This window comes from Salinithrix halophila (assembly GCF_042650125.1).
GTDB lineage: Bacteria > Bacillota > Bacilli > Thermoactinomycetales > DSM-45169 > Salinithrix > Salinithrix halophila.
Genome location: NZ_JBHSAP010000018.1, coordinates 705 through 462077, shown reverse-complemented (window position 1 = coordinate 462077; position 461373 = coordinate 705). Strand labels below are relative to the sequence as shown.

The window sequence follows — 461373 nt, the reverse complement described above, 5'->3', positions numbered from 1 at the left end:
GCTACCAACCTGGATCTGGAGAAAGCCATCGGAGAAAAGCGGTTTCGGGAGGATCTTTACTACCGGCTCAATGTCTTGCCTATCCACATTCCACCTCTCCGGAGGAGGAAGGGGGATCTCGGGGCACTGGCCCACCACTTGATCAAGAAGTTTAACCAGGAATACGGGCGCAACGTGGCAGAAGTACATCCGGCTGCGATTGAGGCTCTTTCCTCCTATGTCTGGCCGGGGAATGTCCGGGAGCTGGAAAATGTTCTGGGCCGGGCGATGATTCATATGCATTTGCATACCCGAGTGCTGGAAAAGGAGCATCTTCTTTCCCTGGAACCTTCATACCCTGTGAACCATTCTCCCCCTGAGGCAGCCGGGGATGGAGAGAAAGACGGCCGCCTGTCCGATGTGGTATCCCACGCGGAGGAAGCACACATCCGACGGGTTTTTGAAACCTGTGGCCGAAACAAAACGGAGACGGCCCGGCGCCTCGGGATATCTGTTCGCAATCTTTATTACAAGTTGGATAAATACCGAATTGAGCCCGACTCCTCGTCCGGGCAACATCGGTGATCCCTGCAAAATTTTGCAGGAAAGATTCGTCACAGACCCTGCAAATTTTTGCAGAGAATATGTACTGGGAATCGGCCCCCATAGAAGCAATATCGAGCTTTCCCTTTAATTTTTCCTTGGCATAGAACTTGCTCGTTTTGTATGGGGACCGACCATTTCGAAAAAAATAATCTTCGACATGATATGAGAACGAACGCAGTTCGGTCGGAATGAGGGGTAATAATGGAAACAATACGCAATTTTGAACAAGTTATTCGTAAAGCAGAGTCTTTGGAAGCCGTAACGGTTGCCGTCGCAGCAGCAGACGATCGTGAGGTGCTGGAGGCGGTCTTCGATGCCAAGAAGCGGGGAATCGCCCAGTTTCGTCTGTACGGAAGCCGGAGCCATATTGAAGGCGTCAGCCGGGAGATTGGTTTGCAATTAGACCAGGGAGAGATCTTTCACCAGCCTGATCCGATGAAAGCGTGTACCGATGCAGTGCGCGCCGTCCGGGAAGGAGATGCCGACGTTGTCATGAAAGGCATGGTCCATTCTTCGGATTTTTTACGTGCGATCCTCAATAAGGAATCGGGCTTACGGGGGAAAAAAGTACTCAGTCATGTGGCAACTTTTGAGGTACCGGGTTACAACCGCCTGATCCATGTGACCGATCCCGCTCTCAACCTTGCCCCAGAGCTGAAAGAAAAGGCCCAAATCGTCCAAAACGTGATCGATCTCTGCCACTCTCTTGGAGAAGAAGAGCCGAAAATCGCTGTTTTGGGCGCTGTCGAAGTCGTAAATCCCGGAATGCAGCCCACTCTCGATGCAGCCGCTTTGACACAGATGTGCCGGCGGAAGCAGATCAAAGGGGCTCAGATTGACGGGCCTTTCGCTCTTGACAACGCCGTTTCCGTGGAAGCGGCAGAACACAAGGGAATCGACAGTCCGGTAGCAGGTCGGGCGGATGTGCTGTTGGTTCCAGACATTGAAGCGGGCAATATTCTGTACAAGTCGATGGTCTACTTCGCTAAAGCCCGGATCGGCGCCCTCGTGCTCGGTGCTTCAGCACCGGTGGTGCTTACTTCCCGCGCCGACTCCCATGAGGCGAAGCTGCACTCCATCGCGCTAGCGGTCCTGCAAGCGGACCACCTAAAGCGTCAATAACGAGGAGGAGTTTGGCCATGAAGCTGTTTGACTACCTGAGCAAGTATGATTACGAGCAGCTGGTCTTCTGTCAGGATGAACAATCGGGTCTAAAGGCGATCATAGCGATCCATGATACCACCTTGGGCCCTGCCCTCGGGGGGACTCGGATGTGGACCTATGCGTCGGAAGAGGATGCGATCATTGACGCCCTTCGTTTAGCTCGTGGCATGACTTACAAGAATGCAGCGGCTGGCCTCAATTTGGGTGGAGGAAAGACCGTAATTATCGGAGACCCCCGGATGGATAAAAATGAAGCGATGTTCCGTGCTTTCGGCAGGTTTATTCAAGGTCTAAACGGGCGCTATATCACGGCGGAGGATGTAGGGACTACCGTGGAAGACATGGATTTGATCCATGAAGAGACCCGTTTCGTTACGGGCATCTCTCCGGCCTTCGGTTCCAGCGGAAATCCTTCCCCGGTCACAGCCTACGGCTGCTACATGGGTATGAAGGCGGCAGCCAAGGAGGCTTTCGGTGATGACTCCCTGAAAGAGCGGACGGTGGCTGTCCAGGGAGTGGGAAGTGTCGCGTATCACCTCTGTAAATATTTGCATGATGAGGGAGCGAAATTGATCGTTACTGATATCAATAGAGAAAATATGGAACGGGCTGTCCGTGATTTTGGGGCTGAGACGGTAGACCCAGACAAGATCTATGATGTGGACTGTGATATCTTTTCCCCCTGTGCCTTGGGCGCCATCATCAACGATGAGACAATCGATCGCCTCCGCTGTAGAGTGATTGCCGGTTCTGCCAATAACCAGCTCAAGGAAAACGAGCATGGCGATCTGCTTGAAGAAAAGGGGATCGTTTACGCCCCGGATTATGTGATCAACGCCGGTGGTGTGATCAACGTAGCCGATGAATTACTCGGCTACAACCCAGAACGGGCCATGAAACGGGTAGAGGGCATCTACGGCACGATTAGCCGTATCTTTGAAATCGCCAAACGGGACAACATTCCCAGCTACAAAGCGGCGGATCGGATGGCAGAGGAGCGGATCGCATCCCTCAGACATTCCCGTAGCTCCTTCCTTCAGAACGAGCGCAGCATTATCAATATGACGATTCGTTAAAGAACGGAGGGGAAAACGTGCCAGAACCGATTCGGGTGTTGGCGATTAACCCTGGTTCAACATCCACCAAGATCGGGGTTTTCGATAATGAAAAAGCCGTTCTGGAAGAAACAGTAAGACACGATGCCGAGGAACTGGACCGGTATCCGGATCTATTTGACCAATATCCCTTCCGTAAACAGATGATCCTCGACACGTTGAACCGGGCGGAAATCAATCTGACCCGACTCCGAGCCGTTGTCGGACGTGGTGGGTTACTGCGTCCGATTGCGGGTGGAACTTATACGGTCAACGATCAGATGATCAAGGATCTGAAGTCAGGACGCTTCGGTGAGCATGCCTCCAACCTCGGTGGGGTGCTCGCCTTCGAGATAGCGGACAAGCTGAATATTCCTTCTTTCATTGTCGATCCTGTGGTGGTGGATGAACTGGAGCCTGTCGCGCGAATATCCGGAGTACCGGAGATCGAACGGCGGAGCATTTTCCATGCCCTCAATCAAAAGGCGGTTGCCAGGAAGATCGCCTCCCGACTTGGAAAGTGCTATCATGAGGTGAACCTGGTGGTGGCCCATATGGGAGGCGGAATTACCGTTGGAGCCCACAAACGAGGCCGCGTCGTCGACGTGAACAACGGACTTCACGGGGAAGGGCCCTTTTCTCCGGAGCGAGCGGGAACTCTTCCTGTGGGAGATCTGGTGGCACTCAGTTATTCCGGGAAATTTTTCGCAAGCGAGATCATGAAGATGATCGTGGGCCGAGGAGGTCTTGTGGGCTACCTTGGGACCAATGATGCCCGACAAGTAGAGGAGCGGATTGAACGAGGCGATAAAGAAGCCCGGTTGGTATACAGCGCTATGGCTTATCAGGTATCCAAGGAAATTGGGGCTTACGCCACCGTTCTTCAAGGGAAAGTGGACGGGATCGTCCTAACTGGGGGGCTTGCCTACGGGGAACGATTCACCCGGGAAATCGCCGACCGGGTTTCCTGGATCGCCGAGGTGTTTACCATTCCCGGTGAGAATGAGTTGCAGGCCTTGGCGGAAGGTGCTCTCCGGGTGATCCGCGGAGAAGAAAAAGCGAAACGGTATCCCGATGGGGAGCCGGAAAAAGGGAGTGAATAAACCGGATGGCGGAGAATGTTGATCTGGTCGTGTTGGGTGCAGGTCCTGGCGGTTATGTCGCTGCAATTCGCGCGGCTCAAGCAGGGCTAAAGACAGCCGTCGTCGAGAAGGAGAAGGTGGGGGGCGTCTGCCTGCACAAGGGGTGCATCCCCTCCAAGTCACTCCTGAGAAGTGCAGAAGTCTATCATGAGATGAAAAACAGCGAGGATTTCGGAATCCGTGTCGGGGATATCCAACTGGATATCGATCTGGTTCAATCTCGTAAAAACAAGGTGAAACAACAGCTTCACCAGGGTGTTCGGCAATTGCTGAAGAAGAATGGAGTGGAAGTCTACGAAGGGATCGGTCGTATCTTGGGTCCGTCTATCTTTTCACCACAACCCGGTACCATCTCTGTCGAGAAGGCGGATGGTGGGGAGAACGTGATGTTGGTGCCCCAACAGGTGATCATCGCCACCGGTTCCCGACCCAGAAGCCTACCAGGGCTAGAGGTGGATGGAACGACGGTGATGTTTTCCGACCATGCTTTGGAAATGGAAAGCTTACCTCAGTCGATCGTGATCGTCGGCGGGGGAGTGATTGGCATTGAATGGGCTTCGATGTTGAATGATTTCGGCGTCGAGGTAACCTTGGTGGAATTCGCTGACCGGCTCCTGCCTTTTGAGGATCCAGACGTGAGCAAGGAGATGGCCCGCCTCCTGAAAAAGCGCAAGGTGAAGGTGATGACGGGGGCCAAAGTGTTGTCGGAGACGGTGAAAGCGATGGAAGGACGCGTAACCCTCCAGGTGGAAAGAGAAGGGGGGGTCACCGATCTGGAAGCAGAGCGGATGCTGGTCTCTGTCGGCCGCCAACCCAATACCGAAGATATCGGCCTGCAAAATACGTCGATTCAGCTGGAGAAAGGATTTATCCAGGTGAACGAATACATGCAGACGGAGGAGTCGCATATCTATGCGATTGGCGACGTCAACGGAGGTTATCAGCTAGCCCATGTTGCTTCGCACGAGGGGATATTGGCGGTGGAGCATATTCTGGGCAAAAACCCCAATCCCCTCGATCCGCAGATGGTGCCCCGCTGTACATATAGCCGACCAGAAATCGGAAGCATCGGGTTAACCGAGGAAGAGGCGTTAGCGAAAGGATACCAAGTAAAAACGGGGAAATTCCCCTTCCGGGCGGTAGGAAAGTCTCTCGTCTTCGGAGAAACCGACGGTTTTATTAAGTTGGTGACGGACGAAAAAACGGATGATATCCTTGGTGTCCACATGATTGGTCCCCATGCGACAGACCTCATCTCCGAAGCTGGCCTAGCGAAGGTGCTGGATGCCACCCCTTGGGAGATCAGCCAAGTGATCCACCCCCACCCTACTCTCTCGGAGGCTTTCGGGGAGGTAGCGATGGCGATGGAAGGGAAGCCGATTCATTCGGTGTAACTTCATGTCTTACGGAAGGATAAAGGAAAGGGATCGGAGGGATCCGTTTATGGGAGAATCTCGACATGAGGCCCTTGGCCTGACCGACGGACAAGTTTTAGACATGTATCGTTATATGCTTCTGGCCCGCAAAATTGACGAACGGATGTGGCTGTTAAACCGCGCAGGTAAGATTCCCTTTGTGATCTCCTGTCAAGGACAGGAGGCCATTCAGGTGGGAGCCGCCTTCGCTCTGAATCGGGAGAAAGACTGGCTTTGCCCCTATTACCGAGATCTTGGGATGGTTCTGGTTTTCGGGCAGACCCCACAGGACCAGATGTTGTCCGCTTTTGCCAAGGCGGAGGAGCCCAATAGCGGCGGTCGCCAAATGCCGGGCCACTATGGAGACCGGCGTTTCCGAATCATCTCCGGCTCCAGTCCGGTAACCACCCAGCTCCTACATGCCGTCGGCGTCGCTCTAGCGGCAAAGATGGAGAAGAAAGATATCGTCAGCCTGACTAGCTTCGGGGAGGGCTCCAGCAACCAGGGAGATTTCCACGAAGGCCTCAACTTTGCTGGTGTACACAAGTTGCCGGTCATCTTCCTGTGCGAAAACAACCAATATGCCATCTCCGTTCCCGTGGAGAAACAGCTTGCCGGAGGGAGCGTCTCTGCCCGTGCTCAAGGGTACGGGATGCCTGGGATCAAGGTTGACGGAAACGATCCGCTCAAGGTGTATGAAGCAGTAAAAGAGGCCGCCGACCGTGCTCGAAAAGGGGAGGGCCCCAGCTTAATCGAAGCCACTTCCTACCGTCTGGTCCCCCATTCGAGCGATGACGATGACCGGACATACCGTGAGGTTCAGGAAGTGGAAGAAGCCCGCAAGCTGGATTCTCTCGTCCAATTCAAAAAATACCTGGTGGAGGGCGGGATCCTTACGGAAGAAAAAGAAGAGGCTCTCAACCAGGAAATCATTGAAGCGGTGGATGAGGCGACGGAATACGCCGAACAGGCTCCTTATCCCGACCCGTCCGAGATTTACACTCACGTGTACGCGGAATAGGAGGAATGGAAGATGCCCGTGATTTCTTATATTGATGCGGTGACCAAGGCCCTCCTGGAAGAGATGGAGCGGGATGAGAAGGTATTTGTCCTCGGGGAGGATGTCGGCGTGCGCGGAGGGGTATTTCGGGCTACCAACGGCTTGATTGAAACCTTCGGACCAGAACGAGTGCTGGATACACCGCTTACCGAGTCGGCTATCGCTGGGGTAGCGATCGGTGCTTCTGTTTATGGGATGCGCCCAGTGGCGGAGATGCAGTTCGCCGACTTTATCATGCCGGCGTTTAATCAGATCGTCTCTGAAGCTTCTAAAATGCGATACCGTTCCAACAATACTTGGCATTGTCCGCTAGTGATTCGTGCCCCCTATGGTGGCGGTGTTCACGGTGCCCTTTACCACTCCCAGAGCGTGGAAAAGATGTTTGCTGGTGTGCCTGGGCTGAAAATTGTGATGCCCTCCACTCCTTACGATGTGAAGGGGTTGTTAAAGAGCGCGATTCGTGATGAGGACCCCGTTCTCTTTTTTGAGCATAAACGTTGCTATCGCCTGATTAAAGGCGAGGTACCGGAAGAAGACTACACCCTTCCGATCGGTAAGGCGGAGGTAAAACGAGAAGGAACCGATGTCACAGTGATCTCCTACGGATTGGCCCTCCACTTTACGCTCAAGGCAGCGGAGGAGCTGGAGAAGGAGGGGATCAGCGTCCATGTTCTCGATCTGCGTACGCTAATCCCACTCGATAAGGAAGCGATCCTGGAGGCGACGGCTCGGACAGGTAAGGTATTAATCGTCCACGAAGACAATCTGACCGGCGGCTTCGGCGGGGAGGTGTCGGCGGTGATCAGTGAGCAGGCTTTCTTCGAATTGGACGCCCCGGTTCGCCGCCTGGCTGGGCCCGATGTTCCGGCGATGCCCTACAGCCCGCCCTTGGAGAAGGAATTCATGCTAAACCCCGCAAAGGTGAAAGCGGCTATCCGGGAGCTAGCCGAATTCTGAGTTCCGATAGGGGTTAAACCTGAGCCGGTATGACCCGGCTTCAGCGAGGAGGTACACGATGGCGACCGATATTACCATGCCCCAATTGGGGGAGAGCGTTACTGAAGGAACGATCACCAAGTGGTTGAAGAAACCTGGGGACTCCGTTTCCAAATATGAGCCTCTCTGTGAGGTGGCTACGGACAAGGTGAACGCTGAAGTTCCGTCCGCGGTAAAGGGTACCTTGATCGAATTCGTCGCTGACGAAGGGAAGACCGTCGAAGTGGGCGAGATCATCTGCCGTATTGACGAAGGCGGGGAAAGCAGTGGGAGATCTTCCGATAACAAAAAGGAGGTGCCCCAAGCACCATCCGCTGCTGAAAACAAGGCGGCTGAAGATGCCGCCGAAGAGAACGACGATTCCATGAAACGTCGCTATTCCCCAGCGGTGCTCCGCCTAGCTCAAGAGAATGAGATCGATCTGGAGAGAGTGGAAGGGAGCGGCCGTGGCGGTCGAATTACCCGGAAGGACATCCTAAAAATCATCGAGTCCGGAGGTGAAGCGAGTAAGCCTGCACCTGAAACCCCCGTTTCGAAGGAGGCCGATCCCAAGACCCTTACCCATGCGGAACCGGAAGTTAAACCAGTTGGCGGGTTGGAAGAAGGGGATCGGGAAGTGCCCCTTACGAGCGTCCGTAAAACCATTGCCCAGCGGATGGTACAGAGTAAGCACGAGGCGCCCCACGCCTGGACGATGGTGCAAGCCGATGTTACCGGTCTCGTCAAGCTGCGTAAACAGCTGAAAGACGACTTTAAGGAGCGCGAGGGGATCACTCTTACCTATATGCCTTTCTTCATCAAGGCGGTGGTGGATTCCCTCAAGGAGTTCCCGTATCTCAATTCGGTTTGGGGTGGGGACAAAATCGTCCTGAAAAAACGGATCAACATTTCTATCGCCGTTGCCACGGAGGAGGCCCTCTATGTTCCCGTGATCAAGGATGCCGATGAGAAGAGTATCCTCGGTCTGGCCAAATCGGTTCACCAGTTGGCAGAGAAAACCCGCGCCGGGAAACTCTCCATGGATGATCTCTCTGGAGGCACCTTTACAGTGAATAACACGGGTTCCTTTGGTTCGATCGCCTCCCAGCCGATCATCAATCATCCCCAGGCGGCCATCGTTTCAATGGAGTCCATCGTGAAACAGCCGGTCATCAAAGACGATATGATTGCTGTTCGCGATCTCGTTAACCTATGTCTGTCCTTGGACCACCGTATCCTGGATGGCTTGATGGCAGGGCGCTTCTTGGCTCGGGTGAAGGAACGCCTCGAAGCATACGGCCCTGACACTCGAATTTAGTCGAATTCCACGAGCCAATCTCTGTAACGGCTCCTCCATGAGAGGAGCCGTTTTTTATATCTTTGCGAGCGAGAAAGCCCCTAGCTTTAGATATAGGGATGAAAACGAGCGTCAGACGAGGGAGGGGTTCTTTTTACAGAAACTGCCGACTGAAAGCCCACGGTTTTAATCGTGGGATGAAAGGTGGCGTTGCTCGGCATCCCCCTTGTGGGGATGCTTAGGGTAACAATTTTTTCAAGCATTCGTTTTAGTTTATAGACTATACTGATGCAATGAAGATATGGGACAAGGATATCGAAGAACAAAAACCAGTGTATCGCTCATCAACTATCATTTTGTTTTCTGCCCCCGCTATCGAAGAAAAGTGCTGGTCAACAAAGTGGAGGAGCGATTCAAAGAGCTACTGGCTCAAATTTGTAAAGAAAATCAATGGGATATGATTGCTGTAGAAGTTATGCCAGACCACTGCCATTTGTTCTTGAATGGTCTCCCGACCGATTCCCCATCTCAAGTGATGGCAAAAGTGAAAGGAGTGACCTCGCGCCGACTACGCCAAGAGTTTCCGCATTTAAACCATTTGCAAAGTCTTTGGACACGATCTTTTTTTGTCAGTACAGCAGAAAATGTTTCAAGTGACACGATCAAGAAATATGTGGAGGAGCAAAAAACAAGGGGGTGAATGAATGCCAACGATCACGCTACGGCTAGAACTCCATAAGCCCACGGAAGCAAAACAAGTGATGTATCGACACATGACTCAGGTCAACACCGAATTTGCCAATTGGTTGCTACTCCACCCCGATGTAAACAAGGCAACGAGTAAGGTATTCAAGGAGTTTTCAGCGGATCGATTTCCTTCCGCCGTTGTCAACCAAACGATTCGTGAAGTGAAGTCGCAAAAGAAAAAGCAAAGAGCCCAAGCCTTTCGAAAAATGTGGTGCAGCTTCAACAACCAAAACCTTAAGGTAGAAAAAAGCGGGGCTTTCTATACCGTCTCCTTCCCCACCTTGGAGAAAAGGATTGGCGTTCCGGTGGTCGCCCGTCCCTTTCAACAGGCGTGGTTGGAGAAAATCATGAAAGGGACTGTGAAGCTTGGAGCTGCTAAACTGTATCAAAAGAAACAAAAATGGTATATGGCTCTCCCTGTCACGTGGGAAGTAGAAACGACCGCAAATGAAAAAGTGATGGGAATTGACTTGGGACTTCGATACATAGCTGTCGGCAGCATGGGGACCAAATCGCTGTTTTTCAAAGGAAGCCCCTGTGCATTTGTTCGGCGCTACTTTTCCTCTCGAAGAAGGAAGCTAGGAAAGGGCAAAAAACAGCGTGTGATCCGTCAATCCAAGAACAAAGAGTCGCGCTGGATGCGAAATTTCAATCATCAAATCAGTCGTCAGTTGGTCAACTTTGCGATCACCCACGGTGTGGGAACGATCCGTATGGAAGACCTGACGGAGATCCGTAACCGAGTCAAGTCAAAAAGAGAAGCAGGAAGAAGCCTGCACTCTTGGGCGTTCTATCAACTGAAAAGGTTTATTCGGTATAAGGCGGAAATGGCGGGAATCCGCTTTGAAGAAGTGAATCCTGAATACACCAGTCAGACTTGCAAATGTGGACACAGGGAAAAGCGAAATCGAAACGGCCTTCGTTTTCGGTGCAGGAAATGTGGCTATGATTGCCATGCAGACCTAAACGGAGCCATTAATATTGGCAAGGCCATATCCGGCCTAGCTGCCTAGCGTACTGGTAACAGGTACGCCGCCCATGTGGGTACCCTTCTAACTGCATGGGACGGGCTGATGAGACAGCCCTGAACTTGGGAGTTGTCCGAAGCAGAAATGGATGGAGGGCGCTAACTACCCAAGAATCCCACGGCTTCAGCCGTGTGGAGTCTCAATTCCGGATCTGTTCGTCCTAGGAGAAAGGACCTAATCATTGGTGACTATCGAATTGGTAACAATATAATCCTTCCCAATTGGCTAAAAATTTGTTTTAATAACAAGTGCATCTCTTATTTTTTGTAAAAGAGGATTGGAGAAAAAGACCAGGAGGGGAAAGCATGAATAAAAGACAAATGTTGAAGGTCATAACGCTTGGACTGGCGTGTACAGTTGCCCTTGGAAGCGTTTCCTACTCCCAGCATGTCGAAGCGAGGAAGCAGAACCCCGGAAACCACGCGAAAAACGTCATTCTCATGATCGGGGATGGAATGGGGCCAACCCAGGTTTCCGCTGCCGCTTATATGAAAAGAAAAGGGTATGGGGCTGGCAAACTGACGATGAGTCGCTTACAGGAAACGGGGCTAGCCACCACTTATTCCCACGATAGTGTCGTCACCGACTCTTCCGCCGCTGCTACTGCTTTTTCCTCCGGTTACAAAACGGACAACGGTGTGGTGGGGAAAGCTCCCAAACACAAGGAGCACTATGAAGGAGAACGGCATGATGATGTAAAAACCGTGCTGGATGACGCACAGAAAAAGAGGAAAGCAACCGGTCTAGTCACCACCACGCGGCTTACCCACGCGACTCCGGCTTCGTTTGCTTCTCATGTAGAGGATCGGGATTCAGAAAATGAGATCGCTGACCAGATGATGAATCACGGTGTAGATGTGTTGCTCGGCGGAGGTAAGGCCAACTTTTTGCCGAAAAAAGACGGAGGCAAACGGGAAGACGGCAAAAACCTGATTCAGGTAGCGGAGAAAAAAGGGTATACGGTCGTGGAAGACAAAGAGAGTCTGAAAAAGGCGAAGTCGAACAAACTGCTGGGTCTGTTCAACAACAGTCACTTGAACTATGAATTGGACCGCGCAACATCGGATGAGCCCAGTGTTGCCGATATGACCCGAAAGGCCCTGAAAACACTAAGCAAGGATAAAAACGGATTTTTCCTGATGGTGGAAGGCGGAAGGATCGACCACGCCGGACACGACAACTATCCTGCGGCCAATATCCGGGATACCCTGGCCTTTGACAAAGCGGTTCGTGCAGCCTTGAATTACGCGAAAAAAGATCCCGATACCCTTGTTGTGGTCACCGCTGATCATGAAACCGGCGGCATGTCCATGGGAGCCAACGGAACCTATGTTTTCAACAAGGAAGTTATTGATAAAGTGAAACGCTCTTCTGAATTCATCGGTAAAGAAGTGGATAAAGATCGTTCCAAAGTGAAAGAAATCATGGCAAAATATGCCGGTATCAACGATTTGAAACCGGAAGAAGAACAATCGATCCAAAAAGCCAAAGATCCCGCTTCCGCTGTTGCTAAAGTGATCAGTGATCGGGCTAATGTCGGATGGACAAGCACTGCCCACACCGCTGTCAATGTTCCTATTTTCTCCCAAGGTCCGCGGGCGGATCAGCTGAGTGGGACGATCGACAACACCAAGATTGCAAAAGTCATCTCCCGGGCGATGAAATAAAGCCTGGTCTGAACCCTGCGCCCTTCACCCGGATCGGTGAAGGGCGCAGGGTTTTTTATGGGGTTTGACCCCGCCGATTGACCATGATTTCCTCGGATCGTTCCCGGGCAAAGGCATAGATGACATCTTGTAATCGGGTGATCCCCTGCTCCGCCAGCTTTTGACGGAGCCACCTTTCATCCCGTTCGATAAGCCGGAGATTATCTTTTTGGATCCGGCCGTCGACTACGACAGAAAGGGGAAGTCCTTCATAAGGCAGATTTAATCCCAGATCCTTGGCCGAGAGGGGGGCGATTTCCGGTTTGGGGATGATGCTAACATAACCTGTTGGTTCGAGGATCGCATAATCGATGTTGGAGAGGTCGGGGTGGCCTGAGGCACGCAGTGTTGCAAGGAGCTGGGCCAGTGAGACATGACTCTTTTCCAGGTGATCTTCTACAACCTGGCCGTGTTTAATCAGGATGGTGGGCCTTCCGAGGAAGAAGCGGACGCCTACGTGATGGAGAGTCAATTTGGCGAAGGTAAGATAGAGAAGGGCGAGAAGGGCCAGTGAAATAATAGTGGGAACCACTTCTTTACTGATAAGGGGTTCCGCGGCGACAGTTCCGACGATGATGATGGCGACCAAATCGTAAGGGGTCAACTGGATGATGGCCGATTTACCCAAAAGGCGCAGGACGGCCACGGTCACGGGAAAGAGGATGAGGATTTTCAGGGCAAGGGTGAGGATAGTCAAAGGGAAGTCCCTCCCGCCATATCAATACCTCCCCAGTATGGACGAACCCTGCTCTCTATAAACGGAAAAAGCGGTCCCCCGTCAGGGAGAAGCCGCTTTCAAGAGGGATCTCTCATTGGAGGCCCACGATTTCGTCGTAGATGGCAATCAGGGTGATCGCGACCGTGAGAGCGGTAAAGGCACCGCCGATCAAGAGGCCGGGTTTGTTGCCGCTCCTCTTGTTTTTCAGCGTGCCCATCACGGCCAGGATACTGATGAAGATCATGATCACCGTCATGTACAAGGCTGTTCACCCGCTTTCCTGTGACATGTCGTAAGTATCATTGCCATTACAGGCGTCCATCTTACAGTATAATCGTTTTTTCCATGAAAACACAGACGGCAGGCCACAGAAATGATACGGTTTTTTGAACTCAGAAGAAGAAGCTGGTTCCCGTGACCAAACTGGTAACTACCAGGGCAAATATCAGGATGTAAACAACCGCTTTGATCCAGCGTGGTTGCATGGCCAATCACCTCAAGTTCTTATTGTAGCCGAGCCCGCCGCCTCTGTCCAACCTTTCGCCGGGCGGGAAAATCAGGCGGCACGAGGGAATTTTTGATATATTAACATTGATAGCGCTTTTTTACCTTCGGAGACATGCAGCATGAGGGGGAGGGAAACGGTTGGCATCTAAAACGTTCGAAGAGTTATACAGAGAATGGGAAGAAAAGACACGGCAGCTCCTGGAGAAATATCCGGAGTCGAAGGAACGGTTCGAGACACTCTCCGGTATGGAGGTGGAGAGGCTTTATACACCGGAACAGGTGACGCAAAAATATAAGGAAAAAGTGGGATTGCCGGGGGAATATCCGTATACCCGCGGGATCCGCCCGACCATGTACCGATCCCGCCACTGGACGATGCGGCAGTATGCCGGCTTCGGTTCGGCGGATGAAACGAACAAGCGGTTCCGCTACCTTTTAGACCAAGGGCAGACGGGGTTGTCTGTCGCCTTTGATTTACCAACTCAAATTGGGTACGATTCAGACGATCCGATGGCAGCGGGGGAAGTAGGCAAAGTAGGGGTTGCCATCGATTCCTTGGAGGATATGGAACGATTGTTAACGGGTATCCCCCTGGATAAAGTGAGTACATCGATGACGATTAACGCACCTGCATCGGTGCTCCTGGCCATGTACATCGCTGTCGGAGAGAAACAGGGTGTAGCAGCTCACCAACTGACGGGAACGATCCAGAACGACATTCTAAAGGAATATATCGCCCGAGGCACCTACATCTTTCCGCCCAAGCCATCGATGCGGCTGATCACGGATATCTTCGCCTATTGTGGCGCCCATGTACCGAAATGGAACACGATCAGTATCAGCGGTTACCATATCCGGGAAGCGGGTTCCACGGCTGTACAGGAGGTGGCCTTTACCTTAGCAGATGGGATTGCTTATGTAGAAGCAGCCCTAGAAGCGGGGTTGGAAGTGGATCGTTTTGGTCCTAGGCTCTCCTTTTTCTTCAACGCCCACAATCATTTCTTTGAAGAAGTGGCCAAGTATCGGGCAGCCCGTCGCATGTGGGCACAGATCATGAAGGAGCGTTTCGGGGCGAAGGATCCGCGTTCCCTACAGCTTCGATTTCACACTCAGACTGGGGGGTCTACCCTGACGGCCCAACAGCCGGATAATAATATTGTACGGGTGACCATGCAAGCCCTGTCTGCGGTGTTAGGGGGGACCCAGAGCCTTCACACGAACGCCAGGGATGAAGCACTTGCCTTGCCGACGGAGGATTCCGCACGGGTGGCTTTAAGAACCCAGCAAATCCTTGCTTACGAGACGGGAGTCACGCATACGGTGGATCCTCTGGGGGGGTCCTATTATGTGGAAGCGCTTACGGATGAGATTGAACGAGAAGCCTTTGCTTACATTAAACGGATTGATCAAATGGGCGGAGCTGTTTCAGCTGTCGAACGGGGCTATATGCAACGGGAAATCCATAAGACCGCTTTGGATACTCAGAAAAAGATTGAGTCCGGGGAGGAAGTGGTCGTCGGGGTGAACCGATTCTGCCTCGAAAAGGAGCAACAGCCTCAGCTGTACAAGGCGGATTCAGCCCTCACCCGACGGCAGCTCGACCGGCTGAGGGACCTTCGGGGCAGAAGGGATCAGAAAGCAGTCGAGGCGGCTCTAGCTGCCCTTAAAAGGGGTGCTGAGGGGGATGCGAACCTGATGCCTCTCATTTTAAATGCCGTCCGGCAATACGCTACTGTCGGCGAGATTTGTAACAGTCTCCGGGATATATTTGGAGAGTATCAGCCGAACCTCTGATAGGAGTGAAGGATATGAATCGACCGATCCGTGTACTAGTAGCCAAGCCGGGCCTGGACGGGCATGATCGCGGGGCGCTCATCATTGCCCAGACCCTGCGGGACGAAGGGATGGAGGTCATCTATTCGGGGTTGAGGCAGTCTCCTGCCCAGATTGTGGCGACAGCCGTTCAGGAAGATGTGGATGTAATCGGCCTTTCCTGCCTTTCCGGTGCCCACAACGAGCTGTTTCCAGAGGTGACGCACCTTCTTAAAGAGGAGGGGGCGGAGGATATTCTTGTGGTAGCAGGCGGGGTGATTCCTCAACGGGACATTCCCTTTCTGGAAGAACACGGGGTAGCCAAAGTGTTCACCCCAGGTACATCTACGAAGGAAACCGCCGATTTTATCCGGCAGAGGGTGGCGGAAAAGGAGGCGCGGTCATGAAGGATCCTTTGTCCCCGAAGGCCATCGATCACATTGGAATCGCTGTTAAGAGCCTGGAATCGGCTATGCCTTTTTATCAGGATATCCTGGGTCTCCCTTTTCTCGGGATGGAGACCGTCGAAAGTGAACATGTCCGAGTCGCTTTTTTCCAATTGGGAGAAACCAAGTTGGAATTGTTGGAACCGATTTCTGACCGTAGTCCAGTCGCCCGCTTCATCGAAAAAAAGGGAGAAGGAATCCATCATCTCGCCCTCCGGGTGGAGGGAATCGAAGGAGCGTTATCCCAGCTGGCTGACGCCGGGGTTCAGCTCATCCATCAAACACCCAAAACCGGGGCGGGAGGGGCTCAAATCGCCTTCATTCATCCCAAGCCAGCTCTAGGGGTCCTGTATGAGCTGTGTGAACCGCGGTCAAAGAGCGAAGACGGATCCTGTAAGTGTGGAGGGGAAGCCCATGCATAAAAAGATTGACGAACTGAACGAACGGCGCCGGAGGGTGGAGCAGGGAGGGGGAGGAGAACGAATTCGGGCCCAGCACGACAAAGGAAAGCTAACTGCCAGGGAACGAATCGATCTGCTCTTGGACGAGGACAGCTTTGTGGAACTGAATCCCTTTGTAGAGAATTTGACTTCTGACTTCGGTAAAGCTCCAGGAGAAGGTGTGGTGACCGGGTACGGCAAGGTGAATGGGCGTCCCGTCTATATTTTTGCCCAGGACTTCACCGTTTTCGGTGGAGCTCTCGGGGAGATGCACGCCCTTAAGATCGCCAGTATGATGGATCATGCCGCCAAAAATGGGGCGCCCATTATCGGTTTGAACGATTCCGGGGGAGCACGCATCCAGGAGGGCGTCGTCTCCCTGGACGGGTACGGTCATATCTTCTACCGCAATTCCATCTACTCCGGCGTCGTCCCTCAGATTTCCGTGATCATGGGTCCTTGCGCCGGCGGGGCGGTTTACTCCCCGGCCATTACTGATTTTGTTTTTATGGTCGAGCAAACGAGCCAGATGTTTATCACTGGACCAAAGGTGATCGAGACGGTAACAGGAGAGAATATTTCCTCAGAAGATCTGGGTGGAGCCGGGGTTCATTCCTCCTTGAGCGGAAACGCTCATTTCACGGCTCCTTCAGAACCGGAAGTGCTGAATCAGGTGCGCCGTCTCCTTTCTTTCCTGCCTTTGAATAACATAGAAGATCCCCCGCGCCTCTTTTCTAAGGAGGAGGATGGATGGGAGGAGACCCTCATGGATGTGGTTCCAGAAGAAGGTACGAAGGTGTATGATGTACGTAAGGTGATCCAGCTTGTGGTTGATGGCGGGGATTTTATGGAAGTGCAAGAGAAGTTCGCCCGGAATATCGTGGTCGGTTTCGGCCGTATAGGCGGCCGTTCGGTGGGAATTGCCGCCAATCAACCCAAGGTGATGGCGGGCGGTCTGGATATCGATTCTTCTGACAAGCTGGCTCGTTTTATCCGCTTTTGTGATAGCTTCAACATTCCGGTGATTACCTTTGTCGACGTGACAGGCTTCTTTCCTGGTGTCAATCAAGAGCATCGGGGCATCATTCGTCATGGGGCAAAAATCTTGTATGCTTACTCGGAAGCGACGGTTCCCAAGATCACCGTCATCACCCGCAAAGCCTTTGGTGGTGCTTATGTCGCCCTCAATTCGAAGGCGATCGGTGCCGACATGGTTTTTGCCTGGCCGGGCGCCGAAGTAGCGGTCATGGGGCCGGAAGGGGCCGCAAATATTATCTACAGCCGTGAGATCCGAGAGTCGGAGGATCCGACGGCCACCCGGGCTGACAAGATCGAGGAGTACCGCCGGAAGTTTGCCAATCCCTATATCGCCGCTTCCAAGGGGATGGTAGATGATGTGATCGACCCTCGGGAAACGAAGCGGAAACTGAAGCAGGCGTTGGAAATGCTCGCCAGCAAACGGGAGACGCGACCGCCCAAGAAACACGGCAACATCCCGCTGTAACGAGGGAAGGAGGGGCTTAGTTTGTCGGAAGAAGAGCTGCCGGTGGTTTTGAGAGTAATGGATCGAGGACGGGGAAGGGGGCCGGACCCCCTGCGGGTGACGGAGGCGACAGGAGCGTCGGTGATGCTGCATCCGAGGCACAAACTTCGCCTTCTCCGGCGCCACCGTGTGACGTTCATCCGAGGCCCGCGGGATCGTTCCCCCTGGAGAGAGGCGGGCCGGGCTGAATTGCACCGAAAAGCAATGCCACCAAAGTGGAACCAAGCGGAAGCAGGATTTTCCGAGAGCCCCCGGTCGAGGGTTTATCGTAGGAATCAGATGGTACCGATGAGCGTTCTACCGGACGCCTGGTCTTTTTCGGGCCGTGGAGATTGGAACAGATAAGAGGAGGAGAAGAGAGTTGACTGAGAGTCGGAGACCGAATGGATGCCCCAAATGCGGGAGCCGGGATGCCCAGGTAGGTAGCATCGCTACAACGGGGGCAGGTCTTTCCCGTTTTTTTGATCTGCAACACAACCAGTTCCAAGTGGTTTCTTGTAAAAACTGCGGGTATTCCGAGTTTTATCGGAAGAAAGGGTCAACAGCCGCCACCGCCCTCGATCTGTTTTTCGGCGGTTGATGGAATCGGAAAAGTAAGGATACATATGGAGGAATGATGCTCCTTGATCAATGAACAGCGATTGCTCGATGAATTCTTGGAATTAGTTCAGACGGACAGTGAAACGGGAGAGGAACGCACGATCTGTGAGCTCCTCAAAGAGAAGCTGACAGCTCTCGGCTTCCATGTAACGGAAGATGACAGCGCGAAACAGACGGGTCATGGAGCAGGCAACCTGATTGCTAATCTGGAGGGGACGATGGAAGGGGCGCCCAGGATCTATTTTACCAGCCATATGGATACGGTCTCTCCCGGAAAGGGTATTAAACCAGCAGTGGAGAACGGCTGGGTTGTCTCCGATGGATCGACGATCCTTGGTAGTGATGATAAAGCGGGTCTTGCTGCCCTATTGGAAGGAATCCGTACAGTAAGGGAGCATCAACTTCCTTATGGGCCGGTTCAGTTGATCATCACGGCAGGAGAAGAATCCGGCCTGGTCGGATCAAAAGCGCTGGATCCCGAGCTAATCCGGTCGGATTTTGGATTTGCGATGGATTCTAATGGACCCGTCGGGCACATTATTACTTCCGCTCCATCCCAAGTAAAGATTTTTGCCAAGATCTACGGCAGGGCTGCTCATGCTGGCGTTAACCCTGAGGACGGAGTGAGCGCCATCCAGGTGGCCAGCCGGGCGATTGCTAAAATGCCTCTCGGGCGGATCGATGATGAGACAACGGCCAATATCGGACAGTTTCGAGGCGGTACCGCTTCCAATGTCGTCTCCGAGTATGCGGAAGTGCTTGCGGAAGCTCGAAGCCGTAACGAGGCAAAGTTGAAGAAACAGGTGGACCGAATGGTGGAAGCTTATGAAAAAGCCGCAGAAGAGTTAGGCGCCCGGGTAGAATTGGATGTGGATGTCATGTATCCGGCTTTTCAATACGAGGAGTCCGACCCTGTCGTGCAAAAAGCGGTCGCCGCAGTGAAAAAGATCGGTCGGCAGCCGAAACTGATTGCCAGCGGCGGGGGCAGCGATGCCAATGTGATCGCCGGGCATGGGATTCCAACGGTCAATCTCGGAGTTGGGTATGAAAACATTCATACCACGAGCGAACGGATGCCGATCGAGGAATTGAACAAAGCGGCGGAGTTGGTTGTCGCCTTGATTGACGTATCGAAGGAGCAGTAAGGTTGTCCATAACCTTCAAAGAACCACTCCCTCTGGGGTTGGTTCTTCCTTTTATCCTGGCTTAGGCATGGTAGAGAAGGAGAGAACCTCGATGAAGCAGTTTGACGACAGGGATCGTGCCGTCTTGCATCGGATCATTCGGGCAAGGCGGGACATCCGACATTTTCGACCGGATCCCATACCGTCTGAAGCCCTCACCCGTATCCTGGAGGCGGCCCATTACGCCCCTTCCGTGGGGTTCAAACAACCTTGGAATTTTATCCTGATTCGGTCAAAAGAAATCCGCAAGCAAATCAAGGGGCTGTTTGAAGAGGCAAACCGGGAAGAGCTAGAGAAGTTATCGGAAGACGAACGGCTGGATCTGTATCGCAGCCTGAAGTTGGAAGGGATTATGGAAGCTCCTCTCAACCTGGCTGTTACCTGTGACAGGGATCGGGACGCCCCTTTTCAGCTGGGCCAAGGGCAAATGCCGGAGATGGATCTGTATAGTACCTGCCTTGCGGTTCAGAACCTGTGGTTATCGGCACGTACAGAAGGAATCGGGGTTGGTTGGGTCAGTATTCTGGATCCGGAGAAAACGGCCCAGGTCTTAAAGATTCCCGATCATGTCCGTCTCGTGGCATACCTGTGCATCGGTTATCCCGTCGAATTCCGCGACAGGCCCATGTTAGAGGAGGCGGGGTGGAAGGAACGGCTAAACCTTAGTGATCTCGTATTCGAAGATGGTTGGGGAGACAAAAACGAAGGGTAATGGAAGAAGCAAAGGATAAGGACAGCCCAAAAGCTGTCCTTTTTTCAGCATAAACGATCCGCCGCGGGCATACTTCCTCCTATAGCAGAGGAGGGGTGCCGTGTGATTGAATGGACGGAGGGAACCGTGGTCACGATACTGGAGGACGGGGAAACGATACAACGGCTCTTGGTGGAAGAGGAGGGAACCGGTTGCAGGCGGAGGGCGATTCATTACCCTCCCCTGCTGGGTAAGGCGAAGGTGGGTGACGCCGTTTGGCTCAATGTGACAGCGGTGCGACTCGGTCTCGGGACCGGGGGAGTCCATTTTACAGCAGGATGGCTGTTCCGTCCTCCCTATTCGCCTACTCCTTCGGGACACATTATGAAACTGCGTTACACACCTTTGCAAATGGCTGTCCTCACCGGAGAAGAAGAGAGAAGTCCTTACCATGAACGAATGAGGGAAGCATGCTCACTAGAAGGAACCCCTGTTTTGTTAGGGGAGTTGCACAGTATGCTTCCTACTGCCGCGGCTACCTGGCGTTTTCTTGGGGAGAAGGGGCATGAACAACCGCGCGTCGTTTATGTGATGACGGATGGTGGTGCGCTTCCCATCGCCTTTAGCCGCCATGTTCAAAACCTCGAAAAGAACGGGTTTCTCGATGGGACGGTGACGGCGGGAAACGCTTTCGGGGGCGGATTGGAAGCGGTCAATCTCTATTCCGCTCTTTTACTGGCTCGTCATGTTCTTCGGGCGGATTTGATCTTCGTCTCGATGGGACCGGGGATCGTCGGTACAGGGACCCTCTACGGGTTCAGCGGGATTGAGCAGGGGCAGGCGGTCAATGCTGTACACAGCCTTGGAGGGATCCCCGTTTTCATCCCTCGTCTACAGGAGACGGATTCGAGGGGGCGGCACCGGGGTGTCAGTCACCATACAGAGACTAATCTGGGCTCCGTTGCCCTGGCTCCTGCTGTGGTTCCTTACCCCTCCGAACCGGAAAGTCTCAAGGTTACTGTAGAGGAAATGGCCCGTACATGTTTCGTGGAACATCGATGGCTTCCCGTTTCAATTTCCACTGGGGAAACGAAAAACCGGCTCCGCTTATTGCCGGAGCCGGTGAAGACCATGGGAAGGTGCCTGGAAGAGGATCCCCTTTTTTTCCGTACGATTTGCGGGGCGGCGGAAGCCGCCTACCGTCTGTGGCGTTTTATGGGTGAAGGCTCGAGTTCCGACGACGCAACCACTCGTCTAATGTCAGGGGATGCTTAGCCAGTTGCCGGAGTGCCGCCCTCACTTGCCATCCTTTGCCGATGATACAGAGTTGTTTTTCCCTTGTTTCCATTTTCATCTGCCATCCTCCTGTCTGCCAGTCTGTTACTTTCATCCTATCGAAAAGAGGTAGGTTCTATACCTGGCCATGGATTTCGCATCGGGGGTTCGTATCCGGTATAATGGAACTGTCTGGTTGTAGATGAACAGCATTCGACGCGGGTTTCCCCCGCGGTTTTTTTAATCTCCCGAAGTCGTGGCGGGGAATGGAGACCTGTCCCGGCATTGATTGAATTAGGAAGGAAGGATCACCATGAGTCGACTAAAAGAACAGACGATCCGAAGCGAGACCATCTTTGAGGGGCGGGTCATCCGCGTTCAATTGGACGAGGTTCGCTTGCCCAATGGGAAAACATCCACCCGGGAATTGGTAAAGCATACAGGAGCCGTCTCCGTGATGGCCGTTACGAAAGAGGGGAAAATGGTGTTTGTCCGCCAGTATCGAAAACCTCTGGATAAGGAAATCCTGGAGATTCCCGCGGGTAAATTGGAGCCCGGTGAGGATCCGAAGGAGTGTGCTGCTCGAGAGCTTGAAGAGGAGACAGGCTACCGGGCACAAAACCTGAAACCGATCGTTTCTTTTTACACCTCACCAGGTTTTGCCGACGAGCTTCTTCATCTGTATGAAGCGACAGGCCTTTCCGAGGGAGAGGCAAACCCGGACAGCGACGAGTTTGTGGAGCGAGTGGAACTCACCCTGGAAGAAGCCTTTCAAGCGATGGAATCGGGAGAAATCGCCGATGCCAAGACGGTGGCTGCTCTCTATATCTGGCACAACCGGGTGTTGACCGAAAAGTGAGCCGTTATCGCTTCTTTGCGGATCTACACATTCATATCGGTCGGACGGAAGGTGGACTGCCCGTCAAGATCACCGGGGCGCGCAATCTTACCTTCGACAACATTCTGCGGGAGGCAGCCCATCGGAAAGGGATCGATATGATCGGTATCATTGACGCCCACTCTCCCCCGGTTCAGAAGGAAATTGAAGCGAATATCGCCACTGGCCGTTATCTAGAGATACCGGGGGGCGGGCTACGGTATGGAGAGACCACCGCGATTCTCGGCGTGGAGATTGAGGTAAGGGAGCCGGGCCGGGGAGCCGCCCATGTATTGGCCTACTTTCCCGATTTGGCATCCATGAAGGGATTTTGTGTTTTCCTCTCCCGTCATATCCGCAATATGCAACTTTCTACCCAGCGTTTCCACGGGGAAATTTTCCGTTTGGAAGAAAGCGTGGCGGAGCATGGGGGACTCCTTATCCCCGCCCACGTCTTTACGCCCTTTAAAAGTGTTTACGGGAGCGCCGCTAACCGGATGGCTGATCTTTTTCACTTGGACAGGCTGGCAGGGGTGGAACTGGGTCTGTCGGCGGATTCCTCCATGGCCGACCGAATTCGGGAATTGTCCCGCTTCTCTTTTCTGTCCAATTCCGACGCCCATTCCCTACCCAAGATAGCCAGGGAGTACAATGAGCTGGTCATGGAGGAGGCGAGCTTTGAAGAATTGGAAAAGGCTCTCTTCCGAGAAGAAGGCCGTCGGGTCGTCGCTAATTACGGATTGGATCCCAAACTGGGGAAGTACCATCGGACCCGTTGTGCCAATTGCGATGAATTACTCCCTTCGGGGGAGAGACGTTGCTCTTATTGCGGGAGTCTCAAGATTATCAAAGGGGTGTCGGATCGAATCAGTGAGATTGCCGACAGCCCATCCAAGGCACCTGTCCACCGGCCTCCTTATGTCTGTCAGGTCCCTCTGGAATTTATCCCTAAGCTGGGGCCAAAAACATTAAACAAGCTCCTTGATCGCTTTGGCACGGAGATGGAAATCCTCCACCGGGCCCCTTTGGAGGAGATCGAATCCGTTATTGGCAAGGAAATCGCCTATCATATCGGCCTCGCTCGGGAGCGTCGTCTCACTTTTGAAGAGGGAGGTGGAGGAACTTATGGCCGGGTGAAAACCCGGTAAAGAATGCTCGTCACCAATCGGGGGAACCCTCGTCTATTTCCTCTCTTTCCTTCATAGAAATAGAAAGAAAGAGAAGGAGGGGACAAAGAGGATGAAGGCGATACCGATGAAGGCGAAGCGAAACCGATGGAGCCAAACGGTCCATCTCCATATGCAAAATCAAATGTCACTCTATCTTTTTGTGACAGTCCTGTTTATGATGGGAGTCATTTTCGGAGCAGTGATTGTCAACACCCTGTCACCGATCCAGAAGGAAAACCTTCTCGACTATCTGGGACATTTTTTCCAGGGGATGGAGGGGAAATCGGTTGCGGATCCCCGAGTTGCGTTCCAACATTCCCTAGGCGATCATTTTAAAACGATCGGTCTGATGTGGCTCCTAGGTGTATCGGTCGTTGGAATGCCTTTTATATTGTTACTCATGTTTCTGAAGGGGATGGTAATCGGATTTACCGTTGGATTCCTGGTGAGCCAACTTTCTTGGGAAGGGCTTTCCTTTGCTTTCGTCTCTGTGGTCCCTCATAACCTATTGGTGGTTCCTGTTTTGATCATCGTGGCGGTGAGCGGCATCGGTTTTTCCATCCTACTGACCAAAAACCGCCTCATCCAACGCCGAGGTTCCATCTATCCGCAATTTCTTTCCTATTCGGTGCTGGTGACCTCGTTGGCTTGTGTTCTGGTATTAGCTTCCATGTTTGAGGCCTATGTTTCACCGGTGTTGATGCGGATGGCTTTGCCTAATTAAAATCAATCCAAGATGAGACCATTTATCAATTAGATTGACTTCCCCTATTTTCCTCCCATATAATGAGATCAGAGCGGCAGGGGGGATGGCGATGGAAGAGAGAGTCAAGCAAATTAAGCAGCAACTGTCTGCCCATAGTTATAAACTGACCCCCCAACGGGAAGCGACTGTCCGCGTTCTGCTTGAAAATGAACAGGATCATCTCAGCGCGGAGGATGTCTACCTGTTGGTGAAGGAAAAAGCACCCGAGATCGGCCTTGCGACCGTTTATCGGACTCTTGAATTGCTGAGTGATCTCCAGATCATCCATAAACTCAATTTCGGGGACGGTGTGACCCGGTATGAGTTTCGCGCCGAGGATGCTGAACACCATCACCATCACTTAATCTGTCTCCATTGCGGTGCCGTGGATGAAATAACGGATGATTGGCTTGGACCGATTGAACATCGGGTGGAAAGAGAATTTGACTTTCAGATTATCGACCACCGGTTGACCTTTCACGGGATCTGTCACCGGTGTAAAGATCAAGTCAAAGATCCCAAGAAATTGGTTGGTTCCAAAGTGACGTAAGGCCCTCGGAGGGTCTTACGTTTTTTATTGGGCTCGTATGAAGATAGGTTGACAAGTGGTATGATATAGGATGGAAAAGGAGGGGAATACATGATTATCGGTGTGCCCAAGGAGATAAAAAACAACGAGAACCGGGTAGCGATCACACCGGCGGGGGTGGACGCCCTGGTGGGGGCAGGTCACGAAGTGCTGGTGGAAAAAGGAGCCGGGGAAGGTTCCGGCTTTTCCGATGAAGCGCTTTCAGCCAATGGAGCCAAATTGGTGGACCGGGCCGAAGATGTTTGGGGCTCCTCCGAGCTGCTCCTGAAAGTAAAAGAACCGCAGCCCGAGGAATACCCGTATTTCCGCAAAGGGCTCAACCTGTTTACTTATCTCCATCTAGCCCCGGAACCGGAACTGACCCGGGCCCTGATGGATAATCAAATGACAGCGATCGCTTATGAAACCGTGCAATTGGACAATGGGGCGCTTCCACTCCTAACGCCTATGTCAGAAGTTGCCGGTCGTATGGCCGTCCAGATTGGGGCTCAATTTTTGGAAGGTCAGTATGGTGGGAAGGGGGTTCTTCTCGGCGGTGTGCCTGGGGTTCTGCCCGGTAATGTGGTTATCATCGGCGGTGGTGTGGTGGGAACCAATGCCGCGAAGATGGCTCTTGGACTAGGTGCCAACGTGACGTTATTGGATTTGAACCCGGATCGGTTGCGCCAGCTGGATGATATTTTCCATGGGCAAGTCCGCACCCTGATGTCCAATCCCTACCACATCGCTTGGGCAGCCGAGAAGGCCGACTTACTGATCGGAGCCGTCTTGATCCCAGGCCACCGGGCTCCGCGCCTGGTTACGGAAGCGATGGTGAAAGAAATGTCTCGAGGTTCCGTGATTGTCGATGTAGCGATTGATCAGGGGGGCTCCATCGAGACGATTGACCGCATTACTACCCACAGTGACCCCACTTATGTGAAACATGGTGTCGTCCATTATGCCGTCGCCAATATCCCAGGTGCTGTGGCCCGTACCTCCACCTATGCCCTTACCAACGTGACCATTCCTTATGCGGTCAAGATCGCCAACCAGGGGGTAGAAGGTGCGCTCCGAGAGAGCCGTCCCCTTGCCCGTGGTGTGAATGTGTATGGTGGTTATGTCACTTACCAGGCGGTAGCGGAGGATCTGAATTTGCCCTATAAGCCCCTGAATGAGGTTATCGGCATGGAGATTTTGGGCTGAGCCATGGATCATAAATAGGCCTACCTTTCCATAGGATGATAAGAAAATCCGCAGGAGAGGACAGGTTTTATGGTGATCTCGTTGAAACGGCTGGCGGGCTGGGCGAAATTTCTTACCGCTTTTCTGGTGTTGACCCTCATCCTGTATCAGGGGATTGCTCTCTTCTCTCAATGGATACAACCCTCCCACCGATACGGAGAACCTAGAGGCGGGGCGGTCAAAGTATTCGCCCCTTACGGGAAACCGGAAGTGAGAGTGGAGGAAATCAGCCTGACGGACCGCCTGCGCCTGTTTTATTGGCTGGGTGAATGAGAACTGACCGCTGAGGGAAGCCCTTAAGCGGCCTTTTTTATGAAGCGTTTTTGTTGTATCCTGACGGATGAGGTGAATTGAATGAAATCCTTTGAACGGATCGCATTAATTGTACTAGACAGTGTCGGAATCGGTGCACTTCCCGACGCAGAAGCATTTGGTGATAAGGGTGTCCACACCCTAGGCCATATCGCTGAGGTGCGCGGGCTTTCCCTGCCCAATTTGTCTGCCCTCGGCCTTTCCAATATCGAGCCGATCCCGGGCAATCCAGCCGCGAAATCCCCGCGTGCCCATTATGGTAAGATGGCAGAGGTATCCGCCGGCAAGGATACAACCACAGGGCATTGGGAATTGATGGGGGTTCATACGCAAAAACCTTTTAAAACGTATCCCAACGGTTTTCCCAAGGAGTTACTCGACGCTTTTTCCCAACGCATTGGCCGGGGTGTGCTGGGTAACAAACCTGCCTCAGGAACGGCGATTATCGATGAGTTGGGCGAAAAACATATGGAAACCGGGGATGTGATCGTTTATACTTCTGCCGACAGTGTGTTCCAGATCGCTGCTCACGAAGATGTGGTCCCATTGGATGAACTGTACCGCATCTGCGAAACAGCTAGGGAGTTAACCCTTGATGACCGCTTCGCCGTTGTCCGTGTGATTGCTCGTCCTTTTATCGGCAGGCCGGGTCAATTTGAGCGTACCGCCAACCGACGGGATTACTCTGTGGTCCCGCCCCATGAAACCGTGATGGATCAACTGGCGGAAGCAAAGCTCGATTCGATCGGAATCGGCAAGATTTCGGACATTTACGCTGGACGGGGGGTTACCCGTTCTGTGAAGACGACGGACAATATGGACGGGGTGGATCGGCTGCTTCAGGTACTGAAGGAGGATTATCGGGGCCTCGCTTTTATCAACTTGGTCGATTTCGATTCCAAATATGGACATCGGCGAGACCCGGAAGGGTACGGTCGAGCCCTTGAGGATTTTGACCGGCGTTTGCCGGATATCTTGGAAACCGTCAGGGAACGAGATCTCTTGATCGTCACCGCTGATCATGGCAATGATCCAACTTACAAAGGGACGGATCACACCCGGGAATATGTGCCGCTTTTTGTTTGGAGCCCTTCCCTATCTGAAGAGGGGGTTTCCCTCGGAATCCGCGAAACGTTTTCCGATGTGGGGGCCACGATCGCTGATAATTTCGGCCTGAATGCACCAAGACATGGGACGAGCTTTTTGCCGGACTTAAAAATGAAACAATGAGGGGAGAAAAAAAGATGGAATCTGTTGTAGAGAAAACCCGCCTGGCTGTAGAGGTCATTCGAAAACAAAGCAAGACCCGCCCGCGGATTGGCCTGGTGCTGGGTTCTGGATTGGGCGTGCTGGCAGAGGAAATTGTCAATCCCGATATTATCCCGTATGGAGAGATCCCTCACTTTCCAGTTTCTACTGTGGAAGGCCACGCTGGTCAACTGGTGATCGGTGAATTGGAAGGGCAACCCGTTGTGGCTATGCAGGGGCGCTTTCATTATTACGAAGGATACAGCATGGCCGAGGTTACCTTCCCGATTCGGGTGATGAAAGAGTTGGGGGTGGAGGCCCTCGTTGTCACCAATGCGGCGGGTGGTATCAACACCCAATTGAAAGCCGGGGATCTGATGTTGATCCGTGATCACATCAACTTCCAGTTCGACAACCCTCTCATGGGGCCCAACCAGCCGGAATGGGGTGTTCGGTTTCCCGACATGTCGGAAGCTTATGATACGGGATACGCTCAATTGGCTAAACGGGTAGCAGAAGCCGACGGGGCCCCTCTGAAGGAGGGTGTCTACATCGGCTTGTCTGGCCCCACCTATGAGACTCCAGCTGAAATCCGGATGTTCCGTACACTGGGAGCGGATGCCGTCGGTATGTCCACCGTGCCTGAGGTGACCGTCGCCCGGCACGCTGGTATCCGTGTTCTAGGTATCTCCTGTATTTCCAATATGGCGGCGGGTATCCTGCCCCAACCTCTTTCCCATGATGAAGTGATGGAGACGGCGGAAGAAGTGAAACCCCGTTTCATCAAGCTGGTGAAAGGGATTGTCAAGGACATCCTCTCCATCTAAAACAAAGGAATTAATTGGTATTCATCATCGAATAAGGGAGATGTCATCGGATGGCAAAGGTAACAACTTACGAACAGATTGAAGAAGCCAAAGAATGGATTCGCCAAAAGTCCGCTCATGTACCGGAAATCGGGCTCATCCTAGGATCCGGTCTCGGGGATTTGGCTAACGATATACAGGATGCAGACGTGATCTCCTATTCCGATATTCCTCACTTTCCCGTATCGACTGTGGAAGGCCATGCCGGTCAACTGGTGATCGGACGCCTATCAGGCAAAATCGTGGTCGCTATGCAGGGTCGGTTTCACTTTTATGAGGGGTATGATCAACAGGAAGTCGTGTTTCCCGTCTATGTCATGAAAGCCCTTGGGGTAAAAACATTGATTGCTACGAACGCCTGCGGGGGCATGAATGCCGATTTCCGGGCCGGGGATCTGATGCTGATCGAGGACCATCTCAATATGACCGGGGCCAATCCCCTGATCGGTCCTAACGATTCCCGTCTTGGCGTCCGGTTCCCGGACATGTCGGAAGCTTACGACCGGGAACTGATCACGCTCGCACACCGAGTGGCGGAAGAACAAGGAATCCAGCTTCGGCAGGGGGTATACGCCGGTATCAGCGGACCGGCTTATTTGACCCCTGCGGAATTGATCATGTTGCGCAAACTCGGCGGGGACACGATCGGGATGTCAACGGTTCCCGAGGTGATTGCTGCCCGCCATGCTGGGATTCGCGTGCTGGGAATCTCCTGCATTACCGACATGGCTATCGGGGAAGAATTGGAACCGCTAACACACGAGCAAGTGGTGGAGGTGGCCAATCGGACTCGCCCCCGGTTTATCCAGTTGGTTAAAGGCATTTTGGCTGAGGTGAAGCCCTAATGCAAATGGTGGAGATCATCCAGAAAAAACGGGATGGAAAGGAGCTTTCCACTGAAGAGCTTCAGTACCTCGTTCAGGGTTATGCCAAAGGAAAGATCCCTGATTATCAGGTTTCTGCCTGGGCGATGGCAGTGTTCTTCCGCGGTATGAGTCCACAAGAGACGGCGGATCTGACCATGGAGATGGTTCGCTCTGGGGAGGAAGTGGATCTGTCTTCCATCCGGGGAATAAAAGTCGACAAGCACAGCACCGGTGGGGTGGGGGATACCACAACCCTGGTGCTGGGGCCTCTTGTGGCGGCGGCTGGGGTACCGGTTGCCAAACTTTCCGGGCGAGGCCTCGGCCATACGGGCGGGACGATCGACAAATTGGAGTCTTTTGCTGGATTTTCTACCTCTTTGACCACCGGGGAATTCGTTTCCCAAGTGAATGACCTGGGAGTGGCCGTCATGGGGCAGACGGGCGACCTCACTCCGGCGGATAAACAGCTTTACGGTTTGAGGGATGTGACGGCGACAGTGGACTCCATCCCGCTTATCGCCAGCTCTATTATGAGTAAAAAGATTGCCGCTGGTGCTGATGCGATCGTTCTCGACGTCAAAACGGGCAAGGGAGCCTTTATGAAAGAAGAAGAGAAGGCTGTAGAACTGGCCCAGGCGATGGTGGCGATCGGTTCCCGAGTCGGTCGGCAGACAGTCGCGGTAATCAGCGATATGGAGCAGCCCCTCGGTTTGGCTGTCGGCAATGCCCTGGAAGTGAAGGAAGCCATCGATACTCTGAAGGGGCAGGGCCCTAAAGACCTGACAGAGCTCTGCCTTACCCTAGGGACTCATATGGTGGTTCTCGGTGGTGGAGCGGATTCCCCCGAGGAGGCTCGCCGGCTTCTGGAGGAGAAAATTTCAGACGGTACCGCCCTTGCCAAGTTTCGCAGCTTTATCGAAGCCCAGGGAGGAGACGGTCGTGCCGTAGAGAACCCGGATGCCTATCTTCCGAAGGCAGAGCATATCGTGGAGGTGCAAGCGGATCGCTCTGGTACCCTGGCTACCCTTGAGGCTGGAGAGATCGGTCTCTGCGCTATGCAGTTGGGCGCTGGTCGGGAGACGAAAGATGCCCCGATTGACCACGCCGTCGGCCTCGTCCTGCGGAAAAAAGCGGGGGATCATGTGAAAACGGGGGATGTTCTCGCTGTCCTCCATGCCAATGATCCAACAAAGGCCCAAAGGGTGAAGGAGCGTTTCCTGCAGGCGATCACGATTACTGAAACTCCCGTCGAACCTCCTCGACTCATCCGGGCGTTTGTGACAGAAACCGGAGTGGAGAAGCTTTGAAAAGCGGTCGCTCTCCTTGCGAAGATGCATGAGTCCATCGCCAATCAGAGAAAAGACACGGCTTACAAGATCAGTCGGTATCTCGTTGATCATTATGATCTCATCGCTTTTGAAGATTTCAACATCAAACGGATAGTCAAAAACCACCACCTGGCCAAAAGCATGGTGGACGCTGGATGGGATCAACTTGTGCGGTTCACGACTTACAAAGCAGCGTACGCTGGTTGCTTTCGTGGAGAAGACGATATCGGTTAATTCAATGAAACAAGAAGCGCACCATTTCAATGGTGAGTAGTTCACAGAATGAGCATACACTCCTTCATTCAGCCGGTATTCCGGCTGTTTTTTTTGTTTCATGCGTACTTAAAAAAAGGATTCCTCCATTGGAATAATCCTCCTGGGCGTCGTTCACACTAGGGGTACGAAGATTGGAGGGAAGCGGTATGCGATCTCGAGTCTGTGTAGGAACGCTCTTGTTCTGCTTCTGTTTTACCCTGCTCCTTCCCCGGTCCGCCTGGGCTGCGGAGGTGACAGAAGGGGGGCTGGCCCCGACGGCCAAGTCGGCGATTCTGGTCGATTCGGATACGGGGACGGTTTTATATGAAAAAAACAGTCGGGCGAAGCTGGCTCCGGCAAGTATTACCAAAATCATGACGATGCTGCTTTTGATGGAGGCGTTGGATTCACAGAAAATTTCCTATGAGGACACCGTCCGTATCAGTGAACATGCGGCTTCTATGGGAGGATCACAAATTTATCTAGAACCCGGAGAAAAGATGAAGCTACGGGATCTCTTGAAAGGAGTGGCGGTGGGTAGTGCTAACGATGCCTCGGTCGCCTTGGCGGAGCATATCGCAGGAACCGAGGAAGCCTTCGTAGAAATGATGAACAAACGGGCGCAGGAGCTGGGGATGACGGAAACGCGGTTCCAAAATCCCAACGGTCTACCTGCATCGGATCACTACAGCAGCGCTCGGGACATTGCCGTTATGTCGCGGGAGTTAATGAAACACCCCGAGATCACCCAATACACACGTATCTACGAAGATTACCTGCGGAAGGATTCTAAAAAACCCTTCTGGCTTGTCAATACCAATCGGCTGGTGAAATTTTATCAGGGATTGGACGGGCTCAAGACCGGGTTTACCGCTGAGGCCAAGTACTGCTTGTCTGCGACGGCGAAGCGAGGGAATTTCAGAGTGATCGCTGTTGTGATGGGGGAGCCCGATGTCAAAGCCCGCAACCGGGAAATCTCTCGCATGTTGGATTATGCTTTCACTCAGTTTACCAATCATGTTGTCTATAAGCAGGGGGATCGGATTGATCAGCTGACGGTGGACAAAGGAATGAAAAACCGGATTCAAATCCGTGCGCCCCGCCAGTTCAGCCTGTTGATTCGAAAAGGGGACGATCCTTCGCAATACACCCGGCGAGTGGTGTGGGCGAAACTGTCGGCACCGGTGAAAAAAGGGCAGGTGCTAGGGCGAATCTTGGTGGAGAAAGAGGGCAAGGAACTGGCCCGAATGGATTTAACGGCAGCCCGAGATATTCCAAGGGCAGACTGGTGGACCCTTACCAAACGAACCATGAAAAAGATGCTTTTCCTCCCTGAGGACGCAGAACCCTCGGAAGAAAATGCATCCTGATGTTTGACAAATCGGGAAGTCCCTCGCGGGGCTTCCCGATTTTTTGGTTCTTTTGTCAACGAGAAGGAACCTCCAGTCCGTCCGTAGAAACCATTAGGACGAACCTACCGATGCCTGAGGGGTGACAAAAGAAATGAGCCTGTATGTCGATGTGTCTCGCCGAAGAAATGTTCTCATCGTCCGTCTGTCCGGCGAATTGGATCACCACACTGCCTCTGACGTTCGTAAACAGATGGAGGAGGAATTGTCGAAAGGGATCGATACGAACCTGGTCCTCAACCTATCCGAACTTTCGTTCATGGACAGTTCAGGATTGGGCGTCATCCTGGGTAGATATCGACAGGTTTCCCAGTTAGGCGGTCGGATGGGGGTTTGCTCGGTACAGCCTTCCATCCGACGCCTCTTCGAACTTTCCGGGATGTTTAAAATTCTCTCTTTTTATGAGGATGAGGATGCGGCGATCCGTGCTTGCGGGGTGGCATCATGAACGGGGTACATAAGAACTTCATGGAGCTGACCTTTGCCAGCCGCTCGGAAAACGAATCGTTTGCCAGGGTGGCGGTGGCCTCTTTTATTTCTCAGTTGGACCCAACAATGGAAGAGCTGACAGACATCAAGACCGTCGTATCGGAAGCGGTGACCAATGCCGTCATTCACGGGTATGAAGAGCGGACAGATGGAATCATCACCATCCGCACGGAGATTGAAGGGCAAAAGGTCTCCATTGAAATTAGTGACAGAGGGCTTGGCATCGACGACGTAGAGGAAGCCCGACAACCTTTGTACACGTCCAAGCCGGAATTGGAGCGTTCCGGGATGGGTTTTACCATCATGGAGAACTTCATGGATGAAGTGGAGATTGTAAGCCAAGCAGGAAAAGGCACACGGGTCCGACTAGTCAAGGTTCTCAAAACCCACCAACATACGATTCGTAACTGAGGTGGCGGCTATGGACTCCGATGTACGAAACTCCCGCCACCCTCATCTGTCCGACAAAGAGGTTAAGAAGTTAATCCGAATGAGTCAAAAGGGTGACCACACTGCAAGAGATCGGCTTGTTCAGCATAATATCCGACTGGTCTGGTCTGTGGTTCAACGTTTTCTCAATCGCGGGTATGAAGCAGAGGACCTTTTCCAGATCGGTTGTATCGGTCTCCTGAAAGCAGTGGACAAGTTTGATCTCAGTTATGAGGTGAAATTTTCCACCTATGCTGTTCCGATGATCATCGGTGAAATCCAACGCTTTTTACGTGACGACGGGATGGTAAAGGTGAGCCGATCACTCAAAGAGCTATCCAACCGGGTTCGAAAGTCGAAAGACGAGCTGACGAAAAAACTGGGCCGCTCCCCATCTGTCCACGAACTGGCCGAGGAGATGGGGGTGACCGCGGAGGAAATCGTCTTTGCCCAGGAAGCCAATCGGGCTCCTACCTCCATCCATGAGACCGTTTATGAAAACGATGGCGACCCCATCACCCTGATGGATCAGATTGCTGATGAATCGGAGGAATCCTGGTTCGATAAGATCGCCCTCAAAGAAGCGATCAACCGATTGAATGAGCGGGAAAGGCTGATCGTTTACTTGCGTTTTTTCAAGGATCAGACACAATCAGAGGTGGCGGATCGACTTGGTATTTCCCAGGTTCAAGTCTCCCGGTTGGAAAAAAAGATCATTCGGCGTATTCGCGATGAGATCGACGACGGGACTGCTTAGTGAAAAGAAGGCATCTCCTTCAGGGAGTGCGAAGCTACTGACAAACCGGACGGGGACGCGAGGCCGGATTTCCGACTCCGCGCCCGATGTTCCTCCCGCAGATGTGGGGACTGTCCGCTCCGTGCCCTCCGGCTCCAACCAGCGGCCAAAGGAAAAGCGGGTGTGGCCGCAAAACGGTTGGAGCCTCCGGACACTCCGCTAGGTGGTCGGTCCAACAGGCGCATCGCTGGAAACCGGCCTACGGAAAGACTTTGTCAATAATCTGGCACTCTCCTTCAGGGGGTGCTTTTTTGTATGGGAAGAGGCAGAGGACGCACATACTAAACCCGTCAGGGGGAGTGTGCCGTGGCTTCAAAGAGGATCTATGTTCAGATGCGAAAACGGGTCCATGCCAGCCCCGGCCAGGTTTTACGGGTGAAGGATGTTGCTCGGCTTCTGGCGGAGGGAGAGGAAGAGTCCCTAGAGAATCTTCCGGTCTTTCGTTTCGGAAGGGATCAGGGAAGTCTTGCAGTTGTGGAGTTGATGGATGTGCTTGAGGTGATTCGCCGGAGGAATGGGAGTTTGGACATCGAAAGTGTGGGGTTGTCCCATACCATCGTGGAACTGAAAAGCCGCCCGAAGGTACCAGCAGCCTTCTCTGTCGCCTTGGTCTGGCTCATCCTGTTTGTCGGATCAGGGCTGGCGATTATGAACTTTCATACCGATGTCAGCATGAAGGATGTCCATGAGCGCATTTATTACCTGATGACAGGGGTGAGAAACTCAAGCCCTCTCATCCTGCAAATTCCCTATTCTATTGGCATTGGCCTTGGCATGATCCTCTTTTTCAATCACCTGTTCAAGCGAAAATTTAACGATGAGCCCAGCCCGTTGGAACTGGAGGTTTTTCTATACCAGGAAAATCTAGACCAGTATGTCATCGACCATGAGAAGGCAAAACAGCGACGGGAGGATCCCTATGGTCCTGAATAATGCCATCCTTGCATTCGTTGGTCTCGCTGGTGGTCTGGCTGTCGGCAGCGGTTTTGTCGCCTTTCTCACGGTTCTAGATCTCATCCCCCGCCTGACGGTGATGAGTCGTACGAAGAGGTTTGTCTATCTTTACGAATACGCCCTTATTCTAGGGGCGATTTTCTCCACCTGGGTGGATTTTCGGGGATGGGTCGGTTTCCTGCCTGTGATCAGCACAGTCCCTCTCGGGTTGATAGGCGGGTGCTTTATTGGTCTCTTGGCGGCAGCTTTGACGGAAGTACTCAACGTGTTGCCGATTTTAGCCAAGCGAATTCGGTTCCAAGGTTATATCCTGTACCTGTTGATGGCAATGGTCTTTGGCAAGGTGGCTGGCTCTCTATTTCAGTGGCTCGTACTATCTTCGCATTAAACTATCCACATTTCTGTTTGAAGGAGGAAGCTTACTATGGGTTCTATCTGGACTGCTTTTCTTGTCGGAGGTCTGATCTGTGTCATCGGGCAATTGCTTATGGATTTGACTCCCCTCACGCCTGCCCACATTTTGAGCACCTTCGTGGTGGTCGGTGCCGTCTTGGCGGGGTTCGGTTTGTACGAACCGTTAATCAAATTTGCCGGGGCGGGGGCTTCGGTTCCTATTACCAGTTTCGGGAATTCCCTGGTTAACGGAGCTCTAGAGGAGTCGAGGGAACACGGCTTGATCGGTGTTTTGTCGGGGATTTTCCAGGTTACTAGTGCAGGTATCTCGGCAGCCATTATCTTTGGCTTCTTCACCGCCTTGATTTTCCGCCCGAAGGGATGATGATTCGTGACAAAGCGGCAAGTGATCTTGATCACGGATGGGGATCGGGTCGCACAGGAGACGGTGGAAGCAGTGGCGAGGCGAATTGGGGGACGTTGTATCTCCGCCTCAGCCGGCAATCCAACGCCGCTGACAGGGCCAGAATTGGTGGAATTGATCCGGTCGGCTGCTTACGATCCTGTGTTGATCATGTTTGATGACTGCGGATCCCGTTGGAAGGGCAAAGGGGAAAAAGCGCTTGAATACGTCGTCAGCCACCCGGAAGTCGATGTTCTCGGGGTGGTGGCGGTGGCCTCTAACTGCCCGGAGGTGGCCGGGGTGTCAGTTCATGTTGCCTTAGACCGGGAAGGCCGGATCGTACAACATGGCGTAGACAAGGAGGGTGTGGAACTGCCGGAGGGCCCTCTGCGCATCTACGGGGATACAGTGGATGTCTTGAATCGATTCCGTTTTCCGCTCGTAGTCGGAATTGGTGATGTAGGGAAAATGGCCCATCATGATGATCGTTTATGGGGGGCACCGGTAACGACCAAGGCCGTCCATCTGATCATGGAAAAAAGTGGCCTGGACATTCCTGTTCCCCATTGAAAAAATCAGCCTTTTGTCTCTTGGCATGCTGTCGGGATTGTGGTATCCTCCAAGGTAATTAGTTTATCGGAACAACCTATTCAAGCTAATCAAAGCTCTGATTGTGTAGAGGCGCAGGTTGCATCAGTACCTTTTTGGAGAAAGGCATCGATGAAAAAAAGGGAAAGGGTTGCCTGCCGAAGTACAGTGGATGCCGAAGCCGCTGTACTGGTCTCCTGCTAAACAAGCAGGGGACTGCCGCAGCTTTGCGGAGAGCTACCATCAGGAGGACTGCGTTCTAGGCAACAGACGTATTCGTCCGTTGCTTTTTTCTTTTCAAAGAGACGGAGAGGAGACCCATCCATGCACTTACACGGAACCAGCCGGATCAATGGGCAGGGACATCTGGAAATTGGAGGATGCGATACCGTCGAGCTCGCGGCGCGGTATGGCACCCCCCTTTATATTGTGGACGAAGCGCTGATCCGGGAACGAATGCGCCAATTCATCGCCGCTTTCCGTCATACGGGATTGCCCTTCCAGGTGGCTTACGCAAGTAAAGCCTTCAGCACGCTGGCCATGTGCCGGGTGGTAGCGGAGGAAGGGCTTCGGCTGGATGTGGTTTCGGACGGGGAACTGTATACGGCCCTGAAAGCCGGATTCCCGCCGGAGCGGATTTATTTCCACGGGAACAACAAAACCCCCGAGGAATTGGAGATGGCTTTGGAAGCGGGAGTGGGACTTTTTGTTGTCGACAATTTCATTGAACTGGAACTGTTGGCCGGCCTAGCCGCAGACAAAGAAATGAAAGCCCAAATCCTGCTCCGTACAACCCCTGGAGTGGAGGCCCATACCCATAATTACATCCAGACCGGCCAAGAGGATTCCAAGTTTGGCTTCGACTACCAAAGCGGACAGGTGATGCGGGCAGCAGCAAAGGCTATTGCAGCAGAATCGTTGGAGCTCTTGGGTTTCCATTGCCATATCGGGAGTCAAATATTCGAAACAGACGGTTTTTCTCTTGCCATTGAAAAGATGGCTCAGCTATCCAGGGAATGCCGCTCCTCTCTCGGCCTTCAAACCCGGATCCTTAACTTGGGCGGAGGCTTTGGCATTCGCTACAGCGGAGAAGATCGGCCTCTGCCCGTCTCCGCCTATGTCGAAGCGATTGCCGCCGGTGTGCGGGCTGGGTTTGGGGAAGCGGGGGTACCGGAGATCTGGTTGGAGCCGGGTCGCAGTATTGTTGGAGAAGCGGGTACGACCCTATACACGGTCGGTACGATGAAAGAAGTGGCGGGGGTACGCAAGTATATCGCCGTCGATGGAGGGATGAATGACAACCCCCGAACGGCTCTCTACCAGGCTGCTTATGAGGCCATGCTTGCCAACCGTGCTAAAGAGGAAATGCAAGAGACCGTTTCCGTTGCCGGCAAACTTTGTGAAAGCGGGGATATGCTAATCTGGGACGCCGTTCTCCCTCAGGTGAAAACAGGGGATCTCCTAGCCGTCAGCTGCACCGGTGCCTACAATTATTCCATGGCCAACAATTACAACCGGGTGCGCCGTCCCGCCGTCGTTTTCGTCCGTGACGGTGAGTCTTCCTTGGTGGTTCGCCGGGAAAGCCTGGATGACCTTATCCGAAATGACTGCCTGCCGGAACGGGTGCCAACGGCTGAACCGGCTCAGGGGTAAAGAGACGATGAGGGACTTGCCCACGCCTCTTCGATTGAAAATCGAGAAATGACTGACCTCGTCTTTGTTAAAAAAGGCGGGGTTTTTTTAAATGATTTATTGACCAATCGGTCGATAATGGCGTATTATGGAATTGACCGATTGGTCAATTCCGGGAGGGGATGTTATGAGAAGAGAAAAACCAGAAATGCCGCAAGAGAAGCGGCGTGCGGTACTGGATGCGGCTGTACGGGAATTCGCGGATAGAGGCTATGAAAAGGGATCTACCAACCGAATCATCCAAGAGTCGGGGATTTCCAAAGGGTTGCTTTTCCATTATTTTGGGACCAAAAAAAATCTCTTTCTGGCTGCGCTCGACGACTGCCTCGATTTCTCCATCCGTTACTATTATGAACATTTACCCGAACTCTCTTCCGACCTGTCTGAACGTCTTCTTCAAGCCAACCGTGTAAAATTTCGCATGTTCCATGAACACCCGGACCGGTCCCGATTCCTGATGGCTGCTTTCGTTGATCCGACTCGGGAGATCCGCCGGGAGTTGGAAGTTCGGCGGGAACGCCTTGGTCGTGAACACTGGGGCCGCTTTTTTGAAGGAATTGATTATTCCCGCTTTCGAGAAGATATTGACCCACAAAAAGGAATGGAATTGTTTGTAACCGTTTTAGAATCCATCGGGGAGAAATACCTGTCCCGTTTCAGTGGGGAAGGGGGGTTCAATCTGGAACAATTAAACCGTGTATTGGACGGTGTCATGAAGGAGATGGAAGAATATTTGAAGATTCTACGGTACGGGCTGTACCGGAAGGAGGAAAAGAACGATGCTCCAGCTGATTGAACTTACCAAAGAATACGGCAGCACACGGGCGGTGGAGAACCTTAGTTTGAAAGTCGGGGAGGGGGAAATCTTTGGCTTCCTAGGGCCCAATGGTGCAGGAAAATCAACGACGATCCATTGCCTGCTGGACTTTGTCCGGCCTACGTCGGGACGGACAGAGGTGATGGGCATGGACTGTCGGAGGCAGGGACGTCAGATCCGTCGCCGCATCGGCTATCTGTCCGGAGATGTCGCCCTGTATGAGGATATGACAGGGGATGAGGTGCTCGATTATTGCGGACGACTCAGCGGTGGGGTGGACCCCGCTTTTCAACGCCGGTTGACGGAGCGTTTCGAGATCGATCCAGCAGTTAAGCTGAAGGGATGCTCTAAGGGAATGCGACAAAAAATCGGATTGATTCAGGCCTTTATGCACGATCCGGAGTTGTTGATCCTGGATGAGCCGACCTCCGGTTTGGACCCCCGAATGCAACAAGCCTTTACCGATTTGATCTTGGAGGAGAAAAAACGGGGCAAAACCATTTTTATGTCTTCTCATATTCTATCGGAGGTAGAAAAGACCTGTGACAGAGTCGGGCTGATCCGGAGGGGGCGGCTGGTGCTTGTGAAGGAAGTTGGTGAGCTGAAGAAAAGTCGGCGCAAAGTGGTGGAGGCGATCTTTTCGGGCGAAGTCCCCATCGAGGAATTGACAGCAGTGGCCGTCGATGATTTAGAACAGCCGGAATCTTCTCGCGTTCGTTTTCATTATCAGGGAGATCTTCAGGCACTCCTGGCAGTTTTGAGCCGGTATCCTCTGGAGAACCTCCATGTGAGAGACGCGAGCTTGGAAGAAGTCTTTGCTGATTATTACGAAGGGAGGGAAGGTTTATGATGGCCATTTTTCGACGTAACTTGTGGGGATTAAGGCGGTCTTTTCTCATCTGGAGCGCTATCCTAGGGTTGATGACGGTGCTGAGGATCCCAGTATTTAACTCGATCAAAAACAATCCAGGGTTTAATGAGTTTTTAAAAACGATGCCGGACTATCTAAAAGCCATGATGGGGGACCAACTGGAAGCTGTGACTACGATTAACGGATTTCTTGCTTCCCAACACTTTCAGATCAGCTGGCTGCTTGTCGGGGGGCTGTTTGCCGCTGTGACGGGGAGCGGCCTCCTGGCACGGGAGGTGGATCGGGGGACCCTGGGATTGCTTCTTTCCCGCCCGGTGAGTCGCACTCAGGTGGTGGTGGCTAAATTCTTCGTTCTACCGGTGGTCTATCTTCTATTTGCGGGAGTCGGCCTTTTCTTTCTCTGGGGATCGCTCCTGACGGTGGAAGAAACCCCACGTTGGGAGGGGATCTGGATGAGTTTCTTGTATGGCTGGATGATGCTGATTGCTATCGGTAGTGTTTCGCTCCTGCTATCATCGGCCGCCTCCGACTCCCAGAAGGCATCCATGTCTGCCATCGGCTTGTTTTTAGGTAGTTATTTGCTGAACGGGATCGGAAGCCTTCAGGAGGGTGTGGAATTTCTACGTTGGTTTTCCTTTGCCCATTATTATAACAGCGCCGAACTTTTTGCGGGTCAAGGGGAGCCTGCCGATTCGGTATTTTTCCTGCTGATTTCAGCGATTTCCCTTCTGTCTGCGGTGATGGTTTTTAACCGGCGCAATTTCACCCTTTAATCCCTCCGAAAGATTTAGGTCGAAAGTATAGGGACCCGACCTTTCGAAGCCTTCCTTCGGAGGGTCTTTTGTGTTGGAGGCTCACCCTGTGTTGATGGGATGGACAACCTCTTGTATACTAATTGCGTTGGCATTTATCGATCATTTGTTGATGGAAGGGTGTGCGGCGGGACATCCTCGCTGGGAAAATCCGGGAGTGCTGTCCGGTATCGGCGGAGGTGACCCTTCTAGCCGACCGGCTGGGAGACTGAGGATGAAAGGGTGATCGACAACTTGGTGAAACCTTGGGAGGGGCGTTTGACACGTACGGTGACAGTGGCAGTAATCGCATTGAGTTTGATGCTCTCAATCTGGCCTGTAGAACAAGTCCAGGCCGACAAAAAAGATGAATTGAAAGACAAGCTGGACTCGATCGAGAAGAAAAAGGACGAAAAAGAGAAAAATCTCAAAGATTTGAAAGAAAAGGTAGAAGACCGTAAGAAAAAGCTGCGTGCCATCGAGGAAAAACTGGAAGATACCCGCGGAAAGACGAAAAAAGTAGAAAAAGAATTAAAGAAGGCTCAGAAAAACGTCGATAAATACGGGCAACAGTATAAAGAAAGTGTCCGAAATATGTATATGACCGGACAGATGAACAGCTTTCAATCCCTTTTGGCGGCTGATTCCTTCCACGAGTTTCTCGCTCGTTTCGAGTATCTGCGTCTGATCATTAAGAACGATTTCCGTATTGTGGAAAAATTCTATAAAGAGAAAGAAAAGGTGCAGAAAAAGCGGGATAAACTGGCTAAGTTGGAGAAAAAGCAGAAAAAGGAGGAGGCCAAGGCGAAAAAAGCCTATGATGCCTTGGTCAAGGAGATGGGGAAAAACAAGAGTGCCTTGGCCAGCCTGGATAAAGAGGAAGCACTGACGAAGAAAGATCTGGCAGAACTCAATCTCGAACATCTCAAGGCGGGTAATTTCGCTTACCAGGGCCCCCTTACCCGTCCGGTAAACGGCCCGGTTACTTCCGGTTATGGGTACCGAGGAAGTGAGTTCCACACAGGGATCGACTACGCTAATTCCATCGGGACGCCCATCCACGCTCCGGCCAACGGGAAAGTGGTCCGGGCCCAGAGCTGCGGTTGCGGGTACGGTTACTACATCATGATTGACCACGGTGGCGGCGTGTTCACCCTATTTGCCCATATGTGGGCGAACCAATCCCGGGTTTCGGTGGGCCAAGTCGTTCGTAAAGGACAGCAGATTGCGGCTGTTGGTAATAATGGTCGTTCGACGGGTCCTCACCTACATTTTGAGGTCCATAAAGGTTCACCCGGGAATTATACCAATCCGTTGAACTATATGCAGTAGACAACCCCCTTCCGCTTGTGCGGAGGGGGTTTATCCGTTGTTAAGTTTGGAGATATTGTGCCTAAACCTGCCGTCCGTACCGAGAATCCGAGGGTCTGTGGTAAGATGGTAAAGGATTGGACGGGTTGGAAAGGAGGCAGGCATCCATGAAAGGATTGTTACGTACTCTGGCAGTCCTCGCGACTGTCGGGAATTTTATCATTCTCATCCAGGGTGCCTTGGTTACCAAGACCGGTTCCGGGGACGGATGCGGAAACACTTGGCCTTTTTGTCACGGAGAGGTGTTTCCGACCTATCACACATTAACCCTGTGGATTGAGTATAGTCACCGGATCGTCTCTGGGCTGGTTGGCTTGCTGGTGGTGGCGCTGGCGGTGGGTTGCTGGCGGTTCTATCGCCATCATAAAAGGGTTCGGTTCTTTGCTTTTAGCAGCCTCTTCTTCATCGTCCTACAGGGTTTGTTGGGAGCTGCAGCGGTTGTCTGGAGCCAGTCCGAAGCGGTGATGGCCCTCCACTTCGGCCTTTCACTGATGTCTTTCGCTGCGGCAGCCCTGCTGACAGTGGTGATGTTCCAGCTGAAAAAGGCGGATGAAAAGGGTGATCGCAAGAAGATCAACTCCGGTGTGTCCCGTAAACTGAAAACCGCCATTTGGGGATTGGCTTTTTATACCTATGTTGTCGTTTATACCGGTGCCTTCGTCCGTCATACGGGTTCCAGCCTAGGTTGTTCAACCTGGCCCCTATGTGGAGATACCTGGGTTCCAGACTTGACCACTCAAGCTGGCATTCAGTGGATGCACCGTCTGTTTGCGGGTCTTTTATTCTTTTTGACTCTGTGGCTTTTTCTTTATGTAAGGAAGAGATATCCGGCACGCAAGGATCTATACCGGGGAAGTCTGATCGCTTTTCTTCTCACGCTCGCTCAGGTTTTTACCGGAGGGTTGATTGTCCTTACTAAACTGGAATTGACGATCGCTTTGATGCACACAACTTTGATCGCTGCTTTTTTTGCTGCGCTTTGTTATCTGGCCATGCAAGTGGGTGTACCGTGGCGCTCTGGGCCTCCGCTGACGAGAACCAGAGCCGGGGAGCTAACCCCGGGGAGTGAATAGACAATCAAATGGACAGGCTGGATGCGTTGACTTATAATAACCATAGATGACCATGGATGAATAAACCGTGGATCTCTGTCAATCCTTCGGGGCTGGGTGAAAATCCCGACCGGCGGTGATGGCGTCCCTCAGGGACGGCTCAGTCCGTGACCCGCTTGATGAGCGGTGGACCTGGTGAGAATCCGGGACCGACAGTGAGAGTCTGGATGGGAGAAGGATGAACAGGACAGATGTCGCCACACCATGAAATTCGTGATAACCCGGAGCGCAGGCGATTTTTCCTGTGCCGCCCGGACCGGTTGGGGTTTTTTGCCCCTTTTCTTTCCTATGGAAAGAAAAACTGGGCCCTGGGAAAAGGCGCCGTCTCCGTTATGCGGATTATAGTGGCCTCTTTCTTGTTTTTCGTAACCGTCAAGCCCCGAATCGGGGCTTTTTTGTTTGAAAGAGAGAGGGGTTGCAACCGTTGGATGGAATCAGGATGGACGAACACTGGATGAAACTGGCTCTGACGCTGGCAGAGTCAGCTCGCGGTCAAACCGCCCCCAATCCGATGGTAGGGGCCGTAGCTGTGAAAGGTGGGCGCCTGGTCGGTTCTGGTGCTCACCTCAAAGCCGGTACCCCTCACGCCGAGGTGCATGCCTTGGATATGGCGGGGGAGGAGGCAGCCGGTTGTACCCTCTATGTTACGCTGGAACCCTGTAATCATTATGGTCGAACCCCTCCCTGTACCGAAAAAGCCATCGCTGCGGGAGTGCAGCGGGTTGTCATCGGGTCTCTGGATCCCGATGAACGCGTAGCGGGAAACGGCATCCGCCGTTTACGGGCAGCTGGGATCGAAGTGGAGGAAGGGGTGCTTCGGGAAGAGTGCCTCCGTTTAAACGAAGCTTATTTTCATCATCGGAAGACAGGCCTCCCATTTGTTACGCTGAAAACGGCTATGACCCTGGACGGTAAAATTGCCTCCGTTACGGGGGATAGCCGTTGGGTGACCGGGGAAGAGGCACGGCACCAGGTACATCGGCTGCGCCACGAACATGATGCGGTGATGGTAGGGTCAGGGACTGCCCTTGCGGATCATCCCCGGTTAACGACCCGTCTGCCAGGCGGGGGGAAAAGCCCGTTGCGGGTGATCTTGGACAGCCGACTTAGGCTTCCCCTTGATTCTCCTGTCGTTGATACGGCGGAAGCTCCTACATGGGTTTTCTGTACCCAAGAAGCGGACGAGAAGAAGGAGCAACAGCTGGAAGAGAAAGGGGTACGGGTTTTTCATTCCGTACCGGGTCCCCACGTCGATCTGGCTACGCTTTTCCGCATCCTTGGGGAGCACGGCATCCTGTCTGTGTTGGCAGAGTGCGGCGGCGAACTGAATGCTGCTCTCCTGCGGGGAGGCTGGGTCGGAAAAGTGATGATTTTTCTTGCTCCTAAGTTGTTGGGAGGGAAGGAGAGCCCGACTGCTTTTGATGGGATGAACCCGGAGCGGATGGATGAAGCTATCCGTTTACAGGATGTAAGGGTAGAGTCCTTCGGGGAAGACTGGTGTATGACCGGCTACCCGGATGACCGAATGGATGGGGAGGGAAGCTGATGTTCACTGGATTGGTGGAAGAAGTAGGGCGGATCCGTTCGATCGATCGTCAAGGGATGGCGATGCGCCTTTCCGTGAAAGCCGAGAAGGTTCTGGAAGGGGTAAGGGTCGGAGACAGCATTGCGGTAAATGGAGTCTGTCTCACCGTGACCCGCTTTGACCCGCGCCATTTTGCGGCGGATGTGATGCCTGAAACGATGAAGCGATCCAACTTGGGCCGTCTCTCCCCAGGGGCTGTGGTCAATCTGGAGAGGGCGCTGGCGGCTGGGGCACGGTTGGGGGGACATTTTGTCCAGGGGCATGTAGATGGAATCGGTCGTATCCAATCGCGGCGCCCAGTAGAAAATGCGGTGTTGTTCCAGATTGGGGTGTCCCGGGAGCTAACCAACGTGATGGTAGATAAAGGTTCTGTCGCCGTGAACGGGATCAGCTTGACGCTGGTATCGGTGGATGAGAAATCCTTTACGGTTTCCGTCATCCCCCATACCCTTCACCATACCCAGTTGGCTGATGCCGGGCTGGGAGATGAGGTCAATATCGAGTGTGACATGATTGGAAAATATGTGGCCAAACTGCTTGCGGGGAACCCTACAGGCTTATCGGAAGAGATGCTGGAGAAGTATGGGTTCAAAAAATAAAGGGGGTGATTCTGTGCGTGGGTTCGATCCTATCGAAGAAGCGATCTATGAGTTAATGCAAGGACATATCGTCATCGTAGTCGATGACGAGGATCGGGAAAACGAAGGGGATTTTGTCGCTCTGGCGGAGAAGGCAGGTCCTGAGGTGATCAATTTCATGATTACCCATGGGCGGGGGCTTGTCTGTGCCCCAATCACCGAAGAACGAGCCGCTGAACTGGATCTTCCCCCCATGGTCAACCGCAACACGGACTCCCATGGAACGGCGTTCACGGTCTCTGTCGACCATATTTCCGGTACGACGGGGATCTCTGCCTTTGAGCGTTCGACTACCGTCCGGGCGTTGATCGATCAGGAAACCCGTCCCGGTGACTTTCGAAGGCCTGGCCACATCTTCCCCTTGATCGCTAAAAAAGGGGGTGTGCTGCGGAGGGCAGGGCATACCGAAGCGGGAGTCGATCTTGCCCGCATGTGCGGGGCTTACCCGGCGGCGGTCATCTGTGAAGTGATCAAGGAAGACGGCTCCATGGCCCGGGTCCCCGATTTGATGGAATTGGCTGAAAAACACGGGCTGAAGATCATCACGATCCAGGATTTGATTCAGTACCGGAATCGGAAGGATAAACTGGTGGAACGGGTGGTAGATACCCGGCTGCCCACGGAGTTCGGCGAATTCACTGCTGTTGGCTATCAAAACGAAGTGGACGGCAAAGAGCATATCGCCCTGGTTAAAGGCGACATCCATCCGGAAAAACCGGTGATGGTCCGGGTCCATTCAGAATGCTTGACCGGAGATGTCTTTGGTTCTCACCGCTGTGATTGCGGGCCCCAGCTCCACGCGGCCCTGAGCCAGATTGAGGCAGAAGGGACCGGCATCCTTCTCTATATGCGGCAGGAGGGACGGGGGATCGGCTTGATCAACAAATTGAAGGCTTACAAGCTGCAGGAAAAAGGACTGGATACGGTAGAAGCCAATCTGGAATTGGGCTTTCGCCCCGATCTGAGAGAATACGGAATCGGAGCCCAAATCCTGAAGGACCTCGGAGTTAGGAAGATGCGCCTGTTGACCAACAATCCACGCAAGATCACCGGGTTAAAAGGGTATGACCTAGAGGTGACGGAAGTCCTTCCGATTCAGATGCCTTCCGTTCCGGATAACGAAAACTATCTACGGACGAAAAAAAGCAAATTAGGACATATGCTCCATTTTTAAACGAGGAGAGGCGAAACTCATGGCGAACATCTTTGAAGGTAAATTGACGGCGGATGGCCTGCGCATCGGAATCGTAGTCGCTCGTTTCAACGAATTTATCACCGGGAAACTTCTGGAGGGAGCGAAGGATGCCCTGCGCCGCCATGGAGCTGCGGAAGAATCCGTCGACGTTGCCTGGGTACCTGGTGCTTTCGAGATTCCCCTTATCGCTGATCAGATGGCGGGTTCCCAGCAATATGATGCGGTAATCGCCCTGGGGGCGGTTATCCGCGGTTCTACTCCCCACTTCGATTATGTTTGTAATGAAGCGGCCAAAGGGATTGGCACAGCCAGCTTGAAGCATGGGCTACCGGTGATTTTTGGCGTCCTGACAACGGATACGATCGAACAGGCGGTGGAACGGGCCGGTACCAAAGCCGGGAACAAGGGTTGGGAAGCGGCGGTTTCCGCGATCGAAACTGCCAATTTGCAACGGCAGTTGAATAAAGCCTTCGAAAGTTGAAGCAGGAGAGAGGGGAGGGGAACGGGATCATGGATGTGAAAATCAAGTTGGACATGTTTGAAGGCCCGCTGGACCTCCTTCTCCATTTGATCGACAAGTCCGAGGTGGATGTAACCGAGATTCCCATCGCCCGTATCACGGATCAGTACATGAAGATGCTGTCGGCGATGCAACAATTGGAATTGGATGTAGCCAGCGAATTTTTGGTGATGGCCGCCACCCTGCTGGCAATCAAGAGTCGTATGTTGTTGCCAAAGGCGGAACCCGCAGATCTTTCCGATATGCTGTTGGATGAAGAAGAGGGGATGGACCCCCGGGAAGAGTTGGTCCAACGTTTGCTGGAGTACAAGCGTTACAAAAGGCTTTCTGATGCGCTCCGCGAACGGGAAGAAGCCCGTGGCCAGGTTTATACCCGGATGCCGATGGATTTGACCTCCTATGCCAAAGAGGAAAACCCCCTAGATGGCGTGACGCCCGATGATCTCCTCCAATACTTTGCCGATGCTTTGGCTAACCAGGAAGAAACGGAGCCGGAGTTCGCAGAGATGAGTCGGGAGGAGATTTCGGTGAGCGACCGGATGGAAGAGATCGCAGCAGAGGTATTGAATCATGGCGGTCACCTTCGGTTTTCCCAGCTGCTACGCTGGAATCGGCTGACCAAGGAGCGAGTGGTCACTACGTTTTTGGCTGTTCTTGAGCTTATGAAGACAAGGCGGGTTCGCATTCGCCAGAATCGACTCTTTGATGATATGGATATCGAGGCGGCGTTACCTGAGAAAGGAGGGGAAGCATCTGGATGGTAACCGTATGAAGCCGGTAATCGAAGGGCTATTGTTCGCTGCCGGAGATGAGGGATTAAAGGTGGGCGAAATCGCAGATGTAACGGGGTTGACCAAGCGTACGGTGAAAACGATTCTGGCGGAAATGGCGCGAGAATGGAAAGAATCGAATCGGGGAATCCGGATTGTGGAAGTCGCCCATGTCTACCAATTGACGACCCTGCCAGAGCATCGGGAATACTTCGAAAAACTAGCTGAGTCTCCTAACCGGTCGTATTTATCACGGGCTGCGTTGGAAACATTGGCGATCATCGCCTACCGGCAACCGATCATCCGGGCAGATGTCGAAGAGATTCGCGGGGTGAAGTGCGAAAAGGCGATTTATTATTTGAAACGGAAAGGGTTGATCCGGGAAACAGGTCGGGCGGAAGGAGTGGGTCGTCCGATTCTGTACGGAACGACCCGGGAATTCCTGGATTATTTCGGGCTTTCCAACCTGGAGGAGTTGCCGCCAGCGGATTCGATCTTTGATTGGGCGGAATGGGAGAAAGAGCGAGAGGAATTGTACCAGCGTCTGGGTGTTGAGCCGGCTGAAGCCTCCGGAACAGAGGAGATGGCAAATGCGGAGGAGCCACCCGCTGTTTCTCAAACGGAATCATCGTAAGGTTATGTAAAAACCCGTCGACACGCAATGTCGGCGGGTTTTTCTTATGGAGACCCCATCAATAAAGTTTGTAGTCTGATCGTCGGTTGTCTCTCCTTCAAGCATGTAATCCCGAAAAAACCAATCCCATAACTAGCACGATAAACAACAAAAGACTCCAACGCATGGAATCCATTCCAGTTCCCCTCCATCATAGAATCTCTTTTCTAAGGATATACCCCGATAGAGTCCTGGTGTATACTTATATTTTATGGAAAAATCGAACAGATTGTCTGTTGGGTTTCGGTATCATCTCACCCTTACTTGTTCATACTGACGAATACTGGGAATTGGCAGGGGTGGTTACGGTGATATGGGGCATTATCATAGGTACGCTAATTCTATTTCTTCTCCTGCTTCTATTCTTTACTTCGGTTCGAATCCGGATCGTATACCGAAGGAAGGGGGAAGAGGACGGGTTTTTTCTACAAGTTCGTTGGCTATGGGGGCTGGTTCGTTACCGGTGGGTGGCGGAGGGTTTCGCTCTGACCGGACAGGGGCTAAAAGTAAAGGAAAAAAAAGAGGGAACCACAGGCACGGACAAGAAAAAACGGACGCGTATTGGTCTGGCTGCGATGAAAAAAGCAAAGGAAAAGGTTCAGGACTTCCGGGAAAATGTTGTCAATTTATACGGCGTTATGCGTTATTTTTTAAGCAAGGTGGTCTGTGAAAAGTTGGTCTGGATTTCCGACCTCGGTACAGGAGATGCTGCGGAGACAGGGATAATCACCGGTCTCGCTTGGGGAATCAAAGCAAATCTCGTCGGGGTCGTCGGCTCGTATTTCCAGTGGCGGCGTCCACCCCAGCTTGATATCCGTCCTTATTTTATAGAGGCGCGGTTGGAAACCGATTTGGAGTGTATATTCCGATTTAAAGTGAGGCACGCTATCCTTGCTGTGATGCGATTGTTGCTTCGCATGAATAACAAAGGGGGTGAAGGGAAATGGCAGAACACCCTATTCAAGGCCTGATGACGACGGCGATGGAAAATATCAGAGATATGGTGGATGTTAACACCATTATTGGCGACCCGGTTGAAACACCTGACGGGAGCCTGATCATTCCTGTTTCCCGGGTGGGCTTCGGTTTTGCTGCCGGAGGCACTGAATTTACCGGCTTGAAAGACGGGAGTGAGGACAAGGAGTCCGGAAGAGGGTCAGGGAAAAAGTCCCAAGAAGATGAAGGGCCTTCTTTGCCCTTTGGCGGTGGGAGCGGGGGCGGTGTCTCCATCACCCCCGTTGGTTTCTTGGTGGTAAATAACCGGGGGGTTCGCATGTTGAGTATGGAAGGTGCGACCCATCTTTATGACCGGCTGATCGATCTGGCTCCTGGCGTTGTGGAAAAGCTACAGGGCTTAATCAAAGGCGACGGAAAAGACGGATAGGATTCAGTGAAAACGGACTATCCATAACGACACCGTTCCTCCATGGTGGAGCGGTGTTTTTTTGATTGTCCTCATAACCCTGTCCAACCGGCATATAAATGGAACAAATTAGCTTGAAGGTGGGGAAACGATGCGGTACCCAGCACTCCTGACGGCGGCGATACTCGCTTTTCTCCTGTGCGTTCCCCAGGTGATGGCCGGGAAGCGGGAGGACTCGGAGCTGGTTTCCAAAATCAGCGCTCGGGCAGCGGTGGTGATCGACGTTAACACTGACCGGATCCTATTTGAAAAAAAAGCCCAACAAAGGATGCGGATCGCCAGTCTCACCAAAATCATGACGGCGATTGTTGCCATCGAAAATGCCGACCTGAAGGAGACAGTGACGGTGAGCCCACGGGCGGTCGGGGTCGAGGGTTCTTCGATTTATCTGAAGGAAGGGGAAAAAATCCCTCTTGAACATCTTCTTTACGGGTTGATGTTGCGCTCAGGAAATGATGCTGCTACAGCAATCGCTGAACATGTAGGGGGTTCTCTTCCTGGGTTTGTTTATTTGATGAACGAAAAGGCTCATTATCTGGGTCTTGATGATACCCACTTTAAAAATCCTCACGGATTGGACGCCCCGAATCATTATTCCACCGCGGAGGATATGGCCCGCTTGACAGCATACGCCCTGAGGAATCCCGCTTTTAAAAAGATTGTTTCTACCCCTGTTAAAACTGTCCCCTGGCCGGGAGAAGAATGGCATAGAAAATGGTACAACAAAAATAAAATGTTGCGGCTTTACCCTGGGGCTGACGGGGTGAAAACGGGTTACACCAAATTGTCAAAACGGACGCTGGTCTCTTCCGCAACCCGGGAAGGGCGCCAGCTGGCCACGGTTACACTGAACGCCTCGAATGACTGGAATGATTCGATGCATCTCTTGGAGTATGGGTTCGTTCATTATCGACCGGTGGAGCTGATTCAGAAGGGAGAAGAGATGTCAGATGTTCCTGTTTCCAAAAAACTTTCCCTCTCAGTGACGGCTGAAAAATCCTTCACCTACCCCTTGACGGAAGAGGAGAGGAAGGAGGTAACCGTGAAGCCGATCCTTACTTATCCCCTTTCGAAAATCGACAAAGAGGGCATGCGGGTCGGAATGGCTCGCGTTTATTTAAAAGGAGAGGTGGTTGGATCGGTTCCCCTTGTTACCCGGACCAATTCTGCCAGCGTCAGTTCCGTCTTTACCGATTGGATGACAGTGATCACTTACGTCTTGGGGAAGGAGGGATGACGGGTGGTGAACTATATCTGGCTGTTCATGATCGTGAGCGGGGTAGTAGCGGGCGCCGCCCAAGGTCAGCTGGACCTGGTTACACAGGCAGCATTAAAAGGTGCTAAGGAAGGAGTAGCGGTTTGTCTCGGCCTGATCAGCATCTTGGTTTTTTGGCTGGGGATGATGCGAATTGCTCAGGAAGCGGGTTTGTTGGAAAAGTTGGCCCGACTTTTAGGCCCTATCGTTCGTTTCCTTTTCCCAGGGGTGCCTCGGGAACACCCGGCCATGGGATATATCCTTTCTAATATGAGTGCCAATCTCTTTGGGCTGGGTAATGCCGCTACTCCGATGGGTCTGAAAGCCATGGAGGAGTTACAAAAGTTGAACCCGGAACCCGAGCGGGCAACGCCTGCTATGTGTACCCTGTTGGCCCTTAATACCTCCAGTCTGACCCTGATTCCGACGACCATGATCGGAATCAGGATGGAGCATGGGTCAGCCAATCCGACGGATATCATCGGTACCTCGATTTTTGCTACGCTCTGTTCCACCCTAGCGGCGATCCTGTTGGATCGGTGGTTCCGGCATCGGTTGAAGCGTTCTTCCGGGCGGGATTCTGTTTAATCAATCCGCCATGGTGATAAGGGGGGGATGTGATGATCGAAGTCGTAACGTTGGTTTCCCAATGGATGATCCCTGCGATCTTAGCCTTTATTCCTCTCTATGCAGCCTTTCGCCGCGTGCCGGTGTACGAACAATTCATTGAAGGAGCGAAGGAAGGTTTTCCGACGGCGATCCAGATCATCCCCCACCTGGTGGGGATGATGGTGGCGGTATCCATTTTCCGCGAGACGGGAGCGCTGCATTTTTATTTAGGACTGTTTAAACCGCTTTTGCTCCTGATCCACTACCCAGAGGAAGTGCTTCCCCTGGGGATTCTGCGTCCCATTTCAGGAGCGGGAGCCCTCGCTTTCGCCGAAAGCATTTTCCGAACGTACGGCCCTGATTCGTATCTGGGACGGTTAGCGGCAACGATGCAAGGTAGTACGGATACCACTCTGTACGTATTGACGGTCTACTTTGGGGCCGTAGGCATCCGGCGCTCCCTATACGCGGTCAAAGTGGGGCTCCTCGCTGATTTGACCGGTCTTTTGGCTTCCTGGATGATAGTCAGCCTGATGTTTGGCGGATAAAAGAAAAACACTCTGTTTGGCAAGGTTGCGAACAGAGTGTTTTTTGTTGTTTTAGCCGAATTAAAGGGGGGTTCGTATGTTGTTTTTGTGACACGGACGCGGTATTGCTTGTAGAGGGAAAAAGAGATGGATAAGATGTGAATGAGGTGACAAAATGGATCGATTGCAGAAAGTCATGGCTCGGGCTGGTGTAGCCTCGCGTCGCAGGAGCGAGGAGTTGATCCGGGCAGGTAAAGTGAGACTGAACGGGAAAGTCGTCACCGAGTTGGGAATCCGGGTGGATCCCTCTTTGGACCGGATCGAGGTGGAGGGACGCCCTATTTCAACAGAAACGAGACGCTATTTCCTTTTCCATAAACCGACGGGTGTGATCACCAGCATGTCTGATCCACGAAGACGGCGTGTTGTCGCTGATTATTTCCGGCAGGTGCCGGAACGTGTGTATCCAGTAGGCCGACTGGATTACGACACCGAAGGACTGCTTCTGTTGACCAATGACGGGGAATTGGCCAACAGGCTGGCTCATCCCCGCTTTGAAGTGGAGAAAGTATACCGGGCGACGGTAAAAGGAGATCCCTCTCGAGAAGCTTTAAAACGTCTCTCCGAAGGGGTCCACCTGGAAGACGGCTGGACGGCTCCAGCTCGTGTACGTCGAATCACTTCCCGGAAGGAAGAGAAAGAGACGGTGCTGGAATTGGTGATTCATGAGGGGAAAAATCGTCAAGTGCGCCGGATGTGTGAAACGGTGGGCCATCCGGTCAAAAAATTGGTACGGACCCGGCTGGCTTTTCTCACGCTGGATGGATTGCCAAAAGGGAAGTATCGACCATTGACTGATGGGGAAATCACACAGCTGAAAAGTCTCCTCAGCCTCTGATCTTTCAAACAATCTTCATAGGGAAATCCCGTGGTCCTGTAAGACGGACGATATAATGAAAAGGTGATATTCTGTGTACCTATTTTTCACAGGTTTGTGGGAGGTGTACGGATGATCCCCATGGCAACACCTGGGGTTCCTTTCTGTTTAGAAAGATTCCGGCTATAGGCGGACTTAGTCGGCCATGCCGTTCGGGGGTAAAAAATCGGATCTGGTTTAGTCTCGGCAGTGAAAAAGGGCCCCAAAATGCCGATACGGGGGTGAAAACGTGGAAAATACCAAGTGTGAGTGTGGCCATAACAACCCCGTGGGAACCACTTTGTGCGAGTACTGCGGTAAGCCCCTGGAAGGGGAGGAAGTTGGGGACCGGCCGTTGGAGATGCGGTATGAGGGGAAGGCCCGCCGTTCCCAGACCCGACAGATGACGCTGTTTGACCGGGTTTGGAATTTCTTCTCCTCGGTAAAAGTGGCCATTTATTTGATCGTCATTACATTGGTTATCTCGATATTGGGTACGATTTTTCCTCAAGAGGGACAAATTCCGAGTGCCAAGCCCGATGTTTTTTATGCACAGAAGTACGGGGCGCTGGGGGACTTGTATTACAATCTGGGTCTGTCGGACCTCTACAACTCTCCGCTGTTTATCACTCTATTGTCGATGATCGGAATTTCCCTTGTCGTCTGCAGTCTGGACCGGGTGATCCCTCTTTACAAGGCATTGAAAAACCAGAAGGTGGTCAAAAATCCTTCGTTTATCACCCGGCAGCGAGTTGTTCGCACGTGTGAACTCCCTGAAGAAGAGAAGGACACCCTTTTAGAAGGGCTGGCAGCAAAGTTGGCGAAAAAACGCTACCATATTCGGCGGGAAGGGGATTCCCTTCTCGCGGAAAAAGGGCGGTTCAGCCGCTGGGGGCCTTATGTCAACCATATTGGGTTGATTTTGTTCCTGTTCGGAATTCTGTTACGGACGTTAGTTCCAGGCTGGTATCTGGATGAATCCGTCTTCGTTCGGGAAGGGGAAACGAAAAAGCTCCCAATCGCTAATTATTACCTTAAGAATGAAAAAGCGACCATGGAGCTCTACAATGAGAAAGAGTCCCGCCAACAAGCGGACAGTGACCAGCCCATCGTGAAGAAATACGAAACTCGGGCCGTTCTGTATAAAAAAGATCCGGAGACGGGCAAGCTCAAGGAAGTAAAAAGAGGGCCTATTGTCGTTAATCATCCGATGGAATACAACGGACTCCTTCTCTACCAGGCTGATTTCCAGCCCAACCAGACGGAAGCGATTCGGTTGGCTGTCACGGATAAGAAGACGAAAAAGGATTTGGGCAAGATTCGCATCGATTTGTACGACCCCGAGTCGGTTTATAAGGTGAAGGACGGAGTGAAGGTGCGTATCTTGGATTATTTCCCTGACTTTGCTATTGAAGGGGACCGTCCTACGACCAAATCAGAAGTGCCCAACCGACCGGCGTTTATCTTCGAGGTGACCGCTCCGGGAGAGAAACCGGAAAAATCCTGGATGATCGCAGGAACCAACCTGGATGATCTGCATCGAAATAACCGTTATACCATGGATTTGGAGGGGATGGATACGGTGAATCTGTCCGGCTTGATGGTACGGATCGACAAGAGCCTGCCCATCATTTTTATCGGTCTCGCCATTTTCATGGTGGGAGTCAGTATGGGCTTTTTCTGGTACCATCGCCGGATCTGGATCCGCTGGATAGACGGGACCCTTTATTTGGGTGCCCACACCAACAAGAACTGGTTCGGGCTACGACGGGAGCTGGAGCAATCGACTCAGGACGCGGGGCTCCCACTCGCCTTTTCACCTGAACACGGTCGGGGGGATCAAGGATGGAACAACTGATACTGTTAGGTGCGTTTTTCTTCTATCTTTTTTCCGGGATCGCTTTCGTCATGGCGGTAACCGGGAAAGCATCCCGTGTCGGCGAGGGGGTGCATGTGGCTCGTTGGGGACGACGCGGTCTCGTGCTGGCTATGGCGGGTGTAGTGTTGCACTTGGTATTTACGGTGGTAAGGATCATAATCAGTGGGCACTTCCCCACCAGCAACATGTTTGAATTTACCGCGTTTCTCTGTTTCGCTATCGTAGTGGCATACATCGTGATTTATTTTCTCTACCGGACGACGGTGCTGGGCGCCTTTGTCATGCCCCTGGCGGTGATTATACTCGCCTATGCTGCCGTATTCCCTCGTGAGGTTAAACCCCTTATCCCCGCCTTGCAGAGCTACTGGCTGGGGGTTCACGTCACGACCGTGGCGATCGGGGAGGGAGCACTTGCCGTGGGATTTGTCGCCGGGTTTATCTATTTAATCCGCTGGGTGGGCGAAGGTCGCACTCATACCCGGACGGCGAGTTTTTTGGAAGCGGTGATGGTTCTCCTTCTCATGGTCGTCGGATTTGTCATTCTCTCCTTTGCCTTTGGAGCGGTTGATTACGAGGCTTCTTTCCGTCATGTAGTGGACGGGCAACGAGTGGAACAACAGTACTCGCTACCTCCGGTGGTGGCTCCCGACGGAGGCCAACCGGTCAAAGCGGACTCGTTCCCGGGACTTGGGAAGCCCCTTTTTGAAGCTCCTTCCTGGATGAAAGGGGAGAAGGCCGCCAGCAAGCTGAATACCGTCATCTGGTCAATGGCCGCTGGCTTGTTCTTATACGGAATCCTCCGTTTAGTCCTTCGTCGCCGCCTCTACGAGTTGTTGTTCCCGATGGTAAAAAATCTGGACTTGGAAACGGTGGATGAAATCAGCTACCGGGCTATTGCGATCGGCTATCCCATCTTCACTCTGGGAGGACTCGTTTTCGCCATGATCTGGGCCCATGAGGCTTGGGGGCGTTTCTGGGGTTGGGACCCGAAAGAAACCTGGGCTCTTATTACCTGGCTTTTTTACAGCGCCTATCTTCATCTGCGTCTGTCGAGGGGTTGGCAAGGCTTAAAATCTTCCTGGATGGCCGTAGGCGGGTTCATTGTCATTATGATCAACTTGATTGCTATTAATTTGGTGTTAGCGGGGCTTCATTCCTACGCTTGAAGAAGAATTTGCAGGATATGGTATGATAGGATAGATGAACGGGTAAAAAAGTCCAACAGGGATGATTATCGGTTTCGCCAGAGAGGTGACAGAGGTGGGTAAACAGGAACACATCTTGGTGGTGGATGACGAGGATCGCATCCGCCGACTCCTCCGTATGTACTTGGAGCGGGAAGGTTACCGCATTGACGAGGCGGAGGACGGGGAATCTGCATTGGAAAGAGCATTGTCCACAGATTATGACCTCATTTTGCTGGATCTGATGCTTCCGGGTTCAGACGGCCTGGATGTCTGCCGAGAGATCCGCAGTAAAAAAGCGACCCCCATTATCATGCTGACAGCCCGAGGTGAGGAGAGCAACCGGGTAGAAGGGTTTGAAGCGGGAACGGACGATTATGTGGTGAAACCCTTCAGCCCCCGGGAATTGGTTCACCGGGTGAAGGCGGTCCTTCGCCGCGCCTCAGCAACGGCTTTTCTATCGACGGAGACGGAGACCCATCATGTGATCGTCTTCCCTGAGTTGACGATCGATCATGACGCCCATGAGGTGCGTGCAGGTGGAGTGGAAGTTTCCCTTACCCCGAAGGAGTACGAGTTGCTTCACTATTTAGCGGTTTCCCCGGATAAGGTGTTTACCCGGGAGGAATTGTTACGGGACGTTTGGAATTATGAGTTCTTCGGTGATCTACGCACGGTGGACACGCATATCAAGCGTTTGCGGGAAAAGCTGAACCGGGCATCTCCTGCTGCCGCCTCCATGATCAACACGGTTTGGGGTGTCGGTTATAAGCTAGAGGTACCCAAAGAGTGATCTGGCGAAGTGTCGTCGGCAAGCTTTGGTTGACGATCATCGGCCTCGTCACCCTGGTATTGTTAGTGCTCTCCCTCTTCTTGACAGAGCAGATCATGGATACCTATTACAAAGCCGAACTGAACAACCTGGAACAGCTCGCTAATCATATAAAGACCACTCTGGAGCAACCGGGGGACGAGGGCCGGGCGGAAGAATTGCGCTCGGTCTTAAAAATGGCCGACCTATATGATACCTATATGATCATACTCGGCCCGGACGGTTCCGTGCGACCGACTGGCATTTCTCCCAACGTCCCAGATATCCCTTGGCAGGACATCCTGGAACAGACAGAGATTGACCGTGTCTTCAAGGGGGAGGAGCAGGTGCTTCGGGGGCGGGTGATGGTGGAAGGAGACGGGAAATCCAGCTTTCCCCTTTTCAAGGACGAAGTTATGCTTGTGGCTTATCCGCTCCAAGCTCCTGACGGACATATCGATGGGGCGGTGGTCCTTTACCGAACCCAGGAACAACTTTCGGAAAGCCAGATCAAGAAATTGATTTTCTTCTCCGCCCTGATTGGCATCTTCCTAACCACCATCTTCGCTTTCTTCCTGTCAACGCGAATTACCCAGCCGTTGATCCAGATCAAAAAGGCGGCGGAGCGGATGGCCAAGGGCAAATTTTCGACGAGGGTTCCTGTTCGTTCCCATGAGCGGGACGAGATCGGCGATCTCTCTGTGGCCTTCAACCGGATGGCCGCCCAACTGGAGGAATCGATTCACGCCCTTTCCCAGGAGAAGGAACAACTGGCGAGTATTTTGCGCAGCATGGCAGACGGGGTTATCACAATGAACGCCCAGGGCCAGGTGATCGTAACCAATCCGCCAGCAGACCGGTTGTTGGAGGATTGGCACTTCGACAGCGAGACAGACCCCTCTCACGGGGCGCTCCCCTCACCGTTGGATGATATTTTCCTGCGGGTGGTTGAGGAGGAGAGAGAGCTTTTCGGTGATGTCACTATTCACGGGCGAACTTGGGCTGTTGTGATGGGTCCGCTCTACGCCAGGAACCAGGTTCGCGGGGCGGTGGCCGTCTTGCGGGATGTGACGGAAGAACGTCGCCTGGACAAACTGCGCAAGGATTTTGTCGCCAACGTTTCCCACGAATTGCGTACTCCCTTATCCATGCTTCAGGGATACAGTGAAGCTCTATTGGACGGGGTTGCCCAAAGCCCGGATGAACAGCGGGAAATCGTGTCGGTGATCAATGATGAATCACTGCGCATGGGCCGGTTGGTTCGTGAACTCTTGGACCTGGCCCGTATGGAAGCCGGTCATATGCGGCTGGAGAAGGCTAAGGTGGATGTTCCTGGGCTGGGGCGCCGAGTGCTTCGCAAATTCCAGTCGATTGCCCGGGAACAGCGGATCACGCTCACCGGAAAAATCCCCGATTCCATGGCGGAGGCCTGGTGGGATGAAGATAAAATCGAACAGGTACTAATTAACTTAGCAGACAACGCGATCCGCCATACACCGGAGAACGGTGAGGTGACGATCACTTTGGGGCAGGCCGGGGACAAAGCTCATCTGATGGTGGAGGATACCGGCAGTGGAATCCCTGAGGAGGATTTACCTTTTATCTTTGAGCGCTTTTACAAAGCGGACAAGGCACGTACTCGTGCCCAGTCCGGCGGTACGGGATTGGGTCTGGCCATCGTTAAACACATCGTTGAAGCCCATGACGGTACGGTAACAGCCAAGAGCACACTGGGGCAGGGAACTCGTTTTGTCGTTCAGTTGCCCTTGGCGGGTCCGAAGCAGACGGAATAACGCAAAACCCCGGCAGACATTGGTCGTCTGCCGGGGTTTTGCTGTTTCGGTGAGTGTTGTCCTACATGAGTAAGCTGGTGTTTTGGCTGGTGGCACCTGCCGGTTGGTAGGTATTCAATACCGTATTCATGGTTCGTTCTTCCATGGTCGGCACTTGATAATATCCTTTTTGATTCATGTACTGAAAGGTTTCATAGGCTTGTTGGCTACAGGAAACCGCTCCTTGAACCATCACTTGGCGCAGGGTGGGATCGACGCATTCCAGCGAGGCATGCATTCGCATGACGGCAGAGGCTTTTGCACACCCCAACATACCGGAAGCCACATCCCGGTCATCCATTTGCTCCATGGACGTATTGGGACTTTGGGTCTGGGGGTTGTCCAATCCATAAGTTGGCTGTGTTTGTGCAGCTGTTTCGGTTGGCTGCCATGAACCGGGTTGGAGTTGGCGGGGCTGCCTGACAGTGATTGGTCCCCCTTGCTGGTTGATCATGGTAACCATTTGATCATATTCCTGGATCATGTACTGCAATTGACGATCTAAGATTTGACCTAACTGCGGATCTTTCACATGGGGTCGATACAGCTGGAACTGGTTGATTCCGTCAATGGTATCGGTTAATACCTCATGAGCTTCCATGATTTCATGAGCACCCATTTTTTGCTTCACGAAAATCCCTCCATTTTATTTTTGAAATCATGTTTACTATGTTTCATTGCTAACGAAAACATGTTGCACGAAGGCAAAAAAGTCATGAATGATTGGGTGGAAAATGGGCATTTTACTGGTGACAGCCAACATTTTTCAGGGGAGTTGAAGAGAATGCCTTACCGTATTGATCAAGCCGCCCAACAGGCTCAACAGTCTCTGCAGCAGATTCGGCAAATTGCTCAACAGCTTCAACAGACGGAGCTTCAAAATGCTCGTCAGTTTCAACAGGGAGCCCCCGTTGGCAATTTCAGTCAGCGTGAGCAAACGGCCGCCCAGCAACTGAACCAAATTCAACAAATGGTTCAGCAGCTGCAATCGTCTATGGGCGGAGCTCAAGGGATCGCCCCACAGGTTCAAGGGTTGAACCAGGGCTATGCCGCGCAAGGGGTGGCCCCACAAGCCTTCGGGACGGAATTCGCCAGTGAAACCAATGTGCAAGAAGTCCGCAGCCAAAATCAACAAGCCGAGCGTAACAAGCGATAAGCGGATTTTCGAAATACGGAGTATAACCAAGAGCACCTGCCATTTATGGCAGGTGCTCTTGGTTGTTATTTCTGCAGTTCCGGAGGAACTTGGGGGCGCATGATGATTTGGTTGTAGATGACACCCGAAGGCGCGGTTACCATCAGCCAGACGGTTTCAGCCACTTGTTCTGCAGAGAGGGCGTAGTCTTTGGGGTCGTCAAAAAAATCGGTCTGAATAGAGCCAGGGCAGAGGGTGTTCACTTTCACTTCCTCTTTCTTCAGCTCTTGGGTTAGTACCTCGGATAGGGCCATCAGACCGAACTTCGAGGCACAGTATCCCCCGCCGCCTGAAAAAGTGACCGTTCCCGCGACACTGGAGACGTTGACGATATGCCCCTTGCTTCTGATCAGGTGGGGGATCGCGTATTTACAAGCGAGAAAGACACCTTTCAGGTTGACATCCATCATCTGGTCCCAGTCTTCGATGGAGAGATCCTGCACTTTGCCAAATCGGCCGATGCCGGCATTGTTGACAAGAATATCGATTCGTTCTAATTCCTTGGCCGTGGTGTTGATTAAATCCTGTACTTGGTCAGGTTGTGTTATGTCGCACTGGATGGGGAGAATCTGGTCCGGATATTCACGGGTCAAGGCTTCAAGTTTGTCCCTGTTACGGGCGGCGGCTACCACCTGCGCTCCGCTCTTGGCGAAACGGCGAGCGACAGCGGCTCCTAATCCTTTACTGGCCCCGGTAACGATCGCGACTTTTCCGTTCAGGTCTGCCATAGCATTTTTTCCTCCTGTATCGATCTTGAATGGATAGGGGTTTCCCTATACCATGGGTTACCCCATCCTGAGAAAAGGGTAACGGAGAAAAAAGAAACACCGGAGTTTCCTCCGGTGAGACTACTGACAGGCGGCCGGTCTCCGGCGAAGCGCCGTTGGCACCGCCACTCAGCGGAGCGGACATCCCCCACATGCGGGAGGAACATCGGGCGCGGAGTCGGAAATCCGGCTCTTCACCCCTGTTCCGGACTTTGTCCATAACCTCATCGAGGTTTCCTCCGGTATTCCGTCATTGGTTCGTTACAAATCGATGGCGGTCACGGATTGGATCTCGTCCAGTTTTTCCAGATCTTTTAGCAATTCTTCCGGTACCGCTTTATCCACGGTGAGCATCATGATGGCTTGACCGCCGATGTCTTTTCGGCCTACCTGCATGGTGGCGATGTTGACGTCATGGTTTCCGAGGATGGTCCCCACCCGACCGATCGCACCAGGCCGGTCATGGTGGTGAATCAGGAGCTGGTGGCCGGTAGGTAAAATGTCGACGGAGTACTGGTCGATCTTGAGGATGCGAGGGCCAAGCCCGTTCAGGAGGGTACCGGCCACCTGGTGTTCACCGGTATTGGTCTTAACGGTGACGGTAAACAGGTTAGTGAAACCCTGTGCTTTAGAGATTTTCTGCTCCGTGACCCGAACACCCCGTTCTTTAGCCAGATGGGGTGCATTGATATAGTTGACATCGGACAGGTAGTGGGAAAGGGCCCCTTTAAGGGTGATCCGTGTCAACGGTGCTGTATCCCAATCTGCCAGTTCCCCAGAGTAGGTAATGGTCACTTCGTCCAAAGCCCCGTCGGCGGTCTGAATGGCGAACAGGCCCAGCTTCTCAGCCAGAATTTGATAAGGCCGCAATTTTTCTTGAAGTTCAGCCGGAATAGATGGGAGGTTGACGGCATTTTTGAAAGGTTGGTCCCGCAGGATGTGAAGAATTTCTTCCGATACATCGATGGCTACATTCTCCTGGGCTTCCCGGGTGGAAGCGCCCAGATGAGGGGTGGCAATCACCTGGGGCAGGGAAAAGAGAGGATGTTCTCCTGGCGGTTCTGTTTCAAAAACATCGAGGGCAGCGCCAGCCACTTTGCCGTCCTGGATCGCTTGAAGGAGGGCTGCTTCGTCGATGATGCCGCCTCGGGCACAGTTGATTAACCGCACACCAGGTTTCATTTGGTTAAAGGCCTCTGTACTGATCAGGTGGTGCGTTTCCTTGGTCAACGGTGTATGGACCGTAATGAAATCAGACTGGGCGATCGCTTCGTCCAAGGTGGCTTTTGTCACTCCGATCTTATGAGCCCGTTCTTCGGTAAGGTAGGGGTCGTAAGCGAGAACATTCATATTGAATACCCGGGCACGTTTGGAAAGTTCGGTGCCGATCCGGCCGAGGCCGATGATGCCGAGGGTTTTTTTGTTGAGCTCGACGCCGACGTAAGATTTTCGATCCCATTTGCCTTGGACGGTGGAGCGATAACCTTGCGGGATATTCCTAGCCAAGGAGATCATCATAGCAAAGGTATGCTCAGCGGTAGAAATTGTGTTGCCATCGGGAGCGTTGACGACAATGATTCCACGGCTGGTGGCAGCGGGGATGTCGATGTTGTCGACGCCCACTCCGGCCCGGCCGATCGCTTTTAAGTTCTTGCCAGCTTGAATCACCTCAGCCGTTACTTTGGTTTGACTACGGACCAAAAGGGCGTCAGCTTGGCTAATCTCTTCTAATAATTCTTCCTTGGACAAGCTGGTGTTCAAGATCACCTCCACGTCGGGGGCTTGGGTCAGCTTTTCAATACCCTGGTCGCTCAGGGGATCAGTGATTAAGACTCGGTACATGGATGAGTTCCTCCTCTGCTGCTTGGATACCGGCGCCGAGGCGGACCGGGGCTTTAACACGAGCGGCGGCTACTTCGATGGTGGCCAGGGTTGCCAGGATATCGACGGGGTCAGAGTATCCCATGTGGCCGATGCGGAAAATCTTTCCCTTTAGGTGTTGTTGGCCACCGGCGACGCGGACGGAGAGTCGTTTCAGTTCCTTGCGCAGGTCCTCAGAAGACCAGGTGTCTCCACCTAAGACCGAGGTGACGGTGGGAGAGGACGCCTCGTCGGAAGTCATCAGAGTCAGCCCCATCCCTCGGATACCAGCGCGGGTCATTCGCATCATCAGCTGGTGGCGCTCGTAGACGTTTTTCAATCCTTCCTCTTCGAGCATGGTGAGTACTTCCTCCAGACCGAAGAGAAGGGAGACGGCTGGAGTATAGGGAGTTGTATCTTTTTCCAAATTATTCTTGTAAGCTCGAAAATCCAGATAGAAACGGGGCTGTGGATTCGTCTCTATCACTTTCCATGCCCGGTCGCTCACCGCGGCGAAGGCGAGGCCAGCGGGGAGCATGAACGCTTTCTGAGACCCGGTGACCAGGATGTCCAGCCCCCATTCGTCAAACTGGGTTTTCACACCGCCGACAGAACTGACGCCGTCGACAATAATGAGGGCTTCGGTCTCTCGGCGGATGACTGCTGCCAGTTCCGGGATCGGATGAAGTACCCCGGTGGATGTTTCGCAAAAGGTCAGGAAAACAGCCTTTACCTGGGGCCGCTCCCTCAGAAATGTGGCTAGCTGCTCCGGGGTGCAAGCTTCTCCCCAAGGAATGTCCAACCGGTGAAGGGTGGTGCCGTACCGTTCCAGGATCTTGGCGAAGCGGTCTCCAAAGGCCCCAGCGACGACGACGGCGGCTTCATCACCGGGGGAGACGGTGTTCACAGCAGCCGCTTCCAGCGCGGATGTGCCGCTGGAGGTTAGAATAAGGATCGGCTCTTTCGTTCCGAAAACGGGGCCGAGCCGTTGGGAGAGATCCTTCACCAGGCGGGAGCAGTCAGGGTCGCGGTGGCCGATCATGGGTCGGGCCATCGCTTGGGTTACCCGTGGCGGAATCGGGGTCGGTCCCGGGATTTGAAGACGGAACTTGTCTTGGTTCATGGTTTTTCTCCTCACTTAAAAGTGGTTATTCCGGGGGACCCCCGGTGTTTCCCTATACTGAAAAGAGCCTATCGTCCGCACACCACCAGCAAGGCGGTGAGGGACGATAGGCTCGTGTTGCCACCCTCATTCACCCGAGCTTCACAGCTCCGGGTCTTAACGGGTCCGTGAGGACCCTGAGATAACGGTTCACCGATCCGGCCTACTGAAAGGGTTCAGCCGGATGACTCGGGAGTGGACCACCGCCCTTGGAACACCGGTTCCCAGCATTCCCGGCTCTCTGGGGTTCCGTGTAGCGGCTTGGCTCCGTCATGGTCGTTGTTTTTTGGTCGGAAATTTTGATAATTACTCTACCATGGGGGCAGGTAGGTGTCAACCGGAAAAGTTTGAGCCGGTGAACCTTACCTGTCCACCCAATGTGATACGATAAAACAGCCGTTTCATTTCGGAATCGAAAGGGAGAGGGGAGGTCCTATGGCACAAGTTGTTTTCGGAAAGCCGGGTTTGACCGATGGTCTCAACGCGACCCAAAGCGAGGCAGTGACATCGGGGGAGGGTACACTTGCCGTCTTTGCTGGGCCGGGGAGCGGAAAAACGACGGTGTTGACCCGGCGGGTGAGGGCCTTGTTGGAAAAGGGGGTTTCCCCCGAGCAGATCCTGGTGGTCACCTTCACCCGTGCTGCCGCCGAAGAGATGGAGAGACGGATCCGGCTGGGGATTACCTGGGGAGCAGGTTTTACCTTGGGCACGTTCCACTCGATCTTTTTACGGCTGTTTCGCCGGGGAGGTGTTCCGATTCCCCCGCTTCTCTCTGACCGAGACCAGCATCAGTTGATACGTACCCTGCTCACGGCCCGGGAACAACCTGCCGACGAAGAGGCTGTCGCAAACACCGTCAGTCAAATCGGATACTGCAAAAGCAACTTGGTATTACCAGAACGAATGAAGGTGAAAAAAGAGAAAAATAAGGCTTTCCAGGAAATTTTTCAAGCTTATGAGTCGGCGAAGCAAGAGCGGAACGTCTGGGACTATGATGATATCCTGCTCGCTTTTTGCGGCTGGTTGAAAGAATCAGCCAATCCATTGCGGGGCAGGTATCCCTATATTTTGGTCGATGAATTCCAAGATATCAACCGGGTCCAGTTTGAGTGTTTGCGACTGCTTCTTTCCCCAGGGGGAAGTTTATTTGCCGTCGGGGATGATGATCAGGCGATCTATGGTTTCCGCGGGAGTGACCCTCGCTTTATGTTGGAGGTAGCCCGCCGTTTCCCTGGAGCTCAGAGGGTGATCCTTTCCACTAATTACCGATCCACTGACGCGATCATCGCAGCCGGACAAAAGTTGATCCGCCATAATCAAAATCGGCAGGAAAAAGAGCTGTCTGGCACAGGAAGAGAGGGTAGCGAGCCGGATTTCATCCAACCTGCGGATGAAGAGGTGGAAGCGAGGGTGATTCTCGAATCCTTGGAGGATGGTGTAGAAACGGCTGTTCTTTACCGTACTTCCACCCAAGCCCGAGCCATGATCGACGCCCTCGTCCGAGAAGGGATTCCTTTTTCGGTGTCGGCAGGGGATACCGTTTTCTACCGGCGGTGGCAAGTAAGGGACATTCTTGCTTATCTGCGGCTGGCGAAGGATCCCAATGATCTAGATGCTCTCGTCCGGATCGTGAACAAACCGAAACGTTATTTGTTCGGAGAAGAATGGATCGATGCGGTCTGGAGCTTAGCCCGCAAACGAAACCGATCGGTTCTTGCGTCCTTGCCGGAGCTTCCCGGTTTGGCGCCTTACCGAAAAAAAGCCCTCACAACGTTGTTTCGGCAGGTGGAATCCTTACAGGGAATGAAGGCTTGTGAGGCTGTCGAGTTCATCCGTCATGAGATCGGTTACGACCGTTTTTTGGTGTCCTATGCCAAGGACCTAGGTCAGGACCCCCTCTCGTTCACGGAACCGGTGGAGGAGATGTCGGTAGCAGCCCGTTCCTTTGCATCGAGGGAAGAATTACTGGCTCATGTAGAGAAGATGGAGCGGGTAGTAAAAGAGAAACCGGTGAAACCGCGGATTCATCTGATGACTTTCCACAAGGCAAAGGGGCTGGAGTTCGATCGTGTGTACCTGATCGGACTGCATGCGATGACGATTCCTCACCGGCGCAGTCTCCAAGGGACAAACAAAAGGAAAAACACTGCCTGGGAGGAAGAAAGGCGTTTACTCTATGTCGGTATCACCCGAGCGAAGCAAGAGCTGATTCTATCTGCTAGCCGTACCCGCCAGGGAAAACGGGTAGGGCCTTCCCCGTTTTTAAGAGAGATTGGCTGTATCGGTGGAGAGAAAGATTCCAGACCTGCCCCAGAAAAGGGAGAGAAGGGCCAGCCTCAACTCCGTTTTATTCGAGAGCCCTTGGTTGCCGGGGCTACAGTGATTCACAGACGGTGGGGAGAGGGAGAGGTGTTGGAGGTCGAAACCTTGGAGGGATCGGCTCCCGGCCGCAAAGTGGCGCTCCGTTTCGATCACGGTATGATCACTCTCCATTATGAACTCTCTCGCCAGCTGGGATTGATTGAAGCGGCTACCACAAAGAAAACGTGACGGATGTTTCACAAAAATAGCGCCCCCGAAGGGACGCCGGTTTTTCCGCTTTAGCCTTTGTAACGCTCCAGGCTTTCATTGAAGAGCCGATGGGCCGTGTCAACGCCCTCCCAGCCTTCGATGCGGGTTTCTTTGTTTTCCAGGTCTTTATACACCTGAAAGAAGTGTTCGATCTCCTTCAGGGTGTGGGCGGGTACGTCTTTCAGGCTGTTGACACCCTCCCAGCGGGGATCGTCCACCGGTACCCCGAGTAGTTTTTCGTCCTTCCCTTTGTCGTCGGACATCAAGAGTACGCCGATCACCCGGGTTTTGATGACACACCCGGGGAAGGTGGGAAAAGTGGTCAAGACCAGGATATCCAGGGGATCGCCGTCTTCGGCCAGGGTATCTTGCAAATAGCCGTATTCCGTCGGGTAGTGCATCGGAGAATAAAGGACGCGGTCGAGGCGAAAGACGCCCTCTTCCTTGTCATATTCGTATTTGTTCTGGCTCCCTGTAGGGATTTCGATGAATGCGTCCACGGTCAGTTCCTTCTGGGCCATGGAAGTACCTCCTTCAGGTGTGGTATGTATGAAGCTCCTTGGGCTATTTCATTCCTCATTGTATTCCCTTTTGCGGCAGGAATCAATTCTAGCCGCTCGAGCGTGATACAATCAATGGGCATGATTATACAAAAAACGGTGGGATGCTGTATGGATGAAGAGAAACACTGCATCAGTGCAAAGGCTTTTGCAGAGAAATACCGAAAGGGACAGCTGGAGGACGTGGTATTGCTTGATGTACGGGAAGAAGAGGAGTGGCGGGTCTACCGGCTGAATGAGGCGGTACTGATTCCGTTGCAGACGATTCCTTACCGGTTGGACCGTCTGGAGCGAGATAAAAAGACCTATGTTTTGTGCGCCCATGGTGTACGCAGTGCACACGCAGTCCATTTTCTTTATAGACTAGGTTTCACCCAGGTGGTCAATGTGGATGGAGGGTTGGCTGAGGTCAGTCTGTATCTTGATGAACAAGATGTCCGACCGAAATAGAGGCTCGAAGCAAGGGCACAAAAAACGCCGTCCGGTTGTGGACGGCGTTGCGGAGGATTACTCTTCCACTTTGATGGAATCGGTGGGGCAACCTTCCATGGCGTCACGAACATCTTCGTGGAATTCTTCCGGCACTTCGGCGGTACCGGTATTGTCGTCGAGGATTACAAAGGCAATCCCGTCTTCGTCATAGTCGTAGACATCCGGTGCGCAGGCCCCGCAGGCCCCGCACGCGATGCAGGTGTCTTTATCAACCCAGGTACGCATGGTGAAAATCTCCTTCCGTATTTGAAGAAAACCCATTGACCCTCCCCACGCGTAAACGCGGGGGATTCCTACGAACACCAGCCTAATGACCAGTTACCTTAGCAGGCTCTACCCGTGGGCCCCACGGTGAAAACACAGAGTTGCTTTATGGCTCCCTACTTTAGCTTGGTTTTCGCAACTTCGGTGAGCCAAGGTTGTTGAAGATTTTACGTTTCAGGCCGATTTCCTGTAGCAACCCCATGTCTTTAGTTTTCAAAGAGCTAGGAGCTAGTGTAGCACAGAATTGTCGAACTTGCGTGAGGGGTAAAAACACCCTCCCTCGTCTGACGCTCGCTTTCATCCGAATATCTGAAGCTGGGGGTTTTCTCTTGAAAGATATAATAAGCCTGTTTTCAAACCTCATTGTAGAACGGTTTTCAAGGAATTGCAAGAAAAACTACCGGGTGAGAAAATCCCTGAGTGGTTGGTTGGAGAGTGGAGCGAAATGAAAAGTAAAAGATTGGATCACGAGCCCGGGGAATTAACGAGCCGGGTGTTACTGGTGAATCTATATCTGACCCAATTGATTGTCATCTTAGCCGCGGTGGCGCTGCTCTGGTGCCAGGGCAGGCTCCGTTGGGAGCTTTTCGGGTTTAGAGAGGGGCTGTGGTGGGGGTTGGGAGCGTGTATCGGGCTTGGGATCGCCGGTATCAACTGGCTCCTGGGCCGGTATGTTCCGAAAGAATGGATGGACGATGGGGGAATCAACCGGTTATTGTTCCAAGACTTGTCAATCCCTCACATTGCTTTTGTAGCTCTCTTGGTGGCAGTGGGGGAAGAGCTTCTGTTCCGAGGAGCTCTCCAGCACTGGTTGGGCGTCATCGGGACAAGTTTCTTGTTTTCCCTCATCCACTTCCGTTACGTAAAGCGGTGGTTCTTAATGAGTCTGATCCTCTTTGTCAGCGTTCTTCTCGGTTGGTTGACGGAAATCTCCGGCTCTCTGGCTCCAGTGATCTCGGCCCATTTTATGTTGGATTTTGTGCTGGGAACGCTTATTCGTTTGGATCGGTCTCTTTAAGCGGTTCCCGTAATGATCCGAGGAGGAACGGGATATAGTTAAAAAGAGAGGAACCGAAAGGAGAGGACACATGGTTGTACAGCTGTGGATGCAGGCGATTCTAACCTGGGTTTTCTTCCTGATGGCGGTTCTCTGGTTTCCCGATCTTTCAGGACGGACAGGGGGACTGGATCCATGGCGGTTTTTTTCCCTGGATTATCTAACCGCGCTTCTTTTTCTATTTGCCGGTAGTTATAACGGTGTGAGGGTCCTCGCTCGGGCGGTGGGCCGCTTGGCTTCCCTACCGATCCCTTTCCAAGCTTTTCGCCGTTGGCACCACCTTTTGCCTCTAGCACTAGCTGTAGGGGGCTTGTACTGGATGTGGCTGTCTGTTCCCTGGCATGGAGGAGTCGCAATTCTGTGGTTTGGGGGAAGGGAGCTTCAGGTGTGGAGGAGGAAACGGAGAGCGATCAGGCAGAGTGGATGGATCCGGAAAGATAGGGGCGAATCCTTGTTTGATAACTCCTCTTGACAGGAGTCCAACCATCCTTTACTATTAGAAAGTGTCTCTTTCGAGGAGAGGTGTCCGAGAGGCCGAAGGAGCACGATTGGAAATCGTGTAGGCGGTTACCACCGTCTCGAGGGTTCGAATCCCTCCCTCTCCGCCATACCAGTTAAGATGAAAAGAGGGGCCCGCTAAGGTGCCCCTTTTCCATAAACGTTTGGGGGCATAGCCAAGTGGCAAGGCACGGGACTGCAAATCCCTTATCCCCGGTTCGAATCCGGGTGCCCCCTCCAAAACCGTCGATTTAACACAGAACAACCCGGCTGAGCCCCGGTCCCGGGGCTCTTTTTTATACCTGTCCCTGAAAGAGGTCTATAGGTGCAAATAGCGGGTACATTGTGTATGATGGTGAATACAGGAGAAAGAAAAAGGAGACCCGGTCGCGTAACGAATCAGCTTGTACCCTCATACGCTGTATTGTGCGGGTCTCCAGCGAGGGAGGGTAAACCATGCGTGTCGAGCGACTCAGCCGAGATAAAATTCGCTTCTTTCTATCCCTGGACGATTTGATGGACCGCGGGATCGAAAAAGAAGATATGTGGCGGGATATCCCGAAAGTCCATGAGCTTTTCAACGATATGATGGACCAGGCTTATCAAGAATTGGGATTTGAGATTTCTGGTCCTGTCGCGGTCGAGGTCTTTGCCCTTCCTGCCCAGGGAATGGTGGTCGTCGTCACCCGGGGGCGTACGCCTAGCCCTTCGGATCTGGATGAGCTGGATGGCGATGAAATGTATGAGTTGGAAGTTACCCTGGAAGAGAGCGATCAGGTGATCTTTCAGTTCAATGACTTCGAAGACCTCGTTCAAGCTGCTAAGAGCCTCTCAGCCCTGATTCGGGAGGGTGGAAGGGTCTATGCCTACCGTGGCCAATACTTCCTAGTCCTCGACACTGAAATGGAACTGAAAACCCTACAGCAGGGGATTGCGGTATTGAGTGAGTACGGTGAAGCTTCAACCATCACAGAGCACGTTCTTGAAGAATACGGAAAAACCATCTGGGAGAAGGACGGAATCAGCGGAATCCTACATTACTTCTCCTGATTACAGGGATAAGAAACGGTCGCGCCGGGTTGGCGCGGTCGTTTTTATCATTTTTATAACAGGGAGCCTCTGGGTATGCTTTTCCATGAATGGACGGACTGAAAAAATTCCGTCCGATGCAGGTGTTCCCATTGGCTTTTCAGAACGCCTGGGAAGACCTGAGCAATGGAAGCGTGCTGTGTTTGATGAGCCTTGAGGGCCTCCATCATGACTCGCCGATAGGGAGAGACGTCCACACGATGGGTGATTTCATCCACTGGGGTATAATGGACTCCCTCGACCGGATTCGCAGATTCCGGCAGTACCACCCGGTAGAGACGGATGGAAGCAGCCCGGGCGGACGCTTCCACGGCTTTTGTGACAGCCGCCTGAATGACCCGGTGGTCCGGATGGCCAGAGATTCCGTGAGGCGGGAACGTGATCACCGCGTCGGGGTTTACCTGATCGAGGAGCCGGGCCAGATCAGCCGTTAACTGTTCCAAGGGTATTTTCGATAACTGCCCATCGCCGAAATCCCTCAGGAAGACCTCATCGATTCCGAGAAGGGTGGCAGCCCGACGCAATTCCCTCTCCCGGTAATCACCCAGTTCGTCTTTCGTACAGAGGGGAGGGCTGCCGGGGCTTCCCGCCTCTCCGCGGGTAGCACAATAGAGTATAGCCCGTCCTTTTTCTTCTGCATGGATTCGGGCAAGGGTTCCTCCGCAGGCAAAGCTTTCATCGTCGGGGTGGGCAAATGCAAAAAGCAGGGTTTGCAAGGCTTAACCTCCTGTCAGCGGTTGATTCCTCCTTATTATACCCAGGGAAAAGGGAGAGGGCGAAAGAGGGTGTTCTCTTCCTGAAGCCTGGTGTATACTTGGTTATGGATTCATAGGGAACTAATATCTTTTGAGGTGGTCAGGGATGGAACAACAGTCCGATACTTCCAACAGGGGAACAATCGAGGAGAACTTGGACGTCCTCGTCTCAACCCAAACGGTTATCAAACGGGCACTCGATAAATTGGGGTATCCGGAACAGGTTTTTGAACTTCTGAGAGAACCCCTCCGGGTGATGCATGTACGGATTCCGATCCGAATGGATGATGGATCCGTGAAGGTGTTCACGGGTTACCGCGCCCAACATAACGATGCTGTCGGCCCTACCAAAGGCGGGGTTCGTTTTCATCCAGAAGTTACTGAAGGCGAAGTGAAGGCGCTTTCAATCTGGATGAGCTTGAAAGCAGGGATCGTTGATCTCCCATACGGGGGCGGGAAAGGCGGCATCATCTGTGACCCGCGTCAGATGTCTTTCCGGGAACTGGAACGATTGTCCCGTGGGTATGTGCGGGCGATCAGCCAGATTGTGGGTCCGACCAAGGATATCCCTGCTCCGGATGTTTTTACAAACTCACAGATCATGGCTTGGATGATGGACGAATATAGCCGGATTCGCGAATTTGATTCCCCGGGCTTCATCACTGGTAAGCCCCTTGTACTGGGTGGCTCCCGAGGGCGTGAAACCGCCACCGCCAAAGGAGTGACGATCATGATCCGGGAGGCGGCCAAAAAGCGCAACCTGTCTCTCAAGGATGCTCGGGTGGTTATTCAGGGGTTCGGCAATGCAGGCAGCTTCCTAGCCAAATTCATGAATGATTCAGGAGCCAAAGTGATCGCGATTTCCGACGCTTACGGTGCGCTTCATGACGAAGACGGTTTGGATATTGAGTATCTCCTGGATCGCAGGGATTCCTTCGGTACGGTTACGAACTTGTTCAAGGAGACGATCTCTAACCAGGAACTTTTGGAACTGGATTGCGACATTTTAGTTCCGGCAGCGGTTGAGAATCAAATTACGGCAGCCAACGCCCATCGAATCAAAGCGGGTATCGTGGTAGAAGCGGCTAACGGACCGACGACCTTGGACGCAACCCGGATCCTTTCGGAACGGGGAATCCTACTCGTGCCTGATGTTCTGGCCAGTGCCGGTGGCGTAACCGTTTCCTATTTCGAATGGGTGCAAAACAACCAGGGATACTACTGGTCCGACAAAGAAGTGGAAGATAAATTGGAAGAAATCATGGTGAAAGCTTTTGAAAATGTATACCAGTCCTCTCAGACTCGGAAGGTGGATATGCGCCTAGCCGCTTACATGGTGGGAGTGCGTAAAATGGCGGAAGCGTCCCGCTTCCGCGGCTGGGTTTAATGAGGGATTTCTACAGAATTCTGTTCGAAAAAACACCCTGGTGGCCGGGGTGTTTTTCTGTTATCTTCAGGGAATGAAGGGAGCGATATTCGAAGGAGGAATTCGCCTTGACCTCACAGGAATTGATTATTATCGGGGCAGGCCCCTGTGGTCTGTCAGCGGCTGTCGAAGCCAAAAAACGGGGGATTGAACCGCTTATCATCGATAAAGGGTGTATCGTCCAATCCATTTTTCGGTTTCCGACTTTCATGCAGTTCTTTAGTACGCCGGGACTTTTGGAAATCGGAGGGATCCCTTTTGTGACCGCAGGGGAGAAACCGGTGCGGGGAGAAGCCCTAAAGTATTATCGGGCGGTGGTGAAGGCTTATAACCTGGATGTACACACCTATGAGAAAGTAACTCAACTGGAAAGAAAAGCAGATCACTTCGTCCTCCATACAGAGCATCGTGACGGCCCTAAGAGGTATACTGCCCGTCACGTGGTCGTGGCCACCGGCTACTACGACAATCCTAAACCGTTGAATATCCCCGGCGAAAATCTCGCCAAGGTGAAGCATTATTATACGGAGAGCCATCCTTATACCGGGTTGGATGTATTGATCGTTGGCGGCAAAAATTCTGCCGTCGACGCCGCGATGGATCTTCAACAGGCGGGAGCTCGGGTTACGATGGCCTACCGACGGGAGGCGTTTACCAGTAGTGTCAAGCCCTGGGTAAAACCGGTTATAGAAAGCGCCATCCGAAAAGGGTGGGTAACCATGCACTGGAATACCGTGGTAAAAGAGATCCGGGAGCGGGAAGTATTGCTGGAGAAAGAAGGGGAAACCTTCCGGCTAAAAAACGACGTCGTTTTTGCGATGACCGGCTACCAACCTCAGACCGAGATGCTCCGTCGTCTAGGTGTGAGAGTGGATCGGGAAGCCGGTGCCCCGGTTTATAACCCAGATACCATGGAAACGGAAGTGCCGGGGCTTTACATCGCGGGAGTGATCGCAGCCGGCAAGGATGCTAATTCTATCTTTATCGAAAACGGACGATTTCACGGTGAAAGAATCGCTGATCATCTACAGGAGAAGTCGATGAGCAGGTAAGCTGATGGGCGCGTGACTTTTGGCTTTCCACCCAAGACTAAACTTCTGTTTCCGGGGCGATACTGGGAGGGAAACCGCTGAAAGGGAGGAGGAGCGGCGTGGAAAGCCATCGCTACCTGGTCAGAATCCGTTGCAAGCAGTGCGGAGAACGGTTTATTCTGAAAGGTCGAATTCGAAAAGGGAGGGTCGAGACCGGCTTCAAGCAATGTATTTGCAACAATGATCTCGATTTCGACATCTCCTCGGAGAAATTATAAGGGAAAGCGGGCACAGGGGGCCGCTTTCTTTTTTTGTATAAATGTTGGGAACCGGGTCAGACTATCGATGACGAAATGAGAGGGAGGATGGAGTATCTTCATGAAAAAAAGGTTGAATCGGGTTCAGCTTTTGATCGTTGGCATCTTCCTTATCATGGTGACCCTCGTTTCCGGTTCTTCCGATTCTTCCTGGGCGGCGCCGCTCCCGAAAAGCAGCGGGGGCTTCTCTAAAAACGATATTAAATTGATGGCAAATGCTGTCCATGGGGAGTCCAGGGGGGAGCCATATGTAGGGCAAGTGGCTGTTGCTGCGGTCATTCTCAACCGGGTGGAACATGAAAAGTTTCCGGATTCGGTTTCGGGGGTCATTTTCCAGCCTGGTGCCTTTACCGCTGTGGCTGACGGGCAGATCTGGCTCAACCCCAATGACCAGTCGAAAAAAGCGGTCATGGACGCTATCAACGGTTGGGATCCGGGCGACGGGACGATCTATTATTTTAATCCGGCCACCGCTACATCGAAGTGGATTTGGGGCCGGCCGCAAGTGAAAAAAATCGGAAAACACATTTTCTGCAATTAAAGGAGTGGTTCTGTCGTGTACAGACGAATCGCCGCCGTTCTGTTCCCTATCGCGCTGATTGCCGCTATCGGGTTCGGCGTCTGGGGATACCAGGAAAACCAGGATAAGAACAGCCTGTTAATCAAAGCGGAAAACCAATATCAAAGGGCGTTTCATGATCTTAATTTTCATGTGGACAAACTGCAAGATGAATTGGGCAAGTCGCTCGCTCTGAATACCCGGAAGCAGTTATCCACCTGTATGACCAACGTATGGCGTCTCAGTTTTGCGGCTCAGAACGACCTAAGCCAGCTCCCCCTCAGTCTGATGCCTTTTGATAAGACAGAGTCTTTCCTGTCCCGTATCGGTGATTTCACATACAAAGTGGGAGTCAGGGACTTGGATAAAAAGCCCCTGACGGATAAAGAGTATCAAACCCTACGCACTCTGTACAAAAGGTCCAACACGATCCAAGGCGATCTGCAAGGTGTACAGACCAAAGTATTAAATAACAATCTGCGTTGGATGGATGTAGAGTTAGCTTTGGCCTCTGAAGATAAGGTGATGGACAACACGATTATCGACGGCTTTAAAAAGGTGGACAAAGCAGTCGAAGGGTATTCGGAAGTGGACTTCGGTCCAACAGTCAACAACCGGGAAGCAGCTCAACGGGATCGTTACGCCAAGCTGAAAGGGGAAAAGGTCACCCCGAAGGAAGTGAAGGAGAAGATTGCTGACATTCTAGAACGGCCCGATACCCGAGGCATCCGGGTGGTGGAAAATAAGAAGGGAAACTATCCCAAGACCTATAGCGTCCGTCTCGACAGGGGTGGAGGCAGGCAATTGAATGCCGATGTAACCCAAAAAGGCGGCTACATCCTCTGGATGGTGTACGACAGAGACGTGAAGAAGAAAAAGCTGAATCTGGAACGAGCCCAGGGAGAAGCGATCCAGTTCCTTGACCGGCTCGGTTATCCCGAGATGGAGGCTCTCTCTTATGATGAAACAGGAAATATGGCAGCCTTCAATTTTGTCCGGCGCCAGGGAGACACTTTGATCTATCCGGAGTCCGTCACTGTGAAAGTGGCCTTGGACAACGGAGAAATTGTTGGTTATCGCGCCGACAAATACGTTTTCAACCACAAGAAAAAACGGAATACCCAAGCGACTATCTCTCAAGCGAAGGCCCGTAAATACGTGAACCCGCGCCTGACGGTTCAAGAGGTACAAAAAGCTGTGATTTTTGGAGAAAAGGGCGAAGAAGTTCTCTGCTACGAATTCATGGGTCAGCTTGGCAAAACACGCTATCGGATTTTCATTAATGCCAAGACCGGGGACGAGGAATTTGTGGAGAAGATTAAGGAAGAAAACACGGAGAAATTGTGATTGGACAAAGGGCCGGGCTGGGATTTTACCCCTCGGTCCTTTCTTTTTGTCCTAGGGGGGCAAATATAGGTAAGAATCATTGCAAGGCGGGGGGTGTTGTGGTATTCTAAAAGCGAATTCATACAAAGGAATACATAGCGGATGCGACCTGTTCGCGGTTGTTGCTGGCCAAAGGTTTCCAACAGGAAATCAATCTTGATAACTGAGATGAATCAAATACCGTTCATCCACCCATCGAGCAGGCCGCGCCTGCTCGATGTATTTTATCCCGGTGCGTGGGAGGACCTGCTTGATGAAGCGATTATCTGTGGCAATCGATGGCCCGGCCGGTGCCGGGAAAAGTACGGTGGCCCGTCAGGTGGCGAAGAGGCTCGGGCTTACCTATGTAGATACGGGGGCGATGTACCGGGCGATCACCTGGAAAGCTCTTCGACACCGTTTGGATCTGACCGATGAATCCGGCGTCATTCACCTGGCGCGCCATACCGATCTCCGGCTCTCAACCGATCAGAAAGGAGTCGGGGTTTGGGTGGACGGGGAGGATGTGACGGAAGCCATTCGTACTCCCGAAGTGACGTCCAACGTCTCCGTGATCGCCGGACAGGGAATGGTTCGAGAAGTGCTGGTGGAGAAACAGCGGGAGATGGCGGAGCAAGGCGGGGTTGTCATGGATGGGCGCGACATTGGCACCCATGTCCTACCTGATGCCGACGTGAAGGTTTTCTTAACCGCCTCCATCGACGAGAGGGCCCAGCGGCGGTATCAGGAGTTGATGCGCCGGGGGTATCCGGTGGATCTTGATCGGCTGAAAGAGGAGATCAGCCAGCGGGACGAGAAAGATAAAAGCCGGGAGCATTCCCCTCTACGCCCAGCCAAAGATGCCATCCATGTAGATACCACCGGGCTTACGATAGAAGAGGTGATTCAGGCGATCCTGGATCTTTGCCGAACCAAAGTGGGCGGTGGGGAGTAAACTATGTCATATCGTTTTTTTTGCAACCTTTTCCGCCTCTTATTCCGTCTTTTTTATAAGTGGGAGAAACAAGGGGTGGAGAATGTTCCCGCTAAAGGCCCGGTTGTCATTTGTTGCAACCATATCAATAACTTGGACCCGCCCCTTCTGGGGGCGTCTCTCGAGCGTCAGGTGCACTTTATGGCGAAAGAAGAGTTGTTCAAGATACCCGTGATCGGTTCTTTGGTCCACAGTTTTGGTTCCTTTCCCGTCAGTCGCGGTTCAGCAGATAAGCGGGCCTTGAAAAAAGCTCTTGAACTTTTGGGAGAGGGACGGGTGCTGGGAGTCTTTCCGGAGGGAACGCGTTCCAAGACCGGTCAGTTGGGCCAGGCCCATACAGGAGCGGCATTCATCGCACTTAAGGGCGAAGCTGTGCTTGTTCCTGCTGCTGTACTCGGTTCTTACCGGCTTTTCCGCCGGGTCCGGATTATTTTCGGCAAACCTATTGATTTAAGTGAATACCAAAAAGGGCGCCTGACCTCCGACACGATCCGGGGGCTGACAGATCGAACCATGGAGGAGATCGCTGCTCTGATCGCCGGGGCTGAGATGCGGTGAAAAGCCTCCTGCTCCTGGTAACGGCTCTGTTTCTCACGGGACTGTACCGGCGCTTTCTTTACCGGGATTGCCCGAAGGATAAGCCTACCGTAAGGGAATTGGCCAGGCGGTGCCGGTGGTTCCTTCGCTGGACAGCAGTCATCCTGACTGCATCGACTGTTCTCTTCCTCGGATTCCGAATGGGGATGCTGGGGATGACAGCCGCTTTATGGGGAATGGGCCTCCTGGCCGGAGGGTTTTTCGTAGGATTAATGAAATTAAGGGCCTGGCTTTCTTAATTTCATTTGTTCTAGTTATAAATTTTGGATGATCAGTCTGTAGGTAAACGAGGAGGTTGTCGTCATGGTGGAAGAAATGAAATCGGAAATGGCGGAAGTGACTCCGCTCAGCCGAGGTGACATCGTCAAGGGAAAAGTGGCTAAAGTAGAGGACAATCAGGTCATGGTCGACGTCAATTATAAGTTCGACGGTGTGATCCCGATCTCGGAACTGTCCAGCTTACATGTAGACAAAGCAACGGATGTCCTCTCCGAGGGAGACGAAGTGGAAGTAAAAGTTCTGCGCCTCAACGATGAAGAAGATAAACTGGTTCTCTCCAAAAAAGCAGTAGATGCAGACCGTGCCTGGGATGATCTGCAAGAGAAATTTGAAAGCGGCGAAATCCTGGAAGCGGAAGTGGCCGACGTGGTCAAGGGGGGACTGGTGGTTGACCTGGGTGTGCGCGGCTTTATCCCGGCATCCCTGGTGGAGCGTCACTTCGTGGAAGATTTTTCCGATTACAAAGGGCGCACCCTTTCCCTGAAGGTCATCGAAATCGATCCGGGCAAGAACAAGCTGATCCTCTCCCGCAAAGCGGTCCTGGATGAAGAACTGGATCGGAAGAAAGAGGAGACCCTCGATAGCTTGGAACCCGGTATGGTACTGGAAGGCACGGTCCAGCGTATCACCGATTTCGGTGCTTTCGTCGACATTGGTGGGGTGGATGGCTTGGTTCACGTTTCCGAACTGGCCTGGACCCGGGTGGAACATCCCTCGGAAGCCCTTTCCGAAGGGGATCAAGTGAAAGTGAAAGTGCTCAAGGTGGACAAAGAGAACGAGCGTATCAGCCTCTCGATTAAAGAAACCCAACCTGGCCCTTGGGATAAGGTGGCTGAAGCGGTGAAAACCGGGGACGTAATCAAAGGGACTGTCAAACGTCTCGTTTCCTTTGGTGCTTTTGTCGAAGTATACGACGGGGTGGAAGGCTTGGTCCACATTTCTCAGATTTCTCGTCGTCACATAGCCGCTCCCTCCGAAGTGTTGGAGGAAGGCCAGGAAGTCCAGGTGAAAGTACTGGATATGCAACCGGAACAAAAGCGAATCAGCCTCTCCATTAAAGAAGCGGAACAGGAAGCTGATCGTGAAGAGCTGGAAAACCTAGACCGGAACAATAACGGGATGAACGTCACTTTGGGTGATGTTTTCGGTGACCAGCTGCGTCGCCTGAAATGATTTTGCAATAACTAAGGAAAGGCCAACCGGCTCTGCCGGTTGGTCTTTTTTTGTCTGAAAATCCTCTGCCCTAACCATACTAAAGGAAACGAGGGGGGAGGGGCATGATGATTCCGGGAACATTGGCTTTACTTTGTATGGCTTCATTGGCGGTTCTAATCCGGACGGGGTGGTTTTACGGTCTGGAGGAGGAACTCGGTATGGGTCGACGGGTTTTATTCCTGTGGTTGTTAGTACAGATTGCGTTATCGGAATCTGTCCTACCGCTGACACCTTTTCTCCAGGTGCAACCGGGTATGTTTCTCCTCTTTCCTTTTTTAATCCGGGTGGTAATGAAAACGGAGGAAACGGACCTATTTGCGGTAAGTTCTACGTTGTTTTTTGCCGGGTCCTTGTTTTTTCTGGGAAAGGAATGGTTTTGGATGGAGCCGCCCGGTTGGCTTCCCTGGCCATTTCTCACGGGGATCGTGCTGGTGGGGGTAACCGTCCTTGGGACCAGGCGACTGCATGACCGAACAGCCGTCTGGATTGGCGGGGTTCTTTTAGGGGAAGGGCTGAGTTTGATCTTGCACCGCCGGGAGATGAGCCCGCTTCTATTGGGAGATTCGATAATGCGCGATTTTCTGTGGTCCGGCTTATCAGGGTTGGTGTTTTTCCACTGTGCAAGGAATTGGGCGGCTGACTTCTTACGAAGGTTTCAGCTATTTGGAGCAAATAAAGGGAAGGAGTAGGGGGATGGACGGTTTTTTATCCTGGTTGAACTCTTATACGGGAGCCTTGACCATCGGTTCGATCGCCGGTTTTCTCATGCGGGTACGCATGTTGCGTACCGATTACCGTCAGTATCCTACCTACCTACATGGTAAGATTATCCATTTGTCTATCGGATTTATCGCTGCGGGTATAGGGGCGGTTGCTGTTCCGGCCTTGCTTGAAAAAGAATACACGGCGATTACGTTTCTCGCCCTGGCAGCCCAGCAATTTCGTGAAGTGCGCAAAATGGAGCGGGAGACGTTGTCCAAACTGGACGAGTCAGAGCTTGTTCCACGGGGGGCCAGCTATATCGAGGGAATTGCGATGGTGTTTGAAGGGCGCAATTATCTGGTGATCATATCCGCTTTCCTTACTTCTCTCGCCACTGTCGCGGGTAACAGTTGGGTTGGATTGGGGGTGGGGGTTGCTCTATTTATCGTTGCCGGTTTTCTGCGCTTGGGGAAGTATTTGGAAGAGATTGCAGACATCAGCAGAGGCGAACTTCGTATGGAAGGGCCTAGTCTCTATGTCGATGATATCTATTTGATGAATATCGGCTTGGAAGAAAATCGACAAAAGATCCTGAAGAAAGGGGTCGGGGTAATCGTCTCGCCTAAGAACCAGGATAGCCGGATCACCTTGTCCAATATCGGCCAGCGACAAGCGATTCTTTATGATGTCAGTGTTATCTTGGGTGTTTTCCGCGATACGGGGGAGCCTTCCCTTGTTCCCCTCTCCAAAAGGAGTTTAGGGGATGGCCGTCTCGGATTGCTGTTCCTCCCTGAAGTGCGTGATCCAGAGAAGGTCCTACAAATCGTTCGTCGTGTGCCGGTGCTGGAAAGTGCGATCCGTATGCCGACAGAAGAGCCAAAGTGGAAGGGAAAACAGGGGTAACTGAAGAAAGTGGAGGCGGGTATAGACATGACGGCCGAAACGCAAATCATGGCGATCGTAACTGAAGGAAAAGAGCGAGTTGGGGGCTCCGTACCCATTTTTTTCGCAGAAGGAGGAAAGGAGAAGGAAGATTTGGCTTTCCTTTTAGAAAAGATTCTCGATGGGATGGCTCATCAATTGGATGACCGAACGACCATCATTGTCCGCCACGGATAGGGTTTGTCCCTGGGCTGTGGGCTGGAGGCAAGGAATGTGGTAGAATCATGATGGCGAATGTACATAGGCGCCGGCTTTGATTCGAGAGGGTGAGCGAACGCCCTCCTGACGAGACCGATGAAGAGAGAGGACTTTGTAACATGACTTTGCCAGTGGTAGCGATCGTCGGACGACCCAATGTAGGGAAATCGACACTTTTTAACCGGATTGCGGGGGAACGCATCGCAATTGTGGAAGACAAACCGGGGATTACCCGGGACAGGATCTACAGTAAAGGGGATTGGTCCGGTCGGGCCTTTCACCTGATTGACACTGGAGGTCTGGAGTTCGGTGAGAAGGATGAAGTCATCGATCATATCCGTCACCAAGCGGAACTGGCCATCGAGGAAGCGGATGTGATCGTATTTGTATTAGATGGACGCAGTGGAGTAACCGCTACCGACGAAGAAGTGGCACGTCTTTTACACCGTGCTGACAAACCTGTCGTATTGGCGGTCAATAAGCTGGATCATATCAAACACCATGAGGAGATCTACGAATTCTACCAGCTGGGTTTTGAAACGCCTATCGCCGTCTCTTCCCTTCACGGAACAGGTACGGGCGATCTCCTTGATGAAGTGGTGAAACGGCTTCCTGAACGGCAAGAGGAAGCTTACGACGAAGATACCATTCGTGTATCCATCATTGGGCGCCCTAATGTGGGCAAATCCTCCTTGGTCAATCGGATCCTCGGTGAGGAACGCGTAATTGTCAGCCCGGTGGCCGGAACGACCCGAGATGCTGTCGACACTCCGATCCGTGCTCATGGGCAAGATTATGTGATTGTCGATACCGCAGGTATGCGGAAACGGGGCAAGGTTTACGAATCGACGGAGAAATATAGTGTTATGCGGGCTTTGAGGGCTATCGAAGGGTCCGATGTTGTGGTCATGGTACTCAATGGGGAGGAAGGAATTGCCGAGCAGGACAAACGGGTGGCCGGCATTGCCCATGAAGCAGGCCGTGCTGTCCTATTTGTGGTTAACAAATGGGATGCTGTTGAAAAAGACGACAAAACCATGAGCAGGTTTCGGCGGGAAATCGATGACCATTTTTCCTTCATGAACTACGCTCCGATTCTTTTCGTATCGGCCAAATCGGGGCAACGGGTGCACCAGATTCTCCCCTTAGTAAAGGAGGTCGCGGAAGCCCATTCTCAGCGCATCTCTACTTCGGTTCTCAACCAGGTATTGCAGGACGCGACGATGTCGACTCCACCGCCGTCGGTGAAAGGGAAGCGGGTCAAGATTCTTTATGCAACCCAGGTGGCGGTTAAGCCGCCGTCAATCGTCCTTTTCTGCAACGATCCGGATTTGGTCCATTTCAGCTATGTCCGTTATCTAGAAAACCAATTCCGGGAGGCTTTCGGCTTTCGGGGAACGCCGATTCGTTTGATGCTTCGCAGACGAAAAGACTGATTAGAAAGAGGGAGGAGGGGAGACGGTCATGACCGGGGTTTCCATTTTTGCTGCGGTTCTATCTTATTTGATCGGGTCGGTCAGCTTCAGTTATGTGATCACCCGCTGGGTACGGGGTTATGACATCCGGGAACATGGCAGCGGCAATGCCGGTGCCACCAATATGTTGCGGGTGGTTGGTAAGGGACCTGCTGCCGCTGTCTTCATCTTGGACGCGCTGAAGGGGATAGCTGCTATCGGGTTAGGGTCTCTTCTCAGCGAGGGACAGACACTGATGATGGTGTGTGGAATCGCAGCTGTCATCGGCCATAATTGGCCCATCTTTCTGGGATTCCGGGGAGGAAAAGGGATTGCTACTACGATCGGTGTCACTGCTACTCTCACTCTTGCTGCGGCGTTGATCGCGGGGGCTGCTGCCATTCTCGCTATTATCCTTACCCGCTATGTTTCTTTGGGTTCTTTGATTTTTGCCGCGGGATTACCGGTGATGATTGCCGTCCTTGACTACCCCACTTCTTATATCTACTTGAGCCTAGTGATTACACTGCTGGCTTTTGTACGGCATGCAACCAATATCCGGCGTCTGTTCGCCGGCACGGAGAGCAAGCTAGGCTCATCGAAACCGCGTAGTTAGACCAGGACGGAGGGACGAATTCATGACAATGAACAAAACAGCAGTCCTGGGGGCGGGGAGTTGGGGAACCGTTCTGGCTGCGGTTCTGGCTGATAATGGGAATGAGGTGACTTTGTGGGCCCGTCGCAAGGATGCAGCGGATGAGATTAACACGGAACACATTAATTCCCGCTATCTGCCTGGAAGGGTGTTGCCGGATCATCTTTATGCCACTACTGATTTGAAGGAAGCCGTCGCTGACAAGGACCTGATATTGGTGGTGGTTCCTTCTCAATCTGTACGGGATGTTGCTCGAGAGGCGGCACCCTACATCGGACGGAACACAGTAGTGGTTCATGCTTCAAAGGGGTTTGAACTTTCCTCCCTGAAAAGGATTTCTGAGGTGCTCCGGGAGGAGTTGCCTGATTATCTGAAGGATCGGGTGGCGGTTCTGTCCGGCCCCAGTCACGCAGAGGAAGTGATCCGTCACTCCCCGACAACGGTGGTGGTTGCATCAGAAGCCCCGGCAGTAGCTCAAGCTGCCCAGGCGTTGCTGATCAATTCCTATTTCCGTGTTTACACCCATCCGGATGTGATCGGAGTGGAAATCGGCGGTTCACTAAAAAATATCATTGCCCTCGGTGCTGGGCTGTCCGACGGCCTCGGGTTTGGAGATAATGCCAAAGCGGCGCTAATTACCCGAGGACTAGCTGAAATCGCCCGTCTAGGAATGGCGATGGGAGCCAAGCCCATCACCTTTGCGGGGCTTTCCGGCGTAGGGGATCTGGTCGTCACCTGTACCAGCCGCCATAGCCGTAACTGGCGTGCGGGTCATCTTTTGAGCCAGGGAAACAGCCTGGACGAAGTGCTTGATCAGATGGGCATGGTGGTAGAGGGGGTCAAGACAACCCAAGCCGCCTATCGTCTTGCTCGTCAACATGGGGTGGAGATGCCGATCACTCGGGAACTGAATGATGTTCTCTTCTTGGGTAAAGAACCACAGCGGGCTGTAGAGGACTTGATGGGCAGGGGCAAGACCGATGAAATGGAAGAGATGATCCAGCTCGACCGCTAAAGCCACGGTTGGGCCAATCGCCTCGTTGCAAGCGGGATGTTTTTGTCATACGCTGTAGTACATCTGATTCCAAAACCCGAAACACAGGCTCTTTAGCCGAGGGAAACAGGGACCAGTTACCAATCGTGGCGGTGGAATCAGAGGAAAGGGGTGACGCGAACTCGCGTCACCCCTGTTTTTGTTTTCGTTCGCTGTCGGATGTTTTGCTGGCCATCATACTGTTCAGCATTTGTTGGACCATCGGGGATTGTAGCAGTTTGAACAGTTGGTTCATGTCGATGTTCTCCATGATTTTGGAGAGGGGTCCGCTGGCTCCGGGCGGGCCCGGGGGACCGTCGGGTAAATCGAGCCGGGGGAAGTCTTCTTCCTCGCGGTTCGGTTTAATCAGGCGTAACGGGGGGCGTCGGCGAGGCATCCGACGGCCCTGCCCCCTCCCCACGAAGGTGCTGGCCATTTCGAATATCTGGTACGCGTTGCTCATGATTTTTTCCATTCGTTGTAAGGACTCGCTTAACTGCTGCACGGTGGAACGAAGAGTAAAAAAACTGCTAATAAGTTGGGCCATATTGAATGGATTTGTCTCTTCCGCTTTATTCGGGGCAGGCTTTACCGAGGGCTTGGTGCGGGGGGCGGCTCGGGACTTAGATCCCGGTGCCGGTGACCGTTTGACGGACGCCCGGCGGTTCTTGGCACGGCTATTCATGGGATATCCTCCCCTTCGGGCTTTTGTCTCCCTATCCTATGCGGGTATCCCGAATCCGATATAGGACAGGAGCCCGGAAGATTGGTGGGCAGGTGTGGATTTGCTATACTGAGGGTAGCAAATATGGAAAGAGTGAATCATCATGATGGATTCGTTTATTGCGATTGTTTTGTTACTGTTGGCTAATTTCACGATTGTTTGGACCCGTCAGTTGAGCAGCGGGTGGATTCGGGTCGTTCTTTCCGCCGTTGCCTTTCTGATGCTCATCCCGGCTTTTCTGTTCGGACTCCGGGCGTTGATGTAGACACGAGAGAAAATGGGGGAATTTCATGAAGCATCTTATACTGATTGCATCCCTGGTGCTGACTGTCTTGTTGACGGCTGCTTGCGTGCGGACGGAGGAATTCAGCCAGCGGGTAGCGGAAGAACTACCTGAAGAAGTCAACCGGGTACAGACCGCCCTGGATGAATATATGAAGACGACCCAGGTACTTCCGATTAAGCCTCCGCAAGGAAGGTCCCTCTACCAGAAGTACATCATCGACTTCTCCAAGCTGGAATCCCAATTGTCTGAGCCGCCAGCCAACTCCTTTGAAAATGGAGGCCATTTTGTCTTTGTCATCGCGGACCCCGGTAAAAAGCCTGAGGTTCGGGTGATGGATCTTCGCGTGACGGAAGAGGTCGGCAAGCTGCAGACCCGGGTGGACGCTCACAAAAGGGAGGAAGGAAAGCTTCCGAAGGGAGCCAGAGAAGGCGCGGATTTATACGCGTTGGATTTTAAAGTTTTGGGAGTGGATCCCGTGACCATTCCTAGCCCCTATAACAGCCAGGTCTCCTTGCCGATTCTGATTGACAACCAGGGGCAACTTTTCGTTGATTACCGGGTGGATGTCGTGCAGGTACTGGAAGAAAAGAAGGGAGAGCCCGATAAAGATCAGGACCTAAGGGAGCTGTTGTGGAAAGATTCCCTGTTTGTACCGGCGTATTCTCCCCCGATGACCTATAAAAAGGGAGACCCTGTTTTTAAGAAAAAATGAGGGTTAGAGGTTATTTGCTAGGGTTGAGTTATAACGGGGTCGGTGGCTTTATGAATGGATTTTGTCGACGCTTGCGGAGCCTTCCGAATGGGGGCTCCGCTTCTTTTTGTCCAATAGGGTGCATATACTCTGGGGAAACGTTTCCGTTTCTGTACGAGCAGTCGCTAGAATAAACCATTCAGGAACAGGAGGGAACGCTATGGGCGGAACGCTGGAAAATTTCATCTTCCACCTAATTGCCATTCCGGCTGTTTTCCTGCTCGGTCGCCTATCGACAGTCAGAGTGACGGGGTTTCACGCCGCAAAAAAACCCCGTCCGAAGCGTTTACGATAAACGCGGGTCGGTGCAGAGTATACCCTTTTCTTTTTTGACGGGCATGAATCATAAAGTGCGGGCACCCTCATATATTTATAGTGTCCAATTTCCACGGAAGCGTATGAAGAAGGCGGTTCGCCTTCGCACCGGCACGAATCAGCGGAGTCGGATCATTCGAAGGAGGGGTTTTCGTGAAGAAAGTCGATATCTTCAAAGATATTGCAGAACGAACGGGAGGAGACATCTACCTGGGCGTTGTCGGTGCCGTACGCACCGGGAAATCGACGTTTATCAAGCGGTTCATGGAGCAGGTGGTGATCCCTAATATCAGTGAGGAAGCGGACCGTATGCGGGCGACTGATGAACTGCCCCAGAGCGGTGCCGGCAAGACGATCACCACGATTGAGCCGAAGTTTGTACCCAACCAGGCTGTAAAGCTCCAAGTCAGCGAGGGGATCGACATCAATGTCCGCCTCGTCGACTGTGTGGGCTATGCCATCCAGGGAGCCCGGGGGTATGAGGATGAAGCCGGCCCCCGTATGATCAATACCCCATGGTATGAAGAGCCGATTCCCTTTCAAGAGGCAGCGGAGATCGGTACACGTAAAGTTATTCAAGAGCATTCCACTTTGGGCGTTGTTGTTACAACGGATGGATCGATCACGGACATCCCCCGTCACGATTATGAGGCGGTGGAGGAACGGATTGTCGAAGAGCTGAAGGAAGTGGGTAAACCCTTCATTCTCGTCCTCAACTCTACCCGCCCCTACAGCGAGGAAACGCAGTCTCTCCGCGATTCCCTTGTTGAGAAGTACGATATCCCCGTGTTGGCGATGAGTGTGGCGACCATGGGGGAAGAGGACGTCTACGCGGTCTTGAAGGAAGTACTTTATGAGTTCCCTGTTCACGAGGTGAACGTGAATCTTCCCAGCTGGGTGATGGTACTGGATGAAGAACATTGGCTTCGCCGGAATTTCGAAGGTTCGGTCCGCGAAACCGTAAAGGATATCCGACGCCTTCGCGATGTGGATGCGGTTGTCAACTGCTTTACTGAATACGAGTTTATCGAGAAGGCTGCTCTCTCTGGGATGGATATGGGCCAAGGGGTGGCGGAGATCGACCTGTTTGCCCCAGATGAGCTGTACGACCAGATTCTGACGGAGGTTGTCGGGGTATCGATCCGAGGCAAAGATCATCTCCTGGAATTGATGCAGGAGTTCTCGAATGCGAAACGGGAGTATGATAAAGTCTCTGATGCAATCCAGATGGTTCGTACGACGGGATATGGAGTGGCGGCACCCACACTGGAGGAAATGGCTCTCGACGAACCGGAGCTGATCAAACAAGGTCCCCGCTTTGGTGTCCGTTTGAAAGCGACGGCTCCGTCGATCCATATGATTCGGGTCAATGTTCATTCTGAGTTTGCTCCGATCATCGGCTCAGAAAGACAGAGTGAAGAGCTGGTCAACTATCTGATGCGCGACTTTGAGCAAGATCCCCTTTCAATCTGGGAGTCGGATATATTCGGTCGGTCGCTACATTCCATCGTGCGGGAGGGAATTCAGGCAAAACTGTCGATGATGCCGGAAAACGCCCGTTACAAGTTGCAGGAAACGCTGGAACGAATTATCAATGAAGGATCTGGCGGTTTGATTGCGATCATCCTGTAATGCCTGTGCCCTTATTGAAAAAGCGCTCATCAGGAGTGCTTTTTTGCTTTTTTATCACTGGAAACCCCGTAAATACTTGAATTCCCCCGCTTCTCTGTATTACTATAGGTTTGTCCGCTAACAGCGGGCGTTCAACGTATAAGATGCGGATGAACAGTGAACCATTGAGTTAGAATCGCACAGGAGAGGAGGTGAGGGTTGTGAACAAAACGGAACTGATTGCACAGGTCGCTGAAAAGACCAACATGACTAAGAAGGATGCCACAGGTGCAGTGGATGCCGTTTTTGATGCGATCACTGAAGCGCTTCGTTCCGGTGACAAAGTTCAACTGATTGGCTTCGGGAACTTTGAAGTCCGGGAACGTGCCGCGCGTAAAGGACGCAACCCGCAAACCGGGGAAGAGATTCAAATCGCCGCCAGCAAAATTCCCGCTTTCAAACCGGGTAAAGCACTGAAGGACGATGTAAACGGATAATGGTGTAAGAGGGTTGGGTACATACTTCTCACCCGGGAGCGCCTTTGCGTTCCGCTCTCCCGGTGCAGCTGGGTGTGGAAGGAGATCGCCCCAACGCCGGTGATTTCTGAATAGCTGTACCATCAAAGGCCCTGCGGGGCCTTTTGTTTTTTGATAAAATGAGGGGAAGCCGTTTGCTACGCCGTAAAGAAAATTGTAGAGACGATGGAGGCGATTCCGTTGGAAATCAACCATAGCAAGATCCAGGAAGCGGTTCGCATGATACTTGAGGCGGTAGGGGAAGATCCGGACCGCGAAGGTCTCCTCGATACACCCGCCCGGGTGGCTCGGATGTATGAAGAAGTATTCTCGGGGCTTCGAGAAGATCCGAAGGAGCATTTTGCCACCATTTTCAGTGAGGACCACGAAGAGCTTGTTCTTGTTAAAGATATCCCCTTCTTTTCGATGTGTGAGCATCATCTGGTTCCTTTTTACGGCTGGGCCCATGTGGGGTATATCCCGAAAAGCGGCCGTGTAACCGGGCTTTCCAAATTGGCTCGGGCGGTGGATGCCATTGCTCGCCGTCCCCAGCTGCAAGAGCGAATCACGTATACGTTGGCTGATTCCATCGTGGAAAAGCTGGATCCTCATGGGGTGATCATCGTTGTGGAAGCATCCCATATGTGCATGACGATGCGTGGCGTGAAAAAACCGGGAGCAAAAACCGTCACTTCCGCTGTACGGGGGACGTTTGAGAAAGACCCGGCAGCCCGCGCCGAGGCCCTCAGCCTGATCGGGATCGGTTCCCGGTCGGAATGAAGAAAACCCGGCAAAACCCTTGACACTTTTCCCGATTCGGGATAAAGTATTGTTTGTCGCTTCAATGGATGAAGCGCTTGGGAGACTGCCGGGCTATGGCGCAGCTTGGTAGCGCGCTTGCATGGGGCGCAAGAGGTCGTCGGTTCAAATCCGGCTAGCCCGACCAACCACAAAAAGTTCCTCCACTAGGGAGGAGCTTTTTTATTTATGCGCCAAGTACGAAAGTTGAAGGCAACAGTAACCAAACCGAAAACTCAATAGGAGACGGCTCCAGGGTAATCTGGGGACTGTGATTGTGCGTGAACGTTAACCCCTCGTAAAAGATTTCGAAAAAAGGATCTATACAGAAAAATTGTTATGCGCTACCATTGTTGGTGGGAAATATTCCTAACCATCAGATAATTATCGGTTAAAGTGAGGAAAGGTGTGAATGTACAAGTGAGAAGGACTTTTGTCATATTTACAGGTGCCCTCATTTTTACAATGATGCTCTCTGCTGTGGGGATAACAAATGTCGAAGCTTCTAAAGGGAAGGAAAAAGATAGAGTCCGTCCTTTTCCCATGGAACAACTAGAGCCATCGGAAGTACCGGATGAAAGCAAGAAAAGGCCGGTTAAATCAAAACATGTTATATCAATTAAAAAAATAAAGAGAATGAGAAAGACAGGTAAAATAAAATCTCCAAGCGAAAATGTTCCACTAACGAAACTAACCTCTATAAGCACCATGAAATCTACCCTAATTCGAATCTCCGATCCTACGAAGAATCCATATAACGGGGTTGTTTTTTTGGCATCAAAGATAGGGGGGGAATGGTATAGATGTAGTGGAACTCTAATCGATGCAAATTCTGTTTTGACAGCTGCACATTGTGTTTATGATAATTATAATGACGTTGCAGCTACCTATGTTACAGTGTATCCAGGGGAAAAAAACGGCTCCATAGGTGATGGTTACAATGGTCTTGGAATAGGGTATACCGAAGAATGGGTAGATTCTGATCCTCCGAATGAGGAAGTTGTTTCTTATTATGATGTTCAGTATGATTTTGCAGTTGTAAATATAGATACTTATCTAACCAAAAGATTTACATGGCCCCTTCGAACTTCTGTCTCTGAATCTGAGCAAGTGGCCACAACAGGATATCCAGCGGCTTATGGATACTACATGTATAAGAGTGTAGATGAGATTGCAGATGTTGATTCCATCTTTCATGTGATTAGCCATAATGCTCGCCAACTTTCTGGTATGAGCGGAGGACCTGCATGGAACTCCAAACAAGGGAGAATCAATCAAATTGGAATTATCAGTGCTGGAGATGCTACACCTTCTTGGGCATGTAAATTCAACTCTGATAGGATAGACCTCATCAATTACTGGAAAGGCCTATAATAGATCGTACCGATTTGTTATGAAGCCACAGTTTTAAGGAGGGATAAGATGTATAAATGGCTCTGCTTTCTCTTCACCTGCATACTGCTTTCTGGGTGCTCAAGCAACTATCAGACGACTGATATAGCAAAGATGAACATGGTTATATTTCCAGAAAAGAAATTCCCAGAAAGAGCTGAATTCATCCGTACCGCCCATAAAAAAACGAAGAAAGCGGAGCTGTGCACGGTTGATCGCGCCCATGCAAAGGAAAGGGCCAAAGAAGTATTTCAATCCCTTCCACCCAAAAAAGGATATGATCAGGTCGCCTATCCGATGACGATTTGTAAGGAAAGTGCGAGAGAAGCCTATGTTGGATATGTGAAGTCCGAGGATAATCGAAAGGCTGAAGAGTGGTTACGAAAGGAATTAAAAAAGTACCCAGATGGAACGGATGTCATGATTCATCTTGGGGAACCGCCTAAGATCAAGGAGAGACATATCCATCCATTGAATGAAAATCAAAATAAGACGGGCAAAGGGGAGACAGAGAAGTTAAAATGATTTTCTCCTTTCCTTCTGGATCTTTCACAGGGGCAGCGTATTCGACAAAATCCATCCTTTTTCTCTTGACACCTCATCGTTTCCGAGATACAATTGTAAACGTCGCTTCAGCGGAAGCTAATCGATCAACGGGCTATGGCGCAGCTTGGTAGCGCGCTTGCATGGGGCGCAAGAGGTCGTCGGTTCAAATCCGGCTAGCCCGACCAACCCGAGAAAGGTTCTCCCGAAGGGAGGGCCTTTTTTCTTTTGCGGGAATTAAAAAGAGGAGGCCCCCTGTTTGACAGGGGAGGCCGTTTGGGTGATCATTTACATGAAATGAATTCCGATGTGGGCAAAGGAGGGTTTTTGAATGGGAAACCATGCACCAGAGGATTATTTTATCGTCAAAGCACAGGAAAACGGGGTGACTGTGATCGGCTTGACCCGAGGCAAGGATACTCGCTTCCATCACACCGAGAAATTGGACAAGGGTGAAGTGATGTTAATGCAATTTACCGAACATACCTCCGCCGTGAAGATCCGGGGCAAAGCCGAAGTTTCTACGCCTTTCGGGAAGGTTGATACGGGAGAGGAGTAATCCGGTAGAGCAGAACCTGTCCACAGGTGGAATGAACAGGCCTTTTGACCGAATACAATGAAGATGAGAAGAGAACAAGGAAGGGTGAAAGAAGTTGCAGAAACTGGCCCGTCGCCTGTTCGCTTCCATCTTCCTGTCCGTGATGGCCGCCGCTCTCCTCTCCCTCGTGCCAGCCTTAGAGGAGCAGGGAAGGAAAGAACCTGAGCTACCGGTTTTTCGACCCGATGCCCCTGTCGATCTGACGGAGCACAATTTGGTCGACTTCCTTGCACGCCGTCCCCCGGGTTTAGAGGTCCGCCGGGCTGACTGGAAGGCCGGTACGTTAAATCTGTCTCTTTCCGCCAGTGGTTCGGAGGAGCGACGAAGCCGGGAACTTCTTACCCTGATCCGAAGCCTGTTGGTTCACACGGAAAATGTAAACACGCTTCGGCTGGAAGTGGAGGCGGACGTTTATCGGTTCCTCATTGATGCGAAACGAGCTGACCTCGACAAAGATCCAGGGATGAAAGGGATGAACAGCACGTCGCCTGAGAGCTACCTTTTGCGGACATTTCGAGTGATCCCTAGCGACGAGGGAAACTGAATCCTGCTGTCGAGGCCTGGAAAGTGTGTTATAATCGAAGCGAGTGCGGAAATACCCTAAAACTGACGAATGAGCGAAAACTCGTTAAAACTGAAATTTTTCAGGCTTAGACGGAGCCTTCGGAGGATGATCCGAAAAGCCCATGGGTATCACCCGCAGAAAGATTAGCATGGGTGTTTCGGTCGTGGGGTGTCATACGGTAGGGGTTTTTTCCACCAATTCGACTGTTTCATTGGGAGGCGCAACATGACGTCGACACAGGCCGAATTAAACTGCATCATTGACGATATACGGTTGAAGTCTCGTTGCTCGTATCTGGAGAAAAATCTCCGGCAACCGGAAGTCCCCGTCTTTCTCGTGCAGTTGCTCCAACTCATGATGCGTACCCGCTCGCTCCCGGCTGGGCGCATCCGCCTCTACTGCGTCACCGCGGCATTGGTGCAGATGGGTTTGAACATTCATGAGACTGTGACGACTGACCGGGAAGGTACCGGTCGCGGAATGCGCACCCGCCAATTATCGGTGTTGGCGGGCGATTATTTTAGCAGCCTTTTCTACCGAGAGTTGGCGGATCATGGGGAAATCGAGGGGATTACCCGGCTTTCCCAGGCGATCTCCGATGTAAACGAAGCCAAGATGGCCCTCTATGGGATGAAGGAAGCCCGAGGGTTTTCCTGGCCTCGGTATCTGGAGTTGTCCAAACGGATTCACGGCAGTCTCATTACTTCTCTGTCGTATTTTTTTTGCGGGGAAAAGGAAGGGGTGGGCCCCTGGGATCCGTTGGCGGCTAATCTGATGGTTCTCCACGCCCTGGAAAAGGGAGAGGCTCCTTTGTTTTCCCAGGCAGATTCTCTGCTGGAGAGTCGTCTCCACACCTTTGCGATGGAGACGCTTTCCCTGGTAAAACAGGTGCGTCCCCTAGATGTGCGTCATGATTTGATCCAGCTGAGCCAGGGCTGTCTGACGCCCCACCTGAATGAGACACTGGTACAGGAGGGGTGAGGGGGGATCCATGATGAACCAAAATCGCATGAAGGAATCCAAGGAGCAGTTTGTTCATCGTGTGTTTGAAAGCATTGCCAAGGATTATGACCGGATGAACACCCTCCTGAGCTTTCGCCGCCACAAAGCTTGGCGCAAGTTGGCTATGAGGAAGATGCAGGTACAGCCGGGAGATACGGCACTCGATGTCTGTTGCGGCACCTGCGATTGGACCATCTCCCTTGCCGAAGCTTCAGGGGATGGCCAGGTCGTCGGCCTCGATTTCAGCCGTAACATGTTGGATGTGGGGGAGAAAAAGATACGGTCTGGCGGGCTGTCGGAACAGGTAGAGCTACTTCACGGTAATGCGATGGAACTACCTTTTTCTGATGACCAATTCGATCATGCGACGATCGGCTTCGCCCTTCGCAACGTGCCGGATTTCCGCCACGTACTCAGGGAGATGGCCCGAGTGGTAAAGCCGGGGGGAAAGGTGGTTTCTCTGGAATTATCCAAGCCAACCTGGCCCCTTTTCCGGGGAATTTATTACCTTTATTTTCAAAAGATCCTGCCGTGGATGGGAAAACTCTTTGCCAACCGATATGAGCAATATCGCTGGTTGCCGGAGTCCCTTGTCCAGTTCCCCGATTACAAGGAACTGGCCCGAATCATGGAAGAGGAAGACTGCTTTGAACGTGTGGTTGTAAAACCTTTGACCGGCGGGATCGCCGCTCTCCACATCGGAATTGTAAAAGAGTGAAATGGCAAGGGTCCGGCGCTCGGTCGGACCCCATTCTTGCCCGTAGCTCTACAAGGCTGCGGTACCCAATTGCGCGAACCAGGGTGAAGTGTATGAGGTTGCAAGATATCTATAAAAATTTGAGGAACGATCTGCGCTTGATCGAACGGGAACTGGAAGCATCGGTTCATACCGATCATCATCAGCTGAATCGGTCGGCGGTTCACCTGTTGGAAGCCGGGGGCAAACGGATGCGACCGGTTTTCGTCTTGTTGTCGGGGAAGTTCGGTCGATACGATATTCGGCGTCTTAAGTCAGTCGCTGTCCCGCTGGAACTGATTCATATGGCTACGCTTGTCCACGACGATGTCATCGATGATGCAGCCACCCGCCGTGGTCGTCAAACGGTAAAGGCTAAGTGGGATAACCGCGTGGCGATGTACACCGGGGATTATATCTTGGGTCGGTCCCTCACTATCGCCTCAACGATTGGTGACCCGGAAGTTCACCGGGTTCTTTCCCGAGCGATTACCGAGATGTGCCGGGGTGAGATCGAGCAGATCCGGCATTTCTATAATTACGAGCAGTCGCTCTTGACTTATCTACAGCGAATCAAACGGAAGACAGCCTTATTAATGGCAGTCAGTTGTCATCTGGGGGCCTTGGTTGCCGGGGCAGACCCCGATCATGTCCGGCGCTTGCGCCTATACGGATATTATGTGGGGATGGCCTTCCAAATTACCGACGATGTATTGGATATCGTCGGTAAAGAAAAGGAATTGGGAAAACCGGCGGGGAGCGATCTACGCCAAGGAAATGTGACGGTTCCGATCATTTATGTGTTGATGCACGGTTCTCAACAAGATCGGGAGCGCATCATTCGTTACCTGAAATCTGCTGGAGCGGATCCTTCTCTCGATGACATTCTTGATCGATTGCGTGGCTCCGAAGGGATTGCTTGGTCCTATCGGCTGGCTGATCGGTACCTGGACAAGGCCCTATGGATGCTGGAGGGGCTTCCGGATGGAGAGACACGGGAGTCCCTTCGTTTGATTGCGGAGTTTATCGGTCGGCGTTCCTATTGATTCACAGGGCTTTTCGAATCGTCGGAGGCGGCGGTCGGAAAGCCTTTTCTGGTTTGCAGAGAGCGTTGGTTTCTGTTAAAATTTCGATGGGTTCCCGCAAACGGTTTCATCCGCGCGGGAGAGGTACAAACGCTTTCCAAATACATAGGAATGTGGAGGAAAGGTCGATGGAAAAAACGTTTCTGATGGTGAAACCCGACGGGGTGCAGCGTGGACTGATTGGCGAGATCATCTCCCGGTTCGAGAATAAGGGATATAAGTTGGTCTCCGGCAAGTTGATGACCGTCCCCCGCGAGCTCGCAGAACAGCATTACGCCGAGCATAAGGAGCGCCCTTTTTTCGGTGAGCTAGTAGATTTCATCACATCGGGCCCGGTATTCGCCATGATCTGGGAAGGGGAAGACGTCATTACCACCGCTCGGCAGATGATGGGGAAAACGAAACCCTCGGAAGCCGCTCCCGGCACGATTCGTGGTGATTTCGGAATGACTGTCGGAAAGAACATCATCCACGGCTCCGACTCCCCAGCTAGTGCCGAGCGAGAAATATCCCTTTGGTTCAACAAAGAAGAGCAATCGGTATACGAAAAAACCATCGATGCATGGGTATATTGACCCGTAAAAAAACCGTTGTCCTCGAGGGCAGCGGTTTTTTTGTCGCTATTCCCATGGATATAAATATAGACTGGTTTGTAAAGCAAACAAAATCAATGGAGGATAAAGCTCGCGGCAAAGTCGGAAATCTTTCTCCTGTCCGCCTCCTGTGTTATAATCCGATTAACTTTTATCCGGGATGAGACCGGTATGATTGATCGAACCACACTTCCACATACTAAACACAGACGGAGAGGACGGAAGGCATATGCGTTATTTGACGGCAGGGGAGTCACATGGACCGCAGTTGACATTGATTATCGAAGGGTTGCCCAGTCGGCTCCCTTTCTCCAAGGAGAAGATTGATACGGAACTAGCCCGCCGCCAGAAGGGATATGGCCGTGGACGAAGGATGCAGATCGAATCGGATCAGGTCCAGATCTTATCCGGAATCCGGTTCGAAAAGACGACAGGCGCCCCGGTGGCGTTGGCTATCGAAAACAAGGACTGGGTCAAGTGGGTGGAGATCATGCGTCCCGACACCGATCCAGGGCAGGCGGAGAAACGGCGCGTGGCCCGACCGCGCCCGGGGCACGCTGATTTGAATGGTGCGATCAAGTACGGCCATCGGGACATGCGTGATGTGCTGGAACGTTCCAGTGCCCGGGAGACGGCTGCTCGTGTTGCGGCTGGGGCTGTTGCCAAGCAAGTGTTGGAGCACTGTGGAATTCGTGTTGCTAGCCATGTGGTCCGTATCGGTTCCGTCGCAACGGAACGGATCGACCTCAATGGCTGGACGGCAGAAACGATTGCCGAAAAATCAGAAGCTTCCCCGGTTCGTTGTTTGGATCCGGAGGCGGAACAGGCGATGATCCGTGTCATCGACGAGGCGAAAGAAGAGGGGGATAGCCTAGGCGGCGTGGTGGAAGTTGTCGTGGAAAATGTCCCTGTCGGTCTGGGAAGCCATGTACACTATGACCGGAAGCTGGACGCCCGTATCGCCCAGGCGATCGTCAGTATCAATGCTTTCAAAGGGGCGGAAATCGGGATTGGCTTTGAAGCCGGAGAGCGGAAGGGTTCTCAGGTGCATGACGAAATTCTCTGGTCGGAAGAACGGGGTTTCCATCGTGCGACTAACCGCCTTGGCGGGTTTGAAGGCGGTATGACAACGGGGGAGCCTCTGGTGGTGCGCGGGGTGATGAAGCCAATCCCCACCCTCTATAAACCCTTGCAAAGTGTCGATATTGACACCAAGGAGCCCTTTGCTGCCAGTATCGAGCGATCGGACAACTGTGCGGTACCCGCCGCCAGTGTCGTCGCTGAAAATGTAGTCGCTTGGGAAGTGGCAAAAGCCCTATTGGAAACATTTTCTTCCGATAAGGCGGAGGATCTCCTTCGGGAGGTTGAGCGCCACCGGAATGAAGTGAAGGGTTTCTGACATGAAGACGATTCAGGTGGAATTGGCTGAGAAGCGGTATCCGATTCATATCGGGAGCGGGCTCTTTGAAAAGCTGCCCCAGTTCCTTGAAGGGATCGGGTGGGGCCGGGAGCGCCGCCTGATGCTGGTGGCGGATTCTCACGTCTCTCCCCTCTACGCCGAACGGGTGTTGAAACCGCTGGAGCAGGCAGGGTTTACGGTGGGGCAAATCACCCATCCTGCCGGGGAAGAGTCTAAATCCCTTCATACGCTGGAACGATTGGTGGAAGATTGTATCCGGTTCGGCCTAGACCGTTCTGGAGCCGTTTTGGCACTAGGCGGGGGAGTCACAGGGGATTTGGCAGGGTTTCTTGCCGCTTCCTATATGAGAGGCATCCCCTTCATCCAACTCCCAACCACCCTTTTGGCTCATGATAGCAGTGTGGGTGGGAAGGTCGGGGTTAACCATCCTCTCGGAAAAAACATGATCGGTGCTTTTCACCAGCCTGCGATGGTGGTGTTTGACACCGATGTCCTAAAAACCCTTCCGGAACGGGAGATCCTCTCTGGTTGTGCGGAGGTAGTGAAGCATGCTCTCATTTGGGATGCTTCCTTTGCCGATTGGTTGATGGAGCACCATCGACAACTAATGGCCCTGGAACCGGAAGTGACGGCGGAGGCCATCGAGCGGGGCTGCCGGGTCAAAGCAGCCGTGGTCTCGCAGGATGAGAAGGAGTCCGGCATCCGGGCTATCCTCAATTATGGTCATACGATCGGCCATGCCCTGGAATCGGTGTCCGGTTATGGTGCTTTCACCCATGGGGAAGCCGTCGCCGTGGGAATGGCGGGAGCGGCATTACTTGGGGAAGCTCTGGGGACCGCAACGGAGGTCTTTCCCTTCACCCGTGAGTTGCTCGCCGCCTTCCGGCTTCCCACCCACCTTTCTCCGGTTTGGGCAGAGGAGGAACTGTTGGCCGCAATGAAACGGGACAAAAAGGCGAAGAAGGGGGCTTACACGTTTGTTCTCCCCACGGGGATCGGTTCTGTCGTTCTCCAGCACGGTGTGGAAGAGGCGGCGATCCGGGAAGTCCTCGCTCGACTGAGAGGGGGAGAGAGTCGATGATACGAGGGATTCGAGGGGCCACGACGGTGGAGAAAAACGAGGCGGAAGAGATTCTTACCGCTACCCGGGAACTCCTTGAGGAGATCATCCACTTGAACGATTTAAAGCCGGAGGATATCGCCAGTGTGTTTATCACGGCCACCCCCGATTTAACCGCCACTTTTCCGGCAAGGGCTATTCGGATGATGCCGGGTTGGGAGATGGTTCCACTGATGTGCGCGGCCGAGATTGACGTTCCTGGCGCGATTTCTCGATGTATCCGCCTGCTTCTTCATGCAAATACTGAAAGGCGGGGAAATGAAGTCCACCACGCCTATCTAAGAGATGCCCGCAGCTTGCGGCCAGATTTGGTCCCGCCGGAAAAAAACCGTTGACATCTGACCGACTCTTTTGTAATGTTGAAACAAGTTTAGCTGAGAGCAGAGAATGAGTTGAGACGAGATTGCAGAGCAGAGGAGAGCCGAGGAAGCAGCTATTTGGACGGACTTCCAACCAAGGCCTCTGTGCCTTGGTTTTTTGCATTCCCCGACTTCCATTAATTTCCTTTTTCCTCGCTAACCTCTCTTTTCGTCTCCAAAGGGTTCAAACCCAGAGGAGGGAGATTGTGATGTTTGTCCCCCGTTTGAAGGATGTGCGGGAAATGGCCCGCCAATATTCCACGATTCCCATTTGCAAAAAGATCTTCGCTGATACCGAAACACCGATCCGCCTATTTCAGCGGCTTGGAGACCAACCCTATTCGTTTCTGTTGGAAAGTGCGGAGGGAGGGGAGCGCTGGGGGCGCTACTCTTTCATCGGTACGGATCCTTTTCTCACCTTCCGGGCACAAAAGGGCCAAGGAATCGTGAAGGAGGGGGGCACCACGCGCACTTTTGCGACAGATCGACCCCTGGAGGTCCTTCAGGATCTCTTGGCTCGGTACCATTCCCCACGGTTACCGGGGTTCCCTCCTTTCCTGGGGGGAGCGGTCGGCTATATCGGTTTCGAAGCGGTCACGACGTTTGAAGCTGTTCCCCGCCCTACAGGAAGGGATACCACCGGGGCTGATGATGTTCACGTCATGTTTTGTGATCGACTGCTGATCGTGGATCATCTCAAGCAGGAGATGACCCTGGTGATCAATTTACATGTGCCTCCCGGCGCTGATGAAGAAGCGTTGGGCCGAGCTTACGGAGAGACGGTTGCAGCCATTGATGGCTGGGCAGAAGCGATTCGCACCAAAGAGCCAGCATCCTCCCCGCTCCCCACCGTTTCAACGCCGGAGGAGGGAATCGACTTCTCCCGTGTCCGATCCAATATGACTAAGGAAGCGTATTGTGCCGTGGTGGAGAAGGCCAAAGAGCATATCCGACGCGGGGACATCTTCCAGCTGGTTCCTTCCCAGCGGTGGACTTGGGAGGCGGCACCCCCCTCTTTTGACGTATACCGGGTACTGCGTACACTCAACCCGTCTCCCTATATGTATTATTTGTCCCTGGGAGGAGAAGAAATCGTCGGTACTTCCCCGGAGCTCCTGGTTCGGGTGAGTGACGGACGGGTCGAGACTCGCCCCATCGCCGGTACCCGTCCGAGAGGAAGGGATGAAGAGGAAGATCGGGTCCTGGCTGATGATCTGCTCACCGATGAGAAGGAACGGGCAGAGCACGTAATGCTGGTTGATCTCGGTCGCAATGATCTCGGCCGTGTTTCTCGTTATGGGACGGTGAAGGTGACCGAAGAGATGAACGTGGAACGTTATTCCCATGTGATGCACATGGTTTCCCATGTGACAGGACAACTCTCAGAGAGATATTCCCCTATAGACGCCTTCCGGGCCTGTTTTCCGGCCGGAACGGTTTCCGGAGCTCCAAAAGTGAAGGCGATGGAGTTAATTGGCGAGATGGAACCCGGTCCCCGGGGAGTTTATGCAGGAGCGATCGGATATTTCGGTTTTTCCGGCAATCTGGACAGCTGCATCACGATCCGGACGATCCATTTCAAAGATGGAGACGCCTATATTCAGGCAGGCGGCGGGGTTGTGGCCGACTCGGTTCCGGAAAAAGAGTATGAAGAGTCGCGGAATAAGGCGCGGGGTATGATTCGAGCTCTCCATATCACAGAAAATCTGTTTCAAGGGATTGGAAAATGAAAGGGGAGAGGACCATGATACAGCAAAGCCTGGCCAAAGTAGTCGATGGAAAAGACCTGACTCGCAGGGAATCCAGAGAGTTAATGGCGGCGATGATGGAGGGGGCCCTCTCTCCCGCTCAGGCCGGAGCGGCACTGACGGCTCTTCGGATGAAAGGAGAGACCGTAGGGGAGCTGACGGGTTTGGCAACAGCGATGCGGGAAAAAGCAACTCGTCTTCCGGCTATTCCTTCCGAAGCGGTGGATACCTGTGGCACAGGAGGGGATGGAGGCCGGACGTTTAATATCTCTACCGCTGCTGCCATTGTGGCCGCTGGCGCCGGAGTCAAAGTAGCCAAACACGGGAACCGGGCTGTCTCCAGTAAAAGCGGCAGTGCCGATGTCTTGGAGGCTCTGGGGGTTGATATCCAGCAGACGGCGGATGATGCTGCTCGTGCATTGGAGAAAACGGGTATCTGTTTTCTCTTCGCCCCTTTGTTCCATCAGGCGATGAAGCATGTGATGCCGACTCGCAAGGAACTGGGATTCCGGACTTGTTTCAACCTCCTCGGCCCCTTGGCCAACCCAGCCGGTGTGAAACGGCAACTGGTGGGAGTTTATGATCCGGAATTGACGGAGCCGGTCGCTGAGGTTCTCCTCTCCCTCGGGTCGGAACGGGTAATGGTCGTGTCGAGCCTGGATGGGATTGATGAGATCTCTGTTACGGCGGAAACGCAAATCAGCGAAGTGAAGGACGGAACGGTCCATACTAGACGCGTGACTCCGGAAGAATTGGGTTTGACTCGTGGAACCCTGGAAGACCTAGCTGGCGGGGACGCCAACGTAAATGCTCGCTTGATCCGCCGCGTATTGGAAGGGGAGCCCGGTCCTTGTAGAGACGTGGTTCTTGCCAACGCTGGAGCCGTGATTGCCATTGCAGGCAAGGCTCTATCCCTGAAGGAGGGAATCCAACTTGCTGCTGAAGCGGTTGACCGAGGAGCTGCTTCCGCCAAACTGAAGGAAATGACGGAGAGCGGGAAGGAGGTCTCCTATGTTTCTTAATCGGATTACCGAGGTGAAACGACGGGAACTGGAGGTCTTGCGTACACGCCTTTCTCACCAAGAGGAAGAAACGGTGAAGGAGTTGCCGCCTTGTCGTTCCCTGGTTGCCGCCATGACAAAAAAATCTCCGAGTCCGGCCCTGATTGCCGAGGTAAAACCAGCTTCTCCCTCTAAAGGTGTGATCCGGGAACGGGTGAACCCGGTAGAAACAGCTCGGGGTTATGAGGCAGGAGGAGCCTCTGCCGTTTCTGTTCTAACGGATGCTTCCTTTTTCAAAGCGGATGCTGCCAACCTGAGCCAGGTGAAACCCGCGGTCTCTATCCCAGTTCTAAGAAAAGATTTCATTCTCGATCCCCTGCAGGTTCTGGAGAGCCGGCTTATCGGAGCGGATGCCATCCTGCTGATCGCTGCCATCCTATCCGAGGATCAACTTCAATCCCTGACGATGGAAGCACATCGTCTGGGAATGGAGGTGCTTCTTGAAATCCATGGGGAAGAGGAGATCCCTCGGGCCCTGGCGGCAAAGCCCAACGTCCTGGGAATCAATAACCGCAATTTGGCCACCTTTGAGACGGATCTCGCCGTGACGGAGCGGCTGTATCCGAAGATTCCGCGGGGAATCCCCGTGATCGGAGAAAGCGGAATTCATTCAAGGAATGATTACAAACGGCTGGAGCGGGCCGGTGTGGACGGGGTGCTGGTCGGTGAATACCTGATGCGTCAACCTTCACCGGAAGTGGCGGTCAGGGAGCTGTTAAACGGGGTGACGGTGTGAGAACCACGGTCAAAATATGCGGGTTGCGCCGGCCTGAAGATGTGGAAGGGCTGGCGGGGTTGGATTTGGACGCTGCCGGCTTCATCCTTGTCCCTGGTCGCAAGCGAACCGTGTCGATGAAAACCGCCTCTGATCTGGTAAAGAGGCTTCCGCGGGGAATCGCTTCTATCGGGGTGATGATGGATCCGTCGGAGGAGGAAGTGGATCGTTGGTTGTCGGCTGTCTCCTTTGACCGGATCCAGTTGCACGGGGAGGAATCCGCTGTTTTTTGCCGCCGCTTGAAAGAGAGGTTTCACCTTCCTATCATCAAGGTATTCCATATCGGGCAGAAGGGGCCGGTGGATACTCCTGAGGAGTATGCTCCCTGGGTGGACGGGGTTTTGCTCGACTCCTCTGTCGGAGATAGGCGGGGAGGGACGGGGCGTCCCTTTGATTGGGAGGCGATTCCGACTGTCCGACAGCAGTGGAAGAAAGTCGGGGTCCCGGTCTGGGTCGCCGGGGGCCTACACCCGGGAAATGTCGGGGAGCTGCTGATGCGCTATGCCCCCGACGGAGTGGATACATCCAGCGGCGTAGAAACTGCGGGCAAAAAACAACGAGATCGAATGGCCCAGTTTGTGGAGAGGGTGAGACAATATGACCGACAGACAAGTCTTGGATAAAGCAAAGGAGGAGATCCCCTTTTCCGGGAGGTTTGGGGGATTTGGCGGGCGGTTCGTACCGGAAACCCTGATGAACGCTCTAGACGAACTGGAGGCGGGATATCGGGAAGCGATGGCGAATCGGGATTTCCAAGAGGAACTGAGGGAGCTGCTTTCGGAGTATTCGGGACGACCGACACCGCTGACCCAGGCTGGAAATCTGACCCACCATGCCGGGGGGGCAAAGATCTATCTCAAGCGGGAAGATTTGAACCATACCGGGGCGCACAAAATCAATAACACGCTCGGCCAGGGGCTCCTGGCTAAACGGATGGGCAAAAAGAAACTCATCGCCGAGACGGGTGCGGGACAGCATGGAGTCGCCTCTGCAACGGTGGCTTCCCTTCTGGGGATGGAGTGCAAGGTATTTATGGGGGAAGAAGATGTCCGTCGCCAGAAGCTGAATGTTTTTCGTATGGAACTGCTCGGGGCAGAGGTGGTGCCGGTCGCTTCCGGTACCCGTACCTTGAAGGACGCGACCAATGAAGCGATCCGTCACTGGGTAACCCATGTGGAAGATACGTTTTACCTGATCGGATCCGTGGTGGGCCCTCACCCCTACCCGGCGATGGTGCGGGATTTCCAGCGGGTGATCGGGGATGAAACCCGGGTTCAGCTGTTGGAAAAAGAGGGGCGTCTACCTGATGATGTCATCGCCTGTGTAGGAGGCGGCAGCAATGCGATTGGGATGTTTACCGCTTTTCTCGGGGATGAATCAGTCCGTCTCCACGGTGTGGAAGCGGCGGGGGAAGGCCTCTTGACGGATCGTCATGCCGCAACCCTCACCAAGGGGTCTCCTGGCGTTCTTCACGGTTCTTTCACCTATCTCCTCCAAGATGAGCATGGCCAGATCCTGCCGGCCCATTCGATATCCGCAGGCCTGGATTACCCTGGAGTAGGCCCGGAGCACGCCTATCTGAAGGATGCACAACGGGTCCGCTATACTACGGCGACAGATGCGGAGGCCCTGGAGGCGGTGAAGCTCCTCTCCCGGACAGAGGGAATCTTGCCTGCGCTGGAATCCGCCCACGCGGTGGCGGAAGGGGTCAAGCTGGCTAAACGAGCAAAGCCCGGCTCACTGGTGGTTATTTGTTTGTCAGGCCGGGGAGATAAGGATGTAGAGTCGATCCGCGCTGGATTGGAGGGACCCGAATATGAATCTCATTGAACAAGCATTCCGCCGTCCGGGACGTAAGCTGATTCCTTTCATCACAGCAGGGGATCCCGACTGGGAGACAAGCCTTTCTTTAATCCGCCTTTTGGATCAAGAAGACGTAACGGCGATTGAACTGGGGGTTCCTTACACGGATCCCCTGGCCGACGGTCCGGTGATCCAGGCTGCCTCCGACCGTGCCCTCGCTAAAGGGATGACACTGACGGGCGTACTGGAATTAGCCCGTACTGCACGGGAGGAAGGGGTAGATACCCCGCTCATCCTGTTTTCCTATTACAACCCCCTCCTTCGTTTTGGTTTGTCCCGTTTGACTCGATTGGCCAAAGAAAGCGGAATCGACGGCATGATTGTGCCCGATTTGCCCTTTGAGGAAAGTGCTGATCTGGCTGAACTGGCGGAGGAGGCCAATCTATGCCTGATTCCGCTCACGGCGCCCACTTCCAAGGACCGAATCGAACGGATTACAGCGAAGGCTCGGGGCTTCGTCTACTGTGTCTCCTCTTTGGGCACGACGGGGACGCGCAGTACGTTTTCCAGCGGGGTGGAGGCTTTTCTCGATACGGTGAAAAAGTCGAGCCCCGTGCCGACGGCGATTGGCTTTGGTATATCCCGCCGTGAGCATGTAGACCGTTTTCTCAAACATGCCGATGCTGTGGTGGTGGGAAGTGCTCTCGTTCGCATGATCGAGGAACGCCTCTCTCGCTTCAAAGATCCCGAGACGAGAGAAGAGGCATTAGAGGAAATCCGTTGCTTTGTGCGTGACCTGGCGGCGGAGGAAGTACCAGCGATTGACCGCTAGACTTTATCATCAGTCTTGGCCCGCGGCACGTGCTGCGGGTTTTTCCGGTCGGTATGGTTGGGCAAAGCGCCTGTTCTGTTGTAAACTATAGAGAAAACCAGTGGGGAGGAACCGCACGAATGAAATCAAAGTCGGTGCTCCAGGATGTCCCGGTCTATCAGCCGGGTAAACCTCTGGAGGAAGTGAAACAAGAATACGGTTTAGACCAAGTAATCAAGCTGGCCTCTAACGAAAACCCTTTCGGCTGTTCGCCCAAGGTGTGGGAATCCCTGAACGTGGAGAGGGATTTTTTTGCCATCTACCCTGAGGGAGAAGCTCCGCTCCTTCGTCGGGAGCTGGCTGCCCGGCTTGATATCGGGCCGGAATGGTTGCTGTTCGGCAATGGGTCCGACGAGGTCGTGCAAATGCTGGCCCGGACGTTTCTGGAGCCGGGACAAGAATCGGTCATGGCGGATATCACGTTCCCCCGCTACAAGACACAGGTCTTGATTGAAGGGTGCAAGGCGGTGGAGGTTCCCCTCAAAAACGGCGTTCACGATCTGGAAGGAATGGCAACTGCCATCAACGAAAAAACGCGCATCGTCTGGATTTGCAATCCGAACAACCCGACGGGGACCATCATTGATGCGGAAGAGCTGGCCGCTTTCATGGAGAAGGTACCGGAACACGTGCTGGTGGTACTCGACGAGGCTTATGAGGAGTATGTAACTGATCCCGCCTATCCGGACAGTCTCTCCCTCGTTAAAAAGGATCCGCGTGTGGTTGTGCTTCGCACGTTTTCCAAAATCTATGGACTGGCCGCTTTCCGTATCGGCTACGGGGTGATGGATCCGTCTCTGGTTGCAGAGATGAATCGAGTTCGGGAGCCTTTTAATGCCAACCGGCTCGCTCAGCGGGCCGCGCGAGCCGCCTTGGATGACCCATCTTTTGTCGACCGCTGTCGACAGGAAAACCGGCGGGGAATTGAAGAATTTGAAAGACAACTGAAAGAGTGGGGCCTCTCCTATTTCCCTTCTCAGGGTAATTTTCTTTTGCTAGATACCGGCCGTCCGGCACAGGATGTCTTCCAATGCCTGTTATCGAAAGGGATTATCGTCCGTTCCGGGGCCGCTCTCGGTTATCCGACTCATATCCGGGTCACAGTTGGCACTCCAGAACAGAACCGGGTATTTCTTGCCCAATTAGCTGTTTGTCTGGGCAAGCCGGCCCCGATCCGATGAAAAAGGCAACCGTACTGGGAATCGGGTTGATCGGAGGTTCCCTTGCTCTCTGCCTGAAGAAACGGACGGATTTGTGTGTCGAGGGGTTTGACGCGTCGGAGACCACCCTGGGCCTCGCGGAGTCTGCGGGTGTCATCGATCGTGGGTACACGGATTTGGCACAGGCAGTAGAAGGGGCAGACTATCTCTTTCTGGCCGTGCCGGTGGGAGCAGCGACGGATCTGCTCGACCGGTTGGCTGAGTTGCCGCTGAAAGAAGGGTGCATCATTTCTGACGTGGGCAGCACCAAGGGTCAAGTGGTGGAGCATGCCGCAGGCTTGAGAAATCTCGGCGCCATATTCATCGGTGGCCACCCCATGGCCGGTTCCCATCAGTCCGGGGTACAGGCGGCCCACCCGTTGCTCTTTGAGAACGCTTATTATGTGTTGACGCCTCTGCCGGAAACGCCCTTAGCCGAAGTGCAGTGCCTCTCCCGCTTGTTAACCGAGGCAACGGGGGCGCAACTGGTTATCATGGCCCCGGACCATCATGATCGCGTAGTAGGTGCGATCAGCCACCTTCCCCACATAGTAGCCTCTGGCCTTGTCAACCAGGTGAGCCGGTACAATAAATCCAACGAATGGTTTCATCGTCTCGCTGCAGGCGGTTTTCGGGATCTCACTCGGGTGGCTGCAGCCCATCCCGTCATGTGGCGGGATATTCTCCTTTCCAATCGTGGGGCGATTCTGGAGCTCATGGACGACTGGATACGGGAAATGGAGGAGATCAAAGGGGCGGTGGCAGAGGCGCAACCGGAGGAGATCGAGTCCTTCTTCGCCAGTGCCAAGCGTTCTCGGGAACAACTTCCCGACCGGAAACGAGGAGTGTTGGCTCCCCACTTTGAGTGCTATGTGGACGTGCCGGACCATCCGGGTGTCATTGCGACGGTGGCCAAACTCCTTGGAAACAACGAGATCAATATCAAAAATATCGGTGTGATGGAAAACAGGGAAGACCGGGAAGGAATCCTCCGGCTTGTGTTCAGAAGCGAAGAAGAGCTTGTCCGGGCACGGTCATGTCTGCGCCGGGAAGGATACCGGGTGTTCGACCTGGAGGAGAAACAGCAGAAATGAAAGAGGCGATACCGTGCAGCGATTGCAAATCGAACCCAGAACCAATCTGAAGGGAACCATCCGGGTACCTGGTGACAAATCCATTTCCCACCGTGCGGTAATGTTTGGCGCGATTGCGGAGGGGACAACCCGGGTCGAAGGTTTTCTGCCTGGAGCGGACTGTCTCAGCACCATCGATTGCTTCCGAAAAATGGGTGTCCCGATCACTCGGAAGTCAGATACCTCTCTCGTGATTGAGGGGGGAGGGTGGGACGGTCTTCAGGAGCCGACTGAATTCCTTGACGTGGGAAATTCCGGCACCACCATTCGTCTGATGCTGGGCATCCTGGCAGGCCGCTCCTTCTACTCCGCAATCGCGGGAGACGCCTCCATCGCCCGTCGGCCGATGGATCGGGTTATCCAACCGCTCCGCCGCATGGGCGCCAAGGTAGAGGGGCGCAGCGGCGGGTCTTTCACTCCATTGGGTGTCCGAGGCGGTGGATTACACGGCATTGAGCATCAAAGCCCTGTTGCCAGCGCTCAGGTGAAATCCTGCCTTCTTCTTGCAGGTTTACAAGCGAAGGGGATCACTCAGGTAAAAGAGCCCTCTCTGTCCAGAGATCACACAGAGCGAATGCTGAGGGCCTTTGGTGTGGAAGTGGACTCTTTTGCAGGCGGGGTGTCAGTCCGCGGCGGCCAGACTCTCACAGGGGGCGAGGTGAAGGTTCCAGGGGATATCTCCTCGGCTGCTTTCCCGATGGCTGCTGCCCTGATTGTTCCAGGGAGTCGGATCACCATTCGGGATGTAGGACTCAACCCGACCCGGACCGGTATCATCGATGCCTTCCAGGCGATGGGGGGCCAAGTGGAAGTGACGGAAACGGGTGAATGGTGCGGTGAGCCCGTAGGGGATCTAACCGTTCACGCTTCCTCGTTGCATGGGGTAGAGATTGGGGGAGAGCTCATTCCCCGCCTAATCGATGAAATCCCGATCCTGGCCGTTGCAGCCACTCAGGCTCAGGGGCGAACGGTTATCCGGGACGCAGCGGAATTGAAAGTGAAGGAGACCAATCGAATTGCGGTGACCGCAGCAGAGTTGACCAAACTGGGGGCTCATGTGGAGGAAACACCGGACGGTTTGATCATTGAAGGCCCCGTTTCTCTCACAGGATCTCTCTGTGACAGCCATGGTGACCACCGAATTGGGATGGCAGCGGCCGTAGCCGGACTGATTGCAAAAGGCGGTACCACCGTGGAAAATGCTTCTGCCATCGATGTTTCTTTCCCGGGATTCGCAGAGACGATGGGTCGGCTGTGAACAACTGAACAAATAAACGACCGGTCAGATGCTTAGCTCATTATCCGTCGGACTTGAAAGGGAGTTCTCTCTCAAGTCCGATCATTTAGGTTGATACGTCAAAAAATTTAGAATTACTTGTTGACGAGAGGAGAAGGCTGGCTTATACTATACGCATAGTATGGTTTCTCTCCACTCCTATCCATTATTGCACGTAGAGTGCAGACCGCCTGTCCACAGGCGGTTCTTTTTTTATCCAATAGGACATACCCCTACTTATGGGGGGGAGTTCGATGAATGAAAACGAGCGGGCGATGGCGGTGGAGGCCGGTTTTGTGATAGGAGCGGTTATTGCGCTGAAAGAATGGATTTTTCCCTTTTTTATTTGGCGCTTTTTCCCTACAGGGGATTTGGCCGCCCTGATGCTCGAATGGATGATGATCATGGTTAGTGTAATCACCTGTGTCATCTACTTGGGATTAGGCTCTTCTGCAAGGCACCTGCACGGTCTGTCTTTAAACCGGTCTGTCTTCCTCTTTCTTTCTTCTCACCTCCCCCTTATTCTGCTGTGTTCTCCGATTTCCCGGCAAATTCCCTTTCTTTCTCCTGTTCACGAAGCAGCAAAGGATTGGGGTGGGCTAATCGGGGACGGTCTCCAATTGTTCCATCCTTTGCTGGAGTGGGACCTCCCATTGCTGCCCGGAGGGATGGCGCTGGTTCTCTTCCTGACGGGACGATTCGTGCAAGTGGTGGATGAATCGCAACGGACAGTTTCTTCCCGTCAACAACCTGGTACCCGCCGGGGAAAAGGGTAGAACTGCTCTATCGAATTCGTATCATCTCAACAACACCCGAGAAGGGTGTTGTTTTTGGTTGGTGAGGGAGGGGCCCTACTCTGGAAAGAGGTATGATTTTGCCGTGGAAGATGCAAGATAGAAAAAGGAAAGAAATGGAGGGGGATGGGTATGAATTTCGCTGATCTGTTGACTTACGCGGATATTGATACTCTGCAGCGGATGGCAAGCCATTATGGTTGCGGTCACGATTTGCATTCCAAAAACGATCTGATCTCCTCTCTCCTCCATCACCTGGGTGGGAAATCCCGGCTGGAGGGTGAAGTGGATACGTTATCCGAAGCTGAATTTCGGTTTCTCCAACAGCTTTGTTTCGATTCCCGGGATCTTTTCAGCCAAGAAGAGCTGCTCGCTAAAGGGCGGGCTGCGCTGGATGGGAAAAAGGAAGAACCCCGTCGACTAGTCCGGCTTGCCTGTCGGAAGGGGTGGCTGTTTCCGGGGTTTTCCCACCGTCATAAATATCTGTTCCGGATGCCTGCTGATCTTCGGCGGCGCTATTTGAATCTGTTTGCGGATAAGTACGGGGAGGGCGGGGGGCCTTCTCCGTCTGCTTACCGGAGTGAAGAAGGGTTGTTGGAGGAAGATTTGTATCGCTTTCTCACCTTTCTTTACCGTCATGAGGTACGCCTTACATCCGAAGGGGGGATATACCGCCAGCAGCAGCGGCAGCTCTTTCAGACCTTCCAAGTCCGGGAAGACCCTATCGACCGAAAGGGTTGGCGTTTTGGGTTTGGCAGGCGCTATCACCTCTATCCGGACCGTTTTTCTCTTCTGTACGACTATGCTTTTTTCAAAGGTTATATCGCGGAAGATGAAATGGAAGGTTGTCTCCGTTTAACGGAAGCGGGGGCGGGGAAAGTCATGGATAACGAGGTAGGTGAAGGGAAAGAGCTCTATCGCTTCTGGTTGCGTCTCTACAAAAAACCGATTCCCCAGCTGGCGATGATCGTCAAATGGGTGGAGCTTCTTGCCAGGGAGTCCTGGCAGGAAACAGACCGCCTTTTCGAAGTAGCGAGCCCATGGATGGCATCGTACTATTACGAATCGGAAGAAGATCTTTTCCATCGCATCATGAAGATGATGCTCCATCTGGGTCTGCTCCGAATCGGAGAGACGGGACAGTCTCGCGTGGTCAGGATGAACCCTACTGGCCGGGGGTGGATTTCCGGTGTAGCTGGCTTTGCAGAGAGCACCCTGGATAAGCGCTGGTCGGAACCGGCCCCGGATCAAAATTTCTCTCGTCGGGCAGGAGACCGCCCCCTCGGTATGGAATAAAAAATATAAGCCTCTATTACGATTATCCGAAAATTTGAGAGGCTCCCCGCGTATATTACAAATAGAGTTCAAAATATTCTCATCGATGCGGATTGGGGGGGTAGGGTATGGGTGATTGTGTGACGGTCTCGGAGAAAAAGGAGTTTATCCAGTGGTTTTTGAACCGCTTCGAACTCCAGAAACGAGAGGCCGCCTGGCTTCTCAATTACCTCTGTTCCGACGACGAGCTCCTGGAACGTACCCATTTTGTCGATAGCCTGCGGCATTTACCCAAAGCCTTGTTGATCTCTACCCGATGCATTCAGATGACCCCCTTCAAGTTCACTAAAAACAGGCGGGTCAGTTCTGATGTCGAGACAGCTTTTTACGATATCCGTTCCTCTCCTCAAGAAGATTTGTACGTCAGTCTCTATTTTAAGGAAAGGTCCAGCTGCCCAGAATACGCTGCCGTATTGGAGGGTAATCCCATGGAGAGACAAGATCTCGTACAAGATACTTTATTCGGTCTATTTGCGGAGATGATCCTCGATCAAGCGGTTCGTGACTTCCAAGAAAAAGAGCTGTACCGGCGCATCGACGAGGCCCTAGCTATTGGAGACGAAAAGCAATTCTTACAATTAACCGAACAATGGCTTCAACTTGTGGAAAATGAAAAATAAGTCCGATATAATGCCCGGTAGAGGTCCGGGCCTTTTATATTTCAAGGTCCGAAATATGGCGTCTCCGGACATTTTGGGAGGGTTTTTCGGATGCGTCTCACCAATTTGGATATGGAAGAATGGAAGCAGTCGGCTCCTTATGTAGACAGCCTTCTTGTACCGGTCTATGGCATCCGCCTCCCGGGAAAACAGCCCGAACTTTTCGGACCGAGGTTGACGGAAAGGGTGGCGAAAGCGGTTGAGCAGGAACTGACCGGCCGCCTGCTGTTAATGCCTGCGATCCCTTATCAGGGTTTGGATGATAAGGTTTTTTTCTCCTACATAGACAGTGTGGTAAGGGAGCTAGCGCCATACGGTTTCCATCACTTATTTTTTCTGGGAGAAGGGAAACTATTTCCTAGGGGACTAGAAGAAGCAGGCTATCGATGGATCAACCTGGAACCGGAAAAAAGGGGGTTGGAAGAGGAGACGGAATCCGTCATCCAGCTTATCGTTCGGGTGTGGGAAACGGAATCAGGAGAATGATGGAAAGGTTTCCGGGGAGAATAATCGATGAATCCACAAGCTTGAAAACGGCATCAGGCCCGTCCTTGACATAGGTTGAGGCGGTTGGCTATCATGGATATGTCCTAGTAATACTTATGGTTTCGGTCCGGTTGGACGTTTAAGTCGTATAGAGGGAGGTCGGACGAGTCGTGAGCGACAACAATCAGCAGAAACCGGGAATGTCGCGCCGTAAGTTTTTGACTTACACCATCGCGAGCACAGCAGGTTTTCTCGCGTCGGGTGTGCTTTATCCGATGGTGCGCTTTGCTGTCGATCCGCTTCTTCAGAAGGGAACGGATACGAAATTTGTGGATGTGGGCTCGGTGAATGAGTTCGGTAAAGATCCGAAATCCGTGGAATTTCGGATTGAGCGTAAAGACGGCTGGTACAAAAAAGAGGGCGGAGAAAAGGCGACCGCTTGGGTCTTGAAACACGGTGGCGAGATTCTCGCACTATCCCCCATCTGCAAACACTTGGGCTGTACGGTGAAATGGGAAGGTGGAGGGAAGACGAATATCTTTTACTGTCCCTGCCACGGCGGTGAATATACCAAGGATGGGGTCAATATCCCGGGTACTCCACCCAATGCCCCGCTGGACGTGTATGCATCGAAAATCGAGGGTGACAGACTTCTCCTGGGCCCGATCAAGCAGCGAGGGGGAGGGGCGTAAGCTATGTTGAAGAGTGCATATGAATGGTTGGACAAACGGCTGGATATCACACCGATGTGGCGTGATATAGCCGATCACGAAGTTCCTGAGCACGTTAACCCAGCGCATCATTTCTCTGCGTTCATCTACTGTTTCGGCGGGTTGACCTTTTTTATTGTCGTCATCCAGATCCTTTCGGGTATGTTTTTGGCGATGTATTATGTTCCTGACATTCAGAACGCGTGGAAAAGTGTCGATTACCTGCAGAATGAAATCGCATTCGGACACATTGTCCGCGGCATGCACCACTGGGGTGCCAGCGTGTCGATCGTGATGTTGTTTCTCCATACCCTACGGGTCTTTTTCACGGGATCTTACAAGCATCCTCGTGAATTCAACTGGGTGGTCGGGATGCTGATTTTCTTTACGATGATGGGACTCGGCTTCACCGGATACTTGTTGCCGTGGGATAACAAAGCTTACTTTGCAACCAAAGTGGGGATCGAGATCGCAGCGAGTGTGCCGGTGATCGGTAGCGCTATCGCTACATTCCTGCAGGGGGGAGAAATCGTCGGGGCGCAGACGTTGGCACGCTTTTTCGCTTTGCACGTTTTCTTCCTCCCCGGCGTCTTGCTGGCTCTTCTGGGAGCCCACTTCTTCCTGATCCGGAGACAGGGTATCTCAGGGCCGCTCTAAGCCTGATACGTTAGGGGGGAAAACATATGGCACATAATGACCAAGACAAAGAACAAGACGTACATTTTGTCGGGGATTCACGGGTTAAATCCAATAAACAGCGGATATACCCAAAGGACTACTCCGAATTCCCAGGCAAGACGGAAGCCTTTTTTCCGAACTTCCTCTTGAAGGAGTGGATGGTGGCTGTCGTCGTCCTAGTCGGCTTTCTCGCTCTTGTGATGGCTGAAGAGCCGCCCCTCGGGGAACAAGCAGATCCGACCAACACGGGATTCCTACCGGTGCCGGACTGGTACTTCCTGTTCCTCTATGAGCTGTTGAAGTTTAAGTGGGCATCCGGGCCCTTCGTCGTTATCGGGACCGTCCTTGTTCCCTCTCTCCTCTTTGGAGGACTGTTCCTGGTCCCCTGGCTGGATCGGGGCAAGGAGCGGCGCCCGATGAAGCGGCCGATCACCACTGGGATCGCGTTGCTCAGCTTAGTAGGGATCGTTGTACTCACCTGGGTGGCGGAGGATGAACACCAGAAACAGCTGGCTTCACAACCCAAAGGGGCAGGTGAAGAAGCTAAGATCGTCGATCAGAACGATCCGGCTTATGAGATCTACAAGAATAACGCTTGCGTTAACTGTCATGGCCAACAGCTGGAAGGTCTTCAAGGCCCGTCTCTCAGAGGGATTGGGGATGCCTACTCTTCCGAAGAGATCATCAAGATCATGGATGAAGGGAAAGGCACCATGCCCGCCGGTATGTTCCAGGGAACGGCGAAAGAGAAGAAACAGCTGGCTGACTGGCTTGCCAGACAGAAAACCGGCAAAAAACCGCCGACCGAAGAACACTAAAGCCAAAACCCCGGCCATGATGGCCGGGGTTTTTTACTCTGCGGAGATGGAAGGGAGGGCGCATATGATCCGGATCCGGTGGCAGATCTTCATCCGTCTACTCAATCAACGCTCTTTTTTGTGGGGGCTGTTTTTGATCAATCTTTTGGGGACCTTCTACGGTTACTACTGGTACAAGAACCAACTGGCGGTGACAGAACTCCGCTTTCTTCCCTTTGTTCCCGATAGTCCGACAGCGAGCGCTGCATTTACGCTAGTTCTCCTCCTGTATCTGTTGAATCGGCGAAGTCCTCTCATGGAAGCCTTTGCTGGAGTCACGCTCTTTAAATACGGCATCTGGGCGGTCGCTATGATTGTAGCGGGGGCGGAACGCGCCGACATGCCTTTTCTGGAGGCCCTTCATTGGACGGACTGGATGTTGATGGCTTCTCATCTGGGAATGGCGATTCAGGGTGTGCTCTACAGTCGTTTCTTCACTTATGACTGGCGCCACCTGTTTATTGTGGCTGCCTGGGTACTGTTAAACGACACCCTGGACTACGGGTGGAATGTTCATCCATGGCTTCCCCCGTCCCTGGCAGGCTTGGAACCGATGGTGGCTCTGTTCACCTTCGGCATGAGTATCATCAGCCTCATCCTGTTCGCCGGTTTGGGTTTCCCACCCCGGAAGGAACGGAAATGGAAAAGCCCGTTGTGGTGGCAGAGCCCAACAAAGGCGATTCTGTAGACAAAAAAAGAGACCTCTTTGGTCTCTTTTTTTGTCCTTGGAAAATTACAATATAAACAAGTCTGTATTCCAAACCATAAGTGCCATTCAAAGGAGAAGTCTGTCAGATGACAGGCTTCTTTCATGGGGAGGACAGGCGGTGCATAGGATGTACCAATGAATCAATGGAAAGGAAAAGCGGGGGGAGAGAAGTGAGATGGGGCGTCAACAAGGGTGGGTCCTAGGATTGGCCGGTTTGGTGTTTTTCCTGGTTCTGTTTATGAATGGAACTCCGGGGATGGCGACAGCTGAGGATGGGTTAGTCGATCAATGGACGAAACAGGCATTGCAGATCGAAGAGAGAGTCCGGCAGGGTGGGGAAGAAAATTATCTGAAAGCACGGGAGGAGACGGCAGTTTTAGCAAAAAGTTTTGCCCGTTCGGACTTATCCGAAGTGAATCTGTCGATTCAGGGGGTCGAGGCATTATCTGAAACGCTGGTGGAACTCGACCGGCAGCTCAACCGTGTGATGCCTGCTTCCGATGATTTGAATCGGGCTGCCGAACGGTCTGCTTTGGCCTTCGATGCGATTGCTCACCCCCACCAACCGCTATGGTACCGGTATGAACCGGTTTTCAGGAAAGATATTGCCCGGGTGAAGGGAGCCGCCAAAAAAGGCAATCCTGAGAACCTCAGGATTGCCGTCCGGGAACTGATTCTTCATTATGAACAGATCGAGCCTGCCTTGGAGGTCGCACGAAAGCCTATGACGGTGGAGAAGGTCCGCTCATTGATGAATTTTCTCCGAAGCCGAGTCCATATCAATCCATTGCCTCGGGAAGAACTTCGGGGAGGGATTCGCCAATGGGAACGAATGGTGCCTCCGCTTTTCAACGGACCTGAAGAAGATGTTACCGCCTTTGGTGGAGGAACGTTGCCTCCGATCTTGCCTGCGGCGCTCTCTCTCGGAGGGTTGATCGCTATGGTACTCAGTTATGTGGGGTGGAAAAAGCACCGATACAAACAGCGGCGAATGCCAGGCCGTTTTTAGAAGAAGGTTCGATTATTCTTTTTCAAAGCTGAATCCTTCTCCGAAAACATCCCGCACGTCATGGACAACGACGAAGGCATAAGGATCCACGGCGTTGACTAGTTGTTTCATCCGGGGAAGTTCCGGACGGCTTATTACCACATAAAGGACCTCTTTATCCGTTCCGGTGTATCCTCCACGTCCTTTCAGAAGGGTAACGCCCCGATCCATGTCACTGGTGATTTTGTCCGAAATAGCGACAGCTGAATTGGAAATAATGGTTACCGCCTTCCGTGTATCCAGACCTTCGACCACGAAGTCGATCACCCGGGCCCCTACGAAAACAGCAACGACTGTATACATGGCCTTTTCACGACCGATGAAGAAAGCGGAGCCCCCAATTACCAAGATATCGAAGAGGAACATGGTCCGGCCGATGCTCCAGTCGAAATATTTGTTTCCGAGTCGGGCGATGATATCTACCCCTCCAGTGGTTCCTCCGGTCCGAAAGATCATTCCCAGCCCGAGGCCGACTAACACTCCCGTATAGAGGGCTGCGAGAAGGGGATCGCCGGGGATGGGTTCACCCCAGCCTTCGGTTAGGGAGAGGGAGAGGGAGACGGAGACCGTTCCGATGACCGTCAGGGTCAAGGTCCGTTTGCCGAAGATTTTATAGCCGACAAAAAAGAGCGGGATATTCAAGAGCAGGATCACGACCCCGGGAGAAAAGCCGAATAAATAGTGTAGGATGAGAGAAATTCCGGTGAAACCACCCTCCGACAGTTTATTAGCGATCGCGAAATAGTTGATGCCTAGGGAGAAAATGAAAGAACCAAAAAGAATGATCGCAATGTCCCGGATCCATTTTTGAATGTTCCGTTTGGTGGCCGTATGCATGTTCCATCGCCTCCTTTTTATTAGGATGACCCGATTTCACTCATTCTTCCGGCAAATCACGATCTATTATACCGGCCCCGTATCGTTTGGGCAATGAGAAGGGAGCCTTGAGGTTATTGACAAACCAGCGGCCAAAGGAAAAGCGTGGTGGCCGCAAAACGGTCGGAGCCTCCGGATACTCCGCTCAGTCGGTCGGTGCCAACAGGACGCTTCGCCGGAAATCGACCTACCTTTGGACTTTGTCAACAGGCTCAGAGCCCTGAACGGTTTTCTACCAAGGGCGATACGGTTTGTCTTCTACTAATGGATCGGTTACCATGATAGGGGAAAAGGAGGCTCTTTCACGATGGATGCCAAGACGATGAAAGTGATGCAGCAGGAGGTCGATGCGTATATCTCCCAGTTTAAAGAGGGCTATTTCCATCCTCTATCCATGCTGGCCCGCATGACAGAGGAAGTGGGGGAATTGGCCCGGGAGGTCAACCATCGCTACGGTGAAAAACCAAAGAAGGCGGGGGAAGAGGAGAACAGCATGGAGATGGAACTGGGTGATCTTCTCTTTATCATCATCTGTTTTGCTAATTCCCTCAACATCGATCTGGAAGAAGCTTTCGATCGGGTGATGGAGAAATACGATATTCGAGACAAGGATCGTTGGACGCGCAAGAATACCTGAACGAGACACTGTAGGAGAAGGAGGGGAGGCGCGGGTCGAAGAGGCCTGGCGCCGAATTTGTGATGAAACCGATTAAGGTGGCTGTAGCGGGGGCCACAGGACGTATGGGACAGGAAGTCGTCAAGTTGATACAAAGAGAGGAGAGCTTAGTCCTTTCTGGTGCGACAGCCCGTCGCAAGAAAGGGGAAGACGCCGGGGAGGCGATCGGTATTGGCAAACTGGGAATCACTTTGACGGATTCCCTTGACGAGGTGCTTGCCCAGGGACCGGATGTATTGGTGGACTTTACGACGCCGGATCAAGTCAAAGCTAATACAGAGCGGGCGATTGAGGCCGGTGTGAGACCGGTGGTAGGAACGACCGGCCTCACCGAAGAGGAGATCCGCGAATTGGACGAGCTCTGCCGGGATAAGGGGATTGGCGGCATCATCGCTCCCAATTTTGCGATCGGAGCAGTATTGATGATGGTATTTGCCGCTAAAGCATCTCGATATATGCCCCACCTGGAGATTATCGAGATGCACCATGACAGGAAGTTGGATGCCCCATCGGGTACAGCCTGGAAGACCGCCGAGCTCATCTCCAAGGAACGGGAAGAGATGAAGCAGGGACATCCGGAAGAAAAAGAGACGCTGGAGGGAGCCCGGGGCGGATACCGAGACGGCTTCAGGGTGCACAGTGTCCGCCTGCCGGGTCTGGTTGCTCATCAAGAGGTGCTGCTTTCCGACGCCGGGCAGCTGCTGACGATTCGCCATGATTCTCTCAACAGGGAATCCTTCATGCCTGGGGTGAAGCTCGCTGTAGAGGACGTCATGAATCGAACGGGTCTTGTCTATGGGTTGGAGAAGATCCTCGACTTATAAAGGGAGGGTTATATGAGCATCCCATTCCCCCGTGTACAGCTTCTGTGGGGTGAAACACCGTTGCATCCGCTTCCCCGTTTGGCTGCTGCTGCCGGACTTCCTGAGATCTGGGTGAAACGGGACGACCTAACCGGGACCGCTCTCGGCGGCAACAAGCTCAGAAAGCTGGAATTTTTGCTCGGCGAGGCGAAAGAGACGGGCTGTGACTTGGTGATTACCGGAGGCAGTCCCCAATCCAACCATGCCCGGCTCACTGCCGGTGCCGCCCGCAGGGTCGGGTTAGATGCCTGGCTTTGTTTTGCTGGCGACCGGATGGGCACAGGGCAGGGGAATCTGCTCCTGGATCGATTGTTCGGCGCTCAATGCTTTCTGACGGGCGTCTATGGTTCCGAAGCTTTGGAAGAGGCGATGGAGGCGAAGGCAGAGGAAGTCCGGTCTCAAGGGCGAAGACCCTTTGTCATTCCGGTGGGCGGTTCGACTCCTGCTGGTGACTATGGGTATGTTCTCGCTTGGAAAGAATGGGCTGCACAGCAAAGACAGTCGGGAAGCTCCATCGATACGATCTGGCTATCGGCAGGGACTGGAGGGACGATGGCCGGCCTCCTGGCCGGGCGTGCCCTGTCGCCCCTTCCTGTGAACATCCGCGGAATTAGCGCTTGGCTGGGAGCGGCAGAGCTTCGCCGGCAAGTAGCCCGTCTGGCCAATCAGTTGCTGGAGCGTCTGGGTAGTGAAAAGCGGGTGCAGGAGAGGGAAGTGGAAGTTTCCGACGGGTACATCGGCCGTAAGTATGGAGCCCCTTCAGAAGAAGGCAATCGCGCCATCCGCCTGTTGGCGGAGACGGAAGGTCTAGTAGTCGACCCCGTCTATACGGGAAAAGCCCTCGCCGGTATGATGGACTTGGCTTCTTCCTCCGAACGCGCCCTCTTTTGGCACACGGGGGGCTCCCCAGCGGTTTTCACTCACGGGAGTACGCTATGGCGTGAGTTCTCCGATAGATGATGGGAGGACATGGCGTGGGGAGACGAAAAAGCCGTTTACGGCGAGACTGCTGACAAACCGTACGTGGGGCGCGAGGCCGGATTTCCGACTCCGGGCCTGTCCGCTCCGCGCCCTCCGGCTCCAACCAGCAGCCAAAGGAAAAGCGGGTGTGGCCGCAAAACGGTTGGAGCCTCCGGACACTCCGCTGGGTTGTCGGTCCAACAGGTGCACCGCCGGAAACCGGTCCACCTTTGTGGGTACAGAGAGACTTTGTCAATAACCTGGCCGTATCCATCTTGGATACGGCTTTTTCTTGCGTCATATAGTCAAATTTGATTATAATAAGTTTAATATATCCGTTCGACAGGAGTGGAGAAAGAACATGATGCACGAAAAAAGTCGGGTGAATGGCGTTGTAGCCGGCCTCTTGCTTGGGATCCTGATGGCCTCCATGGATAACACCATCGTGGCGACAGCCATGGGAACCATCGTCTCTGATCTGGGCGGGCTGGATCAATTCATCTGGGTCACCTCTGCTTACATGATTGCCAGTGTGGCCGGTATGCCGATCTTCGGGAAGTTGTCGGATATGTATGGTCGAAAGTTTTTTTATATCCTTGGACTGGGCTTGTTTCTTATTGGGTCCGTCCTCTGCGGGACAGCACAAAGTATGATGCAGTTAAGTTTTTACCGAGCAATCCAGGGGCTTGGTGGAGGGGCACTGATGCCTATTGCTTTCACCATCATGTTTGACATCTTCCCTCCCCATAAGAGAGGGAAGATGTCCGGTCTCTTCAGCGCAGTGTTTGGGATTTCCAGTATTTTCGGCCCCCTTCTTGGAGCCTATATCACGGACGCGATCGACTGGCGCTGGATTTTTTATATCAATGTTCCCCTGGGACTTCTTTCTCTGATCTTCATCGTGAAAAATTATCATGAAAAGATGGAACATACGCGGCAGAAGATTGACTGGTGGGGGGCTGGTCTCTTGGTAACTGCCATTGTCAGCTTGATGTTCGCCTTGGAGCTGGGGGGGAAAAAACAACCTTGGGATTCTCCGCTCATCCTTGGCTTGTTTGCTTCCTTTGCGCTTCTGTTCGCTCTGTTTTTGTGGGTGGAAACCAAGGCTTCCGACCCTATTGTCTCGCTGAACTTGTTTAAAAACCGGCTTTTTGCGGCAAGTCAAGGAATCAGCTTCTTCTACGGGACGGTCTTCATTGTGGCGACGATGTTGATTCCTCTCTATATCCAGGCGGTGTTCGGTGGTTCTGCGACGAACAGCGGTTTGATCCTGATGCCGATGATGCTGGGAGTCGTTGCTGGAAGCCAAGTGGGAGGACGGATGGTTCTCCATGCCTCTTACCGAACCATGATGATTGCATCCGGTGTCTTGTTCCTAACGGGTGTTCTCTTGCTGGGCACGTTGTCGGTGGACACGCCTCGGTGGTTGGTAACGGTGTTCATGGTCATCGCAGGGGTTGGAATGGGTATCTCATTCCCCTTGCTCAGTATGAGTTCGATCCATGGCCTGGATGTCAGGCAGCGGGGTTCTGCCAACTCATCGGTGGCATTTTTCCGCATGATTGGGATGACTTTGGGGATCACGATATTCGGAACGGTCCAAAGCCACCTGATGCTGGATCAACTTCGGCAGTCTTTACCCCGTTTCAATCCCGGCGGAGACTTCAACCCGCAGGCGCTGTTACAGCCAGAGGTGAGAGCGCAACTTCCTTCTCATGTCCTCGACGGGATGACCGGTGCCTTTGCAGATTCGATCGCAGCCGTTTTCCAGTGGTCTCTCCTATCCGTCGGGCTGGCGATTCTCTTGATTTTCTTCATGGGAAGCGGCCGGATGTCGACGACTTCTTCTGCCTCCATCTCCCATAAAGCGGATCCCATTCAAGGGGAGGGTTGATTCCTCGATGTCGATCAAGCTGGTGATTCTCGGGTTGTTGATGGAAGGGGAAAAACATCCGTATGAAATCGCTCAGGTAATGAAAGAGCGTTTGATGGAAAACTACATTAAATTGCCCAAGGGATCGATTTATTACGCTTTTGACCAATTGCAAAAGAAGGATATGATCGAGGTGGTGGATGTCATTCGGGACAGCAACCGCCCGGATAGAACCATCTATCGAATTACCCCGCGGGGTGAGGAAGAGTTTCAGCAATTGCTCATCCGTCAGTTTTCCTGTCTGGACAACTTCTACCACCCACTGTATGCAGCCCTTGTTTTTGCCAGACATGGCAATCCGACGGCCATCGCTGAGGTTCTTGAAGAACGGATACAAATAGTGGAGGAAAGTGTGCAACGGATGCAGCAGGTGTACGAAGAGCACATTTCCCAGGTTTCCCGAGCTACCCTTCATATGATGATGGGAACCGTGGAGCAGGGCAAAACAGAACTAAAATGGTTAAAACGGATCCGAAAGGATGCCCTGGAAGGAAGGCTGCAAGAACGCGGCCGCCCCATCCTACTGAAGGAGGAAGAAAGGGGTACGTAATTTTGTAAACGAGTTTGTATAACAAACAAAGAAACAGGCCAGGGAACGGACTTTCAATAAAAGCCCGGTCTTGGCGACTTTCTGGATTCGTCCCTATGGGGTAAAATAGTTGAAGACGGATCTAGAAAGGGCCGAGGCCTGGAACGGCCGTTGTTCCCGCCTGGCAAGGGTGCCGGGTGGGGTTTTTTATCCTTCGGGATTTCCGGAGAATCCATTCGCAAAGAAGGTGACAGGATGCATATCGCGCTGATAGCCCATGACAAGAAGAAGGAACTGATGGTCCGATTCACGATTGCCTACCAACATATCCTCAAGGATCATCACTTATACGCCACCGGTACAACGGGAAAGAAAATCATGGACGCGACCGGCCTTTCCGTGCATCGCTTCCTATCCGGACCGATGGGTGGGGATCAGCAGATCGGGGCCCTTCTGGCAGAAAATCGCATGGATTGCATCCTGTTTTTCCGCGATCCGCTCACTTCTCAGCCTCATGAACCAGACATCCTGGCTCTGATGCGTTTAGCGGACGTTCATAATGTCCCAATCGCCACCAACGTGGCAGCAGCAGAAGTCATCATCCGTTCTATTAAGCAGGGTGATCTGGCATGGCGTGAGATCGTCCAACAAAAGAGGGAAGAGGGCGAAGAATCATGAACGAGGAAATCGACATCTTAGCTTTCGGTGCCCACCCGGATGATGTGGAAATCGGGGCTTCAGGGATTCTGGCTCAGCATGCCGAAGCGGGATTCCGGACGGCGATCTGTGATTTGACCGCGGGAGAACTATCCACCAATGGTGACGTTGAAACCAGGGAACAGGAGGCAGACCGTGCTGGAGAGATTCTCGGTTTAACCGCGCGCTACAGGATGCGGTTCCCTGATCGGGGGTTGACGAGCTCCGCAGAGCAGGTTGAGGCGATGGTAAGACTGATCCGACAGGTCAAGCCAAAAGTGGTGCTAGCCCCCTATTGGGAAGACCGTCATCCTGATCACATCGCGTGCAGCCGAATGGTGAAAGAGGCTGTCTTTGATGCGGCGATCCGCAAAAAAAAGGGGGTGGAGGGAATTCCGCCCCATCGCGTGGAACAGGTTTTCTATTATTTCATCAATGATGTTTCCAAGGCGGATCTCATTGTGGATATCAGCGAGGTGTATGAAAAGAAAAAAGCGGCGATCCTGGCTTTTGAAAGCCAGTTCGTTCCGGGGCCCGGGCGAATGGAGACTCCCCTCAACCGTCCGACCTATCTACCGATGGTGGAAGGCCGGGACCAACTCTGGGGGCACCAGATCGGCACTGTATGGGGAGAAGGGTTGGTTTCCCCTTCCCCTCTTGCTCTGAAACAACTTTTGTGAATGATGAAGGGAGTATGCCCGGATGCGGATCGGGATTACCTGTTACCCCAGTCATGGGGGCTCCGGCGTTGTGGCAACGGAGTTGGGCAAATTGATGGCTGAACGAGGCCATCAGGTTCACTTCATTACTTATGATATGCCCTTTCGACTGGGACATTTTTTTCATAATATCCATTACCATGAGGTGGAGGCCAATCGGTATGCGGTTTTTCGCTACCCACCCTATGATTTGGCTTTGGCGAGCCGGATGGCTCAGGTAGCCAAGCTTCATCAGCTAGACTTGATTCATGTCCATTATGCCGTTCCTCATGCCATCTGTGCCTATTTAGCCAAGGAGATGGTGGATGATTCTTTCAAAGTAGTAACGACCCTTCACGGGACGGATATCACGGTTTTGGGAGAAGACCCTTCCTTGCGGGACATCATCTGTTTCGGAATCAACCAGAGCGACGCCGTGACCGCAGTTTCCGATGATCTGATCCGCCAGACCAAGGAGATGCTGTGTATCGACCGCCCCTTGGAGCGGATTTATAACTTCGTCGATCAGAGGGTCTACTCTCCGCGGGATATCTCCGATATTCGGGAACAATGTGCACGCCCGGAGGAAAAAATCCTCCTTCATATTTCCAACTTTCGCCCGGTGAAACGGGTGCCAGACGTGATCCGGATTTTCGATCAGGTTCAAAAAAAGGTGCCTGCCAAACTATTGTTGGTTGGGGAAGGTCCCGAGTGGTCCCTCGCTGTCGAGATGGCTCAGGAGCGGGGACTGACAGACAAGATTACCTTTATGGGTAAACAAGACGAGGTGGCTCGCCTGATTTCTCTGGCCGATCTCCTCCTTCTCCCCTCCGCGAAAGAAAGCTTTGGACTGGTCGCTCTGGAGGCGATGGCTTGTGGTGTTCCCACGGTGGGGTCCAATGCCGGAGGCTTGCCGGAAGTGGTGGCCGATGGGGAGACCGGATTCCTATCCGGAATCGGGGAGGTGGAGGCGATGGCGGATCACGCTATCCGGCTGCTGAGTGATCCGGATTTATACCGCCGCTTTTCCGAGATGGGGCTGGAACGGGCCCGAGATCGGTTTTGCGCTGAAAAGATCGCTGATCAGTACGAGGACCTTTATCAGCGGGTGATTGACGGAAAGAGGAGCCACACATGAATCCTGCCCTAAAAGATGCTCTGACTGTACTGGAACATCTGGAGAAAGCCGGTTACCAGGCATATCTGGTTGGGGGCTGTGTCCGGGATCGCTTGATGGGACGGGAGCCTGCCGACTGGGATGTAGCGACAGATGCTTGCCCTGACACGGTACAAGCTCTCTTTCCCTGGACGGTGCCCACGGGTCTTCGTCACGGAACGGTCTCCGTCCTCCACAAGAAAGGGATGACGGAGGTGACAACGTTCCGTCGGGAAGGAGCGTATACGGATCACCGGCGTCCTGATGCGGTGGTGTTTATGACGGATCTATCAAAGGATCTGGCCCGCCGGGATTTCACTATCAATGCGATGGCGGAAGACCGAAGAGGTCGCCTGTACGATCCTTTCAAGGGTCAGCAGGATCTGAAACAAAAACAGATCCGGGCCGTAGGAGAACCCGACCACCGATTTACCGAGGACGCACTCCGAATGGTACGGGCGCTTCGGTTTGCCGCTCAACTGGAATTCTCGATCGAGGAGAAAACGGAAGCGGCTATTCAACGGTCAAAATGTCACCTCACTTCCCTGGCGGTGGAGCGGGTGACTGGGGAGTTAAAGAAGCTTTTTCGTGCTCCACGCCCTTCTCTCGGTGTTCGCTATCTGTGGAAGCACAACCTATTCCCTGTGTTGCCGCCATTTAGCCGTTGGGAGATGGCTGTCCCCAACTCTCCGAATTTCCCCGCTGAAACACTGGATTCCCTTGATGGGGAGGCAACCCGATGGGCCTTTTTTCTCCTCATGTGCGGGGTGGAAGTATCCGTTGTTCGAAGTCGGTTGAAAAGCTTTCGGGTATCTCAAAAAGAATGGACGGAGATTGCTGTCATTTTTCAACTGGCACTCTCCCGAAAGGAAGAATGGCAGGAGATGGAAGCGAAACGGGCCATCTTAGAACACGGCTGGGAGGCAATCTATCGGGGAACGCTTCTGGCTGGGGAAATCCACGGCTGGCCCCCACAAGTACGCGATCATTGCCTAAAAGCTTTGGCTGGATGGCATCAGGAGATGCCGGTCCGAAATCAGCGTGACCTGGCCGTAAACGGTCAGGACCTCATCCGGATTTCCGGACGTCCACCGGGTTCCTGGGTGGGGAAGGTTTTGGAGGAATTGCTGGTTCGGACGGCTCTCGGGCAACTCCCTAACGATAAAACAGCTTTGATGAAGGAGGGACGCCGTATTGGGAAGTTCTATCCGTGAACAAATCCTGAATCTATTGTTGAAACAGGGAGAGGCGACCATCTCCGGCGAAGAGATCAGTCGTCAGTTGCAATGCAGTCGAACGGCGATCTGGAAACATATCAATGAACTTCGGAAAGAAGGCTACCAAATCGAAGCCCGTCCCAAAAGCGGCTACCGATTGGTCTATCGGCCGGACCGTGTGGCACCGGAAGAACTAAAGCCCTTTCTGCAAACAAAGTGGGTGGGGCAGAAGGTCCGCTACAAGCGGAGTGTGGATTCCACTCAACCTTTGGCCCATGATTGGGCGAAAGAGGGAATCGAAGAGGGTTCTCTCGTGATTACAGAAGAGCAGATAGCCGGCAGGGGAAGGATGGGTAGAGCCTGGCACTCACCACCTCATTCTGGTATCTGGATGAGCTTGATCCTGCGCCCACCGATCCCGCTGGCACAAGCTTCACAGCTGACGCTGCTCACTTCCGTGGCGATTACACGAGCGATCCGAAAGGAAACAGGGCTAAATGTCACGATCAAATGGCCCAACGACCTTTTGATCGACGGGAAGAAAACTTGCGGCATCCTGACTGAGCTGAGAGGCGAGCAGGACCAAGTACATTATGTCGTGCAGGGGATCGGGATCAATGTCAATGTGACGGACTCAGTCTGGCCAGAAGAGCTAAAGGAAATAGCAACCTCTCTCGCTATCGAGGCGGGGCGGACCTTTGAACGGCCCCCACTGATCGCTTCCATCCTGGGGGAAATCGAGGCGCTCTACGAAGGCTATCTCAACCATGGCTTCCAACCGATCCGGATTCTCTGGGAAGAATATGCCGGAATGCTGGGAAAGACGATCACGGCCCGTACAGCCGGGGGGATGGTAAAGGGAATTGCGACCGGCTTGGCCGAGTCAGGTGCCTTGCTGGTTGAGACCGGGAAGGGTACGGAGGCAGTCTTCTCTTCCGACATACAAATCTGAAAACCATTGTCAACGCTTCAAAAATGGTTTACCCTAAAGATGGGAATCGGCGTCATCCCTCGGGAGCCGCACGAGAACCCAAAGCTTTTTTTCTCAAAGGTTTTTTATCCATTCATTCAGTCTGCTCTGAGCCCTCGGGACGGAGACAGAGGTACGGTATGAAATGTACCGACGCCTTTTCGGTCCGTGATCGCGGCTGAATTGGCGTCTTTTATTTCTCCCTGCCCTCTGGCTCCGGAGCATCACAAGGAGGATGTGCTATGGCACAGGAAAAAACCGTGACGCTTCGGACCTTGCGCCGCATGAAGAAAGAAGGAGAGCGCATCGCGATGGTGACGGCTTATGACTACCCTTCTGCTCGGCTGGCAGAAGAAGCCGGAACCGATATCATTCTGGTAGGCGATTCGCTGGGTATGGTGGTATTGGGGTATGACTCGACGGTACCGGTTACCTTGGAGGAAATGTTACATCACACGAAGGCGGTCACCCGTGGTGCCCGTCGTCCGCTTGTAGTGACGGATCTGCCTTTTTTAACGGCCCATCTTTCCAAGGATGACGTGCTGCGTGCGGCAGGGCGTCTGATGCAGGAAGGCGGTGCCCGGGCGGTTAAAATTGAGGGCGGGGAAGAGGTGCTTTCCGCCGTCCGTTCCTGCGTGGCGGCGGGGATCCCCGTCATGGCCCACATTGGGCTGACTCCCCAGTCCGTTCATCAGTTGGGAGGTTATCTCATTCAGGGACGGGAGTTGGAATCAGCCCGTCGCCTGATTCATGAGGCCAAGCAATTGGAAGAAGCGGGGGCATTCGCTGTGGTTTTGGAATGCGTACCGGAGGAGCTGGCAGAATCGATTGCCCAAACGGTATCCATCCCCGTCATCGGGATCGGAGCGGGACGGGGATGTGATGGACAGGTATTGGTATACCACGATTTGTTGCAATATGGAGCGGGATCCAGCCCTTCCTTTGTCAAGGTGTTCAGCCAGACGGGACAATCGGCCCTCTCGGGATTGCAAAGTTATGTGGAAGAAGTAAGGAGCGGCGCTTTCCCTTCCGAAGAGCATGTATTTCCCCTGAAATCCGGGGTGCTGGAACGGCTTTACGGGGAAGGAGGGGACAAAGATGCGGGTGGTTAAAACGATCGAAGGCATTCGAGAGGCGCTTTCTTCAGCACAAAGACCGGTCGGTTTCATCCCCACGATGGGTTCGTTGCATGCCGGTCATATCAGCCTCATCGAGCGAGCCCGCCGCGAATGCGCCACGGTGGTGGTGTCCGTGTTTGTCAACCCTCTCCAGTTCGGTCCGACGGAGGATTTTGACCATTACCCCCGGGATCTGGATACGGATGCCCGCAAATCCGAGGAGGCCGGAACGGACTTCCTGTTTGCTCCGGCGACGAAAGAACTGTATCCCGCTCCTCCCCGCACCCGGGTGACGGTATCGGGGCTGACTGATCGCCTGTGCGGTGCTTCCCGACCCGGTCACTTTGACGGTGTGGCAACGGTCGTGAACAAGCTTTTGCATATCGTCAGCCCGGACCGGGTATATTTCGGGCTAAAGGATGCGCAACAACTTGCGGTGATCCAGCGGATGACGGAAGACTTGAACTTGCCCGTTCGAGTGGTTCCCTGCCCGACACTGCGGGAATCGGATGGTTTGGCAATGAGCTCCCGTAATGTTTATCTGTCACCAGAGGAGCGTGAACAAGCCACCGTTTTGAACCGTGCACTTTCCTTAGCCACGGAACAAGTCAAAACGGGCCGGATCAGCCGGGCAGACGAGGCGGCCCAGCTGATCCGAGAGACGATCCGTACGGCTCCACAAGCAGAGATTGACTATGTGGAAGTGCTCTCCTACCCGGATTTGGAACGGGTCCATGAAATTCGAGACCAGCAGGTGATTGCGGCCACGGCCGTCCGCTTCGGAAACACGCGATTGATCGATAATGTGATTTGGCCGGGAAAGGAAGATTCCTGATGTTCCGCACAATGATGAAAGGGAAAATCCACCGTGCAACGGTCACGGAAGCCAATCTGAACTATGTAGGAAGTATCACCATCGATGAGGAGATCCTCGACCGTGTGGATATCTTGCCCAATGAAAAGGTGCAGATTGTCAACAACAACAACGGGGCTCGCCTAGAGACCTATGTCATTCCCGGCAAGCGGGGGAGCGGTACAATCTGCCTCAACGGGGCAGCCGCCCGCCTGGTCCAACCGGGGGATACGGTGATCATCATTTCCTACGTGATGATGGACGAGGCTACCGCTCGCAGTCACCGTCCCAAGGTAGCAATCATGGGGGAAGGAAACCGGATTGTGGAGATGCTGGGAGAAGAGGTTCACGGCACAGTTTTATAATTTCTTATAAGATAGAGAAGGATGGCACCGGTATACCGGTGCTGTTTTTTTGTGTCCATAAAGAAAGACGCCACAGGATTTGTGGCGTTAGGAGCAATTGATGAACCTGTTCAGAATCGATTCCAAACGACAATATCATCGACAGGGAAGCGGGGAGTTTGACGGGCGGGTTTTGCCGCTTTTCCCACCGCGATGAGCATAACGGGAAGATAGCGGGAAGGGATGGAAAAGGCATCGATCAGCCGCGCTGCATTGTAACCACCCATCGGGCAGGTATCATAGCCTTGGGCTTTGGCAGCAAGCATCAGTTGCATCGCGGCGAGGGAGGCATTACGGATTGCTTCATCACGGGCGAGTTGGGGCTGGGTATAAGCTTTTTCGATTTGGTCAATAATCCCGCTTTTCACTTGTTCCGTGAGGATTCCGGCTTCTACATCCGAGGAGAATACAGCTTCAGCGTTTTTATTAGCTTCCAGGTCTCCCAAAACGGCGATGACCACGGATGCTTGTACGACTTGCTGCTGATTGTAGGCAATCGGGAGCAGCTTTTCTTTTTCCGCCGGATCATGGATCGCGAGGAATTTCCAATGTTGCAGGTTCCAAGAGGACGGGGCTTTGATCGCCATCTCGAGGAGGTCTGTAATTTCTTGTTCGGACATCGTCGCGTTGGAATCGTAAACTTTAACCGAGTGGCGTTCCTGGATGACGGTGAAAAAATCCTGCTGGGTTGATGACATGTAATAACCTCCAAAGGGAATCAAATCACTTACTTTTTATTATATAATAACTTTTTACCGGCCATCATGCTAGTTTTTTTCTGTCAGTTCCTTTCACCGGTTCTATCGATGATTTGGTCAACGATGCGATCCCGTTCGGTATCGGCGGTTTTCTTGGAGATGGTTTGCCGGGATTCCATTTCGTCGACAGCTTCGTGTTCGGCGTAAAGGGCAGCCCGATGAGCGTCCTGTCTTTGTTCCTCCAACAGTTCCGGATGGTTTTGATACAATTCCTCCAACCGACGGCGATCCCGATTTTGCCGTTCTTCATAGTGCCGATCTAACTCCTCGAACAATACCGGGGATAGGGTGGCCTTTTTTTTCATTTCCCTCAATTCTCTCCGTGCCCTATTGGAAGCCTGAATTCCGACCAGACTGGTTTCATACTCCTCTAAGGCCCGGTCTGCCCGTTTGACACCGAGGAAGCGTACCAAAGGCTGAATTGTTAACCCCTGAACGATTAGGGAAAATAGGACGACCCCATAGGCCATCACCAGGATGGACTCCCGCCCAGCAAAACCAGTCGGGAGTGAAAGAGCTAGGGCAATGGAAAGAGAGCCCTTCAGTCCGCCCCAGTTCATAATGTGCCTCCAGGAAGCCGGAACGCTTCCCACAGGCAGGAGGCTGACATAGACAGCAACGCTGCGAGCGATCAAGACGACGATCACAGCCAGTCCGATCATTCCCCATTTATCCGACAGGTTGATTGCTGTCACTTCCAATCCAACCATGAAAAAAACCAGCGAGTTGGCTAACAGAGCCATCACATCCCAGAAGGTGCGGATGGAAAGTTTCGTTGTCGGGTTCATGCCGATTTTTGCCCCGAAATTTCCATAAATCACCCCGGCTGCAACAACGGCGATCACTCCCGACACATGGAAAGCTTCAGCCACGAAGTAAGCGCCGTAAAACAGGATGACGGAGAAAACAATTTCAAGGGGATAATCGTCGTAAAAGCGGGTCATCTGGGACAAGATCCACGACAGGGCCGAGCCGATCACGAGCCCTCCCAGGACCACCTTTAGAAACTCGAGTAGAGCCATCCCCGCCCCGAGAGTGCCTGCCTCCAGGTAGGTAAGCAACCCAGCAGAAGAGATGGTGAACAGAACGACGGCGATGCCATCATTGACCAAGCTTTCCCCTTCCATGATTGTAGAAAGCTTTCGGTTGACCCCCATACTTTTGAAGATGGATAGGACACTGACCGGGTCTGTCGCCGCCATCAGGGCGGCAAAGGTAAAGGCGACGGTTAACGGTAGGCCGATCCAAGCCGTTGTCAGCCAACCGGCCATCCCGTAAGCGATCAGAGTTCCGGCGAGGGCGAGAATCAAGATGGGCTTGTGGTTCTCCTTTAGGTGGGTAAAAGGTAATTTGAGAGCCGCTTCTCCCAGCAAGGCGGGAAGAAAAAGGGACAGGACGGCGAAACGGAAGATTTCTGCTTCACCGATGAAAGCCTTTAGTTCCTCCAATCCCGGAACAGGGGCTAAGCCAATCAGGGTACCAACCACGACCAGGGCGATCGGATAAGCCAGATTCAATTTTTTGGCGATGGCCGTAATCCCCGCTGCAATTGTCAATAACACCAGGGTTAGTTCAAAAGTGGTTTCCATTTCTCCTCTCCTTACCGCCAGGGAATACCGGCGTTCTCCTGAATGAGCTTTTAGTCTATCCTGCGGGATGCTTCTGATCAAACCTTCCCTGCCTAAGGATACGTAAAAACAATTATAAAGAAAAAAATAGCAAAAGAAAACGCTGAAGCCGTTACGATTCGAATAAAGATGGCATGATGTTTGCTTGAATCCAGGGTGAATGTTTATAAAAAATATTTACCCTTATTGATTTATCGGAAAAGGGAAGGAGTGAAAAAAGGATGAGCCGGTACATTCTTGGTCGATTCGGTTATATGGTCGTGACGTTTTTCGTGATTGCGACGCTTTCCTTTTTTATGATGGAAACCCTTCCGGGATCCCCTTTTAACGATGAAAAACTGACCCCCTCACAGAAAGAAAGGCTATACGAGCGGTACGGATTAGATAAGCCGATGGCGATTCAATATGTTCTTTATATGAAAAATCTGCTGAAAGGCGATTTAGGTGTGTCTTTCCAATATGATGGGCGTTCGGTTTCTCAAATGATTGGGGAAAGAATCGGAGCATCGGCAATTTTAGGTGCGCAGGCGTTGGTCTTAGGTACGGTGTTGGGGTTATTATTGGGGATTTTCGCTGCATTACGTCATAATACCTGGCTGGATTACGCATGTATGATTGCTGCGGTGCTTGGCCTTTCCATTCCCTCTTTTGTTTTTGCGGGGCTGTTGCAATATTGGGTCGGAGTACGATTGGGGTGGCTTCCGGTTGCCTTTTGGGAAGGGGTTGAGTATTCGATCCTCCCGACGCTTTCCTTATCGGTTTTTGTTATCGCCACCATTGCCCGGTTTATGCGGATGGAAATGTTGGAAATCATGGGGCAGGATTATATTCTCTTGGCCAAGGTAAAGGGGTTAAATGATGCGAAAACGGTGATTCGTCATGGGATACGGAATGCCATGATCCCGATCCTTACCATTCTAGGCCCGATGACCGTGTCTTTGATGACCGGAACCTTGGTCATTGAAAAAATTTTCAGTGTGCCGGGGTTAGGGGAACAGTTTGTGAAATCGATTATGACCAATGACTACCCTGTGATTATGGGAGTGACGCTATTTTACAGCATATTGTTTATCGGCATCATTTTAGTGGTGGATGTTTTATATGGGTGGATTGACCCGAGAATTCGTTTGGCGGCGGAAAAGGAGTGAGGAAGGTGAAAAAATCGGTTGAACCAGTCAAGCTCCCTCCCGAAGACGATCTGTTTTGCTTGGCCGACAGAAAGTGCTGGGGCAGTGAAGAAAGGGTTTCCAGGGATCCCTTTACCTTCTGGCAGGATGGATGGAAGCGCTTGCAAAAGAATAAAGCGGCGATCTTCGGACTGGCGGCCATTCTTCTCATTCTCCTTTTGGCAATCTTCGGGCCCTTTTTTAATGAATATGGTTTTGATGATCAAGATGTAAGACGGGCGAATCTTCCCCCTAAAGCCCCCGTCCTAGAACACCTTTCATGGTTCGGATTCGATGGGATCGATAGCCGGGGAACCGACCGATATGAAAAACAAGATGTATCGGGATATTTCTGGTTTGGAACAGATGAGCTGGGAAGGGATCTCTGGACACGGACATGGGAAGGTACGCGAATCTCTCTGTATATCGCGTTTCTGGCCGCATTGATCGACTTGGTAATCGGGGTGGCTTATGGCAGTGTCTCGGCCTATTATGGTGGCCGCGTGGATAATATCATGCAGCGAATCATCGAGGTGCTGACGGGGGTCCCCAACCTGATTGTGGTAATCCTATTGATTTTGATATTGAAGCCCGGGATTGTTTCTATCACCTTGGCTATGGTCATTACAGGGTGGATCGGGATGGCCCGGATTGTGAGAGGGCAAATCTTAAAACTGAAGAATCAGGAATTTATCATGGCATCGAGAGCCTTAGGGGCAAAAGATCACCGGTTGATCTGGAAGCATCTCATTCCCAATACCTCGGGGCCGATTATTATCACCACCATGTTCACGATACCCAGTGCGATCTTTACAGAAGCGTTCCTCAGTTTTATCGGTTTAGGCTTACAACCCCCTATTGCTTCTCTAGGCACGCTCGTAAATGACGGGTACAAGATTCTACGTATTTATCCTCATATGATGATTGTTTCCTCTCTGGTGATCAGTATTATCATGGTTTCTTTTAATTTGCTGGGAGACGGCCTTCGCGATGCATTGGACCCAAAGCTAAAGAAATAATGAAATCTCTAAAGAGACGGGAGGGGAAGAGATGATGGACACACTGTTGGAAGTGAGAGATCTCCGGATTTCCTTTGATACTTATGTTGGGGAAGTTCAGGCGGTTCGAGGGGTTTCGTTTGATTTGAAAAAAGGGGAGACCCTGGCTATTGTAGGGGAATCGGGATCGGGGAAATCGGTGTTATCAAAGAGTATCTTGCGCCTAGTACCTCAACCGTCAGGCAAAATCAAGACCGGGAAGATTTGGTTGGATGGAGAGAATTTGCTGACTCTCCCCAAGCGTAAAATGGAGAGGATCCGAGGGGCAGAGATCTCCATGATCCTGCAAGATCCGATGACTTCATTAAATCCAACGATGACAATCGGGCGGCAAATCATGGAGAGTTTGCGAATTCACCAACAATTCGACCGTCGGAAAGCAGCGGAAAAGGCGGTCGAGTTGTTGAAGCGAGTGGGCATTCCCTGGCCGGAAGGGAGGATGAAGCAGTACCCCCATCAACTTTCAGGAGGTATGCGGCAACGCGTGGTGATTGCCATCGCTCTCGCATGCAATCCGAAAATTTTAATCGCCGATGAACCGACGACAGCTTTAGACGTGACGATTCAGGCGCAGATTTTAGAGCTGTTAAAGGAGATACAGAAGCAGCTGGGAATGTCCTTGATTTTTATCACCCACGATCTCGGAGTTGTGGCCCATATGGCGGATCGGGTGGCGGTGATGTATGCGGGGAAAATCGTGGAGATCGGAAAAGTGGACGAGATTTTTTATAACCCGAAACATCCTTATACATGGGGGTTGTTGGCCTCTGTTCCAGACCCTGGCTCCAGTAAGGATTTGGCGGCGATCCCGGGCTCTCCTCCAGACCTTCTCCATCCGCCCCAAGGAGACGCCTTTGCCTTGAGAAATGAATACGCGATGAACATCGATTTTCGCATGGAGCCCCCGATGTTTCCGATCACAGAAACCCATTATGCTGCTACGTGGCTTCTGCATGACAACGCACCCCCTATCGACCCTCCAGCTCTATCGGCAAAAAGGAAGGACCAACCGGCATTACAATCGGATACGAACAGAGAGAGACCGGTAGCCAAGGTACCGCTGTTGCAAGTCCGGAATTTAAAAAAGTATTTTCACGTTGGAAATCAAGTGATCAAAGCGGTAGATGATTTGAATTTTGAGATTTACAAAGGGGAAACTTTCGGTCTGGTCGGAGAGTCGGGTTGCGGGAAGTCGACTACCGGTCGGATGCTTATGCGCCTGTACGATAAGACGGAGGGTCAAGTGATTTATGACGGAGTTGAGATCCATGGAACAAAGACGGAGGAATGGTCTAGACGGTTTCACCGTAGAGCACAGATGATATTTCAGGATCCATACTCGTCTTTGGACCCGCGTCAGACGGTGGCGGATATCGTGGCGGAAGGGATGGATATCCACGGTTTAGCGAAGGATCCGGAAGAACGTTTGAAAAAGGTGTATCATTTGCTGGAAACGGTTGGGCTGAGCCGGGATCATGCTTACCATTATCCCCATGAATTTAGCGGGGGACAGCGGCAGCGGATTGGTATCGCCAGGGCATTGGCAGTGGAGCCGGAGTTTATCATTGCCGATGAACCAATTTCCGCCTTGGATGTCTCGATACAGGCACAGGTGGTAAACTTGCTGAAACGGCTGCAAAAAGAGCGGGAGCTGACTTATTTATTTATCGCTCACGATCTCTCTATGGTGCAATACATCAGTGATCGGATCGGAGTCATGTACCGGGGACGGTTGGTTGAACTGGCCCACAGTGATGAACTCTGCCTGAACCCGATTCATCCATACACCCAATCTCTTCTCTCAGCCATTCCTTTACCGGATCCAGAATACGAGAGAAGCCGAAAACGCAAATTTTTTGATGCTGAGAGTTATATGGGGGAAAAGGAAGAACGTACTTTTCGCGAAGTTTCCGAGGAGCATTGGGCCCTCTGCACCGAAAGGGAGTTTGAACGATACGTCGCACAGTCTCGGGAAGCGCCTGTATTATTTCCATATTGAACAACTGAGCAAAGCAAAGACGCCTGTATTTGACAGGCGTCTTTGCTTTGCAGGGGGGCTATTTACTTTTCAATAACCGTCCATTTGTAGCTGGCTTCCACCGCCAACGGGTGGGAAACAAACCCCTTGACGTAAGGTTTCATCAGCTGAGCTTGCCCGGTTTGGAACATCGGGGAGATCACCGTATCGTTTTCCACTAGGATCTGTTCTGCTTTTTGAAGCCGAGACCATCGTTTTGCGGGGTTTTTCTCATTTTTGGCTTCGTTGACAAGCTGATCAACTTTGGGATTTTTATAGTCGGACCAGTTGTATGGGCCGTTAGAAACAAACAGGTCGACAAAGGTGATGGGATCTTGGAAATCCGGATTCCAGCCAGAATAGGAAAGTTCATAATCCATTTTTGTTTCCAGAGCAATCTTTTGCTTATTGGGTTGCCGGTTGATGGTTAAAGACAAGCCGGGTAAATTTTTCTCCAATTGGTTGCGGATGTAGGATGTGATGGTTTTGCTCAATTCACCGTCATAAGATAACAGTTCCAGCTTCACCTGTTTTACGCCTAGTTCTTTTAACCCTTTTTTCCAATGATTTTTTGCTTCTTGGACGGTCCCCGTGTTGAAATTTCCATATTTCGCACGAAAGTCTTTGCCTTTTGGGCCGGTGACAAAGTTTTGCGGCACCAAGTAGAAGGCAGGGAGGGAACCGTTGTTCAGTATCCGGTTGGCCATCTCTTTTTTGTCCCATCCCATGTCAATCGCTTTTCGGATGTGTTTGTTGTTTAAAAACCGATTTTTTTGGTTCATCCGGATAAAGTACATTTCTGGTTTTTTCATGGTGCTGTACTCCGGGCTGTCTTGGTATTGATCCACAAAATCGGCGCTTAAATTCACCTTATCGATATGACCCGCTTCATATAGGTTAACAGCGGTGGATGTATCCTTAACGACTTTGACTTCCACTTTCTCAAGCTTAACGGTATCTGCATCCCAATAGGTGGGGTTCTTTTTTAATTCCCACCCTTCTTCATGATTCCAGGTGCTTAAGACAAAGGGTCCGTTGAAAATCAAGTGTTTCGTTTCTAATCCATATTTGTCCCCCTGTCGTTCGACAAAGGCTTCATTTTGCGGAAAGAAAGACGGGAAGGCCATCAAGCTGAGAAAATAGGGAACGGGCTTTTCTAATTTCACTTCCAAGGTGGAGTCGTCTAGGGCTCTTACTCCCAACTCATCTACTTTTCCATAGAGGCGGCTTTCTTTGTCCTGAATAGCAGCCGCGTTTTTGATGTCGTTAAAGAGGTAGGCGTAGGCTGAAAGGGTATCCGGGTGCAGGGATTTTTTCCATGCATAGATAAAATCTTGTGCGGTTACGGGAGTTCCGTTGCTCCATTTAGCATTTTTCCGGAGGTGAAAGGTATAGGTTTGGCCATCCTTGCTTTTTTCATAGGATTTCGCAATGCCAGGAATGGGCTTGCTGTCTTTTCCGAAACGGTAAAGTCCTTCGAAGGTGTTGTTGATGACACGCTGGGACAACACATCCAAGGTTCCGGTGGAATCCATGGTGGGGATTTCATTTCCAGCCGTAATGCGGAGCACTTGCGGTTCCTTTGAAGAGGTAGCTTCCGGATTTCCTCCATAACATCCCACAAGAGCAATCATCAAGGCGAAGACGACCATCGAGAGGAAATGCTTCAGTTGCGACGGATTCAATATGTAAATCAGCCTCCTTGGCGGAAATTTCTTCTATTACCATGCAATCATCCTGCCAACAGCACATTCTTGTATGGAAGAGAAGAGAAGGGAGGGTATGTATGGATCGTTAGACAAAATATGTCTAACTGAATAGATCATGTCTAGATGTTTGACGCGGGTCACTGAAAGTAAGCCATGGCATGGGAGTAGGGTGGCGATTGGGATCTGGAAATATAGACTTGTTTGCGTTACAAACTAAAAACAAAACATGAATCCCATTTCCCTTACCAAATCCAAATACATACATGGATCACCCACCAGCGGAGATACTGAATGGTATCAGATTGACCTGTTGCGAGAAGGAGGGTTATAGATGTTCGACCAGTGGTTAGAGCAGGTGAAACAACACCTCGAAAAGATCGAAGAGCAATATCCCGGCTCCGTCGACCCGGACCGTTCACGGCTCAGGGAAGAGTTCCACCAAATCCAGCAGGTTTGTGATCATGTACTGGAAGGGTGGATCTCGCTAGAGGAACGGGTGTCTTCTCTTTTGAACGAAGAGCCTGATCTGGCTGCTGAAGAGGAAGAAGTGGGGGAAGAGTTTTGGCTGGACGGGCAGGTAGTACGGTCCTTCCGGGAAGGTCAGGGATATTATCAATTGAAGATGTTTGGAGAAGCGAAGCCTTACTTTGATCAAGTTGTCAAAGAAGCTCCTGATTTCCTCTTAGGTCGTGTTTATCTGGCCCTGAGCGATTTCCAACAACGAAAATGGGATGATGCCTTCCGGGAGTTCCACCTTGTGGCGGAAACATCGGATCACCCTCGATTCGCTGCCTTCGCACGTCATATGCTGGGTTGTGTTCATGTGCAACGGGGAGAGGATGAAAAGGCGATCCGGCAGTTTGATAAGGCGCTCACTCTCAACCCGGAGAACGGAGATGCCTGGTTTAATCTTGGCGCTTGCCAGTATCGCCTTGGACAATATGCTGAGGCAATTCCTTATTTTTTCCATGCGCTTCACCTTGATCGGGACGATTGGGAAGCAATGTATTATCTGTCCTGTTGCTATAAAGAAGCAGGGGAGTGGGAAGGAGTTCATTTTTGGAGAAGGGCTGTATATGAAAAAACCAATAGCCCAGCCGTGATGGAAACGATCGCCCAGGATTTCGAGGAATCCGGAGATGTGGAAGCAGCCCTCCGATGGTATCGAAAGCTGGCCGCTACAGATCCCAAACGAGCTTCCGCTTATCATGGGATGAGTTGGAGCCTCTGGCTGAAGGGGTGTCAGGAGGAAGCCCTCCTTGTTCTGCAGAAAGGATTGACGATAGATCCGAGGAATCCGGATACGCTTTTCACTTATGTCTGGTATCTCTTGCAACAAGGAGACCTGGGTCAGGTGGAAAAGGCATTGGCCAAATTGCCTGAAGAGATGATGGCCCACCCCTTATGGATGATGCTTCGGTCCCGGCTTTTCGTTCACTGCCAGGAGTTTGACCGGGCTGAGGAAGCAGCCCGAAAGGTGGTTCACCATCAAGATCCTTTCACACGCTCCTTGGGCCATTACCAACTGGGCCGGATTTTTTTGGACCGTAAACAGATTCATGAGGCGGCCGGGGAGTTTCAGAAAGCACAACAGCTGTCCCCTCACTGGAAAGAACCTCTCTTTTACCAAGGACTGTGTCATCTCCTCGATGGGAAGATCGATGGAACAAGGCAGTGCTGGGAGCAGATTTCTCTGGCTGTTCACACCCCGGCCCAATAGCAGGAGGTCAAAACTCATGCACACGATTTGGAAAGGGGCGATCAGTTTTGGACTGGTCAATATCCCCGTCAAAATGTTTTCAGCAACCAAGGATAAAAGCATTTCTTTCCGTAATCTCCACCGCAAATGCAAAACCCCGATTCAGTACACTCGGACCTGCCCAACCTGTAAAACGGAAGTTCCCTGGGAGGAAGTGGTCAAGGGTTATGAATACGCGGACAATCAGTTTGTGCTGATGGAGAAACAAGAGATCGAATCGATCATGCCGGAGAACCGCAAATCCATTGAAATTCTGGATTTCGTCCGGTTGGAAGAGATCGACCCCATTTATTTCGACCGTACGTACTACTTGGGGCCGGGAGACAACGGCAATCGGGCTTATGCTCTTCTGCGGGATGCGATGCAGGAGACGGGCAAAATCGGGGTGGCTCAGATCACGATTCGATCCAAGCAGTCCCTGGCGGTTGTCCGTGTATATAATCAATGTCTGGTGATCGAAACGATTTATTATCCAGAGGAAGTACGGGATGCCGGCCAAGTCCCGGAGGTTCCTAGAGAAATAGACCTTCCAGAGAAGGAACAGAAAATGGCTGTTCAACTAATCGATAACCTAACAGCGGAGTTTGATCCGGAAAAATACCAGGATGACTACCGACGTACGTTGGAGGAAGCGATCGCGAAGAAAGTAAAAGGTGAAGAAATCGTGGAAGCGCCTGAACGTCAGCCGGAACGGGTGGTCGATTTGATGGAAGCGTTAAAAGCCAGTCTAGAGCAGTCCGGAACAAAAAAGGGAAAAGGAGGCCGAAAAAAGAGCCCAACCAAGAAAAAGAAAGCCGCGGAGTAAACACGGCTTTCTTTTTCAGGGTATATCTTTGTTCCAGTAGCGGATATGGGTCCATTCCGAACTGGGCTGCCGGTCAACAATTTTCCCTTTGTCATCAATTTGGACATCGATTTTTCGGTAATGATCGATTCTCCAGTTCCCCTCCGTGCTGGTTCCTTCCCATTCCAGCTGGGTTTCCGTTCGAAGCGAAGGTTCAGCCGATTTCCCGGTGGCTGGTACTGCCTGAGGCAGTACGACGAGTTGGCGGGCGACAAGGAGTCCTCCCAACATTAAGTTTACAGCCACCACGGTTCCCAGCAAAACTTGGACCCAGCCGTTTTTGACGGATTCACCCATATGAGCCTCCCGAGCCGTTTTACTACATATCTATGGAAAGGAAGGACAAAAGATGCGGGAAAGGAGGTCCAGGGCTAAAGCCCGAATCATTCAAAACGGATGAAAAGGAGTGTATGCTTGTGAATATTTCCAAACTATTGGACGAATATAGAAAAGATCATCAACACCCCGTTAACCAGCTGACCCATGCCGTGGGAATTCCCATGATTGCCCTGTCGCTTCCCTGGTTTTTTTTCAACTGGAAGACGGCAGCGGTTTTGTTTGTCTTGGGCTGGATTCTACAGTTCGTGGGCCACCTGTTCGAAGGAAAGAAGCCCTCTTTTTTTCGGAATCCTGCCTTTTTGATCATCGGTCCATGGTGGTGGATGAAAAAGCGGCTGGGTAGAACGGATAAATCGGAAGATTCCCGTTCGCACAAAGAGGAGCAAAACCTCTAATCGATCCCAAGTAACAACCAAAGAGAAACAATCCCGACAGAGATCTGAAAAATCACTTCCAGCCAATTAGGCTGACTGATTTGAAAATGTCGGATTGTTTGAAACGCCGCACGGACGAGGATAATCACGAGGGCGATTTGAACCAGCAGGATCGGCATCATGCTCACCTCCACTGAAACTCTATGTTTCGTGGAGGTTTTTCATGCTTTTCGACAATGAGAAAGGACATACTGAAAGAGAACCCATGGAATCGGGAAGGAGGTTCATCATGCAGATTCCCACCATACGCCCGATGGAACCCGTTTCCCGTGAGGATGTGTTTCCCTCGGATGAGTGGCTGTATCAAGTTAAATGGGACGGAGTGCGTATGTTGGCCTATTTGGACGACGGGCATGTACGGTTGATCAACCGAAAAGGACGAGAGCGGACGGATCGCTATCCGGAAATGGTAACCGCTCTGTCGCGTCTCCCTTGCCGATCGGCGCTTCTCGACGGGGAGATCATCGCGATGAAGGGGGGGAGGCCTGATTTTTTCGAGGTGTTAAAAAGGGATCTCGCCTCCAATCGAAAGAACATCGACGGGCTCATCCAACGTGTCCCCGTCCATTATATGGTTTTTGACCTATTGGCACTGAAGGGGGCCACCCTTCTTGATCAGCCATTAACGGACAGACAAAGCTTGCTTGAGGAATCGGTGCCACAAGATCCCCAAGGAAAAATCCAGTTGACTGATAGTTTCGATGATGGTCCCTCCTTATGGAAAGCGACCCAGGCGAAGGGGTTGGAGGGGGTAGTCATGAAGAAGCGAGCAAGTGTTTACCATCCGGGGAAAAAGCACCCGGCCTGGCTGAAAGCGAAGCATTTCCGTAATCTGACAGCTGTGGCGGTCGGTGTTATCCCCGGGCCGGAAGGGGTTCACTCCTTGGTACTCGCTCTTGCAGATAAAGAAAAAGGTTGGCGTTACATTGGGCGGGCGGGGTCGGGTTTGAGCGGGGAGGAGCGCCAGATGCTGGCCGATTGGTATCCCCAGATATCCGTCAAGAATCCTCCCGTCTTCAACCCACCTTCGGATCCAGGGAAGGAAATCTATTGGATTCATCCCGCATTAGCGGTGGAGGTGCGTTATCTGGAGTGGACCCCTCATGCTACGCTTCGCTCCCCTACGATTCTCGGTTTTCAACGGGCATAAAAAAAACCGGCCACTGCCGGAAGGTTTTTTATTCTTACCAAAAGCGGCGCCGGAAGGGGAAGCCGAAAAAGGGGAACGGGCGAAAAAACGGAAACCCGAAAAAAGGGAAAAACGGGAATCCGAATCCAAATCCGAAGGGTGGAAAGAATTGTTGGGTATAGGCATCTTCCCCATAGTCAGGAAACCCTTCATACCCGGCCATCGGGTCGGGGTAATGGTTGACGGTCGGCCAGGTTTGAGTCGGATCGTAACCCGGATAGCCATTAAATCCAAAAGCCGGGTCCGCTGCCGGCAACATCTGCTCGTTTTCTTGTACCATCAAGTTCCCTCCTTATTCATTATCAGGCACAGTACACTCTATGTAGGTGTTTAGACCCTGGACGATTGTCCCGTGGGATTTGGGCTTAAAGGAGGATGAAACGTTGAACGAGGCGAAACTGGTTCATGTGGAAGGGCGGGAGATCCGGATCACTCATCCGGATAAAGTTCTTTTCCCGGACATCTCTATGACTAAATGGGACTGGATTCTCCATCTGACCCACCTTGCACCCTGGATTCTTCCCTATGCCCGGGACCGTTATCTGACGACTATCCGCTGGCCAGACGGCGTGGGAAGCGAGTCTTTTTATCAAAAGAACATTCCCTCCCATGCTCCCGACTGGGTGACTTCCGTCCAATCCGGTAATGTCCGGTATATTCTTCTGCAAGACACACCGACGCTGATCTGGCTGGCCAACCTCGCTTGTCTGGAGTATCATCTTTCTTTTGATACGGCTTCCTTTCCCGATCAACCCACTGAAATCGTGTTTGATATCGACCCCTCCGTCGAAGGGTTTGAACGGGTCATGGAAACGGCTCTTTTAACCCGTGAAGCTTTATTGGAGTTGGGCCTGGACGGCGTGGTCAAAACCTCGGGAGCGACGGGGTTGCAAATTTATGTCCCGATTCGACAAGGCTATCGTTTTGAGCAGACTCGCCGCATCAGTCGATTTTTAGCTGAGTATTTAGCTGGCCAGCGCCCGGATCTGATCACGTTGGAGCGAAAAGTGAAAAAGCGCGGGGAGAAGGTGTATTTCGATTACCTGCAACACTGGCGAGGAAAATCCCTCATTGCCCCTTACAGCACCCGAGCCCGGCCTGGTGCTCCTGTCTCTACCCCCCTTCGTTGGAGTGAATTAAAACCCAGCCTCACTCCACAAGCTTTCACTCTGAACACCATCCACCAACGTCTCACCTCCATCCAGGATCCTTTTCGAGCGGTAACCGATCCGGATCATCGGTTTAACTTGGACGACATTCTAGATTTTTTGGACCGCAAGCAGAAAGACTAACCCTGGAAAAACTTGTACCTTCGCCTATTTTAGGATATCGTGGGGTTACCTTACGCGGAGAAAGGAGACTAGGATCCGCCGATGAAACGCCTGTTTACACATGCCCACATTCTGACGATGATCGGAGACCCGAAACCGATCAAGGATGCATCCCTCTTGGTGGAAGATGGACGGATCGCTTGGATCGGGACCCAGATGTCTAAGGCGCCGAAAGCCGATGAAGTAATCGATTTAAAGGGCCGGCTTTTGCTGCCCGGCTGGACCAACACCCATGGCCATGCAGCCATGACTCTCCTGCGTGGTTTTGCCGATGATTTGCCCCTTCAAACCTGGTTGCAGGAACATATGTGGCCACTGGAAGCCCGTTTCAAAGGGGAGCAAGTGCGCTGGGGGACAGCTCTGGCAGTAGCGGAGATGATCCGTGGGGGGACAACCTGTTTTGCCGATATGTATGATCATATGGATGAGGTGGCACAAGTTGTTGAGGAGAGCGGAATCCGGGCCAGCCTCTGCCGTGGAGTGATCGGCCTGGGTACAAAAGAGGAGCGGGATCGAAAGCGGAGGGAGGCTTATCAATTTGCCCGGGATTGGCATGGGAAGGCGGAGGGGCGGATTACTACCATGATGTCCCCCCATGCTCCCTATACCTGCCCGCCTACATATATCGACGAAATCTTAGCTGACGCGACGGAGCTGGATCTACCTGTTCATATTCACCTAGCGGAGACCCGGGCGGAGGTCGAGCAAAATCGGAAAGACTACGGTGTACGGCCAGTGGAACATCTCCAAAAGCTAGGGGTTTTCAACCGGCCCACCCTGGTAGCTCATGCTGTCCACGTCACAGAAGAGGAGATCGACGTCTTAGCCGCCCATGATGTTAAGATCTCCCACAATCCCGGAAGCAACCTAAAATTAGGAAGCGGGATCGCCCCCATTCCGGCCATGTTAGCGAAAGGGCTACGCCCCTCTCTCGGAACGGACGGGGCGGCAAGCAACAACAATTTGGACCTGCTGGAAGAGATTCAATTGGCTGCACAGATCCATAAAGGGGTCACGATGGATCCGGAAGTGGTGCCCGCCTATACCGCCCTTCAGATGGGGACGGTTTTCGGTGCGGAAGCCCTTTTTCTCGAGGAAGAAATCGGGACGCTGGAAGTCGGGAAGAAAGCGGATTTTATTACGGTGGCTCTAGAAGCCCCTCACATGAAGCCTGCCCATGGTTGGGTTTCGTTGCTCGTTTATTCCGCTTCCCGTAATGATGTGCAGGATGTCTTTGTAGATGGGCGCCCCTTAATGCGCAACCGAGAACTTCTTACCATTGATGAAGAAAAAGTTATCCATGAAGCGGTCCGTGCGTTTCAAATGATTGTACCCTAAAAAAAGATTCCCGCCATCGGCAGGGAATCATTGGTGTGGGGTATAGGCAGGAGAAATAAAGTTACACTAGGACTAAATCAAACTTTCATGTCAATATCCAGATGGAAACGCAACGGGATCTCCAGAGTCTCGTCTGACCATCTGTGCCTTCTCGAGGAGGGGGATGCCCAGGTCTCAGCCTGTAGGTATCCCTGGATCCGTTCCAGCTCTTCACCGGTAAAATGGTTCTCCAGCCGATCACGGAGCCATCCCGGAGAAGATGTCGTATCCATGTGGCTCACCTCCTTGTGTCACTTATTATCACCCCTCTCCGATCTCCTGATGTCTAACACATTTTTGTCGAAGCAGCGCTGTATAAAGCCCGTCAACAAAGGGTTTCCGTGTTTACCCATTCCGCAATGAATTTTTGGCTACGCGCTGGTCGGAATTGGTTTTTCCGATCAGGCTTTGTTATTCTCCGCATTGGATGCCTGCCAGTCCCCCAGCTGGCGGGCATCGCTGTTTTTCCAGGTGATAATGGGTGCGGCCCTTTCGTACACTGAAAAAAGAAGGAGGATTTTTTAAAAAGGAGCGGTGGACATGCGTTATTTATTGCTGACCTTGGTTTTGGTGATGGCTAATTTTAGTGGCTGTCAGGTACCCGTTGCTCAGAAAGCATCAAAATCATCCCCTTCTTCCCAGATCCAGATGGTCAAGCAGGTGGAACAACAACTCAAGGTTAAGCAATACCCGTTTTTTCTTGTCCTCAATGGAAAAGCCCGATTTAAAGGAGAACAACGGGGCGAAGATTGGCGATTATACAGCGATCCATCAGAGGAAAAAAGGATCTCCATCGAGAAAAAAGGAAGTGTCATCCTTTTGTCCCGGGGTAAAAAAAAGGAAACCTTAAGGGATCGTCAATTCGGACTGCTATCTCCTCGGGATCATCTTCTCCTCCTTAAGGAATCGGTCACCTGGACAAAACGCCTTCCGGATCGGCAGACGAAAACAGGAACGCTCAAAGGAATCGAAACCCAACTGGATTCCGGGGTGCTTGGTAAAAAGCTGGGAGATTGGATGGGAAGAGCTTTTGATGATGGCGCCGCAACCAAAGCCAGTCGGAAATTCCGCCTTCGCTACCGAATCTGGTATCACCCCGAAACGGAGAAAACGGCTGAGCTCACCATCCGAATCATCCCCTTACAAGGGACTAAAGTCCAGACCCTGCATTATCGTTTCCAATGAGTGTAAATTCCATGTTTATCCTTAACACGAATGATATATATTCTATGATATACTAGAACACGATGAAACTTGGAATGTAGAAAGGGGGCATGACAATGACATCAATCCGCTGGCCTATCGCCGTGGTGAGTTTAGTTGTCAGCCTCTTCCTCTTATTTGGAGGGTACTTTGCTTATCAGAAGTTTCAAATCGAGTCTCCGATGGAAAAAGCCATCTCTCAAACATCCCATATCCGTGACTACTCGCTGCAGATTCAGCCTGAAAAGATCACGGTTCGTCTGATGGCCAAACCTTCATTTTCCCTGCAACAGGATTATATCCCCTTGCGGAGGAAACTGACAGACCTCGCCGATGACCGAAAGCTCTCCCTAAAACTGGAGGACAAAGCCGGTGGGGAATTGAAGGAAGCATGGAATCGGATGAATTTTGGGGTGAAGGAGGGAATCGCTCTCCAGCGATATACCCAGATTCCCCAGGCAGTTTCTAAAGAAGCAGACACCAAAGGAATCCGCTCCCATGTGATGATGGATGACCGTTATCTGTATATTGAACTAAGGCAGGGCAACCAATGGCTCTATCGGGTGCTTCCCCTGCATAAACCGGCAAGTGAGGTGAAGGATAATGGGTAAAGCAATCGCCTTCGGTGTGGCACCGGCACTTTTTATCTTTCTCCTTTATCAAGGTGTCAGCCCTCTTCCCTTGTTGGTAACGGCGGGGATTGCCGGGATGGCCTGGTGGCTCTTTAAAGCCCGGGCTGGCAGTCCGGCTCTGGGTCGTGGAAAACGGATGCAAAGGAAAGATTCGGTCCCTAACATCTCTTTCGATAAGATCGGCGGTCAGCAACGATCCAAGGAAGAGCTGAAAGAGGCTTTAGATTTCCTCATCCACCGAAACAAAATTCGGGAATACGGGATTCGTCCGATCAAGGGAATTCTTCTCTCCGGTCCCCCCGGAACGGGGAAAACTCTGATGGCAAAAGCCGCCGCTCACTACACCGATTCGGTCTTTGTGACAACCTCCGGCAGCGAATTTGTTGAAATGTATGTGGGTGTCGGAGCGCAACGGATTCGGGAGCTCTTTCAAGAAGCCCGAGCCGATGCGAAGAAAAACCACAAGAACAGTGCGATTATTTTCATTGATGAAATTGATGTAATCGGCGGGCAGCGTGAAGGAGCCCAACACCGGGAGTACGATCAGACGTTGAATCAGCTCCTGACGGAAATGGACGGAATCGCCACGGACCAGGAGGTTCAGGTCTTGGTGGTCGCGGCAACCAACCGGAAGGACATGTTGGATTCGGCTCTTCTCCGACCTGGGCGCTTTGACCGGCATATCTCGGTGGACCTGCCGGATAAGAAAGCCCGTGTGATGATTTTGCGTATGCACACGGAAAACAAACCGATGGCGGAGGAAGTGGATATTGAGCAGACGGCTATCGAGACCTTTGGCTTTTCCGGGGCGCAACTGGAAAGCTTAACTAACGAAGCTGCCATCTATGCGATGCGGGATGGTAGTGTAGTCATCCGCCAGGAACATCTCTCCCAAGCTATCGACAAAGTTATGATGGGGGAAAAGACCGACCGGGAAGCGACGCAGGAAGAGCGGGAACGAGTGGCCATCCACGAATTGGGCCACGCGATCATTTCCGAGTGGGTTCGACCAAAATCTGTTTCTCAGGTTTCACTCGCTCCCCGCGGCCAGGCACTTGGCTATGTACGGCATCATCCAGGGCAAGACCGGTATCTTTACACTCGCAAGCAGATCGAGGACCAAATTATGGTTTGCTTAGCAGGAGCCGCTGCGGAAGAGCAGATCTACGGTAACCGCTCCACCGGTGCCCAGAACGACTATGATCAAGCCAACCGCTATACCCGTACGCTGATTGAGGCGGGTTTGTCGGATCTGGGAATTATCGATAAAGATTTGGTAAGCAACGAGACACTGCATCAGGAATCTGCTAAAATCCTAAAGGAACTTCATAAAGAGACGGTTCATCTCCTGAACCGATACTCAGAAGTGTTTGAGCAGGCTCTGGATATATTGTTGAAGGAAGAAGTGCTCTCTGGAGAGCAGTTCCGAAGCCTTCTCGAACGATATACAAAAGAGCCGGTTCCCATCAGCAGCTGACGTTTGCAGGAAGGAGAATGGTTTTGTCAGAGATTCAGCATATTGTTGTGTACGGTGGAGGGACGATGGGACAGGGGATCGCCGAACTCCTTTCGAAAAAGGGGTTTGATGTGACGGTCATCGAAAAATCCGAAGCATTGGCTCGGGATGCTCGCCATCATGTGGAAATAAGCCTGGACAAGCAGCTTTCCAAATGGGGGATCACCCAGGCGGAGAAAAAGCTGACCCTCGATAAAATTACGTTCACAGCGGATGATTCCGCCCTCTCTCGGGCGGATTTTGTCATCGAGACGGTTACGGAGAATCTGGCGATAAAAAAAGAGGTATTCGCCCGCTGTGACCACTTGTGCCCGGAACATGTCATTCTGTCCAGCAACACCTCCACCCTGAGCCTGACGGAGCTGGCCGCCGTCACCCGTTGTCCGGATCGGGTCATTGGCCTTCATTTTCTTCATCCCAGCACCCGTGTTGATCTCGTTGAGATCGTGCGCGGGTTGAAGACGAGTACCACAACGGTGGAGAAAGCCAGCAGCTTTCTGGAGATTCTCCACCTTACCGGTGTGGAAGTCTTTGAATCTCCCGGTTTCGTTACCACCCGTCTCATCGTTACACTCATTAACGAAGCTCTCTATACCTCGATGGAGGGGGTGGCCACCCCTGAAGATATCGATACGGCGATGAAACGGGGGTATCAGTTCCCCTACGGTCCTCTGGAAATGGCGGACCGTTTCGGACTGGATTCGGTTTTAGCTGCCCTAGAGGGTCTGTTCCGGGAATACGGAGACACAAAGTTCCGTCCCGCTCCTCTCTTAAAGAAGCTGGTGCGTGCCGGCCATTTAGGTGTAAAGACAGGGGAAGGCTTTTTCCGCTACGATGAAGACGGCGACCGCCTAAAGGAGGGGGAAGCCCGGTGAAAATTCTGGTCATCAACTGTGGCAGTTCATCCATCAAATATCAGCTCTACAACATGGAAAAAGAAGAAGTTCTCGCCAAGGGTTTGGTGGAGCGGATTGGGTCGGAACAATCGATCCTTAATCACCAGGTTACCGGTAAAGAGAAATGGGTGGAAACGGCGGAAATCCTGGATCACCGTCAAGGTCTGAACAAGGTGCTCGCCATTTTGACCGATGATCAGCTAGGGGTGCTGGCCAGTGTCGATGAAGTGGGCGCTGTTGGTCATCGAGTCGTTCATGGGGGAGAGGATTTCGCCCAGTCGGTGGTTATCGACCAGGAAGTGATTCAAGCCATTCAGAAAAATGTCGACTTGGCACCGCTGCACAACCCACCCAACCTCCTGGGAATCGATGCCGCCCAGCATAGCCTTCCCCACGCTTCCCATGTGGCTGTATTTGACACGGCCTTTCATCAAACGATGCCAACACACAGTTATTTGTACGCTCTGCCCCGGGTATTGTATCGGAAGCACAAGGTACGCCGGTACGGCTTTCATGGAACTTCCCATCAGTATGTTGCTCACCAGGCAGCAGAGCTTCTCGGCAGGCCGCTGGAAGAGTTGAAGCTCATTTCCTGCCATATCGGAAACGGAGCCAGTTGCACAGCAATTGAAAACGGGCTCTCTATCGATACCAGTATGGGTATGACCCCGCTGGAAGGTCTGATGATGGGAACCCGGTGCGGAGATATCGACCCGGCGATCGTTCCTTTCGTGATGGCGAAAGAGGAGCTCACTCTCGGAGAAGTGACTTCGATGATGAACAAACACAGCGGACTGGTGGGAGTATCGGGTCTCTCCAGCGACATGCGGGAGATCACGGAAGGAGCGTTCGAAGGCGACAAAAATGCCCGTCTCGCTCTGGAAATGTATACGTATCGACTACGTAAACAGATTGGAGCTTATACAGCGGCGCTAGACGGTGTCGATGCGATTATCTTTACAGCTGGTGTGGGGGAAAACGCCTCGATTGTCCGCGAATGGACGGTAAACCGGATGAATTACCTAGGGGTAGAATTGGATCGAGAGAAAAATGCGGATCTTCCCAAAGGTCCCCAAGTGATCAGCACCCCGGAATCCCAGGTGAAGGTGCTCGTGATCCCCACCGATGAAGAACTGATGATTGCCAGAGAAACCCGACGGCTCGTCCGAGATTGAATAACAACAGACCGGCCCACAGCGGAGCCGGTCTGTGTTACAATACTCCCATCCCATGTACTGAATCAGAGAGGAGAAGCGCGATCAATGAAATTGTCCCGTAGGGTACAAAGTCTGACGCCTTCAAAAACGATCGAAATTACTGCTACTGCTAAGGAATTAAAAAAACAAGGCCACGATGTCATCGTACTGGGTGCGGGTGAACCCGATTTCAACACGCCGGACCATATCCTAGAAGCTGCCGACAAAGCGATGCGAGAAGGTCTGACCAAATATACCCCTGCAGGTGGTATCGCTGAACTGAAAGAAGCGATTGTCGCTAAATTTAAGAACGACAACGGCTTGCACTATGAGACGGATCAGATTGTGGTGACAGTGGGGGCTAAACACGCCCTTTACAACCTATTTCAGGTCATCCTGGACGAAGGGGATGAAGTGATTATCCCAGCCCCTTACTGGGTGAGTTACATCGAGCAGGTAAAACTGGCCGGTGGGGTGCCGGTGATTATCGAGGGTTTGGAAGAGAACCAGTTCAAGGTGACGCCTGATCAGGTGAAGGAAGCCGTCACCGATAAAACGGTCGCCTTCTTAATTAATAGCCCCTCCAATCCGACCGGATCCATGTATAGCCGGGAAGAGCTGGAGGCTCTTGGCCAGGTGTGTTTGGATAAAGAACTTCTCATCATATCCGATGAGATCTATGAAGATCTCATTTACGGAGACGAAACATCCGTCAGCATCGCTTCGCTCAGCCCCGAATTGAAGGAACGAACGATTGTCATCAACGGGGTGTCTAAGACGTATTCGATGACAGGTTGGCGGATCGGGTATGCGGCAGGGGATTCCCGTATCATCAAGGGGATGTCCAGCCTCTCCAGCCACAGCACATCCAACCCGACTTCGATCGCTCAATATGCTGCTTTGGAAGCTTTGACGGGAGATCAGGAGCCCGTCCGGAACATGCTGGCCGCTTTCCGCCAACGTCGTGATTATGTTTTGGGGCGGCTGCAACAGATGGCCGGTGTAAAATGCGCCACTCCTGAGGGAGCCTTCTATGTGTTCGCCAATGTCAAGGAAGCGGCTGCCCGTGGAGGCTTTGAGAATGCAGATGCCTGGGTGAAAGCCCTCCTGAAAGAAGAAAAGGTGGCGATGGTTCCAGGTTCAGCCTTTGGCTTTCCCGATCATGTTCGAATCTCCTACGCCACTTCCATGGATCAGTTGAAAGAAGCGATGGACCGGATGGAGCGTTTCACCCAAACCCGTTCCTGATGGCACCACCAAAAGAACCTCCTTGCCAGGCCAGGCGGGAGGCTCTTTTGAACTTTGGGATTTATGCTGAAGGAGGGTAGAAGCGGTCGGGGCTGAGAGGCGGCCCCAGGAGGGAGGATCCGTGCTGTCCAGAGAAAATGAGCGGCTTTGTCACGCATCCATTTCTCTAGGCAGTTCAACCTTGCCCGTAGCAGGATCACAGGTTCCAATCTTAACGGACTGCAGTCCCCATTCCCGAAGAGATTCACGCATCTTTAACACCAAATCAGTACGACTTCTGCAAACGGTGGGAACGATGACGGTGGTCTTTCCCTTCCCGCTGAAGATCTGCAATTGATGGGCGGTTTCCGCGCTTTGAAAAGTGGAGCAAGTCTCGACTTCGATAATATGGAAGATGGAATCCTTGAAGGCGATGATATCGGGTTTAAAATTTTCTCCAAGGACGGGGGGGACGCCATCTGACCATTCGATAGAATCAGCCTTGATTAAAAACCCTTTCCGCACCAGCTCTTTAGCGACTGCTTCCACCATGCGATTGTGCTTTTCCTGCCCCTTTGGGGAGCGAGTGGTTTGGGTTTGAGAAGTCAATCCGATGAGCCTCCTTTCCATTTTCTCCATTGTATCACCGGATCTGGCCGCCGGATATTCTCCTTTCGTCTTACTTTCCTCTAGACGGTTCAGCGTAGGATCTACCCTTTTGGGTTTGGGGAAACCAAAAACACCCCCTGCCTTCCAGTGCAGGGGGTGTTTTCCGTGATGAAGCCGGATTTAGTCTATGGTGACAAATTGAGAATCTCGGCTGTCGCACATTTTAGTGCGGTTCAATTATTAAGGGATTGCTCAGCTATTTCCTTGATATATAAGTTTCTTTTTTTCAAAAGACCTTCCATATACTTGGCTAAAAAAAGTTTATCGGCTATGCTGCCCAGAAATCCCCAGGGTGAAGTGTAATCGAATTTATCAATCATCTTAGTTTGATTCTTATAACCCACAAAAAAGTGTTCATGTTTGATTCTTTTAAAAGGTCCCTCTACCATTTCATCAACAAAATAATGTGGTGGATCAAATGCTGTAATCTTAGCCGTCAACCTTTGTTTGAGACCAAAATGAATCGCTTCCCAAGTGACGCTTTCATCTAATCCTATTAGGCCATTTGTGACACCTGCAACAGCCTTTTCATGTGTATGAGAGGTTGATTTCATATGGACGTCAATATTACGGGATAAATCGAAACATGTTTGGATAGGGGCCTTAATATAGAGTTCTAATGTGATAATAGGCATAACACTCACCATCCGCAGTGGGTAGATCGGCAAATATCAATTTCCTGGTGAAGCCCTATTTAAACTATGGCCCAAAAATCATGGTTTTTGTTCAATGAAGCTCTCGGAAGAGACCCACAACCTTCCCGAGGATGGCCACCTCAGGAAGGAGGATGGGTTCCATGTTATCGTTTTCGGGTTGCAGGCGGATATGGTCTTTTTCTTTATAGAAACGTTTGACGGTCGCTTCGTGTTCTGCAGTCATAGCCACGATCATGTCGCCGTTATCGGCTGACTGTTGTTGGCGAACCAGGACGAAGTCACCATCTAAGACACCGGCATTAATCATGCTGTCACCTCGAACGGAGAGAAGAAAGACGGAATCGTCACCGCCTACCATACGGCGGGGGAGAGAGAAGTAATCTTCCACGTTTTCCACCGCAGTGATGGGCTCGCCAGCAGTCACTTTCCCGACGAGGGGGACCATCACGGTGTTGGCCGCTAAGTCGGGGACCGCTTCCAGATCTTCTCCCAGCACTTCGATCGCTCGAGGCTTGGTAGGGTCTCGCCGGATCAGGCCTTTTTTCTCGAGCCGGGCGAGGTGGCCGTGGACGGTGGAACTAGAAGCCAAACCGACGGCTTCTCCAATTTCCCTCACGGATGGTGGATACCCTTTTTTCCGGACTTCCTGTTTTATGTAGTTTAAAATGGCTTGTTGCCGCGGTGATAACTTAGCCATGATCTTTATCCCCTTTCCGCTCGTTTCGTTTATCCGCCAGTCCCTTCGGAATCTAAAAGTCAGGGTATTTTCCTACAGTATACACGATTACGGAAGGCAGGACAAACATAGGTTCGAATTTCTGTGCGATCTGATATTGGGCGATTTCCAAGTTGGGCCTCACGGTGGAAGAGATAAAACGAAGCGACGGGATTCAGATCGCAGTAGCTGTTCTCCGCACATCGATGCACTTATGGTTCTGTAGGTAAGTAGGAACCCGTACGTATCGGCAGTTCCTTCAGGTTGCAACAAAAAAACAGCTGGACGACAGCTGTTTTTTTGTGGGTCAACGGTATTGAATGTAGGTGATTTCTTTCTTGAGCTCCCCTAATCCTTCCATGCTATGAAGGACAATGACAGGTACGATATCATCTTTGGTGGCGTCGGAGAGGGCGATGTTGACCAATTTTATATCATGATAGATGAAGGAAAAATCGATATGGTAGCGGACGTCCTGGGCATTGATCTGATGGTCGACTTTCCGGAGGTCACCACTTAATTTATTGAGCCGTTCTACAAGTTTTCGTTTCATTTCTCTGTTGAGTTTGTAGTTGGAGTATTGCTCGATCGTAATCTTGTATGTATCGGAGATTTCGTTGAGGAGGTGGTGACCTTTCAACTCCTTGAATTCATCGATATATTCTTGCGTGCGGTGTTTTTCGTAGAAGCCGTTCATCACCAAGGTGATTGCCACGACGACGATATAGACGAGAACAACGCGCAGCAGGCGCTTTAGCTTATCGTTCACAGGGTTCCCTCCTGCCTGTACACTTCTTCATACCCCATATATATGGACAGGGAGGCGAGGTTATGATGGCCTCGCCTGATGAACCCACGAAAAAAACCCCGACCGGGGTTTTTTTCGTTATCTCTCAGCAAAGAGTCGGCTCAAAGTATCCTGTACCGCCTGTTTCCCCTGATTGATACAATCGGGGATTCCGATACCAGCGTAGGAGGCACCAGCCAGGTAAAGGCCGGGTAGTTGGTGACGAATTTCCTCTCTCAGACGGTTGAGCCATTGAGCGTGGCCAACGGCGTACTGAGGCATGGCTTTCGGCCAGCGGGTGATTCGGGTAAAAACAGGAGGATTGTGGATCGATAGGATCCGGCGCATGTCCTCCCGGACACGACCAATGATGACTTCATCGGGCTCGTCGACGATGGTTTCGTCCCCAGAACGTCCCACATAGCATCGGATAAGGGCTTTTTCGGGAGGAACCGTATGGGGCCACTTCCGATGGGTCCAAGTGCAGGCGGTGATGGTGGTGTCTTCCCGCCTGGGAACGACGAACCCGGTACCATCCAGTTCAAGGGGCACATCTATCGCCTCAAAGCCCAATATGACTGTCGCCACGGAAGTGGGAGGAATCTCTTCAGGAGACGCAGGGAGGTTGTATCGACTAAGCAGGCGGCGGGTCACTTCATAGGGAGGGGTCGCGATGATTCCGTCTGCGGTGATGACCTCCCCCTCGGTAAGGGTGACCCGATACCCCTCTGCGGTCTTTTCTACCTCACGAAGCGAGGTGTTTTTCTTGACGGAAGAAGCCGGTAAGGTTTTTTCAATCGCTTCCACAAGGCTTTCCAAGCCCCGTTTTAGGGTGAGGAATTGTCCTTTTGGACGGCTGATTGCCTGTTTCGGTCGATTTTTTTTCATGCCCAGGATCAGACTGCGGTGTTTGGCTTCCATCTCGGCAAATTGGGGAAAGGTCGCTTGCAGGCTCAAGTGGTCAAGGTTACCTGCGTAGATGCCGGAAAGCAACGGTTCAATCAGCCGATCAACCACTTCATCTCCCAGCCGACGACGAAAAAAGGCCCCCACCGAGGTATCTCCCGCTGATTTTCGACGGGGGAGGAACAGATCTGCCGCCGCCCGCAGCTTTCCGGCAGGGGAGAAGAGTCGGGTGGTCACAAAGGAGCTCAGCTGGGTTGGAATACCCATAACAGCTCCTTCCGGGATCGGGATCAGTTGGTGATTTTGTAGAATATAGGCTTGGCCTGTCCGGTTGCGTACCAACTCTTCTTCCATCCCAAGATCTGCTACGAGTTGTTTGGCGCTGGTTTTCCGCTCCAGAAAGGAATCCGGCCCTTTTTCCATCACGAAACTGTCAGCCCGTTCCGTTTCGATCTTCCCGCCGAGGCGGGAAGTCGCTTCCAGTAGAGTGAACGTCAGCGGAAGGCCTTTCTCCCGCGCTTCCTTCTCCAGGTAAAAAGCAGCAGTGAGGCCCGTAATGCCACCACCGGCAATGACAATATGACGTGGTTTATCCATGACGGATCTCATCCCACTTCCTGGAGACCACGGTGGCCAGGCAGTCGATAAATGCCGGGTTGGCGTTGGGCATTTCGGGTCGGTAGTAGTGAGCGCCGAGCTCATCACAGACTACTTTGCATTCGTAATCATTGTCATAGAGGACCTCCAAGTGCTCCGCGACGAACCCGAGAGGGCAATAAATAAAGGATGTAAACCCGTCTTGATGAAAAAGCGAGCGGGTCAGGTCTTGCACATCAGGGCCTAACCATGGTTCCGGTGTCTGACCGGCGCTCTGCCAGCCGACGGCGTAATTTTGGATACCTGCGGCTTCTGCTACCCGTTTGGCGGTCTCTTTCAACTGTTCCGGATAGGGATCGCCATGTTTGAGGATCTTTTCAGGCAAGCTATGGGCAGAAAAAACGACGACGGTACGTTCTTGTTCCTGTTCCGGTATCCGACGGAGGGTCTCTCGGATTCGCTCAGTCCAGTAGCCAATAAATTTGGGTTCCCGATACCAACTCTCGACGGCATGGATCCGGGGACCACCTAATTTTTCCCCTTCCTCCCGGGCCCGACCGTTATAAGTTTTGACGCTGAAGGTGGAATAGTGGGGGGCCAGGACGATACTGACGGCGTCTTCCAGCCCGTCACGGTTCATCTCTTGGACAGCGTCCTCAATAAAGGGATCGATATGTTTGAGTCCGAGGTAGAGCTGAAAGGTTACGTCCTCGTACATCGTGTTCAGTTTGTCCCGCAGGCGTTCCCCTTGTTCTTCAGTGATGCGGGCGAGAGGAGAGATCCCCCCGATTTTTTCATAGCGGTCTTTTAGATCCTGGAGAAGGTTTTCCGAAGGCTTTCGCCCGTGGCGGATATGGGTGTAATAAGGCTCGATATCCTCCCGTTTGCGGGGAGTTCCGTAAGCCATGACCAGCAGGCCGATTTTTTTCTTGGGCATGACCAAAAAAACACCTCAGTTCTGCTTTGAATAGTCGTGGATGAAGGCGGTAAGCCTTTGTAGGGTTTCCACCCGGACTTCAGGGTAGGTACCATGTCCCAGGTTAAAGATATGACCCGAGTGTTTTGCGCCCTGATCCAGGATCTCCCGGGCTTTGTCCTCGATCATTTCCCATGGGCCCAGCAGAAGGGAGGGATCCAGGTTTCCCTGCAAGGGCTTCTGAATTCCCAACTCTTCCCGTGCGGTATCAATGGTCGTGCGCCAATCCAAGCCTAAGACATCCGCCGGTAGGCGGTCCCATTCTGTCAACAAGTGTCCCGCACCGATTCCGAAATAGATCGTCGGAACATCTGAGGCTTCCTTTATTTCGGCGAAAATCCGGTGCATCACGGGGGCCACATAGCGGTGGTAATCTTCCCGGTTGAGGGCGCCCACCCAAGAGTCAAAGATCTGGACGGCCTTTGCTCCGGCTGCGATCTGAGCCTTCAGATAGGTGACGGTGAGGGAAGCTAACTTATCCATCAGCGCTTCCCAAGCCTTAGGTTGGGCATACATGAAACCTTTCGTTTGATGGTAATTTTTCGATGGGCCACCTTCAATCATGTAGCTGGCGAGGGTGAAGGGGGCCCCGGCGAATCCGATCAGGGGGACGGTCAATTGTTCTTCCAGCATTCGGATGGAATCCAGGATAAAGGGAAGATGGCTTTCCGGATCCAGCTCCCCCAACCGGTAGACATCTTCCCAGTGGCGGATCGGGTTGCCGATCACGGGGCCAATACCTGAACGAATGTCCACATCGACGCCGATCGGTTTCAGCGGCGTCATGATATCCGCGAACAAAATCGCCGCATCGACTCCCAGCTGCTCGACAGGCAGTCGGGTAACCTCCACGCAGACTTCCGGGATTTCGTTCATTTCAAAGAAAGAATATTTTTCACGGATTTTGCGGTACTCCGGTTGATACCTGCCTGCTTGTCTCATATACCAAACGGGGGTATAATCCACGGCCTCCTGGCGGCAAGCACGCAGAAATGTATCATTGAAATTTTTGGGCATGAGGACACACCTTTCACTATTTAGAACAACTATAAATAATCTCCCTTTTTATTATTACCACAACCACCCCCGTCTGTGAAAGAAACAGAGAAAGTGTCATCAAATCGCCGTCTGGGAACCCGGAAAACAGGCCAAAATCTTCCGGACACTCCTATCGCAAATAGAAGGGGGTATGAGGCATTTTTAAGTGATTTACGATAGAATACCTTTCCACTATCATTTTCAGCTCTGTAAACCCCGTTTATTAAGGGTGTTTTTTTCGTGGTAGCCCTATCAATTTCCATTTTAAAACTTTTTAACAAGAAAAAACCGGAGGTATCTCCGGTAGCAGAAATCAATATTTCACATCGAAGGCTCTTCGGTTCATAGAAGGCTCCCTATTTTTCACATCCACCCGTTCTACCCGAGAAAAAGGACTGCCTTTACGAACGGCTTCCAGGAATTTTCGGATGGCGTCTTTTTCTCCTTGGGCGTCGATCTCTACAGTACCGTTTGGGTTGTTTTTGACCCAACCGACGATTCCTAAGCGACTAGCCGCCTGTTGCGTATGAAATCGGAAGCCGACTCCCTGAACACGACCGTGAACGATCAGGTGTTTCCGTTGCATGGAATCCTCCTTCTCAAGGAGATGTCTCTATCATGATACCATTTCCGAAGAAGTCATTCCGAGGGGTAAACCCTCCTTTTCACATCAACTCATTCAAACGGTCGAGAGCACCGTCTTTTTCCGAGTTGATGACATGGGTATAGATCTGCGTGGTTTGAATACTGGAATGTCCTAAGATTTCCTGAACGACCCGCAAGTTCTCCCCGTTGGATAGGAGGAGGGTGGCCAAGGTATGGCGCAGCTTGTGGGGGGAGATGCTGGCCGCTTTAGGAGGGAGATTGGCCTCCCGTACATATTTACGGAGGATTTCCCCTACCCCTTTGCGGCTCATCCGGGTGCGATTTTTGTTGAGAAAGAGGGCGTGCTGGTGTTCTGCCGGCACATGTTCCCGCGGTCTTTGAGAAAGGTAGGCTTGCAGTCCTTCGGCGGCGGTGCGGTTCAGTTTCAGCATCCGTTCTTTGCCGCCCTTGCCAAGAACAATGATGTGCAGGGAGTCGCGGTCGCTCTGGATGCTGTTGAGATTGAGTCCTACGAGCTCTGAGACCCTCATGCCGGTGTTCAGGAAAAGGAGAATCATTGCCCGGTCCCGCTCTTCATACCAACGGTGGCGCCTCCGTTTCTGCTTTTCGTAATACTGACTCACAGCCTGGATGAGCCGCATCGCCTCTTCTTGGGTCAGAAAGACGGGCATTTTTTTAAGGTTCCTGGCCCGCAGGCTGGCATCTTCGTATTCTTCCATCGGGTCGCGAGCCAGGAAATGGGTTTTGACCAGGTAGCGAAAGAGAGAACGGATCGAGGCTCGCTTTCGTTGTTTACCGGCCCGAGAGTTTTCCCGGTAGTGTTTCCGTTCTGTCCAATGTTCCTGAATCTCACCCGTGACAGGATCTTTCTTGTGGATTTTCACATGGACGGTCCGTTCGTAGCCGTTTTCAATATGCCGGAAGAATCGTTTCAGCACTTTGGGATCGACGTCTTCCAGGGCCACTCCTTTGGATTCGAGATAGTCGAAAAAGAGAGAAAAATCATAGGCGTAGTTGGCAATCGTCTGTTTGGAACGATCAGCACTGATCATCTCAAGGAAAAATTCTTGCACATCCTCGGGAAACCTAAGAATAATCCGATTGATGCTCTCCGGCAGACGCCGGGAGAAGATCTCTGACAAGGGTTTCACTCCTTCGAGACTTTTGTAACGGTACTAATAGATATATCACGCCAGCTAGGAAAAGACCACCCCCCTGACTTCCGATACGGTACCATTATCGGAAGTTAGGGGGGATGGCATCGAAATGGATAAAGTTTCTTAGCGAGGGACAACGTAAGAGGTAGCCATAATGAAATGGAGAGAAATACCATGGGCTTTTTCAAAAAAATCTTTCGCAGCCACCCTCGTTCTCAGAACCATCCGGGCACAGAAGGTCATGAAGAGGTGCAGATGGTTTCTCCTTCTGTCTCAGACAATTTAGCCTATATAAGGAAATCCCTGTTTCACACCCAGGATCTGAAAACCCGCGAGCTCTCCTATCATGGGCGCGACGGTGTGTTAGTCTATCTGAACACAATGACGGCCTTCGAAAAAATCCAGGACGGAATACTCAAACCGATGTCCCTAAGTGAAGGAGAAAAGCCTTTAGAGGAGGTGCTCACTTCTCCGCAAGTGGAGACAGAGGAGGAGCTGGATCCTGCCATTGAACAATTGATTCACGGTCATATCATTCTCTTCTTTGAAGGGTTAAAGGAATGTTATGTCGCTCAAGCTCATGCCGTCTACCGACGAGCGGTCGCCGAACCGGACCATGAAAAGGTACTGCGAGGCTCCCATGAGGGATTTGTGGAGAACTTGTTGGTCAATCTCCACTTGGTTCGCAAACGGATAGATAATCAGCAGCTGATGGTTCGCTATTTAACAGTGGGAAAAAAAAATAAAGCCAAGCTGGCCCTGGTATATATGCACGATTTAGCAAGTTCTGAGATCGTGGAAGAGGTGGAACGACGGCTGCAATTCATCCGGGCCGATTCCATTTTATCGTCGGGTTATGTACAAGAGTACCTAGAGGGGAGCAGCTACTCACCCTTTCCGCAGATGTTAAACACCGAGCGGCCCGATCGGGTAATCGGAAACCTCATGGAAGGCCGGGTGGCCATCTTGATGGAAGGAACCCCCACGGCTTTGATTGTTCCGATCACATTTACCGCTTTTTATCAGTCGATCGACGATTACAACATGAGACCCTTTATCGGATCGTTTTTTCGCCTGATCCGGTTTATCAGCTTTTTCCTCGCCATTTTTCTGCCTTCGTTTTACATTTCGATCGTCTCTTTTCACTATGAAGTGATCCCTTCCGAACTCGTGTTCCCCATGAAGAGCAGTGTGGAGATTGTTCCTTTTCCGCCCATATTGGAAGCGCTCCTCTTGGAGCTTACCGTTGAGTTGATCCGGGAAGGCGGGATTCGTTTGCCTGCTCCCATCGGGCAAACCATCGGGATCGTCGGCGGTTTGGTGATCGGGGAATCGGCAGTTCGAGCGGGATTGGTATCCAATACGATGGTGATCGTCGTGGCGTTGACCGCTATCGCCTCCTTTGTGGTTCCCTCCAACGAGATGGGCGCCTCGGTTCGAATTCTTCGCTTTCCCATGATGGCGTTGGCCTCCCTGTTCGGCTTTCTGGGAATGATGTTCGGGGCACTGTTGCTCTTGATTCACCTAACCCGGTTGGAATCTTTCGGGACACCTTTTTTTGCCCCGGCCATTCCCTTGCGGCTGAAAGATATGAAAGATATGATTGTTCGTCTGCCTTTGTGGAAACTAAACGAACGACCGGCAGACGCCAAGCCACAACAATGGAACAAAGAACGTCATTCAAGGGGCTGGAAGCGAGATGACCCGCAAGAAAATTAGTATCTCCCCGACACAATTTATGTTTATCGTTCTTCAGACTCAGGTGGGCACGGGGATTATATCCCTCCCGCATGGTGTTCACGCAGAAGCGAAGGGAGACAGCTGGCTAGCCGTCCTGATCGCGGGATTGGTAACTCAACTGCTGATTCTGTTGATCTGGGCCTTGAACAAACGTTTTCCTTCCCAATCTCTCTATGAGTTTCTACCCCGGCTGACGGGGAAGTGGCTGGGAAAAATCCTAATTTTGGGGTACAGTCTGTTTTTTTTGATTCTCTCCTCTATGGCCCTCATCCTCTACTTCGGTATTATTCGCACCTGGATGCTCCCGGAAACGCCACGCTGGATCATCAACGGTCTGATGATAGTCGCCACCGTCTACATGGGGATTTCCAACTTGAGACAGATCGCCCGTCTGTTCGTGTTTGTTTCTGCAGTCGTGGCCATTCATGTACTGATCGCCACACTCACTTACTTTGATCCTTATACATCGACGAACATCGATTACATCTTTCCGTTGGCGCAGATCGCCGGTCCGATCAAGCTCTTAAAAGGGGCGAACGAGAGCACTTTCGCGATGACGGGATTTGAAACTATGTTGGTGCTTTACCCTTTTGTTGAGGGGAGCCCTGCCGCTAAATTAAAAGCGGCTTCCCTGGCCAATTTCGGGACGACTCTTATTTATGTATTTATCACCTTTACCGCCCTTCTGGTATTCAGCCCGGTGGAACTGGACATGATTCCCTCACCGATTATCTATATGTTGAAAGCTTTTAAATTTCCGCTGGTGGAACGGCCGGACTTGTATTTCCTCACTCTTTGGATCATATCCGTCTTTACTACAATGGTGAGCTTTCTCTATACGGCCACACTGGGGTTTACCCGGTTATTCAATCAGCATGTTCACCGAAAGTGGATACTCTGGGCGGGATTGCTCGGTTATGCGATTTCCTTTATTCCCTTCAGTAAATTGGAAGTAGAAAAGTTTAATGAGGTCGTTAACATCTTGTCCTATATTTTTATCGGGGGACTTCCCTGCATACTGCTGATTCTCTCTTATCTGCTCGGCAAAAAAGATGAGAGGGGGGGAGTGGCATGAAACGGATACTGTTGTTGATTTTCTCTCTTCTTTTGCTCCTATCCCAGACCGGCTGTTGGGACATCACCTTGTTAAAAGACGCCCGTCTGGTCGTTTTGGCTGGATTAGACCGAACACCAGAAGGCAAACTGCTGACCACTGCAGTTATTCGTGAATCGAAGGTTGCGGAGGGGGGGCAAGAACTAACCAACGTGATTTTGAAGAGTACCGGTCATACCCCCCGTGAAACTCGGGACAACGCTGATCGCCGATTAAACGACCGGTTTGATCCCTCCAAAAACCGAACCCTGGTCCTAGGAGAAAAATTAGCCCGAGAAGATATCTATCCTATTTTAGACATTTTTTTTCGGGATCCAAAAAGTGCCCTCAATGCGCATTTTGCTGTCGTTAAAGGGAAAGCAGAGGATTTGTTGGATCTAAACAAAGTGGGGGATACCATGATCGGGCAATTTGTCGATGAAACGATCTCCAGCGCCGAGACGAGCACCCTCGTTCCTCAGGTCAATATCAAAAGCATCTCTCCGATGATGTTCGATCCGGGTCAGGATTTTGCGGTTCCTTACCTGACAAAAGAAACCGGGGATCTTCAAGCAGCGGGAATTAACAATAAAAAAGATGTGTCGGTGGAAGGGATCGCCATGTTCCACGGTCGTCACATGACTGGAACCCTCAATCGGGAAGAATCGCGATTGTTTCTGTTGATGGCGGATAAAAAGAATCGAATCGCTCGAATGATTATGCAGGTGGATCCCGGTAAGGCCGCCGATGTCGGTTCCTATATCACCATCGACATCGGAAAAATGAAACAGACATTGGATGTTCAAATCCGTCCCGATGGAACGATCCAGGCGAATGTAAATCTGAATATGGATGTAGCTGCTATCGAATACCCGAAAGATAAACTGACCGAGCCGACGATCATCGATCGGTTGAACAAAAAGGTTTCTGAAAGCTTAACCCACCAAGCCACCCAAGTGGTGAAGAAAATGAAGCGATCCCGCTTTGACGGTTTTGGTATCGGTCGCCGCATTATGGCCCACTATCCGGAGAAATGGCAAGGGGCGAAGTGGTGGACTAAAACCTATCCCAAAATTACGATCCGCCCACGAGTAACCGCCCGGATCATCGGACACGGGATTGTGAATTGAACCCTTAAGGAGGGAGGAAGCAGTGGGTGGAAATCAAAATCGTATCACCCGGGGGCAATTACTGTTCATCATCCTCCAGACACAGATTGGTTTTGGGATCCTCACGCTTCCTCACAGTGTCCAGGAATACGCTAAGGGAGACGGTTGGATTTCCGTTCTGCTCGCAGGCCTAGGGGTTCAAGTGATGATCGTAATCATGTGGTCGTTGAATCGCCGTTTTCCATCTCTGACACTATATGATATCTTGCCTCGCCTGATCGGAAAATGGCCGGCTAAGATCCTCATTTCCGGATATATCCTGTTTTTCTCTATGGTTGTCATCGTAGTTCTAGTCCTCTTTTTTCAGATTATCCAAACGTGGATGCTCCATGAGACACCACGCTGGGTGATTACCGGATTGATGGCGACCACCGCCATCTACTTGACGATCTCGCCCCTGAAAAAAATTGGTCGTTTCTACGCGTTTGTTTCAGGGTTATCAGCGCTCTTAGTCGTCATTGCGACTTTAGCCCTCTTCGATCCGTTTACAAAAGTCAACATCTATTACATTCTTCCTTTGGGACAGATCGCTGGCCTGGTCAACCTCTTGAAAGGGGCAAACGAGAGCACTTTTGCCTTGATGGGATTTGAGATCATGATGGTGATCTATCCCTTCACCGAAGGGAGTGCCCGGGATAAACTAAAAGCCGCTTCCCTTGCCAATCTGATCACCATATTGGTCTATCTGTTTATCACCCTGACCGCACTCACGATATTCAGCCCGGTAGAAATGACGATGATCCCTTCTCCCGTCATCTATATGCTGAAATCCTTTCGGTTTCAGTTGGTGGAACGACCGGACTTATATTTCCTCACTCTCTGGATCATTTTAGCGTTTACCTCCACGTGCTCGGATCTTTATGTGGCATCACTGGGAATGGCCCGCCTGCTGAACCAGAAGTCCCACTGGAAATGGGTGCCCTGGATCGCCCTGATCTGTTATGCTGTTTCATTTATGCCTAGAGATCAGTTTGAGGTAGAAATGTTAGACCAAATACTGAGAGTCCTGTTCTACATATTAATCGTCGGGATGCCACCTGTTTTACTGGCGATTTCCTTGCTTTTCGGCAAAAAGGAGACCAGAATGGATAAATCTCGTGACTTTTAATATGACAAAAATGGATTGTAAACCAGCCCCGCAAGAATAAGATATGAAAGGCGGCACTAACCAAAAGTATCCGCCGGGAAGGAGGTGGGAGATGTCCCTATACGCACCTCCGCCAGTGCCTCCAGCGGAGATGGTTCAGATCATCCGAAACGGACTACCTCCGACTCCCTGCCCCCAGACGATTTTGATCGCCGGGGCGGGAATGGCGGGGTTGGTCTCCGCCTCGTTGTTAAAGGAAGCCGGTCATCACGTCATTCTCTTCGAAGCCTCTGATCGGGTAGGAGGAAGAGTGTTCACGATGCGCTCCCCCTTTTCGGAGGGGTTGACCTTTGAAGTGGGAGCGATGCGCATACCGGATACGCATTATTTAGTATGGGAGTATATCCGAAAATTCCGTCTCCCCGTCAACCGATTTATCAATGAAACGCCTTCCGACATCCTTGCTGTCAACGGAGTTTTGACCCGCTTAAAAACCTATCAACAAGACCCTTCTATCCTCGGCTTTCCGGTCATTCCGAAAGAGAGAGGGGAAACAGCGACCCAGTTGTTTCGAAGCCTTATGAAGAAGTTGATAGAAGGGTTTCATAACAATACCCACGCGATGATTCAATTTCTCAGTCGTTACTCAGTCGATCAAATCCTCCACCAACCTCCTTTTGGCGCTCCGTTATCCCAAGGGGCGATCGACATGATCAAGGTGATTCTGGATACAAGCGGAATAATGGAGCTTTCTTTTATCGATGTAGCCCGTCTCATTACGATCTTGACCGATCCGGAGGTTCAGTTTTATGAGATCACGGGAGGGAACGACCGTCTGCCTGCATCATTCCTGCCTCAGTTAAAAGAAAACCTCTTGCTAGAACGAAAAATGACGGTGATCCTCCCTGAAAGAGACAAGGTTACAGTCCAGGGTGTGGACCAGAAAACGGGGCAGCCGTTTCAACTATGCGGAGACCGACTGATCGTTACCTTGCCCTTTTCCGTCCTTCGTATGGTAGATATCGTTCCAGTTACGGCCTTTTCCTACGAAAAACGAAAAGCGATCCGCGAACTCCATTACACGCCGGCTTCCAAGGTGGGAATTGAATTCGCAGATCGGTTCTGGGAAGAAAACGGGTCGAGGGGAGGAAGGACGATCACGGATTTACCCATCCGGTTTACTTATTACCCCAGTCATAATAGCGAACCCTGGAACCCGGCCGCAGTCATGGCCAGCTACACTTGGGGGGATGACGCACTTCTCTGGAATGCCTTGGATAACCCAGAAGCCATGGAATTGTCCTTACGTAACATGGCGTCCATTTTCGGGCCGGTGGTCTATGAAAAATTCCGCAGAGGAATCTCTTACAGCTGGTCTCGGTCCTCCTACGCTGCCGGGGGATTTGCCATGTTTAAACCGATGCAGGAAACGGAATTATCTCATGCCATCGCCACACCGGAAGGAAGGGTTCACTTCGCTGGGGAACATGCCTCTACTACCCGGGTATGGATGCAGGGGGCTATCGAGTCAGGGGTCAGGGTTGCGAAAGAAGTGCATGAATCATGGATGAAATAACCATGAACCTCTCCCACTTACGCTAACGCTAAGAAGTGGGAGTTTCTTACCATCAGAACCAAAAAGCTCTCATGTATCGAAGGGTTTGCCTTCCATACTCGAATCGAAGGATTCGGAAAGCCCTTTTGGATTCCTAAGTAAGCAACAGGTACGAATCGTACCCGGGTCGGAACAGACCATCTACTACTTCTCGCTCAAGCGATCCGTAGATACGTTTGCTTTGTGAGAACATCGAGATGCAGAATCTCTCCATAGAGCGATCGGGCTAACATATTTCTCGCTCCATGGATATCGCGATGTTCTTGATAGCCACAGGAACAGCGGTAGTTTCTAGAAGAGGGTTTCTTTCTCTTCTTGCAGACAGGACATGTCTGACTGGTATAGGATTCATCGGCTTCAAGCAGATGGATTCCCCTCACGGCTAACTTGTATTGTAGGGATTTCTTTACCTTTCCAAATGACCAATTGGATAACCGCTGGGCTTGTTTGCGCGTCGCCTTCTTTTTCTTTCTCGTCTTCCGCTGTACACCGTCAGGGTTTCCCATGTGAACATCGGAGACAGCCTGCTTGACACACCAACCGACAAACTGTTTGGTTGTCTTATGGAGAGCGTCTTGCAGTTGTTTTTCGGATTTAGACCGCACGTATCGCTTTGCCCTCTGATACTTCTTCCACTGCCGTGAACCCTTTTTGCACTTGGATTGGAGGCGCTGAATCTCTGCCAGTTTCTTGTTACGGAGGCGATGAATGGAGCGGATCTTCCGACCCGTGATGATCAACGCCTCTCCGCTTTCAGCGAAAGCGGCAAGGGTATGGATTTCGCCGAGATCGACTCCGGCCGATTGTTTCTGCTCATAGGGTTGATTCTCTCTTCCATCCTCAAAGGCAACCGATAAGTAAAAGCCGTTATCATAACAAAGCTCGATTTCCTTGATGGTCCCTTGGGGGAGGTTCTTGGTGTAGACCGTGATTGGCTTCTCCCGTTTCCCTTGATGGATTCCCATAGATAGCTGGACTTTTCCATTCTCATGGATTTTGAAGCCATCTTTTGCCCACTTGGTGTTGTAATGGCTCTTGCTTCTATAGGGATAACGAGCCGTTTGGATTCCTTTTCGGATCGCTTGGTGTGCAGCATCTCTGGCAAATAGATATTTGTGGCAAACGGCCTGAATGGATTGGCTATGGAGATGAAATCGTCCTTTGGTCGCTTTTTGTAATTCGGATTTAGCGATCCACTTTCCATGGTCGAGTTGGTGTTGTCTTGATAATTGCAAACATTCATTCCAAACAAGGGCTGATTCACGGTTACAGGCAAAAAGACGATGGATATCGGATACAGATGCAGAGAAATAGACTTTCTTCGCCCGAAGCATGGTTTCACCTCGCTTTCCCTGTCCCTGTGATTCAATGTATTTATGGACATGATCTTTCTCGTTTTCCATTCTTGTAGAGTAATATTGTACTTGGATGCAATGGACTCAAAGATTTCCCTTGTACGACGGGAAATCGAATCATCCAGTACTTTCTTTCGATATTTGATCACGAGGACTAGATGGTAGTACATCAAGAATGATTATTGCTATCCAATTTCCTCTTTATATCAACCATTTTATCACCTAATACGGATGATAGATCAGGTGAATGAAAATGGCAACAACCCTTTTAAAAAATGGTCAGACTTGCGAGAGGGGTAAAAAGCACTCCTCCCTCGTCTGACGCGCCATTCATCTCACCGCTTGTAGAAGCGGGAGACTTCTTGCGCAGGTATGTTAAATAGAGATAAAAGACGGAACTATCGGGTTAGTTAATCCCTTGGTTGAAAAATAACACCCCTTCAATCGATCTCAAAATCCAAGATATTTTTTGAGATATACCCAATGGAAAATTTGTTTTTGGCGAGAGGGAGCCGGAACGTTGGTTCGCCTCTTTTATCTATGCTTTAATAGAGGGGAGTGAACGAAACGGAGAGGTGATATATGGGAGACTTGACAACTGGAAACAACGATCTCTCCACGGAATTTCAGGAAGTGATAAAAAAGGTAAAGGATTACACTCGTCATTCGAAAGCGGCAAATACCACCAAGAGTTATCGGGCGGATTGGGAGGATTTCACTGGCTGGTGTGAACGGCGGGCGCTGTCGCCGCTTCCTGCCGACCCCCAGACTGTCGTTTTGTATTTGACGGATCTGGCCGACCGCCGAAAGACCTCCACACTGCAAAGGCGCCTGTCGGCGATCAGCCAGGCTCATCAAGCGGCAGGACACGATTCGCCGACCAACGGGTACTTGGTTCGAACGGTATGGGCAGGCATACGACGGACGAAGGGTACCTACCAGGAGGGAAAGGATCCGATCCTCGTGGAGGATCTTCGCTTGATCGCCGAATCTATGCCGGATACCCTGACCGGAAAGCGGGATCGGGCCTTGCTGTTGGTCGGCTTTTCCGGTGGCTTTCGCCGCTCGGAGTTGGTCTCCATCGACCGCGAAGATGTCCAAACCGTCCCACGGGGGATGGTGATTCTGCTTCGGCGCTCTAAAACGGACCAAGACGGAAGGGGAGAGAAAGTGGGCATCCCTCGCGGTTCTCGGCCTGAAACCTGTCCGGTTCGGGCGCTGGAGGAATGGCTGGGGGAGGCGGACATCCAAACTGGCCCTGTCTTCCGACCGATCAACCGGCATGGCCAGGTTCGCAATCGCCGCCTGACGGACCGATCCGTCGCCTTGATTGTCAAGAAAGCCGTACAACGGGTCGGGTTGGATCCAAACCGCTTTGCCGGTCACAGCCTTCGCTCCGGGATTGCCACATCCGCTGCCATGGCCGGAAAGGATGAGCGGGCCATCATGAAACAAACCCGTCACAAGTCCACTAACATGGTACGGCGTTACATACGAGACGGAGAGTTGTTCAACGACAACGCCGCCTCGGATTTGGGATTGTAGAATTGGATCTATCGATGCAAAAAACCCACAGGGGGAAGGAATCCTGTGGGTTTTTTGCGCGAGTAATTGCTTCATGTTGAAAAGGGTATAGGATGGTTTGCGGTGGCCATAATACATAAGAGATTATGGAAGGAGTGGGTTAACATTCCAACATTTTTGATGGCTGGTGATCGGAGGCTCAGTCCCGTGGTGGAACGATTTTCCAAAGGTCTTCAAAGGGAAATGGAAGCCAACGGATACCAGTTACAAGAAGAGATCGATGCCGATCTACAATTGGTCTTCAATTTTGTCGATCCGGCAAATCCCCGTCATTTTCGTCGAAGAGGGAAGGGGACCTTTGTCGTAACCGTGACGGAATCGGACCGTCCGACGGATTCTGTATTTCGGGCGGGATATCCCATTCTAATCCGTTCTCTGGGAAACCTTATGATCTACCTGGATCGCTCCCGTGAAAATCCCCGTGTCCATTTCATCACGCTGGAACAGGGATGTTATTCGATTGACGGGGAGCTCGACGAAGCGGATCTTTATCGACGGGTGTATGAGCGAGTCCGTCCTCTAGCGACTTCGAAACTGGTGATCGACAATACGTTTTATCCCGATTTACCCGAGGAGCTTAGCGAAGGGGATCATCGGACTTCAGCGATCATCCAATCCGGCAAGAAGCTGGATGAGATGAATCTCCTGCCGGCCCCGTTCCCGATTGAGGAGTTGCTCCCGCCGAAAGATTATCGGCATATTCAACGCCTTTACGGAATTGGTGGCCTCAGCTACGGCAATTTGAGCGCCCGCCGGGAAGGAACCGAGTTTTGGATGAGCGCCCGGGGTGTGAACAAGGCGAACTTGCAACAGATCGGCAGGGACATTCTCCTGATTAAGGGATACGATGCCGATAGTCTAGCCATGGAAATCAGCGTACCCGAACATGTAGAGCCCAAACGGGCTTCGGTGGATGCGATCGAACATTGGATGATTTATACGGAGCATCCCGAAGTGGGAGCGATTGTTCACATCCACGCATGGATGGAGGGCATTCCATCCACGGAAATCAACTACCCCTGCGGCACGGTCCAGTTGGCAGAAGCGGTGGCGGATAAAATCCGGGAATCGGAAGATCCTTCCCGAGCGGTTGTCGGGTTGAAAAACCATGGCCTAACCATTACCGGAAAGGACCTGGATGATATTTTCGAGCGAATCGAAGGCCGGATTCTCCCCCAGGTACCCATGTCATGAGGTGTCTTGAATGAGCCGAATGGTCTTGTTGACGGGGGCCTCCAGCGGCATCGGAAAAGAAATCGCCCGTCAGTTGGTTCGACAGGGCGATTTCCCGATCATGGCTGCAAGGAGCCTTCCGGCCTTAAGGGAGCTAAGGGAAACCCTCGGGCAGGGAGCTTGTTTTTCCTGTGATGTCACCCGGCAAGAAGATGTGGATGCCTTGAAAGATGAAGTGCTCCGGCAGTTCGGACGGGTGGACGCGCTGGTGAACAATGCCGGTTTCGGCCACTTCGGAGGGGCGTTGGATCTAACCTTGGCTGATTATCAGGAGATGATCGAAACGAATTACCTGGGTGCGGTAAGGATGACTCAGTCGTTTCTTCCTCATTTCCTGGATCAGGGGGGCGGACGGATCGTTAATATTGCTTCAACAGCTGGCTTAACGGGAGTACCCAATCTGGCGGGTTACTGCGGAAGCAAATTTGCGCTCATCGGGTATTCCGAATCGCTTCACTTGGAGTTTTTCCCCCGTATCCAAGTAGGCGTCCTCTGCCCGGGGCCGGTTCAAACCCCGTTTTTCCGGGGAGAGGATCCTGCTCGCTTTTTCCCGCCGTTGCTCGCGCGGCGGGTGTTGGATCCCGTGTTTGTGGCCAAGCAGGCAGTACGGCTCCTCGACCGTCCCCGTCTCCAGGTGATGCCCCGGAGTCTCAGCTGGATCACACGGCTACGTTCTTTTGCCCCTGGTTGGTATCAGTGGGCAATGAGGAACATGTATGATTCCCTGAAGAAAGAGAAGGCGACCCCTCCATGTACACCTTCCTGGTCAACCCCGCCGCTGGAAACGGACGGGGACAACAAGTCTGGAACCGTGTCCGAAAAAAATTAGAGAAAACCTCTATTCCTTATCAGGCTGAGATCACGTCCTATGCCGGCGAAGCGACGGAAATTGCCCGGAAACTGGCCGAACAACCAGGCATTCGTGCCATCGTTGCCATTGGAGGAGATGGCACGGTCCATGAAGTGGGAAATGGATTGGTAAAAACCGAGATTCCATTGGGCTATATTCCGGCAGGATCAGGGAATGATTTTGCCAGCGCCCATGGGATCCCTTCCCATCCCGAGCGCGCACTGGAACGTATCTTGAGGCATCAAGTGCGCCGGATCGATACCGCTCAAGTAAACAACCGGATGATGATCGGGTTTTCAGGGATTGGTTTTGATGGGAAAGTGGCCGAATCGGTTAATAGCTCATCCTCCAAGCGTTGGCTCGGACGATTTGCCTATTTGGCAGGAGCGTTCCAAACCTGGGCACGGTTTCGCCCCTATCAAATGACCCTTGTGGTGGATGGACAACCCTTTCATTATCAAGGCATCTGGCTAATCGCGGTCGCCAACATTCCCAACTACGGCGGAGGGATGTTGATCTGTCCCCATGCGGATTCCGGGGATGGTTTGCTGGATCTCTGCTGCGTTCATAGTCTTACAAAGGCCCGATTTCTCCAAATCATCCCGTCTGTTTTTCGGGGCGCCCATATCCACCATCCCTCTGTCTCCCTGCATCGAGGAGAAACGTTCACGATCACCTCTGACCCGCCGTTACCCATCCATGCCGACGGGGAGATCATCGGTAAAACTCCTGCCACCATCCGAATTCATCCCCAATCCCTTTCGATTTTGTAAACAAGAAGCCGGTTTTCTTCTAGCAGAAGAAAACCGGCTTCTCTTTGCCATCCTGTTCTTTCAATGACGGAGAGGAGGTGGTGATGCATCCGAGACATAGGGAAATGCGGTTAATTCGTTATTTTCGTTGACGGTACCAAAAAATACGGCCTCTCTTTTTAATCCCTGTTTATCCAATTCCCGTTGCAGCCAATCTTCATTTAATCCCAGGCTGGATAAGACTTCCTTGCTCATTTTTCCCTCGACGATCACCGGGAAGGGAATGTCGGTTTTGGCGGGGGAGGGGAGATGAAGATCTTTTTTGGTCACCGTTTGGTGGGGAGGCTTTTTGTGGATGGATAGTTTCCCGTTATGTTCAAGGACTGCTGTGTCCACTTCGCTTAGATCAAAGATTTGTTGCTCCCGGAGCATGGATAAAACGCTATCGATGGGATAGCGAATCTTTCTTAGCCGTTTTTCAAGCAACTGGCCTTTCCAGATCACGATCACAGGCTCAAAGGTGATCAGTCGGCCGAATTTCCGGCTTTGAATGGCCCAACGGGAAATGATTCGCTGTAATACACCTACCGCGATGACAGTAATGGCGGTAGGGAAGTGGTGGATACTCGGGTCTGCGATATCCGCCCCGACGATCGATCCCAACGTAATGATGAGCATGAAATCAAAAACCGGCAGTTCACCGATGGAACGGCGTCCCATATATAACGTGACAATTAGAAGAAGAGGGAAGATCGTCACGATTCTCCCCAGGATTACGAGAATTTCCTGGCTCATCCACCCACCTCCCTCTATTCTTCCTGCCATTCCTTCCAGGCTTCATCCCCGTATTTGACGAAGGTTTTTATCAATACATAAAACACCACGGATACAATCACATACTCCGTGAAATGAAATCCTATCCGAAAGGGGTCTTTGTCTGTAAAAAAGACGGCAATCGCTGCTCCGATGCTGAGAAACAAAACAGATCCCAACGTAGCTAACACCGCATCATACAGATAAAAATACTCCGGCTTGCGTTTCATGGCTACCCTGTCCTCTCGGCTCATTCTTTCTCCATTATGAGCCTTCCGCAGTTCCTTTATTCTGAGCCTTAACCCTCGAATTCCAACTGGATCCACCTCATATACTTTTGAATCCGTTCCTCGGATTCCGCTGAATATGTTCCAGATCTTGGAGGATGGGTATCTTTCCAGCCGTATAAAAGATACGCAGGGCTGTTCCCAAGCAAATGGCCATATCTCTGCCAAGCGATCAGAGGCCCGTAGATGCACCCTTACCACCCCGGCGTCCATCATACGAGGACCGAATCCACATTAGTGCAGATCCCCCATTCCAACTCAGCACGGACCTGAGTAGGACCTGAAGCGGCAGGGGCGATAGCGGCGTAAAGCAAAGGAGGACTTAGCATCCGTTACCCGATAGGTATCGTTTTCGCCTTGTTGCAGCAAATCAAACACGGGGTTATTCCATCCGAAGGCTTTTCTCAGAGCCTCCTGTTCTTTCTGGTTCATCTTTCTTCTCCTTTCGGATTAGTAAAGGGATTCTTTTGTGGAGTGTTGAATCATTTTCAAAATAACCCTTAGCTATTTTTTGAAGTGAGGAGGAAGCAATAGTGAAAAAAGAAAGGTTGTCCACGTTATTTAAACATTTCTCTCTTCATGAATGCAAAAATTCAAGCAATTTATATGAGCACTTGGCTTTCAAGGTGAGTGAAGATGAAGAACTCCTTGATATCGCTTCACATGCTCAAGCCGGTCAACCTGTGCCTAACCTTTTGTTTGGTGCTGTTCATTACCTATTGTTAAAAGGGAAACATCATGAATTGAGACAATTCTACCGTAGTCTCGTCAATCATCCTCAGGAGGTGGAACGAGCGTTTCCTCCTTTTCGTGATTTTTGTTTGTCCTTTAAGCGAGAACTGATTCCTATCCTTCAAGAAAAGCTGGTTCAAACCAACGAAGTCCGACGTTGTGCTTACTTATATCCGAGCTTTTGTTTCATTTATCGTCAAGTTAAGAAACCCCTGTCCCTCCTTGAGATCGGAACGAGTGCAGGGCTTCAGCTCCTATGGGATTTATATCAGTACGACTATGGGGACGATCGAAGTTATGGTCATATTTCCTCTGACATTCTCATCCGTTCGGAAGTCAAAGGAAATCACCAACCCTTTTTGCTCCCAGAGAGTCCACCCGTAGCCTTACGCTTTGGAGTGGATTTACATATTAATAATCTATCCAATTACGAAGATACCTTATGGATGAGATCCTTAATCTGGCCCGAGCATAAGGAGAGAGTTGAACTCTTTGAAAAAACCGTCACAGTCTTGAAAGAGCAATCCTTAGAATTGATACAAGGAGATGGAGTTGAACTCCTTCCCCATATCGCCGAACAGATCCCAGAAGATACCGCCCTCTGTATTTTTCATACGCATGTCGCGAACCAAATGCCTGAGGAGAGCAAATTAGAACTGATGAATCATATTCAATCCATCGGAAAGAAGAGAGATGTCTTCCATGTGTACAACAATATGTGGGATCGCGCTCTTCATTTGGATTCCTTTATCGACGGCAGGGAGTCCAATCGGGTACTAGCCGAAACCGAGGGACATGCCCGATGGTTCGAGTGGAAAATGTAGAACTATAAGAGGGCAGGTGGCTACCCTTCGCTTTCTCGAAAGAAAAGAGAGATCCACGCTACCAATTGCAACAGGCAAACGATGGCCAAAATCATCCCGATGTACCACATGGTGATAGTTGCCACTCCAGCTGAATCTTTCCGATATCCCAAAATCAATTTCAGCCATGGAAGAGACCTCCTTCATGATCTACTAAACCATATTTGGTTCTTAGCCCAACCCCTAACATAATCACCGTTGGGCAGATAAACTTTCACACGGTGGGGGAGAGTAAAAAAAGAAGAAGGGAGGGAAGGTCAACATGACGAGTAAGGAAGCAAGGGACAATAACGGGCAACGAGAACAAAAAGTATCGAAAGGTGAGAATCGGAATGGGAGATTGGCTCCTTTCAAAAATCACCGGCAGGAAGGGGATCCGTATCCCAATGAATATCTGAATAAGAAAGAACAATGAATGGAAGGGGGGAGGCGGTTAAAGAACCAACTCCTCCTTTTTATATAGAAGAATAAGAAAAACTGATACAAATCTTCTTGAAATACCAAGAATAAACCTGTTTAATGAATGGTAGAGGGTTGGATAAATCTGCAAATAGAAACGGGGAGACGTATGATTACAAAGAAAAGCCAATTTATGTTGGACAAGGACTATGCCAGACAACCGGTTCCGTATGGGAAAAGACGAGGGTGGTTACCCTTGGCGCTGATTTGGTTGGCGATGGGAATCGATCTGTCCGCTGTGGTTCTAGGTGCCGCTTTAATCAATGGGATGACGTTAAACCAGGCTATTCTTGCTATCACCGCAGGGTCGGTGATTTTAGGGGTAATCGGGGCTTTTTGCTCCTATGTGGGGTCAAAAACTGGTTTGAGTACCGCGATGATCAACCGGTTTACTTTTGGGGAAAAGGGTGCTTATCTGGTCATTTTGGTTATGAGTGTAGCCGTGTTTGGTTGGTTTGGTGTCACAGCTGGCTTTTTTGGGCAATCAGCCCATGCGGTTCTGCAAAGTGTGTTTGGAATAGAAATCCCTCCGCGTTGGCTGGCCCTGATTGGGGGGCTGTTGATGACCGCCACTGCCGCCATCGGATACAAGGCCATCGAAAAACTCAGTATGATCTCCGTTCCGTTGATGGTGGGTTTTCTGCTAAGCATGTTGGGCGTACTGATCACCCGGGAATCTTTAGCTCCCATCTTTTCAATGCCTCCCAAAGAAACGATGGGGCTTGGAACAGCAATCTCTCTGGTGGTAGGAGCTTATATCATCGGTTGTGCACAGTCCCCGGATGTCGCTCGTTGGGCCAAAACGTCCAGAGATGCCGCGTTATCTGGATTTTTCGGTTTCTTGGTCGGAAATAGTTTAATGATGTTTGTCGCGGCATTTTTATCCCGATTGACCGGTACGGAAGACGTCATTCAAATCCTACTCTCCTTCGGCTGGGGTGCGATTGCTGTAACATTGCTGGTTTTAGCCCAGTGGACAACCAACGATAACAACATGTATTGCGTAGGGTTGAACCTTTCTGTGCTGTTCAAAAATGTTCCCAAGATAACTTTAACGATCATTGCAGGTCTGGCCGGAACGATGCTGGCCTTCCTAGGCATCTATGGTAAGTTTGTCGACTTTCTCCTCCTCCTGAGCCCATTTGCTGCGCCAGTAGCCGGGATTTACCTCTGTGAGTACTTTTTAGTGAATCGATCTAAATTTCAATTTGCCTTTCTGGCCGAACGTGAAATTGTAGCTGTAAGATGGCAATCACTTCTTGTCTGGGGTTTGGCCACGATGATTGCATTTGCTACGACTCCCATGACGGACGGCGGGCTGGGGTGGTTTACTTTAACCCATGTCTCCACGCTGGATGGCTTGCTTTCAGCCATCGTGCTGCAATATGTGATTGGGAAAGCGGGGATGTCCCAGGGAATGACAAAAAAACCGGAGGTCAGCGGTTGACCTTTTTCTCGCACTTCCCAGAAAACGCCCGACGGACTATCCGTCGGGCGTTTTCTATAGGCGAGATTTCTTCAATACTTCCTGAATCCATCTGTCTTTTAGCTCATCTTTATGGACCAGGATTCCCAATCCATTATGAGACGCCACCCGATGGAAGGTGATCGGGAAGGAAGTCTCTTTCAGGAAGTCTTCGATAGCCGTTAATACCCCATTTTTTTCGCCGTTTTCATATAACGCGTTGTTGAATTGATAATTAAGACCTCCCGTGTTTACTAACCTGGATTTCCCCAGTACGATACCCTTTTTTGCATAGGGTTTTCGATATGGAGGGGGGATGGTTTCCGGTAGGTAGTACGAATCCCGTCTTCCGTAAGGCCATTCGGTATCGTGCAGCATCACGATAGGGAACTTGCCGGTTTTTTTGGCGGACCGTTCTACACATTTCAACTCGTGATAAACGGTATACCAGTTGTGATCGCCATCAATCAGGAGGACATCAGGATTCGGAATTCGGGGTAACGCTTTTAGACTCAAAGCCCTTATCAGGGTAAAATGCTGTTTCCCACAGCGTTTCATCTGTCTAACGTTAAATTGAGGCAGCGGATCGATGACATGTAGCTTGGCATGATTCCTGCGGCAATATCGCAGGATCTTTACAGTATTTTCCCCTCTGAAAGCGCCAATTTCCACGATTACTTTGGGCTGTTCTTTCAAAAAGATCGGTTTAATGACCTTTCCCCAAAATCGGTTCATCCAGACTTTCCTCCTATCTGACTTCCATGGTTATACTGTATGTTTGATAGAAAGAATCTGTGGCGGCCATTGCCATCTGATTTTGAGTCAATCGCTTAACCAAACCAGCTACTTTACCACCTAAAATTAAGTCCCCGACGAGATCGACGGGGCGAGAATGGTTTTGTTCGCTATACCTGTATAATTGACCAATCGTCCGTCCGTGAAGGAATAGAAGGAGTGCGCATGGAGTCCTGTATCGTGAGCGGATGGAATCGTCTCCTCCGGCATGGGACACACATCCGGCCAAACTCGATGCACATGACAGCAATCTCACGCCGTAATGCGTCTGAGGCCTTGATTATAGTCGATGGATTGGATGCTATTCGTCATCAATCGCTGGCCCTCCGTGGGTATATACAATCATTTTAAATAGAGCAGCTTGGCCTCAGTTGATAGGGGTGCGGCAGCAGGAGATTCGTGTACAGGGCGTCTTTTTCGTGGTTTTCTCTACCTATAACCTCACAAAATCATTCTTTTGTAACGTTAATATGCTTCATCACTTGCAGAGGGGCAAAACATCCAATCATCCTTATTCATTTTCTCAATAAAAAAAGATAACTTATGTTTTGAGATATCGTGAGAAAAAAATCCGCCGATACGATGAAAGGTATTGCAAGGTATCATTCCATAGCAATAAACCGCATTTTTGGAGGCCTAATTTTTGGTTATTATGGGGCATCAGTTGACAAAATGCAGGATTATTCCCTGTATAAACGCACAATTCCTTTTTTTATTTAAATTCATCATAAATTCCTTTTAACATATTTGTTAGGATGTTTCCTATATAAATCCTTTCTTGCTTTTACTAGGTACTTATCCTATTTCTTGTGGTTTTTGGCGTTCTCTGCCCCTCCCCCATTGTGTAATATGGAGAGAGCAAGTAATCGGCAGGTCGAAAAAGGTTCATCCCCTAGTTTCGGGGGCCCCATAGCATGACGGATACTCCTATCAAGCAAATTCCTGCTCCAATCCAGTCATAAAAATCTGGCGTTTTCTTATCAATTCCCCATCCCCATACGACGGACATCACGATGAATACCCCGCCATAAGCAGCATAAACCCGACCGAAGGAAGGAAAGGTTTGAAAAGTGGCAATGACTCCATATAAGGCCAAAGCCAGACCGCCAGCCAATCCCCAATAAGAGGGTTTTCCCTCTCGTAGCCAAAGCCAGATTAAATAGCCTCCCCCGATTTCCGCTAACCCGGCAATAAAAAATAAAAAAGCGGCTTGGATCATAATCTTGTTACTCCCCTTCAAAAAATTGAACCGGTCACTTTAGACCGGTTAGCCAACCTTTGTAGACACCCCCCGGTTTCTATAACTCTTACATATCCGGAGGCAATAGAGGCCCGAATGCCCCTTCATCCGTTTTTCCAGGATGATCCAATCAATCAATCTTCAGACCGATTTTTCCAAACTGCTTCCCTTCGTTCATCCGGTGGAATGCATCCCATGCTTCGGCCAAGGGGTAAACACGATCAAGGGCGGGACGGATCTGATGGGCTTCCACAAATCGGAGCATCTCTTTAAACTCCTCCCCACTCCCCATTGTTGTACCGAGAAAATGAAATTGCCCGATAAAGAAGGGGCGCAATGGGATCTCCACCTTGGGGCCACTGGTTTCGCCGAAGTTAACGATCCGTCCTCCTGGTTTGAGGCGATCAAGCGCTTGCTGGAAAGTAGCCGGCCCCACGCTATCGATCACTAAATCCACTTTTTCCCCATCCATCTGTTCGCCCCAATTCCCGTTACTGTCGATAGCTGCATCAGCCCCTAAATCCAGGGCACGCTGCCGTTTCTTTTCACTTCGGGAGGTGACAGTCACCCGGGCTCCGGCTGCTTTGGCCATGAGCATCATAAAGGTGGCGACCCCGCTTCCGATTCCAGGGATTAGAACATGCTCCCCATCTTTCAGTTGCCCCCGGGTAAATACCGCCCGGTAACCCGTCAATGCAGCCAGGGGGAGCACCCCTGCCTCTTCCCAGCTCAGGTAAGCTGGTTTCGGCTCCACATTTTCCGCTGGCACAACAATGCTGCGAGCAAAAGTGCCTGATGTAGGGACCCCAAGAATCTCAAACCCTTCCGGAGGCGCCTCGCTTTTTTGCGGCCAGCCCAAACTCGGATTGATGATCACTTCCTCTCCGCTTCGGAGCCCGGTCACCCCTTCACCGACAGCCTCGACAATCCCGGCCCCGTCGGAGCCGAGAATCGTCGGTTCCTCTGAGGAACGATCCCAAAACAAGACACGGAGATCCCGGTGGTTCAAGCCGGCGTTTTTGAGGGCGACTTTCACTTCACCTTTGCTCGGCTCCCTCTCCCCCATTTCCATAACTTTCAGACCTTCTAATCCTTTTGTTCCTTGATGTACCATGGCTTGCATGTCCAATCCCCTCCCGACTTTACATCCTCTACAACCCTTCCACGTGGACAAGGATTCAAAACCTGGAAAATCCGTTCCAGATCCTCTCGCTTAAACCGTGAGAAAGGCTCTGCTATCGGGTGAAGTTGCGTCTTGATCACATACCATATCCAGGTCCTTTTCATAGCCTAATTCAATCAAGAGCTCTCCGCCGCCGATTTTTTTAAAAGCATCCTTTTGCCGATGTTCCCGGAACGGAAGGTTGGAAAGCAAAAACCCGCCGCTGGGCGGGATCAACACGCATCAAATCGCGCTTTTCTGGCTCATCTGGATATAGGCAGCTTCCAAAAAGGTCTCTTCTTGCCCAGGATCAACCGTTGTCTCCGGCAACAGGGTAGTAATGAGACGACGGGCCAGGTCCTCTCGTTCTTCAGGAAAGAGTTCGTGGCGCCGGGAAAGGAACGATGCCAGAAGCATCTTCTCCTCTTCGGTGACAGAAGCGAACTCCCGCGAGGGGAGATCTACCTCTAAGAGACCGCCCGATTCCTCTACCGGTTGGATAAGCCCACCCTCAGGGAGTAAGCGCCCTTCCTTCCGCACCACGATCGTTCCGGCTACCCAATCACCCACCCGTTTTTCACGAGGGTGGAAAAATACCATCGATATTCCGATGAGATAGAGAAAAGGCAAAGAATCGGCTACGCGAAGCAAGTTGCGCAAAAAAACAGCTGAAAAGCCGGGAGCCGTCCCTCGATCCGTTACCACTCGTAACCCCGTCACTTTTTTTCCGAGGGTCTGCCCAGAGAGGAAGGTTTCGGTCAAGGTATAATAACACAAAGGAAAGAAGACCAAAAAGACGATAAACACTCCTTGAACAACGGATGTCCAAAAAGGAGAACCGGCCAGCTCGGAGAAGCCTGTAAAAAAGATAGCCGGAACAATGAGGAGTAACAAGGTAACCCCCATAATCAACCAGTCGATCAAAATAGACACCGCCCGAGAACCGATCCCTGCTGTTTCAAATTCCAGGTGGACATATTCCGGGGTGGTGACCGCAACACGGTTTTCCATCGGATCACTCCTTTCTCTCTTTCTACATGGTAAAATGGCGGTGGAGGTGAACATCCAGGGATGTCCGTTCAATCCGCCCAACGAATGAGCCGTTTTGTCCAAAAAAATCAGCCGCTGTGGGAAGAGCTAAAGACTCTGATCAACACTGTCGACAGAGCCGCAGACCGAGCAACCCTTGATCGGCTGGGGAAAGCCTACCGTCAGGCTTCCGCCCACTTGGCTTACGCCCGTACATATTTCCCTGACCAACCGGCCACCCGCCACCTGAATGCTCTGGTCGCCCAGGCACATCAACGGGTATATGGAAGTGTACCGAAGACCGACGGGAAAAAGGGAATCCGATTTTTCCTTCGGGAGTTCCCCGCCCTTTTTCATGAACGGGTTCTTTTCTTTCTGGCGGCCCTCTTTCTCTTTCTTGCAGGAATGTTCTTCGCTTTTACCGCTACTTGGGTGAACGAAAACAATGCTCACGCTTTTTTGCCCGCCGGTATGGCGGAGCAGGTAGATCCCGGGAGTATCGGGGAAAGCCAATGGGATCATGCCATCGTTTCCGGCCAACTGATGGCTAATAATATTCAGGTTGCTTTTCTCTGTTTTGCCCTCGGGGCCCTTATGGGTGTGGGCACAGGTTGGGTCCTCTTTTCCAACGGATTGCTCTTGGGTTCCCTGGCCGCCCTGTACCACCGAGCGGGAGAAGCGTACGCTTTTTGGGCTTATATCTGGCCCCATGGAGTGATCGAATTGACGGCGATCTTTATCGCCGGTGCCGCCGGATTATCCCTGGCGGGTTCCTGGCTTGTGCCGGGAGATCTATCCCGGCTTGAGTCCTTCAAGCGAGAGGGAAAAGTAACCGTCAAGCTGATTTTGGGGGTCGTGCCGATGTTTGTAATGGCGGCTCTGATCGAAGCCTTCATCACACCCGCCCCGTGGCCTCTTTGGAGTAAATACCTTGTTGCCCTTATCACCTTAGGGGGACTGTTTCTCTATTTTGGGAAACCGCTCTTCCCTTCTTTGAGCCGCGGGGAAAAGAGTGCCTGAACAATCAAAGCTTACCAAATGACAACCAACCCGACAATGGGAATAAGCCCCCCAGCAGAAAGCGTGCCATGAATTCAGCAAGCCCAGTGCCCCGCCTGTGCGGGTTAACTGGGCTTTATGTTGAAGAATTCCGTCAATACCTACCGATACCCAACCATACTCCTCCGCTGGCAGATTCATATACTATTGCAGCTTGTTAAAGGAGGAAAACCCATGGCGATTACAGACCGATATACCCTGCTGCCCAGTCCCCCGACCACAATTACGGGACGGGAGGAAAGAACCCAAAATCTGAGCTTGCAAGCCGCTCCGACCGCCGATACGGGGAATATCTCCGGTACCGTACGCCGGCCTGACGGAACCCCTGTGAATGAAGCGACGGTTCAATTGTTCGATTCCAATGAACAACCCTTTGAACATACCAACAGCAACCCTTCCGGACAATTCATTTTCCCCCGGGTTCCTGTCGGCTCCTACTTTATTACGGCTTCGGAACCAGGACTTTTAACCCCCACTCGAATCGCTGTCAGCGTCATCAAAAACCGAACGACATCCGTCGCGATCACGATGCAACCGGACCCCGACGCTACCAAAAATAGCATCTTCGGCATTGTAAGAAACAGTGTAACCAATCAACCCATTGAAGACGCTACCGTGGAGCTTTTCCAAGTAGTGGGCGGCACGCCCCAGTTAGTAGGCATTGTATCGACAAACGCTGATGGTCAGTATTTATTTGCCAACATGAATAACGGTAACTACTTCATCACCGCCGTTAAACCCGGATTCCTATCCAACCAAAGCGCATCCATTACTGTCTCCGACAGAGATTTCGCCCCAATCAATATTCTCTTGAACGCCGACCCGGATGCCAATACAGGGACGATCAGCGGCACTGTTACAGATAACACTACCAATCAGCCGATTCCCAACGCTATCGTGGCCCTGTACTCCATTTCCGGCGGGACAGAGACCATCATCGACGTCTCCAAAACCAATGCGGGAGGTCTGTATATGTTTGGAGATTTACCCGCCGGGACCTATCGGGTTAAAGCAACCGTCCAAGTAGAGGTTTAAGCGAAAATGACCATCCGAGACACCTATTTCCTCGGCAGCAGCCCCCCTTTTGACTTACCCCCAAAGGAAGAAGTATCCATTCATCTGGATCTGGAGAAAAAGCCGAAGAAACGGATCGCCTTGAACGCTTGGTTTGTCATCAAGATCAACGCGCAAATTTTAAAAAGGAAATTTCGGATGATCCTCCCCGCCCAAAACCTTCCCTGTCCCCTGTCTCCCCAAGATATAGACATCGACTTGCAGCGAGTTCCTTCTAGAAAAAATATGGTCCTGAATGCGTTTATCACCTTAAAGATCCATACCCACACCATCCGAAGACGCTTGCGCCTGGTGTTTCCCATGCGACCGAAAATGATTCAGGTGATCCGATACAACCTATCCGTTAGGGGGCCGGACATCACGCCCTGGGTTTATAACACGCGGATCCTGAACCCCTCCCTATGAAAGAGGGATTTAACAACTGCTCCCGCGTAAAAGGCCAGGCACGGGATCGATACCCGTACCCGGCATTTTCAGATCCGTTGATCGATCCGGTCAAGTCTTCACTTCTTCCTCCCACTCCCGATATCGCTGAGAAATCAGTGGAATCAGACGAGAGTCTACCGGAATGCCTGCAACCGTACGCAATGTCTTGGAGAGACCTTCCCTGGAGAAAAGTTGATGCAATTCTACCACCTCCGAGTCCTTCTCTTCATGAAAAAAGAAAACAGCGGCGATCCCGGCAGCCAAATGATCCGGCTGAAGGTTATGGTCGATCATTTGGAGAGCGGGACCAACCAGGCGGTCCGTCCTCCCCAGTTTGCGTATAGGGGATCGACCTACCCGTGATACCGGATCCAGAAGGTGGGGGTTTGTAAAGCGCTCCAGAATTTTGGCGATGTAATTCTGATGGGTTTGTATGTCAAATCCATGCTTGGCGACAAGCAATGCCCCGGTCTCTTTCAAAGCCCCGGCGACAACGGCTTCCACCCGTGGATGGGCGATCGCCTCCTGCACGGTTTTGCACCCCATCAGCTGTCCTACATAGGCACAGACAGCATGACCGGTATTGACAGTGTAGAGTTTCCGTTCAATATAAGGGGGCAGGCTGTCCACATACGTAACACCATCAATCGGAGGGATGTCTCCCTTGACTCCGTTCCGGTCGATCACCCATTCATAGAATGGCTCGACACAGACGCTGAGTAGATCTGCCCCGGTTTGCACCGGGACGATTCGATCAACGGCCGCATCGGGAAATCCGATGGTCCCTTCCATCCTCTCCCGTTCGTGATGCGACAGATGGGTAGCCGCTTCATTTTTCAGGAGGCTGGATGCTCCCAACATATTTTCACAGGCAACTACGTTGAGAGGAGAATGCTCTTCCATCTGCAATCGCAGACGGATTCCCTTTGCTAACAGGGGAGCAATCGCTCGCAACACGGATGGGCCCACTGCGGTGGTAACCAGATCCGCCTCGGCGATCGCTTTCACGACCCGATCCGATTCGGTCCGACTGTTCAACGCGGTTACTCCTGTCACCCAGAGCGTTTCGACTTCTTCCCCCAGCAGCTGGACGGCATAACGCCTCCGCTCCCGCAATTGTTGAACCAGCGGGGCTTGAACGTCGACAAAACAGACGTCATATTCCGATCGGGCCAGCCGTTCACCGATAAATCCACGACCGATATTTCCTGCACCAAAATGAATCGCGCGCATCTTTACGCCCCCTCGTGAAATAGGGAGAGAAGTTCCTCTGCGGAAGTGGCTTTCACCATCCGGGCGACGTTATCTTGTTCGGAGACAACCAGGGCAATCCTGGACAAAATGTCCATGTGTTCGCTGTCTTTACCTGCAATGCCAATAACAATATGGGCGGTATGGCCGCTGCCAAAGTCGACGCCTTCCGGCAATTGGACGATAGAGATCCCTGATCGATGGATATCTTTTTTTCCTTCTTCCGTCCCGTGTGGAATGGCCACATGATTGCCGATATAGGTACTAAGTGTTCGTTCCCGTTCCAGCATGTTTCCCACATACGAGGGTGCCACACATTGGTTATCAACGAGCAGCCCGCCTGCGAGGCGAATCGCTTCTTCCTTGTTTTTCGCCTCCACTCCCAGTAGTACCGTTTCTTCACTCAGGATCGATCCGCTCATGATTCTACGCTCCTTTGTTGATCCAGTTTTTCATGTAGGGTCCGATTTAATTGCTCCGCCAGGAACGCTCGGATGTCCCCTTCTCCTCCAGATTGGAAAAGTGCCGGTGCTTCGATCGTAAGAGCGCTGATCCGGCTCAGCAATTCCTGTTCGGCTGCCTCTTCCTTTTCCGGAGCCAGCAGCAGGAGAAGGCGCGTCATCTCCATCCGATTTCCATCCATCCCTTCCACTTTCAATGGCTGTTCCAGATCATACATCGTAAAGGAAGGCTTCTCCACCTTTTTCGATCGCCCATGAAAAAGTGCCATTCCGGTTCCGGGAATCCCCAATCCCCCTAGCTGTTCCCGCTCCTCTAACTTTCCGGCCACTGCCGCTGCATCTTGAAGAACCCCTTTTGCTTCCAAACGTCTACAGGCTTTCTGCAACACATCGGTCAACGACTGTTCCTGGAGAGGAGAGAGGGAGTATCCTTCTACAAGCATCAAGGCGATTTCCGCAGTCTTCCGAATCGCTTTCATGGATTCAAGAATCCGGGGTTCGCTGACTTCTTCCCTCGTCCTCTCCGGTGGCATCGTTCCTACCCGCCGCCGTTCGTTTAAGTAGGATCGAATACGGGCAGCGTCTCCTTCGGACAAATAGGGATTGACACGAATATAATCGATTTCATCCATTTCTACTGAGAGAGTGGATACGATTAAATCGTATTTATGCAGGTCCGTCTGCTGGGCTCCCCCCCAAGAAGCCGTATCCACCCGAACGATCTCCGGAAATTCCGTTTGCAGCCGACTAGCCAACAGTTTGGAAGTACCAATCCCGCTGGCGCAAATCGCCAATGCATGCAAGGGACGCCCCCGCCTTCTTCGTTCCAACGCAGCTCCAAAATGCATTACCAGATAACCGATCTCTTCTCTGGGGATTTCATACTGAGGAAAGGTCTTCGCCATGGCTTTTCCCACGATTTCAAACAGCTCCGGATAATCGGCTTCGATTCGCTCAAGCAGTGGATTATGAATCGGCAGGTTTTCTTTCAGCCGATAAACCGCCCGTTCCAGGTGGGCAAGCAGCCCCCGGAGCAGAGAAGGGTCCTGTTCAAGGGGAGCGTCCGTCTCCTCCCTGATCCGTTGGATCAATTCTCTTGTTCCTTCCACAGGGGTCCCGGAACCGTCCTCAAACCAGAATCCCCGGTCATCCCCTCGCTTCGCTCCCCGAAGGTGCAACACGATATTGGCGATCTCTGACTCTGGTACTTCCTTACCGGAAGCGGCAGTCAAGCGGGCAGCGATTTTTTTCGCTACTTCCTGTTCCGGTCCTTGTTGCAGGCTTTGCAGCATGTCAGGGTCAAACCGGAGTGTTTCTCCCTTTTCAATCCGCTCCAGCGCTAAAGCAACATGAACCACCAAACCAATATAAGCGCTGTCTGCAAGAGTATACGGCAATCTCCCGATCTCCGCTTGTATTGCTTCCTCCACCTGAATCAAGCGCTCTCCTTCCACCAGTCCCAATAAACGTTCCATGACAATCCCCGAAGGCTCCGGAGCTTTCCGACCGAGAGATTGTTTTAAAAGCTCAAGAATCGTCGCTTCATCAACATGATCAGCAAGCAGACTCCTCATGGCTGCCCGACGGTTGTTCTCCCCCCCGATCACCTGAATGCCCCATCCTCTTTTTTTAAGCAAAACCAGGTCAAACGGCTGAAGCCAATCTTCCACCCGTTCGAGATCCTGGCGAACCGTGGCTGGAGCCACCCCAAGGTCCCGGGCCAGAACCGTTAGCTTAACGGGTTCTGAAGTCTCCAGCAATGTACAGAGAAGATAGGTCCTCCGTTCTTCCGGGGTAAAGTCTGTCTCCGCCGTCCTTGTAAGAGCAGCACGTAGCGATTCCATCCCGGTGGGGTCCGCCTCCAAGGAGACACCAACTCCTGCTTGTTTGCGCAGGGAAATCCCGAATCCGTCCAGCGTCTTCTCCATAACAGAAAGATCCCGATGGATTGTGCGCTCGCTGACTCCGAGTTCCTCAGCCAATTCTTTAACCGTGTGGGATCGTTCTTGGCTGATCAACAATCGGAGAAGGTTTCGTTCCCTGGCTGTGAAATACATGGAGTCCACCTGCTTCTTCGGTTCGTTTTTTCACTCTTGGTTTTTCGTCAACCGATCCATCAGGGCGTCATACTCAGGGCTGGATAGGAAATTATCCACGGAGATGTGTTGGGCGCCGGGTCTCTTGACTTTGGCTCGATCCGTCAGATTTTTATGGGTAAATACGATATCAGCATCCTCGGGCAGTTTGCTGACCGCCGTATTCGTCACTTCGATATCCAAGCCGGTTTTTTGCACTTTATTTTTCAAAATCGAGGCCCCCATGGCACTGGAGCCCATCCCAGCGTCACAAGCAAACACGATTTTTTTCACTTTCGAAACAGGCGTGTCGGCAGTCAAGATCGAACGAGCCGCGCTTTTCTTTCCTTTCATCTCTTCCATGTTGCGTGCCGCTGCCTCTATATCTTCTTCTCCCGGCGCGCTACGTTTAAGGAGCAATGAAGCGATTAAGAAGGAAACAACTGCGGCCACTACCACTCCGGCAAGAACTCCGATATACCCGCCTCGCGGGGTCATCGCCATCAGGGCGAAGATGCTTCCTGGGGAGGGAACGGCCACCAAACCAGCACCGAAGAGAGTAAAAGTAAATACCCCACTGATGCCCCCGGCAATGGCAGCCAAAAGGAGAATCGGCTTCATGAGGATATAAGGAAAATAGATTTCATGAATACCGCCGAGGAACTGAATGACGACTGCTCCGGGAGCCGATTGTTTCGCTATCCCTTTGCCGAACAGCCAATAGGCTAGTAAGATGCCAAGTCCCGGACCCGGATTAGATTCCAATAGGAACAGGATCGATTGTCCGGTCCGTGCGGCTTGATCCACCCCGATTGGGCTGAGAATGCCGTGGTTGATTGCGTTGTTTAAAAAGAGGACTTTGGCCGGTTCGATAAACAGATTGGCCAAGGGGAGCAATCCCATGCCGATAATGGCTTCCACGCCGGCAGCCAACGCTTTGTTTAACCCGAGGACCATGGGTCCGATCGCCAGATAGGCCCCTACTGTAAGCAAACCGGCAACGATCCCGGCAGAGAAGTTGTTGACAAGCATCTCAAAACCAGAACGAATCTTCCCTTCGAAGAAACGGTCTGTTCGATAAATCGCCCAACCACCGAGGGGACCCATGATCATGGCTCCGAGGAACATGGGGATGTCAGAACCCACAATTACCCCGATCGTGGCTGTTGCACCTACCACCCCACCCCGTGCACCATATACCATGTTTCCGCCGGTAAAACCGATTAAAAGCGGAAGCAGATAAATAATCATCGGTTCGACCAGTTGGGCCAGTTTTTCATTGGGGAGCCAGCCAGTCGGAATAAAGAGTGCCGTAATCAATCCCCATGCGATGAAAGCGCCAATGTTGGGCATAATCATCCCGCTGAGGTAGCTTCCCATCCGCTGAATGTTCATCCGCCACGGTTGGGTGCCGTTTCCGCCCAAGTTCCCTTGATTGCTTGACATGTCCATCCCTCCTTGAATACCGCTTATCTTTAGAATAAAGCGGTTTCACCCCGTTCTCAATGAAAGGAAAGCGCACTTTTGTCAAGCACATTGTTGACATGGTTGATGAATGGACACTTATCGGTTAGTATGGCTTCGAACCTTCGCTTCCATATCTGAGGTAACCGCCGTCGAGGAAGTAGAAAAAGCCGGGGACTATAGTCCCCGGCTTTCACAACAAGCTTCGATTCTTAATATCGATATAGGTGTGAATCACGGAGCCCGCCAGCTGACCTGGAGGAACATCCAGCACGACCACCCCCCGCCGCTTGAGTTGGGTTAATCGCTCGGTTCGCTCTTCACTGATCACTTCCGCTACCGCTTTCCGGTAAACATCGGGTTCGTCTTCAGGGAAGCGGCCCGCTTCTTTCTTCGAGAGAGGATCCTGAATCGTCACGGTCAGAACGAGGTGACGTCGCCTTAGTACAGCGAGTTGCCGAATCAGTTCCTCGGCAAAGATCAGATTACCCGCATCAGTGAATAGGGAAACCAATGCTCGGCGTTTATGGTGAAGTACTAAGGTTTCCATCGCCATTTGGTAGGCGGATTCTACAAAGTCCGCTTCCAAATCGTAAACCGCTTCGATAAGGCGCTTCAGCTGCCGGGTGCCTTTTCCGGGTGGAACCCAACGTTTGATACGATCGGAGAAAGCGAGCAAACTGACTTGGTCCCCCCGCTCAAGAGCCATAGCGGCGAAGGCGAGGGCTCCCTCAATCGCCCGATCCAGACGGGTTTTTTCTCCGTCTCTCACACCCATGACCCGTCCGCAATCAATCAGGATGACCGCCTGTTGCCCATGTTCCGGCTGGTAGACATTGGCTACCAGCTTTCCACGGCGAGCCGTGGCGTTCCAATTGATCCACCGGGGATCATCCCCTGGGACGTACTCCCGGATGTGAGAGAACGCTGTGCTCCTCCCCCAGCCTTTGCTGCTATGAGAGCCTTCAGCCGCCAATTTTCGGTAGACGCCGCTCCGCACTTTACGAACTTCTGTGAGCAGTGGATAGACCTGTTTCTCCTCCGCTGCATGAATAACCTGCTGGAGGAGGACGAGCCCAAGGGGGCCGCCGATCCGAACATGGATGTCTCCAAATCGATGGCACCCTCGCTGGTGGGGACGTGCCCGGTAGGTGACTGCCGCGACTCCATTGGGAGGCAGTTTCAATCTCATTTCACGCCGGTCAGTGGTAAACCCGTTGGGGTAATCGTCTCTTAACGTAAGGGTCAAGGGAATCCCGCCAGGATGGGCTGCGGACAACTCCACGGGTACATCCTCCCCCAGCTCAAAGAATACATCACTTCTCCGGGTGAGGATAAGTGGTTGGCAATGGTAGAGCTTCCGCCCTTCACGCAGGACCACCGCCGTCAACAGTAGGTAGTAGGTTGAAGTGAAAAGAATCGTATATCCCAAACCCCAACCCAGAGCAGTGACAGCGAGTCCGGTGGCAAACCATCCCAGTAGCCGAGTGGTGGGCAACCATGTACTACCGCGGGACGGAGACCGAACGGATGATTTCCCCGACGAGGTCATCGGTACCCATCCCCTCCAGTTCCGCATCAGGGTTTAATACCAATCTGTGGCGCAATACAGGCACCACTACCCCTTTCACATCATCCGGAGTGACGAACTCCCGCCCTTCAAGCGCAGCCCAGGCTCGAGAAAGAGCGAGCAGGCTGATCCCCGCCCGAGGACTGGCTCCCAACATGATCTGGGGGTGTTCCCGTGTTGCCCGAACAATGGAAGTAATATAGCGAATGACGGAATCATCGGCGTGGATTGCCTCGATGCGGCGGCGGAAGTCCATGAGTTCCTCAGGAACGATCAAGGGGGAAAGAATCGAATCCCTTCTTTGAGTGAGGCGGTGCCCCTTCAAAATCGCGATCTCTTTGTCCTCTTCTGGGTAACCAATGACCAGCTTCATGGTGAACCGGTCCAGTTGGGCTTCCGGCAGGGGATACGTTCCTTCATACTCGATCGGGTTTTGGGTAGCGACGACAAAAAAAGGATCCGGCAGCGTCATCGATTCCCCGTCTACCGTCACCTGCCCCTCTTCCATCGCTTCCAGCAGCGCAGCCTGGGTTTTAGGCGGTGTACGGTTGATTTCATCCGCCAATAAAAGATGAGTGAATAAAGGCCCTCGTTTAAAACTGAAACGCCCGCTCTGAACATCGAAGATTTTGGTACCCGTCACATCTGAAGGCATCAGATCCGGGGTAAACTGCACCCGGGAGAAGCTGGCATCCACGGCTGCTCCCAGGGAACGCACCATCATGGTCTTCCCCAAGCCGGGAACTCCCTCCAGGAGGACATGTCCGCCTGTCAGCATAGCGATCCACAAAAGCCTTAAATGGTCGCCTTGCCCCTCCATCACCTCCGAAAGTCGCCGAATGACTTCTTCCGAGCGTTGGGCAATCCTTTCCGTATCGATGGTTTGGATTTCCATTCACTGATCTCCTTTCGTATTTGTTGTATCTCCTGACTGACACGGATCAGCTCCTCTCCTTTTACCCGCTTGGGTAACTGATCCATTCGGTTTGCCAACAAGGTGAAGCGGGAGGCACTCTCTTCGCCGAGGAAGCGGCTTAATTGGCTGGCTATCGTTTCCGGGGAGGAGGAAACAGATAGGCCCAGATTCCGGGCAGCTTCCCGGAGCAACCCTTTCCATTGCAACAGAAGCGCGTCTCTACCTAAAGCGGCTCCTTGGTAGAGAGAAGCCATGGCCTGTACATATTCATCAAAGCGACCGGTTTCCGCTGCCGTTTCCCACCGTGGAGCCGCGAATCGTTTTCCTCGGCTGTACAGCCATATCAAGAACCAGGCACCTCCCAACAGAAGTAACAACCAGCCCTCTGGTGCGATCAGTTCGGTCAACGAATCGGGCTTTTTGCCTCCGGACACAATTGGTTTCCGAAATCCATCTCCAAACCAGAGGCGGTCACCAGCCAGAGAGGCGAGGTGAAGGGCCAGGCCCAGGTTATCCCCTTTGCGGATATGGTCATTGGTGAAAAACCCAGGTTCCGGTACATAGTAGATGGTTCCTTTTCCAAGGTTGCTCCGCCCCATGCGCGGGCTCCCTTCCCGGTCTGACCAGGCCCCTTTCCCCGCTCCCTCTTCTAAGCGGTTATTTTCCGGAAAGGAAAGAACTCTCACTTCTTTGAGCCATGGAACGGAGACGGATTCCATGGCTACGACCTGTTCTTTGCCGTTACCCGGACGGGAAGAAAAACCGAACTCCTCCGCCAAAGGATGGCCTGGACTAGTGAAGAGCGCTAATGTATTCCCCTTCCGAATCCAGCGGGTCAACCTCTTTTTGTTTTTTTCTGGGACCAGAAACTGGCCTGGTTCCGTCATGAGCAACACCTGGCCCTTTCCTGACGGAAACTCCTTCCATCCGAGATCCCAGCGTCCCACTGGCGCTCCGCGGGTTTTCATGAGTTCATATAACCCCTTTAATCCATCCGCAGAAGCACTCCGACTGGTATAAGGTTCCTGAGGGCCAGGAACGAGAGCGGTTGCAGCCGCGAACAATCCCGCAATCAATAGCAGAAGCAGTCCGAGCCATAGTACAATCCTTTGACTCATTGATTTCCGCCCCCCTTTACCAACTTCTGCGAAAGGCTGTGGAACTCTCTGTAGTCTCCTTCTCCGGTTTCTTTGGCCCCATACCGGATTCGGTCGAACAGAAATGTGATACCTGCAAACAAGGGGAGAAGATCGGGACGTCGGCGGCTTACTTCCTCCCGGTAATCTCGGTTAGCCTTAAAGACGTCGCGCAAAAGGACACCCCGTTCATCCAGGTACTCCAGCACCGCGCGATATAAGCAACGGACTCCTTCCTTGTAGTCACCCTCTGCGGCAAAAGCTTCCCCTTTATCCCACCAAGAACTGGCGGTTTCCATCGCATCGGGCTCCCTCTCGGCGACAAAGCCAGGTATTCGGCGTCCCCAGTAGAGGCGCCGTCCTACCCAACCAAGGACAAAAAGCAAAATGCCTGTTAACAAAAGGGGCAACAGCCAGCCGATTCGGGTATCCACTTCAACACCCAATAGGCGTTCCACCCCACCACCCAGGATACGGACTATTTCATTCATCCAGCTGTCAATCCGATGAAGCCATATATCCAGCCACCGTTGACCGGTAAATTCTCGGCTATTCAAGATGTCAGTCAGTTGCTGACGGGCTTTTTCATATTCTATCGACATGGGGCTCCTCCTTACTGCACCGCCCGTTTGGGCAGGGATTCCAGGGTGGAAACCAAATCAATCCCTTCCCGACGGGACCGACGATCATGATAGAGGAGGGTAGCCAGGATCGGTTGCAAAGCCATGGGTAAACAAGTGAAAAAGGTGGCCGGGAACGCAAGGAGGAAGCTCCCCCATCCGGAAAAGGACGAAAGATCCGGCGCGAAGGCCATCTCTAATACCATCGAAGGAACCGTGCTGAATATCTCACCGATGAGGAAAACAGGGAGCATCAACCCGAATGTTCGCCAAAAGGACCTCTCCGTCAGTTTCCAACTGCGTTGGAAAGCTTGAAAATAACCAACTCCCTCTTTCATAACCACCGGAACTACCAGCAGGAGACGGGTATAGATGAATACATAGCCTCCTGTTCCCAGTATCACAAATAAGATGGCCGCAACGGCGAGCGATACCCCCCAATCTTCCAGCATAGAGCCTAAGAGAACAGCAGGCACGAACAGAAGAAGACCGAGGACGAATAGTGCAGCCGTTGTTAATAAACCCAGCAGGAGACAAGTGAGGATGACCCTCCAACCGTTTCGACCTACTTCCGCCAACGCGTCTTGAAAGGAGATTCCTCGGCCGGTTCGGATCCGTTCAGCCGTTGCTGTCGTCACCCCGGCCTCCATCAGAGGAGTAAGGGCTACCGAGCTCAGTAGAAAGATTAATCCTGTAAGCAACAACAGCAACAATTCAAACCAATCCGGTGAGGAGGATGCCGCCGCCAACGGATCAGCGGAACCCGTCAGCAGGAGCGCGAACTGAATAAACAACCAGGGAGCACCCAGAAAAAGAAATAAGATGGATAAAACAACCGTCCAGTCGGATCGGTAAATCCGAAATACACCGTCTAACAATTCGAAAAACCCCCGCGGTCGAAGGGGATTTCCTACATGATTTTCATTGCTCAACAACATTCTCCCTCCGGTTTGGAAGAGATAGAAGCCCGGGTCCCGCTGGCCCGGGCTTCTATCCTGATCCCATTCATCTCAACCTTTACGAATAGCTTCCAGTGTGGAAGCATCTAATCGGCGTACGACAGCGGCAAGAAACCGCCGGGATGACTCGATATCTTCCTTATCCACCACAGCGGCATGAGAGTGGATATAACGGGCACAGATGCCCAAGGCCGCCGAAGGGACTCCTTCTCCCGTCAAGTGAACGGCACCGGCATCGGTTCCTCCCTGGGAAATGAAAAATTGATAGGGAATCCCCTCTTGTTCCGCCGTTTCAATGAGGAATTCCCGCATGCCCGGAAGAGGAACCATCGAGCGGTCAAACAAGCGGATCACCACGCCTCCTCCCAACTTTCCGTACCCATCTCTGATCCCTGGCGTATCCCCAGCCGGACCGGCGTCAACGGCGAAGAAAACATCCGGTTGGATCAGGTTGGCAGCCACCTTTGCCCCCCGAAGTCCTACTTCTTCCTGGACCGTCGCCCCGGAATACAGAATATTGGGGTGAGCGTCTCCCTTTAACGCCTCTAATAACTCCAGGGCCAGCCCGCAGCCGAATCGGTTGTCCCAGGCCTTGGACAACAGACGCTTCCCTCCTTCCATTTCAACAAAAGGAAAAAAGGGAGCAGCAGGGTCTCCGGGTCTCACTCCCACCTTTTCGGCTTCCTCCCGGCTGTCTGCCCCAATATCAATAAACATCTCCGCAATATCAACCGGCCTTTTCCGGGACTCCTCCTTTAAAAGGTGAGGAGGCACCGAACCGATCACTCCCGGAATCCGCTTTCCTTCCCGGGTGATAATTTGCACCCGCTGAGCCAGCATGACCTGGCTCCACCATCCTCCCAAGGTTTGAAACTTAAGAAATCCTTGATCCGTGATCCGGGTGATCATAAACCCGACTTCATCCATATGTCCTGCCACCATGACTCGGGGGCCGGAATCCTTCCCCCGCAGAACCCCGAACAACCCGCCGAGGCGGTCTTGCACCGTCTCCTCGGTTAACCCGGACAAATGCTGTCGTAAAGCTTCCCGCACCTCCCCTTCTGCCCCGGGTACACCTGGGAGCTGGGTCAGCTCTTCAAACCGCTTCCAGTTCACCATAGCCATCACACCATCTTTCTTATGTATCCGTCTTCTCCGTCTCTGCGTCCCCGGCCTTGGCCCACTCCCTGTACCGACGGTGAACGGTGGCCCGGGAAACATCATATCCGAATCCTTGCATTGTGGCCGCGATTTCCTCAAAAGTCAGGTTCTTTTCCTTGAGGGCCACAATCTGCTCTACTGGGACCTCTTTTTTATCCCGCCCCCCCTTTCCCTGGTTTTTCAGATTGAGGGCCGGATTGTAGCCTTTTTCTCGTATGGCACGCTGCATACCCCAGGAGATTTTCTGGCTCATCCATTTCCGCTGGAGTTCCTCCACCTTGGCCATGATATGGAGAATCGTAGACTCTCCCGCTTCCAGTTCCAACTCTCCCCCCGTCTGCCTACTCATAATCCTGCAGCCGAGACGATGGAGCTGGTGGATTACCGCTAGTTTGGCTTCTCCCCGTCCGAGCCGGGTGTCGTCTTGAACCAGTACCGTATCCGCATCATGGGTACGAATCGCGTCTAAGAGGCGATACAGCCCTTCCCGATTCAGCTCAAAACCGCTCTGTTGTTCCGTGATGACCGCAACCACGTCACACCCTTGTTCTTCCGCCAAGCTTTGTAAATCGGCTACTTGGCGTTCGAGGCTGGTCTCCTGCTCCGCCCGTTTCGTACTGACCCGAGCATACACGATTCCTTTCATCTCGTCCCTCCCTCCCCTTGTCAAATGAATGCCTTTTCGCTATAGTTCTGTGGAGGAGTGATGCGGTATGATCACGGATGAAATGATTCAGCGGATCAATCATCTAGCCCGAAAAAAGAAGGCGGAAGGCCTCACCCCTGAGGAGACACAAGAACAAGCCCGCCTTCGGGAGACTTACCTGAAAGCGATCCGCGGGTCGGTGAAAAATCAGTTGGACCGAGTCCGTTTCGTTGATGAAAACGGCCAGATTAAAAACTGAAACCAAACCTTTGCATACCTTCAGTGTATCAGTTTTGATTCCGCTTTTCACGCAAAAGGAGAGGCGTTCTGCCCCTGCCAGCCCTAGGCTGGCAGGGGCTTTTTAAGGTTCTTCCCAGCGAAACCCTACTTTAGCTAACTTGCTCCCGGCCAGGGGATTGTTCCACCTCCATCCCTGGGTTAAAGGATACGAGAGCCCCTTGATTCTCTCAAGTATGCTATCAATGATTGTTGGTTTTTGATTTAAAAATAAATATTAGTTTTTAACGCAAACCGGTTATTGTTAGAAATGAGTCTATCCGATATAATAGATAATGAATATTCCCATTCCGGAGGGGATTCTGAATGTTGCCCTATAAAGAACTTGCCCAGTTGGACAAATTGGTCCATGAACCAGCCCGCCTGTCAGTCCTGACGGCACTTTCTGCCTGTACCCTGGCGGAATTTCTCTTCCTCCAAGACCTGACGGGTTTGACCAAGGGCAACCTTTCCAGTCATTTGGCCAAGTTGGAAAAGGCCGGCCTGGTTTTCATCGATAAGCACTTCGTCCGCAAAAAGATCCCCCAAACAACGATCCGGATCACCTCTGACGGTCGGGCGGCTGTTGAGCGCCATTGGCGGCAACTGGAGTCCATCCATCGAGCCATCCAGCAACAGGGCGCCCACAACGATAAACGTTCCTCCACAGTTTAAAATGGGAGGCTCCTATTCAACACACAAAACCCTCAGTCGCAGCTGAGGGTTTTGTGTGTTGAAACCTTTCCACAGAGATACCCGATGAATTTACTCTTAACGTCACGGTTTCTAGACCATCGGATTATCATTCTCTACTAAAAGGGTGTTTATTCCCATGCACTTCCTACCTTCATCACACCTTTAAAGTACCTTGATTCGGTTCAGCTCGTTGCATCGGCTTTGATCGATACGCCAACGGACACAAAGCGGCGATGAAACAAAGCAAGGAACAGGTCTGGAACATGGCTGGGTAGGAGAAAATATCCGCCACGGGGCCCATGGCCAGTGCCCCGAGTGCAAATCCAAAGTCCGCCGCCCCGATGAACAACCCGATGAGAAACCCCCTGGCCCCCTCTGGTACCCGAAAGGAAATGAATGTGAGCAACGTGGGGTAAAGAACCGAGAAAGCCAACCCATTGAGAACAGCGGACACCATGAGCAAGGGAGGCGACACGGTCATCCCCAGCGTCAAGGAACCGAATCCCGCTACCGCTGCTAATAGCATCGCAGATCCCCCCGGCGCCCTGCCGTCGGATCGAATGAGATGCCGACCAAAGAAACGGCACAGGACAAGGACAACGGTTTGCACCAAAAAATAGATGCTTCCATAAGGGGATCCCTGCTCTTTTAAATATAACGGGAGAAAGGTAAAAATCGCTCCATTCGCTACCGAGGCCAACAGCATCACCGTACTGGAAACCACCAGAACCCGACTCTTCCAAGCACCTAAAGGCGATGAATGGGAAGGAGTTGCCTGACCATCTTCCTGGGTTTTACGCGCGACAAGCAGAGAAAAACCAAAGTTTAGCGCTCCCATGACAAAGAGCAATCCAAAGATCCATCCCATAGGGAAGAGATCTTTTAGGTAGAGAGTCAAAGCAGGGCCGAAGGTCGTCGGTAACATCGTTGCCAGCGAATAAAGAGACAACCCTTGCCCTCGAAGGCGTTCCGAAAGTAAGTCCATCGTGATAATTTCCATGGCTGTCGAAAAAAAAGCCGCCACTACCCCTTGAATGGCTCGAACAATACCAAAGACCCAAAGGTCAGGGACGAAATACCCCAATAAGGAGACGGAAAAAATCAGCAAGGCGATGACAAAGACCCGCCGGGCCCCCCAACGATCGATGATTTTCCCTGCCGAGGGACGGGCCAGCATGGATGTGAACATGGTGACCCCCATAATCCAGCCAATCTCGGTTTGATTCGCCCCATGTGCTAGGGCGTAGAAAGGAAGGATCATCAGCACCATGTAAACCACCGAGTAAAACAGGATGGTCACGGCGTATACTTGGAGAGCCGGGAACGAAAAGGGATTTTCCCGCTGCTCCATCCGGTTCGTCATCTTCGCACCTCATGGAAACGGGTTGGACAATCCAGGATTTCAACCAACTCGGGCTGATAGTTGGCAGTCTCCACTGGATAGCGGCTATGGGGAACCAACTCCCGCACCCGACGACGTAGGCCCATAGGCTCTATCTCTACGTTTAAACCCCGCTCTTTCATCCAGACATCATTGTAGATGGTAGGCAGGTACCGCTCCCCGTTGTCCGGCGCTAAACAAGCGATTCGCTTTCCACTCCCCCATTCTTGGACCAACTTCCAGGCGACCACCAAACCCGCCCCCGTAGAACCTCCCCCCAACACCCCTTCGTACCGGGCCAGTAACCGACACATTAGAAATGCGTCTTCATCCGGAACTTTATAAATCTCATCAATGCGGCTTAAATCGTCGATATTGGGCGGGGTCCAGCTTAGCCCCATCCCAGGGAGTAAATACGAATGGGCTTTTCCTCCGAAGATAGTGGAACCGACTGCATCGACAGCAATCACGCGGATATGGGGCGCATGTTCTTTGAAGTAGCGGGAAAATCCCCCGAGTTGTCCTCCCGTGCTTACCGTCAGGATCACAGCGTCCAACTTCCCCTGGCACTGCTCCATCAATTCCTGGGCGGTCTGCCGATAGTGCGCTTCGCTGTTGAGAGGGTTGAAACATTGATCCGGGCGGAATGATCCGGGAATTTCCCGATGCAGTCGGTTGGCTAAAGCGATCCGTGTCTTGTGATACGAACCGCTGTCATCTTTTTCTGTTACCACCCGTACATCGGCTCCGAACGCCTTCATCATGGCCAAATTGACCGGTGTGGTTTTGGGATCGACGAGAACAATCACCCGGTACCCCTTGGCCGCCCCGATCATCGCCAAAGTGATACCAAAATTGCCGCTGGAAGACTCAATGATCGTCCCCCCTGGTTTGAGCCACCCCCGACGCTCTGCTTCTTCGATAATGTAGAGAGCCGGGCGGTCTTTGATACTTCCACCCGGATTGGTTCGTTCCATCTTTAACAAAAGTTCACTATCTTGATCTTCCACCAAATTCTGAAGCCGGATCAACGGCGTCTGGCCCACAGTATCCAGAAGCGTTTTCACACGAACCACCTCTCTTGTTTTCTATGTATACAAACCCATTGACGAGTCGAATAACGAACCTTCACGCCTCCTTTGTTGTTTAGTTATAACAAAAAACAACGAACACCTCGTGTATATTGTAATTAAATCTTATTAATTAGCGGTATATTCCATTTGACGGATGTGTGAAAACTTGTTTTAAAACAACAAAATGGCTGACGCCTCCATAAAAGGGATCCGTCAGCCATTTTGGTTCCTTATTAACCAATCACCCTGTTTTACGAAGCTAGTTCTCCTTCGTATTTCTTTGGTTCCAATTTGTATCTTTTAACAAGCCATGGAGTCATAGCGCTGAATAAGATGAAACAAACCCCTGCCAAGAAAAAGACACCACCGATACCGATCCATTTCGCTATGATGACGCCAAGTAAAGGAGAAATCAACAAGGCGGAATTTTGGAGTCCATGGGTAACCGCTATAATCCGTCCGGTCATTTCCTGTGGCGTTTCTGAGTGGATAAGGGTTGTGTAAGTAACCGCAGACAAGGGACTAATTGCTCCTACCAAAAACCATACAAACATCCAGACAAAAAAAGGGGCTACAAACCACCTCCACCCTCCTATACCAATAAACAACAACACTCAGCCTCCTACCAACCCAACAGTAGCGATCATTGCTAAAGGATTCTCAAAACGTCGACGAAGAGGCGTGACCAGGAAAGTACCTAGAATACTTCCTACAGCAATGACACTCAAGAGCGTCCCAAAATCGTCAATACCCATTCCGAGTTTTTTTGCCCAAAGAACAATCAACTTGTCAAAAAACCATATGAGAAACATGGAAAACGTCATCGATCCAATCGTGAATACCAGTATACGATTAGACTGAATATAACGAATTCCATTTACAAAATCATTCCAAAAAAGTCCGCTTTCCTGATTTCTTTCTGTTTTCCTCTTCTCCTTAGGCAACTGGAGTAAAGCGATGAATGCCAATAAAAAGCCGATTCCTTCCAGGATAAACACCATCTGCGGATCAAATGCCGCAACTATTATCCCCCCAAGTGTTGGTGCAAGAATTTTGGCACCATTCATCGAGAATTGACTTAACATATTGGCTTCCTGCAGTTGGTCTCGGGGAACAACAAACCTCATGTAAGATTGTCGTGCCGGGTCAAAAATAACGTCCAGGATTTCTTTGAAGAAAACAAGTGGAAGTAAAACGTATAGGTTTGGCACAAAGATAAAACCAATTACAAATGGAATACGCAATAGACAGCACATGATCATCAGGATTTTTTTAGATGATCGGTCAACGACTACAGCCAACCAAGGGCCGACTAAAATCCATGGAATGCCCGTTGTTATAGCAAATGCAGCTAAGGCCCCTGCTCCGAGGCCCCAATGGTAAACAATCAAAGCTTCGATCGCTATAAAGTCAAACCAATTCCCAAGATCAGAAAACAACTGTGCTGTGAACAATCGGCGATACGAACGGATGCCAAGTGGAGCAAAAACGGAACGACTTGTGGTATCTTCCGCTTTAGATATCATGTCATATCTTTACTTTCGGAGAAAGCATGTTTCTTTCGTTGACTGGCTTTCTTAAATAGGCCTCGTGGATCCTGGCGGGGTGAAGTCGGGGGTCGTTCCAACTGGCGAATCATTCGTTCATACCATTCCATATCGAATCGAAGGCGATCCTTCAAGTAATCCATCTCTAGCCCACCGATTTCACTGATAGCAGAATAACCATTGGTAGACCATTGTTCAAAGTGGTGGAGCATTTGCTTTGTTTCTTTCCGTCGTAACTCCAGGTGATCCATCAATAATTCCCGATCTTCGGGTTTCCCTGTATCCCAGAAACTAAGTTTCATCAGGAGTTCATCTCTCACTTCAGGAAAAACGGGAGGTTGTTCAAGCCAATTGGATAGCTCCCGCCATCCTTTCGCTGTTAACTCGTAAATTTTCGTTTTCCTTCCATCTTCTTCAGCAGACTCCGTTTTGATGAACCCTTGGTGCTCAAGCTTCTTCAGTTGCGGATAAATACTCCCAAAACTAACACGCCCCCACCCTAACTCCCTCCCGTAATATTCCACTTCCGATTTAATACCGTATCCCGAATTCGGCGCCCAACTAAGTACGCCGAGTAAAATATGTTTTACGGACATTGAAATCACCCTTCCAATATATCGTAACGATATATTATCCTATGTCGTTTGTTTAGTCAAAAGGTTCGCTTGCAAAAACAAGCCTCCTTTTGCTAAAATGTGAATAGGTTCATTTTTGAACACATTCATGTTTCGGATAGGAAGGAGGATGTTCATGAGCTTGCGTGAGCAAAAAAAACAGTACAACCGGACAGCCATTCTAAATACCGCCGGACGCCTGTTTTTTGAACAAGGTTACACGAAAACCACCATGGCTGAGGTCGCCAAACAATCGGCAGTGGGAGTGGGAACCATCTACAACTATTTCCCCTCTAAATCGGATTTGCTCCTCAATCTTTTTGCGGCAGAGTCGGACCAATTGGCGTTGGAACCGGCATCCTTTTGCGCCCACGATTCCCCTGTTCAATGCATACAGGATTGGGTCAGGAGCATGGTGGACTTCTTCCGGCTGTACCCCAAAGCCTTTTGGCGGGAGGTGATGCAAGCCTTTGCAGACAATGTCGATGAAAACAGAGAATTGCGTAAGGGTCTGTTCCAATGGGACTATCAGTTTATTGACCAGACAGAGAAGCTAATCGCCACACTCCAAACGCAAAAGAAACTGGATACGGATTTCTCTGCCAAGGAAGCAGCAATCACCCTCTACAGCGTGCTAGCGTTCCAACTCCTGGCTTTTATCTACGAAGAAGTCATGACAGAAGAAGAGCTGGAAGCCCGTCTGGAACGACAAATATTATTTATCTTTTCCGAGAAAACACCCGCTACGGGAGAATGAAAGGGGAAACGCCCCATGCATGGGAGTTATGCACAGTCGACGGGAACAAAAGCGGTTTGGACCCTGTTTCACGGGATGGTTTTAGTTATCGTGGGATGGTTCTTGTTCGGAAACGGGCCAGAAAAGCTTTCTGCTTGGAGTGGATGGGAGTTCCATTCAGGGGATCTGACGAGAAATGCCATGCTGTTTGTTTGCTCTCTGGTGATCTTCCTTCGGATGAACATCACGGGGTTCATCTTTTTGAAGAGGGCATTCCCATGGAGCGAAGCCTTTATCGTGGGGATCTGGTTATGGATCATCCATCTGACCTACAACATCCTAGGAGGAACACAGACAGCAGCTGTCGGTTTTCCGGAATGGCTGGGGCTGGCCCTGTTCTTCCTTGGATCTTATTTGAACACCGGATCGGAATGGCAACGGCATCAGTTTAAAAAACGAGCGGGCAACAAAGGGAAATTGTTCACTCGGGGGCTGTTCCGATATAGCATGCACATCAACTATTTCGGGGATGTGATATGGGCAGCGGGTCTGGCCTTTATTACTCGAAGCCTTTGGGCTTGGACAATTCCGGCGATGATGTTTCTCATGTTTGCTTTTTATCTGATCCCCACCCTGGATCGTTATCTCAGCCATAGGTACGGCGAGCAGTTTGATCACTACTCCCGGAAAACCAAGAAGTTTATTCCTTTTGTTTATTAAATTCGCGAAAAATAGGAGCGGCGGGACGAATCAGTCCCGCCGCTCCTATTTAGGTTAATCCGGTCTACCCTGTTCCTGTGCTCCCTGGTAGAAGCCCTCGCTTCCGCAAGAAGTCAATCACCCGCTCCGCACTCTCCTCCGGGCTTTCCTCCGCTGTGTTCAAGGTGAGTTCAGGGTTCAAAGGCTCTTCATAGGGGTCGGTGATCCCTGTGAAACGGGGGATTTCTCCCTTGAGGGCCTTGGCGTAGAGACCTTTGACATCTCGCCGGATACACTCTTCCACCGGACACTTAACATAGATTTCGGCGAAGGAAGGAATCAACTGCCGGCAATAGTCCCGCATCTCCCTATACGGAGAGATTAAAGAGGCTAGTACAATCACCCCGTGGCGAGTGAGGAGCTCAGCCACGTAAGCTACCCGCTCAATGTTCGTGAAACGGTCCTTTCTAGAAAAACCCAGCCCTCGCGTAAGGTGGGTGCGTACCTGATCCCCGTCCAGGTTTTCCACCGGAAGACCCAACTTCTTCAGTTTTTGTTCCAACTGAAGCGCAATCGTCGTTTTTCCCGCTCCTGAAAGGCCGGTCAGCCACAACGTAATACCTTGCTTGTTCATCCTTTTCACCTCCGATCTTTTTTACGGTATGTCCACCAGGAACGTTCGGAAACATCCTTTGCCCACAGGGTGGCGGATTGGGTCAGACCGACGGCAAATCAGACGCCATACAGTCGAGGATCCTTTGAATCCGATGGAGGTAGCGGTGTTGCTTGCATGTTCTCCGATAAGCGAGGATTGCCTTTTGATAACGCTTTGCAGGACTCAATAGTGAAGCAGCCAGCAACTTTCTCAACTCTCTCTCGGTACGGTAGGAGACGACTTCCCCCCCAGGGTAGAGGGATGAAAGACCCTCACGGTAACTGGCCAGTTGAAAGGAACGGCAGGCGGCGATTTCAAATGTCCGGTTATTGGGAGTCTCCGCCTGTACACCGTCTCGGTTCTGATCGAGGTAAGGATCGTCTGGCGACCGGTGGATATTGAGAACCACCTGGGCGCCCCTATAGTAGTGGGCTGCCTCCTGGGGGGACACCCACTCCGAACGGAACGTACCAGATAATTTTTTGTAAGATCGGAGTCGCTCCCACCCCTGCCCCACGATCTTCGTTCGGCAGGAAGCCAAAATGGATGCCAGCCGGTCTACTTCCTCCAGACGATTTCGGAAAGCGGATCCCAGGATCAACACGTCGCTCCGATAGGCATCCTCTGGCTTTTTACGGAAAAAGAAAGGGTCGGGAGCGGCCAGGGGGAGATGGAAAACCTGATTGCAACCCGCCTTCCGGTATACGGGAACACAAGCGCTCTCCACAGTAAATACATAGTTAAAAAAGCGGCAGGTGGTTAGGGATTGGTCAACCGCATAGGGATCGTCGGTATACCAGATGGCACTGGGAATGTCTAAGGCTGCCATCGCATGTAAAGCATCGGTATCGAGACGACAACCAAGGGTGGTCAAAAGAAAGTCGGGGTGAAAGAGACGAACGGATTCCTCCAACCGCTGGGGAAATCGTTCACCCGGGACAACGACGCGGGTAGCCGTTCCTGCCTGCTCTATCGCTTGCTTGATCCACCGGTCGATAGATCCGAAAGGTTTTCTCACCGAACTCGGGACGAAAACGGCTCTCATAGACGGTACCTCCCCAAGGATTGTAAACATGTATCTATATATACGGACCTTAGGAAAAACCATGCGCCAAAGCCTTTTAAATCCATCGATTGCCCCGACACTCCCAAGCTTTGACAAGCATATGTTATCCTGATAAGGCTTCACGAGAGGTGAAGAAGTTGTTTCCAATACAACTGGGCCAGATGGCCTCACTGTTAGGTGGACGGCTCATCCGGGGCAACCCTCGGACGCCGGTCCGTCACACTGTATACGGCGGAACCCGTTATCTCCGGGACGGGGTCGTCCTGATCCTTCATCCGAAGCAGAACGTCCAACGTCAGCTAAAAGGCCTTTACGAGAAGAAAAGCGCAGGAGTCATCGTCCCCCAAGGGTGGCAGCACCGTATTCCCTCTTCCCATGCTGTAATCACCGTTCCTGATACCAACCAGGCGATGTGGACACTAGTTCGCTGGCAGCGTGCCAAATCCAAAGCCATTTTCATCGGGATCACCGGCAGCGCGGGGAAAACGACCACGAAAGAAATGACAGCCGTCATAGCAGCACAACGCTACCGCACCTTAAAGTCCTATGCAAATAACAACCTCGCCTCCCTCTTGCACTACCACTTGCTCCGGCTGACTCCCAGGCACCAGGTAGCTGTGCTGGAAATGGGAATGGCGAGCCTGGGCAATATCCGCAAACAATGTCTCTATGCCAAACCCTCGATCGGTGTCGTCACCAATGTGGGGGAAGCTCACGTCGGAAGCCTGGGGAGTTCTTTGGCCAATGTCGTTCGAGCCAAACAGGAGATGGTAGACGGCGTACAACCTGGAGGAACCTTGATCCTCAACGTCGATGACCCCGGTACCCGAAAATTGAACACTCGCCGTTTTCGCGGTCGCATTCTCACCTTTGGAATCAAACACCCTGCAACCGTTCGCGGCAGCCACATCCAGTATACGAAAGCTGGCATGACCTTCCGTGTCGGGGGCGCACTCTACCAAATCCCTACCTGGGGCCACCACAATGTCTACAATGCACTAGCAGCCATCACCATAGGGAGACAACTGGGCGTGTCTGTCCCTGCCATTCAACAGGCGCTTCGAACATTTCCCGTTCCCAAGATGAGGCTCCAACGACTGAGGGGACGGCGACAGTGGCTGCTGATCAACGATGCCTACAACGCCAATCCTACTTCCATGGAGGCTGGTCTGGGTGTTCTCCGGAGGGTGGCCGGAAAGGGCCATAGTGTGGCCGTTCTGGGTGACATGCACGAATTGGGGAAATTCACCCAAAAAGGACACCGGGATGTGGGACGTGTGGCTGCCAACCTCCGTCCTTCCCTTCTCATCACCGTCGGTCCCCAAGCCGCCCAGATTGCGAAGGCGGCGGTCACCGCAGGCTATCCCGCTAACCAAACCCGTTCCTTCGCCAACCACCCGGCGAAAATTGCAGCTTTTATCTACAAAAACGTCCCTGCAGGGTCGACGCTCTATTTCAAAGCTTCCCGCAAGGTAGAGTTGGAACGGGTGGTGAAACGGCTACGCTAAATGGCAAAAAGAAAAGCGCGGACACCCGCGCTTTTCTTTTTGCCTTTCTTGTCACCAGGGCCAAAGCAGTTCCTATAAAAAGTAAACCCTACTCAACAAGAACTCATCACTTGAAATCATCTCTTTTCAAAAGCCAATTTCATTCCTAGAGTTATCAATATAAATCCTGTTAATCGTTGAAACACGGAAAGAAACGATGACTTATTGAACCATGCTCGAATGTAATTAATCAAATTAACGTAGAAAAATAACCATATAAAGGTTATCAAAACCGGCGTTAATCCTATGATCATCATCTGCAATAAATTATGTTCATCGGGTATGATAAATTGCGGCAAAAATGACATAAAGAAAATAACGGCTTTAGGGTTGAATACATTGGAAAACATTCCTTGCAAGAAATAAGAACCTTTAGGTATTTTCTTCGAAGTGGTGGTATCCTGTGTTCCATTGGACTTTTTTGAGAAAAGTGTAAATATCCCCATCAAAATAAGGAATGCAGCTCCAGCATATTTAATGATTTTAAAAACAAAAATAGAGTTAGCAATAATAGCAGATAAACCAAGAACTGTAATTACTATATGAATTGCAACACCTCCACAAACACCCCCAACAGTTTTAAGACCGACTCCTTTCCCCTGAACGAGTGTATTTTTAGTGACTAATACTGTATCAGCACCAGGAGTAATGGTAATCAGTAAGGTTGTTATTATAAATAAATAATAATGATCCATCTTAGCCTTTCTCCCCTTTATACTTAATTACCCCCAATATTACCATAAAGACGCTCTGTTCGGAGTGATCCGCCTTAAACACGATTCGATATGTAATGTACCCGAAGATATCCGTATACCCGCTTCACATCGCCCTCTGATTGGAAGGTCACGATTGACTGCCTCCCATGAAACGAACTCCCTATCGTGGAACTGCTCCAATTCTTCCTTGTTATCATCGAAAAAACATTAACGGCGAAGTTTTTCGCGAGATAATCCCGCAACCCCGCCGTTATCGGAATCGCTTTTATAACAAGCCTCCGGGAGGCTCAGGAAGGTCCCATTTTCGAAGGAAATAGTGGCGGTTTTGTGCGAGGATCTTCAAGAACTCAGCCCGACCTCGTCTCCGAAAGCTGCGGCTTCCAAAATGGTGGACATAGGTATCCCCCGCGACAATTAACCGGTAGCCCGCTTTCCGAACCCGATAACTGTAGTCATCATCTTCATAAGTTCCCAGCCCGAATCGTTCATCCCACTCCCCGACCTCCTCCCAGATTCGCCGGGGAATAGCGAGACAAAAACCGGATAGACGCCGGGTTTCCCGCCACAGCCCAGGATTGTGGCGATTATGGAACTGCGAATAGCGGTGAATGGACGGGATTCGGGACAGGCGGACGGAAACTTTTTGTTCCGGGATCGCTTTATTGGAAACTGGGCCCGTCATCCCGATGGATACGTCAGAGCGGAGGACAGCCAGCAGGAGCTCCATCCAACGGCTGGAAACCAACGTGTCATTGTTGAGAAGCAGGAAATATTCCCCCTGCGCCTTCTTCATCCCTTGATTGACCGCTGCTGCAAACCCTCGGTTCACCGGGTTGCGAATCCAAGTCGAGCCGACCTCTTGCTTTACCCGTTTCCGAAGGAAACTCGTTGTGCCGTCTGTCGAGTCATTATCTACGAAAATCACTTCATGGGGGAGCGGCGTATAAGTTCGAATAGCAGCGAGACATTGACGGGTAAAGGCCAACTGGTTTCGTACCGGAATAATCACGCTGACCGTCGGTTTCATGTACCTCCCTTCCCTTCTGAAGTTTTCCATCGGGAACGGTGCCACTGGAAGATAAAGCGCCCGTTCAATCCCAGGCTGCGCCGAAGAGCCCCATTGCGCAGAAACAGGGAAATGGACTGCACCCATTGAGGGCCGGTTTCCTTCTTACTTAGAAGGAGCCCGGTGTGACCATGGAGCACCCATTCTCGCCGGTCCCCGGCATCGATGGCCAGAAGAGGAATCCCTGCAGCCATCGCTTCCAGAAGAAAAGGAGAAAAACACTGGTCTGTCGCTCCCCCGACAAATACGGCTTCTATTCCCGGCAACCATTCAAAGACCGATCGCATGGGTTCCAAGGAAAAAAGGAGTTCCGGAAACGCTCCTTTTTTGAGCCGGTTCATGATCCTGCGCAGGCGGAATGTTTCCAATGGGGTGAGAGATTCTTTGATGGCCAGGATGACCTTTCTCCCTCGCCAGTTCTTCTTTTCCCTGAGATCTCTGCGCATGGTGGCTCCGGCTGGTTGCCATCGGTGAGGCCGATCAGCTGGAAGGGGTTCCAGTAAAGCAATCTGGCCCGGGTGAAAGATGTCAACCCGTTCCAACTTTTCCTTCAGGTAGTAGGAAGGGACATGGATCCGTTCTGCCAATCGGGCTGCTCGACCCGGGTTACACGGGTGACGATCCAGATATAGATGGACTCGGCCGCGTAGCTCCTCACTCCCTAATGGAAAGGTATTCGGCTCTCCCACCCAGTGGAGACAAAGATCATCCCTTTGTGCCAAGTGTTCTGCAACCTTCTCTATAGCATCGGTGACGGTAGTCACCGATTGGGGGTGGTTTTCCAATGGAAACGGAGGATACAACAGCGGATCTTCCTTATCCGGCAACACCCAAAGGTCGGCCATAGGTTCCAGCCCCTTCTCTATCGATGGCGGGTTTCCCAATTAAACCCGATGGAAGGGTCGTCATAGGGGATCCGTTTTTCATCCGGGTGATCGGGGTTATAAGAACGGGTCGTCACATAGACAATCATGGCGGGTCGTTGCCCCAACACTCGGTAACCGTGAGCCACTCCTTTGGGAATCAGGAGGAGGGAAGGGTTTTCTTCTCCCATATAGTAAACCCCGGTCTTCCCCTGGCTCGGGGAGTCGCTCCGCAAATCGTGGAGGACCACTTGGGCATTTCCAACGGGAAAATACCAGAGATCATCCTGGTAATCGTGGTAATGGAACGCTTTGATCACCCCCGGGTAGGTGAGAGAAGCAGACAGCTGGCCAAAGCGCTCTAATAACGCTTCATCATCACGAAGCACTTCCATGAACGTTCCCCGATCATCACAATGCTTCACCAATTTTTTGAAAGTGACACCCTCAATCATGGGTGTTTTGCCTCCTTTCATCGAAAAAAGCATCTAATCCCTGTTTCCAGTGGGGAAGCGGTTCAATTCCGGCAGCCGGTAACCGCTCCGTCCGAAGAATGGAGACGGCAGGTCTCGGGGCTTTCCGATCAAGCTCGCAACTGGAAATCCGGGTTAATCGGTTGCGGGACCAATCGGCTCTTGCCAGGATCGCATCGGCAAATTCATACCACGAGCAGTCTCCCCCACCTGCTGTGTGGAGGATCCCCCGCAGAGGGCTAACCAGGAGTTCGGCAGTCTTCTCCGCCAGATGAACCGTATAGGTAGGAGACCCTCTTTGATCATGAACAACCCGGAGAGGCTCATTTCTCCGGGCTCGTTCTAAGATGGCACGGGGAAAATTATGTCCACCGTGACCATATACCCAGGCTGTCCGCAGGATCAGGTGGTCGGGACAAAGACGCTCCACCCAACGCTCTCCCATCCGTTTTGTCTTTCCATAGACATTGATCGGAAAAGGGATACTCCGTTCGGTATAACCTTCTTCCCGGTGGCCGTCGAACACATAATCCGTACTGATGTAGACCAGTCGGACCCCTTCAGCCCCACAGCCATCGGCCAACACCTTCGTCCCTTTCGTGTTGGTGAGATATGCCTTGCGTGGATGATCCTCACTGCCGTCCACATCGGTATATGCCGCGCAATGGATCACCGCATCGGGGCGTTCCTTTCGGAGGATCCAATGGGTTCGCAGATGGTCACAGATGTCCCATTCTTCCCTTGAAAAGCCCGTGACCCGGTGGTTACGGGCCAGCACCCGGAGCATATCCCGTCCTAACTGGCCGTTTGCTCCGGTGATCAGCACTTTCACAACGAAGTCCCCCCTGGCGGCTGGCCGAACCCTTGTTGCCAGTCGGTCTGCGCCTGATACCAACGGATGGTTTTCGATAATCCCTGTTCAAGAGAAACAACGGGCATCCATCCCAATTCTCTCCGTAACTTTTCCGTCTGAAGGGAATAACGGAAGTCGTGACCCGGTCGATCCGGGGCGGTTTGGATCAGGGTTGTCGGTTTCCCCAGCAGATCCAGAATCCGACCGGCGATCTCCCGGTTCGGGATCGTTTGTTCCGCCCCGATATGATACACCTCTCCCACCCTTCCATGCTCCCTTACCCGATCGACAGCAGCGCAATGATCCGTCACATACAACCAATCTCGCTCCTGCTGTCCGTCTCCATAGAGAGGGAGAGGGCGATCCCGGAGGGCATGGAAGATCATCTTCGGAATGAATTTCTCTGGATGTTGGTTGGGCCCGTAGTTGTTGGTACAGCGGGTGATAACTACCGGGAGGCCATACGTATTGGCATAGGCGAGACAAAGGAGATCAGAGCTGGCCTTACTTGCGGAGTAAGGGTTACCGGGTTTAAGAGAGGCTCCCTCCGCCGTCCTCCCCTGACAGATGCTCCCATAGACCTCGTCCGTGGAGATATGAATCATCCGTTTCACCGTTGAGGATTGCCGAATGGTTTCCAATAGCCGGTAGGTGCCGATCAGGTTGGACTGGATAAAGGGTTCCGCTCCTTGGATACTTCGGTCAACATGGCTTTCGGCGGCAAAGTGAACCACTTCGTTGATCCGGTGGGCAAAGAGTCTCTCCACTTCTTCTTGCCGGGAGAGATCGACCTGTTTGAAGCGATAACGAGAGTCCCCTGCCACATCATCCAGGTTTCGCAGGTTCGCCGAATAACGGAGAGCATCTGCATTTATCACCTGGATGTCCCTATGATGGGTAAGCAGGTAGCGGATATAGTGGCTACCGATAAAACCGGCTCCCCCTGTTACCAAGATCGTTCGACTCATGCCCCCTCCCCCGATCCAAAGGAAAACTTCAGCCGAGAGGCCAGGCGGTTGGCACGGAGAAGAGAGTCTGGTGTTCCGGCATCTGACCACCAACCTTTCAGGATATCGAAGGTGAGAAGGCTCCGGCGAATATATAGGTTATTGACGTCGGTAATCTCCAATTCTCCTCGCTCGGAAGGTTTCAGTTCCCGAATAAATGAAAAGACCTGCGGGTCAAACAGGTAGATCCCTGTTACACAATACGTGCTCTTTGGCTGGGAAGGCTTCTCTTCGATGCTGAGAATTCGATCTCCATCCACTTCGGCCACACCGAAACGCTCCGGGTTTTCGACCTCTTTAAGGAGCAATTTGGCCCCCTCCAGTTGATGGCGGAAGGAATCCACATAGGGGCGAAGATTGTCCTCAAATACGTTGTCTCCCAGGATGACCAGAACCCGCTCAGAACCCGCGTAATCAGCCGCAAGAGCAAGAGCCTGGGCGATCCCGCCGGGTTGATCCTGCACCTTGTATGTGAACCGGGCGGAAAAATGGGATCCGCTGCCTAAAAGCCGCACGATGTCCCCCATATGATCCATGCCGGTCACCACCAGAATGTCGCGGATTCCACATTCCGTCATTCGGAAAATCGCGTGATAGATCATGGGGTATTTCCCTACAGGAAGCAAATGTTTGTTCGTCACTTTTGTCAGAGGATACAGGCGGGATCCTGTTCCTCCGGCCAGGATGATCCCTTTCATCCCATCCTCTCCTTCCCGCCGATTGTCGGACAGTTGATACCATCCTATGTACGGCCCTTTTCATTGGCACGGAAGTGAGCGCCCAAATAGCGTTCTGGCCTATATATGATTTATAACACCCGATTTATTTTCCCTAAAGCCTTGACGGGGGGCTTACAGTCGAATAAGATGAGACTATAGCTGAATTGAATAGCTCTTTTCTTCCTTTAAAGGGGAGTAGCTGCTACAACAAAGTCGTCATTACGGGATCATTCCCCGGCTTTGTTGGCAACCATTGTGTTGTTAGCAAGACCTTTACCGTTATTTGGTGAAGGTCTTTTTATTGTTTCAAGGACAAACTACTGGACAAAGTGAGGTAACGAACATGGATTTTTTCTCGATTGAGTTCCTGCAAGCCCTTATCTCTATTATTATCATCGATTTGGTCCTTGCTGGAGACAACGCAATCGTCATTGGGCTGGCCGCTCGTAACCTGCCTAAGGATAAGCAAAAGTCAGTCATCATCTGGGGAACCGCGGGAGCGGTGATCATTCGGGTCATCGCCACCCTGGCCGTCGTCTGGCTGCTCAAAATTCCCGGACTCCTGCTGGCTGGCGGACTGCTGTTAATCTGGATCGCTTACAAGCTACTGATTGAAGAAAAAGACCATGAGGTTCAAGCAGCCGCAAGCATGTGGGGAGCGATTCAAACGATCATTATCGCCGATGCGGTGATGGGTTTGGACAACGTCCTAGCCATTGCCGGGGCCGCCCACAACAACTATGTTCTTGTCATCTTGGGGCTTTTGATCAGCGTTCCGATCGTCGTCTGGGGGAGTACGCTTATCCTAAAGTGGATCGAACGCTTTCCTGTCATCGTCTATATCGGTTCCGGGGTCCTCGCCTATACGGCTGCTAAAATGGTCACCGAGGATAACTTCGTCAAGGCGTTCTTCCATGAAGAGCCCATCCTCAAATGGGCCGTCATCCTGGTCATCACCGTCGGCGTCATCCTTGCTGGACGTTATACGAAAAGAAAACAGGCAGCGCGCCACACATAAGAAAAAGAACGCCTTCGCTAGCCGGAGGCGTTCTTTTTTCGTTTCCTTCTGCCCGTTTTCAGGAGGAAAATGGGCGTTTCTCCTGTCCCGTGGGATTCCGTTACGGAATACGGTGAAATGAATAAGTGCCTGAAGGCGGGGTACGAATTCGGAGATGATGAACACCTACAGAGGAGGCGGTTTCCACGAAGTCCGTCACCCTTAGCGAAATGGCCCGTATCACCGGCGGAACCCTGGTTCGGGGGGAACCCGAACGCGTATTACAGTCGGTCAATCCGGGATATTGGCAATCGATTTGCCACAACCAACTATTCTTGGTCAATCGTTTGGTTTCTTGGAACAAACAGATGGAAGCGTTGAAAAATAATCCACCTGCGGCGATCATTCTACCAAACGAGCTTCCGCTTCCTCCCCTTCCTACCAGAGTAGCCGTCATCCGGGTCCCGCGTGCTTCCTCAGCCGTTTGGCGTCTAGCCCTGTGGAACTGGAAACAGATGAAGGTACCCGTCATCGGCATTACCGGGAGTACAGGCAAGAGTACGACCACCACAATGGTCGATGCGATCCTGAAGCAGACCCACCGGGTCGTCCGAACGCACGGGAATCTCAACACCTTCTTTTATTTGCCCACTTACCTTTTGCGCCTATCCCCGGCAGACGATATCCTCCTATTGGAAATGGGCATGAGCTCCCTTCATAACATTGCCCGGCAATGTCAAGTTGTTCGTCCCCATGTGGGTGTTGTGACCAACGTGGGAGAAGCCCATGTCGGCAGTTTAGGCGGCTTGGATCAAGTTGTCCGGGCCAAACAGGAGATGATCGACGGAGTCCGCCCAGGTGGTATCCTTTTTCTGAACGCCGACTGCTCCCGGTCCCAGCAATTGTCCACACGCCATTTTCAGGGTACGATCTGTAAGTTTGGAATCGACCAACCGGCCGATATCCAGGGAGAGGAACTGCAATATACGAAAGAAGGGATGCGTTTTTACGCTCGGGTGGAAGGCCGGAGACTTCCTTTCCGGATCCCGCTCTTTGGGGAGCACAATGTATCCAATGCCTTGGCGGCAATCGGTGTCGTCCGCTCCTTGGGCGTACCATTTCCCGCCATCCAACGGGGCCTTGCCCGGATGCGTCCCCTCCATATGCGCTTTCAGGTCATTCAAGGTAGACAGCGACGCACCTTGATCAATGACGCCTGGAATGCCAGCCCCTCAGCGATGCAGGAGGGTCTTAGCGTATTAAAAAAGATAGCCGGTAACCAGCCCGCAATCGCAGTTCTCGGGGATATGCATGAGTTGGGCCAATACAGCCGTTTTGCCCATACCCAGATCGGTAAACAGGCGGCTTCCCTTAATCTTGATGGGTTAATCACCTTTGGCTCCCAAGCTAAAGCGATCGCCTCTGCAGCCATCGCCAATGGGTTGGATTCCCGACAAGTCACCCACTTCACCAACCGTAGAGCCCTGATTCGTTTCCTTTCCCAGGCACCGGAAAATGCGATTCTCTATTTCAAAGCCTCGCGAAAGTTACATTTTGAGCGTATTGTCCAACGGTTAACATAACCCTTGAGAACTCCCGAGGGGGAGAAACAGGATTCCTAAATAATCCTGTGCTTTTCTTTGAATATAGTCTATATGGCAAACTAGTTTATAGTATATCCGCAACAGATAATCTCCTGACTCATACAATGACTCCGTGGGATAATGCTCTTGTTTTTGGGGGGAAGTATGTTGTTCGGAATGATTCTGTGCCATGAAGGATCGATGAGCCAACTTCAGCAAGTCTTATTCTCGCATAGGGCGACCATGACGAAATCAGGGATCATTCCCGGACACTTTCTTTTAAGCGAACAACCGGACAGCCACTTTCCGCAAAAATACCAGGGATGGATCGAGGGAATTCAGTGGATTACCGTTTCCGACAATGACTGGGGGAGCGCTATGAACCAAGCCACCCACAAATTGACACAACCATGGATCGGTTCTTTTTGGACGACCCGATATGGGTCTGTCCCCCTCTCCACTTCCCTCAAAAAGTTTGACCAGTTTATACGAGAGAACCCGGCCATCAACGGAATCCGTGTTGAAGACCGGAGGGGGCATCTCTGCTTCTATGGTTGGAACCGCGACCGTCTTATCGATCGAGGCGGGTGGCCGGTGAAAAAACAATGGCCTTTTCCCGAAGCAGCAGAAGACTATGTATGGTCCAGATTCCCGGCTCCGGAAAAAGGGCGGGTCATTCTGGACATCGACCTTCCTGTCAAGAAAACAACCCTCTGGCACCAACAAAAGCAAGCATGGCTAAATCGTTTTTTGGAGGCAATCCACCGGGCGGACACCTCCCGCCCATTGCTGGCCGGAAGGCCTGCTGTCTCGGTGTTAATTGCCGTTTACAACGGAGCAGAAACGATTCCCTGGACACTGACGACGGTTCTTTACCAAACCTGTGCCGATTTCGAAATCATCATTGTCGACGATGGCTCGACGGATGAAACAAAAAAAGAAATCCGTAAGTTCAGCGACCCGAGGATCCAGTTGATCTCCCTCCCGCACAATCGAGGAAAAGTGCATGCACTGAATGAGGGCCTGCGAGTAGCACGGGGAGACTGGTTATTTGAACTGGACGCCGATGATTGGCTCGGGCCGAGAGCTCTGGAATGGGCCGTTCGATCCTTCAAAGGTTTACCGGAAGACGTGGCTCTCCTCTACGGGGATCGAGCCTACTGGCATCAGAATCCATCCGGGAAGCTAGACCTTCGCCATCAACGAGAAGGGCACTCCATCCATTCGTTGTCCCACTATTTGAATGACTTGACTCCTGTCGGCCCAAGGATCTACCGACGGGAAACTCTCCTGCAAATCGGTGGGTGGCCGGTAGACCCGATTCACAGTGGGAGGTTATACGAAGATATCCGGCTGGTGGCGAAATTGCTGGAAACCCATCGAATCCGCTATATCCCCGGCTTTCATTATCATGTCCGCCTCCACCCCGACAGTATCACCAAACGAAATGCGGAACACTACTTCTCATGGAGAGACTGGCTCCTCAAACGCTACCGGATCAAAAAACCTAAACTAGAATCCGAATAAACCCGATCATATTGATGTTAATAGTTACTACCGTCGGAGGATATCCGGGAGGGGCACTGGTTTCAACATCAATAGTAGTCGCGGTCACAGCGACCAACTTTCCCGTCACCATGCCGGCGGCAGTCATGACTTGTACCTGTGAGCCGATAAACGCTCGTAACCGTTGAGAGAGTGTCATACATCCACCTCCTTTTGATCAGACAGGGTTGATGAAGACGAAATTTTCAAACGGAATTAACACGATATTTCCCGAAGGCTCTCGGATTTCAGCAAAATCTTCTCCGACACTGACTAGTTCCCCTTGTACGGTACCGAATGCCGTAGTGATTTCCACATTCTGCCCGACAAACTCCTGCAATTGAGCGGCCAACTGACGATCCTCTTTCGTCAACAGGAGCTGAACTCTTTGCATGATGACCCTGAACAACCGTCGGTGATTGTTTCGGATCACCCGATATAACCGCTGGTTGTTTCGTGCGATCAAAATGCGGACCCATCTTAGAATCCTTTCGAAAAAGCTTCCGTGGGACTGGACCGTTATATTGTTCACCTGGGGATCAGACATTTTCGCACCACCTCTCCTTTCTTTGCTTAGAGGTATGTTGAGTGAAAAACAATGGTGTAGGTATAACCACCAAAGGATTCGCCTCTTTTCATGCTATGGGGACTGGCGCTCACTGTGGATCATCTTCAAGGCGGCCACGATGTTTTGCTGATAAGCCAGCAGCGTTAATCTTTTGGCAGACCGAAAACCACCTTGGACTAACCTCCCGGCTAGGCTCGGGTTTGTCAGAACCGAACGGATGCCTACAGCAATGGCTTGAGGATCTTTTGGAGGAACCACATAGGCACTTTCCAAATGACTGCAAAAGTCCATCACACCCCCGGAATTAGTGGTAACGACAGGCGTTCCGCAAGCCATCGCTTCCAAGGGAGGCAACCCGAACCCTTCCACCCAGGAAGTGGAGACAAATACATCCGCTGATCGATACAAGTCGGCCATTTCCTGGTCATCAGAGGGTTGGAAGGTCCGGTGGGGAAGGTCCGGAAGCGGCAACACCCTCTCCGTGCAGACCATGTGAATGATGAAATCCCCGTTGTACATCTGCTTGAACAAATGCATACTCTTTACAAAATCGTCGTACCCCTTTAGTGCATAACCGACATTCGGATCACGAGCAATATAAAGAATCACTTTGGGGCGGGATGGCGACTCTTTCATATTATGTGAAGCTGGATGAAAGATTTGCGGGTCAATTCCCGGATTGACAACCGTCGTCCGTTGCCCGACATGGCGAAAGATCTGCTCATCCAGCCAATGGGAGATGCTGATGACAGGGACCCCATGCGAGTAAGTCCAAAGAGCATATTCCCGCTCCACGCCGCTGAGCCAGGAGGGTTCAAACCCTTGACACAGGCGGACACACTGTTCCGGCCAAGCCTCATAGGCTGCCTGATATGTGATATAGAAATTAGGAAGAATGACGTCCCCATAGGGGATGTTTTCTTTTTTTAACTCGGGCACCCGTGTAATTTTTGCGTGAACCCGATAAACCACCGGAGCCCAGTCCGGAAGAATGACCTCTGTTTCATGACCCCTGGTTACCAGAGCGTTGGCAATCTCAACCAGGAAACGGCATCCCCCGCCTCTCTCCAAAGATGCCACCGGAATGACAACTTTCATAAGTTTCCCCTCCCCAAATTTCTCCTTTATTATACAAATCCGCTTTTTTAACGATTCTGTCATTCGCCTGGAAAAAGAAATTTGTGCACCTACATATTTTGATAGATCTAGATGAATGGTCCATACACGTCCTTATCCGAATGCATACATTGCTTAACAAACGCCGGGGGCACCCCTGTCCCTCAGGCAAAGGAGGTGTATCGGCGATGGATGCCGTGATTGTAACCGGCGGCTTGGGTACCCGGATGGCGCCGTACACCAAGGTACTGCCCAAAGGACTCCTTCCCATCAGTGGACAGCCGATTCTAGAAATCATCGTTAAGCAACTGGAGCATTATGGGTTCCGTCATATCACCATGCTATGCGGCTATTTAGCCCCCCTGATTCAGACCTACTTCGGTGATGGAAGTCAGTGGAATGTCTCTATTCAGTACCGGGTGGAAAAGAAACCCCTTGGAACAGTCGGCCCTTTGAAAGAATTGTCACATCTGAAACAACCGTTCCTGGTGATGAACTGTGACGTATTAACCAGCCTAAATTTGAAAGAACTGCGGGATTTTCATTGCCAGGGCGACAGTTTGTTAACCGTGGCCTCTCAGAACAAAAACATCCCGATCGATTTGGGTGTCTTAGAGACCGACAAAGATCGGGTGACTGCCTTCCTTGAAAAGCCCCACCACCCTGCTCTCGTCAACATGGGAATTTATATGATGAATCCTGGGGTGATGAGCTATATCCCCGGCCAGCAGGCTTTCGATGTACCGGACTTAATCCGATCCTTATTAAAGGACGGCAAAAAGGTACGTCATTATCAGAATGATGCATTCTGGGTCGATATCGGGCGGCCGAAAGACTTCGAACAAGCGAACGAAACCTATCTTCACATGGCTAACCAGCTTTTGCCTGGTGAAGATACCTGATCCGGTTCCTCCAACCGGATCCATTCTTTGGAAGGAGGGCAGCAAGTGAAAATCCTGACGATCCTCGGTACGCGTCCCGAGATCATTCGACTCAGTTTGATCATTCCAAAGCTGGATCAGTACGCTTCCCGGCATATCCTGGTTCATACCGGACAAAACGACGATCAGGCCCTCAGTGATATTTTCTTCAAACAGATGGGGATTCGTCTGCCGGACTATCACATTCACCACGGGGCACATTCCTTCGGAAAACAAATCGGAAAAATGTTCGCCGAGGTGGAAGAAATCCTGCTCAGGGAGAAACCGGACCGCGTCCTCCTCCTCGGGGATACGAACAGCGCCCTTTGTACCATCTTGGCCGAACGGATGGGGTTTCCCGTCTACCACATGGAGGCGGGAAACCGCTGTTTCGACGCGAATGTTCCGGAAGAAATCAATCGCAAAATTATCGATAGCATTTCTTCCTTCAATCTGCCCTATACCGAATGGAGCCGACAAAACTTATTGCGTGAAGGGGTTCCCTCCCAGCGAATCTGGGTGTCGGGTAATCCGATTTATGAAGTGTTGAATCATTTTCAAGAATCCATTGACAAGAGCGACATCTTACAAAAGATCGGGCTGGAAAAAGAAAAATACGTGCTGGTGACCACACACCGAGCTGAAAATGTGGATCATACCCTACACCTGAAAACGATCGTTAACGGGCTCCGTCTCGTCGCTGAACGAACCGGACTACCGGTCATCTGTAGCGTTCATCCCCGCACGCGATCCCGGCTCAAACAAAACAACATCGATCCCTGCCACCCCAACCTCATTTTTCATTCTCCCTTCGGCTTTTTTGACTTTGTGAAATTGCAGAAAAACGCCCGGGCCGTGGTCACAGACAGCGGGACCGTTCAGGAAGAAAGCTGTATCTTCGGTGTTCCGGCTGTCACCATTCGAAAGAGCACGGAAAGACCTGAGACAGTCGCTTGTGGGAGCAATACGATTTCCGGCCTGGATTCGGAACGGATCGCCCATTGTGTGGAATTGATGATCCACTCCCGTCACTCCTGGAATTGTCCCGAAGGCTATCTGGACCCCCATGTATCAACCAAAGTGGTCAATATGCTATTAGGAGGATTGAACCATGTTTGAAAATAAGCGGATTTTAATCACGGGGGGAACGGGCTCTTGGGGGCAAGAGTTGACACGAAACCTGTTGCAACACCGTCCGAAGGAGATTCGGATTTTTTCCCGCAACGAATTTGCCCAGGTCACCATGGAACGCAATTTCGGCCATTCACCCCTACTGAACTTCATCATCGGAGATGTCAGGGATCGAGATGCTGTCGACCAAGCCTGTCGTGGAATGGATTACGTCTTCCATCTAGCCGCATTAAAACATGTCCCCATCTGCGAAACGCAGCCTGACGAAGCCCTAAAAACCAACGTCCTAGGAACCGAAAACATCATCCAAGCCAGTATCCGACACGAGGTAAAAAAGGTAATCGATGTCTCCACCGATAAAGCTGTCGATCCCATCAATTTTTACGGCATGACCAAGGCTTTCGGCGAAAAATTGATGATTCGGGCCAATGATCTATCCTCCGCCACCCGGTTCGTTTGTATCCGGGGAGGAAATGTCCTCGGCACCAATGGCAGCGTGGTCCCCTACTTCAAAAAACAAATCGCGGAAGGCCGAGAAATCACCCTGACATCGATGGATATGACCCGGTTTTTCCTAACGATTCCCGAAGCGATCGGTTTGCTGATCAAAGCGGCCATCGACGCTATCGGAGGGGAAACCTTCGTCATGAAAATGAACACCTGCCGTATTGTTCACTTAGCAGAGGTATTGATCCGTTGCCTAGCAGATAAACCCGTTTCCATTAAAGAAGTCGGTATCCGTTTAGGCGAAAAGTTGCATGAAGTCCTTGTCTCTGCCAATGAAGCTCCCCGCACCTATCGATACAGTGACCAATATTATGTCATCCTGCCGTCTCACCCGTCCTCTGTTCTCACCCAACGCTACGCCTCCTTCGAAAAGGCGGATTTCCAAACCTATTCCTCCGTTTCTGACCCGATGTCCCACGAGGAGATTGAAGCGCTGCTTCGGCGGGGTAGAATGCTGCCGTAATCACGCTTAAGGAGGGTTAATCTTGACAATGCTGATATCCGGCGGCCGCCGGGGGGCCAATTTCGCCCATCCCGGTTCCCCTTACCCGTCCATGCTGGAGGCACTGAAGAAATGGATGGGATCACGCTCAGAAAGGAAAGGCTCTGATGCGTGATGTGGGTGTTGTGATGCCCGTTTACAACCAGGAACCATCCTATCTCCGGACCTCCCTCCGTTCCGTTCTCCGGCAAACCTACAGCGATTTCACCTTCGTGATCGTCATCGACGGGGCCGACGACAAGACCGTGCGAACGGTCAGGGAAGAAACCTCCGGTGATCCGCGGGTAAAGCTTCTTTTCCATCAACAGAACCAAGGCGTCTCCAAAGCCTTGAACACGGGGTTCGGGTATTTAATGACTCAGCCCCGCATCCGATACCTGACTTGGGTGTCCAGTGACAATGTCTATTACCCCCCTTTTTTAGAAACCCTGCGTGCAAAGCTCCATGAAGGACCGTCCCGATTGGGGTTTGTCTACAGCAGCTTCCGCAATGTCAACGAGAAAGGGGATTGCATCCATACCCCAAACCTTCGCTGGTATCAAGAAAAACCCAAAGAAGAGCTCCTCGATGTCTGCTTTGTCGGGACTTCTTTTATGTATAAAAAATGCTACGCCGAAAAAATCGAAGGCTACCATATGGAACCCGTGGAGGACTACGAGTATTGGCTACGCCTAATGGAACTTTGCGAGATCGACTATATCCCCGAAGAATTGATGGATTACCGGGTAAATTCCGCCCATAGCGTCTCGGCCCGGCTGCGGAATTCCATACAGCAGCACCGGCGGTGGCGGTACGCCTTCCAATTGGCGAGGCACCAAGCCAGACAACGACGCAATATCCCCTTTGAAACCACGGTTATCTTCCCGGTACACGATAGAATCCCCAACAAGGTGGACCTGATGGAAACGTTGTTGGAACAGTACTACGGCAATTACAAACTCCTGGTCATCGACATATCTTCCCGAACCACGTGGGCACCCGTGCTGAAATATATCGAAGACCCCCGCGCCGCCATCCTGACGATGCCGGGTGCCACCGTGGAAAGTGCGGTAAGGAGGCTTCTCCCAAATATCGGTACTCCGTATGTCATGATCTACGGTCCCCGTACCGCTTGGCCCCCGCTGGTTGTATGGGATTACCTCCTGAAACTGGTCCTGTATGCACGGTGGTATATCGGCGAGGAGTTCCTTTCCGTCCGTTACTCCGAGGTGGAGAAAACGATTCTCCTCAAAACTTCCGCGGAAATGGAACCGGTCCCCGGTGAGCTTTACCGGATAAAAAGCCTGTTGAAGGTATTGAAACAAAACTGAATAAAAGTCGAACGAGAGGCCCCTTGCCCAACGGTTTCCCGCCCAGTCCCTATCGACCCATCCGACTATTGCGGGGCGGAATGCTGCCGTAATCCCGGAATCGCATCCTGATCATTAGAAAGGAAGGTGTCCCTGTGCGTGACGTCGGAATCGTGATGCCCGTATATAACCAGAAGCCTGCCTATCTCCGTCCCGCCCTTCGCTCGGTTCTTCGCCAGACTTACCGGAACTTCGCATTTGTAATCGTGATCGACGGGGCCGATGCCCAAACCGTACAAACCGTCAAAGAGGAAACCAAGGACGATCCAAGGGTAACTCTCCTCTATCACCAAAAAAACCAAGGTGTCGCAAAAGCCCTTAATACCGGGTTCAAAACCATGATGGCTCTGCCCCACATTCAATATCTCACCTGGGTATCCAGCGACAACGTGTATTATCCCGATTTCCTGAAGACGTTACGAAATACGCTGCATCGAGGTCCGGAGGAGTTGGGCCTGGTATACAGCAGTTTCCGGCATATCGACGGAGAAGGAAAGGTCATCCGGGACATCAACCTGGTTGATTTTCGCCGGTGGCAACGGAAAGACAAAAAACATCTGCTTAATGTCTGTTTCGTCGGTGTCTCCTTCATGTACAAAAAAAGTGTCGCTCTCGCTGCCGGTGAATACCGGATGGAGCCTGTGGAGGATTATGACTACTGGCTTCGATTAACCGAACACTGCGACATCGAATACATCCCCATTGAACTGATGGATTATCGCGCGAATTCACCAGGCAGTGTATCCGAAACCTTGCGTGGCTCAAAAGCCCAACATCGTCGGTGGCGTTACGGATTTCAACTGGCAAAACACCAGGCGAGACAGCGAAGGGGCATTCCCTTCGAAACAACGGTGATTTTCCCTGTCAGGGATGGATCAGAAAAGACCGTCAACCAACTGGAAACCTTGTTGGAACAATTTTATAGCAACTACAAACTGCTGATCATGGACCTTTCCCCCTCTTCACAAGCGACTTCCGTCCTCCAACATCTCTCGGACCCGAGGATTGCATTTGTCAACATGCCTTCCGCCAATGAAAAGGAGGCCCTGCTTCAAGGCGTCCGTGTCGCCAACACCCCTTTCTCCATGGTCTACGGAACAACTAGCTTCATGCCGATGTTTTTCTTAGAAAATATGGCATCGGAATTACAGAAGAGTTCTGACAATGTTCTCGCCACCTTTATGAGATCCGATGGTTCTGTCGGACATCAGGTGCATCTTACTGCCAATGAACCCTTCAAGAATAAGCTGTACCGGACCACCGAACTGTTCCACGCTATAAAACAGACCCCCGGTAAACTCTTGAAACCGCTGCCCAAGGTATTCATCAACTCCGTCCCGAAGAGCGGAACCCATCTGATGCTGCAAATTATTCTAGGCATTCCGGGGATGATGCAGCATCACACCCCGTGGCACTATCCTAGCAACTTGGAAGGGTTGAACAAGATCCTCCCCGGCCAAGTGGGCATGGGCCATTTCCCATACAAGCCTTCCTACTCACAGGTACTTAAAGAACTGGGGTTCAAAGTCATTTTCATCAGCAGAGATCCCCGAGACGTCGCTGTATCACTCGCTCATTTCACCATGAAAAAAAGCCCGATCTTTGGGCCGAAACAACACCATCCGCTCTACCCCTATTTGATCCAACAGAAAACCCATGAGGAACGATTGATGACGATCATCAAAGGGACGCCTCCCTCTTCACCCCATCGATGGCCAAATATCTTCCAGTACACATACCAGCAATATAACTGGTTGAATGCACCGGATGTTTGTCATATCAAATTTGAAGATCTCATTCAACCCTCTTCCCAGAAGCTAACTGTCATGAAGATTATTCGATTTTTGAGCAGCGATTTAGAAGGGTTGAGATTATCAGCGGAAGAATTGGCACAAAAGATGATCGGGAATATCCAATCGGAAACTTCCGAGACTTTCCGAAAGGGTAAAATCGGAGGTTGGCGAGCAGAATTTACGGCTCAACATAAAGCTGTTTTTAAACAAATCGCAGGAGAGCTCCTTGTCCAACTGGGATATGAGAAAAACCTGAACTGGTAAGCTTAACGTTAGCAGACGGTTAGATGATATCCCTTTTGACGCATCCGGAAAAGTATGATACGTTGTTGAAAAATTGAATCCTTGAAAGTCCACTGGGGGAATCGAAAGATTGAGACGGGGCAACCCGGACCCTTTGAACCTGATCTGGTTGAGACCAGCGTAGGAAAGTGGAGCTGCCCCTTGAAAAGACGGTCGCTCCATTATGGTGCGACCGTCTTTGTTAGCAAAGGAAGGCGCTCCTGCCGTCACCGATCAGGGAAGCGGGCTTTCACATGAAGGAGCGAAAATGATGAAACACCTCCTGACCATCGCAGGCAGTGACAGTGGGGGCGGTGCTGGCATTCAGGCCGACCTAAAAGTCTTCTCCGCCCTGGGAACCTACGGCATGAGCGTCATCACCGCCGTCACCGCACAAAACACGCAACAGGTCACGGATGTCCGAGAATTGGATCCGGAAATCATTGAAGCGCAAATACAGGCCGTATTTGGCGATATCCGGGTAGACGGAGTCAAGATCGGAATGGTCGGCAATGCGGACGCTATCGAGCGGATCGCTGACAACCTCGCCCGTTTTCGACCGCAACCCATCGTCATCGACCCGGTGATGGTTGCCAAATCCGGGGATCGCCTTCTCGCCGGGGAGGCAGTTGATGCCCTCGTTACCCAACTTCTTCCCCTTGGCACACTGATCACCCCCAATATCCCGGAAGCGGAAGTCCTCTTAGGGACTTCTATCACTAGCATCGAGGAAATGGAAGAGGCGGCCCGCATATTGGCTGATCGGTTTGGAACGGAAGTGCTGGTCAAGGGGGGACACCTGTCAGGTGAACCCCTTGATGTCCTGTCCACTGGTCGCACTTATCCTGGGAAAAGGATTGAAACCCGTCATACCCACGGCACCGGATGCAGTCTCTCTTCCGCGATCACCGCATTGATCGCTCAGGGACATGCTGTGGAGGATGCCGTTGACCATGCGAAACGGTATGTTTCCGAAGCGATTCAACATGCCTTTCCTATCGGGGGAGGTCATAGCCCGATTCACCACTTTTACACCTGGCACACGCTTTCTGAGGGAGGAACCCGCTGTGACTGATTGGAGCCGGATGGTTCGCAACAGTCTCTCCCTCTACCTTGTTACTGATGAAAAGGAGAATCTCCTCGAGCGCACAGAAGCCGCCCTCCGCGGTGGGGTCACCTGTGTCCAACTGCGTGCCAAAACCGCCGGTTCCCGTCGTTTCCTGGAGGAAGCACGGGCAATGAAAGCCCTGTGCAATCGATACGGTATCCCCTTCGTGGTCAACGACCGAGCAGATATCGCTCGTTTGAGCGGAGCCGATATGCTCCATATCGGCCAGTCGGACCTTCCCCTTCCAGAGGCTCGCCGCATAACGGGACCAGACATGCCCATCGGCGTGTCCGCCAAAACCGTCGAAGAGGCCCAACGAGCGGAAGCCGAAGGCGCTGCCTACCTTGGCGTCGGCTCCGTTTTTCCCACAGCCTCCAAACCCGATGCTGAACGGGTCGCCCCGGAGACCGTCCGAAGCATCCGACATGCCGCCTCTCTCCCCATTGTCCTCATAGGTGGTATCAACGAAAACAATCTTTCTGAAGCTGAACCCCTGATCAGCGATGGAATTGCAGTCGTTTCCGGGATCCTTTCCGCACCGAACCCCCAACAAACCGCCGCCTCTCTCCGCTCCAGGGTGGACCGGCTGGTTCGCCTTTCGTCACAGCTCCGATGATTGATAACAGCCTGTCTTTAGAGACAGGTTATTTTTTTATGGGAAGAAGTCTGGGTTGCAAACTCGTTTATAGTTTAAAATCTACTACAGATAACCATTTTCACACATACAGGGTATCCATCTAAAGCAATTTTTTGTAAAGGGGATATAGTATGAGTACATCATTGATATAGGGGTGAAAACCATTGCCATTAAAAGGACGGACGGTTCTGGTAACTGGGGGCAGCGGCTTTATCGGCAGCCATTTAACTGAAAAACTCCTGGACGAGGGAGCCGAGGTTCGGGTATTCATCCGATATAACTCGATGAATACCCGCGGATTTATTGATACGCTTCCCAAGGAAAAACAGAGAGAAATCACTATTATTACCGGGGATCTCCGAGATCCTGCCGCCGTATCCCACGCAGTCAAAGGAGTTGATGTCGTCTTTCACCTAGGGGCTCTCATTGCTATTCCTTACTCGTATAAAAACCCGATGGAAGTGATTCAGACGAACGTCCTCGGAACGACCCACATCGCCCAAGCCGTTTTACAATGGGATGTTCCGCTCCTGATCCATACATCCACCAGCGAAACCTACGGAACAGCGCAAGTTATCCCGATGGATGAGTCCCACCCCCTCCAGGGCCAATCCCCCTATTCCGCTAGTAAAATCGGGGCAGACAAGATTATAGAAAGCTTTCATTGTTCTTATGGCATGCCTGCAATTACCCTTCGCCCCTTCAACGCTTATGGTCCCCGGCAATCCATGCGGGCGGTGATCCCGACGATTATCAACCAAGCACTCTATCAAGATGAAATTCGTTTGGGGAACCTTTCCCCGACTCGAGATTTCACTTTTGTCGAGGATACAGCCCGTGCCTTCATCCGAGCTGCTGACTCTGGAAAAGGAGTAGGCGAAACGATCAACGTGGGCTCCGGCACGGAGATTTCCATCGGGGGAATCGTGGAAAAAGTACGGAGAATTGTAGGCCGGGATATCCCCGTCCGTGTCGATACCGACCGGCAACGACCTGACAAGAGTGAAGTAGACCGCTTGGTATCGGACAGCACCAAAGCGGCTCGTGTTATGGAGTGGAAACCGTCGGTATCCTGGGATGAAGGATTGAAACGCACCATCGACTGGATCAAAAACCATCCTCATCTCTACCGACCAGAGGAATATGTCCTATGACAAGAAGGATAAAGATGGATCGCTACTTCCTCCAGGCTGATCCATTGAATCCCGGCTTGCAGTCTCCTGGAGGAAAATTATGAGCGACCGCTTACGAGTCTGCATCACAGGGATCAATGGGTTTGTCGGTAAACACTTTGTCCGCCATTTAATCTCAGACGGTGTGTTGATAACAGGTACAGGCAGAAAAAAAAACCCTCCCTATTCTCTCCCCGACCTTTCTTACCTCTCCTGTAACCTTCTCGATTATGACGAAACGGTACGCCTGATTCGCGATTCTAATTACGATTACGTGATTCATTTAGCTGCAGAAAATCGGGTTCTCCCACCCGGAGAACAATCTCTTTCAACAATAAAAACCAATGTGTTCGGGACCCTGAACCTATTGGACGCCCTTCGTGCTCACACCCCCACTCGTCTGAAAGGAATCCTGATTATCGGCTCTGCCCATGAATACGCCATCTCAGCGGAATCGGGGGACCAACCTCTAGCTGAAGATCACCCCGTTGCTCCTTTTAATCTATATGGATGGAGCAAACACCTCCAAACCTTAATTGCCCAACGTTATGCTCAACTCTATGACCTTCCAACTATGATTGCCCGGACGTTCAACTTGGTCGGACCCGGAACCGACCGCGGGCTTAGTGCTGAGTGGGCTAAGCAGACAGTGGAAATCGAAAAAAATGTGCGGCCCCCTGTTCTGCGAGCCGGAAATATAAATGTGGCAAGAGATTTTTTGGATGTCCGAGACGCTGTCCGCGCATATTGGCAGCTACTCCAGGCAAAAAATGTGCCCCCCGGAACCCTGGTTAACGTCTGCAGCGGCAGAGCAACTCAGTTGGAGGACATCCTTTCTTTATTCCAAAAACATAGCCGAACTCCTTTCCGAATAGAGACAGATCCAACGAAAATCCGAGAGAAGGATCCGCCATCGATCCGAGGCAGTAATCAACGGTTAAACCAACTTACCGGCTGGACCCCATCGATTCCCCTCATTCGTTCTGTAACCGATTTACTGGAAGAATACAGGAATACCCTTTAAAGTAAGCTCAAACCGCACCCGTAACGGGTGCGGTTTGTTTTCAGCGTGTTTGGCTGAGACGGCTATACAGGTCTTCCAGGGTGCGGATCTGTCGTTCCCGGCAAGTTTGGAGAATTTTCCCCCACAGAACGGCGGTCATGATCGAATCCCCATCAGCGGTATGGCGTCCGCATATCGGGATCCCATAGCGATCAAGAGCAGTATCCAGAGAATGATCCGGCCATTCCCGATGCAAAAAACGAATGATCTGCCAGCCGTCGATCACCCGGTGGGTCAACTTAGGAGCCCCGCTTTTTTTGAGGCCGGCTTGAATGAAAGCCGTATCATGGCCCGCTCCGTAAGCGACCAGCGTCCGGCGCTCGATAAATCGGAGCCATTCGGCCAGCGCTTCCTGCAGGAAAGGAGCCCCTTTCACATCCTCAGGAGTAATGCCGGTGAGGCGGGTGATCTCTTCCGGTACGGGTTTATCCGTCCGGACATAGGTATGGAAAGGCGGTTCTTCCAGCACTTTTCCGCCATCCATCCGAACGGCCCCAATGGAGAGGATCTCATCTCCGTGATAGGGGCGGAAGCCCGTCGTTTCGAGATCGAAAATGACATAGGGTATTTCTAACAAGGGAGAACCGAGATGAACCCTGTTTTTTGCATCCCGTATCATGGAACGAATAAAGGCTTCCCGACGGAAATCCCTTTCTCCCCCGATTCCAGAAATGGATGTTCCCCGCTTGCGGATCCATTCAAATAAATCCATGGTCCTCCCCACCCTTCTCCCGTAGCCTCAACCGCCTATCCCGTCCCATTCCCCGCCGTGCCTGTTCACTTCTTTTCGTAACGAAGCGGCAGTACGCATGGCCCGTTTCAACAGATGCAATTCCTCTCTCCCCAGGCTTTTCGGATCGATATGGTTATCGGCATCCCGATCCATCCCGTTCTCCAGCCGTGAGTGAATAAACAAACGCAGCCGCAAAAACGTATCCAGTGCAGTACCGACCTCCTTTACCTTCCGTTCCGACCAACCAAGGATGGGAGAAATTTCATCCATTCTATCTCGAGTAGAGGATTTCTTCCCTTGGTACCGCAGAGACCAAAGACGAACAGCTTCCACTAATTGCAGATACCCTCCCTCTTTGATGTCCACTTCTCCCGCATGATTCCCATGGAGTTCCGGGTACAAACGGCTAAAGGGACCAAGAGGTACGCGCCTATGACTGGGCCGCTGGGCTTCTTTCACCAACACAGCCGGATTTTCTTGCAACAGTGACTGGAATCGGGCTCGCCATCGGTGGTATAGTTGCTCCTCCCCGCAGACAGGACGGGCATCGGAAGCGATAATCGTATAGCGCGCATGGTCCAATCCCGGATCTGAAACCCAGGTGTTGAGTCGTTCTTCCCATTCCGCTAAAGTACCGCGCCAGCGAGGATTGGTGGCCATGACGTTCCCTTCACAAAGGGGATAGCCCGCTTCCTCCAACCCTTTCACCGCCAACTCCGCCAACCTGGCAGCTACCTGCTCCGCTTCCATCGCTGAAAGCTCTCCTGCCTCGTACAGGAGGGCATTATCCTGATCCGTCCAGAAGGTAGCCTCCTCCCTCCCACTGCTGCCCAAAACCAACCAGCAATAACGGGGAAGAGGCTTAGCCCCTTCCCCGCGCACCCGATGTTCCGCCAATTGCAGAACCCGGCGGATGATGCTGTCATGCCACCCACTCACACAACGGGTGATCTCGGCAGGAGAAACCCCTTCACAGATCATCGCTTCCGCCTGTACCGGGAGCTCCCGGTGGATCTCGCGGAGTTCCCCCATTTCCGCCGCTTTATCCACGGTCCGAATCAGGGAACGAATCCACTCCTTCCGTGAAAACATCATGTTGTCCACCCGCTTTCCGGGATCAGCTTGCTTCTTCGCCGGTTTCGGCAAAGTGGGTCCCTTTCTTTTCCGGTACCGGTAGCTGTTCCGGATAACCGTAAGAGCCATGTTCAGAAAGATCGAGACCCATCACTTCGTCCTCTTCCGATACCCGGAGGCCCATTAGTTTTTTCAGCGCCCACAGGATGACAAAGGATACAACCGCCACATACAGACCCGATGCGACAACCCCAAGCGTCTGAACTCCCAATTGGGTAAAGCCGCCTCCGTAGATGAGACCCGCTTTTCCGACACCCGTCAGTTCCACCAGACGCGGAGAAGCAAAGAAGCCTGTAGATAAGGTGCCCCAGATGCCCGCAATGCCGTGAACGGAGAAAGCATAGATAGGATCATCGATCCCTTTTCGCTCAAAGTATAGGGCCGTAAATACCGTCAGGGATCCGGCAATCGCTCCAACAGCCACTGCCGCCCAGGGTTCAACAAAGGCACAGGCAGCTGTGATGGCCACTAACCCGGCAAGAACCCCGTTCAACATCATCGGGATATCCGCTTTCCCCACGACCAGCCGGGCCGTCACCAAAGCGGCAACCGCACCTGCCGCTGCGGCTAAATTGGTAGTCAGCGCGACAAATCCGAAAAATCCGTCTTGGGCGGTCAGTGTACTACCCGGGTTAAAACCGAACCAACCGAGCCAGATAATCAAGGTCCCCAATACCGTAAACACTTGGTTATGCCCCGGAATAACATTGGGCGTCCCATTGGCGTTGAACTTGCCGATCCGGGGTCCGAGAAGAAGCGTGGCCACCAGTGCAGCGATCCCACCTTGGAGGTGAACCACCGTCGAGCCGGCGAAATCCTGCTTCCCCAGTTCATGCAACCAACCGCCGCCCCAGATCCAGTGTCCGACCACCGGGTAAATCACAGCCGTGTAGAGGATGCCAAAGAGGACATAAACCCCCAGCTTTGCCCGTTCCGCAAAGCCTCCCCAGGCAATCGCCAGAGAAACGGCAACGAATGAGAGTTGAAAGAGGAAGGAGATCTCCAGAGGGATGGCTCCCTTTTCCGTCGGCATATCAAGGAACCAGCCGGAAAATCCTACCCATTGGTTTCCTTCCCCGAAGGTAACACCGTAACCAACAGCCCAGAACGCCAGCGCACAAATGGAAAAGCTCAGCATCTGCTTACCGGCGACATGACCAGCATTTTTCATCCGGGTGGAGCCGGCCTCCAACAGAGCGAAACCAGCTTGCATAAAGATGACAAGGATCGCGCAAAGCATCACCCAGACCGAATCAATGGATAGCGTAACTTTCTCCAACAAAACCCTCTCCCCATTATGTTATGTTATGATTCCTAACATTTGTTGATATTGATAATACCACATTCACCGCTGTCAGACAATAGTTATGTCAAGTTTATTCACATACATTTTCATACATCACGCAAAAACGGGGTCCCGCAAACGCGGGCCCCGTTTTTGACGCTGTTCGTCATTTGATTCCCAGGCGAGTATACAAGTCCTGCCACCGTTTGACCGCCAGATTCCAGGTGAAATGCTCTTCCACTCGTTTCCTCCCATGGTTACCTAGTTCTCGCATCCGATCCGGATTCTCCAGAAGTGAAATGCAAGCATCTGCTAACTCATTTACAGGATTTTTTCCAGGAACTAACACACCTGTTATCCCGTCTTCCACCACCTCTGGGATGCCTCCGGCACATGTGGAAACGATGGGAAGGCCTGCTGCCATCCCCTCCAAATTAACAAGGCCAAAGGCTTCGCTTCCCATGGAAGGTGTAACCAGGAGATCAGCAGCGGCAAGGAGCGTCGGCACATGGTCATGGCGAACATAAGGAAGCCAGGTAATCCCTTCTCCAAGGCCTTGAGCCTCTTTCCGTATGCGACGCACATAAGGGGTAGGTAGATTTTTTCCGTAATGGCTCCCGCCAGCAATTAGGAGATGTGCATCCGGATGATGTCCACGGATTGTCCGGTAAGCTTCAATTAGATGATGGAGACCTTTTTGAGGAAGAAAACGCCCGAGGAAAAGAAGAACTTTTTTCCCCGACACCTGCAATCGCTCCCTCTCTTGCTTCCTCCACTCCTGTGCCAAGGAATCCTCCGGTCCAGGAATCCAGTCTGGATCCACCCCCAAAGGAAGTACTTCTATATTTGAAGCCAGAGGGGCCCAACTCATCAATCGCTCCTTCAAAAACACACTGTTAGTAAGAACCGCATCACACAACTGGAAGGTCTTCTCCAACTCTTCCGTCCGAATCGAAGGTGGTTGAAAAAAACGATCTGAATGAGCGTATAAAAGCAGTTTGGCATCGGGACAAACTTTCCGCACCCTCTCGACAACAGCAGGGCGGTTCTCCACATGAATGATATCCGGACAAAGGCGCCGCAAATGGCCCATAGCTAGATTCCAGTATCCTTTGCGGTCGTTTGTAGGAATTTCGATGGAGCGAATGGAAGGGAGACTCCCCACCCCCTTTCCGATTACATACACCAGGTTGCTTTTCCCCAGTCGGCTTGAAGTTTCCCGAACTGCCGTTTCCACCGAGCCACTCTCCCGCCCCGAAAGAGGAAGAGTCCCTGGCGTTAGGAAAGCGATTCGGGGGCCTACCGTTTCTCGATTTCGAAGGAGAAAAGCGGCATACTCCATCGGGCGACCAAAGGTGAGCTCCCACGACCGCCAATCCTCCGCCTGCCGGAAGGTGATCCGCAAATCCCGACCGTTCACCTCGATAATCCAGACCCGGCCAGCGGTATCTAACCCCACATCCAGTCCTAAATCCGCCAACCCCTGAGAATAGCCGGATAATACTTCCGCAGTCTTCACCGACACCCGCTCGATCTCATGAAGAATTTTTTCCGAATCGGCCATGCCCAATTCTTGAAGCAAGGGCTTTAACATCCGTGCCCGCCCGCCTACAGCGACATTCGTGGCTACGCCTCCCGAGGGGCCCACGCGGGCCACAATGCCGGATACTTCCCAGGTGCCGGATTTTCCTCGCTGGACAGACACTCGGATATCGACAGGCCCTTCTTGCAGCCGAATCAGATCCACTCCCTGTTGAAGGAGATAGTTTTGCCTTGATTGTTTCCCTATCAATTGATGGAGCGACCGATCGACCGGAACCCACTTCACCTTTCGCTTATACGGGGAAGACACTTGAACTCGTTTTCCATCGCCTTCCCGGTTCAGCCGGTAGATCCCCATTGCCAAACTTTTGTCACTGGGTTTCAAATAAAGAATGGAATGGCGGCTGAACAAATTGGTCAGTGCATCATAGGAGGCCTTCTTCGTCTCAGGAAGGTAAGAACTTAATGCCGGTTCCCGGGCAAGAATCCGGTAAACGGTCCATTTATCCAGACGGTTATCCGTGTTGAAAAGCGTCGTTTCTTCCAAGCGACGAAGACGAGACAGTTCAGGACTGTCCCGCAGCATCGGCTTGATACGGTTATGGATGAGACACGGAAGGGGAAGCCGTTTCCGTTCAAATCCGCCGTCGGCGTTTCGTACATATCCGTGAACCGTGAGATCGCTGTAAGAGATATCATCCAAGGTAAAGAAAACAGGATGAAACCCTTCCTTTTGACCGTAATCATCGTACAACGCAAATGATTCATAAGGAGAGCACGCCTTCAGGCAATCACGAAAAATGTGCCGGCTGATCAAAATCCCCACCTCATATGCCACTCCCATCCCCCCCTCCTGTCCGTATCAATATATGTCGATGCCAAACCAGCGAAATAAACACTTAACCACCCAGCCAAAAAAATAGACGGAAGCATAGCTTCCGTCACCCGCCCTGATTGACCCAATTATAAAAGGAAAAGGAATCCGTATCTCGGTCTTTCTGCTCTTCACCAGATTGATACAGAACACCCTTCTGTCGGAAACGGCGGGAGAATTCCACCGCTTCTTCCGGGGTACGCACCTGGTTACGCTGCCACTCCAACAAAATCCGATCGATGTAACGAAAACTCGGCTTCCCCACAAAAACCGCTTCCCGAAGAGCGGCCACGATCAACTCTTCTTTGTGGCCATCGACGTCCACCCATTGGGAAAGCGTCTCACAATCCATTGGGGATAAGGGGCGGCCAAATTCCCGCTCAAATAACTGGAACAGGTTGTCATAGGTGGCTTTGGCTCCCTCGTCAGGCTTGGCTCCGTGCCTATCCAGACAGGAGGCTGCCAACTGTTGCAACAGCGGTGAGATGGAATAACGCTCGCTGCGTAAGCCATCCTCATCCACGGATTCCTCAATCTCAAGAAATCCGCCCCGCACCAGCGTCTGCAACCAGCGGACGATCTGATCCGCTGACACGCTCATCCGTTCTTCCAGCTGGCTGACCGTCGGAAACGGCGTCCCCTCCTTCTCCTGAAACACGATAATATGAAGGAGAAGCATCACCTGCCCCTCCGTTAGGCCCAACCGGTTGTACTCTGTGAACAGCATGACCGGAAAAGCCGAAGATCCTTGGCTCAGCCCATGAACCAAAGCAGCGTGCGGCGACATTTTTCGATCCATATCCATCCACCTCTCGCTCCTACTATATCAACCACCCGCCGCAAAAAATAGACTTGAAATACCTGAATAAAGAGAGCACCAGCCATAGCCGATGCTCTCTTTGTTTCGGGACGCTGTCCAGGGAACGCTCATCGGTTTTGTTACGGATAAAGGCGATTGAGCATTCTGGGAAAGGGGATCGTCTCCCGCACGTGATCCAGCCCGCAAATCCAGGCAACCGTCCGTTCCAATCCCAGGCCAAAACCTGAATGAGGGACCGTACCGTATTTGCGGAGATCGAGATACCAAGCGTAATCCTCTTTGGGAAGCTGGTGTTCCTCAAAACGCTGTTCCAGGAGGGCCGGATCATCAATCCGCTGACTGCCACCGATGATTTCCCCATAACCTTCCGGTGCAATCAGGTCCGCACAGAGGGCAACTTCCGGCCGTTCCGGGTCCGGCTTCATATAGAATGCTTTAATCTCAGTCGGGTAATTCGTGATAAAGACCGGACGATCAAAGCTTTCAGCGATCTTCGTTTCATGAGGGGCGCCAAAATCGTCCCCCCAAGTGAATGCCATTCCCTCCCGATTCAGCAATTCTACAGCCTCGTCGTAGGAAATTCGGGGGAAGGGGGCCTTCACTTTTTCCAGGAAGGAGATGTCACGCTCCAGTACCTCTAATTCGCTGCGGCATTCAGCAAGAACATGTTGCACCACATGGGACAGCATTTCTTCCTGAATGCGGAGGCTTTCTTCGTGGTTGACGAAGGCCATTTCCGGCTCGATCATCCAGAACTCGATTAAATGCCGGCGGGTCTTCGATTTTTCCGCCCGAAAGGTGGGACCGAAGGAGTAGGCCCTACCCAGAGCCAGTGCCGCTGCTTCCATATAGAGCTGACCGCTCTGCGTGAGATAAGCGTCTTCGTCGAAGTATTTGGTGTGAAAAAGATTGGTCGTCCCTTCACAGGAAGAAGGAGTTAAGACCGGCGGATCCACCTGAGTAAACCCGGCTTTGTTCAACCAGTCCTGAACAGCATGAATGATGGCCGCACGAACCCGGAGAATCGCCGACTGTCGGCGGGACCGAATCCATAAATGGCGGTGATCCATCAAAAACTCTACCCCGTGCTCTTTCAGAGAAATCGGGTACTCATCCGCCTGCTGGATCACTTCGAGCCCCGTCACGTCCATCTCATACCCACTAGGAGCGCGGTCATCGGCCCGGATCGTCCCCTCCACGTAGAGGGAACTTTCCTGAGTCAGCTTTGATGCCTGCTCCCAAACCTCGGGGGAAACCTGTTTCTTCAGGAGCACCCCCTGTATGTAACCCGTCCCATCCCGCAGTTGAAGGAACTGGATTTTACCGCTGGAACGTTTATTATAAAGCCATGCGCCCAGCTTCACCGACTCACCGACATGGCTGGAAACCTGTTTAATACTGGTTAGCATGATCATTCCTCCCTCCATACCCGTTTGTAGACCCGTCCATTATATCCCGGCGTAAAAGGCGAGTCAACGCACGAACAAACTCTCTCCGTCTAATTATAACGAGACAGCGGGATGAGAATCCCGCTATAATGAAAATAGATTTAGCCAACAACTAAAGGTGGGTACCCATGAAACATGGAAAGACATTGTTACTTATGGTTTTATTGTTAAGCCTTGTCGCCTGCAGTCAACAAGTTTTTGACTCTTCTCCCGATCCGGCGGAAAACAGCAAACAGACCGCCAACAAGAAGTCCGACTCTCCCTCGCACCTTCGGTTGGCGGTGGTTGGTGACCTGATGATGCACGACACCCAGATCCAAGCCGGGAAGCAAGTAGATGGGAGCTACAACTACGATTCTTTTTTTAAAGAAGTGAAACCCTGGTTCAAGCAGGCTGACCTCGTTGTCGGCAATCTGGAAACCACTCTCCCCGGTGAGAGTAAACCTTACTCCGGATACCCCCTTTTCCGTGCCCCGGATGCTTACGGACAAGCCTTGCGGGAAGCGGGATTTGACCTCGTCTCTACCGCCAACAACCACTCGATGGATGCCGGTGAAGAGGGTGTAGTCCGGACTTATCGCAAGCTGAAAAAGCTAGGAATCGAACCTGTGGGGACCTCCCCTGGACCCGAACCCCAAGAGCCGGTCCTGGTAAAACGGAACGGGATCAACCTCTCCTTTTCCGCTTATACTTACGGAACGAACGGGATCCCCTTGCCGAAAGGAAAAGAATACTTAGTCAACCACATCCAGACCGAAAAGATTAAGGAAGATATCCGAAAAAGCAAGGCCAAAGGGGCCGATTATATCGCCGTCATGCTTCACTTTGGCCTCGAATACCAACGGGAGCCCAATGCGGAACAAAAACGGGTGGTCAAGGAAGTGCTAGAGAGCGGCGCAGACGTGGTATTAGGCGGCCATCCCCACGTCTTGCAGCCCATGGAGTATCCAAAGCAGAATGGGAGGGAAAAGTTTGTAATCTACTCCCTCGGCAACTTTGTTTCCGACCAGGTCAAACCTTATACCAACGACGGGGTCATCCTTTATCTAGACTTGTTGAAAAAGCACAAAGAGAAAACCCAGCTGAAAAAAGTCTCCTACATCCCTACTTATGTCCACAAATTCCGCGAAGGTGGAACGCGGCAATTCACCGTCATCCCCATTAACAAGGGATCTGAAGGAGTGAAAACCCCTTCCTATCCCTCTTTGGCGGAAAGAGATTTAAAGAGGGCCTGGAAAGACACGACCACTCTGATGAATCGGTACGATGAGTTCCCTGTCTTTTCTCAGCAGGAAGACAAACACAAAAGATAAAAGCCATGATCTCGGGCACCCTGCAAGGGTGTCCTTTTGTATTGATAAGTCCCCGCGATCCCAACCCGTCTTTTGTAGACTGGTTCCTTTACCTTGAATTAAGTTTGTAAAACAAACTTGTTTAAGATATCCTCTACGTCACAAATTTTATCTTTTCTTCCAAACAAAAAAACCTCCCGTCTGGGAGGTTTTTTTGTAGATCAGTAGAGTTGAATGTACTGTTCCCGCTCCCAAGGATGTACTTGGGTACGGAACATATCCCATTCGATCTCCTTGGCTTCCACGAAGTGGGCAACAGCGTGTTCGCCGAGAGCTTCGCGGATCACAGAATCCTTTTGCAGTTCGTCGAGGGCTTCTTTCAAGGTGGCCGGCAGGCTTTCGATACCAGCTTCCTTCCGCTCCTCTTCGTCCATCACATAGATGTTGCGGTCGGTTTCCTTCGGCAGTTCCAGCTTGTTCTTGATACCGTCCAGACCCGCTTTTAACATAACCGCCAAAGCCAAGTACGGGTTGGCGGAAGGATCGGGGCTGCGGACTTCGATCCGGGTGGAGAGACCGCGGGAAGCCGGGACCCGTACCAGAGGACTCCGGTTTTTCGGGGACCAGGCAACATAGCAAGGAGCCTCATACCCCGGCACCAGACGCTTGTAAGAGTTGACCAGTGGGTTGGTAAGGGCGGTAAAAGCCTTCGCGTGCTTCAAGATCCCGGCCAGATAATAACGGGCGGTCTCAGAAAGACCCAGCTCATCACTCTCTTCAAAAAAGGCGTTCTGTTTACCTTTGAAAAGGGACTGGTGACAATGCATACCGGACCCGTTCACACCGAACAGCGGCTTCGGCATAAAGGTGGCATGCAAGCCGTAACGGCGGGCGATGTTTTTAACCACCAATTTGAAGGTCTGGATATTGTCGGCGGCAATAACCGCGTTGGCATATTTAAAGTCGATCTCATGTTGTCCAGGCGCCACCTCATGGTGGGAAGCTTCCATTTCGAAGCCCATCCGTTCCAGAGTGACGACAATGTCGCGGCGGCAGTTTTCACCGAGATCCAGCGGTGCCAGGTCAAAATAGCCGCCCTTGTCGTTCAGATCAAGGGTGGGTTCACCGTTGGCGTCGGATTTAAAGAGGAAAAACTCTGGTTCCGGTCCGACGTTAAAAGAGGTGAAGCCCATCTCTTCGGCTTCTTTCAGCACTCTCTTCAAAATACCGCGGGGGTCACCCGCAAAGGGTTCGCCGTCCGGAGTGTAAACGTCGCAGGTTAGCCCGGCAACGCGGGAATCTTCTGTTCCACCCCATGGATAGACGATCCAGGTGTCCAAGTCGGGATAGAGGTACATGTCCGATTCTTCGATCCGCACAAATCCTTCAATGGAGGATCCATCGAACATCATCTTGTTGTCAAGGGCCTTTTCAAGTTGACCTTTCGGGATCTCCACATTTTTGATGGTTCCGAGCAGATCGGTAAACTGTAGGCGGATATACTCCACGTTTTGTTCTTCGACCTGTTTTAGGATGTCTTCTTTCGAGAATTTCGACATGGACTTTTTTCTCCCTTCAAGTTGGTGGTTCTGATCGCCACATACACATCAATGGAAGAAACGGGATAGCTCGCCTCGAATCAGATGACTCTGATTGGGACGTGCAGACAGCTCAGAAAGCTGTCGCTTCAACAGTTTGTGCAAATCAGCGTCGGACATATCCGGCTTTTTCACTTCAACTGTCTCTTTAGGCTGATCAGCCGTTTCCTCCCCATGCAACATCTCTTTGACGCCAGCGATGTTTATCCCCTTCTCCATCAGGGATTTGATCTGGAGTAGACGATCCACATCGTTAAATGAGAACAGCCGCTGATTTCCTACGGTACGAGCAGGCTGAATTAACTCCTGCTGCTCGTAATAGCGCACCTGCCGGGGTGTGAGCTCAGTTAGCTTCGTCACGATACCCATGGAGAAAAGGGGCATGTTCCGGCGAACATTGTCGCGCATCAGCAGTGCCTCCCTCATTTTTGTTTCTGTCCCTATTGTATTCATGTCATATTTACTTGTCAACCTGTGTAAGGAAATTTGACAAAAACAAAATTGAAATCGCTCCCACTCCCTCTACCTTTCCCAGTAATAATGATAAAAACCGCCAGGAGGCGGTTTTGTGGAGGTATGAAGAATATCAAAGGGAATGTCACCTGCTCATAGGACGAGGATGAGGAACCAGATCAGGAGCCCTACCATCAGGAGTCCCTTGAAAAAAATACCCCCGAGAAAGCCGACCAACGTCCCGTACCCGATCCGCAAGGCTTCTTCCCAGCTCTTTTTTTGGAGCAGTTCGACAAGGATTACCGCTGCTAAAGGGCCAATGAGCAAACCGGCGGGCCCGAGGAAAATACCGACCAGGGCACCTGCGAAAGCAGCCCAGACCGCAGCTCGGGAGCCCCCATAGGTTTTAGCTGCGATCCCGCCAGCCACATAATCGACTGCCACTGCCCCAATGGTAATTAGTACCGCTCCGACCCAAAAGGATAGACCAAGGGCTGTCGGGTCAATCAAGAAATGATAGACGGCAAAGCCGCCCAGAAAGAGGGGCATATCCGGAAGAACGGGCAAAAAAAGGCCCGCAAAGCCAAGAAGAAAAAGAACAAGGACAATCAACCACCAAAGAATCTCCATTTCCGATTTTTCACCTGCGTTCTCGGATAAATTGGGTAGTACTGTGTTGCTGTTGGTGGAGCATCAAATCCAGGGCGGTCAGAATACCGATCTTGACATGGGAATACGTTAGTCCCCCCTGCATGTAAGCCAAGTATGGCGGCCTCAGCGGCCCATCGGCGGATAACTCGATGCTGGCACCTTGGACGAAGGTACCAGCTGCCATAATTACCGGATCTCCATAACCGGGCATGGCAGACGGCTCCGGTTTCACATGGGCATCCACAGGAGAAGCCCCTTGAATTCCCTGGCAAAAAGCAATCAAGGGCTCCGGTTTGCCAAAACGGATCAACTGGATAATGTCCGTACGAGCTTCAAACCAGCGGGGAGTGCTGATGAACCCTGCCGCTTCCAGTATGGCTGCCGCATAGACGGCTCCTTTTAATGCCTCCCCTACCACGTGAGGAGCGAGAAAGAAGCCTTGGTAATAATCTCGGAGGTACCCGTGTGTAGCACCACCCTCAGCCAGAATACCAGGGGCGACCAGGCGAGCAGCCGCCCGATCCACCCACTCCCGCTTCCCGGCGATGTATCCGCCGGACTTAGCCAGCCCTCCACCCGGGTTTTTAATCAGCGAACCGGCGATTAGATCGGCCCCGACATGGGTTGGTTCCCATTTTTCGACAAACTCACCGTAACAATTGTCCACAAAAATCACCGCATGGGGGCAGATCCTCCGTGACTCCTCCACCATGGCCTCGATCTGATCGATGGTAAAGGAAGCCCGTTCCGCATAGCCCCGGGACCGCTGGATAGCGATACATTGGGTGGAGGGGCTTACTACCTCCCTCACTCCCTGCCAATCCACTTCACCGCTGGGAGTAAGCGGGATCGCCCGATAGCGAATTCCAAAATCGGCCAGTGAACCGGAACCGTCGGCTTTTTCTCCGATTACTTGTTCGAGGGTATCGTAAGGGGTGCCGGTGATATACAGCAACTCACCCCCCGGTCTTAATACCCCGAACAAGCAGGAGGCGATCGCATGAGTGCCGGAAACCATGTGCGGGCGACAGAGTGCTGCCTCTGCCCCGAATACCTCGGCCATGATCGACTCTAGCGCTTCGCGCCCCATATCGTCATAACCGTAACCGGTAGAGGCTACCAAGTGGGCTTCAGACACCCCAGCCTGCCGGTATGCTGCGAGGAGCCGCCATTGGTGCTCATCCACCCGGCCTTCGATCGCTCGGATGACGGGAGCGATCTTCGCTTCCGACTCCTCTCCCCACCGTTTCAGAATCTCCTGGTTTTCAAAATGCTTGTACACCGTTGCAACACCATTTCCACATCGATTTATTTAGTACACCTTCCGAATACAGGCTTTCATCTCCGGCGGCATCCGCTCATATCGCCTTCTGGGAAGTCGGAAGTCGATTTTCATGGTGAGACCGGTCACTTCGGACCGGATAACATCCGCCATCTGATACAGATGGGAGATGATCTCCCCATTGGAGACAGGAATCTCCGCTGACCCCTGAACCTGGACCGCATGAAGCATACGATCCATCTTCTCTTTGAACAATTCGAGATCCTTACCTTCCAACGCGGAAATTGAAATCGACTCCCCTTCGGCCGACAACACTTCTTCCCTTGCCCGATCCTGTTTGTTAAACACTGTTAGAGCCGGGATGTGGTCGGCCTCCAGTTCCCTCAGAACCCTTTCGACGGCAGCCATTTGTTCCATTGCTTCCGGATGACTCTGATCGACCACATGCACAAGTAAATCCGCCTCTTTAACCTGTTCCAGGGTAGACCGGAAGGCGGCGACCAAATGGTGGGGTAGATGGCGGATGAAGCCGACCGTATCCGTCAAAAGAACCTTTTCGCCGGAAGGGAGCTCCAAGAAACGGGAAGTAGGATCCAGCGTAGCAAACAGCCGATCTTCTTCCAGGACATCGGCTCCGGTCAACCGGTTGAGAAGCGTTGATTTCCCCGCGTTGGTATACCCCACCAGGGCCACCTGAACGATCTCCATTTTCCGTCGGCGGGATTGGTGAAGCTGCCGATGCTTACGTACCCGTTCCAGCTCCCGTTTCAGTTCATGAATCCGGCGACGGATATGACGCCGGTCCGTCTCCAGCTTTTTCTCCCCGGGCCCCCGGGTTCCGATCCCTCCTCCCAGACGGGAGAGTTCTTTCCCCCGCCCGATGAGTCGAGGCAAGGTATATTCCAATTGTGCCAGCTCCACCTGAAGGCTTCCCTCTTTGGTGCGAGCACGCATTGCAAAGATATCCAGGATTAGCTGGGTCCGATCGATCACCTTACAGGGGATCAAATCCTCCAGTCGGGCCAGCTGCCTGGGTGAGAGCTCCTGGTCGAAGATAGCCAAATCAATCGCTTTCTCCTCCACAATCCGGGCAATCTCTTCCGCTTTTCCCTTCCCGATCAGCCAGGTAGGGTCATATTGATCACGGAGCTGGGCCACCCGCGCCACTGTCTCCGCGTGGGCCGTATCCGCCAACCGGGCCAGCTCGTCAAGGGAAGAATCGAGGTTAGCCTCGTCGGCCTTTAGGCCACAGCCGACAAGGATAGCCCGTTCTCTCTGGTTCATTTCGCCGATGGTCATTCATCCTCCTTGGATGGGTTCCGCTAAACCACCCTTTAATTATACCACGAAAAGGCGGGCGTTTTCCCGTCCCTTGTGGGGATCCTTAGATCATCGGAGGTGAGTGTCATCAGGTCCTCCCGGGATACATAACGGCTTTTTAGGAGACGCACCGCCTGCAGCCGGATCGCCTGTTCAATGATATTCCGTACATAGCGAGCGTTTCCGAAGGAATCGGCAGAAAGTCGGATCTCTTCGGCCAAGTGTCTGGCGAGTTTCTCCTTGGCCGGCGCGGAAAAACGGTACTGACGGGCGCGGACCATCCCGTCCGCGATCCGGATTAGCTCGTCGAGAGAAAAGTCGGCAAAGCGTAACCGGATAGGAAACCGGGAGGGCAAACCCGGATTGGACCGCAAAAACCGATCCATCTCCGCCGGGTAGCCAGCCAAGATCAGGACAAATCCGTCCTTGTGATCCTCCATCGATTTGACCAGCGTATCGATCGCTTCTTTGCCGAAATCTTTTTCTCCACCCCGGGACAGGGCATAAGCTTCGTCAATAAACAGGATGCCTCCAAGGGCGCGCTTCACATGTTCTCTCGTCTTCTGAGCCGTATGACCGATGTATTCCCCCACTAAATCAGCCCGCTCCACTTCGATCAGATGACCTTTCGTGAGGACATTCATCTCCTTCAGCATCCGACCCATAATCCTGGCAACAGTCGTTTTTCCTGTACCGGGATTCCCCTGAAAGATCATATGAAGCACTTGGCTGTCCGTCGTCAAGCCCGCCGCTGCCCGCCGGCGGCTGACAGCCAGCCAAGCATAGATCTCATGAATAAAGGATTTCACCTTAGACAGCCCGACTAGGGTCTCCAATTCCTCCATGCAACGTCTAAGGGGCAAGTGTTCTTCTTCTTGTACGGAATCAGTCAAGGAAGCAGTCGCCCAGGCGGCCCTTCCCCGGTCTCCGTGGTCCAAAACCACCTGGATACGGCGGGTTTCCTGCGTGATCACGCGGTTGGCCATTCTCGGTCACCTCTTCGCGGAATCGCTTCCCTATCTATACGCAGGTGCCCAGACGTTGGTGAAGACATGGAAAAACCAAGTGGGGCCACTTGGTTTTAGCTTTCTTTATTCGTTTCGTCGTTGGACATCAGGGAAACCGCCCGAGCCGGTGTAAAAGTGGAGATGGCGTGTTTGTACACCATCTGTTGTTTTCCGTCGCTGTCAATCACGATGGTGAAATTGTCAAACCCCCGTACCACGCCCCGCAACTGGAAACCATTTACCAAATAAATGGTGACGGGCACCGATTCCTTTCGGATCTGATTAAGAAATGTGTCTTGGATGTTGATCGATTGCTTCAAAGTGTCAAACCTCCTATGTACGTTTTGGCATTAGTTTACTCTATTCTTTGCTCTGAGGGAAGTTTCCTGCTATGCGTTCGCGAATTTCTCGGTATGCGCCCTCTCGTGTAACGTCAAACCAATGGATTTCCGGCAGCCTCCGGAACCAGGAGAGTTGCCGTTTGGCAAACTTGCGAGTTCTCTGTTTGATCAGCGAGACCGCTTCATCTAGGCTGAGTTCCCCCTCTAGATGAAGCATCAATTCTTTGTAGCCCAGCGCCTGCATCGAAACCAGCGTCCGAGTGTAACCCATCCGCTTCAGAGCAGCCACCTCCTGAAGCAGGCCATGTTTCATCATCTGGTCCACCCGCCGGTTTATCCGATCATAAAGTTGCTCCCGGGGCCTCGTCAACCCAATCCAACAGGTGCGATAAGGTGAAGGCTTCCTTCGCTGTACCTCGTCTAGCGTTTTCCCCGTCCCCCGGATAATTTCCAGGGCACGGATGATCCGCCGACGATCGTTCGGGTGCAGCCGAGCCGCAGCCTTTGCATCCCGATCCACAAGTTTGGCGTGGAGAGAAGCATTTCCCTCCCTATCGGCGAAGGCTTCCATCTCCCGGCGGAAAGTCGCGTCTGCTTTAACATCAGGCATTTGATACCCATGGGTGATCGCCTGAATGTAAAGCCCTGTACCACCGACAATCATCGGCAAATGCCCTCTCTCCTGTACTTCCCTGATTGTACGGCGGGCGAGACATTGAAATTGATCCACCGAGAAGGACTCGTCCGGCTCAAGGAGGTCAATCAAATGGTGAGGCACACGGGCAAGCTCTTCCGGACTAGCTTTGGCGGTGCCGATATCGAGGTACCTGTATACCTGCATCGAGTCCCCAGAAAGGATCTCTCCCCGAAATTCTTCAGCCAATTTTAGACTGAGGGAGGTCTTACCGACTGCGGTCGGCCCGACAATCAGGAGCAGGTCACCGCCCGCAGTCGAGGACACCGAAGGCATGGTTGGAGGCCTCCTTCACCACGCGGAACCCCAACCGCTCGAATTCACCGCTCATTTTCCGTTCCTTCAGGATGACACGCCGTCTTGCCACCCGCTTTGCCTCAGCCACAGAACTCGGGCCCAATGGGGCAGGATTGGCTAGCGTTTTTAAGGCTTGTACTCCCGAGGAACGGGATACCGTGTACCGGAACATCGGATCAAAGAAAACGATATCGTAGGCATCATCTGGACAGGAAGAAAGCACTTCACGGTAATCAGCGCAATGAACTCGAACTCTCCGCATCGCCCTTTTCAAGCGTGGGGAATCCGACCGATAAGTAGTTAAGCCGTGAGCTACGAGGGCAGCGATCACCGGCTGGCTTTCCAGCCCAGTCACCTTTCCCGTCTCTCCGACAACATGGGCAGCTACGATCGCATCGGAACCGAGACCGAGGGTACAATCCAGCACTCGGTCGCCGGATTGGATCCCCGCGGCTTCCACCAAAGCGTCCGTCCCCCCGCGAGAGAGTTCCTTCACCCGTACGGCAGCCATGTTGGGATGAAAAAAGAACTCCTTCCCCCCCGCATCCTGCCATCGGGCCCCACCGGGCCCGACGATGATTGCTTCCCCGGAACCACTCATCTCAAACATTTTCGCCAGAGAAAAGCTTTCCCGGGGCAACAACGGAGCGCCGATCTTGTCCGCCAGACCCTGGGCCTCCGTCCGCACTTCTTCCCCCGGTTTACGGGAGGTCGTCACAAAAACCATCACATCACCCGTTTAAACATTTTCTCGATTTCATAGGTGGAAAAATGGATCAGAATCGGCCGCCCATGGGGACAAGTATAAGGAGTCCGGCACCTCCGCAGCTGCCGGATCAGATTTTCCATCTCCTCCCGCCTGAGGTGGCGGTTGGCCTTGATTGCCGCCTTACAGGCCATCATCTTGGCGCCGTCATCACACAATTTGGCTGGATCCACTGATTGGCCGGACTTCATCCAATCCACCACTTCCCGGACCATCGCCTCCTCGGCTCCTTCCGGGAACCAGCGCGGATGGGATCGGATCAGAAAGGCGGCGGAGCCAAAAGGTTCAATAGATATCCCCAGCTCCTCTAGTTGGGGAAGGCGCTGCCGGACCGTCTCTGCCTCCGCCGGGGTGCACTCCACTGTCAAAGGGATCAACAGGGATTGCTGCTCTCTGTCCTGCTCTTCTAGCCGATGGTAAAAGATCTCGTAATAAATCCGCTCATGGGCGGCGTGTTGATCCATCAGGTAAAAACCATTTTCTGATTGGGCCACGATGTAAGTCCCGTGAACCTGGGCTAGGGGGACAAGATCCTCCGGCAGCCAGGAGTCGCCCCCTTCGGATTCTCCTCCCGCTGGAGGCAACTCCTCCGGGGGCGGGTCGGATTTCGGGGGAACCGATGATGGGGGCACAGCAGTTCGTTCTGGAGCCATAGGCAGCTTTTCTCGATTTGAAACGGAAAAGCCCTCCCGTTCTTCCCGAACCCGGCTATCCCAGGTGTCAGGGCGGGATTTCGCTTCCGACTGATGGGGTTCCCAACGAAGCTTATCCTGAACAGGGCGGGGCACAGCCGGTCGCTCATGCGGCAGTTTCGCCTCGGGGATCAGCACATGCCGGCGGAAGAGTTTTTTCAACTCTTCCTCGATCAGTCGGCACAATTCTTTTTCCTTGGAAAGCCGCACCTCCAACTTGGAGGGGTGGACATTGACATCAATCAACTTGGGATCCATCCAAATCGACAAGACGATAATCGGGTAGCGTCCGATGGGCAACAAGGTGTCATAAGCCCTGAGTACTGATTGAACAAGGGGGATACTACGAATAAAACGCCCGTTGATCACCATCGATACATAGGACCGGTTGGAACGAGTCACTTCTGGCCGGGCAGCCAGTCCCTTTACGCGAAAGTCCATATCCTCGGCCTCAAAATTCATCATTTGTCGGGCCACCTGTTTTCCGTAAAGGGCGTGAACGACATGGAGAAGCTTTCCGTCCCCCGGTGTCCGGAAGAGTTCCCTGCCATTGTGAGTCAAAAGAAAGGAAACACCAGGATGGGCCAGGGATAGACGACCGATGCAATCAGCCACATGACTAACTTCAGTGTTGACGGTTTTCAGGTATTTCAAACGAGCCGGAGTGTTGAAGAAGAGATCCTCCACCTGCACTTCTGTGCCTCGGGAACGGGTGGTTTCCTCTACGGAGACCTCTTTTCCCCCTTCCATCCGTACGCGAATCCCGATCTTACCGTTCCCCTCTGTCGTAGTCAGGCTGAGTCGAGAAACGGAAGCGATACTAGGAAGAGCCTCTCCCCGAAAGCCGAGAGAACGAATGGAGAAAAGGTCCCTCTCCCGACGGATTTTGCTGGTGGCGTGCCGTTCAAAAGCGCGAACCGCATCCTCCCGATCCATTCCGTTACCATTGTCGGAGACCTGAATCGAACGGATGCCTCCTTCTTCGATACCGACGAGGATACGGTCAGCTTCGGCGTCGAGAGCGTTTTCCACCAATTCCTTCACCACCGACGCCGGCCGTTCCACCACCTCCCCTGCTGCAATTTGGTTGGCTAGGTTGTCGTCTAGAACCCGGATCTTACCCATCGACTCCGCCTCCCGCCAATTGCTCTCCTTTTAGCTTTCGTTGCAGATCGTGGAGAAATTGGATGGTTTCCATCGGTGTCCGGTTCATCAAATCCCAATCTTGTAAAGAAGCGAGTGCCTCTCGTTCTTTTTCGGAAAGAGGCTCCTCTACCGTCGCGGCTGACTCCCGGGCATATTGAAACAAATCCAACTGCCGACTATCCCCGGTCTCCATGCGACTCTCCAACGCATCTAGGATGACCCGGGCGCGACGGATCACAGACCCAGGCATGCCCGCCAGTTGGGCCACGTGGATCCCATAGCTCTGATCGGCTCCTCCCTCTTCAACCCGGTGGAGGAAAACGACTTCCCCTTTTTTCTCAACACAGCGAACGTTCACATTGACTACCCGGGGTAGATCATCCGCTAGCGCCGTCAGTTCGTGGTAATGAGTGGAGAAAAGGGTTTTCGCTCCCACATGATTATGTAGGTACTCTACGATTGCTTGAGCGAGAGCCATCCCATCATAAGTGGAGGTCCCTCTCCCCACCTCATCCAGGAGAATCAGGCTTTTCGACGTGGCCTGAGCAAGAGCCTGCCGTGTTTCATCCATCTCCACCATGAAAGTGCTCCGGCCACCGACCAGATCATCCGCAGCACCGATACGGGTAAAAATACGGTCAACGATTCCGATGGACGCCTCCTTTACCGGTACGAAACAACCGATCTGGGCCATCAGAGTGATCAGGGCGGCCTGGCGCATATAGGTACTCTTTCCTGCCATGTTGGGGCCCGTAATCAACAAGACCTGACGTTCCCTGTGGTCCATTCGGACATCGTTAGCGACAAAATCCTGCTCACCGATCGCCGCTTCCACCACCGGATGGCGCCCCCCCTCGATATGGAGGATATCATCCGTGCGGATCTCCGGCTTTACATACCGGTGTTGGTTAGAGACGGAGGCAAAGGACTGGAGGGCATCGAGTTGGGCTACCTGATCAGCCAGCTCTTGGATGCGGGCGATCTCTCCTGCGATTTGTTCCCGGATACCCGTGAAAAGGCGGTATTCCAGGTCGACTGACTTCTCTTCGGACTCCAAGATCAGCCGCTCCCGTTCCTTTAATTCCGGTGTCACGAAACGTTCGGCATTGGCCAGCGTCTGTTTTCGCTGATACCGACCTTCAGGGAGTAATTTTAAATTGGCCCGGGTCACTTCGATGTAGTAACCGAACACTTTGTTGAAACCCACTTTGAGGGAACGGATTCCCGTCGTTTCCCGCTCTCGTTGTTCCAGCCGAGTGATCCATCCCCTGCCATCTTGCTGCACAGAACGCAGTTTATCCAGCTCTTCGTCGTAACCTTCCCGAATCACGCCTCCCTCTTTGACGGAGACAGGTGGCTCATCCACCACGGACTCGGCAATCAACTCACCGACATCCGCGCAGGGGTCCATCGCCTCTGCCAAGCGGGCCAAATACGAGGAACCCGTTTCAATTAATCGCTCCTTTAAGGCAGGGATCGCTTCTAGAGAGCGGCGCAAGGCGAGGAGGTCCCTCCCGTTGGCCGATCCGTAGGCCACCCGGGCACACAGCCGTTCCAGGTCGTAAACATGGCGAAGCCGGTCACGAATCTCCTCCAGTAGGATCAGATCCTCCACCAGGGCTTGAACGGCTCCTTGTCGGCTTTCAATCGCCTTTTTGTCCAGTAGAGGCTTGTCCAACCATTTTTTGAGGAGGCGACTCCCCATCGCAGTTGCTGTCCGGTCGAGAAGCCACAGCAGGGACCCTTTTCGACGTCCTTCCCGTAGGGTGGTTGTTAACTCTAGATTATGACGGGCAGCCGTATCCAGCACCATAAACTGCCCAGCATCATACCTTTCCAGCCGGTTCATATGGGCAAGTGCCCGTTTTTGGGTCTCCCGCAAGTAGGTATGAAGAAGGCCCGCTGCCTCCAGCGTGAAGGGTGAAGAACAGGCTTCTTCAAAGCCCGGGAACTGTGCCGCTAATTCTCTTTCCATCGTCGCCGAGGAAGGTAGCCGATCCTCCCTCAGAACGGTGATCAGTGCTCCGAGTCGAGACCGGAGCTCATTCTGAAACACCGACTCCTCTCCCAAACAAGGCGCCAGCAGGACCTCCTTCGGGGAAAAAGAAGCCAATTCGTCAATGACGGCATCTGAAGCGCCTGCTAGTTCGGTCACATAAAATTCCCCTGTGGAAAGATCAGCGGCTGCTAGAGCAAAATGCTGCTCCCGCCGTGTCACCGCCGTTAAGAAGTTGTTCTCCTTTTCGGCCAGGATTTTCTCTTCCATCACCGTTCCAGGCGTTACCACCCGGACGACTTCTCTTCGGACCACACCCTTGGCCGAAGCCGGATCTTCCACCTGTTCGCAAATGGCTGCCTTGTAACCCTTTTCGATCAATCGGCCAATATAGGCTTCAGCAGCGTGGTAAGGGACCCCGCACATCGGGATTCTTTCCTTACCCCCGTCTCGCCCGGTCAGCGTAAGTTCCAACTCTTCCGCTGCCCGTTTGGCATCGTCAAAAAACATTTCATAAAAATCGCCTAAACGAAAAAATAAAAAGGCATCGGGATATTCTGCCTTAATCGATAGATACTGCTGTATCATCGGAGTGTACTTGGCCACAGATCAGACCCTCCGAACTCGTATTGGAATAAGATGCGGTTCCATGTTTTTCTTTCACTAGGGCTTTATTTTATCATGGGGTAGCGTTAGGAACAAGCAGCCCCCCTATCAGCGGTGGTAGGGAGGCAGTTTCCACAAAGTACGGAAATCTTTCGATTCATCCCATGTTTTTCCGGAAAATAGGAATTCAGACAGGGTATCGAGATACCGTTGGTGGACTTTGTACTCGGGAAGCAGACGCAACTCCTCCCAAAGACGAGCAGCCCGGGCTCGAAGGTTCTCCTTTTCCCCGTTATAGTAGGAACGCTGTACCGACAAATCACGAAAGTCTGTCGCCGGAAGAAAGGGATAACGAGCCACAATCAATTGTGCCGCCGCCAACACCCCTTTGGTCAAAACCGGAGAAATCAACCAACTGGGGAGGGTGCGGTATTCAAAACCGCCATGGAACTGGGGACGAAAATCGCCGAGAAACCCATACTTTGGCCGCCGGTACACACCTCTTTTATCTTCTACCAACACCATAGGAAGAGCCAAGTAATGATCAAGCGCCCGAAGCAACTTGAAATTGACGGAAATCCCGCTGAAATGGATATGGCCACCCAAGGGAAATCGGGGATGGGGAAGTGCACCCGCCAGCCACTGGATCTGAGGCATATTCACCCTTTTCGCCGCAACCAACATCCCCTTATACAGACGGATCACCAATTGGCGGGGGTCGTTCGTAGGCTGGGGACGCAATTCCACAAGCGGTTTATCCGCCCGGTTTTGCCCATGCCAGATCGCATCACAGCCAACTCGGCCAAAGCGGGGGAAATACCGAGAAGCCATCACCAAACCACCCCCCGTACGGCACATCAAAAACTCCGGATCTGCCCCCAGCACTACTTGATCCGGCTCAGTTACCAGCCGGGGAAGTTGTGTGACATAACCATTAATCGCTTCTGCAAAAGCCGCCTCCATACCCTTGTTGAGACGGGGAGCAGGTTTGACATCCAGCACGACTGCAGTATTACCCGGCTGGATGCCCATCTTCACCACCCCATAATCCAACCCGGTCGCATAGAGGGCCCGAATAGCCAGGGCCCGAATGCGCCTCACCTCCCGGGTATTGTCAGCGGATGGCACCCGACGAAAAGCCTCCCGTTTCGTCTTCGTACCGCCGGCCAGCCATGCCTGGCGTACCTTGGAACAGTACACCAACAGAACCCGAGTTTGAAAAATACAAAGGATATATTGCCTGAGAAGGGTCGTCTTTTCTGCAATTGTAGGAAGCCCGTGAATCTTGAGACAGGCGATCTTGTGCTCACGGGAAGCCAACCCTTTGACCGCCACTTCATCGTTTAAGACCAACATCGGTTCCGCATAGATGCCTTGTAGGCGAATGGACGGGGTTAGGGTTTTCTCCGAAGTGACTATCTGGTCGCGAACACTGCGGAGGCTCTCTGTGTTGTCGAGGATCAGGTTGAGCGCTTCCATCTCCATTCCCCTTTCCCGTATCAAATCCGGCTCTGCTGTTATGGTATGTGCGGAAAGGAAAGGTGGTTAGCGCGGAAAAGAAAAAGGAGGCTTTTGCCTCCGTCGGGGCTTCTATATGGGATTCTGGGGCGTTCAATCGTTGAGATCGTCGATAACCAGATCCGGGTCCAAATCCTCGTAATCTTCGGTATCGGCCTCCACCCCGGAAACCTCCATGCCTTTGTCTTCCCAGTCGTCATAGTCGCCGGAAAAAACAGCCACACGGACCTTTGTCTCCCCTACCATCTCTACATAAAACTCTCTCTCCACCCGCACCAGGACCGAGCCATCACCGGCGATGGTCGCTTCGATGCAATTGGGTGCTTGGGTGGCGACTGCACTAACCTCTGTTGTCCCCTCCCTGACATTGCTGTCAAAGTAACTGAGCGGCACTTGCTCGACATAGCGCACTGTCTGATTCGATACTTCTGTCTTGGTGTTGCGGTTGAATGAATACCAGATATTGATGTCGTAACTTCCCATCACTTCGACAGCATCGCCGACCCGGGTCGCATCATACTGGTGGTTGATGATCCAGCAACCCAGGATGCTAGAAATGTTATCGGGGGGCTGAATGGAGTGCGTCGCCTGGGAGAACTTACGACCTTTGCCGGTGACAGCTTTAGTAATGATTTGACGGGATTGCATTCCGCTGTCTGTATTTGACACGAGGCTCCCTCCTCCAAACAATCGTTCACTCCAAGTGTATGCAGGGCGGGAGTCTAGGGTGTCAAAAAACCCCGCGGGAATTCCGCGAGGTTCTTTACTTCTCTAAAATTCATTCATCCGCAACCGCAGGGGCCGCCGCTTCCACAGCCGCCTTGCCCTACATCACCGCCGGTTTCCACATCCAATTTCTCCGAAACGGCATCGGCCACGACTTTCTGCAAGGTCTGAAGAAGATCGTTCATTTCGACCTGAGATTGCTGATACTCTCGTACAATCGGGAGATTATCCATCTCCTCGTGGAGAGCCGCCAATTCCTCTTCCAGTTTTCCGATATACGCTGTCTTCTGATAATGTTTCGCATGGACTAATTCTTTCTGCTTCCGTTTGATCGCTTCGATCAATTCGTTGACACGACGACTCCGCTGGATTTGTTCCTCAGCCATCCGAAATCGTCGGATCTCCTCCGCTGAGAGGAGTTTTTGTCCCAATGCAGCAGCATGGTCAAGGACGGGATGCTGTTCCTGGATCTGCATATCAGCTCCCCACCTGGCCAATCCGTTCATCGCCAGCCAGCGTACCGGATAGAGTCCAGGTCTTCGGATCGTCGATTCGCACGTGGGCAAACTGGCCGATCAGGTGTTTGGGTCCCCGGAAGTTCACCAATTTATTGGTTCGGGTGCGTCCGGAAAGAACATCCGGATCTTTCTTGCTCTCCCCTTCCACCAGCACCTCCAGGATCTGCCCGCGCAAAGCTTCATTTTTCTTTCGACTAATGGCATCCTGCAATTGATTAAGACGTTGCAGGCGCTCCTTTTTCACTTTCATCGGAACGTCATCCTTCATTCGGGCCGCCGGGGTCCCTTCCCTGGGGGAATAAATGAAGGTGAAAGCAGAATCGTACTCCACTTCTTCCATCAGGGAAAGCGTATCCTGGAACTGTTCTTCCGTTTCGCCGGGATAGCCGACGATGATATCTGTCGTCAGCACAACGTCCGGGATTGCTTTCTTAATCTTACGTACCAATTCCATGTACTGTTCCCGGGTGTATTTTCGAGCCATGATCTTCAAGATATCGCTGTTCCCGGATTGGGCTGGCAAATGGATGTGCTCCACCAGGTTGCCCTTTTTCGCCAGTACCTCGATCAGGTGATCATCAAAATCCCGAGGATGACTCGTGGTGAAACGGACGCGTGGAATGCCGATTTGGCGCACATCATCCATGAGATCCCCAAACCGGTATTCCCGATCGGTGAGATCTTTCCCGTAGGCATTTACATTCTGACCGAGAAGAGTCACCTCTTGATAACCTTTCCGGGCCAATTCCCGGATTTCCGCCAGCACATCTTCCGGACGGCGGCTCCGTTCCTTCCCCCGCGTGTAAGGGACGATACAGTACGTGCAGAACTTATCGCAACCGTACATGATATTGACCCAAGCCTTTAACCCATCCTCCCGCACCTTGGGCAGGTTTTCGACGATATCTCCTTCTTTGGACCATACCTCCACGACCATCTCTTTCCCCATCAATGCCTCAAACAAGAGGTGGGGCAGACGATGGATATTGTGGGTGCCGAATATCAGGTCAACGTGCTGGTGTTTGGTGAGGATCCGGTTAACGACAGACTCTTCCTGGGACATACAACCGCACATCCCGAGCAAAAGCTCCGGCTTTTCTGTCTTAAGGGTTTTCAGGCGTCCGATCTCCCCGTACACTTTATCTTCAGCGTTTTCTCGGATGGCACAGGTGTTGATGAGGATGATGGAAGCCTCTTCCTCCTCCTCCGTCCCCTCATAACCCATCTGTTCGAGAATGCCAGCAATCGTCTCGCTGTCATGGACATTCATCTGGCAACCATAGGTTTTAATGAGATATTTTTTCCCTTCCCCGATGCGACGCATCTCTTCGGGAATCCGATCAAATTCCAACACGGAAACTTCTTCTTTTCCGCGTTTTTTTGCCGCCTTCAAATCCGGGGGGGTGAAATACTTATGCATTTCTTCATTCATCTATACTCAACACCTTTCCAAAGGGAGTGAGTGCATTCCTCTGCAATTAGTTAATTATAAACGATCCAGCCCTTTCCTTCAATGAACGGGAGCAAGGAAGTCCCGCGAGACTGCTGGAAGGCATGGCGGCTAAACCGATTGGTTCCCAGAACTTACACACCCTCTTCGGCAACAATCTCAGAATCCAAAAGACCTCCTCCCGCTTTCAAAGGGATTGCGATATGATAGGAGTGCTAAATCGAATATGAGGGGGGAGCGTAAGTGATCGACCGGATCCGCAACTGGTTCCAAGGGTGGGACACCCTGTCCTTCCGATACGTCTTTTTTTTCTGTCTTCTTTTTGTCGCTGCATTCAGCGGAATGATCAACGCTTCCCTAACAGAGAACAGCGAATGGATCGGTTACTGGGGTAGTATCGCCGGAGGTATTTTTACCCTGTGGGGAGTACTGATTTCCATTCGCTGGAGTGAGAAACACCGGAAAAAAGAAGGCCTTCCCGACCAGCTCCTTGCCATCGAAACCGCCCGGGATGAGGTGTTTCGCAGTCTGCAGGAGCTGGAGCGGCTGTCGGGAAGCAATCAACGACTGGTGCAACCCGGACAACGACGGGAACGTCTCTTTTTCGTCGAAAGCAGAACCCACCGTGAATCTCCCGCCTACCATCTGTACCAGGAGGAGATTCCCGCCCGAATCCGGGGCGATATGATCCGTGCCGGAGCCGACACGTACCGTCTCTACCTTTCATTTCGGGATCAGCTCCGCACGGTTTCCGGCAACACCAACCTAAAAGCGAGAGAAAGTCTTTCATTCAGCCTCGCTCTGTTCGCCGAAAAAGGAAATGAAGAAATGCTCGCCCGCCACCTCCGAGAAACAGAGGCTTTTTACCAGGAAGCGGAGGAGGAGTACTTGACGGCAATCGCACAAGCTTACCGGGACCTTTCCTACTCCCTTCGAAACCACCACGAGAAACTCCTGAAAAAACTGGATAACTGACGAAGGAGGCTCTGATCATGTTAGAAACGATTTACTTTTATGGAGTCAATAACGCCTATGGCTTCCTTTCTAATTTCGCTCCTTACCCCATTGAACGAAAGGGAAAGCAATGGCCCACCTCGGAGCACTATTTCCAGGCCCAGAAGTTCCCCGGCACCGACAGAGAAGAGGAGATTCGGCTCACCGATTCTCCCATGTTGGCAGCCCGCATGGGCCGGAGCCGGAAACATCCTCTGCGCCCGGATTGGGAGAAGGTGAAAGAGGAGATCATGAAAGAAGCCCTCCGTTCCAAGTTCACCCAACACCCCGAGCTAAAACAAAGCCTTTTAGCAACAGGGGAAGCAATCCTCATTGAACATACGGCTAATGACCGGTATTGGGGAGACGGTGGAGACGGAACCGGCCTGAATCGTCTCGGCGCCCTCCTCATGGAGATCCGCCAGGAACTGACTGAAAGTACAAAAGCCCAACCGAAAAAGCCCCTTTTCCGGTTCCGATGAAGGAAAAATCAAAAGCAGCCGGTTTTCGCCGGCTGCTTTTGATTTTCTTCAGATGAGGCCCAGCTTCTCTCCTGCCCGGCCAAAGGCTTCCAGCGCCTGATCCAAGTCTTCCCGAGAATGACCGGCGGTGATGATCGTACGCACCCGTGCTTGGTTCCGTGGAACTGTCGGAAAGGCGATTCCTTGAGCATAGACCCCTTCCTCTAACAGGGCATCAGAAAATTTCATTGCTAAGGAATCCGCTCCCACCATCACAGGTGTAATCGGGGTTTCACTTTTACCAGTGTTAAAACCGAGCTTTAGCAGCCCCTCTTTAAAGGTCCGCGTGTTTTCCCAAAGACGGTTAATCAATTCCGGCTCATCTTTCAACACACGGATGGCAGCGTGGCAGGCGGCGGTAACTGCCGGGGGGTGAGAAGTGCTGAACAGGAAGGGACGGGCACGGTGAATCAGGTAATCCCGGAGTACCGCAGGGCCCGCGACATACCCGCCGAGAACACCAACGGCTTTAGAGAGGGTTCCAACCTGAATATGAACCCGTCCGTGCAGATCGAAATGGTCCACGGTCCCCCGCCCGTTTCGACCCATAACACCGCTGGCGTGGGCATCATCCACCATCACCAAAGCATCATACTGTTCCGCTAAACGGACGATCTCCGGCAGAGGCGCCACATCGCCGTCCATGCTGAATACCCCGTCCGTCACAATTAGCCGGGTGCGAGCATTTTGCGTCTCTTTGAGTGCCTTCTCCAGATCATCCATGTCCGTGTGTTGGTAGATTCGTCGACCCGCTTTCGTCAACCGGATTCCGTCGATAATACTGGCATGGTTAAGAGCGTCACTGATCACCACATCCTCTTCCGTCAGGATGGTGGCGAGAACCCCTACATTGGCGGTAAAACCGGATTGAAAAACGAGAGAAGCCTCCGTGTGTTTAAACTCGGCCAGCTCCTGTTCAAATTGTTCATGCATCGAAAAGGTGCCTGCGATGGTGCGGACCGATCCCGTTCCCACCCCGTATTTTTCCACAGCCTGATTTGCAGCCTCTTTGATCCTGGGATGGGTCGTAAGCCCAAGATAGTTGTTAGAGGACAGCTGGATGACTTCCCTCCCGTGGATGACCACCCTGGATCCCTGTTCGGATTCCACCTCCGTTAAAGGACGGTAAACCCCATCTTCCCGCCACTCCCGGATCTCCTTCTCCAGGTACTCAAATCCTTTCATCGCTTTCCCTCCTTTGAGTTTCATAAGAAAATGTGTCAAGGGTACAAGACCACTTTTCCGGATTTGCCGCTCATCATCTGTTCAAAAGCCGTTTGATACTCCTCAAGCGAAAAACGGTGGGTGATCATCGGCTTCAGGTCAACTTGACCGGAAGTTAGGAAGCCGGCTGTCTGCTGCCAGGTTTCATACATCCGACGACCGACGATCCCATGAACCTGAACGCCTTTGAAAACAAGGTCGTTGGCGATATCCAATTCCACCGCTCTCAAGGGCAGTCCCAACATGGAAATACGACCACCCATGGTCACCATAGAAAATCCTTGGCGGATCGCCACCGGATTGCCGGACATCTCCAGTACGACATCCACTCCCCAGCCACCGGTCAACTTCTTCGCCACCGCGACCGGATCCTCCTCCCCGGAGTTCACCAGGTGGGTAGCCCCCATTTTCTTCGCCAAATCGAGGCGATATTCATTGATATCAAAGGCGATCACAGCTGACGCCCCTGAAGCTTTGGCAACAGCGACAGCCATGATACCAATCGGCCCGCAACCGATAACCGCAACGGTACGACCCGCAACCGGTCCGGACAAGACCGTGTGAACCGCATTTCCCATGGGTTCCATCGCCGTAGCAACCTCTGGCGGTAAAGTGGGATCGTTTTTCCACAGGTTTCCGGCTGGCATGACGGCATATTCGGAAAAACAACCCCGCGTATCGACACCGATGATCTTGGTAAAGGTACAGACGTGGGCTTCACCACGGCGGCACTGAGGACAGCGACCGCAAACGATATGGGTTTCGGCAGAGACCGAGTCCCCCTTTTCGAAACCAGTCACCCCTTCCCCTGTTTCCACGACTTCGCCGCAAAATTCATGACCAAACACAAGAGGCGGTTTTATCCGCCCAGCAGCCCAGTCATCCCAGGAATAAATATGAACATCCGTTCCGCAAATTGAAGCCGCTTTCACCTTGACCAGCACTTCACCCGGCCCGGCCGAAGGAATGGACACTTCCTTCAACTCGGCTCCGAAGCCGGACTGATGTTTAACCAGAGCACGCATCATTCCTCCCACGACGGACACTCCCTTCTCCGAACAGATAAGAAACCTCAATAATTACCCTAACCATTATAACATCCAAATATAAGGCCCGTACATAGTCCGCATCAAACGGACATTGAAATAATATTCTGTCTATTATTAGGCTCGGAAGATAATTGACAGAATCGAGCGGGAAAGATAACATTTCGATAGACAAAAACTTGTCGAAATTTGTACCGGGGAGCTGGTCAGATGCTCGGTAAACTATTAACACGTGCCAAAGAATGGTTGAAACCTTCTTCTCAGACCCCTGATGCCACCCCGGAACGAGCGGAAATCTCTTCGGCTGAGGCAAAACCCTCTCCGGAGAATGCCCAACCGGTACCGAATACAACAGTCGGCACCAACCCCCCCACACCGGCGGTGGAAAAGGATGCAAATCCTGCAGAAGCAAAGACCGAAGAATCCGTCATCCCAGAAACCGCGGATTCCCAAATCGATGACCCTGAAGAGAACGCGAAAGACGAACAGGATTGGTTTCACTTCCAAGAGGGGGATTTCCAATTCTCTATGCCGCTGGACCCGGAAGAACGAGAGGTGTTAGCCGCGGCGCAAGCCCATTATGAAGAGATGAAGAAAAATGCCGAAGAAAATGGTTCCCCTTGGAGTAAACACTCTCTGGATCACCAACGGGCTATGCAATACTGGAGTCTCCAAATTTACTACAAAGATCAGGCACAAGCATACTACAAACGCCGATCAGAAGACCCCCAGGCTTTGGACATGGCTATCCGCTACTGTGAAAAACAAATCCGGTACGCCCCGATGGCCATTCACGCCAACCGGATGAATCCCCAGGCGAAAGAATTGCCCCAACATTACGGTTACAAACAATTGGCCATTATCTACGACAAAAAAGGAGACCTCGACCGGGCCATCGAACTCTGCAAACAAGCCAGGGATGAAGGATGGAAAGGGGATTGGACGACTCGTATCGAACGCTACGAAAAACGCCGTACCTAAGCTAAAATCAAACGAACAGCCGTGGTTTACGGCTGTTCGTTTGATTTTTTGCGAATGTTTTCCTCCAAGCGGCGGATCCGGGCGGCCCAGTCCCCTTCCCACCCCTGATCCTTTGCTCGGTGGGACAGACGAAGGGCTTCATCCCATTCCCCTACTTCTTCATAAAGGGAGACCAGGCGATCATAGCCTGAGTGAGTGGGCAGCCCATATTGATATGGATCCATCCCATAGGCCTTGACAGCGACAGGAGCATATTCGATCTGCCGTTCGCAATAGCGGATCGTACGATGAAGAGCAAGAGGATCTTCATTCCGCTTGGGATAATAATACTCAATTTGCTCACCGAAATGGTCGTGCAGGCTAAGATATTTCTTCGACTCCCACTGTTTTTGTACATCGGGATCTGACTGGACCAATTGCACTTCCTTCAGCTTACGGCGAGCTTTTTGATAAACGCGGGCTTCCTCGGCAGAAATCAACATCGAAAAATCCAGATCTTCGTCCTTGTAGCGAAATTCTGCCTCATACTCTTCCTCGTAGGCCTTTTCCCGTTCTCGGCGTGCTCGTTCCGCTTTCATCCGGTCTATCGCCTTTTTGAGCTCGGCTCTACCCGTCTGCACCCCTTTTTCAAACAGGCGCTTGGCCTGACCCACCATTTTTTTGCTATCTTCCTTATTAAAAAAATCAAGCATATTCTTCGGCACGGTTTTCCCCCTTTCCAGCTTTGGCGGAGGCCCTCCGCTTTCATGTGTCACCGGCCAAAATCCATTGCTCCAAGTATAACACGATTTTACAACGGGTTGATGGGGATTTGGAGCCCGATTTCCGCCAATATCAACTCTCCTGTATAGTGGTCTGCTGCTTCCCTCCGAAGGATTTCCGCGGGATATCCCGGATACAAGTGGGTCAAAAGGAGCCGTCGGGCACCGAGTTCGGTTGCCGCCTTGGCAGCCTCCCGAACAGAATGATGTCCGATCGGTTGAGCCGGTGCATCCCGGTGAAGATACGTCCCTTCACAAACGAACAGGTCCGGTTCTCGGGCCATCGTCTCCCAACGGGTATCAGTACCGGCATCGGCTCCATATAAAATACACGCCTTCCCCGAGCGGATCTCCATCGCGTAACAGGGAACCGGGTGATCAGTTCGGTGAAAACCCACCTCTAAACTGCCGATCTGATGTACCATACCCTGCCCGATCCATTTCAAATCCACCGCTTTCTGGTAAGAGAGGAGGTGGCTGATCTTCACCGGTTTTGGCGGTGCCAGGACCTGGAGACCATGCGGACGTTCCTTGAGGCGGATCGCTGTCTGCAAAGCATATTGCAGAACAAAGAAGTCGGCCACATGATCGTGATGGAGGTGAGAAAGCCATACCTCGTTCAATTCATGGGGGCGACAATATTTCCCCAGCTGAGCCAACACCCCGCTTCCACAGTCAATCAGAATCCGCTTCCCATCGGCTTCTAGCAAATAACCCGGCGTTGCCCCTCCGGGGCCTGGGAAGGGTGACTGAAATCCGAGTACCGTCCATTTCATGCTTTTCCTCCTCACGATGTAAAGCTTCAATGAAGCCCGCGCTTTTTAGGGTACCCCGGGTCGAGCCTTCCCATCTGTTTCATACCGCTTCTCTCTTGCAGGGAAAACACCTGATGGAAGCCTAGACGCAAGGTGCTTCTCCCTCCGGTAAATTTCCTTCATCCCTATTAGATGTAGGTCTCGGCGGTGAAAAATAAAGTTTGGTCCGCAAACTTGTTTACATATATTTTTAAACAGGTTCAACCCAGGAAAAAGCCGCTTTCCATCATGGAAAGCGGCTTTTTCCTCAATCTCTCAAGCAAATTCAGCAACCAATCGATCGAAATCTTCCTTCGGCAGTTTTAGGTCCTGTTTGGCAAGAGGCGTCTCACTGAAGCCCGGAATCAGATCTTCGTAGGGCTGCCGTTCCTTATTCTGATAGATCAGCCCCGTAACAAGACCATTGGTCTCCATCAGCTTTTGCATAGCCAACATGCGATTGGATGGGTCGTATGCCTCATCCCCGTCCAGACTGGTGATATGCTCTTTAAACCAGTCGTACGTGTTGATCTTGTTATAGGTGACACAAGGGCTGTATACATTGATCAGTGAGAAGCCCTTGTGGTTTAGCCCTTCCTCGATCAGGCGGGTCATTTGCTTCAGGTCGCTGGAGAAGGCCTGGGCCACAAAACCTGCCCCTGCTGTCAAAGCCATTTCCAGCGGAGCGATGGTCGCTTCGATGGAACCCTTCGGGGAACTCTTTGTCTTGAAGCCCATTTCACTCCGGGGAGAGGTCTGTCCCTTCGTAAGACCATACACTTGGTTGTCCATCACAATGTAGGTGATATCCACGTTGCGCCGGATGGCGTGGATCGTGTGGCTCATCCCGATGGCGAACCCGTCTCCGTCCCCACCTGCGGCCACCACCGTCAAATCACGGTTGGCCAGTTTCAGACCTTGAGCGATCGGTAGCGCCCGCCCATGGATACCGTGAAACCCATAGGCGTTCATATAGCCAGAGATACGGCCAGAGCAACCGATCCCGGATACCAAGACCACGTCTTCCGGTTCCTTTCCGAGATTGGCGAAAGCACGTTGCATGGCAGCCAACACGGAGAAGTCTCCGCAACCGGGACACCAGTTTGGTTTCACTTTGTTGCGGAAGTCTTTAAACGTGGCCATGAACCAACAGCTCCTTACATTCGTTGTAGATTTCGGCGGGAAGGAAGGGATTACCGTCGTATTTGGCGACGTGGGTGATCTTCTCTCCCAGACCCGTATGCAACTTCAGTTGATCCGCCAACTGGCCGGTGGCATTATTTTCGATCACAACCACCTTTGTTGCTTTTTCTACATAGGGCTTCACCAAATCCGTCGGGAAGGGCAACAACTGGCGAATATGCATATGGTTCACCTTAACCCCATCCTTCTCCAGCCGTTCCATTCCTTCGTGAATGACACCCCGGGTGGAGTTAATACCGACGATCAATAAATCAGCTTCTTCATGCTGGGCATCGATGAAAACGGGATCCTTGAAATCGATGCCCCCCGCCAATTTCTTCAGGCGTTTCTCTACCATGTTCTTTCGGTTTAGCGGGTTTTCCGAAGGACGGCCGATTTCGTCGTGTTCCACACCGGTTACATGATGGAGACCATTTTTCACGCCGGGGAGCACCCGTGGGGAGATGCCGTCTTCGGTCAGCTCATAACGTTTAAACAACTCCGAGTTCTCCAACTCCTTTAACCCGTTGGAGTCGGTCACCAGATTACCCCGATTGATTTGAATCCGGTCGTAATCCAGCGGTTCTACGCTCTGTTTCCCCAGGGAGAGGGCTAGGTCGGACAGGATGATGACCGGGCACTGGTATTGATCCGCCAGGTTAAATGCCTGAATGGTATCATAGAAACACTCTTCTGCCGTACTCGGGGCGATCACAATCTTGGGAATCTCTCCATGGGTGCTGTAGATCATGGCATTGATGTCCGATTGCTCCTGCTTCGTGGGTAGACCCGTTGAAGGACCGCCACGTTGGGTATCCACGATGACTGCCGGAGTTTCAGTCATACCAGCGAGACCGATCGCTTCCGTCATCAGGGAGAGACCAGGACCCGCAGAGGCGGTAAGGGCACGCACACCCCCGTAGTTAGCACCGATCACCATGGAAATGGCAGCGATCTCGTCTTCTGTCTGAACAACCGTACCGCCAAATCGGGATAATTGTTTAATTAAGTATTCCATGATTTCAGATGAAGGGGTGATCGGATAAGCGGCCATCAATCGGGCACCAGCTGCAATCGCTCCGAGAGCGATGGCGTCGTTACCGATCATGTAGAGCCGTTTTTTCCCGTCAGAGGGCTCCAGTTCTAGTTCCCGGAGAGCACCGCCGGTTTCTTGCAGGATAAAACCGGCGCCTTTTTTAATCGCCTCCATGTTCTTATCAACCACTTGCTGTCCTTTACGAGAGAACTTCTCCTCGATGACCTCCTGAAAGACATCCACAGGTAATGACAGAAGTGAACTGGAGGCACCGACGGCCACCATGTTTTTCATCTGGGCAAGGCCGACTTCCTGAGCGATCTTTGTAAATGGAACAGAGAACAGGCGTGCAATAACCCCCTCCGGTACGGTCGGATTAAATTTGGCATCAGCCAGAATAATCCCGCCGGAGTGAAGTTCATGGGCGTTCAGGTCGATGGTCTCTTGGTCAAAGGCGACGAGGACGTCTAAATCATCAGAAACCGCACGGATCGGTCGGGTGCTGATACGGATCTTCGTGTTGGAATGCCCCCCCTTGATCCGAGAGGAAAAGTGCCGATACCCGTACAGATGATATCCTAAACGGTTCAACGCGGTGGAAAAAATCTCACCGGTACTATCAATCCCTTCCCCCTGTTGTCCGCCCACTTTCCATGAAAGCTGCTTGATCAAATGAACTCATCTCCTTTAAGTCTTCCCTGCAACTTGTACCCCTTCAGGCAAACTCTGTCTGGGCTCCCTATGAGAAAAAGGGGGTGGTCCGTCAGTAGCCAACCGAACCCTGATCCTATAACCCATAGGGGTACTGACGAACCCTATCCATTGACGCACGGAAGCATCACTTCCCTCCGGAGTTTCCAGCATCTCCACAGGCGTTTGACGTTGAAGCGAGTTCCCTTGCGCAGATAGTTACCTATCGGCGGATCACGGAGCCGCCCCTGCCCGACGTCGCGAATCCCGGAGGATCTACCGCGGCGGTTTTATATCATACTGAAGCCCACAAGGCCCATTCCCTGGTCTCCTGTGGTGTTCCAGTACCATTATCGTTTTCAATTCTAGACCCCTTCCGCGTAAAAAGCAACCTGCTTCACTTGGATTTGCTTTAATTATCGCCTTTTTTGGACTTTGAAGATCGCTAGAAGGAACTTGTGTTAAAGGGGTCTCATATACCGGAATCGTCGGTCTGGCGGGGAGGGAAACCTCCCCCACTTGGAAGATGTTTACTATAGAAGTGGAGCCAGTTATTCGTGGTCCAGCGTTTTACCAATGTTTCCGGGTAGCGTTTTATGAGTGCCTCCCAAAGTCGATCCAGATGGCCGGTATGTTCTAAGCCGGGAATTTTCCGATCCGTTCCATCAAAATCAGAGCCGAAAGTAAGAATCTCCTCCCCGCCCAGGCTGCAAACATGCTCCACGTGCCGAAGCACCCCTTCAACGGTAGCCCGATCAGGGTCATCCGTAACAAATTTGGGAACAAAGGTGATCCCCATTCGCCCTTCGCGTTGGATCAGGGCACGGATTTGCCGGTCGTCCAGGTTACGAACATGGGAACAGAGGGATCGACAGTTTGAATGAGAAGCAATCACAGGCAATCCAGTCCATTCGATAACTTCCCAAAAACCTCTAACCGAAAGATGAGAAACATCCAATATCATGGATAACCGTTGCATTTCCGCCGCCAGCCGCCGGCCAAAACGGGTCAACCCTCCACCCCGCTCCTCTTCAATCCCATCAGCTGCTTCATTGGCACCATTCCAGGTTAGACCGACTTGACGTAGGCCCAAACGGTACAGAAGACGGAGGTGAACCAAATCTCCCTGCAAAGCTTCTGCTCCCTCCAAAGAGAGAAGGCCCCCCACCTTCCCCGTCCTTTCTAGAGCCGCCAGCTCCCTTTGGCTTCGTATGGGCACCATACGGCTACCGTCCCCTACAACCGATTCGTAAAAATGGTCAACCTGGGCGAGGGCCGCTTGCCAGGTTGCGCCTCCAGGAACCTCCGGCGGCACGAAGAGAGCAAAAACCTGCAGCCCCACTTCCGCCTGTTCCATCAGGGGCCACGTAACATCCAGATTGCTGTCCCTCCGGTAGAAGGAAAGGGGGGACTTAGCACTCCACATCTTGGATAACACATCGCAATGGCCATCTACCCAGCGCATCGGCTTCCCTCCTCAACCAAAAGAAAACCTGTCTATACGGGGATAAACAGGTTTCGGGGTCACTATGTTGAATATCCTGCCTCAACGAGGCTCCACAATCAGTTTAATGGCCGTGCGTTCCTCACCATCGATGATGATGTCGGTAAAGGCTGGGATGCAGATCAGATCGATACCACTCGGTGCCACGAACCCTCGTGCTATTGCAACAGCTTTCACGGATTGGTTAAGTGCACCAGCGCCGATCGCTTGGATCTCAGCATTCCCACGTTCGCGCAAGACACCGGCTAGCGCACCAGCGACGGAGTTCGGGTTGGACTTTGCTGAAACTTTTAATACTTCCATGTCGGCTACCTCCTCGATGGTTTGGAGTGAGTCCACTCCTAATATATTCGGCAATCTTTTATAAATTCCTTCTAATCGAATGCTGGGTCCCAAAACTCTTTCCGAGATGCCTTTTTTTCTTTTTCAAAAGCTTGCCGCAATTTCATCAGGAGAGAAGGGGTACGGAAAAACAATAAGCCAGCGGGAAAGGGCTAGGTATACAACCTATTTATCAGGGGGTATTATCCAATTACCACCTACCGAATAATTTTAATCCCCGAATGTGGGGAAAGCACATTCGGGGATTATTCAAACCAGGGTTCATCATCGTCGATCCGGATCCGCTTGATAGATCGTGCACCACCCGAGGAAGGGTCCAGCTCAAGCAGGACACCGTTCAGTTGGGTCCTTCCTTCCCCCACTTCAAAACGAACGGGAAGCTGGGTAAGAAATCGTTTGATTACGAGTTCTTTCTCCATCCCGAGAACGGCATCATAGGGGCCTGTCATTCCCACGTCGCTCAAAAATGCGGTACCACCGGGAAGAATCCGTTCATCCGCTGTCTGGACATGGGTATGGGTGCCAATCACCGCCGACACGCGCCCATCCAGATACCAGGCCAGCGCTTGTTTTTCGGAAGTCGTCTCACCGTGGAAATCAATTAGCACCGGTCCCTTCACCTCGGCGAGGAGTTCATCCGCCTTGCGGAACGGACAATCCAGCGTAGAAAGGAACGTCCGACCCATCAGGTTGATCACGGTTAACTCCCCATTGGGAAGGGCCAGGCGGGCAAACCCATTACCAGGCGTCCCTTCGGGATAATTAGCGGGTCGAACTAAACGCGGTTCATCATCGATAAAGTCAAAGATCTCCCGCCGATCCCAGGCATGATTGCCCAAGGTGATGCAATCCACACCGGAGCCGAAAAATTCCCGAGCAATGGTTCGAGTGATCCCGCGTCCGTCAGCAGCGTTCTCCCCGTTGACAAGAATAACGTCCGGGCGGTGGGTCCGCTTCAGACGGGGGAGGTGGTCCTGCAAGGCTGACCGACCCGCGTCTCCCACGATATCTCCGATCATTAGCACACGCATACGTAAGCGCCTCCAAGCCCTCTAGAAAAAAATAAAGCGGCGGTCAGGCCGCTTTATTTTGCATATTCGACCGCACGAGTCTCACGGATCACGGTAACCTTGATGTGTCCGGGATAATCCAGCTGATTTTCGATCTGCTTTTTGATTTCCCGCGACAACCGTACCGACTCGCTGTCATTGATTTCATCGGGTCGAACCATGATGCGCACTTCCCGGCCGGCCTGAATGGCGTAAGATTTCTCCACACCATCGAAGGATTCACAGATCTCCTCCAACTTTTCAAGCCGTTTGATATAAGCTTCCAACGTTTCTCTGCGCGCCCCCGGCCGCGCTGCTGACAGGGCGTCAGCAGCACCGACCAGAACGGCGATCACACTGGTTGCCTCCACATCGCCATGGTGCGAGGCAATCCCGTTGATCACAGCCGGATGTTCATTATACTTCTTGCCCAGTTCGATCCCGATTTCAACATGTGATCCTTCAACTTCGTGGTCGATTGCTTTTCCAATATCGTGCAGTAATCCGGCACGCTTGGCCAGGTGGATATCCTCACCTAGCTCAGCTGCCAACAACCCTGCTAAATGAGCCACTTCCATCGAGTGTTTCAATACATTTTGTCCGTAGCTTGTCCGGAATTTAAGTCGGCCCAGGATCTTGATCAGATCCGGGTGCAGGCCATGAACCCCCGTTTCGAAGGTTGCTTGCTCCCCGTATTCACGGATGCGTTCATCCACTTCCTTGCGGGATTTCTCCACCATCTCTTCGATTCGAGCAGGGTGAATCCGGCCGTCCGCCACTAATTTTTCCAAGGCGACCCGAGCCACTTCCCTTCTGATCGGATCAAAGCCGGAAAGGATTACCGCTTCCGGTGTGTCATCGATAATGAGATCGATCCCGGTAAGGGTTTCCAAGGCACGGATGTTCCGACCTTCCCGACCGATGATCCGCCCCTTCATCTCGTCATTAGGGAGTGTAACCACGGAAACAGTCGTCTCTGCCACATGATCCGCCGCACATCGCTGAATCGCCAGGGAAAGGATGCTGCGGGCTCGTTTATCCGCTTCTTCCAAGGCCTGACTTTCCATTTCCTTAATCATCTGGGCGGTCTCATGCCGCATCTCCTGCTCCACCCTGGAAAGAATCAGCTGGCGCGCCTCGTCGGAGGTCAAGCTGGAGAGGCGTTCCAATTCAGCTACTTGTTCATTGTAAAGCCCTTCAATCCGCTGTTCCCGGTCCTGAATCCGGTTCTCTTTCCGGGAGAGTGTCTCTTCCCGCTGTTCTTGAGACTCTTGTTTCCGATCCAAAGTCTCTTCCTTCTGCATCAAGCGACGTTCCAGCCGGGTCAGGTCGTTTCGTTGTTCCCGGATTTCCTTCTCCGCTTCCGTCCGAAGACGGTGCGCTTCGTCCCGGGCTTCGAGGACCTGCTCCCGCTTCAGGGCTTCCGCCTCGCTCCGCGCTTTATCAATAATCTGTTCCGCCTCTTGTTCGGCACCGCCGATCCGGGCTTCTGCCGTCAGCTTTCTCATCCGGTAACCGACGAAGCTCCCCATAACGCCGCCGAGGAGGAACAGGAGCAGCCAAACTACAAACTGATCAACCATCTATTGCTACCCACCTCCTCCCTTCTCCAAGTATAAAACAAGACCGAGTACTTCGGTCTGTCATAGGTCCATGCATGTCATCCGGGAATGTCCCAGACTCGATGGGTCAAACGAAGGTCAGAGTTGAGTCACTCCGGAAAAAGGTTTCAAACCCGTGTCAGCTTCGGGACAAAACAAATTCACTCAAGGGATCCATCTTCCAAAGCCTCAAATATAAATATTTTAAGGTTTCTTCAGATGTAAATCAATTGTATTATTTACCCTGTCCCATTGTCAAGCGGACGAAATAGGCCTGACCAAGGTGGCGCCGCCTTTGATCTGTACCTCAAATGCCTGGTCCGCTCCCTCGGTTAAATGGGGGTCGTGGGTGATTAGCACGATCTGGCGTCCAAACATCTCACCCGTTGATTTCAAAAACTCAAGCATCGGCACCACATACTCCCGGCTCACATGCTTACCCGGTTCATCCAGGATGAGTGGGCCTTTCGGACGAGGGCGAAAGGTCTCGATCAGGGCGATTCGAAGGGCGAGGGAGGTAATGTCGACAATCCCGCCTCCTCTCGCCTCCTGTGGTTTAGTCTTGACAGAGGTCCCTTCCCAATCCGTGATCACGTAAAATTCGGCGACGGGCTTACCCCCGTGTTCTGTTAGTTCGATTTCAAATCGGAACAAGGGGCCGAAGATATATTGAAGGGCGTTGGTCACCAGCGTTTCCATCTGGGCTTTAGCCTGGGCACGAGCATGTTCTGCCGATTGTTGCAATAGGACGCGAACTTTATCAAAGATGTCCCGTTTGGCCGAGAGGGCTGCGAGGCGTTCTTCAACGTCCGTTAGGAGCCTCTGAAGTTCATCGTGCTTGGCCTTACGTACCAGCGCCTCTTCTCTCGCCTGGTTGATCCGGTGGCTGAGGGTTTGGAGTTTCATCCCTTCATCCATCGCTTTTGGTCAGCTCCCTAGGTAGCATGGACCACGCTTCTTCAATCTTGCGGTTGATCTCCTGTTGTAATTTTTCGATCTCCTCTTCCAACTGTTCCGGCTCAACACCCAATTCTTCCAGTTCTTTTAAAATCTCTTTCTCTTGACGTTCCAGGTCTTCTAGACGAACCTCCGCCTTATAGCGAAGGTTTTTCGCTTCTTCCAGCCGGGCTTTAATCTCTTTGATCTTCTCTTCCTGCCGCTGCACCGCTCACCCCTCCTCGGTACTCTTCCAAGATATGTTCCAAAGCCGAACCGCTGATGGGAGACCCACAAGTAGGACAACGACCCAACGTTTCCAGAATCGCAGCTAGCTGTTCCGTCCATGCCCGGATCTCCCGATCCCGTTCATTCCGGTAACGGATTCCGTCACGCAAACGCTTCCGCCGATCCCTCAGTTCTTCCTTACAAGCTGTAAGCCGCTTCAGCCGTTCCAGCAGCAAGGGTAGCTCCCCAGTCAACTCATCCGGCAGCGCTTCCGTTCGACGCAGCTGCTCCCTTAGCTTCTCTTTTTCTTCGCACAGATGCCGGTAGCGGGGAAGAAGCCGGATCAGCCGGGAGAAAAGGTGATGTCGCTCCTCTAGATCGGCAAGATCCGTCTCTTTAACAGACATTGTTCCCTTCAGCCATCTCTTCACTTTCTCCTCTTCTTGCTGGTGAAAGGTGCAGCGTTCGTGAAGGCTTTCCATTCTCCGGTGGCGTGTCGCCCGCTCTTCGAGATCGCGTAACGTTCCCTCCAACCGGTTGCAGTTCTTCGTCTTAGCCAGCACCCGTTTCCAATCTGCCTTCTCTTTATGAGTTCGCCGATGATTGTCTGTCGCCCGTGCCAACCGCTCCCGACGATTGCAGAGCTGTTCCAATTCCACAACCCGGATGGTCAGATCCGGGAGGCAAGCAAGCCGTTCCAGACGAACCCGTTCTCCTGCCTGTTGCTTCCGGCAGCCGTCCCAACGCTCTTTAGCCGTCTGCAGCCTCTCCAGACGCCAGCGCATCTCCGACGCTTCACGGTGCCGTTCCTCCGCCCCCTCCAGCCTTTCGATAAGGTCAGGCAGGGTTTGATAGGGCTTTAAGGACTCCTTTAACCGTTCGGATTCTGCTAAGACATGCTTGATTTCCGAAGAAAGGTTTCGCTGATCCCGAACCGTCTCCTGCAGAGCGATATCGATGAGGTGGGCGCCTGAGACTCGACCGATCGACTTCGCCTTGACTCCCCCCGTCTCCGACAGAAGAAAGGGGCCTTCCAACTGGGTTCCGAACTGAGCCGGCATATTCCAGTCAGAATCCAACTTCAACGGGTGCATCCCATGGGCTTCGATCACTTCTCGGGGAACATTCCCTCCGAACCCTTCGAAGATCATCTCCTCTTTCCCCGGCACCTTCAGAAAATAACGGTTAACCGAAGCAGAGCGTTCCCGGGTGATCTCGGTGCCATCCGTAAGGGTGAGAACTACCCGGCAACGATCCTTTCCGACTCGGATATAATCTTTTCCCTTTGGTTGATTGTAGAGAACCCAGCGCAAAGCACGGAGGATCGCGCTTTTTCCGCTGTCCGAGGGACCGACGAACACATTGAGACCATCTGTGAAAGAAATCTCCGTCCGGCTATGGGACTGAAAATTTTCGATAACGAGTTTTTCGAAACGGTTCAACGCCCCCCCTCCCATTCCCAACCCAAGCGTTCCTGTACAACAGCAATCCGTCGGAGGGCTTCAACCTTCACGTCGTCGTCAACCCCCTCCAAGCGAGCGATCTCCTCAACGATATCGGGTGCCCCCATACCTCTGAACTCTCCGGCAGCACGAACTTCCTGTACAAAGGAGGCCATCTTCTCCTCTCGGTAAGCAGCTTCTTCCAGATAGGAACGGTCCAGGACCGTCTCGCCTGGTGCAGCACAGCGCAGCGGTCGGATCTCCACCTGAATGTCCTGCCCAAATTTCAGCAGAGCGACTTGGGGCTTCCGCTTCATTTCCGAGGGGTGGTTGTTAATCCGGGCAAGGGCTCCCGGGTTTACTATGTATCGCCCATCTTTCTTTTGCAAGGGAAACCCTGCATGGTAATGCCCGGTTAGGAGTACATCCGCCTCCCCGGCCCAAAGGGAGTGTACCATCGTATGGGGAACTCCTTCGGGCAGGGCACGGTCGACGGCCATCCCATGAACCATATGGATGCAATAATCGGCACCGGTCTCGTTTTTAACTGTATAGTCCAATTCCGGATCTCGCTTGTCCAGGTCATAGTGGAAAGGTTGTCCCGACAACTGGATCGTGACACCTTTCCCTTTCAGGAGAAGCCTCTCCTTCGGACGCAGGAGGCGAACCGTGCCGAAGGCATCCAACAGGCCCAGCATCGAACGGTCGACCGTTCCTGGATTGTGACCATAGATGTCATGATTTCCCGCAATCGTATAAATCGGCACATCCAGGCGGCGCAGCAATGCAGCGAACTCCCTTACCACCGCTGGGGAAATATCCGGCCTGTCAAACAGATCCCCACCGTGGAGAACAGCATCTACCTTCTCTTTCACGGCGGTTTCGATCACTTCCTCCAATTTGTCACGCAAGGAAGAAGCAAAGTCGTCGATTCGGCTGCGGGGAGCGGTCCCTCGGATATGGGTATCTGTCACATACAAGAGGTGAAACATCGGGCTTATTCACTCCCTTTCCTCTCCATGGCGATCCCGATACTCCCGAAGCAAACTGTAAACCAGGGAAGAGGCGAAACCGCGACGAAACAGGTATTGTCCAAGCCGCCGTTCAACAGCGGGCCAGGGATGGCCCCGAAGGCGGCGATACCGTTTTTCCGCTACCTGTTGGGCCACTTCCCGCTCTTCATCTTGTCCGAGGTCTCCGACTGCTTCCGCGACCACTTCTTCGGAGATTCCCTTTTGCTTCAGTTCCTGCCGGAGCATGGCAACGCCGTACCCTTTGGTACGGCGTCGCTCTTCCACCCAGCTCTCGGCGAACCGCCGGTCATCCAGGTAACCCTGTTTCTTCATTTCAGCAATGACTGGATGGTGGTGTTCCGGCGCAAATCCTTTTCCTGTGAGATACCGCTCGACCTCAGAAACAGTACGGGGCTTATAACCCACATAACGGAGTACCGCTTGGCGCACCTTGTTCCGTTCCTCTTCGACGAGAATCCGTTCCATCTCTTTGGCGTCCACCTGCATCCCTTTGGACAAGGCGAATTTAACCAACACGTCCTCGTGAACGGCGAAACGGTAGGAACCGTCTATATGGATATTATAGCGAGGAGCTCCACTCTTCTGCCGTTCGATTCGCGTAATCTCACCCCGTTCGCCCATCCGCTGTCACTCGCCTTCCTTATTCCTTCGGCTTAGGAGAGAGGGTTTTCGCGTCCTCCTCTGAGCTTTTCCCGGTCGGCTTTTCTTCCTCCCCGCCAGGTGCCTGGACGACGCTAAGATTAAAGTGGGCCCGAATCTTATTCTCGATTTGGAGGGAAACCTTAGCATTTTCCTTCAGGAATTGCTTCGCGTTTTCACGCCCCTGACCGAGACGGTCGCCGTCGAAGGAGTACCAGGCACCGCTCTTTTTAACGATATCCAGGTCGCTTCCGATATCCAGGATGCTTCCTTCCCTGGAGATCCCTTCCCCGTACATGATATCCACTTCAGCTTGTCTGAAAGGCGGAGCCACCTTATTCTTCACCACTTTGATACGAGTCCGGTTGCCCACCATGTCGTTTCCTTGCTTGATTGTTTCCGCGCGGCGCACTTCGAGTCGGACGCTCGAGTAGAATTTGAGGGCACGCCCCCCGGGAGTCGTCTCCGGGTTGCCAAACATAACGCCCACTTTTTCCCGGATCTGGTTGATGAAGATGGCGATCGTTTTCGATTTGCTGATAGCACCGGAAAGCTTCCTCAGGGCCTGAGACATCAAACGCGCCTGAAGGCCCACATGAGAATCCCCCATCTCTCCTTCGATTTCCGCCTTAGGCACCAGAGCCGCCACAGAGTCGATGACGATGATATCGATAGCACCGCTACGAACCAAAGCTTCGGCGATCTCTAGAGCCTGTTCACCGGTATCCGGTTGGGAGAGGAGGAGTTCGTCGATGTTCACTCCAAGCCTCTCAGCGTAAACCGGATCCAGAGCGTGCTCTGCATCGATGAAAGCGGCTTGCCCCCCGCCCTTCTGTGCTTCGGCGATAGCATGGAGGGCAACGGTGGTCTTCCCGGAGGATTCCGGCCCGTACACCTCGACGATCCTGCCCCGGGGAAGGCCGCCTACCCCAAGAGAGATATCCAGGGCGAGAGCCCCGCTGGAGACGGTTTCCACTTGCCGTGGTCCGCCCTCCCCCATTTTCATAATCGAACCTTTACCAAACTGTTTCTCTATCTGTCTTAAGGCCATATCCAAAGCCTGACGGCGATCGGACATTCATACCTCACTCCTTCGAATCCGCTGGATACCCCCATCATACATTCTTTTCCCACCCATGCCAAGATCTTTTGCGAACATTTATTCGTGTATTTGGCAGCCGGAATCGGTAAAACGGCATGGAAGGCCTTAATAAGGGGATACCATACAGGAAAGGCTGGCCTTTTTCGGACGCCCTTTACCGGCTCCTGCAGGGTTCAGTATAATGGAAGCTAGACTAAACGGAAAGGAGTGGGAAGGAAATGGATAAAGAACAAATGGAAGAAGAGATCATGGAAGCTCTGGAAACCGTCGAAGACCCGGAGCTCCATATCGATATCGTCAATCTCGGCCTCGTATACGGAGTGGATGTCGATGACGAAGGGAACGCCAAAGTAACCATGACCCTAACCGCGATGGGCTGCCCCCTGGCTGGGATGATCAATGAAATGGTCACCGCCGCCTGTCAGTCTGTGGACGGGGTGAAAAATGTGGAGGTCAACATCGTCTGGAACCCGCCGTGGTCAAAGGAACGAATGTCCCGGTACGCCAAGATGGCCTTGGGAATTCACTAAATCAAAACAAAAAACCTGCCGCATGTATTCGGACATGCGGCAGGTTTTTTTATTCGCTTCAGCTCCGGCTGTTGCGCGGTCGGGCCGGCTCCAGGTTGACCCTTGCACCGTTGATCTTGGTTTGGCGCAGGGCCTCGAACACAAAGGGAGCAGCCTCTTCCGGCACTTCGACAAAAGAGAACCGGTCATAGATGTTGATACGTCCTACCTTCTTGGCATTGATCCCCGCCTGTTCGGCAATCGCCTTCACCAACTCACGCGGGCGGATATCAGCGTTACGGCCAACATTGATGAAGAACCGAACCATCCCAGGAGAGGCACCGGTTTCACCAAAATCATAAACTGCATCGTTGCCAGCGGTAAAGCGGTCGGCAAAGGCCAGATGAAGAGCGGCTACTGCCACTTTTTCCGCGTCATGATTCACCGTCAGTTCCTTCACCATCTCTTCAAAGAAGGGGATGGGGTCACCCGCTTGGATGGTCTCCTCCAGCTGTTCAACCAACACCTTCTGCTGTCGTTCGGCCACTTCTTCCAGTGTGGGAAGTTCCCGGACGGCGAGTTGACCATGAATCTCCTGCTCAATCGAACGAAGTTGTTTCATCTCCCGCGGGGTGACCAAGGTGAGAGCGATCCCCGTCCGGCCTGCCCGGCCTGTTCGGCCAATGCGGTGGACATAACTCTCAGCGTCCTGAGGGATGTCATAGTTGATCACATGGGAGATCGTCCCCACATCAATCCCTCTGGCAGCCACATCAGTAGCTACAAGCAACTCGATATCCCCGCGGCGAAAAGCGTTCATCACGCGATCCCGCTGTTGCTGGGCCAGGTCTCCATGAAGACCGCCCGCGAGATATCCCCGAGCTTGTAGAGCTTCCGCCAGATCATCGACGCCTTTTTTCGTACGGCAGAAAAGGATTCCCTGCTCCACCTCTTCACTATCCAGGATGCGGCACAAGGATTCCAGTTTTCCATTCTCTAAAACTTTATAATAGACCTGTTCAATGACGGGAGCAGTCACCTCGCCCCGACTTACGGTAATGTAGCGGGGCTTTTGCATATACTTCTGGGCGAGATGGCGGATCGCTGGCGGCATTGTCGCCGAAAAGAGAAGGAGCTGTCGGCGCTCGGGCAAATACTTCATCACCGCTTCGATGTCATCGATAAAGCCCATATCCAACATTTCATCGGCTTCATCCAGGACAAAAATCTCCACATCATCCAGCTTCAACGTCCCGCGGCGCAAGTGATCCAACATCCGACCAGGCGTTCCGATCACCACATGAACCCCCTGTTTCAGGGCTTTAATTTGGCGACCGATGGATTGTCCGCCGTAAATCGGCAGAGTGAAGACCTTTTTGGAACGACCGATCTTGCGTAATTCCTCGGAAACCTGAATAGCCAGCTCCCGGGTGGGTGCCAGCACGACACTCTGTACCTTGCGTCGGCTCGTGTCGACATGATCCAAAAGTGGAATGCCGAAAGCCGCTGTCTTACCAGTCCCAGTTTGCGCCTGGCCGATCACGTCTTCACCGCGAAGCACCGCGGGAATGCATTCTTCTTGAATCGGGGAGGGTTCTTCAAACCCCATCTCTCGGATCCCTTTTAAAATGAGGGGATCCAGTTGGAAAGAATCAAATTGCGTCATCGTGTTCTTTCACCTTTCTTTAAACGTTCCAGTAGTGTAAAAAGCGCATGTTTCGCCGCCCGGATCTGGATTTTTTGACGTGAACCGCCCAGATCAAGACGGTGGGCACGGGGAGGTTCTCCCCGTGCCGCAAGACCCACGTAGACAAGGCCGACTGGTTTCCCTTCGGAAGGAGCGGGGCCAGCTACTCCAGTGACGCTGAGGGCGAAGTCAGCCCCCAACCGACCCCGTGTTCCCTCGGCCATGGAGAGGGCTGCATCCATGCTGACCGCCCCCTTTTTTTCCAGGAAGTCGGCTGGCACACCGGCCATTAACTTCTTGGCATCCGCGGTGTAGGAAACCACGCCTCCCTGAAAAACCTTGCTGGCCCCGGGAACAGAAGTAAGCATATGGGCGAGGAGACCGCCGGTACAACTCTCTGCCAGGGCCAGGGTTTTTCTCTGCCGGGTAAGTTCCTGGACAACCGCTCTTTCCAGCGTCTCCTCGTTTTCTCCATACAGGAACCTGCCCACCGTTCTCAGAATCTGCTCTTTGACTGGGTTGATTAGCGATCGCGCTTCAGCTTCCCTCTCCGCTTTAGCTGTCAAGCGAAGGGTGACCTCTCCTTCTTTTGCCAAGGGGGCAATCGTAGGATTGGTCTGCTTTTGAATCAGGTCTCCGAGCCGCTCCGTCAGATGGGATTCACCAATTCCGTAAAAACGGAGGACATGGGAGACAAGTACGCCATCTGGGCGAATTTCTTCCAAAAAAGGGCGTACCTCATTTTCAAACATCGGATATAGCTCGGTCGGCGGACCTGGCAACAGGACAAAGGTCGTTCTCCCATAAGTGACGGCCACTCCCGGTGCCGTTCCATTCGGGTTGGCAAAAACCCTTCCATCCGGAAAGACCAGCGCCTGCTTATAGTTAGATAGGGGAACCGACAGACCCCGTTCGCCGAACAATGTCTCCAAAGCTACCTTGGAGGGAGGATGCTCCACCAATTGGAGGCCCAGTACCTTAGCAACCACCTCTTTGGTAAGGTCATCCTCCGTCGGCCCGAGCCCGCCGGTAAAAATCACCAGATCAGAACGGGATGCCGCTTGCTCGACAACACCCTTCAATCGATTCCAATTATCCCCGACCGAGGTATGGTAATATACACCGATCCCAAGACCAGATAGCTCCCGAGACAGGAAAGCCGAATGGGTGTCGACAATTTGCCCTAAGAGCAGCTCCGTCCCGACGGCGACTAATTCTGCGCGCATCGGACAACGCCCTTTCTCTCGACGGCCGGTCACCGTGATTTAGAGAAGCGGATGACCCGCCGGTTTTTCAGGAAATAATCGATGCCGGACCAGATGGTGATGATCACCGCCAGCCATACAAAGATCCGGGAAAAGGGAAAAGCGACCGAGGAAAAAGGGAAATTGTTCAGCATCAAAGCAGAAAGGGTGATAATCTGAACGATCGTCTTCAGCTTACCGAGAGGACTAGCAGCGATTACCTGTCCCTCCGCCGCCGCTACCAGCCTGAGACCGGTCACGGCGAACTCGCGGCTGATGATGACGATGGCAACCCAAGCGTCTACCCGTTGCATCTCCACCAAGGAAATAAGGGCAGCCGAAATCAACAGCTTATCGGCCAGGGGATCAAGAAACTTCCCCAAGTTGGTTACCAGCTTCCGCTTTCGGGCGATATAACCGTCCAGCCCATCCGTTACCGCAGCCAGAATGAAAACCAGGGTCGCGATGATTTCACTGACGGTGATTACTCCTTCGCCAATCCGGAATTGGCCCATATCGTACTTGACCAGCAGAAAGATCATCACCACCGGAACAAGGAAAATCCGAGCCAGGGTGATTTTATTGGCCAGATTCACGTTTTGCGAACCTCCCCCCGCGAGTTCAACGCGCAGGATGCATAGTGCAGAGACACCGCCTGTTCACCCCGTCAATCGCATCACGCCTCGCAAGCTGTGGTTGTCCGTTAGAGCCCCGCAGAACCTTCCGACGGAAGCCTGCAACAGGATGGTTAGGAACCCTCTATCGCCTTCCTGTTGAAATCTTTTTTCAGCTGATTGCCGAGCTACCTGCGTTCTTTCGGGTTCTTCACCGGGTCCGGAACAAGCCGTGGATTTTTGGCAAACCATCCGAAAATACGGTAATGGGAAAAGATCAACACGTTCCGTATGCTTCATGCGTACGGGATATGTAGTAGTCTCGTGACGGCCCCATGCCCCGTCACCACCGAATCGGTGTGAAGGGGCCAAAATCGGCAAAACGAGCCCCGGAGGAAGAGGGCTCGACACGTCCGCTTTCCCACTCTCGCAATTCTTCCGTAAGTATAATACAACGAATTCCCCCATGTCAAAAAGGAGGAGGCACCGAACGGGAACGGTGCCTTCGTCAATCAGGGCTTTCTTTTCAATTGATACGAATGGGCGGCTGTCTCCGAAGACGTGTCGATGATGTGGCCATTCACCCTGAGAGTTACCCGGTCGGGATTTCCCACCATTAGGGACACCCAGGAAGGGTCACGGAAGGTTTCCGAACGACCAGCCGACAACTTCGCTTGCTTGGTGACTTTTTTCGTCGGCCCCCCAGCACGATAACGGAACCAGGTCTTCTCCCGTGCTTCCAACGTGACAGACACTTCTTTCGCCTTGGACACCTCAAACAAATCTCCGTATTTATAGGTCTCTGAGGGCTTGACCAGTTCCACCACCGCTTTGTCCTCGTTACCAGTAGGTAAAGGCGAATCGCCCTGAACCCCGGATGATTCATCCGTTCCTGAGGGCTTCCCCCCTTCTTTGTCGGAAGAAAAAAAGAGAAAGCCCACTACTCCGGCAGAAGCGAAAAAGACGAGGCTGAGAGAAACGATCAGAACCGTTTTTTTCGGTAAGGAGGAAGCCCAAGAAAGAAAGGATTGCCATAAGCGAATCGGAGGAAATCCTCCCCGTCTCCTTGTTTTCCTTTTCTTTTTCTGACGGCTATAGCGTTCCTTACGACTCAGGCGGGACACCGGTTCTGTCGCAAATTCCTTCGATGGTTCCGTAGGCACGGGAACCGACAGCCTTTCCCCTGTACTCATCGTCTCATCGAACTGACGCAGGATAGGAGCAGCATCCACCCCAAGATGACCGCAATAAGCTTTGATAAAAGCTCTGGTATAAAATTTTCCCGGGAGGGCAGAAAATTCTCCTTGTTCGAGTGCTGCAAGATAGCCAGCTTGTATATTGGTTTTTTGCTGCATCTGCTCCAACGTCAGACCGGCCTCTTTCCGTCGCCGTAGAAGCCGGTCCGTCGGTCTTGACATCGAGCGGTCCACCTCCTGGGGGCACATCGGCACCCTATGAAAAAGGCCAACTTTCGTAATTTTCACGGGGAAAAGAGTCCGCTTCCCGATCCCTGTCCAGTATACCCGAGTGTTGTTCTCCCTGTCAAAAAAGCTCCCTTTCTAAAGGAAGCTTTCATTTGACAAGGGAAATATGGATTTTTTTCCTTCCGTCATAGGAGGTTTTTACCTCTTCTCCGTTAACGGTCATATCTACGTTGTTGGGAAGACCCATCTCTATCCAGAGATCCTTCCCCTTACTGTAGTCAAAAGAGAAGGTGTCTCCCTTTTTTAAAAGCCGGTCTTCCAGTTGATTTCCTACCTCTTGACCTCGGATTTGGAACCAGCATTCCCCTTTTGCCTTTAGCTTCAGTTCAATCTGATCAGCATTGGATAACTCGTAATGATCGATTTTCCCGCTTCCGACATCAACCGGTCTCAAGAGAGCCTCTGCTTCCGAAGAAGATACTTCTTCAGCAGCCTCCTCTTTTGGAGCGGGGCTTTCCTGCTTGGGTGGCTTCTGAGGTGCTGGATTTGCATCATCCCCGTAGACCTTCATCGCCACAAAAATGGCCGCCGGGATTAACAAGATTGCTCCCAAGATCAAAAATCGGGTATACCAGGTGCCGAGCGTGCTTTTTTTTCCGGAGCTTTCTTTTTCCTTAGAGGAAGAGCGATTACTCCGGCTGAGCGACCGGGAGGGAGAAGATCCCCCCTCAGGAGGGGATTCTTCTGAAGGTTCTCCATCCTGACGAGGGGGAAGCCCCAATTCCTGGGGTGCTGGCAGATCCGGCGGCATACTCACTCGGCGCAACCCGCCGTCAGCCGGAGTTCCGAGGCCAGCCGCCGTTTCCGTATGGGGGAAATTTCCGTCTTCTCGTCCGGTGCTGATTTGCTCGGAACGAGAAGCTCCCCTTTCCGACCGTGAAAGCCTGGACATTCGGGAAGGCCGCTGCAAGTCTCCCCCTCCATCGTCTCCTGGGGGCAAACTCTCCGGCTTGCGAGAACGATCCCTGGATAAACCACCAGGGTTCTCAGGCAGTTGAAGCGGAGCCTCTTCCCCGCCCCGTAAAGGAGCGGAACGGAGTGAGCCCGTTTGAATATCGGGACTCCCTGGCTGAGAACCCCCTGTCCGACGAAACATCCGGTACTGGTTGAGGATCTCCCGTGAGTTAAGCCCGACAGCACTGGCATAGGTTCGCAGGTATGCGCGTATATAGTAGGAGCTCTCAATGCTCTTGAAATCTCCCGTTTCCAACGCAGCGAGGTATTCGCGTGGAATCCGTGTTTCCTGTTCCAATGCATTCAGACTGATTCCCCGGGATTCTCTTGCTTGCTTGAGGCGGTGACCGATTTCAATCGACACACGGCCCACCTCCTGGGTAAACAATTTGGTAGAGGTTATTTCTCTAACTTGATACGATAGCTTTTGGGTACATCTTGGGCCGTGGTATCGATGTCTTGGCCATTTACTTTGATTTCGGTGTTGGAAGGCTTAAAGAGACGGAACCAGATAAAGTCCTTGTCCTCGAGAACCCGCTTTTCTCCTGTTTTAAGGGTGAAGTTCTCTTTTTGGTTATTCGTTTCATAACCGTAGGCGAGACCGCTGCTTCCGTTATTGGCCTTGATTTCGATCTCCACCTTGTCAGCACCCTTCAAAGCAAAGAGATCCCCTTCGATGTCTCCACCGGTCTCTACTTTGTTAAGGGACGTCGTTTCAGGAACCTTGGCATTGACCGTATTGTCGCTGCTTTCTTCCGATTCGGTCGTATCTGCATTGGTAGCCGTCTGGTCGCCACCGGTGTACCATAACCATCCACCAACCGGCACAAGAATCAATGCACCGATCGCAGCCGCCCGTATGATCCAGGTTCTCGCCCCTGTCTTTTTCTGCGCCTTCCCGTCTCCATCCGCCATCCCGCGATTCACTTCCTGCTGTACACGCCGGGGAACCATCGTGGTCTGGCTGACAGATTGAGGCTGCGTTTGCTGGAACCCCGTCTGCTGCTTCGGAGGCTGGGAAGGCCCCTGCATCGATGGCTGAGGCATCGATTGCTGAGGCATCGCTTCCATGCCGTCTTCCGGAAGAGCACGGAAGCGGCTTGTCCTCTGTGGAGGAATTGGTGGAGCCTGTTCCCCAGGAGAAGGTTGTTGCGGCTGGTTCCCATAAGGGGGAGCCTGCTGCGGGGCTCGAGTAGGCGGATCCATCCGCTGCGAACGGGGGGAGTAAGTCCTGCCGAGGCGAGGTTGAGGCTGAGGCTGAGTTTGTAAGCCCTGATGCATGTCCTGGGCAACACCCCGATTTTGTCGTGCCTGGCCGTCCATCCCGCGCCGGGGAGCCCGGTTGTTTACCGAAGCCCGTTCGTAACGATCCAACAACGGTTGGGCATCCAATCCCAGGCTGTGTGCATATGTACGAAGGAATGCACGAACATAAAAAGCGCTGGGGAGTGTTTCAAACTGGTCGTTTTCCAAAGCCCGCAGATATTCGATATGAATCTTGGTGCTTTGCTGTACTTGGTCCAGGGTATATCCCATGGACTCTCGTGTCTGCCGCAATTGAGAGCCAATGCCTGTCATAAACGACACCTCCTGATATCCATTCATCCATCCATCCATCGAATCATCGTATGTCAAAAGCTGCCATATCCGTGTCAAGCACCTCATAAGAAATCACTTCATCCGGATTATTGCGCAGCTCGATTATATAATCAAAGTCATCCAGGGTATATTCGGTTTCCTGGACGAAGATGTCCGGATGTTCCACCACTTTCGTCGCTCCCATTCTCATAATCTCCTGCACCAACATATGATGGCGCTCAGTGGAACGCAAGGTGGATACGATTCCGTCGATAATGTACACATTGTTGGGCGTCATTTCGTCCTCTGCCAATTGTTTGCGAACGGTTTGCCTGAGGAGTGTTGACGAGACAAAAGTCCATCGCTTATTGGCACAAACACTGGAGGCGACGATGGATTCCGTCTTGCCGACTCGGGGCATCCCTCGAACGCCGACAACCTGATGGCCTTCTTTCTGAAAAAGCTCTGCCATGAAGTCCACCAGGAGACCCAGTTCCTCTCTCGTGAAACGGTAGGTTCGCTTATCCTCCAGACAACGGTCGAGATAGCGTCCGTGACGGACAGCCATGCGATCCATCAAAGTCGGCGGCCGGATCGCGGTAACCGTGATGTTGTCTACGCGGTTTAAGATATGTTTCAGTGCATGGATCTTCTCTCGATCGTCGGTATTGAGAAGCATCCCCCGCCGTTTGTTTTCCACCCCGTTGATCGTGAGGATATTAATCGAAAGCATCCCCAACAGCGACGCAATATCTCCCAGGAGCCCCGGCCGGTTCTTATGGATCTGATATTCCAAATACCAGTCATGGCCACCCATTCCAACACACCTTTCGCTGCCACTGTGTCAAAGTGTTCTGTACAATTGGAAGACCAAGCAAATTTGTTTAATAGTATACCACATGTTTCGGAATAAGCGAACCCTGATGGAACAAGAAAATCGTTTGACCCAAAAATGAAACACCACTGTAATTTAAAAACGGATCCCCTTTCATTAATGGGTATTATTGGAATTTGATTTTCCACCCATGAAAAAATCGGCATCCCTTTTAAGGGAAAATGCCGATTTTAGGGCCGTTATTGGTTATTTCCGCCAGAAACCAGTTTAACCATCAGGCTCGCCATCGTCTGTTGCTCTTGTTCGTCAGCGCACTCCCACAGCTCTTTTAAAAGCCGTTCTTCGCCATTTTTCGGGTCGACTCCCTGGGCCAGATAATCTCCGAACTGCTGTGCCACGTCAGCGATCTTCTGATCGTTCATCCCGACGGCATGGGCTTGTTGAACACGCTCATTCAAAAAGTTTTTCCAATCTTGGAAGTTATTCAGGACCGACATGATCCTTCCCCTCCTTTTCAGCCAATTGTCCTCTATGGGTAATATGTCTCAAACATCCAGGACTTATTCGAAAGAAGAAGGAGAACCTATTCTCTCGATCAGGGAAACCAGCCCCCGTTTATATGTAGCACCTGACCAGTCAGATAACTTGCTTCCCTCTGACAAAGATAAGCTGTCAAGGAAGCCACTTCATCCGTCTCCCCCAATCGACCGGAAGGAATTTGTTCGGCCAACTTAGAGCGTTCCTTTTCGGATAATTGATCCGTCAACATATCGGTCAGGATCGCTCCAGGGGCGACAGCATTGACCGTGATTCCTGAAGGGGCCAATTCCTTGGCAAGTGCGCGGGTCATCCCGTTTAAGGCACCTTTTGCAGCAGAATAGACCACTTCCCCAGCCCCTCCCGATTCTCCCCAGATGGAAGAGACCAAGACAATACGTCCAAAACGACGGCGGATCATCGCTGGCAGGACAGCCTGTACGAGCAGATAGGCTCCCCGAACATGGGTATCCATCAGTCGGTCGTACTCGTCATCGGTCACGTCTTGAAACAGGAGACTTTCCCCTGCCACACCCGCACTATGAATAAGGATCGACGGCTCTCCCAACTCTCGAAAGACCCTTTCGGCCATCTTTGACACTTCTTCCCTGGACCGAATATCGGCCTGGTATATACGAGACTGCACCCCCAGTGCAGAGCAAGCCTCCTTTACCGCTTGTGCCTTCTCGGAACAATGCTGGTAATTGACAGCTACCGAAGCTCCCGCAGCTGCCAATTTCCGGGCAATAGCCGCCCCAATCCCCCTGCTCCCCCCGGAGATGAGGGCGGTTTCAGCTTGTAACGACTTTTCCATCGGTTCACCTCCTAGCTTTCAAGTAAAAAAGCGTGCCCGTAGCGAGCACGCCAATCAACCATTCGTCAATGGGGCCTTACGATGGAAGCGGCGAAACGTTCCCAGTCAATATGTTCCCGAAGCCGCTGGTTGACATCCTCAGCCGTCAATTCTTCCAACATAGGAACGATCCGAAAAAGGTCCGTATCGTTAAAACGATACCGAGTAAACTGGTTGGCAATCCACTCCGGTGAATTAAGAGAACGCAGATAGCTTCCCAGCTTCTTTTTTCGTATCCGTTCCACTACGGGAGCCGGAATCCCCCCATCAATCAAGCGGGGGAGTTCCTCGTGAATCCGCACCAGCAGGGCATCCGGATCAGGAGTATCTCCACCGGCCATGGAAAAGCCGTACCCTTTTTCCAGACTGTAATCGTAGCCGAAATGGTCATCGATCAACCCATCATCATACAGGGATTGATAAAGGTCAGATGAAGGGCCGAACAAGGCTTCCAGCATAACTTCCGTTGCCAGTTCCTGTCGGACTAACTCTTCCCCGGTTCCGCCGATCTTTTTCTCCTTGAAGCCGAACAAGCATTTGGAAATCCCGACAGAGAGGCGGACCTCCAACTGTTTTTTGGCAACAGAACCCGGCTCTTCGGGGAAATAACGACCGATTTCTCCTTGCTTGTCGTACTTTTTTGCAGCCTGATTCTGCCGTATCAATTCCATGATTGGCTCCGGATCGATGGGCCCAACCACAAATAGAAGCATATTGGACGGGTGGTAAAAGGTTTCGTAACAGGTGTACAGGGTCTCCTTGGTAATCTCAGCAATCGATTCCACGGTTCCGGCGATATCGATCCGGACTGGATGGTTCTGATACATCGCCTCGATCAGGCCAAAATAGGAACGCCAGTCGGGATTATCATCATACATGCGAATTTCCTGACCAATAATCCCTTTTTCTTTCTCTACCGTCTGATCCGTGAAATACGGGTTCTGTACAAAATCAATCAGGGTCGTTAAATTTTCCTCCACCTTTTCCGTGCAGGAGAAGAGATAAGCCGTTCGCTCAAAGCTGGTAAAGGCATTGGCAGAAGCACCCTGGTTGGAGAAGCGGGCGAATACATCCCCATCCTTTTCCTCAAACATTTTGTGTTCCAAGAAATGGGCGATCCCGTCGGGAACCTTCACCTCGTCTTTACCGGGAGGACGGAAATGGTTATCGATGGAACCATACTTGGTTGTAAACGTAGCATACGTTTTATTGAATCCCGGTTTCGGCAGCAGATAAACCTGGAGTCCATTGGGCAGCTGTTCATGGTAAAGGGTCTCTTTTAACTGCCGATGTTCAATTTTTTCCATCCTTCGCTCCCTCCTTTTTGTCCCGCAGGAAGTAGATGGTATCGATTTGGATATTTTGTGCAACCCGTTTCACGTCTTCTTTGGTCACTTTCTTGACATCCCGGATCATCACGTCCAAAGGTCGTTCGATCCCGCTCAGGATACCATGGTAATGAGAATCGATCAGGTCATAGGCCCGATCCTGCCGTTCGCGGAGTTGGTTGACCATCATCGCCCGGGTCTGCTCCATTTCCGATTCCGAGATCTCTCCATTACTCATCAACTCAAATTGCTCTTGGATGATATCAACAGCCTTTCGGTAATTTTGGATCTCAATTCCGGACTGAACAGTCAGGAGCCCTTTATGGCTTTCCAGTCGAGAGGCAGCATAATAAGCGAGGCTCGCTTTCTCCCGGACATTGATAAACAACTTGGAATGGGGGAAGCCCCCAAGGATGCCGTTGTACATCATTAGCGGCACATAATCCTCATCCCGAATCGAAAGTTGCGTGCGTGCCCCCACATTCAGTTTCCCCTGTTTTACATCCAAATGATCGACCACGTCTTTGATCTGATCCACCTGGTGTTCCACAGCAGCATGGGGCACGTCTTTTCGTTCCCGGCCTTCCGTCGGAAAAAATTGCTCCACCAACCGAAGAACCCGATCCACCGATAAATTTCCAACAAAGTAAAGGTCAATCGGGCGGGTCTGTATCAATTCCCGATAATATGTATACAAGTTACCGGCATCAATTTGCTCCAGATCGTCTAGACGTCCATGATTAAAAAGGCTGAATGGCTCACCCTTGCACATCTCAGCTACACATCGCTGGGCGGCATAGCGAATCTTGTCATCCAACAAGCTCTCGATTTTCTGTTTGAGATTCTTTTTCTCGGCTTTCACATAACTTTCCCGAAAAGCTTCGCCTTCGATCACTGGGGTCGTCAATACTTCACCGAGAAAGGCTGCTCCCCGTTCCAGAAGGGATTCCGTTTCGGAAAGATATTCCTCGTTGGGGATCTCCAGCCCCAGCTGCAGGATATGACGTTCTCCCCGCTTGAAAACATCTCCGAACAAAGTGGCTCCGTACAGATCATCCAGCTTCCGCTTTAATTCCAGGGTAGAGGGGGAGCTTTTCGTTCCCCGCTGCAGAACCGCCGGCAACAGGGCATGAAAGGTTACCGACTCCTCTGTCAGCGATTGCTGGATCAGAGCGGATATACTGTTGGTTTTGAATTTATCCGTGGAGCAGACATGGACGCGCAGATTTCCAGCCTGAACCGTTTCAAAGCGAACAGAAGACACACCGACACCTCTTTTCTTTAATCGATACATTTCCATTATAGTCCAAAGCCGCCTCCCCCGAAAAGGGAAGCGCAGAATCCGGTCGACTGTTTCATAGTATGACCGGTCGACACAGAAATGTTGCGACAGTCGGGAAACTGCAAAGAAAAAAACCCTTCCCGTTCAAGAGAAGGGTACTTCAAGTGCCAAAGGCACAAAGATGATCCTACGTTACCGGCCTCCGGTCTCGTAAGGCTTCCCGATTGAAGCTGGCGCCTCCGCCCGTCCTACAAAACCCGCCAAGGCTAGGATCGTCAGGATATAGGGAAGCATACTGAGCACTTCGCTGGGAACATAGGCCGTCAAACCAAAAATTTGTCCGGTCAGGGCCAAGGCAACGGCAAACCCAAAGAAAGTAGAAGCTCCCAAAGCACCGAAGGGGTGCCATTTGCCGAAAATCAGAGCGGCCAGAGCGATAAAGCCCTGTCCTGCCACCGTCGATTGGTTAAACTCGCTTCCGATAGCGATCGACAGGCCTGCTCCGCCGATTCCCGCCAAGGCGCCGCTGATCAGAACCGCTGCATACCGCATGCGGAAGACGTTTACACCGGTGGTCTCCGCCGCCCGGGGATGTTCCCCTACCGCACGCAAGCGCATACCGAAAGGCGTACGATAGAGTACAAGGTAACTGACGAAAACAATCAATATCGCCAAATAAGTTGTGGGATAGGCATTGAAGAACGCCGGTCCAATGACGGGAATCTGGTCTAGTCCCGGAATCGGAAGTCGGTGGAGGGCATCTTTGATCAGCGGTGTCTGCCCGGCTCCCTCGTATAGGTGCTTGACCAAATAGACAGAAATACCAAGAGCGAGAAAGTTAATCGCTACCCCACTTACCACCTGATCCGCTTTAAAGGTGATGGAAGCGACAGCATGAGGGACAGCAAAGAGAATTCCGGCCACCATCGCTGCCATCAGGCCGATCCACGGGTTGTGGGTAATGAGGGTGGTAACAGCGGCGGTGAAGGCACCGATGGTCATTAAGCCTTCCAGTCCGATGTTAACGACCCCGGAGCGCTCGGAAAAAAGGCCTCCCATCGCGGTCAGAATCAAGGGTGTTGCATACAACACCGTTGTCTGAAGAATGTTGGTCAAAGTCTCAATCATCGGTTTTCACCGCCTTCTCGTTGGTTTGCTGTACCTTTTTCCGTTTACGACGCTGCATATACCAGCGGACGATATTGGCAGCGACGAAAAGGATGATCGCAGCGAACACGACGCGGATCACCTCAAAGGGCACACCCGCCGCAAACTCCATGCTGCTCCCCCCATAGGTGAGAATCCCGAAGAGAGAGGCCGCAAGGATAATGCCCACGGGCGAGTTGGCTCCTAGGAGGGCGACGGCAATCCCGTCGAAACCGATGCCAGTGTACGCTCCCTGGATGGCCAGATACCCCGAAGTTCCCAACAATTCCGATGCCCCCGCCAGTCCGGCGAAAGTCCCACTGATCATCATCGATAGAATCACATTCCGGTCGACGTTCATACCGGCATATTCCGAGGCAAGGGGGTTATAACCAACCGCCCGAAGTTCAAACCCATAGGTGGTTCGCCACAAAAGATAATACATGATAAAAGCTGCCAGAAGGGCGATAACAATCCCTAAATGGATCCGGGAATTGCCGAACAACTGGGAGATCGCATCCCATCGGATGGAAGCAGAAGATGGAATCTTTTCCGTCGAATCCGCTCCCGAAGTTAACCATACACGGATGACAGCATTTGAAGCATACAGGGCGACAAAATTGAGCATGATCGTGGTGATAACCTCGTGAACGCCACGCTTCGCTTTTAACAGACCGGGAAGAAATGCCCACAAGGCCCCACCGGCGGCACCAGCGAGAACGCAGACCGCTGCGTGGAGACCCGGGGGCAAATCCAACTTCAAAGCGACGATCACCGCCACCAACTGCCCGATGATGAACTGTCCCTCAACTCCGATATTGAAGAGGCCGGTCCGAAAAGCCAGCCCCACCGCCAGCCCAGTCAAAATCAGCGGTGTGATCGTCCGTATCGTCTCCCCGATATCGTATGGCTGGTAAAAAGCGCTTTGGAAAAGTGCCGTATAAGCCAAGATCGGATCATAACCCGCAACCATCATCATCACTGCGCCCACCAGAAGCCCGAGGAAGACAGAGATAAGAGATGTCAGGAAGGAAGACTGCTTGTTGATCTTAGACAAAACCTGCATTAGGGGGTCACCTCCGCGCCGCTTTGGCTACCCGCCATCAACAGACCAATCTCTTCTTCCGTCGCAGTGGCGGGATCTACCCAGCCGGCAATTTGACCTTCATAAATAATAGCGATCCGGTCGGAAAGTTTCCGGATTTCATCTAACTCCAGCGACATTAAGAGGACGGCTTTCCCCTTGTCCCGCTGCTCGATAAGTCGCCTGTGGATAAATTCAATCGCTCCCACATCCAAACCTCGGGTCGGTTGGGCTGCGATCAGAAACTCGGGATCCCGATCCACCTCTCTAGCGATGATCCCCTTTTGCTGGTTTCCCCCAGAAAGAGCCCGGGCCGGTGTATGGACATCCGGCGTACGAACATCAAATTCTTTGATGAGTTTGGTGGCGTATTCATAAATCTTCGGATAGCGAAGCGTCAATCCTTTTGCAAAAGGTTTTTGATTATAGGTCTGCAAAACCATGTTCTCCCCGATAGAAAAGTCGAGGACCAAGCCCCGTCGGTGCCGATCTTCAGGGATGTGACCCACCCCGCTCCGCGTGACTGCTCGGGGTTTTTGGTTGGTGATCTCCTTACCATGAAGGAAGATGTGACCTTTCCTGGCCTTTTTCAAACCGGTGATCGCTTCCAAGAGCTCCGATTGGCCATTGCCGTCGACACCGGCAAGACCGACGATTTCCCCTGCGCGAACTTCCAAGTTAAGCCCCCGTACAGCATCCACGTTTCGAGAATCCGATACGTAAAGGTTTCGTACCTCCAGAACCGTTTCACCTGATTCCGCTTTTTTCTTGTCCACGTCAAAGGTGACCTCCCGGCCTACCATCATCGAAGCAAGACGGTTTTCATTGGTCTCAGCAGTCTGAACTGTACCAATATGCTTTCCGCGCCGAATGATGGTCACCGCATCACAGATTCGCATAATCTCCTTCAGCTTGTGCGTGATGAAAATGATGGTTTTACCTTCTTGGACGAGATTTTTCATAATTTCACACAGTTCGTCAATCTCCTGGGGTCCAAGGACAGCGGTGGGCTCATCAAAGATAAGAATATCGGCTCCCCGGTAGAGGGTTTTCAGGATTTCCACCCGTTGCTGCATCCCGACGGAAATGTCCCGAATCCGAGCGCGCGGATCCACTTGCAGGCCATATCGATCGGAAATCTCCTGAACCTCCCGTTCCGCCTTTGCTCGATCAACGAGTCCGCGGCGGGTCGGTTCTGCACCCAGAATGATGTTCTCTGTTACGGTAAAGGGATCAACCAGCATAAAGTGCTGGTGGACCATTCCGATCCCTAATTCACCGGCGACGGTTGGCCCGGTAATTTCAGCCTTCCGCTCATTGATACGGATCTCACCCTCATCGGGTTGGTAGAGACCGAACAAGATATTCATCAGTGTCGATTTTCCGGCTCCGTTTTCTCCCAGCAGTGCATGGATCTCACCCTTTTTGACGGTGAGGTCGATGCTGTCGTTGGCAACAATTCCAGGGAATCGTTTCGTAATTCCCTTCATTTCCACGACGTTCATGGGAACTCCCCCTTTCTGTCGCGGCGAAAAGGACCAGCTGGAGCTGGCCCTTTTCGCTTCGTTCCAAAAAATGGTGTGTTAAGCGTTTAAGGTTTGAACTTCTTCAATTCCGCTTCAGTGGCTGGTACCTTGATCTTTCCGTCGATAATCTGCTGACGGTACTCGTCCACTTTCTTCAAGACCTTCTCCGGTACATGCTTTTTGGTCGTATCAGCATAAGTGACTCCGTTATCCTCGAGGCCCAGTTTTACTTCCTTACCACCGGGGAATTTACCCTCTTTATGCTCTTTCATGATATCGTAAACCGCCACATCCACCCGCTTTACCATGGAGGAAAGGGTGTGGTCGGGAGCGAGCCGGGATTGATCCATATCAACACCGATAGCCCAGTACTTCCCTTTTTTTCGGGTCTTTACTTCATCAAAGAGGCCTTTGCCCACCCCGCCAGCAGCGTGGTAGATGATATCCGTCCCATCGTTGTACAGGTTGGATGCGAGGGAGCGCCCTTTCGCCCCGTCGGTAAAGCTTTCAGCATACACCCGTTTCACTTCCGCTTTCGGGTTGGCCGCTCTTACGCCGGCAGTAAAGCCCGATTCAAATTTCTTGATCAACGGAGAGGTGACGCCGCCGATGAAGCCGACCTTGTTCGTCTTGGTCATGGAGCCAGCGATCACACCCATCAGAAAGGATCCCTCTTCTTCCTTGAAGGTGACGGCGACTACATTATCCGGAATTTTCCCTCCCAGATTGCTGTCGACGATTCCGAAGTGATTGTTTTTAAACTGATCGGCGACATCCGGGATCGCCTTTTCAAATTTGAAACCAACCCCCCAGATGAGATCCCGATTTTCACGGGCGAACTTGGTTAGGTTGGGGACAAATTCAGAGTCCCGTTTGGATTCCAAGGCTTTGATGCCGACATCCAGATCCTTCTCGGCTTTTTTCATTCCGGCCCAGGCTGTCTGGTTGAAGGATTCATCGTTCAAACCTCCGGTGTCAGTCACCAACCCTGCGGTGAAGCCTTTGTCGTCGTTACCGCCACCCTTGTCTTGAGCTGCCCCGCAACCCGTTACAGTCACCAGCGCAGCACTCAGGAGTAACGCCCCTAGAGCTTTCAGCTTCATACAATTGAACCCCCCTGATAGAAATCAAACAGAGCACAAATCCGACCAGCATCGAACAATCACCCATCATCCACACCCGACCATGGGTTGTAAGCGCTTTTTAAGCGTAAAATTGTGAATACAGATACCATACCTGGAAAGCTTGTCCATCATGCTTGCCCAGAAATATGCTCCTTTATTGTTATACCACGGTGTGTCTCGAAAGGCTACTGTTTTGTTTTATTAACCCTTTTAATACCATTAATACCGCAATCAGGCGTTTTGCTGATGCTTCCATTGTTCCGGTCCCATCAACACTTCCCGGGGTTTACTACCCTCATAGGGTCCCACAATCCCTCGTTGTTCCATGAAATCAATCAATCGAGCCGCCCGTGTATAGCCGATTCGCAGACGCCGTTGTAGTAGGGATACGGAGGCGGTTTTCGCTTCCACCACTAGCTGGACGGCTTCAGGGAAAAGACCGTCCTCGATGTCTCGCGGCCCTTGCACATCAGCCTCTTCCGGAATCATCTCCTCATTATAGTGTGCCTTCTGCTGTTCCTTCACAAATTGGACGACAGCTTCCACTTCCTTGTCCGATAGAAAAGATCCCTGCACCCGGACTGGCTTGGAAGCCCCAACGGGGAGGTACAACATATCCCCTCGACCGAGCAGCTTTTCTGCTCCCCCCATGTCGAGGATGGTCCGTGAATCCGCTTGGGAGGAAACACCAAAGGCGATTCGAGAGGGAATATTGGCTTTGATCACCCCCGTGATGACATCGACAGAGGGGCGCTGGGTAGCAATAATGAGGTGAATACCAGCTGCCCTGGCCATCTGGGCCAGTCGACAGATCGCATCCTCTACATCAGCTGGAGCAACCATCATCAAGTCAGCCAATTCATCCACGATTACCACAATATAAGGGAGAAGGTTTCCTTCTTTTTGCTCCCTTGCCAATTGGTTGTACCGTTCGATATCCCGGGCTCCGGAGTTGGCGAACAGTTCGTATCGCTTCTCCATCTCTGCCACTACTTTCTTGAGAGCGATGGCGGCTCGCCGGGAATCCGTCACGACAGGTGCCAGCAAATGAGGAATCCCATTGTAGATGTTCAACTCCACCATCTTGGGGTCGATCATCATAAATTTTACCTCATGGGGTTTGGCTTTATACAAGATGCTACAAATGATGTCATTGATGCATACACTTTTGCCCGCACCCGTGGCACCAGCCACCAATAGATGGGGCATCTTTGCCAAGTCACCGACAATGGGTTCGCCGGAGATATCCCGGCCCAAGCCGATGGAGATTTTTGAAGGAGCTTCATGATACTGAGAGCTCTCTAGTACATCCCGAAGCCCGACGATCGAAATCTCGGGGTTGGGCACCTCGATCCCGATTGCAGCCTTACCAGGGATAGGTGCCTCGATGCGGATATCCTTTGCTGCCAAGGAGAGAGCAATATCGTCCGTCAAGTTGACGATCCGGCTCACCTTGACACCGACGTCAGGCTGTACTTCGTAACGAGTAACAGCTGGCCCCCGATGAATCTGGGTCACTTTAGCCTTCACACCAAAGCTTTCCAGGGTGGCCTCCAATTTTCGGGCGTTATCTGTCATTCCCTGCCGTTCCTGGTTGCGTCCGCTTTTCTTCTGTTTTTTCAGCAGCGTATAGGGAGGAAGGCGATACTCCGGCAGTTCCTGTTCCTGATTAAACTGAACAGCTACCGTGCCGGTTTTTCCCCCGCCATCTTCTGTCGCCCCCTTCAGAGTGACCGCTGGTACGGGCGGTTCTTTCGTATCCTTGTTTTCAGCAGGGAATAGTTCAGGCTGTTCCATCTCTACAGGCTTATACCCCTGTTCTTCCTTTTCGGAAAAATCATGGATGACTGGAACCTCCTCTGCTGTCTCTGAAATCGAAGGCGCTTTTTTACCCCGCTTTTCTTTCCGTTTTTCCTGCGGAAGATTTCCGTTCTTTTTCGTGTTCCCTCTGCTGAAACGGCGAGCCATGTTGGCCTTCCATTCCCGGATCAGTTGGCGCCACCACTCCCGGATGGAACGCAATACGTTGATAAAAGATGAACCCGTTGATAGGAGGGCACCGGCCAGGCCAAGTGCGATCACGGCGATCGTGGAGCCCGTCCGATCGAAGAGGTATTGAAAAAGGGCATACCCCATCCCCCCGATCATCCCCCCTCCAACATCCGTAGGGATCCGGGACTGCCTTTCTTGTAGGATCTTCTCCCAGGTGGTCTGCAAAACGGGGCCATCGATGCCCCTGGATGCCAAGTTATCGAAGGTCTCCATGTGGTTCCATATCAAAAACGCAAACAAAACCAACAGGATTCCCGTCCAACGGGCTGACCAGCGATTGGGCCAATGCCGTTTCACCATCACATGCACAGCCAGCACCAAGCCCCCTAAGGGGAGGAGAAAGTCCCAATTTCCCACGAAAAAACGGGATAGGTAAGTAAGCGACCGCCCGACCGCTCCTAACTGGGCGAGAGCCATCAGCGACAGGGTGAATATGGCAATCCCGTACAATTCGTACAGGATGGCCTGTTGGATCCCCTCTGCCTTTTTTTTGCTATTTTTCGCCATGTTTGAATCACCTTTTCTACCCATTGCCGTATGTAGATCTATTTTCCCCATTATAACATGGAAAGACCCTCCAGCCGATGACGACCAAGAGGGTTCTTTGTTCTTTCCATTCCGATTCAGATAGATCCGGCTCAGGAGAGGGTCACCTTGTTGCCCGGTTGAAAACGCGGATTAAGGTAATGAGCGAGATCTGGGGAATGAAGACGGACGATACGGGCGTCTTCCCCCACCATCTCAACGGTCATCAGCACCCCTTCGACCTCAACCTCCCGGTAATCAGGCCCTGTAGAAGCGGGGTCCTGCAAAGCTTGCTCTGCAGGAATAACGGAATAATAGATCACTGAACCACGCCTCCATTCCGGTTCAGCTCAATTCTCCGGTTCAGCTCGCTCAGGGCCGCACCTAAACCGCCAACTTGGTCAATCAGTCCATATTTTACCGCATCGGCACCGATGACGTTAGTTCCGATATCCCGAGCCAGCTCCCCGGTACGAAACATCAGCTCCCTAAATTGATCTTGCGTAATATTGGAGTGCCGATCGACAAACCGGATCACTCGCTCCTGCATCTTCTCCATATACTCGAAGGTTTGGGGTACACCGACTACCAGGCCGGTCAAACGGACCGGGTGGATCGTCATCGTCGCTGTCTCGGCGATGAAGGAGACATCGGCAGCGACGGCAATCGGTACCCCAATGCTGTGGCCCCCACCCAGGACGAGGGAGACTGTCGGTTTGCTCATCGTAGCGATCATCTCAGCGATCGCCAACCCCGCCTCCACATCCCCACCCACGGTATTCAGAATCAGGACGACCCCTTCGATGTTTTCATTCTGCTCAGCAGCCACAATCTGCGGAATCACATGTTCATATTTGGTTGTCTTGTTCTGCGCAGGCATCACCAGGTGTCCTTCGATCTGGCCGATGACGGAAAGACAGTAGACGTTGGAGGAAAGTTGAGGGACATTGGATTGTCCGAGGGACTGGATAGCGTCGACAATCCCCTTTTTCTTTTGTTCCCCGTCCTTGTCCGGGGCTTTTTTTGGCTCTTGCGGATCTAACCCAGGCGGTAACTGAGGCTGTTTTTGAGGTTGTGTTTCCAGTTCAAATCGGCTGTCCATGATCGTTCCCCCTTTTCTTCCCTAGTAGGCTCTCCAGCGTAGGGATGCCGTATGCAAACAATCGGAAGTCAACCCCGGCAAGGCTGGGAAACCATTCCTCTCAGAGGGCGCACGCTTACGAATTCCATACATAGGTATTCGGAGATGCCTCCCCCGGAAAGGGACTCCATTCACCGGTAAAATAGATGTCCTTTATGCATCGGTAAAGAAGAGCTTTCATTCGCTTTCCCTTCCGTACTGAGCTTTGGATGCATGGGCAAGGGCATGTCTCTGGCCATTCAACATTCGGAATCAATATATCGAGAGGGCGGTGTGGTCGACGAAGAGCCTTTGCACTTATGGCAAGAGATCGGAGACAGCGACAGCGGTCCGGACATCTCCTGCAATGGATTGTTACAACCAGAATCAACCCGGCGGTCTGTCACATGGGTGGGTACGCCGGAAGAAACTATTAGACTTTCAAATCAGGCTTTTAGACTGAGTGAACCACCCAAACACTTGTAACCTCGAATACATAGGTTATAACAAAAGAGACGGGAGGTTCTGCCATTGCTCTTCTTTGACGAGAAACCCATTTATCCGCCAACATGTGAGAACAAAAATTTAACCAAAGTCAAAGTCAAAGTGGATTTAAGCAAACTAATCAAAATACTGCAAAATCAACAACGGCAAATTGAACGCATGCACGCCGATATCAAAACCTTGCAGCACCGTCTAACTCAATCCAAAAACAAAGGGAGGGTGAATACAAATGGACTTCGGTCACAAAGACTCAAAAAAAGATTGGAAAGACGATAAAGATTGGAAAGATAGAAAAAGATGGGATAAGAAAGATAAAGACAACAAATGCAAAAACATCAACATCACGGATATCGTGATCATCATCGACGTCGACGGCAAGAAGAAAAGAGCATCCCGGTCCTCTAAAAGATAGCTAACGAATAGAGAGGCACGAACTCCCGAGTCACTCTGATCGTTTTGCGATTTGAGTGGCATAACTTCCCTCGGCGTAAACGTCGAGGGGGGGTTTGTTTGAGGTGGTTTGGTGCTTTTTGCAAGAGATCGGAGACGTCCTCCACACCGACCCTCCCTACATACAGAAACTTGCATGACCAGTCACGACCTAAAAGTTTTCCACTATTAAAATGAAATGACCGATGAACAGTGGGAATACCATGGAACCGTTGTTCTTCAAACAAGACGGGCCATCCATCTATGAGGAACCCATTCATCCGGTAAAGTAACACCCACCTAGTGGCTGGCCACCATCCAAGACCTCCGATCAACGATAGTGACAAAGGTAAAGTTATGTAATATTTTGTCGAAAATATTGAAATATAAAAAACCTAGCGATAACATATAAATGGACACAAAAACTAAAAAGGGAAGGATGATGAAAAAATGATCTCCATTTCTCTCCTCATTGATTTGATCATTAGTATTGGACTGTAATCGTTCCTCAAAAAGTTTACACCAGTGAAAGAAAACGGCTTCTTCCCTTCATTGGAAGAGCCGTTTTTCACGGAGGTCACCGTTCCGAACGGTTTCGCTCAATCACATGTTTCGTATACTGGAAGCAACGCAGCGGGCTGCCTGGTCAAAGCACTCTCTCTTCCCCAACAACACAAATAGCCGCAACCCGGATACACGGGTTACGGCTATCAAAAACCAGTGATGCGATCAGACTTCCATGATGATCGGAAGGATCATCGGGCGGCGACGTGTCCGGTCGTAGAGGAACCGGGACAGGGCGTCACGGATGCTCGTCTTCAGGGAGGCCCATTCGCTCACGCGATCATTTGCGCATTTTTCCATCGTTTGGGTGACAATGCGGTTGGCTTCTTCCAGCAATTTTTCGGATTCGCGAACGTAAACGAAGCCGCGGGAGATGATATCCGGTCCGGACAAAATCTTGCCATTGCTTTTGCTCAGGGTGACTACAACTACTAAAATCCCGTCTTGAGACAAGAGTTTTCGGTCTCGTAGGACGATGTTACCCACATCGCCTACGCCCAGACCGTCAATGAGAACATTACCCGTTGCGACTTTCGAACCGTAGCGCGCCTTGCCGCCGGAGAACTCAACCACATCCCCGTTGTCGGAGATAAAGATGTTTTCCGGCCGGACGCCGACAGATTCGGCGAGTTGGCCGTGAGCCCGTAGCATACGGTGCTCACCGTGAATCGGGAAGAAGTACTTCGGTTGCATGAGGTTGAGCATGAGTTTGAGATCTTCCTGAGAACCGTGTCCGGAGACGTGCACACCATGCTGGGAGTTGGTACTATAGATGACATTCGCCCCTACCCGATACAGCTGATCCACCGTCTTGGCCACGGTCTTCTCGTTCCCCGGGATCGGGGTAGCGGCTAACACGACGGTATCGCCAGGCAGGATTTCGATCTTTCGGTGAGAACCATGGGCCATCCGGGTAAGAGCGGACATCGGTTCGCCCTGACTTCCGGTGGAAATGACCGCCACTTTGTGGGCAGGCAAACGGTTGATCTCGTCCGGATCGATAAGGAGATCGGAAGGAACGCGTAGATAGCCCAGTTCCATCGAGATGTTGACCACGTTGACCATGCTCCGTCCGATGACCGCCAATTTCCGGCCATGTTCATAGGCAGCATCCACTACCTGCTGAACTCGGGAGATGTTGGAAGCGAAAGTGGCCACGATTACCCGTTGTTTAGCCTTTCGGAAAATCTCCTCCAAGGCTTCCCCGACATTTCGCTCCGACCCGGTAAAGCCCGCCCGTTCGGCGTTGGTACTATCGGACAGAAGACAGAGAACACCTTTTTTACCGATTTCCGCCATTCGGTGCATGTCCGCCATATGCCCGTTAACCGGTGTCATGTCAAACTTGAAATCCCCGGTATGAACGACGGAGCCCTCAGGTGTGTCAAGACAGACTCCTACAGAGTCCGGTATGCTATGGTTGGTTTTGAAAAAGGTCGCCCGGACGGAACCCAGCTTCACTTCCGAGCGGTTGTGGATGACGATACGCTTGGTCTGGTTGAGGAGGTGTGCTTCCCGGAGCTTGTGCTCCACCAGTCCCATCGTCAGTTTAGTCCCGTAAACCGGGACATTCAGTTCCTTCAGGATATAGGGGAGTCCCCCAATATGGTCCTCATGCCCATGCGTCAACAGAATTCCGCGTACTTTGTCACGGTTTTCAACCAGATACGTGATGTCCGGAATCACCACATCGATGCCCAGCATCTCTTCTTCCGGAAACATAAGACCGGCATCGACAATGATGATATCGTCGCCGTACCGTACCACGTACATGTTTTTCCCGATTTCATCCAACCCACCGAGAGCAAAGACCGATAGCTTGCTTCGTGAGTTGTTTTTTGTCAAAAAAAATTCCTCCTGTAGATTATTCAATTGTTGTAGTTCACCCAAAAAAACCGCACAAGTCACTTATGAACATTATACACGATTGCCGAATCCGCTTGCAAGAATTCCCTCAAAATCTTTCCCGAGCAACAAAAAAGCCCCTATTGCAGGGGCTCAAAGACGGAGTCAGCGGAGGATACCCTGGGAAAAGAGAAGGGAATCCATCCACTCTTTTTCATCCGAGTCCAAGGGAATGACCGGTAGTCGTACCGTCTCCTCACACAGCCCCATGCGACTCAACGCGTACTTAAGAGGTGCGGGACTGGATGTCATGAACAACGCCCGGATGAGGGGCAGATGTTTTCGTTGGATGGCGGCTGCCCGGGTCGGATTTCCAGCAAAGTAGGCATCCATCATCTCCCTCATCTCCCGGCCTGTCAGGTGGCTGGCAACGCTGACCACTCCGTCGCCGCCGACGGCCAAATAAGGGAGGTTCAACTCATCGACACCGCTGTAGACAGCGGTTCCAGCGGGTTTCTTGGCGATCAGGTCCATCACCTGAACCAGGTTTCCACTGGCTTCTTTAATGGATGTGATGTTCGCTACATCTTCCGCCAATCGAACCATCGTTTCGACGGTCATGTTGACAGAGCTCCGTCCGGGAATGTTATAAAGCATGACCGGCAAGGAGGTGGACCCGGCAGCGATCCGAAAATGTTGGTACAACCCTTCCTGGGTGGGCTTATTATAATAGGGGACCACCAGCATGATCCCGTCGACACCGCAAGCTTCCGCTTCTTTCGTCAGTTCCACCGTGGTGTGGGTGTTGTTGCTCCCTGTCCCCGCCACCACTTTGACGCGGCCATTCGCCCGACGGAGAACAAAATCGAAGAGGTCCAGTTTCTCCTGGTGTGTCAATGTGGGGGACTCCCCAGTCGTTCCAGCTACAACCACTGTCTCGGTACCGGTGGCGATCAGGTGCTCCAACACCTGTTCGGTCCGTCCCCAATCGATGCCCTCTTCCTTGTTCATCGGTGTAATCATCGCAGTCAAAAGTCTGCCAAATTCCACGGTGTCCATCCCCCTAAACCGGTCGGTCTTTTGGATTCTCTCCCATTTAATGTACGTGAAGTTTATGAAGGTCGAATTTACGGTGAAGCGCCCGTACCGCTTTCACCATGTCCTCTCCCTTTACCAATACCCAAATGGTGGTATGGGAGTCGGCGGATTGTAGTATCTGAATGTCTTCTTGGGTAAGGGCTTCAGCGATTTTTGACATAACCCCCGGCACGCCGGCGATACCCGCCCCTACAACCGATACCTTGGCGCACTGACTATACAGCTCGGGCTCCAAGCCCAGGGACTTCAAGATTTCTTCCGCCCGTTCCGCTACGTGATCATAGACGGTATAAGCGACGCCACTGGGATTAATATTGATAAAATCGACACTGATCCCGTTTTCCGCCATGGCCTTGAAGACCGAAAACTGAAGATTGTATTCCCCATCCTTGGCGGGGACCTTAATTTGCGTAACATTCGCCATTTGCGTGATTCCCGTGATCAGCCGGTCACTGCATTCGCCAGCGAGGTTTTCCCCTTCATGGGCGCTGGTGACCAATGTTCCCGGGTGGTCGCTCATGGTGGCCCGGACGCGGATCGGCACATTGGTTTGCATGGCCAGCTCAACGGCACGGGGATGGATCACCTTTGCTCCCTGGAAAGCCAGGTTACAGATTTCTGTATAGGTGACGGTCTCTAGATGGGCGGCATCTTCGACAATCCGAGGGTCTGCTGTCATGATACCTTCCACATCGGTGAAAATATCCACCACCTCGGCATGAAGGGCCACCCCGAGGGCTGTAGCCGTCGTATCGCTGCCCCCACGGCCCAACGTGGTCACTTCACCCTCGGCTGTTCGCCCTTGGAAGCCAGCGAGAACAACGACCTTTCCCTTTTCCAATTCTTCCCGAACCCGGGTGGGGTTGATCGTGGCAATTTGGGCATTGGTAAACTGGTTGTTGGTGATAATACCCGCCTGACCGCCTGTTAATACGGCGTTGGGGATCTCCTCCTGATTCAGGAGACTAGACAAGGTGGAGGCGGAGATGATCTCGCCGCAAGATAGCAGGAGATCTTGCTCACGGGGCGACAGCACCCGCCCGTTTTGCCCGATCAAATCGAGGAAGGTGTCTGTAGCATAGGGGTCCCCTTTTCGCCCCATGGCAGAGACAACCACCACAAGAGCAACCCCTTCCTCCCTAGCCTGTCGGATATGGTGGATCACACGGGCGCGCATCTCTGGCGTAGCCACGGAAGTTCCCCCGAACTTCTGCACTCGAATTCTCATGAGGAAAAGTCCCCTCTTCTGCGATGGTTTAGACGAGGTGTTCTGCGATTTGGACGGCGTTGGTAGCAGCACCTTTCAACAGGTTATCCGATACGACCCACAGATTGAGTCCCCGCGGGTTGACTGTGTCCCTGCGAACCCGACCGACAAACACATCGTCATGGCCGGCAGCATCCAGGGGCATCGGATAAACCTGAGAGGCAATGTCGTCTTGCAGGACAATCCCTTCGGCTTCCCGGAGCGCCTGGCGAACTTCCTCCAGGTCGAAGTCTTTCCCCAGCTCCACATAGAGGGATTCGCTGTGGCCCCGCAACACCGGTACGCGGACGCAAGTAGCTGTAACGCCGATCGCGTCATCTCGGAAGATCTTCTTTGTCTCCCGCACCATTTTCATCTCTTCCAGGGTAAATCCGTTATCTTCAGCCACATCACACTGGGGAATGGCATTAAATGCGATTGGATAATGTTTCTCAAGTTTCCCCACAGGCATGATCTCTTTTTTCGGTTCCGTCCCTTCCAGAAGGGAACGGGATTGCTCTGTCAATTCTTCCATGGCTTTGGCTCCAGAACCGGAGACCGCTTGATAGGTGGAGACGATCACTCTGTCAAATCCGAATCGCTCATACAAAGGTTTCAACGCAACCACCATCTGGATAGTGGAGCAGTTGGGATTAGCGATAATTCCTTTGTGATTGTCGATTTCATCTCTGTTCACTTCCGGCACTACCAACGGCACTTCTGGATCCATGCGAAAAGCGTTGGTGTTGTCGACGACGACGGCTCCCCGCTTTACCGCTTCCGGGGCGAACTTTTCGCTGACGCCGCCACCGGCGCTAAATAGAGCTATGTCCACGCCTTCGAAAGCCTCTGGCGTCGCCTCCCGGATGGTGACGTCTTCACCGCGGAACTTGACAGTATTCCCTGCCGAACGTGCCGAGGCGAGCGGTCGCAGTTCCTTTACCGGAAAATTTCGCTCTTCCAAGTTCCGTAGGATCTGTTGACCCACGGCTCCTGATGCTCCTAGAACAGCTACGGTCACTTCACGAGATGGCATTGATATAAATCCCCCTCACAAAAGATCGCCAAAAGAACCAAGAGCCTTCGTTGGTCTGAAGGCCTCTTTCATTCTATGGCGTTCTATCAACATCTTTATCTATTATGAGGTTAAATCGCGGTATTTTTCAACTATCAATGGTTGTAATTGATATCCATCCATGGCTGCTTGCACCGTTTCAGGGATCAAATCCATCCGGGCAACCATCGATTTGGGCTTTCCTTCGGGGTTATCCTGGCCAAAAGGAACAAAATAAATGTCCTTAGCAGCGAGCAGCCGAGCAAGATTGGCCGCATTGAGACCGAGAGCATCATTTGTAGATATGGCCAGCACCACGGGTCGATGATTACGCATCTGGGCTTTGGCAGCCATCAGCACCGGCCCGTCGGTGAGGGCATTGGCGAGCCGAGCAAGGCTGTTACCCGTACAAGGGGCGATCAGCATACAATCTAGCAGATTCTTCGGGCCTATCGGCTCTACTTCCGGAACAGATGCATAGATTTTCTCGTTGGTGATCCCTTTTATTTTCTCCATCCAATCCTTCGCTGTACCGAATCGACTGTCCACCTTTTGTACGGTGTGAGAGACGATTGGGATCACCCGGGCTCCCAATTCGACGAATCGTTCCATCTGGGGGAGAACTTCGTCATGGGTACAATGGGAACCCGTCAATCCGAATCCGATCGTCTTCCCTGTCAAATCCATCAGGACGGATCCTCCTCTCCGTATTCCTCTGCCAACAGGCGTGTCATCGTTTGTGCCAGGATGCGTCCGGCTGTCTTGGAAGCGACAATCCCCGGCAGACTCGGAGCCAACATGGCCTTGATTCCCCGCTTTTTTGCAAAGGAAAAATCCACACCTCCAGGTTTGGAAGCCAGGTCGATGATGACAGCACTATAGGGCATGGCTTTCAACACCTGGTCTGTCACCACCAGAGCGGGGACCGTGTTAAAGAGCAGGTCGACATCCTTCACCTCTTCGCGAAGGTTCACCATCTCAAAAGGCAGGAGACCCATTTCCACGCTCCGCGCCACTTGGTCTGGCTGACGGACCCCTACCTTTACCCGGGCTCCTAGGGCATGGAGGGTGCGGCATAAGGTCATCCCTACCCTGCCCAGACCCAATACCAGTGTGGTAGAGCCGTGAATTGTAATGTTCGTATTCTGGATCGCCATCATCAGTGCTCCCTCCACGGTTGGAATGGAGTTATAGATGGCAACGTCGTCCCTCTTCAACAGTTCGACTAGTCGGATGGAATGGGTGGCACAAAGATTTTTAAGATATGATTTCGCAATACCTGCGTAAACGACGGCATGGGAAGGGAGGGCGTTAATGTCCGCCTCGGTCAGCACCAATGTCTTGGTGGTAAAGATACTGTCTATATGACCTTCCTCATCCGTTCCCAGGATCGGCAGGATTAACATATCGACGGTTTTAAACAGTTCGGGAGTCAGTTCCCGGTGACTGGCACCGCTGAACGGACTCTGAAGGTTGTCAAATCCGATCAGACTTACTTTTGCATTCAAATCGGTGCAGCTTTTAATCACTTCCAACTGCCGGGCATCCCCACCGATGAACGCGACATGCTTCCCTGTCAACATCTCCCTCTGCAGACCCCTTTCCCGGGAGAGTTCCCGCGCGATGCCCTCCCTTCGGAAGTCGTCGCTTCTCTCTTGCATCATATGTTGGGGTCGCGTTATCGGTTACCTTTGTCGGGCACCGGAGTTCATCGCTCCTTCATCCGTCCTTTTCCCTCGGTCTCCACGATCACCATCTCCGGGCCGATCTTTTTGATGTGTCTCCATGCAATAGGGCGATCTCCCTGTTTCCGACCGAACCAGGAAGTGCCCACAGGAAGAATCAGGGAATCGATTTTTCCCGTCTGGAGATCAATCACCAGATCCGCCTGCCCCACCGTTCCGATGCGTTCTCCGCCAGCGATATCGATCAATTCCTTATCACAGAACTCACTCCAACGCATACCCATTCCTCCCTTTAGCGGGTGAACCCCGTCCTTGTATGAAATCTATCGCCGTTGGGATCTCGGTATGATAAAAAGGGACAAGAAAAAATGCCTCCTAAAGGAGGCGTCTAATGTTACTGTTTTCGGTCTTTTTCGGCATGATACTGATTCATGATCCTGTCCAGTTCGCGGCTGATAGGCAGGACAGCGGCATGGGAAAGGCGGTCAGCTTCCCCTTTTACCGCCTGATAAAGGGCAGCCCTCAAGTGCTCCACTTCCCGCTCCAATGTTTTCAATCGCGCAGAACTCACCTTGTTCCCTCCGCAATCGTTATTAAATACTTTCATGAATCCTCTCGCTCCCATATTAGCGGCGGGACCCCGCTTAAGCAAAGAGCGTGAAGTGGATGGGTCCTCGCTCCCATAACTTGTCCTTTTTCAGGTGGCTGTTGTCTAAAAGCAGGAAGAATTCCCAACTGATCAGTAGGGTACGATCCTCCCCGCTAATTCAGAGCTCTCCCTTGTTCGGCGCCGTTACTTACCCGTGTGACCAAATCCTCCACTGCCCCGTTCTGTAGCGGAAAGTTCTCTCGCCTGAGTGATCCGGACTTTCGGCAGCTCCTGAAAGACCAGCTGGGCAATTCGTTCTCCGCGTCGAATGGAGAAGGGTTCCTGTCCGTGATTGTGCAGAATGACCTTCACTTCGCCCCGATAGTCCGAATCGATTGTTCCCGGCGAGTTCAGGAGAGTAATTCCATGCTTGAGAGCGAGACCGCTCCGAGGGCGAACTTGCGCCTCCAGTTCCTCCGGCATCTCCAAAGCGATTCCAGTTGGAATCAAGACCCGTTCCCCTGGTTCAAGTACCGTCTCGTCCATGACAGCTGCCTGCAAGTCGAAGCCAGCTGCAGATTCCGACATTCTTTCCGGGATCGATAGATCATCGTTTCCCGGTAGTTGCTGAATCCGAACATTATACAACAAGTGCATCCCTCCTGAATACCGGCGGGATTTTCCCATCCGGCGAGATGATGGACAGTGCCATGGGCCGGGAGAAAACATCCCGGGCGGTTTTCAGGATTTCCTCGCGGGTAAGCTCTTCCACTGCCTCCACGACTTCATCCATGGACATATGGTGTCCTAGAAGGAGTTCGTTTTTGCCAAGGCGGCTCATTCGGTTGTTGGTACTCTCTAGACTCATCATCAGACTGCCTTTTAATTGCTCTTTTCCTTTTTTTAATTCGGCTTCTGTCACACCCCGTTGCCGGATGTCCTCCAGGATACCGGTTACCAGTCCCAGGACTTCGTCCGCCTGGTCATGGCCAGTTCCAGCGTAGATGGTGAACAGACCGCTATCACTGTACGCGCTATGGTAGGAAAAGACGGAATAAGCCAGCCCCCGTTCCTCCCTCACCTCCTGAAAAAGGCGGGAACTCATATTACCACCGAGAATGTTATTTAAGAGGATGAAGGAATAAATGCGGGAGTCCTTGATCGGTACCCCTGGTAAGCCCAGGCAAAAATGGGTCTGCTCCGTCGCTTTGGCTCGGCTGATCACCTCTGCCGTATATATCGGGGCTTCTTCTGACTCTTCCTTTTCTGTCTTTCCCGTGAAACCAACGAAGCGAGCTTCCACCTGTTGTAGCCAATCCCTGGGAAGGTTGCCTGCCAAAGCGATCACCAACTGATCCGCCCGGTAGTGCCGATCCCGGTATGTCCGAACGGTATCCCTGTCAAAGTGTCGGATGTTATCCACACTTCCCAGAACCGGATATCCAAGAGGATGTTGCGAAAAAGCGGCGGATGAAAGCCAGTCATGAATAATGTCGTCTGGTGTATCCTCCACCATCCGGATCTCTTCTTCAATCACTTTTTGCTCTTTGCCGATTTCTTCCGCTTGAAAGGTGGATTCGAAGAACATGTCCGCCAATACATCCATAGCGATCGGTAAATGTTCATCCAATACCTTCGCGTAATAACACGTCATCTCTTTGGAGGTAAAGGCGTTAACATGACCACCGATCTCATCAAATGTTTCTGCCAGCTGTCGGGCTGTCCGCGTCTTCGTTCCCTTAAACATCATATGCTCCAGAAAGTGGGAGATCCCGTTGTTATCCAAGCTTTCGTGCCGAGAGCCCGTCCCGATCCAAAGCCCGAAAGCAACAGACCGCACGTGGGGAATCGATTCCGCCACAACACGGACCCCATTGGGTAGCGTATGTTTCTGTATCACCTTGTTGCCAGTTCCTCCTTTTATCCCATCAGGCGTGCCGGTTCAAAGAGTGACCCTGCACCCTCTTCGAGCCGACATCGATTGGTACCATGGCATTTTCCGCTCAATCAAAAGATGCCATCCGGCACTGGTTTTGTCATTTTTTTCCGCGAAGTATCCCCACTATATCAAAAGCTACTTCCCGGCTCAACATGGTCCACCCGTTTGGAAGAGAGAAGTTCGCTCACCGTTCCCAATTTTATTCCTTCATTCTCTATCGTGCGTATAATTTGGGGCAGAGCTTGAACCGTTCGGCCTGTCGGATGCATGAGGATTAAGATACCATTATCCACTCCCTGCCTTACTCGGGACACCATCCATTCCGGGGTGGAACTCTCCCGCCAGTCCACCGTGTCCACCGTCCACAGCACGGTTTTCATTCCCAGACGATTTGCCTCTTCCAAGGTCGCTTGGTTGAAATCCCCGGCAGGGGGGGCAAAAAAGGAGGATCGAATTCCTAACTGCCGAATTAACTTCTCGGTTCGACTAATCTCTCCTCGGATCCGCTCCCGGGAAAGGCTGCTCATCATCGGATGGGTATAGGCATGATTCCCCACCTCATGTCCTTTCTTTATTAACCCTCTGGCGATATCCTGATGTTTGGCCAGCCAGGAACCATCGAGGAAAAAGGTGGCCGAAACCTTTTCCCGATCCAGGATGGCGAGCATCTGAGGCAAATATTCCGTTCCCCAGGCTACGTTGATCATCAGGGAAGCCATCGGTTTTTCCGGGTTTCCCCGATAGATAGGACTAAGCCCCAAATCCTCCAGTTTTACTTTCGGGGGAACTTCGCTGTAAACCCAATGAATCGGCTTCTCACTCCCGTTCTTTCGGGCCAGACGGTAGGTTTCCTCCCTATCCACCACCAGGCCGTTATAGCCTGGAATCGCCTTCCACACCCGATCCATCCGAGCGTCGATGGGCTTCTTGTCCCGTACCTTGGATCCTTGTTCGATTCGTTCTTTCAACGGATCCTCCTCCGAAAAGACCGGCCTGGCCTCTCCTTCTTTGACCGCTTCCACATAAGCCGTTACAGAGGAAGAGTGGATCGTCATCCAAACTAACAAAACGACGGGGAACATCCAACGTTTTTTTAGCCTCCGTCTTTTCAAGTTCCCGCACCCCCTGTCCAATTGATACTAACTTATGCGGAGCAGAGGGTACCTATACGGGAGAGAAAACCCCAGGGGTCGAACAACAAAAAAAGAGGCAGATCGCTCTGACTCTTTTTCACCCATTATTTTACGGCTAGGACAGTGGGAGTTACTTTGTTCGTACCTCTTCCTTCAAAACCGCTTTTCGCGATAAGTTGATCCGGCCCTGGTTATCAATTTCCGTCACTTTAACCATGATCGTATCCCCAACATTGGCCACATCGGTCACTTTGTTAACCCGGTCTGTATCCAACTGTGAGATATGTACCAGGCCTTCTTTTCCTGGGAGAACCTCAACAAAGGCACCGTATTTCTCCACCCGTTTAACGGTCCCGCTATAAATATCACCGACAGCGACTTCCCGAACCAGATCCTCGATGATCTTCTTCGCCTTCTCGTTTTGAGCAGGATCCGTCGAGGCAATGAACACCCGGCCATCCTGTTCGATGTCGATCTTTACCCCGGTCTCCTCGATAATCTTGTTGATGACCCGGCCACTGGGACCGATCACATCGCGAATTTTGTCAGGGTGGATTTTGAGGGACAAGATCTTGGGTGCGTAGGGAGAAAGCATCTGGCGGGGTTCGTCAATCGCTGCCGTCATGTTATCAAGCAACACCAAGCGGGCTCGATGGGCTTGCGCCAATGCCTGTTCCAGGACAGTACGGTCAATCTCTTCGATTTTGATATCCATCTGGAGAGCCGTCACCCCATGCCGCGTTCCGGCAACCTTGAAGTCCATATCACCAAGGTGGTCCTCCATTCCCTGGATATCGGTGAGCACCGCCACGTTATCCCCTTCCTTAACGAGACCCATGGCGATTCCAGCAACGGGAGACTTGATCGGAACACCTGCGTCCATCATCGCTAGGGTAGAGGCACAGATACTGGCCTGTGAAGTGGAACCGTTAGACTCCAGCACCTCAGAAACGAGACGAATGGTGTAAGGAAAATCTTCCTCTGAGGGTACTACGGGTTCCAGAGCCCGCTCACCCAGGGCGCCGTGCCCTACTTCCCGACGGCCCGGTGCCCGCAAGGGCCGGGATTCACCGACGGAGAAGGGTGGAAAGTTATAATGGTGCATGAACCGTTTGGACTCTTCCAGGTCGAGTCCGTCCAAGATCTGAACATCCCCGAGGGCTCCCAGCGTGCATATGGAAAGAACTTGGGTCTGTCCTCGCCGGAAGAGACCGGACCCGTGGGTTCTCGGCAGAATACCGACTTCACTAGAGAGGGACCGGATTTCCTCAGGAGCTCTGCCGTCAGGGCGTATCGATTCTTCCAGAATCATTCGGCGCACCTGCTCCTTCAGAACCATCCCAAGGACCTCGGAAATCTCATGTCCCCAATCTTCTTCCGGATAGGCCTCTGCCAATTGTTCAAGAACATCAGCCTTCACTTGGTCAATCGCTTCCTGGCGAGCCTGTTTTTCTACTACCTTGGCCGCTTCCAGCATCGAAGGTGTTGCCAGATCTCGGACCCGTTGCTCCAATTCGCTGTCTACCTGGGCCAGCTGTGGGGCGATCTTTTCCCTTCCATGCTCCGCGGTGATCTTCTCTTGAAAAGCAACCATTTTCTTGATCGCTTCGTGGCCAAAGAGGATCGCTTCCAACATGACATCTTCCGGAATCTCATCCGCTCCGGCTTCAACCATGTTGACACCATGCCTGGTCCCGGCGACGACGAGGTGCAGATCGCTTTTCTCCGCCTGTTCTACCGTCGGATTCAGGATGAGTTCACCTTCGATCCGACCGACAATCACCCCTGCAATCGGGCCGGCGAAAGGGATATCGGAGATGGACAGGGCAGCTGAAGCTCCAATCATCGCCGCAATCTCTGATGAACAATCCTGGTCGACGGACATTACGGTCGTAACGACCTGGACATCATTTCGGAATCCTTCCGGGAAGAGAGGCCGGATCGGTCGGTCAATCAAGCGGCTTGCCAAAATGGCTTTTTCACTCGGTCGGCCCTCCCGTTTGATAAATCCACCGGGGATCTTGCCAACGGCATACAAGCGTTCTTCATAGTTAACGGTTAGGGGAAAGAAGGGCAAATCCTTCGGTTCCGCCGAAGCTACCGCAGTCGCCAGTACCGCTGTCTCCCCGTAGCGAACCATGACAGCTCCGTTGGCTTGGTTCGCAAACTTCCCGAATTCCAATGTGAGCCGGCGATCGGCCAGTTCTGTTTCATATACAGTCGATTCCATCTCGGTTGTTTTTCCTCCTCTCACAGCAGCATAAATACCCTTCTGCATAGTCTCAGTATTTCCTTCCAAAAGCCTTTTAGAGCCGCTTACTGAAAAAAGCGGGGAAATCCCCGCTTCTTTGCTCGAGTTACCGGCGCAAACCCAGTTTTTCAATCACAACCCGATACCGCGCAATATCGTTCTTCTTCAGATAGTTGAGCAGGTTGCGTCGCTGCCCGACCATCTTGAGAAGCCCGCGGCGGGAATGGTGATCTTTTTTATGTTCGCGCAGATGCTCGTTCAACTCGTTGATCCGAGTCGTCAGAATGGCAATCTGCACTTCCGGGGACCCGGTATCGTTCTCATGGGTCTTGAACTCGTTAATAATTTCCCGTTTCCGTTCCAGGGACAAAGTCATCGTCCTTCACCTCCTTATCTGGCAGAACCCCCCTGGCCCAGGCCATCGCCGAGGCAGTCGATCATCCGCGCCAGGGTTGCCGGCAGCAGGATTTCCCGCTATCCGGTGTTTAGAAGCGTTTATAAGGCCGCCTCCACACCCAAAACAGTATAGCATACAAACTGGGCCCGAGTAAACGAGGATACCGGCAATCCATCTGTCACCCGTTTTGCCTTAGCCAAGCACGCGCTTTTTGCTCATCGGCCTTCAACTGGTCAATCAGAGCCTCCACTGAAGCAAAGCGTGTTTCTTCTCGAAGACGGTGAAGGAAAGAGACTTCCAACTCTTCCCCGTAAAGGTTGTCTTCCCGATCAAAAAGGTGGACTTCCAGGGTCTGGCGGGGTTCTGAATCTTTAAAGGTAGGCCGGTAGCCGATGTTCATCATCCCGTCAGCCCTCTCGCTCCCCCAACAAACCCGTACGGCGTATACCCCTTCCGCCGGAACTGTATAGGGTTCCGTCAGCTGAAGGTTGGCCGTGGGAAAACCGATGGCACGCCCCCGCTGATCACCTTCCACAACCCGCCCACGCAGGGTGTAAGGGCGACCGAGGATGTCCCGGCTTTCCTCCACTTCTCCCTGAGATAGCGCTTTGCGAAGCCGGGTGCTTGACAAGGGGAGGCCTTTCTCGTAAACAGGCAATGTTACTGCCGCTTGGTAGCGGCCTTTCCCGAGGCGGACCAGATCATCCGCTTGCCCTCCCGCCCCTCTTCCGAAGGAGAAGTTAAACCCGCAGGCAGCGCCTGTTACCCCCAGGGGCAGAAGTACCTGCTCAACAAAAGCTTCCTTAGATAACGACGCGAACTCCAGGTCGAAGTTCATGACATAGGTTCGATCGACACCCAGGCGCTGGAATTGCCGCAGCTTCTCCGGAAGGGGTGTCAGATAATGGCTCATCTCCCCTTTCCCCAAGACCTCCCTCGGGTGGGGGTGAAAAGTCATCACTCCCACCGCTGCACCGGTCTCCTCTGCCAGCCGGCGGGCATTCTCGATGACCGCCTGATGGCCCAGATGGACTCCATCGAAATAACCGATCGCGAGGGCGACCGGCCCCGGAAGAGTCCGGTCTGTCAACGGATAGGTTAAATGGAAAGTTTCCATCGGCTTCAACTCCATTCCCGTCACCATGCCCGGAAGACTTTTTCCGGGTGCGCGGTCCTCTCATCAACCTGCCGGTAGAGTCCGCAAAACCGGCCATCTTCCGTGTATACACGGAGCAATCTCCCTCCCGGGAGAAGTGAAAAAGCTTCTTCCCATTCAACGGATCCGCCATTCATCAACGCGTCATAATCCTCATCAGGCAATAAGAGAGCGGGAAAATGAACTAATGTATCACCCGGCGCAGCCATCACATCTTCCCAATTCCCGCGAGCGGCTATTGCCTCCAACTCCTCCAAGCTAACGGAATCCTCCAAGGTAAAAGGGCCACTCTCTACACGGGTCAGATGGGACATATGAGCTGGAACACCCAAGGAGTCTCCAATGTCGGCACATAGCGTCCGTATATAGGTACCTTTGGAACACCGGACATCAAAGTTGACGCGGGGATGAGGCCCCTCTTCAAACCCCGTCCGCACCAAAGAATGGATGATAGCCCGTCGGGGCTTTCTCTCCACCTCTTTTCCTTCTCTCGCCAGGTCATAGAGGCGCCGCCCCCCCACCTTCACGGCGGAATACATGGGCGGCACCTGTTCGATCTCGCCGGTGAAACGGGCAAAAGCGGCATCTACCTCTTCTGGAGAGCATTCCACCTTCGCGACCTGCGCAATCAATTGACCGGAAGCATCCTGGGTATCCGTCGACACCCCCAGAACGAGGGTTCCAAGATAACGTTTGGGCATTTGCTGGATGTATTCCGCGATGCGGGTGGCCTGTCCCAGGCAAACCGGGAGAACTCCTTCCACATCGGGATCCAGCGTCCCCGTGTGACCCACTCGTTTCTGCCCTGCCAGGCGGCGGAGACGGGAGACCACATCATGAGAGGTCATCCCTGGCGCTTTCCGCACCGGGATCACACCATGAAGCATCATCCATCACCCCGTTGTAAGCGTTGGGTCACCCGAACCAAAATCTCTTCCTCCACCTGTTTCCGGGTACCGGTAAGGGTACAACCGGCTGCCCGGGCATGGCCACCGCCTCCAAAAGACTGGGCCAGTTCACCGACGTCGACCACTTCCCGGGAGCGTAGGCTGACTTTCACCTCTCCCTCAGGAGTCTCACGGAAGAGGATTCCCACGTCTACCCCTGCCACATTGCGGGCATAGTTGACGATTCCCTCCATCTCATCTTCTGCCGCCTCCGCTTCGGTGAAATCCTGCCGAGTCAGCCACATCCAGGCAACTTGTCCGCTTTCAGAAAAAGCGAGGGTATCCAACGCTCTGCGGAGGAGAGCGAGCTGGCTTCGGGATATCGTCTCAATCGCCCTGTCAGCGATTTCCGCCGCATCCACACCCTGTCCGAGCAGTCGTGCAGCCAGCTCCATCACGTTGTGGGTCGTGTTGGAATAACGAAAGCCCCCAGTGTCTGTTAACAGACCCGTATACAGGCATTCGGCCAGGGGCTGGTCCCACTCCACTCCCAGGGCATCAGCCAGGTGGCAAAGCACCTCCGCTGTTGCCGCTGCGTCATCGATCACGAGGTTCACAGCGCCAAAACGGTCATTTGTCACGTGATGATCGATATTGAGCACTTCCGCATCCCCGGTCAGCATGGGGGAGATCTCCCCCATGCGGGCAGCATCGGCTACGTCCACTGCCACCACCCGAGAAAAGGGCTCCATGTCTCCAGCTTCTTCCAGAGAACGGATTTGTTGTGCACCGGGTAGGAATTTGAACTTCTCCGGCACCTTGGAGGCGTTAACCAAAACGAAGGCTTTCCCCAGCTTTTCCAAGATTCGACCTACCGCACAGGTAGAGCCGATAGCGTCCCCGTCGGGATTCACGTGAGAGACAACCAGGAAGCGCTCCCCTGTGTGAAGGAAATTTACCGCTCCCTTGAAGTCCTCATTCAACGCCGCCGTCATCTCGATTCACTTCTTCCAACAACTTGGTGATATGCTGGCCGTGTTCGATGGAGGCATCGAACTTAAAGAGAAGCTCGGGTGTATGGCGAAGTTGGATACGACGACCGATCTCCGAGCGGAGAAATCCTTTTGCCTTCTCCAGCCCTTCTAGTGTCTGCTTCTTCTGTTCGTCATCTCCAAAAACACTGATAAACACTTTCGCCTGTTGCAAGTCACCGCTCATTTCCACAGCGGTCACCGTTACAAACCCGACACGAGGGTCTTTCATCTCATGCTGCAGTACCTGGCTCAGTTCTTTTTTTACCTGTTCGCCGACCCGACTCGCACGGATGCGTGCCATCGACGACACCTCCTGTTCGACCCGATTCGCTTTCCTGTATTCTTTCGGGATGTATACCGGGGTTGAGAGAGAAACCTCTTCGTCCCGGATTTAAATGCTAAGAGAAGGACACATTGGGCCTCCACCCAGTATTATAGGAAAGAAATCTCGGCCTCGATAATCTCTAATGCTTCGTTATTCTCCAGCAGGTTGAGGGCCAATGTCAACTCCCGCTCCAAAATCCGTTTGTCACTGGCCACTCCGCCTACAGCGAGGACGGCAAACTGTCGGTCGTCTTGGGACCCCGTCTCGGCAGCGGATAGGTTAAACCGGTGCCGGATACGCTCTAGGCCGCTTTTGACAGCCCGGCGTTTCTCCTTGAGGGAATGGGCTCCCGGGATACGGCACCGGCACTCCAGGACCCCGATAACCATGGTTTACCGTTCCACTTCTTCCATGATGAAGACTTCGATGACGTCGCCTTCCTTGATATCATTGTAGTTTTCCAGCGTAACGCCGCACTCGTATCCCTGAGCCACTTCTTTGGCATCATCCTTAAACCGTTTCAGGGTATCGATATCCCCTTCATGGATGACGACACCGTCCCGGATCAACTGGGCTTTGCCATCGCGGACAATTTTACCTTCGGTCACATAGCAACCGGCGATGGTGCCGACCTTCGATACTTTAAAGGTTTGCCGCACTTCGGCCCGACCCACAATTTTCTCACGGTATTCGGGATCCAACATGCCCTTCATGGCCGATTCAATCTCTTCGATCACATTATAGATCACCCGATGCAGTCGGATGTCCACCTTTTCTTGCTCCGCAGTCGTCCGAGCATTCGGCTCGGGCCGAACGTTGAAGCCGATGATGATTGCATTGGAAGCGGAAGCCAGGGAAACGTCAGATTCGGTGATCGCTCCCGCTCCCGAATGGATAATGTTGACCCGCACACCCTGGACATCAATTTTTTCCAGAGAGCCTCGCAAAGCTTCTGCAGAACCCTGCACATCCGCCTTGATGATGAGATTGATGTCTTTTACGTCGCCTTCCTGGATTTGCTTAAACAGATCATCCAAGGTGACACGACTGGAAGCACCCATCTCGGCTTGCCGTTTTTTCTCTTCCCGTGCAGCGGCAACATCCCGCGCTTTTTTCTCATCTTCATAGGTGATAAAAGGATCTCCCGCTTCTGGAACATCGGCCAACCCCAAGATTTCAACCGGGGTGGAAGGACCCGCGGTTTTGACCCGCTGACCGCGGTCGTTGACCATGGCCCGAACTTTCCCGAAATAAGGGCCAGCAACCATGGCATCCCCCACCTTCAGGGTGCCATTCTGCACCAAGACGGTAGCGACGGCACCACGGCCTTTATCCAACTCAGCCTCGATGACCACGCCCCGGGCACGCTTGTCGGGGTTCGCTTGATATTCCTGCACTTCGGATACCAGTAGAACCATTTCGAGCAGGTCTTCAATCCCTTCACCCTGAACAGCAGAGACCGGTACAAAGATAGTATCCCCGCCCCATTCTTCGGGAAGGAGCCCGTGTTCGGAAAGCTGCTGTTTCACCCGGTCAGGATTGGCTTCCGGTTTATCCATTTTATTAACCGCCACAATGATCGGCACCTCTGCCGCCTTGGCGTGGTTGATCGCTTCCACCGTCTGGGGCATGACCCCATCATCGGCAGCTACCACCAGAATCGTGATATCTGTCACTTGTGCACCTCGGGCACGCATCGTTGTGAAAGCAGCGTGGCCCGGGGTATCCAGGAAGGTGATTTTCTTGCCGTTAGCCTCCACCTGATAAGCCCCGATGTGCTGAGTAATACCGCCGGCTTCGCCCGCAGTTACCTTGGTATGGCGGATGGTGTCCAACAGTGTCGTCTTCCCGTGGTCGACATGCCCCATGATGGTCACGACCGGCGGGCGTTCTTTCATATCCTTCGGATCGTCTTGCTCTTCGAAATCCTCAAAAGCGGATTCGTCGACCAGCTCTTTGAAGTCCACTTTGGCGCCGAATTCACCGGCAACCAGGGTGATGGTTTCCACGTCGATCTCCTGGTTGATGGTGGCCATCGTACCCAGACTAATCAGTTTCTTGATCACTTCGGATGCTTCCCGACGCAAAAGTTTCGCCAGGTCACCCACGGTCATCGGACCGCTTACAACGATTTCGGTGGGCAGCACCGGTGCCTGTTTCGGAGCTTGCGACCGACGATTTTGCGAACGTCCGCCGCGACGTCCACCGCGACCGCCACGGTTTCCGCCGCCAAAGTTTTTGCCGCCGCCTTTTCCCCGGTTATTGTTATTGCGGCCTCCGCCGCGATTGTCGGTACCCTGGGGCTTATTACCGCCCCGATTGCCCGGTCCTTGGTTCCGGGATTGTTGACTACCGCCGGTACCGGTTTGTTGTCCTCCCCGGTTCGGCTGACCACTACGGGGCTTATTCTGCCCCTGTCCTTGTTGACTCCGTTGTTTCCCCTGCTGGCCATCCCGTTTAGGAGCCTCATTTTTCGGCTTTTCCTGACGGCCATTCCCCTGCTTCTGTTTCATCGTTTTCGGTTCCGTTTTCTCCGCCCCCTGCTTTACTTCTTTAAAGAATTTCTCCACTTGATTCACCATTTCCTCATCCATCACGCTCATGTGGTTGTTGACCGACATGTTCATTCTTTTTAGGATGGTGATGACTTCTTTGCTGCTCATATTCATTTTTTTTGCGTACTCGTAGACTCGGATCTTCGACAAATCGTTCACCCCCGTCAATTACTTGAATCCGGTTCCGCATCGACTTGGAGAATCCCGGGTCGGTAACGGCTATAACCACCCGTTCCACTTTGCCGACCGCTCTCCCCAACATTTGGCGGGAACCTACAATGGACAACGGGACCTGATATGTGGAACATTTGTCCGCGATTTTCTTTTTTGCGTTGGGTGAGGCGTCCTCGGTGAGTAGAACCAAGTGGGCCTTTCCGGACCGGATGACTTTTAGAACCTGTTCCTCACCGGATACCAGCTTCCCTGCCCGAGTCGCCAATCCCAACAACTGATACAGCTTATCCATCCAGCTTACCCGTCTCGATGTAATCATACAGGCGTTGGTAGAGCTCGTCGCCCACTTTGGTCTTGAGAGCCCGATCAAGGGCCTTACGCTTTTTCGCCAGTTCCACATACTCGGACTTCGCACACAGATAGGCCCCTCGGCCCGACTTTTTCCCGGTAGGATCGATAAGGATTTCCTCTTCTGGGGTGCGGACAACCCGGATTAGCTCTTTTTTGGGGAACATCTCCTGGGATGCGACACATTTCCGCATCGGGACTTTGCGTGTTTTCAATCCGACCACCTCCTCGTGGGGATGGATTTACGTTCCGCCGGAACCGGTCTCGCCAGTGGCTTCCGTCTCATCGGCGACATCGGCTTCCTGCTCAGCGGCATCCCCCGTCACGACCTCGTGGTCCTCGATCCATTCCGATTCCGCCGTAGCTTCTTCCGACTCAGGCTCCTCTTCTGCCGTTTTAACCGCTTCCGATTCGCTCTTGATATCGATCTTCCAACCCGTCAGTTTGGCGGCAAGGCGGGCATTTTGCCCTTCTTTGCCGATAGCTAGGGAAAGTTGGTGATCCGGTACGACAACCCGAGCCACTTTCTCTTCTTCTTTGATATCGACACTGACCACCTTTGAGGGGCTGAGGGCGTTAGAGACGAATTCCACCGGTTCTTCGGACCAGCGGACGATGTCGATCTTTTCCCCCCGCAATTCGTTAACCACGGTCTGCACCCGCATCCCCCGGTGACCGACACAGGCCCCGACGGGGTCCACTTGCTCATCTCGGGTAGCGACGGCAATTTTGGAACGATGGCCTGCTTCCCTGGCGACGGAGCGGATTTCAACAATCCCCTCGTAAATCTCTGGCACCTCAAGTTCGAAAAGGCGCTTCAGCAACCCAGGATGCGTGCGTGAGACAAATACCTGCGGTCCCTTGGTGGATTTCTCCACCCGGGTAATATAGGCTTTCACCCGATCATTGTGTTTGAACCGCTCCCCCGGCATCGTCTCGGCGTGGGGGAGAAGGGCTTCCACTCGCCCCAAATCGATATAATAATTCCGGTTGTCGGAACGCTGCACGACCCCCGTGACAATATCTTCTTCCCTATCAACAAACTCTTCGTAGATGATGCTTCGTTCCGCTTCCCGGATACGTTGGGTAACAACCTGTTTCGCCGTCTGTGCAGCGATGCGACCGAAATCAGCCGGTGTCACCTCGATTTCGACGATATCGTCGAGTTCATAAGAAGGGCTGATCTCCTGAGCCGCGTCCAGGGAGATCTCCAGACGGGGATCCATCACTTCCTCCACGACGGTTTTGCGCGCAAAGACGCGAACCCGGCCAGAATCCCGGTCGATGTCCACGCGAACGTTCTGCGCCGAGTGGAAATTTCGTTTATACCCCGAAATCAAAGCGGCTTCGATCGCTTCGATCAACACCTCTTTGCTGATGCCCTTTTCCTTCTCCAACTGGCTGAGGGCTTCGATGAACTCTGCATTCATCGTCACTTCTCCTCCCTTCGATTAAAACACAAGCACCCGTCTTGCTTTCGCCACTTTGTCCGTCGGGACCACCACTCGGTTCCCCTCCACATCCAGAACGAGGCTTTCTCCGGTGTATTCGAGGAGTTCACCTTCGAACTTCTTATTCCCGTCGATCGGTTCGTATGTGGTAATGAAAATCCGGTTGCCGACGGCATTCCGGAAATGGGACTCCTTCTTAAGAGGCCGTTCCGCGCCGGGAGAAGAGACTTCAAGGAAGTAGCCGCCTGTCACAGGATCCACCCGGTCCAGTTCGGTGCTGAGCCGCTCGCTGACCCGGCTGCAATCATCGAGGTCCACTTTCCCCTCCGGTCGTTCAATATACACACGAAGGAACCAGTTCTTTCCTTCCTTTATGAATTCCGTATCGTACAATTCCAACCCTTCTTCTTCCAGGATCGGAACAGCCAATTCTTCCACAGCCTCAATCACTTTGCGACTCAATCCATGTCCCTCCTTCAACGTCGGGCTCGACTCCCAAAAATCGGATACAAAGGGAAAGAGTGGGCGACAACCCACTCTTTTCGGCCGGACATTCACCTTTCAGTATAGCCAAAAAGATTATACCACAACCAACCCTTGCCATGCAATTTCCCTCTGGGCTTTCCCCGCTCAGAAAAGGGACAGCTGATTGCTCTCGGGCAGGCCCTCCAAACACCCGAGACGACGGAGGACATCCACGACCGCACTGGAAATCCGACTCCGCTTGGAGAGGTCTTCAATGGAGAGAAATTCCCCGCCTTCCCGCGCTTCAACGATGTTGCGAGCGGCGTTGGCGCCGATGCCCGCCACGGAGGAAAAAGGTGGGATCAGGCTATCTCCATCGACGATGAAGTGCGTGGCATGAGAATGGTAGAGGTCCACTTTCCGAAACTTCAAGCCCCGTGCAAGCACTTCCCTGACAGATTCCAACACCGTCAAGAGCCCCTTCTCTTTGGGACTAGCTGTCACGCCCTTCTCCTCGACCTCCTGGATCGTCTTCTTCACCGCGTCGGCCCCTTTCAACACCACTTCTACATCAAAATCGTCGGCACGGACCGTAAAGTAAGTAGCGTAGTATTCAATGGGACGGTGCACCTTGAACCAGGCAATCCGTACGGCCATCAACACATAAGCGACAGCGTGAGCTTTGGGAAACATGTACTTAATCTTACGGCAGGAATCGATATACCATTGAGGAACGTCGTGGCTCCGCATCAATTCCGCCTCTTCGTCGGTCAAACCTTTTCCTTTTCGCACTTTTTCCATCAGTTTAAAGGCGATGGAGGGCTCCATCCCTTTATAGATGAGATAAATCATAATATCGTCCCGGGTGGAAATCACCTCAGCCAGAACGGCGGTCTTCGAGCGGACTAAATCCTGAGCATTGTTTAGCCAGACATCCGTGCCATGGGAAAGGCCAGAGATGCGTACCAACTCACCAAAGGTAGTTGGTTTCGTGTCCTCCAACATCTGGCGGACAAAACGGGTTCCAAATTCGGGGATGCCCAACGTACCAGTGACCGTGCCGATTTCATCGGGCGTGACCCCCAGGGATTCCGTTCCGGAAAACAACTTCATCACTCCGGGATCATCCACGGGAATCGTTTTGGGATCAATCCCCGTGAGATCCTGTAGCATCCGGATCACCGTCGGATCATCGTGGCCCAGAATATCCAGCTTAAGAAGCCGCCCGCTAATGGCATGATAATCGAAGTGCGTGGTGATCGTCTCTGACTTAACATCATCGGCGGGGCGCTGGATCGGCGTAAAATCGAATACGTCTTTGTTCTGAGGGATGACCATCAGACCGCCGGGGTGCTGACCGGTGGTCCGTTTCACTCCGGAGCATCCTTCCACCATGCGGTCGATTTCGGCTCCCCGCCACTGGTGTTCTTTTTCCTCTTCATATTTCTTCACGTAGCCGAAAGCGGTCTTTTGAGCAACGGTAGAAATGGTACCCGCTCGGTAAACATACTCTTTTCCGAAGAGTTCCTCCGTATATTTATGGGCACGGGGTTGGTATTCTCCGGAAAAATTGAGATCGATATCAGGCACCTTGTCCCCTTTAAATCCGAGGAAGGTCTCAAAGGGGATATCATGGCCGTCTTTTTTCATTCGGGTACCGCACTCTGGACAATCCTTATCTGGTAGGTCGAACCCGGAAGCGATAGAACCGTCGGCTATAAACTCACTGTATTGACACTCTCCGCACATGTAATGGGGCGGAAGGGGGTTCACTTCGGTGATATGACTCATCGTTGCCACAAAGGATGACCCTACGGAACCCCTGGAACCGACCAAATAACCATCCTCCAAGGATTTGGTCACCAGCTTGTGAGAAATGAGGTAGATCACAGCAAACCCGTGTTTAATGATACTCCCCAGTTCCTTCTCCAAGCGCTTTTCCACGATTTCCGGCAAAGGGTTTCCATAGAGCCCTTCCGCCGTCTCATAGCATATCCGGCGCAGCTCCTCATCAGCGCCTTCAATAATCGGGGTATGAAGATCATCGGGAAAAGGCTTCATTTCCTCGACCCTTTCAGCGATTAGGAGCGGGTTGTGGATGACCACTTCCTTGGCCTTCTCCTCCCCGAGATAGGCGAACTCCTCCAACATTTCCTCTGTGGTGCGGAAATGGGCTCTGGGAAGGGGGCCCCGGTTGCGGAATCCTCCGGTTTGGTTAAAAGCAAGAATACTGCGGTAAGTAGCATCCCACTCATCCAGGTAGTGGGCATTCCCGGTAGCCACCACCGGTTTGCCCAGCTTTTCCCCAATTTCCACGAGTAGCCGGTTGGCCTCCCTCAGGCGCTCCGGGTTCTCCACGATCTCTTTCTCCACCAGGTGCTGATTGATTTCAACCGGCTGGATTTCAAGATAATCATAGAAACCGGCGATCTCTTCCACCTGCTCCCGTGATTTCTGTAGTGCCGCCTCGTATAACTCCCCTTTCTCACAGCCTGAACCGAGGATGAGACCCTCCCGATATTTCATTAGGAGACTGCGAGGAATTCGGGGAGTTCGATGGAAATACTCCAGATGGGATTTGGACACCAGTCGATAAAGATTTTTAAGCCCCGTATAGTTCTCAACCAGGATGATCGCGTGGAAGGGGCGGAGACGGGAAAGATCCCGCTCCCCAGTAAAATCATTGAGCTGATCGAGACGAAGCATATTCCGTTCGACGCAATCAGCAATCATCTTCCACAAGAGATACCCGGTTGCTTCGGCGTCATAAATAGCTCGGTGGTGCTGGGTAAGGTCAATGTCAAATTGTTTACAGAGCGTATTGAGGCGATGGTTTTTTAGCCGGGGATACATCAGACGGCCCAGTTCCAGGGTATCGATCACCGGATTTTCCACAGGGTCTCGGTCTGTCTTTTTGCAGGCCATCTGGAGAAAGCCCATGTCGAAACGGGCGTTGTGAGCAACGAGGACGCTTCCTTCGATAAATTCGAGGTAGCGGGGAAGCACGTCTGCCAACTCCGGGGCGTCCTTGACCATATCATCCGTGATGCTGGTCAATTCGGTGATCATTGCGCTTAGTTTACGGTGGGGATTCACGAAAGATTCGAAACGGTCGATGATCTCCCCATCTTTCACCTTCACCGCTGCCAGTTCGATGATCTCGTCATGGACCGCTGACAGCCCTGTCGTTTCCACATCAAAGACGACATAGGTGTCCGTCTTCAACTCTCGGGGAGCCGCGTTCATTACGATCGGTACCCCATCATCCACTACAAAAGCTTCCACGCCAAAAATAACTTTAATGCCATGTTTTTGTCCGGCAGCGTAGGCATCGGGATATGCCTGCAACACCCCATGATCCGTAATCGCCACCGCCGGGTGGCCCCACTGGGCAGCCCGCTTCACCATATCCTCCGGCTCGTATACCCCATCCATAGCGCTCATCGCCGTGTGAAGATGGAGTTCCACCCGTTTTTCCGGGGCCGTGTCCTCCCGCCGGTAAGGCTCCACTTCCCTTAAATCATTGGCCATCAAGACCAAATCCCGGGCAAACGTGTCAAACTGAACCGATCCCCGCAGGGTGACCCACATCCCATCTTTCACTTGGGCGAGGGTGGCTGCGTCCTCCTTATCCCGGGCAAAAACTTTGACCGCGATCGAATCACTGTAATCCGTCACATTAAACGTAAGGAGGGTGCGCCCGCTCCGCAGCTCCCGGATTTCGGCCTTGAACACAGTCCCTTTGATACAAACCCGCCGCTCTTCATCGGTAATCTCCTTGATCAAAATCGGCTCATCCCGAAAATCATACCCGATGGCCAGCGGACCCGTAGGTTTCTCCTCCTCCGGTGGTGGCTCTGCTTCCTCCAGAGAATTTATTGCTTGTTCCACCAGCTGCCGTTCGGCTTCTTTCCGTTCTTCCAGAAACTTATCGCGCGCATCTTCACCCTGATCAAAGGTAAGGGCCACCTGGATCCGTGTCCCAGAGATCTCCTGAAACAGGGAGCTGACCACCTGGTCCATCTGTTTGGCCACTGCCATCTTGGCCATAACCTGATTGGGAAAAATAAGCGTCAACGACTCCCCTTCCAAACTCCAGTTCGCCCGCGCCAACCAGCCGGCGGCTGACGGGGAAACCTTCTCCGCCGTCTGTTTACGAATCCACTGCCAGTACATCTCCGCCAATTGAGCAAGATCCGCTTGCCGGTAACGGACGACAAACTGGACCTCGACCACCGGTTGGAAAGCCTCTTTTACCTTCTTCTGCACGGCAAACCATACATTCGGCGGCACCGGTTCAGCGAGTTCCAGATAAAACGTCCAACGCTTCTTTTTCCGGCTTACTTTCACTTTCTCGATATACGCACCCTGAAAGTGGCGATCCGCCACTTCAGCGGGGATCTCGGCTCGTTTCAGCACCTCGACCCAACGTTTCTGTTTTACCGCTGTCACGGCCATTCCGTTCCCCCCGTTTCTATTGATCGCTTTTTATATGTAAATACGGGTGAGATTCCCGGAAACCTTCCTCATCGAGTTTATCAGAAAGAAACAGAAAGGACTAGCGATCAAACGCTCTTCAAGTCTTGACTCCCTTCATCGGTGGCTCCTCCCTTACAGATGCTAAGGGAAGAATATATTGATGGGAATCTTACATGGAAGTAAGGACAGGTTAAGGAAAATCGATAGAAGTTTCATGGGTCGACCCGTTACAGTAGGGATAGTCTCAACAAGCAACGCAGATGGAAGGAGAACAAATCCTTGGAAATGCTCAAAGTAAAACAGCTAGGGAAAATCTACGGAGGGAAAGTAACCTATCAAGCTCTATCCGATATCCATTTAACGGTGAACAAGGGTGAATTTATCGGGATTATGGGCCCCTCTGGCAGTGGAAAGACCACCCTCCTTAACATGATCTCTACAATTGATTCGCCCACCTCCGGGGAGGTCCTCATCGACGGTAAAAACCCGTATCAATTAAATAAAAAAGAATTGGCGATTTTTCGTCGGCGCCAACTCGGATTTGTCTTTCAGGATTTTAATTTGCTCGATACCCTGACCATCGGTGAGAACATCGTCTTGCCCCTCGCTCTGGACAAAGGAAGCGTAGCGGAGATGAAGAAAAAACGGTCCGAAGTAGCGGAAAAGCTGGGAATTACTCCGATTCTGGACAAGCGAACCTATGAGATATCCGGCGGACAAAAACAACGCGCGGCAATCGCTCGGGCGATTATCCATTCTCCCTCGCTGTTATTAGCGGATGAACCGACAGGAAACCTGGATTCCAAAATATCGAAAGACGTGATGGAAACGATGGAGTCCATCAACCGCACCATCGGCACCACCAGCTTAATGGTTACCCATGATCCCCTAGCCGCCAGCTATTGCCACCGGGTGATCGTGATCAAGGACGGCCGTTTGTACAATGAAATTCACCGCGGGGATCATCGACAAGCGTTTTTCCAAGAAATTATTGATTTGTTATCACTGATAGGAGGGGATGCCCATGACCTTTCGTCAGTTCGCATTTAATAATGTGAGACGAAACTCCCGGCAATACTTCGCATTCTTTTTCAGCAGCATCTTTTCCATTATGATTTTTTTCATCTATGCTGCATTCATCTTTCATCCCGATATCAGCAAAGACCCTACCCTCGGGAAAATGATGGGCGAAGCAATGACTGCTGCAGAGGGAATTATTTACGGATTTTCTTTTCTGTTTGTTCTCTATTCCGTCGGCCACTTTTTAAAGGTGCGCAAGAGGGAATTCGGGGTGCTCACGATCTTGGGCATATCCGACCGTCAGATCAATCGCCTGTTGTTTTTGGAAAATATCATCATCGGCGTGGTGTCGATTGTCATCGGCATTTTGATCGGGATGCTGTTAACCAAAGCGTTTTTCTTGGCCGCGTCGGCTGTTTTTGATTTAAAGGAATTGCCGTTTTATGTTCCGTTTAAAGCGATGGGGTTAACTACCGCTGCCTTTTTGGTTCTCTTTTTGCTCATTCCTTTCTTTAGCCGTTCGATGATACAGAGCAGTCATGTCATCAGCCTTTTGAAAGGAAGCGTAAAACCCAAAGCGGAACCCAAGACGTCCCCTCTTTTGGTTTTGTTATCTCTAGGTACCCTTTCCACCGCCTACTTCCTGTCCTCCCAAGGAATCGGTAACGCTCCTTTGCTCTGGATTATGGTTTTTACACTTGTGGGAACTTATTTCTTCTTTTCTCAACTGAGCGTATACCTCGTGCGCTGGTTGAAGAGTAAAGAGTCTTTTTTCTGGAAAGGCAACCGGATCCTATGGCTCTCCGATCTTGCCTACCGAATCAAGGACAACACACGGCTGTTTTTTATCGTAACCATGGTTTTTACCGTAGCCTTTACCGCTATTGGAAATTTTCTGGTCTTAGAAAAGTCGATCATGCGCACGATGGAAAACGAACCCTTTGCTTTTTATTACTTGTCCAAAGAAAAACCACCCCATAAAGACGTAACCCGGACACTCGATGAAAAACTAACCAAAGCCGGGGTTTCATTTGAAAAAATGAAAACCATCCTTACTTTTCATCGCGTGAAAGAGTCCCCTTATCCAGATCCAGAAGGGTTTATGAAATGGTCGGATTATCGTCGAATGACTCAAGCACTGGGATGGAAGACGAAGAACCTTCAAAACGGGGAAGCGTTGGCCTTAAAATCGGCAGAAGCTCAACCCAAGTATATTCTTAAACACCTGACTGTCCCAAAAACCAAGCAGTCCTTCCGACTTTCTGCCAAACCCCAAGTCAACTTTCTACCGCATAGCTTTCTTGTCTACGTCGTCCCTGACTCGGCTTACCAACAGTTATCGAAAGATCCCGCCTCGACCGATACGTATATCGCTTATCACGTTCCCGAATGGCTGGGTCACTTCCCTAAATCACACTCTCTTGAAACGAAATTGGGGAAACAATGGATGGAGTCTCCCGCTCTGAACAAGGAAAATGAACAGCCCTTCGCTCGTGGTTTCACCCTGAACAGCACAAAACAAGGAATGAACGCGCTGCTATTCGTGGGATTGTTTGTCGCGATCATCTTTTTCTTGGCGGCTGCCAGCTTCCTCTATTTCCGCCTGTATGCGGATTTAGAGAACGATCAGCATCATTACCGTGCTGCCTCCAAAATCGGCATGACGGAATGGGAAATGAAACAATCCGTTATCGTACAGATCGCGATTCTATTTTTCCTTCCCTTGATCGTTGCCGTTCTCCATACGTTCTTCTCCTTACAGCTGAGTCAATCCGCTTTTGGTGTGTCCATTACAAAACCGGCAGCAGTCGGGATCGGCTTCTTCTTCCTGCTGCAGCTTCTGTACTTCGGGGTGGTATGTCATCGATATCTGGCCCAACTCAAACGAATATTGGTGTGATGAAGTCAAGCGAGATTAAAAATCACAAGGAGGAGTTACCATGAAAAAACTGATGATCGCATTGATGAGCCTTGCCGTCTTGTCCGTCGGCGTTCTCTACTTCGCAGGCGATCAAGTAATCCCTGCCATTAAAAAATGGGGTACAGAAACCTATTATGTACAGATTCAAGGGGAAGGGAAAATGGATGGGAAGGATCGGGCCTACCACTTAAAAGGGTATAACAAAGAAGGGAAAGAAAAAGATCTCTCCTTCTATTCTTTCGGAGGTCGCCAACTTCAGGAAGGGGCCTATCTCCGCCTTTATGTAAAAGGAGAAAATGATGTAAAGAGCTATGAAGAAGTGAAGAAAAAAGATATTCCAAAGGCCGTGCAAAAAAAGCTTCAATCAAACGAGTAAAACGTCTCGAACAACGAGTATAAACTCCAATCGATTTGTACCTTTGTCCATCTTAGGATGGACTTTTTTTATTGCCTACCCCGAGAGGCTAAAGCCATTCTCCTGCCCGGTGCATAGACCTCTCATCCACAGATTCCCCCGCAGAAAAAAACCGGCCTCCGTAGGCCGGTCAGCTTCCTTTACAACGGTAGAATATAATGCGATATCATCACAAAATGGAGTGCCGATCCGGCCATCACAAACAAGTGGAAGATTTCATGAAAGCCGAATCGGCCCGGAACGAAGTCAAAGCATTTGGTCGCATAAATGAGGGCTCCCACCGTATAAACCAAGCCGCCGCCGATCATTAGGATCATCGCTCCAGTCGGTAAACTGCTTACCAATTGGAAGAATGGGATAACTGCAATCCACCCCAAGGTGACGTAGAAGACCGTGGAAATCGACCGGGGAGCATGGACGAACCAAATCTTCAAAAAAGCCCCGATCCCAGCCAACAACCAGACGGAAACCAACATGCTCCATTTCCAAACCCCGCTCAGGCCATAATAGAAAACGGGGGTGTAAGAACCTGCAATCAAGAGGTAAATCGCTATATGATCCAGTTTCTTTAGAATCAGCTCTTTGCCGGGTGTCACCCGCACCCAATGATAAAGAGAACTAGCCCCGTACAGAAGGATCAAGCTGCTCCCGTAAACCGTCATCGTCACTAGCTTGGACAGGTTCTCCTGGGACAGCAGAATCAAGTAGACCAAGCCCGCGATTGCGGTCAGAAAAGTGATGAAATGGGTCCAGGTATTGACGGGTTCCTTCATCCGGAAAAATCGGTTCATCGGCAGTTCTCCTTTTGTTCTGTCTCCCTTGATGATATCAGACACGCTCCCTTTGGGATACCCTTCGTCAGGCCATCAACCCTTTTTTCCTCGCTGGCTACGGCTTTCTAATGCCTTTTGGGCTTCCCGTAGGGCGAAAAACTGCGGCCAACTGCGGAAAGGAATGGCACGATCCTGGTCCTCCCCCCGATACCGGAGTTCCAAGGATCCTTCGGGATGCTTTTCTTCCCACCGGAGGGTCACTTTTTCTAATCGACGGAAATCAATCTCTTCCTCGGTATCATACAACCAGAAATTACGCCAGTGGGTGCTATGCTTTCGCCATACATCCGACTGCTGTCCCTGTGCTCGAGGACGGATGACGAAGCCTTCCTTTCGAACGGCCAGCTCCATTCCCTCCCCTTTAAAAACAGTGCTGTCGGGGTAACGTTCAATCAGTTCCTCAGCTTCCCTCTTCCATTGCTCGATTTTCTCAGGAGCGGCTTCCGGCTCTTCCCGATAGCTGGAAGAATGCCTCTCTTCATTTCCCCACCATTTTTTTAGATGACCGACCCATTTTCTTATCAACACGTTCATTCTCCCTCTTCAAACCGAAATTGGGGACAGCGACTTCCCGGTCACTAGCCATTTGCCACGTTCGAAGGGAAAGGACCCAATGGATGATTTCGAGTTCCATCATACTCCACCCGGTTCCTCGACTCAAGACCTAGTGAAGCTTTCCACGGACAAGGACACCTACCTTTCCTACTGGATAACACAAAAAAGGGCTGCAACCCTCCGGATTGCGGCCCTTTTTTCTTATTTACTCTCATCTACCCGTTTCAGAAGCTCTGAGAGTTTCCCTAGCAGCTCCTCCGCTGCCAGTTCCCCGCTCTCGCCGGATCGACGGAATTTGTATTCAACGATTCCATCAGCCGCCCGTTTACCAACAGTGATCCGCAGAGGAATCCCGATGAGATCAGCGTCTTTGAACTTAACACCGGCCCGTTCCTGCCGATCGTCAAAAAGGACCTCGACTCCTCCTTGCCGGAGTTGCTCGTAAAGATCTTCCGCCAGTTTCTTCTGAGCTTCATCCTTCACGTTGACGGCGATCAAATGAATTGGATAAGGGGCAGCACCTGAAGGCCAAGTAATCCCGTTTTCATCATGATGCTGTTCGACGATGGCTGCCAATATTCGGGAGATCCCGATCCCGTAGCAACCCATGATGAAGGGTTGTTCTTTCCCGGTTGCATTGAGGAAGTTGGCTTTCATATCCTCACTGTAACGGGTACCCAGTTTAAAGACGTGGCCAACCTCGATCCCTCTTGCAAACCGGATCATGCCCCCGCACTGGGGACAAGTGTCCCCTTCTTCCACCGTACGTACGTCGGTCCAGACGTCAACACCAAAATCACGGCCAGGAGCGGCGTGGATAAAGTGAGCATCCGTCTCGTTAGCCCCGATTACAGCATCAGCCAACCCCTTGACCGCAAGATCGGCCACCACCTTGACGTCCTCCTTCAGAGCGACCGGGCCTGCAAAGCCAGTCGAGGCGCCAGTTACCCGACGAACAGTCTCATCGTCGGCCAATTCGCAAGTCCGTGCGTCGAGAGCCTGTTTCACTTTGACCTCATTGGCCTCATGGTCTCCCCGTACCAGGACCAGGACCGGTTTATCGTCGGCGATGAACAGAAGGCTCTTGATCAACTCGGCCGGTTGCCGGTCGAGAAGGCGGGCCACATCTCGGATGGTTGATGCTTTAGGAGTGGGAATTTTTTTCAACTCCGGTACCCGAGAAATGTCTGCTGCCGCCCAGCCCCCTTCCGGCTCCCCGACCTGAGCCGTCTCAATGTTGGCCGCGTAATCGCAGGATCCACAAAGGGCGAGGGTGTCTTCTCCTGAATCGGAGAGAACCATGAACTCGTGGTTCTCTTTGCCACCGATAGCTCCGGAATCCGCTTCTACCGCGCGAAAGTCAAGTCCGAGGCGTGTAAAAATCCGCTTGTAAGCTTCAATCATCGCCCGGTAGGTCTCATCCAGTGTTTCCGCGTCGGCATGAAAGGAATAAGCATCTTTCATGAGGAATTCCCGGCCCCGGAGAAGACCGGAACGAGGGCGCCGCTCATCCCGGAATTTGGTTTGGATTTGGTAGAGAGCCATTGGCAGTTTTTTATACGAGTTGACCTCATTCCGCATGAGATCGGTAATGACTTCCTCATGGGTGGGCCCTAGAAGGAAGTCCCGTTCATGCCGATCACCAAGGGTAACCAACTCGGGCCCATAGGTGTCCCAACGCCCGGTTTCCCGCCACAACTCAGCCGGATTCATTGCGGGCATCAACAACTCCTGTGCCCCAATCCGGTCCATCTCTTCCCGCACAACCTGTTCCACTTTACGCAAACTGCGGTAAGCCAAGGGCAAGTAGGTGTACACGCCGGCGGCCAGCTGCCGGATCAGTCCCGCCCGCAACATCAGCCGGTGGCTGGCCATCGCCGCTTCCTCCCCCACGCTCCGCAGCGTCGGGATCAACATCGTCTGTTGCTTCATAGCTCCGTTCCTCCTCTTCCCCCACAGTCAACTCTTGAAGAAAACCCTCAGGATATCATTATAGGTAACCATCAACGCCAGCATCATGAGAAGAGCGAAACCGACGAAGTGAACCATACTTTCCTTATTGGGATCGATCGGTCTCCCTCGAAGCCCCTCCAGCAGGACAAACACGAGTCGGCTCCCATCAAGGGCCGGAAAAGGCAAGATGTTAAAGATACCCAAATTCAAGCTCAAGAGGGCCGTCCAATTCAACAATTGCAACCAGCCTTGCTCCGCGACTTTCCCTGTGAAATCAGCGATTCCCACCGGGCCCGCGAGGTTTTCGAACCCAACCTGGCCGGTAATCAACTGTCCGACACCCGTCACGATAATGACCGCCAAATCCCAGGTCTTCTTCACACCCTCAACAGCCGCTTCAGAAAGGGTGGCATCCCGTTTCTCCTGCCTCATCTCAATGCCGATCATGTACTGCTCGCCTTTTTTCTCGGGCTTGAGGGAGGTTTCATATCGTTGATTAGCTCTCTCCAGGACCATAGTGACGGTGTTTCCTTTGGCCTTTTGAAGAGGAAGTCGGATATCACCCGTGCTGGTGATTTTCTTTCCTTCCACTTCCCGGATGATATCACCCGACTTGATCCCGGCTTTTTCCGCTGGAGAATGGGGAACCGTGTCCTTGATAGATACTCGCGTATCCAACCCTGTTCCATAGACCATCCCCGCCAATATCACAATCGTCAGGAGGAAATTGAACACCGGACCGGCCACAATAAATAAAAAACGATCCAGGATGCTTTTGGATCCATATTGCCTATCTAATGGAGCAATCTGCACGATGTTTTTCTCATCGTACTGGATTACTGCCCGAGGGTGGACGGGATAGTGCACTTCCCTTCCCTCTTCGTCCTCCATAAGAATGGAAAGATCTCTCTCTAAGTCCACGGCTAACATTTTACCACCAATGGAGTCTTTAGCCGGTGGCAAGTGCTTCGGCAGATCGGCCCCCGCCAGCTCATCGACCTCGTGGTACTCGCGGGCTGCCTCATCCATATAACCGGCGTTTCCCGCCGACGGTTTGGACACCCGAATACGCAGAACGCGCCCTTGCGCATCCCTGTCGAGGATCAGGGGGGAGCCTGTTTTCAAATCAACAATCTCCGGATCTTCCCCGGCCACCCGTACGTATCCTCCCATAGGAAGAATACGGATGGAATAGAGGGTCTCCCCGTGGAACCACGAAATCAGTTTCGGTCCGAAACCGATGGCGAATTCACGCACCAACATACCGGCCCGCTTTGCGAACAGGAAGTGGCCCAATTCGTGGATAAATACCAAAACACTTAAAACAAGGATAAAGGAGAAAATGGTCTGCACAATCCATCACCGCCTTGATTGATCGCGGAGGGCTCAGCCCACCCGCACGCCACAATGTTGAGCCGTCTCCCGGGCCCAACGGTCCGCTTCGAATAAATCCTCGAGCCTCGGATTCGTCCTGGGAGTATGACGGGACAACACTTCCTCGATGATTTCCTCGATGGCTGGGAAAGAAAGCCCCCCCGCCAGGAAACGTTCTACTGCCACTTCATTGGCGGCGTTCATCACCGTCGGCATCGTCCCCCCTGCACGACCGCATGTGTAAGCGATCTTAAGGCACGGGAATCGTTCATAGTCAGGCTCTCGGAAATGCAGTTTCCCAATCGCCGCCAAGTCCAACGGTTCTGTCGCCAGAGGCAGCCGATCCGGATACGTGAGGGCGTACTGGATCGGCACCTTCATATCAGGGGTCCCCAACTCCGCCATCACCGCTCCGTCCTCATACTCAACCAGAGAATGGACAATGCTTTCAGGATGGATGAGTACGTCGATTCGATCATAAGGGAGATCGAACAGCCAACGGGCTTCAATCACCTCCAACCCTTTATTCATCATGGTCGCCGAATCGATGGTCACTTTCGCCCCCATCGACCAGTTGGGATGATTGAGTGCCTCTTCCCGCGTCGCTGTAGCGAGTCGGTCTCTGGGCCAGTCACGGAAGGCACCGCCGGAGGCGGTCAGGATGATACGGCGCACCCGATCGGCTCGCTCCCCATTCATGGCCTGGAAAATGGCGGAGTGCTCACTATCCACAGGCAATACCGACACTCCCGCCTTTTTTGCCTCTTCCATAACCAAGGAACCGCCCATGACCAGCGTCTCCTTGTTGGCAAGGCCAATTGTCTTCCCTGCTCGGATCGCCGTCAGCGTCGGGGGTAAACCCCGACTTCCCACAATAGCTGAGACCACAAAATCGGCTTCATCCAAGGAGGCAAGAGTTAGTAAACCCTCTTCCCCCCAGACCGCTTCTACCGGATAAGAAACAGCTCCCTTCACCTTCTCCACTGCCTCTTCATCGGCCATGGAAATCATGCGGGGTCGGAATTCCTCCACTTGGCGGATCATCTCCTCGGCGTTTCCGCCAGCAGCCAGGCCCACTACCTCGAACTGATCCGCGTGTTGTCGGATCACTTCTAGTGTATTTTGGCCGATAGAACCCGTGGAACCCCATATCACTATCCGTTTCATCTAAGTTTCCCCCCTATAACAACTGGAACAAATGCAGAACGGGAAAAACTAGCAACAGGCTGTCAAACCTGTCCAACACTCCCCCATGTCCGGGTAAAAGCGTCCCCGAATCTTTGGTACCGGTGGAGCGCTTCATCGCGGATTCCACCAGGTCTCCCACCTGTCCCACCACGCTTACCAGGAGCCCGATGGCTAGGGTCCTCAGCACTTCTCCGAGTTCTGGATGAAGCCAGGCAACTAGGATGCTGGCCAATACCGAAAGGAAAACCCCGCCTAGGGACCCTTCCACGGTCTTATTAGGGCTGATGGAGGGCCATAACTTCCGCCGCCCCCACTTCCTGCCTGTAAAGTAGGCACCGCTGTCGCTGGCGAAGGTGACAACTACGATCAGGAGCGACCAGGCAAACCCATCCATGATCAGCCTAGCCTGGATCATGTAAGAAAACCCATACCCTATGTATAAAGATCCCAGGAATAGATAAGTGATATCATCCAATGGAATCCGATTGCGGCTGATCACCGTCAGCAGCAAAAACAAGACCAGTCCGGCCAGAATATTTTCCGGCTCCCCCAGAAAGGTTCCTTTTCCCGTCAGGCCCTGGTCAGCCAAACCGGACCATAGCAGGAGCCAAATCAAAGCAAGGCCCGCCAACCCCTGGAGACTGAATGTCCGGATCCTCTTCATCCGGCAAAATTCGTGATAACTGATGGTGGCGAGAGCGGCGATTAAACCTGTATACCACCAGCCTCCCGCCCACAGTAAAGCCAAAAAACCGGCTCCCCCCAACACCCCCGTCACGACTCGCTGTTTCATCCGTCACTCACCCGTTTTCTCGTCACACCGCCCCATAACGGCGGGAACGGCGTTGAAAATCTTCAATGGCCTGATAAAACGTCTCCCGGGAAAAGTCGGGCCATTGGACATCGGTAAACCAAAACTCACTGTATGCGATTTGCCACAGCATAAAATTGCTGATCCTCACTTCTCCACTGGTGCGGATCATCAAATCGGGATCAGGCAAATTCGCCGTATACAGATATTGGCCAAAAACAGATTCATCGATCTCATCCTTATCCATCTTGCCCGATTTAACATCATCTATAATCTGATGAATCCCATGAATGATTTCAGTACGGGCCCCATAATTCAAGGCGAAGGAAAGGATCATCCCGGTATTTCCCGCCGTCCCTTCTTTGAATCCCTGGATCGCTCTCAGGGTATGAGGAGGAAGCCCTTCTTCACAGCCAACCATACCGACCCGGATATTCCTTCTCACCAACTCATCCAGATCAGTGCGAAGAAACTCTTCCGGCAAACCCATCAGATAGTTCACTTCGTCCTGAGGGCGCTTCCAGTTCTCTGTAGAAAAGGAATAGAGAGTAAGGGCTTCGATGCCTAAGTCATCCGCAGCCCGGGTGATATCACGGACGGTTTTCATTCCAGCCCGATGACCGGCGATCCGGGGCATTCCCCGCTTTTTCGCCCACCGTCCGTTTCCGTCCATAATAATAGCGATGTGTCTGGGGAGCGGCCCCTCTTTCAGGGCGGCAAGACGCTCTTGGTCCCCATGGTCTTCGTCTGCTTGGTAACCGACCAACCATTTTTTCAATCGTTGAATCATTGTCATTCATTCCTCCGGTGTCCAGTCCCAATGCAACCATCAGATTGGGTACGCTCATTCGTCATTTCGTGTCGCATGCGGGATCGGTCCGCCGATCTCAAACTCTCGCATTCTTACCCTTTTCGGTTCGATGCCGGGGTCAAGCCCCGGCACATCTCTAGTATGCAATATTTTGGGCTTATTTTCTACCGAAAATGGAGGGCTGCCCTTTTCGTCCCCTTCCGATAAATAAAGGAAAACCCCCTCATTGTTGAAGGGGGGTACCCTATTTTGTCAGACTTCCATGATCTCTTTCTCTTTCGATTCCACCAATTGATCGGCTTCTTTGATAAAACGGTCGGTCAATTTCTGGATTTCTTCCTGCCCCCGACGGGCGTCATCCTCAGAAATTTCCCCGCCCTTTTCCAGCTTCTTCACATCATCATTGGCATCACGCCGGATGTTTCGAACAGCTACTTTGGTCTCTTCTCCGGTTTTTTTCACTACTTTAACCAGTTCGGCCCGCCGCTGTTCCGTCAGAGCCGGGATGGCAATCCGGATAAGGTTGCCATCGTTATTAGGGGTCAGCCCCAGTCCGGATTTCAAAATGGCTCGCTCGATATCGGAAAGGGCGGACTTGTCCCAGGGTTGGATGATCAACAGACGGGGCTCCGGAGCGGAAATGTTGGCCATCTGGTTAAGCGGCATCTCACTCCCATAGTATTCCACTGTCACTTTATCCAGCAGATTGGGTGTCGCCCGACCCGCCCGCAGACTGGCTAGATCTCGCTTCAACGCCTGGATCGTCTTTTCCATCCGTTCCGTTGTCTCTTGTTTTACAGTGTTGAGCATCATGCATTCCCCCTAACCACGGTTCCGATTTGTTCACCCAGGATTACACGCCGGATATTTCCGTCGTCTTCGATACTGAATACGATCAGCGGAATGTCATTGTCCATACAGAGGGTGGAAGCGGTAGAGTCCATCACACCCAGCCCTTGGTTGAGAACATCCAGGTAGGTGAGAGATTCATATTTGACCGCGTCAGGATCCCGGCTGGGATCAGCGGAGTAGACCCCGTCCACTTTGTTCTTGGCCATGAGAATAACCTCCGCCTCGATTTCCGCGGCACGCAAGGCGGCTGTTGTGTCCGTTGAGAAATAAGGGTTGCCGGTCCCGGAGGCAAAGATGACAACGCGCCCCTTCTCCAGGTGACGGATGGCTCGCCGTCGGATATAAGGTTCAGCCACCTGCCGCATTTCGATGGAAGTCTGGACACGGGTCGGTACCCCGGCAGTTTCCAAGGCATCCTGCAATGCCAAGGAATTCATCACCGTTGCCAGCATCCCCATATAATCTGCCGTCGCCCGGTCCATGCCTTTGGCACTGCCGGCCATTCCCCGCCAGATATTACCCCCACCGACTACGATCGCCACCTCAACATTCAGCTCGATAACCTCTTTCAGCTGCTTGGCGATCGAGGTAATCACGTTGGGATCAATCCCATAGCCCTGCTCCCCAGCGAGGGCCTCACCGCTTAATTTCAGCACAACTCGTTTGAACCTCGGCCGTTCCATCTCGTTCCCTCCGTTTCCAGCCCTTAAGTGAATTCGACAAGGTGTTAGGATTTCCTTTTCGGGCTGTGTGCAAAAAAAGGGAACACGCCGTGTTCCCAATCATTGTGCTGCCCGTTACTTCTTGACTTGGGACATGACTTCAGAGACAAAGTCGTCTTCCCGTTTTTCCAGGCCTTCACCCAGTTCGAAACGGGCAAAGCGACGGATGGAGATATTTTCCCCGATTTTCGCGATATTTTCCTTCACCATCTCGTCAATCTTTTTGTCTCCGTCCTTAATGAAAGGTTGTTCCAACAAGCAGATCCGCTCATAAAACTTGCCGAGGCGCCCTTCCACCATTTTGTCGACGATATGTTCCGGCTTTCCTTCTTGGAGGGCCTGGGACTTAAGGATTTCTCGCTCTTTGTTGACTTCTTCTTCCGGCACTTCTTCGCGGCGAACGTACCGAGGGCCCATCGCGGCGATCTGCATCGCTACATCCTTCACGAAAGACTGGAAGTCATCAGTTTTGGCGACAAAGTCCGTCTCGCAGTTGACCTCGACCAGCACCCCGATGCGACCGCCAGCGTGTATGTAGGATTCAACGACCCCTTCAGCGGCGATGCGATCCGCTTTTTTCTCAGCCTTGGAGAGCCCCTTTTCACGGAGCAACTCAATCGCCTTCTCCATATCACCGTTGGCTTCTGTCAGCACTTTTTTACAATCCATCATGCCTGCACCTGTCTTTTCGCGCAGTTCTTTCACCTGAGCGGCAGTAATCGCCATCGTAGATTTCCTCCTTTTGATCCCGTTGGGGTTGGATGGTTCTCTCTCAAACCGCGCTTAGGGCCTCTGGAAGGGTCCCGTTGTCGACGGTCCGGTTTTAATTCGTAAAAAAAGGGTGGTCACGCAACCGTGGCCACCCCCTCTTGCGCATCGATCAGGACGCGGTCTGTTCTCCCTGCTTCCCTTCCAGGACAGCGTCGGCCATCTTCGAAGTGAAGAGTCGCACCGCACGGATGGCATCATCATTGCCGGGGATGATGTGATCGATCTCATCGGGATCACAGTTCGTATCGACGATGGCGATGATCGGGATCCCCAGCTTGCGGGCTTCCGCCACGGCAATCCGTTCTTTGCGCGGGTCGATGATGAAGACGGCATCCGGAAGTTGTTTCATATGCTTGATCCCGCCGAGGAATTTCTCGAGACGGGCCTGTTCCTTCTTCAACATCACAACTTCTTTCTTCGGCAACACATCAAAGGTGCCGTCCTCTTCCATCGCTTCTAATTTATGCAGACGGTTAATCCGTTTGCGGATGGTCTGGAAGTTGGTCAAAGTACCGCCGAGCCAGCGGTGGTTGACGAAGAACATGTCGGAACGCTCTGCTTCTTCTCGAACAGCATCCTGAGCCTGTTTCTTGGTCCCTACGAACAGCAGGTTGCCACCGCGAGCTGCCAGCTCACGTACATAGTTATAAGTGTCCTCCATCATCTTGACCGTTTTTTGTAGGTCGATGATGTAAATTCCGTTCCGTTCAGTGAAGATGTACTTCTCCATTTTGGGGTTCCAACGACGGGTCTGGTGACCGAAGTGGACGCCTGCCTCCAGGAGTTGTTTCATGGAAACGACTGCCATGGTGTAAATTCCTCCTTTGGTTTTTCCTCCGCCAGCTTCCACTGTGCCGGAAGCCGCTCAGGTATTTTCCCTGAGCAGCACCCTCCGGCCACATCCACCGACGTGTGTGTTCACACCGTTGTTTAATATACCACAAGGATGAAGCCCCCGCAAGCTTCCATTTCACGGAACAGTCAGTTTCTCTCCCCGGTGTGGATCATGAGTTTGTCAGGCCACCTACAGGGTGCAAGCGGGGCTGTCCTCTCTTCTCTTCTATTATCATCCGTATCAATCATATCCCAATTCCCTGAGACATTTTCCCGCAATCTTCATAAATGTCTCAAGCTGCCCGGGGGATAGATCTCTTTCCCACCTCCCTCTGTCTAGATCACATGTTTCTCCGAGCTCATGAGAGATTTCGTGATAGAGCAACATGTGCTCATTCCAAGGCTCTTTAACAAACCGGCACACTTTTTTTAAGGTTTCCACCGGTTGGGATACCAAGTCTTCATATCGAATTTCCATATAATGGAGTTGATGACGATGCGCTTTTCCCTTCTCGATGCACATAACCCAATGGGACGCGACCTCCTCCATGTTTTTGGAGACCCCCGGCATCCCGAGCATAGAGGCGGCCACGTCCCGGCCGTCACGGATCACATGAATAAACTTCATGTACGGAAACAACCGCTGCAAAAAATCGATTTTCAGGATATTATAAGGGGATTGATCAGCCCACCTCTTTTTTTGGTTCACCTTCCTGTAAGGTTCGTGGAACTGATGTAACAGGGAGGCCAAACAGCTGTCCATCGCTTGTTCCGGAAAGGGGTAGTATTCGCGTATTTGGCTTTCATACACCCGGGAAAGGTGGTTTCCCAACAACTCCACCTGACTGTCGAGAAAAAAATGTGTTTCCGGTCCACATGCGATATGGGGATGGCTATCCAGCATGATCCCCATCAGCGCGGTTCCGGAACATCTTTCCCCGCCGATGAAAATCGGCCGTAACTCTTCTTGTTCCTCCTCCAGCAACCGGCTTATTTTCTGCCTGTTCAGGACTTCTTCCAAATATCGTTTGTTTCGGAGCATCATCGGGTTTCGGGGACAATACTGGCGTGCCGTTTCATTATGCTCGTAAGCCCGTTGATAATCCCCTTTTTTATCATAGCAGACACACAGCTGGATATGCGGCAGCCACGTCCGGCATGCTTCATTGACCAGGGCTGTATGGTTTTTCGGTCTTTCAAGACGCGTGGCCCAATTATACCAAAAAACAGCGGTATCCACCCAACCCTGCCGTAAATAGTGATATCCCAGCCGGCAACACAATTCCGCTCTGGGCCCGTCAAACTGCAAAGCGCGCAAAGCCCAGCGCATTTCTTCTTCCGGCTCACCCAGGTCATGATAACAATCGGCGATCCGTTCACACGCACTTATTTTATCTTCGACCCATCCATCGGGCGTCTCGACGAATTTTTGATAGTTTTCGATTGCTTGACGGTATTTTTTGTGATCCCGTAACTCATTGGCATAATAGAACAAGTCCCGCGGGGAAAAATCTCCCCCCTTGGCCAAGCGGCGTTCATAAATCCTTAAGTTACGGTCGGATTGTTTCTCTTTCACAGGCCGATGGATGACGGCCACCTCGCTGTGAAAAAGTGTCCCTCCCACGGCCAAGTATTCGTGGACCGCCCCGATCCATTTGAATTGGTCGGCCCGTTTGACCAAACGGTACCGTTTCAGCCGGAAAACCGGGTTCCCATGTTCGTCCAGTGCCAGGTGGTAATCCATGGACACAGCGTCCACGCCCGGGTCAAGCGTCTCTTTCAATTCCAGTAATTTGCCGAGATCTTCCTCCGATAAAACATCATCGGCATCCAACCAGAGAATATATTCCTGGGTGGCTTGATTGAAGGAATAATTGCGGGCGGCGGCAAAATCGTCCAACCACTCAAAAGAGTAAATCCGGTCCGTATACTCCCCGGCAATCTCCCGTGTCCGGTCCGTCGACCCAGTGTCCACGATCACGATTTCTTCCACTGCCGGCGCGACGGAACCCAGGCACCTGCCGATCACTTCTTCCTCATTTTTCACGATCATACACAAGCTGATGGTGACCACTCTATCACCTCATTTCTCTTTTGCGGGCGGGAAGAGATCGTTTTCCGACATTATAGAGCTGCACTTGAACACTGGGACGTACAGGGTTGGCAAGAGAAAATCCTGCGGATAAGACGATTCTCGGTGCTGGCGGACTGACGCCCGGCTACCTTTCAGGCTCGAACGGCCTTCGTGAAAGCCGGATGCAACGGGAAGCTCTGCCGCTTAGGTTGTGGCTGGTAATTAAAATTCCTGTGAGATATAGGGGAGGACCGGTGTGGTCGGCGGAGAGCCTTTGCGCTTTTTGCAACGAAACGAAGACGACCACACCGGCCCGGACGCACCCGTTATGATTTACCAGACACGCCCTAGTCGCGAGCGGCTCACCCCTTGTTTTTCGTCCTCAGTCCCTCCCTTCGCGGCTTCGCTCTCCCTTCACCATTGTTATAGTAGTCGGAGAACAAAAAACAGTGAGAGGGATCATAGGGATTTGGCGAAAATTAGGGAGATGCCGACAACCATTTACGCACATAAAAAAACCCAGTTCCCAAACAAGTGTTTGGAACTGGGTTTTGTGCCCCTTCCCTCCTGGCGGGGCGGAGGGGCACAACGGATTCAGCCAAGCTTCACCACGGTTACGGCCGCCGAGATTGCCGGGTTGATTCCTCCGGCGGTGGTCAGCAAACCCAACGGAGTGCTCGAATTATCATTCACAAGAGTCAAAACGGATGTCCCCGAAACGGTCAGGATGACCTCCCCACTATTCTGGTCATTGGCTGAGTCCATCCCGAATCTTCCACCGGGAACGGGAAGCCCATCCTGATGCACGGCGAGCTGGCTTGGTGCATCTACAGTCGCCATGAACCTAAACGAGTACACACCCGGTGCCAAAACGATTTCTGCGGAGCCTGGGACGTGAGTGATCGAGGTACCGATGACCACCCCGTTGTTCGCAAAGGAAATGGTTCCTCCAGGGGCGATAACCTGTTCAGTATCATCGTATAGATAGGCAAGGTCCAAAGTGGGGGCAGGACCCGTAGGGCCGGTCGGACCCGTGGGACCTGTCGGACCCGTAGGGCCTATCGGACCCGTGGGACCTATCGGACCCGTAGGGCCTATCGGACCCGTGGGACCTATCGGACCCGTAGGACCTATCGGACCCGTAGGGCCTATCGGACCCGTGGGACCTATCGGACCCGTAGGACCCGTAGGACCTATCGGACCCGTGGAACCTGTCGGACCCGTGGGACCTGTCGGACCCGTGGAGCCTGTCGGACCCGTGGCGCCCGTAGCGCCCGTAGCGCCCGTAGCACCCGTGGCGCCCGTAGCACCCGTAGCACCCGTAGCACCCGTAGCACCCGTGGCACCCGTAGCACCCGTGGCACCCGTGGCGCCCGTAGCACCCGTGGCACCCGTAGCACCCGTGGCGCCCGTGGCACCCGTGGCACCTGTGGGGCCTGTGGGGCCCGTGGGGCCCGTGGGGCCTGTGGGGCCCGTGGGGCCCGTGGGGCCTGTGGGACCTGTGGGGCCCGTGGGGCCCGTGGAGCCCGTCGGGCCCGTGGCACCCGTGGGACCTGTGGGGCCCGTGGCACCCGTGGGACCTATGGGGCCTGTGGGGCCCGTGGGGCCCGTCGGGCCCGTGGGACCTGTGGGGCCCGTGGCACCCGTGGGACCTATGGGGCCTGTGGGGCCCGTGGGGCCCGTCGGGCCCGTGGGACCTGTGGGGCCCGTGGGGCCTGTGGAGCCCGTGGGGCCTGTGGGGCCCGTGGGACCTGTGGGGCCCGTGGGGCCTGTGGGGCCCGTGGGGCCGGTAGCACCCGTGGCACCCGTAGCACCCGTAGCGCCCGTGGCACCCGTGGAGCCCGTGGCACCCGTGGCACCCGTAGCACCCGTGGCACCCGTAGCACCCGTAGCACCCGTGGCACCCGTAGCACCCGTAGCACCCGTGGCACCCGTAGCACCCGTAGCACCCGTAGCACCCGTAGCACCCGTAGCACCCGTGGCACCCGTAGCACCCGTAGCGCCCGTAGCGCCCGTGGCACCCGTAGCACCCGTAGCGCCCGTGGCACCCGTAGCGCCCGTAGCACCCGTAGCACCCGTGGCACCCGTGGCACCCGTAGCGCCCGTAGCGCCCGTAGCACCCGTAGCACCCGTGGCACCCGTGGCACCCGTAGCGCCCGTAGCGCCCGTAGCGCCTGTAGCACCCGTGGCACCCGTGGGACATGTAAAGAAACAATCACACGGCAAAAGGCTAAAAAGACCTTTCGATTTGCGTCGTTTCAAAGGCACTATCAACCTCCTTCCAGAAAGTGAGGAAAAGAACCTCTATAACTTTTCCTCACACATACTTAATCAGGAAGGAAGATACAGGGAACGGTAAACGCCTCGCTTATTTTCATTTGGGGCAAAGATGTCTTCTCGAGTTATGATCCTCTCAATTTCTCCAGAGCCGGTAACAGTTTCTCGTTCAGGATTTTGATGTGCGTTCCCTTCATCCCGAGTGAACGGGAATCGATGACCCCGGCACTCTCCAGCTTACGGAGGGCGTTAACAATCACCGAACGGGTGATCCCCGCCCGGTCGGCAATCTTGCTGGCCACGAGAATCCCTTCGGTTCCTTCCAATTCGGCGAAGATATGCTCCACTGCTTCCTGTTCACTATAGGAAAGAGAACCGACAGCCAAGTGAACGACAGCTCGGTTACGGGCTTCCTCTTCCGCTTCCTCTGCCTTCATCTGCAAAATTTCCATCCCGACGACCGTCGCCCCGTATTCCGCCAAGATGAGGTCATCATTAACGAAGGGTTGGTCGAAGCGAGTTAAAAGGAGCGTTCCCAAGCGATCCCCGCCACCGATAATCGGTACAATCGTGGTATAGCGATGCTCGTGGCCCTGTACCTGGTGGGTAAAACTGTATTCGCTCGTCTCGTCCAGGTTGGCAGAAGTCTCCCCAATCGACTTGATCAGTTCGTTGTAATCATCGGGCAGACGTCCTTCCTTCAGCACACCTTGATGCATCTCATCAGCGTCATGTTCCTGGGCAACGCCGAAGCCGAGAATTTTCCCTTTGCGGCTGACCACGTAGATATTGGCGACGATCACATCCCGAAGGACTTCCGCCATTTCCATAAAGCTGACGGCTTGTCCGCCGGTTTTTTGTAGGAGACGATTGATCTCCCGCGCTTTACTGAGCAAATCCATGATCGATCCCTCTTCTTCCTCTATAAAATATACTGGGAAAGGTCCCGATTTTCGACGATGGTGGCGAGGCGTTGTTTCACATAGTCGGGTGTGATTTTCACTTCGTCCAGGGTGATATCCGGGGCTTCGAAGGAGAGTTCCTCGAGGAGACGCTCCAACATCGTCTGAAGGCGGCGGGCTCCAATATTTTCAGTTCCCCGGTTCACCTCCGCCGCCAAACGGGCAATTTCCTCGATGCCTTCTTCCGTAAAAGCAACCCGAATGCCTTCCGTTCCCAAAAGGGCCGTGTATTGCTTCAACAACGCCCCTTTGGGCTCCGTCAGGATACGGACGAAATCCTCAGCCGTCAGGTCGTTCAATTCGACCCGAATCGGAAATCGGCCTTGCAACTCCGGGATCATGTCCGACGGTTTAGCCGTGTGAAAGGCCCCGGCTGCGATGAACAGGACATGATCCGTCTTTACCGGGCCGTATTTGGTCATGACGGTCGAACCTTCCACGATGGGCAGGATATCCCGTTGCACTCCTTCCCGGGAAACATCAGGACCACCCCGTTGGTCCTTACCTGCAATTTTATCCACTTCATCGATGAAAATAATCCCCGATTCTTCAACCCGGTTGAGGGATTCCTGCTGAACTTGATCCATATCGATCAGTTTTTGCCCCTCTTCCTGGATCAAGACCTTGCGCGCTTCCTTCACGGGCAGACGGCGTTTCTTCGTTTTTTTGGGCATGAACTGGCCCAGCATCTCCTGCATGTTAATCCCCATCTGTTCCGCCCCGGACCCGGCGAACATGTCGAGCATAGGAGGGGCATCCTCCACCTCGATCTCAATCACTTCATCCTCCAGCTGGCCGCTTTTCAGTTGGAAACGCACTTGGCGCCGCCGTTGTTCCAGCTGCCGGTTTTTGTCCGTATCTTCCCGGTCGGTGGTCCGGTTTCCAGAGGAATTTTGATTGAAGAACATTTCCAGGGGGTTCTTGAAGGTGTTGGGCCCACTCCCCGCAGGGACCATAATGGAAACGATGCGTTCATCAGCCATTTCTTCCGCTTTTTCTTTCACTTCTTCCATTTTCTCTGCTTTAACAATACGAATCGCGGTTTCCACCAGATCCCGGACCATGGATTCAACATCTCGGCCTACATACCCCACCTCGGTGAATTTGGTCGCCTCCACCTTGACGAAGGGTGCCCCGACCAACTTAGCGAGCCGACGGGCGATCTCCGTCTTCCCGACACCAGTGGGCCCCATCATCAAAATATTTTTGGGTACCACCTCGTCTCTGAGATCTTCCGGCAGCAGGGTACGGCGGTACCGGTTGCGAAGAGCGACCGCTACCGCCCGTTTGGCGTTATGTTGGCCAATGATGTATTTATCCAATTCCGCCACGATTTTCCGCGGTGTCCATTCTTGTTTTGGGTTGGGATGGTTGCTGGCCACGGCTATACCTCCTCCACAACAATTTGGTCGTTGGTAAAGACGCAGATTTCCCCGGCAACTGTCAAAGCCGCTTCGGCGATCTCTTTAGCCGAGAGATCTTTGGCATGGCGGGCGAGGGCCCGGCCTGCCGACAGGGCGTAGCTTCCCCCAGAGCCGATCGCCAGCATCCCATCATCCGGCTCGATTACCTCGCCGGTACCGGACACCAAGAGCAGATCGTTTTTATCCATCACGACCAACATCGCTTCCAGCCTGCGAAGAACCTTATCTGCCCGCCACTCTTTGGCCAGTTCCACGGCAGCACGGGGCAGGTTACCGTGGTACTCCTCCAGCTTGCCTTCGAATTTCTCGAACAGGGTGACCGCGTCGGCCACCGACCCGGCAAAGCCGGCCACCACCTGGCCCCGATAAAGCCGGCGCACCTTCTTGGCCGAATGCTTCATCACCATCTGGTTACCGAAGGTGACCTGACCATCACCGGCGATCGCACCGGCGCCTTCCTTCCGGATGGCGAAGATGGTGGTTGCGTGAAAAGTTCCCATCCTTTTCCTCCTCATTTCGGCTTCCATCGATCCCATAGCCCATTCCTATCCTTGAGAAAATGAAATACCTTGGACCGCTCTCCTATGAAAAAAACAGCGAGACAAAAAGACGCCGTTGCTGTTCCATTCCCGGATCCGTGATATGTAATTCATGGAGGAGATGCTCTCCCAAACTCCATCTCATCGTATCATACCGCTTTTACCGTCGCAAGGCGAATTGTGCCCGATGGATAAAATATTCTGAATGTTTGTCCGCCGCTTAGACACGGCCTGTTCCATCGGGCCGTGTCCCAGGATCCCCCTGCGGTAAAGCCGAGCTTCGGGAGATAAAGGCCTCCCTGTCGCTGGCTCAGTTCTTCTCCTCCTGGAAATCGCATTGCACGCACTGGATGAGCGTCCCTTTTTTCCTCTTCTTCTCCACTAGCATATGGTTGCACTTGGGACAGGGACGAGGGATCGGTTTGTCCCAGGAGACAAAATCGCAATCCGGATAACGATCGCATCCGTAAAAAGTTCGCCGCTTTTTACTCTTTCGTTCCACAACCTCTCCTTTTTCGCATTTGGGACAGGTAACTCCTGTGGATTTGACGATGGGTTTGGTATTGCGGCAGTCGGGAAACCCGGAGCAAGCAAGGAATTTTCCATAGCGGCCGAATTTATAAACCATTGGATTTCCACATTTCTCGCAGTTTTCATCGGAAACCTCGTCGCGGATTTCTACCTCTTTCATTTCTTCTTCCGCCACTTCCAGCCGTTTTTCAAATTTCTCGTAAAAACGCTCCAGGATCTCCACCCAATTGACTTTGCCGTCCTCGATATGATCCAATTTTTCTTCCATATTAACTGTGAACTCGACATCGAGGATTTCGGGAAAGAACTCCACCATCAGCGAAATGACGATCTCGCCCAGCTCCGAGGGAACAAAACGTTTATCCTCCAACATCACATATCCCCGTTTCTGGATCGTATCCAGAGTGGGAGCGTAGGTGCTGGGCCGACCGATCCCTTTTTCTTCTAGTGTCTTAACCAAACGAGCTTCGGTATAACGCGGTGGCGGTTGGGTGAAGTGCTGTTTGGGATCAATCGCTTTCTTCTTCAGTTTTTGTCCGGGTTCCAACGCGGGCAGGTACTTATCATCCTCTTTTTTCTTATCGTCGTCCCCTTCTATATACACCTTCATAAACCCAGGGAACTTCACTTTGGAACCCGTTGCCCGGAAAAGAGCCTCCCCCGCCCGTATATCAGCGGAGATAGCATCCAACACCGCCGGTGCCATCTGGCTGGCGACAAACCTCTCCCAAATCAGCTTATAAAGCCGGTGTTGATCCCGACTGAGATGGGGCTTCATCTTATCAGGAGTCCGTAGAGCAGAGGTGGGACGGATCGCTTCATGAGCATCCTGAGCACCCGCTTTGGCCTTATGGGCGCGGGGTTTCGAAGGTAGGTAATTTTTACCAAAATTGTCCCCAATGTAACCCTGCACCTCTTCCTGGGCAGTCGGTGAGATCCGGGTGGAATCCGTCCGCATATAGGTGATCAGACCAACGGTTCCCCCTTCGGACTTGCCGAGATCCACCCCTTCATATAACTGCTGAGCGACGGCCATGGTCTTGGCCGCGCGGAAGTTGAGCTTCCGGGCCGCTTCCTGTTGAAGGGAGCTGGTGATGAATGGAGGTGCCGGGTTACGCCGTCTTTCACTCTTCTTTACGTCCTCAACGGTATAGCGCTTTCCTTTAACCTCTTCCAGCAGCTTTTTCACATCAGCTTCATTTTTCAATTCCGCTTTCTTGTTACCATAGCCGTGGAATTTTGCTTCAAAGGTGTCCGTTTCAGTAAGTAAGGTAACGGTAACCGTCCAATACTCTTCCGGTTGGAAGTTGCGGATCTCGTTTTCCCGGTCAATGACCATCTTGACGGCGACAGACTGTACTCGACCGGCAGAAAGGCCTTTCTTCACCTTTTTCCATAACACCGGGCTGATCCCGTATCCGACCAACCGATCCAAGATACGCCGCGCTTGTTGGGCCTTCACCAGATCCATGTTAATCTTTCGTGGATGTTTAAAGGCTTCCTTCACTGCCTGTTTGGTGATCTCATTAAAGACCACCCGACATTCCTCGTCCACTTCCAGGTTGAGGCTATGGGCGAGATGATAAGCGATCGCTTCCCCTTCCCGGTCAGGGTCAGCGGCAAGGTAGACGTGCTTCACTTTTTTCCGAGCGTCCCTCAACTCCTTGAGGACATCCCCTTTTCCACGGATCGTAATGTATTTCGGTTCAAAATGGTTGTTCGTATCCACACCCAATTGGCTCTTGGGCAGATCCCGCACATGCCCCATCGACGCCTTGACGATAAATTTCTTCCCCAAGTATTTGCCGATCGTTTTGGCTTTGGCGGGCGATTCAACGATGACGAGAGAATCAGCCATCCCGCGTCCTCCCCTCTCACTAGTTCCAAAAACGACTGCTGGTTCCATGATGTACAGCATGATTCCCTGCCAGACCCCCGCCTACACACAGAAAACGGGAAGAACCTTAATCAGTACCATACCAAATTTTTGGTCATAAAGGCAATATCATCTAATCCATCCCGCTCACACCAGGCTGAAGCCTCGCTTTTGTACCATACCACGCATGGGGCCCGGAAATCCAGAAAGAGGCTTTTTCCTTCCGGATACACCGGGCTTCTTTATGTAGGAAAAGAGTTTCCGAGTTGGATCGCTTCAGACCCGTTCAAAACGAGCTCCCGGCAGTTGGCGTAGCCTTTTCTTCACCTGTAGGGCTAAAAGCAAGCGGTGAAGGTCTCCAAGCGGGATTCCCGCACAGGTCGTCAGTTCCTCCAGGGAAAGAGGACCTTCTTCGAAAAAGCGGAACACTTGACTTTCTTCTTCGGATAGCTCTTCCGGCTCCTCTTCCCGAATATCCTCCCTGGGCAACTCCGGAATATGAGGGAATTCTTCCAGAATATCCACCGAAGTCAGCACACATTTCGCTCCCTGTTGAATCAGGCGGTTGCTGCCCATACTCTGGGACGAAGTAATCGGTCCCGGCACGGCGAACACCTCCCTGCCCTGTTCCATCCCGCAATCAGCGGTGATGAGTGAACCGCTGCGTTCCGCCGCCTCCACCACCAATACACCATGGGAAAGGCCGCTGATAATCCGGTTTCGTTGAGGAAAGAGACCCGGTCGAGGCGCAACGCCGGGGGGCGCTTCTGACAGGACGACTCCTTCAGCAACCAACTGTTCATAAAGCGATCGGTGATGTTTTGGATAGACCACATCCACTCCGCACCCTAGGACCGCTGCTGTCCGCCCTCCCCTTTGCAGCACCGCCCGATGGGCTTCCCCATCGATCCCGGCTGCCAATCCGCTCACGATCGTCCAACCACGGGAAGCTGTCTCCGCTGCCAGCTTGGCCGTCGCTTGTTTCCCATAGGAAGTGGGCTTTCTCGTTCCGACCACCGCTAGACACGGATGGGTCAGCAAAGAGGGGTCCCCCTTTAGGTAAAGGACCCAGGGTGGCTGGGGAAGCTCTCGAAGGCGATCCGGATAATCATCATCCCAAACGGTCAGGGTTTGGATTGTCCGCCGAGCCAGCTCCTCCTGTACTTTCCTGACAAAAGGAGCGGTCCACTTCTTCCGAATACTCCCGGGAACTTCTTTTCGCCTCCACTGGACGCGCTCCAGTGCATGACCGGATGCCTCCAAAGGACGCGCCGGGTCCCACCCTGCGCGTAACAAGGCATCGATGGTATGCCAGCCCACCCCCTGAATCTGATGCAGGGCGACTAAGCCGTCACGGGCTCCCCACGCTGTCACCGCCATCCCTCCCTTTTCAACCTGTGCCCATGTTGATTGTAAGCGGTTCAACACCCCCTGTCTACATCATCTGATAAAAATTGGCAAATTCTGCACCCCTCCGACAGGGCCCCTGCATTCCACAAAGTACCAAAACAAATTTGCAGGGATTGAAGACCTCGAACTCGTCTCTTCTTATACCCGGGTATCCGCGTAAAACAAGTAAGCAATACTTCCCTATAAAGGACTCCGGCGATACACTAACAACAACGAGTCATATGAAAGGTGGGTGTGTGATGGAAAAAATCTTACTCGTTGAAGATGATCAGACTTTGGCACTCGGCATCCAATACACCTTGGAAGATGAGGATATGAAAGTCGAAGTGGCTCACTCAGTGGAAGAAGGGTACCAACTCCATCAAGAAAAATCCTTCGATTTAATTTTGCTTGACATTTCGTTACCCGATGGTAATGGCTATGATTTATGTAAAAAAATAAGAGAAACTGATGAAACGCCGATCATCTTTCTGACAGCCAACGATGATGAAGTCAATATTGTTCGGGGTTTAGATCTCGGAGCCGATGATTACATCACCAAACCCTTTCGCGTAAAAGAATTGGTCTCCAGAATCAAGGCAACTATTCGAAGGAACCGGATGGTTAATCAGAATAAAAAAATGCACTTTCGAGATCTCGTGATTGATTTTGCCAACCACAAAGTGCTTAAGAACGGAAAGGATGTCTTCCTAACTCCTATTGAATACAAACTGCTGGTCACTTTAGCAAAAAATCGTCAACAAGTCCTGACACGCCATCAAATATTGGATAAAATTTGGGATTCCTCCGGAGAATTTATCGATAACAATACCTTGTCCGTCCATATCCGCAGACTTAGAGGGAAAATCGAAGATGATCCGACAAACCCGGTGTATATCCTGACGATCCGAGGCGTGGGTTACAAATTTGGTACCATCTAAACCGATACGACTCGCTGAACATCGAAACCACGTCACGCTTGTATATGAACGAACAATCTTCTTTATAGGAGATGGGACAAGGTGGAAAAGTTTTTTCGCAATCCGGAAATTAAAGGGTTAATCTTCAAATGGGTCCTGCTTCAAATCATCCTGTTGATTGTTGGTTGGGTGGTTTTTCAATGGCAACTCGAGACGTTTAAAAAAGACGTGCTGCGACAAAATACCGCTGTCATCGGACAAATTCTGCAACATGAACCTGATATGGAAAATGAAATCATCGGTTTTTTTACGAAAACACCGACGGAAGCAGAAATACAATCAGGGGAAAACATCACAAAGCAATACGGTTATGACGAAAAGTTAACCCCCAAAGCCATTCCTTATATCCATACCTTATATCAAAGGGCAAACATCCTCTATCTTTCCTTTTTCCTTTTGAATACCTTGGCCTTATTATTGTTGGTCTTCATTGAATTTCGGAAAGTCTTCCATAACATGAAGCGAATCTCGGATCAGGCCCAACAAGCGGTGGAAGGGAACTTCCGGTATCTTCCCGACAGTGGTGAAGGAGAGTATGGCAGTTTGGTCCATCACTTTAACAACATGAGCAATCGCTTGAAGGAAACCATCGAAAAACTTTCGCAGGAAAAACTCTTCCTCAAGGAAACCCTGTCCGATATTTCCCACCAAATTAAAACCCCTTTATCATCCCTTCTTCTTTTGAATGACATTTTGTTGAATCGAGAAGTCCCCCCTGAAAAGAGAAAGGAATTTTTACAAAATAATAAAGAGCAGTTAGACCGAATGGAATGGCTAATCCTTTCCCTGCTCAAGACTGCCAAGATGGAAGCGGGCTCGATTCAATTTAATAAACGCCTACGGCCGATTCGGGAGCCGATTGAACAAAGTATCGCCAGCCTGCAACCCGCCATCAATCAGAAGCAACAAACCTTACAGTTCCATGAACCAAAAAGAGAGATGGCGTTTTTGTTGGATATGGAATGGTTGTCAGAAGCTTTTTCGAACATCCTTAAAAACTGTGTGGAACATACCGAAGTCGGGGGCACCATCGAGATTCTCCTGGATGAAAACCCGGTCGCTGTCACCGTCATAATCCAGGATCACGGAAAAGGGATCTCCCCGAAGGATTTGCCCCATATCTTCAAACGCTTTTACAGAGCCCATGGTGGAAAGGGGATTGGGATCGGATTATCCTTAGCCAAAACCATCATTGAAAAACACCACGGTGTTATTCGCGCAAAGAGCCAATTGGGCGAAGGGACCCAATTTACAATCACTTTCTTTAAACATACCGACTGAATCAACCTTACGAAAAGGTAAGTTTCCCTTTCACTAAAATGAAAGAACCGTAGGATATGATCAAGCAGAGATCTATTAAGAGGAGTGAATATTGAATGGAAATCATTCGTACCATCGATCTGTGTAAATCCTACGGCTCCGGAAACACCAAAGTCGAAGCGTTGAAGAATGTCAATCTATCGGTCCAACAGGGAGAGTTTGTTGCCGTCGTCGGCTCCAGCGGCTCCGGTAAAAGCACCTTGCTGCACCTTCTGGGAGGGCTGGATCGCCCTACCTCAGGAAAAGTAATGATCGAAGGAACCGATATTTACGATTTAAAAGAAAAAGAGCTGGCCGTTTTCCGGCGCAGAAAAGTAGGCTTTATCTTTCAATTTTACAACTTGATCCCCGTCCTCAATGTGGAGGAAAACATTTCGATGCCGCTCCTGTTGGATCATCAAAAAGTGGACAAACCCCATATCAATGAAGTGATGCAGATGTTGGGCCTCTTGGATCGAAAACGGCACCTTCCCAGCGAACTCTCCGGCGGGCAGCAGCAAAGGGTGTCGATCGGCCGCGCCCTATCTTACAAACCGTCCCTCATTTTAGCGGATGAACCGACGGGAAACCTCGATTCAAAAAACACACAAGAAGTGTTGGAGATGTTGCGGCTTTCCGTACAAAAATACCACCAGACCATCTTGTTGATTACCCACGATCTGGATATCGCCTCGCAAGCGGATCGGGTGATCACCATTCAGGACGGGGCTATTGTGCAGGATGAGGTGACCGGCAAATGAAGCGCTACGGCTCCCTTACCTTCCGGTATTTAAAGACCCAACGCAAACGGACGGTCCTGACGCTACTGGGCGTCATCCTGTCCCTTGTCCTGATCAGTTCCATCGGTACCCTTTTTTTTAGTTTGTATGCCAATCAAATCAACCAGACTATCGAAGATTTCGGAGACCATCATTTCCGTTATGAGCAAGTCGATGCCAGATTAGCCCAGCGATTACAGAATCACGCCAAAGTGGACCGATTAGCCATCGTCAAAAAGCAGGCTCAGATCCCGTTATCCGGTCGGGCTTCCCTGCAACTGAACAAGATCAATCAAGCGGCTATGAAGGCCGTGCCCTTCACTTTAAAGAAAGGCAAAACTCCCCGGAATCCCCATGAAATCATGGTGGAGCAATGGGCTCTGAAGCGGATGAACCCCCAACCCAAACTCGGGGAAACCTTGGATTTTAAGGTTCATGGAAAAAAACAATCCTACCGATTGGTTGGGATTTTAAAGAATCAATGGCGATCCCAAGCCACCGGGGAAGGGCAAGCAGCCACCTTCCTATCTTCCTTCCCGAAAAGCAGCAAGTTAGATTTATACGTAAAACTGAAACCGGGCGTCCCCATCCGAGAGAATGTTTCCTCGTTTAAAGAGATGGCACCGAAAGGGAAATTCGTTACAAACAAAGAGTTATTGCGGTTGTTGGGTGAAGGACCGGATCAAAATGCCAACACGGCGCTGTTTGTCATCCCCGGAATTCTGACCGGATTGGTTATGCTTGCGACCATCGCCGTCATTTATAATGCGTTTCATATCTCGGTCCTCGAACGGATCAAGCAGTTTGGCGTGCTGCGCTCCATCGGCGCCACACCGAAACAAATCAAAAACCTGGTGTTTCGGGAAGCTCTTCTGCTCTGTATTATCGGCATCCCGCTAGGCATTTTGTTAGGAAGCTTCGCCTTAAAATGGATGATGAGTCTCTCCCCTCCAGATTTTCTGATGAGCGCTGAGGACATCGTGATCCGTCCGGAAGTGATTGGCATCAGTGGGGCAATCGGAGTTCTCTCTGTGTTTGCCTCGGCCTTTTTACCGGCCCGGCTGGCTTCCAAGGTCTCACCGCTGGATGCTATCCAAAATCGCGGAAGCATTAAAAAAGAATCCGTCAAGAAAAGCCAGGGGTGGCTGACGAAACGGCTCCCCATTGAATCCGCCATGGCCTTAAAAAACTTGCGACGAAACAAAAAGCGATATCGGATCACCCTCTTTTCCATGATGATCAGTGTCATCTTGTTTGTCACCTTCAGCAGTTTTGTCACCATGGCCTTTCAAGTGAAACCGCCGGGAAATGAAGAGGAGAAAGTCGATTTTCAACTCGTGAAAATGGGAGAATCCCTCTCTCCTGCACAAGTGGAAGAGGTTCAATCGATTAAAGGAATCAAAGCGATGCCGGTTTATGCTTATTTATTCACAGATATGATCTTGCCTTCAGCCAAAATGACCTCAGCATATACCAAAGCCTTTCCGACAACGTCGATCAAGGATGGAAACCAACCCTATACCGTCCTGGATTCCATGGTCGACGGATATGATCGGCAACGGCTTCAAGAGGCGAAGCGTTACCTTCAGGCAGGCACCATCGATCCGGAAAAAATGGAAGAAGAAAACGGGGTCGCTGTGGTTGTGAGAAACCGGGACCGCAGTCCAAAAAAAGAGAATAAACCGATGGATGTGAATGCCGCGGATCTCCAGCCGGGAGACGAAATCACTCTCGATATCAACAACCGCACAGCGGATGACAAAAAAATCCCGAAGCAGGTCTTCAAAGCCAAAGTGACTGCCGTCCTCGATAAATCTCCCTATGGAGAAAAGCCCTATCCCGAACAAGGAATCCGGGTCATTACCACGGAAAAGGTTTTTCAGAGAATGATAAAACAGATTGATGAAAAATATTATGAAAAGACACACGATGGAGAGAAATTTCCCGGAATCCAGATCTATGGCATGACCATCAAAGTGAAGCCAAAGGCCAATCGTGAGCATGCCAAAACTGCCCTCCAAGAATTTGCGGAGAAAAACCCGAGCGTGGAAGTATTTGACAAACTCGAGGAAAAACAACAGGAAACAAAAGCAAAAATGCAATTTAGCATCATGGTATACGGATTTATCGGGGTCATTACCCTGATCGGTGCGTTCAATATCATCAATACCATCAGTACCAACCTCGTCTTGCGTAAACAAGAGTTCGCTACGTTAAAAGCGATCGGGATGACCATGAGCCAGATCAAGAAGATGATCTGGTTCGAGGGAAGTTTATACGGGGTAACCGGAGCGATTTACGGTCTGATCATCGGATTGCCGTTATCCTACCTTTTGTACATGCAATTCACCGATATCATCGGCTTTGAGTGGAGCGTCCCCTGGAGGGATATGGCGATTGCCTCTGTGGGAGCCGTTTTCATCGGGCTTACATCCACCCTCCTCCCCCTAAGACGCATCCAAAAAGGGAACATCATCGACGATATCCGGACGGAAGATTAAAAAAAGGCGGCAGGGGATAACCCTGCCGCCTTTTTTTGTTCGGATCTTTTTAGTGCTTGGTGATGCAGCTTTCGAGAAGTCCCTTCTCTTCCAGCACACGACTGAGGGTTTCGCCCATCACCGCCGGAGTGGGGGCTACTGCAACCCCGCACGCTTCCAGTTTAGCGATCTTTTCCGCCGCGGTTCCCTTCCCGCCGGAAATGATGGCGCCGGCATGGCCCATGCGCTTTCCGGGAGGTGCTGTCTGACCACCGATAAAGCCGACAACCGGCTTGGTCATGTTCGCTTTAATCCACTCGGCGGCTTCCTCTTCCGCCGTGCCGCCGATCTCTCCGATCATAATAACGGCTTCCGTCTCCGAATCCGCTTGGAAAGCTTTCAGAACATCGATAAAGTCGGTACCGTTAACCGGGTCCCCGCCAATACCGACAGCGGTAGACTGGCCGATGCCGCGGGTGGTCAGCTGATGAACCGCTTCATAAGTGAGGGTCCCGCTGCGGGAGACGATCCCCACTTTCCCTGGGGTATGGATATATCCGGGCATGATTCCGATTTTACACTCCCCGGGGGTGATGACACCGGGACAGTTCGGTCCGACGAGACGGGTTTTCTTGTCTTCCAGGTAACGTTTCACCTTTACCATGTCCAACACCGGGATGCCTTCAGTAATGCAGATAACCAGATCAAGGCCCGCATCTGCCGCTTCCATGATCGCGTCGGCTGCAAAAGCCGGGGGAACGTAAACCGCAGAGGCGTTCGCTCCGGTGACTTCAACCGCTTCTTTCACCGTATTGAAGACTGGCACGCCTTCCACTTCGGTACCGCCTTTACCTGGTGTCACACCTCCAACGACGTTCGTCCCGTACTCGATAGCCTGTTTCGTGTGGAACAGGCCGTTGGAACCCGTGATACCCTGGGTGATTACTTTCGTATCCTTGTTGACAAAGATGCTCAAGGTTGAACCCGCCTTTCCCTGTGAGTTGGAGTTACTTCACCAGTTCGACGATTTTCTCTGCGGCATCAGCCATGGAGTCCGCCGCCGTGATCTTGAGGCCGGACTCATTCAGGATCTGTTTGCCGAGCTCGACGTTGGTTCCTTCGAGGCGCACCACGAGGGGACGGTCAAGGCTGACTTGTTTAGCCGCTTCCACGACCCCATTGGCAATGATGTCACACTTCATGATCCCGCCGAAGATGTTGACCAGAATACCCTTTACCTGGGGATCATCCAGGATAATCTTGAAGGCTTCCGTCACCTTCTCGGTGGTGGCGCCGCCTCCTACATCCAGGAAGTTGGCAGGTTCACCGCCATAATGCTTGATGATATCCATAGTGGCCATAGCAAGACCGGCACCGTTCACCATACATCCGATGTTGCCGTCCAGAGCGATATAGCTTAGGTCGTATTTGGAAGCCTGAATTTCCTTAGGATCTTCTTCGTCCAAGTCCCTGAGCTCCAGGATATCCTTATGGCGGTACAAAGCGTTGGAATCGAAGTTTAACTTGGCATCGAGCGCCATGACCCGATCATCTTTCGTGGTGATCAGTGGGTTAATCTCCGCCAGGGAGCAGTCTTTATCGACAAAGGCCTGGTAAAGGCCCAGCATGAATTTCGCCGCTTTATTGACCAGCGGACCGGGAATGCCGATCGCATAGGCCAGTTGCCGAGCCTGGAAAGGCTGTAAACCCACAGCCGGATCGACGACCGCTTTGTGAATTTTCTCGGGGGTTTTGGCGGCCACTTCTTCAATCTCCGTACCGCCCTCAGAAGAGGCCATCAGCGTCACCCGATTCGTAGCCCGGTCGATGACCGCCCCGACGTAGTATTCCTTATCGATGGGGCAGCCCTCTTCGATCAAAAGGCGTTTTACTTCCTTCCCTTCCGGACCGGTCTGGTGAGTGACCAGTGTTTTGCCGAGGAGTTCTTTGGCATAAGCCTTTACCTCGTCGATACTTTTGGCCAGTTTCACCCCGCCAGCCTTGCCCCGACCGCCGGCATGGATTTGCGCCTTGACTACCCACAGGTCTCCCCCCAGGTTTTTGGCCGCTTCCACTGCCTCATCCGCAGTAAAGGCAACCTGGCCGCGGGGAACCACGGCGCCGTACTGCTTCAAGATCTCTTTTCCCTGATACTCATGTACGTTCATGCCCCATCCCCCTATCCTCTGTTTTGCTGTCTGCCGCCTTCCTGCCTCTTTCGAGAAAGGATAAACAGCCGAATCCTTAACCGGATACCTTCCCGGCTCTCTGAAAGTATAACGCTGTCCAGCTGGTTTGCCAACCTTTCGATCCTCGGCCGAAAGCGGTAGTATGCGCTTTCTTGGGATCCATCGATCACGCTCGGGAAATGTTCCCTAAGGCAACCCTTTCCCTTCAGACACAAAAAACAGAGGGCTGTAACTCCAGCCCTCTTTCCTCACCTTTCCCGCTACTTAAGCAGGATGGCAAGAACGGCACCGACAAGCGCGATTCCCATAAATAAACCCGTAAACAACGCCGAGCCTTTAATCATATCGAGAAGATCATTGTCTTGGTTCTCTTCGTGGTTGGAGTTGGTCGTTTGAGACATTTCTACACCCTCCTGCTCTGTCGTATCGCCCGCAAGGGACAGCCGTTTTTGGGCAACCATCCCGCGGGTACCCTTTGCGGCACTTTACTCCCGTTTAGTATAGCATGGTTTCCCACGGGCGAAAATACGCTCCCTTGATAAATCCATGGTCGATCACCGAGACCCCAGCCCTAGGTTCCCAGGTTCACCGGCTCGGCAGCCAAAACCCCAGACCATCTAAACCGCCGAAAGGCTTTTCGTTCTCGGCACCAGGCCCTAACTCCCCCATCGTCTAAGGAGAGGATACGGACGCAACGTCGGGTAATTTCCCCCCGGTCATCCATGTAGATGATCCGGACCATTCCACCACAACGGGCTGCACGGACAATCACCTGATTTCTCATGAGGGATCACGTCCCAGAACATTTGTTCCTATTATATGCATGAACAAAAAAGGGATGCAATCCCACTTTCAGGGCACGGGGTTAAAATGGCGGGAATCCGGTGAAACTGGAAGCAAAAATGGAATGGAAAGGAACAGATTCGATGACAACATCTCGCCAATGGTTCTACCTCAGCCTCGCCTTTGCTTTCGTTCTGATTGGTACTTCTGCTCTTCTCCCTATCCCCTGGTTCGGCGGTAAAACCGTTTTAGAGGAGGTTTCCACAGAAACCTCCGACGAGAAGACCTTTCACCTGATCACTACGGAATATAAATCCGAAGATAAAGGGAAAGGGATCGAGATTTATCGGTGGGATCCGGGCACGATTGTGGTCAACCGGGGAGACCGTGTCAAATTGGTCATGCACGGTGTTCATGGCCGGGAACACCATTATTCTCTTACGGAATTCGGTGTGTCGGGAACCGTTCGGAAAGGGCAGGTTTCCACTGCCACCTTCACCGCAGATAAGGCGGGTACGTTTGAACTCGTCTGTCATAACCACCACGGCTCCGAGAAAAATGGGCCGATGGTAGCCTATATCACGGTTCTTGAATCTACTCGATGAACCTCTCCCACTTACGCTAACGCTAAGAAGTGGGAGTTTCTTACCATCAGAACCAAAAAGCTCTCATGTATCGAAGGGTTTGTCTTCCATACTCGAATCGAAGGGTTCGGAAAGCCCTTTTGAATTCCTAAGTAAGCAACAGGTACGAATCGTACCCGGGTCGGAACAGACCATCTACTGCTTCTCGCTCAGGCGATCCGTAGATACGTTTGCTTTGTGGGAACATCGAGATGCAGAATCTCTCCATAAAGCGATCGGGCTAACATATTTTTACCGCTTGTAGAAGCGAGAGACTTCTTGCGCAGGTATGTTAAAGGGAGCCGTTGCAATGAACAATGGATACCCCCAACCATCGGCTGTTTCGTGATATAGTACGAGCAACCCTTTCATGAAACGGGAGGTTTCCATGAACATCCGTTTTAACACCCCTCATCAGTATGTATTCGTGCATGAAAACGTCAAACATTTGCTGTTGGTCTGGCCCAAGGAAGCCAAACGACAGCTTTTTGTGGTGGAAGAGGAGGACGGTCTCCTCTCTCTCACCTATCCCGGCGAAACCTACGAGGAAACCGTCCTCATCCAAGTGGAACCAGTCTTTTTCCGGCACCTGGAGACGGACAGTGGTCTTCTCTCCGTGGTACTAGGAGCCACTTTCCGCCACCAGGGTCGGCTGATGGGCATGTTTTACAACCGGGAAGAAACCACAGGCCCCCCCTTCTTCTTTGAACTGCGGGAAGACGATTTGCAGGATATCCCAGAGGATGAATACGAAGAAGTCGCTCGGGTTTTTCTGGAAGAGTTCCCTGAATATGTGGAGGAAATGTGAAAGAGCCGGCGGCGTTTCCCAGAACCTTTGCCCCACTGCCAAACGACCCGACCCCAGGTCGGGTTATGGTCCCTTTTCGCCAGCCCAAATCGAGGAGAGATTGCCCGAATTTCGCCGGCTGATCTGTAAAGGGGAGGAACCTGTGGACGACGAATACAGCTTGTTGTCATGAATGGGTGGAGAATAAACGTGTAGGGAAACCATGTTTTTCTGCACGGGGTTACCCATGGAATGGATCAAACCATCATCGATCAAGAGACACTCTCCCTGTCCGTATCGAGTTTCCGTCTGAAGAACCGGTTCTTTAGAATGTTCCCCTACTTTGTACAAGCGGTTGATAAAACCACCGAAAACCACATATACACAACCGATGGAATGACCGTGATCGTGAACAGGTGTTTCCGTTTTTCCCGGAATATTGATCACGATCACTTCAAATAGATCGGTACGCAGGATCACCTTTCTCCCATAGGGCAATGAACTTTGGGGGTCCGGTTCCGACAGATAGGGAGCGATCCGGTCATGAGTGCAGCCGATGCCTTTTAATACCTGTTTGATTTCGAGGGGAGTCGGTTGCGTGATGGGCTGAAGGAGACCCTTTAATTCGTGAACGAGATCCATATTTTCCTCCTTCGTTGTTGAGAAATATGATGAACTCACTCAAGATTCATCTTATGCAAGGCTATAATATCTTGTTCTTCACAGGAGTTCATTTCCCCCCCAAACTACCGCCTTTCCTCTGGGCGGTAGTTTGACTACTCTTCGATAATAAAAGCATCCTGGATTCCCCTTTTTTGACTTCGGCCAATCGGGCTTCTGCGTTGGAACGCTCCGAAAAGGCTCCTGCCTGCACCCGGTAGCGGAGCTGACCGTTCACCGTTGCAGTCACTACTACCGCCTCGATGCCGTTTTGCTCCAAGTATCGCTCTCGGTCCCGAGCATTCTCCTGACTCTCAAAAGACCCGGCCATCACCTTGTAGAGTTTGGCAGGTTTTGCGGGGAGAGAAAGCGCTTTCCCGATACCCAGGCCGATTCCATGGCTCAAGTCGTGGATAAAGCTAGCGTTCCGAAGAAGATTCAAATCTCCATCGGTATCGATGAACAGGTTCTCCATCAGGATCGCAGGCATATGGGTTTCCCGCAGCACGTGGAAATTGGCCCGTTTTTTCCCCCGGTCCCGGACACCGTACTTCGGCCCAATCACATCCATGACTGTGGAATGGATGATGATTTGGGCATCCACAGTGAAGGGAGAGACCCCCCCATTATAAATATAGCTCTCCCAACCTGTCCCCCCGCCGGCGTTGATGTGAATCGAGACAAAATAATCGGCCTTGTTGGCATTCGCATAATCCGTCCGCTGAGTTAGGCTGACCGTGGCGTCCGTGGTCCGGGTCATCAGGAGGGTAGCCTGATAATTGGCTGTTAGATAATCCCGTACGCCCAAAGCAATTTCTAATGTAAAATCCTTTTCCTGATGATTTCCACTCACCGCTCCCGGATCGATTCCTCCATGCCCCGGGTCAATGACAATTTTCGTCAACGAACCATCACCTCCCTATTAATCTATGACAACCGGAAAGAGCATGTATAGGCGAATGGAAGGGTTAACAGAAATATTGGAAAAATCGGTTGATTCCATGACACCACTCGGAAACTTCGGCATATCGTCTAGAAAAAGGGCTCTTCTCCCAAAGAGATAGTCTCGCCAGTCTTTACATACAAATAAATCGGATGGTGAAAAAAGGGCCGGCCCTTTTTTATCCTCGCTTGTACCCCAGAAATCATACTCCGAATACCATGAAGCGAATCCGATAACCACCGTGCAAGTGAAAGGAGGAAGGTTGTATTGAAGCGTCGGAAGACCCGTTCTAAACGAGCCATCTGGTTCGATGATCTGGATGCTGATTTTTTCGATGAACTCTATACGCTGGATGAGGACAACGAGCCAGTTCGCCTCGATGACCCTTCTGACAGAAGTAAAACGATCGAGGAGAGCCCAGCTTGGTTAAACAGCCAAGCAACTCGGCAGGGCGATCAAAGATTAAATCACCGGCACACGGGTTCCAGCCTGACTCAAGCGGGCACCCCACTCCCCGATCACAGCGATTCTCCCAAACCCCTAGACCGCGTCCATACTCCGACAGACAGTCGAATGCTCCAACCCAAAAAGAAAAAGGGAAGCGAAGCCCCAAGGGAAAACAGGAAATCCGCTCCCCGCCAGGCCGGTTCCAACCAGGCGGCTCCAGCAGACCCCCCTTCTCCCAAGCACGATCCAATTGAGACGAATACAACCGAAATCGATGACCAGGTAAGCTACCCGAAGCACGAGGAATCTACCCACCATCCGATCGATTCCAACCAGACAGATTCCTCAAATACTCCTTCCCGAGACCACGGCGAGTCTGAATCCCTGATATTCAACGGAGCTCCTCCAGCAGACGTTCCAGATGCCCGTCTTCAACTGGCAGCCACATCCCATCATCTAACAACCCCTAAGGAAGACAGGAAAGACACACGCCACCAGAATAGTTCCAACCACACAGACTCTTCAGAGATCCCTTCTCACTCTAAAAAGAGTACAGCAACATCTGATGAGAAGACTTCAACGGCTCCCTCAGATGACCCGGTTCCAACAAAGAACCAGCCACCTCAGCCGCCCAACCCCATTGAAACGAAAGAAAACAGCGATCCTCCCCATGAGGTTATCGACTACAAACCGCAATTGGCATCTATGGTGGACCCACCCGACGATTTTGTCCTTTCCCCGGATGGTGATGAGGAGTCGTCGAGGGAAGAGTGGGACCATGATCTCCCTGAAAAAAAACCGGATCCCTGTGCACCCACCCCCCCGATTAAAAAAACTCGTGCCATCCGGTGTTTCCCCTTCTGTTGCACCTCACAGTTTCAAGTGGATTTATCCAATTCCCGGTTCGGGGGAATTCAAGTCCGGAATGGGAGGCTGCAGGATGCCTTCGGAAACGACGTTTTTTCCAGTATCAAAAAGGGGAATGTGGTGATCCGTCCCGTAGTGGGGACCGACACAAATGTGATCCAAGGCCACCTTCCGGTGTTTTTCCATTTCGGCTCCCCATGTGAATGTGTATTTTTCCATGTCCCCTTTCAATGTTTCGTTCCTGTCAGCCCTCATGCAACCATATCCGCTGTCCGTGTGAAAAGTACTCGGCTGCATACCCATTTAGTCGATACCGATTTTGGTTTCACACGGGGAAGCATCCAGTTGTTGATCCTCATCGGAATTGAAGTTTGTGCCGTGACTCCCTTCGACCGATAGGAGTCCACATGGGGAACGAGCGTTCTCGCAGTCGGCAGACACGTTCCTCCTCCCAATCAACACCAGCTCCTCCGAAGGTCAACGATCGTTTTGTCGTCGATTCTCTCATCTGCAGCAAAACCGTCCAGAAATCAGCCGGGTTAATCATCCCAGCCACAACCGTAAATCCCCTGCTCACCATCAGCCCCAACGGTACCATCACCCCTCTCGTCACTTTGAATCCTCATATCGGCGAGGTCGTGATCGACAACCTTTTATTTCCTGATCGGGTGATCAGCTCAGGCTTTCTTCCAGCAGACATCACTATTACCGGCGTTCCCCTTCCTGTCCCGATAAATCTTCCTTTCCAGCAAGAAATGGTGTGTACGGGGGCTTGTCCAGAGGATCAAGTGACGGAAACGCCCTTGGAGATAGAAGCAGTCATCGTTCAGGGAATCGCTGCTCTAGGCATTACACCAGCCTCCATCCTGTTCAAAGTGATTCTGAAGACGACCGTCACCGTCACTCGCCGGGTCATCGCCACCCTGCCCGAGACGAAACCAGCCCCTGACCCCCACCCCGCCCGCTTTCAGACACCCTCTACGGAGTCCTCCAGCGGAAAGGGTAACCCGTCGGATTTCGAACCACCTGCTATCAACCATAACGGAAGCCACAAAAAAACCGGCCGCTAGGGCCGATTTTTTTGTGCAAATTCATCAAACAGGGATCGTCGCGATCACCGTGTTCGTCGACGTGTCAATCACTGACACCGTAGAACTATTGAAATTGGTCACATAGGCGCGGGTACCATCCGGGGTGATGGCCACTCCCCAGGGAGCGCTCCCGACCGGCACCAGCGTGATCAGAGTATGGGTAGCAAGATCGATGACAGAGACGTTATTGCTGTTCGCATTGGTGACATAGGCCCTGCTTCCGTTAGGCATAATCGCGATGGCGACAGGAGTCGATCCCCCCGTGGGTACGGTCGCAATCACCGTATTGGTCGCCGTATTGATCACCGTCAGCGAATTGTTTCCGGCTGTGGCGACATAGGCCCGGCTACCGTCAGGCGTGATCTCGATGCCCCGAGGCGAAGGACCCACAAGGATGGTGGCGATCACCGTATTGGTAGCGGTATTGATGACAGCCACCATATTATTGGCCATCGTCACATAGGCACGCGTACCGTCCGGGGTGATGGCGATTTCCAGCGGTTGAGAAGCGACCGGCACATTAGCGATCACCGTGTTGGTGGCGGTGTTGATGACGGATACAAACGTGGTGCGAGAATTTGCCACATAAGCCCGGGTGCCGTCCGGTGTAATGTCGATGCCGAGAGGACCGCTTCCCACTACCACGGTAGCGATCACTGTATTGGTTACCGTATTGATCACGGAAACCGTATTGACACCCGAATTGGTCACATAGGCCCGGGTACCGTCAGGCGTAATCGCCACTCCCCACGGCTGGAGACCGACGGGTACAGTGGTGATAACGGTGTTAGTGGCGGTGTTGATAACTGCCACACTATTCGCGTTATATAGGGTGACATAGGCTCGGGTACCGTCAGGCGTAATCGCGATACCCCTGGGGGCGTTCGATGCCATGACATTCACATCCTCAAAGTTATAGTTTGATAGAGCTATATCATTCTATGAATCTCCCAGCCTAATGGTATGGACGGGAGCTTGATTTCCTATTTTTGGGCATAAAAAAACCGTCTAAAGACGGCGAGACTGCTTTTACACCCCTCCCCCACGGTCGGGGTTTGTCGGTAGCTTATAAATAGGAATCACCGAGTCAGCCTTTTAAGCATCTTCAGGAGGCGATTCCGCTCCCAGGATGTTTCGGAAAGGGATCATCTCCCGATGGTCACCGTTTTTGATCAGAATCCAACGTTCCACCGAATCGATACGAGCCACAAACCCGCAAACCTTCTTCGGCCCGTACTTGGAGGCATAGGTAATGAGGATGGGCTCTTCCTCCAACAGAGCCCGTTCAATCATACGGCCGATCTCAGCAAGCTGGTCCGGGTCCAGATCCGGAGGCACATACGCTTCCGCTTTCCGCCGTTCCTTCCAAAGCCGTTCTTCATGCTCAGGAAGGATCATCCGATGCCCTTCCCACAGTTTATTTCCCCGATCCAAACCCTTCATCTGAATCACCTCAGGGATAGGATACACGAATATACGTTCGATTATGAACCAGCAAATGCTGGGAACGCTTGATCACCTATATAAAACATAAAAGGACGGGCCCTTTAGCGGCAGGGGCTCCGTCCTTCTAGCAAAGATCTTGTGCTATCAATCAAGAAATGTTTATGAATTCACCTTCCGCAGCACCGCTCGAACCGGGCTCCCGTCGGCACCCTTCAGCGGCAGAGGAAATGCATAAAGTTCATAATTCCCAGGTTCCACATCATCCAAGACGGCTCCTTCTAAAATGTGCACTCCGTGGCGGGCCAGGGCATGGTGAGCGGGAAGCTCTTTGCTGTCCAGGGGATCCACCGAGGGGAGGTCGAGGCCGAGGAGTCGGATCCCCCGCTCCGCAAGCCAGAGAGCCAATTCCGGTTCCACCGGGGGGATTCGTTCCGGGAAGGTACACCGGTCCGTCCAGACACCGGTTCGAAGCAGGAGCCTTTCCACCCCAGCTAGCTCCTCCTTTTCCAGAGAAGCCGGCCCGATGGACTCCGTTCCCGGAGGAAGCGAGACCACCCGCGCAGGTCCAACATAGGGGTCCAAATCCAGCTCCAGTATCCCCTTTCCCTGGTTATCAAAATGGAATGGCGCGTCAACATGGGTACCGGAGTGAGCGCTCATCGTCAGGCTTCCCACGTTCACCGAACCGCTCTGGGCCTTGGTCAGTACAGACTGATAGGAAAAAGGTGTATCGCCCGGCCAAACAGCCATCCCCTCCCTTAGGGGTTGGGAGATATCGATCCAAGTCGTCACGCGACCACACCCCGCTCTTTGGGGTATTTCTCATATTCCCGGCTTTCCATGATTTCTTTGAGACGGCGAATCGCTTCCCATACCTCCCGGTAAGAAGTATAGAGAGCAATCGGGGCGAGCCGGATTACATCGGGAGCACGAAAATCGGGAATGACCCAATGTTCTTTGAGGGATTTCGAGATCCGAACCGCCTCTTCATGAAGCAGGCATACATGCCCGCCCCGTCGGTGATCTTCCAACGGATTGCCGAAAGAGAAGCCCATACCGTCCAACTCCGCTTCTACCAGGCCCATCAAATACCGGGTCTGTCGGAGAGACTTGGTTCGGATACGGTGAATGCCGGCCTCGGCGAAGATCTCCAGAGAGCCGATCAGGGGAGCCAGGCTGAGCACATGGGGAGTCCCGATCTGGAATGCCCCTGTATCGGCGGCTGGGGTCAAGCGGTGATCCATATCAAACTGGACGGCTTTGTCGGAGCTGAACCAGCCCGCTAAACCCGGGGCACGCCCATGATGGCGCCGATGAACATAGAGACCTCCTACCCCGCCAGGCCCGCTGTTCAGATATTTGTAGTTACACCAGAAAGCGAAATCAACGCCCCAAGTGGTCAATTCATGAGGAATCGCCCCGATGGAGTGACAGAGATCAAACCCAATGGGAATGTCCCGTTCTCGAGCGATACGGGTGAGTCGTTCCATATCGAGGATTTGTCCGCTCCGGTATAGAACCGAAGGCAAGATAGTCACCGCCACTTCTTCCGTCATGGCATCAATAATCGCCTCTTCGTCCAGCGTGCAGCCGTCCTCACTTCCCACCCGAATCAGATGTTGAGCCGGATCCAACCCGTGCAGAGCAAGCTGGCTCTGCATGGCGTAGATATCCGAAGGAAAGTTTAGAGAGTCAGCCAGGATCTTGGTCCGTTTTCCTTCCGGCCGATAAAAGGTGGCCAAAAGCTGATGCAAATTGACCGTCGTTGAGCCCGTCGCCACCACTTCATCCGCCTCTGCCCCCACCAAGGGGGCCAGTTTTTCCCCCAACTGTTCCGACAGGGTAAACCAGGGGTACTTCCCTTCCGTCCAACCGTCGATGCCATAATCCCTCCAGGCGGAAAGTACCTCCGTCAAGGAGGCTTCCGCCCTGCGCGACAGAAGACCGAGAGAATTGCCGTCTAAGTAAATCGTCTCCTCATCCAGGTAAAATTCCTTCCGGAAGGCAGCCAGTTCATCTTGTGCGTCTAACTGCTCTGCATAATCCATAGTGGGTTGAAATCGTTCATCCATTCTCGTCCCTCCTTGCTTTTCCGTCCTCACAACTGGGTACGCAAATTCCACAGTTCCGGGAAGAAGCGATGATCCAGTACCCTTTTCAGATAGGTCACCCCGGAGGAGCCGCCTGTTCCCTGCTTATAGCCGATAATTCGTTCCACCGTCTTCATATGGTTGTACCGCCATTGTTGTTGTTTATCCTCCACATCCACCAGCTTTTCCGCCAATTCGTATAGATCCCAGTATTTTTTGACATCCCGGTACACAGCGAGCCACGCTGCCTCGACACTCTTATCCGCTTGGTAATCCTGGGACCAGTCCCGGTCAAGGCAAGAAGGATCGACAGGTAGGCCCCTATTCGCCAGGGCCTGGATCGACACATCATAAAGGCTGGGACGATGAAGTGCCTTCTCCAGACGGCGGTAAAGTTCCGGCTGGTGCTCATAAACAGCCAGCACCTGTTCTTTCTTATGGCCGAGGGTAAACTCGATGAGCCGGTTTTGCCAGGATTGGAACCCGGAAGAGTGACCCAATTTATCTCGAAACTGCATATACTCTGAAGGCGTCAGCGTGGAAAGGACGGACCAAGACTGGATCAACTGCTCCTGAACCCGGGAAACCCTGGCCAACTTCTTGAAGGCGGGTTCCAGATCCCCCTCTTCGATCGAAGAGATAGCCGCTTCCAGTTCATGAAGAATCAGTTTCATCCAGAGTTCACTGGCCTGGTGGATGATGATGAACAACAGCTCGTCATGGTGTCCCGAGAGACGCCGCTGGCTGGAGAGGATCGTATCCAACTGAAGATAATCCCCATAGGTCATCTCGTTATTAAAATTCGTATGAATATTCGATTCCCATTGTTTTTCTTTCCCGTGTTGCGACATATTCCTCCCCCTTTCATCCAATCACCTCCAGGATACACGAAAGCCTCTGTCGCCGCACGTACAAAAATAGAATCGACAACCATTTCCGCTCCGACAAATAGAAGACTCCCCCGGTTCCATAGGGTGGGAGAGTCTTCTGGCGAGACCTCGGGAAGTCCGGTTTTTCAAGAAACCAAGCGGGTCAATCCCGGTTTTTCGGAACGACGGCCATGGTGCAACGGGAGACGCAGACCAATTTCTCCTCTTCGTCCTGGATCCGGATTTCCCAAACCATCGTCTTTTTCCCTTTGTGAAGGGGGGTGGCTTCAGCTGTTACGATCCCCTCCCTTTTAGGCCGGAGATGATTGGCATTAATCTCTAGCCCGACTGCCACTTCGTTCTCCTGGTCACAGTTGAGTATGGCACCAAAACTGGCCGCTGTCTCCGCTAAAACCACCGAAGCTCCACCGTGGAGGATACCGAAGGGTTGATGATGGCGGGCATCTACGGGCATCCTCATCACGACTCGTTCCGGCTCGAGGCTCACGGCTTCGATTCCTAAAACTTCCATAATCGTGTTGTTAAAGGAAAGTCCTCGTTGCGTCATCTCCCATACCCTCCTGTCATAATCGTTCGATCACCGTCGCCGTGGACATGCCGTGACCAATACAGATAGTGAGCAACCCGTAACGGCCTTCGATTCGTTCCAATTCGTAGAGGAGCGTTGTCATCAACTTGGCACCGGTAGCTCCCAGAGGATGCCCCAGAGCGATGGCACCGCCGTTGGCGTTTACTCGCTCAAGATCGGCATCCAGTTCCTTTTGCCAAGCCAGCACCACCGGGGCGAAGGCTTCGTTGATCTCCACCCGGTCGATGGCGTCCAAGTCGAGGCCTGCCCGTTTCAACACTTTTTTGGTAGCCGGAATCACTCCGTCCAACATCATCGTCGGATCAGACCCCACCACCACCTGGTGTAGAATCCTCGCCCGGGGACGAAGGCCTAGGGCTTCCGCCGTCTTCCGCTCCATCAAAAGAACGGCAGCCGCCCCATCGCTCATCTGACTGGCATTGCCGGCGGTGATTAAACCATCCTGTTGGAAGACCGGCTTTAGAGCCGCCAATTTCTCTAACGACGTATCGGGACGGGGCCCTTCATCCTGCGTCACTTCCACAGGATTTCCGTCGGCGTCCGTTCCAGTGACGGCCATGATTTCCCGCTCAAACCGACCTTCCCGGATCGCCGCCAAGGCCCGCCGGTGGCTTTCCAGGGAGTAGCCGTCCAACTCCTCCCGGCTCATCCCATACTTCCGGGCGATTCGCTCGGCGGAAACCCCCTGGTGGATAAACTCGTACTGCTTCGCCAGGGCGGGGGGGATCGTCCTCTCATCCCCATCGCTGCCAATCGGAACGAGGCTCATGCTTTCCACCCCCGCACCGATGGTTACATCCATATCTCCGGAGCGGATCGCCTGACAAGCGAAATGGATCGCCTGCTGACCGGAACCGCACATACGATTAATCTGGACCGCGGGGACTTCCACTGGAAACCCCGCACGTAGGGCCGACAGGCGACCGATGTTTAAACCTTGCTCTTGGACAGGGGAGACACACCCCATTACAATGTCTTCCACTTCCCCCTTGTTGATACCCGCCCGTCTGATAACTTCCTCTAAAACTATGGCCCCCAATTCGACGGGATGAAGGTTGCGGAACACTCCTTTTCGCTTCCCCACCGGTGTGCGGACTGCGCTGACAATGACAACTTCCCTCATGACAGCACCCCTTTCTGTAATCAACGTGATGTTATCGACGAGAAACCGGTTGCCCTTCCCTTGGATAGTCATAGAAACCTTTTCCGGTCTTGCGACCTAAATGGCCTGCTTCCACCAGTTTGCGGAGGGTTTGAGGTGCACGGAAACGGTCCCCGAAGGCTTCCGTCATCCCTTCACTGGCGAAGAGCAGGGTATCCAAACCGATCGTGTCGGCCAGCTCAAAGGGACCCATCGGATAGTTGAGACCGAGTCGGACCGCCTTATCAATGTCAGCGGTACTGGCCACCCCCTCCTCATAAATCCGCATGCATTCGATCATATGGACAGCAACTGCCCGGGATGTAATAAAACCTTGGGCATCTTTGACCAACACCGTCTCTTTGCCGACCTCCGTTGAGACCTGCCGGATCGCTTCTACGGTCTCATCGGAGGTAACCGCTCCTCGAATAATTTCCACCAGAGGCATCCGCGGTGCAGGGTTAAACCAGTGCATCCCCGCTACCATCTCAGGACGTCCAGTAGCCGAAGCGATGGCCGTCACTGAAAGTTCTGATGTGTTGGTGGCCAGAATGGCCGACGGGTCCGCCCAACGATCCAGATCACGGAACACCCTTTTTTTCAACTCGAGGTTTTCCGGTACCGCCTCTACCACCAGTTCCACCTGTTTTACCGCGGCCTCCATGTCGGTATAACCCGTAATCCTGTTCCACACAGCCTCCTTTTCTTCTTCGGTCATCCGGCCTTTCGTGACCCTTCGAGACAAACTCTCTTCGATCCGGGACTGTCCCTCGGTGAGCGCCGCCTCTGATATATCAAAAAGATAGACCCTTTTTCCGCCTGTGGCCAACACTTGAGCGATACCACTTCCCATCAACCCGGCCCCAATCACGGCTATACGTCGAATCTCCACCCTACTCCTCTCCTTCTCATGAGTGAAGCTTCACTCATTCCTTGGTTCATTTCACACGATTTCAAAAAAGACCCGATCAGCTCACTGAAAGAGCCCTAGCCTGCCATTGGGCTACCTCTTCAAAGGGGAAAGATCGCCTATGGCCGGGTATCTTTAAAACCGTTTATCCCCTAGTTCACCCGGCGGGTATGGCTTTCCCAATATTTTTCTCGCAGGCTCCGTTTCAGAATCTTGCCCGCACCGGATTTGGGTAATTCTTCGGTGAATTCCACACACTTGGGTACCTTAAAGCCCGCCAGGGATTCCCGGCAATGCTCAATCAGTGTCTCTTCGGTGAGTGCTGAACCCTCTCTCTTCACCACCATCGCCAGCACCCGCTCGCCCCAAGACTTGTCAGGAACCCCTACCACAGCAGCCTCCACCACATCAGGATGTCGATAGAGAGTATTTTCCACCTCCACGGAATAGACGTTCTCCCCGCCGGATACGATCATGTCCTTTTTACGGTCGACGATATAATAGTAATTCTCCTTATCCCGGTACGCCATATCCCCGGTATAGTACCATCCGTCTCTCAACGCAAGCGCTGTCTCCTCGGGTAGATTCCAATAGCCCTGCATGATATTCGGACCCCGTGCAATCACTTCACCCACTTCTCCAACCAGAACTTCGTCTCCCTCAGAATCGACCAACTTTATCTCCACTCCGGCTACCGGTTGGCCGCAGGAGGTAAGGAGGTGTTCCCGTTCCGTTTCCAATCCGTCATGATCCTCCGGTTGCAACACCGTTAGGACCGGCGCTGCCTCCGACATACCATAGGCCTGGTAGAATCGAACCCCCGGAAGACGATCCAAGGCCTTTTTCATTACCTCCACCGGCATCGGGGACCCGCCGTACACGATTTTTCCCAAGGAAGCCGTGTCCCGTTTAGCCAATTCCGGCGATTGGAGGAGAGCATGGATCATTGTCGGAACCAACAGCGTCGCATTGGGCCGTTCCCGCTCCAATACCTGTAGAAATTCCGCCGGACGGAAAACCCGGAGATGGCTGTGGCTTCCTCCCACCAGGGTGACAGCAAAGGTGGAGGCCCCATCCGCAAGGTGAAACATCGGCCCAGCATGAAGATAGCGGGTTTCCCGGTCATAACCGATCCCCAGGGCAACATGCCAGGCATTCGCTACCAGATTCCGATGGGTCAGAATCACCCCTTTGGGACGTCCGGTAGTGCCTCCGGTATAGAAAAGCCCCGCCGGATCCCCTTCCTCCACTCCTTCGTAATCCAAAGGAGAAGGAGCCTGGGACTGAATCAGGTCCTCATAGGAAATGGTCTCTCCTTCATCTCTCCCCGGTTTCCTATCTTCTGCCAGCACAAGTCGGCGAATCGAAGGAACCTTGCTTTTCAAGATCGGTGCCGCCGGTAAAAACTCCCGGGAGAGAAAGAGCATGACGGGCTGGGCATCCTCCAAGATTCTCTCCAGTTCCGGCAGTGTCAGGCGCACATTCAAGGGGACAACAATCGCCCCGATCGATGTAACCGCATAAAAGAGTTCCAGATAGCGAAAATTGTTCATCATCAAAAGGGCGACCCGATCCCCCTTCTGAATCCCGCGGTCCTTTAGCGCCCCTTTCAGCTGGCTGGTCCGATCATGGAACTGCCCGTAGGTGAAACGGCGTTCGCCGTCGATAACAGCCGTGCAATCGGCTCGATTTTGCGCGGATACCAGCAACCCTTTGGTCAGTATCACCTTACCACCCGCCTCCCTAGCAAATGAAATGGACCCGCTATTCCGTTCACCCTATGTATTTCGCCTACCCTGCCCGGTTTCCTTCCCAATACTAGTTCCGCCCTTAACGGGAAATCCATTAACGGTATTAGAGGAAAATTATTTCTCAAAAAAATGATGAAAATTTTTCCTAATTATCATACAATATGTTTGTCTGACAATTGTAAAATTTTTCATTAGTCACAATAGGTGGTGATCAAAGGGAGAGAAACCTTGACAGTTGATTCACCCTGATTTGGAACGATACGGGAGAGGGGATCGAATCCATGAATAAGAAAGTCGGCTTTGCACCATTCATCTGGACCCTATGTGCGTTGTTGCTCCTGATGGGTCTACTTCCCCAGGCAACACTGGCGACTGAGGGCAAGGAAAGCATCTCCTTCAAAGAAACCAAGGAACAACCGGCTAAAGAAAAAATCAGCAAAAAACTGAAACAACAATTCGACCGAAAAAAAACCGTCACCTTCCTAATTAAAATGAAAGCACAGGCTAACACCGAAAAAGCGGCGAAAAAAGCCGCTGGACAAGCCAAAAAGCAGAAACAGACTGCCGCCCGGAGCGAGCTGATGAAGCGCTCGGCGGTCGTATCCACCCTTCGGGCCACCGCCTCGGAAACCCAAACGGGGCTCAAAGAATTTCTGAAAAAAGAAAAAAAGGCAGGCCGGGTTAAGACGTATCAGTCTTTCTATATCGTCAACGCCATGGCCATCACTGGCACCGAAGCAACCATGGAAAAAGTGGCCGCCTTCCCTGAAGTGGAAAAGGTCTTGCCGAACGAGACCCGGCACCTGATCGGGTTGGACGGGAAAAAAACCGGCAGCAAAACCAAAAAAGCCGGTACCCAGGCCATTGAATGGAACATTGAACAGATCGGTGCCCCACAAGTATGGGAGATGGGTATTGACGGGGCTGGAACGGTGGTTGCTAACATCGACACCGGCGTTCAGTGGGACCATCCGTCGTTGAAGGAACAATACCGGGGTTTCAACCCCGCCGAGCCGGATCAGCCCAACCATGAGTACAACTGGTTCGACGCTGTCTCCGACCGGAATACCCCCTACGACGACCTCGCCCATGGCACCCATACCATGGGGACCATGGTGGGTCGCGAACCCGACGGCTCCAATCAGATCGGGGTAGCCCCTGGTGCTAAGTGGATCGCCGTCAAAGCGTTTAGCGCTGGCGGTGGCTCTGACGTGGATCTGCTGGAAGCCGGAGAGTGGATCTTGGCTCCCAAGGATGCTGCAGGCAATCCCCATCCGGAGAAAGCTCCCGATGTGGTAAACAACTCCTGGGGCGGCGGTTCTGGGCTCGACGAGTGGTATCGTCCGATGGTAACCAGTTGGCGAGCTGCTGACATCTTCCCAGAATTCTCCGCCGGAAACATAAGGGCGGGTACTCCCGGTGGCCCAGGCTCTGTCGCCTCCCCGGCAAACTATCCGGAATCCTTCGCCACTGGGGCTACAGACATCGACAAACGGCTCGCTTCTTTCTCCCTTCAAGGTCCCTCCCCTTACGATGAGACCAAGCCGGAAGTCTCCGCGCCAGGGGTCAACGTCCGCTCTGCGGTCCCTGGCGGTGCTTATGAAGGCGGTTGGAACGGCACCTCTATGTCAGGCCCCCATGTTTCCGCCGTCGTGGCCCTGCTGAAACAGGCCAATGCCTCCTTGACGGTTAATGATATCGAAGAGATCCTGACGAATACCGCTGATCCCCTCACCGACGATACTTTTCCCCAGGCCCCCAATAACGGGTACGGTCACGGGCTGGTCAACGCGTACCAAGCCGTCTCCTCCGTGCAAAGTGGGTTGGGTCAGGTTCGTGGACAAGTCTTGAAAGAAGGGCAAGACGAGGAAGAGCCCACCTTTGAACACCGCGCTCCCTCGGAAACCTTTGCCGGTATGGATCTGCCACTCACTGTCCAGGTTCAGGACAATATCAGCGTCACGGAGGTAAAGTTGGAATACCGGGCTGCGGAGAATGAAGATTGGCAGAGCGTCGATGCCGCCCGCACAGCCGGTAACTACAAAAACGGTACCTATCAGGCGGTTCTTCGGGGAGACGCCATCCAAACACCGGAACTCCGCTACCGCTGGAAAATGAAAGACTACGGCGGCCACGAAGTCATCTCCGACACCTACCAGGTAACGGTGAAACCCGGTATTACTGTCGGCTACAAACAGGATTTCGAGTCGGAACCTGACGGTTGGGCCTCCTCTGGCACCCTAAACAGCTGGGAGTGGGGCAAACCGGCCTCTGGCCCGCAACAGGCCGCTTCCGGGGAAAAGGCTTATGCTACCAACCTTTCCGGTAACTACGAGAATCGGTCCAACATGACGCTACGGATGCCCCCCATTGACCTCTCCGAGGGAAGCAGCTTCCTTAAATTTAAGCATTGGTATGAGCTGGAACGGAATTACGATTATGGACACGTGCTCGTTTCTACGGACCAGAAAACCTGGACCCAGCTCGCTCGGTACAACGATACGTCCAATAGCTGGCAGGATGCGGTGATCGATCTCTCCGCCTATGCCGGCAAGCGCATCTATCTCGCCTTCAATGTCACGACCGACAGCAGTATCGTGAAGGCAGGCTGGTACCTGGATGATATCGTCCTGACCGATCAAGCCGAGACTGCCGCCGCAAAGGATGCGGCCAAGAGCTTGGAATCCAAGACGTTAAGTACACCCGCCAAAGGCAAAAAAGCGGTCAAACCCGAAACGATGAAACCCTCCTCATCAAACAACCTGATGGCCCCGACCGCACCCTTGGTGAAAAATCAACCCAAGGCCTCTCCCAACACCCTCCCCCTCTCTGCTCAGGTGAGCGTCTTGGAATCCGGCCGTTCGGTCACGACCAACCCAGCAGACGGTAGCTATGTAATGAAGCATCCTGCTGGAGAATTCACGCTGCGGGCAGAAACCTACGGATTCCGTTCCGAAGATCAGCGGGTAACCATCGAACGGGATGGACTCACCCGGGCTGATTTCACCCTGGAACCGATCCCGCAAGGCACCGTCAGCGGAACCGTTACCAACCAACGGACCGGAGAACCCGTAGCCGGTGCTACTCTCCACCTCGTTGAAGATGCAGCAATCCCGCCGGTTAGAACGGATGAAAACGGGCACTTCGAAATCAAAGCCTTTGAAGGGACATACACCCTGAAGGTGTCCGCTCCCCATTACTATGGACAAGAAGCATCCATCACCATCGAAGGAAACGACACCGTCAGCAAAAACCTGCAGCTGAAGCCCTTTATCGGCTACCCCGGAGAGATCGGCTACGACGATGGCTCTGCCGAAAACGCCCGTGCTTTCCATGACGCTGGAAACGCCTGGGCGGTAAAGATGTCCCTCGAGAAAGGAAAGGAAAAGGCCTTGGTAACCGGCGGCCTCTTCCGCTTCTGGAATACGGAATGGCCGGTTCCTGGGGGCACCGAGTTCAAAGTGGCTGTCTATGACGCGAAGGGTCCCGAGGGATCCCCCGGCAAGAAATTGGCCGGTCCCTATGAAGCGACAGCTTTAAGAAACGGGGAGTGGACCGTAGTGGATCTAGCTGACAAAGGAATCTTTGTTGACGGCGACTTCTATATGGTCTACATCCAAACAAAACCAAACCCGAATGCCCCTGGGCTCGCCACCGACGAAAACGGCTCCAAGGCCGACCGCAGCTGGCAGATGGCGGGCGGCACTTGGTCACCGACCCCCGCCTCGGAAGGGAACTACATGATTCGAGCCCGGGTCAGTTATGAAGTGGATACTCCTGTCATCACCGCACCTACGGACGGTGTCTACACCAACCAATCCAAAGTCACTGTGAAAGGGCAAGCTGCCCCCGCCACCCAAGTAAAAATCCAGAGTGATGGTAAAGAGATCGCCTCTGTTCCTGCCCAGGATGACGGCTCTTTCTCCGCTGAGGTCACCCTGTCCGAGGGAAGAAACACCCTAACCGCTACAGCATCCACCGACAAAGGGACTACTGACCCCTCTGCTCCCGTAACGGTCATCCTCGACCAAATCAAACCGGTGCTTACCATCACGAAGCCCACCAACGGCATGAAGACCAACAGAGAGGCCGTCACTGTCAAGGGGAAAGCGACAGACGAGCACCTCGATTGGGTGAAAGTGAATGGCGTGAAAGCCTCCGTCTCCCCTAATGGCTCCTACTCTCTTCGCATGCTTCTGGAAGAGGGGGAGAACCGGATCACCGTCACCACCTCTGACAAAGCGGGCAACCAGAAACAAAAACGAACCACCATCCATGCCAAATTTAACGCTCCCGCCATCAGCGATCTGAAGCCGAACAAAGATAAATGGCTCAAAACCGGTCAGAGTGTCAAGATTGAATTGAACAGTGAAGCGGGATTGAAAGGAAGCTATATCATCCGAATGCCTTTGGTCAATCCCACCAGTGTCACCGAGTTCCCTCTACAGGAAACCTCGGACGGCCACTATGTAGGCTACTACACCGCCACCAAGAATCTGAAAAACATCCGTGGAGCAGAAATCGAGGTAATCCTAAGGGACGACTACGGCAATGTCAGTACAAAGCGAGCGAAAGGTAAACTTTATATCAACACGAAAAAGTAAAAACCATGTCAAAGAAGCGGACCCTCCGGGGTCCGCTTTCTTTATGCATGACTCTCCTCCCTCACTGGATCTCCTCATTTTAAAACCTAATCATTTCCAATATCGGGATGGATCGAGATATGTATACAAGGGCACGGAAAAGCGAAGAAAGAGCCGATGAAACGTTAAAGGTAAACGATCGGTTTATGTCGAAAAATAGTAACCTGAGCCTTAATACTTCGCATAGGATTCCATACAATCAATTTGACTTAAATTGATTATTTCTTTTTTACATTTCCTAATCAAGGAGGATACGGAGTGGCCACCTGGAATCTTTCCGAAACCCGACATCACCTTCTCATCTGCAATGGCGGCAGCTGTATGAAACAAGGGGCAGAAGAAGTGACTGACGCCATCCGGGAGGTAATTCGCACTTCTGGAAATGACGCCTGCATCCATACCACCCGCACCCGTTGCAACGGCCGTTGCCAGGATGCTTGTGTCGTCATTCTGTACCCCGAAGGCACATGGTTCCACGGCATCACTCCGGAAAGCGGCCGGGAGCTGATTCGGAGGCACGTGTTGCAAAATCGCCCTTTGTCTGACCGCATCAGCCATCGCCACGATGGGGACGTCTTCTTTCCAATGCCAGACATTCCCGTTGGAACAACGAAAACTTGACGGGACATTTTTCCCTGTTATGTTGACAAGCCTTCATTCGTCAACTTCACCGTTTCAAACAGCTCCTGGAACTCTGGAGGAAGAGGAGCAGCTTTTCGTTTTACAGCATCGATGACGACGGAGGTAATTTCCGCTTCGCAGACAAGTTCAGCTGTGGAATTGTACAACCTCTGGGCAATGACAACGCTCTTGTTTCCGAGGCGGGCCGGCTCGGAAACAACCCGGACCCGTTCATCCATACGCAATTCCTTTCGGTAATTCACAGCGACATGGACAACTACCGGCATCAACCGGCGGCGGTTCATCTCCTCAATGGTGAGTCCAAGCCCCCGCATCCATTCGAACCGGGCCCACTCCATATACTCCAGGTACTTGGCATGGTTGACATGTCCGATCATATCGACATCGGTGGAACGTACAGTCAGCTCAAACTCATGTTTCACGTGTAAACCTCCTCTTTCATTGCTGCTGGTATCCCGAGTATAGCACAAAATGAATGAATAGCCATTCATCCATTTTCCCTCTTTTGCTGAATAAATCCTCCGTCCGAAAGGCAGAATTTGGGTATCAAGTCAACTTAGGAGGGTTCATGATGAGATGGTGGGTGGTTGGAATCATACTGGGAGGTCTGCTTATCCTTTATTTCTTTCGACGCCCCCGGCCAGAACCACGAGAGCGGGGGCAAAAGCAAGAGCGGCTCAATCCGAGTCGCAAGGGGAAGCCGGTGATTTGGCTGATGACTGACTCCCTTATGGCTCATGCCATCGACAAAGGGGTGGATAGCGGAGAGCTGCCCGCCCTCGGCTGGCTAACGGAACACGGCCAGTACTACCGAGAAGTGGTTAGTTCTTTTCCGACCATGTCGGTCAACATCGACGCGACGCTCCTGACGGGCGTTTGTGCAGATCATCACCGGATACCCGGCTTGATCTGGTATGATCCCGGCGAAAAACGAATCGTGAACTATGGGACCGCCCTCGGAGAAGTGGTCCGAAACGGCCCCAACCGCGCTTTAAAGGATGGCCTGATTCGTCTCAACCGAGACCATCTCAATCCCGAGGTGAAGACTCTTTTTGACGATATGAGAGAACAGGAGTTCCAGTCCGGAGCCGTCAACCCCCTGGTTTACCGTGGACCAGCCACCCACTTTCTCCGTTTCCCTGCCTGGATCTCCGGGCCGACTTCTTTACCGGAAAAACAAGAAGTAAAAGGGCCTGATTTCCTGGCATTGGGAACCTTTATCAACCCCCTGAAGGATGAAACCGCTCTGCCTGACGGAATCCTAGACAGCCTCGGGTTCGGTGATACCTACTCTTTAGCCGTAACCACTCATTTGATCCGTGAAAGCCGCCTCCCCGACTTTTTGTTCGTCTATCTGTCGGATCTGGATAAATCCCTCCATAAAAAAGGACCCTCTGAGATCGAGGGCGTCCGTAAGCTGGACCAACACATTGGAGAATTGCTGGACGCTTTCGGCTCATGGGAACAGGCTCTTCAGGGAGCCATTTGGGTGGTATGCGGAGATAGTGGACAGACGGGAGTCCTCTCTTCCGGTAAAGACCCTGTCATTCCCCTTCATCACCTGTTTGAAGGTTACCAGCTGCTGCAACCAGGAAAGACCGCCGATTCGGAAACAGAGATCGCCCTGTGTGTCAACGAACGATCTGCATTCGTCTATCCCCTGAATGAAAAAATAACGATGCTGGAGCTAGTGGAAAAACTCCGATCGGACCACCGAATTGACCTCCTGGTTTGGCTGGAAGAGGATTGGGCTCATGTCCTTCATACCCACCTGAAGACGGAACTCTGGTTTCGTCCCGGTGGGGACTGGATCGATCCTTTCGATCAGCGGTGGGAGATCCGAGGAGACTTCGCCGCTTTGGATATGACCCCCGATCATAAGAAACGAACCCTTACCTATGGAGAGTATCCCGATCCCCTGATGCGCTTGCACGCCTCCCTCCATTCCCATCAGGCCCGGTTTATGATCGTTAACGCCAAACCCGGATACGAACTGGCAGCGGAATACTCCCCCCTCCACAAAGGAGGAGGAGGACACGGATCCCTCCACCATGTGGATTCTTTCTTTCCCCTGATCATCACAGGCACCAAAGAACAACCCAAATACCTGCGCATGGTTGACCTGAAGGAATATATCCTTCGGGTGCTGAGAGAGAAAAAATCCTCCCATTGATTTTTTCCTAAAAAGGCGCTTGAGGCAAATGCCGAGGCGGTCTTTTTCTTTCCAAGACATGTCAACCAGTGGTCAGCAGCCATCGGAATCCTTGACCCATGGCCACCCCCGCATAATTGCCGACGGCGTAGCCCAGCACGCCAAGGAGGACTGCAGCGGGGACAAGAGACGCCCATCCCTTCGAAGACGCCAGAGCGAGAGCCGTCGAAGGACCGCCTACACAAGCTTGGCTGGCCACTGCCAACATCTCTATCTCGATCCGGAACAGGCGGCCAAAACCAAAGATAACTAACGCATGGACAAACACCAGGATTGCAAGGAAAAGAAAGACCACGGGCCCTTTATCGACCAGCGTAGATAGCACCGTTCCCGCCCCCATGGTGGCAAAAAAGAAATGGAGGATGAAGTTGCCCAGCTCTTCCCCGCCTCTGAGACGGTTGACCGGTGTAAACAGGGCTAACAATAGAGCCAAAGTGGTATAGCCGAGCACCGGCGGAATCGCGAACCCGACAACTCGGTCAATATAGGGGATGACAAAATTCGAGACCCCTACCACCGTGAAGGTGACTGCTGCCAGGGCAGCCAGGTCATAAACGGTGATATCCTTAATAACCCGTGGACCAACTCCTCGGGTTCCCCCGCCAGACCCGTCCCGATTGCGTATCGAAGGATACCAACGGATCAACAAAACCGGGAGGACAGCCGTCATGACCATCCAAAGATTCGTCATGATATTGTCCGCCGCAGCTCCGGTGGCAAACATCGTCCCCGACGTTCCGAGAGCTTCTCCTACCGCTGCATAGTTCACTCCCCCACCGATATAGCTGGCTGCAAACTGACCGGCGATTTTCCAGGCTTCGGACCCGATCCCTTCAGCTGTCACCCAGAGGGCAGCAACCGAGCCGATCAGGGTACCCCCCGCTCCTAGCAAAAAAGCGAACAAAGCCGGACGGCCTAACCGACGCAAGCTTCCTAAATCCGCGGTAAGAAGCAACAGGACGATAGCGATGGGGATACCATAATCATTGGAAAACACATAAATCGGATTTAGTTTTTCCGAGGCCTGCCCGATGGAAGGCGGAATGACACCCAGATTCACCAGCACTGCCCCGCCGGTTATCACCAGGATTGCTGTTCCCAGAAAGGAAAACCACCGATACCGGCGATCCAGCCAAAAAGAAACGGCGATCAGTGTCGTGATCACCGCCCCGACCCCGAAGGGAGACGTCACAAGGGCTTCATTGGGCATCTAAAAAACCTCCAGTCCAGTACGTCTTTGTACAGTTGAACAAAGAATCTTATTCGAGATAGGTTTGAGTGGATCCTTTTTTTTGATCCTGGCGTTTCCTTAAGCACAGCAACCCTCCGCTGATCAGCAACAACCCAGCCAGAGCAGTGAACCAAGAAAACCACAGGCCAATCAGCCCGCAAGCCAACATCCACTTCCCGGATGTTTGGGGCCTGTGCTCGATTCGTTTCGGAGAAGTATGGGGGGCGGCATAGAGCGTGAAAACAAAAGCACCCAGGTGGAGAATCCCCTCCCACCACATGGACCAGCCCTTTACCAGCAACAAGGCCTCCACCCCGTGGATCGCAAGTCCGATGAGGAGGAGTGAAACCCCTAGCATCCCGAGCAACGTTTCTACAAAACGATCTTCCTTTCTCTCCATTGTCCGCCTCCTTTGGGTAGGTATATGGAGCATTCTACGCATAGCGGATCAACCAAATCCCGATTCAACCTAAAAAAATACCCCCTTTTTAGGGGGATGGATGTCTATTCGCACGGATCTTTATGTTTCCAAGTCTGCCGCCAGGTAAGCTTGTGTCGCTTCCTTCGTTTTCCGGCTTAACGCAAGAAGGGCCAGAAGGTTAGGAACGACAATCGCGATTAACAGGAGATCCCAAACAGGCCACCGGGAGGAAAAGCCCCAAAAAGAGCCAGCGAGAATAACGCCCAGATAAAGAAAACGAAGAGCATGTCCGCCCCTCGGACCGAAGAGAAATTCTCCTTGTTTTTCTCCATAGAAGATAAAAACGGGAAGGGAAACCAGAGCAAACAGTGTCAAAAAGACAGCGTCAAGCAAATGGGCATGGTCCGAGGGAAAAGCATCGGCGAAAGCGGTGGGGAGCATCTCCGTTACCCGGTGGGTGGGAATCACCTTCCACACCCCAGTCACCAGGACGACCCATCCCGTTAGGTTGCTAATTAGGAAAGTATCGATGAGCACCGCAAGCATTCCCCAGAATGCTTGCTTCGGTGGATGCCTATTCACGGCGGCAGAATGGACGATGGAAGCGGTACCCATGCCAGCTCCTCCAGAGTGAATCCCCCGACTCAGCCCCCAACTCATGGATGCAACAATACCAGCCCCGGCGAAAGCACCTGCCGGTGCTGTGGGGATGACCAGAGCATGGGTGAGAACAGAGATCAACATGTCTGGAAGGACAGCCCGATTTGACCATAGGATGCAGACAACGGTGATGATATAGGCCAGGACTAAGAGGGGAATGATCGCTTTCATCACCCGCCCGATCCGACGGATGCCCCCAAAAAGAAGAGGGGCCACCACCAGAACCACAACGATGCCGATCAGGCTTCCCTCGATTCCAAAAGATCGATGCAAATGTTGGGAAATCATAGCGGGCTGAGACATAGTAAACAAGCCAACTTGCAAGATCAGCCCGACAGCATAAAGTCGGGCCGCCCACTTCCAGCCCAGCCCCTTTTTCATCGTATAGGCGGGCCCTCCCACCCACTCTCCCCGGCTGTTTTTCTCCCGATATAGCAGGCCGAGGAGGATCTCCCCATAGAGGATGACCATTCCGAACGCAGCTACCACTGTCATCCAAAAGAGGGCACCCGGCCCACCCAAGGCGACCGCCAGCGGAACGCCAATCCAATTGTGCACCCCCAGCGAACCGCCTAAGGCGGTAGCGAAGGCATCAAAAGAAGGGATTGTCCCTTCCCGGCCCGCATCCGGGCCTGAGGCATCCAATGTTTTCCTTATCAATCCTTCCAACCGACTCACCCGTAAAAAACCGAAACGAGATAATAAAAAACCGCTGCCTATCAATAACAGAAGCATGATTGGTGGACTCCACAGCCCATATGACAGGACCGTAAACGGCATCGCCTCCTTCACTCACTTTCCTCCTCCCACCCTTTTCTTCCCCTGTTATTGTTGCTCTACAGGAAAAATATTACACCCTGTTACGGGGGATCCAGCTGGAAGTGAGACGACCTCATCTCTTCTCTACAAAATTTCTTCGTCCAAACGGACACAAAATCCGAAGGCGTTTCGAATAAAAAGGATAGGGGCCGCTAAAAAAAGAGGAAGGACCTCCCCTGGTTTCGGGTCAAGATTTATCGAGGAGTTTCATAAACAGACAGAGAAAAAAGCCTTCCTTCGAGGAAGGCTTTTGATCATTTAGGCACCTAACTTCCGGTCGGGCTTATCCCTTCGCCCTTTTCTCCGTCTACGTTCCGTAACCCCTTTCAGGACGCTTTTGGACCCGCTGTACAATCCTGCTGCCGACAACCCCATGGCCAATCCGATCACCGTACCTTGTACCCAGTCCCCCGGAGATACCAGGAAGATCCCCGCTCCCCATCCTAAGGCGACCGACAGCACCGCCGCCCACTTGCTCGACAACCCCCACAACTTAGTCAACTCCACTAACCCAACAATCAGCGGTACCAAAGCAACACCAAAAATTTGTTGGCTCATCCATTGCCCTCCCGTCATAAATCGATTAGGGAAGCAGATTGATTCTTTTTCCAAATTTTACAATAAACCTCGCCATCTGTCTACCATTTCCAGCAAATTAAGATCCCTCTGGGAAGGAATGCCCCTCGGTCCGTGGAGAATGAATGAATAGATCCTCCCATCTTCCCGTAAAAGGAGCTCCGCTCATGCCGAAACTGTTAATAGCCGATCGGGACGGGAAGGAGCGCTCTGGATTGGAATGGCTCATCCAATCTTATCCTCTCCCATATGAAGAGGTACTCGCAGCCCAAGATACGGAGTCTCTCATCGCCGAACTGGAAAGAAAGACGCCTGAAGTGGTCTGCCTGGAACTGGATCTGGTCCCCCCCGAACAATGGGAAGAAGTGAAACGGGTGGTGCGCCGGTATGCACAGATGGTCGTGGGGATGACAGCCGAAGCCACGTTTGAGCGAGCCAGCCAAGCCATTGAGCTACACGCGACCGATTTATGGGTGAAACCCCTCTCCCCCGATCGAGTGAAACGGACCTTAAGGCGCTACAGTCGGGAACTCGCTGAAACCGAGAGAACAGAACCCGCCACCCCGGCTTCATCCCCTTCGGTCGGGTACCGTTCTCTCTTCATGGACCAACCAGCGGGAAGATCAGCCGGTACGTTGATGCTGGCCCAACCGGAAAAAGAGGAACGGCTTCCGGCTTTGGTCTCATTTTTAGAAACCTATCCCTTTTCAAGGCAACCGATCATCCTGCCCCTGAGCCAAGCTGTAGCTTGTATCTTTCCCCTGTTGGAGCAAGGAGGAGAAAAGGCCCTTCAACTGGAAGGGAACCGCCTGCTGGAAGCCTGGGACGAATTGGCTTCAGACGGCCTTACCATGGCACTTCATCCCACGGATTTCCCCCTTCCCTTGCACAAGCAATACCTGGCCGCTAAAGAAGCCTTGGAATGGCGCTTCTTCCAAGGAACCCGGCAGGTCATTCCCGTTGCCGAGCCCGTGCATTGGAAACCGATCGATCCCTTTCTAACTCCGGAAGAGCAACGGGAATGGATTACGATGCTTGAAAAGGGAGACCGGGAGCGAATCCGAGAGTGGATGCACCATTCCTTTTTCAAAGCAGGCCCCCCCTACCCGGAACCGGGTCGCCTGCGCATTCGATTGACCAGTATCCTCGCTCAGATTCGACGTTATATGAAAACCCGAGAGCTGCACCGCGATCCCTCTTTTGAAATGCGCTATCATGAAATTTTCCATTCCATCCTTCATGGACCTGTTCTCTACCGCATTGTCCAGGATCTGTTACTGTTTGTCAGCACCCTCCTCGACACAACCGCCTCATCGAATCAGGTAGCTCTTTCCGACCCGGCAACGAATGCCGTCCAATTCATGGAGAACCATTATACGGATCCCCGTCTAAGCCTGGAAGCTGTCGCCCGTCATATCGGGAGAAACGCTTCCTATCTCAGCCATCTCCTGTCCCGGGAAAAGGGGAAGCCCTATCGGGAATTGTTGGTTGACATCCGTCTACGGCACGCCAAGAAGTTCCTGGAAACCACTTCTCTCCCGATCGGGCAGGTGGCGGCACGAACCGGTTTTTCCGATGCCAACTACTTCAGCCGTATTTTTAAAAGACAGACCGGTTTATCCCCCCGTGCCTATCGGGACCAAAAGAAAAGACAGAAACCAAAATAAGAGGAAGTTTCCACCTAGGAAACTTCCTCTTATTATCGGATCGGTCCCAAAATAGCGACGAGATTCCCGTCATATTCTTCTGTTTATTCCCTTCCTTCCTCCCTATACTCAAAGGGAGAAAACAAATGGGTGGTGAAGAGGTTGCAAGATCAACGAGCCAAACGGGAAATTCGGGCTCCCCGCGGGACAGACCTTCAGGCGAAGGGCTGGGTTCAAGAGGCGGCACTTCGGATGCTGATGAACAACCTGGACCCCGATGTAGCAGAACAGCCCGAAGATTTGATTGTCTACGGCGGAATCGGGAAGGCGGCCCGGAACTGGGAATCCTATGACGCCATTGTCAAGACATTGACGAACCTGGAAGACGATGAAACGATGTTGATCCAGTCCGGCAAACCTGTCGCTGTCTTCAGGACCCATACGGACGCTCCTCGGGTCCTGATCGCCAACTCCAATCTCGTTCCTGCCTGGGCTAACTGGGATCACTTCCACGAGTTAGATCAAAAAGGGTTGATGATGTTTGGCCAGATGACCGCGGGAAGCTGGATCTACATTGGCAGCCAGGGAATCGTACAGGGAACCTATGAAACTTTCGCCGAGTGTGCCCGGCAGCACTTCGGCGGTACGCTGAAGGACACGATTACCGTCACGGCGGGCCTCGGCGGCATGGGAGGCGCCCAGCCCCTCGCCGTCACGCTGAACGGGGGCGTGGTGATCGCCATCGAAGCGGATAACACCCGGATCCAGCGTCGTCTGGACACCCGGTACCTCGACCGGGCGGTGCATGATCTAGATGAAGCCATCACCCTCGCCAAAGAGGCGAAACAGGAGGGAAAAGCCCTCTCGATCGGCCTCCTCGGCAATGCGGCGGAAGTATTGCCCCGCATGGTAAAGCAGGGATTCATTCCTGATATCGTCACCGACCAGACCTCAGCCCACGACCCTCTGAACGGCTACCTGCCTGAAGGCATGGCTCTGGAAGAGGCGAAGACGCTGCGTAAAAATAATCCCGAAACCCTGATCCAACGGGCCAGAACCAGCATGGCCGTCCACGTTCAAGGGATGCTGGCGATGAAGGAAAAAGGCGCCGTCGTTTTTGACTATGGGAACAATATCCGACAAGTAGCGAAGGATGAAGGGGTGGAGAATGCCTTCGATTTCCCCGGTTTCGTCCCCGCATACATCCGTCCCCAGTTTTGCGAAGGGAAAGGTCCTTTCCGTTGGGCCGCCCTTTCCGGTGACCCGGAAGATATTTATAAAACGGATGAAGTGATTTTGCGGGAGTTTAGCGATAATGAACACCTCTGCCGCTGGATCCGCATGGCCAGGAAAACCATCGCCTTCCAGGGACTTCCCTCCCGCATCTGCTGGTTAGGATACGGGGAACGGGCTCGCTTTGGCCGTATCATTAACGAAATGGTGGCGAGAGGCGAGCTGAAAGCTCCCGTCGTCATCGGCAGGGATCATCTGGATTCCGGCTCCGTCGCCTCCCCCAACCGGGAAACCGAAGGGATGAAAGACGGCAGCGACGCCGTCGCCGACTGGCCAATCCTGAATGCGCTTATCAACGCTGTCGGTGGTGCGAGCTGGGTTTCCGTTCACCACGGCGGTGGCGTGGGTATGGGTTATTCCCTCCACGCCGGGATGGTGATCGTTGCCGATGGAACGGAAGCAGCAGCTAGACGGCTGGAACGTGTGCTGACCACTGACCCCGGTATGGGAGTCGCCCGCCACGCCGATGCCGGCTATGATCTGGCCATCCGGACGGCACATGAAAAAGGCGTCCAAATCCCGATGCTGAAGAAGCCCGATGCCTAAAGGCACGCCCAGTGAATCGCAATATACCCCGACGGGCAGAAGAATCCGCCTTTTCCCCGTCGGACATCTACTGGAGGTCATACCATGCAACAGCAAAAACCCCTTTACATCCGCCGGGCCTCCCAATTGGTCACCTTGGCGGACTCATCCAACGCACCCTTGCGCGGAAAAGCGATGGAGCGCTTGTCCATCATTGAAAACGGCAGCGTATGGGTAGAAGATGGAACGATCCGTGCAGCGGGCCCTGATGAAGAAATTGCCGCCAAGTACCAAACCCGGATGAATGAAGCCGAGGTGATTGACGCTTCGGGTCGGCTTGTTACCCCAGGTCTGGTCGATCCCCATACCCACCTGGTTTATGCGGGCAGTCGAGAAAACGAGTTTGAAAAGCGGCTGCGGGGGGCTACGTATATGGAAATCATGGCAGCGGGCGGCGGCATCCACGCCACCACCGCCGCCACCCGAGAGGCTTCCATCGAACAACTCATCAGCGAAAGCACCCGCCGCCTGGATCTCTTCCTCCAACAGGGTGTGACGACCGTGGAGGCCAAAAGCGGCTACGGCCTCAGTCTGGAGCACGAGCTGAAGCAACTGGAGGCGGCAAAGGAACTGGATCGCTCCCATGTGGTCGACGTGGTGTCCACGTTCATGGGGGCTCATGCGGTACCAGCCGCCTACCGGGAACGCCCCGAAGTGTTCGTTGATCAGGTGGTCACAGAAATGATCCCCGAAGTAGCCCGGCGGAAGCTGGCGGAGTTCAACGATGTCTTCTGCGAACGGGGAGTCTTCACCCCGGAACAATCCCGCCGTATTTTAGAGGCTGGGAAAAAATACGGCCTCGCTCCCAAGATCCACGCCGACGAGATTGAACCCTACGGAGGGGCGGAACTGGCGGCTGAAGTGGGAGCTGTCTCGGCAGATCACCTCCTTCGCGCCTCCAAGACCGGTATCCAAGCGATGGCGGAAGCGGGAGTGGTTGCCGTCCTTCTGCCGGGAACCGCTTTCTTCTTGATGGCCGAGGCGGCGGACGGACGGAACATGATTGATGCTGGTGTCCCAGTAGCCCTGTCCACGGACTGCAATCCCGGCTCCTCTCCAACTGTCTCCCTCTCCCTGATCATGAATCTGGGTTGTCTCAAAATGGGGATGACCCCAGCTGAGGTATTGACGGCAACCACCATCAATGCGGCGCACGCGATCCGCCGGGGACACGAAATCGGAAGTATCGAGGAAGGAAAGAAAGCCGATCTCGTCCTTTACGATGTCCCCGACTACCGAAGTCTCCAATATGCTTATGGGGTGAACCACGCCCGCACGGTCATCAAGAGCGGGTGTGTAGCTGTACGAGACGGCTTCCCCGTCCACAGCCGAAAGGCCGTCAGTTAGGCACTGCGAACCGTGCTCCCCTGTTTGCATTCACAAATACCGAAAGGAGATCCCGGATATGAGCAACCAGGCGAAAAAAAATACCGGATACCCCTATCCGATGTTAAATCCACCTCCCTTCCGTTGGCAGGCGGAGCCGGACCTTCCCGAACCCAAAGTCCACGAGTGGATCCGTACCCTGGAACCAAGCGCGGCCCACGACACAGATTGGTCGCGCATCGACGCAGCGATCCTGGGCGTCCCCCTTTCACGCTCCTCTATCAGCGCATCGGCGGCTAGCGAAACCCCTGAAGAGTTCCGCCGGGCGTGGCGGTCTTTCACTCCTTACAACCTGGAAGAGGACATCGACCTCACCCCTTTATCCGTCGTTGATCTGGGGGATGTACGTCAGCATGTCACCGATATCTCCCGATGCCATCAGTCGATCCGGGAAGCTGCTGCAACCATGCAACGCCACCATCCTTCCACTCTTCCCATCCTGATCGGCGGGGACCACTCTATCACGGCGATGTCCATCATGGGCATCAAAGATACCCGCCCGGAGAAGTCCATCGGCCTTTTACAACTGGATACCCACTTTGATTTACGCAGTTTGGAGGAGTTTGGCCCGGCCAACGGCACCCCCGTCCGCAACCTGATTGAAAGCGGAAGTTTGCGGGGAAGCGACGTCTGGAACATCGGTCTTCACGGTTTTTTCAACGCCCGCTCTCTGCGTGACTATGCCGACCGGGCCGGTGTCAACTGGATCACCATGAAAGAAGCCCGGCGAATCGGGTTGGAGACCGCTGTCCACTCCGCTCTCACGCAGTTGGAAAAAAAGGTAGATACCATCTATTTGACGGTGGACATGGACGTGCTGGACCTCGCCTGTGCACCAGGAACCCCAGCAGGGGCCCCTGGCGGAATGCGGACGGAAGAGTTGTTTGAGGCGGTTCGAATCGCCGGTACCCATCCTAGGGTACGGGGAATGGATATCGTCTGTCTCGATCCGCGCCGGGATATCAACCAAATCACGATCAAAACGGGTGTCCACGTCCTGCTTTCCTTCCTGACCGGCTTCATGCAACGCGATAAAGCCTAACCCCTTCTCCCGTCACCCTGGATAATCAGAAGTCATCCTAGCATATCCACCAGTGGACCCTCCTCTTCGTTGAATGGGGTGATCCTTGCCATTTTAAAAACGCCCTCCCCTATCACCATCGGGGAGGACATTTTCATGTTTAGCCTATAACAGGATAGGGGGTTACTCCAGCTCATAATCTTCCAACTTCACAAACCGATACCCTCGCTCCCTGAGTCGGGGAACAGCATCCTGTACTCCACCGGCTGTCCCGCTGCCGGGTTGGTTCATGTGAAGGAGGACGATGGAACCGGGTTGGAGATCCAAGAGGGCCTGTTTTACTTGTGCTCGTGACCAGGTCGCCCCGGCATCCCCTAACACATCGTAATTGACGATCTCCACTCCCAGCTTTTTAGCGGCCTTGACAGCCACCTCATCGTAGTAGGCCGTTCCTGACCGAAAAAAATGTGGCAGTTTACCCGTTTTCTCCGCAATCTTTTGCTGATTCGCTATCACTTCCTCCACCGCCTTCTCCAGATTGGCCGTACCTGCAATACCGTAGACGGAACGGCCCGTGACGGAAAGGGGACGGTGGCGCGTGCCGTGGTTTTCGATTTCAAACAGCGGTTCCTTCGCTAGTTCTCGGAACAACTCGGGGTTTTCATCGATCCAACGGCTATTGACAAATAAAGTAGCCGGGATGTTTTCTCTTTTTAAAAATCGGATCAATGCCCAGTCATACCCGCTCCCCTTCGGGCCGCCGCAGGCATCGAAGGTGAGGGCGGCCACTTTTTCCGTTGTTTTTAAACGATGCTTGACCCCAGGGACGTCTTCCCCCCATTGAGAGGGTCGTTGATTCCGGTTGGCCTGAATCACCTTACGGATCTCCCGCCGGGAGGGCCCAGCCGGTCTCTCCTTTTCATGCAGGGGCTCTTCCGCCCGGGGGCCAGTCGCATGGTCCTGCTCAGCCGGTGTTCCCGGCTCCGCCTTCGTCAGTGGATAGCAACCGGCAAGAATTCCGACAGATAGAAGAATCGTCAAACTACATTTGATTCCCACGTTAATTTCTCTCCACTCCCACATAGCAACTCCTCCGCCAAAAAAGGCAGCCCGTAGGCTGCCAGCGTGCTTCAAGAAAAGATCAGGATCAGCGGGCCGACGATGAAACAATAGACGGCGAAGATAATCAGATTGCCATGCCGCATGACATTCATAAACCACTTCAAGGCAAAGTACGAAGAGACAAAAGCGGAAAGGAAGGCTACTAGATAGGGCAGGAACAGGTCAGGGCTGCTCATCACCTGCAAGATGCCCTCTCCTTCCAAGATCATTCCTCCCAGGCTGACCGGGATATATAGGAGGAAGGAGAAACGGAGAGCGGTCTCCTGTCTCATTCCCAGCAACATTCCGGCAACAATCGTTGCCCCGGAACGGCTGATCCCTGGGATCAGGGCGACCGCCTGTCCTAGCCCGATTAGGAGGGCATCCTTTACGCTCAGATCCCCGTCTTTTTTACGTCCGCGCAGGTTCCGGATGATATAGAGGGCGATCCCTGTCACCAATAAAGTGATACCGATCACTTTCACACTGGTCAGATTTTCTTCAATCGCGTCATTGCAGAGGACCCCTAATACGCCCGCCGGAATCGTCCCCAGAATAAGGTAGCAGACAAAACGAAAATCTGTCTTGTTGTCAGGATCTCGGTCCTTCACATAGGAAAGGGTATTCAACACGAGACGAACCAGGTCTTTCCGGTAGATAACTAAAACGGATAAAAGCGAAGCGAAGTTGACCAACACGGCAAAACCCAATCCCTTTTGCCCGTCGACGCCTAGTCCGAAATAATGGTAGGCGAGTAACAGATGGCCGCTGGAGGAAACCGGGATCGGCTCGGTCACTCCCTGAATCAGCCCCAGCACCAAAAACTTCAATATTTCCCACCACTGTTCCAAGAAACCGTCACCTTCCTATTTAGCTGTGATAACTTCTCTATGATGTTACCAGCCCCACCATATTCGATTTGGGACCGAAGTGCAATAGGTCTTTCTGTATAAATAGTTCCTTTGGAACGAAACGGATAGCTAGCCTTCCACTAAAACTAGTTAAGAGCTTTTTCCATCTCTTGTACCGCATGGCTGAGGGCCGCTGCCCGTTCCTCTAAATTGCCAGCGTCACCTTCGGAGGAAAGGGCACAGAGGACACTCTTGTAATACCGGCGCCCAGCCTTTTCCAATCGTTCCTTCTCTTCTGCTACAGCCTGCCGCCAAGCCTCCTGATAATGGTGGAAAAGCTGTTCTCCCGCCGGGCCGATGCATTTCTCCACCTCAGCCTCCAGCACCTCTTTGATCTCTTGGCGAACCCGGGATTTATCATCCTTGGCAAAGAAAGATTTGCTCCCTTTGAAAGAAGTGATTGTCTTTTTGAACGAGTCGGCGGAAAGATCCGGAAAAGGCGTCTTGATCGTCGGTGTGCCGGTGACCAATGAAGGAGGCTCCGGGACGGGGAAAGCCCCGTTCAACCCCAGACATTCCTGGGTCAGCTCCCCCATGTTCTCCTTTAATTTTCCGTCCAGCCACCCTTCCAGGCGAAGGGAAGTCGCACGAAATTCCTGCATGAGGTCATGCCGGATAAAATCGACCATCTCCAGGACACACGAACGGAAAATCTCCCGGATATCCCCCCGATCCTCCCGTAATACACCGGGACTGAAGATCTCCGCAAAGACCTCGGGATACCGATAAAAGAGGCGTTGCTTCACATAGTAGAGAAGCTCTTCCACCTCCCGGCGCAGCGCGTGCTCTTCCGTCTTTCCCTCATGATGGGTAATGATGCGGAGGAAGGCATCCTGTTCCATCTCCGTCTCCGCCCGCTTCTGCTCTTTCTCCGCGTTCCCTTGCCGCGCCGCCTCCAAGAGGCGGCAGACCGTTTGATGTGCCTGCCCGGTCACGTTTTTTAAGCTGTGAAGGGAAACCGTCTGCAAGTCTTTTTGCAGAAAAGCCGCAAAGTCCCTCTCAAAGGCGGCAATCCCGGAAGGTTGCACCGGATTTCCCCCTGTCTTCTCCTCTAAGGCCCGAAGGCTGGAAACGGCAAACATGCGCGGATGGCGGATTCCGTAACGGAGGAGTTGCTCCCCGATATAGGCCTGAACCTCCTCCCGCTCCTCATCAGAGGCGGCCAAGTCGGAAGCGTTCATGATGAAAAACATCTTGTCCATCGCAAAGGTATCTTTCACACGACCAAGCTGGATCAGGAATTCCCTATCGGCCCGGGAAAAGGCATGATTATAGTACGTGACAAAGAGGATGGCATCGGCATCCTTAATGTAACGGAAAGCCACATCGGTATGCCGGGCGTGGATCGAATCGGCTCCAGGGGTGTCCACCAGCGTCACCCCCAGCCGGGTGAGGGGACAATCAACATAGAGGTCCACCCTTTCAACAAAACAGGATTTCTCCTCTCGCGCCACATACGCTTCAAATTCCCCGAAGGATCGGACCACCGAGGTACCCAGACGGTCGACAAAGGAAGACGCACCCTCTTTAACCGCCCGCAAGAAGGGGAGAGCTGTTTTTTGCCGAGGACCGGTTATCGGCAGGTTCAAAAGCTCGTCAATCCCTTTCAAGGCTTCCTCTAGAGATGTGGCCTCCCGACGAAACAGCCGGTACACCTCACACAGGTCTCCTAACAAGGTTTCCTTGGACTTAAAGCGGATCACCGCTTCCCCATGGCCATACGATTCCGTGGGAGGCCCAATCCGGTTGATGGTTGCCGTAGTCGGATTGGGCGAGACCGGTAGCACTCCGTTACCCATCAGCGCATTGGCGAGGGAGGATTTTCCGGCACTGAACGCTCCGAAGAGAGCGACCGTAAATTGCCGTTCCTTCGAACGGTGCCTTTTGTCAGCCAATTCTTCACGGAGAGCGGTTAAACCCTCCATATCAGCCAACAGCTCTTCCACAACCTCGGCCTGGCGCAACACTTGGGCTTGCGGGTCCTCCGTTATGTGTTCCGTCTCATCTCCCGCCGGATCGATCGCTGAAGATGCGGAAAGAACCGTTTGATTCTCCGGCTCAGGATGAGACAGGCCCGCCAGAAGGGAAGGGCCGCAACTAGCAAAGGCCTCCTCCGCTTCTTCTTCCGGAAGGAAAGAGAGCTCCGTTTCCGGAACGATTGTACCCTGGAGCAGGTCCATAAAGCGGGCTTCATATGCAAACTGTTCCGCCTCCAGCTTCTCCAGGAAGCGCTTTCCTTCCAATTCCCGCTTCAGCCCCGCCAATTCTTCGGCTGTCTCTGCGGCACGGGCCTTCAACTTCTCCTCGATCTCTCCGCCGAAATCCTCATACCATGCTTTTGCCTGGCGGCGGCAAGCCTGTTTGATACTTTCACTTAAGTCATCCGTATATTTCAGCACATACTCCCTAGTCAACTTCGCCCCGCTCTTTACCGTCATCTCCAGCAATTGCGGGTCGAGAGGGTGAACCGTTCCATAGATCGCCTCTCCTCGTTTCGGGGTATAAATACCATGTTCCTTCAGAAAACGGATGACGTATTCTCGGACATGGACATCCAACTGGGTGTCGACGGTCTCTTTCAACCGCTCGGCAAAGGTCTGGCGACGCCGTTCCCGCTCTTTTTCCGTCTTCCCTTTGGAAAAGAGGAATCCCACTCGGAAGTCGGTCAGCTGTGTCTCCAGGTAATCCCGGGCGGATTCTCGGACTTCGTAGGGCATGAGGTAAACATTGGCGAAGAGCTCCTCCAGTCCGCGCAGATAGACCTGTTCCTTCTCCTCGGCTTCCTGGAGGTGTTCCTCCCGTTTCTGAGCGTACAAATCAATCGCCGTTTCCAACTCTTCGACGGAACGAGTCGACTCCGTATCCCTCAACAACTGGCGGGCCTTTTCCCTGTCTGAGGCTTCCCGCATGGCGAGATGCTCCCGGATCAAATACTCCGCTTCCCGAAGGACACTTCCCTCGATCAACGCTTCCCGATCCTGGAACATCCCCTCCATCCTCTCGTTCAGGCGGTTCCATTCGTTATAGGGATGGCTCGGATCTTTCAAGGATGTATAGAAAATCCCGTCTACTTCGATTCCCCAGTTGCGGAAGGAAGTTTCCACACTCTCCCGGTAATGCTGGAAACGGAGTTCCTCCTCCCGATGTTTGTCAATTTGATTCACGACCAAATAAACCCGCTTCCCCCGCTGCTTCAGTTCTTTGACGAATTGCAGGTTCACTTCGGATTGGACATGGTTGTAATCCATCGCGTAAAAGAGGATATCCGCCATATGAAGAGCCGATTCCGTCGCTACCCGATGGGCATCATCCGTAGAATCGATTCCCGGCGTATCCAGCAGGCACGTTCCTTCCGGCAGCCGCCCGCCTTCCCGCCAAACGTCGACGGCAATAACCTCGTCCCCGTTTTTCGCGAGAGCTTTCAATTCCTTTTCCGTATAAGCCCCACGGTACATCCGGCGCTCTCCGCTCCGGAGGGTGAGGACGACCCGGTCCTCCCCGCTGCGCACAGCCACCACATTGGCACTTGTCGGAATCGGACTCGTCGGCAATAGTTCCTCTTTATACCACGCGTTTAACATCGATGATTTTCCTGCCGAAAAATGACCGCAGAAAGCGAGGGTGAACTCCCTACGCTGGGCTTTTCGAATTAGGTCCAGAAGCTTCTCCGCCCGGGCTTCGTCCCCCTGCTTCTCTATTTCCCGTCGGATCTGAACCAAACGATGAACGGTATCGGACTGGATGGTTTCAAGCACTGTGACCTTCCCCTTCGACTCATGATGAGATCCTTCTTCACCCTCTGGGCCTGTCCGGCCACACACATAAATCTATGTTAATACAGGGAGCCGAAGGAGTAAAATGCTTTTAGCCGGATAGGAAGTACAAAAAAGCCGGGCCATAGCCCGGCTGTAAGATACACCCCGCCTTCAAAGCAGGGTGTCGACCAAGACCCCCCTTGAGATCGGGAGACATCCTTCCCATTACATTATTCGAAAGGAGTTTCTCATTTGTGTCCCTTTTTAAACATTTTTATCAAATTTTCGGCGAGAGCGGCGGCAAAGCTCAAGCCACCGCTTCACCATGAGAGGGTTCGAGGCAAAATGGAGATGGGTGTAACCGGCAAGAAGATTTTCCTTCGCGAAACCCTCGGAATGAAGGCCCCGCCTCCCCTGGCTCTCATAGGCGAAAGGAGGGTGCGGCTGATGATGGGTAAGGCTGGAATAATGAAATTCATGCCCCCGGGCCGTCTCCCCTTTCTCTAACAGGATGGTGTCAGAGAGGGCCCGTACTTCCCGATAACCGAGTGCTGCCAGTCGGCCTTTCATTTGGACCGTGGCGGGGATCACCCCAACCATGGGGTACTCCTTCCCTTTGGCGGTGACGAGTTTCTCACATAAATACATGTATCCCCCACACTCGGCAAAGGTGGGTAATCCCTTCTTTATCGCATTCCGAACCGATTCTTTGACTCGCTCTTCCCGAGCTAGACGGTCCGTAAATTCTTCCGGAAACCCGCCTCCGATCATCAATCCGTCGGCATCTTCCGGCACCTCTTCCCCCTCCAGGGGACGGAAAAAACGGAGCTCGGCTCCATATAACTGGAGAAGATCGAAGTTCTCGGGATAGTAAAAATTAAACGCAGCGTCCCGTGCGACAGCGATCACTGGCGGGGCTTCCTCAGTAGAAACCTGCCGAGGCTCAAACAGGGATTGGCTCCCTTCTTCCAGGAGCGGCGCCTCTTCGGCCAATCCTAGCAGTGCCTCCAGATCGACGGTTTTTTCTACCGAATCGGCCAGCGTTTCAAAGAGGGGGTCCAATTCCCCCCTCTCCATCGCCGGTACCAACCCGAGGTGCCGCTCGGGGATCGCCAACCCTTCATCCCGCTTCAGCCAACCTACGACCGGTATTCCGCATTCTTGTTCAATAGCCGCTTTAGCAAGGCGGTAATGTCCCTCGCTGCCCGCTCGATTGACGATGACGCCAGCGACTCTCACCCGGGGGGTAAATCGTTGATACCCCAAAACGACAGCGGCTGCGCTCCGGGCCATGCTATGGATGTTCACGACCAGGATCACGGGACTCTCCAACCGGATGGCGATATCGGCAGTACTTCCCTCGTCACTCAAAGGATCCTTGCCGTCATACATCCCCATCACGCCCTCGATCAGGGACAGGTCCGCTCCGGCACTACCCCGGAGAAAAATTTCCTTCATATGTTCCGGCGGCATCATCCAGGTATCCAGGTTGCGGGAAGGGCGTCCGGTTACCACCGTATGATAGCTGGGATCGATGTAATCCGGTCCGATCTTAAACCCCTGCACCGCTTTAAGGCGGCGGGCAAAGGCCGCCATCAACCCCAGGGTAACCGTCGTCTTTCCCACTCCGCTCCCGGTACCGGCGATCACCAGACGAGGTCGTTTCTTCTTGCTCATCACAGAACCTCCGCCCGAGCAGCGACATCCGCCAAGGCGATGGAGACGGTAACGTTCCCCGATTTTTTCTTCTCAAGAAGCCACTCACGGGCACCGGAGGAGAGAAGAGCCGCCGGTTCGCTCACCCCGTAAGCACCAGTGTATTTATAGACCGTTTCTGAAGGGTTCTTCAACGTCACGGTGTTCAGTTCCTCGGGGGTATACACGTCCATCCGCCATCCATACTTTTCCGCCAAAGCCACCAAGCCCGGTTCATCCTTTTTCAGATCAATGGTGGCGATATTGCGTACGCTTTTGAGAGAAAACTTTTGCTCCAACAGGGTCCTTTGCACCACTTCCTCCAACTCTTCCAGGGAGGTTCCCCGGTTACAACCCATCCCTAGCACAATCACCTTGGGCCGGTAAAGAACACCATTGGAGAGAAAGATCGCTTCTTCCTCCTGCGAGAGAAGGCGGTGGGTGACAACCAATGCAGCCCGGAAATCCGCTTTCCTCGCTTCATCGGTCGAGCGGTAGGTTCGGATATGGGAAGGAATCGGCTTGTCATAGGTCCACCACCCGGTCTCTCCCGACTCCTGGATGACGGCCACCGGTTCTTCATTTACAACGGCAGCACTAACCGGAATCGCCCGTTCGAAACTCTCAATCTCCCAGCCGAAGGAGCGGCCAAAGAGATCGACAGGGATGGTCTGCTGTACATCCGATGCCGTCGTAATGACGGGCCGGGCCCCCAAAGACGCCGCCACCTGTCGGGTCAGTTCGTTGGCACCGCCCAGATGGCCCGAGAGGACACTGATGACGTGCTCGCCCCGATCATCCACCACCACGACGGCGGGATCCGTCTTTTTGTCTTTCAGGATGGGAGCGATCATACGCACAACGGCTCCCAGTGAAATGATCAGGATGATTCCGTCATATCGTTGGAAAAGGTTCGGCAAAATATGGCGGACCGATCCAGAAAAAAGGTGAACTCCCTTGGCCTCTTCGTCACCCCTGCGGAATTTCTCCATGATATAAAGATCACATCCCGGAAACTTCTCCGCCAACTCCCTCCCCATCTCCACCCCGTGCTTAGTGATCGCCGCCACGGCAATGGTTCTGCTCACTGGGCCGGCACCCCCTTTCTGTACCCGTGGGTAAAGGTTTTATCGTATAATTTAGAGCGATAGTCCTCCGCTCTATCAGCCAGTTTCTCATCCAGCGCCCATCCAGCCAAGATCATTGCATGGCTTCGAATGCCAGCTTTTCGCATATCCTCATCCAGGCTGCAAAGGGTGGAACGAAGGATTTTTTGATCCGGCCAAGTGGCTCGCTGCACCACCGCCACAGGAGTCTCCTCAGACCAGCCGGCATCCAGGAGCTCCCGCACCACCTTTTTGGTAAGGGTTGCGCTTAGGAACAGAGCGATGGTGGTATGGTGGGCAGCCAGGCTCCGAAGCTTCTCCTTCTCCGGAACAGGGGTCCTTCCTTCGGCTCGGGTAAGGATCAGGGTTTGCGTCAGCTCGGGGATCGTGAGTTCGGCTCCCAGCACGGCAGCCGAAGCGAAGACCGAACTCACCCCCGGCACGATTTCATAGGGAATCGACTCTTTTTTCAATAGAGACAGCTGTTCAAAAATGGCTCCATAAACAGCCGGGTCACCGGTATGAATGCGGGCCACACTCTTTCCTTGCCGCACATGGACAACCATTTCTTCCACGATCTCTTCCAGAGCCATTCCGGCGCTTTTCATGACACATGTATCAGGGCGGGCCCGGGCGATCAACTCCTCACTGACCAACGAGTCCGTGTAGAGCACCACATCCGCCGAGCGTAGAATTCGCTCTCCCTTGACCGTAATCAGGTCCGGATCCCCCGGCCCGGCTCCCACAATATAGACTTTTGCTTCCAGTTCGCTCATTTTTTCACCACCATTAGCGTCAGATAGCCGGGATTTACGCCCCGCAGTTCTTCCACTTTCCGCCAGACCATTTCCTGGCCGGAGGTCACTTTGGCGGCCACCATCGCCCGATCCGCTAGTCCCAGTTCCTCCAGAAGGTCGATGGTCGGGTCGAGAACTTTGGCCACCTTGAGAAATACCACCGTGTCATGATCCTGAAGCACTTTTCTCATCCGTTCTTGGTCCTTTGTCGCCGGGACGATCGCGATCTGCTCATCCCCATCGGCTAGAGGCAAATCCAGGCGGGAAGCGGCCCCGTTGACAGAGGAAATCCCCGGTACTGAGGAGACTTCCGCCTCGGGGTGCAACTCTTTTAACCGGCGGCTCAAGTGGATAAACGTGCTGTACAACATCGGATCCCCTTCGGTCACGAAAGCAACATGCTTTCCTTGGGAAAGCCGCTCCCAGACAGCAGCCACCGCCCGATCCCATTCTTTCTCCAAGAGCTCCCGATCCCGGGTCATGGGAAAGACCAACCCCAGCATTTCCTTTTCCGCCGGGTTGATATAGGTCTCCGCGATGGTCAGGGCATAGCTCTTTTCTCCCATCCGCTTTTTCGGGTAAGCGATCACCGGGGATTCTTTCATCAACCGAAAGGCTTTAACGGTTACCAGTTCCGGATCACCAGGGCCGATACCCAATCCGTACAGATGCCCAATGGAAGCTGGATTCGATTCCGCTTGCAAACTCATGGGCTCTCCTCCTTCCGGGTTCCACAGATGATATACACAGGATTGAGTCCTTCCAGCCTTGTCATAGAGAGTATCGGCTTGCTCCGTGCCGCCTGGAGCATCGTGACCCGGGACTCAAACCCTTCTTCTTTCAGAGATTCCAAGGTGCGAGACAAGGTTTCCAGGGTAGCTGCATTGACCACGATCCGTCCCCCCGCCTTTAGGCGATGACAACACAGAGAGAGCAATTCGCCCAGTTCACCGCCGCTGCCGCCGATAAAAACGGCGTCAGGATCGGGCCAATCCGCCAATCCCTCCGGTGCCTTGGCATGAAGGATCGTGAAGTCTGTGCGGAACTTAACCCGATTGGCCTCCATATTGGCGATGTCGGCCTCATTCTTTTCCACTGCAAACACCTGACCCCGAGGAGCCAGTTTGGCCGCCTCCACAGAGACGGAACCGGACCCCGCCCCGATGTCCCAAACGACACTGTCCGGGGACAGGTTCAATTCGGACAAACTCAGGACGCGCACCTCTTTTTTGGTGATGAGCCCCTTTTCCGGTTTCCGCTGAGAAAAATGGTAATCATCGATACCCAGGCTCCAATGGGGAGAGGCCGCCCCTTTTTCCCGCTTCAGAACCACCACGTTCAGGGGAGAACACTCCGTGTCCGCTAGCTCTTCTAACCCGTACCAACGGCAACGTTCCTCCGGGCCGCCGAGGTTTTCGGCAGCAAAGGCTCGGTACTCCCTCATCCCGAACTTCAGAAGATAGGCGGCGATGGCGGCGGGAGTGTTGGTTTCGTCAGTCAGAAGAGCCACTTTCTCCTTTCCGTCCAGCCGTTGCGCCAGCCCTCGGATCGACCTCCCATGGACGCTTTCTACCTGGGCGTTTTGCCAACTCTCCCCCATACGGGCAAAGGCCAACTGAACGGAACTCAAGTGAGGATGTACCTCCACATGTTCCCGCCCAAGAGCCCGTACGACCAGAGAGGCAATCCCGTAAAACAAGGGATCTCCTGAAGCCAGCACCACGACTTGCTGAGAGGGGGCAACCTGTGCGATCCGATCCAGGACAGGACGGATTCCGCCTGTGATGGGAATCCGCTCTCCTAGATGTTCCGGGAAGAAGGCTAATTGGCGCTTTCCTCCCGCAACCACTTCCGCTTCCTCAACCCATTGCCGGTAGAGAGGAAATAGTCCATTTTTTCCGTCATCCCCAATCCCGATCACTTTCACTTTGTGCATCAATCCATTCCCGCCCTTCCCAGCAGTTCTCCCTTCATTTTTACCAGCACCGTCTCCACGCGGATGCCGCCTCCCACGTGACGATGGGCCTGGTGGCAGACGTAACGGCTCAGGGTGGTAAAGTACTCCTGAAAACCCGCTTCCTCCATCAGCTGGCCAGCATGGGTAGCCGTGTTGGCTCCCCGTACCTCATCAAGCAAGTCGGGGGGCGCTCCCACTTCTTCCGCTACCTTCGCCAGAAAACCAAAATCCACGGGAGCGCTTTTGGAATGAACCATCATCACCCCTTGAGCCACTTTGGAGAACTTCCCCATCATACCGACCAGGGTGACCTTCTCCGCCCCCAGCCGTTTGGCGTGTTTTAGCGCAAACCCGACGAAATCCCCCATCTGAATGAAGGCCTCCTCTGGGAGCTCGGGAAACATCTTCATCGCATGTTTCTCGCTGCTGCCGCCTGTGGTCAGGACCAGATGGGAGCATCCGTTCGCTCGGGCAACAGAAATCGCCTGAACGACACTGGCCCGGTAAGCGGAGGTAGAAAAGGGAACCACAATCCCCCGGGTCCCCAGGATGGAGATCCCCCCTACAATGCCCAGCCGCTCATTTAAGGTTTTTTTGGCAATCTCCTCCCCCTCCGGCACGGAAATCACCACGCGGACTCCCCGCTCCTCCTCTAGTTCTCCTAGAGTCTCTGTTACCACCTGGTTCAGCATTTTCCGCGGGATCGGATTGATTGCCGCCTCACCGACGGGAACGGACAAACCGGGTTTGGTCACCCGCCCCACCCCGGTCCCCCCATCCAGGTGAACCCCCTCCTCAGATGCCCAGGCTACCGTGGAGACGATTTCCGCCCCATGGGTAGCGTCGGGATCGTCTCCCGCATCTTTGATGACACTGCAGACCGCAGACTCGTCGGAGAGGGCGGCTTTTTCAATGGGAAACGAGACCCTTTCGCCAATCGGAAGAAGAATCTCCACTTCCGGGGGGGAACTTCCCGTGATTAAGGAAAGGAGCGCCGCTTTTGTGGCGGCGGTGGCACAGGCCCCTGTCGTGTAACCACGGCGCATATTGGCGGGATCTTTTGCTTCCGCCTGCTTCTTCATCGAACTCCCCCCAGGTGCTAACTGTTCTGTGTTGAACAAAAGGCTCTATTTCCGCCCTATACGTTTTCTATGATCAAGGCAGCGAACAAATGGGCTGCCTCAGAGCCAGATTCGGATAATTACCGAACCCTTATTCCTTGACTGCCAGCAGGGAAAGCGCATTGACCGCAGCCACTGCGGTGGGACTTCCACCTTTGCGCCCCTGGTTGGTAATGAAGGGGACGTCCAGTTTGGCTAGTTCTTCCTTCGACTCCGCCGCAGAGACGAAGCCGACGGGAACGCCAACGATCAGGCCCGGTTTCGCCTCTCCTTCTCGCACCAGGCGGATCAGCTCCAGAAGGGCCGTAGGGGCGTTGCCGATGGCGAAGATGCCTCCCTCGGCTTCCTTGACAGCTTTCCGCATAGAGATAATGGCTCGGGTCGTTTCCAGCCGTTTCGCCTCTTCCATCACATCGGGATCGGAGATGTAGACGCGAACATCGCCTCCAAACTGGTGAATACGGGGTTTGCTGATCCCCACCTGGACCATCTGCACATCAGCGACGACCGGACGCCCCCTTCGGATGGCCTCTATCCCCGCTTCGACAGCGCGGGGATGGAAAATCAGGCTACGGCCCAGATCAAAGTCCGCAGAGGCATGGATCACCCGCTGCACCACGGGGTACTGTTCTTTTGTGAAGGGATGCTCCCCCAGTTCCTCCGTAATAATCCGAAAGCTTAAACTCTCGATTTCCTGGGGGCGGGTGGTAGCTGGCTTAAACCCCTGTTGCGACATGATCTATTCCCCTTTCTTTGTCCATTTCCTGCAGGACATCCTCCATCGTGGTAAACACTCGGCCGTAATCAAGGCGCGGGCGAGCGATCAGGATCACGTTTAGTCCCATCTCCAGTGCCGAGGTCACTTTTTCATCGACGGCACCCACCTTGCCGCTTTCTTTGGTGACCACAGTGGTTACGCCGTAATGGCGGTACAGCGCTCGGTTCATCTCTTCGCTGAAAGGGCCCTGCATCGCCACGATATCTTTTTGCGGGATCCCCAACGCCTCGCATTTTTCCATGTTTTCTTTGCGGGGAAGCATCCGGGCTACCAGACGAAGATCCGGTAGTCCAACCATTTTTTCAGCGAAAATGGCCAGGGTTTTGCTCCCCGTGGTCAGCATCACCACGCCGGAATGCCGAGCCGCCTCTGTCGCCGCTTCTTCGTAAGAATCCGTCACTTTCAATCGGGGGTGGCTTCCATACCGGCCTGCGGGCCGTTCATACCGGATATAGGGGACGTCGGCTTCCCTCGAGGCGTCCATCGCATTTCGCGAAGCTTCTTCGGCGAAGGGGTGACTGGCATCCACCACACCGATACATTCCCGTTCGCGGATCAGTGCCGCCATCTGTGCGGTGTCGAGCCGGCCCGTCCGTACCGGAATCTCCGCCTCCCGCAGGCTGACGGCGGCACTTTCCGTCACCACCGTCGCCAGCAGGCGATGCCCCGCCTCTTTCATTTGCACAGCCAGTTCTCTCGCATCACTGGTGCCCGCTAAAAAAAGAATCACGTGTTTTCCCTCCCCTGCTGATGGGCTTACCCAGCCGGATGAACCGGACGATGTCTATGGGCATGGTCGTGAGGGTGATGGTGATGATGGTGATGATGATGTCCAGCTGCCTCCGCGCTTTCCGCCAGAGCCTGCCAATCACTCCCGCCTTCCCGCTCCACTTCCCTCACCCGGTCCAACAGGATCGGGATCAACCCTTCATCCAACCCGAGATAAGAGCCCATCTGTACGGTGAGGTCCGGATGGGCGGAAGCAAATCGCACCAGCTTCTCCTCCATCCGTTTAATCAGTACCCCGGTAAACAGAAAATAGGGCAGCACGATGCATTGCTGGGCTCCCAGCCGCAAGCATCGCTCTAGCCCCTCTTCAAAACGCGGGTCGGTCACTCCGATAAATGAAGTCTCCACCCATTTCACCCGCGTCTGTTCCCAAAATAACCGGCTAATTTTGTACAAATCGCTGTTGGCGTCTGGATCACTCGAACCCCTTCCTACCAACAAGACCGCAATGGGGTGTCTTTCTCCCTCTTCATTCACTTTCAAGGGATGGATCAAATCCATCCGCCTTTTCAATAGGGGAAGAACATTCTCGTCAACACCGAAAGGCCGTCCGTACCGAAACTCAACTTCGGGGTAACGCTCCCGGCCTTCCTGGATGGCCAAGGGAATGTGCACCTTGGCGTGACCAGCGGAAAACAGCATGATCGGGATGACACAGATGCTTGTCGCCCCCCGTGCCACACAGCGGTCGATCCCCTGAGGGATGTCCGGTTGCGTTAACTCCAAGAAACAGGTCTCCATGATGGGTGCCTCCAGGTGCTCGGTAACCTGCTCGGTAAAGTGGAGCAGTTCGGTATTCCCTTCCGGATCCCTGCTCCCGTGACCGACGAACAGGATTGCCTCCATATTCCTTTCCCCTCCTCTAGTGAGTCGGCGCCAATACCGCGCCCTCGATCTCGATCCCTGCGGGCCGCCTTCATTCACCGCAAGCCAATTCGGGAATTTTCGGTTTCGGCGCTTCGGAAGAACGGTAACCAGCCACTTCTTTCACCCGTTTGAAGTACTTATTGAACCGTTCATTGGGCTGGGCCTTCTCCGCGTATTCCCGGACCACCTTCTCCACGGCGTCAATCAGCTCTTCCGGAGCAAGCCCTTCCGCCACCCTTTCAGCGGGATGAGCGTTGCGACCGATGTTTTTGCCTCCCAGGAACAGATCGAAGGTCCCTCGCCGGAATACGACACCGATTTCCTCCGTCACCGCCCCGTAGCAGGCCATGGCACATCCGTTGAAGCCGATCTTCAGCTCCTTCGGTACAGAGAGCCCACCGATCCGCCGGTGCAACTCCTCGGCATAGGGGATCGATTCCCCTTTGTCACCGTGACAAAAGTCGCAGGCCTTGACCTGGACGGTATCCCCTACCGGATCCACCTGCAATCCTTCCGACTTAAGGCGGTCGACGATCCCCTCAGGTTGATCCGTCGGCACCCGGATCAGAATGCGGTGATGAGGGGTATACTCAATCTCCCCCTTCTCCCCGGCGATCTCTGCCAACAAGCTCATTTGAGCGGACGTCCACTTCTTTTCGGCTACTCCCGTGGAGACGGCCACTTCAAAGATCGAGAGGACCGGCGCTGTACCTTCCGTTTCCGAAACCACCGACGTCTCGACGACTCCCTTTGCCTGAAGGATCCTTAACGCTTCGGAAGCAAGGACTGACGGAGAGCTATGGCCGGGAGCTGGGGGAACTTCACCGGAAGTCGTATTGTCGGAAGCGGCTGTGACCGTCTCTTCCTTTTCCCCTTGCCTTCCTGCCTTGTACTGCTCTCCTCCTGTCAGAGACCAGGGCTCCGCCTCCGGTTTCAACCGCTGGTGAGGTTTTAACTCCTGGACGGTCTTGTCCAACGTATACTTTCGTTGATAACCTCGCGGCGTGATCATCAGGCCGTGATGGACGAAGGTGGTGGAATTGCCGATAATTACGGTCGTCAGCATCCCGATGTCGTGTTCTAGCATCTTGTCCAGCGTGGTCAATACGGTATGCTCCCGTTCTCGATAAGCACTTTTCACCAACCCGACGGGAGTGTCGGGAGATCGGTGCTCCAGCAGGATACGGCGGGTTTCCACAATCTGCCGGGTTCGACGGCCGCTCCTCGGATTGTATAGGGCGATTACAAAGTCAGCCCCAGCTGCCGCCTCGATCCGACGGGATATCAACTCCCACGGCGTGAGGTGGTCGCTTAGGCTGATCGTGCAGGCATCATGCATCACAGGAGAGCCGAGCAAGGAAGCACAAGAGTTGATCGCGGAAATCCCGGGGATGACCTCCACTTCCACACCATCCTCCGGCTTCCATCCCTTCTGGATCAGCACCTCATAGACCAACCCGGCCATGCCGTAGACACCGGCATCGCCGCTGGAAATGACGGCAACCGCCTTCCCTTCTTCCGCCTGTCTCACTGCTTCTTGAGCCCGGCTCACCTCCTCAGTCATCCCCGTGCGGACAATCTCCTGATCGATCAACAGTCCGCGGATAATATCCACATACGTGTTGTAGCCGACGATGACATCGCTTTCCTGGATGGCCTTTTTAGCCCGTTGGCTCATGTGATCGAAATGACCGGGACCGAATCCGATAACCAGCAGTTTTCCGTTCTTTCGGTCTGCCATCTTACACACCTCCAACCCCGATTTTTTGAAAAACCTGTTTTCTGCGCCTTTACGTCATGGGGCGTTCCTTACGAGGGCGATCGCGAAAAACTTCCCTTCCTCGAGCGTATTGGATATCCTCCCGGCTTTCCCGGGCGTTGGCGGCCCGGGCCAAAACGAAGAAGAAGTCGGAGAGACGATTTAGATAGCGCCGAGCCTCTTCGTTGATTTCCTCTCGAGAAGCAAGAGTAACTACCCGCCGTTCCGCCCGCCTGGCCACAGTGCGACAGAGATGGAGAGCCGCGGCAATGGAAGTTCCGCCCGGCAGGATGAATTTCTTGACAACGGGTGTCTGTTCCAGGTATGCGTCTACCAACTCTTCCAACCTGTCCACATGGTCTGCCGTGATTTTATAGGGCCGCTTTCCTTTCACCACGGCCAGATCCCCGCCTGTATCAAACAACTCCTGTTGAATGTCGGTCAAAACCCGGATCATGTCGTCAAATTCCTCCGGATCTTTCTCCCACATCCGGGCGATTGCATCACCGACAAACGAGTTGGCCTCGTCCACAGTTCCATAAGCCTCTACCCGAATATGATCCTTGGAGACCCGACCTCCGATGACCGATGTTTCCCCTTCGTCCCCTCTGCGTGTATAAATCCGCATGGTCACGCCCCTTTCTTTTAAAAGAACCCATCGTGAAACAGCGTGCCTTGGATATAGTAAAAACCGAACAATATGGAAACCACACCAGCTGTCATCCCCATCCCTCGCTCGATACTGACCGAATGCTTACTCGCATAAGTGAAAGGAAAACCGATTAAAACGGCGAACAAGCTCATCCCCGCTACCGTGCCGACCCCAAACACTAACAGGTACAGAAAAGCATCGGACAAGCTCCGCAAGGAAGCCATCACCATGACCACCATCGCCCCGGTCCCGGCCATTCCGTGAACCATTCCCACCAGGAACGAGCGCAACCGATACCCGACCCGCTGTTCTCCGGGATTTTCATCCCCTGTCTCCGCCGAAGGCCGTCGCATCTCTCCCCTTCGGAAGGCATGAAACGAAGTCCAGCCCAGGGTGACGAGCATACAACCGACAGCGATCTCCATAACCAGTTGAATCGAATCCGGCAGTGCTGTCTTCATGGCCAGGAGCGGCAGCCCGATCAAGAGCAGGGTACAGGTATGCCCCAACCCCCAGTAGATACCAGAAGCCGTCGCCTTCAACACGTTACCGGTGCGGCTGGCGATAGTAGATACCGCGATAAAATGGTCCGGGTCCAATGCATGGCGTAAACCCAGCAGCAAACCAACTCCTAAGGTCGTCCATATTCCCCAATCCATCCGTTTTCCTCCTCTGTCCCATGTAAAGTTGTGATCAATCCGCCAGGCCGGCAAGTGCTTCCTTCGGTTCCGGCAGCCATCGGCTAATTCCCTCGACTAACCCTTCTACGGTATGAGGATTGGCCTCCACATCGACACGCATCCCCGATTCCCCCGCCGCCTGGGCCGTCTCCGGCCCGATACAAGCGATTTGAATGGAGTGCAGCAACTCCTCCCCATCCGGACGCTCTAATCGAAGGACTTCTGAAAAGTGGCGGACCGTCGAGGAGCTTGCAAAAGCGATCCAGTCCGCTTTTCTATCCAGTAGCAGACGGATGGCTTCTTTCGACTGACCAAATACGGTCTGGGCCCCGAAGGCTTTGGTTTCCGTCACACGGCATCCCACCTGGCGAAGAGATTCCGCCAGTTCATCCCGTCGAGAGCGGCCTCGCAATAGAAGGACCTCTTCTCCAGGGGCGATTCGCTCTTCCATGGCTTCCAACAAGGTTTCCACCCGGTCGTCGGCGGCAAAAGATTCCACACATACCCCTTTCTCCTGCAAGGCTTTAGCGGTCTTATCTCCGATTGCCGCCACCTTGACCCCGGCCCATGCTCGAATATCCTTTTCCAACTCCCCCAGAGCGCGGAAAAAGGCGTCCACCGCCGAGACGTGACTGAACAGAAGCCAGTCCCACGAATGTTCCCGGCTCATCTCCTGCAAAAAACCCTCCGTCGGCCTTATACAGGCGACGGGAAATTCCACCGCTTCTCCTCCAAGGAATTCGATGGTTTTGGAAAGCACGCTCGGACCTTGCCGTGTCCGAGGCACCAATATCCGCGTTCCGAACAAGGGCTTTGGTTCATACCAGGAGAGTCGTTCCCGCTCCCGAACCACCTCCCCCACGATAATGACGGCAGGGGACTTAAAGCTGTGTATAATCACCCGTTCCGCGATGTCAGACAAAGTGCCTGTCAACGTCTCCTGGTCTATCCGAGAGCCCCAACGAACCAGGGCTACCGGCGTTTCCGGGCTACGTCCGTACTGGATCAATTGTTCGCAGATATAGTCTAGGTTGGAGACGCCCATCAGGATGACTAGCGTTTCCGGCCCTTTAGCCAGATGCTTCCATTTCACCGAGGGTTCTTTTTTATCTGGACGTTCATGCCCGGTCACCACGGCAAAGGAAGAATTGTAATCGCGATGAGTGACCGGGATTCCCGCATAGGCCGGAACCGCCGTCACAGAGCTGATACCGGGTATTACGTCAAAGGGGACCCCGGCTTGTACCAGAGTGGCCGCTTCCTCCCCACCCCGACCAAAGACGAAGGGGTCTCCTCCCTTCAGCCGTACCACGGTTTTCCCTTCCCCCGCTTTTTGGACAAGGGTCCGGTTGATTTCCTGCTGGGTCCACCGATTGGATGAAGGACGTTTGCCCACGTCGATCTTCTCACAATGATCTGGAACGCTCTCCAGTAAACGCGGACTAACAAGGCGGTCGTACAAGACCACATCCGCCATCTCCAGCGCTTCCTTCCCTTTAACAGTGATCAAACCCGGAGCTCCCGGTCCTGCTCCCACGATAAAAACGAAACCCTTCTCCAACGTCGCAACGCCTCCTTCCGCCATGAAGCCTCTATGCCGCGGGCCCTGGCGAAAACAATAAAAAACACACCCCTGTTAGGATGTGCTTTGTGTGCATGAAAGCATAAACCGGTGATCACCTCGGTGAAATTCACCGTGTGTCCGGTTCTCCGTCACTCACCTCCCCATCCTCGCAGGTACAAATGGTGGTCAGGACAGGCAGGTCTCCTGGCTCATGGTCATCGCTCCCTGCGCCTTCCCGTTCCCCTATGGAACAGTGACATCTTGCAGTTCGCTACCCATTTACAGTGGCGGGACCGCGTCGGACTTTCACCGACTTCCCTTTTAACCGAACACTCCTAAAGGAATGTTCGGCACCTGTCCTTTTCGTATGAAGTTGTCCGTCCACCTCAATATACCTGTTTACGGAATCTTTGTCTACAAAATTTTGTATAGCTTGATTTTTCCCTCCTCTACTACGAAACCGCGAGCATAAAAAAATCCGCCGAAACGGCGGATGACAAAGTTCTTCTATACCGCAAAGGTGGGCCGGTTTCCGGCGAAGCGCCTGTAGGCACCGACCACCCAGCGGAGTGCCCGGAGACTACTAAGTGGGTAAGGAATGATTTTTTTTACGGCAGGTCTGTCTCCCCCATCAGATAGCGGTCGCATTCACGGGCCGCCTCACGTCCTTCGTGGATGGCCCAGACAATGAGGCTCTGTCCCCTGCGTACATCACCAGCAGCGAACACCCCGTCAAAATTGGTCATATACTCCCCGTATTCGGCCTTCACCCGGCGGTTTTGGTGATCTAAGCCGGAGTTCTGCAACAGGGCGTCTTCCGTCCCTTCGAAGCCGATGGCGACCAGCACGAGCTGGGTAGGCCACACTTTCTCCGTGCCGGGAAGCTCGCGGAAGGAATAGCTCCCGTCTTCACGGATGATCTTCTCGGCCTCGACGGTGTGCAATTCTTTGACCTTTCCGTTTTCATCCCCCACCAGCTTCTTGGTGATGATGGAATATTGCCGAGGGTCTTTACCGAAACGGGCTTTCGCCTCTTCGTAAGCGTAGTCCAAGGTAAAGACAAAAGGTTGTTCCGGCCAGGGATTGTTTTCCTCCCTTGTATCAGGCAGCTTTGGATGCCTACCGAACTGAACGACACTTTTGCACCGTTGGCGCAAGGCGGTGGCGACACAGTCCGCCCCGGTGTCCCCGCCCCCGATGACGATAACATCCTTTCCTTCTGCGGAAATGGAAGTTTCGAAAGCGGGGTCGAGCAGGTCTTTCGTCGATTCGGTCAGGTATTTCATCGCCAGATGAATCTCCTCTAGATTCCGCCCTTCCAGGGCGAGATCCCGGTGTTTTTGCGCTCCTGCACACAGGATAACGGCATCGAATTCATCCCGCAATTGGTCGAGGGTGACGTCTTTCCCGATTTCCGTCCCGGTGATAAAGTGGACGCCTTCTTCCTTCAACAGATCAACCCGGCGTTCCACGAGTCGTTTTTCCAGTTTCATGTTGGGAATCCCGTACATGAGCAGTCCACCGATCCGATCATCCCGCTCATAAATGGTCACCGAATGACCCGCTTTGTTCAGTTGGTCAGCAGCAGCCAGACCGGCAGGCCCTGACCCCACCACTGCCACGGTTTTCCCCGTTCGAGTTTTCGGCGGGCTCGGTACAATCCAGCCTTCTGCAAACCCGCGGTCGATAATTTCCCGTTCGATGTTCTTGATGGCCACCGCTGGATCGTGAATAGCCACCGTACAGGCCCCTTCACAGGGAGCGGGACAGACCCGCCCAGTAAATTCAGGAAAATTATTGGTTTTGAGGAGGCGATCCAACGCCTCTTTCCAGCGGCCCCGGTAGACTAGATCGTTCCACTCGGGGATCAGGTTGTAGAGCGGGCATCCGGAATCGGTGCCGTTGATTGGAATCCCCGTATGGCAGAAGGGTGTGCCGCAATCCATGCAGCGGGCCCCCTGCTTTTTCAATTCATCTTCGGGAAGCGGTAGTTGATATTCGTTCCAATCCCGCAGACGGGTGAGCGGATCCCGCTCACTCGCTGTCTTGCGTTCGTATTCCATAAAGCCCGTGGCTTTACCCATGCGACTCCCCTCCTTATCCAGTGAGTACCGGTTCGCGGCGTACCTTTCCGGTCTTTTTCTCCGGTCGATTTCCTTCCTTTTTCTCGAAAGCGGCTGCCATCGCCTCTTGTTCATTCATACCGGCGGCCATCAGTTCCCCGATGGACTCCATCATTTGTTTGTAATCCTTCGGGATCACCTTGACGAACTTGGCAACGGAATCCTCCCACTTTTCCAGCACGGATGTGGCGTGAAGGCTACCTGTGTGCCGGATGTGGTTTTCGATGAGTTCTTTCACTTCTCCGAGATCCTGCTCATCCTCCAGGCTCTCAAGCAGGACCAATTCACGGTTTACATTGCGGGTGAGGGTATCGAGATCCTCAGCCAGTACGTAAGCAACCCCGCCCGACATCCCGGCGGCAAAGTTTTTGCCCACCGAGCCGAGGATCACCACCTGTCCCCCCGTCATATATTCACAGCCGTGGTCACCGACACCTTCAACAACAGCGCGAACTCCGCTGTTGCGGACACAGAAACGCTCGCCGGCGACCCCGCGGATATAGGCTTCTCCTGCCGTTGCCCCATAAAAGGCAACGTTACCGATCACCGTGTTTTCCTCCGGCGCGAAAGCTGCTCCTTCCGGCGGGTACACCACGATTTTCCCGCCGGAAAGCCCTTTGCCCACATAATCATTTGCGTCACCTTCCACCGTCAGGCTAACGCCTTTCGGCACGAAGGCTCCCAGGCTCTGTCCCGCAGAACCCTGGAAACGAAGGCGAATCGTATCGTCCGGCAGCCCTTTTGCACCGAAACGTTTCGTCACTTCGCTTCCCAGGATGGTCCCTACTACTCGGTCGGTGTTACGAATCGGGAGGGTCGCTTCCACTTGCTCTCCCGATTCCAGAGCCGGCTGACAGAGAGCCAACAGTTCCCGGCGGTCGAGGGAGCCGTCCAAACCATGATCCTGAGGACGTTTAAAGTAGCGGCCCGTTTCCGGCGGAACATCCGGCTGGTGCAGAAGCGGTGACAGATCCAGGCTCTTGGCTTTCCAGTGGTGTTTCGCCCGCTCGCTCACCTTCAGCAAATCATTGCGACCGATCAGTTCTTCCAGCCGACGGAAGCCGAGCTGGGCCATGATCTCCCGAACCTCTTCAGCCACAAAACGCATATAGTTCACGACATGATCCGGATCACCGATGAATTTTTTACGAAGGTCCGGGTTTTGCGTAGCAACCCCCACAGGACAGGTATCCAAATGACAAGCGCGCATCATCACACAGCCCAGAACGACAAGGGGAGCTGTCGCAAATCCATATTCTTCAGCCCCGAGCAGGGCGGCGACAACCACGTCCCGGCCGGTCATCATTTTGCCGTCGGTTTCCAACACCACCCGCTCCCGCAAATTGTTGAGGAGCAGGGTCTGATGGGTTTCCGCCAACCCAAGCTCCCAGGGAAGGCCGGCATGTTTGATGCTGGTCCTCGGTGAGGCACCAGTCCCGCCTTCGTAACCGCTGATCATGATCACATCCGCCAATCCTTTAGCGACTCCGGCGGCAATCGTTCCGACACCGGGCTTGGATACGAGCTTAACGTTGATCCGAGCCTCGGGATTAGCGTTTTTCAAGTCATGGATCAACTGAGCCAGATCCTCGATGGAGTAAATATCGTGATGAGGCGGTGGAGAGATCAACCCGACTCCAGGTGTAGATCCCCGCACTTCAGCAATCCAGGGATACACTTTGTTACTGGGAAGCTGACCACCCTCACCGGGCTTTGCCCCCTGAGCCATCTTGATCTGGATCTCGTCGGCATTCATCAGATAGTGGCTGGAGACCCCGAAGCGGCCGGAAGCTACTTGTTTGATCCCGCTGCGGCGGGAGTCCCCGTTTGCCTCCGGAGTGAACCGATCCGGGTCCTCCCCGCCTTCTCCGCTGTTGCTCTTGCCACCCAGGCGATTCATCGCGATGGCCAGCGCTTCATGGGCTTCTTCACTCAGGGCTCCGTAGGACATAGCCCCAGTCTTGAAGCGGCGGACAATGGACTCGACAGGTTCCACTTCCTCAATGGGTACGGGAGTGCGCTCGACTTGAAAGTCCAACAGGCTCCGCAGGAACGCCACTTGCTCCTCATCGGCCCGCTTGGAATATTCCTTAAACCGGTCATAATCGCCTCGGCGGCAGGCTTGCTGCAAGGTGTGGATCGTGATCGGGTCGAAGGCGTGATGCTCCCCGTTCCTCCGCCATTGCAGTTCACTTCCCGGCTCCAATGTCTGGTCGGTCTCCCGCTCACGGAAGGCGTCCCTATGTCGAAGCAGGGATTCTTTAGTGATAACCTCCAGCCCGATCCCACCAATCTGAGTGGTGGTCCGTGTAAAGTAGCGGTCGATGACCGAAGGTGCAATGCCGATCGCTTCGAAGATCTGAGCCCCTCGGTAACTTTGAATGGTAGAGATACCCATCTTGGACATCACCTTAACGATCCCTTCTGTCGCCGTCGAGAGATATTTCCTAACGGCCTCTTCTTCGGTGACACCCGGAAGGGTTTTCTCTTCCACCATCTGTCGAAGAGTGGCAATGGCCAGATACGGGTTGATCGCATCCGCCCCATACCCCAGCAACATCGCAAACTGGTGGACGTCCCGAGGTTCTCCGGATTCCACAAGCAGGCTGACCCGGGTCCGTGTTCCTTTCCGGACCAGATGATGGTGCAGACCGCTAACGGCCAGCAGGGTCGGGATTGCCACCTGTTCTCGGTTCATACCCCGATCCGACAGGATCAGCAAGGAACATCCTTCTTCCACCGCCTGATCCGCAGCAGCAAATAGTTCCTCCAACGCCGATACAAGACCGGTTTCCTCTTCGCTAGCGGAGAACAAGATCGGTAACGTCCGGGTCTTGAATTCGGGATGGGGATTGTAGCTCAGCTTGGCAAAAGCTTCGTCCGAGATGACCGGGGACTCCAGGCGGATCCGACGACAATGCGCCGGTTCCGGTTGCAGAAGGTTTCCTTCTGCCCCCAGGTTGGTCACGGTAGAGGTGACACAGGCCTCCCGGATCGCGTCGATCGGCGGATTGGTAACTTGGGCGAAGGATTGTTTAAAATAGTTATACAAGAGCTGGGGTTTATCGGAAAGAACGGCGAGGGGGGTATCATTCCCCATCGAGCCAATGGGATCTTTCCCTTCCGTTACCATCGGCATCAGGTTCTTGGTCAGCTCTTCATAGGTGTAACCGTAAGCCTTTTGGAGACAGAAGAGCGTTTCTTCATCCGTTTCCTGCTCGGTGGACTGCGCCGGCAGCTCATCTACCGATACCAGGTGATCCTTCAGCCACCGGCGGTAAGGATGTTCCGATGCCACCCGTTCCTTAATCTCCTCATCGGAAATGATCCTTCCTTCCTCCAGATCGGCAAGCAACATCCGGCCCGGTTCCAACCGGCCTTTTTGTGTAACCTTTTCCGCCGGCACATCCACGACGCCGACTTCTGAGGAGAAGATGATCGTGTCATCCGTGGTCACATAGTACCGTGCCGGTCGGAGCCCGTTCCGATCCAGGACCGCCCCAATCTGTCTCCCGTCGGAAAATGCGATCGCGGTCGGGCCGTCCCAAGGCTCCATCAGGCAGCTGTGGTACTCGTAAAACGCTTTTTTCGCATCATCCATCGAGCCGTTTTTATCCCAAGGTTCTGGGATCATCATCATCGCGACATGAGGAAGAGAATAGCCGGACAGGGCAAAAAATTCAAAACAATTGTCTAGGATCGCTGAGTCGCTTCCCTCATGGTCGATAATCGGCAGCACCTTATTCAGGTCATCACCGAAAGCGTCCGTCTCAAACATCTTCTCCCGAGCCAACATCCAATTGACATTGCCGCGAAGCGTGTTGATTTCACCGTTATGAAGCAGATATCGATTGGGATGAGCACGCTCCCAGCTGGGAAAGGTATTGGTGCTGAAGCGGTTATGCACCATAGAAAAGACGGAGGTGAACGCCGGATCCCGCAAATCCCGATAAAAACCGTTCACCTGCTCCGGTGTCAAAAACCCTTTATAAACGATTGTGCGAGTGGAGAGGCTGGCAATGTAGACCTCGTCTCCGGCCATCTGTTCCATTCGCTTCCGGATCACATACAATTTTCGGTCAAAGGCTAAGGTTTCCTCGGTGGCTTCTCCTGCCCCGATGAAAACCTGACGGATGAAGGGCCGGACCTCACCCGCTTTTTTTCCGATCCGTCCCGGCTCGACCGGGACTGTACGCCAACCCAGCAACTGTTGGCCTTCCTCGTTTACAATCGTTTCCAACGTTTTTTCATATTCCGCCCGGCGGGACGCATCCATCGGGAGAAACATCATTCCTACCCCGTACCGGCCAGCCGGTGGCAAGTCGAAATCAACGTTCTTTTGGAAAAATTCATGCGGCACTTGCAGCATAATGCCAGCACCGTCTCCCGTTTCCTCATCCTGAAGTCCGCCTCGGTGTACCAAGCGGCGCAAAATTTCCAGTCCCTGTTCCACAGTCTCGTGGGAGGCTTTTCTTTTTAGGTTTGCCACGAAGCCAACACCGCAGGCATCGTGTTCATATGTCGGATCATAAAGGCCCTGTTTTTGTGGCCATCCTTTTTTAATCATGGGTTTCACCTCTCACAAGCGGATTCGATCTTGGGATCCAATCATACTCAGAACCCGGCGGATGACGAGCACAGCTAACCTAGCCACTGCCCCCGTCTCTTGCGCATATGGTTTGTTCTTGTTATTTTATTGGTAACCATTCATATTAACAATATATATTTCCGATTAAATCAATCTCATATCGAGATTGATAGGCGGATCGAGGGGATTTCCATGGAATTTAGGCAAATAAAATACTTCATCGAAGTAGCTAAGCGGGAGCATGTGACCGAAGCCGCTCATGCGTTACACGTAGCTCAATCGGCCGTGAGTCGACAGATCGCCAACCTGGAAACGGAACTGGGAGTCCAACTGTTTGTGCGCGAGGGTCGCAATGTCCGTTTGACCCCTCTGGGGCGAATTTTTCTTAGACATGCGGAAAAGTCAATGATGGAGATGGAGAAGGCCAAAGTGGAGATCGAGGAATTTCTCGATCCGGAGAAAGGGACCATCCGAATCGGCTTTCCCAGTAGCCTAGCCTCCCATATCCTTCCTACGGTGATCTCCGCCTTCCGCTCCCGGTACCCTGACGTTGGATTTCAGTTGCGACAGGGCTCCTTCCGCCATCTGATCGATTCGGTGGTCAAAGGTGAATCTGAACTATCCTTTATTGCTCCCGTCCCTACCGAAGAAAAAGATGTACAGGGGCACATCTTTTTCTCGGAAAAACTGGTCGCCCTCCTGCCATCCACCCATCCCCTCAGCGACCAACCCTCTCTGCGCCTGGATCAGCTTCAGGAGGATGCCTTCGTTCTTTTTCCCTCCGGGTTTGTCCTGCACCGGATCGTGATGGACGCCTGTTATCAGATGGGGTTCAAACCGAGAGTTTCATTTGAAGGGGAAGATATCGATGCGATCAAAGGATTGGTGGCGGCAGGCCTCGGGGTAACCCTGCTCCCAGAGATTACCCTGATTGACAGCGTCCCTCGAGGGACCGTGAAGGTTCACGTGAGCGAACCATCCTTAAACCGAACCGTCGGAGCCGTTACCCCAAACAACCGGGAACTTCCCCCTTCCGAAAAGTTGTTCTTTGAGTTTCTGAAAGAGTTTTTCGCCAATTTGCATCGCTTCAGTCTGTAACCCGGTACAACAACCAATGAGCCCTTCCTAACTTTTTCCTCTCTCGATGATGTCTCAAACGAATGCCCTAGGCTGGAGGGCAGAGGGGTCCAATACGACCTACTCTCCGCCAGTTGGGGCAAATCCAATGGAGTTTCCATACTACCCCGTCGTCATCTGCATCATGTAAAAAGCCAACTCCACTCCTTTTTCACACACTCTCCAATAAATAATCCCCCTCCCCTTTCGGAATCCTAAAACGGACAAAGACCCACCGAAAGGGGATTTCTATGAAAGAATACACGTGTTTCCACTGTGAACATCAAGTGACAAGCGTCCACCCTGTCACCTTTTACGAACAAGAAAATGAAAACGACCAACTCCTGTGTGACCATTGTTACTCGGAGTGGCTTGAATCATTGAAAGGATAACCAAAAAGCTTGTCCGTAAAATACGGACAAGCTTTTTTTATGGAACAAGCAACGACGGATTCAATAAGCTATTTTTCGTCCTATGGAGAAAGACCTGCGAATGAGTCGCAGGTCCTTGATCTCGATCACTTGGTCATCTTCTTGAACAGAAAAAAAAGCCGTTGCCATAATGAGTCCTTGACTTTTGGAACAGGGGCTCCCTGAATGGGGTACAGGTTACCAAGGTCTTGCTTGGAATCTGAATCACCGAAAAATAGACGTTGATCCCCGCCCTCTGCCATGTAATGACAAAGGGTGATGAGATTATGATGAACCTTGAATAAGGTACGGCATAGTTCATCCGTCATCAACGGGAGATGATCCTCCACTCTCAGCCGAAAAACCTCGATCTGGGCACAGGGATTTTCAAGATACCTTTTGGCCAATCGATAATTCCCATCGAGCACCACCAACCGATTCATCGGGGGATAATCCAATGCAATGATCGGCTCAAAGGGCTCCTTCAAGGACCGGACCTCACGCCGATTCACCCGTTGTTTCGATTGGATCAGTTGCATGACCGGCAGTTGGATCGGCTGTAATTGCCGCTCCCGAATCCATTGTTTTACTTTGTCAACTTCCCAGCTAACCTCATAATAATCCCCAGTCGGTTCCAGGGTGGCTTTTAAGATAAAGTAGCGCTCTTTGGTGAACATCTTAAACGTAGCTGAGCTGGCCCCAATCGTTGCCCGATATCCCTCGATAATCTCTTCCAAATTATATACCTTCCGCGTGATCGAAGCATTCGACCTCATAAAGTCGGAAACATAGTGAAAGAAACTGTCCACCCGATAATCAGGTGAATACCAATCAATCGGGGTAATCGTAAAATGCTTCCATGTATCTTCATCCATACGGGGCATCATACAACCTTCTTCTCCATTCTTTTCAATTTCTATTTTTCAGGTCCACACATCGGACATCTCTCATCATACCAAAGTTAAAACAAAACGCTCGCTATCATCTCAATTCTGTAATCAAAAAATTTCTTTCCTTTTTCCTTCCAAAGCAGTAGAATCATATCGGATCATATCCTGCTGTTTGGATAAGGAGGAAAATTCATGCTGTCGTCCCAAAGCCGCCGATTCATCGCCATTTCCCTCAGTATTTGCTTCATCCTTGTTCTGTCTCTTTCCCCCGCCGTTCAGGCCAAGTCCCATTCGCCCAAGGAATACCGTCTTACAATCATGTCCACCAGCGATTTGCATGGCCTCATCATGCCTCTTCACTACAACAATAATTCCCCCGCCGACCATGGCCTCGCCAAGATCGCTACCTTGGTAAAAAAGGTTCGAAAACGCAACCCCGAAGCTCTTCTTCTGGACAGCGGTGACACGATTCAGGGGTCGCCGATGTCCTATTATCACGCCCGGGTGGATAACAAGCCGACCGACCCGATGATGCTGACGATGAACGAGCTCGGATATGACGCGATGGCGATTGGAAACCACGAGTACAATTATGGCCGTCAGGTCTTTGAGAAAGCAGCAGGAGAAGCCCGTTTTCCCTGGCTTTCGGCCAACACCCTAAGAAAAAACACGAAAAAGGTCTACACAAAACCATACAAAATGTTTAAGATGCCGGGGGGGCTTCGTGTCGGCGTCCTCGGCCTCACGACCCAATTCGTCCCTCAATGGGAAAACCCTCAACACATCAAACACCTGGATTTCACTGATGTGGTGAAGACAGCGAACAAGTGGGTTCCGGTCATGAAAAAGAAAGAGAAGGCTGACGTCATCTTCGTCTCCTATCATGGAGGCCTGGAACACAAAAAGGGAGCCGACGGGGAAATCATCCCGCTTCCCGAGACTACCGGAGAAAACCAAGTATACCAATTGGCAACCCAGGTCAAAGGAATTGATGCCATCCTGGCCGGCCATATGCACACCCCGATCGAAGATGTACGAGTAAACGGGGTCCTGATCACCGAACCCAACAAATGGGGAAGCCATCTCTCCGTGGTCGACATGAAGCTGTACAAGAAAAAGGGAAAGTGGAAAGTGAAGGAAAAAAAAGCAAAACTCCTCGAATCCTCCACAGTAAAAGCCGATCCAAAGATCGTGAAACTAGTCGCCCCCTACGAAAAGAAAACCCAACAGTTCCTGGATGCTCCCGTAGGAAAGATCGAAGGGGACATGACCGTCCGGGACCCTCAGTACACTCGTTCCCATGACACGGCCCTGATTCAGTTCATCAATCGGGTGCAGATGCATTACAGCGGGGCTAAGATTTCTTCCACCTCGCTCTTCGATAACGCGGTACCCGGCCTTCCATCCGAAGTAACCACTCGCGACATCTTGAGTACGTACATCTATCCCAACACCTTGAAGGTGATCCGGGTGAGCGGCCAAGATATCAAGGATGCTCTAGAGAAGTCCTCGAATTACTGGAAACAAAACAGTGGATCCGATCCCCTGGAGGTGAACCCGGAATATCTCTCCCCCAAAGTCCAGCACTACAACTATGACATGTGGGAGGGAATCCGATACACCATCGATGTATCCCAACCTGTTGGCCAGCGGATCGTAGAACTGACAGACATGGACGGACAACCTTTGGACATGAACAAGAAATACGACGTAGCCCTTAACAACTATCGGGCCGGAGGCGGAGGCGGCTACCCGATGTTCCAAGGGAAACCTGTCGTTAAAGACCTCAACATCGAAATGTCCGAGCTGATGACCAACTATATCCGCGAAAAAGGAACCGTCCCCGCGGAAAAGGATGATAATTGGAAAATCACGGGTGCTAAACTGGATTAACCCTGCCCTCTATAAATGATATACAACCGGAGCGAGCCTTAACGGCCCGCTCTTTTTTATGAGTCGGGTAGGAGTTTTCTCTGTTGATTTCGAAAATAAAAAATATGGCTCACCATTCAAAGCCAAAGGAGGAGATCGGTTGTTTCATCAAAAAATCTTCAGGCTCCTGCTCCTTGGATGCTTAATCTTGCCCTTGTGGGTAACTTTTCCACCGGATGTCTCTGCAAAAAAGGAAATCGGTTGCTATGACCGGTCCATCCCCGTTACACCAGAAGAACAACGAATCTCCGACGGAAAGCCGATCCCCCAGCAAATTCTAAAAGAGAGCAGGTTTGACCGCTTTACGGATCGATTCGAACGGGACCTGTGCAGCGCATCCAGCCCGGAAGCTGCCACCAAACTCGTCGAGAAACACGGCTCCCGGCTATGGAAAACAGCTGTCCAACGCGCTCAGGGAAAACGGCCCGATATGGGGGATCTTGACCGCTATGATGATCGGCCTCTCTACTGGGCCCGGCTGAATATGGCTCGGAATCTGCGTCAATGGCACCCGGATTTCCAGCTCTCCAACAAGCAACGGGAGCATATACTCAAACGTTTGGAATATACCTCCCGCGGGCTTCCCACGGTGGATTTCCCTCGCGGGAAAGCGGCCAAGCGGATTCTAGTCAGTGGGTTCGACCCCTACCGATTGGAACAGGAATTCCGCCGAAGCAACCCCTCCGGCGCTTCAGCCCTTCAGATGGATGGCCTGCACATCCAGACCAAGGAGGGGCCAGCCATCATCCAGACGGTGATGTTCCCCGTCCGTTGGCGGGATTTTGAAGGGGGAATTGTAGAAGACGCCTTTGGCCCTTCTCTGAAACCAGGGCCTCGCCAGATCGACCTGATGATGACCATCAGTCAGGGGAGGCCCCGGCAAATGGACATCGAAGGTTTTGCCGGGCGCTGGCATACCGGTACAGATAATGAATTAGCCTCACGATCGGTCGAGATCCCACCGGCCCCTCAATGGCCGATGCCCGATCCCCTACCCGAATTCATCGAGACGACGCTTCCTTACCAACAGATGATCGATGCGAATACGGGACCCTGGCCTGTCTCTCGCAATGATACCGTCTGCGAATGGCTCCCGCCGGATCATTCCGGCCCCTATGTCTGTCGCGACGAAGGACCCACACCGGGTTCCAAAGCACGCGAAGGCGGCGGCGGCAGCTATCTATCCAATGAGAGCCAGTACCGATCCAACCGACTCCGCTTGGGGCTCGGAGCAGATCATCTTCCAGGGGGTCACCTTCATATCGCGGCGTTAGAGAAGTATCCCCGAGACCCGGCGATTTATCTGGATGACGACTTCCAACAGGAACGGCGGGCAACCGTCGACCAGACGGTTGAATTGGTGAAAGCCGCTGCCCGCGCCGTCGATTAACTTTGGACGAATTGATTTAATTGACCCATTCCCATGGGTCATTTTCTTTTGTTATGCTAAAGTTTTCTTGTGAGGCTTTGCCTTCATCCATTCTCATCATGACCGGAGGTTGAACGATGGCATTTGATCTGCCTGAGGATTGGCAAGATGTATTAGCCGAAGAGCTCAATCAGTCTTATCTACAGCAATTACGTACTTTTCTGGAAGAAGAACGAAGGCAACATATCGTATATCCACCGGAAGCGGATCTGTTTTCCGCTCTCTCTTTCACCCCCTACCGGAAGGTGAAAGTTTTGTTGCTCGGCCAAGACCCATACCATAACGAGGACCAGGCCCATGGACTTTCGTTTTCTGTCCGTCCCGGCGTTCCCCTTCCCCCCTCCTTGCGAAATATGTTTAAGGAGCTGGAAGATGACTTGGGCCTTCCTCGACCCAACAACGGATCTCTTGTTCCCTGGGCCCGCCAGGGAGTCTTGATGCTAAATGCTGTATTGACGGTACGGGCCCGTCAAGCCAACTCCCATAAAAACAGAGGCTGGGAAACCTTCACGGACGCCATCATTCGCAAAGTCAACGAAAAGACCGAACCCGTTGTTTTCGTTCTGTGGGGAAACTATGCAAAAAAGAAGAAGAAATGGATTGATACCCAACGTCACGTCATTATCGAATCAGCCCATCCCTCTCCCTTATCCGCGAAAAAGGGGTTTTTCGGAAGCCGTCCTTTTTCAACGATCAACCGTGCCCTCCGCGAACAGGGACATTCGGAAATCGATTGGCGTATTTCTGACCAATAAAGGCTTTCTTACGGAGAAGCCCCGAACCCCATCCACTGAACAACCCCCGTTTCCAAGGAAACGGGGGTTGTTGCTTAAGAAAGATAAAAACCCTCCTGCAATGGAGGGTGGGGAATCCGAAATTATTCTGTTTCTTTTTCTTGTTGCGGATCATAGGCAAAGCGACCCCGTCTCACCTTTTTAATCGCCGGTGCAATTTTCATGATGGATTTCATGGTAATCGTCGGATTCGCCCCAAAATCCCCGCCTCGCCGCTCTACTTCTTCCGCAATCTCCGAAAGACGCATGTCGTTTCGTTCCTGAAGGATTTGACCGACCAGTTCCGCGGCTTTAATCGTTTTCTTGTGAATCCCTTTCGTGTTCACCAATTGGATCGGGGCGGGCTCATTGACCGTCTCCCCTTCTAAGGAAACGCCTTCACCCGATTCGTTCGTATATCGCTTCAGTGCCTGACTGACCCCTTCACTCAAGGCCGAAACAAACTTGATGTTTTCCTGCCTTAAAATCTGTAAAGTCATCAGCAACTTCCGATTTTCTTCCTCAACCAGAGCGCGGATTTCTTCCGTCAGTTGATCGTCCAATTGTTTTTCCATCGGTAATATCCCCTTTTCCTTCGGTGTGTTTCTGGTTATTTATAATACCATCTTATCCATCTTTTCATCATTTAATAAATCAGAACTCCATTTCCGTCAATTGCATAAAGGGCTTCCTTTTACCAGCCACCAAATCCTTGATCGAACCTTATTCCTTGTCCTCTTCTTGTTGCGGGTCATAAGCAAATCGACCGCGACCCACCTTTTTAATCGCCGGCGCGATTTTCATGATGGACTTCATGGTAATCGTCGGGTTCGCCCCAAAATCCCCGCCTCGCCGCTCCACTTCTTCCGCAATCTCCGCGAGGCGCATGTCATGTCGTTCTTGAAGAATCTGGCCGACCAGCTCTGCAGCTTTGATCGTCTTCTTGTGAATGCCTTTCGTATTGACCAATTGGATGGGAGCAGGTTCATCGGCATCCGATTTTTCTGCATCGGAAGAAGGGCTCCCGTTGGTGTAATGTTTTAAGGCCTGGCCCATCCCTTCACTCAGGGCCGAAACAAATTTGATGTTTTCTTTTCTCAAAACCTGTAAAGTCATAAGCAATTTCCGATTTTCTTCCTGAACCAAAGCACGGATTTCTTCCGTCAATTGATCATCCAGTTGTTTTTCCATTGGTAATCCCCCTCTTCATTAGGTCTGTCCCTATATTATATAATACCACCTTAATCAACTTTCAATCATTTAATAAATGAGAACTCTATTTCCGCCAATTACATAAAAGCCTTCCTTTTTCCAAGGCTTCTGCAACCCGGAAGTCTCTGCAACTAAAATATGGCTCACATGCTTCATAATCCCTTCCATCACTTGCCCGCTATGAACTCCACACGCACTCCCTGCCACCCTGTAGAAGCCTATCGTTTCGCCATTTGCTGAATTTTTCGCATGTAAAAAGCCACCCTTTAGGTGGCTTTTCCTAAGCAAACGATTTAATTTACTTCCAGGGTGTCTGATCCATTACTACATAAGAGTGATGAATGGGCTGTCCATTTTCCATACTGAGCTCATATAGCTCCAACATTAAGGTTCCGTTGACAGGCATCTTTTTCAAAGGGATTTGAATGGTTTTCTTGAATTTTCCCCATTCCGGCGCTCCTTTAGAAGCTGTTCCCCATCCTTTAGCCAGGTAATTGTGGCCATCACTGACCGCATAATCGTACGTACCTTCAAACACACGAGCTTCACCACTGACACGGTATTCTACTTTCGGCTCATGGATCTGAATGTTTCGGAAGGCACCGTTCTTCTTTTGATGTATGCCATTTCTTAGCGGCAAAACCAATCGATTCACTTCGGAACCATCCTTTGGCGATTCTTCAAAGAGTTCCAGCTTCAAATTGGCTTTCATCGCATCTTTGCTTTTGGGAAGTCGAATGGTTTGGCTGAAGACGCCCCATTCCGGCCCCCCTTCGGAAGCAGTTCCCCAACCTTTGGCGATGATTTTTTCCCCATCTTTCACCCGATAATGATAGGTTCCTTCAAAAACCCGTGCCTCACCTTTCACTTCATATACGACTTGGGGCTTGGACACTTTTACTCGGCGAAAGAATTCTTCTTCTTGGGATGACCCATTTGCATGAACCATCGTCGGCCATACAACGACCATCATCACTAGGATGGACAAGCAAGAAAACCACTTTTTCACAACAATCTCCCTCCACTCCCTTGATAATTCTACCAATAACATAACACGGAAATGAATTCCTTGCAAAAGAATATTTGGTTCTTTTGGTTATTGGAATGCGAATTGAAGGAATTTAGAGATAAATGAAAAAATACCCGGGAGGAATGGTTTTTGCAAGGAGGTTTCCCCCTGGCCTGAGCTTTTTTGTTAGATTGGCAGCCTGGCCGTGCTGTTTACCTCCTCTCGGCCAAACTACCGATCTTAGAGGTAAACAGCATGGGAGCACCCCCGGATATCTTCTACTGATCATCCTTGATAAAAATTTCTTTGTGAAAAAATTTAAACGCATAAAGCGCATCGGGTGTTTCACAGGGGAATTATTTTTTTTGGGTAGTTGATTTTTTATTTTGTCCACCTAGACAATCTACTACATTTGTGATAGATATTAATTCACTTTCATTATACCCATTTGTTTGATTACGAGTATGGGGGTTATGGTATTCCAATGAAAAGCATCGCTGTGATTTTATCCCGAATTAGAAAATGGATACAATCTTTTAACCAATTATCCAACTGTTCGTATACTTTTTCCCTCCCAAAGAGAAAGCGAGCTTTGAAGTGGATTCTTTTGGGGGTGGGACTCTCTGTTTGTCTCGCGCTGACAAGTGCCACCTACCTTGTTGTTTCCGCAGACTCCATTCCTTTAAAAAAGATGGACAAGATCCAATCGGCTTCCAATATATACGACCGGAACGACCGGATCATCGGTCGAATCGGCCCCAATCGGGAGTACGTTTCCCTTAAAAAGATTTCATCGAAAAAATTGCTCACTCAAACCTTTGTCGCCGTGGAAGATAAGCGGTTCTACCAACATGACGGCATCGACTACCAAGGGTTTTACCGTGCGTTGTTCCGAAACGTCCTAGAGATGGAAAAAGCAGAAGGTGCCAGCACCATCACGATGCAAGTCGCTCGCACTTCGATTCTGGAAAACCGGAACAAAACCATGATCAGAAAGTTGACAGAAATAGTCGTCGCCAAAAATCTAGAGGATAAATACTCAAAGGAACAGATTTTACAAGCCTATCTGAACAATATCACCTTCGGAAACCAGGTCATGGGGGTGAAGATGGCGGCCAAAATCTATTTTGACAAAGACCTGACCAAAGAAAAATTGCAACCCCATGAAGTCGCGCTGTTAGCCGGGCTCCCCAAGGCAACGACCACCTATAATCCCTATCTGCATCCAAAAAAGGCAAAAAAGCGTCGCAATACCGTTCTCATGATCATGGCCAGAGAAGGGATCATCACAAAGAAGGAGAAAGAAATCTATCAAAAACGCCCTCTGGGGATCAAAAAGGAATATTTGGATAAGCATTTACCAAAAGGTCAGTATACTCCCTACAAACAATATGTGTTGACAGAAGCGAAAGAGCGGTTCGGACTAGAGGAAACGGAAATCACCACCGGCGGTTACGACATCTACACCAGCCTGGATCCCCAAATCCAAACCAAGATCGAAGAAACGCTCAAAGATAACGCCTTCTATCAGCAGCAGAAAACGTTGGATGCCGGGGCAACCATTCTAGACCCCAAAACAGGAAATATCGTGGCTCTGGCGGGAGGGCGTTACTACATGGGAACCGGTTATCCTCTCCGTTCCCTCACCCACATCCAACCAGGGTCCGTCATCCGTCCCCTGCTTGTCTATGCGCCGCTCATTCAGGAAAACTCCTATACCGAATACACCGGGGTCAAAGATCCTCCCAACTTTCAGCTGGGGGCATGGAAACCGGCTAACAAACAGGGGACTTCCTACGGTGTCCTGGCTATGAAGGACGCGGTAGCTAAATCACTTAATGTGCCTCCCGCCTGGCTGATGATGAATCGGCTCGGGATTCAAACCGCAACTAAATACGCAGAACGGTTCGGAATTTCCCTGCAAAAAGACGAAAAGCTATCCGTGGCCGCTCTGTCCCGGGGCTCGTTCAAAAACGGCATGAACACCCTCCAAATGGCACAATCCTATGCCGCTTTCGCCAACAACGGAACCATGATCCAAGCCCATGGTATCCGGAAAATCAAGCAAGGAGCCTTAACGCTAAAGAAAAAGGAACCGATAAAAAAACAGCCTATCAATAAGAAAACCGCCTATTACATGACAAGGATTCTCCGTTACAATGTCATGAAGGGAACCGGACGACCCGCACAACTCCCGGGGCATGAAGTAGCCGGTCAAACGGGTACCTCCTCCCTTGAACGGGAAGCTTGGTTTGTCGGGTATACGAACCAATACGTCATGGCTTCGACGGTTTTCCAGACCGACGGAAAAGGCCGTCTTTCCGATGGAGAAATTCCCGCCGGATTGTTTAAAGAAGTAATGAAAACTGCCATGGCAAATGAAACGGCCAGTCGGTTCGAAAACCCCGGCGTCCCCGAACCGGTGCCTCCTTTTGTCCTCAAGGCCGTCCGTGTATCCTTAGCCGGATACGACCCACAAGAGCAATCGATCACCCTGCAATGGAAGGACTATGATAACCGAGCAAAATACCATGTAGAGCGTTCTGCAGACCGCCGACACTGGGAGTCCGTTGACACGACCACCGAAGGATCGTTCACCGACCAACCCGATCTAAAAAAACTGGCACAACCCCAAACCCTTTATTATCGAGTCGTAACCACTGGCCCTCAAGACGAGGACGATAAACGGATCTCCAACGGTGTCAAGGTGGAAATCGAATATCCAAAGCAAAAAGAAAAAGACAACGAAGACAAGAAGGAGAAGAAAGAAGAAAAACCGAAAGATGAAGATTTCCCCAATCTGTTCAACTTTCATTAAAGAGTCGATCACATAAAAAAAGCCCCTAATCAAAAGGGGCTTTTTTTATAGATGGGAATTGGCTTCGCCGTCTTTCGAATCATCGGAGGGGACGAACTTGCCCGCGGATCTCCCCGCTTGGATTCTGCTCCGTATGAGCATTCCCATAAATATTACCCTGGCGGATTTGGCGGACCAGGTCGGTGATGGTCATCCCTTGCAGGGGGCCGACGAGATCCCCGCTTTGTATCGTACCCGTAACCCGCCCTTTGGTTACACTGATTCCCGGTACAGTACGGCCGAATAGAAATGCCACGATAGGACCGTTTTCGCCACGGGGAGCCAGATGAAGGTGGGCTTGGGTAAACTTACGAAGATGAAACACCTTTAACCGATACCACAGTTGAGTATGACTCTCATTACCTTTTAACTGAAGGAACCCAAAGGCCCCAGTTTGGACGGGGGGAACTTCTTCCTTGCCACTTAACACTGCAAAAAATTCCCGCATGGCTCAACTTCCTCAAGAGAGATTTTCCGATAGGTTATTCAATGAATCTCTCAGTTGAAACGGTACATGCGGAAATTAGGAGTAGAAGGTGGTTTTTTCTGAAACCTGGTTCTCTGGACCTTCCAATGATTTGTTGGTCAAGGATTCCTTGATATGCTTTAACTGCGCCACAATAATCACACTGATAATCACCAACAAAAACCAGGAGCTGATTTTCTCTACACCGACCCAGTTCCACGTTTTTTGTTGATCCGGGTATTGCCATGCGCCAAAAAATGTCGCGATATTCTCCGCCACCCAGATAAAGAAACCGATTAACAGGTAGGATAGCGCCATCGGCATGCGGTACGTTATCCCGTTGAGGTGGTAGGTGACATAGGTTTTGAAGTAAACGACAAAAATCAGCGCTGTCAGAACCCAACGGAAATCATATAAGTAATGGTGGGTAAAAAAGTTGAGATAGATCGCCGCTCCGAGGAGAACATTTACCATCCACCTCGGCCAATGGCAGATGCGAAGGTGAAATCTCCGCCAAGCTTGGCACAGATAACTGGCCACGCTGGCGTACATAAAACCACTATACAAGGGAACGCCCAAAACTTTGGTCCAGGCTTCCTCCGGATAGGCCCATGATCCCATATGCACCTTATATAGTTCTAGCAGGAGGCCGATCAAATGAAAAACCATCACAACTTTTAATTCATCCTTCGTTTCCATCCCTGTATAGAGCATTCCGAATTGAACGACGATACAAACCAGTAAAATAAAGTCATAGCGATGAATCCATGGCATCTCGATTTCTTTCGACACAGCGAGTGTTAAAAAAATCAAAGCAGGAAAGATACAAGACAACGCTTGCTGATAACTAAAAGAAAGTAATTGCCGAAGAAAAAACATCTGCTTACACCCCGCTCAAATGGCCCATATCTAAGTTGCGTAGGGTTACTACCCAATCACTTAACTTTCAGTCTAACGAATCCATCTACTCGACGCTATGGAAAAAACAAGCAGGAAGCATGTTGCACCCTTACTCCCCAGAAAAAGGGCTTCCGTTCACCGATCAACCTTACTTAAGGGGACGATATGCCGTTTCAAACCCAGTGGTCACAGCCAAATGCCGCAGTCGCTGATTGAGATAATATTTGTCCCAGTCCATCAAGTCGGAAGTATTGATCCCTTCCGTGATATACCGGCTGAAGTCCCAGATCGTTTCTTTGTTATGGGGAGGTCCTGCCTCGGCAATCATTTGCAAGGCAGTAATGATTCCTTCCATGACGGTAAGGTCACCGGAAGCATAGTGCCGAATCTGATAAAAACTTTTGTACACATAATAGGAAAAGGATTGTAAGCGAAGAATCAGCCGTAATTGTCGATCCCTACCGTAATGATACGGCCGGTTAATCGAATACCTGCTCAACGTGGTTAAAATCGTCCCGATCCGGTTGATGCAGTTCACAGCCGTATGAGGATCGTTAATCCCCGGGGATACGGCACGAAGAGCAATTTCCACCAACTGATGCAGTCCGAATTCAATATCTTGGACCGCGGTTCGCTCATTTCCCAACACAATTAAATCCAGAAACTCCTGCGCCTTGACCTCTCTTTCGGAGAATCTCCGGTAAGAAAAGATCTTGGCCCCTTTCGTCACAAAATCCCCGACGGACTTCTCCATCAGGATCACCGCGTCATCCCTCGCAGCGGTCCGGATCATGCCCGCCACATCGATGTACTGAATATATCCCGAATCCTGGGCGGTCACCGGTTGAAGATCGGTTTTGTGGAAGAGCAGGTCCATATTTTCAGGGGGACTTTCCTCTCCTAACACGGTATCAAAATGGGAAGCCATACTGTGAAGCGTTCGTTCTGTCAACTGGCTGATCAAGTTATTCACCTGGATCCAGGAAGCCACATGATGAATGAAATAGACAAAAAAAGCGAGACACGCAATCGCGATATTGACCGCAAAAGTCGGCGTGATCAACAAGACTTTCGCTTGTGTCCGGTTCAAAAACAGCAAAATGAACAAGGTATAGATGAATCCGGCAACAAACACCCCCAGTACCCGCTGCGTAATCCGGTTCGATATAAAATTTTGCAATGTGCGCGGCGAATATTGCGCCGTGTAAGTGGTCAGCACCACCATGATGGACGAAAAAGTAATGGTGATCATGGTAAAGATGGCCACAGCCAGCGAACTTAAAATGATCTTCGCCAAATCAATGTCCGTGAGCAACGCTTGAAAAAACCACATCCGTTTCTGCTCCAACGTCAAAATCCTGTCCAACTCCACCGTAAGATAAGCAGCCAACAACGCCAGCAAGCTAAACAGAATCGGAAGGAACCAGAATTTTTGCCTCAAACCAATCCAAAACTTCATCAACGCCACCCCCCTTTCACCCTTTTGACGGCCTTCATTCTTTTATTTCCATCTCCTGACCGGTTTATAAGAGAAGCCTGAGAAACACAAACGCCCAGAGAGTTTTCTCTCTGGGCGTTTGTTATGGGGGGAGTTGAGTTGTTAATCGGTTTAAGAAACCCCGTCAACCACTTTATGACTGACCAACCCGTTTGCGCCGTTCAAGGCCCCGGGTACCACCCTAAATCTAAACAGGCGTGATAAGATTCATGAATCAACTGCAAGGTATCTTCTTGAAAGTGCCAAAGCCAATTCTCATCATCCGGGTCCAAATCCCTGGGATCCAGCTCGCAAAATTTGTTAATCCCAACCGTCCATCCGGATTCCATCCTTAGAGGTTGCAGCTTCGGGCTACGGGATGTGTAATCGTTAATGATAAAATCCTCCTTCCACCGCAATGCTAATTTTATGATTTATCGTCAAATAGAGATCCCCCAGAAAATCAAACCACCGATCGTATATAAAAGGCCCCACTGCCATAACCGCACATAGTTGTTGGGAAACGACTGGGATACCGTGATTGTTATAAGCCATACAGTTCCATAGCCCAAATAGTAAATGCCTAATATGGTAAGTAGAAACTGTTCATGAATAATGACACTCGTGAAAACGATGAGAAATAATAAGGTAGACGTAGCCAACAAGTCAAAACTAATCCAATGCCATCCACAACGAGACATTGTCCATTTCTCTACTTTGTTATGGCCATCATTCTGTGTATCCTCTGGCTTTATCATCTTGATTTCTCTGTCTCCCACAAACGTGTGCGCAATAAAAGCGAGTCCACTCAATATAGCTGCAATCAAAACGGGGATATTCATCCCATCACCTCATCACTTATGTTTTTTGATGACTTCTTTGCTCATAATATTCAACATTTCACGTGGAATCACACCACACTAAATTAGCTGATACAAACCAATACATGGAGGACTTTTTTCTTTGTACGGTCCAATCTATAAAAAAGCCAAATTCCAAACCACCTTTTTAAATGCGGGGTGGACAAGAGAAAACCTCTTTTGCTATGATTGAGCCAATTTCTGGCGTAACCCCCACGATCGAACCAGTTGCCCACCCGTATCCATTATACTTTTTGCTAGGTGATGATTAACCGTCCCTTGCACGTTCAGCTCTGACTAGTAAAGAGGCCGCTAGTTGATAGACTATTAGAAAATCAAAAGCGGTAAAGGAGACGATTCATTTGAACCCTCAAACATATTGGAACCAACGCTATGAACAGGGACGAGTTTGGGGCGACGAGCCTTGCCCTTCGGCAACCGATGCACTGCCTTTTTTCCAACGAGCAGGCGTAAAAAGCGTACTGGTCCCCGGATGCGGCTACGGACGAAATGCCATGTACTTTGCTCAACAAGGATTCACCGTTACAGCCTTCGACCTATCCGATGTATCCATCGACCATGCTAAAAAATGGGCGGCCCGAGAAGGAGTGGATATCCGCTTTTTCCAAGGGGATCTGTTCTATGAGTACCGGTTGAAAGGACATCCATTTGATGCGGTGTATTTGTCCAATGTCATCCATCTCTTCCTCAAGGACCAACGAGCCCAACTCCTGCAAAACCTAACCAGCCTTCTCAGACAGACCGGAATCTTCATCTTTTCTTGCATTTCCACCTCAGACCCCAACAACTATGGCATCGGACAAGAGGTAGAACCAAACACCTTCATCAAGCACGAGTCAAAACCCTTACACTTCTATACGGAAAGGGAATTACATGAGATCTTAGAACCAAACTACCACATCCTCGAACAACGGCTCCACACCCAAACGGAGACCGACCCCGCAGGAAATGTGGAGTCCCTGCAACTATGGTTCGTAGCTACGGAAAAACGATGATAAAAGTATGATGGTCGTCTGCCCCTGAGTTACCATGAAGCAGAGTTGGTATGTTCCAATATGATCGGCAATTTTACCCCTTCCCCCGAAACTGCTTAAAAGCAATCATAGCAATCAAAGCAATGATAACGGCACTAACGATGGAAGCGATATTAAATCCGTCGGTAAAGGACAACTGGGCGGCCCGGATGACCTCTTCCCGTAGATGATCCGGAATCTGATCGGCAACGGATGCTGCACCTGCTAGATTATCTTCGACTACGGCAGCAACTTCAGGCGGTACACCGGATGGCACTTCCATCCGAATACGGTACATGACCATGCCTATGCTCCCAATTGTTGCAACACCGAGTGCCATTCCCAACTCGCTGCTTGTCTCCGATAGTGACGAAGCGGATCCTGCTTTCTCCGGTGGAACTAAACCGATGATCAAGTCCGTCAACAAGACCATCATGGGGGCAGATCCGAGGGTAAGAAATAAGGTTACTGTTGTTAGAAAAGCCAGACTCGTATCCGGACCAATTTGGCCTAGTAACAAGAGCGCGGAACTAGCGATGACTAACCCGAAGCTTATCACATAGCGAGGCTGATAACAGCGCGCAAGCCATGGTGTCATCAGGGATCCAATAATGGAACCGACCGAACCGGGAAGCATTAATAAGCCGGCTTGAAACGGAGAGAACTCCTTCACCATTTGCAAATATTGAGCAAAGAATAGAAAGAAAGCACCGAACACCATCGTATCAATAAGCAGCATCACCAGCGCACCGCTAAAAGCGGGATTACGAAATAAACGAATGTCCAATAACGGATCACTCAACTTACCCTGTCGGCGAACGAAGAGCCATCCCAGTAGCACCCCAACGACTAGGGATAAAAATGTCGTCCATTCAAGTCCATATCTAGCCATTTGCTTCACCGCATAGATAAAGGGAAGCATAGCACCGAGAGACAGTAGCACGCTCAATAGATCAAGTTTTCCGGCCTGATCATTCCGATACTCGGGTAGCAGGAATGGAGCTGTTATGAGCAATAGCAACATGATTGGCACACCGAGCAGGAAGACCGATCCCCACCAATAATATTCCAAAATCAAACCGCCTACCACCGGTCCGATAGCAGCCCCTACCGTGAAGCACATTACCCAAACACTGATCCCAACGGCGCGCTGCTTCGGGTCTTTAAACATATTGCGAATGAGAGACAAGGTAGAAGGCATTAAGGTCGCCCCCGCAATACCAAGAAAGGCTCGGGTCGCAATAAGCATCCCCGGGCTAACGGAAAAAGCCGCCGCGACTGAGGCAATCCCAAATGCGCTCGCCCCAATCATTAAAAGCCGCCTTCGACCAATACGGTCGCCCAATGTTCCCATTGTCACCAAAAATCCAGCTATCATAAATGCGTAGATATCCAATATCCATAGCTGCTCGGTGCTATTCGCCTGTAAATCGGCAACCAAATGCGGAAGTGCCAGATGCAGCACCGTAACATCAATGGCTAGTAGCAAGGTTGGCAAGGTGAGAACCACCAAACCGATCCATTCTTTCTTTCCGGCCTTTGGATAAGTACCCTCTATAGCAGTCCCTTCATCTAACGTGAAACCTTTACTGCTTTTCATAGGTCTCTCCTCTCCTTTTGTTGACACTACCTATAATTACGAAGCCCATGAATAAACCCGATACGACTCGATTCGCCTGATAAACGGAATCTACGGGAGAGGCATGATGGCCCCCACCCCTTTTTCTGTCATATGCTCTTAGCCCTTTACACAGACCGACCGGTCGGTATATAATGCTAATGGATTCCCCAATCGATGTCAAGGAGTGGACAATCCATGAAAGAAAATAAGATCATCCAAGCAGCTCGACAGCTCTTTGCTGAAAAAGGATATAAAGATACTTCCATGGCCGATATCGTAAAAGCCTCAAACAGCAGTAAAGGAAACGTCTATTATCATTTTAAAAGTAAAGAGGATTTATTTCTTCATGTAATTGAGGAAGATGACAAAGCTTGGGAAGAAAGCTGGAAGAAAGAACAACAAAAATACAAAACCGCTCGTGATCAATTACTGGGGCTAGCCAATTTCTCTGCTGTAAGAGACGCTCATCACCCATTGAATAGAGCTTTTGCTGAATTTTACTCACAACCCAACCATTCCCCAGCTATTCAAGAGAAAATGAACGAATTAAGCGACAGATATATATCCATCATTGAAAACATTATTGTAAAAGGAAATCAAAATAAAGAGTGGAACGTTTCCGATGTTAAACAAGTGAGTGCCATCGCCACTGCAATTTTTACAGGCTTAGAAATCCATACAAATCGAGACAGCGTCCAAAAACGGCAAGAGGTTTTTCGTCGCACGATAGAAATATTTATTGGTGGGATTAACGAATAAGGACCAGATCAAGAGGAGGGAAATTTCTATTGCAGAAACGAAGAAAGGGCCTGATTTTCACCCTCATCACGGTGCTTACCTCTCAGCTACCAGCATCTGCTTATTTTACAACCATGAAGAACAATCATCTCTTCAACTAATTGTAAATACGTCAGACATAGTGATCCGGGTGGAGGGAATTTAATTTACAGAAGTTGTATATTCGCAAACAAAGCAGAGCCCTTTTTTCACATGGGCTCTGCTTTGTTGCTATTCGAAAAAAGCTCAAAAACTTTCTTTTCCATCCTTCTCTACAACCCATATGCCATACCATGCTGTGCCAGCCATTGTTTATGACTTAAATAATCCGGCATCGCGCGACCTAGGTACTCCCAAAACCTCGGCGTATGATGAGGCTCATGCAGGTGAGCTAATTCGTGTGCAACGATATATTCCACGATGGATGCTGGGAGTAAAATCGTTCGCCAGTGGAAATTAAAGTTTCCCGAAGAGGCCGCAAGAGCCCCAACGGTATCCAAGATCCATGACAGGGATCTCGGTTGGATGCACTCCCAGGCGGCATTTCCAAAGGTCCACCTTTCGCGTCAGCCAAGGCTGGGCGTGAACCCGGTACCAATGGATGAAGTGCTCCCGCCCGGAGCTTGCCTGATCGCGACGGAGCTCGAAATATCCCCGGTCTTTTCCCAACCTTGCTTCATTTAGTCAAGCCCATTATCACTCCCATTCCCAAAATTTCGCTCCCTGTGCTACGACAAATCGGTCTAACCACGCTTCAAAATTCATGTTAAGGTACTTGGCATCCTCTAAAATACTAGAATCCAACCAAATAAGATAATTCTCATTAGCCACAGAGGTATCAATGAACAGTTGACCTCCATCCTGATAACCAATCGGAAACCATTCTTCTGGCATGCCTTCTAATTTAGAATCGATTATTCTCCACAAACTGTGTAACTCAAACCCTCCCCCAAACCAGGGTTCAAATAAAACTGCGCCATTATGCATAAGCAAAAATTGTTTGTAATCCACAGGGAGTGTAATATTATTGTTTTTCTCAAACTCCCGTATTTTCGAATCTGAAGCAGGAGGGTTAAACTCGAACTCAACTTTGTACAAAAATCCTCTTTCTCCTTGAACCTCGATTTCTTGGTTAACTAATCTTTTCTTCAGAGCAGTTAATGTTTCGTTTACCAGGCAATCGCTCATATTTATCCCCTCAAATTTAATCAAATAGGCACTCTTCATTCCCTCTTTTATTATAGGGAACGTATACGCACTTTTCATTAATAATTTACACATAAGGAAACTACTCCATTAAACACTAACAAAATCAGGTATATCTACCACCTCTATTTCAGTAAGCATCGAGAGGGGGCATCCGACGCCCCTTGCCTTAGCTAGGCAGCTAAATCAGGTTTTTTCACCATAGGCTAGCTCCTATTGCTTACTGTGGGTGGTAGTGTTTGTGTTTCAGTTTTAAAAAGAGCATTTATCTGATAGTCTCTCGATCTAGTTTCTATGTAACGGGAAACCCACTCATTTTTCTTCATAACTACAAATAATCCGATTCCCCCCAAAAATATACCCCCTATTTTATTCCATTTTCTTTCCATATACCCAGTATTATATAAATAATAGTCAATCCGGTTCTTAAAATATACTTTAAGTCCTATTGACTAGAAGAATGCACTGTAATAAAAGTAGGTGTACAGTTGTTACCAAATGAAAGGAGGGAGATTATTTGGTAGTCGATAAAAAACGTATCTTGATTATCGGACTTTGCATAATGGCCTTGGTCCTTTTTTTTGTTGTTCTCTTTTTCCGTTTTTATCAGTTTTACACGATTATTGGTAACAGCATGAGCCCTTCTCTTCGTAATGAACGGACTTACTTAATGGAAAGGGGACCACTACAGCCTAACCGTGGGGATATTATTGTTTTTTACCATGAGCCAGAGCAACTCACCTATGTGAAAAGAGTGATTGCCATGGAAGGGGAAACCATCCGCATACATAGTGGAAAAGTCTTCATCGATGGTGAGGAACTGGACGAACCGTACCAAACGAAAACGGGGAAAACCGATGATTTCGGTCCCTATCAGGTGCCCAAAGGTCATGTATTCGTCCTTGGAGACCATCGGGTAGACAGCGTGGATAGCCGTCAATTTGGGGCCGTCCCTACGCAAGACATCCGAGGAAAGATCGTCAGCTATGAGTAAACACATTTAGGAGGTTTTTTGATGAACCCTTATTACAGCAATGATGCAAATGATCCCTCTAACCCTTGGCTCTCGATATGGATCCGCCCGAAGGAGACCATCCGCGATTTGGTTCGTACCCCTTCAAAAATGCCGATCGTCTTGGCAATCCTTTTTGGTATCATCATGATTCTAGATTATATGTCGAACAGAAGTTGGGGAGATTCGAGCCCACTGTTTTTTATTTTCTTCATCACCTTTATTTTTGGCCCGATGATTGGAATCATCGGTTGGTTTGTTGCCAGTACCATTTGCTTTGGGCTTGGTCGACTGTTTGGGGGAACAGCCACTTTCCATGAAACAAGGTTGGCTGTTGCTTGGGCCGCTATTCCCTATGTGGTAAAAGGTCTTATCTGGTTTCCGCAATTATTGATTTATGGACGAGATATGTTTACTTCAACCACACCCGTGATGGATAACAGCTTCATCTTGACCCTCTTTTATTTTCTGTTAGCCCTTCTGGAATTCGTCTTTGTGTTTTGGCATCTTGTGGTGCTATCCAAAGCGCTGGGTGAAGTTCATCAGTTTTCATCATGGAAAGGATTTGCCTCTGTCGTAACCGTTCCCGTCTCATTCTTCCTCGTTTTGTTTATCATCGCTGGGATTCTGTATGCGTGAGGCTTTAAGATGAACAATCCATTTCGGCATCTATTCAATCGACGGGGCTCCTCCACTGTTGAATATGTCATCATTCTCGCAGCAGCAATGCTCCTGGCTACGATCCTGTACAACGTGGTTACAGGCGATGAAGTGAAGGAGCAGATTCACACAGCGATCGAAAACGCCATCAATGGGAAAAGTTCAGGTTCTCTAAATCAATCGAGTAGCGAGCCCAACTCTGCCCATCCGACTAAGAAGCCAGGCCCTTCACCAGACCAACCTCCTCCTTCATGGACAGATGAGATTAAACAGAAATACAAAGAATATAAAGATTATATCTTATGCGCAAGATCTCGAGGGGTTTTGGAGTATTGGGCATGTGTGAACCAGGATGATATAAACAAAGATATTCGCGATTTAGTAGATGATCCTAAAGGATATTTTAAAGACGTTATCGGTTGGGATGATCTTAAAGAATCCTGGTATGACTTAACAAACGTTAACTACCAGGAACAATGGGATCAGTTAATAAATGACCCTGGCGGATACTTAAAACGGAAGGGTTCATACCTCAAGCAACGCTGGGATGATTTTAAGCAAGATCCTGTTGGAAATACCGGTGCTTTATTGGCTGAAGGCATTGGATGGAATGACCTAAAAGCTTGGTGGACAGGTAAGGACTCGGAATCAGGTGAAAAACTCCGTGTCCCCAATCGAATATTCAGGTTAATCACAGGCCTTCCAACCCCAGCAAAAGCAGGGAAAGCTTCAAAAGCCGCCGATAAAAACGTATTGGATTTTGTACACGGATTGGCCTGTGCTAAAGGGAAAAATTCGTGCGAGAATACTAGTAGCTCCAGGCCAACAAAGCCTAAGTATTCTATTCCAGATAGGAATTTTGGCGTTGAAGATGGAACCAATAGTAAAGGGGAAAAAATCAAGGTTGCTGTATTGCCTAATGGTCAAAAGGTCAATATACTAAGTAGTAAATATGCTGGGAAAACCAATAAAAAAGGTATTCCTTTTGACGGTGATGGTTTTCCGGATTTCTCTCATTGGGTGAAAACAGAAGTCCACCTACCTCCAGATAAGATTCATGGTGCAAGTCAGACACAAACTGCGCAATCTACTCAAGTATTGCGCGAAATATTGAATAAATACCCATCTTTTAAAGATCGATTCTACAGAAATTTCCCAGAAGAGGAACGTGATCAAATTAAAGAGGATATCAAGTCAGGAAAATATAAGATTGGAAAGTATACTTGGCACCATCATCAAGAAACAGGAAGAATGCAATTAATACCTTCCACGGTCCATCAAAAAGGATATCCTCATACCGGAGGCCACAAACTTTGGGGAACAGACTATGGTAATAAATAAGGAGGTATTTTCATGGTCAAATGGAATCCAGCAAAAAGACCCGCTACAGATGAAGAAATACAAGCAATTGAACATAAAGTTGGGTATAAATTCCCTGATGACTTTGTTGAGTGGGTAAAAAAATACCAAGGCAGTAACCCGAGTGCCTACCTAGACGTTAATAATGAACTCTTTACTTTTGATCGTCTTTGTATCATATCCAATCCTAGTACGGAGGAAGAATCACTCGATCATGTGCTAGAGGTTTATGAAACCATGTATGAAGAAGATGAACTAGAGTTGCCTCAAGGTCTTGTTCCCTTTGGTTTTGATGGGTCAAATAAATGGTACTGCTTTGATTACCGTAACCAACCCACTAAACCCTCTGTTGTCTTGATCAATTGGGAAGTATCCTATGAAGATGAACCAAGCAAATCAATCACATATGTTTGCGACTCTTTTTCGGATCTCCTAGAGATGTTATACACGAGGACATTTTAAATTAAAGAAGAACCCGCCTAATTAGTGGCGGGTTCTTCTTTGTGTTCATCTAGCACTTTAACCCTCGAAAGGATCAACCCATTTTTTGTTCTTCAAGTCAAAATGTTTACTAGAACCTATTTCAAAAAACGTTTGAGAGACCAAAGGATGAGAGCCACAAAGCAGAAAGCCTTGTACATATGGACATATAAGTCATAACGAACGACCAAACGGCGGCAGTTATCCATCCATGCGAAACAGCGCTCGACTTTCCAGCGCTCGCGATAAGCCGATCCCCCTTGGATGGGTCGACCTCGTTTGGGTTTTTGCCGTTTTCTTTGCGGGATCGTTGGCTTGATTCCCCGTTTTCGTAAATACTGGCGGAAGTTCCTGCTGTCATAAGCTTTATCTGCCACCAACTCCATGGGACGATTACGTGGTCGGCCTCGTTCCTGTGGAACCCGAACCCGTTCCAAGATTTGTCTTGCCAGAGTGATTTCATGGGGTTTTGCGCTGGTGACATGGATGCCTATCGGCAAACCGTTTCCATCCGATACCAGCATCACCTTGGATCCCTTCCCCGCCTTGGTTTTTCCTATTTTCTCTCCCCTTTTTTCGCGGGCACAAAGCTTCCGTCTAAAAAGGCTTGGGTCCAATCCAGTTTCTGCTGTTCCTCCATTTGTTGCAGGAGTGCTTGCCAAATCTGCTCCCAGGTTCCATCTTCCGACCACTGGTTTAAGCGACGCCAACAGGTCACGGGGGAGCTGTAGCATGAAGGCATATCCGACCACGTGCAGCCCGTTTTTAGCACGTACAAGATCCCGTTAATCGTCTTTCTGTCATCTGCCCGGGGTCGTCCCCGACCTTGTTTGCGCGGCGGCAGAAGCGGTTTGATCCGATCCCACTTGTTCGGGTGTTAAATCATGTCGTGTACTCATACACCCAGTCTAACAACTATCCAATTATTTTGAAATAGGTCTACTACATCTTAATAAACTAGTATATATAGGTTTAGAGCCATTATTTTCTTACCAAAAAATAAAACACATAGATAGCAACCTCAGTTTGGTCCCGTTTACAGAATACCTAATAGGTTTGATAATAAATGTAATATTCATCTCTGTAGGGGCTTCTCACTTAACCAAATTGATAAAAAGGAGATAGCTTCCTTATAATAATCGGCTTATATATGTCAGGAGGAGGAAAAACTACTGAGAGATGTTGATTTGGTACAAAGATGATATTCCGAGGGAGAGAAATTTCTCAGAACAAAGCTATTACAAGATTGCCGGATGAGGACCTGCATGATGGAATATTCCCGTAATTATGTATAATAGGATACAACGACCATGGAGCATTGTCTCCGACACTTAACCAACACTACCAGGAGGTGAATCGATGACGATTACTCTGCGCCAGGCCGTGGCTGGGGATTTTCCGTTTGTCTTCGAGTTGAACAAAATGAATATGCGCCCCTATGTGGAAGAGATACGCGGCTGGAACGATGAGGACGAGTGGACTGACATGAAGCGAAAATTCCGTCCAGGACAAGACTGTATCATCTTGGCCGAGGGAGAACCCATCGGTATTTTCGCAGTCGATAAAGAGGAATCCGGTTATTATCTTCGCCACATCGAACTGCTCCCTCATTGCCAAGGGACTGGGATCGGTTCTGCGCTAATCCGGGATTTGTTGCAAACAGCCGGGGAAGAGAATCTCCCTGTTTATCTGACCGTCCTCAAACACAGCCCCGCTCGCCACTTTTATCAACAGTTGGGCTTCTATATCACAGGAGAAAAGGGGATTAAATATCAGATGGTCGCCTATCCGCCAAGGTAGATGTCATCTTTCTTTTTTCAAGATCCCTAAGTACTCTTTCCAAGGCCCAACGTCATCCCTGTATCTGTCGGCCATGACCCGTACGATTTGCGCCATGTGGGTTAAATCATGAACAACCCAGGTAGAAATCAGCTCTCTGGCCTTCACGACCCCAAACGCAGGGTGAGAACCTGTCTTTTCTAGATTCTGTTTATCGTTAATAAGGGATTGAAGCTTAGATATATTGAGCTTTCGAATCATTTTGAACTCACGTAACTTTTCCTCCACTGACCTCTCCGATTTTCCCCTCAAGTGAGAATATCGATCAAATGGAGGAAATGGTTGGCTTTCACCTTCCTTAAGAATAAGTTCCAGCCTAGGCATCCAATTATTTTTCTCTCCCTCAATGAGGTGCTCGATCACTTCAGAAACATTCCAGGTTCCTTCCTCTTCCCTGCATTGTAACCAACCATCCGATAAACCCGATAAAAAAAGCTCCAATGTTTGGGGTGTACGCTCCAGAACTTCAATGGCTTCGCTCATTATAAAATTCATAGCCCGGCTCCTTTTGTCATGATTTACAGGGGGCTTTCATCGTTCTGTCTTGAAGTGAGAGATGACATAAGCAAATCCATGGTATTCTAAAATAGCAACGGCGGCAGGGTAGCGCCCCTACCGCCGAGCAGCCGTTGACGAGCGGCCACAGTGGACGAGAAGTAACCCATGCACCTTTAACCACTTGGGGCGGGTTACTTTTTTTAATGCCTAACCGCCATAGCCTTACGATTTAGCTAAGAAGCTATCGGGGATGGTCCGTCCGCCCTTGGCTTCATCATGGCCTATTCTACCATACTGATTTTCACCGGTTATCATGATCGAGGGGGATCTCATGCATCTGGAACAATTGTACGAAGATTATCAGTCACTCCTGTTTCATTTGGCTTATCGCATGTTGGGCTCTGTTTCGGATGCGGAAGACATCGTCCAGGACGTCTTCCTCACTCTCCATCAACAGGACGTCCATAAGATCCATCATGTAAAAGCGTATCTGATTAAAACGACCACAAACCGTTGTTTAAATGTATTAGGTTCGGCACGCCGAAAGCGGGAGGAGTATATAGGGCCCTGGCTTCCGGAACCGCTTATAGACCCACAAGAGCCCGCCGCCATCACCGAGCAGAACGAGTCGATCTCTTACGCATTCCTCGTATTAATGGAGAAGTTATCCCCGATGGAACGAGCCGTGTTTATCTTACGAGAAGGGCTTCGATTTGAGTATGAGACCATCGCGGAAATGCTGGATAAAACGGCACCGAATTGCAGAAAAATCATGAGCCGTGCCAAGCAAAAGCTTCCCGAGGAGAGCCCCGTCATTTCACCGCAGCAAAAAACTACACCATTGATTGAGGCTTTTATCGACGCCGCCAACACGGGGAATTTCCAATCGTTTATCCGCATGTTAGTAGAGGATGCTTCCCTTATTTCCGATGGCGGTGGCAAAGTCCGTGCCGCACTCAAACCTATATTGGGTCGGCTGCGTATTCTCCGTTTTTTGGAAGGAGTTTCGCAAAAAGGGGCGTTTCAAGGAAACTTTTTGCCGATTTCTTTGAATGGAGAACCAAGTTTACTGTTCATCAAAGAGGGACAAACCACGGTCGCTTTTTGTTTTGCTAGGGAACCGGGGGCATCAAAGGTGGCCCACATTTATGTGGTGATGAACCCTGATAAGCTGAAAAAATTGCAAGGGGTGTCACAAAACCGTCCGTAAGATTGTCTTGATTGGTGTAAGGCATTCTTCAACACAGGAGGGTATATGTGATGCACCTTCGTATGGATCATCGGAAAGCCAACCCCCAAGCACTCAACACCATGATGCAAATGGAAAGGTTTGTGAAAGAGAGCGGACTTGACCCCAACCTTTATGAGCTGGTTAAAATCCGCGTATCGCAAATCAATGGCTGTTCGTTTTGCATCGATATGCATGTTCAGGATTTACTAAAAAAGGGGGAATCCAAACAGCGGATCTATCTCCTGACAGCCTGGCGGGAAGCTCCGTGCTTTACCGAACGAGAGAGAGCGGCCCTGGAATTGGCTGAAGCCCTCACTCTCGTATCGGAAAGCGGCGTATCTGACGATGTATACCAACATGTCCGATCCTCCTTTGACGAACAAGAGTATATCCATTTAATCATGGCCATCAACACCATCAATGGATGGAACCGACTTGCGATTGCGACTGGCATGTTTCCTGGATGTTTTGATGAGTAACCGTCATTTTGATAAAACGCCTCCAACATGGAGGCGTTTCATTTTCTTCATTAAGGGGAGTTAAAACCTATCGCCTTTTTCATCATTCGAGGTGTTTTCCCGGGAAGCTATTTCTGTAATTGATAGATCGCTGGTTGGAGACCTTTCAAACTTAGTCTCATCAACTCACGACAATGGATGGAACATTGATCCGCTGCACGGAAAAGCAATGATCCGTCTTCCGTCAGGAGAATAGCTATTCCGCCCGGTTTAAGCACTCTGGTCATTTCTTGAACCAATTCACTATACAGAGCTCCCAATTCGACTCGGGCCCCGATTTGACGACCAAACGGCAAATTGCATACAAATTTGTCGGCATAACCGCTTTCCAATGGCAAATGCCTGGCATCCCACCTCTGAACAACCTGATGGGTTTCCTTCAGATTGATTCTGGCGTATTGGACTGCTTCAGATGAATGGTCTCCTCCCCTGATTTCCGTGTACGGGTAAGCAAACCGTTCGTTGAGGATCGTACCCGATCCGCAACAGGGATCAATAAAAATGTCCGTAACCTCTGGTGACGAACACCAAACCAGAGCATGAGCAATCGTGGGCCGAAGAGCGGCACTTGTAAAGACACGATTTTTTCCGCGATATCGAAAAGTTGAATCGGTTAATCGCAGAGAAAATATCGCTTCTTCCCCATGAATGTCCAGCCGAAATTCCATCGTATGGTGTGGTGCGGTTCCTCGGGTCCATCTGGGATATCGTCTCGCAATCCCTCTCATGGCAGCTTCCGCAGCTTCGAATCGACTGTACGTCTGCTTTCCTGTCCGGCTGGCATTTACAACATACCCTCCTTCCAAGCAGCCCATCGATTCTGCGAATGATAGATCGAATGCTGAGATTTGTTTTTCCAATCGCTGTAGATGACATTTTTGTGGGCCAACGGAAAACCTGCCGATCAGTCGGTAAAGATTATCAGCGGTCCTTAAGTTCAAATGAGACTCCCAAGGCAGTCCAGACTGGAAAAAGACTTTCCCCCGTGCTGTTGACTTCAATAGCGCTTCGGGAAATTTGGTATTCATTTCATCTATTAAAATCGCTTCCAATCCAGGGAGAACAGTAGCCATATATTTGTAATTCATCATGGGTTTCCTCCGATTCATTCAATCGGAAAACCGGTTGAAAACCACAAAAAAACCGCAAATGAACAAAACCCATTCACGGTTTTTAAAAAGCAACCGATTGACCGTGATTGTTCATGACAGATGGAACCACAAAAGAAGGCACAGGAAAACAATCGGACTGGAAGCCGACTTTCCCATAGAAAAACCTCCATTTTGTGGATGGATTCAGTTAAATGACACGGAACCCTCTGTCAAGAAATACGGCCATCTTCATCTAGATCGGTTGCCTCCATTCATTTTATTTGTCTATAGCTTATTATATCCTTTTCTCTATTTTCAAGTGTTTCCTCTCCCTTGTTTGGCCCATGGTATTATAATGGAAGCGAAGAGGGATCGAGTATATTGTTATTGAAAAATACAATCGAGAGCCTGGACGTGAAGGTCCCTGCCATACTTAAGACAGAAGCTAGGGTTAAAAGTCTATATACGAGGTGATGAACATGCTTAACTGGAATGAAGTTTATCAACAGGGAAATATGCTTTGGGATACTGGATCCCCATCTCCCGAGCTTGTTGCCACCATGATGAACCAAGGGCTTCCTCAACCAGGAGATACAGCCTTGGACATCGGCTGCGGAGGAGGATGGGAATCGATTTTCTTGGCGGAGTGTGGTTATCAAGTTTTGGGGATTGACTTAGCTCCAGAGGCCATTAAATTGGCGAAGCAACGAGCCAAAGAGGCGGGTGTTCAAGTGGATTTTCGTCAAGGGAATGCTTTGCAGTTACCCGTCGAGGATGAAACGATCGATTTTATAACGGATCGTGGCTGTCTTCATATTATTCCAGAAAAAGATCAGCCGACTTACGTTAATGAAGTGACACGGGTATTAAAACCGGGTGGGGTATTTTTGCTTCGAGGAATTAGCCAGTTGGATGAAACGATGTTAGCACGGATGAAGGAAGAGATGCCGGAAATAGAAGACCTAGCCGGCGACCTTCCTGATGAACCCTTAAGCAAAGAAAAAATCGAGCGGTTATTTAGAGGACCTCGTTTTACCCTCAGCCGGATATTCCCGTTTAAAATGGGTGGTAAAGATCTATTCATTCAAGCAAACATGGTGTTAATTCGTAAGCAATAACCGGGGATACCCGCATAAGAATTAGAAACGGTTGAAACTCGGTCATCTATTGGTAAAAATGATCATCTATCTCCATATATTTTGTGATAAAATGAATACAAACGTCTGTTCCTCCTGGGAGGGATATATTCACCGGCACCTCGATAAACCGCTTCCCTTCCCGTCAGGCCAGCCTATTGAAGGAACCGTCCAGGCGACGGTTCCTTTTGAAGGTGTCATTTTGATTGGGCCGTTTAGCACACCGATCCTGGGAGGCCTTCCTCTGCACGGAACCCTTCTTTCACCGGCGTTCTGTTGATGAGCCGTTTCCCCAAATCACCTCACCAACAGAAATTCTGACGATGGGGCAGGTTAATATGAAGATATACAGAGCAAAAGGAGGAAGACACTTCCATGACAACCGGAGAGAAAAACGCCGAACATCCAGCGAACGCTGCCGAAATAAAGAGAAGTGTGCCATGGATCTATTACGTCATCTTTTTCGCCGTGCTGAACGAATCGGTCTTCAACGTATCCACCCCGGATATCGCCCGGGAGTTCCATCTGGATGCTTCCGGGGTCAGCTGGGTGGTTACCATCTTTTTTATCGTCTTCGGCTTGGGTATGGTCATCTTCGGAAAGCTCTCCGATATCTATAGCGTAAAAAAGCTGATCATCTTTGGAATCGTCCTCTACAGCTTGGGGTCGGTGCTGGGCTTCCTTCTGCAAGCGTGGTATCCGGGCGTTATCTTATCCAGGGCGATCCAAGGCATCGGTGGGTCCGCCATCCCGGCGTTGGTCTTTGTGATGGTTGCCCGTTTTTTCACACAGGAAGAACGGGGAAAGATGTTTGGCATCATCACGTCTACAGTCTCCTTCGCCATCGGGGTCGGTCCCCTGTTCGGCGGGTTCATCGCCGGCTCCTTCCACTGGTCCTATCTGTTTCTCGTCTCGCTCCCCGTTCTTCTCGCCGTCCCTTTCTTCCAGAGGTATTTGCCCACGGAACAACGGAAGGCGGGTTCCTTGGATATCGTCGGGGCGGTGCTGTTGGGAAGCGTGGTGGCTTCGGTGATTCTGTTTACGACGGAAGCGAAATGGGTCTATTTGCTCGCTGCTTCGATCGCTCTGGTCCTGTTTATCTTCCGGATCCGGCGGGCGGAGGAGCCCTTTGTGGATCCTTCTCTCTTCATCAATCCCTTGTTCCGCGTCGGGCTCCTCATCGGTTTTCTGATTTTCGGAACCATCATGTCCGTAGTTTTCATCCTTCCGCTCATGTTTCATGACATGTACGCCCTGGATGCCAAAACCATCGGCCTTTTGATGTTCCCAGGCGCGATGAGCGCGGTCATCTTCGGCAGGGTGGCCGGCCATCTCACCGTCAAACGAGGCAGCCATTTCGTCGTCTATCTGGGGTTGACCCTGATCGCCCTCAGCCTCCTATTTCAATCTTCCTCCATCGGATTATGGGTGTGGTATATCAGTGTGGCACTGGTCTTAATGTACATCGGGTTTTCCCTCGTTCAGACGGCGCTGGCCGAGAGCATGACGCAAATCCTGCCGACTCATCAAATCGGCGTAGGTATGGGGCTGTTCAACATGACGGTCACACTTTCCGGGGCGGTTGTCACAGCACTGGTCGCCAAAGTGTTGGAAAAAGGGCTGTTCGCTTTTCCCTTTCATCCCTTCATCACCGACTCCAGAGCTTATCTGTTCGGCAACCTCATCCTGACCATCAGCTTAGTTGTCGTGGCGGGTGCGTTGATGTACCTTTTCACCTTCGGCAAAAAAGCTTCGAATCCGGCGAGAGAACCGGCTTGACAATGGAACAACCGGATCCCGGTACGGGGCCGGGTGGCTTTGAACCAATGGAAACAAAGCATGAATACATCCCGCCTGTTTCCGACTGTTTCACCGGCACACCTACAAGGTGGCTGAAAAACAAAGTGATTACCGCAGAAGAACAAAAAACGATTGAAACCCGATCATATGAAGGCGATCGGGTTTCAATCGTTTTTTATAAATACTTTCCGCAAAGCCTGTACGTTTCTATTACTCTTTCATAGGATGTGTTATGTAGCACAAACTGTCAATGACCAGAAGGGAAAATGGTAGATGTCACAAGGAAACATCGGCGGGTCTACAGGACCGACTGAATCGCCGGGGCCAACCCGCCCCCCTTGGCCACCCTGCCCACCCCGACCAGCGCGGCCGACCGGACTCATTTACGTAACACATTTTACTGACAATAGGGTATCCGTCATCGATGGGCCTACCAATACAGTTATTGCAACCGTTCCAGTTGGGGCTGGCCCATTCTTTGTGGGAGTAAATCCTTCCACCAATAAAATTTATGTAACCAATCAGGGTGACAATACGGTATCCGTCATCGATGGGTCTACCAATACAGTTATTGCAACCGTTCCAGTTGGAACGAGTCCATATGGGATTAAAGTAAACCCTTCCACCAATAAGATTTATATAGTAAATTTTTCTGACGCTACCGTATCGGTTATGGATGGAACTACGGATACAGTTATGGGAAGAATTTCGGTTGGCCTTTTTCCATATGCGATTGGAGTGAACTCTTCCACCAATAAAATTTATGTAGTCAATGCCAATTATCCTGGTCCTGGTATTGATTACACGACCGTATCCGTCATCGATGGGGCTACAGATTCAGTTATTGTTACCGTTCCAATCGGGACGAATTCATATAGGCTTGGAGTAAATTCATTTCCATACGGGGTCGGAGTAAATCCTTCCACCAATAAAATTTATATACCGCATATTGGTGGCAATCCCGTATCCGTCATGGATGGGGCTACGAATACAGTTATCGCAACGGTTACCCTTGGAACTGATTTCACCAAAATCGGAATAAATCCTTCCACCAATCGAATTTATGTAACCAATTCCGATAACCACACTGTATCAGTTATAAATGGGTCTACCCATAACAACATTGCAACTGTTCCAGTTGGAACGAATCCACAAGATATTGGCGTAAATTCTTCCAATAACAAAATTTATGTAGCAAACTTTTCAGACTGTACTGTATCAGTAATTAGCGGAAATACGAATCAAGTGATTGCAACCGTTCCAGTCGGGATCAATCCATATGGAATTGGAGTTAATCCGTGACCCGCAAAACGCCCACGGGATGAAAGCCGTGGGCGTTTTGGTTACCGGTTGCGAATCCGGTTGTTGACTCGAATGACGGCCATTTCGACGGCGTTGATGGCGATGGAGTTTCCTCCCTGTCGGTTGTCGGCTGTAGCGGATTGCCTGGCCACGATCACATTTCGCCCATTTTTCAACCGTTTGATCGAGGATTTTCGCATGGTTTCTCCCCTTTCCCCCTAAAATCAGGGATGCTTCGCCCGTTACCCCTGTCTCCGTCGCCCTTTCTTGAAGATCTGAACGTTAAGGGCGTTACTTGCCAGTACGTTCCCGTGTACGGTTTTGCCGGTAGCGGTTTGCATAATTTTCACCACAAGATATTTGTTTTTCCCGATCCGGTATTGGTACGTTTTCACACGGGTCCGGGTCATGTTCCATCCCCCCTGCAGTGATGATTCTATACGTTATGTGAAGGAAGAGAATGCCGCTTCCGCGAATAGGGGACACCGGACGGAAATGGGTAATCGGCAGGGTTGGGGTCGCGAAAGAGAGAGGGGCTTCTCAGTCCGATATATCCGCTGGAAGTAGTAAACACACTGACATTCTCTGAAAATGAAGGCGTCATAAGGTCCATTTTCCGAAGATTTCTCGAATATACAGGTCGACTGGAATTGGTTTGAGTATTCCAAAGGTTCAAGGGAGTTTCGCATAAACGAAGTTAAAAACACCAAGTTTTATCAAGTGGATACGGACGTTACGGTGACCTTTCTGACCGACAAAGATAGTGCCTCTGAATCTGTTGGTCCGTTGCTGGCCAATAAAAAAGCGTTTGAGTATCCCTGCCGGTACTACGATCCGGAAAAGACAAGGTTCCCCTGGCAATGCCATGGTGGGGACTTTTTTGAACCCTGGTATGGAGGGCAATTTGAGTTATATCGCATATCGGATATCCTAGAGAATCAGGTGCCTGGCTTGCATCCAGAAACCTGGTACCCCATCGGCTATCAAGATGGGGGATACTTATTGATGGATGGTGAAAAGCTCAAAGAAGGCCACCAGGATTACCTCATGTGGTGGGAATCCAGCCTCACAGAGGATGTCAAAACATTAGGGCTAAACTTTGAATTATGGCTGAACCGCTTCATTATTGCCCAGGGTACAAAGTTTTGGGATTGGTCCCAACAGAACGTCCATCAATACTATCGTCATCGTTAAAAGGCCTGAAAAACAGGGAGGATCCCATTATGAAACCTCGAATTACCGTCATTACATTAGGTGTGGACGACCTGGAAAGGTCATTAAAGTTTTATCGCGACGGATTGGGGTTGCCAACAGAGGGTATAGTTGGAGAGGAATTTGAACATGGTGCCGTTGCCTTTTTCGACTTACAAGAAGGATTAAGGCTCGCTATATGGAAGCGCAAGGATATTGCTCATGAGGCAAAAGTTCATCAAACTCCGGCTAGTCCCACAGAGTTTACAATAGGTCATAACGTAGGTAGTAAAGAAGAAGTTGACGCGGTAATGGAACAAGCAAATAAGGCTGGTGCAACGATTACGGAGCCCGCTCACGATACCTTTTGGGGTGGTTACTCTGGGCACTTCCAAGACCCAGATGGTCACTTGTGGGAGGTCGTCTGGAATCCGCAGTGGGATATCGAGGCATAAGTAGGTACTCTTATACTAATTCCATAGAAATAAGCCCTTTGCTAAGGGCTTTTTTGTCTACGTTCTACTTCAAGGAACCTTCTAATAGAGTGCTCCATACATTATAAAAATAAGGGATTGTTTATCCAAGAACTATCCGATTGTATTGGACTCAGTCTAACAGCTTTAAGCAAGCTGGAATACGGTAAGACCAAACTGAAACTAAGCACCTTACGACTCTTGTCTCAGGCTTTGAATGTTTCCATTGCCTACCTTGGTTGTTTCGAGTCCCTTCCCGAGTATTCCTTCGGTCAGATTAAACAAGGCTCGCCTCTATCCACGGGATGACTCACCAAGGGATGGCCGATTTCTTGGGTGTCCACGAGAAAATGTAGTGCTCTGGCAAGACGGGTTGAACAAGCCCTCCCAGAGACATATGGATAAACTAGATGATATCTATCCAGGCGGAGATCGGATGTTGTTCGTGAAAGAGATTGTTTAAACAAAAAAAGCCACATAAGTGCGGCTCCTAGGGTGTTCCTCCCTCATTCATCCATCGGTGGATCTTCCGGCTACGATAACCTTTTATATCAGAGCCCGCCGTTCTGTAGCTTGATGGATTTTTCGTAAGGGTCGATCCGGGCAACAAAGCCACAAAGCGTTCCGGCCCATACTTCCCCTGATCAAGATCTCCTCCTATAAGCAAAGATGCATCCGGCCTATTAGGTTGCAGTCATTTGGGTAGCTTTGCTCTGTTCAGATTGACAAACCGTCTGAATGGAGGATGAACAGCCAACCGCATGATGGACTCTCGGATCCAAAGTGTCAAGTGGTTTTCCGGTACAAACCATTTCGCAAACTTTCGGGCGTATTGTTGGATGTTGGCAATGGGGGAGCGCATCAATTGCTCGTAATTTTGCAATGCAACGGAAAGGTTCGGTTCTTTTTCGATCTCGTGGGAGAGAACCCATGCACCGGCCATGGCCATGGAAGCCCCCTGTCCCGCGATCAACGAAACCGCTTGACAGGCATCTCCGATTAGTGTCACGCGCCCCCTCGTCCATTCAGGTATTCGAACCTGTGAAACCTCGTCAAAGTACAGATCCGACGCTGTTTCCACCAAGGCCAACAGCTCGGGGACAATCCACCCCAGATCCCCGTAATGGAACCGCAGTTCCCGGGCGATGGTTTTCCTGGTAATCGATTCGTTCAACCGGGGTGATTGATACACGAAATAAGTGGCCAGTCTCTCCTCATCAATGGGGTAGACCGAAACCTGTCGCCTGGGACGGGTCAACATGTAGAAGGAATTACGGTATTTCGCATCCATCCCTTGCTTATCCAAAATGAATGCAGCGGTGTTGTAACCCAGGAAATGGAGGGGCGATGGATTTTCCCCAAAGGTTAACGAACGCACCTTGGAATGAATGCCATCCGCTCCCACCAACAGATCACAGGTGAGGGAATAACCGTCCGAGAGGGTTACGTAGACGTGATCGGCATCTTGAACGAAAGATTGAATCGTGGTTCCGAAGCGGAAGTCGACGTGCTCTTTGACGCGATCATATAAAACACGTTCCAGGTTTCCCCGCATGAAGTTGTAGTGCTTGCCCTGAAGCAGACTACGTAGAAACCGGTAAGAAAGTGGAAATTTCTCCTCCCCCTGGGGGTTCAGAAACTTTAACGATTCGATCGGGTAGTGAATCTTCTCCAGCTCATCCCGCAGGCCCATTTCTTCGGCTGCCTCATACCCGGGCCCGAAAAAATCGATCATGTAGCCTTCCGTACGAAGTTTCGGTGCCTTTTCAACGACAGTCACGGAATGTCCCGTTCGAAGCAGACAATCGGCCAGGGTGAGTCCGGCAATCCCGCCGCCAACAATCAGTACCTTGATAAGGAGCCCCCCTTGAAATCAGAAACATGGCTATTACTCATCCGGGTGTTCGCGGGGATAGATTCCATACTTGATAATGGTGAAGTAGGGTTCCATTTCCTTGAAAACCTGTTCGTAAAGGACCTCTGGATCATCCCAATCCACATGTCGTGCGGTTTCGATGAACTGTTCCGTAATCTTATTGGAAATCATGATCAATAATTGAATCGCATGATCGGTGGAAATCTCCGGTCGAAAATGACATGCCAACCTGGTGGCCAGCAATTCGAGGGAGAGGTTGGACGCTGTTTTGAACAGGTAAATCGCTTTTTGGTGGACAGGATGTTCTGGCTGTTTCAGTATCATGCGGAACAGGGAAAAGGATTTGGGATTTTCACGACTGAACCGGATTTCCCGTGCAACCAAGACCCCAAGCGCCTCAAAAAAATCATCGGGCAGTTTCTCCGAATCAATCTTCAGTTCGCGCCACACCTGTTCAGCCGTCCGTTCACACAACTCCAAAAACAACTTTTCCTTGCTGGTAAAGTATTTGAACAGTACCCCTTTTGAAGTCCCGGCCCGCTTCACAATCCGGTTGGTGGATGCCGAGTCGTACCCGTACTCGATGAATTCGTCCAGACAGGCCTCATAAATTTCCCTCTGTTTTTCTTTCGATAGTTTGAAAAATGCTTTTCCAGGCAAAGCAATCAACTCCATCCTCATTATACCAAACAAAACCAATCGTGACCACCCGGTCACGATTTTTTGTGCCAACTTCATACGCTATGCAAGGAAGAAGCTTACATCCATTTTGAAGGTACTTTGCGTCACCTCACCTGTCAACCGTTGTTCCATCGCCTTCCACCAACGACTCGGATTTAGGCTTGAATCGGGTGACGCCTTCCTCGACGATATCCCTGTCCATTCCCGGTGGAGACCAGGTGTTGTTTGTGAAGGAGATCGTTTAAACAAAAAAGCCACACATGTACGGCTCTGGGAGGGAAAATGAAAAAAGCACCGTTGTCGCCTTTTACAACGGTGCTTTTTTCAGCGCCTTTCCGCCTGCTTCTTCGCGATACGGCGAAGACGGAGCATTCGGTAGAACACTTTCTGGTCGGCGTCCCTGAAGACCATCCCTCCGGGGGTGATATTGATTTCATAGATCCAGACCTTTCCCCGGGAGTCGACGCCCGCATCCACTCCGAATTCCCACCATTTCGGATGGCAACGGCTGATGACCCGGGTGGCTTGGACGGATATTCGCTCCAGGTCCTTCAGGATTTGGTCGGTCTGTGATCGGCTGTATCCCAAATCATTCCTGAACAGATGGATCGCCGGTTTTGGGATACCTCCGCTGTGCCGGTTGGTGACAATGCTGTTCCGACGAGCCACCTTTCCCACGATGCCCGCCTCCCGCCACTTGCCATCGATCCGGACCAGATGCACCCGTATATCAAAGGGGCGGCCACTCCGGGTTTCACTTCGGATCCCCTGTTGAATGACGTAAGTGCGTTTCCCGAGAAGAGAACGGAGGACTCGCCACAGCTCTCTTTGACTTTTCGGGCGATACGTACGTTTCCGCTTGCGGGCTCTAAGCAAGTATTCGCCGCCGGATAGGCGGTCGATCCGCCAGATACCTTTTCCCCTACAGCCAAACAGAGGCTTCAAATAAACCAGGGGAAAACAGGCAAGAAAAATCTCCAGCTGTTGTTGATTCAACATCCGTGTGAGAGGGACATGGGCCCGGGTGAACGGATGGCCGGATAAAAGCATAGCATTTCCCAGTTTATTGGTGACGGCCGGAATCCATCGTTGCCTTGCAGAAATCCCGGGATAGTTAGCGAGATTCATAGGGCATTCCCTCTTTCTGCGATCATTCATCCATCTTATTCAGGCAGTCCGGCGGGGAGTGTCGGCGTTTCCCCCCTTTTGCATGAACTTTCTTTATCCAGAAAAGATAAAAGAGAAAAGTAGAATAAAGGAGGATACATATAAGGGATCTCAATGTAACGGGAGGCATGGCAATAGCGAAAACCCTACACCCATTAAGGATTTATTCAAATTCCCCCAAGCGATACCCTTCAGCAAAGATGACACTTGTTCCGAGTTATTTGGTGCGAATGGGGATCTGGATGAATCCTGTGTTATCCGGGTACGATCGACGTTCCAAGCATTTATCAGTGAACTGTTCATTGATTCATCTAGAAGAGTAAAACCATGGCCCAAAAAAACAAAAAAAGCAGGGTCTCCCCTACTTCCACAGCCTTTTATTGTACGGCTGCCAATTCTCTTTCCCGAAGCTTACTGTCTCCCGATATTCAACTGCTACGGTCAACTTGGTGAACTCCACAACCTTATCGTATTTTCTCGAACAACCTTCTCAATGTCCGCTAACGTACGCTAACGTAATATTGAAGAACTCTTTCCGTTCATTAACGAGGTTAACCCGCTTATGTGGAATGCCTGATGGAGAGCCCTCTCCAGAGATGGAGCATCCTCACTGAAAACCATCGCATGATGAACATCGAACACAAAAGGTACCGAAGCATCTCCCAACTCTTTTACACGATCCATTGGCTCCAGTCGACGGGTCCTACCGATTTTGTAGATGTTTTCCCCGAATGAGCCAATGTTGGAGATGATGTAGACCTAACCGGCTCGGGTATTTTGCTCCCTTTCGAAGACCCGTTCCTGTCCTTCGACTTCAGCCAACCGAGCCTCCAATTGGAGAATCTTCGCCTCCAACTCAGCCTTATACGTTATGTGAAGAGAGGGAATGCCGCTTCCACGAATGGGGACACCGAGCGGAAATGGGTGATCGGCAGGGTTGAAATTGAGAAGGGACCGTCCACGATATGGTAGTTCTATCTCTCAAAGGGGAGAAGCAGTCCGCCAGCGGCGTGCACTGGCATCAACTATTCAAATTTGACTAGCGACGTGAAATGAGCTTATAATAAATCGAGGGCGAAAAAGGAGGAGATGGGATGTCATCGGCAGTACGGTTGTTGGTGTTGGGAGCGATCCTTCGCCGAGGGGTCTCTCATGGATACGGAGTTTATCGGGACATCACCGCTTGGCGGGCGGAGACTTGGACCAAGGTCAAACCCGGCTCCATTTATCATGCAATGACGAAGCTGGAATCCCAGGGACTGCTGAAAACCGAGGATTCGGGAGATTTGATCAAGCGCGGTCCCTCGCGCACCGAGTATACGGTGACTCCGCAAGGGTGTGACGAGTTCGAATCCCTGCTTGAAGATGCGCTCACCAGCTTCGATGTAGAATGGTTTTCCTCCGGCATCGCCTTCATGGACAGATTGCCCCGGAATCGGGTCGTCATACTGCTGGAAGAGCGGCTCACCCGATTGGAGGAAAACGACACTTTTTTGAAGACGTTGCCAACAGAAGCGGTTCCTTCCGATCCGTCCAGGCACCCTGAACTCGTAGGCTTGTGGATTGGATATATCGAATTCGCCCTCATCAAAACCCGGCATTTGATCCAGTCACTGCAAGCGGGCGAATATCAGTTCTCCGACGAGTCAAACGTTCGTTGAAAACGGGAGGCGATGACGTTGAAAACAAACATGCATGATGGAAGTGCGATTGACGTTGAAATTCAAGGCGACGGACCCACCCTTTTGCTTCCGGTCAACCCCCATCCGGTCGAAGGATCCCAAGCGGATGAGATGATTAAATGGGGTGCGGACCCCGCCCTCGGGCGCAATCTGATCGAGGGTCTGAGTGATCGGTTCCGGGTGGTCGCCTTCGATTACGAGGGCCACGTGTTGAGTGTTCCCAAGCCGGATACATTGACGCCCGAAAATATCGTCAGTGACCTGCTGGCCATCGCCGACTCGGCAAAAGCCGAGAGATTCGCCTACTACGGATATTCCTGGCTCGCCCTGACCGGAATGCAACTGGCCATCCGGACGGACCGGCTTTCCGCTCTCATTATGGGCGGTTACCCTCCGATCGACGGTCCTTATGCGGAGATGTTGCGCGTCACCATCGCCGCCCACGAAATGACAGGTTCTGGTTCGACCCCCCAAAAAGAAAACCGTCAACCATCGGAGGAATATGATTGGTCATCCGTTGAAGTGGCCATGACGGAAAACCAAACCCGGCAGTTTGTCACGCTGTACAGTCATTTGCAGGATTTTGACGACCGGTCGGCCCAAGAGTGGATCGCATGTCCCCATCTTTGTTTTGCCGGCACTGCCGATGTGATCGACTATGGTGAGCGATGGGGTGACGCCCGGGTGGACATCGCCGGTCCGCTCGTCAATCGGCGAACGGAATTGGAATCATTCGGATGGGATGTGCATGTGTTTGACGGCCTGGACCATACACAATCAATGCAGGCTACCCCTGTGTTGTCTGTTGTCCGACCATGGCTATCTTCCAAGCTGATCAACTAAAGTCCCTCCCAACCGTCTGGATCAATCACCTTGACTCGGCGATTCCACTTGGCGGAAACGATATCCACGAGGGCCTAACCAAAAAACCGTGCCTTTACAATGGGGCACGTCTTTTTGGTTAGGCCCTACTATTTTCAAGCTCTTGATCTTGGGATCCAAATCGGAGCCGTTCACGTTAGGCCTACCCCTAATACCAGCGTAGTTGACACTACCTGCAACAGTATTCCTTGAATATTCCTTAACATGAATATTCCTTGTTGTGTATATTTTAATCAACGGGAAGACGACCATAGTGATGAAGGAGATGATAATACCGAGAGCCCATCACTTAACGAGGTGAACGACATGTCAAGAAAGAGTCCGGGCATGGACATGACGACGCTTAGGGCTTTAGCCGAACCGAATCGTATGGATATCATCGAACTCTTGCGCAACGGTCCCCTGACCGTGGGGGAAATCGCCGACCGGCTGGGGCTTCGTCAACCCCAAGCCTCGAAGCATTTGAAGGTGCTTAGCGACAACGGGATTTTGGAAGTAAAGGCCGAAGCCAACCGCCGGATCTACAAGCTCCGGCCCGAGCCCTTCCAAGCGCTAGATGCTTGGCTGAACTCCTTCCGGAGCGTCATGCAAGAAAGATTCGACAATCTGGACGACTACTTGCGGGAACTGCAGAACAAGGAAGAATCATAGGCTAATTCAAATCGATGAGGAGGAATTACAAGTGTCCAACAATGCAATGGTTTCGAGAGTAGAGAATGATCGGGTGCTGGTGCTGGAGCGCGTTTTCGATGCGCTGCGCGATCTCGTGTTCAAGATGTTTAAGGAGCCCGAGCATCTCAAGCGCTGGTGGGGGCCGAGAGGCTGGGAGCTTCCGGTCTGCAACATCGATTTCCGGCCGGGTGGCGTTTGGCACTTCTGCATGAAGTGCGTCGATCAGAACCAAGGTCAATTTTACGGTATGGAATCTTGGGGCAAAGTCGTTTATAAGGAAATTGTCGAGCCAGAGACGATCATCTACACAGATTACTTCTCGGATGCCGAAGGCAATACGAACGATACCATGCCGTCGACCGAGGTCACGATGGAATTCATCGATCTAGGCGGTAAAACTAAGCTGGTCAGCCGTGCTGAATATGTGTCCGCAGAGGCCCTTAAGAAAGTCATGGATATGGGTATGTTGCAGGGCATCACCGAAACATGGGACCGTCTGGAAGAGCATCTAAAAGAGATTAAGTAAGGAAATATGGGGATGTCCACCTGATTTTGATAACCGGTGGATTTTCCCTGATATCCCGTGCCTTAGTGGATATGATCCGGCCAAATATCGGACCTCCCCCAACCACGGGCGCCGTCAGCTGGTCACCGGTGCCGATCCGGCCGGCGATCCCCGTTCCGCGAACTGAGCGGCGCAAAGAACGCCGAAATCGGGGGTCGGGTACCCTAACCCCTTCGGGTGGTTCCCAGGAGTACAGACAGGCCATCTGCCCGGCGGCCGTCTCGTCAAGCATGGTAGCGGCACCGGAACCGGCAGGCGCTTGTGAAGTGTCTTTCGGTGAGCGCCTTTCTTTCGGATGATGGTTGGCTCCTCCGCTTCAGCCTTCTCCTTGTTGTCCATTGGATCAGCTGGTACCGGCGTGGAGTTATCAACCTGAAGCCCCCGTCGAAGGGCGACAAGTACCCGAGTGTTTTCACTCCGGACAACTTGGCGTATTTGCTCTTCCCAGGCTTTTAAATCTTGCCGTTTTCCCATGATGTTCCCTCGCTTTCCACTGATTGATACAGAATCCCTTACCCTTAAACCCGCTCGTCCGATATGCTTTCGACCGCCTGCCGCCGATCATGTTCCCCTGGCATTATGTATCGCCGAGTTGTCTCCAGGCTTTCATGTTCGGCCAGCTGTGCGACCACATGCAGAGGCTGGCAAATGGGTGATTCGGCGGAATTGGGATAGCGAAAGGGACCGTCAACGATAAGGATCCGTATCTCTCCCACTCATCTCATGGTAATGCATTATGCCGCCGGTTTAATCCTCACCTATTGAATTGGATTTTGTGACATGTGGGACATCTGCTTATCACTGGCCGGTACTCCGCAAGTTTCTCCGACCGCCCCTTTCATGGAGGGTACTGGTATCAAAACGATTTAAAAGCTTGTCTGCCAAGAAAAAAAGGGACGCTCAAAAAAAGAACCGGGGGCCTCCCCCAGCTCTCCAGGTCAGAAAAACTTCACAATCGCCGTTATCGCGCCTATGACGACTGTGATGGATACAAAGGCCGTAGCGTATACCCGCATCCCCACATAATCCTTGGTTGCCATGGTCTCCTTCATTTCCTTAATATCCTTGGCTTGGTTATCCTGTTCCGTCTTGATGGACTTGATATCGCCCTTTATATCGCTCACATCTACTTGTATATTATCCAACCGGCTCCATAGCCGTTCCCAACGCTCTTCTACCATATGGTCATCCTCCTTAGAGGCGGCTTGTTCCTGCATCGCTTTTATCATATCGTTAGCTGCCTGGAGTTGGTGGCTCATTGAAATCATCATTTCCTGTTGCCGTATCACTGTTTCCTCAAGTGTATCACGATTTTGGTCCCGATTCACAGGAGGAGTTGCTGTCGCTCCCACGCTTGAGTAATTAACGGTCCCCCTAGCATTCCCAGACCCACTATGAATGTTCTTCTTCAAGTACTTTCTCCGCTTACGCTTATCCATTGTATTACCATTGCTCCTCCCACAATATATGTAAGGCCAGTCTGTGTATTTCCCGCTGGCTTCCATTTCCATAGGCTTCTCTACTGGTGATCCTCTTCCCTCTCGTATTCCTCCAACCAAAACTCCCAGTCATCCCCCAGGGAGTCCCTGGCCTCCTTAGATACAAGAGAGACTATGTCTTGCTCAAAATCAAAGCCTTTGCTCTCCTCCAGCATAGTGATCAACGCCTTGAGCTTCCGCTTGTGAAAGGACCTCCAACAGTCCGACCCGATAATCGATCGTCGTGACATGTCGGGTGGGATCCCCCACCTTGTGGCTCTTTATGGTTTCAGCCGGGTGGTCGTACTTCAGTCAATGCCCATGTCTCCATTCGCAAACGAGTGTCTGGAGTGTTTTCCCTCACTCCCACCACTTCCGGTCCAATGTCCGGTACTGGATCGCTTCGGCTACGTGATGGGCGGCGATGTTGGTTTCTCCTGCCAGGTCGGCGATGGTGCGGGAGAGTTTGAGGATGCGGTCGAGAGCCCGGGCGGAGAGGCCCAGGGTGTCGAAGGACTGCTGCAGAAGGCGGCGGGATTCCTCGTCGAGGGTGCAATGTTTTCGGATGAGGGCGGAAGGCATGGCGGCATTATGGAGAATGGGGGTGCCTTCAAATCGGACCCTTTGAATCTCATGGGCCCGATGGACGCGTTCTCGGACGTCGGAGGAGCTTTCCCCTTTTTTCACGCCGGTCAGCGTCCGATAGTCCACACGAGGGACTTCGACATGGATATCGATACGGTCGAGGAGAGGACCCGATAGCTTAGAGCGGTATTTTTGCACTTGGTGAGGTGTGCAGGTGCAAGCCCGATCCTCTTCGTATCCGAAGTAGCCGCAAGGACAGGGATTCATCGAACCCACAAGCATAAATTGGGCGGGAAAGGTGAGGACTGCTCGCGCCCGGCTGACGGTAACCTCCCGATCCTCAAGCGGTTGGCGCAGCACTTCCAGGGCGCTTTTGGAGAATTCGGGCATCTCATCGAGGAAGAGTACCCCCCGATGGGCGAGACTCACCTCCCCAGGTTTCGGAATGCCCCCGCCGCCGATGAGGCCCGCTTGGGAAATGGTGTGATGAGGAGATCGAAAAGGACGGCGGATCATCAGGCGTCCCCGGCGTGTCAGTTGCCCCGCAATGCTGGCTACCTTGGTAACTTCCAGCGACTCTTGCAGGGACATGTTTGGCAGAACCGAAGGCAGCCGCCGTGCCAACATGGTCTTACCGGATCCCGGAGGACCGATGAAAATCAGGTTGTGCATGCCGGCGGCGGCTACTTCCATCGCCCGCTTCACATGGGCCTGCCCCTGAACATCGGCAAAATCTTCGCAGGAAGCTTCCTCCTCTTCCCCTGCTTGGGCATCTTCTTCCTCGATCACGGCCACCGACCGTTCTCCTCGTAGCACCTCGACAGACTCCTCCAAGGATCGGAGGGGAACCACCTCCATCCCTTCCACCAGCCTCGCCTCCGCTGCGTTCGAAGCGGGGAGGAGCACCTGGCGGAAACCGGCCTCTTTTCCCGCCATCACCATGGGCAGAACACCGCTTAAGGGACGCAGGCTGCCGTCGAGAGCCAGCTCTCCGATGAGAAGGCTCTCTGTGAACCCTTCTGCCTGTAATTGGCCGCTGGCCACCAAGACTCCGACAGCGATAGCAAGATCAAAACCGGACCCCTCTTTTTTCAGATCGGCAGGCGCTAGATTCGTGGTAATGCGCTGCAAGGGAAACTGACACCCCGTATTCTTAACCGCGGCCCGCACCCGATCCTTGGATTCCCGTACCGCTGTATCCGGCAGGCCCACCAGCTCAAAAGCAGGCAAGCCGTTACTGATATCCACTTCCACCTCAACGATATATCCGTCGATCCCCAGCACCGCGCTGGAATGCAGTTTAGCGTACATAAGCCCCTCCGAATTGGATTAGAATGCTATCATTTCTAGTTATATCAAAAAGAGACCCCGGGCCATAGCCCGGAATCTCTTTTTAATAGCCTGTTCCTGTTTGGGTATTTTCCCGATCAACATTCGAACCCCTAACGAACCGCATTGATTTCCCTTTTCGCATCCAATACCGCTTCCTCTATACTCTCCTGTATTTCTTTTTTATTGAGATGGGCCCACTCCTCATTCTTCTGTATATACGAATAAATAATCCCGCGTGTGGAGGAGACCAAGGCACCCATTCCGTTTTCATCGAAATAGCCAGTCAACTCCTTCGCTTTTCCCCCTTGGGCACCATAGCCGGGTACCAAGAACAACGAGTGTTTTAAAGAATCGCGAATATACGAAGCATCTTGCGGGTAGGTTGCCCCAACAACAACCCCAAGGTTGGAATATCCATAATGGCCCATCGTCTCTTTGGCAATCGGATCAAATAGCTCAGCTAATCGTTGATATAATTTTTCTCCGGTTTTCAATTGCAAATCCTGCAATTCGGATGCGGAGGGGTTGGAGGTTTTCAGTAGAACAAAAATCCCTTTCCTTTGATCCGTTCCTTCTTTCAAAAAAGGAAGAATTCCATCCGTACCGAGGTAAGGGCTCACCGTAACGCCGTGGCCACTCAAGGGGGAATCCCCTAAGAATGCCTTCGCATAGGTGGTGGCAGTTGGCCCAATGTCTCCTCTCTTGGCATCATTAATGACCAATAACCCCTTTGATTTCGCATAGCTAATCGTTTTCTCGAGGGCATAAATCCCGTCGCTCCCAAAGACCTCATAATAAGCAAGTTGTGGCTTGACTGCCACCACATGTGGATTGACTACATCGATAATCAGTTGATTAAACTCCCATATGGCTTTGGCTATTGCTTTGCTATCCTGCCCTTTTTCTAACAAACAAAGGGGGAAGTACGCTGGATTTGGATCCAATCCAACGATCAGCGCACTCTCTTTCTTTAAAATATCTTTGATAATTAGGTCGGAAAAATTATCGACCATAATTTAACACCCACCCATCTCTTATTTTTTAAATTAAACTGTATCACGCCATTTATTATCGGTCAATTACATTATTTTGAAACCTAATAAATATGAAAGGTAGCGTTTCATATGGAGGATTATACGATATTTAATACCCAGCAAGTGCTATAGCTACACTCACCTCGTACTCTTCCATCCACCACCATTCAGAAGACTTCATGAAGAATATCAATGAACCGTACAAAAAGACTGCCGACTTGTTGTCAGCAGTCTCACTATAAGCATCTCGCTCCTCTTCTCTCACTGTTCGATCAAGGTCGCCTGAATTCGGGAAATGTAGATTTTCGTCAACCCTTCAAAGCCGGAATCTGTCCCGATAAACAGCCAGAGATTTCCTTGGGAGTCGGATCGGGCGTAGAAGGGTTTGCTTTGATTATGGAGGTTTTTCAATTGATAGGAGTTGTCTTTACTGGCGACTTTGGCCAGGTTTCCTACGTTGATGGCGTCGGGCCCTTCTTTGGCTTGATTTCCTTTGTCCGCGTTGAGCCGATAATAATCATCTCGGACCACCGGCTCCGGCTCATACGGAACTGCTCCCGCTTTGACAAAGACGCTTTCTCCGGGAGCCCCGCCGATCCCCATTCTACGAGGTGGAGCATTGGTTGCGATATCGAAATCAAAATTGATTTTATACTGGGTGTTGGGCTTCACTTGAACCGGCTTTTTGACATACATAAACAAGTCGTCACTTCGATTCATTCCATTTAAGGAGAGGGCCTGTTTCGTTGGGTTGATTTCCTCCGGCAAGGTTTCAAGAGAGAACCGGACGTCGTAAAGTTCGAGGGCTGATACTGCATGGGGAAAATCTGCAAACGCACCCGTCCATCCCTGTTCCCCTTCATTGAACGTGTCCTCGATTTCGACAATGGAAGGCTCGCTATTTTCAGCCTCCATCCCCTCAGCCTTTACCGGTTGGACTGGCCCCAAAGCCAGCATCACCAAAGCGGTAACGACGGAGAACGCTTGAACGGTACCCAGTTTTTCCATCTCTCACTCACTCCCATTTCCAAGGTTTCTATTAGGTAATCATAGAGAATATTCCCTAACAGAGCGTCTACCATGCCATTTTTTAGGAGATTAATTGTAAATGATTTCTAGTTAACTACGGTTATTATAGGGAGCCTACGTACATAATGCAATGGCTTTTTTTATGCAATTCCTTGTATAAGCTGCGTTTATACAAGGTTTATTCAACTGTTTGATAATTCTACGTATTTTATATTTAGAAAATATACCCATATACCCTATCGTTATCCATTCCGTGAACGTAGGAAGATAACCCCACCGTAAAAGGTGCGGTTATTTGATCGTAAAAATTTTTTTTTATTCGATGCCTTCCTTGACTCCCTGGCTGTATTGTACTATTATATTAGTACACTAATTCGCCTAAGCCCTTCTTTGGAAAATAGGGAGAGCAAAGGAGGAAAACAGCATGAAAACCCTGGCTATTGTTTTGGGGATCTTTGGACTTGGAACCTTGGCATGTTTGGCAATGATGTTTCTTTCTTTTTAACATACAAACCACCTATCGTAAAAAATCCCCCTGGTTGTCGTTACGGACCTCATCGATGTCCTGCCAACCAAGGGAATTTTTTATGGCGATGGGGATCCTTCCTCCTCCTGCTTCGCACGCAGAGTTTCTTGGATGCCTTGATCCAAGGGAGTGACGGGAATGCTACCCAACCGTTTTTCGTATATGAACCTCCCCCACTTACGCTAACGCTAAGAAGTGGGGGTTTCTTACCATCAGAACCAAAAAGCTCTCACGTATCGAAGGGTTTGCCTCCCATACTCGAATCGAACCGACTCGGAAAGCCCTTTTGGATTCCTAAGTAAGCAACAGGCACGAATCGTACCTGGGTCGGAACAGACCATCTACTACTTCTCACTCAGGCGATCCGTAGATACGTTTGCTTCGTGGAAACATCGAGATGCTGGATCTCTCCATGAAGCGATTTGGCTAAAATATTCCTCGCTCCGTGGATATCGCGATGTTCGTGATAGCCGCAGGAACAGCGGTAGTTTCTAGAAG

450 protein-coding genes, 4 tRNA genes, 9 pseudogenes and 4 riboswitches (1 of these 467 cut by a window edge) are annotated in these 461373 nt (G+C 52.1%); of the genes and pseudogenes, 233 read left to right on the top strand and 230 right to left on the bottom strand.

Translation table 11 applies throughout. The features are described from left to right. The 11 genes from ACFOUO_RS15340 to ACFOUO_RS15290 form a co-directional block, all read left to right on the top strand. Positions 1–564: the end of a sigma 54-interacting transcriptional regulator gene (locus tag ACFOUO_RS15340; RefSeq protein WP_380706266.1), read on the top strand. The gene continues 1524 nt to the left of window position 1, outside the view; only the last 564 of its 2088 coding nucleotides appear in the window; its start codon lies beyond the left edge, outside the window; its stop codon occupies positions 562–564. A 222-nt stretch (positions 565–786) separates the two neighbouring features. Beyond that, complete coding sequence (yqiS, locus tag ACFOUO_RS15335; RefSeq protein WP_380706019.1) at positions 787–1707, top strand: phosphate butyryltransferase; 921 nt, start codon at positions 787–789, stop codon at positions 1705–1707. A gap of 17 nt (positions 1708–1724) precedes the next feature. Further along, positions 1725–2825, top strand: coding sequence for a Glu/Leu/Phe/Val family dehydrogenase (locus ACFOUO_RS15330; RefSeq protein ID WP_380706018.1), 1101 nt, complete (start codon positions 1725–1727; stop codon positions 2823–2825). A 17-nt stretch (positions 2826–2842) separates the two neighbouring features. Beyond that, positions 2843–3946 (top strand): butyrate kinase, encoded by a 1104-nt coding sequence (buk, locus tag ACFOUO_RS15325; protein ID WP_380706017.1) that lies wholly within the window; start codon positions 2843–2845, stop codon positions 3944–3946. Positions 3947–3951: 5 nt separating this feature from the next. Further along, positions 3952–5379: a dihydrolipoyl dehydrogenase gene (gene lpdA / locus ACFOUO_RS15320; protein ID WP_380706016.1), complete on the top strand. Its 1428-nt coding sequence runs from the start codon at positions 3952–3954 to the stop codon at positions 5377–5379. 49 nt (positions 5380–5428) lie between these two features. Beyond that, positions 5429–6421, top strand: a complete 993-nt coding sequence (locus ACFOUO_RS15315; RefSeq protein ID WP_380706015.1) for a thiamine pyrophosphate-dependent dehydrogenase E1 component subunit alpha — start codon at positions 5429–5431, stop codon at positions 6419–6421. A 12-nt stretch (positions 6422–6433) separates the two neighbouring features. Then, complete coding sequence (locus tag ACFOUO_RS15310; RefSeq protein ID WP_380706014.1) at positions 6434–7417, top strand: alpha-ketoacid dehydrogenase subunit beta; 984 nt, start codon at positions 6434–6436, stop codon at positions 7415–7417. A 58-nt stretch (positions 7418–7475) separates the two neighbouring features. Further along, positions 7476–8753: a dihydrolipoamide acetyltransferase family protein gene (locus tag ACFOUO_RS15305; RefSeq protein ID WP_380706013.1), complete on the top strand. Its 1278-nt coding sequence runs from the start codon at positions 7476–7478 to the stop codon at positions 8751–8753. 280 nt (positions 8754–9033) lie between these two features. Continuing rightward, positions 9034–9432 carry an IS200/IS605 family transposase gene (tnpA, locus tag ACFOUO_RS15300; RefSeq protein ID WP_380706012.1) on the top strand — a complete coding sequence of 133 codons (399 nt, stop codon included), beginning with the start codon at positions 9034–9036 and terminating at the stop codon, positions 9430–9432. A gap of 4 nt (positions 9433–9436) precedes the next feature. Next, positions 9437–10492, top strand: a complete 1056-nt coding sequence (locus ACFOUO_RS15295; RefSeq protein WP_380706011.1) for an RNA-guided endonuclease InsQ/TnpB family protein — start codon at positions 9437–9439, stop codon at positions 10490–10492. A gap of 320 nt (positions 10493–10812) precedes the next feature. Beyond that, positions 10813–12174, top strand: a complete 1362-nt coding sequence (locus tag ACFOUO_RS15290; RefSeq protein ID WP_380706010.1) for an alkaline phosphatase — start codon at positions 10813–10815, stop codon at positions 12172–12174. A 55-nt stretch (positions 12175–12229) separates the two neighbouring features. Here ACFOUO_RS15290 and ACFOUO_RS15285 read toward each other — a convergent pair whose 3' ends face one another. From ACFOUO_RS15285 to prli42, 3 genes are all read right to left on the bottom strand, one after another. Beyond that, positions 12230–12910: a DUF421 domain-containing protein gene (locus ACFOUO_RS15285; protein WP_380706009.1), complete on the bottom strand. Its 681-nt coding sequence runs from the start codon at positions 12908–12910 to the stop codon at positions 12230–12232. Between the two features lie 112 nt (positions 12911–13022). Next, positions 13023–13193 carry a hypothetical protein gene (locus ACFOUO_RS15280; protein ID WP_380706008.1) on the bottom strand — a complete coding sequence of 57 codons (171 nt, stop codon included), beginning with the start codon at positions 13191–13193 and terminating at the stop codon, positions 13023–13025. Positions 13194–13323: 130 nt separating this feature from the next. Continuing rightward, the gene (gene prli42 / locus ACFOUO_RS15275) at positions 13324–13416 is read right to left on the bottom strand and encodes a stressosome-associated protein Prli42 (RefSeq protein ID WP_380706007.1); all 93 of its coding nucleotides are present in this window, start codon (positions 13414–13416) and stop codon (positions 13324–13326) included. A 160-nt stretch (positions 13417–13576) separates the two neighbouring features. Here prli42 and ACFOUO_RS15270 point away from each other — a divergent pair, with 160 nt between their 5' ends. The 9 genes from ACFOUO_RS15270 to ACFOUO_RS15230 all read left to right on the top strand — a co-directional run bounded on the left by ACFOUO_RS15270 (position 13577) and on the right by ACFOUO_RS15230 (position 21429). After that, on the top strand, positions 13577–15232 hold the full coding sequence (locus tag ACFOUO_RS15270; protein WP_380706006.1) for an acyl-CoA mutase large subunit family protein: 1656 nt from the start codon (positions 13577–13579) through the stop codon (positions 15230–15232). A gap of 14 nt (positions 15233–15246) precedes the next feature. After that, a complete protein-coding gene (locus ACFOUO_RS15265) occupies positions 15247–15657 on the top strand; it encodes a cobalamin B12-binding domain-containing protein (RefSeq protein WP_380706005.1) in 411 nt (136 codons plus the stop codon). Continuing rightward, positions 15654–16118, top strand: a complete 465-nt coding sequence (mce, locus tag ACFOUO_RS15260; protein ID WP_380706004.1) for a methylmalonyl-CoA epimerase — start codon at positions 15654–15656, stop codon at positions 16116–16118. The genes ACFOUO_RS15265 and mce overlap by 4 nt, the downstream gene beginning before the upstream one ends. Further along, positions 16111–17640 (top strand): acyl-CoA carboxylase subunit beta, encoded by a 1530-nt coding sequence (locus ACFOUO_RS15255; RefSeq protein ID WP_380706003.1) that lies wholly within the window; start codon positions 16111–16113, stop codon positions 17638–17640. Before mce ends, ACFOUO_RS15255 begins: the two co-directional genes overlap by 8 nt. A gap of 21 nt (positions 17641–17661) precedes the next feature. Then, positions 17662–18024, top strand: a complete 363-nt coding sequence (locus ACFOUO_RS15250; RefSeq protein WP_380706002.1) for a hypothetical protein — start codon at positions 17662–17664, stop codon at positions 18022–18024. Positions 18025–18040: 16 nt separating this feature from the next. Further along, positions 18041–18259: a zinc ribbon domain-containing protein gene (locus ACFOUO_RS15245; RefSeq protein ID WP_380706001.1), complete on the top strand. Its 219-nt coding sequence runs from the start codon at positions 18041–18043 to the stop codon at positions 18257–18259. A 43-nt stretch (positions 18260–18302) separates the two neighbouring features. After that, complete coding sequence (locus ACFOUO_RS15240) at positions 18303–19424, top strand: M20/M25/M40 family metallo-hydrolase (RefSeq protein ID WP_380706000.1); 1122 nt, start codon at positions 18303–18305, stop codon at positions 19422–19424. 91 nt (positions 19425–19515) lie between these two features. After that, positions 19516–20175 (top strand): 5,6-dimethylbenzimidazole synthase, encoded by a 660-nt coding sequence (gene bluB / locus ACFOUO_RS15235; protein WP_380705999.1) that lies wholly within the window; start codon positions 19516–19518, stop codon positions 20173–20175. Positions 20176–20277: 102 nt separating this feature from the next. Continuing rightward, positions 20278–21429 carry a DUF3866 family protein gene (locus ACFOUO_RS15230; protein WP_380705998.1) on the top strand — a complete coding sequence of 384 codons (1152 nt, stop codon included), beginning with the start codon at positions 20278–20280 and terminating at the stop codon, positions 21427–21429. Here the strand turns inward: ACFOUO_RS15230 and mciZ are convergent. Beyond that, positions 21368–21502, bottom strand: coding sequence for a Z-ring formation inhibitor MciZ (mciZ, locus tag ACFOUO_RS15225; RefSeq protein WP_380706265.1), 135 nt, complete (start codon positions 21500–21502; stop codon positions 21368–21370). The genes ACFOUO_RS15230 and mciZ overlap by 62 nt on opposite strands. A 240-nt stretch (positions 21503–21742) precedes the next feature. On the opposite strand from mciZ, the gene ACFOUO_RS15220 reads away from it, so the two are divergent. The 41 genes from ACFOUO_RS15220 to ACFOUO_RS15020 all read left to right on the top strand — a co-directional run bounded on the left by ACFOUO_RS15220 (position 21743) and on the right by ACFOUO_RS15020 (position 58801). Beyond that, positions 21743–22288 carry an NUDIX hydrolase gene (locus tag ACFOUO_RS15220; protein WP_380705997.1) on the top strand — a complete coding sequence of 182 codons (546 nt, stop codon included), beginning with the start codon at positions 21743–21745 and terminating at the stop codon, positions 22286–22288. Next, entirely contained in the window at positions 22285–23454 is a 1170-nt protein-coding gene (locus ACFOUO_RS15215) for an endonuclease Q family protein (RefSeq protein WP_380705996.1), read from the top strand. Before ACFOUO_RS15220 ends, ACFOUO_RS15215 begins: the two co-directional genes overlap by 4 nt. A 91-nt stretch (positions 23455–23545) precedes the next feature. Further along, positions 23546–24199, top strand: a complete 654-nt coding sequence (spoIIM, locus tag ACFOUO_RS15210) for a stage II sporulation protein M (protein ID WP_380705995.1) — start codon at positions 23546–23548, stop codon at positions 24197–24199. A gap of 91 nt (positions 24200–24290) precedes the next feature. Then, positions 24291–24770, top strand: a complete 480-nt coding sequence (gene fur / locus ACFOUO_RS15205; RefSeq protein WP_380705994.1) for a ferric iron uptake transcriptional regulator — start codon at positions 24291–24293, stop codon at positions 24768–24770. A gap of 90 nt (positions 24771–24860) precedes the next feature. Further along, positions 24861–25994 (top strand): alanine dehydrogenase, encoded by a 1134-nt coding sequence (ald, locus tag ACFOUO_RS15200; protein WP_380705993.1) that lies wholly within the window; start codon positions 24861–24863, stop codon positions 25992–25994. Positions 25995–26063: 69 nt separating this feature from the next. Next, the gene (locus ACFOUO_RS15195) at positions 26064–26306 is read left to right on the top strand and encodes a DUF4227 family protein (protein WP_380705992.1); all 243 of its coding nucleotides are present in this window, start codon (positions 26064–26066) and stop codon (positions 26304–26306) included. A gap of 81 nt (positions 26307–26387) precedes the next feature. Next, positions 26388–27575, top strand: coding sequence for a phosphopentomutase (locus tag ACFOUO_RS15190; protein ID WP_380705991.1), 1188 nt, complete (start codon positions 26388–26390; stop codon positions 27573–27575). A 14-nt stretch (positions 27576–27589) separates the two neighbouring features. Further along, a complete protein-coding gene (locus ACFOUO_RS15185; RefSeq protein ID WP_380705990.1) occupies positions 27590–28420 on the top strand; it encodes a purine-nucleoside phosphorylase in 831 nt (276 codons plus the stop codon). A 50-nt stretch (positions 28421–28470) separates the two neighbouring features. Further along, positions 28471–29304 carry a purine-nucleoside phosphorylase gene (locus ACFOUO_RS15180; RefSeq protein WP_380705989.1) on the top strand — a complete coding sequence of 278 codons (834 nt, stop codon included), beginning with the start codon at positions 28471–28473 and terminating at the stop codon, positions 29302–29304. Beyond that, positions 29304–30632, top strand: a complete 1329-nt coding sequence (locus tag ACFOUO_RS15175) for a pyrimidine-nucleoside phosphorylase (protein WP_380705988.1) — start codon at positions 29304–29306, stop codon at positions 30630–30632. The genes ACFOUO_RS15180 and ACFOUO_RS15175 overlap by 1 nt, the downstream gene beginning before the upstream one ends. A 24-nt stretch (positions 30633–30656) precedes the next feature. Continuing rightward, the gene (locus ACFOUO_RS15170; RefSeq protein WP_380705987.1) at positions 30657–30887 is read left to right on the top strand and encodes a hypothetical protein; all 231 of its coding nucleotides are present in this window, start codon (positions 30657–30659) and stop codon (positions 30885–30887) included. A gap of 188 nt (positions 30888–31075) precedes the next feature. Next, positions 31076–32278 carry a D-alanyl-D-alanine carboxypeptidase family protein gene (locus ACFOUO_RS15165; protein WP_380705986.1) on the top strand — a complete coding sequence of 401 codons (1203 nt, stop codon included), beginning with the start codon at positions 31076–31078 and terminating at the stop codon, positions 32276–32278. Between the two features lie 133 nt (positions 32279–32411). Beyond that, entirely contained in the window at positions 32412–32765 is a 354-nt protein-coding gene (gene spoIIAA / locus ACFOUO_RS15160; protein ID WP_380705985.1) for an anti-sigma F factor antagonist, read from the top strand. Next, entirely contained in the window at positions 32762–33217 is a 456-nt protein-coding gene (gene spoIIAB, locus ACFOUO_RS15155; RefSeq protein WP_380705984.1) for an anti-sigma F factor, read from the top strand. The genes spoIIAA and spoIIAB overlap by 4 nt, the downstream gene beginning before the upstream one ends. 10 nt (positions 33218–33227) lie before the next feature. Continuing rightward, complete coding sequence (gene sigF, locus ACFOUO_RS15150; protein ID WP_380705983.1) at positions 33228–33992, top strand: RNA polymerase sporulation sigma factor SigF; 765 nt, start codon at positions 33228–33230, stop codon at positions 33990–33992. 345 nt (positions 33993–34337) lie between these two features. Then, positions 34338–34964, top strand: a complete 627-nt coding sequence (locus ACFOUO_RS15145) for a stage V sporulation protein AA (RefSeq protein WP_380705982.1) — start codon at positions 34338–34340, stop codon at positions 34962–34964. Continuing rightward, positions 34951–35373 carry a stage V sporulation protein AB gene (locus tag ACFOUO_RS15140; protein WP_380705981.1) on the top strand — a complete coding sequence of 141 codons (423 nt, stop codon included), beginning with the start codon at positions 34951–34953 and terminating at the stop codon, positions 35371–35373. The genes ACFOUO_RS15145 and ACFOUO_RS15140 overlap by 14 nt, the downstream gene beginning before the upstream one ends. A gap of 36 nt (positions 35374–35409) precedes the next feature. Then, on the top strand, positions 35410–35763 hold the full coding sequence (spoVAE, locus tag ACFOUO_RS15135; RefSeq protein WP_380705980.1) for a stage V sporulation protein AE: 354 nt from the start codon (positions 35410–35412) through the stop codon (positions 35761–35763). Positions 35764–35769: 6 nt separating this feature from the next. After that, positions 35770–36351, top strand: coding sequence for a stage V sporulation protein AE (locus ACFOUO_RS15130; RefSeq protein ID WP_380705979.1), 582 nt, complete (start codon positions 35770–35772; stop codon positions 36349–36351). A gap of 98 nt (positions 36352–36449) precedes the next feature. Beyond that, a riboswitch (Lysine riboswitch) is annotated at positions 36450–36617 on the top strand. A 76-nt stretch (positions 36618–36693) separates the two neighbouring features. After that, positions 36694–38022 (top strand): diaminopimelate decarboxylase, encoded by a 1329-nt coding sequence (gene lysA / locus ACFOUO_RS15125; protein WP_380705978.1) that lies wholly within the window; start codon positions 36694–36696, stop codon positions 38020–38022. Positions 38023–38188: 166 nt separating this feature from the next. After that, entirely contained in the window at positions 38189–38857 is a 669-nt protein-coding gene (locus ACFOUO_RS15120; RefSeq protein WP_380705977.1) for a TetR/AcrR family transcriptional regulator, read from the top strand. After that, positions 38841–39728 (top strand): ABC transporter ATP-binding protein, encoded by an 888-nt coding sequence (locus tag ACFOUO_RS15115; protein WP_380705976.1) that lies wholly within the window; start codon positions 38841–38843, stop codon positions 39726–39728. The genes ACFOUO_RS15120 and ACFOUO_RS15115 overlap by 17 nt, the downstream gene beginning before the upstream one ends. Next, a complete protein-coding gene (locus tag ACFOUO_RS15110; protein WP_380705975.1) occupies positions 39725–40522 on the top strand; it encodes an ABC transporter permease subunit in 798 nt (265 codons plus the stop codon). Before ACFOUO_RS15115 ends, ACFOUO_RS15110 begins: the two co-directional genes overlap by 4 nt. 261 nt (positions 40523–40783) lie before the next feature. Further along, positions 40784–41872: a murein hydrolase activator EnvC family protein gene (locus ACFOUO_RS15105; RefSeq protein WP_380705974.1), complete on the top strand. Its 1089-nt coding sequence runs from the start codon at positions 40784–40786 to the stop codon at positions 41870–41872. A 146-nt stretch (positions 41873–42018) separates the two neighbouring features. Then, entirely contained in the window at positions 42019–42984 is a 966-nt protein-coding gene (locus ACFOUO_RS15100; protein ID WP_380705973.1) for a COX15/CtaA family protein, read from the top strand. 78 nt (positions 42985–43062) lie between these two features. Continuing rightward, a riboswitch (FMN riboswitch) is annotated at positions 43063–43206 on the top strand. A 241-nt stretch (positions 43207–43447) separates the two neighbouring features. Beyond that, complete coding sequence (gene ribD, locus ACFOUO_RS15095; RefSeq protein WP_380705972.1) at positions 43448–44569, top strand: bifunctional diaminohydroxyphosphoribosylaminopyrimidine deaminase/5-amino-6-(5-phosphoribosylamino)uracil reductase RibD; 1122 nt, start codon at positions 43448–43450, stop codon at positions 44567–44569. Beyond that, positions 44569–45207, top strand: a complete 639-nt coding sequence (gene ribE / locus ACFOUO_RS15090; protein WP_380705971.1) for a riboflavin synthase — start codon at positions 44569–44571, stop codon at positions 45205–45207. Before ribD ends, ribE begins: the two co-directional genes overlap by 1 nt. After that, positions 45191–46420: a bifunctional 3,4-dihydroxy-2-butanone-4-phosphate synthase/GTP cyclohydrolase II gene (locus ACFOUO_RS15085; RefSeq protein ID WP_380705970.1), complete on the top strand. Its 1230-nt coding sequence runs from the start codon at positions 45191–45193 to the stop codon at positions 46418–46420. Before ribE ends, ACFOUO_RS15085 begins: the two co-directional genes overlap by 17 nt. 19 nt (positions 46421–46439) lie before the next feature. Then, on the top strand, positions 46440–46922 hold the full coding sequence (gene ribH / locus ACFOUO_RS15080; RefSeq protein WP_380705969.1) for a 6,7-dimethyl-8-ribityllumazine synthase: 483 nt from the start codon (positions 46440–46442) through the stop codon (positions 46920–46922). A gap of 29 nt (positions 46923–46951) precedes the next feature. Continuing rightward, the gene (locus tag ACFOUO_RS15075; RefSeq protein WP_380705968.1) at positions 46952–47725 is read left to right on the top strand and encodes a segregation and condensation protein A; all 774 of its coding nucleotides are present in this window, start codon (positions 46952–46954) and stop codon (positions 47723–47725) included. Then, the gene (gene scpB / locus ACFOUO_RS15070; RefSeq protein ID WP_380706264.1) at positions 47715–48365 is read left to right on the top strand and encodes an SMC-Scp complex subunit ScpB; all 651 of its coding nucleotides are present in this window, start codon (positions 47715–47717) and stop codon (positions 48363–48365) included. Before ACFOUO_RS15075 ends, scpB begins: the two co-directional genes overlap by 11 nt. A 347-nt stretch (positions 48366–48712) precedes the next feature. Beyond that, positions 48713–49375, top strand: coding sequence for a DUF2953 domain-containing protein (locus tag ACFOUO_RS15065; protein ID WP_380705967.1), 663 nt, complete (start codon positions 48713–48715; stop codon positions 49373–49375). Further along, a complete protein-coding gene (gene ytfJ, locus ACFOUO_RS15060; RefSeq protein WP_380705966.1) occupies positions 49348–49788 on the top strand; it encodes a GerW family sporulation protein in 441 nt (146 codons plus the stop codon). Before ACFOUO_RS15065 ends, ytfJ begins: the two co-directional genes overlap by 28 nt. Positions 49789–49918: 130 nt before the next feature. Beyond that, positions 49919–51064: a D-alanyl-D-alanine carboxypeptidase family protein gene (locus ACFOUO_RS15055; RefSeq protein ID WP_380705965.1), complete on the top strand. Its 1146-nt coding sequence runs from the start codon at positions 49919–49921 to the stop codon at positions 51062–51064. A gap of 3 nt (positions 51065–51067) precedes the next feature. Continuing rightward, positions 51068–51670: a nucleoside recognition domain-containing protein gene (locus ACFOUO_RS15050; RefSeq protein ID WP_380705964.1), complete on the top strand. Its 603-nt coding sequence runs from the start codon at positions 51068–51070 to the stop codon at positions 51668–51670. A 32-nt stretch (positions 51671–51702) separates the two neighbouring features. Beyond that, positions 51703–52239 carry a spore maturation protein gene (locus ACFOUO_RS15045; RefSeq protein ID WP_380705963.1) on the top strand — a complete coding sequence of 179 codons (537 nt, stop codon included), beginning with the start codon at positions 51703–51705 and terminating at the stop codon, positions 52237–52239. Between the two features lie 154 nt (positions 52240–52393). Continuing rightward, positions 52394–53116, top strand: a complete 723-nt coding sequence (locus ACFOUO_RS15040; protein ID WP_380705962.1) for a pseudouridine synthase — start codon at positions 52394–52396, stop codon at positions 53114–53116. Between the two features lie 268 nt (positions 53117–53384). Beyond that, a complete protein-coding gene (gene resB, locus ACFOUO_RS15035) occupies positions 53385–54992 on the top strand; it encodes a cytochrome c biogenesis protein ResB (RefSeq protein WP_380705961.1) in 1608 nt (535 codons plus the stop codon). After that, on the top strand, positions 54980–56179 hold the full coding sequence (gene ccsA / locus ACFOUO_RS15030; protein ID WP_380705960.1) for a cytochrome c biogenesis protein CcsA: 1200 nt from the start codon (positions 54980–54982) through the stop codon (positions 56177–56179). The genes resB and ccsA overlap by 13 nt, the downstream gene beginning before the upstream one ends. Positions 56180–56240: 61 nt before the next feature. Continuing rightward, positions 56241–56990 carry a response regulator transcription factor gene (locus ACFOUO_RS15025; protein ID WP_380705959.1) on the top strand — a complete coding sequence of 250 codons (750 nt, stop codon included), beginning with the start codon at positions 56241–56243 and terminating at the stop codon, positions 56988–56990. Then, positions 56987–58801, top strand: coding sequence for an ATP-binding protein (locus tag ACFOUO_RS15020; protein ID WP_380705958.1), 1815 nt, complete (start codon positions 56987–56989; stop codon positions 58799–58801). Before ACFOUO_RS15025 ends, ACFOUO_RS15020 begins: the two co-directional genes overlap by 4 nt. Positions 58802–58862: 61 nt before the next feature. Here the strand turns inward: ACFOUO_RS15020 and ACFOUO_RS15015 are convergent, their stop codons facing one another. Beyond that, positions 58863–59471 carry a spore coat protein gene (locus tag ACFOUO_RS15015; RefSeq protein WP_380705957.1) on the bottom strand — a complete coding sequence of 203 codons (609 nt, stop codon included), beginning with the start codon at positions 59469–59471 and terminating at the stop codon, positions 58863–58865. Positions 59472–59624: 153 nt separating this feature from the next. On the opposite strand from ACFOUO_RS15015, the gene ACFOUO_RS15010 reads away from it, so the two are divergent. Continuing rightward, complete coding sequence (locus ACFOUO_RS15010; protein WP_380705956.1) at positions 59625–59996, top strand: gamma-type small acid-soluble spore protein; 372 nt, start codon at positions 59625–59627, stop codon at positions 59994–59996. 65 nt (positions 59997–60061) lie between these two features. On the opposite strand, the gene ACFOUO_RS15005 is transcribed toward ACFOUO_RS15010, so the two are convergent. From ACFOUO_RS15005 to ACFOUO_RS14995, 3 genes are all read right to left on the bottom strand, one after another. Continuing rightward, positions 60062–60763 carry an SDR family oxidoreductase gene (locus ACFOUO_RS15005; protein ID WP_380705955.1) on the bottom strand — a complete coding sequence of 234 codons (702 nt, stop codon included), beginning with the start codon at positions 60761–60763 and terminating at the stop codon, positions 60062–60064. Positions 60764–61063: 300 nt separating this feature from the next. Then, complete coding sequence (serA, locus tag ACFOUO_RS15000) at positions 61064–62644, bottom strand: phosphoglycerate dehydrogenase (protein ID WP_380705954.1); 1581 nt, start codon at positions 62642–62644, stop codon at positions 61064–61066. Then, on the bottom strand, positions 62622–63785 hold the full coding sequence (locus ACFOUO_RS14995) for a pyridoxal-phosphate-dependent aminotransferase family protein (protein ID WP_380705953.1): 1164 nt from the start codon (positions 63783–63785) through the stop codon (positions 62622–62624). Before ACFOUO_RS14995 ends, serA begins: the two co-directional genes overlap by 23 nt. Before the next feature lie 474 nt (positions 63786–64259). Between ACFOUO_RS14995 and ACFOUO_RS14990 the strand changes: the two genes are divergently transcribed. Beyond that, positions 64260–66374, top strand: coding sequence for an ATP-dependent helicase (locus ACFOUO_RS14990; protein WP_380705952.1), 2115 nt, complete (start codon positions 64260–64262; stop codon positions 66372–66374). Positions 66375–66424: 50 nt separating this feature from the next. Here the strand turns inward: ACFOUO_RS14990 and ACFOUO_RS14985 are convergent, their stop codons facing one another. Continuing rightward, on the bottom strand, positions 66425–66916 hold the full coding sequence (locus tag ACFOUO_RS14985; protein WP_380705951.1) for an inorganic diphosphatase: 492 nt from the start codon (positions 66914–66916) through the stop codon (positions 66425–66427). Between the two features lie 150 nt (positions 66917–67066). Here ACFOUO_RS14985 and ACFOUO_RS14980 point away from each other — a divergent pair, with 150 nt between their 5' ends. After that, positions 67067–67405, top strand: coding sequence for a rhodanese-like domain-containing protein (locus ACFOUO_RS14980; protein WP_380705950.1), 339 nt, complete (start codon positions 67067–67069; stop codon positions 67403–67405). Between the two features lie 57 nt (positions 67406–67462). Here ACFOUO_RS14980 and ACFOUO_RS14975 read toward each other — a convergent pair whose 3' ends face one another. Next, positions 67463–67672, bottom strand: coding sequence for a ferredoxin (locus ACFOUO_RS14975; RefSeq protein ID WP_380705949.1), 210 nt, complete (start codon positions 67670–67672; stop codon positions 67463–67465). Between the two features lie 484 nt (positions 67673–68156). Between ACFOUO_RS14975 and ACFOUO_RS14970 the strand changes: the two genes are divergently transcribed. The 5 genes from ACFOUO_RS14970 to ACFOUO_RS14950 all read left to right on the top strand — a co-directional run bounded on the left by ACFOUO_RS14970 (position 68157) and on the right by ACFOUO_RS14950 (position 70316). Beyond that, the gene (locus tag ACFOUO_RS14970) at positions 68157–68729 is read left to right on the top strand and encodes a CPBP family intramembrane glutamic endopeptidase (RefSeq protein ID WP_380705948.1); all 573 of its coding nucleotides are present in this window, start codon (positions 68157–68159) and stop codon (positions 68727–68729) included. Positions 68730–68799: 70 nt separating this feature from the next. After that, entirely contained in the window at positions 68800–69240 is a 441-nt protein-coding gene (locus ACFOUO_RS14965) for a hypothetical protein (protein ID WP_380705947.1), read from the top strand. Positions 69241–69284: 44 nt separating this feature from the next. Beyond that, positions 69285–69376 (top strand) — tRNA-Ser (locus ACFOUO_RS14960). A gap of 56 nt (positions 69377–69432) precedes the next feature. Continuing rightward, positions 69433–69506 (top strand) — tRNA-Cys (locus ACFOUO_RS14955). Between the two features lie 216 nt (positions 69507–69722). Continuing rightward, complete coding sequence (locus ACFOUO_RS14950; protein WP_380705946.1) at positions 69723–70316, top strand: genetic competence negative regulator; 594 nt, start codon at positions 69723–69725, stop codon at positions 70314–70316. 53 nt (positions 70317–70369) lie between these two features. Here ACFOUO_RS14950 and ACFOUO_RS14945 read toward each other — a convergent pair whose 3' ends face one another. Next, on the bottom strand, positions 70370–71071 hold the full coding sequence (locus ACFOUO_RS14945) for a PIG-L deacetylase family protein (protein WP_380705945.1): 702 nt from the start codon (positions 71069–71071) through the stop codon (positions 70370–70372). A gap of 145 nt (positions 71072–71216) precedes the next feature. Here ACFOUO_RS14945 and ACFOUO_RS14940 point away from each other — a divergent pair, with 145 nt between their 5' ends. The 15 genes and pseudogenes from ACFOUO_RS14940 (at position 71217) to ACFOUO_RS14870 (ending at position 83859) form a co-directional block, all read left to right on the top strand. Then, positions 71217–72497: a Glu/Leu/Phe/Val family dehydrogenase gene (locus tag ACFOUO_RS14940; RefSeq protein ID WP_380705944.1), complete on the top strand. Its 1281-nt coding sequence runs from the start codon at positions 71217–71219 to the stop codon at positions 72495–72497. A gap of 107 nt (positions 72498–72604) precedes the next feature. Continuing rightward, positions 72605–73588: a YpdA family putative bacillithiol disulfide reductase gene (locus ACFOUO_RS14935; RefSeq protein WP_380705943.1), complete on the top strand. Its 984-nt coding sequence runs from the start codon at positions 72605–72607 to the stop codon at positions 73586–73588. 98 nt (positions 73589–73686) lie between these two features. Further along, positions 73687–73845, top strand: a complete 159-nt coding sequence (locus ACFOUO_RS14930) for a hypothetical protein (RefSeq protein WP_380705942.1) — start codon at positions 73687–73689, stop codon at positions 73843–73845. A 220-nt stretch (positions 73846–74065) separates the two neighbouring features. Next, positions 74066–74425, top strand: a pseudogene (locus ACFOUO_RS14925) (cell wall hydrolase); the annotation flags it as partial. A gap of 15 nt (positions 74426–74440) precedes the next feature. Then, a complete protein-coding gene (gene ypeB / locus ACFOUO_RS14920; protein ID WP_380705941.1) occupies positions 74441–75790 on the top strand; it encodes a germination protein YpeB in 1350 nt (449 codons plus the stop codon). 289 nt (positions 75791–76079) lie between these two features. Further along, a complete protein-coding gene (gene cmk, locus ACFOUO_RS14915) occupies positions 76080–76763 on the top strand; it encodes a (d)CMP kinase (RefSeq protein ID WP_380705940.1) in 684 nt (227 codons plus the stop codon). 3 nt (positions 76764–76766) lie between these two features. After that, positions 76767–77360 carry a lysophospholipid acyltransferase family protein gene (locus ACFOUO_RS14910; protein ID WP_380705939.1) on the top strand — a complete coding sequence of 198 codons (594 nt, stop codon included), beginning with the start codon at positions 76767–76769 and terminating at the stop codon, positions 77358–77360. After that, positions 77357–77638 (top strand): hypothetical protein, encoded by a 282-nt coding sequence (locus tag ACFOUO_RS14905; protein ID WP_380705938.1) that lies wholly within the window; start codon positions 77357–77359, stop codon positions 77636–77638. The genes ACFOUO_RS14910 and ACFOUO_RS14905 overlap by 4 nt, the downstream gene beginning before the upstream one ends. A gap of 64 nt (positions 77639–77702) precedes the next feature. Then, positions 77703–78851, top strand: a complete 1149-nt coding sequence (gene rpsA, locus ACFOUO_RS14900; RefSeq protein ID WP_380705937.1) for a 30S ribosomal protein S1 — start codon at positions 77703–77705, stop codon at positions 78849–78851. Between the two features lie 104 nt (positions 78852–78955). Further along, the gene (locus tag ACFOUO_RS14895) at positions 78956–79582 is read left to right on the top strand and encodes a YphA family membrane protein (protein WP_380705936.1); all 627 of its coding nucleotides are present in this window, start codon (positions 78956–78958) and stop codon (positions 79580–79582) included. Positions 79583–79586: 4 nt separating this feature from the next. Beyond that, positions 79587–80498: a YIEGIA family protein gene (locus ACFOUO_RS14890; protein ID WP_380705935.1), complete on the top strand. Its 912-nt coding sequence runs from the start codon at positions 79587–79589 to the stop codon at positions 80496–80498. Between the two features lie 27 nt (positions 80499–80525). Then, the gene (locus ACFOUO_RS14885; protein WP_380705934.1) at positions 80526–80714 is read left to right on the top strand and encodes a capping complex subunit for YIEGIA; all 189 of its coding nucleotides are present in this window, start codon (positions 80526–80528) and stop codon (positions 80712–80714) included. A gap of 140 nt (positions 80715–80854) precedes the next feature. Further along, a complete protein-coding gene (gene der, locus ACFOUO_RS14880) occupies positions 80855–82171 on the top strand; it encodes a ribosome biogenesis GTPase Der (RefSeq protein ID WP_380705933.1) in 1317 nt (438 codons plus the stop codon). A 28-nt stretch (positions 82172–82199) separates the two neighbouring features. Next, complete coding sequence (gene plsY / locus ACFOUO_RS14875) at positions 82200–82805, top strand: glycerol-3-phosphate 1-O-acyltransferase PlsY (protein ID WP_380705932.1); 606 nt, start codon at positions 82200–82202, stop codon at positions 82803–82805. A gap of 22 nt (positions 82806–82827) precedes the next feature. Then, positions 82828–83859, top strand: coding sequence for an NAD(P)H-dependent glycerol-3-phosphate dehydrogenase (locus ACFOUO_RS14870; RefSeq protein WP_380705931.1), 1032 nt, complete (start codon positions 82828–82830; stop codon positions 83857–83859). Between the two features lie 166 nt (positions 83860–84025). Here ACFOUO_RS14870 and ACFOUO_RS14865 read toward each other — a convergent pair whose 3' ends face one another. Beyond that, on the bottom strand, positions 84026–84562 hold the full coding sequence (locus ACFOUO_RS14865) for a hypothetical protein (RefSeq protein WP_380705930.1): 537 nt from the start codon (positions 84560–84562) through the stop codon (positions 84026–84028). 142 nt (positions 84563–84704) lie between these two features. Here ACFOUO_RS14865 and ACFOUO_RS14860 point away from each other — a divergent pair, with 142 nt between their 5' ends. The 37 genes from ACFOUO_RS14860 to ACFOUO_RS14680 all read left to right on the top strand — a co-directional run bounded on the left by ACFOUO_RS14860 (position 84705) and on the right by ACFOUO_RS14680 (position 115393). Further along, complete coding sequence (locus tag ACFOUO_RS14860; protein WP_380705929.1) at positions 84705–84866, top strand: DUF2768 family protein; 162 nt, start codon at positions 84705–84707, stop codon at positions 84864–84866. Positions 84867–84891: 25 nt separating this feature from the next. Next, entirely contained in the window at positions 84892–85599 is a 708-nt protein-coding gene (locus tag ACFOUO_RS14855; RefSeq protein WP_380705928.1) for a hypothetical protein, read from the top strand. Between the two features lie 199 nt (positions 85600–85798). Further along, positions 85799–85933, top strand: coding sequence for a hypothetical protein (locus tag ACFOUO_RS14850; protein WP_380705927.1), 135 nt, complete (start codon positions 85799–85801; stop codon positions 85931–85933). Positions 85934–86106: 173 nt separating this feature from the next. Continuing rightward, on the top strand, positions 86107–87585 hold the full coding sequence (gene spoIVA, locus ACFOUO_RS14845; RefSeq protein WP_380705926.1) for a stage IV sporulation protein A: 1479 nt from the start codon (positions 86107–86109) through the stop codon (positions 87583–87585). Between the two features lie 200 nt (positions 87586–87785). Beyond that, positions 87786–88061 (top strand): HU family DNA-binding protein, encoded by a 276-nt coding sequence (locus tag ACFOUO_RS14840; protein WP_380705925.1) that lies wholly within the window; start codon positions 87786–87788, stop codon positions 88059–88061. 219 nt (positions 88062–88280) lie between these two features. After that, the gene (gene folE / locus ACFOUO_RS14835; protein ID WP_380705924.1) at positions 88281–88859 is read left to right on the top strand and encodes a GTP cyclohydrolase I FolE; all 579 of its coding nucleotides are present in this window, start codon (positions 88281–88283) and stop codon (positions 88857–88859) included. Positions 88860–88948: 89 nt separating this feature from the next. Next, positions 88949–89025 (top strand) — tRNA-Pro (locus ACFOUO_RS14830). A gap of 260 nt (positions 89026–89285) precedes the next feature. Beyond that, positions 89286–90251, top strand: a complete 966-nt coding sequence (locus ACFOUO_RS14825; RefSeq protein WP_380705923.1) for a trypsin-like serine peptidase — start codon at positions 89286–89288, stop codon at positions 90249–90251. A gap of 48 nt (positions 90252–90299) precedes the next feature. Further along, positions 90300–90794: a hypothetical protein gene (locus tag ACFOUO_RS14820; protein ID WP_380705922.1), complete on the top strand. Its 495-nt coding sequence runs from the start codon at positions 90300–90302 to the stop codon at positions 90792–90794. 129 nt (positions 90795–90923) lie between these two features. Beyond that, positions 90924–91000, top strand: a tRNA-Pro gene (locus ACFOUO_RS14815). A 143-nt stretch (positions 91001–91143) separates the two neighbouring features. Then, positions 91144–91371, top strand: coding sequence for a trp RNA-binding attenuation protein MtrB (gene mtrB, locus ACFOUO_RS14810; RefSeq protein WP_380705921.1), 228 nt, complete (start codon positions 91144–91146; stop codon positions 91369–91371). Between the two features lie 94 nt (positions 91372–91465). Beyond that, positions 91466–91954 carry a hypothetical protein gene (locus tag ACFOUO_RS14805; protein WP_380705920.1) on the top strand — a complete coding sequence of 163 codons (489 nt, stop codon included), beginning with the start codon at positions 91466–91468 and terminating at the stop codon, positions 91952–91954. Between the two features lie 246 nt (positions 91955–92200). Further along, entirely contained in the window at positions 92201–92956 is a 756-nt protein-coding gene (locus ACFOUO_RS14800) for a heptaprenyl diphosphate synthase component 1 (RefSeq protein ID WP_380705919.1), read from the top strand. Positions 92957–92969: 13 nt separating this feature from the next. Beyond that, the gene (locus tag ACFOUO_RS14795) at positions 92970–93695 is read left to right on the top strand and encodes a demethylmenaquinone methyltransferase (RefSeq protein ID WP_380705918.1); all 726 of its coding nucleotides are present in this window, start codon (positions 92970–92972) and stop codon (positions 93693–93695) included. A 92-nt stretch (positions 93696–93787) separates the two neighbouring features. Further along, positions 93788–94759, top strand: coding sequence for a polyprenyl synthetase family protein (locus ACFOUO_RS14790; RefSeq protein WP_380705917.1), 972 nt, complete (start codon positions 93788–93790; stop codon positions 94757–94759). Positions 94760–94926: 167 nt separating this feature from the next. Beyond that, positions 94927–95373, top strand: a complete 447-nt coding sequence (gene ndk, locus ACFOUO_RS14785; protein WP_380705916.1) for a nucleoside-diphosphate kinase — start codon at positions 94927–94929, stop codon at positions 95371–95373. A 247-nt stretch (positions 95374–95620) separates the two neighbouring features. Beyond that, positions 95621–96790 (top strand): chorismate synthase, encoded by a 1170-nt coding sequence (aroC, locus tag ACFOUO_RS14780; protein ID WP_380705915.1) that lies wholly within the window; start codon positions 95621–95623, stop codon positions 96788–96790. 1 nt (position 96791) lies between these two features. After that, positions 96792–97892 (top strand): 3-dehydroquinate synthase, encoded by a 1101-nt coding sequence (gene aroB / locus ACFOUO_RS14775; protein WP_380705914.1) that lies wholly within the window; start codon positions 96792–96794, stop codon positions 97890–97892. After that, positions 97889–98266, top strand: coding sequence for a chorismate mutase (aroH, locus tag ACFOUO_RS14770; RefSeq protein ID WP_380705913.1), 378 nt, complete (start codon positions 97889–97891; stop codon positions 98264–98266). The genes aroB and aroH overlap by 4 nt, the downstream gene beginning before the upstream one ends. Positions 98267–98499: 233 nt before the next feature. Continuing rightward, the gene (gene trpE, locus ACFOUO_RS14765) at positions 98500–100020 is read left to right on the top strand and encodes an anthranilate synthase component I (protein ID WP_380705912.1); all 1521 of its coding nucleotides are present in this window, start codon (positions 98500–98502) and stop codon (positions 100018–100020) included. Between the two features lie 14 nt (positions 100021–100034). Beyond that, on the top strand, positions 100035–101060 hold the full coding sequence (gene trpD, locus ACFOUO_RS14760; RefSeq protein ID WP_380705911.1) for an anthranilate phosphoribosyltransferase: 1026 nt from the start codon (positions 100035–100037) through the stop codon (positions 101058–101060). Beyond that, positions 101050–101835: an indole-3-glycerol phosphate synthase TrpC gene (gene trpC, locus ACFOUO_RS14755; RefSeq protein ID WP_380705910.1), complete on the top strand. Its 786-nt coding sequence runs from the start codon at positions 101050–101052 to the stop codon at positions 101833–101835. Before trpD ends, trpC begins: the two co-directional genes overlap by 11 nt. Then, a complete protein-coding gene (locus ACFOUO_RS14750; RefSeq protein WP_380705909.1) occupies positions 101832–102497 on the top strand; it encodes a phosphoribosylanthranilate isomerase in 666 nt (221 codons plus the stop codon). Before trpC ends, ACFOUO_RS14750 begins: the two co-directional genes overlap by 4 nt. Beyond that, positions 102472–103704, top strand: coding sequence for a tryptophan synthase subunit beta (trpB, locus tag ACFOUO_RS14745; protein ID WP_380705908.1), 1233 nt, complete (start codon positions 102472–102474; stop codon positions 103702–103704). Before ACFOUO_RS14750 ends, trpB begins: the two co-directional genes overlap by 26 nt. Beyond that, a complete protein-coding gene (gene trpA / locus ACFOUO_RS14740) occupies positions 103691–104509 on the top strand; it encodes a tryptophan synthase subunit alpha (RefSeq protein ID WP_380705907.1) in 819 nt (272 codons plus the stop codon). Before trpB ends, trpA begins: the two co-directional genes overlap by 14 nt. 119 nt (positions 104510–104628) lie before the next feature. Further along, complete coding sequence (hisC, locus tag ACFOUO_RS14735) at positions 104629–105729, top strand: histidinol-phosphate transaminase (RefSeq protein WP_380705906.1); 1101 nt, start codon at positions 104629–104631, stop codon at positions 105727–105729. Continuing rightward, positions 105726–106841 carry a prephenate dehydrogenase gene (locus tag ACFOUO_RS14730; RefSeq protein ID WP_380705905.1) on the top strand — a complete coding sequence of 372 codons (1116 nt, stop codon included), beginning with the start codon at positions 105726–105728 and terminating at the stop codon, positions 106839–106841. Before hisC ends, ACFOUO_RS14730 begins: the two co-directional genes overlap by 4 nt. Before the next feature lie 13 nt (positions 106842–106854). Further along, entirely contained in the window at positions 106855–108138 is a 1284-nt protein-coding gene (gene aroA, locus ACFOUO_RS14725; RefSeq protein ID WP_380705904.1) for a 3-phosphoshikimate 1-carboxyvinyltransferase, read from the top strand. Positions 108139–108410: 272 nt separating this feature from the next. Next, the gene (locus ACFOUO_RS14720) at positions 108411–108932 is read left to right on the top strand and encodes a hypothetical protein (protein ID WP_380705903.1); all 522 of its coding nucleotides are present in this window, start codon (positions 108411–108413) and stop codon (positions 108930–108932) included. A gap of 150 nt (positions 108933–109082) precedes the next feature. Next, entirely contained in the window at positions 109083–110246 is a 1164-nt protein-coding gene (locus ACFOUO_RS14715; protein ID WP_380705902.1) for a hypothetical protein, read from the top strand. Positions 110247–110353: 107 nt separating this feature from the next. Then, complete coding sequence (locus ACFOUO_RS14710) at positions 110354–110905, top strand: ReoY family proteolytic degradation factor (RefSeq protein ID WP_380705901.1); 552 nt, start codon at positions 110354–110356, stop codon at positions 110903–110905. A 90-nt stretch (positions 110906–110995) separates the two neighbouring features. After that, complete coding sequence (locus ACFOUO_RS14705) at positions 110996–111430, top strand: DUF2487 family protein (RefSeq protein WP_380705900.1); 435 nt, start codon at positions 110996–110998, stop codon at positions 111428–111430. A 200-nt stretch (positions 111431–111630) separates the two neighbouring features. After that, positions 111631–112122: a QcrA and Rieske domain-containing protein gene (locus tag ACFOUO_RS14700; RefSeq protein WP_380706263.1), complete on the top strand. Its 492-nt coding sequence runs from the start codon at positions 111631–111633 to the stop codon at positions 112120–112122. Between the two features lie 3 nt (positions 112123–112125). After that, a complete protein-coding gene (gene qcrB, locus ACFOUO_RS14695; RefSeq protein WP_380705899.1) occupies positions 112126–112797 on the top strand; it encodes a menaquinol-cytochrome c reductase cytochrome b subunit in 672 nt (223 codons plus the stop codon). Between the two features lie 26 nt (positions 112798–112823). After that, entirely contained in the window at positions 112824–113636 is an 813-nt protein-coding gene (locus ACFOUO_RS14690; protein WP_380705898.1) for a menaquinol-cytochrome c reductase cytochrome b/c subunit, read from the top strand. 64 nt (positions 113637–113700) lie between these two features. Continuing rightward, positions 113701–114363: a DUF1405 domain-containing protein gene (locus ACFOUO_RS14685; protein WP_380705897.1), complete on the top strand. Its 663-nt coding sequence runs from the start codon at positions 113701–113703 to the stop codon at positions 114361–114363. Between the two features lie 196 nt (positions 114364–114559). Beyond that, positions 114560–115393 (top strand): sporulation protein YpjB, encoded by an 834-nt coding sequence (locus ACFOUO_RS14680; protein WP_380705896.1) that lies wholly within the window; start codon positions 114560–114562, stop codon positions 115391–115393. Positions 115394–115405: 12 nt separating this feature from the next. On the opposite strand, the gene ACFOUO_RS14675 is transcribed toward ACFOUO_RS14680, so the two are convergent. Continuing rightward, positions 115406–116269, bottom strand: coding sequence for a YitT family protein (locus tag ACFOUO_RS14675; RefSeq protein WP_380705895.1), 864 nt, complete (start codon positions 116267–116269; stop codon positions 115406–115408). A gap of 346 nt (positions 116270–116615) precedes the next feature. On the opposite strand from ACFOUO_RS14675, the gene ACFOUO_RS14670 reads away from it, so the two are divergent. The 13 genes from ACFOUO_RS14670 to panD all read left to right on the top strand — a co-directional run bounded on the left by ACFOUO_RS14670 (position 116616) and on the right by panD (position 128342). Continuing rightward, on the top strand, positions 116616–116945 hold the full coding sequence (locus ACFOUO_RS14670) for a nucleotide pyrophosphohydrolase (protein WP_380705894.1): 330 nt from the start codon (positions 116616–116618) through the stop codon (positions 116943–116945). Positions 116946–117004: 59 nt separating this feature from the next. Beyond that, complete coding sequence (gene dapB / locus ACFOUO_RS14665) at positions 117005–117808, top strand: 4-hydroxy-tetrahydrodipicolinate reductase (protein WP_380705893.1); 804 nt, start codon at positions 117005–117007, stop codon at positions 117806–117808. 12 nt (positions 117809–117820) lie between these two features. Beyond that, positions 117821–118807: a 1-aminocyclopropane-1-carboxylate deaminase/D-cysteine desulfhydrase gene (locus ACFOUO_RS14660; RefSeq protein ID WP_380705892.1), complete on the top strand. Its 987-nt coding sequence runs from the start codon at positions 117821–117823 to the stop codon at positions 118805–118807. A gap of 361 nt (positions 118808–119168) precedes the next feature. Beyond that, on the top strand, positions 119169–120701 hold the full coding sequence (locus tag ACFOUO_RS14655; protein ID WP_380705891.1) for an MDR family MFS transporter: 1533 nt from the start codon (positions 119169–119171) through the stop codon (positions 120699–120701). Between the two features lie 7 nt (positions 120702–120708). After that, positions 120709–121290: a PadR family transcriptional regulator gene (locus tag ACFOUO_RS14650; RefSeq protein ID WP_380705890.1), complete on the top strand. Its 582-nt coding sequence runs from the start codon at positions 120709–120711 to the stop codon at positions 121288–121290. Between the two features lie 234 nt (positions 121291–121524). Then, complete coding sequence (gene mgsA / locus ACFOUO_RS14645) at positions 121525–121947, top strand: methylglyoxal synthase (protein WP_380705889.1); 423 nt, start codon at positions 121525–121527, stop codon at positions 121945–121947. Beyond that, the gene (bshB1, locus tag ACFOUO_RS14640; protein ID WP_380705888.1) at positions 121944–122645 is read left to right on the top strand and encodes a bacillithiol biosynthesis deacetylase BshB1; all 702 of its coding nucleotides are present in this window, start codon (positions 121944–121946) and stop codon (positions 122643–122645) included. Before mgsA ends, bshB1 begins: the two co-directional genes overlap by 4 nt. Positions 122646–122667: 22 nt before the next feature. Further along, a complete protein-coding gene (gene bshA, locus ACFOUO_RS14635) occupies positions 122668–123801 on the top strand; it encodes an N-acetyl-alpha-D-glucosaminyl L-malate synthase BshA (protein WP_380705887.1) in 1134 nt (377 codons plus the stop codon). After that, the gene (locus ACFOUO_RS14630; protein WP_380705886.1) at positions 123798–125033 is read left to right on the top strand and encodes a CCA tRNA nucleotidyltransferase; all 1236 of its coding nucleotides are present in this window, start codon (positions 123798–123800) and stop codon (positions 125031–125033) included. The genes bshA and ACFOUO_RS14630 overlap by 4 nt, the downstream gene beginning before the upstream one ends. Then, positions 125014–125988, top strand: coding sequence for a biotin--[acetyl-CoA-carboxylase] ligase (locus ACFOUO_RS14625; RefSeq protein WP_380705885.1), 975 nt, complete (start codon positions 125014–125016; stop codon positions 125986–125988). Before ACFOUO_RS14630 ends, ACFOUO_RS14625 begins: the two co-directional genes overlap by 20 nt. Positions 125989–126248: 260 nt before the next feature. Continuing rightward, on the top strand, positions 126249–127118 hold the full coding sequence (gene panB / locus ACFOUO_RS14620) for a 3-methyl-2-oxobutanoate hydroxymethyltransferase (protein WP_380705884.1): 870 nt from the start codon (positions 126249–126251) through the stop codon (positions 127116–127118). Further along, on the top strand, positions 127105–127959 hold the full coding sequence (gene panC, locus ACFOUO_RS14615) for a pantoate--beta-alanine ligase (RefSeq protein ID WP_380705883.1): 855 nt from the start codon (positions 127105–127107) through the stop codon (positions 127957–127959). Before panB ends, panC begins: the two co-directional genes overlap by 14 nt. Next, on the top strand, positions 127959–128342 hold the full coding sequence (gene panD, locus ACFOUO_RS14610) for an aspartate 1-decarboxylase (RefSeq protein WP_380705882.1): 384 nt from the start codon (positions 127959–127961) through the stop codon (positions 128340–128342). Before panC ends, panD begins: the two co-directional genes overlap by 1 nt. Before the next feature lie 110 nt (positions 128343–128452). On the opposite strand, the gene ACFOUO_RS14605 is transcribed toward panD, so the two are convergent. Continuing rightward, positions 128453–129079, bottom strand: coding sequence for a nitroreductase family protein (locus tag ACFOUO_RS14605; protein ID WP_380705881.1), 627 nt, complete (start codon positions 129077–129079; stop codon positions 128453–128455). 83 nt (positions 129080–129162) lie between these two features. After that, positions 129163–130728 carry a cation:proton antiporter gene (locus ACFOUO_RS14600; protein ID WP_380705880.1) on the bottom strand — a complete coding sequence of 522 codons (1566 nt, stop codon included), beginning with the start codon at positions 130726–130728 and terminating at the stop codon, positions 129163–129165. Between the two features lie 260 nt (positions 130729–130988). Here ACFOUO_RS14600 and opp3b point away from each other — a divergent pair, with 260 nt between their 5' ends. The 3 genes from opp3b to ACFOUO_RS14585 are packed head-to-tail and all read left to right on the top strand — an operon-like array spanning position 130989 to position 134990. Beyond that, complete coding sequence (opp3b, locus tag ACFOUO_RS14595; RefSeq protein ID WP_380705879.1) at positions 130989–131915, top strand: oligopeptide ABC transporter permease; 927 nt, start codon at positions 130989–130991, stop codon at positions 131913–131915. 5 nt (positions 131916–131920) lie between these two features. Beyond that, positions 131921–132952: an oligopeptide ABC transporter permease gene (gene opp3C / locus ACFOUO_RS14590; RefSeq protein WP_380705878.1), complete on the top strand. Its 1032-nt coding sequence runs from the start codon at positions 131921–131923 to the stop codon at positions 132950–132952. 34 nt (positions 132953–132986) lie between these two features. Next, on the top strand, positions 132987–134990 hold the full coding sequence (locus ACFOUO_RS14585; RefSeq protein WP_380706262.1) for an ABC transporter ATP-binding protein: 2004 nt from the start codon (positions 132987–132989) through the stop codon (positions 134988–134990). A 62-nt stretch (positions 134991–135052) separates the two neighbouring features. Here the strand turns inward: ACFOUO_RS14585 and ACFOUO_RS14580 are convergent, their stop codons facing one another. Continuing rightward, the gene (locus ACFOUO_RS14580) at positions 135053–136660 is read right to left on the bottom strand and encodes a peptide ABC transporter substrate-binding protein (RefSeq protein ID WP_380706261.1); all 1608 of its coding nucleotides are present in this window, start codon (positions 136658–136660) and stop codon (positions 135053–135055) included. A gap of 388 nt (positions 136661–137048) precedes the next feature. On the opposite strand from ACFOUO_RS14580, the gene ACFOUO_RS14575 reads away from it, so the two are divergent. Beyond that, positions 137049–138437: a tetratricopeptide repeat protein gene (locus ACFOUO_RS14575; protein ID WP_380705877.1), complete on the top strand. Its 1389-nt coding sequence runs from the start codon at positions 137049–137051 to the stop codon at positions 138435–138437. A gap of 16 nt (positions 138438–138453) precedes the next feature. Continuing rightward, the gene (gene ku / locus ACFOUO_RS14570; protein ID WP_380705876.1) at positions 138454–139281 is read left to right on the top strand and encodes a non-homologous end joining protein Ku; all 828 of its coding nucleotides are present in this window, start codon (positions 138454–138456) and stop codon (positions 139279–139281) included. 15 nt (positions 139282–139296) lie between these two features. Here ku and ACFOUO_RS14565 read toward each other — a convergent pair whose 3' ends face one another. After that, the gene (locus ACFOUO_RS14565) at positions 139297–139617 is read right to left on the bottom strand and encodes a hypothetical protein (protein WP_380705875.1); all 321 of its coding nucleotides are present in this window, start codon (positions 139615–139617) and stop codon (positions 139297–139299) included. A 119-nt stretch (positions 139618–139736) separates the two neighbouring features. Here ACFOUO_RS14565 and ACFOUO_RS14560 point away from each other — a divergent pair, with 119 nt between their 5' ends. After that, positions 139737–140054, top strand: coding sequence for an Mpo1-like protein (locus ACFOUO_RS14560; RefSeq protein ID WP_380705874.1), 318 nt, complete (start codon positions 139737–139739; stop codon positions 140052–140054). Here ACFOUO_RS14560 and ACFOUO_RS14555 read toward each other — a convergent pair. Beyond that, the gene (locus tag ACFOUO_RS14555; RefSeq protein WP_380705873.1) at positions 140051–140212 is read right to left on the bottom strand and encodes a hypothetical protein; all 162 of its coding nucleotides are present in this window, start codon (positions 140210–140212) and stop codon (positions 140051–140053) included. The genes ACFOUO_RS14560 and ACFOUO_RS14555 overlap by 4 nt on opposite strands. 110 nt (positions 140213–140322) lie before the next feature. On the opposite strand from ACFOUO_RS14555, the gene ligD (ACFOUO_RS14550) reads away from it, so the two are divergent. Beyond that, positions 140323–141243, top strand: a complete 921-nt coding sequence (gene ligD, locus ACFOUO_RS14550; protein WP_380705872.1) for a non-homologous end-joining DNA ligase — start codon at positions 140323–140325, stop codon at positions 141241–141243. Positions 141244–141277: 34 nt separating this feature from the next. On the opposite strand, the gene ACFOUO_RS14545 is transcribed toward ligD (ACFOUO_RS14550), so the two are convergent. Beyond that, positions 141278–141562 (bottom strand): hypothetical protein, encoded by a 285-nt coding sequence (locus ACFOUO_RS14545; RefSeq protein ID WP_380705871.1) that lies wholly within the window; start codon positions 141560–141562, stop codon positions 141278–141280. Between the two features lie 103 nt (positions 141563–141665). Here ACFOUO_RS14545 and ligD (ACFOUO_RS14540) point away from each other — a divergent pair, with 103 nt between their 5' ends. Beyond that, positions 141666–142574 carry a non-homologous end-joining DNA ligase gene (ligD, locus tag ACFOUO_RS14540; RefSeq protein ID WP_380705870.1) on the top strand — a complete coding sequence of 303 codons (909 nt, stop codon included), beginning with the start codon at positions 141666–141668 and terminating at the stop codon, positions 142572–142574. A gap of 81 nt (positions 142575–142655) precedes the next feature. Continuing rightward, positions 142656–143951, top strand: coding sequence for an amidohydrolase family protein (locus ACFOUO_RS14535; RefSeq protein ID WP_380705869.1), 1296 nt, complete (start codon positions 142656–142658; stop codon positions 143949–143951). 77 nt (positions 143952–144028) lie between these two features. Here the strand turns inward: ACFOUO_RS14535 and ACFOUO_RS14530 are convergent, their stop codons facing one another. Next, positions 144029–144223 carry a hypothetical protein gene (locus tag ACFOUO_RS14530; protein WP_380705868.1) on the bottom strand — a complete coding sequence of 65 codons (195 nt, stop codon included), beginning with the start codon at positions 144221–144223 and terminating at the stop codon, positions 144029–144031. Positions 144224–144530: 307 nt separating this feature from the next. Between ACFOUO_RS14530 and ACFOUO_RS14525 the strand changes: the two genes are divergently transcribed. The 6 genes from ACFOUO_RS14525 to ACFOUO_RS14500 all read left to right on the top strand — a co-directional run bounded on the left by ACFOUO_RS14525 (position 144531) and on the right by ACFOUO_RS14500 (position 150681). Beyond that, entirely contained in the window at positions 144531–145175 is a 645-nt protein-coding gene (locus tag ACFOUO_RS14525; protein WP_380705867.1) for a hypothetical protein, read from the top strand. A gap of 95 nt (positions 145176–145270) precedes the next feature. Then, positions 145271–145804 (top strand): hypothetical protein, encoded by a 534-nt coding sequence (locus tag ACFOUO_RS14520; RefSeq protein ID WP_380705866.1) that lies wholly within the window; start codon positions 145271–145273, stop codon positions 145802–145804. Continuing rightward, positions 145797–147302, top strand: coding sequence for an AAA family ATPase (locus tag ACFOUO_RS14515; protein ID WP_380705865.1), 1506 nt, complete (start codon positions 145797–145799; stop codon positions 147300–147302). The genes ACFOUO_RS14520 and ACFOUO_RS14515 overlap by 8 nt, the downstream gene beginning before the upstream one ends. Before the next feature lie 23 nt (positions 147303–147325). Continuing rightward, positions 147326–148216, top strand: a complete 891-nt coding sequence (locus ACFOUO_RS14510) for a 3-hydroxyacyl-CoA dehydrogenase family protein (RefSeq protein WP_380705864.1) — start codon at positions 147326–147328, stop codon at positions 148214–148216. Then, positions 148213–149412, top strand: coding sequence for an acetate kinase (locus ACFOUO_RS14505; RefSeq protein ID WP_380705863.1), 1200 nt, complete (start codon positions 148213–148215; stop codon positions 149410–149412). The genes ACFOUO_RS14510 and ACFOUO_RS14505 overlap by 4 nt, the downstream gene beginning before the upstream one ends. 87 nt (positions 149413–149499) lie before the next feature. Continuing rightward, complete coding sequence (locus tag ACFOUO_RS14500; protein ID WP_380705862.1) at positions 149500–150681, top strand: pyridoxal phosphate-dependent aminotransferase; 1182 nt, start codon at positions 149500–149502, stop codon at positions 150679–150681. Between the two features lie 150 nt (positions 150682–150831). Here ACFOUO_RS14500 and ACFOUO_RS14495 read toward each other — a convergent pair whose 3' ends face one another. The 9 genes from ACFOUO_RS14495 to ACFOUO_RS14455 form a co-directional block, all read right to left on the bottom strand. Further along, positions 150832–151269: a hypothetical protein gene (locus ACFOUO_RS14495; RefSeq protein WP_380705861.1), complete on the bottom strand. Its 438-nt coding sequence runs from the start codon at positions 151267–151269 to the stop codon at positions 150832–150834. Positions 151270–151502: 233 nt separating this feature from the next. After that, positions 151503–151964, bottom strand: coding sequence for an SRPBCC family protein (locus tag ACFOUO_RS14490; RefSeq protein ID WP_380705860.1), 462 nt, complete (start codon positions 151962–151964; stop codon positions 151503–151505). Positions 151965–152055: 91 nt separating this feature from the next. Further along, positions 152056–152682, bottom strand: a complete 627-nt coding sequence (gene lexA, locus ACFOUO_RS14485; RefSeq protein WP_380705859.1) for a transcriptional repressor LexA — start codon at positions 152680–152682, stop codon at positions 152056–152058. A 325-nt stretch (positions 152683–153007) separates the two neighbouring features. Beyond that, positions 153008–153469, bottom strand: coding sequence for a hypothetical protein (locus ACFOUO_RS14480; protein WP_380705858.1), 462 nt, complete (start codon positions 153467–153469; stop codon positions 153008–153010). 117 nt (positions 153470–153586) lie between these two features. After that, a complete protein-coding gene (hemY, locus tag ACFOUO_RS14475) occupies positions 153587–154990 on the bottom strand; it encodes a protoporphyrinogen oxidase (protein ID WP_380705857.1) in 1404 nt (467 codons plus the stop codon). Then, positions 154983–155927: a ferrochelatase gene (gene hemH / locus ACFOUO_RS14470; protein ID WP_380705856.1), complete on the bottom strand. Its 945-nt coding sequence runs from the start codon at positions 155925–155927 to the stop codon at positions 154983–154985. Before hemH ends, hemY begins: the two co-directional genes overlap by 8 nt. Positions 155928–155942: 15 nt before the next feature. Further along, entirely contained in the window at positions 155943–156983 is a 1041-nt protein-coding gene (gene hemE / locus ACFOUO_RS14465; protein ID WP_380705855.1) for a uroporphyrinogen decarboxylase, read from the bottom strand. A 334-nt stretch (positions 156984–157317) separates the two neighbouring features. Then, positions 157318–157590 carry an acylphosphatase gene (locus ACFOUO_RS14460; protein ID WP_380705854.1) on the bottom strand — a complete coding sequence of 91 codons (273 nt, stop codon included), beginning with the start codon at positions 157588–157590 and terminating at the stop codon, positions 157318–157320. Positions 157591–157669: 79 nt separating this feature from the next. Then, a complete protein-coding gene (locus ACFOUO_RS14455) occupies positions 157670–158752 on the bottom strand; it encodes a tyrosine-type recombinase/integrase (protein WP_380705853.1) in 1083 nt (360 codons plus the stop codon). 189 nt (positions 158753–158941) lie between these two features. On the opposite strand from ACFOUO_RS14455, the gene ACFOUO_RS14450 reads away from it, so the two are divergent. The 5 genes from ACFOUO_RS14450 (at position 158942) to ACFOUO_RS14430 (ending at position 165432) form a co-directional block, all read left to right on the top strand. Next, positions 158942–160486, top strand: a complete 1545-nt coding sequence (locus ACFOUO_RS14450) for a spore germination protein (protein ID WP_380705852.1) — start codon at positions 158942–158944, stop codon at positions 160484–160486. Then, on the top strand, positions 160467–161582 hold the full coding sequence (locus ACFOUO_RS14445; protein ID WP_380705851.1) for a GerAB/ArcD/ProY family transporter: 1116 nt from the start codon (positions 160467–160469) through the stop codon (positions 161580–161582). The genes ACFOUO_RS14450 and ACFOUO_RS14445 overlap by 20 nt, the downstream gene beginning before the upstream one ends. Continuing rightward, on the top strand, positions 161579–162730 hold the full coding sequence (locus ACFOUO_RS14440; protein ID WP_380705850.1) for a Ger(x)C family spore germination protein: 1152 nt from the start codon (positions 161579–161581) through the stop codon (positions 162728–162730). Before ACFOUO_RS14445 ends, ACFOUO_RS14440 begins: the two co-directional genes overlap by 4 nt. Positions 162731–162752: 22 nt before the next feature. After that, positions 162753–163877, top strand: a complete 1125-nt coding sequence (locus ACFOUO_RS14435; protein WP_380705849.1) for a GerAB/ArcD/ProY family transporter — start codon at positions 162753–162755, stop codon at positions 163875–163877. 91 nt (positions 163878–163968) lie between these two features. After that, positions 163969–165432, top strand: a complete 1464-nt coding sequence (locus ACFOUO_RS14430) for a flavin monoamine oxidase family protein (RefSeq protein ID WP_380705848.1) — start codon at positions 163969–163971, stop codon at positions 165430–165432. A gap of 194 nt (positions 165433–165626) precedes the next feature. Here the strand turns inward: ACFOUO_RS14430 and ACFOUO_RS14425 are convergent, their stop codons facing one another. Further along, positions 165627–166805: an RNA-guided endonuclease InsQ/TnpB family protein gene (locus ACFOUO_RS14425; RefSeq protein WP_380706260.1), complete on the bottom strand. Its 1179-nt coding sequence runs from the start codon at positions 166803–166805 to the stop codon at positions 165627–165629. 42 nt (positions 166806–166847) lie between these two features. Continuing rightward, a pseudogene (locus tag ACFOUO_RS14420) lies at positions 166848–166996 on the bottom strand (IS200/IS605 family transposase); the annotation flags it as partial. 412 nt (positions 166997–167408) lie between these two features. On the opposite strand from ACFOUO_RS14420, the gene ACFOUO_RS14415 reads away from it, so the two are divergent. From ACFOUO_RS14415 to ACFOUO_RS14400, 4 genes are all read left to right on the top strand, one after another. Further along, positions 167409–168371, top strand: a complete 963-nt coding sequence (locus ACFOUO_RS14415; RefSeq protein WP_380705847.1) for a site-specific integrase — start codon at positions 167409–167411, stop codon at positions 168369–168371. 186 nt (positions 168372–168557) lie between these two features. Beyond that, on the top strand, positions 168558–169604 hold the full coding sequence (locus tag ACFOUO_RS14410) for a class II aldolase/adducin family protein (RefSeq protein WP_380705846.1): 1047 nt from the start codon (positions 168558–168560) through the stop codon (positions 169602–169604). 10 nt (positions 169605–169614) lie between these two features. Beyond that, positions 169615–170472 (top strand): SDR family NAD(P)-dependent oxidoreductase, encoded by an 858-nt coding sequence (locus ACFOUO_RS14405; protein ID WP_380705845.1) that lies wholly within the window; start codon positions 169615–169617, stop codon positions 170470–170472. After that, a complete protein-coding gene (locus tag ACFOUO_RS14400; protein WP_380705844.1) occupies positions 170394–171266 on the top strand; it encodes a diacylglycerol/lipid kinase family protein in 873 nt (290 codons plus the stop codon). Before ACFOUO_RS14405 ends, ACFOUO_RS14400 begins: the two co-directional genes overlap by 79 nt. A gap of 60 nt (positions 171267–171326) precedes the next feature. Here the strand turns inward: ACFOUO_RS14400 and ACFOUO_RS14395 are convergent, their stop codons facing one another. The 3 genes from ACFOUO_RS14395 to ACFOUO_RS14385 form a co-directional block, all read right to left on the bottom strand. Continuing rightward, positions 171327–172040, bottom strand: a complete 714-nt coding sequence (locus ACFOUO_RS14395; protein ID WP_380705843.1) for a DUF421 domain-containing protein — start codon at positions 172038–172040, stop codon at positions 171327–171329. Positions 172041–172054: 14 nt separating this feature from the next. Continuing rightward, entirely contained in the window at positions 172055–172288 is a 234-nt protein-coding gene (locus ACFOUO_RS14390) for a hypothetical protein (RefSeq protein ID WP_380705842.1), read from the bottom strand. 315 nt (positions 172289–172603) lie between these two features. After that, positions 172604–172777 carry a hypothetical protein gene (locus ACFOUO_RS14385; protein ID WP_380705841.1) on the bottom strand — a complete coding sequence of 58 codons (174 nt, stop codon included), beginning with the start codon at positions 172775–172777 and terminating at the stop codon, positions 172604–172606. Positions 172778–172875: 98 nt separating this feature from the next. On the opposite strand from ACFOUO_RS14385, the gene ACFOUO_RS14380 reads away from it, so the two are divergent. The 3 genes from ACFOUO_RS14380 (at position 172876) to ACFOUO_RS14370 (ending at position 175846) form a co-directional block, all read left to right on the top strand. After that, complete coding sequence (locus ACFOUO_RS14380; RefSeq protein WP_380706259.1) at positions 172876–173901, top strand: DUF2332 domain-containing protein; 1026 nt, start codon at positions 172876–172878, stop codon at positions 173899–173901. A 301-nt stretch (positions 173902–174202) separates the two neighbouring features. Continuing rightward, positions 174203–174355 carry a hypothetical protein gene (locus ACFOUO_RS14375; protein WP_380705840.1) on the top strand — a complete coding sequence of 51 codons (153 nt, stop codon included), beginning with the start codon at positions 174203–174205 and terminating at the stop codon, positions 174353–174355. 108 nt (positions 174356–174463) lie between these two features. Then, positions 174464–175846 (top strand): cytosine permease, encoded by a 1383-nt coding sequence (locus ACFOUO_RS14370; RefSeq protein ID WP_380705839.1) that lies wholly within the window; start codon positions 174464–174466, stop codon positions 175844–175846. A 54-nt stretch (positions 175847–175900) separates the two neighbouring features. On the opposite strand, the gene ACFOUO_RS14365 is transcribed toward ACFOUO_RS14370, so the two are convergent. The 4 genes from ACFOUO_RS14365 to ACFOUO_RS14350 all read right to left on the bottom strand — a co-directional run bounded on the left by ACFOUO_RS14365 (position 175901) and on the right by ACFOUO_RS14350 (position 180072). Continuing rightward, positions 175901–176599, bottom strand: a complete 699-nt coding sequence (locus tag ACFOUO_RS14365) for a class I SAM-dependent methyltransferase (RefSeq protein ID WP_380705838.1) — start codon at positions 176597–176599, stop codon at positions 175901–175903. A gap of 952 nt (positions 176600–177551) precedes the next feature. Beyond that, the gene (locus tag ACFOUO_RS14360) at positions 177552–177878 is read right to left on the bottom strand and encodes a YnfA family protein (RefSeq protein WP_380705837.1); all 327 of its coding nucleotides are present in this window, start codon (positions 177876–177878) and stop codon (positions 177552–177554) included. Positions 177879–178029: 151 nt separating this feature from the next. Then, positions 178030–179022, bottom strand: coding sequence for a zinc-binding dehydrogenase (locus tag ACFOUO_RS14355; protein ID WP_380705836.1), 993 nt, complete (start codon positions 179020–179022; stop codon positions 178030–178032). A gap of 282 nt (positions 179023–179304) precedes the next feature. Next, the gene (locus ACFOUO_RS14350) at positions 179305–180072 is read right to left on the bottom strand and encodes an RDD family protein (protein WP_380705835.1); all 768 of its coding nucleotides are present in this window, start codon (positions 180070–180072) and stop codon (positions 179305–179307) included. A gap of 60 nt (positions 180073–180132) precedes the next feature. Here ACFOUO_RS14350 and ACFOUO_RS14345 point away from each other — a divergent pair, with 60 nt between their 5' ends. The 3 genes from ACFOUO_RS14345 to ACFOUO_RS14335 all read left to right on the top strand — a co-directional run bounded on the left by ACFOUO_RS14345 (position 180133) and on the right by ACFOUO_RS14335 (position 182628). Further along, positions 180133–181110, top strand: coding sequence for a stage II sporulation protein M (locus tag ACFOUO_RS14345; RefSeq protein WP_380705834.1), 978 nt, complete (start codon positions 180133–180135; stop codon positions 181108–181110). Between the two features lie 213 nt (positions 181111–181323). After that, on the top strand, positions 181324–182184 hold the full coding sequence (locus ACFOUO_RS14340; RefSeq protein WP_380705833.1) for an MSCRAMM family protein: 861 nt from the start codon (positions 181324–181326) through the stop codon (positions 182182–182184). Between the two features lie 6 nt (positions 182185–182190). After that, positions 182191–182628 carry a hypothetical protein gene (locus ACFOUO_RS14335; protein ID WP_380705832.1) on the top strand — a complete coding sequence of 146 codons (438 nt, stop codon included), beginning with the start codon at positions 182191–182193 and terminating at the stop codon, positions 182626–182628. 90 nt (positions 182629–182718) lie between these two features. On the opposite strand, the gene ACFOUO_RS14330 is transcribed toward ACFOUO_RS14335, so the two are convergent. The 11 genes from ACFOUO_RS14330 to ACFOUO_RS14280 all read right to left on the bottom strand — a co-directional run bounded on the left by ACFOUO_RS14330 (position 182719) and on the right by ACFOUO_RS14280 (position 194908). Next, a complete protein-coding gene (locus tag ACFOUO_RS14330) occupies positions 182719–183882 on the bottom strand; it encodes a mannitol-1-phosphate 5-dehydrogenase (protein ID WP_380705831.1) in 1164 nt (387 codons plus the stop codon). A gap of 2 nt (positions 183883–183884) precedes the next feature. Further along, positions 183885–184322, bottom strand: a complete 438-nt coding sequence (locus tag ACFOUO_RS14325; protein WP_380705830.1) for a PTS sugar transporter subunit IIA — start codon at positions 184320–184322, stop codon at positions 183885–183887. Then, positions 184319–186418, bottom strand: coding sequence for a BglG family transcription antiterminator (locus ACFOUO_RS14320; RefSeq protein ID WP_380705829.1), 2100 nt, complete (start codon positions 186416–186418; stop codon positions 184319–184321). Before ACFOUO_RS14320 ends, ACFOUO_RS14325 begins: the two co-directional genes overlap by 4 nt. Positions 186419–186448: 30 nt before the next feature. Further along, entirely contained in the window at positions 186449–187882 is a 1434-nt protein-coding gene (locus ACFOUO_RS14315) for a PTS mannitol transporter subunit IICB (protein WP_380705828.1), read from the bottom strand. Positions 187883–188093: 211 nt separating this feature from the next. Further along, positions 188094–189452: a DUF58 domain-containing protein gene (locus tag ACFOUO_RS14310; protein ID WP_380705827.1), complete on the bottom strand. Its 1359-nt coding sequence runs from the start codon at positions 189450–189452 to the stop codon at positions 188094–188096. After that, entirely contained in the window at positions 189406–190365 is a 960-nt protein-coding gene (locus ACFOUO_RS14305; RefSeq protein ID WP_380705826.1) for an AAA family ATPase, read from the bottom strand. The genes ACFOUO_RS14310 and ACFOUO_RS14305 overlap by 47 nt, the downstream gene beginning before the upstream one ends. Beyond that, positions 190290–191504 (bottom strand): DUF4350 domain-containing protein, encoded by a 1215-nt coding sequence (locus ACFOUO_RS14300; protein ID WP_380705825.1) that lies wholly within the window; start codon positions 191502–191504, stop codon positions 190290–190292. Before ACFOUO_RS14300 ends, ACFOUO_RS14305 begins: the two co-directional genes overlap by 76 nt. After that, the gene (locus ACFOUO_RS14295; RefSeq protein ID WP_380705824.1) at positions 191501–192124 is read right to left on the bottom strand and encodes a DUF4129 domain-containing protein; all 624 of its coding nucleotides are present in this window, start codon (positions 192122–192124) and stop codon (positions 191501–191503) included. The genes ACFOUO_RS14300 and ACFOUO_RS14295 overlap by 4 nt, the downstream gene beginning before the upstream one ends. A gap of 11 nt (positions 192125–192135) precedes the next feature. Next, entirely contained in the window at positions 192136–193074 is a 939-nt protein-coding gene (locus ACFOUO_RS14290; RefSeq protein WP_380705823.1) for a hypothetical protein, read from the bottom strand. Between the two features lie 78 nt (positions 193075–193152). Then, positions 193153–194226, bottom strand: coding sequence for a M42 family metallopeptidase (locus ACFOUO_RS14285; RefSeq protein WP_380705822.1), 1074 nt, complete (start codon positions 194224–194226; stop codon positions 193153–193155). A 13-nt stretch (positions 194227–194239) separates the two neighbouring features. Continuing rightward, complete coding sequence (locus ACFOUO_RS14280) at positions 194240–194908, bottom strand: YneB family resolvase-like protein (protein WP_380705821.1); 669 nt, start codon at positions 194906–194908, stop codon at positions 194240–194242. A gap of 67 nt (positions 194909–194975) precedes the next feature. On the opposite strand from ACFOUO_RS14280, the gene ACFOUO_RS14275 reads away from it, so the two are divergent. Continuing rightward, positions 194976–195167 (top strand): DUF896 domain-containing protein, encoded by a 192-nt coding sequence (locus tag ACFOUO_RS14275; protein WP_380705820.1) that lies wholly within the window; start codon positions 194976–194978, stop codon positions 195165–195167. A 344-nt stretch (positions 195168–195511) separates the two neighbouring features. Then, a complete protein-coding gene (locus ACFOUO_RS14270; protein ID WP_380705819.1) occupies positions 195512–195859 on the top strand; it encodes a transcriptional regulator in 348 nt (115 codons plus the stop codon). Between the two features lie 175 nt (positions 195860–196034). On the opposite strand, the gene cntE is transcribed toward ACFOUO_RS14270, so the two are convergent. The 5 genes from cntE to ACFOUO_RS14245 form a co-directional block, all read right to left on the bottom strand. Next, the gene (cntE, locus tag ACFOUO_RS14265; RefSeq protein ID WP_380705818.1) at positions 196035–197243 is read right to left on the bottom strand and encodes a staphylopine family metallophore export MFS transporter CntE; all 1209 of its coding nucleotides are present in this window, start codon (positions 197241–197243) and stop codon (positions 196035–196037) included. Continuing rightward, positions 197240–198328, bottom strand: coding sequence for a PLP-dependent cysteine synthase family protein (locus tag ACFOUO_RS14260; RefSeq protein WP_380705817.1), 1089 nt, complete (start codon positions 198326–198328; stop codon positions 197240–197242). Before ACFOUO_RS14260 ends, cntE begins: the two co-directional genes overlap by 4 nt. Before the next feature lie 257 nt (positions 198329–198585). Then, positions 198586–198945: a hypothetical protein gene (locus tag ACFOUO_RS14255; protein ID WP_380705816.1), complete on the bottom strand. Its 360-nt coding sequence runs from the start codon at positions 198943–198945 to the stop codon at positions 198586–198588. A 3-nt stretch (positions 198946–198948) separates the two neighbouring features. Continuing rightward, a complete protein-coding gene (locus ACFOUO_RS14250; protein WP_380705815.1) occupies positions 198949–199860 on the bottom strand; it encodes an MFS transporter in 912 nt (303 codons plus the stop codon). Next, the gene (locus ACFOUO_RS14245; protein ID WP_380705814.1) at positions 199857–200477 is read right to left on the bottom strand and encodes a helix-turn-helix transcriptional regulator; all 621 of its coding nucleotides are present in this window, start codon (positions 200475–200477) and stop codon (positions 199857–199859) included. The genes ACFOUO_RS14250 and ACFOUO_RS14245 overlap by 4 nt, the downstream gene beginning before the upstream one ends. A gap of 154 nt (positions 200478–200631) precedes the next feature. On the opposite strand from ACFOUO_RS14245, the gene ACFOUO_RS14240 reads away from it, so the two are divergent. Together ACFOUO_RS14240 and ACFOUO_RS14235 are read left to right on the top strand one after the other, a co-directional pair. Further along, positions 200632–201252, top strand: coding sequence for a TetR/AcrR family transcriptional regulator (locus tag ACFOUO_RS14240; RefSeq protein WP_380705813.1), 621 nt, complete (start codon positions 200632–200634; stop codon positions 201250–201252). A gap of 15 nt (positions 201253–201267) precedes the next feature. Beyond that, positions 201268–201951, top strand: a complete 684-nt coding sequence (locus ACFOUO_RS14235) for a DUF1295 domain-containing protein (protein ID WP_380705812.1) — start codon at positions 201268–201270, stop codon at positions 201949–201951. 64 nt (positions 201952–202015) lie between these two features. On the opposite strand, the gene cysC is transcribed toward ACFOUO_RS14235, so the two are convergent. Both cysC and ACFOUO_RS14225 read right to left on the bottom strand, forming a co-directional pair. Continuing rightward, positions 202016–202564, bottom strand: a complete 549-nt coding sequence (gene cysC, locus ACFOUO_RS14230; RefSeq protein WP_380705811.1) for an adenylyl-sulfate kinase — start codon at positions 202562–202564, stop codon at positions 202016–202018. Between the two features lie 82 nt (positions 202565–202646). Further along, positions 202647–203630, bottom strand: coding sequence for a CgeB family protein (locus ACFOUO_RS14225; protein ID WP_380705810.1), 984 nt, complete (start codon positions 203628–203630; stop codon positions 202647–202649). Positions 203631–203788: 158 nt separating this feature from the next. On the opposite strand from ACFOUO_RS14225, the gene ACFOUO_RS14220 reads away from it, so the two are divergent. After that, on the top strand, positions 203789–205159 hold the full coding sequence (locus ACFOUO_RS14220) for a UDP-N-acetylmuramoyl-tripeptide--D-alanyl-D-alanine ligase (protein WP_380705809.1): 1371 nt from the start codon (positions 203789–203791) through the stop codon (positions 205157–205159). Positions 205160–205275: 116 nt separating this feature from the next. Here the strand turns inward: ACFOUO_RS14220 and ACFOUO_RS14215 are convergent, their stop codons facing one another. From ACFOUO_RS14215 to ACFOUO_RS14185, 7 genes are all read right to left on the bottom strand, one after another. Further along, complete coding sequence (locus tag ACFOUO_RS14215) at positions 205276–205893, bottom strand: LysE family translocator (protein ID WP_380705808.1); 618 nt, start codon at positions 205891–205893, stop codon at positions 205276–205278. A gap of 286 nt (positions 205894–206179) precedes the next feature. Continuing rightward, positions 206180–206941: a glycosyltransferase family 2 protein gene (locus tag ACFOUO_RS14210; RefSeq protein WP_380705807.1), complete on the bottom strand. Its 762-nt coding sequence runs from the start codon at positions 206939–206941 to the stop codon at positions 206180–206182. After that, positions 206938–207825 carry a glycosyltransferase gene (locus ACFOUO_RS14205; protein WP_380705806.1) on the bottom strand — a complete coding sequence of 296 codons (888 nt, stop codon included), beginning with the start codon at positions 207823–207825 and terminating at the stop codon, positions 206938–206940. Before ACFOUO_RS14205 ends, ACFOUO_RS14210 begins: the two co-directional genes overlap by 4 nt. Before the next feature lie 17 nt (positions 207826–207842). Beyond that, positions 207843–208298: a dTDP-4-dehydrorhamnose 3,5-epimerase family protein gene (locus ACFOUO_RS14200; protein ID WP_380705805.1), complete on the bottom strand. Its 456-nt coding sequence runs from the start codon at positions 208296–208298 to the stop codon at positions 207843–207845. Then, positions 208291–209148, bottom strand: a complete 858-nt coding sequence (gene rfbD / locus ACFOUO_RS14195) for a dTDP-4-dehydrorhamnose reductase (RefSeq protein ID WP_380705804.1) — start codon at positions 209146–209148, stop codon at positions 208291–208293. Before rfbD ends, ACFOUO_RS14200 begins: the two co-directional genes overlap by 8 nt. Next, positions 209145–210137, bottom strand: coding sequence for a dTDP-glucose 4,6-dehydratase (gene rfbB, locus ACFOUO_RS14190; protein WP_380705803.1), 993 nt, complete (start codon positions 210135–210137; stop codon positions 209145–209147). The genes rfbD and rfbB overlap by 4 nt, the downstream gene beginning before the upstream one ends. Further along, positions 210134–210874: a sugar phosphate nucleotidyltransferase gene (locus tag ACFOUO_RS14185; RefSeq protein WP_380705802.1), complete on the bottom strand. Its 741-nt coding sequence runs from the start codon at positions 210872–210874 to the stop codon at positions 210134–210136. The genes rfbB and ACFOUO_RS14185 overlap by 4 nt, the downstream gene beginning before the upstream one ends. Before the next feature lie 364 nt (positions 210875–211238). Between ACFOUO_RS14185 and ACFOUO_RS14180 the strand changes: the two genes are divergently transcribed. The 3 genes from ACFOUO_RS14180 (at position 211239) to ACFOUO_RS14170 (ending at position 215002) form a co-directional block, all read left to right on the top strand. Further along, a complete protein-coding gene (locus ACFOUO_RS14180) occupies positions 211239–211913 on the top strand; it encodes a TerC family protein (RefSeq protein ID WP_380705801.1) in 675 nt (224 codons plus the stop codon). A 347-nt stretch (positions 211914–212260) separates the two neighbouring features. After that, on the top strand, positions 212261–213475 hold the full coding sequence (locus tag ACFOUO_RS14175) for a UDP-N-acetylmuramoyl-tripeptide--D-alanyl-D-alanine ligase (RefSeq protein ID WP_380705800.1): 1215 nt from the start codon (positions 212261–212263) through the stop codon (positions 213473–213475). A gap of 177 nt (positions 213476–213652) precedes the next feature. Further along, the gene (locus ACFOUO_RS14170) at positions 213653–215002 is read left to right on the top strand and encodes a glycosyltransferase family 2 protein (protein WP_380706258.1); all 1350 of its coding nucleotides are present in this window, start codon (positions 213653–213655) and stop codon (positions 215000–215002) included. Here the strand turns inward: ACFOUO_RS14170 and ACFOUO_RS14165 are convergent. From ACFOUO_RS14165 to ACFOUO_RS14155, 3 genes are all read right to left on the bottom strand, one after another. After that, positions 214983–215180, bottom strand: a complete 198-nt coding sequence (locus tag ACFOUO_RS14165) for a hypothetical protein (RefSeq protein WP_380705799.1) — start codon at positions 215178–215180, stop codon at positions 214983–214985. The genes ACFOUO_RS14170 and ACFOUO_RS14165 overlap by 20 nt on opposite strands. Before the next feature lie 18 nt (positions 215181–215198). Then, positions 215199–215567 carry a hypothetical protein gene (locus ACFOUO_RS14160; RefSeq protein WP_380705798.1) on the bottom strand — a complete coding sequence of 123 codons (369 nt, stop codon included), beginning with the start codon at positions 215565–215567 and terminating at the stop codon, positions 215199–215201. Between the two features lie 93 nt (positions 215568–215660). Continuing rightward, entirely contained in the window at positions 215661–216686 is a 1026-nt protein-coding gene (locus ACFOUO_RS14155) for a glycosyltransferase family 4 protein (RefSeq protein ID WP_380705797.1), read from the bottom strand. Between the two features lie 206 nt (positions 216687–216892). On the opposite strand from ACFOUO_RS14155, the gene ACFOUO_RS14150 reads away from it, so the two are divergent. The 10 genes from ACFOUO_RS14150 to ACFOUO_RS14105 all read left to right on the top strand — a co-directional run bounded on the left by ACFOUO_RS14150 (position 216893) and on the right by ACFOUO_RS14105 (position 227129). Beyond that, positions 216893–217606 (top strand): sugar phosphate nucleotidyltransferase, encoded by a 714-nt coding sequence (locus tag ACFOUO_RS14150; RefSeq protein ID WP_380705796.1) that lies wholly within the window; start codon positions 216893–216895, stop codon positions 217604–217606. 45 nt (positions 217607–217651) lie between these two features. Beyond that, entirely contained in the window at positions 217652–218743 is a 1092-nt protein-coding gene (gene wecB / locus ACFOUO_RS14145) for a non-hydrolyzing UDP-N-acetylglucosamine 2-epimerase (RefSeq protein ID WP_380705795.1), read from the top strand. Beyond that, positions 218736–219725 (top strand): polysaccharide biosynthesis protein, encoded by a 990-nt coding sequence (locus ACFOUO_RS14140; RefSeq protein WP_380705794.1) that lies wholly within the window; start codon positions 218736–218738, stop codon positions 219723–219725. The genes wecB and ACFOUO_RS14140 overlap by 8 nt, the downstream gene beginning before the upstream one ends. A 22-nt stretch (positions 219726–219747) precedes the next feature. Then, on the top strand, positions 219748–219879 hold the full coding sequence (locus tag ACFOUO_RS14135; protein WP_380705793.1) for a hypothetical protein: 132 nt from the start codon (positions 219748–219750) through the stop codon (positions 219877–219879). After that, positions 219872–221074 (top strand): glycosyltransferase family 2 protein, encoded by a 1203-nt coding sequence (locus ACFOUO_RS14130; RefSeq protein ID WP_380705792.1) that lies wholly within the window; start codon positions 219872–219874, stop codon positions 221072–221074. The genes ACFOUO_RS14135 and ACFOUO_RS14130 overlap by 8 nt, the downstream gene beginning before the upstream one ends. A gap of 134 nt (positions 221075–221208) precedes the next feature. Then, complete coding sequence (locus ACFOUO_RS14125) at positions 221209–223170, top strand: glycosyltransferase (RefSeq protein ID WP_380705791.1); 1962 nt, start codon at positions 221209–221211, stop codon at positions 223168–223170. Between the two features lie 84 nt (positions 223171–223254). Continuing rightward, a riboswitch (TPP riboswitch) is annotated at positions 223255–223353 on the top strand. Positions 223354–223459: 106 nt separating this feature from the next. Beyond that, on the top strand, positions 223460–224263 hold the full coding sequence (gene thiD, locus ACFOUO_RS14120) for a bifunctional hydroxymethylpyrimidine kinase/phosphomethylpyrimidine kinase (protein WP_380705790.1): 804 nt from the start codon (positions 223460–223462) through the stop codon (positions 224261–224263). After that, complete coding sequence (gene thiE / locus ACFOUO_RS14115; RefSeq protein WP_380705789.1) at positions 224256–224912, top strand: thiamine phosphate synthase; 657 nt, start codon at positions 224256–224258, stop codon at positions 224910–224912. The genes thiD and thiE overlap by 8 nt, the downstream gene beginning before the upstream one ends. A gap of 185 nt (positions 224913–225097) precedes the next feature. After that, positions 225098–226087: an SDR family NAD(P)-dependent oxidoreductase gene (locus tag ACFOUO_RS14110; RefSeq protein WP_380705788.1), complete on the top strand. Its 990-nt coding sequence runs from the start codon at positions 225098–225100 to the stop codon at positions 226085–226087. A gap of 79 nt (positions 226088–226166) precedes the next feature. Further along, on the top strand, positions 226167–227129 hold the full coding sequence (locus tag ACFOUO_RS14105; protein ID WP_380705787.1) for an NAD-dependent epimerase/dehydratase family protein: 963 nt from the start codon (positions 226167–226169) through the stop codon (positions 227127–227129). Between the two features lie 40 nt (positions 227130–227169). Here ACFOUO_RS14105 and ACFOUO_RS14100 read toward each other — a convergent pair whose 3' ends face one another. From ACFOUO_RS14100 to asnS, 6 genes are all read right to left on the bottom strand, one after another. Next, on the bottom strand, positions 227170–227880 hold the full coding sequence (locus ACFOUO_RS14100) for an exonuclease domain-containing protein (protein WP_380705786.1): 711 nt from the start codon (positions 227878–227880) through the stop codon (positions 227170–227172). 27 nt (positions 227881–227907) lie between these two features. Beyond that, the gene (locus tag ACFOUO_RS14095; protein WP_380705785.1) at positions 227908–228993 is read right to left on the bottom strand and encodes a DUF294 nucleotidyltransferase-like domain-containing protein; all 1086 of its coding nucleotides are present in this window, start codon (positions 228991–228993) and stop codon (positions 227908–227910) included. Positions 228994–229018: 25 nt separating this feature from the next. After that, complete coding sequence (locus tag ACFOUO_RS14090; protein ID WP_380705784.1) at positions 229019–230314, bottom strand: ammonium transporter; 1296 nt, start codon at positions 230312–230314, stop codon at positions 229019–229021. A gap of 172 nt (positions 230315–230486) precedes the next feature. Next, positions 230487–232706 (bottom strand): YheC/YheD family protein, encoded by a 2220-nt coding sequence (locus ACFOUO_RS14085; RefSeq protein ID WP_380705783.1) that lies wholly within the window; start codon positions 232704–232706, stop codon positions 230487–230489. 97 nt (positions 232707–232803) lie between these two features. Beyond that, positions 232804–233535, bottom strand: coding sequence for a DnaD domain protein (locus ACFOUO_RS14080; protein WP_380705782.1), 732 nt, complete (start codon positions 233533–233535; stop codon positions 232804–232806). A gap of 140 nt (positions 233536–233675) precedes the next feature. Beyond that, a complete protein-coding gene (gene asnS / locus ACFOUO_RS14075) occupies positions 233676–234965 on the bottom strand; it encodes an asparagine--tRNA ligase (protein ID WP_380705781.1) in 1290 nt (429 codons plus the stop codon). 167 nt (positions 234966–235132) lie between these two features. Between asnS and ACFOUO_RS14070 the strand changes: the two genes are divergently transcribed. Further along, on the top strand, positions 235133–236317 hold the full coding sequence (locus ACFOUO_RS14070) for a CapA family protein (protein ID WP_380705780.1): 1185 nt from the start codon (positions 235133–235135) through the stop codon (positions 236315–236317). Between the two features lie 200 nt (positions 236318–236517). Here ACFOUO_RS14070 and glnA read toward each other — a convergent pair whose 3' ends face one another. The 15 genes from glnA to miaB all read right to left on the bottom strand — a co-directional run bounded on the left by glnA (position 236518) and on the right by miaB (position 253339). Further along, positions 236518–237855: a type I glutamate--ammonia ligase gene (glnA, locus tag ACFOUO_RS14065; protein WP_380705779.1), complete on the bottom strand. Its 1338-nt coding sequence runs from the start codon at positions 237853–237855 to the stop codon at positions 236518–236520. Positions 237856–237903: 48 nt separating this feature from the next. Next, positions 237904–238302, bottom strand: a complete 399-nt coding sequence (locus tag ACFOUO_RS14060) for a MerR family transcriptional regulator (RefSeq protein WP_380705778.1) — start codon at positions 238300–238302, stop codon at positions 237904–237906. Positions 238303–238500: 198 nt separating this feature from the next. Beyond that, complete coding sequence (locus ACFOUO_RS14055; RefSeq protein WP_380705777.1) at positions 238501–238977, bottom strand: DUF456 domain-containing protein; 477 nt, start codon at positions 238975–238977, stop codon at positions 238501–238503. Between the two features lie 10 nt (positions 238978–238987). After that, positions 238988–240280 (bottom strand): methionine gamma-lyase family protein, encoded by a 1293-nt coding sequence (locus ACFOUO_RS14050; protein ID WP_380705776.1) that lies wholly within the window; start codon positions 240278–240280, stop codon positions 238988–238990. 30 nt (positions 240281–240310) lie between these two features. Then, complete coding sequence (hflX, locus tag ACFOUO_RS14045; protein ID WP_380705775.1) at positions 240311–241579, bottom strand: GTPase HflX; 1269 nt, start codon at positions 241577–241579, stop codon at positions 240311–240313. Between the two features lie 35 nt (positions 241580–241614). Then, entirely contained in the window at positions 241615–242586 is a 972-nt protein-coding gene (locus ACFOUO_RS14040; RefSeq protein WP_380705774.1) for an AAA family ATPase, read from the bottom strand. Positions 242587–242681: 95 nt separating this feature from the next. Continuing rightward, positions 242682–242927: an RNA chaperone Hfq gene (gene hfq / locus ACFOUO_RS14035; protein WP_380705773.1), complete on the bottom strand. Its 246-nt coding sequence runs from the start codon at positions 242925–242927 to the stop codon at positions 242682–242684. A gap of 40 nt (positions 242928–242967) precedes the next feature. Then, on the bottom strand, positions 242968–243918 hold the full coding sequence (gene miaA, locus ACFOUO_RS14030) for a tRNA (adenosine(37)-N6)-dimethylallyltransferase MiaA (protein WP_380705772.1): 951 nt from the start codon (positions 243916–243918) through the stop codon (positions 242968–242970). Then, positions 243887–244666 carry a class I SAM-dependent methyltransferase gene (locus ACFOUO_RS14025; protein WP_380705771.1) on the bottom strand — a complete coding sequence of 260 codons (780 nt, stop codon included), beginning with the start codon at positions 244664–244666 and terminating at the stop codon, positions 243887–243889. The genes miaA and ACFOUO_RS14025 overlap by 32 nt, the downstream gene beginning before the upstream one ends. Continuing rightward, complete coding sequence (mutL, locus tag ACFOUO_RS14020; RefSeq protein WP_380705770.1) at positions 244666–246522, bottom strand: DNA mismatch repair endonuclease MutL; 1857 nt, start codon at positions 246520–246522, stop codon at positions 244666–244668. Before mutL ends, ACFOUO_RS14025 begins: the two co-directional genes overlap by 1 nt. Continuing rightward, positions 246515–249145 (bottom strand): DNA mismatch repair protein MutS, encoded by a 2631-nt coding sequence (gene mutS / locus ACFOUO_RS14015; protein ID WP_380705769.1) that lies wholly within the window; start codon positions 249143–249145, stop codon positions 246515–246517. The genes mutL and mutS overlap by 8 nt, the downstream gene beginning before the upstream one ends. A gap of 108 nt (positions 249146–249253) precedes the next feature. Beyond that, entirely contained in the window at positions 249254–250624 is a 1371-nt protein-coding gene (locus ACFOUO_RS14010; protein WP_380705768.1) for a putative amidoligase domain-containing protein, read from the bottom strand. Between the two features lie 132 nt (positions 250625–250756). Further along, positions 250757–251332, bottom strand: a complete 576-nt coding sequence (cotE, locus tag ACFOUO_RS14005) for an outer spore coat protein CotE (protein ID WP_380705767.1) — start codon at positions 251330–251332, stop codon at positions 250757–250759. Between the two features lie 113 nt (positions 251333–251445). Next, the gene (locus tag ACFOUO_RS14000; protein ID WP_380705766.1) at positions 251446–251865 is read right to left on the bottom strand and encodes a YlbF family regulator; all 420 of its coding nucleotides are present in this window, start codon (positions 251863–251865) and stop codon (positions 251446–251448) included. A 1-nt stretch (position 251866) separates the two neighbouring features. Continuing rightward, positions 251867–253339 (bottom strand): tRNA (N6-isopentenyl adenosine(37)-C2)-methylthiotransferase MiaB, encoded by a 1473-nt coding sequence (miaB, locus tag ACFOUO_RS13995; RefSeq protein WP_380705765.1) that lies wholly within the window; start codon positions 253337–253339, stop codon positions 251867–251869. Between the two features lie 261 nt (positions 253340–253600). Between miaB and ACFOUO_RS13990 the strand changes: the two genes are divergently transcribed. Both ACFOUO_RS13990 and ACFOUO_RS13985 read left to right on the top strand, forming a co-directional pair. Then, positions 253601–254332: a hypothetical protein gene (locus tag ACFOUO_RS13990; RefSeq protein ID WP_380705764.1), complete on the top strand. Its 732-nt coding sequence runs from the start codon at positions 253601–253603 to the stop codon at positions 254330–254332. A gap of 17 nt (positions 254333–254349) precedes the next feature. Continuing rightward, on the top strand, positions 254350–254832 hold the full coding sequence (locus ACFOUO_RS13985) for an NADAR family protein (RefSeq protein ID WP_380705763.1): 483 nt from the start codon (positions 254350–254352) through the stop codon (positions 254830–254832). A 48-nt stretch (positions 254833–254880) separates the two neighbouring features. On the opposite strand, the gene ACFOUO_RS13980 is transcribed toward ACFOUO_RS13985, so the two are convergent. Both ACFOUO_RS13980 and tdh read right to left on the bottom strand, forming a co-directional pair. Then, a complete protein-coding gene (locus ACFOUO_RS13980) occupies positions 254881–256056 on the bottom strand; it encodes a glycine C-acetyltransferase (protein WP_380705762.1) in 1176 nt (391 codons plus the stop codon). A gap of 35 nt (positions 256057–256091) precedes the next feature. Then, positions 256092–257132: an L-threonine 3-dehydrogenase gene (gene tdh / locus ACFOUO_RS13975; RefSeq protein WP_380705761.1), complete on the bottom strand. Its 1041-nt coding sequence runs from the start codon at positions 257130–257132 to the stop codon at positions 256092–256094. A gap of 219 nt (positions 257133–257351) precedes the next feature. On the opposite strand from tdh, the gene ACFOUO_RS13970 reads away from it, so the two are divergent. Continuing rightward, complete coding sequence (locus tag ACFOUO_RS13970) at positions 257352–258122, top strand: hypothetical protein (RefSeq protein ID WP_380705760.1); 771 nt, start codon at positions 257352–257354, stop codon at positions 258120–258122. A gap of 26 nt (positions 258123–258148) precedes the next feature. Here the strand turns inward: ACFOUO_RS13970 and ACFOUO_RS13965 are convergent, their stop codons facing one another. The 14 genes from ACFOUO_RS13965 to recA all read right to left on the bottom strand — a co-directional run bounded on the left by ACFOUO_RS13965 (position 258149) and on the right by recA (position 272438). Further along, positions 258149–258826, bottom strand: coding sequence for a hypothetical protein (locus ACFOUO_RS13965; RefSeq protein WP_380705759.1), 678 nt, complete (start codon positions 258824–258826; stop codon positions 258149–258151). Between the two features lie 86 nt (positions 258827–258912). Further along, a complete protein-coding gene (locus ACFOUO_RS13960; RefSeq protein WP_380705758.1) occupies positions 258913–259659 on the bottom strand; it encodes an MBL fold metallo-hydrolase in 747 nt (248 codons plus the stop codon). 294 nt (positions 259660–259953) lie between these two features. Continuing rightward, positions 259954–260820, bottom strand: a complete 867-nt coding sequence (locus ACFOUO_RS13955; RefSeq protein ID WP_380705757.1) for a 2-oxoacid:ferredoxin oxidoreductase subunit beta — start codon at positions 260818–260820, stop codon at positions 259954–259956. After that, positions 260807–262567 (bottom strand): 2-oxoacid:acceptor oxidoreductase subunit alpha, encoded by a 1761-nt coding sequence (locus tag ACFOUO_RS13950; RefSeq protein WP_380705756.1) that lies wholly within the window; start codon positions 262565–262567, stop codon positions 260807–260809. The genes ACFOUO_RS13955 and ACFOUO_RS13950 overlap by 14 nt, the downstream gene beginning before the upstream one ends. A gap of 490 nt (positions 262568–263057) precedes the next feature. Continuing rightward, positions 263058–264050 (bottom strand): dipeptidase, encoded by a 993-nt coding sequence (locus ACFOUO_RS13945; protein WP_380705755.1) that lies wholly within the window; start codon positions 264048–264050, stop codon positions 263058–263060. A gap of 81 nt (positions 264051–264131) precedes the next feature. After that, positions 264132–264392, bottom strand: coding sequence for a stage V sporulation protein S (locus tag ACFOUO_RS13940; protein ID WP_380706257.1), 261 nt, complete (start codon positions 264390–264392; stop codon positions 264132–264134). A gap of 284 nt (positions 264393–264676) precedes the next feature. Then, the gene (locus ACFOUO_RS13935) at positions 264677–265462 is read right to left on the bottom strand and encodes a TIGR00282 family metallophosphoesterase (protein WP_380705754.1); all 786 of its coding nucleotides are present in this window, start codon (positions 265460–265462) and stop codon (positions 264677–264679) included. 53 nt (positions 265463–265515) lie between these two features. Beyond that, positions 265516–267063 carry a ribonuclease Y gene (gene rny / locus ACFOUO_RS13930; protein WP_380705753.1) on the bottom strand — a complete coding sequence of 516 codons (1548 nt, stop codon included), beginning with the start codon at positions 267061–267063 and terminating at the stop codon, positions 265516–265518. Between the two features lie 273 nt (positions 267064–267336). Then, positions 267337–267987 (bottom strand): ATP-binding protein, encoded by a 651-nt coding sequence (locus ACFOUO_RS13925; RefSeq protein ID WP_380705752.1) that lies wholly within the window; start codon positions 267985–267987, stop codon positions 267337–267339. A gap of 4 nt (positions 267988–267991) precedes the next feature. Beyond that, positions 267992–268246, bottom strand: coding sequence for a hypothetical protein (locus tag ACFOUO_RS13920; protein ID WP_380705751.1), 255 nt, complete (start codon positions 268244–268246; stop codon positions 267992–267994). Then, a complete protein-coding gene (locus ACFOUO_RS13915; protein ID WP_380705750.1) occupies positions 268212–269687 on the bottom strand; it encodes an AAA family ATPase in 1476 nt (491 codons plus the stop codon). Before ACFOUO_RS13915 ends, ACFOUO_RS13920 begins: the two co-directional genes overlap by 35 nt. Further along, positions 269684–270679, bottom strand: coding sequence for a metallophosphoesterase family protein (locus ACFOUO_RS13910; RefSeq protein ID WP_380705749.1), 996 nt, complete (start codon positions 270677–270679; stop codon positions 269684–269686). Before ACFOUO_RS13910 ends, ACFOUO_RS13915 begins: the two co-directional genes overlap by 4 nt. A 9-nt stretch (positions 270680–270688) precedes the next feature. Next, a complete protein-coding gene (locus tag ACFOUO_RS13905) occupies positions 270689–271342 on the bottom strand; it encodes a RecX family transcriptional regulator (RefSeq protein ID WP_380705748.1) in 654 nt (217 codons plus the stop codon). 19 nt (positions 271343–271361) lie between these two features. Next, positions 271362–272438, bottom strand: coding sequence for a recombinase RecA (gene recA, locus ACFOUO_RS13900; RefSeq protein WP_380705747.1), 1077 nt, complete (start codon positions 272436–272438; stop codon positions 271362–271364). A 242-nt stretch (positions 272439–272680) separates the two neighbouring features. Here recA and ACFOUO_RS13895 point away from each other — a divergent pair, with 242 nt between their 5' ends. Beyond that, a complete protein-coding gene (locus ACFOUO_RS13895) occupies positions 272681–272992 on the top strand; it encodes a metal-sulfur cluster assembly factor (RefSeq protein WP_380705746.1) in 312 nt (103 codons plus the stop codon). Positions 272993–273050: 58 nt separating this feature from the next. On the opposite strand, the gene ACFOUO_RS13890 is transcribed toward ACFOUO_RS13895, so the two are convergent. From ACFOUO_RS13890 to ACFOUO_RS13805, 18 genes are all read right to left on the bottom strand, one after another. Next, positions 273051–274637 carry a DEAD/DEAH box helicase gene (locus ACFOUO_RS13890; protein ID WP_380705745.1) on the bottom strand — a complete coding sequence of 529 codons (1587 nt, stop codon included), beginning with the start codon at positions 274635–274637 and terminating at the stop codon, positions 273051–273053. Continuing rightward, complete coding sequence (locus tag ACFOUO_RS13885; protein ID WP_380705744.1) at positions 274634–275884, bottom strand: competence/damage-inducible protein A; 1251 nt, start codon at positions 275882–275884, stop codon at positions 274634–274636. Before ACFOUO_RS13885 ends, ACFOUO_RS13890 begins: the two co-directional genes overlap by 4 nt. A 29-nt stretch (positions 275885–275913) precedes the next feature. After that, positions 275914–276498: a CDP-diacylglycerol--glycerol-3-phosphate 3-phosphatidyltransferase gene (gene pgsA, locus ACFOUO_RS13880; protein ID WP_380705743.1), complete on the bottom strand. Its 585-nt coding sequence runs from the start codon at positions 276496–276498 to the stop codon at positions 275914–275916. A gap of 530 nt (positions 276499–277028) precedes the next feature. Continuing rightward, the gene (locus ACFOUO_RS13875) at positions 277029–277934 is read right to left on the bottom strand and encodes a helix-turn-helix domain-containing protein (protein ID WP_380705742.1); all 906 of its coding nucleotides are present in this window, start codon (positions 277932–277934) and stop codon (positions 277029–277031) included. Between the two features lie 154 nt (positions 277935–278088). Beyond that, complete coding sequence (locus ACFOUO_RS13870) at positions 278089–279318, bottom strand: helix-turn-helix domain-containing protein (protein WP_380705741.1); 1230 nt, start codon at positions 279316–279318, stop codon at positions 278089–278091. A gap of 35 nt (positions 279319–279353) precedes the next feature. After that, positions 279354–280532 carry a helix-turn-helix domain-containing protein gene (locus ACFOUO_RS13865; RefSeq protein ID WP_380705740.1) on the bottom strand — a complete coding sequence of 393 codons (1179 nt, stop codon included), beginning with the start codon at positions 280530–280532 and terminating at the stop codon, positions 279354–279356. Between the two features lie 43 nt (positions 280533–280575). Continuing rightward, a complete protein-coding gene (locus ACFOUO_RS13860; RefSeq protein ID WP_380705739.1) occupies positions 280576–281349 on the bottom strand; it encodes a DUF3388 domain-containing protein in 774 nt (257 codons plus the stop codon). Between the two features lie 257 nt (positions 281350–281606). Further along, on the bottom strand, positions 281607–281864 hold the full coding sequence (locus tag ACFOUO_RS13855) for a DUF3243 domain-containing protein (RefSeq protein ID WP_380705738.1): 258 nt from the start codon (positions 281862–281864) through the stop codon (positions 281607–281609). 98 nt (positions 281865–281962) lie between these two features. Beyond that, complete coding sequence (gene ymfI / locus ACFOUO_RS13850; RefSeq protein ID WP_380705737.1) at positions 281963–282718, bottom strand: elongation factor P 5-aminopentanone reductase; 756 nt, start codon at positions 282716–282718, stop codon at positions 281963–281965. Positions 282719–282783: 65 nt separating this feature from the next. Then, positions 282784–284064, bottom strand: a complete 1281-nt coding sequence (yfmH, locus tag ACFOUO_RS13845) for an EF-P 5-aminopentanol modification-associated protein YfmH (RefSeq protein ID WP_380705736.1) — start codon at positions 284062–284064, stop codon at positions 282784–282786. Continuing rightward, entirely contained in the window at positions 284051–285349 is a 1299-nt protein-coding gene (yfmF, locus tag ACFOUO_RS13840) for an EF-P 5-aminopentanol modification-associated protein YfmF (RefSeq protein ID WP_380705735.1), read from the bottom strand. The genes yfmH and yfmF overlap by 14 nt, the downstream gene beginning before the upstream one ends. Before the next feature lie 210 nt (positions 285350–285559). After that, entirely contained in the window at positions 285560–286495 is a 936-nt protein-coding gene (locus ACFOUO_RS13835; RefSeq protein ID WP_380705734.1) for an ABC transporter permease, read from the bottom strand. Beyond that, positions 286488–287579, bottom strand: coding sequence for an ABC transporter permease (locus tag ACFOUO_RS13830; RefSeq protein ID WP_380705733.1), 1092 nt, complete (start codon positions 287577–287579; stop codon positions 286488–286490). Before ACFOUO_RS13830 ends, ACFOUO_RS13835 begins: the two co-directional genes overlap by 8 nt. Then, positions 287579–289102: an ABC transporter ATP-binding protein gene (locus tag ACFOUO_RS13825; protein WP_380705732.1), complete on the bottom strand. Its 1524-nt coding sequence runs from the start codon at positions 289100–289102 to the stop codon at positions 287579–287581. The genes ACFOUO_RS13830 and ACFOUO_RS13825 overlap by 1 nt, the downstream gene beginning before the upstream one ends. Before the next feature lie 86 nt (positions 289103–289188). Beyond that, positions 289189–290226, bottom strand: a complete 1038-nt coding sequence (locus ACFOUO_RS13820; RefSeq protein ID WP_380705731.1) for a BMP family lipoprotein — start codon at positions 290224–290226, stop codon at positions 289189–289191. A gap of 252 nt (positions 290227–290478) precedes the next feature. After that, positions 290479–292806, bottom strand: coding sequence for an FtsK/SpoIIIE family DNA translocase (locus ACFOUO_RS13815; protein WP_380705730.1), 2328 nt, complete (start codon positions 292804–292806; stop codon positions 290479–290481). A gap of 131 nt (positions 292807–292937) precedes the next feature. Next, positions 292938–293147 carry a YlzJ-like family protein gene (locus tag ACFOUO_RS13810; RefSeq protein ID WP_380705729.1) on the bottom strand — a complete coding sequence of 70 codons (210 nt, stop codon included), beginning with the start codon at positions 293145–293147 and terminating at the stop codon, positions 292938–292940. Then, a complete protein-coding gene (locus tag ACFOUO_RS13805) occupies positions 293144–293926 on the bottom strand; it encodes a ClpP family protease (RefSeq protein ID WP_380705728.1) in 783 nt (260 codons plus the stop codon). Before ACFOUO_RS13805 ends, ACFOUO_RS13810 begins: the two co-directional genes overlap by 4 nt. 751 nt (positions 293927–294677) lie before the next feature. Here ACFOUO_RS13805 and ACFOUO_RS13800 point away from each other — a divergent pair. Then, positions 294678–294860, top strand: coding sequence for a hypothetical protein (locus tag ACFOUO_RS13800; protein ID WP_380705727.1), 183 nt, complete (start codon positions 294678–294680; stop codon positions 294858–294860). A 746-nt stretch (positions 294861–295606) separates the two neighbouring features. Here ACFOUO_RS13800 and ACFOUO_RS13795 read toward each other — a convergent pair. The 24 genes from ACFOUO_RS13795 to ACFOUO_RS13680 all read right to left on the bottom strand — a co-directional run bounded on the left by ACFOUO_RS13795 (position 295607) and on the right by ACFOUO_RS13680 (position 321531). Beyond that, positions 295607–297286: a ribonuclease J gene (locus ACFOUO_RS13795; protein ID WP_380705726.1), complete on the bottom strand. Its 1680-nt coding sequence runs from the start codon at positions 297284–297286 to the stop codon at positions 295607–295609. 165 nt (positions 297287–297451) lie between these two features. Then, the gene (gene dapA / locus ACFOUO_RS13790; protein WP_380705725.1) at positions 297452–298345 is read right to left on the bottom strand and encodes a 4-hydroxy-tetrahydrodipicolinate synthase; all 894 of its coding nucleotides are present in this window, start codon (positions 298343–298345) and stop codon (positions 297452–297454) included. 37 nt (positions 298346–298382) lie between these two features. Then, positions 298383–299612, bottom strand: a complete 1230-nt coding sequence (dapG, locus tag ACFOUO_RS13785; RefSeq protein ID WP_380705724.1) for an aspartate kinase — start codon at positions 299610–299612, stop codon at positions 298383–298385. 28 nt (positions 299613–299640) lie between these two features. Beyond that, positions 299641–300666, bottom strand: a complete 1026-nt coding sequence (locus ACFOUO_RS13780; RefSeq protein ID WP_380705723.1) for an aspartate-semialdehyde dehydrogenase — start codon at positions 300664–300666, stop codon at positions 299641–299643. 102 nt (positions 300667–300768) lie between these two features. Beyond that, positions 300769–301371, bottom strand: a complete 603-nt coding sequence (locus ACFOUO_RS13775; protein ID WP_380705722.1) for a dipicolinate synthase subunit B — start codon at positions 301369–301371, stop codon at positions 300769–300771. Then, positions 301371–302267: a dipicolinate synthase subunit DpsA gene (dpsA, locus tag ACFOUO_RS13770; RefSeq protein ID WP_380706256.1), complete on the bottom strand. Its 897-nt coding sequence runs from the start codon at positions 302265–302267 to the stop codon at positions 301371–301373. The genes ACFOUO_RS13775 and dpsA overlap by 1 nt, the downstream gene beginning before the upstream one ends. A 125-nt stretch (positions 302268–302392) precedes the next feature. Continuing rightward, positions 302393–302647, bottom strand: a complete 255-nt coding sequence (locus ACFOUO_RS13765) for a YlmC/YmxH family sporulation protein (protein ID WP_380705721.1) — start codon at positions 302645–302647, stop codon at positions 302393–302395. Between the two features lie 116 nt (positions 302648–302763). Next, complete coding sequence (locus tag ACFOUO_RS13760) at positions 302764–302940, bottom strand: Spo0E family sporulation regulatory protein-aspartic acid phosphatase (RefSeq protein WP_380705720.1); 177 nt, start codon at positions 302938–302940, stop codon at positions 302764–302766. Positions 302941–303162: 222 nt separating this feature from the next. Continuing rightward, positions 303163–303615 carry a dUTP diphosphatase gene (dut, locus tag ACFOUO_RS13755; RefSeq protein ID WP_380705719.1) on the bottom strand — a complete coding sequence of 151 codons (453 nt, stop codon included), beginning with the start codon at positions 303613–303615 and terminating at the stop codon, positions 303163–303165. After that, positions 303599–304858: a M16 family metallopeptidase gene (locus ACFOUO_RS13750; protein ID WP_380705718.1), complete on the bottom strand. Its 1260-nt coding sequence runs from the start codon at positions 304856–304858 to the stop codon at positions 303599–303601. Before ACFOUO_RS13750 ends, dut begins: the two co-directional genes overlap by 17 nt. Before the next feature lie 167 nt (positions 304859–305025). Then, positions 305026–306009: a polysaccharide deacetylase family protein gene (locus ACFOUO_RS13745; protein WP_380705717.1), complete on the bottom strand. Its 984-nt coding sequence runs from the start codon at positions 306007–306009 to the stop codon at positions 305026–305028. A gap of 151 nt (positions 306010–306160) precedes the next feature. Next, positions 306161–308260, bottom strand: coding sequence for a polyribonucleotide nucleotidyltransferase (gene pnp, locus ACFOUO_RS13740; protein WP_380705716.1), 2100 nt, complete (start codon positions 308258–308260; stop codon positions 306161–306163). A gap of 127 nt (positions 308261–308387) precedes the next feature. Continuing rightward, positions 308388–308657 carry a 30S ribosomal protein S15 gene (rpsO, locus tag ACFOUO_RS13735; RefSeq protein ID WP_380705715.1) on the bottom strand — a complete coding sequence of 90 codons (270 nt, stop codon included), beginning with the start codon at positions 308655–308657 and terminating at the stop codon, positions 308388–308390. Between the two features lie 199 nt (positions 308658–308856). After that, the gene (locus ACFOUO_RS13730; RefSeq protein ID WP_380705714.1) at positions 308857–309795 is read right to left on the bottom strand and encodes a bifunctional riboflavin kinase/FAD synthetase; all 939 of its coding nucleotides are present in this window, start codon (positions 309793–309795) and stop codon (positions 308857–308859) included. A gap of 20 nt (positions 309796–309815) precedes the next feature. After that, positions 309816–310721 (bottom strand): tRNA pseudouridine(55) synthase TruB, encoded by a 906-nt coding sequence (gene truB, locus ACFOUO_RS13725; RefSeq protein WP_380705713.1) that lies wholly within the window; start codon positions 310719–310721, stop codon positions 309816–309818. Beyond that, on the bottom strand, positions 310721–311716 hold the full coding sequence (locus ACFOUO_RS13720; protein WP_380705712.1) for a DHH family phosphoesterase: 996 nt from the start codon (positions 311714–311716) through the stop codon (positions 310721–310723). Before ACFOUO_RS13720 ends, truB begins: the two co-directional genes overlap by 1 nt. Continuing rightward, complete coding sequence (gene rbfA / locus ACFOUO_RS13715; protein ID WP_380705711.1) at positions 311697–312056, bottom strand: 30S ribosome-binding factor RbfA; 360 nt, start codon at positions 312054–312056, stop codon at positions 311697–311699. Before rbfA ends, ACFOUO_RS13720 begins: the two co-directional genes overlap by 20 nt. A 131-nt stretch (positions 312057–312187) precedes the next feature. Beyond that, positions 312188–312469, bottom strand: coding sequence for a DUF503 domain-containing protein (locus tag ACFOUO_RS13710; RefSeq protein ID WP_380705710.1), 282 nt, complete (start codon positions 312467–312469; stop codon positions 312188–312190). Between the two features lie 3 nt (positions 312470–312472). Beyond that, positions 312473–314749 carry a translation initiation factor IF-2 gene (gene infB / locus ACFOUO_RS13705; protein ID WP_380706255.1) on the bottom strand — a complete coding sequence of 759 codons (2277 nt, stop codon included), beginning with the start codon at positions 314747–314749 and terminating at the stop codon, positions 312473–312475. Continuing rightward, on the bottom strand, positions 314667–315101 hold the full coding sequence (locus tag ACFOUO_RS13700) for a YlxQ family RNA-binding protein (protein ID WP_380705709.1): 435 nt from the start codon (positions 315099–315101) through the stop codon (positions 314667–314669). Before ACFOUO_RS13700 ends, infB begins: the two co-directional genes overlap by 83 nt. After that, positions 315094–315372: an RNase P modulator RnpM gene (gene rnpM, locus ACFOUO_RS13695; RefSeq protein WP_380705708.1), complete on the bottom strand. Its 279-nt coding sequence runs from the start codon at positions 315370–315372 to the stop codon at positions 315094–315096. The genes ACFOUO_RS13700 and rnpM overlap by 8 nt, the downstream gene beginning before the upstream one ends. Before the next feature lie 27 nt (positions 315373–315399). Continuing rightward, positions 315400–316587 (bottom strand): transcription termination factor NusA, encoded by a 1188-nt coding sequence (nusA, locus tag ACFOUO_RS13690; protein WP_380705707.1) that lies wholly within the window; start codon positions 316585–316587, stop codon positions 315400–315402. Between the two features lie 21 nt (positions 316588–316608). Then, positions 316609–317070 carry a ribosome maturation factor RimP gene (gene rimP, locus ACFOUO_RS13685; protein WP_380705706.1) on the bottom strand — a complete coding sequence of 154 codons (462 nt, stop codon included), beginning with the start codon at positions 317068–317070 and terminating at the stop codon, positions 316609–316611. A gap of 168 nt (positions 317071–317238) precedes the next feature. Further along, on the bottom strand, positions 317239–321531 hold the full coding sequence (locus tag ACFOUO_RS13680) for a PolC-type DNA polymerase III (RefSeq protein WP_380705705.1): 4293 nt from the start codon (positions 321529–321531) through the stop codon (positions 317239–317241). A gap of 306 nt (positions 321532–321837) precedes the next feature. Here ACFOUO_RS13680 and ACFOUO_RS13675 point away from each other — a divergent pair, with 306 nt between their 5' ends. The 3 genes from ACFOUO_RS13675 to ACFOUO_RS13665 are packed head-to-tail and all read left to right on the top strand — an operon-like array spanning position 321838 to position 324869. Beyond that, complete coding sequence (locus ACFOUO_RS13675) at positions 321838–322602, top strand: ABC transporter ATP-binding protein (RefSeq protein WP_380706254.1); 765 nt, start codon at positions 321838–321840, stop codon at positions 322600–322602. Beyond that, positions 322577–324472 (top strand): ABC transporter permease, encoded by a 1896-nt coding sequence (locus tag ACFOUO_RS13670; protein ID WP_380705704.1) that lies wholly within the window; start codon positions 322577–322579, stop codon positions 324470–324472. Before ACFOUO_RS13675 ends, ACFOUO_RS13670 begins: the two co-directional genes overlap by 26 nt. A gap of 40 nt (positions 324473–324512) precedes the next feature. Next, complete coding sequence (locus ACFOUO_RS13665; RefSeq protein WP_380705703.1) at positions 324513–324869, top strand: YxeA family protein; 357 nt, start codon at positions 324513–324515, stop codon at positions 324867–324869. A gap of 179 nt (positions 324870–325048) precedes the next feature. Here ACFOUO_RS13665 and trhA read toward each other — a convergent pair whose 3' ends face one another. From trhA to dprA, 20 genes and pseudogenes are all read right to left on the bottom strand, one after another. Further along, the gene (trhA, locus tag ACFOUO_RS13660) at positions 325049–325699 is read right to left on the bottom strand and encodes a PAQR family membrane homeostasis protein TrhA (protein WP_380705702.1); all 651 of its coding nucleotides are present in this window, start codon (positions 325697–325699) and stop codon (positions 325049–325051) included. 75 nt (positions 325700–325774) lie between these two features. Continuing rightward, complete coding sequence (locus ACFOUO_RS13655; RefSeq protein WP_380705701.1) at positions 325775–326266, bottom strand: hypothetical protein; 492 nt, start codon at positions 326264–326266, stop codon at positions 325775–325777. A 231-nt stretch (positions 326267–326497) separates the two neighbouring features. Continuing rightward, positions 326498–328228 carry a proline--tRNA ligase gene (locus ACFOUO_RS13650; protein WP_380705700.1) on the bottom strand — a complete coding sequence of 577 codons (1731 nt, stop codon included), beginning with the start codon at positions 328226–328228 and terminating at the stop codon, positions 326498–326500. A 27-nt stretch (positions 328229–328255) separates the two neighbouring features. After that, positions 328256–329602: an RIP metalloprotease RseP gene (gene rseP, locus ACFOUO_RS13645; RefSeq protein ID WP_380705699.1), complete on the bottom strand. Its 1347-nt coding sequence runs from the start codon at positions 329600–329602 to the stop codon at positions 328256–328258. Positions 329603–329635: 33 nt separating this feature from the next. Beyond that, a complete protein-coding gene (locus ACFOUO_RS13640) occupies positions 329636–330790 on the bottom strand; it encodes a 1-deoxy-D-xylulose-5-phosphate reductoisomerase (protein ID WP_380705698.1) in 1155 nt (384 codons plus the stop codon). 13 nt (positions 330791–330803) lie between these two features. After that, a complete protein-coding gene (locus tag ACFOUO_RS13635) occupies positions 330804–331604 on the bottom strand; it encodes a phosphatidate cytidylyltransferase (protein ID WP_380705697.1) in 801 nt (266 codons plus the stop codon). A 22-nt stretch (positions 331605–331626) separates the two neighbouring features. Continuing rightward, positions 331627–332412, bottom strand: a complete 786-nt coding sequence (locus ACFOUO_RS13630) for an isoprenyl transferase (RefSeq protein ID WP_380706253.1) — start codon at positions 332410–332412, stop codon at positions 331627–331629. A gap of 273 nt (positions 332413–332685) precedes the next feature. Continuing rightward, the gene (frr, locus tag ACFOUO_RS13625; protein WP_380705696.1) at positions 332686–333243 is read right to left on the bottom strand and encodes a ribosome recycling factor; all 558 of its coding nucleotides are present in this window, start codon (positions 333241–333243) and stop codon (positions 332686–332688) included. Further along, the gene (gene pyrH, locus ACFOUO_RS13620) at positions 333243–333968 is read right to left on the bottom strand and encodes a UMP kinase (RefSeq protein ID WP_380705695.1); all 726 of its coding nucleotides are present in this window, start codon (positions 333966–333968) and stop codon (positions 333243–333245) included. The genes frr and pyrH overlap by 1 nt, the downstream gene beginning before the upstream one ends. Before the next feature lie 114 nt (positions 333969–334082). Continuing rightward, the gene (gene tsf / locus ACFOUO_RS13615; protein ID WP_380705694.1) at positions 334083–334733 is read right to left on the bottom strand and encodes a translation elongation factor Ts; all 651 of its coding nucleotides are present in this window, start codon (positions 334731–334733) and stop codon (positions 334083–334085) included. Between the two features lie 154 nt (positions 334734–334887). Beyond that, positions 334888–335586 carry a 30S ribosomal protein S2 gene (gene rpsB, locus ACFOUO_RS13610; protein WP_380705693.1) on the bottom strand — a complete coding sequence of 233 codons (699 nt, stop codon included), beginning with the start codon at positions 335584–335586 and terminating at the stop codon, positions 334888–334890. A gap of 267 nt (positions 335587–335853) precedes the next feature. After that, positions 335854–336555, bottom strand: a pseudogene (locus ACFOUO_RS13605) (sulfotransferase family protein); the annotation flags it as partial. Positions 336556–336609: 54 nt separating this feature from the next. Beyond that, a pseudogene (locus ACFOUO_RS13600) lies at positions 336610–337686 on the bottom strand (tetratricopeptide repeat-containing glycosyltransferase family 2 protein); the annotation flags it as partial. Between the two features lie 1011 nt (positions 337687–338697). After that, positions 338698–339060 (bottom strand): annotated as a pseudogene (locus tag ACFOUO_RS16615) (hypothetical protein); the annotation flags it as partial. A gap of 62 nt (positions 339061–339122) precedes the next feature. Beyond that, positions 339123–339531, bottom strand: a pseudogene (locus tag ACFOUO_RS13595) (hypothetical protein); the annotation flags it as partial. Between the two features lie 557 nt (positions 339532–340088). After that, on the bottom strand, positions 340089–340865 hold the full coding sequence (gene codY, locus ACFOUO_RS13590; RefSeq protein ID WP_380705692.1) for a GTP-sensing pleiotropic transcriptional regulator CodY: 777 nt from the start codon (positions 340863–340865) through the stop codon (positions 340089–340091). 20 nt (positions 340866–340885) lie between these two features. After that, complete coding sequence (gene hslU / locus ACFOUO_RS13585) at positions 340886–342307, bottom strand: ATP-dependent protease ATPase subunit HslU (protein WP_380705691.1); 1422 nt, start codon at positions 342305–342307, stop codon at positions 340886–340888. A 2-nt stretch (positions 342308–342309) separates the two neighbouring features. Then, on the bottom strand, positions 342310–342849 hold the full coding sequence (hslV, locus tag ACFOUO_RS13580; protein ID WP_380705690.1) for an ATP-dependent protease subunit HslV: 540 nt from the start codon (positions 342847–342849) through the stop codon (positions 342310–342312). Positions 342850–343198: 349 nt separating this feature from the next. Next, positions 343199–345277 (bottom strand): type I DNA topoisomerase, encoded by a 2079-nt coding sequence (topA, locus tag ACFOUO_RS13575; protein WP_380705689.1) that lies wholly within the window; start codon positions 345275–345277, stop codon positions 343199–343201. A gap of 294 nt (positions 345278–345571) precedes the next feature. After that, entirely contained in the window at positions 345572–346669 is a 1098-nt protein-coding gene (gene dprA / locus ACFOUO_RS13570) for a DNA-processing protein DprA (protein ID WP_380705688.1), read from the bottom strand. 275 nt (positions 346670–346944) lie between these two features. Here dprA and ACFOUO_RS13565 point away from each other — a divergent pair, with 275 nt between their 5' ends. The 4 genes from ACFOUO_RS13565 (at position 346945) to ACFOUO_RS13550 (ending at position 352243) form a co-directional block, all read left to right on the top strand. Beyond that, positions 346945–347625: a response regulator transcription factor gene (locus ACFOUO_RS13565; protein WP_380705687.1), complete on the top strand. Its 681-nt coding sequence runs from the start codon at positions 346945–346947 to the stop codon at positions 347623–347625. Positions 347626–347706: 81 nt separating this feature from the next. Continuing rightward, positions 347707–348945: a HAMP domain-containing sensor histidine kinase gene (locus tag ACFOUO_RS13560; protein WP_380705686.1), complete on the top strand. Its 1239-nt coding sequence runs from the start codon at positions 347707–347709 to the stop codon at positions 348943–348945. Between the two features lie 95 nt (positions 348946–349040). Next, the gene (locus ACFOUO_RS13555) at positions 349041–349724 is read left to right on the top strand and encodes an ABC transporter ATP-binding protein (protein ID WP_380705685.1); all 684 of its coding nucleotides are present in this window, start codon (positions 349041–349043) and stop codon (positions 349722–349724) included. Next, positions 349721–352243 (top strand): ABC transporter permease, encoded by a 2523-nt coding sequence (locus ACFOUO_RS13550; RefSeq protein WP_380705684.1) that lies wholly within the window; start codon positions 349721–349723, stop codon positions 352241–352243. The genes ACFOUO_RS13555 and ACFOUO_RS13550 overlap by 4 nt, the downstream gene beginning before the upstream one ends. A gap of 49 nt (positions 352244–352292) precedes the next feature. On the opposite strand, the gene sucD is transcribed toward ACFOUO_RS13550, so the two are convergent. The 4 genes from sucD to ACFOUO_RS13530 all read right to left on the bottom strand — a co-directional run bounded on the left by sucD (position 352293) and on the right by ACFOUO_RS13530 (position 355195). Continuing rightward, positions 352293–353198 (bottom strand): succinate--CoA ligase subunit alpha, encoded by a 906-nt coding sequence (sucD, locus tag ACFOUO_RS13545; protein ID WP_380705683.1) that lies wholly within the window; start codon positions 353196–353198, stop codon positions 352293–352295. A 31-nt stretch (positions 353199–353229) separates the two neighbouring features. Beyond that, positions 353230–354390: an ADP-forming succinate--CoA ligase subunit beta gene (gene sucC / locus ACFOUO_RS13540; RefSeq protein ID WP_380705682.1), complete on the bottom strand. Its 1161-nt coding sequence runs from the start codon at positions 354388–354390 to the stop codon at positions 353230–353232. Positions 354391–354671: 281 nt separating this feature from the next. Continuing rightward, positions 354672–354812 (bottom strand): hypothetical protein, encoded by a 141-nt coding sequence (locus tag ACFOUO_RS13535; protein WP_380705681.1) that lies wholly within the window; start codon positions 354810–354812, stop codon positions 354672–354674. A gap of 170 nt (positions 354813–354982) precedes the next feature. After that, positions 354983–355195: a hypothetical protein gene (locus ACFOUO_RS13530; RefSeq protein ID WP_380705679.1), complete on the bottom strand. Its 213-nt coding sequence runs from the start codon at positions 355193–355195 to the stop codon at positions 354983–354985. 100 nt (positions 355196–355295) lie between these two features. On the opposite strand from ACFOUO_RS13530, the gene ACFOUO_RS13525 reads away from it, so the two are divergent. Continuing rightward, complete coding sequence (locus ACFOUO_RS13525; RefSeq protein WP_380705678.1) at positions 355296–355799, top strand: cupredoxin domain-containing protein; 504 nt, start codon at positions 355296–355298, stop codon at positions 355797–355799. 406 nt (positions 355800–356205) lie between these two features. Next, on the top strand, positions 356206–356625 hold the full coding sequence (locus tag ACFOUO_RS13520) for a hypothetical protein (RefSeq protein WP_380705676.1): 420 nt from the start codon (positions 356206–356208) through the stop codon (positions 356623–356625). A gap of 63 nt (positions 356626–356688) precedes the next feature. On the opposite strand, the gene ACFOUO_RS13515 is transcribed toward ACFOUO_RS13520, so the two are convergent. Further along, positions 356689–357246: a cysteine dioxygenase gene (locus tag ACFOUO_RS13515; protein WP_380705674.1), complete on the bottom strand. Its 558-nt coding sequence runs from the start codon at positions 357244–357246 to the stop codon at positions 356689–356691. A gap of 88 nt (positions 357247–357334) precedes the next feature. After that, positions 357335–358168: an N-acetylmuramoyl-L-alanine amidase gene (locus ACFOUO_RS13510; protein ID WP_380705672.1), complete on the bottom strand. Its 834-nt coding sequence runs from the start codon at positions 358166–358168 to the stop codon at positions 357335–357337. A 306-nt stretch (positions 358169–358474) separates the two neighbouring features. Here ACFOUO_RS13510 and ACFOUO_RS13505 point away from each other — a divergent pair, with 306 nt between their 5' ends. Next, on the top strand, positions 358475–359920 hold the full coding sequence (locus tag ACFOUO_RS13505; RefSeq protein WP_380705670.1) for a hypothetical protein: 1446 nt from the start codon (positions 358475–358477) through the stop codon (positions 359918–359920). 8 nt (positions 359921–359928) lie between these two features. Beyond that, positions 359929–360591: a hypothetical protein gene (locus ACFOUO_RS13500; protein ID WP_380705668.1), complete on the top strand. Its 663-nt coding sequence runs from the start codon at positions 359929–359931 to the stop codon at positions 360589–360591. 24 nt (positions 360592–360615) lie between these two features. Here the strand turns inward: ACFOUO_RS13500 and ACFOUO_RS13495 are convergent, their stop codons facing one another. The 9 genes from ACFOUO_RS13495 to ACFOUO_RS13455 form a co-directional block, all read right to left on the bottom strand. Continuing rightward, entirely contained in the window at positions 360616–361515 is a 900-nt protein-coding gene (locus ACFOUO_RS13495; protein WP_380705666.1) for a beta-propeller fold lactonase family protein, read from the bottom strand. A gap of 192 nt (positions 361516–361707) precedes the next feature. Then, positions 361708–362055, bottom strand: coding sequence for a YolD-like family protein (locus ACFOUO_RS13490; RefSeq protein ID WP_380705665.1), 348 nt, complete (start codon positions 362053–362055; stop codon positions 361708–361710). A 162-nt stretch (positions 362056–362217) separates the two neighbouring features. After that, a complete protein-coding gene (gene kynB / locus ACFOUO_RS13485) occupies positions 362218–362850 on the bottom strand; it encodes an arylformamidase (protein ID WP_380705664.1) in 633 nt (210 codons plus the stop codon). Continuing rightward, on the bottom strand, positions 362847–364130 hold the full coding sequence (kynU, locus tag ACFOUO_RS13480) for a kynureninase (protein ID WP_380705663.1): 1284 nt from the start codon (positions 364128–364130) through the stop codon (positions 362847–362849). Before kynU ends, kynB begins: the two co-directional genes overlap by 4 nt. Positions 364131–364156: 26 nt before the next feature. Then, entirely contained in the window at positions 364157–364999 is an 843-nt protein-coding gene (gene kynA / locus ACFOUO_RS13475; protein WP_380705662.1) for a tryptophan 2,3-dioxygenase, read from the bottom strand. Between the two features lie 181 nt (positions 365000–365180). Next, entirely contained in the window at positions 365181–365585 is a 405-nt protein-coding gene (locus ACFOUO_RS13470; protein WP_380705661.1) for a PaaI family thioesterase, read from the bottom strand. 16 nt (positions 365586–365601) lie between these two features. After that, positions 365602–366750, bottom strand: a complete 1149-nt coding sequence (locus ACFOUO_RS13465; RefSeq protein WP_380706252.1) for a thiolase family protein — start codon at positions 366748–366750, stop codon at positions 365602–365604. 31 nt (positions 366751–366781) lie between these two features. Continuing rightward, complete coding sequence (locus ACFOUO_RS13460) at positions 366782–367621, bottom strand: 3-hydroxyacyl-CoA dehydrogenase family protein (RefSeq protein ID WP_380706251.1); 840 nt, start codon at positions 367619–367621, stop codon at positions 366782–366784. Between the two features lie 209 nt (positions 367622–367830). Continuing rightward, a complete protein-coding gene (locus ACFOUO_RS13455) occupies positions 367831–369405 on the bottom strand; it encodes a long-chain-fatty-acid--CoA ligase (protein WP_380705660.1) in 1575 nt (524 codons plus the stop codon). Between the two features lie 305 nt (positions 369406–369710). On the opposite strand from ACFOUO_RS13455, the gene ACFOUO_RS13450 reads away from it, so the two are divergent. Then, positions 369711–374033 (top strand): S8 family serine peptidase, encoded by a 4323-nt coding sequence (locus ACFOUO_RS13450; protein WP_380705659.1) that lies wholly within the window; start codon positions 369711–369713, stop codon positions 374031–374033. Positions 374034–374330: 297 nt separating this feature from the next. Continuing rightward, positions 374331–374693, top strand: coding sequence for a (2Fe-2S) ferredoxin domain-containing protein (locus ACFOUO_RS13445; RefSeq protein WP_380705658.1), 363 nt, complete (start codon positions 374331–374333; stop codon positions 374691–374693). Positions 374694–374710: 17 nt separating this feature from the next. On the opposite strand, the gene ACFOUO_RS13440 is transcribed toward ACFOUO_RS13445, so the two are convergent. After that, a complete protein-coding gene (locus ACFOUO_RS13440; RefSeq protein WP_380705657.1) occupies positions 374711–375136 on the bottom strand; it encodes an acyl-CoA thioesterase in 426 nt (141 codons plus the stop codon). Between the two features lie 149 nt (positions 375137–375285). Between ACFOUO_RS13440 and ACFOUO_RS13435 the strand changes: the two genes are divergently transcribed. Further along, entirely contained in the window at positions 375286–376887 is a 1602-nt protein-coding gene (locus ACFOUO_RS13435; RefSeq protein ID WP_380705656.1) for an alkaline phosphatase family protein, read from the top strand. 61 nt (positions 376888–376948) lie between these two features. Here the strand turns inward: ACFOUO_RS13435 and ACFOUO_RS13430 are convergent, their stop codons facing one another. The 4 genes from ACFOUO_RS13430 to ACFOUO_RS13415 form a co-directional block, all read right to left on the bottom strand. After that, positions 376949–378136 carry a DUF819 family protein gene (locus ACFOUO_RS13430; RefSeq protein ID WP_380705655.1) on the bottom strand — a complete coding sequence of 396 codons (1188 nt, stop codon included), beginning with the start codon at positions 378134–378136 and terminating at the stop codon, positions 376949–376951. Between the two features lie 49 nt (positions 378137–378185). Beyond that, complete coding sequence (locus tag ACFOUO_RS13425) at positions 378186–378557, bottom strand: hypothetical protein (protein WP_380705654.1); 372 nt, start codon at positions 378555–378557, stop codon at positions 378186–378188. Positions 378558–378677: 120 nt separating this feature from the next. Continuing rightward, complete coding sequence (locus tag ACFOUO_RS13420) at positions 378678–380018, bottom strand: alanine/glycine:cation symporter family protein (RefSeq protein WP_380706250.1); 1341 nt, start codon at positions 380016–380018, stop codon at positions 378678–378680. Between the two features lie 297 nt (positions 380019–380315). After that, the gene (locus tag ACFOUO_RS13415; RefSeq protein ID WP_380705653.1) at positions 380316–380615 is read right to left on the bottom strand and encodes a hypothetical protein; all 300 of its coding nucleotides are present in this window, start codon (positions 380613–380615) and stop codon (positions 380316–380318) included. A 185-nt stretch (positions 380616–380800) separates the two neighbouring features. Between ACFOUO_RS13415 and ACFOUO_RS13410 the strand changes: the two genes are divergently transcribed. The 4 genes from ACFOUO_RS13410 (at position 380801) to ACFOUO_RS13395 (ending at position 386585) form a co-directional block, all read left to right on the top strand. Further along, positions 380801–382300 carry a helix-turn-helix domain-containing protein gene (locus ACFOUO_RS13410; RefSeq protein ID WP_380705652.1) on the top strand — a complete coding sequence of 500 codons (1500 nt, stop codon included), beginning with the start codon at positions 380801–380803 and terminating at the stop codon, positions 382298–382300. 141 nt (positions 382301–382441) lie between these two features. Next, positions 382442–384118, top strand: a complete 1677-nt coding sequence (gene hutU / locus ACFOUO_RS13405) for a urocanate hydratase (protein WP_380705651.1) — start codon at positions 382442–382444, stop codon at positions 384116–384118. Positions 384119–384202: 84 nt separating this feature from the next. Next, entirely contained in the window at positions 384203–385504 is a 1302-nt protein-coding gene (gene hutI, locus ACFOUO_RS13400) for an imidazolonepropionase (protein ID WP_380705650.1), read from the top strand. A 58-nt stretch (positions 385505–385562) separates the two neighbouring features. Continuing rightward, on the top strand, positions 385563–386585 hold the full coding sequence (locus ACFOUO_RS13395) for an agmatinase family protein (RefSeq protein WP_380705649.1): 1023 nt from the start codon (positions 385563–385565) through the stop codon (positions 386583–386585). 162 nt (positions 386586–386747) lie between these two features. Here ACFOUO_RS13395 and ACFOUO_RS13390 read toward each other — a convergent pair whose 3' ends face one another. The 18 genes from ACFOUO_RS13390 to gltB all read right to left on the bottom strand — a co-directional run bounded on the left by ACFOUO_RS13390 (position 386748) and on the right by gltB (position 412786). Then, positions 386748–387647, bottom strand: a complete 900-nt coding sequence (locus tag ACFOUO_RS13390) for a polysaccharide deacetylase family protein (RefSeq protein ID WP_380705648.1) — start codon at positions 387645–387647, stop codon at positions 386748–386750. A gap of 47 nt (positions 387648–387694) precedes the next feature. Next, positions 387695–388516: an undecaprenyl-diphosphate phosphatase gene (locus ACFOUO_RS13385; RefSeq protein ID WP_380705647.1), complete on the bottom strand. Its 822-nt coding sequence runs from the start codon at positions 388514–388516 to the stop codon at positions 387695–387697. Between the two features lie 146 nt (positions 388517–388662). Continuing rightward, a complete protein-coding gene (locus ACFOUO_RS13380) occupies positions 388663–392331 on the bottom strand; it encodes a dynamin family protein (protein ID WP_380705646.1) in 3669 nt (1222 codons plus the stop codon). Between the two features lie 264 nt (positions 392332–392595). Beyond that, positions 392596–394008 (bottom strand): cobyrinate a,c-diamide synthase, encoded by a 1413-nt coding sequence (locus ACFOUO_RS13375; protein ID WP_380705645.1) that lies wholly within the window; start codon positions 394006–394008, stop codon positions 392596–392598. Further along, complete coding sequence (locus ACFOUO_RS13370; RefSeq protein WP_380705644.1) at positions 394008–395114, bottom strand: cobalt-precorrin 5A hydrolase; 1107 nt, start codon at positions 395112–395114, stop codon at positions 394008–394010. The genes ACFOUO_RS13375 and ACFOUO_RS13370 overlap by 1 nt, the downstream gene beginning before the upstream one ends. Further along, positions 395111–395908, bottom strand: coding sequence for a precorrin-4 C(11)-methyltransferase (gene cobM / locus ACFOUO_RS13365; RefSeq protein WP_380705643.1), 798 nt, complete (start codon positions 395906–395908; stop codon positions 395111–395113). Before cobM ends, ACFOUO_RS13370 begins: the two co-directional genes overlap by 4 nt. Next, positions 395905–396639: a precorrin-2 C(20)-methyltransferase gene (gene cobI / locus ACFOUO_RS13360; RefSeq protein ID WP_380705642.1), complete on the bottom strand. Its 735-nt coding sequence runs from the start codon at positions 396637–396639 to the stop codon at positions 395905–395907. The genes cobM and cobI overlap by 4 nt, the downstream gene beginning before the upstream one ends. Then, positions 396636–397868, bottom strand: coding sequence for a precorrin-6y C5,15-methyltransferase (decarboxylating) subunit CbiE (gene cbiE, locus ACFOUO_RS13355; protein ID WP_380705641.1), 1233 nt, complete (start codon positions 397866–397868; stop codon positions 396636–396638). The genes cobI and cbiE overlap by 4 nt, the downstream gene beginning before the upstream one ends. Further along, a complete protein-coding gene (locus tag ACFOUO_RS13350) occupies positions 397865–398968 on the bottom strand; it encodes a cobalt-precorrin-5B (C(1))-methyltransferase (RefSeq protein ID WP_380705640.1) in 1104 nt (367 codons plus the stop codon). Before ACFOUO_RS13350 ends, cbiE begins: the two co-directional genes overlap by 4 nt. A gap of 130 nt (positions 398969–399098) precedes the next feature. Beyond that, on the bottom strand, positions 399099–399743 hold the full coding sequence (locus ACFOUO_RS13345; protein ID WP_380705639.1) for a precorrin-8X methylmutase: 645 nt from the start codon (positions 399741–399743) through the stop codon (positions 399099–399101). Then, positions 399724–400515 (bottom strand): precorrin-6A reductase, encoded by a 792-nt coding sequence (cobK, locus tag ACFOUO_RS13340; RefSeq protein WP_380705638.1) that lies wholly within the window; start codon positions 400513–400515, stop codon positions 399724–399726. Before cobK ends, ACFOUO_RS13345 begins: the two co-directional genes overlap by 20 nt. Before the next feature lie 26 nt (positions 400516–400541). Next, positions 400542–401420 carry a sirohydrochlorin chelatase gene (locus ACFOUO_RS13335; protein ID WP_380705637.1) on the bottom strand — a complete coding sequence of 293 codons (879 nt, stop codon included), beginning with the start codon at positions 401418–401420 and terminating at the stop codon, positions 400542–400544. 70 nt (positions 401421–401490) lie between these two features. Continuing rightward, the gene (gene cobJ, locus ACFOUO_RS13330) at positions 401491–403182 is read right to left on the bottom strand and encodes a precorrin-3B C(17)-methyltransferase (protein WP_380705636.1); all 1692 of its coding nucleotides are present in this window, start codon (positions 403180–403182) and stop codon (positions 401491–401493) included. 49 nt (positions 403183–403231) lie between these two features. Further along, on the bottom strand, positions 403232–403828 hold the full coding sequence (locus ACFOUO_RS13325) for a cob(I)yrinic acid a,c-diamide adenosyltransferase (RefSeq protein WP_380705635.1): 597 nt from the start codon (positions 403826–403828) through the stop codon (positions 403232–403234). Between the two features lie 17 nt (positions 403829–403845). Next, the gene (locus ACFOUO_RS13320) at positions 403846–404511 is read right to left on the bottom strand and encodes an urease accessory protein UreH (RefSeq protein WP_380705634.1); all 666 of its coding nucleotides are present in this window, start codon (positions 404509–404511) and stop codon (positions 403846–403848) included. A 34-nt stretch (positions 404512–404545) separates the two neighbouring features. Continuing rightward, entirely contained in the window at positions 404546–406093 is a 1548-nt protein-coding gene (cobA, locus tag ACFOUO_RS13315; RefSeq protein WP_380705633.1) for a uroporphyrinogen-III C-methyltransferase, read from the bottom strand. A 180-nt stretch (positions 406094–406273) separates the two neighbouring features. Beyond that, positions 406274–406469: riboswitch (cobalamin riboswitch) on the bottom strand. 235 nt (positions 406470–406704) lie between these two features. After that, positions 406705–408180, bottom strand: a complete 1476-nt coding sequence (locus tag ACFOUO_RS13310; protein ID WP_380705632.1) for a glutamate synthase subunit beta — start codon at positions 408178–408180, stop codon at positions 406705–406707. Between the two features lie 13 nt (positions 408181–408193). Beyond that, positions 408194–412786, bottom strand: coding sequence for a glutamate synthase large subunit (gene gltB / locus ACFOUO_RS13305; protein WP_380705631.1), 4593 nt, complete (start codon positions 412784–412786; stop codon positions 408194–408196). A 213-nt stretch (positions 412787–412999) separates the two neighbouring features. Between gltB and ACFOUO_RS13300 the strand changes: the two genes are divergently transcribed. Then, positions 413000–413905, top strand: coding sequence for a LysR family transcriptional regulator (locus tag ACFOUO_RS13300; RefSeq protein WP_380705630.1), 906 nt, complete (start codon positions 413000–413002; stop codon positions 413903–413905). 535 nt (positions 413906–414440) lie between these two features. On the opposite strand, the gene ACFOUO_RS13295 is transcribed toward ACFOUO_RS13300, so the two are convergent. Then, complete coding sequence (locus ACFOUO_RS13295) at positions 414441–415217, bottom strand: hypothetical protein (protein WP_380705629.1); 777 nt, start codon at positions 415215–415217, stop codon at positions 414441–414443. Positions 415218–415415: 198 nt separating this feature from the next. On the opposite strand from ACFOUO_RS13295, the gene ACFOUO_RS13290 reads away from it, so the two are divergent. From ACFOUO_RS13290 to ACFOUO_RS13280, 3 genes are all read left to right on the top strand, one after another. Beyond that, positions 415416–417116 carry a bifunctional metallophosphatase/5'-nucleotidase gene (locus tag ACFOUO_RS13290; protein WP_380705628.1) on the top strand — a complete coding sequence of 567 codons (1701 nt, stop codon included), beginning with the start codon at positions 415416–415418 and terminating at the stop codon, positions 417114–417116. A gap of 139 nt (positions 417117–417255) precedes the next feature. Next, entirely contained in the window at positions 417256–418545 is a 1290-nt protein-coding gene (locus ACFOUO_RS13285) for a hypothetical protein (RefSeq protein WP_380705627.1), read from the top strand. 116 nt (positions 418546–418661) lie between these two features. Continuing rightward, positions 418662–419339 carry a uracil-DNA glycosylase gene (locus ACFOUO_RS13280; protein ID WP_380705626.1) on the top strand — a complete coding sequence of 226 codons (678 nt, stop codon included), beginning with the start codon at positions 418662–418664 and terminating at the stop codon, positions 419337–419339. Between the two features lie 122 nt (positions 419340–419461). On the opposite strand, the gene ACFOUO_RS13275 is transcribed toward ACFOUO_RS13280, so the two are convergent. The 3 genes from ACFOUO_RS13275 to ACFOUO_RS13265 all read right to left on the bottom strand — a co-directional run bounded on the left by ACFOUO_RS13275 (position 419462) and on the right by ACFOUO_RS13265 (position 421578). Further along, positions 419462–419932: a Rok-like winged helix domain-containing protein gene (locus tag ACFOUO_RS13275; RefSeq protein WP_380705625.1), complete on the bottom strand. Its 471-nt coding sequence runs from the start codon at positions 419930–419932 to the stop codon at positions 419462–419464. Between the two features lie 148 nt (positions 419933–420080). Further along, positions 420081–420548 (bottom strand): Rok-like winged helix domain-containing protein, encoded by a 468-nt coding sequence (locus tag ACFOUO_RS13270; protein WP_380705624.1) that lies wholly within the window; start codon positions 420546–420548, stop codon positions 420081–420083. A gap of 319 nt (positions 420549–420867) precedes the next feature. Next, the gene (locus ACFOUO_RS13265; protein WP_380705623.1) at positions 420868–421578 is read right to left on the bottom strand and encodes a Gmad2 immunoglobulin-like domain-containing protein; all 711 of its coding nucleotides are present in this window, start codon (positions 421576–421578) and stop codon (positions 420868–420870) included. 592 nt (positions 421579–422170) lie between these two features. Between ACFOUO_RS13265 and ACFOUO_RS13260 the strand changes: the two genes are divergently transcribed. Continuing rightward, on the top strand, positions 422171–424396 hold the full coding sequence (locus ACFOUO_RS13260; protein ID WP_380705622.1) for a transglycosylase domain-containing protein: 2226 nt from the start codon (positions 422171–422173) through the stop codon (positions 424394–424396). Positions 424397–424475: 79 nt separating this feature from the next. On the opposite strand, the gene ACFOUO_RS13255 is transcribed toward ACFOUO_RS13260, so the two are convergent. The 4 genes from ACFOUO_RS13255 to ACFOUO_RS13240 form a co-directional block, all read right to left on the bottom strand. Then, entirely contained in the window at positions 424476–424883 is a 408-nt protein-coding gene (locus ACFOUO_RS13255) for a CHRD domain-containing protein (RefSeq protein WP_380705621.1), read from the bottom strand. A 75-nt stretch (positions 424884–424958) separates the two neighbouring features. After that, positions 424959–425780 carry a DUF817 domain-containing protein gene (locus ACFOUO_RS13250; RefSeq protein WP_380705620.1) on the bottom strand — a complete coding sequence of 274 codons (822 nt, stop codon included), beginning with the start codon at positions 425778–425780 and terminating at the stop codon, positions 424959–424961. 169 nt (positions 425781–425949) lie between these two features. Beyond that, complete coding sequence (locus ACFOUO_RS13245; protein ID WP_380705619.1) at positions 425950–427260, bottom strand: DUF2254 domain-containing protein; 1311 nt, start codon at positions 427258–427260, stop codon at positions 425950–425952. Between the two features lie 458 nt (positions 427261–427718). Beyond that, positions 427719–428120 carry a hypothetical protein gene (locus tag ACFOUO_RS13240; RefSeq protein WP_380705618.1) on the bottom strand — a complete coding sequence of 134 codons (402 nt, stop codon included), beginning with the start codon at positions 428118–428120 and terminating at the stop codon, positions 427719–427721. 380 nt (positions 428121–428500) lie between these two features. Here ACFOUO_RS13240 and ACFOUO_RS13235 point away from each other — a divergent pair, with 380 nt between their 5' ends. Next, positions 428501–429154 carry a class I SAM-dependent methyltransferase gene (locus ACFOUO_RS13235; protein WP_380705617.1) on the top strand — a complete coding sequence of 218 codons (654 nt, stop codon included), beginning with the start codon at positions 428501–428503 and terminating at the stop codon, positions 429152–429154. A gap of 73 nt (positions 429155–429227) precedes the next feature. Here ACFOUO_RS13235 and ACFOUO_RS13230 read toward each other — a convergent pair whose 3' ends face one another. Then, positions 429228–430772 carry an MFS transporter gene (locus ACFOUO_RS13230; RefSeq protein ID WP_380705616.1) on the bottom strand — a complete coding sequence of 515 codons (1545 nt, stop codon included), beginning with the start codon at positions 430770–430772 and terminating at the stop codon, positions 429228–429230. Positions 430773–430988: 216 nt separating this feature from the next. Here ACFOUO_RS13230 and ACFOUO_RS13225 point away from each other — a divergent pair, with 216 nt between their 5' ends. Beyond that, positions 430989–431552 (top strand): TetR/AcrR family transcriptional regulator, encoded by a 564-nt coding sequence (locus ACFOUO_RS13225; RefSeq protein ID WP_380705615.1) that lies wholly within the window; start codon positions 430989–430991, stop codon positions 431550–431552. 290 nt (positions 431553–431842) lie between these two features. Here ACFOUO_RS13225 and ACFOUO_RS13220 read toward each other — a convergent pair whose 3' ends face one another. From ACFOUO_RS13220 to ACFOUO_RS13210, 3 genes are read right to left on the bottom strand one after another with little or no spacing between them, the layout of a single operon-like run. Further along, the gene (locus ACFOUO_RS13220; protein WP_380705614.1) at positions 431843–432070 is read right to left on the bottom strand and encodes a YgjP-like metallopeptidase domain-containing protein; all 228 of its coding nucleotides are present in this window, start codon (positions 432068–432070) and stop codon (positions 431843–431845) included. Beyond that, positions 432027–432239 carry a YgjP-like metallopeptidase domain-containing protein gene (locus tag ACFOUO_RS13215; RefSeq protein WP_380705613.1) on the bottom strand — a complete coding sequence of 71 codons (213 nt, stop codon included), beginning with the start codon at positions 432237–432239 and terminating at the stop codon, positions 432027–432029. The genes ACFOUO_RS13220 and ACFOUO_RS13215 overlap by 44 nt, the downstream gene beginning before the upstream one ends. 27 nt (positions 432240–432266) lie before the next feature. Beyond that, positions 432267–432851: an SMI1/KNR4 family protein gene (locus ACFOUO_RS13210; protein WP_380705612.1), complete on the bottom strand. Its 585-nt coding sequence runs from the start codon at positions 432849–432851 to the stop codon at positions 432267–432269. Positions 432852–433293: 442 nt separating this feature from the next. On the opposite strand from ACFOUO_RS13210, the gene lepB reads away from it, so the two are divergent. From lepB to ACFOUO_RS13190, 4 genes are read left to right on the top strand one after another with little or no spacing between them, the layout of a single operon-like run. Next, positions 433294–433770: a signal peptidase I gene (gene lepB / locus ACFOUO_RS13205; protein WP_380705611.1), complete on the top strand. Its 477-nt coding sequence runs from the start codon at positions 433294–433296 to the stop codon at positions 433768–433770. Positions 433771–433791: 21 nt separating this feature from the next. Next, positions 433792–434427 (top strand): Yip1 family protein, encoded by a 636-nt coding sequence (locus tag ACFOUO_RS13200; protein WP_380705610.1) that lies wholly within the window; start codon positions 433792–433794, stop codon positions 434425–434427. 9 nt (positions 434428–434436) lie between these two features. Continuing rightward, entirely contained in the window at positions 434437–435789 is a 1353-nt protein-coding gene (locus ACFOUO_RS13195) for a DUF4244 domain-containing protein (RefSeq protein WP_380705609.1), read from the top strand. Positions 435790–435801: 12 nt separating this feature from the next. Continuing rightward, positions 435802–436269, top strand: coding sequence for an SMI1/KNR4 family protein (locus ACFOUO_RS13190; RefSeq protein WP_380705608.1), 468 nt, complete (start codon positions 435802–435804; stop codon positions 436267–436269). 116 nt (positions 436270–436385) lie between these two features. On the opposite strand, the pseudogene ACFOUO_RS13185 reads toward ACFOUO_RS13190, so the two are convergent. Continuing rightward, positions 436386–437153 (bottom strand): annotated as a pseudogene (locus tag ACFOUO_RS13185) (IS5 family transposase); the annotation flags it as partial. A 493-nt stretch (positions 437154–437646) separates the two neighbouring features. Between ACFOUO_RS13185 and ACFOUO_RS13180 the strand changes: the two are divergent. Continuing rightward, positions 437647–438087 carry a GNAT family N-acetyltransferase gene (locus ACFOUO_RS13180; RefSeq protein WP_380705607.1) on the top strand — a complete coding sequence of 147 codons (441 nt, stop codon included), beginning with the start codon at positions 437647–437649 and terminating at the stop codon, positions 438085–438087. A gap of 3 nt (positions 438088–438090) precedes the next feature. Here the strand turns inward: ACFOUO_RS13180 and ACFOUO_RS13175 are convergent, their stop codons facing one another. Further along, a complete protein-coding gene (locus ACFOUO_RS13175; protein ID WP_380705606.1) occupies positions 438091–438621 on the bottom strand; it encodes a DinB family protein in 531 nt (176 codons plus the stop codon). A 334-nt stretch (positions 438622–438955) separates the two neighbouring features. On the opposite strand from ACFOUO_RS13175, the gene ACFOUO_RS13170 reads away from it, so the two are divergent. Both ACFOUO_RS13170 and ACFOUO_RS13165 read left to right on the top strand, forming a co-directional pair. Then, positions 438956–439834 (top strand): RNA polymerase sigma-70 factor, encoded by an 879-nt coding sequence (locus tag ACFOUO_RS13170; RefSeq protein WP_380705605.1) that lies wholly within the window; start codon positions 438956–438958, stop codon positions 439832–439834. A 50-nt stretch (positions 439835–439884) separates the two neighbouring features. Next, positions 439885–440334 (top strand): carboxymuconolactone decarboxylase family protein, encoded by a 450-nt coding sequence (locus ACFOUO_RS13165; RefSeq protein ID WP_380705604.1) that lies wholly within the window; start codon positions 439885–439887, stop codon positions 440332–440334. A 107-nt stretch (positions 440335–440441) separates the two neighbouring features. Here ACFOUO_RS13165 and ACFOUO_RS13160 read toward each other — a convergent pair whose 3' ends face one another. After that, the gene (locus tag ACFOUO_RS13160; RefSeq protein ID WP_380705603.1) at positions 440442–441464 is read right to left on the bottom strand and encodes a methyltransferase domain-containing protein; all 1023 of its coding nucleotides are present in this window, start codon (positions 441462–441464) and stop codon (positions 440442–440444) included. A 479-nt stretch (positions 441465–441943) separates the two neighbouring features. Here ACFOUO_RS13160 and ACFOUO_RS13155 point away from each other — a divergent pair, with 479 nt between their 5' ends. The 6 genes and pseudogenes from ACFOUO_RS13155 to ACFOUO_RS13130 all read left to right on the top strand — a co-directional run bounded on the left by ACFOUO_RS13155 (position 441944) and on the right by ACFOUO_RS13130 (position 445702). Then, positions 441944–442582 (top strand): class I SAM-dependent methyltransferase, encoded by a 639-nt coding sequence (locus tag ACFOUO_RS13155; RefSeq protein WP_380705602.1) that lies wholly within the window; start codon positions 441944–441946, stop codon positions 442580–442582. A 175-nt stretch (positions 442583–442757) separates the two neighbouring features. Continuing rightward, positions 442758–442865, top strand: a pseudogene (locus ACFOUO_RS13150) (AraC family transcriptional regulator); the annotation flags it as partial. A gap of 110 nt (positions 442866–442975) precedes the next feature. Next, positions 442976–444379 carry an MFS transporter gene (locus ACFOUO_RS13145; RefSeq protein WP_380705601.1) on the top strand — a complete coding sequence of 468 codons (1404 nt, stop codon included), beginning with the start codon at positions 442976–442978 and terminating at the stop codon, positions 444377–444379. Then, complete coding sequence (locus ACFOUO_RS13140) at positions 444376–444624, top strand: hypothetical protein (protein ID WP_380705600.1); 249 nt, start codon at positions 444376–444378, stop codon at positions 444622–444624. The genes ACFOUO_RS13145 and ACFOUO_RS13140 overlap by 4 nt, the downstream gene beginning before the upstream one ends. 49 nt (positions 444625–444673) lie before the next feature. Then, a pseudogene (locus tag ACFOUO_RS13135) lies at positions 444674–444880 on the top strand (YVTN family beta-propeller repeat-containing protein); the annotation flags it as partial. Beyond that, positions 444881–445702, top strand: a complete 822-nt coding sequence (locus tag ACFOUO_RS13130) for a YVTN family beta-propeller repeat-containing protein (RefSeq protein ID WP_380706249.1) — start codon at positions 444881–444883, stop codon at positions 445700–445702. It begins immediately after the preceding pseudogene. A gap of 41 nt (positions 445703–445743) precedes the next feature. Here the strand turns inward: ACFOUO_RS13130 and ACFOUO_RS13125 are convergent, their stop codons facing one another. Continuing rightward, entirely contained in the window at positions 445744–445902 is a 159-nt protein-coding gene (locus ACFOUO_RS13125) for a hypothetical protein (protein ID WP_380705599.1), read from the bottom strand. Positions 445903–445944: 42 nt separating this feature from the next. After that, positions 445945–446112, bottom strand: a complete 168-nt coding sequence (locus ACFOUO_RS13120; protein ID WP_380705598.1) for a hypothetical protein — start codon at positions 446110–446112, stop codon at positions 445945–445947. A gap of 328 nt (positions 446113–446440) precedes the next feature. On the opposite strand from ACFOUO_RS13120, the gene ACFOUO_RS13115 reads away from it, so the two are divergent. The 3 genes from ACFOUO_RS13115 (at position 446441) to ACFOUO_RS13105 (ending at position 447675) form a co-directional block, all read left to right on the top strand. Further along, positions 446441–446896 (top strand): hypothetical protein, encoded by a 456-nt coding sequence (locus ACFOUO_RS13115; RefSeq protein WP_380705597.1) that lies wholly within the window; start codon positions 446441–446443, stop codon positions 446894–446896. Between the two features lie 29 nt (positions 446897–446925). Beyond that, positions 446926–447348, top strand: a complete 423-nt coding sequence (locus tag ACFOUO_RS13110) for a VOC family protein (protein ID WP_380705596.1) — start codon at positions 446926–446928, stop codon at positions 447346–447348. 117 nt (positions 447349–447465) lie between these two features. Beyond that, a complete protein-coding gene (locus tag ACFOUO_RS13105; protein ID WP_380705595.1) occupies positions 447466–447675 on the top strand; it encodes a helix-turn-helix domain-containing protein in 210 nt (69 codons plus the stop codon). Between the two features lie 385 nt (positions 447676–448060). On the opposite strand, the gene ACFOUO_RS13100 is transcribed toward ACFOUO_RS13105, so the two are convergent. The 4 genes from ACFOUO_RS13100 to ACFOUO_RS13085 form a co-directional block, all read right to left on the bottom strand. Beyond that, positions 448061–449209, bottom strand: a complete 1149-nt coding sequence (locus ACFOUO_RS13100) for an FAD-dependent monooxygenase (protein ID WP_380706248.1) — start codon at positions 449207–449209, stop codon at positions 448061–448063. A 45-nt stretch (positions 449210–449254) separates the two neighbouring features. Next, positions 449255–449902 (bottom strand): TetR/AcrR family transcriptional regulator, encoded by a 648-nt coding sequence (locus ACFOUO_RS13095; protein ID WP_380705594.1) that lies wholly within the window; start codon positions 449900–449902, stop codon positions 449255–449257. Positions 449903–450247: 345 nt separating this feature from the next. Beyond that, complete coding sequence (locus tag ACFOUO_RS13090) at positions 450248–451051, bottom strand: YheC/YheD family protein (protein WP_380705593.1); 804 nt, start codon at positions 451049–451051, stop codon at positions 450248–450250. A 549-nt stretch (positions 451052–451600) separates the two neighbouring features. After that, entirely contained in the window at positions 451601–451840 is a 240-nt protein-coding gene (locus tag ACFOUO_RS13085) for a GIY-YIG nuclease family protein (RefSeq protein WP_449329110.1), read from the bottom strand. A gap of 344 nt (positions 451841–452184) precedes the next feature. On the opposite strand from ACFOUO_RS13085, the gene ACFOUO_RS13080 reads away from it, so the two are divergent. The 4 genes from ACFOUO_RS13080 (at position 452185) to ACFOUO_RS13065 (ending at position 454852) form a co-directional block, all read left to right on the top strand. After that, positions 452185–452751, top strand: coding sequence for a PadR family transcriptional regulator (locus tag ACFOUO_RS13080; RefSeq protein ID WP_380705592.1), 567 nt, complete (start codon positions 452185–452187; stop codon positions 452749–452751). Between the two features lie 18 nt (positions 452752–452769). Continuing rightward, complete coding sequence (locus tag ACFOUO_RS13075; RefSeq protein WP_380705591.1) at positions 452770–453615, top strand: alpha/beta fold hydrolase; 846 nt, start codon at positions 452770–452772, stop codon at positions 453613–453615. A 345-nt stretch (positions 453616–453960) separates the two neighbouring features. After that, a complete protein-coding gene (locus ACFOUO_RS13070) occupies positions 453961–454305 on the top strand; it encodes an ArsR/SmtB family transcription factor (RefSeq protein ID WP_380705590.1) in 345 nt (114 codons plus the stop codon). Between the two features lie 31 nt (positions 454306–454336). After that, positions 454337–454852, top strand: a complete 516-nt coding sequence (locus ACFOUO_RS13065) for an SRPBCC domain-containing protein (RefSeq protein ID WP_380705589.1) — start codon at positions 454337–454339, stop codon at positions 454850–454852. 114 nt (positions 454853–454966) lie between these two features. Here ACFOUO_RS13065 and ACFOUO_RS13060 read toward each other — a convergent pair whose 3' ends face one another. From ACFOUO_RS13060 to ACFOUO_RS13035, 6 genes are all read right to left on the bottom strand, one after another. Continuing rightward, positions 454967–455365: a hypothetical protein gene (locus tag ACFOUO_RS13060; protein ID WP_380705588.1), complete on the bottom strand. Its 399-nt coding sequence runs from the start codon at positions 455363–455365 to the stop codon at positions 454967–454969. Between the two features lie 464 nt (positions 455366–455829). Continuing rightward, a complete protein-coding gene (locus tag ACFOUO_RS13055; protein WP_380705587.1) occupies positions 455830–456150 on the bottom strand; it encodes a hypothetical protein in 321 nt (106 codons plus the stop codon). 260 nt (positions 456151–456410) lie between these two features. Continuing rightward, complete coding sequence (locus ACFOUO_RS13050) at positions 456411–456620, bottom strand: hypothetical protein (RefSeq protein ID WP_380705586.1); 210 nt, start codon at positions 456618–456620, stop codon at positions 456411–456413. Between the two features lie 109 nt (positions 456621–456729). Further along, entirely contained in the window at positions 456730–458265 is a 1536-nt protein-coding gene (locus ACFOUO_RS13045; protein ID WP_380705585.1) for a YifB family Mg chelatase-like AAA ATPase, read from the bottom strand. A gap of 131 nt (positions 458266–458396) precedes the next feature. Next, on the bottom strand, positions 458397–459299 hold the full coding sequence (gene pyrF, locus ACFOUO_RS13040; RefSeq protein ID WP_380705584.1) for an orotidine-5'-phosphate decarboxylase: 903 nt from the start codon (positions 459297–459299) through the stop codon (positions 458397–458399). A gap of 282 nt (positions 459300–459581) precedes the next feature. Then, positions 459582–460328, bottom strand: a complete 747-nt coding sequence (locus ACFOUO_RS13035) for a hypothetical protein (RefSeq protein ID WP_380705583.1) — start codon at positions 460326–460328, stop codon at positions 459582–459584. Between the last annotated feature and the right edge of the window lie 1045 nt (positions 460329–461373).

Excerpts from the sequence above, each read along its gene's own strand:
- ACFOUO_RS14055 (WP_380705777.1), bottom strand. The coding sequence starts at position 238,977 with ATGGAGATTCTTTGGTGGTTGATTGTCCTTGTTCTTTTTCTTCTTGGC.
- ACFOUO_RS13865 (WP_380705740.1), bottom strand. The coding sequence starts at position 280,532 with ATGACAGGCATTGGCTCTCAATTGCGGCAGACACGAGAGTCCATGGGA.
- panC (WP_380705883.1), top strand. The coding sequence starts at position 127,105 with ATGCGGGTGGTTAAAACGATCGAAGGCATTCGAGAGGCGCTTTCTTCA.
- ACFOUO_RS13090 (WP_380705593.1), bottom strand. The coding sequence starts at position 451,051 with ATGAATCTCGCTAACTATCCCGGGATTTCTGCAAGGCAACGATGGATT.
- mtrB (WP_380705921.1), top strand. The coding sequence starts at position 91,144 with ATGGGAAACCATGCACCAGAGGATTATTTTATCGTCAAAGCACAGGAA.
- ACFOUO_RS13050 (WP_380705586.1), bottom strand. The coding sequence starts at position 456,620 with ATGTCACGACGATCGATTATCGGGTCGGACTGTTGGAGGTCCTTTCAC.
- ACFOUO_RS13825 (WP_380705732.1), bottom strand. The coding sequence starts at position 289,102 with ATGAACGTCGTGGAAATGAAGGGAATTACGAAACGATTCCCTGGAATT.
- ACFOUO_RS13290 (WP_380705628.1), top strand. The coding sequence starts at position 415,416 with ATGCTGTCGTCCCAAAGCCGCCGATTCATCGCCATTTCCCTCAGTATT.
- qcrB (WP_380705899.1), top strand. The coding sequence starts at position 112,126 with ATGTTGAAGAGTGCATATGAATGGTTGGACAAACGGCTGGATATCACA.
- ACFOUO_RS14370 (WP_380705839.1), top strand. The coding sequence starts at position 174,464 with ATGGTAGAGGGTTGGATAAATCTGCAAATAGAAACGGGGAGACGTATG.
- ACFOUO_RS14325 (WP_380705830.1), bottom strand. The coding sequence starts at position 184,322 with ATGAGCGGATCGATCCTGAGTGAAGAAACGGTACTACTGGGAGTGGAG.
- ACFOUO_RS15310 (WP_380706014.1), top strand. The coding sequence starts at position 6,434 with ATGCCCGTGATTTCTTATATTGATGCGGTGACCAAGGCCCTCCTGGAA.
- hemY (WP_380705857.1), bottom strand. The coding sequence starts at position 154,990 with ATGGATAAACCACGTCATATTGTCATTGCCGGTGGTGGCATTACGGGC.
- aroC (WP_380705915.1), top strand. The coding sequence starts at position 95,621 with ATGCGTTATTTGACGGCAGGGGAGTCACATGGACCGCAGTTGACATTG.
- tnpA (WP_380706012.1), top strand. The coding sequence starts at position 9,034 with ATGGGACAAGGATATCGAAGAACAAAAACCAGTGTATCGCTCATCAAC.
- ACFOUO_RS13165 (WP_380705604.1), top strand. The coding sequence starts at position 439,885 with ATGCACCTTCGTATGGATCATCGGAAAGCCAACCCCCAAGCACTCAAC.
- ACFOUO_RS14365 (WP_380705838.1), bottom strand. The coding sequence starts at position 176,599 with ATGAACCGATTTTGGGGAAAGGTCATTAAACCGATCTTTTTGAAAGAA.
- ACFOUO_RS14240 (WP_380705813.1), top strand. The coding sequence starts at position 200,632 with ATGAGCTTGCGTGAGCAAAAAAAACAGTACAACCGGACAGCCATTCTA.
- ACFOUO_RS14600 (WP_380705880.1), bottom strand. The coding sequence starts at position 130,728 with ATGGAAACCACTTTTGAACTAACCCTGGTGTTATTGACAATTGCAGCG.
- trpC (WP_380705910.1), top strand. The coding sequence starts at position 101,050 with ATGTTTCTTAATCGGATTACCGAGGTGAAACGACGGGAACTGGAGGTC.
- ACFOUO_RS14690 (WP_380705898.1), top strand. The coding sequence starts at position 112,824 with ATGGCACATAATGACCAAGACAAAGAACAAGACGTACATTTTGTCGGG.
- ACFOUO_RS14450 (WP_380705852.1), top strand. The coding sequence starts at position 158,942 with ATGGGCTTTTTCAAAAAAATCTTTCGCAGCCACCCTCGTTCTCAGAAC.
- ACFOUO_RS13125 (WP_380705599.1), bottom strand. The coding sequence starts at position 445,902 with ATGCGAAAATCCTCGATCAAACGGTTGAAAAATGGGCGAAATGTGATC.
- ACFOUO_RS14850 (WP_380705927.1), top strand. The coding sequence starts at position 85,799 with ATGGGCGGAACGCTGGAAAATTTCATCTTCCACCTAATTGCCATTCCG.
- ACFOUO_RS14430 (WP_380705848.1), top strand. The coding sequence starts at position 163,969 with ATGTCCCTATACGCACCTCCGCCAGTGCCTCCAGCGGAGATGGTTCAG.
- ACFOUO_RS13985 (WP_380705763.1), top strand. The coding sequence starts at position 254,350 with ATGTTAGAAACGATTTACTTTTATGGAGTCAATAACGCCTATGGCTTC.
- ACFOUO_RS13055 (WP_380705587.1), bottom strand. The coding sequence starts at position 456,150 with ATGAGCCACCAACTCCAGGCAGCTAACGATATGATAAAAGCGATGCAG.
- tsf (WP_380705694.1), bottom strand. The coding sequence starts at position 334,733 with ATGGCGATTACTGCCGCTCAGGTGAAAGAACTGCGCGAAAAGACAGGT.
- rfbB (WP_380705803.1), bottom strand. The coding sequence starts at position 210,137 with ATGAGTCGAACGATCTTGGTAACAGGGGGAGCCGGTTTTATCGGTAGC.
- ACFOUO_RS14425 (WP_380706260.1), bottom strand. The coding sequence starts at position 166,805 with ATGCTTCGGGCGAAGAAAGTCTATTTCTCTGCATCTGTATCCGATATC.
- ACFOUO_RS14215 (WP_380705808.1), bottom strand. The coding sequence starts at position 205,893 with ATGGATCATTATTATTTATTTATAATAACAACCTTACTGATTACCATT.
- ACFOUO_RS14105 (WP_380705787.1), top strand. The coding sequence starts at position 226,167 with ATGAGCGACCGCTTACGAGTCTGCATCACAGGGATCAATGGGTTTGTC.
- ACFOUO_RS13270 (WP_380705624.1), bottom strand. The coding sequence starts at position 420,548 with ATGGAAAAACAACTGGATGATCAATTGACGGAAGAAATCCGTGCTTTG.
- ACFOUO_RS14730 (WP_380705905.1), top strand. The coding sequence starts at position 105,726 with ATGAAAAAGGCAACCGTACTGGGAATCGGGTTGATCGGAGGTTCCCTT.
- ACFOUO_RS15055 (WP_380705965.1), top strand. The coding sequence starts at position 49,919 with ATGCGGTACCCAGCACTCCTGACGGCGGCGATACTCGCTTTTCTCCTG.
- rpsA (WP_380705937.1), top strand. The coding sequence starts at position 77,703 with ATGGTGGAAGAAATGAAATCGGAAATGGCGGAAGTGACTCCGCTCAGC.
- ACFOUO_RS13210 (WP_380705612.1), bottom strand. The coding sequence starts at position 432,851 with ATGTGTAAATTATTAATGAAAAGTGCGTATACGTTCCCTATAATAAAA.
- ACFOUO_RS14010 (WP_380705768.1), bottom strand. The coding sequence starts at position 250,624 with ATGGAAGCGCTCAACCTGATCCTCGACAACACAGAGAGCCTCCGCAGT.
- der (WP_380705933.1), top strand. The coding sequence starts at position 80,855 with ATGACTTTGCCAGTGGTAGCGATCGTCGGACGACCCAATGTAGGGAAA.
- sigF (WP_380705983.1), top strand. The coding sequence starts at position 33,228 with ATGGACTCCGATGTACGAAACTCCCGCCACCCTCATCTGTCCGACAAA.
- rbfA (WP_380705711.1), bottom strand. The coding sequence starts at position 312,056 with ATGGCACGCATCCGTGCGAGTCGGGTCGGCGAACAGGTAAAAAAAGAA.
- ACFOUO_RS13955 (WP_380705757.1), bottom strand. The coding sequence starts at position 260,820 with ATGGCCACGTTTAAAGACTTCCGCAACAAAGTGAAACCAAACTGGTGT.
- ACFOUO_RS13835 (WP_380705734.1), bottom strand. The coding sequence starts at position 286,495 with ATGATTGAGACTTTGACCAACATTCTTCAGACAACGGTGTTGTATGCA.
- ytfJ (WP_380705966.1), top strand. The coding sequence starts at position 49,348 with ATGGCAGAACACCCTATTCAAGGCCTGATGACGACGGCGATGGAAAAT.
- ACFOUO_RS14250 (WP_380705815.1), bottom strand. The coding sequence starts at position 199,860 with ATGATATCTAAAGCGGAAGATACCACAAGTCGTTCCGTTTTTGCTCCA.
- ACFOUO_RS14100 (WP_380705786.1), bottom strand. The coding sequence starts at position 227,880 with ATGGATTTATTTGAATGGATCCGCAAGCGGGGAACATCCATTTCTGGA.
- yfmH (WP_380705736.1), bottom strand. The coding sequence starts at position 284,064 with ATGGAAAAAATTGAACATCGGCAGTTAAAAGAGACCCTTTACCATGAA.
- ACFOUO_RS14710 (WP_380705901.1), top strand. The coding sequence starts at position 110,354 with ATGGGTGATTGTGTGACGGTCTCGGAGAAAAAGGAGTTTATCCAGTGG.
- ACFOUO_RS13175 (WP_380705606.1), bottom strand. The coding sequence starts at position 438,621 with ATGAATTTTATAATGAGCGAAGCCATTGAAGTTCTGGAGCGTACACCC.
- kynU (WP_380705663.1), bottom strand. The coding sequence starts at position 364,130 with ATGGATGAACGATTTCAACCCACTATGGATTATGCAGAGCAGTTAGAC.
- ACFOUO_RS14285 (WP_380705822.1), bottom strand. The coding sequence starts at position 194,226 with ATGGCTATGGTGAACTGGAAGCGGTTTGAAGAGCTGACCCAGCTCCCA.
- ACFOUO_RS13860 (WP_380705739.1), bottom strand. The coding sequence starts at position 281,349 with ATGGGTGGCCATGACTGGTATTTGGAATATCAGATCCATAAGAACCGG.
- ACFOUO_RS13935 (WP_380705754.1), bottom strand. The coding sequence starts at position 265,462 with ATGCGTGTGCTAATGATCGGAGATATCGTGGGAGACGCGGGTCGGTCA.
- ACFOUO_RS14650 (WP_380705890.1), top strand. The coding sequence starts at position 120,709 with ATGTCGATCAAGCTGGTGATTCTCGGGTTGTTGATGGAAGGGGAAAAA.
- pnp (WP_380705716.1), bottom strand. The coding sequence starts at position 308,260 with ATGGAATCGACTGTATATGAAACAGAACTGGCCGATCGCCGGCTCACA.
- ACFOUO_RS14865 (WP_380705930.1), bottom strand. The coding sequence starts at position 84,562 with ATGAATAGCCGTGCCAAGAACCGCCGGGCGTCCGTCAAACGGTCACCG.
- cntE (WP_380705818.1), bottom strand. The coding sequence starts at position 197,243 with ATGACGAACCGGATGGAGCAGCGGGAAAATCCCTTTTCGTTCCCGGCT.
- ACFOUO_RS14205 (WP_380705806.1), bottom strand. The coding sequence starts at position 207,825 with ATGGCCGACCTTTGGGTGTTGCCGGATAAGGAAGATCCGCTGTTGTAT.
- ACFOUO_RS13805 (WP_380705728.1), bottom strand. The coding sequence starts at position 293,926 with ATGGACAGCCGATTTGAACTGGAAACACAACCTCAAAAACAGCCTCAG.
- ACFOUO_RS14165 (WP_380705799.1), bottom strand. The coding sequence starts at position 215,180 with ATGACACTCTCTCAACGGTTACGAGCGTTTATCGGCTCACAGGTACAA.
- ACFOUO_RS14965 (WP_380705947.1), top strand. The coding sequence starts at position 68,800 with ATGGTTGTACAGCTGTGGATGCAGGCGATTCTAACCTGGGTTTTCTTC.
- ACFOUO_RS13670 (WP_380705704.1), top strand. The coding sequence starts at position 322,577 with ATGACCTTTCGTCAGTTCGCATTTAATAATGTGAGACGAAACTCCCGG.
- ACFOUO_RS13905 (WP_380705748.1), bottom strand. The coding sequence starts at position 271,342 with ATGGGCGAACGGGGTGAGATTACGCGAATCGAACGGCAGAAGAGTGGA.
- gltB (WP_380705631.1), bottom strand. The coding sequence starts at position 412,786 with ATGATTAAAAAAGGATGGCCACAAAAACAGGGCCTTTATGATCCGACA.
- ACFOUO_RS15330 (WP_380706018.1), top strand. The coding sequence starts at position 1,725 with ATGAAGCTGTTTGACTACCTGAGCAAGTATGATTACGAGCAGCTGGTC.
- recA (WP_380705747.1), bottom strand. The coding sequence starts at position 272,438 with ATGTCCGATCGCCGTCAGGCTTTGGATATGGCCTTAAGACAGATAGAG.
- cobM (WP_380705643.1), bottom strand. The coding sequence starts at position 395,908 with ATGAGCGAACTGGAAGCAAAAGTCTATATTGTGGGAGCCGGGCCGGGG.
- cobI (WP_380705642.1), bottom strand. The coding sequence starts at position 396,639 with ATGAGTTTGCAAGCGGAATCGAATCCAGCTTCCATTGGGCATCTGTAC.
- ACFOUO_RS14060 (WP_380705778.1), bottom strand. The coding sequence starts at position 238,302 with ATGCGCGACAATGTTCGCCGGAACATGCCCCTTTTCTCCATGGGTATC.
- yqiS (WP_380706019.1), top strand. The coding sequence starts at position 787 with ATGGAAACAATACGCAATTTTGAACAAGTTATTCGTAAAGCAGAGTCT.
- ACFOUO_RS15195 (WP_380705992.1), top strand. The coding sequence starts at position 26,064 with ATGGTGATCTCGTTGAAACGGCTGGCGGGCTGGGCGAAATTTCTTACC.
- bluB (WP_380705999.1), top strand. The coding sequence starts at position 19,516 with ATGAAGCAGTTTGACGACAGGGATCGTGCCGTCTTGCATCGGATCATT.
- opp3b (WP_380705879.1), top strand. The coding sequence starts at position 130,989 with ATGAGCCGGTACATTCTTGGTCGATTCGGTTATATGGTCGTGACGTTT.
- mciZ (WP_380706265.1), bottom strand. The coding sequence starts at position 21,502 with ATGGAAACAAGGGAAAAACAACTCTGTATCATCGGCAAAGGATGGCAA.
- ACFOUO_RS14950 (WP_380705946.1), top strand. The coding sequence starts at position 69,723 with ATGCGTGTCGAGCGACTCAGCCGAGATAAAATTCGCTTCTTTCTATCC.
- ACFOUO_RS14175 (WP_380705800.1), top strand. The coding sequence starts at position 212,261 with ATGGAAGCGTTGAAAAATAATCCACCTGCGGCGATCATTCTACCAAAC.
- ACFOUO_RS13180 (WP_380705607.1), top strand. The coding sequence starts at position 437,647 with ATGACGATTACTCTGCGCCAGGCCGTGGCTGGGGATTTTCCGTTTGTC.
- ACFOUO_RS13325 (WP_380705635.1), bottom strand. The coding sequence starts at position 403,828 with ATGCGGATTTATACACGCAGAGGGGACGAAGGGGAAACATCGGTCATC.
- ACFOUO_RS14515 (WP_380705865.1), top strand. The coding sequence starts at position 145,797 with ATGGGTAAAGCAATCGCCTTCGGTGTGGCACCGGCACTTTTTATCTTT.
- ACFOUO_RS14385 (WP_380705841.1), bottom strand. The coding sequence starts at position 172,777 with ATGAACCAGAAAGAACAGGAGGCTCTGAGAAAAGCCTTCGGATGGAAT.
- ACFOUO_RS13450 (WP_380705659.1), top strand. The coding sequence starts at position 369,711 with ATGAATAAGAAAGTCGGCTTTGCACCATTCATCTGGACCCTATGTGCG.
- dapA (WP_380705725.1), bottom strand. The coding sequence starts at position 298,345 with ATGGACACCGTGGAATTTGGCAGACTTTTGACTGCGATGATTACACCG.
- trpD (WP_380705911.1), top strand. The coding sequence starts at position 100,035 with ATGATACAGCAAAGCCTGGCCAAAGTAGTCGATGGAAAAGACCTGACT.
- lexA (WP_380705859.1), bottom strand. The coding sequence starts at position 152,682 with ATGGCTAAGTTATCACCGCGGCAACAAGCCATTTTAAACTACATAAAA.
- ACFOUO_RS13530 (WP_380705679.1), bottom strand. The coding sequence starts at position 355,195 with ATGAGAAATCAGGTGATTGTCCGTGCAGCCCGTTGTGGTGGAATGGTC.
- ACFOUO_RS13295 (WP_380705629.1), bottom strand. The coding sequence starts at position 415,217 with ATGCCCCGTATGGATGAAGATACATGGAAGCATTTTACGATTACCCCG.
- ACFOUO_RS14000 (WP_380705766.1), bottom strand. The coding sequence starts at position 251,865 with ATGCAGATCCAGGAACAGCATCCCGTCCTTGACCATGCTGCTGCATTG.
- ACFOUO_RS15315 (WP_380706015.1), top strand. The coding sequence starts at position 5,429 with ATGGGAGAATCTCGACATGAGGCCCTTGGCCTGACCGACGGACAAGTT.
- spoVAE (WP_380705980.1), top strand. The coding sequence starts at position 35,410 with ATGGGTTCTATCTGGACTGCTTTTCTTGTCGGAGGTCTGATCTGTGTC.
- ACFOUO_RS13700 (WP_380705709.1), bottom strand. The coding sequence starts at position 315,101 with ATGGATAAGCTGTATCAGTTGTTGGGATTGGCGACTCGGGCAGGGAAG.
- dut (WP_380705719.1), bottom strand. The coding sequence starts at position 303,615 with ATGCACTTGTTGTATAATGTTCGGATTCAGCAACTACCGGGAAACGAT.
- ACFOUO_RS14295 (WP_380705824.1), bottom strand. The coding sequence starts at position 192,124 with ATGTCGATAGAATATGAAAAAGCCCGTCAGCAACTGACTGACATCTTG.
- trpA (WP_380705907.1), top strand. The coding sequence starts at position 103,691 with ATGAATCTCATTGAACAAGCATTCCGCCGTCCGGGACGTAAGCTGATT.
- ACFOUO_RS13680 (WP_380705705.1), bottom strand. The coding sequence starts at position 321,531 with ATGGCCGTGACAGCGGTAAAACAGAAACGTTGGGTCGAGGTGCTGAAA.
- glnA (WP_380705779.1), bottom strand. The coding sequence starts at position 237,855 with ATGTCGAAATTCTCGAAAGAAGACATCCTAAAACAGGTCGAAGAACAA.
- ACFOUO_RS13720 (WP_380705712.1), bottom strand. The coding sequence starts at position 311,716 with ATGACGGCGGCGTTGAATGAGGACTTCAAGGGAGCGGTAAATTTCCTT.
- pyrF (WP_380705584.1), bottom strand. The coding sequence starts at position 459,299 with ATGGTCGATAATTTTTCCGACCTAATTATCAAAGATATTTTAAAGAAA.
- ACFOUO_RS14155 (WP_380705797.1), bottom strand. The coding sequence starts at position 216,686 with ATGAAAGTTGTCATTCCGGTGGCATCTTTGGAGAGAGGCGGGGGATGC.
- ACFOUO_RS14705 (WP_380705900.1), top strand. The coding sequence starts at position 110,996 with ATGCGTCTCACCAATTTGGATATGGAAGAATGGAAGCAGTCGGCTCCT.
- rny (WP_380705753.1), bottom strand. The coding sequence starts at position 267,063 with ATGGTTGATCAGTTTGTAGTTTGGCTGCTCCTGTTCCTCCTCGGCGGC.
- ACFOUO_RS13145 (WP_380705601.1), top strand. The coding sequence starts at position 442,976 with ATGACAACCGGAGAGAAAAACGCCGAACATCCAGCGAACGCTGCCGAA.
- ACFOUO_RS14415 (WP_380705847.1), top strand. The coding sequence starts at position 167,409 with ATGGGAGACTTGACAACTGGAAACAACGATCTCTCCACGGAATTTCAG.
- ACFOUO_RS13970 (WP_380705760.1), top strand. The coding sequence starts at position 257,352 with ATGCTCGGTAAACTATTAACACGTGCCAAAGAATGGTTGAAACCTTCT.
- ACFOUO_RS13650 (WP_380705700.1), bottom strand. The coding sequence starts at position 328,228 with ATGAAGCAACAGACGATGTTGATCCCGACGCTGCGGAGCGTGGGGGAG.
- ACFOUO_RS15040 (WP_380705962.1), top strand. The coding sequence starts at position 52,394 with ATGGATCGATTGCAGAAAGTCATGGCTCGGGCTGGTGTAGCCTCGCGT.
- ACFOUO_RS13470 (WP_380705661.1), bottom strand. The coding sequence starts at position 365,585 with ATGACGCAACGAGGACTTTCCTTTAACAACACGATTATGGAAGTTTTA.
- ACFOUO_RS14360 (WP_380705837.1), bottom strand. The coding sequence starts at position 177,878 with ATGATCCAAGCCGCTTTTTTATTTTTTATTGCCGGGTTAGCGGAAATC.
- cysC (WP_380705811.1), bottom strand. The coding sequence starts at position 202,564 with ATGAACAAGCAAGGTATTACGTTGTGGCTGACCGGCCTTTCAGGAGCG.
- aroB (WP_380705914.1), top strand. The coding sequence starts at position 96,792 with ATGAAGACGATTCAGGTGGAATTGGCTGAGAAGCGGTATCCGATTCAT.
- ligD (WP_380705872.1), top strand. The coding sequence starts at position 140,323 with ATGCAGATTCCCACCATACGCCCGATGGAACCCGTTTCCCGTGAGGAT.
- ACFOUO_RS15115 (WP_380705976.1), top strand. The coding sequence starts at position 38,841 with ATGCTCCAGCTGATTGAACTTACCAAAGAATACGGCAGCACACGGGCG.
- ACFOUO_RS13170 (WP_380705605.1), top strand. The coding sequence starts at position 438,956 with ATGCATCTGGAACAATTGTACGAAGATTATCAGTCACTCCTGTTTCAT.
- kynA (WP_380705662.1), bottom strand. The coding sequence starts at position 364,999 with ATGTCGCAACACGGGAAAGAAAAACAATGGGAATCGAATATTCATACG.
- ACFOUO_RS14860 (WP_380705929.1), top strand. The coding sequence starts at position 84,705 with ATGATGGATTCGTTTATTGCGATTGTTTTGTTACTGTTGGCTAATTTC.
- ACFOUO_RS13890 (WP_380705745.1), bottom strand. The coding sequence starts at position 274,637 with ATGACGCAATTTGATTCTTTCCAACTGGATCCCCTCATTTTAAAAGGG.
- ACFOUO_RS13555 (WP_380705685.1), top strand. The coding sequence starts at position 349,041 with ATGGAAATCATTCGTACCATCGATCTGTGTAAATCCTACGGCTCCGGA.
- nusA (WP_380705707.1), bottom strand. The coding sequence starts at position 316,587 with ATGAATGCAGAGTTCATCGAAGCCCTCAGCCAGTTGGAGAAGGAAAAG.
- ACFOUO_RS13665 (WP_380705703.1), top strand. The coding sequence starts at position 324,513 with ATGAAAAAACTGATGATCGCATTGATGAGCCTTGCCGTCTTGTCCGTC.
- ACFOUO_RS15290 (WP_380706010.1), top strand. The coding sequence starts at position 10,813 with ATGAATAAAAGACAAATGTTGAAGGTCATAACGCTTGGACTGGCGTGT.
- ACFOUO_RS14630 (WP_380705886.1), top strand. The coding sequence starts at position 123,798 with ATGAATCCTGCCCTAAAAGATGCTCTGACTGTACTGGAACATCTGGAG.
- fur (WP_380705994.1), top strand. The coding sequence starts at position 24,291 with ATGGAAGAGAGAGTCAAGCAAATTAAGCAGCAACTGTCTGCCCATAGT.
- ACFOUO_RS13110 (WP_380705596.1), top strand. The coding sequence starts at position 446,926 with ATGAAACCTCGAATTACCGTCATTACATTAGGTGTGGACGACCTGGAA.
- ACFOUO_RS13230 (WP_380705616.1), bottom strand. The coding sequence starts at position 430,772 with ATGAAAAGCAGTAAAGGTTTCACGTTAGATGAAGGGACTGCTATAGAG.
- ACFOUO_RS14440 (WP_380705850.1), top strand. The coding sequence starts at position 161,579 with ATGAAACGGATACTGTTGTTGATTTTCTCTCTTCTTTTGCTCCTATCC.
- plsY (WP_380705932.1), top strand. The coding sequence starts at position 82,200 with ATGACCGGGGTTTCCATTTTTGCTGCGGTTCTATCTTATTTGATCGGG.
- ACFOUO_RS14970 (WP_380705948.1), top strand. The coding sequence starts at position 68,157 with ATGAAAAGTAAAAGATTGGATCACGAGCCCGGGGAATTAACGAGCCGG.
- ACFOUO_RS14320 (WP_380705829.1), bottom strand. The coding sequence starts at position 186,418 with ATGTATTTCACAGCCAGGGAACGAAACCTTCTCCGATTGTTGATCAGC.
- ACFOUO_RS15110 (WP_380705975.1), top strand. The coding sequence starts at position 39,725 with ATGATGGCCATTTTTCGACGTAACTTGTGGGGATTAAGGCGGTCTTTT.
- ACFOUO_RS14895 (WP_380705936.1), top strand. The coding sequence starts at position 78,956 with ATGATGATTCCGGGAACATTGGCTTTACTTTGTATGGCTTCATTGGCG.
- ACFOUO_RS13815 (WP_380705730.1), bottom strand. The coding sequence starts at position 292,806 with ATGGCGAAAAATAGCAAAAAAAAGGCAGAGGGGATCCAACAGGCCATC.
- ACFOUO_RS13080 (WP_380705592.1), top strand. The coding sequence starts at position 452,185 with ATGTCATCGGCAGTACGGTTGTTGGTGTTGGGAGCGATCCTTCGCCGA.
- ACFOUO_RS14675 (WP_380705895.1), bottom strand. The coding sequence starts at position 116,269 with ATGCATACGGCCACCAAACGGAACATTCAAAAATGGATCCGGGACATT.
- ACFOUO_RS14140 (WP_380705794.1), top strand. The coding sequence starts at position 218,736 with ATGTTTGAAAATAAGCGGATTTTAATCACGGGGGGAACGGGCTCTTGG.
- ACFOUO_RS13830 (WP_380705733.1), bottom strand. The coding sequence starts at position 287,579 with ATGCAGGTTTTGTCTAAGATCAACAAGCAGTCTTCCTTCCTGACATCT.
- ACFOUO_RS13245 (WP_380705619.1), bottom strand. The coding sequence starts at position 427,260 with ATGAAGTTTTGGATTGGTTTGAGGCAAAAATTCTGGTTCCTTCCGATT.
- ACFOUO_RS14680 (WP_380705896.1), top strand. The coding sequence starts at position 114,560 with ATGGGGCGTCAACAAGGGTGGGTCCTAGGATTGGCCGGTTTGGTGTTT.
- ACFOUO_RS13195 (WP_380705609.1), top strand. The coding sequence starts at position 434,437 with ATGAACAATCCATTTCGGCATCTATTCAATCGACGGGGCTCCTCCACT.
- ribH (WP_380705969.1), top strand. The coding sequence starts at position 46,440 with ATGGCGAACATCTTTGAAGGTAAATTGACGGCGGATGGCCTGCGCATC.
- ACFOUO_RS13300 (WP_380705630.1), top strand. The coding sequence starts at position 413,000 with ATGGAATTTAGGCAAATAAAATACTTCATCGAAGTAGCTAAGCGGGAG.
- ACFOUO_RS14070 (WP_380705780.1), top strand. The coding sequence starts at position 235,133 with ATGAAACATGGAAAGACATTGTTACTTATGGTTTTATTGTTAAGCCTT.
- ACFOUO_RS14790 (WP_380705917.1), top strand. The coding sequence starts at position 93,788 with ATGAGGTTGCAAGATATCTATAAAAATTTGAGGAACGATCTGCGCTTG.
- trhA (WP_380705702.1), bottom strand. The coding sequence starts at position 325,699 with ATGAACCGATTTTTCCGGATGAAGGAACCCGTCAATACCTGGACCCAT.
- ACFOUO_RS13255 (WP_380705621.1), bottom strand. The coding sequence starts at position 424,883 with ATGCGGGAATTTTTTGCAGTGTTAAGTGGCAAGGAAGAAGTTCCCCCC.
- ACFOUO_RS13635 (WP_380705697.1), bottom strand. The coding sequence starts at position 331,604 with ATGAAACAGCGAGTCGTGACGGGGGTGTTGGGGGGAGCCGGTTTTTTG.
- infB (WP_380706255.1), bottom strand. The coding sequence starts at position 314,749 with ATGAATATGAGCAGCAAAGAAGTCATCACCATCCTAAAAAGAATGAAC.
- ACFOUO_RS13120 (WP_380705598.1), bottom strand. The coding sequence starts at position 446,112 with ATGACCCGGACCCGTGTGAAAACGTACCAATACCGGATCGGGAAAAAC.
- mutL (WP_380705770.1), bottom strand. The coding sequence starts at position 246,522 with ATGGGTAAGATCCGGGTTCTAGACGACAACCTAGCCAACCAAATTGCA.
- ACFOUO_RS14040 (WP_380705774.1), bottom strand. The coding sequence starts at position 242,586 with ATGGCCAACCGCGTGATCACGCAGGAAACCCGCCGTATCCAGGTGGTT.
- ACFOUO_RS13190 (WP_380705608.1), top strand. The coding sequence starts at position 435,802 with ATGGTCAAATGGAATCCAGCAAAAAGACCCGCTACAGATGAAGAAATA.
- ACFOUO_RS13490 (WP_380705665.1), bottom strand. The coding sequence starts at position 362,055 with ATGAAGGGTTTGGATCGGGGAAATAAACTGTGGGAAGGGCATCGGATG.
- panB (WP_380705884.1), top strand. The coding sequence starts at position 126,249 with ATGGCACAGGAAAAAACCGTGACGCTTCGGACCTTGCGCCGCATGAAG.
- dapG (WP_380705724.1), bottom strand. The coding sequence starts at position 299,612 with ATGAGAATTCGAGTGCAGAAGTTCGGGGGAACTTCCGTGGCTACGCCA.
- ACFOUO_RS14870 (WP_380705931.1), top strand. The coding sequence starts at position 82,828 with ATGACAATGAACAAAACAGCAGTCCTGGGGGCGGGGAGTTGGGGAACC.
- ACFOUO_RS14180 (WP_380705801.1), top strand. The coding sequence starts at position 211,239 with ATGGATTTTTTCTCGATTGAGTTCCTGCAAGCCCTTATCTCTATTATT.
- ACFOUO_RS15220 (WP_380705997.1), top strand. The coding sequence starts at position 21,743 with ATGAGTCGACTAAAAGAACAGACGATCCGAAGCGAGACCATCTTTGAG.
- ACFOUO_RS14460 (WP_380705854.1), bottom strand. The coding sequence starts at position 157,590 with ATGCAACGGAAACACCTGATCGTTCACGGTCGTGTTCAGGGAGTCGGC.
- ccsA (WP_380705960.1), top strand. The coding sequence starts at position 54,980 with ATGGAACAACTGATACTGTTAGGTGCGTTTTTCTTCTATCTTTTTTCC.
- ACFOUO_RS13855 (WP_380705738.1), bottom strand. The coding sequence starts at position 281,864 with ATGTCGGTCCTGAATAACTTCCAAGATTGGAAAAACTTTTTGAATGAG.
- ACFOUO_RS14235 (WP_380705812.1), top strand. The coding sequence starts at position 201,268 with ATGCATGGGAGTTATGCACAGTCGACGGGAACAAAAGCGGTTTGGACC.
- ACFOUO_RS14300 (WP_380705825.1), bottom strand. The coding sequence starts at position 191,504 with ATGAGTCAAAGGATTGTACTATGGCTCGGACTGCTTCTGCTATTGATT.
- ACFOUO_RS15025 (WP_380705959.1), top strand. The coding sequence starts at position 56,241 with ATGATTATCGGTTTCGCCAGAGAGGTGACAGAGGTGGGTAAACAGGAA.
- ACFOUO_RS15045 (WP_380705963.1), top strand. The coding sequence starts at position 51,703 with ATGATCGAAGTCGTAACGTTGGTTTCCCAATGGATGATCCCTGCGATC.
- ACFOUO_RS14310 (WP_380705827.1), bottom strand. The coding sequence starts at position 189,452 with ATGACCTCGTCGGGGAAATCATCCGTTCGGTCTCCGTCCCGCGGTAGT.
- ACFOUO_RS15120 (WP_380705977.1), top strand. The coding sequence starts at position 38,189 with ATGAGAAGAGAAAAACCAGAAATGCCGCAAGAGAAGCGGCGTGCGGTA.
- ACFOUO_RS15075 (WP_380705968.1), top strand. The coding sequence starts at position 46,952 with ATGGATGTGAAAATCAAGTTGGACATGTTTGAAGGCCCGCTGGACCTC.
- ACFOUO_RS14820 (WP_380705922.1), top strand. The coding sequence starts at position 90,300 with ATGTATAAATGGCTCTGCTTTCTCTTCACCTGCATACTGCTTTCTGGG.
- ACFOUO_RS14400 (WP_380705844.1), top strand. The coding sequence starts at position 170,394 with ATGTACACCTTCCTGGTCAACCCCGCCGCTGGAAACGGACGGGGACAA.
- rpsO (WP_380705715.1), bottom strand. The coding sequence starts at position 308,657 with ATGACTTTGTCCCTGGAACGGAAACGGGAAATTATTAACGAGTTCAAG.
- ACFOUO_RS13060 (WP_380705588.1), bottom strand. The coding sequence starts at position 455,365 with ATGGGAAAACGGCAAGATTTAAAAGCCTGGGAAGAGCAAATACGCCAA.
- spoIIAA (WP_380705985.1), top strand. The coding sequence starts at position 32,412 with ATGAGCCTGTATGTCGATGTGTCTCGCCGAAGAAATGTTCTCATCGTC.
- ACFOUO_RS14985 (WP_380705951.1), bottom strand. The coding sequence starts at position 66,916 with ATGGCCCAGAAGGAACTGACCGTGGACGCATTCATCGAAATCCCTACA.
- ACFOUO_RS13390 (WP_380705648.1), bottom strand. The coding sequence starts at position 387,647 with ATGTGGGAGTGGAGAGAAATTAACGTGGGAATCAAATGTAGTTTGACG.
- ACFOUO_RS14315 (WP_380705828.1), bottom strand. The coding sequence starts at position 187,882 with ATGTCAAGCAATCAAGGGAACTTGGGCGGAAACGGCACCCAACCGTGG.
- spoIIAB (WP_380705984.1), top strand. The coding sequence starts at position 32,762 with ATGAACGGGGTACATAAGAACTTCATGGAGCTGACCTTTGCCAGCCGC.
- ACFOUO_RS14130 (WP_380705792.1), top strand. The coding sequence starts at position 219,872 with ATGCGTGATGTGGGTGTTGTGATGCCCGTTTACAACCAGGAACCATCC.
- ACFOUO_RS13885 (WP_380705744.1), bottom strand. The coding sequence starts at position 275,884 with ATGCGCGCAGAATTAGTCGCCGTCGGGACGGAGCTGCTCTTAGGGCAA.
- ACFOUO_RS13565 (WP_380705687.1), top strand. The coding sequence starts at position 346,945 with ATGGAAAAAATCTTACTCGTTGAAGATGATCAGACTTTGGCACTCGGC.
- cobJ (WP_380705636.1), bottom strand. The coding sequence starts at position 403,182 with ATGGCAGACCGAAAGAACGGAAAACTGCTGGTTATCGGATTCGGTCCC.
- ACFOUO_RS15170 (WP_380705987.1), top strand. The coding sequence starts at position 30,657 with ATGCATGAGTCCATCGCCAATCAGAGAAAAGACACGGCTTACAAGATC.
- ACFOUO_RS14685 (WP_380705897.1), top strand. The coding sequence starts at position 113,701 with ATGATCCGGATCCGGTGGCAGATCTTCATCCGTCTACTCAATCAACGC.
- ACFOUO_RS14855 (WP_380705928.1), top strand. The coding sequence starts at position 84,892 with ATGAAGCATCTTATACTGATTGCATCCCTGGTGCTGACTGTCTTGTTG.
- ACFOUO_RS13500 (WP_380705668.1), top strand. The coding sequence starts at position 359,929 with ATGGGGAACGAGCGTTCTCGCAGTCGGCAGACACGTTCCTCCTCCCAA.
- ACFOUO_RS14160 (WP_380705798.1), bottom strand. The coding sequence starts at position 215,567 with ATGTCTGATCCCCAGGTGAACAATATAACGGTCCAGTCCCACGGAAGC.
- ACFOUO_RS13710 (WP_380705710.1), bottom strand. The coding sequence starts at position 312,469 with ATGGTTATCGGGGTCCTGGAGTGCCGGTGCCGTATCCCGGGAGCCCAT.
- mgsA (WP_380705889.1), top strand. The coding sequence starts at position 121,525 with ATGCATATCGCGCTGATAGCCCATGACAAGAAGAAGGAACTGATGGTC.
- ACFOUO_RS13410 (WP_380705652.1), top strand. The coding sequence starts at position 380,801 with ATGCCGAAACTGTTAATAGCCGATCGGGACGGGAAGGAGCGCTCTGGA.
- ACFOUO_RS14800 (WP_380705919.1), top strand. The coding sequence starts at position 92,201 with ATGACGTCGACACAGGCCGAATTAAACTGCATCATTGACGATATACGG.
- trpB (WP_380705908.1), top strand. The coding sequence starts at position 102,472 with ATGACCGACAGACAAGTCTTGGATAAAGCAAAGGAGGAGATCCCCTTT.
- ACFOUO_RS14660 (WP_380705892.1), top strand. The coding sequence starts at position 117,821 with ATGAGCATCCCATTCCCCCGTGTACAGCTTCTGTGGGGTGAAACACCG.
- ACFOUO_RS14575 (WP_380705877.1), top strand. The coding sequence starts at position 137,049 with ATGTTCGACCAGTGGTTAGAGCAGGTGAAACAACACCTCGAAAAGATC.
- ACFOUO_RS13675 (WP_380706254.1), top strand. The coding sequence starts at position 321,838 with ATGCTCAAAGTAAAACAGCTAGGGAAAATCTACGGAGGGAAAGTAACC.
- ACFOUO_RS13460 (WP_380706251.1), bottom strand. The coding sequence starts at position 367,621 with ATGGGAAGTGGTATCGCTCAAGTGTTGGCCACAGGCGGAAAAAGGGTC.
- ACFOUO_RS14980 (WP_380705950.1), top strand. The coding sequence starts at position 67,067 with ATGGATGAAGAGAAACACTGCATCAGTGCAAAGGCTTTTGCAGAGAAA.
- ACFOUO_RS14085 (WP_380705783.1), bottom strand. The coding sequence starts at position 232,706 with ATGGGAGTGGCATATGAGGTGGGGATTTTGATCAGCCGGCACATTTTT.
- ACFOUO_RS14720 (WP_380705903.1), top strand. The coding sequence starts at position 108,411 with ATGAATGAAAACGAGCGGGCGATGGCGGTGGAGGCCGGTTTTGTGATA.
- hutI (WP_380705650.1), top strand. The coding sequence starts at position 384,203 with ATGCAACAGCAAAAACCCCTTTACATCCGCCGGGCCTCCCAATTGGTC.
- ACFOUO_RS14500 (WP_380705862.1), top strand. The coding sequence starts at position 149,500 with ATGAAATTGTCCCGTAGGGTACAAAGTCTGACGCCTTCAAAAACGATC.
- ACFOUO_RS13960 (WP_380705758.1), bottom strand. The coding sequence starts at position 259,659 with ATGAAATGGACGGTACTCGGATTTCAGTCACCCTTCCCAGGCCCCGGA.
- ACFOUO_RS13630 (WP_380706253.1), bottom strand. The coding sequence starts at position 332,412 with ATGATTCAACGATTGAAAAAATGGTTGGTCGGTTACCAAGCAGACGAA.
- ACFOUO_RS14545 (WP_380705871.1), bottom strand. The coding sequence starts at position 141,562 with ATGGTACAAGAAAACGAGCAGATGTTGCCGGCAGCGGACCCGGCTTTT.
- ACFOUO_RS14395 (WP_380705843.1), bottom strand. The coding sequence starts at position 172,040 with ATGAGCCAGGAAATTCTCGTAATCCTGGGGAGAATCGTGACGATCTTC.
- hemE (WP_380705855.1), bottom strand. The coding sequence starts at position 156,983 with ATGCCCAAAAATTTCAATGATACATTTCTGCGTGCTTGCCGCCAGGAG.
- ACFOUO_RS13640 (WP_380705698.1), bottom strand. The coding sequence starts at position 330,790 with ATGAAACGGATAGTGATATGGGGTTCCACGGGTTCTATCGGCCAAAAT.
- ACFOUO_RS13435 (WP_380705656.1), top strand. The coding sequence starts at position 375,286 with ATGAGATGGTGGGTGGTTGGAATCATACTGGGAGGTCTGCTTATCCTT.
- ACFOUO_RS13520 (WP_380705676.1), top strand. The coding sequence starts at position 356,206 with ATGAACATCCGTTTTAACACCCCTCATCAGTATGTATTCGTGCATGAA.
- ACFOUO_RS13420 (WP_380706250.1), bottom strand. The coding sequence starts at position 380,018 with ATGCCGTTTACGGTCCTGTCATATGGGCTGTGGAGTCCACCAATCATG.
- ACFOUO_RS14280 (WP_380705821.1), bottom strand. The coding sequence starts at position 194,908 with ATGAAAGGAATCGTGTATGCTCGGGTCAGTACGAAACGGGCGGAGCAG.
- ACFOUO_RS13910 (WP_380705749.1), bottom strand. The coding sequence starts at position 270,679 with ATGTTTCACCTCTTGTATGTGACAGATACCCATATCCGAGGGACCGCT.
- ACFOUO_RS14670 (WP_380705894.1), top strand. The coding sequence starts at position 116,616 with ATGGATGCCAAGACGATGAAAGTGATGCAGCAGGAGGTCGATGCGTAT.
- miaA (WP_380705772.1), bottom strand. The coding sequence starts at position 243,918 with ATGCCTTCGGTGTCCTCGACTGCGGGCGGTGACCTGCTCCTGATTGTC.
- ACFOUO_RS14995 (WP_380705953.1), bottom strand. The coding sequence starts at position 63,785 with ATGAACCAAGACAAGTTCCGTCTTCAAATCCCGGGACCGACCCCGATT.
- ACFOUO_RS14345 (WP_380705834.1), top strand. The coding sequence starts at position 180,133 with ATGTCCGTTCAATCCGCCCAACGAATGAGCCGTTTTGTCCAAAAAAAT.
- ACFOUO_RS14305 (WP_380705826.1), bottom strand. The coding sequence starts at position 190,365 with ATGGAAATCCAAACCATCGATACGGAAAGGATTGCCCAACGCTCGGAA.
- ACFOUO_RS15175 (WP_380705988.1), top strand. The coding sequence starts at position 29,304 with ATGCAAATGGTGGAGATCATCCAGAAAAAACGGGATGGAAAGGAGCTT.
- ACFOUO_RS13465 (WP_380706252.1), bottom strand. The coding sequence starts at position 366,750 with ATGAGGGAAGTTGTCATTGTCAGCGCAGTCCGCACACCGGTGGGGAAG.
- asnS (WP_380705781.1), bottom strand. The coding sequence starts at position 234,965 with ATGCTAACCAGTATTAAACAGGTTTCCAGCCATGTCGGTGAGTCGGTG.
- serA (WP_380705954.1), bottom strand. The coding sequence starts at position 62,644 with ATGTACCGAGTCTTAATCACTGATCCCCTGAGCGACCAGGGTATTGAA.
- ACFOUO_RS13240 (WP_380705618.1), bottom strand. The coding sequence starts at position 428,120 with ATGAATATCCCCGTTTTGATTGCAGCTATATTGAGTGGACTCGCTTTT.
- ACFOUO_RS14890 (WP_380705935.1), top strand. The coding sequence starts at position 79,587 with ATGGACGGTTTTTTATCCTGGTTGAACTCTTATACGGGAGCCTTGACC.
- ACFOUO_RS13980 (WP_380705762.1), bottom strand. The coding sequence starts at position 256,056 with ATGAAAGGATTTGAGTACCTGGAGAAGGAGATCCGGGAGTGGCGGGAA.
- ACFOUO_RS14580 (WP_380706261.1), bottom strand. The coding sequence starts at position 136,660 with ATGGTCGTCTTCGCCTTGATGATTGCTCTTGTGGGATGTTATGGAGGA.
- miaB (WP_380705765.1), bottom strand. The coding sequence starts at position 253,339 with ATGAATGAAGAAATGCATAAGTATTTCACCCCCCCGGATTTGAAGGCG.
- ACFOUO_RS14210 (WP_380705807.1), bottom strand. The coding sequence starts at position 206,941 with ATGAAACCGACGGTCAGCGTGATTATTCCGGTACGAAACCAGTTGGCC.
- ACFOUO_RS14340 (WP_380705833.1), top strand. The coding sequence starts at position 181,324 with ATGGCGATTACAGACCGATATACCCTGCTGCCCAGTCCCCCGACCACA.
- ACFOUO_RS13535 (WP_380705681.1), bottom strand. The coding sequence starts at position 354,812 with ATGTCTCAAACGACCAACTCCAACCACGAAGAGAACCAAGACAATGAT.
- ACFOUO_RS14375 (WP_380705840.1), top strand. The coding sequence starts at position 174,203 with ATGACGAGTAAGGAAGCAAGGGACAATAACGGGCAACGAGAACAAAAA.
- dpsA (WP_380706256.1), bottom strand. The coding sequence starts at position 302,267 with ATGTTGACAGGGAAGCATGTCGCGTTCATCGGTGGGGATGCCCGGCAG.
- hflX (WP_380705775.1), bottom strand. The coding sequence starts at position 241,579 with ATGACCATCGGCGAAATGAACCAGAGAGAACGGGCTATCCTTGTCGGC.
- topA (WP_380705689.1), bottom strand. The coding sequence starts at position 345,277 with ATGGCTGATTCTCTCGTCATCGTTGAATCGCCCGCCAAAGCCAAAACG.
- ACFOUO_RS14535 (WP_380705869.1), top strand. The coding sequence starts at position 142,656 with ATGAAACGCCTGTTTACACATGCCCACATTCTGACGATGATCGGAGAC.
- ACFOUO_RS14335 (WP_380705832.1), top strand. The coding sequence starts at position 182,191 with ATGACCATCCGAGACACCTATTTCCTCGGCAGCAGCCCCCCTTTTGAC.
- ACFOUO_RS15085 (WP_380705970.1), top strand. The coding sequence starts at position 45,191 with ATGGGTTCAAAAAATAAAGGGGGTGATTCTGTGCGTGGGTTCGATCCT.
- aroH (WP_380705913.1), top strand. The coding sequence starts at position 97,889 with ATGATACGAGGGATTCGAGGGGCCACGACGGTGGAGAAAAACGAGGCG.
- ACFOUO_RS15190 (WP_380705991.1), top strand. The coding sequence starts at position 26,388 with ATGAAATCCTTTGAACGGATCGCATTAATTGTACTAGACAGTGTCGGA.
- ACFOUO_RS14095 (WP_380705785.1), bottom strand. The coding sequence starts at position 228,993 with ATGTTTTCACGGAAGGAGTGGATTCGTTCCCTGATTCGGACCGTGGAT.
- ACFOUO_RS14715 (WP_380705902.1), top strand. The coding sequence starts at position 109,083 with ATGAATTTCGCTGATCTGTTGACTTACGCGGATATTGATACTCTGCAG.
- truB (WP_380705713.1), bottom strand. The coding sequence starts at position 310,721 with ATGCTTCATGGTGTGATCCCGGTGCGGAAAGCGCCAGGGATGACCTCT.
- ACFOUO_RS15005 (WP_380705955.1), bottom strand. The coding sequence starts at position 60,763 with ATGGCAGACCTGAACGGAAAAGTCGCGATCGTTACCGGGGCCAGTAAA.
- ACFOUO_RS15185 (WP_380705990.1), top strand. The coding sequence starts at position 27,590 with ATGGAATCTGTTGTAGAGAAAACCCGCCTGGCTGTAGAGGTCATTCGA.
- ACFOUO_RS13550 (WP_380705684.1), top strand. The coding sequence starts at position 349,721 with ATGAAGCGCTACGGCTCCCTTACCTTCCGGTATTTAAAGACCCAACGC.
- ku (WP_380705876.1), top strand. The coding sequence starts at position 138,454 with ATGCACACGATTTGGAAAGGGGCGATCAGTTTTGGACTGGTCAATATC.
- ACFOUO_RS13425 (WP_380705654.1), bottom strand. The coding sequence starts at position 378,557 with ATGGAGAGAAAGGAAGATCGTTTTGTAGAAACGTTGCTCGGGATGCTA.
- ACFOUO_RS14245 (WP_380705814.1), bottom strand. The coding sequence starts at position 200,477 with ATGTCCGTAAAACATATTTTACTCGGCGTACTTAGTTGGGCGCCGAAT.
- prli42 (WP_380706007.1), bottom strand. The coding sequence starts at position 13,416 with ATGCAACCACGCTGGATCAAAGCGGTTGTTTACATCCTGATATTTGCC.
- ACFOUO_RS14170 (WP_380706258.1), top strand. The coding sequence starts at position 213,653 with ATGATTCTGTGCCATGAAGGATCGATGAGCCAACTTCAGCAAGTCTTA.
- trpE (WP_380705912.1), top strand. The coding sequence starts at position 98,500 with ATGTTTGTCCCCCGTTTGAAGGATGTGCGGGAAATGGCCCGCCAATAT.
- ACFOUO_RS14490 (WP_380705860.1), bottom strand. The coding sequence starts at position 151,964 with ATGCCTATTATCACATTAGAACTCTATATTAAGGCCCCTATCCAAACA.
- ACFOUO_RS14445 (WP_380705851.1), top strand. The coding sequence starts at position 160,467 with ATGACCCGCAAGAAAATTAGTATCTCCCCGACACAATTTATGTTTATC.
- panD (WP_380705882.1), top strand. The coding sequence starts at position 127,959 with ATGTTCCGCACAATGATGAAAGGGAAAATCCACCGTGCAACGGTCACG.
- ACFOUO_RS14150 (WP_380705796.1), top strand. The coding sequence starts at position 216,893 with ATGGATGCCGTGATTGTAACCGGCGGCTTGGGTACCCGGATGGCGCCG.
- ACFOUO_RS13730 (WP_380705714.1), bottom strand. The coding sequence starts at position 309,795 with ATGGAAACTTTCCATTTAACCTATCCGTTGACAGACCGGACTCTTCCG.
- lysA (WP_380705978.1), top strand. The coding sequence starts at position 36,694 with ATGCACTTACACGGAACCAGCCGGATCAATGGGCAGGGACATCTGGAA.
- ACFOUO_RS13515 (WP_380705674.1), bottom strand. The coding sequence starts at position 357,246 with ATGGATCTCGTTCACGAATTAAAGGGTCTCCTTCAGCCCATCACGCAA.
- ACFOUO_RS14585 (WP_380706262.1), top strand. The coding sequence starts at position 132,987 with ATGGACACACTGTTGGAAGTGAGAGATCTCCGGATTTCCTTTGATACT.
- ndk (WP_380705916.1), top strand. The coding sequence starts at position 94,927 with ATGGAAAAAACGTTTCTGATGGTGAAACCCGACGGGGTGCAGCGTGGA.
- ACFOUO_RS13320 (WP_380705634.1), bottom strand. The coding sequence starts at position 404,511 with ATGGATTGGGGAATATGGACGACCTTAGGAGTTGGTTTGCTGCTGGGT.
- ACFOUO_RS13800 (WP_380705727.1), top strand. The coding sequence starts at position 294,678 with ATGGACTTCGGTCACAAAGACTCAAAAAAAGATTGGAAAGACGATAAA.
- rpsB (WP_380705693.1), bottom strand. The coding sequence starts at position 335,586 with ATGGCAGTCGTTTCCATGAAACAACTCCTGGAGGCAGGCGTCCACTTC.
- ACFOUO_RS14940 (WP_380705944.1), top strand. The coding sequence starts at position 71,217 with ATGGAACAACAGTCCGATACTTCCAACAGGGGAACAATCGAGGAGAAC.
- ACFOUO_RS13775 (WP_380705722.1), bottom strand. The coding sequence starts at position 301,371 with ATGGATTTGACAGGGAAGACGATCGGATTCGGATTGACGGGTTCCCAT.
- ACFOUO_RS15265 (WP_380706005.1), top strand. The coding sequence starts at position 15,247 with ATGAATCGACCGATCCGTGTACTAGTAGCCAAGCCGGGCCTGGACGGG.
- ACFOUO_RS13200 (WP_380705610.1), top strand. The coding sequence starts at position 433,792 with ATGAACCCTTATTACAGCAATGATGCAAATGATCCCTCTAACCCTTGG.
- thiD (WP_380705790.1), top strand. The coding sequence starts at position 223,460 with ATGAAACACCTCCTGACCATCGCAGGCAGTGACAGTGGGGGCGGTGCT.
- ACFOUO_RS13940 (WP_380706257.1), bottom strand. The coding sequence starts at position 264,392 with ATGGAAGTATTAAAAGTTTCAGCAAAGTCCAACCCGAACTCCGTCGCT.
- ACFOUO_RS15100 (WP_380705973.1), top strand. The coding sequence starts at position 42,019 with ATGAAAGGATTGTTACGTACTCTGGCAGTCCTCGCGACTGTCGGGAAT.
- ACFOUO_RS14330 (WP_380705831.1), bottom strand. The coding sequence starts at position 183,882 with ATGCGCGCGATTCATTTTGGTGCAGGAAATATCGGTCGTGGATTTATC.
- ACFOUO_RS13045 (WP_380705585.1), bottom strand. The coding sequence starts at position 458,265 with ATGTACGCTAAACTGCATTCCAGCGCGGTGCTGGGGATCGACGGATAT.
- ACFOUO_RS14525 (WP_380705867.1), top strand. The coding sequence starts at position 144,531 with ATGCGTTATTTATTGCTGACCTTGGTTTTGGTGATGGCTAATTTTAGT.
- ACFOUO_RS15255 (WP_380706003.1), top strand. The coding sequence starts at position 16,111 with ATGCATAAAAAGATTGACGAACTGAACGAACGGCGCCGGAGGGTGGAG.
- frr (WP_380705696.1), bottom strand. The coding sequence starts at position 333,243 with ATGCTCAACACTGTAAAACAAGAGACAACGGAACGGATGGAAAAGACG.
- ACFOUO_RS14885 (WP_380705934.1), top strand. The coding sequence starts at position 80,526 with ATGACGGCCGAAACGCAAATCATGGCGATCGTAACTGAAGGAAAAGAG.
- ACFOUO_RS14700 (WP_380706263.1), top strand. The coding sequence starts at position 111,631 with ATGTCGCGCCGTAAGTTTTTGACTTACACCATCGCGAGCACAGCAGGT.
- ACFOUO_RS13345 (WP_380705639.1), bottom strand. The coding sequence starts at position 399,743 with ATGTCGCAACAGGGGTTTAAGCCAGCTACCACCCGCCCCCAGGAAATC.
- ACFOUO_RS14975 (WP_380705949.1), bottom strand. The coding sequence starts at position 67,672 with ATGCGTACCTGGGTTGATAAAGACACCTGCATCGCGTGCGGGGCCTGC.
- ACFOUO_RS13780 (WP_380705723.1), bottom strand. The coding sequence starts at position 300,666 with ATGCCATCTCGTGAAGTGACCGTAGCTGTTCTAGGAGCATCAGGAGCC.
- hslV (WP_380705690.1), bottom strand. The coding sequence starts at position 342,849 with ATGGGAACTTTTCACGCAACCACCATCTTCGCCATCCGGAAGGAAGGC.
- ACFOUO_RS13350 (WP_380705640.1), bottom strand. The coding sequence starts at position 398,968 with ATGAAGAAGCAGGCGGAAGCAAAAGATCCCGCCAATATGCGCCGTGGT.
- ACFOUO_RS13395 (WP_380705649.1), top strand. The coding sequence starts at position 385,563 with ATGAGCAACCAGGCGAAAAAAAATACCGGATACCCCTATCCGATGTTA.
- ald (WP_380705993.1), top strand. The coding sequence starts at position 24,861 with ATGATTATCGGTGTGCCCAAGGAGATAAAAAACAACGAGAACCGGGTA.
- ACFOUO_RS15305 (WP_380706013.1), top strand. The coding sequence starts at position 7,476 with ATGGCGACCGATATTACCATGCCCCAATTGGGGGAGAGCGTTACTGAA.
- ymfI (WP_380705737.1), bottom strand. The coding sequence starts at position 282,718 with ATGGAAAAGTCGTTACAAGCTGAAACCGCCCTCATCTCCGGGGGGAGC.
- ACFOUO_RS15295 (WP_380706011.1), top strand. The coding sequence starts at position 9,437 with ATGCCAACGATCACGCTACGGCTAGAACTCCATAAGCCCACGGAAGCA.
- ACFOUO_RS13945 (WP_380705755.1), bottom strand. The coding sequence starts at position 264,050 with ATGCGCTGGGTAGATGGCCATTGCGATGTGTTATCCAAGATGTGGAGT.
- ACFOUO_RS14025 (WP_380705771.1), bottom strand. The coding sequence starts at position 244,666 with ATGGTTTTTGTGACGACCTCCCGTAAACCGGGGGAAGAAGTGCGGACG.
- ACFOUO_RS13875 (WP_380705742.1), bottom strand. The coding sequence starts at position 277,934 with ATGTCAAGACCGACGGACCGGCTTCTACGGCGACGGAAAGAGGCCGGT.
- pyrH (WP_380705695.1), bottom strand. The coding sequence starts at position 333,968 with ATGGAACGGCCGAGGTTCAAACGAGTTGTGCTGAAATTAAGCGGTGAG.
- ACFOUO_RS13415 (WP_380705653.1), bottom strand. The coding sequence starts at position 380,615 with ATGAGCCAACAAATTTTTGGTGTTGCTTTGGTACCGCTGATTGTTGGG.
- ACFOUO_RS14355 (WP_380705836.1), bottom strand. The coding sequence starts at position 179,022 with ATGCAAGCCATGGTACATCAAGGAACAAAAGGATTAGAAGGTCTGAAA.
- ACFOUO_RS14405 (WP_380705845.1), top strand. The coding sequence starts at position 169,615 with ATGAGCCGAATGGTCTTGTTGACGGGGGCCTCCAGCGGCATCGGAAAA.
- bshA (WP_380705887.1), top strand. The coding sequence starts at position 122,668 with ATGCGGATCGGGATTACCTGTTACCCCAGTCATGGGGGCTCCGGCGTT.
- ACFOUO_RS14270 (WP_380705819.1), top strand. The coding sequence starts at position 195,512 with ATGTTGCCCTATAAAGAACTTGCCCAGTTGGACAAATTGGTCCATGAA.
- ACFOUO_RS13895 (WP_380705746.1), top strand. The coding sequence starts at position 272,681 with ATGGATAAAGAACAAATGGAAGAAGAGATCATGGAAGCTCTGGAAACC.
- bshB1 (WP_380705888.1), top strand. The coding sequence starts at position 121,944 with ATGAACGAGGAAATCGACATCTTAGCTTTCGGTGCCCACCCGGATGAT.
- ACFOUO_RS13430 (WP_380705655.1), bottom strand. The coding sequence starts at position 378,136 with ATGCCCAATGAAGCCCTTGTGACGTCTCCCTTCGGGGTCGGGGCGGTG.
- ACFOUO_RS14910 (WP_380705939.1), top strand. The coding sequence starts at position 76,767 with ATGTCATATCGTTTTTTTTGCAACCTTTTCCGCCTCTTATTCCGTCTT.
- ACFOUO_RS14185 (WP_380705802.1), bottom strand. The coding sequence starts at position 210,874 with ATGAAAGGGATCATCCTGGCCGGAGGAACAGGATCCCGCCTGTATCCT.
- mce (WP_380706004.1), top strand. The coding sequence starts at position 15,654 with ATGAAGGATCCTTTGTCCCCGAAGGCCATCGATCACATTGGAATCGCT.
- ACFOUO_RS13375 (WP_380705645.1), bottom strand. The coding sequence starts at position 394,008 with ATGAGCAAGAAGAAACGACCTCGTCTGGTGATCGCCGGTACCGGGAGC.
- ACFOUO_RS14565 (WP_380705875.1), bottom strand. The coding sequence starts at position 139,617 with ATGGGTGAATCCGTCAAAAACGGCTGGGTCCAAGTTTTGCTGGGAACC.
- hemH (WP_380705856.1), bottom strand. The coding sequence starts at position 155,927 with ATGCCCAAGAAAAAAATCGGCCTGCTGGTCATGGCTTACGGAACTCCC.
- ACFOUO_RS15140 (WP_380705981.1), top strand. The coding sequence starts at position 34,951 with ATGGTCCTGAATAATGCCATCCTTGCATTCGTTGGTCTCGCTGGTGGT.
- ACFOUO_RS14655 (WP_380705891.1), top strand. The coding sequence starts at position 119,169 with ATGATGCACGAAAAAAGTCGGGTGAATGGCGTTGTAGCCGGCCTCTTG.
- ACFOUO_RS14080 (WP_380705782.1), bottom strand. The coding sequence starts at position 233,535 with ATGGATCGAAAAATGTCGCCGCACGCTGCTTTGGTTCATGGGCTGAGC.
- ACFOUO_RS13035 (WP_380705583.1), bottom strand. The coding sequence starts at position 460,328 with ATGGAAAAACTGGGTACCGTTCAAGCGTTCTCCGTCGTTACCGCTTTG.
- ACFOUO_RS14555 (WP_380705873.1), bottom strand. The coding sequence starts at position 140,212 with ATGCCGATCCTGCTGGTTCAAATCGCCCTCGTGATTATCCTCGTCCGT.
- ACFOUO_RS13335 (WP_380705637.1), bottom strand. The coding sequence starts at position 401,420 with ATGGAGGCAATCCTGTTCGTCGGTCACGGGAGCAGGGATCCGGAAGGG.
- ACFOUO_RS15165 (WP_380705986.1), top strand. The coding sequence starts at position 31,076 with ATGCGATCTCGAGTCTGTGTAGGAACGCTCTTGTTCTGCTTCTGTTTT.
- ACFOUO_RS13280 (WP_380705626.1), top strand. The coding sequence starts at position 418,662 with ATGGCATTTGATCTGCCTGAGGATTGGCAAGATGTATTAGCCGAAGAG.
- ACFOUO_RS14200 (WP_380705805.1), bottom strand. The coding sequence starts at position 208,298 with ATGATTGAGGGTGTCACTTTCAAAAAATTGGTGAAGCATTGTGATGAT.
- ACFOUO_RS14605 (WP_380705881.1), bottom strand. The coding sequence starts at position 129,079 with ATGTCATCAACCCAGCAGGATTTTTTCACCGTCATCCAGGAACGCCAC.
- ACFOUO_RS14520 (WP_380705866.1), top strand. The coding sequence starts at position 145,271 with ATGACATCAATCCGCTGGCCTATCGCCGTGGTGAGTTTAGTTGTCAGC.
- ACFOUO_RS13925 (WP_380705752.1), bottom strand. The coding sequence starts at position 267,987 with ATGAAACTCCAAACCCTCAGCCACCGGATCAACCAGGCGAGAGAAGAG.
- ACFOUO_RS13225 (WP_380705615.1), top strand. The coding sequence starts at position 430,989 with ATGAAAGAAAATAAGATCATCCAAGCAGCTCGACAGCTCTTTGCTGAA.
- ACFOUO_RS14390 (WP_380705842.1), bottom strand. The coding sequence starts at position 172,288 with ATGAAACGCAAGCCGGAGTATTTTTATCTGTATGATGCGGTGTTAGCT.
- spoIIM (WP_380705995.1), top strand. The coding sequence starts at position 23,546 with ATGAAGGCGATACCGATGAAGGCGAAGCGAAACCGATGGAGCCAAACG.
- ACFOUO_RS14350 (WP_380705835.1), bottom strand. The coding sequence starts at position 180,072 with ATGGAAAACCGTGTTGCGGTCACCACCCCGGAATATGTCCACCTGGAA.
- ACFOUO_RS14990 (WP_380705952.1), top strand. The coding sequence starts at position 64,260 with ATGGCACAAGTTGTTTTCGGAAAGCCGGGTTTGACCGATGGTCTCAAC.
- ACFOUO_RS14225 (WP_380705810.1), bottom strand. The coding sequence starts at position 203,630 with ATGAGAGCCGTTTTCGTCCCGAGTTCGGTGAGAAAACCTTTCGGATCT.
- ACFOUO_RS13310 (WP_380705632.1), bottom strand. The coding sequence starts at position 408,180 with ATGGGTAAAGCCACGGGCTTTATGGAATACGAACGCAAGACAGCGAGT.
- ACFOUO_RS13765 (WP_380705721.1), bottom strand. The coding sequence starts at position 302,647 with ATGCGTTGGAGTGAGTTCTGTGATAAGGAATTGATCGATATCGCTGGC.
- ACFOUO_RS13275 (WP_380705625.1), bottom strand. The coding sequence starts at position 419,932 with ATGGAAAAACAATTGGACGATCAACTGACGGAAGAAATCCGCGCTCTG.
- ACFOUO_RS15180 (WP_380705989.1), top strand. The coding sequence starts at position 28,471 with ATGGCAAAGGTAACAACTTACGAACAGATTGAAGAAGCCAAAGAATGG.
- ribE (WP_380705971.1), top strand. The coding sequence starts at position 44,569 with ATGTTCACTGGATTGGTGGAAGAAGTAGGGCGGATCCGTTCGATCGAT.
- ACFOUO_RS14275 (WP_380705820.1), top strand. The coding sequence starts at position 194,976 with ATGATCACGGATGAAATGATTCAGCGGATCAATCATCTAGCCCGAAAA.
- ACFOUO_RS13155 (WP_380705602.1), top strand. The coding sequence starts at position 441,944 with ATGCTTAACTGGAATGAAGTTTATCAACAGGGAAATATGCTTTGGGAT.
- ACFOUO_RS15010 (WP_380705956.1), top strand. The coding sequence starts at position 59,625 with ATGCCTTACCGTATTGATCAAGCCGCCCAACAGGCTCAACAGTCTCTG.
- ACFOUO_RS13070 (WP_380705590.1), top strand. The coding sequence starts at position 453,961 with ATGTCAAGAAAGAGTCCGGGCATGGACATGACGACGCTTAGGGCTTTA.
- ACFOUO_RS13160 (WP_380705603.1), bottom strand. The coding sequence starts at position 441,464 with ATGATGAATTACAAATATATGGCTACTGTTCTCCCTGGATTGGAAGCG.
- lpdA (WP_380706016.1), top strand. The coding sequence starts at position 3,952 with ATGGCGGAGAATGTTGATCTGGTCGTGTTGGGTGCAGGTCCTGGCGGT.
- codY (WP_380705692.1), bottom strand. The coding sequence starts at position 340,865 with ATGGATTTGCTCAGTAAAGCGCGGGAGATCAATCGTCTCCTACAAAAA.
- ACFOUO_RS13820 (WP_380705731.1), bottom strand. The coding sequence starts at position 290,226 with ATGAAGCTGAAAGCTCTAGGGGCGTTACTCCTGAGTGCTGCGCTGGTG.
- hisC (WP_380705906.1), top strand. The coding sequence starts at position 104,629 with ATGAAATCAAAGTCGGTGCTCCAGGATGTCCCGGTCTATCAGCCGGGT.
- ACFOUO_RS14530 (WP_380705868.1), bottom strand. The coding sequence starts at position 144,223 with ATGGATACGACATCTTCTCCGGGATGGCTCCGTGATCGGCTGGAGAAC.
- sucC (WP_380705682.1), bottom strand. The coding sequence starts at position 354,390 with ATGAACGTACATGAGTATCAGGGAAAAGAGATCTTGAAGCAGTACGGC.
- ACFOUO_RS14795 (WP_380705918.1), top strand. The coding sequence starts at position 92,970 with ATGAACCAAAATCGCATGAAGGAATCCAAGGAGCAGTTTGTTCATCGT.
- ACFOUO_RS13250 (WP_380705620.1), bottom strand. The coding sequence starts at position 425,780 with ATGTTTTTTCTTCGGCAATTACTTTCTTTTAGTTATCAGCAAGCGTTG.